Below are 461,373 nucleotides of genomic sequence, written 5' to 3' on the forward strand. Positions count from 1 at the left end.
TGGCACCACGGTGATCCAGAACGGCAACTCGCCCCAGGCGTCCATCAACATCCGCGGCATGCAGGATTACGGGCGCGTGGCGGTGTTCGTGGACGGGGCGCGGCAGAACTTCACCCAGCTCGGCCACGGCACCGGCGCCGGCTCCTTCTTCCTGGAGCCGGGTCTTTTGGCCGACGTGGACGTGGTGCGCGGGCCGGTCTCCAACATCTACGGCTCGGGCGCCATCGGCGGTGTGGTCACCATGCGCACCAAGGATGCCGACGACATCATCAAGAAGGGCCAGACCTGGGGCGCGGATGCCCTGACCGAGTTCGGGTCCAACGGACCCATGGGCTTCGGCGCCCTGTTCGCGGCGGCGCGGGTGGGCCAGAACGTAGACCTGTTCCTCGGCGGCACCTATCGCGCCCAGAGCGACTACAAGGACGGCAACGGCGACGTGGTGCCCGGCACCGGCTACGACACCTGGACCGGCATCGCCAAGGCCACCTTCCGGCCGGCCGACTTCCACGAAGTGAAGTTCACCGGCCTCAACTACAATGCCGATTACACCACCTACAATGCAGCGCTGGTGAACGGCAGCATTCCCACAACCGCTACCCAGTACGGCTCCACCGTGCTTAACCAGACCGCCACCGCGAGCTGGAACTACACCAACCCCAACGACACTGTGTTCGACTGGCGCAGCACGCTCTACTGGAACCGCGTGAAGCAGGACCAGGTCAAGGTGGCCGGCACCGCCAGCTCGGTGACGGGTGCCGTCGGCAATCCGCGCTATTTTACCATCGACACCGTGGGCTTCGACGCCAACAACACGTCGCGCTTCGTCTGGAACGACATCCGCAACGCCATCACCATCGGCGGCGACTATTTCCATGACGACGTGAACAACGTGGACAATTACGGCTTCGGCGACGGCTACAATCCCTCCGGCGAGCGCGGCGTGGGCGGCGCCTTCGTGCAGTGGAAGGCCAATTATTCCAGCTGGCTGGAAGCGCAGGCGGCCGTGCGCTACGACACCTACAGCCTCAATGGCGACGGCGTCTCCACCGACGGCCAGCGCTTCTCGCCCAAGTTCACGCTGGGCATCACGCCCTGGAACTGGCTGACCTTCTACGGCACCTATGCGGAAGGCTACCGAGCCCCGGCGGTGACGGAGACGCTGGTGAACGGCGCGCACCCGCCGAACATTCCCCTCGTCTTCTGCCCGGACGGCAGCTACGGCGTGTTCTGCTTCGTGCCCAACCCCTATCTTCAGCCGGAGGTGGGCAAGAACAAGGAACTCGGCCTCAACATCCGGTTCGACGACATCTTCGTGAAGGGCGACAAGTTCCGCGCCAAGGCCAACATCTACCGCAACGACGTGGACGACTACATCGAACTCGTCGGCTACCAGATGACGCGCTACGGCACCTATGCCAACTACCAGTACCAGAACATCGCCCAGGCGCGACTTCAGGGCTTCGAGCTGGAGAGCAATTACGACGCCGGGGCATGGTTCGCCGGCTTCAACGTCACGGTGGCCGACGGCGAGAACAGCGAAACCGGCGGGCCGCTCTCCAACACCATGCCCAACAACGTGGCGGGAACGCTCGGCGCCCGCTTCCTCGACAGGAAGCTGACCGTTTCCGTGCGCTGGCAGTGGGTCGCCGCCGTGACCGCGGCCGACATGCCGGCCGACGCGCCCTACGAGCCGACCCCGAGCTTCAACCTCGTGAACGCCTATGTGGGCTACCAGCCCAGCGAGAACGTGCTTGCCTCGCTCTCCGTTGAGAACCTGCTCAACGAGCAGTACACTCAATACCAGCAGTTCCTGCCCAGCGCCGGCCTTACCGTGAAGGGCGGACTTCGCATCAGGTTCGGGGCAGACGCCATCGCCGCGGCGACACCGTCTCCCCTCTACAAGTAGCCACGCCGGTCCGGCGCAGCCAATTCACCATGCCATTTGTCACGTCGGAGTATGAGAAATGTTCATTGCCACCAACAGGTTCAAGGTGAAGCACGGCTCGGAGGTCGAGTTCGAGCGGGTCTGGCGCGAGCGCGACACCTACATTGCCGCCGTTCCCGGCTTCGTCGCCTTCGATCTGTGCCGCGGCGCGGAGAAGGAGGAATACACCCTCTACATCTCCCACACCGTGTGGGCGACCAAGGCGGATTTCGAGGCCTGGACCAAGTCCGAAGCCTTCCGCCTTGCCCATCGCGATGCAGGATCTTCGTCAAATCGCGTGAACTATATCGGCGGTCCGGAGTTTGAAGGGTACGAGTCCGTCCTTTCGCTGACCCCCGGTGAGAAGGCGGCTTGAGCATCCTTCGACGTTTCGACCCCTGAGTACCTCCACCCGGCCGGGTCCGCCCGCGCCGGGTTTCTTTTTGTCTCGGCCCGGGCGGGTCAGGCGCGCTCTGCGGGGCGTGGGTCGGGGGCTTTTCTTGGCGGGCGCGGTTCTCTACCGTCGCGCCATCACTTTCGAACACGGCCACCGGGCCATCGGGATTTTCAGGACCATGAGCGCATATTCCGAGCTTTCCGCCCATTTCACCCGCACCGCCGCCCTCGGCAATGGCATCGGCATCCTGCAATGGGACAGCGACACCATGATGCCCAAGGGCGCCGCCGAAACGCGCGCCGAGAGCCTGGCGCTGCTGCGGGTGCTCCATCACGGCATGGTGACCGACCCACGCATCGGTGACTGGCTCGCCGCCGCCTCCAGCGAGGACCTCGGCCCCTGGGAACAGGCGAACGTGCGCGAGATCGAGCGTCAGTATACCGTCCAGACCGCCCTGCCCGCCGACCTCGTGGAAGCGGCGAGCAGGGCTTCGTCCAAATGCGAGATGGCCTGGCGCAAGGCCCGCGCCGAAGCAGACTTCCCCGCGCTCCTGCCCTATTTGGAGGAGGTGCTGCGCCTGCAGCGCGAGATGGGCCAGGCCAAGGGCGAGAAGCTCGGCCTCTCCACCTATGACGCGCTGCTGAACGACTACGAGCCCGGCGGCCGCTCCGCGCGCATCGATGCCCTGTTCGACGATCTCGCCCAGTTCCTGCCCGCCTTTACCGAGCAGGTGCTGGAGGTGCAGTCCCGCCGCCCCGCGACGCCGCCTTTGTCCGGCCCGTTCGCGGTGGAGGCCCAGCGCGCCCTCGGCGTCGAGATGATGAGGACGGTGGGCTTCGATTTCGACCGCGGCCGCCTCGATGTCTCCACCCACCCCTTCTGCGGCGGGGCCGACAACGACGTGCGCATCACCACGCGCTACGACGAGGCCAATTTCTCCAAGGCCCTCATGGGGGTGCTGCACGAGACCGGGCACGCCCTCTACGAGCAGGGCCGCCCCCACGACTACATCTTCCAGCCGGTGGGGCAGGCCCGCTCCATGAGCGTGCACGAGAGCCAGTCTCTGCTGATGGAGATGCAGGCCTGCCGCAGCCGCGAATTCCTCACCTTCGCCGCCCCGCGCATGCGCGCCGCCTTCAATGGCGCCGGCCCCGCCTGGGAGGCCGAGACCCTGTGGCGATCCTATACGCGAGTGGAGCGCGGCTTCATCCGCGTGGATGCGGACGAGGTGACCTATCCCGCCCATGTCATCCTGCGCTACCGGCTGGAAAAGGCACTGATCGGCGACGAGATGAAGCTTTCCGACCTGCCCGGCGCCTGGGCCGAGGGCATGAAATCGCTGCTCGGCGTGGTGCCGCCGGACAACCGCCTCGGCTGCCTGCAGGACATCCACTGGCCGAGCGGCGGCTGGGGCTATTTCCCCACCTACACCCTCGGCGCCATGACGGCGGCGCAGCTGTTCGACGCCGCCTGCACCGCCGACGCCGCCATCCTGCCCGGCATCGCCAGCGGCGATTTCGCGCCGCTGCTGGCGTGGCTGCGCACCAACGTGCACAGCCAGGGCTCGCTGCTGGAAACGGACGCGCTGCTCACCCGCGCCACCGGTCGCCCGCTCGACGCCTCGGTGTTCAAGGACCATCTGGTGCGGCGCTATGGCGGCGAGATGGAGCAGCACCAGGCGGCGTGAGCCCCTCGTGTGCGATTCGTCGGAAGAATGCGGGTCCGCCCGCATTTTTCCGGAGCAATAGTTGACTAGGCAACCATACCGATATAGTTTCCTAGTCAATCAATGAGGTTCATTTGACCGATCCCGCCCCCATCGCACCTCAGCCCGCCTTGCCGGCGCTGGACTCCCATCTCGGCTACTGGCTGCGCTTCGTTTCCAATCAGGTCTCGCATGCCTTCAGCCTCAAGCTGGAGCGGCGCGGCGTGACGGTGGCGGAATGGGTGCTGCTGCGCGAGCTGTTCGAGCAGCGGGCCGCCGTCCCCAGCGCCCTCGCGGATCGCCTCGGCATGACGCGCGGCGCCATTTCCAAGCTGGCCGACCGGCTCGCGGCCAAGGGCCTCGCGACGCGAACGGCCGCCAAGGACGACCGCCGCTTCCAGAGCCTCGCCCTCACGCCGGAGGGGCACGGGCTGGTGCCGGAACTCGCGGCGCTGGCGGATGCCAATGATGCAGAATTCTTCGGCCACCTGTCCGCCGGAGAGCGGACACAGGTCGAGGCGGTCATGAAGGCCATCGTCCGCCGCCTCGGCTTGCGGACCGTGCCGGTGGATTGACCGCAGTCCCTGCCTGACCAATCGCAACACCCAAGGAGAAGCCCCATGGACACGAACGTGGTGGATGTCATGCGCGAAAGCGTGGCGGCCTCGGACGAAGAGCGCATCACTTTCGGCGAGGTGGTGGCCCGGCTCATGGCGGCGGGCGTCGAGCGCTATGACGCCGACCTTGTGCGCGCCGAGAAGACTTTCTATCTGCCCGATGATTCCAGCATCGTCCTTCCCAACGCGCCCGTAGTCGGCACAGCTCCGGCGGCGTTCTCGGCCGCCGGCGTCGAGGCCGCGGTGCGGGCCATCCAGGCCGGGCGGATCCGCTACAAGGAATTCTGCCGGCAGATCGTCGCCGCCGGATGCGTCGGTTATCAGGTCAGCCTCAGCGGACGGCGCGCCATCTATTACGGGCGCACCGGCGACGCCCATGTGGAATGGTTCCCCGGCGCCCGCTGAGACCCCCAATCCCTTTCACGGCAAAGCTTCTCGACTTTTGCATCCGCCTGTCGGTCATGGGCATACTCCCGCGTCCTAGGACAAGACGACAGGGAGCCTTGCCCATGATGTACGCCATCCTCTGCTACCATGAAGAAGACGTAGTCTGCGCCTGGAGCAAGGAGGAGGACGACGCCGTCATGGCGAAGCTCGCCGTGGTGCAGGACCGCCTGATCAAGGCAGGCAAGATGGGCGCCTCGCTGCGCCTGCTGCCCACCACCGCCGCCACCACCCTGCGCAAGAGCGAGGAGCCGCCCCTCGTCATCGACGGGCCGTTCGCCGAGACCAAGGAGCAGTTGCTCGGCTTCTATCTGGTGGACGCCGCCGACCTCGACGACGCCCTCGCCATCGCCCGCGACCTCGCCGCCGCCAATCCCGGCGGCGCCTATGAAATCCGGCCGGTTGGCATGTTCTTCCCCGACCAGCGGGTAGCCCCGTGACCACGCCGGCACTGGTTGATCCGGCCTGGATCAACGCCGCGCTCACCGCTGCGCGGCCCCAGGCGGTGGCGGCCCTGCTGCGCTATTTCCGCGACCTCGACACCGCGGAGGAAGCCTTTCAGGAAGCCTGCCTGCGCGCGCTGAAAACCTGGCCGGTGAACGGCCCGCCGCGCGATCCCGCCGCGTGGCTAATCCTGGTGGGCCGCAATGCCGCTCTGGATGGGGTCCGCAAGCGCGCGCGGCATGATCCCCTGCCCCCGGATGAGCAATTGTCCGATCTCGACGATGCCGAAGCCGGCCTCGCCGAACGGCTGGACAATTCCCACTATCGCGACGACGTGCTGCGCCTGCTCTTCATCTGCTGCCATCCCGAATTGCCGGTCACCCAGCAGATCGCGCTCGCCCTGCGCATCGTCTCGGGCCTGTCGGTAAAGCAGATCGCCCGCGCCTTTCTCGTCAGCGAGGCGGCCATGGAGCAGCGCATCACCCGCGCCAAGGGCCGCATCGCCAAGGCCGACGTGCCGTTCGAGGCGCCGGGCCCGGTGGAGCGGGCCGAGCGGCTCGGCACCGTGGCGGCCATGGTTTATCTCGTGTTCAACGAAGGCTATTCGGCCGGTCCCGATCCGGACCGCTCCCCGCTGTCCGACGACGCCATCCGCCTCGCCCGGCTGCTGCTGCGCCTGTTCCCCACCGAGCCGGAAATCATGGGTCTCAATGCCCTCCTCCTGCTCCAGCACGCCCGCTCCGCCGCCCGCTTCGACGCCGACGGCCGCGTGATCCTGCTGGACGCGCAGGACCGTTCCAGATGGGACCGCGCCCGCATCACCGAAGGCCTGGCCCTGATCGACAAGGCGGTGCGCCATCGCCGGCCCGGCGCCTATCAGGTGCAGGCGGCCATCGCCGCCCTCCACGCCCGCGCGCCCCGGCCGGAGGAGACGGACTGGGCGCAGATCGACGCGCTCTATGCGACGCTGGAATATCTCCAGCCCTCGCCCGTGGTCACGCTCAACCGCGCCGTGGCGGTGAGCAAGGTGAGGGGTGCCGCGGCGGCCCTCGCCATGATCGAGCCGCTGGCACCTCAGCTTTCAGGCTATTTCCACTATTTCGGCGCGCGCGGCGCCTTCCTGCTGGAACTGGGCCGGCGGGCGGAGGCGCGGGAAGCCTTCGACCGCGCCATCGCCCTCGCCAACACGCCGGCCGAGGCCGACCACATCCGCACCCATCTCGACCGGCTGATGGCCGAGGCGGGGGCCTGAAAAAGTTCGTGGCCGGCTGTCGGGACGCCGGCGCATGGGACGTTCTTGAAGCACGGGCGCCCCCTTTTCCGGGGCTTCAGCAGGAGGAAGACCATGTCCGATACCGCCGAGACGACCACTCCCACGGCCGATTTCAGCGCCATGCCCCCGGTGAAAGGCGGGGTCACGGCCTACCTGACGGTGGACGGCGCCATGAAGGCGGTCGAGTTCTACAAGAGTGCCCTTGGCGCGGAGCTCGCCTTCGCCATCCCCCCGGATGACAGCGGCCGCACCATGCACGTACACCTCTACATCAACGGCAGCTCGGTGATGCTGGCCGACCCTTATCCCGAATATTGCGCCGGCCCTGTCGAGAAGCTTGGCGGCTTCAATCTCAGCCTGCACGTCACGGACACGGACGCTGCATTCGAGCGGGCCGTGGCGGCGGGGGCGAGCGCGATGATGCCGCCGTCCGACATGTTCTGGGGCGCGCGCTATGCGCAGGTGCGCGATCCCTTCGGCGTGGTCTGGGCCTTCAACCAGCCGCACTGACGGTCTCTCAATGCTATCGGCCCCGGTCTTCGACCGGAGCCGATAGGGCTTCGCTCAATCGCCGCGCGGGCCTGGCCGACGGGGGGCTGCGACGCTCGCCAACCAGCCCCGTTGGTAGAGGCTCAGCTGACCGCGCTCACCTGCTCCTCGCTGATGCCTTCCTCGTCCGGATGGGGCACGCCGGCCTCGGCTGCGCCGAGATCGGCCGCCTGCGCCCGGGCGAGGGCCATGGCCGCGTCGTCCGCCTCGCGCTGGCGGTTCCACAGGGCGGCATAAAGTCCGCCGCGGGCCAGCAGCTCCGCATGGCAGCCACGCTCGGCGACGCGCCCTTCCGCCAGAACGAGAATCTCGTCCGCCGCCACCACGGTGGAGAGCCGGTGTGCAATGACGAGGGTAGTGCGCCCCTCCGATACCCGCTCAAGGGCGTCCTGGATGTCCTTTTCCGTGTGGCTGTCGAGGGCCGAGGTGGCCTCGTCCAGCACCAGGATGGGCGGCGCCTTCAGGATGGTGCGGGCGATGGCGACGCGCTGCTTCTCACCGCCCGACAGCTTCAGCCCGCGCTCGCCCACTTCGGTCCGGTAGCCCTTGGGGGTGGCGCGGATGAAGCCGTCGATCTGGGCAAGGCGCGCCGCCTCCTCCACTTCCGCCTCGGAGGCGGCGGGGCGGCCGTAGCGGATGTTGTAGGCGATGGTGTCGTTGAACAGCACCGTGTCCTGCGGCACCATGCCGATGGCGGCGCGCAGGCTCTCCTGCCGGACGGCGCGGATATCCTGCCCGTCGATGGTGATGCGGCCGGACGAGATGTCGTAGAAGCGGAACAGCAGGCGCGACAGGGTCGATTTCCCCGCCCCCGAAGGCCCGACGATGGCCACCGTGCGGCCCGCCGGCACCTCGAAGGTGACGCCCTTGAGGATCTCGCGGCCCGCATCATAGGAGAAGCGCACGTTCTCGAACCGCACCGTGCCGCCGGACACCACGAGGTCCTGCGCTGCGGGCTGGTCCTTCACCTCGGGCGCCACCGCAAGCACGGCGAACATGGCCTCGATGTCCACGATGGCCTGCTTGATCTCGCGATAGATGAAGCCGAGGAAGTTCAGCGGAATGTAGAACTGCACCATCATGGCGTTGATCATGACGAAGGAGCCCACCGTCTGCCGCCCGGCGCGGATGTCGAGCACGCACATGACCATCACCACCGCAAGGCCGATGGAAAAAATCACCGCCTGCCCAGCGTTCAGCCACGCCAGAGAGGTATAGGTGTTCACCGTCGCCTTCTCGTAGCGCACCATGGAGCGGTCATAACGCTGGGTTTCCCAGCGCTCGGCGCCGAAATACTTCACCGTCTCGTAGTTGAGCAGGCTGTCCACCGCCTTGGTGTTGGCGTCGGTGTCGCTCTCGTTCATCTCCTTGCGGATGGAGAGCCGCCACTCGCTAGCGAAATAGGTGAAGAAGCCATAGAGCAGCACCGTCACCGCCACCACCGCCGCATACCGCCAGTCGAAGGCGAAGAACAGCACGCCGATGACCATGGCCAGCTCGACAATGGTGGGCGCCAGTTGCAGCACCAGCATGCGCACGATGGTCTCGATGCCAGAGCGCGCACGCTCCAGCACGCGGGTGAGCCCGCCGGTCTTGCGCTCCAGATGGAAGCGCAGGGACAGGGCGTGCATGTGCTCGAAGGTCTCGAGCGCGAGGCGCCGCACCGCATTCAGCGCCACCTTGGCGAAGATGCCGTCGCGCAACTGGGTGACGCCGGCCATCAGGATGCGCCCGAGGCCATAGGCAAGCGTCAGCGCCACCGGGGCGCCCACCACCAGGACCCAGAAGGCGGGGGTCGGGGCGCTGGTGCCGCCTGAGGAGACTTCTGCGGTGAGCGCGTCCGTCGCCCATTTGAACAGGAACGGCACCGCCAGGGTCGCACCCTTGGATGCGAACAGCAGTGCGAAGGTGATGACGACACGCGCCCGCAGGTCCGCCCGGCCGGCGGGCCACAGATAGGGCCAGAGGCCGCGGATGGTATCGAGCAGGGCGTCGGCGGAAACGGCCGGCCGGCGCGGGCCGGCGGCGGGAGGAGGCGTCTTGGACATGATGGCCTATCGGTCTTCGGTGCGGCCCACGGGCGGCGCGCAACAGTCCCCGGGCGGCAACAGCCCCGAGAAAAGAGCATCGATCTCACCCTTGAGCGCGGAAATGGCATCCCGGTCGAGGCAGTAGGCGGTGCGCTGGCCCTCGGTCCGGCTCCGGATCAATCCTGAATCCGTGAGGACCTTCAGATGTTGCGATACGGTCGACTGCGCAAGGGGCAGCCCCCGGACGATCTCGCCGCACACGCAGCGGTCCTGGCCGGCGAGCGTTTCCAGCACGCGCAGCCGAACCGGATGGGCCAGCGCCCGCAGGCGCTCGGCGAGGGCCGCACGGTCCTCGACGGGACTCTCGGAGCCCGCCTGCGCCGGGTCTGCGGCGTCGGGTCCGCCGGGGTGTGGAAAGGGCGTCATATTCATCGTCCATCGGCGATAGCCGATGAATGGGGCGACTTCAAGCACGCTCGTCACGCCCACGTCGCAGCGACAAGCTAGAGCCCCGGTCCGATCGGCCCATTCCCTCGCGCCCCCCGACCGTTCGTCACGTCCCACACGGCGTCGAGTTTGCTAAAGTGCGTCCATGGCTAGAATCGAAAGTGTGTGCGTCTATTGCGGCTCCGCATCCGGCTCGGATCCGCTGTTCGCCGAGGAAGCGCGCCGGTTCGGACAGATCCTCGCGGCCGAAGGGGTGCGCCTCGTCTATGGCGGCGGCGGCATCGGGCTGATGGGGGAGGTCGCGAGCGCCACGGCGCTGGCCGGCGGGGCCGTCACCGGCATCATCCCACGCTTCCTCATGAACCGGGAGCGCGCCTTCGCCCACGAGGCGGAGATGATCGTGGTGGAGGACATGCACGCCCGCAAGCGGCTCATGTTCGAGCGGGCGGACGCCTTCGTAGCCCTGCCTGGCGGGGTCGGCACCCTGGAGGAGTTGGTGGAGCAGCTCACCTGGGCGCAGCTGGGCCGTCACCGCAAGCCCATCCTTATCGCCAACATGTCAGGCTTCTGGGACCCGTTCCTGAGCCTGATCGAGCATATGCGGTCCACGGCCTTCATCCGCGACACGACGCCGGTAGAAATCCTGGCCGCCGACCGGGTGGAGGACATCCTGCCGCGCCTGCGGGAAGCGGCGGCTGCCGTGCCCGAGCGCGTACTTCACGCGGCGGATGGCGAGCTGGCCGACCGCATGTGAGATGTCCCGGCTGGTCGGCCGGGCTTCAGCTGCCCGGCTGGTCGAGCGCGGCGATGGCGACCATGAGAACCGAGCCGAGCAGCACGATCGTGACGACGTTCTGCATGTCCTTCCCCCTTTGCTGCAATGCGGCACAAGAGGATTAGAACAAAGAGCCGGTTTTGTTGCAATGCACAAAAGGCCGCAATGGGCCTTCGGGCAGCGCTGGCGCCGGCTGCGAGGCAAGGGGAATGGCGACCCCGGCGTGACTCGAACACGCAACATCCCGCTTAGAAGGCGGGTGCTCTATCCGGTTGAGCTACGGGGCCAGCGTTTCGCTTTTAGAGCGTTTTTCCAGCGAAATGGATACCGGTTCGCGCGACGAAAATGTGTCGGCACCTCATTCTGGCGCGCAGCTGCACCGGGCGAAAGCGCAAACGGCCACGCCACGGAAGACCACGCATAAGGCAATTTCCCGCCCGTCAGTGGGTCCACTGCCCCACGCGTGTGAAGGCGAAATTGTCCGAATAGGCCATGCGCCGACGGCCGGTCTCGTGGGGCTCGAACACCTGGAAGGGGATGTCGCGCTTCTGCGCATAGGCCACCGCCTCTTCCTTGGTCTCGAACGTCAGGCGAATCTGGCTGCGCATGTCCGCCGAGGAGGTGTAGCCCATGAGCGGCTCCACCATGCGCGCGTGCTCCGGCTCATATTCGAGCACCCAGAGCCGGGTCTTCCCGACGCCCGACTGCATGGCGTTGCGCGACGGCTTGTAGATGCGTGCGACCATGATGCTGAACCTGTCATCCGGGGTCGCGCGCCCCTCGCCCGCGACCCATTCCGTCTATAGTTAAGCCGCGCGGCACTGACAACCGAGCGGCACATGCGAAGTGCGCCGCCCCGTCGGCAGGCCCTCAGCGCAGCACGAGGCAGGTCGCCGCCGCCTGGGCCGATTCGGCGGCCTTGGTGTGGGCGATCTTGCCGGAGAGCACGAGGCCCCGCGTCTGCTCCGTCACCACGGCGCGCCCATCGGCGCCGGGAACCAGCAGCGGCGCGCTCGACACATAGATTGCCTTGGCGTCCGGCGGCAGCTTGGTGGCGCAGCGGTCGGCCGCAGCCTTGTCCGCGAGGGCCGCCGTGCCGGACAGGAGCGTGCCGGCAAGCCCCGCCGCGATGACACCGCCGAAACCAAATGCCCGAGCAGCCTTCATGATCGTCATACACACCACTCCCTCGCAGCCGCCCGCGCCGGGCGGGGCTGGGACGCTTTGAGCCGCAGATGGCCGTGGAATGCAAGCCTGACCATAAGGAGAGGACTGCCATGCGGTCGGAAAGAAGACGGTCGGAAAGATGGTCGGAGCAGCAGGATTTGAACCTGCGACCCTCTGCTCCCAAAGCAGATGCGCTACCAGGCTGCGCTATGCTCCGACGGCGCTGGCGCCTGCGCTGTTCGTATCGTTTCGGGGCGAACGACGCAAGGTTGCCCGGGCAGACACGAGACCGCTGCGGCTCGCCCGCTTGATTTCCGCGGCCGGCGCGCCGAAAGCTGGGGCGTTGCCGGCCCCTCCCCTTTTCGAGGTGCTCCGACAGATTTGAATTGATGTGTTTGCTCTTCGATGGGGATTTTCAGATGGCGTCCGATGCCGAGCTGTCCGAGTGGCTGAGCTCGATGATCAAGGCGCTGGGCACCGCCCAGGCCCACACCATGGTGCAGCATTTCATTCTGCGGGACATCGTGATCCAGCTCGCCGGCCAGCAGGAGCGGCCGGAGGCCTTCGTCGCCTCCATGTTCGAGCGGGTGAGCATGCTGGTGGACCAGTGCGAGCTCGCCGGCAAGCCGGAGATCGAGGCGGAGATGCGCTGGTACTCCGAATCCTTCTTCACCACCGCCGGCAAGGCGGTGGGCCAGCCGTGACCTGAGCCACGCTTTCGGAAACGGGAGCCCGGCCGGACGGGTACCTGGCCGGCCGGGTCTGTTTCACTTGTGGAGCAGGGCGGTCTGAGTCGGCGGGGGATTCCACAGCGGAATGATGACGCGACCCCAGACGCGGGTGTCGTTGCCGCCGTAATTCTGCTCCCAGACGTCGGTGGTCAGGTAAGCCTGCATGATCACCGGCCCGAAGTCGTAGCCGACGAGGCCACCCACGGCGAACTGGCTCTGCTTCTGGTAGAAGGCGGTGGGATTATTGAGATCGGTAGAGTAATAGGCCACCGGCCCGATCTCGAACTTGCCGAACTTCTTGGTGGCGGTGAGGTCCACGTTCAGGAAGTTGGGATTGATGGTGTCGGTCACGCCCTGCGCCTGGATGCCCCAGATCGCATTGGCGGTGAGGTTCCAGCCGTCGGCGGTATAGCTCACGGCAAAGCGCTGGTTGAAGGAGGTGGAATCAAACGCTACCCCGGTATTCACCCCCAGATAGAAGCCAGCCAGGTAGCTGAAGCCGAAGCCGTTTCCGAGATCCCAGGCAATCTGTGCAGCAAACCAGGGATTGTAGAAGCCGGAGGTGGACGGCCCGTTGTCAACGTTCACTTCGATCAACGGCAGTGCGGTGAGCAACTGGATGCGCCCGCCGAACATGAATACCGGCGTCGCCCAGGCCAGAACGGGAATGGTGACACCCACGCAGGTGGAGTCCGGCGATGTATTGCGGCAGCCCCAGTCGGCCGTGTTCACGAAATACGCACCCTCCGGCAGCGGGGCGCCGACGGCGAGACCGACCGTTTCACCGGGCTGGGTGACGGATCCCGCATGCGCGGGCGCCAGTGCGGCAAGCGACAACAGGGCTGCCGTCGCCATTCTTGCGAATGTCGTCATGATTTTCCTCCGAAAGGCGTGAGCCCTTCTCCGGGTCCCACCGGAGGGCTCTTCGCGGGCGCTTCCTCAGGCGCTTTTGCGCCGGACTGTTATGGTCCGAAGGAGGGTCGAGCCCCCTTGCGGCTGCTGCAGCGGGCGGCCCGCGATCCGGCGGACACGCCTTTGCTTCTGCTCCCCGGTTGACGCCCGGAGGGCACGCACTTGCGGTAGGGAATGCTGCGGCAGCGTGTCACGACCTTGGCGGCGCGGGGGTCCACCCGTTCATTGCCGCCCGAGACCTTCGAGGATATCCGGCCATCCCGGCGCCGGGTCCTTGAAGCCGAAGCAGGGTCCTACATAGCCCACAATTTGGGCATTAGCCACAAGGTTCACGTTCGCGAGAGCGTCATCCCGACTAAAAACAGCGCACTGTTGCGTAGTCGTCACAATGACCCAAGGGCAGATCAAAACAATACCATGTGTGGGCGGGTGTCAGCCTGCCGGGGGAGTGGACTTCTCCCGCGACCAGACGGAAGCTGCGGTCGCTGGCTCCAGATTCCCTCCGCGCGCGGGCCGGGATCGCTCATTTCGCCCGTTTTTCACCACCCTACGCGGCACGGTTCCCCATGCAGGACATCCACTACCGGGAATATAAAATTCTTCTGCGGCCCGAACAGTTCTACGCGCCGAAAAGGTTCGAGGACTATTGGAGCGAAGTGAAGAGCGTCGCGAAAAAGCATGGCGTTGGCGTCAAGACCAATGACAATGCCTTTCAACGCATGGTGCGCGAAGTCCTCTTCTACGACACGCCCAATTACGATCTCTATCGAAACTCGTTCATCCTGCGCAAGCGCACCTTCTACGACGACGGCTGGCCGCGCCCGGAGCATGAAATGGCCGTGAAGTACCGCAGCCCCGACCGCGAGACCTGCACCGCAGTCGATATGGTGCCGCGAATCGTCGGTCAGGTGGAAGTGAAGTTCAAGGAGGAGATCCTGCCGCTCAAGGACGGGCTTGGCGGCATGCGCTCCCTTTATTCCCATAATTGCATCGTGATTTCACCGGGGGTGGTGCTCAACCAGGGCCTGAAGGACATTCTTACCGTGTTCCCGGCCATGGCCAGCGTGGACGTGGACGGCGACACCAAGATCGATCTCGTGAACAACATCGCGGTGGAAGAGATCCAGGTGGACCCCGGCCACTTCGATTTCGGCCATGGCTTCGAGGCCAAGGCCACCATCGCCATCTGGCGCAACCGCGCCTCGGAAACTTCGCTGGTGGGCGAGTTCGCCTTCCAGGCCAAGTTCCAGCACTACGATGAGGTCCACCAGAAGGCCAAGCGGCTGTCCGAGGACTTCTTCCGCGACGTGCAGACGCTGGCGCCGGAGTGGGTCCAGCTCGGCACCACCAAGACCGCCATGGTCTACGGCATCGGCGCAAAGCAGGTCGCGCACAGCGAATGAACCCGGGCGGGGGCGCCCGCCCCTGCCCTTCCTGTCCCGCCCTTCCTGTCCCGCCTTGCCCCCAAGAGATCTGCCCCCAAGATCTGCCCCACCGAGCCGGAGCCGCCATGAGCGCAAAAGAGCCATCCGTCTCACCCGAGGCCGCGGCACCCGCGGCTTCCGGCAGCCCGCCGGTGTCCATCTTCGAGATTTTCCTGACCTTCCTCGTTATCGGCGCCACCAGCTTCGGCGGTGGCGTGGTCGCCTATCTGCGCAATGCCCTCGTGGTCTCCAAAGGCTGGCTCGACGATGAGCAGTTCATGACCGCACTTGAAATCTCCCAGGCCCTGCCCGGCCTCAACGCCACCAACATGAGCGTCATCGTCGGCGACCGGCTGCGCGGCCCTGTGGGCGCCATCGCCGGCTTCCTGGGCATGACCCTGCCGGGGGGCCTACTGGTGTTCGCGCTCGGCGTCTTCTACGCCTCGAATCACGGCAATCCGGCCATGCACAGCGTGCTCGCCGGCATCGGCGCGTCCTCCGTGGGGCTGCTCGCCGCCGTGACCCTGCAGATCGGCCACAAGCAGCTGGAGCACTTCACCGAAATCGCCCTGGTGGTGATCACCGTGGTGATGGTGAGCTTCCTCCACATTTCGCTGCTGGCGGTGCTGCTCACGGTGCTGCCGCTCGCCTTGTTCATCTACCGGCCAAGCAACAGCGACCGTCCCAAGATCACCGAGGAGGAGGCACCATGAGCCAGTCCAATGCGGACCTGAGCCTGCTCGGCGTCTTCTCGCTCCTGTCCCTGCTGGCCATCGGCGGCGGCACGGCGGTGCTGCCGGAGATGAAGTCGCTCACGGTGGACGCCCACCAGTGGATCACCGACGGCCAGTTCCGCGACATCTACGCCCTCGGCCAGGTGGCGCCGGGGCCTAACATGCTGATGGTGATCGTCATCGGCTATCACGTGGCAGGCACCCCGGGGGCGCTCATCGCTTTCACCGGCTTCTTCCTGCCGGCCTCGACCCTCGCCCTGGGCGCGTCCCGGCTGTGGAACCACTTTGAGGGATCGGCGTGGCGGCTGGCCCTGCAGAATGCGCTGGCGCCCATCGTGGTGGGCCTCATGGCGGCGGGCATGATCGCCATCGCCCGCACCGCCATCACCGGCACCGAGACCACGCTGCTGGCCATTGCGGTGTTCGGGCTCGTCTATTTCGGGCCGAAGATCAACCCGGCGCTGCTCATCCTCGCCGGCGGAGCGGTGGGCTACCTGACGCTGCCGTAGGCGCGCCGCAAGCAAGCGGCGCCACCCACCTACTTGCCGGAAAAGACCGGGTGCGCCACCCGGTCGCCGGCCTTGATGCCGAGCTTGCGGGCCTGGCCGCCCGCGATCTCCAGCACCGCCCGTACCGGCTCGCCTGAGGAGATGGTCTCGGTGGAGAGCGGGGTGGTCATGGCGGCGATGCGGGCGATGCTCCCGTCCGCCCGGATGAATAGCATGTCGAGGGGGATATAGGTATTCTTCATCCACATGTAGACGGGCTGATCCACCTTGAAGTCGAACAGCATGCCCGACCGCTCGCCCAGCGACTTGCGATACATGAGGCCGGTGGTGCGCTGCTCGTCGGTGCGGGCGACCTCCACCTCGAATGTGACGACGCCCTTGGACGACGCGATCTCCAGCGCCTCGAGGCCGGCGGCCTGCTCCGTCGAGGCCGGCCCCGCCAGCGCCGGCGCAAGGGGCGAAAGGGCAAGCGCGAGGCCGAGAATCATCCGGGTAGGAATCGCTCGGCCGCGACCCGCGCGGCCCAAAATTCCACGACCCGTCGGCGCGGTGGCCGCGCCGGTTTTCACGATGGCAAATGGCATGATCAGTTGTTCCCGCTGGGTCCGGTATCGGCCTTCACTTCGGCGGCCATGAGGCCCTTGTCCCCGTCGCCATAGCGCACCATCACCGTCTGGCCCGGCCGAAGCTCGGTGAGGCCGTGGCGGCGCAGCGTCTCCATATGGACGAAGATATCCGGCGTCCCATCTCCCTGGGTGAGGAAGCCGAAGCCGCGCAGCCGGTTGAACCATTTCACCGTGGCCGGCTCGAAGTCGCTTCTGGGCTCCACCACCGTACGGGTACGCGGTAGGGGCGGGGCGGTGTGGACCGCGGTGGACAGGTCGAGGGAGAGCACCCGGAAGGCCTGCCGCCCCTTGGCCCGCTGCACCGCCTCGCAGACCACGCGGGCGCCTTCCATGGCGGTCTGGAAGCCGTCGCGCCTCAGGCAGGTGACATGGACGAGCACGTCGGGGCCGCCGTCGTCCGGGACGATGAAGCCGTAGCCCTTGGAGGCATCGAACCATTTGATGGAGCCGATAACCTCGACGAGCCCTTCGGGCTCCTCAAGTCCGTCCTCCGACGAGCCGGCGGTCCGTGGCCCCAGCCCCAGTGCGTCAGACCCCATGACCACCCCGACCTTACACGCGGCCGCGCACGCTTTGCCGCGCCGGTTTCAGGATAGCAACTCGCCGGGGCTTCGCCCACCCTCTTCGCACCCTCTCTTCGCGCCGTGCCTTGGCGGGAAAACTTGGCACGAGGGCCTGCGGCATCATGCATCCTGTGCAAAGGGCGCCAGCAGGTCGCCGATCTCGATGCGCACCACAAGATCGGCCATATCGTCGAAATCCGTGGGCTCGCGGTTGAGGATCACCAGCCTTGCACCCTTCTTCTTGGCCTTCAGCGGAAATCCGGCCGCCGGGAACACCACCAGGGACGAGCCGATGACGATGAACAGGTCGCACTGCCGGGTCAGTTCGTCCGCCCGCGCCATCTCCGTCTCTGGCATGGCCTGACCGAAGGAGATGGTGGCCGCCTTGATGGGTCCCCCGCATTCGGGGCAATCGGGGGCCGATCCGCCGGAGGCCTCGAACCGCGCTTTCACCCACTCCAGCTCATAGCGTGTGCCGCACTCAAGGCAGGTGGCATAGGTGCCGTTGCCATGCAGCTCGATCAGCGCCGCGTCGGGCACGCCGGAGGCCTGGTGCAGGCCGTCGATGTTCTGGGTGATGATGCCTTTGAGCCGCCCGCGTCCGTGGAGCCGGGCGAGTGCCCGGTGGCCGCGGCCGGGACGGGCGGAGGCAAAGGCCTCCTCCATGGCGAACTTGCGCCGCCACGCCTCGTTCCGCGCCGCCTTGTGGGCGACGAAGACATCGAACGGGATGGGCTTGTTCTGGGTCCACAGCCCGCCGGGGGACCGGAAATCGGGAATGCCGCATTCTGTCGAAAGGCCGGCGCCGGTAAAGGCGACGGCGCAGGACGCCTGATCGAGAAGTTCGGTCAGGCGCGCCTGTGCGCCCTTGAGATCGGTGTCAAAGATCATACTTCAGCAGCGCCGGCCCACCGGCACCCTCCACTTGCCCAAACGGCGCCGGTTTCCCGGCCGGCACGGACCCTATCCCCATCCGGAGCGCCGCGCTCCCTCCGAACGACGAGAACGCCAATGCGCTTTCTGCACACCATGGTCCGCGTGACCGACATCGACCAGTCGCTGGATTTCTACTGCAACAAGCTGGGGCTGAAGGAGGTCCGCCGCAAGGAGGTGCCGCAGGGACGCTTTACCCTCGTGTTCCTCGCCGCCCCCGGGCAGGCGGACGTGGCGGAGATCGAGCTGACCTACAATTGGGATCCCGAGCCCTATGGCGAGGGCCGCAATTTCGGCCATCTCGCCTTCGAGGTGGAGGACATCTACGCCACCTGCGAGCGCCTGCTGGCGGGCGGCGTCACCATCAACCGGCCGCCGCGCGACGGCTACATGGCCTTCGTCCGCTCGCCCGACAACGTCTCGGTGGAGCTGTTGCAGAAGGGCGGCCCCAAGCCCCCGGCCGAGCCCTGGGCCTCCATGGCCAACACCGGCAAGTGGTGAGCTGAGGGAGGGAGCCGAGGCCCGGCGCGGCGGACCGGCTCTCTCCCGTTTGGGCAGCATCCTTTCAGCACGCGTGCGCATGGCAGGAGGAGGCCGCCGCAAGCCGGCTTTGGAAATCTCCCATGCGACCCTTGCGGACGCATGGGGCTCCCCCTATAACGACGCGCACTTCAGCCCGCTCACGTGGACCGAAGCGACGCGCGCCCTTCGTCTATCGGTTAGGACGCCACCCTTTCACGGTGGAGAGAGGGGTTCGACTCCCCTAGGGCGCGCCACTTCCGTACAAAGCCGCGAACCCCCGGATGGGTGGCCCGATCGGCGAGTACGGCCCGTTCCAGCACTGTCTTTGAACCGTGGATACGGATGACGTGGTCATCGACCTCCACGGCGTCGATCAGGGATCGCAGATAGGCCTTGCGGAACGGCACCGCACCTTCGGTGATGTTGGTGCGCATGAGCTGGCCGAACCGGGCAATCCGGTCCGGGTCCAGCCGCCCGGCTACACCCCGGTTGGTGATCCGCTCCAAGGCGGACTTCGACCGGTCACGGTCGGACTTGAGCGCTGCAATGCGCTCCTTCAGCATATCGTCGAGGTCGGTGAGACCATCCTCCACCAGTTCGTAGAGCCGCCGGAGCTTGTCTTCCGTGACTCCGGCTTCACGGCGCAAGTCCTCGATCCGGCCCTGGACCTCGGCATCGGCCTTCAGGCGCCGGTCGGCAACGGACTGGAGCAGAGCCTCCAGTCGTTCGGGGAGAAGAATGCGCTCCGCCACATGCTCGGTCACGAGTTGGTCGAGCTTGTCCATCGGGACCGAGCGGCCCTTGCAGGCTGTCTCGCCCACGCGAGCGGAGGACGAACAATTGTAATAGCGGTAGACTCTGCCGGTCTTCGACGTGCCGGTGCGCAGGGTCATGGCGCAGCCGCAAGACGCGCAATAGGCAAGGCCGGTCAGGAGGATCGGTCCGGTGATGGCCCTCGGCGGACTGTTCTGCGGACTCTTGGCCTTCAAGGTCTTCTGCACCTTGTCGAAGATGGTGCGGTCGATCATGGCCGGAACGGAGATGGGGATGACCTCGGTCTGGGGCTTCACCTGCCCGGTCTTGGCGTTGCGCTTGTTGAAGCTCCAGGCGCCCACATAGACGGTGTTGGTCAGGATGCCATGTACCGTGCCGACACCGAACCTCGCGCCGAGCCGGGTGCGATAGCCCCTGGCGTTGAGGTGCTTGGTGATCTCCTTGATGCCCATGGGGCCAGACGTGCCGTCGCCCTGCAGATAAAGATCGAACATGAGCCGGACGAGTTCGGCTTCGACGGGATCGACGATGATCCGCTTCTTGGTGCGGTGGCCACGCTTCTCCACCTCTTCGAGGGTGAAGCCGAGCGGCAGGCGCGCCCCGTTGTAGAAGCCCTGACGGGCGTTCTCCTTCATGGCGCGCAGGACGTGCTTGGCATTCTCGCGGGACTGGTATTCGTCGAACAGGGCGATGACCTGCCGCATCATCACCTGGGCGGGATCGTCCCCCAGTTCCTGGGTGATGGAGATGAGCCGCACGCCGTGCTTGGCGAGGCGGCGGATGTACATCTCCAGCCCGAAGGCATCGCGGAAGAACCGGCTGAAGCTGTGGACGACGACGACATCGAATGGATGATCGTCGTCGCACGCCCGCTCGATCATCCGCTGGAATTCGTGCCGGTTGTCGTCCATGGCGGAGGCGCCGGGCTCGACATATTCGGCGAGGACCGGCCAGCCTTGCCGCTGGCAATAGGCGGCGGTCTGAAGGCGCTGGTCAGGGATGGAGAGATCGACCTCGGCCTGCCGGGTGGTGGAAACCCTGAGATAGAGCGCGGCACGGCTCGCAACAGGCAGGGTCACATTCATGGCCGGACTTCCCCTCGCTTCGGTGCCGTCACTTCAGAAGCGCGTCGATCGCCTGCCGCAGGAAGGCTTCGATCACATCGACTTCATCGGCGGTGACCGGGACGGTCGAAGGCCAATCGTCGGTGACGTGCCAGACGCCCGAATCATGCGCATGAGAGTCTTGCGGCGCAAGGCGTTTCAGAGATTTTTCGCACCTTCCGATGCCGGGATTCGATCCTTTCGAACCTGACGCATCGGTAGAACCAGAAGACGGGCTCACCCCTTCGCAAGACGCGATGGTTTGTGTCTTCCTTCGACGAAGAGGGCGTGACCGGAGCATGTCCGCAGGATCACGCCATCGGGCAAGTTCAAGAATAGCCTATTTTTACGCCCGGCTACGATCTCGTAGAGCAGCGCGAAAATACTTATCCGATACGGAAATATAGAAGCGTAGCGGAGAAGCTATAGCGGGCGAGGACTGCTCACGCAGGTTCTATGACCGCCGCTTGGTTCCGGAAGATGCGGCCAGTCCGAGGAAGACCACGATGGCCCGGTTGAGGCGCAGGACATCCTCATCGTCCAGCCGTCCGATGCGTGTCCCGACCTTGGATTTCGGGACGGTCGTGATCTTGTCCACCATCAGGCGGCAAGCAGTCCTGAGCCCGTTACGTTCGTTGGGCGCCACTGGAAGACGAAACAGTGGCGCCTCGGTCTCGTCGGTGGTGAAGGCGCAGATGGTGATCGAATCCGTGGCGTCAAAGGTATCATCCTGCACGATGACGGCGGGACGCGGCTTGCCCGCATAGTCCTTGCCGCCGGCGACGGTCCAGATGTCGCCCCGCCTCATTCATCACCCCAATCCGATACCGCGTCGATGAAGGCCTGATCCTCACCGGCCTGGGGGCTCGTCGCAACGGCCAGCGACTGGCGATGCGCCTCCGACCGGAAGGACGGCGCGCGCACGTCGGGCACCCAGATCTGGATGGGCCGCAAGCCCTGGGACCGCAGACGCGCGCGATAATCCCGGACCTTCACGCGGGAGGACTTGGGCGTCGATGCCGTGGGCACGTGATGGGACCTCGCCATGGTTACATGTAACCTAGCAGGAAGACCCGCTTTCGGCCAGTGCTTCCGGAAACGGTAGTGGGTCTGTTTGAAATTCGTGACAAGCCACTTATCGTCTGCTCGATCAAAAAGGGAGGGGGCGATGGCAGACAGATATACCAAAGTCGTGCTGACAGTTATTGCCGCGTGTCTTCTGACGTCGTATTCCGAGGCACGCCTATTGGACCGGCGTCCGCGCAGAGCGGACCAGTCCACGTGATCGTCGATAGCGTCAGTTCATTTGCCTTTCAGTATGCAGGTCCCTTGACCGTAAGGGTCCAGCCCTAGAACGGGGCTGTTCACTAGCCCCACCTAGCGTGAGCGGCAAGGCTAGCGATCTCGGTGCGCTCTTGCGGGGTGAGGGATTTGGCGCGAGCTGCGCCTCCCCCTTGGGCCGCCCTTACGCGCCGACCTCCAAGGGCCTCTTGTCTTCTGTCCCACCTGCCGCCAAATCGACGATGGCCTTTGCCAACTGGTTCGGGTCGCGGGGGGCGCTTCGGTGCGGCCATCGTCACTGCCCCTGAATCTCTTTGATGCGGGCGACAATTTTTGCAGCCTTCGCATCCTCTTCGAGAAAGCGCTGTAACTTATCGCCTTCAAGCGGCTCGCCGTTGGTACGCAACGCTTCTGCCGCGCGCTTGTACGCCGCAGGGAGTTCGGAATAGAGCCGACGCAATTCGCCCCCTAGCTCAGGGCTGACGATCTTGACCATACCTTCCAATATGACACGATGAATGTTCACGTGCCATGCTCGTCAATAGTCGCCAATTCAAACTGACCCACTTCCCGGACAGCGGGTTGCTCGTTCCCAATCTAAGCCTGGGTTTCCTTCCGAAATCCCATTCGATCCCTTCGCCATTTCGCACGGAGCGCTCGCGCTCCTAACTCGCCTTATCTGCTTGCCAAGCTCTTGCCGGGCATGAGCCAGCCGGTCAAGGCTGGCGCGGCACGCGCCACCGCGAAGCGGCTCGGCCTTGAGGGGCTGGCTCAGGTCTGGCCCCCTGTTTGCGCGCAGAAAAGGCTTCCCGCAGTACGACTGTTCCGGGAAAGCCTCTCACAATCCGAGCCCGCGTTTGCGTCCGAAGCCCCACTCGATGCCGCCGTCGTCGCGCACGGTACCGGTGATGTGCTGCCCGATACGTTTCTCGATTGCGGGTTGCCACGGCACGAGCTGGAAGCCCATGCCGTCGTCGATCATGGCGAAGCGTCCGGAGACGAGATTGGCGGAGCCGGTGAGCTTGCCGCTGACATATTCGCCGGCCTTGACCTCGATGAAGGCCAATCCCCGTTCAGCGGCCATCTCGCGACCGACGCGCGCGATCTCGGCTCGTTCCAGACGCGCAAGGATGTCTCGCGGAGCCCGAACCGCCCCATCCTCCAGCCGGACCGCATGCCCCTGATCCACGAGACTTTGCCGTCGCCTCGCCATAGCTTCGCTCACCTCCCGGCCGAACCCCACCTCGGCCAGCGGCGTCCGCTCGCGCGAGGCCAGCTCCCGATCGAGCCAGGTCGCCCCGTCGCTGCTGACCAGGTGGTCAAGGTTGAAGGTCGAGAGCGTGCGGACGGAGAAGTCCTTCGTCTGGCCCTGCGCATCATAGGCCATGCCGCGTTCAGCGATGTCGGCGGGAATCTTCCAGTGGTCGGCATTGAGGCGCTCCACATGGCCGGCCCGGCGGAGCGCTTCGAGCCGGCGCACGTGGGAGCGGACATAGGCTTCCGGATCGCCCTTGATCCGCTCGATCTCCGGGCGGGCGGCCTCCAGATGCGCGCTCGGTCGGTAGATTCCGCCCGAGCGTTCTGCAAGGTCTCGAATGTTGAGGTCCGCAGCCCGCGGCTCGGCTTTGACCGGGACCGGATCGAGCGCAACGATGTGCCCCCGTCCGACCGCGTCCAGCCGGGTGGCGTCCGCCGTTTCCACGTAGTGGGTGCGTCCATCCACGGCGTCGATGACGAGGTGCATTCGGTCGCCCATCTCGTCGCCGGCGGCAAGGCCCTTGGCCAGCACCCGTCCGACGATGGGCTCGGTAACGGTCTGGCCGTGGATGACGTAGCGATCCGTCCCCCGCTCCTCGGCGAGGCCGTGATCGGCCAGCGCGCGCTGCATGGTCGCGACGATCTCGTTGTGCGTGCCGAGGTCGCGCAGCGTGCGCTCCGCATCCGCCTTCAGCCGCCAGCGGGCGGGCTCGACTTCCTCGGCAAGGTCGTAGCGCTCCAGCCGCTTCGCCCGGTCCACCAGCAAGTGACGATTGGCCCGCACCGTATAGCTGTCGGAAGCATCGGGCCGCAGGTCGACGATGCCTCGCTCCTCCTGCTCGGCGAGGAGCATCCGGTCGAGCCGGGTCAGCCGCTCGGCCTCGACTTCCCGCCGGAGCTTCTGGGCGACGTCCAGCTCGGTCTGCGGCCCGAGTTCCAGCGTCACCAGTTCCTGCGCCCGGTGGCGGATGCCTTGGGCGATGTAGTCGCCGGCGATGTTGAGGATGCGGCCATCATCGAGCACGCCACGCACGAGGATGTGGGTGTGGGGATGGCCGGTGTTGTGGTGATCGACGGCGATCCAGTCGAGCCGGGTGTCGAGGTCCTGCTCCATCTGGCGCATGAGGTCGCGGGTGAAGGTCTTGAGATCGCCCATCTCGACGCCATCCTCGGGTGCGACGATGAAGCGAAACTGGTGGCGGTCGTCGCGTCCCCGTTCGACGAAGGCGCGGCCGTCCGCCTCGTCCTCGAACGCGGAATAGGCCCGGCCCTTCTCGCCCTCCCGCGTGACCCTGTCGCGCTCCAGATAGCGTAGATGGGCGTCCATGGCGGTACGGGCGGTGCCGCGCATGCCCGATGCCCCGCGCCGGGGGTTGAGCTTGACGATGCGGGCCTTCACCACCACGCGGCGGGACCGGAAGCGTGGACCGCCTTTGTCCTGACCCCGTCCCTCCGCCGGGAAGCCGGCCACCACCCTGGCGCCGCGCCCGCGCGCATTGAACCGCCCGCTTCCCTTCCCGGCCGGACCATCGCCATGAGACGCCGTTCCGCCGGCCCTGCGGGCGGCGGCCTGGACCTGGTTCAGGAAGGACTGTGCCCGCGAGTGGGAGCGCGTGCCCTTGGCGTGCGGCCGCCCCGCGCGGATGCGGAAATCATTGTCGTCCCGGTCTGCCATGAGGGCAGGATTGGCAGTGAATTCGAGGCATTCAAGCCTTCAAATCCGGCTATCGTAGTATAGCGTAGAAAAACTTGCCGTGGCGTTGAAAATTCGATGCGCACCCCTGAGGAAAAGCACCTCAACATACTCATACAAAATCACATTTTGAGATAGAGGAGCCGCAGCGCACCCTGCACGATGACCGAATCCAGCGTTTTATGGAACAGAAAACAATGTGCAGACAAGATCTTGCGAGCAATGCGAGCGCGGATTGAAAATCCGCTTTATCTTGCCATCCTAGTATCCGTCCGGTCTCTGCACAGTATTGGAGGAGTGCAAAATCGGGGCATGTCGGTTTCCTTCGTAGCATGGAGGATCTCCGATGAATTTGAGACATTTTGAGAACACGGCGCGTCAGTCCTGGTGGCGGGTTCACGTTGAGGCGTGGCGGGAGAGCGGTCTCGACCGGACGAACTATTGCCGCCAGCACGGACTGTGGAAGTGCACGTTCGATCGCTGGCTGAACTATCTGGCGGGCCAGGACGCGGCACGTAAGCATGCGGAATATCAAGCGGAACTGCGCCGAGAAAAGCGCCGTGAGGCGCAGGAGAAGCGCCAAAAAAAACGCGCCCGGCTGCGGTTCAGCGTGAGCACGGACGCGCGCAACCGCGCCCTGCAGGCGTTCTGGGCGATGCATGTCGAGGCGATGAACTGGAGCGGCATGGGCGTGCGCGAGTACGCCGCCGCGCTGCAGCTGTCGCCCACATCGCTGCGCAAATGGCGCGACCGGCTGGACGAGGTCGAGGACACGATCGACTGGCGGGCGCATCTTCATCCCTCCGCCCGGCCGGTGGCTGGCACTAGTGCCAGAAAAATGCTCCCCGAAAGTCCGTTGACGGCGCCGACGAATAGCGATCCGGAACCCGTTCCGCAGCCGGTCCGGCGCTTCTTCAGCGACGAGCAGAAGCGCACTATTGCGCTCGAGAGCGACCAGCCTGGCGTCAGCGTATCGAGCGTGGCGCGCAAGCACGGCATCGTCACCGGGCTGCTGTTCCGCTGGCGGGTGCAGTTCGGCGTCGCGCAGAAGAAGCGCGCGAAGCTGGCGCCCGTCGTGCTGACCGACGGCACGCCGGCCGCTCGCCTGCTGCAGGATTTATTGCAGCCGCCCGACGGCATGATGGTGGTTGATCTCGCCGATGGGCGGCGCGTCTTCGCCCCGATCGGCAGCGATCCGGCTGTGGTCCGAACGCAGGCCGGCTGTGGGGAGATCGCGCCATGATGATCGTTCCCGCTGGCGTGAAGGTGCATCTGGCGCTGGGCTACACCGACATGCGCAAGGGGATGGATGGGCTCGCCATGCTGGTACAGCAGACGCTGAAGCAGGACCCCTTCTCGGGCCATCTGTTCGCCTTCCGCGGCCGCAAGGCGACAATGCTCAAGATTCTGTTCTGGGACGGCAACGGACTGTGCCTGTTCACCAAGCGGATCGACCAGGGCGCCTTCGCGTGGCCGGTGATGACGGGTTATGACGGCTCGATCACGCTCACCCCGGCCCAGCTCGCCATGCTGATCGAGGGCATCGACTGGCGCGCACCCGAGCGCGTCTGGAAACCCGCTCTGGCGGGATGAAGTGCCTCCGAAACGTAGCCGTATCAACGCTTTGATGCTTGGGGGACGGACCGTTTTGCAGTAGAATCGGGCATGCGGCTCGATCTGGAAAACCTGCCTTCCGACATCAACCTCCTGCACCAGCTGGTGCGCGAGATGGCGGGCGTCGTCGAGAGCCGCGACGGTGAGATCGAGCGCCTCCAGTCCATCATCAAGAAGCTGCAGCGGGCGCAGTTCGGCCGTCGCTCCGAGCGTCTCGATCCCGACCAGCTGGCACTCGCTCTGGAGGATCTCGACGCGGATATTGCGCGCATCCGCGAGAGCCGTCCGGCGGCTGCGAAGCTGCCGTCGGAACGCACGCCTCATCGCAAGCCGCTGCCCGATGATCTGCCCCGCGAGGACGTTCGTCTCGACATCGATGATGCGGTTTGCGCGTGCTGCGGCGGCGCGCTTCATGCCATCGGCGAAAGCCAATCCGAGATGCTCGACTGGGTACCGGCGCAGCTTCGGGTGATCCGCATCACCCGGCCGAAATATGCCTGTCGAGTGTGCGAGACAGTGGTGCAGGCGCCGGCGCCCGAGCGTCTGATCGCCGGCGGTCCGGCAACGCCGGCGCTGATCGCGCAGGTCCTCGTCAGCAAATATTGCGATCACACGCCGCTGTATCGGCAGTCGCAGATCTTCGCTCGCCACGGCGTGGATCTGGCGCGTTCCACGCTGGCCGGTTGGGTCGGTGGCGCCTGCTGGTGGCTTGAAGCCTTGCAGGAGCGATTGTGCCGGAACGTGTTCGCTTCCGATCATCTGTTCGCCGATGACACGCCGGTTCCGGTGCTCGATCCCGGCCGTGGACGCACCAAGACTGGAAGGCTCTGGGTCTATGCCCGCGAGCAGCGCGGCTGGTCGGGACCAGAGCCGCCGGCAGCGGTCTATCTGTTCGCACCGGACCGCCGCGCCGAACGCCCGGCGGCGCATCTTCAGCACTTCTCCGGTGTGCTGCACGTCGATGGCTATGCCGGCTTCGAGCCGCTGGCCCGCAAAGGCGACGTCATGCTCGCCGCCTGCTGGGCGCACGCCCGCCGCAAGTTCTATGATGTTGCTCAGGCCACCGGATCGCCGGTAGCCACCGAGGCGCTGCGCCGGATCGGCGAACTCTATGCCGTCGAGGCGCAGTTCCGCGGGCAGTCGCCGGCCCATCGGCTTGCCGCGCGTCGGCAGCACTCTCGCCCGCTCGTCGCTGAGTTGTGCGCCTGGCTGGAAGCCCAGCTCGCGCAGGTCTCCGGACGCAGCTCGCTCGCCGAGGCGATCCGCTATGCGCTCTCCCGCTGGGAGGCCCTGACCCGGTTCCTGCACGACGGCCGCATCGAACTCGACACCAATCCGGTCGAGCGCGCGATCCGTCCCGTCGCCCTCGGGCGCAAGAACCATCTCTTCGCTGGCAGCGACGGTGGAGGCCATCGCTGGGCCGTCATCTGCTCGCTGATCGAGACCGCCAAGCTCAATGACGTCGAGCCCTACGCCTATATCGCCGACGTTCTCCAGCGCATGGTCGACGGTCATCCCGTCAACCGGCTCGACGAACTCCTGCCATGGGCATGGAAAGCAGGAAATCCTGTCAATAGCTGACATCAGTGCAGCGCCCGGACGGATACCCATCCTAATCGGACGTGCTTCGGGCGCGCTTCTGGACATCGTCATTTCTCCTTATTTCTACGAAACTATACTTTACACCTCCCCGCAATGCCCTGTCTCCACGCAGGCGAGAGTTCCTGTGCGCCGTGCAGTCCTCCGCACTCACCGACGGCGGCTTCGGGCTGCATCGTGGCAGCGCTTTGGCCGTCGGGGTGCATTTTGCCATCGGATTGACGGAGCATCGTCACAGGCAATCGTACGCGGTCCGGCCGTCTTCCGATCGGCGCGGCCGCAGGCAAGATAACGTGCGTTCCGTCGGTCCTGGTCTGCACCGGTCCTCATCCGCTCCCACGGATCTCCTGGTTCAGGGCACGTCCGTCAAAGAGACGGAACGCTGCATTTCCCTTGTCGGCTCTGCCGTCACGTGAGGCTTCCCAGAAGCCTCACGTCCTTCGTCCGGGCGCGCCCCGGGACCTCGGTCTCGCTCGCCGACGGATCGCCGATATAGGACGTGCCGTCGCTCCACATGGCGTGCATGATCACCGCCATCTTGCGCGACACCGCGACCGTCGCCTTGCGATGATTGCCCCGCTTCGCCAGCGCCGCGCCCACGTCTTCAGCTTGTCCTTGCCGCGGAACCGCGTCATCAACGCCGACGCCGCCTCGTAGAGCGCGCGACGCACATCGGCGTCTCCGGCCTTTGAGATGCGCCCCTGCACATCGATCGATGTGCCCGACTTCCATCGCCTGGATATCAGTCCGAAGTAGGCGGCGACGTCGCGCGAGCGACGGAAGCGGGACGGATCGTCGATCGCCGTCATGAATCTGAGCGCCGTCACCGGCCCGACGCCGGGGATCGCCATGAAGCGCTAGAGCGTTTTCCGCTCATAATGGCTCATATCCTGCGGCCATGAAGAAGTTCTGGCATTCCTTTGGCGTGAAGCAGTCGATGAGGCGACCGATGGCGTCCCACAGGCCGGCGACGGAGCGCTCGGCGGCTTTGCGCAGGAGCGCCTTGAGCTTTGAGAATGCCTTCTCGATGGGATTGAAGTCGGGGCTGTAGGGCGGCAGATAAAGCAGACCGGCGCCGGCAGCCTCGATGGCGGCGCGGACCTGAGGCCCCTTGTGGGAGCCGAGATTGTCCATCACCACCATGTCGCCTGGCGAAAGCTCGGGAATGAGAACCTGTTCCACATAGGCCTGGAACGCCACGGCGTTGATCGGGCCGTCGAGTACCATGGGTGCGACCATGCCGGTGGATCTCAGGCCGGCGACGAAGGTGGTCGTCTTCCAGTGGCCGTGCGGCACGCCGACCCGCAGGCGTTTCCCGCGCCGGCAACGGCCGTGGCGGCGCGCCATGTTGGTGGAAGCCCAGGTCTCGTCGATGAAGACGAGCCGCTCCGGGTCCAGGTCCAGTTGGCCGTCGAACCAGGCTTGGCGCTGTTTCAGGATATCGGGGCGGTCCTGCTCGGCCGCGTGCGCGGTCTTTTTTTCCAAGTGATGGCGTGACGGTCGAAGAAGCGCCACAGCGTGCCGATGGCAAAGCGGTGTCCGTGTTCGGCGAGGCGCGCCTGAAGCTCCATCAGGGTGATGTCGCTTGTCTCCTCCACCAGCTTCAGGATCAGGTCGGCCTGCGCCTCGATCCGGGCGGAGAGGGTGTCACCGCCGCGCGGCTTGGCCGCGACGCTTCCGGTTTCCCGCACCCTGGCGCACCAGCGCACGGCGCTGGCGATACTCACCCCGAAGCGCTCGGCCGCCTGCCGCCGCGACATCCCGCCCTCGACGGCGGCAACCACCCGCTCCCGCAGGTCCAAAGACAGCGTCCTGGCCATGCATGTCGGCCTCCCTCTCCGACACGAAGCTCGAATCAGAACGCCGCTGATTTGGGAATCCCAGCCGAATCAAAACGCGAGGAAAACGCTCTAGCAAAGATCGCTTTGCGCCACCAGCTTCACGACGAGATCGTGCAGCCGGCAATACTCCCTCCACAGCGCGGCGCGCGCCGACAGCATGTCGTCCATCAGCTCGCTGGACAGCGGATCGTTCGCCCCCCTCTCGCACCGCCTGGTCGAACTTGCCGCGCGAGGTGCCGCCGAGCTTGATCCCAAAGCTCTTCAGCGAGGGGCGGATGGCGTTCTCGAGGTCGAGGAACTTGCGCTTCGGGTTGCGCCGGCGCGTCAGCAGCAGGCGCAACCGGTATCAGCCTTCTGTCTTCACGTGCGCCTGGCGGAACAAGCCGGTGCGTATGATGTGGGCGATCCCGAGGGCGTCCGCCGCGTCGGTCTTGTTGCGCTGCGCCGACATCGCGGGGAGCACGTGCTGCGTCTCCAGGCAGATCACCGGAAGGCCGAGCTTCTTGAGTTCGGGATGACGCCAGGGCGACAGCGAGCCGGCCTCGTGGCTGACACGCCGCAGCCGCGCCACGAAGGGCTTCAGCACCGCCTCCGGCTCGGTCGCCACCTTCACCGTCAGATGCACTTCGCCGCGATCGTCGACGACGCACACCGCGGTCTCCTCGATCGCTACCCAGCCCGCAAAAGAAGTCCATCACCGCCTCCTGCGTTGCGCAACACGGGAGATTTTATCGGGCAGCGAAGCTGTTGGTGGCGTGTTGGTGGCGCGTTCTTCGGCTGGGAGCCGTCATGCCGATTACGGGCGATAATCACTCCACGACTGCTACTCTACACGCCAAATCCATGCAAAACATACTTCATGACGCCCCTCACAGTCACCATCACCACGACCAAATCCCTACTCCGACGAGAGCGCAGCATCAGCAACCGAAGCGCACGCCATCGACCGCAGCATGATCGTTCGAGCGTCGCGAGATTGACGAAAGATCGATTGCAGAATGATCACCTCATAGACGTGCAGGCACAATCGAACCACGTCCTGTCGCTTCGAGTCTGCCGCTGGGGTGGATGATTAAAAGGCGGCCGTTCGGTGTTTGGAAAAGCGGCGCTAAGAACGACCGAGCGCTCGGCGAAAGCGCGCCACTTCGCCATGAAGGCGCCAACGCCGCGCTGGGAAATAGTTCGCTGGCCACCGCGCAGACGATAAACGATGTGCTCTTCGCGACATGATCAGCAGTCTCGCTTGCGGCAGCCGGCTGGCAATGACGTGCCCTGCGTGGCGCAGACATGCGGTACCGCCGGAGATCTGGTATCGCAATGGTACAAGATGCGGAAAACGTCATGGGCGGTGATGGATGAGGTCGCCATGGCGGCCCGCTCTTCGATCAGCCGGTCCGCGCCATCGGCGCCGCATATCACCGACGTTCTTCAGCGCATGGTGGACGGCCATCCCCTCAACCGGCTCGATGAACTCCTGCCGCAGGCCTAGAAGGCAGAGCGAATCATGCCAATAGCTGGAATCAGCTGTAGCCCCCGGACACATAGGGTTGACGGTAAAAGGATCCGCCCGGACTTCCCCGAGCTGGGTAACACGCTGAAAGGGGGAGGCATGGCGAGCGAAATGCGAAAACACCGCCCGTTCATGCCGCTGTAATAAGCTTGCCGGTCAGAAAGGCAGAGAACGTCTGTGCCGTCGGGAACTGCCGGCCGCACACCGCCGCTGGAGGAAAATCGTCGCCGCCAATGGTCCACCACCAGCTCCCGTAGAGCACCCCTGCCTGTGTATCGGCGGCGAGAAGCAAGTCCTGCATCCCGAGTGGGCCTTCGCCAGGAAGAAGCGCAGCCATGCCGCCACTTAGGATCGCGAGTTGGCCCCCCAGCGGCGACAGCCCCAACGGCGTCGCCTCCATGCTCACCGGCTCTGGCAGGCCAGCGAACGCCGCCATGACATCTGCGTAGACTGGGGTCTCAAGGGTCGCCAGGAGAAAAGTCTCCAGCGCCTCGAACCAGGCGTCCTGCGGATCGTCGTCTGGACGGGGGAACGCGCAGCTCGCTGGGGCGGTGGCGAATGCGACCAGGGGAAAGCTTCTTCCCACGCCATCGATCGCAGGCATGAGCGCGCCCAGCAACGCGCGGCCACAATGACCCGGCCCCAGACAGAAGCGCCAGATGGGCGCAGCGAAATAGGCTTTCTGCCAGTCCGGGCCAAGCTCCAGCCGGCTTGCGGCTAGAGCCCCATGCAACCACGGTTCGAATACGTCTAGGAAGCCGCGCGGCACGTTCTCCGCGATGAAATCCCGTTTGGCGAGAAGCTTGCCATAGAGCGAACAGGTCATCGAGCTCAACGCAGTAGGCTGGTTGGACAGGTGAAGTCCCGCAGCGCCGGCATCACAAACGGGTTCGCTGCCGAAGACACGTTAACCTGGTAGCGGAATTCCCGGCCGCTCGAGGTCAGGCTCCAGATGGTGGCATTCGCTTGACGCACGAGCTTGCCTTGGTCCATCAGCCGGAACAACACCCACGTGCCGCTACGCTCCATGAGTGTGAAACTCGACGCCGGATTGGCCGCGGAGGTGGCGACCAGCGCGACGCGGCCAATGCCAGAAGGATCCGGCCACTGCACCAGCATCGGAACCGCAGGGCGCGCCGGCTGTGGCTGTGGCGGAGGAGCCCCGAAAAGGGCGGGCTGCGCCGGGGCGGCGAGCTGCGGCGATGGGATATGGACGCCGTTCACATCGAGGGTCACGACCGTGTCCGCTGCGCTCGGCGTGAGCGCCAGCAGGGCGAAGCTGAAACCCGGCTGCTTGCCGCCCTGCGCGAAGAAAATGTCCCGGATCTGCGCCGCCCGCTGGAAATCGCGTAGAGCCGCGTTTGACAGAAGGGCTCCGACCTTGCTCTCCTGCCGCCACGTCCAGTCCGCCTTCCCGGTGTCGATAAGGGTGGCGAGTTCCTCCTTATAGAAGCGGTCCATGATCCCGTCGGGCGCGAATAGCCGGCCGAAATCAAGCGGCAATACATCGCGATCCGACGTTCTAGTAAATGGATAACGGCCAGCAACAACCTGCTGACACGCCTGCGTCACGTTTTCCGCGAGGCTCTTCTGGAGATCGCCCACCACCACCACCGCGACGTTGCCTTCCAAGTCGTCCGTTGCGGCGCGCAGCATCTCTCGAAAAGGGGGCGGAAACTGGCCGCTGAGCGAACGCAGGCCGCGGATGCTCTCGCGAGTGGACGCAGTCATCTGGTTAGACCGCCCCGGCTCGCTCAGTGCCCCCACGAGGCCATTGTAAGTGTCGCCGAACAGGCCCACGGCCCGGTCCACCGGACGCATACCGCCAGTGACTTCCACGGCAGCATAGAATGGACGAAAATAGTCCTCTATGGCGCGCCCGGCCGAGGCGTCGGTGGAGAAGACCACCGCCGGCCGGCCAGCCGGAGCCGCCTTCTCCACGGCCTCGGCCGCGGGCTTGGGGAGACGCGACAGCTGGGTCTGAATGCGGATCTCTTCGAGGATCTGCTTCAGCGGAGAAGCAGCGGCGGACAAGGCTGAAAGCACGAGGTATTGCGGCTTGTCCTGGGTCAGCGGCTTGATTCGCAACAGGGAGAGCGCGTCCGACCAGGCCTTGATGAAATCCCGCGCGTAGAGCTTCAGGATGTCATCGGCCAGAGTGTCGAACTGCGCGCCCACCACCGGCTGCTGGCCCGCCTCGCCCAACACCCAGCGGTCTTTCTCGAGCTGGTTCGCAATGTCAGGCAACGCGTCGATCAGACCCGCCTGGAACCCGGCATAGGTGTAAAAGCCGGGGATGCGAACCTGATCCAGCGGAGCACCAGCGGTGGTGGTGAACACCGTCGCCATGTCGGTGCCGACCCGGGAGAGGTTCCATTCCTTGATCCGGCCACTGTGGGCGCGGGACCTCAGGATCTGGTAGGCCCGTTCGGCCACGTTCATGCGCACCAACGTCTGTCGGATATCCTGCACCAGCGGACCATTCAGCGCGATGGCCGCGCCGCCTCCGGTGTCGAGCGTGAGCATGGCGGCGATGTGGTCTGCCAGGGCCTGGCGCATCCCCGCCTTTTCGGGGCCCGGGTAGAGCCGCGTGGCAAAGTCCTGGCGCATCCAGTCGAGGATGATGCCCTTGTCCACCGGCCCCTGGGCGCCGAGCATCAGATAGACCTTGAAGGCCTCGTAAAGGCTGTTGCGGTCGATGCCGGCCGCGTTGGCGCGGGCGCCGTCGAGCACTTCCTCAAGGCGGAACAGTAAGCGCGGACGCAGGAAGCGCTCTAGCGCGGCCCGATAGGTCACCTGCGCCGACGACGTGAGCCGCTCGCGCTGCGACAGGCCGAAGCCTTCCGCGAGGGGCGCGGGCTCATCCTTGGAGGCATAGCCCGTCGGCATGCGGGCCAGATCCTCCAGCAGTGGCAGGATGCGCTCGAACTGGCGCTCGTCCACCAGCGTGCGGGCGAGCGCCGGCGCCGCCTGTGCTTTGTATTTATCCACCTCATCGACCGTGGTCGCGATGAGCCGCTCATTGCGGGTGAAACTCGTGGTCCACGCTGCCACCCCGGCTGCGGTGATGGCGGCCAGCGCCACATAGCCGCCAGTAGTCAGGAGGAAACGACGGCGGACCGCGGCGCGGTCGGTGGAGACCCAGCCGGCTTCGCCGATGATGACCTTGCGGACCAGATCGTTCAGGAAATAGCTTTTGCCCCCACCGGAGAGGTAACCTTCCCCGACCGCCTGGGCCCCGAAGGACTGGGACAGCGACCCGATGATCCGGTCGATGGGCGTGCCCTGCTGGGTTCCGGACGTGAAGTAGAAGCCCCGAAGCGCGGCGTTGGCGTGATAGCGGGTCGGCTCGAAGATGCGCCCGAGGAAATTCACCACAGGCGGCTTCAGGGTGGAGACCTGGGCGGGAAAGCCGAAGATGCGCAGTCGGCCGGTGGGATCGTTCTCGCCCTGAAGGCGATCGGGCAAAAATTGCGTCAGCCGCTCCACCAGGGCATCGAACTCCTCGGGTACACGGCCCACCAGGTTTTCATTCTTCTTCGGGTTCTGGAAGGTGGCACCCCACACCATGCGACGCTGCAGCTCGCCGAGGTCGGCGAAGAATTCGGTGAAGCCAGCGATGAGGTCCATCTTGGTTAACAGGACATAGACCGGAAAGTCTATCTTCAGCCGCTCGTGCAGCTCCAGAAGCCGGCCGCGCACCGCCGCCGCATGGGCGGTGATCTCCGCATCGTCCAGGCTGACGAGATCCTCGATGGAGATGGCGACGATGACACCGTTGATGGGCTGCCGAGCCCGGCTCTTCTTCAGAAGGCCGAGGAAGGCGAACCAGCTCCTACGGTCGCTGATGGCGTTGGAATCCTGCGTGGTATAGCGGCCCGCCGTGTCGATGAGGACGGCGTCCTCCGTGAACCACCAGTCGCAGTAGCGCGTGCCGCCGACCCCCGCGATGGCGGCCGGTGTGCGCCCGGCTGCCAGGGGAAATGTGAGGCCACTGTTGATGAGCGCCGTCGTCTTGCCGGAGCCCGGCGGACCGATGATGACGTACCAGGGCAGATCATAGAGGACGTCGCCCTTGCCCCCGGCGGACCTGAGCGTGGCGAGGGCATCCTTCATCCGGTCCTGGAGGACGGCGCTGTCGTCCTCGTCCTGAGCCTCGGTGATGGCCTCTCCGAGGGCGCGCGTCGCCTTCATCCGCTCCAGCGCATAGTAAGCGGCATAACCCATGCCGGTAAGGCAGACAATCACGATGCCGGCAAGCCGCACCCCCTCATTCTCGAACGGGTGATACCCGCCCAAGGCCAGAAGCGGCGCCGCATACCAGATGACGGCCACCAGCGCGGCGACGCCAGCACCGATTGCCGCTAGGTTTAGCCAAAGGTTGCGCCCCATATCCGCTCCTGCCTATCCCGTCGGTTAGTCCCGCCTCAATCGGCCCGGTCGATCCAGATCTCCACCCTCCGATTCCGCGCCATGTTCTGGGACGTGGTGTTGGGCGCCACCGGCTCGTCCTCGCCGCGCCCCTCTGAAACGAGCCGGCCGGGATCGGAAAGGTGCGGCTTCAGGTCGCCCGCCACCGCCCTGGCACGCGCCACCGACAGCTCGAAGTTCGACTTGAAGCGACCGCTGGACACCGGCTCGTCGTCCGTATGGCCGACGATCCGGATGGGCCCAGGCTCCTTTTCCAGCATGCCGGCGAGCTTGGCTGCGACAGCCGCGAACTGGGGACGCACCTGCGCCTTGCCTGAATCGAAGAGCAGCCCGTTGGCGACGCGGATCACGATGCGGGAACCCACCGCGTCGGCAGACACCTCGCCTGCGGCGATCTCCGGCGCCATCTGGGCGCGGATGCGCTCAAGCTGGGTGGGCTGGCGCGACGGGGATGGTGGAGGAAACGGTGGTGGCGGTGGCGGAGGGGGCGTCGGGACGCGCCGGTACAACGCCATCTCCACCGGCGGGTGCAACCCGGTCATTTCGTGCGCGGCCACCTCCGCGTCACCGGACAAAAGCGACCAATAAGTGAGATAGAGCGCGGCGAGACCTGCCGCCACCAGCGCGCCCACCACCCAGAACGGCACCCGCGCCTGGCCTTGGCGCGAGCGGATGTCGAGCCCGACCCAGCGGGGCGACAATTCCTCGGGCGTGCGCGCGCGCACGCTCTTCATGACCTCATAGGTGCGCCGTTGCAGCCCCTGCAGCGTCGCTTGCCCGTTGGGCGTGGTGCGATGCATGCCCTGAAAGCCGAGGGCCAGGGAGACATGGAGCAGTTCGAGCAGATCCCCATTGTGCGTCGGATCGGCGATGGCCTTCTCCAGTTCCTGGAAAAAGCGCACGCCGCCGATGCGCTCACCGAAGAAACGGCTCAGCATGGAATACTGTGCCCAGACGTGCTGATCCTCGTTGGGGATGTGCTGCACGATGTCGTCGGCGGTGGCACATAGGATATACTTCGCCGCATTTACCTGGGGTTCGGGCAATCCCGCGCGGCGCACCTCTGCGTCGAAGGCGGTGATGGTGTCGGCGGCGTGCTGCATCAATTCGGCGAAGGACGCCCGCATCAAAGCAATGCGCAGGCGGCCGAGCAGCAGCAGCAGGGGACCCGCGGCCCGCATGATCTGGTTCTGGTGCGGCAGCGTCATCTGCGCCCGCTCCAGCAGTGCGGGGCGTGGAAAGGCCGACGCCGGCGCCGCGTCGCCGCCGGGCACCCCCCAGGTGTCTCGGGGATTCGGCGACAGCGGTGCCGCCACCTGCGGCGCCGTCGGGGCCGGCCCCGTGCCCGGACCGCCGGCAGGAGCCGGATAGGGAGGCTGCGGGGTGGTGGGCCGCCGTCCCCCCGGATTCGGCCGGAAGACAGTCCGATCCTGACGATCGTCGAACGGGTCGTCGCTCATCGCCGATCCTCGAGCACGGCCCACAGTTCAAGCGATAGGCCTGGCCAGTCGCCCGAAAAATGCATGCCGATGGAGGTGGCCGTGCTGAAATCGCCCCAGAGGGGAGACGTCTTGTCCAGGTAGAAATAGACGTGGTCGGTCAGCGTACGGATCTGGGTCGGCGGCGTCGGCAGATGCACCAGCGGCACGCCCGGAAGATGTGCGTTGACGATTTCGTTCATCTTGGAGTTGGGGCCGACCTTGAACAGGTGCGGGAACTGGAGCTGGATGTCGCCGAGAGGCCGGTCGGCCGCCACTTCGAGCACGAAGGTGGCGTTGCGGAACAGCGACCGGTCGCGGATGACCGAGATGAACGCATTGGCGGCCCGCTCGATGATCTCGAGGCGGATCGCCCGCCGCCCCAGCCGGGCGCTGAGATAGTCCTGGATGTCCCGAACCACCGGCGCGAACACACCTTCGAGGTCGTCGTGATCGTAGACGGGATAGCTTCGCGCCCGGCGGTCGGGGGCGGCGAAGGTGGCGAGTTCGCCGGCGAGGCGGAGCATCTCCTCGTACAGGCGCTCGGGATGCACGTAGGCCGAGCCTCGCAGGTGGCGGAACACCGGTATGGTTCGGTTAAGAAGTTGCAGGATTAGGTAGTCCACATTCTGCAGGCCGCCGCCCGAGGTCGGATCCGCAGCATAACGCGCCAACTCCTCAAGCTTGGTGTCGATCCAGCCCACCACCCGATCCTCCCAGCCCTGGACCACCGGGCTCGCGGTGGTGACGAGCAGCGGCGGGACATATTTCTCATCGAGCAGCACGGTGCGGTCGCGTACCTCAAGGATACGGGCCACGCCGAGGTTGACATATCCGGGCTTTGGCGCGCGGCGCAGGTCCAGGGCCAGTCTCAGGTGCGCGACGTCGATGGTTTCCTCCTGCCTGAGGTCCGAGGTGGAATCGATGAAGATCTCCGGCGCCGCATAGAAGCGGGAGGCGCTTTCCCGCTCGCGCCAGTCCACCTCCCGGGTGTTCACCGCCTCAAGCGGCAGGGTAAGCCACACGATCTGCTTGGCGGCACCGGCCGGAATGTCGATAGGCTCCGGAGCGGGCGTCTGATCCGGCAGGTCGAACGGTGTGCCGTCCGGCATCACCCCCGCCGCGCGGCGCAGTCCGAAGCGGGACTGCTCGGCCAGGTCACGGTCAATCTCAAGCGCGGCAAAGCCCCACGGATAAGGCGTGACCCGCCGCACGCGGGCCTCCAGCAACTCTTCCACATAGCGGTCGGACTGCTGGAAATGCTGCGGCTTGAGGAAGAGGCCCTCCGACCACAAAACCTTGCTGTGCCAGGACATCGTCGGTTCCCGTAGGTACGCGTTGGCGGAGCCTCGTGCTATCTTTGAACGCGATCGCGTTCTCCGAGTCTGTCGTAACATTCGGAGAAATAATGCAGGAACAAACCTACAATTCCCTCCTCGCTGTACTGGGATTTTGCCCGCCAGGTCGCGGCATAGTGGTCCCACAGCCGGCTCTTGCGGGAGGACAGGAGCGCGGAGACCCCCTTTTCCGCGCCGCACGCGGCATCGATGACGGCGGGGTCGAGATCCTCCACCAGCTTCGCCAGCGCCTGCTGCATGGCAGTGAACACGCGCAACTGGTGATTGCCGATGTCCTCGAAGCCGCGCGTGAAGGCCGTCGGGCCGTTCAGGTAGCTGCGGGTCGGTGGCCCGAATGCAATACGCAGCGAGTCCTCGACGCTTGGAGAGAATTTGAACGGATTGTTGTCCACCGCCGCGATGGTCGTGTGCTCCGTGCTGCGGATGGTGCGCTTGACGCTGGAGCGGGCTGACAACAAACGCATCATGTGCTCGGCGACGATGCGTAGCGTAGCGCCCACCTCCTCCAGCACCTTGATGCTGTCCCGGCGGGTGAAAGCCTCTACCGGTACCCCTGCGCCCCGCGCCAGCGCCACCATGGCTTCGCCAGGAGTCGGCGCGGTAGCCGCGCTCGCGCCGTGGGGTATCGGGCTTGACGGGGGCGGCTGGCACGGAGCCGGCGTGGGGGAATGTGCACTTTCTTCGCCGGCACTTCGGAGCAATGCTGGGGCAGGAGGGCGAGGCGGAGCCGGTTCGGACAAGGCCCACGCGCCGGTCGGCGAGGAATCCACCCAGATTGAGCGCTTCGGTGGTTCCGCTATGGACCGCGGCTCGGCCTGCGGCGGCGGGTCAGCACGGACCGGAATATCCACAGCCCAATCGAGGAAGTCGGGCTGGCGTGCCCGATTCGACGAGGCTGGCACGATCTCGCTGCGGCTGGCGGGCGGCGCAGCCCCTTCCGACTCCCAGATGCCGGCCCCGTCCGCTGGACTTGGTACCGGCGCCGGCGGGTGGAGCAGGCGATCCGCCTGATCGACCTCTGCCACGACGATGTAGTTGCCGATGAGAATACGGTCACCGTTGGACAGCGGGTGCGGACCGTGCATGCGCCGGTCGCTGTTGTTCAGGAAGGTGCCGTTGGTGGACACGTCATAAAGAACGTAGCCGCCATCTTGGAACCGCACCTCGCAATGCTTGCTGGAGATGTAACGGGTGGGATCGGGCAGAGTCCAGTCGAGATAGCTGTCACGGCCGATGTCGAAGCCGCGCGCACCTGTCACGGTGTAGGAGAGCGCCCCCCCGTCCGGAAGCGAAGTGAAATTCTCGATTCTGAGGGTGAGCGCCGCCATCTCTACCTTCCTCGATACTTGAATGGCTACTTTTCAATTGTAACAGATGATTCCGCTCTTCTCCGTTGGCCAAACTCTGGCATGTTGTAACGCAACATTGTGAGGATTGAACAATGCGAAATTTCGAATATCCGCCGACTGGCGGAATCAAGGCTCATTCTCACTTGGTATTGTCTGACGTCGTCCACCATGGAGCGGAGCAGGATGGCGACTGGCGCCTTGTGTGAATAACGTGGTCATTACGGCCGGCGATAGGGTCGCCGGAATGCGGTTCAAAGTGCCTTGGGCGCTCGATTTAAATAAATCAGGCCCACCCTCCCTGTTCAAGTGAGATGCGGACTGGCCTCCCATGATGGCTTATACCAACAGCCTCGGTCTTTGACCGATACAGATAGCATATTACTTTGGCGCAGCGCGGGCTTATACCAATAACGAATGTGTCAACATTATGGGCCATTGGGCTTAAGCTCGGCGGAACCAGATGAAGGGTGAGCCGTGAAGGAGATGATCGAGTGCCGAAAGGTCCCGCCGCCCGCATCCTCGACCTGGTTGCTCACCCAATTCCCGGGATGCTAACGCCCGGACCTGGTAGCGTAGATGTAATCATTGGCGGCAAACCGGCTTGGCGTGGCGTCCTGGCGGCCGGAGCGGCGGCTATTCAGGCGGCGAAGTCAACGTCCGATGCGACGATCACGGCGGCGGAGACGGCGACGCTCGCCGTCGCCGGAACGCCGGGCTTTGCGGCCGCCAAAGCCGCTGAGGAGGCCACCAAGGCGGCAGCCGCCGCCAGCATGGGATCCATGATCTCGGGCATTGCCGGGGGCGCCGATATTCACGCCTGCACGACTCCGCTGCCGCTCCCACCCCACGGGCCGGGCGTCGTCGTCGACGGTTCGCCGACTGTGCTCATCAACGGGCTCGCGGCCTGCCGTCAGGGCGACACCATCATCGAACCCGTGGGCCCGCCCGACAAAATCGTCCTCGGCTGCCCAACTGTCATCATTGGCGATTGAGTCCTCGGAGCGGTTTCCTTGAAGCCGGATCATCGCGGTCATACAGCCTGCAACATCCCCGAACTCTTGACGACGAGCAGCCCCACCCGACGCGAGCCTGCCTTCGCGGACTGCAGCGATTATCTTGGGCCGCTGACGATCTGGATGCCGGCGTCCATGCAGGGCTTCAGGATGTCGCGGGCGAGATCCTCGGGCAACTGCGCCACCGCGATCATCAGGCCGGCGCGCACTGAGCGAGCGGTCTGCTCGGGTGGAGCAGGGACACAGGCATATTCGGGCGGAACGATGCTGCCGCCCGACCAGGCGGCGGCGAACGCCATCCACGTGGCCGGAAGAGAGGCGTCCGATTGCGTGCCGAGGTCCAGCGCGGCGCGCCGCTGTGGTTCGTCGGGCCGACGGACCCAGGCTTCCGCAACCTCCAGGATCACCGCCTCGTGCGGCGAGGGCGGTTGCATCGCGCGTAACGACTGGCAGCCCCACCACACCGCCTCGCGACGCGGCAGAATGTAGGCACAGAGCGAGATGGCCGCCGTCCATGCCGCCGCCGTTGCCAACGACCCAAGAAGGTCCAGGCAATCATCGTCACCGGCAGGAATGCCCACGTCATCCACGGCGGTCGGAAAGGCCTCGTAGAGGCCGCGAAGGACCGGAAACCGGAGCGTCATAATGCGTGCCTCAGTTGATCTTCACGGGCAGTCCCTGGATGACGCAGGCCGCCTGCGCCTTGACGGAGATCGTCGGCGCTTCGAGGGTGATGCCCGTGGGGTCGATTGTCAGGGTGCTGTTGCCGACTTTGAGCTCGATCTTGACCTTGGCGGTGACCCGGATCTCTCCGTTCACCACATCCACCACCAGATCCCCATTCTTGACGTCGGTCTGGTGCGAGGCGCTGCCCGTGGCGGGCTTGAACTTGTCGCCGACCGTGACCGTCTGCTTGTTGAGGATGGTGACGTCGTGGTCCTTCTCCGCGTGCATGCGGACCTGCTCGGACCCCTTCTTGTCCTCGAAGATCAGTTCGTTGTAGCCGCCCCCACCCTTGGACGAGCGAGTCTTCCACCCGCTGATGGTCTTGTTGCCGGGCAGGTCGTAGGGAACCATGTTTGCGGCGTTGTAGACCACCCCCACCACCAGCGGGCGGTCGGGATCGCCCTCCAGGAAATCGACCACCACTTCCTGGTCGATGCGCGGATGGAATACACCGCCCCAGGAGCCGCCGGCGAAAACTTCGGCGACGCGGATCCAGCAGGACTGCTTGCGCTCCCGGTCCCAGTGGAACTGCACCTTGATGCGCCCGTATTTGTCGACGGTGATCTCCTCGCCCTTCTCGCCGACCACCTTGGCGGTCTGGATGCCGTGGACCACCGGTTTCGGAGTCACCAGCGGCGCGCGGAACGGGCGGGATGTGGGGACAAGGACATAGGAGCCCTGGTAGCTCGTCTTGTCCGCTGTCGGCCCACCGGTCGCGCGATAGAACTGCTCCGAGATGCTGTGGCTGGCGCGGATCGCCAGATACTCGACGTTCTCGCTGTTGCGATGGTGCTCCTTGAGGGTGAACTTGACACCCGCGGCAAGGCACGGCGCATCGCCTGAGGCGAGGCGGCGGTGATCGTAGGCCTGCTCGGCGTCCAGCCTCACCTTGGCGAAGGTCTCACCCTGGCTCTGTTCCTTGTAGCGGCTTGGATAATCGTAAACCTCGAGCCTGGATTTGCCGTAGGTCTCATTGCCCTGTCGCTCGGCCTCGATCTTGGTGTTCGGCTTTTCAAAATCATAATCGTTGACGACGAACCGGCCCGACCGGAAGCGCCGCTCGCTGCACCACTGGTGCATATGCTGCCGCTCCCGCACATAGGCACCGGTGAGGGGGATGAAGGCAAGCTCCCCGCCCCCCGGGAGGGGGTCGTGGGCACTCATCGCGTCGCAGATCACCAGGAGGTGCTTGTCTGTGGTGTGTTTGAAATAATAATAAAGCCCAAACTCCTCCATGAGCCGAGAAACGAAGGCGAAATCCGTCTCGCGGTACTGTACGCAATACTCCATGCTCGGATAATTCTGCGTGGTCTTGAATTCAAAATCGGAAAAGCCGGCATCGTCGAAAATCTTGCGGATAATGTCCGGCGCCGTCATCTCCTGGAAAAAACGGCAGTCCGTGGTGTGCGACAAAAGCCAAAGCCACGGCCTCAGGATCAGGCGATAGCTGTACAAGCCCTCGCGGATGCCGGTCCATTGCGCAGCCACCAGAATGCCATTAAAGTATCTTTTCCGATCGCCATAGGTATTCAGCGTGACGACGCACGCATGTCCGATGACGGAGTCGAGATTGATGTCTTCTTCTTCACTCAGTGCATCGACACTGATTTCGAAATTCTCGCTGATGCCTTCCTGCGCATGAAACCGGCTAAGGACGAGGGTATTGTCGCCGAGAGGAGTCCGCAATCGTGCCATGCGGTTCTTCTGATCCAGGCTCACGAGCACACTCCCCCTCGGCTGCGCGCCATGCGAAAAGATCGAAAGCGATCCATCGCGACACGACGCATCAGGAGGACTAAATCCCTGATGCGCCGACCGTCATCCAGACCGTTACCCGCCCCTCCGCGATCTTCCCGAAAAGTTCGGATGGCAACCAGTATTGACCGCGCCGGATAATCAAAGCAAGCCTCCCGGGCGAGGCCTTCGACAGTGGAGAGGAGAGGCGCATGGCATTGCTCGACGCTGAGGTGTTCTGCCAGCCGTTGTCGGCAGACCAGCCGTGCGGCCCTGACCTGGATGCGACTTTCGACATCGAGTTTTCGAGCTTCCTCGCCCGCATCGAGGGCGAGCTGCCCATGTCATTCTTCGCCTTCAAGCGCGATCAGATTGATTATCGGGCTGAGCTCGACACCGTCCGCGCGCTTTCGCGCCGCACCCGGGACCTGCGCCTGCTGGTGATCTACGCCAAGCTTGCGGCCCTGGACCGTGATCTCGCGGCATTTGCCAACGCCCTTGGCATCATCGCCCAGATACTCGCCGAGCGCTGGGAGCACGTCCACCCCCGGCCGGACAACGGACGGCTGGATCTGCGCCTGGGAACGCTCATGGCGCTGGACGACCTGCCCCAGGTGGTCATTCCACTTCAGTATCTGTCGCTGGCGGAGAGCCGCCGGACCGGGCCCGTCACGTACCGCATGGTCCAAATCGGCACCGGCAAGATCACCCCGCGCGAGGGCGAGGCCGCGGTCGATCTCGACACCATCGAGCGGGTATTCCTGGAGCAGGACGCAAAGGCTGTGCGGGACCGTCACGACCTGTTCGCGGGGGTGGTGGCGGCCATTGACGGCATTGATGCGGCGACCATGGCGGGCGGCGGCGAAAAAGCGCGGATCCGACTGGCCGTGCTGGAGAAGACGGCAAGGGATATCATTGGATTCCTGGATGCGCAGCTCGCGCGGATCGACCCAGTCTACCGCCCCCCGTCGCCCGTTTCGCCGACGGACGAGGGGGAGACCGGCGCAACGGACGCGGACGTCCCGGCCCCGATCGCCACCCGCCCCGTCGCCGCCTTGGCGAGCCGGGCCGAAGCCATCACCGGATTGCGCGCGACGGAAGCCTATTTCGAGCATTGTGAGCCATCGAACCCCGCATTGGCGGTGGTTCGCTTCGCGCGCCAGCTCATGGGGAAGCCATTCTTCGAAGTTCTACGGCTGATTGTACCAGACCATGCAGCGCGTGCAGAAATACGCTTTGGAACCAACGCTTTTCGCCTCCCGCTCGAGCATCTTAGCGGTGCGCAGGAGGCCTCGAACGACGACGGGGCCGACGCCCTCGACGAGGTCGGCGTGCCTTTGATCGAGACCAGGGAAGAGGCGCAACGCATGCTCGATCAGGTCGCCAGCTTTCTGTGCGCAGCCGAGCCGTCCAACCCCGTCCCACTCCTGCTGGCTCGCGCCCGGGATCTTGCCGTTCGCGATTTTTCCGCCCTGCTCAGGGACATGTTCACCGAAGATGCACTCAGGGCAATGAAGGGGAACGACTGATCTGGGAACGACGCCCCTGCTACCTCCGTCGATTTCAAATATCATCTGCAGCGACAATTTAAAAATTAATTGAACGCCTACAATATAGTTGTTATTCATCTCGTGCTTTGCGGCATCACCGCACGCAAGAAGCGTATAATGCAATTGTGGTGCATCCCGTAGCGCTTGCAATACTCCACATCTTGTTTACCATCTCACCTCGCACATGTTGATGGGGGCTCGACGGTGTCAGACAGTGGCCAAAAGTTCATTTCCCGCAACCGTAAGCCGCGCGTTCACATCACCTATGAGGATCCGTACGACGCCAACAGGCTCGTGGAGCTTCCCTTCGTGATGGGCGTGATGGCGGACCTGTCCGGGAATGCCTCCGAGGTGGGGAAGCCGGAACTCGCGGAGCGCAATTTCCTCGACATCGACATGGACAATTTCGAGAAACGCATGGCGGCTATCCAGCCGGCCGTCGCCTTCCGCGTCGACAACAGGCTGACGGACGCCCCGGGCGACCAGCTATCGGTGAAGCTCACCTTCAGCAAGATGGAAGATTTCAGCCCAGCGCAGGTGGCGCGTCAGGTTCCCGCCCTCGCCAAGCTGCTGGAGGCGCGCACGCAGCTCGCCAACCTGCTGCGCTACATGGACGGCAAGGTTTCGGCCGAGGACGCCTTGAAGAAACTCTTGTCGGACAAGGATCTGATGCGCGCCCTCAGCGAGCGCCCCGCCGCGGGCGGGACCGGTGAAGAGGCGAAGGAGCTGGGGCAATGAGCGTCGAGGCCCGCCAGGAACAGACCGTACCCGCCTCCGAGGCGGTGGTCGGGGAATTCGAGGCCCTGCTCAAGCAGAGCTTCAAGCCCAGGACCGAACGCGACGCAACGGAGGTGGAAAACGCGGTTTCCACTCTGGTGACCGTGGCCTTGCAGGATCAGAGCGTGATCCGGGAAGACGTCCTCGACACGATCGAGGAGATCATCGCCCGCATCGACCGCAAGCTAACCGAGCAGGTGAACGAGATCCTGCATGCACCGCCGTTCCAGCAGATCGAAAGTGCCTGGCGGGGGCTGCATTATCTTGTCACCAATTCGGAGACGGACGCAGACCTCAAGATCCGCGTCATGAACGTCTCGAAGATGGAGCTCTACCGCGATCTGCGCGCCTACCCCGGAGCAAAATGGGACCAGAGCCCCCTGTTCAAGAAGGTCTATGAACAGGAGTTCGGCCAGCTGGGCGGGGAGCCTTACGGCTGTCTCATCTGCGACTATACCTTCAATCACCTGCCCGTCGACGTGCAGTTGATGCGTGATCTCTCCCGCATCGCGTCGGCGGCCCACGCCCCGCTGTTCGCGGCGGCGGAACCAACCCTGCTCGGAATGGACAGCTGGACTGAGCTCAGCAATCCGCGCGACCTGTCCAAGGTCTTCGACACTCCGGCGTATGCGGCCTGGAAGAGCCTACGAGACTCCATCGACGCGCGCTATTTCGGCCTGTGCATGCCCCGGGTTCTCGCTCGCGTCCCCTACGGGGCGAAGACCGAGCCGGTGGAGGAGTTTGCGTTCGAGGAAGAGACGGACGGCCACAACGGGCGCAATTATGCCTGGATGAACGCGGCCTATACCATGGGCGTGAACATCAATCGCGCCTTCAAGGAATGGGGCTGGTGCACCCGCATCCGCGGCGTCGAATCCGGAGGCGCGGTCATCAACCTGCCGGCCCATGCCTTCCCGACCGACGACGGCGGCGTCGACCTGAAATGTCCCACCGAGATTGCCATCAGCGACCGGCGCGAGGCGGAACTGGCGAAGTCCGGACTTATTCCGCTTATCCACCGCAAGAATACGGACAAGGCGGCCTTTATCGGAGCGCAGTCGGTCTATCGCCCGCACAAATACGATGATCCGGACATGACGGCGTCGGATAACATGTCGTCGCGGTTGCCCTACATGTTCGCAGTGTCCCGCTTCGCCCACTATCTGAAGTGCATGGTGCGGGACAAGATCGGTTCCACCATGGAGCGCGATCAGCTGGAGCGGTGGCTTCAGCAATGGATCACCCTTTATGTGGATCCCAATCCCGAAATCTCGTCGGAAATGCAGAAAGCGCGCAAGCCACTGTCGGCCGCCCGGGTGACAGTGCAGGCCGACGAGGAAAATCCCGGCTATTACCGGGCGAGCTTTCATCTGCGTCCGCACTTCCAGTTGGAAGGCATGGATATCGGCCTGAGCCTCGTGTCCCGGCTGCGTCCTCCGAGCTGAGGCGCGGGGCAACGCGGCGGCGCAATGGGGTGCCGCACTTGGCGGGGCGCCGCGAACGGAAGCCGCAGGCATCGAGTTCGGACGGCACTGGGGCGGTACTGAGCTTTCGCTCGCCTCTGGCCGGCGCTAGGAGCGTCAGCACCGATCAAAAAGGGACTTGGGCGGGCATCCTTGCCTGCCAGGTGGTCAGGCAAGGCTTGGGCGGCCCGAGAGGGGCGCCGCCGGATTATGGCGCGGCTGGCTGATGAGGCTTATCGGTGCCGCAGGTTGGGACAATGGAGGCGATCTATGGCAGCGGAAGTTTGTGGCTTTCTGAAAATCGAAGGCCTGAAGGGGGAATCCCTCGATTCCGACCACAAGGAGTGGATCGATGTTCTGGCGTGGAGCTGGGGGCTGGACAATCCGAGCAACCCTCATGCGGGCAGCGGCTCCGGAGCCACGAAAGGGCACGTCCACAACTTCAGCTTTACCAAGCAGGTGGATCTCTCGAGTACGCCGCTCGCCCAGTTCCTGCTCAAGGGCAAACATTTCAGCAAGGGCATTTTCGAGCTTCCGAAGACCGGCGGCGATGGGAAGGCCATGGTCTATTATAAAATCGAGTTCAAAGAAGTCTTCGTCACGTCGATCAATTTTGGCGGCGGCGGCGGCGGCGGCGTATTCACGGAAAACGTCCAATTCAGCTTCTCCGAATACAAAGCTTATTACAAATCACAGAAGGACACCGGCGCAGCTGGCGACGGCAACGATTACGGCTGGAACTGCAAGGAGAACAAAGAGGTCTGACGACGCCATGGACGGCTTGCGGCGCGCGCACGACACGGAAGCAAGGGGACCAACACACCCGACCGGGGACAGCAGGCATGCCGTGATGGCAGCGCGCGGCGACACCGTCGTGCGTCGTCTTACACCTTGGCTCCTGTGCTCATCACCCGAGCGCTCGACCGCGGAAGAACCTCATCCGCGGTCGACAGCCTGCTCCCGAGCCGCCTTCCGGATGGCTGCGGCGTCCGGGGCGGTGGTACCCGGCCGGGACAGCACACAGGGGATTGAGTACCGGCGCCCCCTCTCGCCGTTGAGGTATTGACCCATGAGACGGCCACGTGATTCCTTGCGCCTGGGGCAGCCCCTGATGCACGCCTTCCGTGCGGCCTTCGTCGCGCGGGACGCCCGACAGGTGCTGGATGAGCGCGACGAATCGGGGTTGCGCGTGATTGCCGGGCGCCGCGCAGCAGCCCGGGCCAGCGTCAACGAGACGGTGCTGCGCGCCGAAGTGGTCCGTGATGTGGAAACCATGCTGAATACGATCAATCTCGGGTCCACCCAGAACTTGGCCGGACTGGACGAGGTGCCGCGCTCGATCCTCAATTTCGGCATCCCCGACATCGTCCATCGGACCATCGACGAGGAGGGGCTCGTCGACGTGGTGGACGAGATCGAGACCGCGCTCGCCTGCTTCGAGCCCCGCATCCTGGCGCGGACGCTCGACGTCCGCTGGGACCCGAGCGTGGAGAAGCATGAGCTGAAAATAAGGTTTTTGATTACCGCCGAAATGATCCTCAACGAACAGAACATCGAAGTCGAGTTCGTGGCCGACATCGCGCTCGATAGTGGAAAAATACTCGTAAACCCGGTGTAGCTGCGACATGGATCGCGAATTCCTCGAGCAATATGATCAAGAACTGAGGCTGCTCAAGGAGCAGGCCAGGGAGTTCGCAGAGGAATATCCGGGCATCGCCGACCGCCTCGGGGGGCTGATCAACGACCCGTCCGATCCAGCCATCCTCGGCCTGCTGCAGGGGGCAGCCTTCCTCGCCGCGCGGGTGCAGCTGAAGCTCAACCACGAATTTCCCGAGTTTACGTCAAACCTCCTCGAGCAGTTGGTGCCCGGCTTTCTCGCGCCGCACCCGTCGGCCATGATCGTGGCGGTCGATCCGCTCTACGGCGACCCGGCCCTCACCGAAGGGCGGCGGATCAACGCCGGCGCCTATCTCGACGCCACCTTCGTCGAGCGCGACCGGCGCATCGCCTGTCGCTATGCCCTGCGCAGCGACATTACCCTCTGGCCCCTGGAACTCGTTGGTGCGGAGTATCACGCCGCCACCGGCCCCCTCCACGCGCTCGGCCTGCCGGCCGTTACGGGCGACCGGGCCGGGCTGCGGCTCAGCTTCACCACCCGCATGGCGGCGCGGCCCGAGGACGAGGTGAGCGATGCCGACGCCAGCCGGAAGCCGCCGTTCCACGCAGCCGCCTGCCGCCTGCGCGACCTTCCCGTCTATCTCGCCGGCGCGGAGGGCGACGCCGCGGCTCTCTACGAGCAGATGTTCGCGCATCGTCGTCGCGTGTTCGTGCGTTATCTGGATGCCTTCGGCGATCCCGTCGTGATCGAAGCCGAAGCCGCGAGCCTCACTCAGCTGGGCCTTGGCGACCATGAGACGCTGGCACCATCCGACAATCGGGTCTTCCATGGCTTCAGCCTGCTGAAGGACTATTTTCTCTTCCCCCGGAAATATCTCAGCTTCCGCCTTGAGCGGATCGACAGGGTGATATCGCGCATCAACGCGAAATCGTTCGACATCTTCATTCTATTTTCTGAGAGCAGCCTGCGGCTGGCTGCGGCCGTGAGCCGCGAGATGTTCTGTCTTTATGCGGCGCCGGCGATCAATTTGTTCGAGAAGACTACCGACCGAATTCCCGTCAAGAGCAACCAGCACGAATATCAGGTGGTCCCCGACCGCAGCCGCCCGCTCGATCTTGAGCCCCACCGGTTACTAGACGTGTTCGCCTATTTTCCTGGCCATGCCGACAAGGTGCCCGTGCTTCCGCTTTATTCGGCGCCGCGCGATCCGAGCGCGCCCGCGGGGAAACTATTCTATACCATCCGCCGTCTGCCCCGCCGCCGCTCGTCGCAGGAGCGGCGGCATGGCCGCGCGTCGGACTATACTGGCACAGAAATGTTCCTGAGCCTGATCGATACTGGCGACCTCGACCAGGATCCGGGCGTGTTCGAGCTGAGCCTCAAGGCGCTGTGCTCCAACCGACATCTCACCGAGTCCCTACCGGTGGGCACTGGCGGCGCTGATTTTCAGCTGCTGGAGGACGTTCGCCTACCACTGCGCTGCGTCGCCGGGCCGACGCCGCCCAGCGAGCCGGTGGCAAGCTATATGCGGCTGCGTTCCGAAACCGCCTCCACCGGATCCGTCACCTGGCGGCTCATCAACATGTTGAGCCTCAACCATCTGGGCCTGCTGGATCGTGGCGCGGGGCACAATGCCCAGTCGCTGCGCGAGATCCTGGCTCTGTTCGCCAGCCTGCGGGACCCCACGGTGGAGCGCCGCATCGACGGCGTGCGCGCCCTCGACAGCCGACCCGTCGTGCGGCGGGTGCGACGGGAAACGGGCGTCGGCGTCGCGCGCGGTCTCGAAATCCTTGTCACCCTTGATGAAAAGGCGTTTGAGGGTTCGGGCGCATTCCTGCTGGGGGCTGTGCTCGACCGCTTCTTCGCCGAATACGTGAGCGTCAACACCTTCACACAGACTGTGATCGTCTCGGTGGAGCGCGGCGAAATCATGCGCTGGCCCGTTCGCCTCGGCTATAGGAGGCCCCTGTGAGCTGGACCGACGATCTGATTGCCGAACCTTGGCGGTTCGATTTCTTCACTGTGCTGCGGCGGCTTGAGCGGGTCCATGCCGGGCGTCCGCGCATCGGCCGCAGTGCCACGCTGCGGGACGACTTCGTCCGGCTGGGGCAAAACCCCTACCTGGATTTCCCCGCCTCCAACCTCGATCGGGTCCAGCGGGACGCCGCGGGAAACTTCCACATTCTGGTGCGCTTCCTCGGCCTTATGGGGCCGCAGGGCGCTCTGCCGCTGGCAACCACCGCCGAGGCGCTCAGCTGGGTCGAAATGCGCGACGAGGCGTTTCCGCGCTTTCTCGACATCCTCAACCATCGCTTTCTTACCCTGTTCTTCCGGGCCTGGGCGGACGCGCGGCCCATCGCCCAGCACGAGCGGCCGGACGACGACCGGTTCGCGGACTACATCGGCTCCATGATCGGCCTCGGCCGGCCGCACTATCGTGGCCTCGATGCCGTACCGGATGCGCAGAAGCTCGCCCATGCCGGCCTGATAGGACCGGCGGCCAAGTCCGCCGTGCGACTGGAATTCCTCATAGCCGGCGGGCTCGGGCTCGACGCCCGGGTCGAGGAATTCGTGGGTGCGCGACTCACCATGGACAGGGCTGACCGTACCCGGCTCGGCCAGGCCAATGCCACTCTCGGCGACGACGCCATGCTGGGATCAAACGTGTTCACCGTTTCCGACAAGATCCGCATCGTGATCCGCACCCGGAACCTTGCGGAATATGAGCGGCTGCTGCCCCGGGGCGATCTCGCACTGCCCCTGGCGGATCTTGTGCTGTTCTATCTCGGCGAGACCATGGACTGGGATCTCGAACTGGTGATCCGCACGCGAGACATTCCTACGGCGCGCCTCGGCCGCGCAGGCCTGCTCGGCTGGACCTCCTGGCTGGCGCCCCGCCCGGACGAAGCTGACGCCGGCGCCGAACGGGCAGACGCCCATTTCAATCTCGCGGAACGGGTGCGGGCGGGGCGGGACATCCCGTCCGGCGCACCGTCCGCATAACGAAATCACCAGGTGACCAAGATGGCGGACATCAGCCTCGAAGCCATTGCCGGAAAACTCAATCGCGTCGGCTACGAGGCCTTCTTCCAGGCCTTGCGCCACGCCAAGAGCGCGGGCAACCGCAAGCTCGAGCTGGCGCACTGGCTGTTCCACCTCCTGCAGAAGGACGCCGTGGACCTGACCTTGACCCTCGACCGCAGCAAGTTGGACCGGCCCCGCATCATCGCCGACATTGGCCGGACCGTGGACGGCTTCCGGCGCAACGAGACCGAGATGCCGGGGGTCTCCGACGCCATTTCCGACGTCCTCGACCGCGGCTGGCACTATGCGACGCTGGCCTTCGGCGAAACCCAGATCCGCACCGGCCATGTCCTGGTCGGGGCGCTGAAATCAAAGGAGCTCAGGCGCGAACTGGTGGCGCTCTCGCCGGAATTGGGCAAGCTCAATCCGGACACGGTGGCCGCCGAGCACCGCGCCCTTTGGGCCGGCTCAGAGGAAGAGACGCTCCGGCCCATGGACGGTTCGGGTCTCGTCGCGGCGAATGCGAACGCTTCCGCGGCGGCGGGCAGCACGGCTGCTCGCGCGCAAACCGCCCTCGACCGTTTCTCCCAGGATCTCACCGCGAAGGCGGCCCAAGGCGGCATGGACCCGGTGCTCGGCCGCGACGAGGAGATCCGCCTGGTGATCGACGTGCTGCTGCGGCGGCGGCAGAACAATCCGATCCTCACCGGCGAGGCCGGCGTGGGCAAGACCGCTATCGCCGAAGGCCTCGCCCAGCGCATCGCCAGCGGCGACGTGCCGCCGCCACTCAGGGGCGTGCGCCTGGTCGCCCTCGACATCGGGCTGATGCAGGCCGGCGCCTCCATGAAGGGCGAGTTCGAGCAGCGCCTGCGCTCGGTGATCGACGAGGTGCAGGCCTCGCCCACGCCCATCATCCTGTTCATCGACGAGGCGCACACCCTCATCGGCGCCGGCGGCGCGGCGGGCACGGGCGACGCGGCGAACCTCATGAAGCCGGCGCTAGCGCGAGGCACCCTGCGCACGGTGGCCGCCACCACTTGGTCGGAATACCGGCAATATATCGAGAAGGACCCAGCGCTCACCCGCCGGTTCCAGCCGGTGCAGGTGGACGAGCCGGATGCGCTGCGCTGCGCGCGCATGCTACGCGGCGTCATCGGCCCCATGGAGAAGCACCACAAGGTGCGCATCTCCGACGCTGCCGTGGTGGCGGCGGTCGACCTGTCCCTGCGCTATGTGCCGGCCCGCCAATTGCCCGACAAGGCGGTGAGCCTTCTGGACACGGCCTGCGCGCGCGTCGCCATCAGCCAGTCCACCACGCCCGCTGCCATCGCCGATGCGCGGGTCATGCTGGAGGCGCTGGCGAAGGAGAAGGCGGCCCTCGTCGCTGACCGGGATCTCGGCATCGACAGCGTAGCGCGGGTTGAGGAGATCGACGCCGAGACCGCGCGCCTTCAGGACGCCATCGCGGCGCTGGAGGCCGAATGGGCTGCGGAGAAGGCGCTGGTGGAGGAGGTTGCCACCCTGCGCGGCCAACTCCACGAAGCCGAGAACCCGCCTGCTCCGGCAACCACCGACCGCGCCGGTGATCCCTCCGGCGAGCCGGTGGAGGCGGCGCCGGGCGCCATCGACGCGGCGCGGGCCGCGCTCGACGCCAAGGCAGCGGAGCTTCAGGCCATCCCCACCGAGAAGCGCATGATTCACGCGTATGTGGATGCCCAGGCGGTGGCCTCCGTCATCTCGGACTGGACCGGCGTCCCGGTGGGCCGGATGATGAAGAACGAGATCGAGAATGTGCTCGCCCTGCCGGAGATCCTGAACCGGCGCGTGGTCGGCCAGAGCCACGGCCTCGCCATGATCGCCAAGCGCATCGAGACCAGCCGGGCCAAGCTCGACAATCCCAACAAGCCCATCGGCGTGTTCCTGCTGTGCGGCCCGTCCGGCGTCGGCAAGACCGAGACGGCGCTGGCGCTGGCGGAAGCGCTCTATGGCGGGGAAACCAACATCATCACCATCAACATGAGCGAGTTCCAGGAGGCGCACACGGTGTCCTCCCTGAAGGGTGCGCCCCCCGGCTATGTGGGCTATGGTGAGGGCGGGCGCCTCACCGAGGCGGTGCGCCGCAAGCCTTATTCCGTGGTGCTGCTGGACGAGGTGGAGAAGGCCCACCCGGACGTACATGAGCTGTTCTTCCAGGCGTTCGACAAGGGCATCATGGAGGACGGCAACGGACGGCGCATCGACTTCAAGAACACACTGATCATCCTCACCTCCAACGTGGGGACCGACCTCATCATGGACCTGGCGCGCAACCCGGAGCACCTGCCGGACGCCGAGGCGCTGGCGGCGGCACTGCGGCCCGAGCTTCTGAAGGTTTTCCCGCCGGCGCTGATCGGCCGCCTCGTGGCGATCCCCTATTACCCGCTGTCGCCGCAGATGCTGGGCGGGATCGTTCGCCTGCAGCTCGACCGAATCGGCAAGCGCATCCGCGACAACCACAAGGCGGCCTTCGCCTATGACGACGCGGTGGTGGACCATATCGTCGCCCAGTGCAACGACCCGGATTCCGGTGGGCGCATGATCGACAACATCATCACCAACACGCTTCTGCCGGCGCTTTCGCGGGAGTTCCTGAAGGCGGCGATGGAGGGCGGCGAGGTGCGGGAGGCGACGGTGGGGATGGGCGAGGGTGGGTTTGTGTATGGGGTGGGATTATTACCCGGCGCAATAAGATAGATATAGCGTATATGTAGAAGTATTAAATATTGAAATCGTCTTTAAATGGATTTTAATAGGTATTAAAATTAATCTACACAACAGATGGAGGCAGAAATGAGTGCGCCTGTGGAGGCTGGATCAGAATTGGGGCTGAAGTTTTTAACATCTAAACTAGACGAGTACATGATAAAAAATGGCGTACAAGAGCAGCTTAGATCAAATATTATAAATTCCATAGAAATGATGTATGAATATATACCATATGCAATGTCAAAAGACCCTTCAAATCCAAAAGTTTTTGGAGAATTTATGGCGATAAAATTAGGAAAAATGGCGAAATATTCGAACGATGATGATATAAAGTGTGCTATTTCTATACTTGAATTCATTTTATCTGTAAAAAAACTTATAGATTTCAAGGGTGGTGGTGGGTATCCGCCTCTCCTGGCTTTGATGTGGGGTCTAGCGATGCTGAATTTGATTGAGGTTGGCAATAGTTGTTCGGCTGTTCAGGAGGCGACGTATCATCTTTTTCTGAAGGAAAATAGCGCCAAAATCATGGAGATACGCCGATTTATTCCAGATTATAGCAACTTAGTATGTAAAAAAGAAATAAAAAGAATGCCTTAAAAATTATCACAATTTGCGGTTAAATAAATGTTGAAGCCGCTTACCCCCTCCACCCCCGCCGAAGCCATCGCCCTCGGCGTCACCTTCCTGCGCGCCGGCAAGCTGGACGGGGCGGCAAACGTGTTTGCCCAGGTTCTGGAGCATTTTCCCGATCATCCCGATGCCCTGCACTTCGCCGGCATCCTGAAGGCGCGGCAGGGGGATGGGGCGGGGGGCATCGCCATGGTGCGGCGCGCCGTGGCGATGCGGCCGGACAATGCCGGCGCCTGGAACAATCTCGGCAACCTGCTGATGCGGGAGGACCGAACCCAGGAGGCGGCCGAGGCCTATCGGGAATGCCTCGCCCACGCCCCGGCCTATCCCGAGGCGCTGGCCAATCTGGGCCTGCTCATGCAGGTGGCCGGCGGCATCGATGCTGCAACGGAGCGATGAGATGAGCGAAACTCGGAAGAATTTATACATAATAATGCCAAATAGTCGAGCTTTTGACGTGCATAAATTTTCATCTGAGTTCAGGTCTGCCTTCAAGGGGCGAGGCCTGGACGCGGATGCCGCCTCGAATGCAGTCAGAATGCTAAACAAAATGGTGTCTGACGCAAGAATTACAGATAAGCGCCAGATGGCATATATGCTCGCCACCGCTCACTGGGAAACCCGGGTGCGGCATAAAGTCGTCGTGGTGAAGGACGGGAAGCCGAAGACAAAATACCTGTACTCGGCGTTTACACCTGTCGGCGAGTTGGATAAGGGCCGGGGGCGACTCTATTCGTTGACGGTGAAGGTAAAGGCGCTTGGCGATGGAACCGCGCGGGTGACGGAGCAAGACGGCGATCAATTCATTGTCAAGAAAGACGGGTCCTATTCATCGCTCACAAAAGGCGCGCACGCCGACAATAGCGGAAAGAAGAGGGATTATATTATCAATGGTGCATTTAAAATATGTGAGACATATAAAGATGATGATGGTGCCGAACATGCTTATTACGGAAGGGGGCTCGTCCAGCTGACGTGGTGGTATAATTATGCAAAACAGGGCTTTCAAATCGGCAGGGGGCTGGACCTGTTATTTGATCCCGAATCTGCCGAGGATTACGACGTTGCATATAGCTTGATGGCTCAGGGAATGACCACCGGGAGCGGCTTTGCGAACGGAAAGAGGATGTCGCAATTCTTCACCGCGACGCACACGGATTATGTGGGGGCGAGGGCTATTGTGAATGGCCGGGATCACAATGCCGAAATTGCCGAGATCGCCCAGCAATACGAGCAGATCCTGGCCACATCGGAAGTACATGTCTCCGAGCCCCGCCCCATGAAAGAGGCATCCCTTCCGCTGAGGTTGCCGTGATGAAAAAGTTGATCTGATAACGTGGAAACCACCCCCTCCGACGCCATCGCCCTCGGCGTCACCTTCCTGCGCGCCGGCAAGCTGGACGGTGCGGCGAACGTGTTCGCGCAGGTGCTGGAGCACTTTCCGGACCATCCGGACGCACTCCATTTCGCCGGCATCCTGAAGGTGCGGCAGGGGGATACGGTGGGTGGCATCGCGTTGGTGCGCCGGTCGGTGGCGCTTGCCCCCGCCAATGCCGGCGCCTGGAATAATCTCGGCAACCTGCTCATGCGCGAGGAGCGCACCGCTGAGGCCGCCGAGGCCTACCGGCAATGCCTCGCCCACGCCCACGCCCATCCGGAGGCGCTGAGCAATCTCGGCCTGCTCATGCGCATCAAAGGCGACATCGCTGCCGCCGAGGACCACTACCACCGCGCCCTCGCCGTGCGCCCCGATTTCCCCGAAGCGCTCAACAATCTGGGCGCCATCGCGCTGGCCCGGGGCGACCTTGCGGCCGCCGAGGCGCACCTCGCCCGGGCGGTGGCGCTGGAGCCCACCTTCTCCGGCGCCCGCCTCAACCTGGGCGAGGTGCTCACCCGGCAGGGCCGGCTCAGGGAAGCGGCCGCCAATTTCTGGGAGCAACTGGCATCCGGTAATGGCGAGGGGGTGGCCTACAAGCTCCTGGTCTATGCCCTGGTGGAGACCGGGCGCCGGGACGAGGCCGTCGCCGTGGCGCGGCGCTGGCTGGCAGAGGCGCCGGAGGATCCCGCCGCCCGCCACCACCTCGCCGCTCTCACCGGCGAGGACGCTCCCGCGCGCGCCGACGACGCCTATGTGGAAGAGGTGTTCGACCGCTTCGCCGAGACGTTCGAGGCGGCCCTCGGGCGGCTCGATTACCGCGCCCCGGCGCTGGTGGGCGCGGCGGTGGCCGACCTCCTGCCCGCGCCCGATGGCGGTCTTGCCATCCTCGACGCCGGCTGCGGCACCGGCCTGTGCGCGCCGCTGCTGAAGCCCTACGCGACGCGGCTCGACGGCATGGACCTTTCCGCCGGGATGCTGGAGAAGGCGGCCGCGCGCGGCCTCTATGATCGCCTCGACAAGGCGGAGATCACCGCCGGCATGGAAGGCCGGCCCTTAGCCTACGACCTCATCGCCTGCGCCGACACGCTCTGCTATTTTGGCGACTTGGCCTTCGTGCTCACCGCCGCCGCCACGGCGCTGCGCCCCGGCGGACGACTCATCTTCACTGTCGAGGCGCTGGAAGCGCCGGATGACGCGACACCGGATGCCCCCGCCTTCCGGCTCCATCCCGGCCACGGTCGCTATGCCCACACGGCCGCCCACGTGCGCGCGGTCGCCGACACCGTCGGCCTCCACGTGGAGCTGATGCGCAAGGAGGAGCTGCGCAAGGAAGGCGCCATGCCAGTGGACGGCTTCCTCGTGGCCTGCCGCCGCCCGGCGGAGGCGTGACGCGGCGACCTTGCCCGGCGCGGTGCGGGACGCCGTGGCAGGCGTTCACCTGCCAAAAATGTTGAACCCTCCCGCTGGATAGGGCCTCCATGATAGGGATGAAGTTGCCGATGTCTTCGTTGGAGATCGGCAAGAGGCTCTCGCAAGCTTGGCGGCGCCGGACCACGAGGATCCGGTGGCGATGCTTCATGGTGGCCACGCCGGCGCGGCCCATTCCCGCCGCGCCGCTGTTTCCGCCGCGAGGCTTTGTTCGCCGTCATGCCCACGAGCGTTGGAGATCGATCCGGAGACGGCTGTGCGTCCGCTTCGCTTATTGGTTTTACCTGAGCACCGGCGCACCGCAGCGCCAGTGGCATCCGTGCGCTTCGCTGGCGTCAGCCTCCTGCTCCTCGCAGCCGCGTTCGGGACCAACGCGCGCGCCAATGACAGCACCGCGGAACTGGGCGCCGGAGGGCTCCAGCTCACGGTGAATTCGGGCATCACCATGAAGTCCGAGGACCTGAAGATCTCGGTGGCGGGGATCGACATCGCCTATGCCTTCGAGAATACCGGCGACACGCCCATAACCACCCTCGTGGCCTTCCCTTTGCCCATGCTCCGGGCCGGCGATCCCGACATCGCCGATGCCCTGCCGCGCGAGGGTGATCCGCTGAACTTCGTGGGTTTCACCGTGCAGGTAGACGGCAAGACCGTCACGCCCGACGTGGAACAGCGCGCCTCCATCCTCGGCATCGACATCACCGACCGGCTGAAGGCGGACGGCATCCCCCTCAATCCCTATGTGCAGCACAAAGCTCGGACCGCTCTCGCCCGTGTGCCGAAGGACAAGCGCGCCTTCTACGTCAGCCATGGCCTCGCCGTATGGTCCGACGACGAACCGCTCTCTGTTCAGTGGGACGTCGCCACCACCTTCTTCTGGCAGCAGACCTTTCCCGCCAAGGGCGTGGTGAAGGTGCAGCACCATTATGTGCCGGTGTCGGGCTCTGGCCTCCTCACCGCCGCCGCCGACCCAGCGACAGGCGAGACCCTGGCGCGACGCCACTGCCTGCAGGCCGCGGCGCTGGACCAGCTCCGCACCACCGCTGCGCCGGCCGGCGCCTTGCGGCGTGCGTCCGTCGAATATGTGCTGCGCACCGGGGCCAACTGGGCTGGCCCCATCGGCCGCTTCCGCCTCACCATCGAAAAGCCGTCCGCCGATACGGTGATGGCGGTGTGCGCACCCGGCCTCCTGGTGCCGGCCTCGCCCACCGTCTCGGTGTTCGAGGCCATGGATTTCACGCCGACCTCCGACCTCGAGATCTTGTTCCTCCATCCCGACCGGGACCAGGCGGTACAGGAACGCGTGGGCGGGGAGCGGCCCGGCCCGGCGCGGTGAGCCATGGCGTTCGGCAAAGCAGAGCATAGAGTGCCACGGTGGCGTCCACCGATTTCCGGGATGACGGGGGAATGGACGCGCCGGTCGGAGCGGTTCTCCGTTTCCATCGGCACCGATATCGCGTCCTGCCCTGCCCCGGCCGAGACCAAGGCACATGACGGCGCACGGGGGAGGCATGGGAGGAAAGCGCGCCCGCAACAGGCTGGTCATCCGCGCCACGCCGTCGGCCTCGGCGCTTTTCTTGTTACCGTAGGCTTGCTTCTCGCGGCCCCACCGGGGGCGTCGGCTCAGGGCAAAGTTCAAGACAAGATTCTTGTGCGTTTCCCGGTGGGCAGCGGGCAGAAAGCGGTCGGTGCTGTGCCCGGTGCGGCGGATGCCGAACCCACCGGCCCCTCGGCCCTCTATGCGGACGGCAGCGGCAAGCTCTATCTCCTGGACCAAGTGAACGGGCGCATCCTCAGCATAGAGGCCGCCGTGCCCGGTCGCGTCCCGGAGGTCCGAAAGCTGCCGGACAACCTCGTCCCAAGCGACCTCATCGCCCTGAAGGACCGGCTCTACGTCTGGGACGGACGGCCCTACGCCCTGGACCCGAAGGAGACCGGCCGCTCCGGCGACATACCGGTGCTGGAGGCGCGGGCGGTAGGGGACGCGGACGACGTGGCACGTTCCGCCTTCGCCCAGATGGGCTCGCAGACCCCGTCCAGCGACGCCGAGGTGGTCAACGCCGCCGGCCGCAGCCTGTCACTCGAGCATCTCGACGTCCCGGTCCGCCAAGTTCTCGCTGCCCGAGCCGCCGGATCCCTGACCGCAGACATCCTGCCACAGCCGGACGGCAAGAGCGCCGTGGTCGAGATCCGCCCGGAAGCCGATCCTCTGCAAGTGACGCGCTTCAGGGTCCGCGTCGTCGACAAGCTCGGCCTGGTGGAGGTGCTCGAGGTTGACCGCTCCGGCAACGTGTTTGTCTTCACAGAGAACGTGCCCGCCAAGGCCGGCGGACGGGCGGCCCTATTCGTGGCGCGCTATTCCCCGAGGGGGAGGCTCGAGGTAATCTATGACCCCCCGGTGGCGCCGGACCAAACCAGCACTCGCCGCTTCGTCACCATAACGCCCGACGGCAAGGTCCTGTTCCTCAAATCCGACGCAACTGGCGTGGCCATCCTCGATCTCACCGCCCGCAAGCCCAAGGGGCAGGTGCTCGAGCCGCCTCCTGTCCGCACGGCCGCCATCGATCCAACGGGTCTGCCCGAACCCGGCTTCATCACCGCCATACGGCCCAATTCCCGGCTTGGTGTCATCCAGATCGGCTTGGCCTTTGAGGGCCTGAAGTGGCAAGTGACATCGGCGAATTACGGGCCGGAACACGACAAGTCATGCCTCGGCTTCGACGGCCGGGTACGGCGCCCGGCTTATCTCCAAGGCAAGGTGGGCCAAGAGGTTCGCGGGGTCCCCTATTGCTGGGGCTGCTTCGGCAGCCTCACCCAGTTCAAGCGCAGGGTCGATTCCGGAACGCTCGCAGGTAATTGGTGCACGCGGGAGGATCCGCGCCGCGACACGATCGGGGTCGACTGCTCGGCATTCGTCAGCGCCGCCTGGGGCCTGTCGCGCCACTACACCACAGCCGACATTCCCGGTATCACCCGCCGTCTCGACAATCCGTGGGACCTGAGGCCAGGCGACGCGCTGAACAAGCCGGGGTCCCACGTCATGCTGTTCGTGCAGTTCACGCCGGACCGCAAGGTGGAGGTGCTAGAGGCCGCGACGGGAGGCTGCAACGGGCGGGTGTGCCGCAATATCTATCCTCTTTCGGTTCTGCTGGCCCGAGGCTACCAGCCTGTGCGGTATCCGGCCTTGACCGATTGAGCATCACACGCCGCCGTACCGCCGGACGGGATGCCGGAGGGACCCGGGCGGGCCGCCGGGCGGATCCAGCCGGGGCTTGGGACGTGGCTGGGAAAGCTGCAGTCGGGCCGGCGCGAAGCGCTGCCCCCGGCTTATCGGGGTGGATCATCGGCGCATGCGCGACCTGAGGACATGGATGATGCTTGTGCTGGGGGTGGTCACGCTCCTCGCCGGCTCGCTATCGTCAGCGCATGCCGAGCGCCGCGTGGCCCTGGTGATCGGCAATTCCTCCTACCGGTCCATGACGGCGCTCAAGAACCCCCGCAACGATGCAACCGACGTGGCCACCTCGCTGCGCGATCTCGGCTTCGAGGTGATGCTGCGCACCGACATGGAGCGCGGCGCCGTGCGGGCGACACTGAAGGACTTCTCTCGCATGGTCTCGGGGGCCGACACCGCGCTATTCTATTTCGCCGGGCACGCCCTTGAGTTTCGCGGCCAGTATTTCCTCGCGCCCATCGACGTAGCACTCGAGGACGGGGACGCCCTCAAGTACGACATGCTGTCCGCCGAGGATGTGCGCGAGTTACTCGACAAGGCGACGGGGATGCGCCTGATGATCTTCGACGCCTGCCGCAACGACCCGCTGGACCCGGCCGGTGCCTTCTCGCCCGAGGCGGCGCGCACGGTCCGGCAGGACACGCTGCTGCGCGCGCTCGACGGGGCGAAGGGCGGTCAGGGCATGGTGGTCGCCTATGCCACCGCTCCCCTCGACGTGGCCGAGGACGGCAAGGCGCGCAACAGCCCGTTCACGCGGGCGCTGCTGAAATGGCTCATGGAGCCCGACCTCGACGTTCGACCGCTTTTTCAGCACGTCTCCCGCGATGTGCATGAACAAACACGGGGGCGCCAGGTGCCGGAGATCAGCCTTGCCCTGAGCGGCCCCTACATCCTGAACCAGACCGAATCCCACAACACCGTCTGGCTCAGGATCCGGCAGTCGTCGGATCCCATCGACTTCCGCGACTTTCTCGCCCGCTTTCCCTATTCGGAGCACGCGCCCAATGCGACGCGGCGGCTCGCCGTGCTGGAACGCGCGCAGCGCCTCGCTGAACAACGCCGCGCCGAGGAGGAGCGCCTGCGGCGGGAGGAGGCCGAGCGCCGCGCCTCCGCCGAGCGGGCCGAGCAGGTACGGCAGGCGGAGGAACGCAGGCGCACCGTCTGCGGCGAGGAGCGCGACCGGATCAACGCGTTGCGCACCTTGGGGCCACGCGATGCGCTGGAACGTCTCAAGGCCGCATCCACCTGCCTGGAAGAGAGTGGCCCTCTGGTGGATGCGGCCCTCAACGAGCTGTCGGAGCGGGAAGCCCGCGAGCAGCACGCACAGGCCGAGGCTGCTGCGTGCCGACAGGAAGGGGCGCGCGTGCCACAGTTGGCTGCCGCCGGGCGCAAGGACGAGCTTGCCGCCCTTGACGCTGGCACCCGCTGCATGGAGACGCACCGGCTGGCGCGCGAGGCGATCGCTGACATCGAACGACGTGACGAAGAAGAACGCTCGCGCCAGCGCACGACCGCCGCCCGCCGCGCGGAAGCGGAACGCCAAGCGCAGGAGCTGCTGCGCCGCCAGGAGATGTGCGCCGAGGAGGCCCGCAGCATCCGCGACACCGCCAGCGGTGATGGCGCCCGTGCTCGCCTCGATGCGCTCTCCGGCCGACTGGGGTGCAACGAGAATTCCGGCCTGCTGGAGACGAACCTCAGGGCCGCCACCACACGGGAAGCCAATATGAAGGAAGCGGCAGAAAGGGAAGCCGTAGCGAAGGAAACCAGCGCTCGGGAGACGGCCGAGAAGGACGCCGCCGCCACGGCCGCCGCGGCGAAGGCCACAGCAGCCAAGGAAGCTGCGGCCAGGGAAGCTGCGGTGCAGGCTACCGCGCGAGCCACCTGCACCGCAGAGGTGGCGGCGTTCACCGCGCTCGACCCGGTGGATCCGGCGCCGCTCGCGGCGTTCGCTCGCACCGCGCGGTGTCCGGACGTGGCGACCGCGGCCCTCGCCCAGATGCAGCACATCGTGGCGGAGCGCGACCGTCTGGAGCAGTCCTGCGCTCACGATCGGATTGAGTTCGAGCACCTCCGGCAGATGGGCTCCGAGGGGCGCTTGCGGCTGGAGCAACTCGGCGCCGCCACCGCCTGCGAGGGCCTCAAGCCCCTGGTGCTAGCGGCGCTGGGGACAAGCAGTCTCCCGAATGAGCCGTCGCCGCCCGCCGTCAATGCGCCGGAGCAACTCCGCCGGGCCTCGAAAGCCCTCCGGCACATGGGCTGTTTTGACGGCAACGCCGACGACGGGTCGCTCGACAGCGTCCGGCAGGCGGTGCGTAAATACTACACGGTGCGTGCCATGGACCCTCCGCCACGTGATGTGGATGACGCGGTGGTGAAGCAGCTCGAAGGCGAAGGACGGCGGCGGGTATGCCCGCTCGAATGTCCAGAGGGCGAACGGGTGAAGGGCGACCGCTGCGTGCCCTCAACCGCCTCCCAGCCGCACCAGCGTGAACGTGACGCCGTGAAGCCGGCACCGCAAAAACCCGCGCCCCGGCCGGCCCAGAAGCCAGCGGCCTCGCCCAAGCCGGCGGCGGCACCGCCACGGCCATCGCCTCCAGTGGCGGCGGCTCCCGCGCCCAAGCGCCAACCCAGCATCATCCTGGGGAACTGAGCATGTGGGTCTACGATCCGCCGCCGCTCCACCGGCATGACGGCCCGAACTCGGACCGCCCCGCCAGCCCAGGCGACAGAACCGAACCGCGGACGCGGCCGGGGAGAACGACAAACGGCTTTCAGGCAGGTGCCTCATGGATAAGATGGACATGGTGTTTGAGACGTCGGTGGCGACGCACCAGGGGTGCATCCGCACCGCCAACGAGGACAGCTATCTCATGCGCCCGGGCACCGGGCTGTGGGCGGTATCCGATGGCATGGGCGGGCACCAGGCGGGGCAGATCGCCAGTTCCCTGGTGGTGGAGGAGCTTAGCCATGTGAAGGAGTGCGGCACCGCCAGCGGCTTCCTAGCAGAATGCACGCGCGGGCTGGTGTCCGCCAACGCGCGGCTGCGCTACCAGGCTCAAGCAATGAAAGTGGATACGATCGGCGCCACGGTGGTGCTGCTGCTGGTCCGTGGGAATGCCTATGCCTGCATCTGGTCAGGTGACAGTCGCATCTATCGCGTGCGCGACAGCGAGATCACGCAACTCACCCGCGATCATTCGGAGGCGGAGGAGTTGGTAGCGCGAGGCGTGATTTCACGTGAGGAAGCGACGAACTGGCCGCGACGGAACGTCGTGACCCGCGCCATCGGCGTCACCGAGGAGCCGGAGCTCGAAATCGTGGACGGTCTCGCGAAGCTCGGCGACACATTTGTACTGTGCAGCGATGGCCTCACCATACACGTGGACGATGACGAGATCTGCGACCTGGTCTCGAAGAGCGAGGCCAGCGACGCTTCCGCGGCCCTGATGAAGCTGGCCCTGGAGCGCGGCGGCCGCGATAACGTGACGGTGGTGGTGGTGCGCTGCGTGGCGCGCGAGCCCACGATCACCGATCCCGAGCGCAGCCTCGCGAGCAACTGGGCCGCCAGCGCATGAACTCGCAACGCCCTAGCGATCCGGGCGGCACTTGGCTGCCACCAGGCACCCGCCTCAACGACCTATTCGAGATCGACGAGGGCATCGCCGCCGGCGGTATGGGCGAGATCTATCGCGGGCACGCCATCGAAACCGGTGATCCGGTCGCCATCAAGACCATCCGCTCGGACGTGGCCGAGACGGAAACCGCCTTGGCCATGTTCCGAAAGGAGGCCCGGGCGCTCCACAATCTCAACCACGAGGCCATTGTCCGCTACTATGTCTTTTCCGTCGACCCCACGCTGAAGCGTCCCTACCTCGCCATGGAGTATGTCTCCGGCCCGTCGCTATCGGCGATGGTTCGAAACGGTGCACTCGGCCAGCAGGCGGTGCGTGTGCTGGGCGCTCGTGTGGCCTCGGGGCTGCAGGCCGCCCACGAACGCGGCATCATCCATCGCGACATCTCACCCGACAACGTGATCATCCCCGATGGGGATGTAGCCCAGGCCAAGATCATCGACTTCGGCATCGCACGACAGACCCGTGCCGCAGAGGCCACCATCGTCGGCGACGGCTTCGCGGGCAAATACAATTATGTCTCCCCCGAGCAGTTGGGCCTCAACGGGGGCGACGTCTCCGCCGCTTCCGATATCTACAGCCTCGGCCTCGTGCTGGCGGAAGCGGTGACTGGACGCCCCATCGACATGCGCGGCACGCCAGTCGAGATCATCGAGAAGCGGCGTCGCGTGCCCGATCTGTCCCACGTGGACGGGCATCTGCGCCCGCTGCTCGAATGGATGCTGCAGCCGGAGCCGCGCGAGCGGCCCGGCTCCATGACGGAGGTGGCCGCCTGGCTGCGCCGCGGTAGCGCCGCCACCCCCAGTTCGCGCGGAACCATGCCGCCCGAGGACATGACCGTGGTGTCGGTCCGCCCTGGAGCGCGCCCTCCGTCCGCCGCACAAAGCGCTATGCCGCGGCGCTGGACGATCATCGGCGCCACGGGGGGCGCGGCGGCTCTGCTTGCTCTGCTCGGTGGCGGAGCCTACTGGCTGATGTCCGGGCCGGCAGGCGCGCCAGCACCTACCGTGCGCCAAGATGCGCCCCGCCAGGACGCACCCTACCAGGACGCCGCTCGCCATCCCCCTGCCCCCGCACCCGGCCGTGGCGGTGCGCCGGCGGTGATCCAGATTCTTCCTGATGCGCCGGCTCCGCCCAGTCCCGCCGACATGGTCGGCTTCCTCGATCGCTACGCCCTGGCGGAATGCACATTCCTCGAACCGGTAGTGACAGCCGAAAGTCGTGCAGTGGGCGACGGCTTCGGCCGGACGCAGGGCGACTTTCGCTCGGTCGCCGCGGATTTCAAACGCGTGCACGGCCTCGGCCTCGACGTACGGCTGCAGGAGGTGACGCCGCCCCAGTGCCCGGTGGTCGATCTTGTGGCGCGGGCCCGTGGCGAAAAGGCCTTCGCGCCGCAGCTCGAGCTGGTATCCTACACCGTGCGCCAGGGCGGTGTCATTGATGGCGAGGCGTCCGCGCCGCGAGGCCGGCTCCTGAGCGTGGTGCTAGTGTTTGCAGACGGCACCGTGCAGGTGGTGGCGGCATCGATACGGGCCGAGGGCGCAGGCCTCCCGTTCCACCTCGCGCTCGATCCACGCGCCGCGCCGCCGGGGAGTTCTGTCCTGGTGGTCGCCCTCTCCTCCGCCCAGGCCATCCCCGGACTGCGAACTGACGCCTCGCTGCCGGCAGAGACTTTCGTGGCGCAAGCGAGGAGAGCGGAAGACCGCCTCGGCGCGGCGGCCCGCCATGTGGTGGTCAGGTGAAATAATTTTGAGGCCATCAATTCAATTGCACCTCGTTGACACTCAGGGTGGCAGCCAAGACAACTTGTCTTGAGGCTGAATGGTCGGACTAGGCTTGGCGACGGGGCAGATCTTTCATGCGGGCGCCACCCAAACAGCTCCTTCTGTCGGCGCGGTGAGGCGGCGCCCATGAGCGCGAACGACACCATCTCCTTCCAGAGCTTCACGCAGACCGTCGTCCTCACCCGCGGCCTGCTCCCGAGGGATGGGACCCTCCGGCCGGCGAGCGGAGAAGAGATCCGCGCCGCGCTCCGTACCCATCTGTCCTGCGACGCCGGCGCGGTGATGGAACTGGCCACCTTCTGGGTGGACAGCGGCGGGCGGCCAGTGAGCGTACTGCTTCAGGCGGAACTCATCGCCGAGGTGGCAACGGCGGTGGATGCCGGTCGCCTGCGTGGCCTGGTGTTCCGCGAGCCGACCTATGTGAGCGCGGCCGATCACCTGACCCTGATGGCAAAGGCGGCACTGGCGGTGCGCAGCTTCGACCCACGGCGCGACGGCCGCTCCCCGCCCCAGGACCGGCCGCTTCCGGCGGAAATGGAGGTCTACGATCGGTTCACCGCCGTCTTTCACCGCGCCTTGCCTCTGGTGGGCTCGGAAGCGCGCACCCAATTGGTGGCGCTGCTGGAGGACCCGGCCGACTTCGCCATCGCGGTGGGCACGCTCGTCGCGCTCGCCGAGCTGCACGCGGTGGCGGCTGGTGAGGTGATCGACGCGGTGGTGCTCACGGCCATCATCGCCTGCGCGATGATCAGGGGCATCAGCGTGTATTATGCGGTGCAGTCCGCGGTGGAGGCGGTGGTCCATTTCGTCGCCTTCATCGTCGGGACGGTGACGGCGAAGACCGAGCGCGACCTCGACCGCGCGGCCGAGCGCCTCGCGGCAGGATTTGCGTCGGTGGCGGTGGGCCTGTTCATGGCGGCCGTGGCGCGGGTCGCGGGCAAGTTCGTGGATTCGGCGAAGAAGGCGGGAAGCGGGAGGAAGGCGGTGCCGACCGCGACCAAGGAGGAGATGGCGGGGAAGAGCGGAAGTTCCGGAAATGCGCGACGCGCCGAAGCTCCTTCATCGCAAACGAAAAACGCATCTCCGAAGCCGACGACAGCGGACCTTATCGCGGGTCAGCCCCATAAGACGCTAGATGAGCTTTATCGCGTGGCCGAGCACCATCAGAGGACGCTCGCCGAGCAGGGTGCAAAAATCGCTGCTCAGCTCGGTGTCAAGTTCAAAAATCCCGGCATAAAGCTGAAGGCGACGTCTGAAGAAAAGATGATTCGAAAGAAATATAAAAACACATCAAAAATAACGGACGTTGTACGCGGAGGAATCGTGGTCGACACGCCAGATCAGGCCGATAAAGTTGTCGCAGAACTGTCAAAAAAATTTACGATCGTTGACGAGGGCTGGAAGGCGACGGAAAACGGATACATAGATCGAAAAATTCTAGTAAAATTCAATGATGGAACCCTTGGAGAGATTCAAATATGGGAAGCTAACATGTATAATGCTAAACAGGCTGGAACTCCGTTCTACAACAAGGCTCGTTCCCTGTCCCGCGGCGATCCGCAGCGGGCCGAATTGGAGCAGAAGCAGCGTGTCCTCTACTCCGACGCCCGAAAAAGAGCACCAAGGGCGTGGGCTGGCGTTGGGGCCTCGGAGGGCAGCGGCGGCAATGGTCCATAGAGTTGCGCGAAGTGGCTGCGCAGGGCGGCTTCCGACGACAGAAGGTAGGCATATGCCGCCTCGATCGGATCGACGTCCGACCACGGTTCGCCGGGATTGAAGACGGCCCACGCAGTCATTCCGTCGTCACTCAGCAGCATGGGTGTGTGATCCCAATCAAGAAATCGCATGTAAATGCTCCTTAATATTATTTTACAGGAGCCGTTGCATACGTTCAAGCGTTTGGCGTCCTTTGTTTGATCTGGTCACATGATTTCTTTCGAGCTCTGGAGGCAGCCGTGTCGTCGACGAATAACCAAACCGCCCTCGACCACCATCTCATCGAGGCCCTCTTCGAGGTCGTCCCCGAGGACTGGCAGGCATTCCGCTTCACCGTGACGCCGGCGGCGGCAGAGGGGGCGCCGCCGGTGCTGGCCTTGTTCAATCCCGATGTGGCCGGCGCCGAGGGGACGCCCAGCGCACAGGTCCGCGATCTTGTCGGCCAGATCGTGGCGCTGCTCGCGGAAGGGGGGCGACCCTGGCCGCAACTCACCTATTCCGGACATCTCGGCGCGGATGGGGAATGGCGGCTGCGGGTCGTCGCGCCCCTGCCGGAATGAGAGGCGCCACCCGCAAGCGGTACTCGCGCAGATGGAGCGGGCGGTTCGGGACGGCTCATGCGTGGCCCGGTTCGCCAACGGAACCGGCATGCAGAATCGGCTGGCGCCAACGGGCTTCTCCAGACTAAGATTGTTTCTATACATACCCGACCAACAGCGCCGGTACCGAGACGCCTCGCGCCACAGGACGAAATGCAACAGAGCCGAGCCACAGGCCCGGCACGCGGCCTCAGCCCTCCAACCGACGCCGCGTGGATAGACGGGCCCAAAGACCTCCTTTCACCTGTACCTGCTCCTTTGTCCTCTCCCTCCGAAAGAATTGGCACACTCCTTTTGTTTGGTATGCGCGCCATGGCGACCGGGCTACTCGGGCTCGCTCTCGCCGCCGCTCCGGCAGCCGGCCAACCGCAGAACCAAGCCGCCCCAGGCCAGCCCTCGGCCGACAGCGACCGCGGCCTCACCCGCGTGGTGGGCGGCAGCACGGCGCTGGAGGGCGCCTGGCCCTCCCAAGTGAAGATCTACGCGCCGGACCCCGCCGGGCGGGGGCGCATGCGCGCGCATTGCGGCGGCACGGTGATCGGCGCCACTTTCGTGCTCACCGCCGCCCATTGCTTCGTCGCGGCAATCGCCGGTGGCGGCCGGCGCCCGGCGGTGGCTGCGCAGGATGTCCTGGTGGTGGCCGGCGCGGCGCGGCTTCCCGCAGTCATCACCGCCGGCGATGCGGTGTTCCGGCAAGGCCTGCGGGTGCGGGCCATCATCCCCCACCCCGATTTTCAGCCTGCCACCTACGAGAACGACGTGGCCCTGGTGGAACTGGAGCAGCCTGCGCAGGTCCCCGCCTTGTCGGTAACGGGCGATGCACTCCGGGACGAGGACCTGGCCGGCCTCGCCGGGATGGTGGTCGGCTGGGGCCTCACCCAGGAAGGCGCCGGAGCCGACGCCGACCTTCTGCCCGCCGAGCTGCAGGAGGTGGAGCTTCCCCTGGTACCCATGGAGACCTGCCGCTCCGCCTATGCGGCCAGCGCGTTGAAGGGCAATGTCGTCGGCCCCGGCACCCTGTGCGCGGGCTTCGCCGCCGGCGGGCGTGATGCGTGTCGTGGCGACAGCGGCGGACCGTTGATGCTGCGTGGCGCGGCCGGCGGCTGGGTACAGGCGGGCATCGTCAGTTGGGGGGAAGGCTGCGGCCGGCGCGAGCGCTACGGCGTCTATACGCGCGTCGCGGCCTACGAAACCTGGCTCAGGCTGGTCACGCGGGGCCAGATGGCGCCATCCGCCCTGCCGTCCGCCCAATTCCGCCTGTCAGCCATGGATACCGGCGTCGGCGGCGCCCTGACGGCCCTGTCGTCGGACGGCACGATCGAGGCGCCGCTCGCCCTGCTCTCACCGGGTGAGGTAGCGCGGGAGGCGGCCCGGGTACCGCCCGGGGATCGCGCACTGGTGGTTGGCATCGACCATTATCCCGAGCCGCTCACCCTTGCCGGCTCCGGCAACGATGCGGCGGCGGTAACCACCCTGCTGGTGGAGGAACTGGGCTTCCGTCGCGACGAGGTGATGACGCTGACCCACGAGAAAGCAACACGCGCCAATCTGCTCGCGGCCATGGACTCCTGGCTGGTGCAGGGATCGCGACCGGGTGCGCGTGTGTTCTTCTACTACAGTGGGCAGGGCTTCCAGAGCCGCATCTTCCCCGCCTTGCGCGCCGGCGGCGCCGGTGTCGCCCTGGCGCCTGTGGATCTCGAATTGCTGCGCGCCCCGGACGGGCACGTGCGGGACGTGGCCAATGCCATCACGCCAACGGAGTTGCAGCGAGCGTTCCAGCGGCTGGCCAACCGGCAGGTGACGGCGGTGTTTGACACCAGCCAGGTTTCGCGAAGAGCGCTGCAGCGCCCCCCGCGCGCGCGCGCGGGGGAGCAGGGACTGATCCGCGCGGTAGAGGCGGTTGCTGATATCGCGCAAGATCAGGGCGAGATCCTGGTGCGCGCCGAAACGGCGGAAGCGGTCTTGCCGTCTTCGGCGGTGGTCTGGTTCGCGGCCGCGCCGGATCAGTGGGCCCTGGTGGATAGCGACACGGACACGCCGATGGGCGCCTTCACCCGGCGCTGGATCAGCAGCCTGCGTGCGGCGCGCCTCGTGTCAGGCGGCCGCAGCGGCGGCGCGCGGGACCTGCTGGAGAGCGTGCGCGGCAACGTCGCGCAATTCTGCGAGGGGGCCGTGGCCTTGTGCCGCCTCGGGGCTTCGCCGCAGCTGACGATGAGCGGAGCGGAGCGGAGCGCGTCCCTGCTTGGCGAGGAGCGCGCCGGCCGCGTCTTGCCCGCCATCGCCAATTCCGCCGGCCTGACGGTCGAATGGGTGGCCCCGGGCGCCCGCACCTTGCGCGTGACCACCCGCCGCGCCGGCTACCTGATCCTCCTCGCCATCGCCACAGACGGGAGGGTGCGGCAGATCTATCCGGATCCAGCGGCCCTTAACCGGGCACACCGGCCGCACCGGGACATCAACCTGCTGGCGCCCAGCGCGCCGCTCGTTTTTTCCGCCGCAGGGCTATCCGCGGGGACCGTGGTGATGGCAATCCTCGCGGACAAGGCCGTTCAGGCCCTCGATATGCCGGAGCGGCCTTCGGACACGGCAGACGGGCCCGGCGCACTGGTCCATCTTCATGGCTATATCAACGCGCTCCGCGCCCCCGACCCCGTGACCAGACGAGTCGAGGAGGTGGAGTGGTCGTTTGCGACCAGCACCGGGGGTGTCCCGGCCGGCGATGGGCGGCGGAACGCAGAGACGGGGCGGCGCACGCCATGACAGAAAATGCAACCAATGGTATGTTGGTTTGAAGACTGGGGATCGAACGATGAAACGCAGTGCGATCTGGATTGCTGGCATGTTGGCCCTACTGCTTTCGAGCCCGAGCGCAGGCGCCGCTCCGCTCGGGTGTGGAGGTGACATGTCGGCCTCTACGCCCACGCCAGCCCTAAATGATTGCACGACCGCGAGCGCGCCCGCCATCAGCGGCGCATCCGTTGCGGAACAAACCACGCCTGCGGCGACCACCGGCGCGGACACCGGCCCGGTCGTGGCGCCCTTGATCGCCCCCGCTCCCACCCCTATGCGGCGACCGCGCAGCGTTGTTGTCCTGACCACGCCGACGCCCCCTGCACCAGCCGTGACGGTGCGCCGGCCGATGGTTGCCGTCACGGACAGGCCTGTGGCATCGAGCCCGCGCCGTTGCACGAATTTGCTGTGTCCCTATTATATGGTGCTTGGCAATTAATCCTTGACGGAGCTGCGCAAGACGGCTTGGTCCATGCAGCGAAGCGATGAACTGAAGTCACCACGCGGATCAGCCGCTTCGGCCGCCGATTGATCCAGCCCGATGACTAGGATCTATGTCGTGTGGACAAAGCGGATTCCCAAATCGGCTGATATGTGATTCAAAGCTGTTCTTTGGGGAGAACAGCGGTGCTTCGCGGGCTGATCACGGACGAGGAATGGGCGCTCTTCGCGCCTTTTCTGCTGGAGAGCGGCGCGCAGGGCGGCCGCCCTCCCGCCGATCACCGCAGGGTGCTCGATGGGATCCTGTGGGTCACCCGCACCGGATCTCCCTGGCGCGATCTACCCGATGAACTGGGTAAGTGGAACTCGGTCCACCGACAATATCGCCGTTGGACTGCGGCGGGCGTCTGGGACGTGATGTTGAGCGCCCTGGCCCAAAGCGAAGTCTCTGACAACACAATGCAAATGATCGATTCCACCATCGTCCGGGCGCACCAGCACGCTGCCGGAGGAAGGGGGGGATTCAGAGAAACGGTATTGGCCGTTCGCGCGGTGGGCTCACGACCAAAGTTCATACCCGAGCGAATGCGGAGGGGCTTGCGGTCGGCTTCAGCGTGACGCCCGGCCAGGCCTCGGACATGGCGGCCTATGGCGACCTGATGGACGAGGACGCACCCGATCCCGTCGCCATGCTCGCCGACAAAGGCTATGACAGCGACGCCATCCGGGATGACCTTGAAGGCCGGGGCATCGAGCCGGTCATCCCGACCAAATCGAACCGCAAGATCCAGCGCCCCGTCTGCCGGAAGACCTACGCCCACCGCAACCGCATCGAGCGCTTCTTCAACAAGATCAAGCACTCACGACGCGTCGCGACGCGCTACGACAAGCTCGCGTCCAGTTTCCTCGGCTTCGTCCAACTCGCGACGATCCGCATCTGGATCAGGTTCGTCCACACGACCTAGCGCTTTTTCGAACGACGTGGATACTGTTGGCGTGAAGAATGCGCCTCAACACAAAGATCCAGAGTGATTGTCGTGAGCCAAGGCGAACGGAAAATGCTCTCCCCCTTTCGGGGTGGAGCGCCGCCAAGTAGATGTCGGGGGCGACGCGGCCCCTGACGGTTGCCAATTGGGAGCACACGACACCCGCCGATGGGTCGCTCTGCTGGGGCGCCTGGAGTGTCTTTATACTGTTGACCCGCCAACAAAGTCCCTACGCACAGCTCGATTCGCCCGCCCGCCTCGGGACGCCACCCAAGGGCATGATACGCCCAACTGGTCGCACCCGCCGGATACCCAAGAATCATGTTGTATTCGCGCAACATACGAACGAGAACGCACCGCACCAGAAGACGCGTGCTGCCAATGGGGCATCGCCCGGAGTGCGACCGGTCCGACCCTAGCCCACCGGGGCTTCCGATCAAATGCTTCTCGAATCGATGAAAATTCCAGAAAGTTAGAGCCACGTCGGAAAACTGACATGCCGATACTGTAGAGTTGCAATACTACAAAATAATTGTAACCATAAGGCTTACCCCTTGTGGGTTGTGCGCCCCCCCGCTAGCGTCCAACGTGATTGTGATGTCGGCGAGAGCTGGCACTTCGCTTCAGGGGGCGGCGAATGACAGTGAAGTATAGCGGTGCCAACCGCGGCGTTGAGCATGGGTTTAATATGCTCCGCATGGATACGGATGCAGGTTTTGCTGGTTCGACCCTGAGCCGGCAGCGCCACCTACTCAGCAGCAGCACCATTCTGGCCGCGTCCCTGGGAATCGGCCTCGCGCTCGCAGCACCCCGGCCGGCGGTCGCGGAAGTGCTGAACCTTGGCGGTGGCGACCAGACTTTCAGCTTTGGTGGCACTGGCAGCGCCTGGGACAGGAACTTTACCTTCACGGCCTACAGCCCGACGGTCGTGGTGGTGACCGACTGCTGCCTCGTCGGCGATCAATTCCAAGTCTTCAATAACGGAGTTTCCCTCGGCACGACATCGGTGCCACCGCCTGTGAGCGTGGGCACCTTCACCGTTTCGCCGGGCGCAGCCGACATCACGGGCATCGCCATCGCCAGCCCTTACGGAGATGGCGGCGGTTATATCCGGGGTTATTCCCTGTACATCGACCCCTCCCAGGCCACCTTCAACCAGAACGATCCGGCCGCACAGCAGAACCCGATGGTGTTCAACGGCGGGACCCTCAAGCCCATCGGTGGCAGTGAAGTCACCTTCGCCCAGCCGGTGAGCATCCTCGCCACCGGCGGCACCGTCGACACGAGCAGCGCCGATACCAGGTTCAATGGCGAGGTGACGGCCCAGGGTGATTTCACCAAGAAGGGTACCGGCACCTTCACTGTCGCCGGCGGCGCCGGCTTCAAGGACGTGTACAACACGGCTGGCACTTTCGTGGTGGCGAGCGAGGTGACGGCCACCGGCCTTACCAATTCCGCCGGCGCGCACTTCAACGTGGTCGACGACGGGTCCTTCACCACGGGCGCCACGGTCAGCAATTACGGCACCATCGAGGTCTTCGACGGCGGCAAGTTCACCGCTGGCGGAATGAACAATGCCGCGAACGCCACCATCAAGGTCTACCAGGGCGGCACATTCAACGACGACCTCGACAATGCCGGGACCATGACGAACGCCGGCGTGAGCAACGCCATCGTCGCGACCAATACCAGCACCATCACCAACACCGGCACCGGCGTGTGGACCGGCGCGGTGAAGACCAATCAAGGCAGCATCACCAACGAGGCCGGCGCCAGCTGGACCGGCGCGGTGAGCAGCAATTCGGGAACCATCTACAATCAAGGTGCGGGGACTGAATGGATCGGCGCTGTAGTCGCCAACAGCGACACAGTCCGTAATCGATCGGGCGCCAGCTGGACCGGCGACGTTGGTGTGGATGGTGGAGCGGCCAATACGGGCCACATTTTAAATGAAGGTGCAACCTCGACCTGGACCGGAAATGTCGAGAACAACGGCATCGGCCTTGGCATCGAAAATGCTTACTCGGCCACGTGGAGTGGTACCGTCAAGAACGCCGGCCACATCTATAACAGCACCGGCTCCACTTGGAACGGCAATGTACTTTGGAACGACGCGCCCAGCGGAGTGATCTACAACGACGCAGCCACTTGGAACGGCTCCGTCGTAACTAATACGGGAAAGATTTATAATCAATATGATGCCGTATGGAGCGGTACGATACAGCAGAATTCCGGTACCATTTTAAATCAGGCTGGGTCCACCTGGACCGGCGCCGTGGTCGCCAACTCCGGGCAGATCACAAACTACGAAGGCACATGGAACAGCGGAACCATAGGCGCGGTGCCGGTCAATCCCGGCGACCCGCAGATCGGAAACTCCGGTACGATCCAGAACTTGGGTGGCGGCGCTTGGTCCGGCGACGTTGCGAACAATCTTGCCGCTGGTAGCATCCTTAATGATAGCCTCGGCACCAAATGGACCGGCAACGTTCTTCACAACGCGGGGACGATCACCAACCAGCAGTTCGCGACTTGGAACGGCAAGGTGGTGTTGAACCAGGGTCAGATCCAGAACAAGTCCGCGACCTGGAAGGGCGGTGACATCGAAGGCAATTCCGCCCTTGCCACAATCACCAATACCGGATGGGGCGCCTCCTGGTCCGGCGCGGTGAAGAGCAACGACGGCACCATCTACAACCAGGACCGCGCCTCCTGGACCGGCGACGTGGCTGCGAACTCCGTCGGCGCGCTCATCGTCAACGACAATGCCACCTGGACCGGCGCCGTTTCCAATGACGGCACCATACACAACCAGAACCATGCGATTTGGACCGGGGACGTAAAGAAGAACACCTCCAACACCAGCATCCTCAATGACAACTCGACCTGGACCGGCAACGTCATCGCGAACACAGGAACCATCTGGAACCAGAATACGGCGATCTGGAATGGCCATATCGTCACCAACGATGGCGAAATCTATAACAAATCGAAATCGCACTGGAACGGCAATGTTGTGAGCAACAATGCCGCCGGCGCCATCACCAATGACGGTCTGGAAACCGTGTGGACCGGCGCCATCACCAGCAATGCCGGCGCTGTCTACAACCAGAACGGTGCCAAGTGGGACGGGGCCGTCACCACCAACAGTGGCACCATCACCAATTATCTCGGCGCCAAGTGGGTCAACGGCGCGGTCGGTTCCAACCTCACCGGCGCCGTCATCACCAATGACGGGGCCGGGACTGAGTGGACCGGCGACATCACCAGCAATGCCGGCGCTGTCTACAACCAGAACGGCGCCAAGTGGGACGGGGCCATAACCACCAACAGCGGCACCATCACCAATTATCTCGGCGCCAAGTGGGTCAACGGCGCGGTCGGATCCAACCTCATCGGCGGCGTCATCACCAATGACGGGGCCGGGACTGAGTGGACCGGCGACATCACCAGCAACGCCGGCGCCGTCTACAACCAGAACGGTGCCAAGTGGGACGGGGCCATAACCACCAACAGCGGCACCATCACCAATTATCTCGGCGCCAAGTGGGTCAACGGCGCGGTCGGCTCCAACCTCATCGGCGCCGTCATCGCCAATGACGGGTCCGGGACTGAGTGGACCGGCGACATCACCAGCAACGCCGGCGCCGTCTACAACCAGAACGGTGCCAAGTGGGACGGGGCCATAACCACCAACAGCGGCACCATCACCAATTATCTCGGCGCCAAGTGGGTCAACGGCGCGGTCGGTTCCAACCTCATCGGCGCCGTCATCACCAATGACGGGATCGGGACAGAGTGGACCGGCGACATCACCAGCAATGCCGGCGCTGTCTACAACCAGAACGGCGCCAAGTGGGACGGGGCCATAACCACCAACAGCGGCACCATCACCAATTATCTCGGCGCCAAGTGGGTCAACGGCGCGGTCGGTTCCAACCTCATCGGCGCCGTCATCACCAATGACGGCGCCGGGACAGAGTGGACCGGCGACATCACCAGCAATGCCGGCGCTGTCTACAACCAGAACGGCGCCAAGTGGGACGGGGCCATAACCACCAACAGCGGCACCATCATCAACGCTCTCGGCGCCAAGTGGGTCAACGGCGCGGTCGGATCCAACCTCATCGGCGCCGTCATCACCAATGACGGCCTGGGCACGGAGTGGACCGGCGACATCACCAGCAACGCCGGGGCCGTCTACAACCAGGACCACGCCACCTGGACCGGTGACGTGGCGGCGAACTCCATCGGCGCTCTCATCGTCAACGACAATGCCACCTGGAACGGCTCCGTTTCCAATGACGGCACCATCCACAACCAAAACCATGCGGTCTGGACCGGGGACGTAAAGAAAAACACCTCCAACACCAGCATAGTCAATGACAACTCGACCTGGAATGGCAACGTCCTCGCCAACACCGGAACCATCTGGAACCAGAATACGGCGATCTGGAATGGCGATGTCCTCACCAACGATGGCCACATTAACAACACGCTGGATTCGAACTGGAACGGCAATGTTGTGAGCAACAACGCCGCCGGCGTCATCACCAATGATGGGGCGGGCACGGAGTGGACCGGCGCCATCACCAGCAATGCCGGCGCTGTCTACAACCAGAACGGCGCGATCTGGCACGGCGACGTCACCGATAACGTGGGGACCATTGTCACGACGTCGACCTGGGACGGATCGATCACGAACTCAAATTACCTGCGCGCCGAAGGGGCAATCACCAAATTCGTCGTGAATAATGCGGGCGCGACCACCAAGGTGGCCGGAAATCTCGATGTCGGTGGCAATTTCACCAATGCCGGCCTCGTCGATATGTCCGATGGGACGAAGACCTATCAAACCCTCAAAGTAGGCATGAATTTCGCGGGCACGGGCGCATCGACGGTAGCCATGGACATCGACCTGTCCTCGGGCAATGTAAGCGGTCCCAGGGCCGATGTCGTGGTCGCGGGCAGCATCAGCGGTTCCACCAACCTCCAATTCCAGAGCGTCGGGACCAAGGGTCTCTTCGGGCAAGAAATCACGGTGGCCGAAGGGGCCAGCGCAGCCAACGCATTCTCCACCACCACCCTCGGGTCGAACGGGCTGGTCGACTACAACCTGAAGCAGGACGGAAGCAAGTGGGTCGTGACGTCGTCGCTGAATCCCTCGGCGGGCTCCATCGCGGGGACGGTGGCGGCCTCGCTGATGACCATCACGACTGGCTTCCTCGAATCCACCAGTGCTTTTGTCTCCGGTCCTGCGGATCCGGTTCGTGACCAAATCTCCTACGGCCTATGGACGCGCGTGAAGGCGGGTAGCTACAACGTCGACAACGTATCGACCACTCAGGTCGTGGGCGCCAGTTCCGCGGTGTCGGAAGCCGGGACGTTCAAATCGAACTTCAACGGTTTCCAGGTCGGCGCCGATGTGAGCCGCTCCGACATGGGCGGCTCCGGCTGGACCGGTCATGTCGGTCTAACCGCCGGCGACGTTTGGCTTGACAACACGCTGCAGAACTACGCCGGCGTCTCCTCTCAGGTGGAAGCGCCGTTCTTCGGGGCTTATGCGGCCCTCGTCGGGCATGGCCTGTTCGCTGACGTCCAGGTCCAGCGCAATATCTACAACATTGACCTGACGAATACCCAGGCACTGCTCATGAGCAGCCCGACGAACGCCGACGGCTGGACCGTAGTCGCCAGCGCAGGTGGCGTGATCCCGTTCGCCGAAACGTGGTTCGTCGAGCCCTCCGTGGGCTTGAACTATGCGACCGCGTCAGTGGACAATGTGCTGCTGCCCGGCGGCAGCGGGGTCATCAAAACCGACACGATCGACAGCTTGATCGGCAGCCTGCGGCTGCGTATGGGCACCAGTTTCACCGCCGGTCCGAACCTCGTCCTTCGTCCTTCCGTCCAGGCGAGCGTCTGGCATGAATTCGCCGGTGACGGCGGCGGCCTTTACGATGATGGCCAGGGCGGGGCCGCCATCATCGGCATCTCCAATATCGGGACATTCGGTCAGGTCGGCGTCGGCCTTTCGGCCCAAGCCCTCGATACGGGCGTTCTGGGCTTTATCCGCGCCGACTATCGCTTCGGCGAGAACATCGACGGCGGATCGTTCACCGGCGGCCTGCGCAAGCAGTTCTGAAGTGTCCTGATCCATGAATGCTGCATGGACCAGGAATCATTACAATTCTACAGAGACTGAATGTCCATTAAGGTTCCGTCATCTTAATTTGAACGGGCCCCCAAATGGGGGGTCCTTGTAGCGCAGAATGCGACACCTAATCTCTGGTTGCTGATGAGGCGATCAGGTTTGGCGCAGGACGACCGACACAAACGGGGCGAGATTTGGGGTCAGGAGGCGACGAGGTGCCGCGCGGCAACCGTCTGGCCGCACCAAACCGCCCTTCGCACGTGTGGCGTGATCATGTGAGCTCGGGACCCAAAGAGCTTGGGACTGGTGCATTGAAAGCACAGACCCATCGTTGCTTGGCCGGGTCGGGCTGTCCACCCGGGGCTGGTCAGAGGTCCAGCCTCCCGATGTGTTTTTTCATGTACTCAAATTTGCATTCTTAAAGTATGGAAATATTTTGTCGCGTAAATTGTAGGTCGAAATATGTTACTTTATAGATTTTCAGCTCTCACAGACGCCTACCTCGAAGGTGCAGCCAACACGGTTACGAGCGGCACCTATTGTCATATATGTCATACATGACCAAAAACGACCGACAATTAATATTATTAAATATGGTATTTTTGCATGTCCTGCCCAAACATACTGCTCTTAGTAGTTTATGTTTCTGATCAAACAGGCGCACATTCGATGACACTCGAGTTCAGAATATCGAACCTAGATCGTAGGCTGGATGTCAAAATCCTGGATTGCCTGCAGCGTGCACGCGCGCTGTTCTTTGAACTACTTTGCCAACGAAGTGCAGATCAGAATGCCGACCTAATGACGGCCCTGAACACTGATGCAACGTATATCATCGCGGAATTCTATTACCGGCTGAAAGCTCAGGGGATCGACGAACCTCATGATCTAGAACGCCTTGCCAACGACCATAATCTGCGCCTGGGACGCGTGAGCAGCGCGGAGCGCAAAGCCGGCCGGCCTATCCCGAAACCGGAGCGGATCCAGCACGCCATTTTCAGTAAGGACGTCATGATGCGTCTTCTACAGAATTGGCGCGAATACAAGGGCGCGATCGACCAGTCAAATCTGGCCCGCCTCTTGGTGATGGAGATGTCGACGGAAACCTGCCGAAAGGCCGTGGTCGCACTTGCCAAGGCAGGCTGCCTTGATCGTGTACATACACCGTACGGGACAACCCTGGTGATTTCCAAGGGATGGCTCGAGGATGTCTTCGAGACGGCCCTCAAATCGCTCTATGTCTGCATTGAACAAGCACATTCTTCGGCCACGGCCGCTGGACAGCTGGGGAGCGCCGCCACCTGATCGCCCCCCTTTCATGAGGGGACACGGAATCACGGCACGACGAAAAGGGAATCCCAGCATCGAATCGGCGTTCGGAGAAACCGCTCTAGTCGTGCGGAAAGTGACAAGGATAGCCGATCAGAGATCGAGGTCCAACGGCAACACGGCTGCGAGGAAGCCGCCGCCAAGGACAGGGACGGCTGCTCAGGGGCGCCTACTGTCATCAATTCGATTGCCCGCATGCAAGTCCGTGAAATTACATCGCTATGTCAATCACATATGTGTTCGCGCTTTCATCCGGAGCGGCGCGCCAATAATTTCAATGAACCCGCCTGCTCCTCGCTCGCCTTTGGCGAGGCGCTTCATTGAGGCTCGGTGGATCGGTTCGACACCGTCAGCATCCACACGTGCCGGAGCGCCTGCCTCCATCGATATGACAAAAGCCGGTCGCGAAGGCACCAGAGCCTAGCTGGACCTGATTTTGATCAGCAGGAAAAGGCGAGCACCTCAGGGACCTCGCAGGGTCGCTCATTGAGGTGGCTACCGTGATTGCGCCCGGAAAAATGTGTTGACCCTTTCGGCGGCGCCACCGTCCCGGCCAGATGCCTCATTAGATGCTGCCAGCGGTCATCAAGGGTGCGGCTGGCGGCTCCGGTGAGCGCATGACACATCGCGCTGGTGACCTCGTCGAGGAGTTGAACCCATGCGTCCCACTATCGTGTTATCGGCGATTGCCACCAGCCTTTTCCTCTCCATGGGCGGCGCGTCTCAGGCCTCCCAGAACAAGGCCGACGGCGGCGACAGCGCAGCGCCGATCACGCTCCCATGGACTGCCCGCGGCAACGAGCCGGGCTGGGTCCTGACGCTGGATGCCGGTCAAATGCGCTACCGGACGGCGGACGGCGCCCTCAAGATCGAGGCCGAATTGCCCAAGCCCGAGTTCCGGGATGGCACCTGGGTCTATCGCGCCCCGCAGGCCGACCTCGCCGTGTCCCTCCAGCGGAAAATCTGCCGCGATACCATGACGGGAATGCCAAGCCCGATCAGCGCCAGCGTTCAGGCCGGCGGCAAGACCGTGACCGGTTGCGGCGGCAACCCATCCGACCTCCTTGGCGGCGGCGAATGGCAGATCATCGCCATCGGCGACCAGGTGGTGCCGGACGGGGTGAAGGTGAGCCTCACGTTCGACACCGCCGCCGGCCAAGTCTCCGGAGCTTCGGGATGCAACCGGTATTTCGGCGCATTCAAGCTGAGCGGCGAAGGATTGAGCTTTGCTCAAGGGATGGCCGGATCGATGATGGCCTGCGAAGAGGTTCCGGCAGGGATCGAACGGGCCTTCCTGTCCGCCATGGCCAAGGTGCAACGATTCGATATCGGCTCGGATGGTTCGCTGCTCCTGATCACGACCGACGGGGTCACCCTGAAATCCAAGGCGCGGCCGGAAAAATAGGTCCGCTGCGGCCGGTGCATGGGGCATCCCGCCGGCCGCCGCGCGTCGATGGGTGAGGCCATGTCATCGTTTCCACTGCCGCGGACGGGCGACCTCATCGCGGGGCTCTGCGTTGCAGGGCTCTTGCTGCCCGAGGCGGTGGCCTATGCGAGCATCGCGGGCCTGCCGCCGCAGCAAGGCATTTTCGCCGCCGTCGCCGGATGCTTCGTCTACGCGCTGGCCGGGCGCAGCCGGTTCGCCATCGTCTCGCCCACCTCGTCGTCCGCCGCCATCCTGGCCGCGACGCTCGCAACCCTGCCGGATGAAGGCGCCGTGAAGCTCGCAGCGACCACGGTGGTGGTGGCGCTGGTCGGCGGCTTCCTGCTGCTGGCGGCCGTGGTGCGGCTGGGAAACTTCACGGGGTTCGTCTCGCGGCCGGTGCTGCGCGGGTTCGCCTTCGGGCTGGCGATAACCATCATCGTCCGCCAGCTGCCGCACCTGGTGGGGGTGGAGGCGGGATCGACCGACATCTTCCATCTGGTCCCGCAGCTCATGCTGGAGCTGCCGCGATGGAACCCCTTCGCCGTGGCTTGCGGCGGCACGGCTCTGGCTGTGCTGCTGGCGCTCAGGCGGTTCCCGGCGATCCCCGGCGCCTTCGTTGTCCTTGCCGGCGGGGTGGCCGCGTCCACTTTCTTGCAACTGGAGGCGCATGGCGTCGCCGTGGTCGGAACCATCGACATGGTTCCGGCCTGGCCCTCCTGGCCGTCCCTCGGCTGGGCGGATTATTCCCAGCTCGCCCGCTTCGCCCTGCCGCTGGTCCTCATCCTCTTCGCCGAATCCTGGGGCACGATCCGGGCGCTTTCGCTGCGCCATGGCGAACAGGTCGATGCGGACAGGGAGCTGGCAGCCCTTGGCTTTGCCAATATGGCCAGCGCGCTGGCCCAGGGCATGCCCGTGGGCGCCGGATTTTCGGCCGGCAACGCCAGCGAGGCGGCCGGAGCGGCCACCCGCGCCACCGCCATCGTCACCGCGCTGGGCCTCGCGATCCTGGTGATCTTCGGCGGGAATTTCGTGGCGCGGCTGCCCGAGCCGGTGCTGGCGGCGGTGGTGATCGCGGCCCTCGTCCACGCGCTGGATCCGGCGCCGCTCGTGCGCCTCTGGGCTCTGGGACGCGACCAGTATGTGGCCGTCGCCGCGGCGGCGGCCGTGCTGGCGCTTGGCGTCCTGAACGGCATGCTGGTGGCCATCGCCCTGTCCCTCACCGCCGTGGTGCAGCGACTGGCGGAGCCGCAGGTCGCGCAGCTGGGGCGTCTTGGAACGACGCACGATTATGTCGATCTCGCCCGCCATCCAGATGCCGTCGCCCCGAAGGGCATCGCCATCTGGCGACCGGCACAGCCGCTGTTCTTCGCCAATGCCGACCGGATCATGGGCATCATCGCAGCCAGCTCCCGTGCCGAGCCGGACATTCACGCAGTGGTGGTCAGCCTGGAGGAAAGCTTCGATCTGGACAGCACGGCCCTCGACGCCCTGGTGGAGTTCGATGCCGTCATGCGCCAGGCCGGGCTGCGCCTGCAGCTCGCCCGCGCCCATGATCGTGTCCGCGATCTGCTGGCGGCCGCCGGAGCCCATGATCTGGTGGCCCGCTGCAGCTACAGCGTCGACGACGCGGTGGCGGCGGTGCAGCCTTAAAGCGTTTTCGAGCGAAGTGGATACCGGTTCGCGTGAAGAAAACGCGTCGAAACGAGATTTTGGAGCGATTGCCGTGAGCCAAGGCGAGCGGAAATCGCTCCAGCCTCTCAGGGACCCCAGCCGCCGCCGAGGGCCTGGAACAGGCTGGTGGCGGCCAGCAAACGCGCCAGCCGCACCTGCGCCAGCCCGTTCTCGGCGGTGAAATAAGTCTGCTGCGCCTGAAGCACGGCGACGAGGCTGGTGGTTCCCCCCGCCAGCTGGGACTCGGCCACGCGGAAAGCGGTGCGCGAGCTTTCCACCACATCGGCCTGCAGCTTCACCTGCTTGTTGGTCTGGTCCAGCGCCACCAGCGCCTTCTCCACATCGGCGAAGGCCGACAGGATGGCCTTGCGATAGACCTGCAGGTCCTGCACCTGCACGCCCTTGGCCTGGTCCAGCTGGCTCTGCAGCAGGTAGCCGTCGAAGATGGGCTGCGTCAGCCCCGCAACCAGCGTGTAGTACCAGGCGCCGGGGGCGAACAGCGCCTGGAGCGCCGCGCTCTGCACCCCGCCGGTGCCGGTCAGCTGGATCTGCGGCAGCATTGCCGCCCGCGCCGCCTCCACATTGTAGCCGCCGGCCAGGAGCTGGGCCTCGGCGAGGGCGATATCGGGCCGCCGGGTGAGGAGGTCGGAGGGCAGTCCCGGAGTGATGCGCGGCACGGTGATCTGCGAGAGACTCCCCTGCGGCGGGGTGAGCGCGACGGGGGTGCGCGCCAGCAGCACGGCCAGGGCCGCCCAGTTCTGACGCAGGGTGATCTCGATGGGCGGGATCGAGGCCCGCACCTGCGCCACCAGCGCCTCCTGCTGCGACACGTCGAGCTGCGAGACGGTGCCGCCGGCGAACTGCCGCTTCACGATGTCGAGGATGCGCGTCGCGGCGGCAAGGCTGTTCTGCGCGATGCGCAGCTGGTCGCGAGCGCCGAGGATCTGGAAATAGGTGTTGGCCACTGCCACCTGGGTCGAGAGTGTCACCACATCGCGATTGAACCGCGCCGCCGCCGCGTTCTCCTCCGCGGCGAGCAGGCCGGAACGGTTCTTGCCCCAGAAGTCCACCATGTAGCCGGCCGACAGGCCGAGAATGTACTGGCCGCTGGTGCTGCCCGGATTGCCGCTGCTGCCGCTGGAGCGAATCTGCGCGGCGGAGCCGGCGAAGGTGAGGTTGGGGTAGAGGGGCGCGCCCGAGATGCCGACCTGGGCATCAGCCTGCACGATTTCAGCGGTGGCGACGGCGATGTCGAGATTGTCGATGTTCGCTTCCGCCACGAAGCGACTGAGGTCGCTGGAGCGAAAGCTCCGCCACCATTCAGGCGGCGGCAAATGCGCATTGGGGTTCGCCGGCCCCTCCACATAATGGGTGGGCGTGGCGATCCCGACGTCCGGCGCCGGCGTCTGCGGCAGGCAGCCGGCGAGCAGCAGCGCAAGGGCGCCCACCGCCACAAGCGCCCCGCTCGGGAGACGCCGACGCGAGCCTGCCGGCGCGGCGACGCGCCCAAATGTGCTGAAAGACTGCATCTACGCGGCCGGCTCTGGCGGCGGCCGCAGACGGGCACGCCGAACCGAGTTGGAGCGCCCCCGGCGCAGACGGTCGATATAGAGATAGACCACCGGCGTCGTATAGAGCGTGAGAAGCTGGCTGAACAGCAGGCCGCCGACCACAGCCACGCCCAGCGGACGGCGCAACTCGCTGCCTTCCCCAAAGCCAACCATCAGCGGAATGGCGCCGAACAACGCGGCCATGGTGGTCATCATGATGGGGCGGAAGCGCAGCAGGCACGCGTGGAAGATGGCCTCGCGCGGCGCCATGCCGCCGTTGCGCTCGGCATCGAGGGCCACGTCGATCATCATGATGGCGTTCTTCTTCACGATGCCGATGAGGAGGATCACGCCGATCAGCGCCATGACGTTGAACTCGCCCCCGAACGCCATGAGCGCCAGCAGCGCGCCGACGCCGGCCGACGGTAGGGTGGACAGGATGGTCAGGGGGTGGGCGAAGCTCTCGTAGAGCATGCCGAGCACCAGATAGACCGCCACCAGCGCGGCGAGGATGAGCAGCGGCTGGCTGGACAGGGATTGCTGGAAAGCCCGCGCCGTGCCCTGGAAACTGCCATGGATCGAGGCCGGAAGGCCGATCTGCTCCTTGGCGGCATCCACCGCCACCACCGCATCGCTCAGCGCCGCGCCGGGCGCCAGGTTGAAGGAGAGGGTCGCCGCGACAAACAGCCCCTGGTGGTTCACCGCCAGCGGCGTGGAGCCGGTGCCGAACCGTGCCACGCTCGACAGCGGGATCATGGGCGCGGCGCTGGTGCTCACCGCCGAGCCGGTGGATGCCGAGGCGCGCCCGGTGGCGCCGATGGCGTTGGTCTGGGCGTTGCGGGCGGCGCTGGCGGCAGTGCTGGCGGTCGTCGATGATCCGGGGGCGGAGAAGGTGCCCGCCACGGCGCCGGTCCCCTGCGAGCCGCCCACCGCGCCGCCGGAGGTGCTGATGAAGACGTCGTTCAGCACCTCTGGCTGCTGGGAGAAGCGCGGCGCCACCTCCATCACCACATGATATTGGTTGCGCGCCACATAGATGGTGGACACCTGCCGCTGGCCGAAGGCGTCATAGAGCGTGTTGTCGATCTGCCCCACCGAAATGCCCAGCCGGGCGGCGGTGTCGCGGTCGATGATGATCTCGGTCTGGATGCCGCGGGACTGCTGGTCGCTGTTGGCCTGGGTGACGCGCGGGTCGCGCTGGAGCGCCGCCAGTAGCTTGGGCACCCACTCGGCAAGCTCCTGGAAGCTGTCGCCCTCCAGCGTGTACTGGAACTGGGCGTTGGCCGGCCGCCCGCCCACCTGGATGTCCTGCGCCGCCTGGAGGAACAGGTTGGCCCCCGGCACCACCGCCAGGGCGCGGCGCAGCCGCGTGATCACCTCGTCCGCCGAGACACCCCGCTGCGCCAGCGGCTTCAGCGCGGCGAAGACAAAGCCGGAATTGCCCTGCCCGCCCCCGGTGAAGCCGACCACCGATTCCACCTCCGGGTCGGCCCGCACGATGTCCACGAAGCTCTTCAGCTTCTGCGACATGGCCTGGAACGAAATGGACTGGTCGGCCTGGATCATGCCGGTGATCCGGCCGGTGTCCTGCTGCGGCAGGAAGCCCTTGGGGATGATGATGTAGAGATGGACCGTCAGCGCCAGCGTGGCGAAAAAGACCGCGAGCAGGATGCGGGGCCGGTCCAGGCAGAAGGCGAGCGAGTGCCGGTATCCGGAGAGCGCCGCCTCGAATACCCGCTCGCTGGCGCGGAACAGGCGGCCGTGCTGGCGGCCCTCCTCATTGCGCAGGAGCAGGGCGCACATCATCGGCGTAGTGGTGAGCGACACGAAGAGGGACACGAGGATGGTCGCCGTGATGGTCAAGGCGAACTCGCGGAAGATCTTCCCGATCAGCCCGCCCATGAGCAGGATGGGGATGAAGACGGCGATGAGCGACACGCTCATGGCCACCACGGTGAAGCTCACCTCCCCTGCCCCCTTCAGGGCCGCATCCACGCCGGAAAGCCCGGCCGTGCGATGCCGCGAGATGTTCTCCAGCACCACGATGGCATCGTCCACCACGAAGCCGGTAGCGATGGTCAGGGCCATCAGCGACAGGTTGTTGATGCTGAAGCCGCACAGATACATCACCGCGAGCGTGCCCACGAGGGAGACCGGCACCGCCACGATGGGCACCAGCGCCGCGCGCCAGTCCCGCAGGAAGGCGAACACCACCACGATCACCAGCACCACGGAGATGGCGAGGGTGAGCGCCACGTCCGCCAGCGAGGCGCGGATGGTGGCCGAACGGTCCATCACCACGTTGAGGTCGATGGCCGGCGAGATGGAGGCGCCCAGCGACGGCAGCAGCGCGCGCACGCGGTCTACCGTGGCGATGATGTTCGCATTCGGCGAGCGGAACAGGATGAGCAGGGTCGCCGGCTTGCCGTTGGCGAGGCCTGCCGAGCGGATGTTCTCGATGGAATCCACCGTCTCGCCGATGTCCGACAGCCGCACCGGCGCGTCGGCGCGATAGGCGACGATGAGGTTGCGGTAGTCCTCGGCCTTCAGGGCCTGGTCGTTGGCGTAGATCTGGAACCGCAGGCTGTCGCCGTCGATGGCGCCCTTGGGTGCGTGGGCGTTGGCGGAGGCCAGCGCCGCGCGCACGTCCTCCAGCCCGATCCCGTATTTGTAGAGCGCGTTCGGGTTCAGCTCCACCCGCACCGCCGGCAGCGAACCGCCGCCCACCGTCACGTCGCCGACGCCGTCCACCTGGAACAGCCGCTGCGCCAGCACGGTGCTCGCCGCGTCATAGATCTGGCCGCGTGACAGCGTGTCGGAGGTGAGCGACAGGATCATGATGGGCGCGTCGGCCGGGTTGGCCTTGCGGTAGGTGGGGTTGGAGCGCAGGCTCGACGGCAGGTCGGCGCGGGCGGCGTTGATGGCCGCCTGCACATCGCGGGCGGCGCCGTTGATGTCCCGGGACAGGCCGAACTGCAGGGTGATGCGGGCCGAGCCGTTGGTGCTCGACGAGGTCATCTCCGTCACGTCGGCAATGGTGCCCAGATGGCGCTCCAGCGGGCTTGCCACCGTGTCGGCTACCACCTGCGGGCTGGCGCCGGGCAGGCTCGCCGACACCGAGATCACCGGGAAATCCACCGCCGGCAGCGGCCCCACCGGCAGCAGGGGATAGGCGACGAGGCCGGCCGCGAACACCCAGAAGGTGATAAGCGTCGTCGCCACCGGCCGGCGGATGAAGGGCGCGGACAGGCTCATGGCGCCACGCCAGGCTGCGCAGCGGAAAGGCCGTCCGGCTCAGGCGCCTTGGCGCGGCGCCGGTCGAACCACAGATAGATCACCGGCGTGGTGAACAGGGTCAAAAGCTGGCTGAGCAGCAGGCCGCCGACGATGGAGACGCCGAGCGGATGGCGCAGCTCCGAGCCGACGCCGGTGCCCACCATCAGCGGCAGGGCGCCGAGGATGGCGGCCAGCGTCGTCATCAGGATGGGGCGGAAGCGCAGCAGGCACGCGGCGCGGATGGCCGCCTCCGCCGTCATGCCCTCGCGGCGCTGCGCATCGAGGGCGAAGTCGATCATCATGATCGCGTTCTTCTTGACGATGCCGATGAGCAGGATGAGCCCGATGATTGCGATGATGGTCAGTTCCTCGCCGGCCATCATCAGGGCGATCAGCGCGCCGATGCCGGCGGACGGCAGGGTCGAGAGGATCGTCAGCGGGTGGACGAAGCTCTCGTAGAGCACGCCGAGCACGATGTAGACGGTGACCAGCGCCGCCAGCACCAGCAGGAGCTGGTTTGCGAGCGACGCCTCGAAGGCGCGGGCCGCCCCCTGGAAGCTTGCCACGATGCTCGCCGGCATTCCCATGTCATCGGTGGTCTTGCGGATGGCCGCGATGGCCTCGCCCAGCGAGGCGCCGGGCGCGAGGTTGAAGGAGATGGTGGTGGCCGGGAACTGGCCCAGATGGGAGACCAGAAGCGGGACGGTCTCCACATGGGTCGTGGTGAGCACGGACAGCGGCACCTGCGTGCCCGAGGCGGACGGCAAATAAAGCGAGGACAGCGCCTCAAGCGAGGTCTTCAGCGTCGGGTCCGCCTCCAAAATCACCCGCTGCTGGCTTGACGTGGTGAAGATGGTGGAGACGATGCGCTGGCCGAAGGCGTCGTAGAGCGCATTGTCGATGGTGGCCGGCGTGATGCCGAAGCGGGCGGCGCGGTCGCGGTCGATGTCGAGCCGCACCGACAGGCCGGTCTGCGACAGGTCGCTCGCCACGTCGGCGAGCTGCGGCAGGCTGGCGAGCCGGGCGAGGAGCCTGGGCGTCCATTCCGCCAGCTCCGCCGCGTTGGCGTCCTGCAGCACGAATTGATACTGGGTCCGGCTGACGCCCCCGTCGATGGTGAGGTCCTGCACCGGCTGCAAGAACAGCTCCATGCCGGGCACCACGGCGGCGGCATGCTTCAGCCGGGCGATGACGGTCTCCACCGACGAAGAGCGCACCTCGTGCGGCTTCAGGTTGATGAGCATGCGCCCGATGTTCGGCGTGGTATTGGCGCCATCCACGCCGATGAAGGAGGACAGGCTCTCCACGTCGCGATCGGCGAGGACGATGCGGGCAACCTCCCGCTGCAGGTCCCCCATCCGCGCGAACGAGACCGACTGAGAGGCCTGGGTCATGGCCTGGATCACGCCGGTGTCCTGCTGGGGAAAGAACCCCTTGGGAATGATCACATAGAGATAGCCGGTGAGAACCACCGTGCCGAAGAAGACCGCCAGCGTCAGGCCCTGGCGGGCAAGCACCACGTCCAGCGCCCCGGCATAGGTACGGATGATGCCGTCGAAAAAGGTGCGGCTCGCCCGCTGGAAGCGGTTCTCGTGGGCCTCCGCGTAAGGCCGTAGCAGCTTGGCGCAGGCCATGGGCACGAGGGTGAGCGACACCACCCCCGACACCAGGATGGTGGTGGACAGGGTGACCGCGAACTCGCGGAACAGCCGCCCCACCACATCGCTCATGAACAAGAGCGGGATCATCACCGCGATCAGCGACACGGTGAGCGAGATGATGGTGAAGCCGATCTGCTCCGATCCCTTCAGCGCCGCCTGAAGCGGGCTTTCGCCGTCCTCGATGTAGCGGGTGATGTTCTCGATCACCACGATGGCGTCGTCCACCACGAAGCCGGTGGCGATGGTCAGCGCCATCAGGGTCAGGTTGTTGAGGCTGTAGCCGAACAGGTACATCACCCCCAGCGTGCCCACGAGGGAGAGCGGCACCGACAGGCTGGGGATAAGCGTCGCCCGCGCGCTGCGCAGGAAGGCGAAGATGACGAGGATCACCAGCATGACGGCCAGCGCCAGCTCGTAGCCCACGTCGCGCACCGAGGCGCGGATGGTGGTGGTACGGTCGGTCAGCACCGCCACGTCGATCTCGGCGGGAAGGGCGGCCTGAAGCTGCGGCAGCAGCGCCTTCACCCGGTCCACCACATTGATGACATTGGCGCCGGGCTGGCGCTGGATGTTGAGGATGATGGCCGGGGCATCGTTCATCCAGCCGGCGAGCTTGTCGTTCTCGACCCCGTCCACCACGGTCGCGACCTCGCGCAGCCGCACCGCGGCGCCGTTGCGGTAGGCGACGATGACATCCTCGTACTGCGCCGCGCTCTGCAGCTGGTCATTGGCATTGATGGTGGAGGCACGGGTCGGCCCGTCGAAGCCGCCCTTTGGCGTGTTGACGTTGGCATTGCCGAGGGTGGAGCGCAGGTCGTCGAGGTTCAGCCCGTAGGCGGCAAGGCGCCGCGGGTCGGCCCGCACCCGCACCGCCGGCCGCTGACCCCCGCTGATGCTGACGAGCCCGACGCCGGGCAGCTGCGAGATCTTCTGCGCCAGCCTTGTGTCGGCCAGCGCCTGGATCTCCCGCAAATTCATGGTCTTCGAGGTCAGGGCGAGCGTCAGCACCGGGGCGTCGGCGGGGTTGACCTTGGCGTAGATGGGCGGTGCCGGAAGGTCGGAGGGCAGGAGATTGCCGGCCGCGTTCAACGCCGCCTGCACCTGCTGCTCGGCCACATCGAGGGGCACGGCGAGGTTGAACTGGAGCGTGATCATGGAAGCGCCGGCCGAACTGGTCGAGGCCATCTGCGCGAGGTTGGGAATCTGCCCGAGCTGCACCTCCAGCGGCGCGGTCACGGACGAGGTCATCACGTCCGGGCTGGCGCCGGGATAGAAGGTCTGCACCTGGATGGTGGGATAATCCACCTGCGGCAAAGCGGACACCGGCAGGAACAGCAGCGCGATGGCGCCCGAGAGCAGGATCGCCACCATCGCCAGCGTGGTGGCCACCGGCCGCAGGATGAACGGGCGCGACGGGTTCATTGCGCCGCCGCGCGATCCGGCTGGCGGCCCTGATGTACCCCCGGTCGCGCCGGCGGGGCGCCGGCGGGGGGCGGGGTGCGGGCGGCACCCGGACGAACCGTGACATGGCCCCCGTCGCGCAGCCGGTCGGCCCCCTCCACCACGATCTGGTCGCCGGGCGCGAGGCCGGAGAGGATTTCCACCTTCTCGCCCGTGGTGACGCCGAGGGTGATGGGCCGCACCGACACTGTCTGGTCCGCATTGAGCAGATAGGCGAACGTGCCCGGCACGCCGCGCTGGATCCCGGACGTGGGCGCGATGGCGACGCCCGCATGGGTGTCCACATCCAGCGTCACGTTGACGAACTGGTTCGGGTAGAGCCGCTGGTCGGCGTTGGGGAAGCTGGCGCGCAGCTTGATGGTGCCCGTGGTCTGGTCGATCTGGCTGTCGAAGGTCTCCAGTACCCCTTCGGCGATCCGGTTCTGGCCGGTGCGGTCGAAGGCATGCACCGCCAGCTTCGCGCCGGCCTTGAGGCGTTGCGAAATCTCGGTCAGGCGGTCTTCCGGCACGGAAAAAACCACGCTGATGGGCTGGAGCTGGGTGAGCACCGTGATGCCGCTGGTATCCCCCGGTGTGACGTAGTTGCCCTGGTCCACGAGGCGCAATCCCGCCCGCCCGTCCACCGGCGCGCGGATCTGGGTGAAATCGAGGTTGATGGAGGCGGTCTGGACCTGTGCCTTGTCCGCCTCGATGGTCGCCGTGTATTGCGCCACAAGGGCTTTCTGGGTGTCGAGGGTCTGGCGCGGAACGGCGTTCTGCGCCGACAGGCCCTGGTAGCGCTGGAGATCGACCTTGGCGCCCTCCAGCAGGGCCTGGTCGCGATCCACCTGGGCCTTGGCCTGGTCAAGGGTGGCCTGGAACGGGCGCGGATCGATCTGGGCGATGAGATCTCCGCGCTTGACGCTCTGGCCTTCCTTGAAATTCACGCTCAGGAGCTGCCCGCTGACCTGCGGTCGCACCGTCACGGTGGAGGTCGAGGTGACCGTGCCGAGCGCCTGGACGGTGACCGTGATGTCCCCGCGCTCCACCGTCCCCACGGAAACGCTGGCCTGCGGCGGCGGCATCCGGCCGCCGGCACCTGCGGGGGCGGAGGACCCGTTGCGCCAGTACAGGGCGCCGAGGCCACCAATGGCGACGAGCGCAACAACACCCACAATCAGTCGTGAACGCCAGCTGCGACGCACGGCGGCCGGAGGCTGCTCGGCACGGCCGGATACCTGTTTGTCCATTGAGCCGGCGTCTCCAGACAGAACCTTCGCGCTCCTGGCCCGGCAGCATGCCGGCCCATCCGGCCAATCCCCACCGTTCGCCCCTTTTGAAAATGCGGCGAGGATCGGCCCGAACGACGGCATGGTTACCGGCGCCTGTGGCTGAAATAAAGCCTGCATCGCCCAATCCGGGCCGCTTCGTGCAAGGGGCGTTTCGCGAGGACGCCGCCGTTTGCGTTTAACGCAATGGTCGCCGCTCACACCTTGGTCCGGAACGGGGTGAAGTCCGTTCCCACGTCGTACACGTCGATGCCCTCGCGGCGCTTCATGAAGCCGACGATCTTGTAGGTCACCGGGGTCAGGATCGCCTCCCAGCCCACCTTCATCAGGTAGTTGGAGATCATCACCATCACCACCAGATGGGTCTCCCACACCCCGAGGAAAGCGAGCGGGTAGAAGATGAGGCTGTCCACCGCCTGCCCCACCACCGTCGAGCCGATAGTCCGCGTCCACAGGTGCCGGCCGCCGGTGAGGATCTTCATCCACGCCATCACATAGGCGTTGGCGAACTCGCCGCACCAGAAGGCGAGGATCGAGGCGGCGAAGATGCGCGGCGTCTGGCCGAACACCGTTGTCAGGGCCTCCTGCGCCGGCCAGCCGGGAGCCGGCGGCATGGCCACCACGGCCGCCGCCATGGCCGCCGCATAGACCGAGGCGAAGAAGCCCACCCACACCACGCGCCGCGCCCGGGCATATCCGTAGACCTCGGTGAGCACGTCGCCGAGCACGTAGGACAGGGGGAAGAACAGCACCGCCGAGCCGAAGATGACCGGCCCGACCCACGGCACCTGAACCACCGAAACCTTGGCGGCGCCGATGAGGTTGGAGCAGATGAGGATGACCGAAAAGGCCACCATGCAATAATCGTAATAGCGCAGGCGCGCCCCTTCGAGGGAGCGCGCTTCCACGGCGCGGATGCCGGCAGGCTCGTGCACGCCGGCCACGGCGAATGGGGTGTCGTCCAATTGGGGTTTCACGGGGCAGCCTCGAAAACGGTCGGGCCGTTCCCCGCAGGGCGATCAAGCCCCGGCGGGTCCGGCGCCATGCTGCACCGCATTAAACCGCAGAACCGGCACCGCGCCTAGCTTTCGCAGCGGCAGAACCGTCCGCTCAGCCGCGCTCGAACGTGGCCACCAGTTCCACATGGGGCGAATAGCGGAACTGGTCCACTGGAGTCACCGCGCCGAGGCGGAAACCGCCAGCGACCAGAAGGCGCGCATCCCGCGCGAAGGTGGCCACATTGCACGAGACATAGACCACGCGGCCAAGCTTCGCCTGCGCCAGCTCTCGCGCCTGCGTCTCGGCGCCCTGGCGGGGCGGGTCGATCACCACCGCGTCGAAGGCGGCAAGCTCGGCCGCCATGAGGGGGCGGCGGAACAGGTCCCGCGCCTCGCCGTCCACGGCTTTCAGGCCCGAGGTGGCGCGCGAGGCCTTGGTGAGCGCCGCCAGCGCGCCGGCATGGCTCTCCGCCGCGAACACGCGGGCGTGCTCGGCGAGGCGCAGGGCGAAGGTGCCGGCGCCGGCGAACAGGTCGGCGACCTTGCGGGCGCCTTGGGTAGCGGCGAGCACGGCGTCCGCCAGCACGCGCTCACCCTCGGCCGTGGCCTGGAGGAAGGCGGCGGGCGGCAGCTCCACCTTGGCCCGACCCATGGACAGGATGGGTGCCACGCGCTGCAGCACCAGCTCCCCGTGGCGTGTCAGGCGGGCGAGGCCGAAGCGCTCGGCCATGGCCGCCACCTCCGCGAGCAGGGCTGGCGGCAGAGGGCCGGAGCCGCGCACATCCATGTCCAGCCCGGTGTCGGTGGCCACCACCTGCAGATCCAGCGGCTTCTTCAGGGGCGCGAGGGCTGCCGCCACCGCCCGCGCAGCCGGCAAGGCCAGATCGAGGCTGGGCGCCAGCACCGGGCAGGCTTCCAGCGCCACCATGGCGTGGGACTTCCGCTCGGCGAACCCCACCACCGTGCGCGCGCCATATTGGCGGGCATGGAAGATGACGCGCCGCCGGCCGGCCCCATGGGCATCCACCAGCGGGCGAACCTCCGTCTCGATGTTCTCGCGCGCCAGCGCTTCCACCACGAGGGAGCGCTTCCAGGCGAAATAGGGCTCAAGCTGCCAGTGCTGGAGCAGGCAGCCCCCGCAGGTTCCAAAATGGGGACAGAAGGGCTCGGCCCGCTCGGGGCTCGGCGCCAAGATGGCCTCCACCGCAAGGCGATCCTTGTCGACGTGGCCGCTCACCCGCTCGCCGGCCAGCGTGAAGGGGGCAAACAGCGGGCCGTCGGGACCCTGGGCGAGGCCATCGCCCTGGGCGCCCATGCGGCTAATCAGAAATTCAGTCACAACCCACCACTCTCCCGGACTGCGCCCACCAGAAACTCGCGATTGCCGTCTCCCCCCTCGATGGGGGACGCAATGCGACCGAGGAGACGCCAGCCCAACGCCGCGATCTCCCCTTCCACACGGGTGCAGCACGCCTCATGCACGGCGGCATCGCGCACCACGCCCTTGCGGACAGCGGCGCGGCCCGCCTCGAACTGCGGTTTCACCAGGGCCACCAGATGCGCTTCTTTCCCGGCAAATGCGAGCGCCGCCGGCAGAACCAAAGCGAGCGAGATGAAGCTCACGTCCACCACCACCAGGTCGACCGGCTCGGGGACGGCGTCGCGGCTGAGGGCGCGGATGTCGGTGCCCTCCATCAGCTGCACGTCCGGCCGGGCAGCGAGGCGGGGATGGAACTGGTCGCGCCCCACGTCCACCGCATAGACCTGCCGCGCGCCCCGGCGCAGCAGCACCTCGGTGAAGCCGCCGGTGGAAGCGCCCACGTCCAGCGCCACCTTGCCGGCCGGATCGATGCCGAAGGCGTCGAGCCCCGCCGCGAGCTTGAGGGCGCCGCGGGACACAAAATCGTGAACGTCCGCCGCCTCGATCCGCGCATCGGCCGCCACCTCGGCGGAGCACTTTGCCACCACGACGCCATCCACCCGCACCAGGCCCGCCGCCAGCGCCGCCTGCGCGCGGGCGCGGCTTTCGAACAGGCCGCGCTCCACCAGCAGGCGGTCGATGCGCATCCGCGCGGCCGCAGCGGACGAAGACGCCGCGGCGGGATCGGGTTGCGGATCGGGTTGCGTCTTCACCATTTTCACCATGCGGCTTCTTGCCCGAGGTCGCGGGCCGCCGAGGGCCGTGATATGCGATGGCTCCGGGGGACGCAAACACCTGTCTTTTCGGGATCATCGGCAACCGGCGGCCACGCGGCCTCAGGGATGACGGGTTCCGTGTGGACGCGGCAGCGGTAGGGCGAGGGCTCACATCCATGAGCGCAGTGAAGGGCGCGTGGCCTGTTTCGGGGGGAGCAGCGGCGCTGGCAGTGGTGCTGGCGGCCCTGCTGGCGACCTTGGCGCTGACACCCGTCGCGGCGGCACCGTCGGCCAAGGAAAAGGCGAAAGCGGAGGCGAAGGCCAAGGCTGATACCAAGAAGGCTGACGCGAAGAAGAACGAAGCCAAACCCGATCCGCGCGTGTGGGTGCTCGCCAAGGCCGAGGACACCTATGTCCTGCGCTACGGCACGCCGCGTGCCGCCGATCCGGTGTTCGCGATGGCCTGCCAGCCCGGCGCGCAACTCATCCAGTTCACGGTCGAGGCCGCCTCGGGCAAGGTCAAGGCCGGGGACGGTGTCGCCCTGACGCTTGCGGCGGGCAAGCGACGGCTGGAGCTGGCGGCCTCCGCCTTCCGGGCCCCGACCGAGGGGCGGGTGGTGGTGGAAGCGGCGGTTTCGCTGGATGGCCGGGTGCTGGACCTGCTCAATGAGGGCGAGACGCTCATCGTTCGAATGCCGGGCGCCAGCGAGAGCTACCCCCTCGCGGGCGCCAAGGCCAAGCTGGGCGACTTCCGGAAAGTCTGCCTTACCGGACGGTAACAAGGTGCGGCCGCACCTTGTAGGAACGCGCGCCCCTGCCCGCCCGGAACGCCTCGACACGTCAAGACTGCCTTATAATTCAATGACTTAATGGGGCGGATTTACCGAGATCGAAGGTTACGTCCGCCCGGCCTCCCGGTGCAGCGTGGCCATCTTCCTCTTTGCCGCGCAGCGGGTATGATCCGCGCCGCAACGAGGACCCCTGTCATGTTTCGTCCCGCTCTCGCAATCGCAACTCTTCTTGCCCTCGCCGCGCCCGCCGCCGCGCAGCAGAAGATGACCTGGCATACGCAGGAGTCCGATGACAGCGCCGCCCTTGTCTTCGGCGTGCCGGAGACGGACGAGGTGGCCATCTTCTTCCTGTGCAAGCCCGGCACCCCGGGCCTCACGGTGCAGTCCATGATCGGCTCGAAGGGGCTGGAGAAGGACGCCGACACCCCGCTCATCCTCACCGCCGGCGGCAAGAAGAAGAGCCTCGCCGGCAAGGGCATCGCCAACGAGGAAAGCGGCGCGGTGGACGTGGAGGCGCCGGCCCAGCTCGCCGACCTCAAGGCCATCGCCAAGGCCGGCGGCACCCTGACCATCGAGGTCAAGGGCGCCAAGCGCAGCGTTTCGCTGTCCGGCATCGCCCCGGTGGCCGCCAAGTTCGAGGCGGCCTGCGCCAAGCCCAAGACCTGATTACGGGCTGAGCTGATCACGGGCCGTGCGAGCGGCCCTCAGGCCGCGGCCACCAGCCCGCCGGCCTGCTCGATGAAGCGAGCCACCACATCCACCCCCACGCCGTTCCGGATCGAGGCGAACACATAAGGGCGCCCGGCCCGCATGCGGATGGTGTCCGCCTCCATGATGGAGAGGTCGGCGCCGACCATGGGGGCAAGGTCGGTCTTGTTCACCACCAGCAGGTCGGAGCGGGTGATGCCCGGCCCGCCCTTGCGGGGGATCTTCTCCCCGCCCGCCACGTCGATGACGTAGATGGTGATGTCCGCCAGCTCCGGCGAGAAGGTGGCGGCGAGGTTGTCGCCGCCCGATTCGATCAGCACCAGATCGAGGTTCGGAAAGCGGGCGTTCATGTCCGCCACCGCGCGCAGGTTGATGGAGGCATCCTCGCGGATGGCGGTGTGCGGGCAGCCGCCGGTCTCCACCCCCAGGATGCGCTCGGGCTCCAGCGCGCCGGCGACGGTGAGGAGGCGTGCATCTTCCTTGGTGTAGATGTCGTTGGTGATGGCGCAGATGTCGTAGCGCTGGCGGAACGTCTTGCAGAGCGCCTCCATCAGCGCCGTCTTGCCCGAACCGACCGGGCCGCCGATGCCCACGCGCAGCGGGGCGCCCTTGTGCGTATTGCCGGAACTCATGAGCGGAAAAGCCTCGTGTACTGGGTTTCGTGGCGGAAGCTGCCGAGATCGGCGCGGAAGGTGGCGCTGCCGAGATCGTCGAGCGTGAGGGCGGGGATTTCCAACGCCAGAGCGTGAACCGTGGGCGCGAGCCGCGCCACCACCCGGGTGCCGACGGTCTGCCCGATGGGAGCGAGGCGCACGGCAGCGGACACGAGATTCTGCACCGTTGCCAGCAGGAAGGCTTCCAGTGTCGGCGCCAGCGGCAGGCCATGGACGCCAGCGGCTAGCCCCACCGCCACCGGATAGGCCACCTCACCCACCAGCGCAGTGGCCGCCGCATCAAGGCCCGGCGCGGGCCAGGCCGCACGCACCGCATCAAGGAAGGAGCGGCCCTGCTGGCAGGTCTCCAGCCGCAACTCGGCGGACGGGGCGAGCGCCACGGCGAGGGCATTCACCTCCGCCAGCGCCGCCTCATCCCCGGCCACGGCGGCGCGGAGGGCGTGGGCGGCGAGGATGGCGTCGGACCGCCCGAATCCCAAGGCCAGTAGATCGCCCAGGAAGGCGCCGAGGCTTTCCTCGTCCCGGATGTCGCCCGCCTCCACCGCCCACTCCAGGGTGTGGGAATAGGCATAGGCTCCCACCGGGAAGGACGGGGTGAGCCAGGCAAACAGGGGCAGCAGGCTGACGGGTGTAGCAGCGTCGGCCTGCGGGCGCACCCCCGCCCTCCCCGGCATGGCGGGGCGAGCGGGGGAAGAACGATCGTCCGAACCGGACTCAGCCATGCTTGTGGCCGGCATGGCCATGGTCGTGATCATGACCGCAGTCCGGGCCGTGAACGTGGCCCGGCTCGTCGTGAGCGGCGTGGGTGTGGCCATGATGATCATGGTCGTGATCGTGGCCGCAGTCCGGACCATGGACGTGGCCCGGCTCGCCATGGGCGGCGTGGGATTTGCCGTGCGGCTCGGCGCCACGGGAATGAGCATGATGGGCATGGTCGTCATGGGCGTGGTCATGGGCGTGATCGTGCCCGCAGCCAGGTCCATGCACATGCGCCTCGGCGTGGGCCGCGCCATGGGCATGCCCTTCGTGACCATGATCATGATGGCCATGAGCGTGCCCGTGGCCTTCGTGCCCGTGATCATCATGCCCGTGGCCACCATGGGCCTCGGCCGCCTCGTAGGCGCCCTTCTCGGGACGGAATGGGCGCGTCACCTTGGCGACGCCGGCGCCGAGGCCGCGCACCATCTCGGTGAGTACATGGTCGTCCACGAAATAGACCGCGCTCTCGGTAATTTCCGCCGGCACGTGGCGGTTGCCCAGGTGCCATGCCACCTTCATCAGCCGCAGCGGATTGGCGGTGGTCACCTCCACCAGGTCCTCCGGCGCGGCCTTGATGCGGATGAGGCGGCCATCCTCCAGCTTCACCGCGTCGCCGTCGTCCAGCACCGTCGCCTTGTCGAGGTCGAGCAGGAAGGCGGTGCCGCCGTCCGCCGTCAGGGCGAAGCGGCGGCGGTGGCGGGCGTGGTGATCGAGGGTGATCTCGTCGGCCACCTTCTCCGCGCGGACGGCGGGACGGCGGACGACGACGGTGGCGCGGATCATGACTTCACTCCGGAACCGCCCCCGAACGCCGCCCGCCCCAATGCCGGGAGCGGACCTTGTGCGCTCAGGTGGCGCTGTCCTGCCGATTCTGGTTGGTCTCGAACAGGAACCACAGGCGCTTTTCGGCCTCGTCCACATATTCTTCCAGCAGGCTGGCGGTGGCAATGTCCTCCGCCTCGTCGCAGATGCCGTGGGCCTCGCGCATGGACGCGATGGCCGCCTTGTTGTCGGCGATCAGCTCCGCGAACATGTCCTGCGGCGCCACATAGGCCGCCTCGTTCTCCTTCAGCCCGCTGAGCTTCAGGATCTCCGCATAGGAATGCACCGTCTGGCAGCCGATCTTGCGCACGCGCTCGGCCAAAGGATCGACCGTGGCGTAGATAGCCGCGGCCTGCTCGTCCAGCAGCAGGTGATAGTCGCGGAAATGCTTGCCGCTGACATGCCAGTGGAAATTCTTGGTCTTCAGGTACAGCACGAAGGTGTCCGCCAGCACGCGGTTGATGGCGTCCGCCACCTTCTGCGCCTTCGCGCTGTCGAGATCGGTGGGAGTGGCGAGGGCCGCTGTCCTGGCTACGGTGGAAACCTTGGCCGACTTCTTGGACAATGAACGCACATTCGACATGGGGTGGCTCCTCAATCAAAAAGAGTTGCAACACCCGCTAGAAGCCACCAGCCACGGCATAGGTTCCGTCCCGCGCGAATTCTTTCGCTCCATCCAATCAAAACAGGAAATAGCGCTGGGCCATGGGCAGCACCTCGGCCGGCTCGCACACCAGCAGTTCGCCATCGGCGCGCACGTCGTAGGTTTCCGGATCCACTTCGATCACAGGGGTGGCGTCGTTGTTGATCATGCTCTTCTTGGAAATGCCGGAGCGCGTGTTCTCCACCGCCACCAGTTCCTTCTGGATGCCGAGGCGGGAGGCGAGCCCGTCCTCGATCGCCGATTTCGAGACGAAAGTGAGCGAGGTGTGGGTCAGCGCCCGGCCGTAGGCGCCGAACATGGGCCGGTAATGCACCGGCTGGGGCGTGGGGATGGAGGCATTGGGATCGCCCATCTGCGCCATGGCGATGGCGCCGCCCTTGATGACCAGATCCGGCTTCACGCCGAAGAAGGCCGGCGTCCACAGCACCAGGTCGGCGAGCTTGCCGGCCTCCACCGAGCCGATATGGCGCGACATGCCGTGGGCGATGGCCGGATTGATGGTGTATTTGGCGATGTAGCGCCGGGCGCGAAGATTGTCGCTGTCGCGCTCGCCGGGCAGCTTGCCGCGCTGGCGCTTCATCTTGTCCGCGGTCTGCCAGGTGCGGATGATCACCTCGCCCACCCGGCCCATGGCCTGACTGTCCGAGCTCATCATGGAGAGCGCGCCGAGGTCGTGCAGGATGTCCTCCGCCGCGATGGTCTCCTTGCGGATGCGGCTCTCGGCGAAGGCGAGGTCCTCGGCGATCTCCGGGTCGAGATGGTGGCACACCATGAGCATGTCGAGATGCTCGTCGATGGTGTTGCGGGTATAGGGCCGGGTCGGGTTGGTGGAGGAGGGCAGCACGTTCGCCAGCCCCGCCACCTTGATGATGTCCGGCGCATGCCCGCCGCCCGCCCCTTCGGTGTGGAAGGCATGGATGGTGCGGCCCTTGAAGGCGGCGATGGTGTCCTCCACGAAGCCGCTCTCGTTGAGCGTGTCGGTGTGGATCATCACCTGCACGTCCAGCGCATCGGCCACCGAGAGGCAGCAGTCGATGGCGGAGGGCGTCGTGCCCCAGTCCTCGTGGAGCTTCAGGGCGCAGGCGCCGGCCAGCACCATCTCTTCCAACGCGGCGGGGAGCGAGGCATTGCCCTTGCCGGCGAAGGCGAGGTTCATGGGGAAGGAATCCGCCGCCTCGATCATGCGGGCGATGTGCCACGGCCCCGGCGTGCAGGTGGTGGCGAAAGTGCCCGTTGCGGGCCCCGTTCCGCCGCCCAGCATGGTGGTGATGCCGGAGGCGAGCGCCTCCTCGATCTGCTGCGGGCAGATGAAATGGATATGGCTGTCGAAGCCGCCGGCGGTGAGGATCTTGCCCTCCCCCGCGATCACCTCGGTGCCGGGGCCGATGATGATGTCGACGCCGTCCTGCACATCGGGATTGCCAGCCTTGCCGAGGCGGACGATGCGGCCGTTCTTCAGGCCCACGTCGGCTTTCACCACGCCCCAGTGGTCGAGCACCACCGCATTGGTGATGACGGTATCCACCGCCCCGTCGGCGTTCGCCACCTGCGACTGGCCCATGCCGTCGCGGATGACCTTGCCGCCGCCGAACTTCACCTCCTCGCCATGGATGGTGAAATCCTTTTCGATCTCGATGAAGAGCTGCGTATCGGCGAGGCGCACCTTGTCGCCCACGGTGGGGCCGAACATGTGGGCATAGGCGGCGCGGGGCATCTTGGAGGAGGACATGGGCAATCGCCTTCAGGAATTCTCAACCGGGACGGAAACGACAGGGCAGAGCCGGCAAGTGTCGCTCACAACTTCCCCGCCACCGCGCCACGGAAGCCGTAGACCTCGCGCTTGCCGCCGAACGACACCAGCGTCACCTCACGCGAGGCGCCGGGCTCGAAGCGCACCGCGGTGCCGGGGGCGATGTCGAGGCGCATGCCGCGCGCCTGCTCCCGCTCGAAGGCCAGCGCGGGATTGGTCTCGTAGAAATGGTAGTGGCTACCCACCTGAATGGGCCGGTCGCCGGTGTTGGACACCGTGAGGCGCACCCGCTCGGCGCCTTCGTTGAAGTGGATGTCGCCCTCCTGGGGCAGCAGTTCGCCGGGCACCATTTCGGAGGGCGCGCCGCGAATGGGGTGGTGCACGGTGACCAGCTTGGTGCCATCCGGGAAGGTGGCCTCCACCTGGATGTCGTGGATCATCTCGGAGATGCCATCCATCACCTGGTCGGCGGTGATGACGCGGGCCCCTAGTTCCATCAGCTCGGCCACGGTCTTGCCGTCGCGGGCGCCTTCCACCACGAAATCGGTGATGAGGGCGACGGCTTCGGGATGGTTCAGCTTCACGCCCCGGGCGAGGCGCTTGCGGGCCACCTCGGCGGCCATGGCGATGAAGAGCTTGTCCTTCTCGCGCGGCGTCAGCAGCACGGCAATCTCCTTGAAACGAACGTCAGGTAGCCCACACGCGGGGCAGCGGGGCGTTTCTAAAGGCCATGAGAAACGAGGTCGCATCCCGACGCAACGTTTCGATGTCGGGGGCGAGCAGGCGCACGCAGAGAAGCCCGTTCCACGCACTCGCGCCGGCCTCGCAGCGGGCGCCTTCGAGCAGCGCGCGGGCCTCCTCCAGCCGGCTCTCGGCGTCGGGCGCCACATAGAGCAGGGTCGCCAGCGCCCGATTCCCGCCCGCCACCGCCGGCCGGGCGAGGAGCGCGCCCACCGGGCCGGCAAGGCGAAGGGCATCAGCGAAGACCAGGGCGCCGTCGCGCCGCACCCGCCAATGATCCTCCAGATGCCCCTCCCCCATAACGTCGCCGTGGGCGAGACGGCCGAGCATCAGCGCCTCGAAGGAGAGGAAGGAGGCGGTGGCGGACAGGTCGATCTCGTAGCGGCGCTTGAGGCGGGCACGGTCGAACAGGATGGTCTCCTGCGGCAGCCAGTCGAGCCGCGCCCCGGCCTCCGCCGCAAGCCGCACCCGGATATCGGCACACGGCCCGTCCGAGCGGTAGACCTTCTCGGCGGCGGGGGTCGCAACCGTCAGATGGGCGCCCGGTCCTGCCTTCGCCTCGATGGCGAAGACATCGCCGCAGGCGACCCCGCCGGCAGTATTGACGATGACGGCTTCCAGCCCCGGCCCGCCTCGTGGCAGGCGCGCGCGCAAGGCGCCGCCCTCAGCAAGGTCGGTCAGGCGTGTCACGCCCCCGAAGGCAGAGGCGGCGATGCGGACCCGCCCTTCGCTGCGCTGCCGCAGCGCTCGTTCCCGGGAAGAAGCGACCGAGGGACCCGGCAGTACGGCCGCCCCGGCGGCATCCACCTCGCGATCAGATCGCCATGAGGCGGCGGACGTCGTCGCCATCGAGCCCGCTCCTGTCCCCGCTCGCCACCACCTCGCCGCGATCCATCAGGATGAAGCTGTCGGCGAGGTCGCGGGCGAACTCGAAATACTGCTCCACCAGTACGATGGCCATGTCGCCCTTGTCACGCAGGTAGGAAATGGCGCGCCCGATATCCTTGATGATGGAGGGCTGGATGCCTTCCGTCGGCTCGTCCAGCACCAGCAGGCGCGGGCGCGTCACCAGCGCGCGGCCAATGGCGAGCTGCTGCTGCTGCCCACCGGACAGGTCGCCGCCGCGCCGGCGCAGCATGGTGTTCAGCACCGGGAACAGCTCGAACACCTCGTCCGGCACATACTTGTCCTTGCGGGCGAGACGGGCAAAACCCGTCTCCAGGTTTTCCTTCACGGACAGCAGCGGGAACACCTCCCGCCCCTGCGGCACGAAGCCGATGCCGAGCCCGGCGCGATCCGGCGTCGGCATCCTCGAAATCTCCTTGCCGTCCAGCGTGATGGAGCCCCCCGCGATGGGCCGCTGGCCGACGATGGCGCGCAGCAGCGAGGTCTTGCCCACGCCGTTGCGGCCGAGCACGCAGGTGACCTTGCCCGCATGGGCCTCCACCGACACCTTCTTCAGGGTGTGGGCGGCGCCGTAATAGAGGTCGAGGTTCTCAACCTTCAGCATCCCCTCACCTCCCCAGATACACTTCGATGACCCGCTCGTCGGCGCTCACCTGGTCGAGCGGGCCTTCGGCGAGAACCGAGCCCTCGTGCAGCACGGTGACCTTCACGTCGAGGTCGCGCACGAACTGCATGTCGTGCTCCACCACCACCACCGATCGGGTCTTGGCGATCTCGCGCAGCAGCACCGCCGTGTCGGCCGTCTCCTGGTCGGTCATGCCGGCGGCAGGCTCGTCCACCAGCAGCAGGCGCGGCTCCTGCGCCAGCAGCATGCCGATCTCCAGCCACTGCTTCTGGCCGTGGGAAAGATCGCCGGCACGGCGGAAGCGGGCGTCCTTCAAGCGCACCCGCTCCAGCAGTTCGTCGATGCGCTCGCGCTCATGGGGGGTGCGGCGCCAGTAGATGTTGGAGAAGGGCCGCCGGTCCTCCTTCAGGGCGAGGAGGATGTTGTCCTCCACCGAATGCATGTCGAACACGGTTGGCGTCTGGAACTTGCGGCCGATGCCCAGTTGGGCGATGGCCGCCTCGTCGAGGCTGGTGAGGTCGTGGGTACCGGCGAAATAGGCGACGCCCTGATTGGGCCGCGTCTTGCCGGTGATCACATCCATCATGGTGGTCTTGCCGGCGCCGTTGGGGCCGATGATGGCCCGCATCTCCGCCTCCCCGATGACGAGGGAGAGGGCGTTCAGCGCGCGGAAGCCGTCGAAGGAGACGGTGATGTTGTCGAGATAAAGCAGCGCCGAGGTCAGGGCCTTGGGATTGGGCCCTGAGCGCGCGCCCTCGATCTCGCGCATCTCCGCCTCCAGCGCCAGGGCGCCGTGGGACTTCACCACATAGGGGTCGGTGGAATGGGTCTCAAAGCTCATGGCGCTCACTCCGCCGGCTCGGGGGTGGGCGTCGCGGCGGGACGCCGCGCCTTCCAGCGTTCGGAAATGCTGGAGGCCAGGCCCAGCACGCCCCGGGGCAGGAACAGGGTGACCAGCACGAACAGCGCGCCGAGGGCGAACAGCCACGCCTCCGGCAGCACGCCGGTGAACCAGGTCTTGCCCGCATTGACGATGACGGCGCCCAGCGCCGCCCCCACCAGCGTGCCGCGCCCGCCCACCGCCACCCAGATCACCATCTCGATGGACTGGGCCGGGGCGAACTCGGACGGATTGATGATGCCCACCTGCGGCACATAGAGTGCGCCGGCGACGCCCGCCAGCATGGCGGAGAGCACCCAGGCCACCAGCTTGTAGTTCTGCACCCGGTAGCCAAGGAAGCGGGTACGGCTCTCCGCGTCGCGCACCGCCACCAGCACCTTGCCGTACTTGGAGGTGACCAGCGCCCGGCAGATCAGATAGCCCAAGGCCAGCGCCACCGCCGACGCCACGAACAGGGTCAGCCGCGTGCCTGGCGCCGAGATGGGAAAGCCCAGGATGTCCTTGAAATCGGTGAGGCCGTTATTGCCGCCGAAGCCCATGTCATTGCGGAAGAAGGCGAGCATGAGCGCGAACGTCATGGCCTGGGTGATGATGGAGAGATAGACGCCCGTGACCCGCGAGCGGAAGGCGAACCAGCCGAACACGAAGGCCAGCGCCCCCGGCACCACCACCACCATGAGCATGGCAAAGGGGAACATGTCGAAGCCATGCCAGAACCACGGCAGTTCCTTGTAGTTCAGGAACACCATGAAATCGGGCAGCACCGGGTTGCCGTAGACGCCCCGCGGGCCGATCTGGCGCATGAGGTACATGCCCATGGCGTAGCCGCCCAGCGCGAAGAAGGCGCCGTGGCCCAGCGAGAGCACGCCGCAATAGCCCCACACCAGGTCCACCGCCACGGCGAGCAGGGCATAGGTAAGATACTTGCCGAGCAGCGGGATCATATAGTCCGGCACATGCAGCGGATGGCCGGGCGGGAGCAGCAGGTTCGAGGCGGGCACCAGCACCGCCACCGCCAGCATGACGAGAAGGAAGATGCCGCCGGTGCGGTCGATGATGCCGGACTGTTTCACGATTCCACCGCCCGGCCCTTGAGCGCGAACAGGCCGCGCGGGCGCTTCTGGATGAACAGGATGATGAAGACGAGCAGCAGGATCTTGCCCAGCACCGCGCCGGCGAAGGGCTCCAGCAGCTTGTTGGCGATGCCCAGCGTGAAGGCGCCCACCAGCGTGCCCCAGAGGTTCCCCACCCCGCCGAACACCACCACCATGAAGCTGTCGATGATGTAGCCCTGCCCGAGGTTGGGGCTCACGTTGTCGATCTGCGAGAGCGCCACGCCCGCGATGCCGGCGATGCCGGAGCCGAGGCCGAAAGTGAGCGCATCGATGCGCCCGGTGCGGATGCCCATGGCCGCCGCCATGCGCCGGTTCTGCGTCACCGCCCGCACATAGAGGCCGAGCGGCGTGCGCTTCAACACCAGCAGCAGCGCGAAGAACACCAGCAGCGCGAAGACGATGATCCACAGGCGGTTGTAGGTGATGGACAATTGCCCCACCTGGAATGCCCCGGACATCCAGGAAGGCGCCCCCACCTCCTGGTTGGTGGGGCCGAACACGGAGCGAACCGCCTGCTGGAGGATCAGCGAGACACCCCAGGTGGCGAGCAGGGTTTCCAGCGGCCGGCCATAGAGGAAGCGGATCACCGTGCGTTCGATGAGGATGCCCACGAGGCCGGTGAACAGGAAGGCCAGCGGCAGGGCGATGGTGAGCGACCAGTCGAACAGGCCGGGCGCCGAATGGCGGATGAAGTCCTGCACCACGAAGGTAGTGTAGGCTCCCAGCATCACCATCTCGCCGTGGGCCATGTTGATGACGCCCATGACGCCGAAGGTGATGGCAAGCCCGATGGCCGCCAGCAGCAGCACGGAGCCGAGCGACAGGCCGTACCAGACATTCTGCGCCACGGCCCAGAACCTGAGGTTCTGCTCGATCTTGGCGATGCCGGCGTCGGCCGCCGCCTTCAGGGGGGCGGACGCATCCGCCGGCAGGCTGCGCAGCAGGCTGATGGCCTCCTGGTCGCCGCGGGCGATGATCTTCTGGATGGCGAGGAGCCGCACCGCCTCCGGCACTTCCGCCTTGCCGACGAGGATGGCGGCACGGGCCTGCTCCAGCGTTTCCTTCACGCTTGCCACCGTCTCCTTGGCGATGGCGGCTTCCACCGTCGCCAGCGCTGCGGCATCGCGCGACTTGAAGACGGCAGCGGCCGCATCGGCGCGGCGGACGGGATCGGGATTGAGCAGCGAGAGCGCGCCGGAGGCCGCATCGATGGCGCGGCGCACCCGGTTGTTGGCGCGAACCACGGAGAGGTTGGTCGGCGCATTGGCCACGATGGTGCCGGTGGCGGCATCGGCCATGCCGGCGGGGGTGCGGATATAGACCGCCTTGGTGGCCGGATCGAACATCAACCGGCCGGCGCCGAGCGCCTCCGCCACGGCGGCAGCCTGGGCGCTGCCGGTGGCCGAAAGCTCGACCAGCGCGTCCGTCGTATCCGAATAGCTGTCGTTCGCGAATTTCGCGACGATGGCCGAGATATCCCCCTGTCCCTGGGCACGCACCGGGCCGGCGGGGAGGAGGACGGCCAGGAGAAGGGCGAGAAGGGGAAGCGCGAGGATCCGCGCGAGGGCCGGCGGAACGGAAAGGCGCATCATCAAGGTATCCGCTCCAGCGCAGCCGGCGGTGCCGGCAGCTCGCGACGGGGAGAGCGAGGCTCCCCCTCCCCGTTGCCGGGGAGAGGGAGGAGCGCCCCTTGCGGGACGGTACGAGAGCGTTCGAGATTAAAAGTCTTCAAAAATCCACGCCAACCCGGACGCGAAGCTCACGCGGAGCGCTCAGGCGGACACGTTCACTTGGCCGCCGAGAGGCAGACGTTCTTGACGGTGTCGAAGTTGCCGCAGTTCAGCTTCACCCAGTCGGCGACCAGGTTCTTGGAGCCTTCCAGGTACTTAGACCAGGCTTCGCCGGGGATGAGGTCCTTGGTCTTCCACACCACGTCGAACTGGCCGTTGCCCTCGATCTCGCCGATGAAGACGGGCTTGGTGATGTGGTGGTTGGGGAGCATCTCGGACACGCCGCCGGTGAGGTTGGCCTGCTTGATGCCGGGCAGAGCGGCGATGACCTTGTCCTGGTCGGTCGTGCCGGCCTTCTCCACCGCCTTCACCCACATGTTGAAGCCGATGAAATGGGCCTCCATGGGATCATTGGTGACACGCTTGGGATCCTTGGTGAAGGCGTGCCACTTGGCGATGAACTCCTTGTTCTCCGGCGTGTCGATGGACATGAAGTAGTTCCATGCCGCGAGGTGACCGGCGAGCGGCTTGGTGTCGATACCGGCCAGCTCTTCTTCGCCCACCGAGAAGGCGACGACCGGAATGTCCTTGGCGCTGAGGCCCTGGTTGGACAGTTCCTTGTAGAACGGCACGTTGGCATCACCATTGATGGTGGAGACCACCGCCGTCTTCTTGCCCGCCGAGCCGAATTTCTTGATATCGGACACGATGGTCTGCCAGTCGGAATGGCCGAACGGCGTGTAGTTGATCATGATGTCCTCGGCCTTCACGCCGCGGGACTTCAGGTAGGCTTCGAGGATCTTGTTGGTGGTGCGGGGATAGACATAGTCGGTGCCCGCAAGCACCCAGCGCTCCACCTTCTCCTCGTTGGCGAGGTAGTCCACCGCAGGAATGGCCTGCTGGTTCGGAGCTGCGCCGGTATAGAAGACGTTGCGCTCGCTCTCTTCGCCCTCATACTGTACGGGGTAGAAGAGGATGTTGTTGAGTTCCTTGAACACCGGCAGCACCGACTTGCGGCTGACCGAGGTCCAGCAGCCGAACACGGCGGCGACCTTGTCCTTGGTGATCAGCTCGCGCGCCTTTTCGGCGAACAGCGGCCAGTTGGATGCGGGATCCACCACCACGGCCTCGAGCTTCTTGCCCAGCAGGCCGCCCTTCTTGTTCTGCTCTTCGATGAGCATGAGCATCGCGTCCTTCAGCGTCGTCTCGCTGATGGCCATGGTGCCCGACAGTGAATGCAGGATGCCGACCTTGATGGTCTCCTGCGCCTTGGCCACGCCCATTCCCATCGTGCCGACGATGGCGGCGGCGGCGGCGAGCGCCCCGAAACCCTTGGTCGCCTGTCCCAGCAAACCGAGCATGCGCTCTCTCCCCTGTTGCGACGGCCCATCGGGCCTGCCAGGGGATATGTCAGCAAGGCGCGTGCCAAGGCTTGCACCGTCTCGCGGCCGGCCCTGCGCCGATGCGTCCGGGCGGCGGAACCGTGACCGAAGCGGGTGGATCGGCCTTTGTCACGGAGATATGGCCATAAACTAGGCACAGATAGATTGACACTATGCCGTCATTTTAGGCAAAAATCATATCACCATCCGGAAAGGGGCAGCTCCATCGCCGTGGCGACGCCGCATGCCACAGACTTCCTCGGTGTGCTGCCGCACACAATTCATTTGATTTGCCTATTTTCGGAGCAGCCACAAGCGCGCCGACGTCCAGCTCTGGCGGTGCAGGCCGAGCAACACACGCAAGCTTTTATGCGCCGCGCAACCATTCTAGCCGTCAGAGGAAGTGGAACAGGTAAAGCAGAATGATCACGGAAACAGGAACTCCCATGATCCAAAGCAAGATCCCGCGCATGATCTTTCCCCGTCGTTGAGATTGACTTCGTGAATAAGTAACGTGCGGGCGGCTCATCGGGTTCCACGGGGGTGGATGGATGCCTTCTCCACCCGTGGCACGGGGCGCCGGGATACAGGGCATTTCCCATGCCTGCCGCAGCGGCGGGCCGGGGGAGGCAATTTGGCGGGCTTGACTCGGCCGTCGCGCTCAGACTTCCGTGCCTTGAGCAGACTGAACGGGAGAGCGGCGCGTGGATGATCTGATCTCGGGCTACAGGAGATTCCGTGAAGTGGCATGGCCGGAGCGTAAGCAGCTCTTCGAGCGGCTCGCGGCGCGGGGCCAGAAGCCGGAGACCCTGGTCATCGCCTGCTCGGACAGCCGCGTCGATCCGCAGATGATCTTCGATGCCGGGCCGGGCCAGATGTTCGTGGTCCGCAACGTCGCCAATCTGGTGCCGCCCTTCCTGCCCGATGCCAATTATCACGGCACGTCGGCGGCCATCGAGTTCGCGGTGCGCGTGCTCAAGGTGCAGGATGTGATCGTGATGGGCCACGCCCAGTGTGGCGGCGTGCATGCCCTTCTGGAGGGTGCTCCCCCCGGCGCCGAGGACTTCGTGGCCGGCTGGATGAAGATCGCCGAGCCCGCCCGGCTCATGGCCGAGGACGCCGGCCTTCCCAGCGACCAGCGCCAGCGTTTCTGCGAGCAATGCTGCGTCAAACTCTCCCTGGCGAATCTGGCCGGCTTCCCGTGGGTCGCGGAGCGCATCAGCGCCGGCGAGCTGCATCTGCACGGCGCCTATTTCGGCGTCGCCACCGGCCAGCTGGAGTTGCTCGGCGACGACGGCACGTTCAAGGCCGTCTGACCCGCCCACAAGCGAGTCGGGGGCGCATCCACACGACGCCCGTGTGTCATTTCGTTGAAGGACAGGTTCGCTACGTGGGGCATGGACCCGGTCGAGGCGAGCGCCACCGGAACCGCAGCTGGGGCGGAGAGGCACGTATGAACATCGTCGCGACGCAAGATCTGGACAAGGCCACCATTGCCGCCCGCCTCGGGCACGAACATGTGGCGGACATCGTTGAATTCCTGAACGGCAAGACCGCCGAGGAAGCCACCGAGCTGGTCGGCCACATGCCCCTGCAATGGGCGGTGGAGGTGCTGGACCAGCCCCAGTTCCAGGACGCTTGCGAGGTCATCGAGGCGCTGCCCCAGGACAAGGCCGTCGCCCTGCTCGAAGGCATGTCGGCTGACCGCGCCTCCGACGTGCTGCGCTGGATCGAGGAGCCGTCCAAGAGCCGCCTGCGGGAAGCGCTGACGCCGGAAACGCGCCGCGGCATCGACCACCTGCTCACCTACCCCGACGGTTCCGCCGGCGCGCTGATGACCACCGAGTTCGTCAGCGTGCCCTCGAACTGGACCGTAGGGCAGACCCTCGCCCACATCCGCGAGGTGGAGCACAGCCGCGAGACCGTCTACGCCATCTATGTCCTGACCCCGGACACCAAGCGCCTCGTCAACACCGTCTCCCTGCGCCGCCTGATCTTCGGCGCGCCGGACGCCCCCATCGGGTCGGTGGCCAATCCCTACGCGCCCATCACCGTCCCCCCGACCATGTCGCAGGAGGAGGTGGCGCGGATCATCTCCAAGTATGACTTCCTCGCCGTCCCGGTGGTGGACTCCACAGGGCACGTGCTCGGCATCGTCACGGTGGACGACGTGATCGACGCCATGATCGAGGAGCAGACCGAGGACGTGCAGCGCATGGGCGGCATGGAGGCCATCGACAAGCCCTATCTCGACATCTCCTTCTTCGAGATGATCAAGAAGCGCGGCGGGTGGCTGTGCGTGCTGTTCCTGTCGGAGATGCTCACCACCAGCGCCATGCAGGTCTATGCCGACGAACTGGAGAAGGCCATCGTGCTCGCCCTGTTCATCCCGCTGGTGATGAGCTCGGGCGGCAACTCGGGCTCGCAGGCCACCTCCCTCATCATCCGTGCGCTGGCTCTGCACGAGGTGCGGCTGCGCGACTGGTGGCGCGTCGCTTTTCGTGAGCTTCCCACCGGCCTCGTGCTCGGATCGATCCTCGGCGTCATCGGCATCGTGCGCATCGTGGTGTGGCAGCAGGCCGGCATCTTCGACTATGGCGAGCATTGGCGGCTCCTGGCCATCACCATCGGCGCCGCACTGGTGGGCATCGTCACCTTCGGCTCCATGGCCGGCTCGCTGCTGCCGTTCGCCTTGAAACGACTGGGGTTCGATCCGGCCTCGGCCTCGGCGCCGTTCATCGCCACGCTGGTGGATGTGACCGGCATCGTCATCTATTTCTCGGTCGCGTGGCTGTTCCTCCACGGCACCATTCTCTGACGACGGCGCTCAGTTGCGGCGAAGGAATCGCATGAGCGCGCCATAGCCGTCTTTCTCAACCGCTTCCTTTTGCTGCGCGGCGGGCGCCTCATCGGTGTCCGCCGCCGCATCTTCCAGGTCCGAGGCCGTCACCTCGAACCCCCGCGAAGCGAGGAACCCCACCGCATCCGCGGCGCTGGAAAACCCGCCGACCGCCTCGGCGAGAACCGCGCTCAGGCCGGTATTGCCCGACGCATCCGCCTTCAGGCGCTCCATCTCGGCACTGGCCATCTTGAACCTCCGTGTGGATTGGATCTGGAAGGCCAACCGTCCAAGGTCCCTCAGGGTTCCGAGGGCGAGCGGAGGTGCCCTCCCCGACCTGCTCGGCGGCGGCTCCATTGATCTCGCTCTTGCGCCGCCTATTGCATCGGCGGGGGCGACGGCCCCATGGTGCCGACCTGACCTTGGGTACGATCCGTGGGATGGGAGCGGAACCGCTTTCGTTCAGGCGGAGAATCATCCTCTCCTTCTATGAAGTGAGGAAGTCGCGCCCCGAGCCGCTTGAGCCCGGAATTTCCCTCCAGAGTGAAGCCCGTCCTTCATGGTCCAGCTTGCGTTCATCCTGGTGGGGGCCCGTGCCCTGCGTGACCGCTGGTGGGTGCTGCTGGTGCTCGCCCTCGCCTTCATCGGCGTCGCCTGCCTGATCCTGCTCGATGCCATGGACGGCACCATGTCCGTGGCGACGCAGGTGTTCGGCGGCGTGTTCGTGCTGGAGGGGCTGCTCAGCCTGCTCGCCGTCTTTGCCCTGCGCGGGGCGCAGAGCCGGGCGCTGTGCCTCGTCCGTGCCGGCGCCCTTGTCTTCGTGGGCGTCTTCATCCTGGATTATCCGGATCGCAACGGCATGGCGCTGTCGCTGCTGTTCGGCGCCGCCTTCCTGATCGACGGCGTGGCGCGCATCGCCACCGCTTTGGTGGTGCGCTTCCGCCTGTGGCGGGCGACGGTGGCGGTGGGCGGCGTGGAGATCATGCTGGCGGCGATCATCGCCAGCCACTGGCCGTTGTCCCACGAGATCAAGGTGCCGCTGTGCATCGCCCTCTTGCTGCTCATGTCCGGCTGGATCCTGATGCGGGCGAGCCTGATGCTGCGCGCCCATCTCGCCGAGGTGGCGATCCTCGCCTTGCCGCTGTTCGGCGGGCGCAACTGGTATGACAACGCGCCGGTGATCGTGGACGAGAGCGGCCCGCTGCCGCCCTCCGATGGCCCCATGACGGTGCATGTCTGGACCCCGGTGGGCTCGGCGGACGTACCCGGCCACCGGCCCCTCATCGACCGCTATATCGCCGCCGTGGATCGCACCGGCGCCATTTCCACCGGCCATACGGCGCTGGAATTGAGGCCGGATCTCTATATCAGCCACTATCCGGCGGACGAGATCGAGCACCCGCCGGAGGAGTTCGCCCGCATCCTGCGCGCCACCGCCGAGAACAATGTGAAGGGCCGCTTCCAGCCCTCCTACGCCCACGAATCGGCGAACTGGTGCGAAGCCGACGCGCGGGTGGAATTCACCCGCTTCAATGCCCGTCGCCTGCGCGCCTTCTGGGCCGGCTACCGGCAGGACGACATCTATAACCTCACCAACCGCAACTGCTCCGTGGTGGTGGCGGCGGCGCTGGATTCCGCGCTGGAGGGCGTGCTCGCCTCGCGCATGCCCTGGCTTCGGGTCGCCACACTGCTGGCCAATCCGGACGTGTGGGCGGGCGCCTATATCCGCTCGCGCGCCGAGGCCATGAGCTGGACCCCGGGCCTGGTGCTCGACTACGCCAGCACCCTGAAACGCATCATCGAGCCGGCACCGCCGCCGTTCGCCGCCCGGCTGCGGGACTTCCTGATACGCATCAGCCATCCCCATCGCGCCCCGGCCGGCACCGCCGCCGCGCGGGCGAGCGTGAGCGAACCATGAGCGAGCAGGCCGCCGAATCCGCCCCCGTGGAAGCCCTCGCCGGAGGCCGGGCCAGCGTGCTCGCCCGCGGCGCGGTCATCGCCACCGCCATGGTGTTCGGGCTCACCTATTCGCTCACGGCGCCGCTCATCGCCTTTGACCTCGCCGCCCGCGGGCTCAGCGAGGGCATCATCGGGGCCAATGCGGCCATGCATGCGGTGGGCGTGCTGATCACCGCCCTGGTGCTGCCCCGGCTGGTGGCGACGCTGGGGCCGCGCAAGCTCATCTTCCTCTCCATCGCCATTTCGGCGGTGGCGCTTCTCGCCTTCCCGCTGCTGCCCATGCTCGCGGCGTGGTTCGTGCTGCGCCTGTTCCTCGGCATGGCGGCGGAGGCGCTGTTCGTGACCTCCGAGACCTGGATCAACGCTCTCTCCACCGAAGGCACCCGCGCCCGCTCCATGGCGGCCTATACCGCCGCGCTCTCGGTGGGGCTGGCGCTTGGCCCTATCATTCTCTCGCTTGTGGGCACGGCCGGGGCGCTGCCCTATGTGACCGGCGCGGGCATCGCGCTCCTTGCCGCACTGTTCGTCGCCTCGCCGCGCGTCGTCGCGCCCCATTTCGACGAGCCGACGGTGGGTAATCCCGTGCGCTTCGTCCGCCTCGCCCCCCTCGCCCTGAGCGCGACCCTGCTCAACGCCGCCATCGAGACCGCCGGCCTCTCCTTCCTCGCGCTCTATGCCGTGAGCCTCGGCTGGGGCGAGGAGCACGCCACCCGCCTCATGTCGGTGATGATGATCGGCGCCATCGCGCTCCAGCTGCCCATCGGCTGGCTGGGCGACAAGATGGACCGGCGCCACCTTGTCATCGCCCTTGCGACGCTCTCCGCCGCCGGCGCGGCGGTGTGGCCGCTCGCCCTCGGCAGCACGGTCGCCACCTATGCCCTGCTGTTCGTATGGGGCGGCGCCTTCGTGGGCATCTACACCATCATGATCACGCTGGTGGGCAGCCGCTTCAAGGGCGGCGACCTGGTGGGCATCTATGCGGTGTCGGGCCTGTTCTGGGGGCTGGGCGCGCTGGTTGGGCCGCTGGGCGCCGGCTTCTCCATGCAGGCGCACCCCCACGGCCTCGCAATCTTCGCCACGCTGGCCTGCGCCGGATTCGCACTTGCAGCCTGGCGGCTCAAGGGGACGACCTGAGGACCATCCTTGCGCTGCGGTGCGGTGCGGTGGCGAAAATTGGGTTCAGCTGCACTGAGTCGATCGAAAATCGGGGATGAGGGCGCGAACCAAAGGCGATTCGCATCGTCATGCGGGGCGAGGGGTGACGATTCGAAGGGGACACCCCCGCGGTCCGGCATGTTCGATTCGGAGGACTGATTCCCACCCGTTCGGCCCGGCGACGGCGCATGACGCGCCTGCACAATGGGCAAGCCTCGACGCCGAGACGCAATGGTCCCGGGCTTTTCGACGCATCACTGCAGCAAGGGGATGACGTGGGTTGAACGACGGCGGAACATCAGTTCCGAGCCAATCGATCAGCTGGTCGGAGTGGCAGGATTTGAACCTGCGACCCCCACGTCCCGAACGTGGTGCGCTACCAGACTGCGCTACACTCCGATCCAGAGGCGCTGCGTATAGCGCCCCCTATTGCGCGGCGCAAGAGGCAGAGTGCGCCGGCCTCGCTTGAACGGTGGATGGCCCCATGCCATAGGAAGCGCGCCCCATGGAGCGTGCCTTTGGCCGCGCCATAGGGCATCAATGGCTTGAGCATGTGGAGTTGGGTCAATGGCGACGGACGGTTTCGCGAGCGGTCTTCTGAAGGGCAAGCGCGGGCTGATTCTGGGTGTCGCCAATAATCGATCCATCGCCTACGGCATCGCCAAGTCCGCCCGCGCCCACGGCGCCGAGCTGGCCCTCACCTATCAGGGCGAGGCGCTGAAGAAGCGGGTGGAGCCGCTGGCGGCCGAGCTGGGCGGCCATCTGGTCGGCCATTGCGACGTGACCGAGCCGGAAACCCTGGACGCCGTCTTCGCCGAGACCGAGCGGCTCTTCGGCACGCTGGATTTCGTGGTCCACTGCATCGCCTTTTCCAACAAGGACGAGTTGGACGGCCGCTATGTGGACACCTCGGCCGACAATTTCACCAAGACCATGTTCATCTCCTGCTACTCCTTCACCGCCGTGGCCCAGCGTGCGGAGAAGCTGATGACGAACGGCGGATCCCTGCTCACCCTCACCTATTACGGTGCTGAAAAGTGGATGCCGCACTACAACGTCATGGGCGTCGCCAAGGCTGCGCTGGAGGCGAGCGTGCGCTACCTGGCCGCCGACCTCGGGCCCAAGGCCATCCGCGTCAACGCCATCTCCGCCGGCCCCATCAAGACACTCGCAGCCTCGGGAATCGGTGATTTCCGCTACATCCTGAAGTGGAACGAGCTCAATTCGCCGCTGCGCCGCACCGTGACCACCGACGAGGTCGGCGACACCGGCGTCTATCTCGTGTCCGATTTGTCGCGGGGTGTGACCGGCGAAGTGCACCATGTGGATGCCGGATATCATATCGTCGGCATGAAGCACCCCGACGCGCCGGACCTCGCCCTCGTCCGCGACTGAGTTCCAAACCCGCCGCGCCCGCGCGCGCCATCAGGAGACCCCCATGCCGGCGATCGTCCTTCGCGCCGCCCTGTCCGCCCTGGCGGTTTCGGCCGGTCTTGTGGCCTTCTCCGGCGAGGGCTTCGCGCAGAGCCCGCCGACGCTCCAGGAATACCCGCTGCGGGACCGCATCTTCGGCCCCGGCGGCGCGGTTTTCCCCGATTATGTGACGCCCAGCGAATACGGCACCGCATACCTGATCGGCGGCTCCGGAACGCGCAGCGCCCTGTTCGCGGCCGGCACGGCGGACTTCAACTGCCAGCAGACCCAGGTGCCCACCGTCAGGGTGCTGTCGGCCCCGCCCGGCGGGCAGGTGTTCATCCGCTACGGCAGCTTCACTGCGCGAGCCATCGACGGCGGCGCCACCACGCTCTGCCTCGGCCGGCAGGCCAAGGGGCTGGTGGTCAGCTTCAAGGGCAAGGCGGCTCCGGGATCGCAGATCGCCCTCAGGGTGACCTATCCGCCGCGCGGCGCCTGGTATGACCACGTCATTCCGGTGCCCCCGCGGTGATCACCTTCAGGGCGGCGCTTCGGCTTTTCGGGGCCAACCGCGCGCCGGTGCGCATATCATGACCACCAACCGACGCTTTTTCCTGGTGCGCCACGGCGAGACCGACTGGAACGTGGTCGGTCGCCTGCAGGGCCGCCGCGACGTGCCCCTCAACGCGCTGGGCCGCATCCAGGCCGGGCGCGTCGGCCGCGTGCTGCCCCAGCTCGCCGGCGATCCCAAGGCGCTCGCCTACGTATCGAGCCCCCTGTCGCGGGCGGTGGAGACCATGCGCATCCTGCGCACCTGCCTCGACCTGCCGGCCAGCGAGTTCCCCACCGACCCCCGCCTCGCCGAGATCTCGTTCGGCCAGTGGGAGGGCCAGACCTGGCCGGAACTGCGCCGCCGCGACCAGCTCAACGTGCGCAAGCGCGACCTCGACCCATGGAATTTCACCCCGCCCGGCGGTGAAAGCTACGGTGACCTGTGCGAGCGGGTGAACGCGGCCTGCGACGCGATCGCGGACGATGCGGTCATCGTCACCCATGGGGGCGTCATCCGGGCGCTGCTGCACGTGAAGGCCGGCATGCCGGAAGGCGAGGCCGCCATCCTGCCGGTGCGCCAGGGCGCGGTCTATGTGGTGACCCCCGGCGGCTTCGAAGTGGCGGACTAAAAGCTCCGCGCACGCGTTCGGCAGCCCCCTCCCCCAAGACCCTCCCCTTTGGCATTTTTCTTGCTGTGTCAAACCGGTACACCCGGCGGCGTTGTCGTGAACGCGACGCGACCGCTTTTCCTTGATGCCTTTTGACCCGAGCCCCGGGGGACCCTTTCATGACCGACATGGCCGAACTGCAAAAGCGGAAGATGCCGCTCAACCTCGCCATCGTGCACGTGGACCCCGACGCCTTCATCGCCAACTACATGGGCTGGCTCGAAATCACGAAGTTCATCACCGACCTGCGTGCGGGCGAGACCACCGTTCCGGCCGACGGCAAGACCCCCACCCTGACCCCCGCCCAGCTCGCCAATGGCGGCGTGCACAATGTGGGCAACGACGCGGTCGCCGCCTTCTGCATGACGGCTGCGCTGAAAGGCGACAAAGCCGCGGTGGACAAGGTGGAATCCGCCCTCATCGAGATGATGGGCAAGGAATATCCCGGCAATTTCGCGCTCTGGCACTTCCGCACCCAGATCGACACGCCGATCACGCTGGAGGACTTCGTCGGCCAGGCCGGCAAGAAGATGCTGCTGGGCGACATCCCGCCGCCGCCGCTGCGCGCCAAGGAAAACTGGAGCGCAGGCCTGCGTTTCTTCGAGAAGGCGCGTAAGTCCAACTTCGTGCACGAGATCATGTACCCGCTGGCGCTCTGGCATCGCGCCAAGTGGAACGAGACCCTGGAGAAGGGCATCGCCTTCCTCAAGCACATCGAGGACACGGTACCGGTGCTGCGCGAAACCCTGGAAGAGACGCGCAACGACCAGCCCTTCATCGCCAACATCCTGCTGAAGAATGCGTTCGGCGTGGATATGGAGCTGACCGAGGAATACGAGGGCTTCCTGCGCTCCCTCGCCCGACGCGACTGAGGCCGCCTACCCTGCCCTCGCCCCAAGCGGGCGAGGGTGACCTGGGAGAAGATCGTCAGGCCTCCCCGGCGACCTTCTGCCGGTGGAGGACGTGGGGACGGGACACGATCAGCTTGTCGATGCGCCGTCCGTCCATGTCCACGATCTCGAAGCGCCAGCCCAGCGCGGTGAAGACCGCGCCTTCCTGCGGCAGCTCCTTGATGTGCGAGAGGGCGAAGCCCGCCACCGTGTGGTAGCCGTCATCCACCGGAAAGCCCACGTCGAGCAGATCCCGCAGTTCGTCGATGGGCGTGTCGCCGGCCACCAGATAGCTGCCGTCCTGCCGCTCCACCACGTTGCGGGCCTCGTTGTACTCAGGCGCATCCACCGAGCCGGTGATGGCGAGGAGCAGGTCGTAGCCGGTGACGACGCCGGCCATGTCGCCGTACTCGTCCACCACGATGCCCATGGGTACTTCGGCCCCGCGCAGGATGCGCATGGCCTCCAGCGCCCCCACATTCTCCACGATGAACGGCACCTGCTGCACGAACTGGCGGGGATCGGGCCGCTCGCCCTTGAGATAGGCGTCGAGCACCCGCTTGGCCTGGATGACGCCGATGGTCTCCTCCGGCGAGCCCTCGCAGGCGGGCAGGCGCGAATGGGGCGTGTGGAGGAGCACCTGGCGCACCTCTTCCGCATCCTTGGAGATGTCCACCCACTCCACGTCGGGCCGCGGCGTCATGATGGCGGTCACCGGCCGGTCGGCGAGGCGCATCACGCCCGCGATCATGCGCCGCTCGGCGGGATCGATGACGCCGGCGGTCTCGGCCTCGGTGATGATGGCGCGGATTTCCTCGTCGGTGACCGCGCTGGAGCTGGATCCGCGCTCGCCGAGCAGCCGCAGCGCCAGACGCGTCGACTTGTCGAGCAGCCACACCGCCGGCAGCGACACCTTGGACAGGGTGATCATCAGCGGCGCCAGGATGCAGGCCAGCGGCTCGGGATTCTGCAGGGCCAGCCGCTTGGGGATGAGCTCGCCGATCACCAGAGACACATAGGTGATGGCGGCCACCACCACGGTATAGCCGATGGGCTGGGCGAAGCTGTCCGGCATGCCGGAGTCACGCAGGAAGCTGCTGAAGGTTTCACCCAGGCTGGCGCCGGAAAAGGCGCCGGCGAGAATGCCGATGAGGGTGATGCCGATCTGGACCGTGGAGAGGAAGCGGCCCGGATCCTCGCCGAGCCTCAGCGCGGCAATTGCCCCGCGGCGGCCCCGGTCGGCCAGGGTCTTCAGCCGCGCCGGGCGCGACGAGACGATGGACAATTCCGCTGCGGCGAGAACGGCATTGAGCAACACCAGGAAAAGGACGATCAGGATTTCGAGCAAAGGCATGGCGGGGTAGAAAATTCTCCGTCGGCGCTCCTCATAGCACATCTGCGCATGCCTGTGTGACAGGCTCGCCACATTTGACGCCATGATTTGAGAAACCCGGTTATCCCTGCGCCGCGATGCACATTCCGCGCCGAGCTTGGGCCAGACGTTGGAGGCCAAGCTTCGAGACATGAGTTTCCTCGGGCGTGATCCTCGTTTATTGAGCCGGGACGAGTGAGGGATTTTGTCGCGTCATGTCGTTCAACACGTTCGGGCATCTGTTTCGGGTCACCACCTTCGGCGAGAGCCACGGGGCGGCCATCGGCTGCGTGGTGGACGGCTGCCCGCCGAACCTGCGCTTTGCCCTTGAAGACGTGCAGTCCGCCCTCGACCGGCGGCGGCCCGGCCAGTCGCGCTTCACCACCCAGCGGCGCGAGCCGGACCAGGTGAAGGTGCTGTCCGGCACGCTGGAGCATCCCGAAGGCGGCCTCGTCACCACCGGGACGCCCATCGCCCTCCTCATCGAGAATGTGGACCAGCGCTCCAAGGATTATGCCGACATCGCCGGTGCCTACCGGCCGGGGCATGCGGATTTCACCTACGACATCAAGTACGGCATCCGCGACCATCGCGGCGGCGGGCGCTCCTCGGCGCGGGAGACGGCGACGCGGGTCGCCGCCGGCGCCATCGCCGCCAAGGTGCTGCCCGGCGTCACCGTGCGCGGGGCGGTGGTGCGCATCGGCGAGATCGAGGTCGACCGCAGCCGCTGGGACTGGAACGAGGTCCCCAACAACCCCTTCTTCTGCCCCGACCCGAAGACAGTGCCGCTCTGGGAAGAGTATCTGGATACCGTCCGCAAGGCCGGCTCCTCCATCGGCGCTGTGGTGGAACTGGTGGCGGAAGGCGTCCCGGCGGGCCTCGGCGCCCCGCTCTACGGCAAGCTGGACGCCGATCTCGCCAGCGCCTTGCTGGGCATCAATGCGGCCAAGGGGGTGGAAATCGGCGAGGGCTTCAACGCCGCCCGCCTTACCGGCGAGGAGAATGCCGACGAGATGCGCCTCGGCAACGAGGGGCGTCCGCAATTCCTCTCCAACCATGCGGGCGGCATCCTTGGCGGCATCGCCACCGGGGCGCCCATCGTGGCCCGGTTCGCGCTGAAGCCAACCTCCTCCATCCTCACGCCCCGGCAGACCGTGGACCGCACCGGCCAGGAGACGGAGATCTTCACCAAGGGCCGTCACGACCCCTGCGTCGGCATCCGCGCGGTGCCGGTGGGCGAGGCCATGATGTGGTGCGTGCTCGCCGACCACTTCCTGCGCCACCGCGGGCAGGTGGGTGAGAGCGTGGCCTGGCCGTTCAGGGGGTGAGCGGCGCTCCGTGCTGGAGCATGACTGTATAGTCCTTCAGGCAGACAGTATTTTCAGGGCATGGGAACGTGGTGGGCGCCCCTGCGTTAGGTCAGCATACGTCTTCTCTCGGGAGGTTAAGCGAATGCAGACCAACGTGCAGAACCCCAACATCACGGAAACCCCCAGCCTCGTCGCCAGCGACATGGTGGTGGGCACCGCCGTCTACGATCCGCAGGACCAGAAAATCGGCTCGGTCGAGCGGCTGATCCTGGAGAAAAGCAGCGGCCGGGTGTCCTACGCCGTGCTGAGCTTCGGCGGCTTCCTCGGCATTGGCGAGGATTATTACCCCGTGCCGTGGCAGATGCTGACCTATGACGAAGCGGTCGGCGGCTTCCGCGTGAACATCTCGCGCGAGCAGATCGAGGGTGCGCCGAAATACAATCCGTCCGACGAATATGACTGGAGCTCGGACAACGGGCGACGGGTGTCGGACCATTATGGCGTGCCGCCCTTCAGCACGACCGCCATGTGATCGCGGCCCAAGCCCCGCAACGGAAAGGCTGCCTCCCCGGCAGCCTTTTTGCCGACCGCAAAATTCAGCAAACGTGAATATTGCAAATTTTTCATTGTCACTGAATTTTCCCGCGCTATGCTGCCGGCATGAAGCTCGCGGAATGGCTTTCAGCGACCGGAACGAAGCGTAGCGCCTTTGCGAAGCAGGTGGGCATGTCGCCCGCCAGCGTCACGGCCCTGTGCAACGACGACCGCGCCTGGATCTCCCGCGAGACCGCCGAGAAGATCGCGCAGGCCACGGGACACGAGGTCACGCCCAACGATTTCCTCGGGCTTCCCGCGCCCAGTATCCGAGGTTTACCCGTGACCGATAATACCCAGGCCCGCGTCCAGTCCGCCATCGAAGCGTTCGCGCGGGGAGAGATCGTGGTCGTCACCGACGACGACGATCGGGAGAACGAAGGCGACCTCATCCTCGCCGCCTCCCTCGCCACGCCGGAGAAGATGGCCTTCGTCATCCGCAACACCTCCGGCATCGTGTGCACGCCTCTGCCCCCGTCCGAGGCCAAGCGGCTCCGGCTCGATCCCATGGTGTCGAACAACGACGCCCCCATGGGCACCGCCTTCACCATCTCCATCGACGTGAAGCACGGCACCACCACCGGCATCTCGGCGGAAGAACGCACCAACACCGTGCGGGCGCTGGCCAATCCCAACATGGGCGCGGCCGACTTCGTGCGGCCGGGCCACGTCTTCCCGCTCATCGCCAAGGAAGGCGGCGTGCTCATGCGCTCGGGCCACACCGAGGCGGCCGTGGACCTTTGCCGCCTTGCCGGCGTGCCGCCGGTGGGCGTCATCGCCGAGTTGGTGAACGACGACGGCACCGTGCAGCGCGGACCGCAGGTTACCGCCTTCTCCGAGAAGCATGGCCTCACCCGCATCTCGGTGGCGGACCTCATCTCCTACCGCCAGGCCCGCGAGAAGCTGGTGACACGGGCGGCGGAATTCCCCGTGCCCACCTGCGTCGGCGAGCTGCAAGGCTTTTCCTACATCACGCCGTTTGATCCGGTGAACCACCTGGCTCTGGTCAAGGGCCGCATCGGCGACGGCGAGAAGGTGCTGGTGCGCCTGCACCGCGCCGATCCCATCGCCGACGCCTTCGGCGGCGGCAAGACCATCCAGCGCGCGCTGGAACGCATTGAGGCAGAAGGGCGCGGCGTGCTGGTCTATCTGCGCGACGGCACCGCCGGCGTGCCGGCCATCGCCATGGGCCACGGCGGGGAAAAGTCCTCCAGCGAGATCGAGCGCGACCGCCACTGGCGTGAGGTGGGCCTCGGCGCCCAGATCCTGCGCGACCTCGGCATCGTCTCGATTCGCCTCCTCTCCTCCAAGTCCCGCACCTATGTGGGCCTCGCCGGCTTCGGCATCGAGATCGTGGATACGGAGTCCCTCGACTCCTGAGGCTCGCAATCCCCTGCGTGAATTTTGTGCAGCGCGGGGCGGGCTAAGCCGTTGTGACAGAACGACGACAGACTTGCCCCGCAGGACGAAGCCAGCGATCGCAACGCTTCGCCCGAAATCGTGAGCTAAAAACAGGCGGCTAATCTCTTTTCGACCCCGATGGAAGGTGTCAGCATCCGTGTGACGTGATGCCGCGCTTTCCCATCGGGAGAGAAAACCATGTTTTCGCGCCGCTTCTGGTCCCGGCCCCTGGTTCGGTCCCTGGTTTCAAGCCGCCTCGTTCTAGGCCTCGCGCTCCTTGTCCTCGCCGGCACCACGACGGCCCGCGCCGGTAGCAGCGGCATCGACGTGGATCTCGAACTCGTCCTCGCCGTGGACGTCTCCTATTCCATGGACACGGAAGAGCAGGCCCTCCAGCGCGAGGGCTATGCCTCCGCCGTCGTCTCCCGCGAATTCCTCGATGCCTTGCGCCTTGGTCCCTCGGGGCGCATCGCGGTGGAATATGTGGAATGGGCGGGCGACGGCGAGCAGAAGGTGGTGGTGGACTGGCGCATCATCGACGGCCCCCAGACCGCCAAGGCCTTCGCCGACGCTGTGCTGGGCGCGCCGCTGCGGCGGGTGTACCGCACCTCCATATCGAGCGCCCTGCTGTTCAGCGCCGACCAGTTCGACCTCAACGGCTACAAGGGCCTGCGGCGCGTCATCGACGTTTCCGGCGACGGCGTGAACAACCAGGGCCCGCCGGTGGCCCTGGCCCGCGATTCCGTGGTGCAGCGGGGCATCACCGTGAACGGGCTGCCCCTGCTGCTGAAGCGCGGCGCCTCCTCCGCCCTCGATGTGCCGGAGCTGGACGCCTATTACGAGGATTGCGTCATCGGCGGGCCGGGCGCCTTCGTCATCCCGGTGCAGCATACGGAAGAGTTTGCCCGCGCCATCAAGACCAAGCTGGTGATGGAGGTGGCGGGCGTTGTGCCACCGCCCGGCCCCGGCCTCGTCCAGCGCGCGGCGGCCACCGAGCCGCGGGTCTCCTGCACCATCGGCGAGAAGATCTGGATGGATCACTGGGCAAATTAGGGCAATTCCAGCAAAAGTGCGAAGCGGTTTTGCGTCCGGAATTGCGATTAAACAAAGGTTTAGAGCGTTTTCGAGCGAAGTGGATACCGGTTCGCGTGAAGAAAACGCGTCAACATAAGCTCTAGTCCGTTCAATCGGCTTTCGTGAGCGGCACCAGGCGTAGCGCCGCAAGGTCCGCCGCGCCGGTGGCAAAGCAGGCGATGCGCAGTTGGTCCGTCATCAACGAAAAATGCTCCACCACCGCCTCGGTGGAGGTGACGGCCGCCTTGAGCGTGCCCGCCGCCTGACCCACGAGATCGGCGCCGAGCCGGATAGCCTTGGCCGCATCCACCCCGTGCCGCACGCCGCCGGATGCGATGAGGGGGAGATCCGGGCAGGCCGCCCGGGCCTCCACCACCGCCTGGGCGGTAGGAATGCCCCAATCGGCGAAGGCGGAGGCCACGGCGCGGCTGCGCCCGGTGCCGCGCTCGCCTTCCACCAGCGCCCAGTTGGTGCCCCCTGCCCCGGCCACGTCCAGCGCCGCGACCCCGCAGTCCGCGAGCCGGCGAGCCACGGTCCCGGAAAGGCCGAAGCCGACCTCTTTCACCACCACCGGCACGGGCAATCCGGCGCAGAGCGAGGCAATGCGATCAAGGACGCCGCGCCAATCCCGGTCGCCGCCCTGCTGGATCGCCTCCTGCAACGGGTTGAGATGGATGACGAGGGCATCCGCCCCGATCATCTCCACCGCGCGGTGGGCCGCATCCAGGCCGCTCGCGGCCCGAAGCTGGGCGGCACCGAGATTGGCGAAGAGCGCGATGTCCGGCGCCCGCCGCCGCAGGTCCGCCCCCAGGCCACTGGCCGAACCGTTCTCGATGGCGATGCGCTGGGAGCCGACGCCCAGCGCGATGCCCAGCGCCTGCGCCGCCTCGGCGAGGTGGGCGTTGATAGCTTCCGCCCGCGCCGGGCCGCCGGTCATGGCGGAGATCAGGAACGGCGCCTTCAGGGTGCGGCCGAGAAAGCGCGTGCCGAGGTCGATGGCGTCGAGATCGAGTTCCGGCAACGCGCAATGGATGAAGCGTACCCGGTCGAAGCCCGCATCCACGCGCGAGGCCACACGCCCGCCCGCGAGCACGATGTCGATATGGTCTTCCTTGCGCCGACCCGCGCCGCTTTCGTCCATCGACCCTCGCCGGCACCCACCTTCAAAACGAGAACGCGTTTTGCCTGAAGCCGCGGCGAGGACGCCACACGCCGGCAGAATCTGTCGCGCGGCGCGCCTCGCGCTCTGGCATCCTTCCTTAAGGGGTGATCTAAAGTCGTTCAAGGCAACGTATTTTGGCAACGTATCTTGCCAGCAGGGGTACGCCCCCGCAGCACAGCTTGAGATGAGGGGCGTGGATGGCGCAGAAGGGCGGACGGGACCGGCGGACCTCGGGAGGTTCGCACGACGCGCTGCGGCCGGGCGCCTCGCAAGGTGGTTCCACCCTGGCGCTGGCCGTAGCGGAGCCGGAGACCCGGACACCGGATGGACGCATGCAGGATCTGGAAGAGCCGACGACCGCCGCCTTCCCGCCGCGCTCGCGCGACCTGTCCTTCCTGCGTGCGGTGATCGATCGCCGGCTCGGACTGCTGGTGCCGCCGGCCGCGTCCCATCCGGCCGTGCTGCATGCCGCCATGCGGCATATCCTGCTCTCGCCCGGCAAGCGGCTGCGCCCCCTGCTCACCCTTGCCGCCGCGATCCAGCTCAACGCCTCCGAGCATGCGGTGCTGGATTTCGGCTGCGCACTGGAGATGATCCACGCCTCGTCCCTGATCGTCGACGACCTGCCGTGCATGGACGACGCCGCCATGCGGCGCGCCCAGCCCACCACCCATGTGCAGTACGGCGAGGACGTGGCAGTGCTGGCTTCCATCGGCCTGCTGTCGCGCGCCTTCGGGGTGGCTGCGGCGGCGCCGGGGGTGAGCGAGCACGCCCGCCTCGAAGCGGTGGCCATCCTCTCCATGGCGGTGGGCTCGCTGGGCCTGTGCGGTGGCCAGTATGACGACCTGCGCCCGAGCCCCGGCCGCAGCCTTTCCGCCACCGAGGACGTGAACCGCCGCAAGACCGGTGTGCTGTTCTCGGCCGCGGTGGAGATCGCCGGCCATGTGGCGGCGGCGGACGAGACCCAGATGAGCCATCTCAAGGCGCTGGCCGGGCATGTGGGCCGCGCCTACCAGATCCTCGACGACATCCTCGACGCTTCCGCCTCCTCCACCAGCCTCGGCAAGGACGTGGGCAAGGACGCCCACAAGGCCACCGTCATCGCCTCCCTCGGCGCGCCGCGCGCGCGCAAGCTCTTGTCCGAGCACTTGGCCGGCGCGCTCGCCGCCTCTCAGGAGCTGGGGGCCAACACGGAAGGCCAGGAGCCCCTGCGCGATTTCATGACCGCAGCCTTCGGCGAACTGATGGGGCCGCTGGCGCCGTGAGCGCCGCGTCCCGTCACCCTCTCCCCGTGCAAAACCTGCCCCCCGCGGAAGCCCCGATCCCGGCCCCCTCACTGGCCCCACCCCTGGCCATCTCGGGCCTTCACGTGGGCTATGGCGGGCGCGCGGTGCTGGTCGGCGTCGATCTCGTCGTGCCCGAAGCCACGGTGACGGCACTCACCGGCCCCAATGGTGCGGGCAAGACCACCCTCGTGCGCGCCATCTGCGGCCGCATCGCCCCCCGCGCCGGGACGGTGACGGTGTGCGGCGTTCCGGCAGCGGAAGGCGCCGCCCGGGCCCGCATCGGCCTCGCCCCGCAGGATATCGCCCTCTATCGCAGCCTGACCATTTCCGAGAATCTGGAGGTGTTCGCCAGCCTTGCCGGCGTGCCGGGCTCCACCGTGCCCGCCTGCGTCGCCAACGTGATGGTGCGCACCGGCGTCGCCGATCGCCGCAATGAGCGCATCGACCGCCTGTCCGGCGGCTGGCAGCGCCGGGCCAACGTGGCCGCCGCCCTGGTGGGCGACCCGCGCCTGCTGGTACTCGACGAGCCCACCGTGGGGGTGGACGCCCCCGCCCGCGCGGAGCTGGCAGCGCTGGTGCGCAGCCTTGCGGCACAAGGGCTCGGCATCCTCCTCGTCACCCACGATTTTGCCTTCGCCGAGGACGTGGCCGACCGCGTCGCCATCCTGAAGGATGGGCGCGTGGCCCTTGAAGGCGAGCTTGGCGCCCTCGTCGCCGCGCACTTTCCCGACCAGCGCCGGGTGGAGGCCACCTTCGCCACCCCGCCCACGCTCAAGGGCCGGCAGGTGCTCGCCGCCCATGGCCTTCACCCCTCGCCTGACGAAACCGGCTTCAGCGGGGTGGTGGCGGACACGCCGGCCGCGGCGGGCGATCTCATCGCCGCGCTGAAAGCGGCGGGGCTGGCACCCCGCACGCTCTCGCTTCAGGCCGCCGGGCTCGATGCGCTCTACGCCTCCGTCACCCGGAAGCCGTCCTCATGATGATTGCCATCGTCCGGGCCATGGTGCTCACACTGATGCGCGACCGCGGCGCGCTGCTGATGACCTTCGTCCTGCCGCCGGTGCTGTTCGTGCTGTTCGCGGCGGTGTTCGCCGGCACCGGCGGGGAGGCGTCCAGCATCAAGGTGGCGGCGGCGCGGACCACGGACGCTCCCGCCGCCCGCATGCTGCTCGACGCCCTCGCCCGCGCGCCGGATGTCCACCTGACTCCGGTGGCGCCCGAGGACGTGGCGCAGCGCGTGGCGGACGGGCGCGCCGACGTGGGCCTGATCGTGCGCGCCGATGTGGCCGCCGCCACCGACAAGCCGCCGCTGGTGATCATCACCGACGCCGGCCGCAACGTGGCGGCAGCGCTGCTCGCTGCCCGCATCCAGCGCCTGTTCACCGAGGATCTGCCGGGCCTCGCCATGCGGCGGGTGGCGGGGCAGATCGAGGTGCTGGTGGGTCCGTTCTCCGCCGAGCAGAAAGCTCGGCTCGACGATTCGGTGTCCCGCGCGCCGGAGCTGGTGGCCCAGGGCGGAGCCGACCTGATGGAGCGCCAGCCCCTCGCCAGCCGCAGGGCCGAGCCGGGGGTGAGCTATTATGCCGGCGCCATCGCCATGCTGTTCCTGCTGTTCGCGGCGGTGCAAGGGGCGGCGAGCCTGGTAGATGAACGCCGCTCGGGCGTGTTCGATCGCATCGTCATGAGCCGGGGCGGCGTGCTGGCGCTGGTGGGCGGCAAGCTCCTTTTCCTGATCCTGCAAGGGCTGGCGCTCGCCGCCGTGCTGTTCGCGGTGGCGCAGGTGGTGTATGGCGTCCATGTCATTCAGCATCTGGGCACCGTCGCACTGGTGGCGACGGCAGCCTCGGCGGCGGCGGCGGGCATTGCCTTGCCGCTGGCGGCCGTGGCACGCACCCGCCATCAGGCACAGACCCTCTCCACCTTCGCGGTGCTGCTGCTCTCGGCGGTTGGGGGCAGCATGGTGCCCCGCTTCCTGATGCCGGACTGGCTGCAGACGCTGGGCGTGCTGACGCCCACAGCCTGGGGCATCGAGGCGTTCCAGGGCGCGCTGTGGCGCGGCGACGGCCTCGGCGATCTTGCCTTGTCCCTCGCCGTGTTGCTCGCCTATGGCGCGGTAGGGGCGGGCTTCACCCTGTGGCTCATTCGCCGACAGGTGAGGCTAGCCTGAGGGCGAGCCTCACGCTCACCCCTGCGACACGAAATCCTGAACGGCGAGAGCGCTTCCCTCCGGCGCGCGGGGGCTTTAGAACCGCGCCATGGCGATCCTCGACCTTGCCAACCCGGTCCGCTTCATGAGCCTGTCCGCCCGCATCCTGCCGTGGATCGCGGGGGTGGCGGTGGTGACGCTCGCCGTCGGCTTCTTTCTCGCCTTCCGCGCCCCGCCCGACTACCAGCAGGGCGAGACGGTGCGCATCATGTACATCCACGTGCCGTTCGCGTGGCTCGGCCTGTTCGGCTATTCCATGATGGCGGCGTCCTCCATCGGCATCCTGGTGTGGCGCCATCCCCTGGCGGACGTGGCCCACAAAGCCGCCGCACCCGTGGGCGCCACCTTCACCGCCCTATGCCTCGTCACCGGCGCCCTCTGGGGCCGGCCCATGTGGGGCACCTACTGGGTATGGGACGCGCGGCTCACCTCCATGCTGGTGCTGTTGCTGCTCTACCTGGGCCTCATGGCCCTGCGCGCCGCCATCGACGACCCCAACCGCGCCGGGCGCGCCGCGGCGGTGCTGACCCTGGTGGGCTTCATCAACGTGCCCATCGTGAAATTCTCGGTGGACTGGTGGAATACGCTGCACCAGCCTGCCTCGGTGTTCCGCATGGGCGGCTCCACCATCGAATCGAGCCTTTTGTGGCCGCTGCTGGTCTGCGCCATCGGCTTCACGCTGCTGTTCGTGGCCCTGCACATGCTGGGCATGCGCACGGAAATCCTCCACCGCCGGGTGCAGGCGCTGGAAGCCCGCGCCGCCGCCGAGGCGATGGCCTGAGCCGGCGGATGGACCACCTGTCATGAGCCATTTCGCCTTCATCGCCGCCTCCTACGGCGTCGCCACGCTCGGCCTCGGCCTGCTCGCCGCCTGGCTGCTGGTCGACTACGGCCGCCAGCGCCGGACGCTCGCCGATCTGGAGGCGCGCGGCATCGGCAAGAGGTCCCGCCGCGAGACGGGGGATGCACCATGAGCACACCCGACGAGACGCCCGGCGCACTGCGGCCCCGCCGCCGGCTATGGCTGGTGGCGCTGCCGCTGGTGCTATTTTTGGCCCTCGCCGGCCTGTTCTTCTCGCGGCTTGAGACCGGGGGCGACCCTTCGCGCATCCCCTCTGCCCTGGTGGGCAAGGCCGCGCCCAAGGCGGCGCTGCCGCCGCTGGACGGCCTGAAGGGTCTCGGCGGCGCGCCCCTGCCCGGCATCGATCTGGCGGCGCTCTCCGGCAAGCCGACGCTGGTGAATGTCTGGGCCTCCTGGTGCGGCCCCTGCCGGGACGAGCATCCCGTGCTCATGCAGCTTGCCAAGGACGGCCGCTTCAACCTCGTGGGCATCAACTACAAGGACGCGCCGGAGAACGCCCGCCGCTTCCTCGGCCAATATGGCCTGCCCTATCAGGCGGTGGGCGTGGATCCCAAGGGCCGCGCGGCCATCGACTGGGGCGTCTATGGGGTGCCGGAAACTTTCGTGGTCGCGAAGGATGGGACCATCGTCCACAAGTTCGTGGGGCCGCTGACGCCCGAGGCGGTCAACACCACGCTGCTGCCGCTGATCGCCCGCCTTTCGGGAAGCTGAGCGGCCGCCACAAGGGTGACGCCGGCGGCAACTGGGATTATGGATTCCCACATGGCCTTTTCCCCTGACGAGATCGAACGCTACGCCCGCCACATCGTGCTCCACGACGTGGGCGGACCCGGACAGCAGAAGCTGAAGGCGGCGACCGTGCTGGTGGTGGGCGCCGGCGGTCTTGGCGCGCCGGTGCTGCTCTATCTCGCTGCGGCGGGCGTGGGACGGCTGATCCTTGTCGAGGACGACGTGGTCTCCCTCTCCAACCTCCAGCGGCAGGTCATCCACCGCACGCAGGACGTGGGCCGGGCCAAGACCGACAGCGCCGCCGACGCCATCTCCGCCCTCAACCCCCATGTGGAACTGGTGGCCCACGCGGTACGGCTTGATGCCGGCAACGCACTGGATCTCATTGCCGATGCGGATGTGGTGGTGGACGGCTCGGACAATTTCGCCACGCGCTATCTGGTGTCGGACGCCTGCGTGCTGGCAAAAAAACCGCTGGTGACAGCGGCGCTCGGCGCCTTCGACGCCACGGTGACCACCCTGCGCGCCCATGAAACCGCGCCCGACGGGACCCCCAACCCCACCTATCGCTGCCTGTTCCCCGAGCCGCCGCCGGCGGGCACCGTGCCGGCCTGCGCAGAAGCCGGCGTACTGGGGGCGCTGGCCGGGATCGCCGGATCGCTCGCCGCGCTGGAAGCAATCCGCGCCGTGGTCGGCTTCGGCGAGGGGCTGGTGGGGCGCCTGCTGATGATCGACGCCCGCGCCATGCGCTTCGAGACCCTGAGCTACGGCTGGGACCCGGACAACCCCCTGACCGGCACCGGCGACCGCATCACCGACCTGTCGGCGCATGTGCGGACCCCGTGAAGGGGAGCTCTCAGGCCATTGGAAAATCTACATCAGCTCTCGTATTTTATCAGCCATACGCTGAACTAAGCTCGACCAATCTCCCGCTATCTGCTGCCGGAAGAGACGCAAGGTCGGAAAGAAGACGGTTTTCTCGCCTTCACATCCCCAGCGCCAATCGGGTAAGGCCCGCAGGGCTACGAAGGTCAGAACGCCGCAGGCGCCCGCCACGTTCGCGAGCGCGGTGTCGGTGGTAAGCACGAGGTCGAGAGACTGCATCAGGCCGACCGTATCGACGAAAATGCCGTCCGTGTTAAAGCCCGCGTCAGGCCGGACGATGGCTCCGGCAAAAGGGACTTGCTCCAGTTGCTCGGTGCCCGCCCCGTGTTGAAGAGACACAAGGTTCACGCCCGGGATCGCCGCCAGCGGAGCGAAAAGCGCCAGTGGGATCGAGCGCCCCACATCCACGTTGCGCGACGGATTGCCCTGCCAGTTGATGCCGATGTTGAACGCGCCGTCCTGGCGCAGATGGCGCCATCTGGAAACCCTGTCCGGTGGCGCGGTGAGATAAGGCGCGGCGGGCCACTGGGCCGGGTCGGGGGACACCAGATGGGGCAGGCTGCCGATGGGAGCCCAGCGCAGGCCCGGCATAGACTGGTCTATTCCCGATAGATCGGAGACCACCGGCACCCGGCCGTCGAGGTCTCGCAGCAACGGGATGAGACCAGGCCGCGTGAGCAGGATCGTGCTGATCCCGCGATCCGCCAGAATCCGCAGAAGGCGGCCGAAGAAGATCACGTCCCCTATCCCCTGCTCGCCCAGCACAACCAGCACTTCCGGCGTTTCCCGCCCGTCCCAGCGCGTGAACGGAAGCGGGTTGAAGGGCGGCGGCAGTATCCTTTCGCGATGCTCGTATCCCGCCCAGCCCTCCAGCCAATGTCCTTGGGCGAGCTTTTCCATCCCATTCGCATACGAGACATAGGGGTGCCCCGGATCGACTTCCAAGGCATGCCCGATGGCCTTGCGCATGTCTTCCCGACGGCCCTCATCCGCCAGCAGCCGGGCACGCGACACGTGCGCGGATGCTAGCCGCGGATCGAGCGCGAGCGCCGCTTCGATGTCGCCCATGGCACCGGAAGCATCGTCCTGCGCCCGGCGCATTTCCCCGCGAAGCTGCAAGAGCATGGCTGATTTCGGGGCGAGAAGAAGGGCGCGCTCACACGCACTGCGTGCTGCGGGCATGTCCTCAAGAAGATGCAGCACGGAAATCAGGCGCGCGTGGAATGAAATGTTTTGAGGCGCAAGGTCGACAGCCTTCTCCAGGCTGACACGGGCTTGCGCCCAATTCCCCAGCCCGAGCAGAGCTTGCCCGCGCAAATATTCGGCGTCCGCAAGCCGGGGGGCCAGACGAAGCGCCGCGTCGGCCGCGGCAATGACATCCTTGGGACGCTCAAGTTCCAGCAAGGTACCCGCCAGATTGACGAGATGCAGCGGCTGCCAGGGCTGTAGGGCGACAAGCGCTTCGCTATCGCTTAGCGCCCCCTGCAGACGACCCATGCGCGCAAGGGCGCCGGCGCGGTTGGAGAGGGCTTCGATCGACCTGGGATCCGCCGCCAGGACGGCGTCATAGCAGGCCACGCCCTCTACATATCGACCGAGGGCACAAAACGCATTGCCGGCTAGGAAGCGGGCTTCCAAGGGAGCCCCCTCAAGGCTCAGAGCAGCCTGGAAAGCGACGAGCGCCTTCTCCCAGTTACCCATGCCCTGGTGACTGGCACCAAGAAGGATCGCAGCATGGGGATTGCGCGGGTGAGCGTCCCGAAGGCGCCGCGCCGCTATGACGGCCTCCTTGGGCCGTCCCACTTGCAGCAGCTCGAAAATCAACAGGCGCTGGATATCGAACGACGCGGAATGCGCCTTTGCAAGCCGGCGATAGATTGCGAGCGCCTGTTCGAAATGCCCCGACCTGTGCAGGTCGGCCGCGCGGGCGAGCGCGCTTGAGACTTCCGGAGACATGCGATGACAGACCCTCCCTCAACGTGAGATGACGATCCACGGTCACGAGTCCCAATTATCCCCTCCGGCCTGGCCCGCGCGAGCGCGGACCGACGCCTTTCCCTGCCCCCAGCCTCACAGCATGGCAGGCAGGACGCGGTCCGGCGGGCGGTGGCCGTCCATGAAGGTCTTGATGTTGACGATGACCTTCTCGCCCATGTCCACGCGGCCTTCCAGCGTTGCGGAGCCAAGATGCGGCAGCAGCACCACCTTGCCCTGCTTGGCGAGGCGGATCAGCTTCGGGTTCACCGCCGGCTCATGCTCGAACACGTCGAGGCCGGCGCCGGCCAGCTCGCCCGCCTCCAGCTGGCGGGTCAGGGCGTTCTCGTCGATCACCTCGCCGCGGGCGGTGTTCACCACATAGGCCTCGGGCTTGAGCAGCTTGAGCCGCCGCGCCGAGAGCAGATGATAGGTGGCCGGCGTGTGCGGGCAGTTGATGGACACGATGTCCATGCGCGCCAGCATCTGGTCGAGGCTGTCCCAATAGGTGGCGTCCAGCATCTCCTCCACGGCGGTGGGGAGGCGGCGGCGGTTGTGGTAGTGGATCTGCAGGCCGAAGGCCTTGGCGCGGCGCGCCACCGCCTGGCCGATGCGGCCCATGCCGATGATGCCGAGGCGCTTGCCCCAGATGCGCCGGCCCAGCATCCATGTGGGCGACCAGCCGAGCCATTCGTCCTTGTCGGAGATCACCGCCTGCGCGCCCTCGGCGAGGCGGCGGGGCACGGCGAGGATCAGCGCCATGGTCATGTCCGCCGTGTCCTCGGTGAGGACACCCGGCGTGTTGGTGACGGTGATGCCGCGATTGAGCGCGCTCGCCACGTCGATGTGATCGACGCCGTTGGAGAAGGAGGCAATCAGCCGCAGGTTTTCCCCAGCCTGCGACAGGACCGCCGAATCGATGCGGTCGGTCAGCGTCGGAACCAGCACGTCGGCGGTCCGGACGGCCTCCACGAGCGCGGCCTGATCCATGGGCACGTCGTCGAGGTTCAATTGCGCGTCGAACAACTCACGCATCCGGGTTTCAACCGAGTCCGGCAGCTTGCGCGTGACGACGACGAGGGGTTTGCGACGCACCATCGTTACTCCCCATTCCCCATTTCTTAACGCTTCTGGTCCCGTCTATCAGACAGACAGGGAAACACAAGGCGCCCTGCACCGCGTGCCCTTGACGCGCCCGGCGCAGCGGCGCACTCCCCCGTTTCGAGAGCAATACGAAAGGACGAGCCCGTCATGCGCACGATGCGACCTCATCTGATGCGAAGCCTCAAGGCCCTTGCATTGGCGCTGGCGGTCACAGGGGGCGCGGGGCTCCAGCCCATCACCGCACGGCCCGCCCTGGCGGCCGAGGACGGCACCTCCGGCCTGCCGGTGCCGCGCTTCGTCTCGCTGAAGGCGGACAAGGTGAACGTGCGCAACGGCCCCAACAAGGACCACGACGTGTCATGGGTGTTCAACCGCGCCGGCCTGCCGGTGGAGGTGACCGCCGAGTTCGAGACCTGGCGCCGCATCCGCGATGCTGACGGAGCGGAAGGCTGGGTCTACCATTCCATGCTGTCGCTGCGCCGCACCGCACTGGTTGCGCCCTGGCTGAAGGGCGAGACCGTGCCCATGCGCGATGCCGCCAACACCGACGCCAAGGTGGTGGCGCGCCTGGAGCCCAGCGTGCTCGGCGTGGTGAAAACCTGCGACGGCAAGTTCTGCCGGCTCATCGGCGACGGCTTCGACGGCTATGTGCAGCAGTCGCAGCTGTTCGGCATCTACCCCAACGAAAAGGTGGAATGACACCGCGACGGCCCGGCAGTTCCGGACCGCGTCTGGTTATGAAGCCCGTGCGGCGCCTGAGCGAACCCCTCTCGGCACCGGTCAAAGACCGGGGCCGTTGGGATCAGCCCTGGGTCTCAGGGATGTTCAGAACTAGCCCGTCCAGCGCCGCCGTCAGCTTGATCTGGCAGGACAGGCGGGAACTGGGCCGCACGTCGGTGGCGAAATCCAGCATGCCCTCTTCCATCTCGGAGGGCTCGCCCACCTTATTCGCCCAAGCCTCGTCCACATAGACATGGCAGGTGGCGCAGGCGCAGGCGCCGCCACATTCGGCGACGATGCCCGGCACGCCGTTGCGCACCGCCGTCTCCATGGCGGTCGCGCCCTCGGGCCCCTCGACCTGATGGGCGGTGCCGTTGTATTCGATGAAGGTGATGGCAACCATGAATGAGCCGCTTGCTGATCGCCCGCCGGAACCGGCCGTGGCGGAATGAGGACGTCGCGTCGTGACGCGATGCCTATAGCTGCAAGCGCGGGGCCACACCAGCTTTGCCCGGACTGCATGGTCGGCCGGCGCTGGCGTTAACGATATCTTCATTATTGCGGCAAGGCCGGTTCAATCCGCAGCGCACCATGGCTAGGATAAGGAACGGTAAACCATTTCCGTCCGGCCCCGCCGGATAGAAAGGGTGTGTGTACTGGACACGGCGCCCCGGCGGGGACACCCCGCGCGCCGTCGAAGGCAGAGGCGACAGCGACATGAAGCAACCCAAGAAGATCCAGGACCCGACCGAGGCGGCTCTGTCGGCTATCCAGGAAGCTCTGACGCTGGAGCTCGACAATGCCGAAGCCGGCGGCTCGGCCAAGGGACAGGAAAGGGGACCCGACCGGGGACCCGAGCCCACCTACCCCCAGGATCGCTCCGTTGGGGACCGCGGTCCCGGAGGCGAGCGCCTCCTGCCCTCCGTGCCGCCCCGCGACGGCCGGCCCATCAACCGCAGGCCCCGGCCGCCGGAAGGCGAAGCCGCCCGGCCCGATGCGCCCCGCCCCGAAGGTCGGCGCGACGGCCCGCAGCGCGCGCGCATCGACGCCGAGCGCCGCGCCGCCAACGACGACCGCCAGACCATCGGCCAGCTGCTGGGCCAGCTCCAGAAGCGCTCGGCCGCCACGCCCTATTACTGGGCGGCAGGCGCCTCGGCCCTGTGGATCATCGCCGGCATCGCCTTCGCCTTCGCCTATCACCGCGGCCTGATGGCCAGCTCCAGCGGCGTGGAGTCCCTGTTCGGCTCCCCGGCCCTGCTCGGTATCTTCGCCAGTATCCTGCTGCCGCCGCTGGCCTTCTTCGGCCTTGCGAGCGTGCTGCGCCGGTCTTTGGAACTGCAGGGCATCGCCCGCTCCATGACCGAGGTGGCCCTGCGCCTCGCCCAGCCAGAATCCATCGCCACCGAGACTGTGGTCACCGTGGGCCAGGCGGTGCGCCGCGAGGTGGCGGCCATGGGCGACGGCGTCGATCGCGCCATCTCCCGCGCCGGCGAGCTGGAAGCCATGGTGCGCGCGGAGGTGTCCATCCTCGAGCGTGCCTATGAGGAGAACGAGGCCCGCATCCGCTCCCTCATCGACGAGTTGCGGAACGAGCGCCACAACATCCAGATCGAGACCGAGCGCCTGCGCGAGGGCATCGTCAGCGCCGAGGCGGTGCTCTCCAACGAGGTGAAGGACGTGGCCTCGCGCATCCACGGCACCATGATGGAGGCCAGCGAGCAGGTCACCGAGATCCTGGGCCAGAAGGGCGAGCACATCACCGCCGCCCTCGCCCGCGTGGGCGACAGCATGATCGACGGCCTCACTGCCAAGGGCGGCGAACTGATCGACCGCCTCCAGCTCACCGGCTCCGACATCCGCCAGGACCTGTCGGAATCCGGCGACCTGCTGGTGCATACGCTGAAGTCCCGCACCGACGACCTCTCCACCAACCTCTTGTCCACCACGTCCGACGTGGCCCAGCTCATCGACCGGTGGGGCGAGGACATCACCGCCAACATCGACCGCCTCAAGCACGGAATCGGCGAGACGCTGGCCGACAACTCGAACCGCTTCGCCGACGACATCGACCAGCACGTGTCACAGGTGAACACTGCCCTGCGCGCCACCAGCGAAAGCGCGGTGCAGGATTTCTCCACCCGCGGCGGCGAGCTGATCAAGAAGTTCGAGGAGACCGGCGAGCGCGTGGCCCAGACCCTCTCCGTGCGCGGCACCGACCTGGCCGACCGCATCGAGACCACCGGCAACCGCATCTATGACGCCGTGGCCGTGCGCGGCGAGGACCTGCAGCAGCGCCTCGCCGAGACCGGCGAACGCATCACCTCGTCCCTCGACCGGTCCAGCACCCAGGTGGTGGCTGCCTTCGTCGACAAGGGCAACGAGATCAGCTCCTCGCTCAACATCGCCGGCTCGGACATGACCGAACGCCTGTCCCGCGTCGCCGGCGAGGTGACGCAGGCCATCGGCGCGCGCGGCTCCAAGGTCAACGAGGCCTTCCGCGAGACCGCCGACATGCTGGTCGCCACCATCGGGGTCAAGGGCGACGCCATCAAGGAGATGCTCACCGCCCGGCTCAAGGCGATCGAGGAGACCATCACCGTGGGTGGCGCCGACCTCGCCGAGCGCCTGCAGCACGACGGCTCTGCCATCGCCCGCACCATGCAGGAAGGCGTCCGCGCCTTCGACACCACCATGAAGGTGCACGCCCCCGAGCTGGTGGAGCAGATCGCCCACCGCGTCGCCGCGGTGAACGAGAACCTCAAGCACGCCACCTCCACCCTGGACGAGCGCCTGTCGGCCACCACCGACAATGTCGCCACCATCATGGACCAGCGCATCTCGCGCATCGAGCAGACCCTGGACCAGCGCTCCCAGAGCCTCACCGAGACCCTGGCCACCCGCACCGTCACCTTCGCCCGCACCATCGCCGAGGGCACCAAGTCCGCCACCGAATCCCTCGACAAGTCGGTGGAGACGCTGGAGAACTTCTTCGCCTCGCGGTCCAAGGCGCTGGGCGACGTGCTCACCGAGCGCGCCGAGGTGGTGAACCGCAACATCGGCACCCGGGCCTCGGAGATCGCCTCCGTGCTCGACGGCCGCGTCCACCGCATCGAGGAACTGGTACTCGGCCGCCTGGACGGGGTCGCCACCTCCCTCGAAGTGCGCGGCGGCGCCCTGGCCGACACCCTGGTCGGCCGCATCGAGACCGTCTCCGGCGCCCTGCGCGCCGAGGCGTCCGAGGTGGAGCGCTCGCTCTCGTCCCTGTCGCAGAACGTCAGCCGCACCCTCACCGAGCATTCGGAGAAGGTGGCCGACGCCCTTGGCACCCGCCTCACCGAGATCGCCCATCTCATCGACGACAAGAACGGCACGTTCCTGTCGGCGCTGGAGCGCACCAGCCAGCGTGCGGTGGCGGAAATCACCGCCACCAACACCTCGCTCAAGAGCGACGTGGGCTCCATCATCGAGCGCCTCGCCGAGGCCAACGCCACCTTCCATGGCGCCATGTCCACGGCAGTGAACAACCTCGACGCCTTCTCCGGCTCGTTCGCCCGCCAGGTGGAGGGCTTCGGCGCCACCGTGGACGGCATCAGCCAAAACGCCGATGCCACCGCCTACCGCTTCCAGGGCCAGGTCGACTCCCTGCGTGAGGTGTCCAACGGCGCCCTGGCGCAGATGGCATCCCTCGCGGAGCGGCTGGAGCAGAACCGCCAGCTCATGGACGAGGCCGCCCGCACCCTCGGCACGGCGCAGGACCAGGTGGACTCCACCCTCGCCGCCCGCCGCGGCGACATGGACCAGCTGTCCCAGTCCCTGGTGCAACGCATCGCCGACGTGGACGCCCGCGTCAGCGCCTTCCATTCCATGCTGGACCAGACCTTCAGCGCGGCGCAGGAGCGCGCCCGCCAGATCGCCAGCGTGGTTTCGGAAGCCACCTCCGGCTCCACCCAGGCGGTGGAGAACCAGCTCTCGCTGGTGCGCACCGCCGCCGACCAGGAACGCGAGCGCACCGCCGCCGCCCTGCGCGAGACCTATGCGTCTGCCCTCGCCGACGTGCAGACCCTGTTCGGCGAGACCGGCAACCGCTTCACCGAGGTGGCCGGCGACCTCAAGCGCGTGGCCGAGGACGTGCAGCAGGCCATCACCCTCGCCCGCGAGGAGATGAAGCGCGGCATCCTGGAACTGCCCGCCGAGACCGAGGCGAGCGCCGCCACCATGCGCCGCGCCGTGGCCGAGCAGATCAAGGCGCTGGCCGAGCTGAACGAGATCGTGGCCCGCCAGGGCCAGGCCCTCGACGTGGTAGAGACCTCCGCCCGCACCGCGACGCAGGATGCCGCCCGCGCCTCCGCCGTCCGCGAGGCGTCCCGCGAGACTTCCCGCAGCCGCTCCGAAGGCGGCCTGCTGCAGAGCGAGCTGCGCCGCTCGGCGCCGCCCGCCGCGCCCCGCCGCGCCGAGCCGGTGGAGCGCGCCCCGCGCCCTGCTCCGGTCCGCGAGAGCGTGTCCCGCGAGCCTCAGGGCGAAGAGCAGGAGGGCTGGCTCACCGAGTTGCTCGCCCGCGCCTCCGACAGCCTGAACGACGAGGACCGGCCCGCCGCCCGCGCGCCCCAGGCACCGGCCGCGAACACGGTCTCCCTCGACGGTCTTTCTGCGGACATCGCCCGCATGGTGGACCATCAGGCGGCCGGCGAAATGTGGGATCGCCATAACAAGGGCGAGAACCATGTGTTCTCGCGCCGCCTCTACACCGCCCAGGGCCAGCAGGCGTTCGATACCCTGAAGCGTCGCTACCGCGCCGACGGGGAGTTCCGCGAGACCGTGGACCGCTACGTGACCGAGTTCGAGCGCCTGCTCGAGCAGGTCTCCGGCGACGACCGAGGCAGCGCCCTCGCCAAGACCTATCTCACGTCCGATACGGGCAAGGTCTACACCATGCTCGCCCACGCCGCTGGCCGGCTCGACTGAAAATGATGCAGTGCAGCACGCCGAGGCTTCCCTCCGGCGTGCTGCACAGGTATCCATCGGTTCCCGGCCTCCCTGTGCGGGAGCCATCCCTCGGCTAGACACTGTTTCCGTCGGGTTGTGATGCAACCGGATCGGCAAGACTGTCTTTTCGCCCATAGAGAGCGCGGTCAGCCCGGGGGACATGAGCCCGAGCTGATCGCGCACCAGCGATCGGAGCCTGTGCCATGAAGACCTATATCTGCGCCGCCTACGCCGGCGGACAGGGCAAGACCACGCTCGCGCAAATGGTGTTTTCCGCGCTCAGGAAGCGCGACCTCTCGTACAAGCTGGTGGCCGCCGACTTCACCGACGGCACGGGCCATTCCAAGATCGGCAAGTTCTTCCCCTCCAAGGTGCTGGAGCTGGGCATCGGCTCGGCGCTGGGGTCCAGCAAGTCCGAGAACGACGCCAACGCCCCGCTGCGCTACTGGGACCGCTTCGGCGGCCTGCTGCTGACTGGCGGCGCGGTGCTGGACCTCGGCGCCAACGTGGTGCCGCAGCTGGTGCAGTGGGCCCATCACCGGCGCGTCACCCACATCATGCAGCAGCGCAACTCGCCGGAGATCGACCTCATCGTCATCACCAAGCCCGAGACGCACTCCATCGAGAACGTCTCCACCCTCATCGAGGACGTGGTGGTGGGCGGGGCGCTGCCGGTGGCCAACATCATTGTGGTGAAGAACGAGGTGGGCGGCTCCTTCGATGGGCAGAGCCTCGCCCGCATCGAGAAGGCGGCCGCCGGGCGCAGCCTCAGCTTTGTCAGCATCCCGCGCTGCACCTCGGAACTGTGGCCCCACCTGGAGCGCACCTTCACCCCGGTGGAAGAGGCGCTGGCCGCTACCGAAAACGACCTCTCCGAGAAGTTCGGCATCGAGATCTGGTCCGCCTATGCCGGCCTCATGGACCTGAAGACCTGGTCCGACGACGTTTACGCCCAGCTCGGCCGGGTCGGCATCTGACCCCCCGGCACCAGCCGCAGGCCTGAGGGTGCGCAACCTCATCACCGACGTGCCCGGCCTTCGGGTCGGCAATGCCACCGATCCGCACATCGGCACCGGCGTCACGGTGGTGCTCTGCGAGGCGCCGGCGGTGGCGGCAGTGGACGTGCGCGGCGGCGGACCGGGCACGCGGGAAACCGACCTGCTGGATCCCGCAGCCACGGTGGAGCGGGTGGATGCCATCACCCTCTCGGGCGGTTCGGCCTTCGGGCTCGATGCCGCCTCCGGCGTCATGGCCGGGCTTGCGGCACGGGGGCGGGGCTTTGCGGTGGGCACAGCGCGGGTGCCCATCGTGCCCGGAGCCATCCTGTTCGACCTGCTGAACGGCGGCGACAAGGGCTGGGAAGCCCACCCGCCCTACACCCAGCTCGGCCGCGATGCGCTGGAGGCGGCGGACCTCGACTTCACCCTCGGCTCGGTGGGCGCCGGCACCGGCTGCACCACCGCCACGGTGAAAGGCGGGCTCGGCTCGGCCTCCGCGATCGCGGCATCCGGCCATGTGGTTGGCGCCGTGGTGGCGGTGAATGCGGCGGGCAGTCCGCTGTTCGGCGACGGCCCGCAGTTCCGTGCTGCGCCCTATGAGAGGGACAGCGAATTCGGCGGTCTCGGCCTGCCCCAAACCTTGTCGCAGGCCCTGGCGGACGAGGTGACCCATCCGCACCTGAAGGGCGGCATCTCGCGCTTTTCCACCACCATCGCAGTGGTGGCCACCGACGCGACCCTCACCACGGTGCAGGCGCGCCGGCTTGCCATCATGGCGCAGAACGGGCTGTCGCTGTCGCTGTTTCCGGTGCACACGCCGCTGGACGGCGACGTGGTGTTCGCGCTCTCCACCGAGAAGCGCCCGCTGGAGGTGCCCCTGCCCGACCTCGCGCGGCTCGGCGCGCTGGCCTCGGTGGTGCTGGCGCGGGCGGTTGCGCGGGCAATTTTTGCCGCCACCCGCCTGCCCTTCCCCGATTGCCAGAAGACGTGGCACGATCATTTCGCTTCCAAGGACCAAACATGACCGCCCCTGCCCCCCGCCACATCCCCGCGCATGCCCCAAATGGCGCGCCCGGAGCCGAGCCGAAGCTGGCGCGCCTGGGCGGGCCGCTCGCGGTGCTGTTCTGGTGCTGCTGCGGCATCACCGCCCTGCCGTTGGCGGGCCTGTTCACGCTGATCGCGGAATTCGGCGTCGCGGGGGCGAAGTCCGCGCTGTTCGATTCCTTCGCCGGCCCCGGCCTGCAACAGCAGGTGCTGCGGTTCGGCCTGGTGCCGCAGGTCCTTTTGTTCGCCTGGGCTGCGTCGGTGGTGGTACTGACGGTGGCGAAGGCGCGCATCGCCCTCAGCCTTCTGCCGTGGATGTTGGTCGCGGTGGTGGCCGCCTCGGCCTACGGCCAGTTCGCCATCCGCGATGCCATCTCCCCCGACGGCGCGGACCTCGGCGCCTTCGCGGCGCTCATGCCAGGGCTGCTGGCCCAGGCGGTGGGAGCGGCCACCTTCTTCGGCTATTTCCGCGAGGGCCGGCGACCGCAGGCCTATTACATCAGGGGATAGGGCTCTAGGCGCCCCGCGGCCGCTGGGGCGGGACCTCCTCGTCCGGCTCCGGCCGCGCACGACGGCGCCGCGCGGGTTCCGCCGCCGCACGGGCGGCAAGGCCAGAAGCCCAGCCGGATGCGGCATGAAGCGCCGCCCGCGCCGCATGGCGCGAGGCCGAGGTCGCCGCAGCCATCCCCCGCCGGGGCAGCGCGGTGGGGGCCGCAAGCGCGGCTGGGGCCGGCTTGGGCGGAAGCGCCTGCGCGTCGTCCACATGCTGGTCCGTGAGCAGGTCCGGCACCGGAACCGCATCCACCGGCGTGCGCGCGATGGATGCCGCGATCTTGTCCATATGCAGCCGTGCCGCCAGCCGCACATGCCAATAGCCGGCAAAGCGCGCCACCCGGCCGGCCCAGCCGGACAACGGCGTGGCGGCGAAAGGCTGGAGCAAGGCGATGCGGTCGTCCTTCTCGGCGATGGCGCCGGAGATGAGGCGGCCGGCGAGGAAGCCGTGGCTCAGCGCATCGCCGGCGGAAGCGAGCGCATACCACACGCCCCGCTCCCCCTCGTGCACCAGCGGCATGCCGGCCGGCTCCGGCAGCATTCGGCCGGAAGCTGCATCCGAAAGGCTCGGCCCGACCGGATAGAGTTCGGCGGCATGGCGGCGCAGCACCCGGGCCGCCCCCACCCGCGTCATCACCCGTGTGGCGGTGGCGGCGGCGAGGGTCAGGCGGCCGGCATCGAAATGATAGCGCAGGCCAGTGAGCCCGGTTTCCTCGACCATGCCCGCATAAGGCACCTCGACCGCGGGCAGGCGGAAGCCGCCGTAGACCCATGGCGCGCGCGGCAGCACCGCCACCTTCGGGCCGAGCCGGGCGAAGGCCTCCGGCCCGGTGATCACCACCTGGAAGGCTCGAACCCGCCAGCGCGCGGCCGTCAGATATTTCCGCAAGCCCTTGAGGTCGGCCGCGAGCGGCCCCTCCACCGGCAGCGCGCGCACACCCGCCGCCAGGACCTCGGCCTCCAACGCCACCTTCAGGGTCGCGGGAGAAACACGCTCGGCCGGGACCACGCCGAGGCCGGCGGTGAAGGTGGAGGTGCCGAGCAGCGCCGCGAGATCCTGCGCGCCCACCAGCACGGTGGTGTCGGGCGCGAGCTCCTGCCTCAGCTCATGTTCGCGAAACAGGGCCTCGGCCGCATGGGGGCGAGCCACCGACAGCCGCCCGCGCGGCCCTACCGCGACACCAGCCTTGTGGGCGAAGGCCAGCGCCCGCTCGCTCGCCTGGGTGGAAAGGATGAGCAGTTCCTGCGCATCGTGCTGCCCCACGCGATCCACCAGCGCGGACGTGGGCATGGCGAAGCCGGGGCTCAGAACACCGTCGAGGGGCAGCGGCCGCACCCCGGTGAAGGTGAGCAGGATGACCTCCCGCCCCCGCCGCGCCAGATCGATGGCAATGGCCAGCCCCGCCACGTCGTCCCCGACGACGCAGATATCGCAATCATAGGTGCGCTTCAGCGCCGCGTCCGACCGCTCCCGGTCGGTAACATCCTGCGCCGCCGCGCGGGACGAGGCCGTATCGATCATGAAGACTGTCCGCCAGACACCGGCCCATGCTGATGCCTTCCGCTTGAGAAACCGTTTATTTGCGGCGCTCTCGTGACATTTCGCGCGGGTGCCCGGCGCCGGTATCGGGCGGGGCGTGACGCTGCGGCGCGGGCATTCTGGTTGCACTGCACACAGTCTCTCAGTCATAAGAAGCGGCATTTCATTGATTGGTTCGGAAGCTCATGCGCCGTCTGATTTTGCTGCGCCACGCCAAGTCCGACTGGCCGGACGGCATCGTCGACCCCGAGCGCCCGCTGGCTCCGCGGGGTCGCACGGCGGCGCCGCGCATCGGCGCCTATATCGCCCATGAGCAATTGGTGGCCGATCGCGTGCTGGTCTCCCCGGCGCGCCGCACCCGCGAGACGTGGGATCTGGTGGCCGCCCAGCTGCCGCCGGTGAAGGTGGTGGCAAGCGAGCCACGCGTCTATGACGCCTCCGCGGCGCGGCTCCTGTCCGTGGTGCGCGAGCAGCCCAAGGACGCCCACAGCCTCATGCTGGTGGGCCACAATCCGGGCCTCAGCGACCTTGCCACGCTGCTTGTATCGACGGGGGCGGCATCCCATCTGTGGAAGATGGCCGAGAAATTCCCCACCGGCGCCCTCGCCGTCATCGATCTTCCCGTGGACGACTGGTGCGAGGTGACGCCCGGCACCGCGCGGCTCGACCGCTTCGTTACCCCGCGCGAGCTCACCGGAACCGACTGAGTATGGCGCGCGTCACCGACGCCATGAACGGGGCGCGGACTGCGCTCAGGTCCTTGGGCCACCGCGTGGAAGGCCTTGCCCAGCCGGCCATGAATCTCAGCGTCACCGACGCCATGGACGAGGCGCGGATCGCCCTGCGGACCCTGGCCGACCGGGTGGAGGGCATCGCCCATCCCACCCTGCGCCTCGGCGTCACCGGCCTGTCGCGGGCGGGCAAGACCATCTTCACCACCGCGCTCATCCATGCGCTGACCCGTGGCGGGCGGCTGCCGGTGTTCGAGGCGCTCCAGTCCGGCCGCATCGCCCGTGCCGAGCTGCAGCCGCAGCCGGACGACGCGGTGCCGCGCTTCGCCTATGAGGACCATCTGAAGACGCTGGCGGAGGCGCGCCAATGGCCGTCCTCCACCACGCGCGTCAGCGAGCTGCGGCTGTCCATCCGCTACGCCACGGCGCGCGGCAGCTTGCGCACCCTCACCCTGGATCTGGTGGACTATCCCGGCGAGTGGCTGCTGGACCTGCCCCTGCTCGACATGAGCTATGCCGATTTCGCGCGCCAGAGCCTCGCCCTGGCCCGCGCGCCGGGCCGTTCGGATGTGGCGGCGCCTTATCTCGCCGCCATCGCGGCCGCGCCGGCGTACGGGCCGCAGGATGAGACGAAGGCGCGCGAGGTGGCGGCGCTGTTCACCCAATATCTCTCGGCCTGCCGAAGCGAAAAGCTGGCCATGAGCCTTCTGCCGCCCGGCCGCTTCCTCATGCCCGGCGACCTCGAAGGCTCGCCTGCGCTGACCTTCGCCCCCCTGGACGTGGATGAGAAGGCGCTGAAGTCCGGAAGCCTCGGGGCCATGATGGAACGGCGCTTCGAGGCCTACAAGAACGCCGTGGTGCGTCCCTTCTTCCGCACCCATTTCGCCCGGCTCGACCGGCAGATCGTTCTGGTGGACACCCTGGCCGCGCTCAATGCCGGGCCGGCGGCGCTGGCGGACCTGGAACGGGCGCTCGACGGCATCCTCGCCGCCTTCCGCACCGGGCGGAACAGCCTGGTGAGCACCCTGTTCCGGCCGCGCATCGAGAAGGTGCTGTTCGCCGCCACCAAGGCCGACCACCTGCACCAATCCAGCCACGACCGGCTGGAGGCGATCCTGGCCCGCCTCGTGGAGCGCGCGAGGACCCGAGCGCACGACCACGGTGCGGCGCTGGACGTGGTGGCGCTGGCCGCCATCCGCGCCACCCGCGAGGCGCGGGTGCGGCGCGACGGGCATGAACTCGATGCCATCGTCGGCACGCCGGAGGCCGGTCAGGAGGCGGGCGGCCACCGCTTCGACGGCATGGAGGAGATGGCGGTTTTCCCCGGCGACCTGCCGGCGGATCCCAATGCGCTGTTCGATCCCTCGGGAGCCGGATTTCGCGGGCTCGCCACGGCGGTGGAGGGGGACGCGGACTTCCGCTTCCTGCGCTTCCGTCCCCCGGCGGGGATCGGCGACGGTTCGATTCCCCACATCCGCCTCGACCGGGCGCTGCACTTCCTGCTGGACGACCGGCTGGCGTAAGGGCCGACGACTGCGCGAGACGCCTTAGGCTATATGAGGGGCGGGCTCAGAACTTCGCCGAGGCCCAGCGCACCATCTGCACCAGCACCTGCTCCTGCGCTGAATCCAGCGCCGCGGTTGCCACCGGGCCGGCGGTGGAGGAGGCCGGCACCGCCGCCTTGAACACCTGCGCCGCGAGGATGCGCCCGCTCTGGGTGCCGATGAGCTTGGCCGACAGCTCCACCACCGCCACCGGCCCCTGGTCGGTGATGCGCAGGGCGAAGGTGCGGATGTCGATGACCAGCTGGTAGTCCGCATTCACCCCGTCGCCGGGACGGGCAACACGGCGCAGCTTGCTGGCATTCTCGAAGGCCTGGATGGTGCGCGCCTGAAGCAGTGCCGGGAGCGTGTCGCTCCACTGGGCGTCGGAGAGATAGGCCACCTGGCCCGGCCCCGGTTCCACCATCACCTTGTCGGTGTTGAGCACCGCGAGCGCCGTGGGCGCCACCACCACCATCTGCCCGTTGCCGCTGCCACCCGCCGTGAAGCCGCTGGGGGCGGAGAGGTTGTAGGTGGGGGTCGGCGTGGAGCCGCATCCCGCCAGCGCGAGGGTGAGGAGCGCGCCCGAAAGGAGGGCGGCGAGCCGGGGCACGGCGTGGGCGAGGGACGCGAGACGGCGAGCGAGACGGCTCCTGCGAACGAAAGTCATGGTCGGCTCATCGCCCGTATTTCGGAATGGAATTGCCGCCGCCGAAGATGAACTGCTGCGGGTTGCGCTCGATGTTTCGGAGCACGCGGTCGATCTCGTTGAGGGTGCGGCGGCCATCGGTGGCCAAAGCTTCGTACTGCTTGAGGCCCGGCCCGGTGAAACGGCTGACCTGCTCGGTGAGCAGCGCCGTGCGCTGGTCCAGATTGTCCGCGAGCCTGCGCACCGAGGTGGCGGCGTCGGTGGCCTGCACCAACAGACCGTCCTTGTCCTCAGTGGCCTTCTGCAGGTTCACCACCACCCGGTCGACCTTCTCGGCCACGCCGTTGAGCTGCTTGACCAGCGCATTCGACTGCTCGATCAGGCTCGCCACGTCCTCGGATTTCGACGCCACGGCCTTCGAGAAGGTGTCGATGCTGGCGATGATGTTCTTGATGTCCTGCGGATTGATGGCGTCCAGCACCACCTCGATCTTGCGGGCCACGCCCTGCGCCGAATTGATGAGGCCAGCCATGCCCGCGCCGCCGTCCGCGGTGATGCGCGGAATGCCGTTCGGCCCGAGCGGGAGGGGCGGGGCGCCGGGATGGCCGCCACGGAGGGAGACCACCACGATGCCCGTCAGCCCCTGGGATTCGAGGCCCGCCTTCGCATCCGACAGCACCGGAACGTCGTTGTTGATGGCAACCCGCGCCAGCACCTGCCCCGGCTGCCCGGGCACGAGCGCGAGGCCGGAGACCTGGCCCACGGGGATACCGTTGAAGAGCACGTTGTTGCCCTGGCGCAGGCCCGCCACCGAACCGTCGAAAAGGATCTCGTAGGCCTTGCGCGCGGTGGAATCCTGCGGTCCGGCGAACCAGTACACAAAGCCGAACGCCGCGGCGAGGACCGCGAGCGTGAAGGCTCCGATAATGGTGTAGTTGGCCCGTGTTTCCATACCTGATCCCGGCTCCGTTCCGACCTTACCCCCGCCGTCCGGTCCGCCCCTTCATCCTTGTGTCATCGGCGCGCAGACTGCACCGCCCGAGCCCGCGTGCCATGGAAATAGGCCCGCAGCCATGGGTGTTGTTGCGCCATCATGTCCTCGATGGTGCCCTGCGCGATCACCTTGCCATCCGCCAGCGCGGCGATGCGATCGCACACGGTATGCAGACTGTCGAGATCGTGGGTTACCATGAAAACCGTAAGCCCCAAAGTCTGTTGCAACGTACGGATAAGCTCGTCGAACTCGCCGGCGCCGATGGGATCGAGGCCGGAGGTGGGCTCATCCAGGAACAGGATTTCCGGGTCGAGGGCCAGCGAGCGGGCGAGCGCGGCGCGCTTGATCATACCGCCGGACAGCTCCGACGGCAGCTTCTCCGCCACGTCGTACTTCAGGCCCACCATCTCGATCTTGGTATAGGCGATCTCGTCCAGCAGGCGCTGGGACAGGTGCAGATTCTCCCGCAGCGGAAACTGGATGTTCTGCTTCACCGTGAGCGAGGAGAACAGCGCGCCCTGCTGGAACAAAACGCCCCAGCGCCGCTCCAGCGCCGAGCGCTCGCGCTCGGATAGGTCGTCCAGATTCTGGCCGAACACCTCCACCGTCCCCGACTGCTTGGGCACGAGGCCGAGGATGGTGCGCGTGAGCACCGACTTGCCCCCGCCCGAGGTGCCGACGAACCCTAAGATCTCGCCGCGATACACGTCGAGGTCGAGATGGTTGAGAATCACGCGATCGCCGAAGCCCACCACGATGTCGTGGACGCTGATGATCGCTTCCCGGTGGTTGGTCGCCTCGGCGGTGGTGGAGGTTCGCGCGTCCATGCCGCCTCACATGTCGATCGCGGCGAAGAACATGGCGAAGACGCCGTCCATCACGATGACGAGGAAGATGGCCTTCACCACCGATGCGGTCGTGTGAGCCCCCAGCGATTCTGCGCTGCCCCCTACCCGCAGGCCTTCCAGGCACGCGACGATGCCGATGGTCGCGGCCATGAACGGGGCCTTGATCATGCCGACGTTGAACTGGTCCATGTCGATGGCGCCCTTGAGGCGGTCCAGGAACACGTCGGGCGTGATGCCGCCATAGCCCCAGGAGACCAGCCCGGCCCCGAGCAGGGACGACATGGAGCCGATGAAGGTGAGCAGCGGCAGGGCGATGATGAGCGCCAGAAGGCGCGGCACCACCAGCACCTCCACCGGGTCGAAGCCCATGACGCGCAGGGCGTCGATCTCCTCGCGCATGCGCATGGAGCCCAGCTCGGCGGTGTAGGCGCTGCCCGAGCGGCCGGCGATCATGATGGCGACGATGAGCACGCCCAGCTCGCGCAGCACCAGCACGCCGACCATGTCCACCACATAGATGTCGGCACCGAAGCGGCGGAAATTGAAGATGCCCTGCTGGGCCAGGATGCAGCCGATGAGGAAGGTGATCAGGATGATGATCGGCACCGCCCGCAGGCCGACCCGGTCCATCTGGTTCACCATGGCGGTGAAGCGGAAGCTGCGCGGGCGCAGCAGTACCCGCCCCATGGCGGCCACCGAGGCGCCGACGAAATTCAGCAGCGCCGCGGCATCGGCGGCGACATTCACCGTCTCGTGGCCGAACCGCTCCAGGATCGCCTCGTGCCGGCGGGCCGGCGGAGGCGGCTCCTGCCCCATGCGGCCCATTTCCTCGATGAGCACCTTGTAGCGGGGCGCCAGCCCCTTCACCTGCGGCTCGACGCCGGTGCCCTTCCAGGACCGCTTCAGCCGCTCGAACAGGAGGGCGCCGAAGGTGTCCATGCGCTCGACGGCGGAAAGGTCGATCTCGATACCCTTGGGATGGGCATAGGTGCGGGCGGTGTCGTCCACCGCCTGTTCCAGCTCGTCGGCATATTCGGATGTCCATGCGCCGCGCCCGGCCACTGTGAGGCGGTCGTCCTGGCTATGCACGGAAATCAGGGAGGCGTGGGGCAACGCTTGGTCTCCATGGGGGCGCCGCGAAACGGCACGGCGCCGGCCTGTCCTTCTCGCCGGATGCACCGGGCGATCCGGCCCGGTCTGACCGAGCCGATGCCCCAACCTCCGACCGCCTGTCGCCCCGCATATGGGTGAAGCGCGTCCAGACGAACACGCAATCGCCCACTTACTCTTTCAGTTCCGCCCGCTGCGATGCGACACGCAGCCGGCCCTGCGCCCGTGGAGGCACATTCCAGCGACCACACGAACGATAGGTTAGCCATACAGACAAGACGCCTTCGCGTCGAGATCACCAAGGACACACCCAGGCAGCATCCGCTCCAGCACCCGCGAAGCGATGGGCGGAATCGGATATTAAGCTTAATCCATGGCCCAACTCGCCCTCAGCATCGAGCGATTCCCCATCGCCGGCACCTTCACCATCGCCCGCGGCTCCAAAACGGAGGCGGTGGTGGTGGAAGCGCGTCTCACCCACAACGGCGCCACCGGACGCGGCGAATGCGTTCCTTATGCGCGCTATGGCGAGACCGTGGAGGGCGTCGCCGCCGCCATCGCCGCCCTCGGCCCGGACATCGCGGAGGGTCTCGATCGCGAGGCCCTGCAATACCGGCTGCCACCCGGTGCCGCCCGCAACGCCCTCGATTGCGCCTTCTGGGACCTCGAAGCCAAGCTTTCCGGCATGCGGGTGGAAGAGCGCGCCGGCCTTGCCGCGCTCCACCCCTTGACCACAGCATTCACCCTGAGCCTCGATACGCCCGAGGCCATGGCGCAGGCGGCCGCAGCCGCAACGGCGGCCGGTCGGCCGCTGCTCAAGCTCAAGCTGGGTGCCCCCGGCGACCGCGCCCGGCTACGGGCCATCCGCGCGGCGGCGCCTGAGGCCCGCCTTATCGTGGACGCCAACGAAGGCTGGGCTCCGGTGGATTTGCCGCTCTTGCTGGATGCCTGCGCCGCCGCCGGCGTCGAGCTGGTGGAGCAGCCCCTGCCCGCCTCAGACGACCGCATGCTGGCGCGCATCGAACGCCCGGTGCCGGTGTGCGCCGACGAGAGCGTCCACGACCGCGCCGGCCTTGCCGTCCTGCGCGAGCGCTATGACGCGGTGAACATCAAGCTCGACAAGGCCGGCGGCTTCACCGAGGCGCTGGCGCTGGCCGAGGCCGCCGAGGGGCTCGGCTTCGGCGTGATGGTGGGCTGCATGCTGGCCTCATCCCTCGCCATGGCCCCTGCCCTGCTGGTGGCGCAGCGGGCGCAGGTGGTGGACCTCGACGGCCCGCTCCTGCTCGCCCGCGACCGCACGCCGGGGCTGAGATACGAAGGCGCTCTGGTCTATCCGCCGGAACCGGAGCTGTGGGGCTGAAGCCGGACGGCGAGGAGCGCAGCCAGCGCTCCCGCCAGCCCGATGGCGCTGGAGACCAGGAAGGCCAGTGGCCCGAAGGCGGCCCACAGCGGGCCTGACGCCACATTTGCCGACGACATGAGGATGCTGCCGATCCAGGCGGCGGCGGTCTGGCCAGTGCCCGAGCGATGCTCGCTGACGCTGCGGCTCACCAGTTCCACCATGGCGAGGAAGGTGGCGGCGAAGGTCAAGGCGTGCAGCAGTTGCAGCAGAACCAGCACGGCCAGCGGCGGCTCGCTCGCCATGGCGGCGAAACGCACCACCGCCGTGATCCCGCCCACCGCAATGAGCGCATGGGGTCCGAAACGGACCACGAGGCGGGTGCCGAAGCGGAACAGGGCCATTTCCGCCGCCACCCCCACCGCCCACAGCACGCCGATGGCGGTGAACGAATAGCCCTGCGCCTTCCAACTCACGGAGGCGAAGGCGTAGAGCGTGGCATGGCTCGCCTGCACCAGCGCCGCCGCCACGATGCCGGACAGAACCCCGAGCCGAGCCCGCCGCCCGGTGACCGGCGCAGGCCGGGGCTCGGGACGCGGCAGCTCGGGCAGGGCGAGGGTGGCGAGCACATAGGCGAGCTGGCCCGCCAGCATCATTAGCACCACGGAGCCGGCGCCGAGCATGCCGATGAGAGCACCGCCCACGAGATTTGCGACGAGGAACGAGGCGGAGCCCCATTGCCGCGCCTTGCCATAGTCCGCAAGCCCCGCCCGCGCCTGCCGGGAGGCGTAGGAATCCAGCAGGGACAGGCTCGGCATCCAGGCCAGCGCCGTGAAGGCGAGGGTGACGAGGATGGCGAGGAAATCCACGGAAAGCGCCAGCATCCCCATGCCGCCCACGGTCGCCAGCGCCAGCGCGACCAGCAACGCCCTGGGCCGGCCGAGCCGATCGGAGAGCAGGCCCAGCAGCGGCATGGACACGAGGCGCACCAGCATGGGCACCGCCAGGGCCACGCCGATGGCCTCAGGCCCCAGCCCGCGATGCTGGAACCACAGGGGCAAATAGGGCAGCTGAATGCCCATGGCCAGGAAGAAGGCGGCATAGGCGCCGCCCAGGCGCAGCCCCAGCGCCGGAGGGGCCGGAGCCGGCCGGCCGTCAGCCCTGCCCGCCGGATTCACCACCACCGGACTCAGGCGGTGAGGCAGCGGATGAAGGTCTCGGGCTCCACATTGCCGCCGGAGAGCACAATGGCCACCGTGCCACCGGAGACGCCGAGGCGGCCTTCCAGCAGGCAGGCCAGCGCCACCGCGCCGCCGGGCTCCACCACCAGCTTCAGCTCCAGGAAGGCGAAGGCCACCGCCCGCGCCACCTCGGCATCCGTGACGGACGCGCCCTCGCCCACCAGCGGACGGGTGATCTCGAAGGTCAGCGCGCCGGGGGTCGGCGCCAGCAGCGCATCGCAGAACGAGCCCGAGGGCTCGGCATTGCGCTCGCGCACGCCGGAGCGGAACGAGCGGGCGTGGTCGTCGAAGCCGGCCGGCTCGCAGGCCACCACCCGCGCGCCGGGCGCCCGCGCCTTCACCGCCAGCGCGATGCCGGCGACGAGGCCGCCGCCGGAGACATTGGCCGCCACCAGGTCCGGGCCAAGGCCCAGCGCGGCGAGATCCTGCACGATCTCGAGGCCCACCGTGCCCTGCCCGGCGATGATGTGCGGATCGTCATAGGGCGGCACCAGGGTCGCGCCGCGATCCTGCGCGATGGCGCGGGCGATGGCGTCGCGATCCTCGGTGCGGCGGTCGTAGCCCACGACCTCGGCGCCGAGGGCCCGGGTGCGGTCGCGCTTCAGAGCCGGCGCGTCGTGGGGCATGACGATCACCGCCGGCATGCCCAGCAGCTTGGCGGACGCGGCAACCCCTTGCGCATGATTGCCCGACGAGCAGGCGACCACGCCCGCGGGCCGGTCCGCCTCGGGGATCTGCACCATGCGGTTGTAGGCGCCACGGAACTTGAAGGAGCCGGTGCGCTGGAGCGTCTCCGGCTTCAGGAACACGCGCGCGCCGGTGCGCTCGCTGAGAACGGGGGAAAAGACGAGGGGCGTGCGCACGGCGACACCGGCGATCCGGCGGGCGGCGGCCTCTACGTCAGCGACGGAGGGAATCGGGGTGGGACTGGGGATGGTTGGGGCGCTCATGCGCCGGACGCTATCCGACGCCGGCGGCGAAGGCGATAGCGGCGCGCGATGGGACCTATGTCGTGGGCGATGAGCACGTTGTCGATGAACTGCCGCGCGCTCTCGCGCCACGTATAGCGCAGCGCGAAGCGCCGCGCCGCCGCCGGCGACAGCTCCAGCGCCTTCAGGCAGGCGGTGCGCAGGTCGGTGTCGAGGACGCCCACCGGCTCGGTGGCGTCCGCCAGCACGTCGGTGGGGCCGGTGACGGGATAGGCGGCCACCGGCAGGCCGCTCGCCAGCGCCTCGAGCAGCACGATGCCGAAGGTGTCGGTGCGCGAGGGGAAGCAGAACACGTCGCAGGCGGCATAGACCTGCGCCAGGTCCTCGCCCTCCTTCGACCCGAGGAAATGGGCGTCGGGGAAGCGCTCCTTCAGGCTGGCCTGCGCCGGGCCGCTGCCCACCACCACCTTGGAGCCGGGCAGGTCCAGCTCCAGGAACGCCTCGATGTTCTTCTCCACCGCCACCCGGCCGACGAAGAGATAGACCGGGCGCGGCAGGTTCAGCGTCGCCTCGGGGCGGGGGCGGAACAGCTCCGCATCCACCCCGCGCGACCAGCGCATCAGCCGCTTGAAGCCCCGCGCCTCAAGGTCGCGCTCCAGCGTCGCGGTGGAGACCATGACGCCGCCGCCCGCATTGTGGAACGAGCGCAGCCAGGCATAGGTCAGCCGCTCCGGCACGGGGGCGCGGGCGGAGAGATATTCGGGGAATTTGGTGTGATAGGAGGTGGTGAAGGTCCGCCGCGTGGCGATGCAGGCCCGCCGCACCAGGATGCCGATGGGACCTTCCGTTGCGATATGCACGAAATCCGGCTGCATGGCCTCGATCCGCCGCATGATCATGCGCGGGGTGGCCAGCGCCAGGCGGATCTCGTTGTAGCTGGGCATGGGAATGGACCTGAACCCCTGCGGGCTCAGGAATTCCAGTTCTGCACCGAGGGCGGCCGCTTCTTGCGCGGTGTACTCCAGGGAGCGCACCACACCGTTGATCTGTGGATGCCACGCATCGGTGGCCACAAGAACCCGCATCAAGCCGCCGCGCGCGCCCCCTCGACCATGTCCTGCTGCTCCACCGGGGCCTTCTGGAGGTTCCGCGTCCAGCAGATGATCTCCAGGTGGCCGTCGTCATATTCGGCGATGGCGGTGCAGCTTTCCACCCAGTCGCCGCAATTCACATAGCTCACGCCGAACTGCTCGTGAATGACCGCGTGATGGATATGGCCGCAGATGACGCCGTCCACCCCGTTGCGCTTGGCCTCGTCGGCTACCGCTTCCTCGAACTTGCCGATGTAGTTGACCGCGTTCTTCACCTTGAGCTTCGCCCACTGGCTCAGCGACCAGTAGGTGAGGCCGAGCCGGCGACGCACCCGGTTCACATGGGTGTTGATGGTCAGCGCGGCGGAATAGGCCCAGTCGCCGAGGAAGGCGAGCCACCTGGCGTGCCGCACCACCACGTCGAACACGTCGCCGTGGATGACGAGGTAGCGCTTGCCGTCCGCCGCCTCGTGGATGGCGGTTTCCACCACCTCGATGCCACCGAAATGGGTGCCGTAATAATCGCGCAGGAATTCATCGTGGTTGCCGGGCAGATAGACCATGCGCGTGCCCTTGCGGCCCTTGCGCAGCAGCTTCTGCACCACGTCGTTGTGCTTCTGCGGCCAGTACCAGGAGGACTTCAGCCGCCAGCCGTCCACGATATCGCCCACCAGATAGATGGTGTCGGCGTCGTGGTACTTGAGGAAGTCGATGAGGAGGTCCGCCTGGCAGCCCTTGGTGCCCAGATGGACGTCGGAAATAAAAAGGGCGCGAAAGCGGCGCGCTTGGGGACTGTCGCTCACTTGGGGACTGTCGCTCACGCAATCACCTCCCGCCTTGACCTGCCGTTAGGGAATTTCCCTCACCGGACAGGCGACTTGCGACGGCCTTTCGACGTCGAAGTCTCAACAACTGACCTTGCGCCTTCGAAGCGCAGTCCGGACTTAGCCGGAGTCTCGTTTCCTTTTTATGACGCTTGCGCGAAAAACGGAAGCGCAAACGCTCATCGTTGCGTCATGGTCAGAAAAACAGCAGTAATATACTGGCCGCTACAGAGGCGGCTAAAAGTCCATTGACGCGGCGGCGCAGCTTTTCGTCGCAAAGCAGCTGCGACAACGCGACGCCGAACACAGCCCAAAGCGCGAGGGACGGCAGCGCCGTCAGCGAGAATACAAGCGCCACGACCAGAACTTGCGGAACGACATCTCGCGCAGGGTCGACGAAAGTCGGAATGACGCTGAGGGCCACCGTCCACGCCTTCGGATTGACCCACTGGAAGGCGGCGGACCCGAGGAAGGAAGGCGCCGACTCAGCCCCGCCTTCCGCAGCGTCCGGCGCGTCGGCATGGAGCAGGCTCCAGGCGAGGTAGAGCAGGTAGGCTGCGCCGGCGAGCTTGAGCGCCAGATGCAGGGCCGGCACCGCCACGAACAGGCGGCCGAGCCCCAGGCCGATGGCCACGACCAGCAACGGAAACCCCGCTGCCACCCCGAGCATCTGCGGGACAGTGCGCCGGAAGCCGAAGCGCGACCCGGACGCCGCGGCGATCAGATTGTTGGGTCCGGGCGTGACGCCGGCCACGAAAGAGAACAGGACGAGGGGCAGGATCTGGTCAATCATCGGCAGGGTTCAGGGCATGGCGTGCATTTTCTTGGAGCCCCACCATTGACCAATGCCCGCGTCCGCGCCAGCGTGCGCGCCTGGCGAGCGACCGCGCGCCGCACGCGCTTGACATCCAATGATACCACTAGGGAGTTCCACCGATGAAGCTGGTCCGCTTCGGGGAAAAAGGGCAGGAAAAGCCGGGTCTAATCGATTCAACCGGCAAGGTGCGCGACCTGTCCTCGGTCATCCCCGACCTCGCCGGTGAGGCGCTCTCGCCCGCCAGCCTGAACAAGATCGCCGCGGTCGATCCGGCCTCCCTGCCGCTCGCCCCAGAGGGCGCGCGGCTCGGCTCGTGCGTGGCGCGGCCGGGAAATTTCGTCGCCGTGGGCCTCAATTTCGCGGACCACGCGGCCGAGACCAACAATCCCATCCCGGACGAGCCGGTGCTGTTCAACAAGGCGCCGAACTGCGTGGTCGGCCCCGATGACGACGTGATGATCCCCAAGGGCTCGCTGAAGCTCGACTGGGAAGTGGAACTCGCCTTCGTCATCGGCACCCGCGCCCGCTATGTGGAAGAGAAGGACGCCCTCGCCCACGTCGCCGGCTATTTCATCTGCAACGACGTGTCCGAGCGCCATTTCCAGATCGAGCGCGGCGGCCAGTGGGCCAAGGGCAAGGGCAGCGAGACCTTCGGCCCGCTCGGCCCGTGGCTCGTGACCACGGATGAGATCCCCGACACCTCGGACCTTGCCATGTGGCTCGAGGTCAACGGCGAGATGGTGCAGAACGGCTCCACCAAGACCATGATCTTCCGGATCCCGTTCCTGGTGCACTACATCAGCCAGTTCATGGTGCTGGAGCCGGGCGACGTGATCACCACCGGCACCCCGCCGGGCGTCGGCCTCGGCTTCAAGCCGCCGCGCTTCCTGAAGGCGGGCGACGTGATGCGCGTGGGCATCGCCGGCCTCGGCGTGCAGCAGCAGACCGTGGTGCCGTTCAAGCTGTGAGGTTTCGGGCCGGGGACGAGTGTTCCCGGCCTCTTCACTGCAGCGTGGCGTGGGCCAGCCAGGTCTTCACCGCGTCGAGGGCCTCGCCGCGCTTGCCGGTGCGGTGCTGGGCTTCCTGGAAAACCGCCAGTTGTACATCGGCGCTGGTGCCCGCCTCGGCGATGGTGCGCACGTGCAGGAGGGCGTCGAGGCAGCCCAGCGCCTCCGCATCCTCCCCCACCAGATGGACGAGGCCGTCCACCGCGTCGCGCACCGACACCGCGCGGCGCTGGACCAGATCCACGAACGAGCCGTGGATGCCGTAGCGCTGGGCGCGCCACTTGTTCTCGTCGGCGATGGCCCGGTCCACCGTGCCCACGTCCTTGTTGTGGTGCCGGTTGCGCACCAGGAAGCGCGCCAAAGCGCGATACAGCGCCGCGATCGCCACCGTGTCCTCGATACGGGTGCAACTGTCAGGGGCGCGCAGTTCCAGCGTGGGCAGCTGGCGCGCGGGGCGGAGCGCCCACCACACATAGCTCGAATCGGTGATCGCCCGCGCCTCCACCATGGCATCGATGTAGCGCTCGTAGGCGGCGGCGTTCTCGAACATCTCGGGCAGGCCGGTGCGCGGCAATTCGTCATAAGCCGCCAGCCGGTAGCCCATGAGCCCGGTCTGCTTCGCCCCCCAGAACGGGGAGGAGGTGGACAAGGCGATGAAATGGGGGATGTAGGGCACCATGCGGCGCATCACGTCCACCCGCTCGTCGGGGTCGGGCAGCTCCACATGCACGTGCAGGCCGCACACCATGTTGCGCTCACCCAGCATTTTCAGGTCGTTCATGACGCCGTCGAAGCGGTTGGCCTTGGTGGCGCGCACCCCATCCCAGGTGGCGGTGGGATGGGTGCCGGCGGCGATGAGCCCCAGGCCGTGCTCCGCCGCCACGTCCGCCACGGTGCGGCGCAGGCCCTTCAACTGGTCGAGCGCGCTGCCCGCTCCGGTGGAGGGGCGGGTCGCAAGCTCCAGCTGGGATTGCAGCATCTCCACCGAGACGCTGTCGCCCAGAATGTCCTTCAGCTCGTCGAAAAAGCCTGACGGCATGCGCCTTTGGACCGCATTCGTCTCCGCGTCCACGACAAAGAATTCTTCTTCGATTCCGAAGCTGTAGTCGTGCGACACGCAGGCCTCCGCAGAAATTGCCAAAAAGGCGAGCCAGTAACGCCCAGCCAACGGCCAAGTTCCGGACAGATTGACGCCAAATCCGACAAAAATGCGGCATGGCACGGTGGTATTAATCAGACATATTCTTTCAATATCTTAGCGCAACGCAACATGTTGCGAATCACTTGTTTGTAAATGTTTTAGGATTCGTCTCAAATTCTTGTCGATGCGAGGGGAACAAATCGGCGGTTCGGGCGTTTAGCGCGCCACTCAGCCACCCCGCGCCGCGCCCACCAAGGCGAGGGCGGCCACCGCCGCCGTATCCGCCCGCAGGATGCGCGGGCCGAGGGAGAGCGTGACCGCGCGCGGGGCGATGAGGGCGCGTTCGTCCGGGCTGAAGCCGCCTTCCGGCCCGATCAGCACGCTCACCGGTCCGCCCGGGGCCGTTCGCAGGGCGTGGATGGGATCATGGTCGGCCGCCGCCTCGTCGCAGAACACCAGCACCCGCTCGGCAGGCAGCGCATCGAGCCATTGGGCGAGCGGGCGCGGCTCGGCGACGCGCGGCAGGCTGAGAATGCCGCATTGCTCCGCCGCCTCCGCGGCATTGGCCGCCATGCGGTCGAGATTGATGCGCGACACCTGGGTGTAACGGGTGATGACTGGGGAGAGCACGCCGGCGCCCATCTCCACCGCCTTCTGCACCATGTAGTCGAGGCGGGCGTGCTTCAGGGGCGCGAAGGCATATTCCAGCGTCGGCGCCACCGGCTGGGGGCGCACCTGAACGCTCACCTCGAAGCGCACGTCGCGCTTGCCGCCGGCGACACGGGTGGCGCGCCACTCGCCGTCGCGCCCATTGAACAGCAGCAGGGCTTGGCCCACGGCCAGCCGGATCACGTTGGCGACATAATGGGCCTGCTCGGGCGCGAGCAGAACGGACGCGTCCGGCCCAAGCGCGGCGTCCACGTAAAGGCGCTGGGCGCGGAAATCATGATCGGGCATGGGGTCCTCCTCCGGTGCGGGAGGGACACCACGACAGGCCGGCATTTGGCAAGCTCGACCGCGAGCAGATGGATGGGAGATGCCTCGCGCAACCCACGGCGCGAGAGGCCGCCAGGAACAGGCGGGGTCCATGAGGACCACCGCCTGCCCGCCCCCCAGCCCAAAAGGACAAGGTAGCCTGCCCTGACCGGCACAACCCTTGATGGCTGAAGCGCGGCCGATCCTCATCCCCCAAATGCGGGATGAGGTATCATTGAACGTGCGATAGGGGCCGCTGGCCGGGCCGCGTCGCGACCCTACTTCTTGCTGCCGTCGGCGTTGAACTGGGCGAGGAAGGCGATGAGATCCTTGCGCTCGTCCTCGTTCTTGATGCCGGCAAACGCCATCTTGCCCTTGGGGGCGAGCACCTTGGGGTTGGTGATGTAGTTGTCGAGGGTGGCCTCGTCCCACACCTTGCCGGCGGCGGCGCCGTCCTTGATGTCCTGGGAATAGGCATAGCCCTCGAAATGGGCCCACTTGGCGCCGACGATGCCGTTGAGCGGCGGGCCGACCTTCACCTTGGCGTCGGGGCCGATGGCGTGGCAGGCCATGCACTTCTTGAAGGTGGTCTCGCCCTTCGCCACATCGGGATCCGCAAGGGCCGAGCCGGTGGCGGCGAGCATGAGAACCGAAGCCATAATGAGACGCATGAAGCTTTCCTCTCTCGACAGTCGCGATCGGCAATATTATTCACATATACGAATATATGAAAATACCCGCATCGCCCAAACCCTTGCTGCAGCGCACAAAATTCCTCCATTGGAGGCAGCGCCGCGCCTCTTTAGCATGACTCCAGCAAACCCACCGATGCGACCTTGAGACCGAGCGGGAGACCTTGTGACCATCATCGTGAAGATCGGCGGCAGCCTGACGCGAGGCGCAGCGCCGCGCCGCCTCCTGGCGCGCCTTGCCGCCGAACCGGGGCTGGTGGTGGTGCCCGGCGGCGGGGCGCTGGCCGATCAGGTCCGTGCAGTTCAGCCGCAATGGGGCCTGTCCGATGGCGCTGCCCACCGCATGGCGCTCCTCTCCATGGAGCAGATGGCCCATGCCATGCGCGACCTAGAACCCCGCCTCCTGCCCGCCCGCACCCCCGCCGAGCTGGCGGCAGCCGCTGCCAAGGGTGCCGCCCTGTGGTTTCCCACCGCCATGACGCTCGGCCGCGCCGGCATTCCCGAAAGCTGGGACGTGACCTCGGACAGCCTCGCCCTGTGGCTCGCGGCCGAGCTTAAGGCGGAGCGGCTGGTGCTGGTGAAGGCGCCTGACGCCCCCCTCCTCCCCTCCTCCGGCGACCGCGCCGCCGACATCGCGGCCTGGTCCGCGACCGGATTGGTGGATGCGGCCTTTGCGACCATGGCGGTCCGGTTTACAGGCGATATTCTCCCCCTCCCCGCCGACGATGGGGACCGGCTCGACGCCGCCCTGCGCACCAGGGCGCGCGCGACCGAGTGGAACGAGGAAGCCAAGGAAGGTTCGCGTCTGTCATGACCGCCAAAGCGCCCCGCGCGAAGACGCCCCGCTGGGCCTGGGCCCTCACCGGCTCCGGGCACTATTTCACGGAGAGCATCGAGATCATCCGCGCGCTGCAGGACGTGGACCTGTTCGTCTCGGACGCGGCCGACGAAGTGCTGCGCATGTACAAGCAGGACAAGGAGCCGCTGCCGGAACAGACCCAGGTATTCCGCGACAACAGCGCCTCGTCCGCCTCCATTGGCCGATTCTATCACGGCGAGTATCACACCCTCGTGGTGTCGCCCGCCTCGTCCAACACGGTGGCGAAGGCGGTGCACGGCATCTCCGACACTCTCGTCACCAACTGCTTCGCCCAGGCCGGCAAGTGTCGCGTGCCGGCCATCGTGTTCGCCTGCGACAGCATGCCGGAGATGATCACCATGGCCCCCGAGGGCCCGGTGCCGGTCTATCCGCGTCGCATCGACCTGGAAAACACGCGCCGGCTCAAGGAATTCGACGCCACCGTGGTGGCCGAGACGCTGGACGAGCTGCGCGACGCCATCGCCCGCCGCCGGGCGGAGCTTGAAGCGCTCCTCTCCCCGCCGGCCGCCTGAGATGGCCGAGCGCGTCGCCCTCGTCACCGGGTCGCTGGCCGAGCCGCGTATCCGCCGCATCGCGGAGGAGATCGCGGATGAGGCCCTCGACCCGGTGGTGGTCAATGTGGGCGTGAAGGTCGCCGCCCTGATGACGGCGGAGATCGTGGAACGGCGCCTGAAGCTGCCGGAGCGCATCGACCGCGTGCTCATGCCCGGCCGCTTCCGGGGCGACCTCGACCGCCTCGCCACCCGCTTCGGCCTGCCGTTCGCGCGCGGGCCGGAGGAGGCGGCGGACATCCCCGCCTATTTCGGCAAGGGTCGCGGCTGCGCCGTGAACCTCGACCGGCAGGACGTGCTGCTGTTCGCCGAGATCGTGGACGCGACCCGCCTCTCCATCGACGACCTCGTCACCCGCGCCCGCTTCCTGAAGGGCGAGGGCGCGGACGTGATCGACCTCGGCGCCCTGCCCGACAACCCCTTCCCCCACCTGGAGGAGGCCATCGCCGCGCTCAAGGCGGACGGCTTCAGGGTGAGCGTGGACAGCTTCGACCCGCAGGAACTGGCGCGCGGCACCCGTGCCGGGGCCGACTATCTCCTCAGCCTCAACGAGGACACGCTTTCCATCGCCGAGGAAGGCCCAGCGGTGCCGGTGCTGGTGCCGGCGCAGGCGGGAGACCTTTCATCCCTCGTCCGGGCGATCGAGATGTGCGAGGCCAGGGGCCGGCCGTTTCTCGCCGATCCCATCCTCGATCCCATCCACCTGGGCTTCACCGCCTCCCTGCTGCGCTACGCCGAGCTGCGGCGGCTGAAGCCGGACATTCCCATCCTCATGGGCATCGGCAATGTTACCGAGCTGACGGATGCCGACACCACCGGCATGAACGCTTTGCTCATGGGCATCATCTCCGAATTGAAGCTGAATGCGGTGCTGGCGGTGCAGGTGAGCCCCCATTGCCGCACCGCCATCCGCGAGTTCGACCGGGCACGGCGGGAATTCTTCGCCGCGCGGGAGGCGGGCGCCCTGCCCCAGGGCTTCGGCGGCGGCCTGATGGCCCTGCGCGACCGGCGCCCCTTCACCACCACGCCGGAAGAGGTGGACCGCCTCGCCGGCACGGTGGCCGACCGCAACTTCCGCATCGAGGTGACGGAAAAGGGCATCCACGCCTACAACCGCGACGGCCACCACGTGGCGAGCGACCCGTTCGACCTCTTCCCCCACCTCAAGGTGGAGGACGACGGCGCCCACGCCTTCTATCTCGGCGTGGAGACGGCGCGGGCGGAGATCGCCTTGAAGCTCGGCAAGCGCTACGCCCAGGACGAGCCCCTGAAATGGGGCGTGGCAGGCGAGACCGGGAGCAGCGCCGAAGACGCCCACCGGTTGACTTTCAAGGAAGCGGGCTCGACCCTTTCCGCAAAGAAGAAAGGCGAAGCCACGTGATTAGGGAGACCATCGTCAGCACTCAATCGGCCGCGGGAGAGCCCCATGTGGCGCCCATGGGCGCGACCCTCGTGGAGGGCGGCTACCTGCTTCAGCCGTTCCGTCCCTCGCGGACGCTGGACAACATGGCAGCCCACGGAGTGGCGGTGGTGAACTTCACCGACGATGCCCGCGTCTTTGCCGGCTGCATCACCGGCCGGCACCGGTCCTGGCCCACCGTGCCCGCCACCCGGCTGGACGGCGCGGTGCGCCTCGACCAGTGCCTCGCCCATGACGAGGTGGAAGTGACGCGCATGGAGGACGACCCCACCCGTCCGCGCTTCTTCTGCCGCATCGTCCACCGCGAGCAGCACGCGCCCTTCCTCGGCCTCAACCGGGCGGTGGCGGCGGTGCTGGAAGGCGCCGTTCTGGTATCGCGCCTGCACATGATGGACCCCGAGCGGGTGGACCGGGAGATGAACTATCTCTCCATCGCCATCGAGAAGACCGCCGGCCCCGCCGAGCGCGAAGCCTGGGACTGGCTGTGCGAGACCATCGCCGACCACCGGGCGCGGGCGGCATCATGACCTTGCATGTGACCCTTCCCCTAGCAGCGCGCCCGGGCCTGCTCGCCTCCGTGGCCACTCTCGCCGAGATGGAGGTGGCGCTCGGCGCCGGCGCCGACATCGTGGACCTGAAGAACCCGGCCGAAGGTGCGCTGGGCGCCTGGGCGGAAGCACCGCTGCGGGCCGCCGTCGCCCGCTGGCGCGCAGCCGGCTGCTTGACCGGCCTCAGCGCCACCGTGGGCGACCAGCCCCTTGATGCCACGATCATCCTCGCCGCCGCCCGGCGCACCGCCGCCACCGGCGTGCCGCTGGTGAAGATCGGCTTTCCCCTGCCCCGTGAAGGCGCCGGGGCGGCGCTGGCCCCGGTGCTCGATGCCCTGCGGCCGCTGGCGCGGGAGACCCGTCTCATCGCCGTGCTGTTCGCCGACCAGGACCCCGACCTCTCCACGATTCCCCTTTTCGCCGAAGCGGGCCTCCACGGGGTGATGCTGGATACGGCGGACAAGGCGGCCGGCGGCCTCCTCGCCCATCTGCCGGTGCAGCGCCTCGCCGGCTTCGTCGGGGCGGCCAGGGCGGCTGGCCTGCTCACCGGCCTTGCGGGCTCGTTGAAGCTGGAGGACATCACGCCCCTTGCGGCGCTCCAGCCGCACTATCTCGGCTTCCGCGGCGCCCTGTGCGCCACGGGGCGCACCAGCACCCTCGATCCGGCGCGGCTCGCTCGGGTGCGGGAGGAACTGAAGGGACGGGTGGCGGCCTAAGCGTCGCCCACGGCCAAAGGCTTCACCGCGCTACCACGTCCCCCTGAAATTGCGATAGAGTTGCTCCGCCGCCCTGCGGAACACCGGCATCTTCTCTTCCACCGCCTTCACCAGCAGAGCACCGCCGCCGGGGCCGGTGATGGCCTCCAGCGCGCAGCGATATTCGGTGATCTCGCCCCATTCGGGCACCGTGTCGTCGGTCAGCTCCACATGATACTGGATGCTGAACGCCCGCTCCCCCACCTGCAGCGCCTGGATGGCGCAATGGTCGTTGTGGGCCAGCGCCTTCGCCCCCTCCGGCAGCTTCAGCACGGCGGCGCCGTGCCACTGCAGGGTCGGGAAGGTGGACGGCAGGCCGGTGAAGAACACCGAGTCCTGACCCGCCTGCGTCAGGGACACGTCGGTCACGCCCACCTCGGGGCGCGGCATGAGGCCCACCTTGCCGCCCAGCGCGTCGGCCAGCAGCTGATGGCCGAGGCAGACGCCGAGATAGGGCTTGCCGCTGGCCACCCACTCCCGGATCGCCGCCTTCTCGGCCACGAGCCAGGGGTGCTCCTCCTCCTGCCACACATCCATGGGCCCACCGAACACCATGAGGGCGTCATAACCCTCAAGGGCGGGAATGGGCTCCCCCTCGTCCAGCTCCACGGCGTCCCAGATCACGCCGTCGGCGCGCATGAAATCGCGGAAGCTGCCGGGGTGCTCGGCGGCCACGTGCTGGAAAACGAGGACTCTCAAGGGATTCTCCCGGGGCGGGCGGAGCGGGCGCGTTCCATACTGGCGCACCGCCAGCGGGGCCGGCAAGGGCGTCAAGGTGGCGCGGATATCGCGAACCGGTATCATTATAAAGTGTGACGCAGGGTTTGACCCGCCCGCCCCGGGCCGCTACTCCCGTCTCATCGGGGAGTAGCCACCGCCTGCGTGCGGGGCCGTGCCAACAGGCTTGCGCAATGCGCGCATGGCACGGCCAGCCGAATCATCGGCCCGGCGAGACCGTGCAACACCCCTCCCACGCGGACGGACGGGTGAAGCCGGTCTCCCTGCGTCCGCCTGGAAAAACCAGATGTCGCCTGCCACGATTCTCGTGCTCGCCATGAGCATGTCCATCGATGCTTTTGCCGTCAGCGTGGGCCGCGGCGCCGCCATGGGCCGTCCCCGCCTGTCCGAGGCCCTGCGTACCGGCGCCGTCTTCGGCGCGGTGGAAGCGGCCACCCCGCTCATCGGCTGGGCCGCCGGCATGGCTGCCAGCAGCTATGTGGAGGCCATCGACCACTGGATCGCCTTCGGCCTGCTCGCGGGCGTCGGGCTGCACATGCTGGTCGCCGCCTTCTCCCAGCGGGACGAAGAGGTGGACGACACCCCGCGCGGCCGCTCCATCTGGGTGCTGCTCGCCACCGCGCTGGGCACCAGCATCGACGCCATGGCGGTGGGGGTGTCGCTCGCCTTCCTGAACGTCAATATCGTGGTGGTGGCCCTGGCCATCGGCGCCACGACCTTTCTCATGTCGTCCGGCGGCATGCTGGTGGGGCGCATGGTGGGCCAGCGGTTCGGCCGCATCGCCGAAGTGGTGGCGGGCGTCGCCCTGTGCGGCCTCGGCCTCGCCATCCTCATAGAGCACCTGAGCGCGTGAGGGGCCGCGCGGCCGTCACGAGACCGTCCCGGCGCCGGCAAACATTGACTCGGACACGGTTCGCGATTAAGAACCCGCCACCTTTCGGGCCTTCAGCGGCCCGTTCGGCGTTTCACGCACCCGTGGCATCGTTCGGCAGCGCGCTGGATGAGCCTGTCGGTGGAAAGGGTTCCGGCACTGCGCTGGAATCCGGTCCGCAGAGGAGGGGCGCGATCCCAATTCAACCAAGACCATCAAGGATCCGCGTTACATGAGCAAGCGCATTGCGGCCAAGCACAAGATCGATCGCCGTATGGGCGAGAACATCTGGGGTCGCTCCAAGAGCCCGGTGAACCGTCGCGAGTATGGTCCCGGCCAGCACGGCCAGCGCCGCAAGGGCAAGCTGTCCGACTTCGGCGTGCAGCTGCGCGCCAAGCAGAAGCTGAAGGGCTATTACGGCTCCATCGGCGAGAAGCAGTTCCACAAGGTGTATGTCGAGGCCTCGCGCCTCAAGGGCGACACCGGCGCCAACCTGATCGGCCTGCTGGAGCGCCGGCTCGACGCGGTGGTGTACCGCGCCAAGTTCGTGCCCACCATCTTCGCCGCCCGCCAGTTCGTCTCCCACGGTCACGTGAAGGTGAACGGCCAGCGCGTGAACATCCCGTCCTACCTGGTGAAGGTCGGCGACGTGGTGGAGGTGAAGGAAGCGTCCCGCCAGATGACCCTGGTGCTCGAGGCCCAGCAGCTCGGCGAGCGTGACGTGCCCGATTACATCGAGCTCGACACCGGCAAGCTGGCGGCCCGTTTCGCCCGCATTCCGGAGCTCAACGAGGTGCCCTACCCGGTTCAGATGGAACCGAACCTCGTGGTCGAGTTCTATTCGCGCTGATCCCATCGGCGCCCGCCAAACGAAAAGGCCGCCCTCTCGGGCGGCCTTTTTGCTTTGAGGATCAAGGCACCGGAGCCGGCCGCGATGCGGACGGCCCCATGTCGTCAGCGGGCGTTCAGCCCGCCTTCACCTCGGCCGAGGCCTGGGCGAGGAACTCGTCCATGTTGCGGCGGATCTGGTGGTCGGAAACGTCCACGCTCTTGGCGTCGAAATCGCCCCGCAGCTTGCGGAACACGTCCTCGTCGCCGGCCTCCTGGAGGTCGGCGACCACGACTTCCTTGGCATAGGCTTCAGCAGCCTCGCCGCTGAGGCCGAGGAGCTGGGCGGCCCACAGGCCGAGCTTCTTGTTGCGGCGGGCGACCGCCTTGAAGCGGGATTCCTCGTCGAGTGCGAAGCGCTTCTCGAACCCTTCTTCGCGCTTGTCGAACGTGGTCATGGCACCCCTCTTCCTGACGATTTGGCGGCAAAGCCGGCCGGGATCGGATTGGCGGTCACACGACCGCGCGCGTGCCTTGAATATCTCTCACGTCACCCCAGATCAACGGCAGTGAAGCGCTGCTCCATGTCGCGTCCCGCCGCAGGCGGCGGAAATCGGCTCCTGCCGGCGGTATTGCGGGTGTTGGAAACGCAGGCGGCGCGCACAGACCAGAGAGCAGGCATGCACAGGCGGACGTGGACGCGCGTTGTATCGCGCCGCCTGATCGGCTAGTGTCCGAACGGGCTTGGTGTGAACTGGCAACATTCACCCCCGGTCCCGCCGAGGAGCGTCACCAGAACGGAGCCTTGGCAAACCCATGGATTTCCTCAATCAGCGGTATATTCCCATGAGCCGCCGCCGCCGAATCTACGAAGGCAAGGCGAAAGTCCTCTATGAAGGACCCGAGCCCGGCACACTCATCCAGCACTTCAAAGACGATGCCACCGCCTTCAATGCGAAGAAGCACGATGTCATCGACGGCAAAGGTGTGCTGAACAACCGGATCTCCGAGTACATCTTCTCGCGGTTGAACGACATCGGCGTGCCGACTCACTTCATCCGCCGGCTGAACATGCGCGAGCAGCTCATCCGCGAAGTGGAGATCATTCCGCTCGAGATCGTGGTGCGCAACGTCGCCGCCGGCTCCATCTCGACCCGTCTCGGGATCGAGGAAGGCACGCCGCTGCCGCGCTCCATCATCGAGTTCTATTACAAGAACGACGCGCTCAACGACCCGATGGTGTCGGAAGAGCACATCACCGCCTTCGGCTGGGCCACCACCCAGGAAATCGACGACATCATCGCGCTTGCGATCCGCGTCAACGACTTCCTGTCCGGCCTCTTCCTCGGCGCCGGCATCCGTCTTGTGGACTTCAAGATGGAATGCGGTCGCCTGTGGGAAAACGACATGATGCGGATCGTCGTGGCCGACGAGATCAGCCCTGATTCGTGCCGGCTTTGGGACATGAAGTCCAACGACAAGATGGACAAGGACCGCTTCCGCCGCGACATGGGCGGCCTCGTGGAGGCCTACAGCGAAGTGGCGCGCCGGCTCGGAATCCTCATGGAGAACGATCCGACCCAGGGCAAGGGCCCCGTCCTGGTCAAGTGAGCCTGGTGAAGTGAGGCGTTGAGCCTTGCCGCCGAAAAATGCTAGGCGGGGGCCGTATTGGCCCCAGGACCTTACGGGACGGGGGCCTGAGAGGCCCCCGTTTGCGTTGCATCCCCTGTCCCGCTGCCCTGCGGCGCGGGCCAATAACAGAGCAACAGGTGTCATGAAGGCAAAGGTGTCATGAAGGCCCGCGTGATCGTCACCCTGAAGTCGGCGGTTCTGGACCCGCAGGGCAAGGCCATCGAGGGCGCTCTGCGCTCGCTCGGCGTCGCTGGCGTGCAGAGCGTGCGGCAGGGCAAGGTCTTCGACGTGGAGCTGGCCGGCAACGACCGGGCCTCCGCCGAGGGCGCCCTGAAGGATGCCTGCGACAAGCTCCTCGCCAATACCGTGATCGAGACCTACAAGGTCGAGTTCGCGGAGTGATGCGCCTTGGGCGATGTGCTAGCATTTGCAATGCCGCATCGCCCTATCGAACGCCGCCTCGACCCTGCCTGCCATTGGCCCGTGCCACTGGCCTGCGTCCATTGAGAGATCATGAAACCAGCCGTCATCCTCTTCCCCGGCTCCAACCGTGAGCAGGACGCCGTGCGCGCGCTGCGCCTCGTCGCGGGCGCGAAGCCACAGGTGGTCTGGCACGCCGAGCATGAGCTGCCCCCCGGCACCGACCTCGTCGTGCTGCCCGGCGGCTTCTCCTACGGCGATTATCTGAGGTGCGGCGCCATCGCCGCCCGCGCCAACATCATGGATGCCGTGCGCGCCCATGCGGCGAGGGGCGGGCTGGTGCTCGGCATCTGCAACGGCTTCCAGATCCTGTGCGAGGCCGGCCTGCTGCCCGGCGTGCTGGTGCGCAACGCCCGGCTGCGCTTCGTCTGCCGCGAGGTGCTGCTGCGCGTCGAGCGGGCCGACACCGCCTTCACCAAGGCCTATCGCAAGAGTGACCTCATCCGCATTCCCGTCGCCCACGGCGAGGGCAACTACACGGCGGACGAGGGCACCATCACCCGGCTGGAGAGCGAGGGCCGCATCGCCTTCCGTTACGCCCGCCGCGACGGCCAGATCGACCAGACCGATGGTCCCAACGGTGCCATCAATGGCATCGCCGGCATCTATTCGGAAAAGTTCAACGTACTGGGAATGATGCCGCACCCCGAAAACTACATCGAACCGGAAATCGGCCCCACCGACGGCCGCGGCCTGTTCGAAAGCCTCGCCGGAGCCCTGAAGGCGGCGTGACCACGCCCCTCAATTCGGATCGAACCGCTGTGAATTCCATTCCCAACACGTCCCGCATCACCCCGGAGCTGGTGGCCGAGCATGGCCTGAAGCCCGAGGAATACGAGCACTTCGTGAGGCTGATCGGCCGCGAGCCGTCGATCACGGAGCTTGGCATCGTCTCGGCCATGTGGAACGAGCACTGCTCCTACAAGTCGTCCAAGGTCTGGCTGCGCACCCTGCCCACCAAGGGCCCGCGCGTGATCCAGGGGCCGGGCGAGAATGCGGGCGTGGTGGACATCGGCAACGGCCTGGCGGTCGTCTTCAAGATGGAAAGCCACAACCACCCCTCCTTCATCGAGCCCTACCAGGGCGCGGGAACGGGCGTGGGTGGCATCCTGCGCGACGTGTTCACGATGGGGGCGCGGCCCATCGCAGCGCTCAACTTCCTGCGCTTCGGCGACTGCCACAATGTGAAGACCCGCCGGCTGCTGGCGGGCGTGGTGGCCGGCATCGGCGGCTATGGCAATTCCTTCGGCGTGCCCACGGTGGGCGGCTCGGTGGGCTTCCACAAGCGCTACAACGGCAACATTCTGGTCAACGCCATGGCGGTGGGCCTCGCCCGGGCGGACGAGATCTTCTACGCGGCCGCCACCGGGGTGGGCCGCGCCATCGTCTATCTCGGCTCCAAGACCGGGCGCGACGGCATCCACGGCGCCACCATGGCCTCGGCCGAGTTCGGCGCCGACGCCGAGGAGAAGCGCCCCACCGTGCAGGTCGGCGACCCCTTCGCCGAGAAGCTGCTGCTGGAAGCCTGCCTGGAAATCATGAAAGCGGGCTGCGTGGTGGCGATCCAGGACATGGGCGCCGCCGGCCTCACCAGCTCGGCGGTGGAGATGGGCGCCAAGGGCGGCCTGGGCGTGGAGCTGAACCTCGACGCCGTGCCCTGCCGCGAAACCGGCATGACCGCCTACGAGATGATGCTGTCGGAGAGCCAGGAGCGCATGCTCATGGTGATCGCCGACGGCAAGGAAGACGAGGCCGAGGCCATCTTCCGCAAGTGGGGGCTGGACTTCGCCATCGTCGGCCGCACCACCGACACCCTGCGCTTCGTGGTGAAGCACAACGGCGTGGTGGAAGCGGACCTGCCCATCAAGGAACTGGGCGACCAGGCCCCCGAATACCGTCGCCCCTATGAGGAGCCGCTGCCGCGTCCGGTGGTGGCCCCCGAGGACGTGCGCACCAACGCGTCGGTCGCCGATGCCCTGGAGCGGCTCATCGCCTCGCCCGACCTGTGCTCCAAGCGCTGGGTATGGGAGCAGTATGACCACCTCATCGGCGGCAACACCGTGCAGCGGCCCGGCGGCGATGCGGCCGTGGTGCGCATCGAGGACGGTCCCAAGGCCCTGGCCCTGACCACCGACGTGACGCCGCGCTATTGCGAGGCCGATCCCTTCGAGGGCGGCAAGCAGGCGGTGGCGGAAGCCTGGCGCAACCTGACCGCCGTGGGCGCGACCCCCATCGCCGTCACCGACAACCTCAATTTCGGCAATCCCGAGAAGCCGGAGATCATGGGCCAGTTCGTGGCCTGCGTGAAAGGCATCGGGGCGGCCTGCGAGGCGCTCGACTTCCCGGTCGTGTCCGGCAACGTCAGCCTCTACAACGAGACCAACGGCAAGGGCATCCTGCCCACCCCCGCCATCGGCGGCGTCGGCCTGATCGAGGACCTGCACAAGTCCATGACGCTCGCCTTCAAGGCTGCCGGCGAGCCGGTGCTGCTGGTGGGCAAGACGAAGGGCTGGCTTGGGGCCTCGGCCTTCCTCGCCACCGTCTGCGAGCGCGAGGACGGGGCGCCGCCCCCGGTGGACCTGATCGCTGAGAAGCGCAACGGCGACTTCGTACGCAGCCTGATCCGCGACGGCATCGCCACCGCCGTGCATGATGTCTCCGACGGCGGCCTGCTCATCGCCATCGCCGAGATGGCCATGGCCGGGCGCGTGGGCACCTCTCTCGAAGCCCCGCCGGCTGGCATGGATCCATATGCCTGGTGGTTCGGCGAGGATCAGGCCCGCTATGTGATCACCGTGCCCTCGGGACAGGGCGCCGAGGTGATCCACAAGGCGGAAATGGCCGGCGTGCCCATGGTCAAGATCGGCAAGACGGGCGGCGACCGCTTGATCCTCCCCGACGACCGCTCGATAGTCGTGGAATCGCTGCGCGACCGGCACGAGACATGGCTGCCCATCTATATGGGCGCCTCGTCCTGAACCCGTCCGCCGTTTTGAGGACCATGCGACCATGCCCATGAATGCCCGCGAGATCGAGCAGCTCATCAAGGATGCGCTACCCGACGCGACGGTGGTGATCGAGGATCTGGCCGGCGACGGCGACCACTACGCCGCCCGCATCGTGTCCGCGGCGTTCCGCGGCAAGAGCCGGGTGCAGCAGCACCAGATGGTCTATGCCGCGCTCAAGGGGAACATGGGGGGCGTGCTTCACGCCCTCGCCCTCCAGACCGCCGCGCCGGACTAGATCCGGGGACCGAGCCCGCGGCGTCGGCGCTCACGCGGCAGTGCACAATGCCCGGGACGCGCCCCCGTCGTGCCCCCTTGCGCTTTGCCCCGCGAGGGCCGATCTTGAAGCATGCTGGCCCTCATTCGGCCGATCAGAATGGATTTGAGACCATGGGTATTCGTGAAGACATCGACGCCATCGTGAAGTCTGGTGACGTGGTCCTGTTCATGAAGGGCACGCCCCAGTTTCCGCAGTGCGGCTTTTCCGGGCAGGTGGTGCAGATCCTCGATCACGTGGGCGTCCCCTTCAAGGGCGTGAACGTGCTCGAAAACGACGCCGTCCGGCAGGGCATCAAGGACTACGCCAGCTGGCCGACCATCCCGCAGCTCTACATCAAGGGCGAGTTCGTGGGCGGCTGCGACATCGTGCGCGAGATGTTCCAGGCCGGCGAGCTGACCACCTTCCTTGAGGAAAAGGGCGTCGCCATCCGCGATCGCGCCATCGGCTGAGTGTTCGAGCGGCGTGACCACGCCTGATCCGGCTGCGGCCGCGCCACTCGCCCTCAAGTTCGCCCTCAGCCTGGGGCTGCTGGCGAACGCTGGCCTTGCGATCCTGCTCATCGCCATTTCCGGCTTCGTCTTCGGCGCTCAGGAAGGCGCCAACGGCGAAGCCTCCGCGGTGGCGGGCTGGGGCTCGGCCCTCTCCGTCACCGTGCTGGCCCCTGCCCTCGGCCTGATGGTGTGGCGCCGCGGCCGGCGTCAACTTGCCCTCGCCATGGTCTGGCTGCCGCCGCTGGCCCTGCTGGTCGGCGGACTGGTGGTCCTCTGAGAGGGCAGCCCCCAAGGCTTTTCGCCGTCTGGTTCCAAGGCCCGGTGAGCGACGCTCACCGGGCCTTGCTTATTCCAGATCCTGAGCCTGATGCACCGGGCGCGACGACCCGTCCCTATTCCAGCCCGGCCTGCCGCTTGGCGGCGGTGAGGGTGTTCTGGAGCAGGCAGGCGATGGTCATGGGGCCAACCCCGCCCGGAACCGGGGTAATCAGGCCGGCGATGCCCTGCGCTTCCTGATAGGCCACGTCGCCCACGAGGCGCGTCTTGCCGTCGGGCTTGGGAATGCGGTTGATGCCTACGTCGATCACGGTGGCTCCGGGCTTGATCCAGTCGCCGCGCACCATCTCGGGGCGGCCCACGGCGGCCACCAGGATGTCGGCGGTGCGGCACTCGCCCGGCAGGTCCCGGGTGCGCGAATGGGCGATGGTGACGGTGCAATCCTCCTTCAGCAGCAGCTGCGCCGCCGGCTTGCCGACGATGTTGGAGCGCCCCACCACCACCGCCTTGAGGCCCGAAAGATTGCCAAGATGGTGCTTCAGCAGCATCACGCAGCCGAGCGGCGTGCACGGCACCAGCGCGTCGAGGCCCACCGCGAGCCGGCCGGCATTCACCACATGGAAGCCGTCCACGTCTTTGGCGGGATCGATGGTGGAGAGCACCTTCATGGCATCGATCTGCGCCGGCAATGGCAGCTGAACCAGAATGCCGTTCACGGCTGGATCGGCGTTGAGTCGGGCGATCAGCGCCAGCAGCTCGGCCTCGGGCGTGTCCACCGCGAGCTTGTGCTCGAACGAGGTCATGCCGGCCTCAAGGGTCTGGGCCGCCTTGTTGCGCACATAGACCTGGCTGGCCGGATCCTCGCCCACGAGGACCACCGCGAGGCCCGGCTTCAAGCCGTGGGCCGCGCCGAGGCGGGCCACCTCCTCGGCAATGCGGGCCCGAAGCCCGGCTGCGAACGCCTTTCCATCGATGGGCTTGGTCTCGATCACCACATCCCCCATAAGCCTCGGCCCCTTCGGCAGAACGCGCCTCGTTAAGGGGAAGGCGGCACCCAGGGGCCTGATGTTCACCGACCTTGTGTCCACCCCGCCGCGCAAAAGGCAAGGCCGGAACGGCGCCTCATCGCCGCAGCGCAGGCACCGTCGCGGCACACCGAAGGGACCCCAGGCCGGAACAACACCCTTATAGAGACAATTATTTTCTTGAAAAGAAAATAATTGTCTTCGCTGGAGGATGCGCGCCTCCGCGCGGGTGTCACCCATGGTGGGGGAATGCATCCGGCTAGCTCGAGGCGGCGGCCCCGTCCGACGCGACACCGGCATCCGCCACCTTCTGCCGCTCCAGCATGGCGGCGGCGGCCACGAGGGGCAGCGGCGGCGCGAACAGATAGCCTTGCGCCTGATGGGCGCCGAAGGCCCTGAGGAAGCGCAGCTGCTCGCGGGTCTCCACCCCTTCGGCGGTCAGGGTGATGCCGAGGGAGCGGCCGAGCCGGGTCACATATTCCACGATGGCCGACGCATCCCGGTCGGTGCCAATGTTGAGGATGAAGGACTTGTCGATCTTGATCTTGGTGATGGGAAAGCGCCGCACATGAACCAGTGAGGCATGGCCGGTGCCGAAATCGTCGAGGGCGAGCCGCACCCCCATGTCCCGCAGCTTCTGGAGCGCCTCCTGCCCCTCGCTGGAGGCATCGAGGATGGCGCTTTCGGTGATCTCGATCTCCAGCCGCGCGGGATCGAACCCGGTTTCGGCAAGGGCCGTGGCCACCATGCCGAAGATGGCGCCCTGGCGCAGGTTGAGCGCCGACATGTTCACCGACAGCGTCACTTCCGGCAGCGCCCGCGCTTCCAGCAGGGCGGTGCGCAGCACATAGGCATCGAACCGGCCCATGAGGCGGGAGGTCTCGGCCACGGCCAGGAACGCACCCGGCAGGAGCCGCCCATGGGCGGGATGGTCCCAGCGCGCCAGCGCCTCGAACCCGACGATGCGCTCGCTCTCCACATCCACCTGGGGCTGGTAGACCAGCGTGATCTCGCCCTTGTCCAGCGCCGCCGCGAGTTCCAGTTCGATGCGCCGGTGCTCGATCCGCGCCGCGTCGAACCCCGGCTCGAACAGGCGGTAGAGGCCGGCGCCCTCGGCCTTGGCCTGGTAGAGGGCGACATCGGCGAGCCGCATCAGCTCCGCGCCGGTGACAGCGTCCTGGGGCAGGCGCGCCGCGCCCACGCAGGCGCTCAGGCTCAGGTCGCCGCCCCGCTCCAGCAGGACCGGCGGCGCCAGTTCCTTGAACAGCCGCGCGACGATGCGGTCGAGGTCGCCGTCGGCCCGGCAGGGGACCACGGCCACGAACTCGTCGCCGCCGAACCGTGCAACGACGCTCCCCTCCCCCAGGGCCTCCTCGGTGCGCCGGGCGAAGGCGCGCAGCAGGTCGTCGCCGGCGGCGTGGCCGGCGCTGTCGTTGATGGCCTTGAAGTCGTCGAGGTCGACAAACAGCAGCGCCAGCGTCTCGCCGTTCCGGCGCCGGGCGATGGCGGCGTCCAGCGCCTCGATGAAGGCGCCCCGGTTGAGCAGGCCGGTCAGGTAGTCGCGCGCAGCCAGTTCCCGCGCCTTGGCCTCGCTGGTGACGAGGTCGGCCGCCATCCGGCGGGCCCGGACCATGAGCACCAGGAACAGCACGGCGAGAAGGGTGGCCAGCACCGCGGCGGCCGGCATCAGCCCCCACAGCATCTTGCTGCCGGGATGTGCGCCCCGCCACACCAGCTCCGCTTCCGAGCCGTCATAGAGGTTCGGGATGAAGACGCCCGCATGCCGCCCGCCGTGGCGCGGCCGATGGATCAGCTCCACCTCCTCCAGGCTGGCGGGCGCACCCACCATCCGCAGGAATTCGGGGTCGATGACATCCACCGTGATGGCCACCAGCGGCTGGGCCACGTCGAGCCCCTCGACCTTTTCGTCGAACGGGCGGGCCACCATCAGGCCGGCGGCATCGTCGGTGGCGACCACGCCCGAGAGCGCCGCCTTCTGCCCATCGGCCAGCGCCCGCTCGACGGCGGGGCGGATCCAGCTGAACGCCCGCAGCTCGTTCTGCTCGCCCCGCTCGGAGGAATAGATGACGCGGCCCTTGGCATCGGTGATGTAGACGAACTCGAAGCCGAAGCCGTCATTGAGCTTCATGCCGAAGCGGCGATGCAGGGGCGTCATGTCCCCGAGCACCAGATGCTGGAGTGTTTCCCGCTCGTCGTTGGTGGCGACCAGCGCCTGCTCCATCACCGTCTCGCGGGCGCGCAGGGAGGTGAGAAGAGCGCCGCGCTCGCGGGTGCGCGCCTTGTCGTCCTGGCGCAGACCGGCCAGCACGAAGACCGTGACGAGACCCGCGACCAGCAGCGCAAGCGCCACCAGGCCAGCCAGAAGGGAACGATAACCGGGACTGCCCTGTCGGCGGGGAATGGGACGGCCCTCCTTCATGGGCTGCGGATCGGGCCTGGTCTGGGGCCGCGTCAGATCACCGGCGCGGGCGCGGCGGACGGCAGATTTGTCCGACAGATTCCCCAGCGGCGCAAGGGGCCCCGGCGGCCCCGGCGCGCCTTGCCTTCATGCCGCCAAGACCCTGCAACCTAAGGGGGATCATGCGAAATTCAGGTTGAAGTCCAGGCGTGAATCCGCGTCCTAGGCACCGAACCACCAGGTGGCGAGGCCGAGGAAGGCGAAGAAGCCCACCGTATCCGTCACCGTGGTCACGAACACGCCCGACGCCACGGCCGGGTCGAGCTTCAGCCACGAGATGGCGAGGGGGATGAGAATGCCGAACAGGCCCGCCGCAATCATGTTCATCACCAGCGCGCTGGCGATGACGGCGCCGAGCTGGACATTGGCGAACCACGCGCCGGCGATGAGGCCGAGCATGCAGGCCAGCGCCAGCCCGTTGAACAGCCCCACCAGCACCTCGCGCGAGACGATGCGGCGGGCGTTGTGGCTGGACAATTCCTTGGTGGCGAGGGCGCGCACCGCCACCGTCATGGTTTGGGTGCCGGCATTGCCCCCCATGGAGGCGACGATGGGCATGAGCACCGCCAGCGCCACCATCTTCTCGATGGTGGCCTCGAACAGGCCGATGATGGAGGCGGAAATGAAGGCCGTGCCGAGATTGACCACCAGCCAGGGCAGGCGGCTCTTGGCGGTATAGGCGACGCTGTCGGAGAGTTCCTCGTCGGAGCCCACGCCGGCGAGGGCGCGCAGGTCCTCGTCCGCCTCCTCCTGGATCACGTCCACCACGTCGTCGATGGTCATGACGCCCACGAGCCGGCCAGCATCGTCCACCACGGGGGCCGAGACGAGGTTGTAGCGCTCGAACAGGCGCGCCACGTCCTCCTGGTCGTCGGTGGCCTTCACCCCCTTCAGCTGCTCGGTCTTCACCTGGGTCACCAGCATGGTGCGCCGGGTGCGCAGCAGCCGGTCGAGGGACACCGAGCCCACCAGCCGATAGGCCGGGTCCACCACGAATACCTCGTAGAAGGTCTCCGGCAGGTCCGGCGTCTCGCGCATGTAGTCGATGGTGCGGCCCACGGTCCAGAATGGCGGCACGGCGATGAACTCGGTCTGCATGCGCCGGCCGGCGCTGTCCTCGGGATAGTCGAGGGAGCGTCGCAGCGCCACGCGCTCGGGTGCTGGCAGGTGCTGCAGCACCGCCGCCATCTCCTCCTCGTCGAGATCCTCGAGGATGTAGACGGCATCGTCCGAATCGATGTCGCGCATGCCGCGCGCGACGGTGAGCGGCGACAGCCCGCGCAGGATGCCGACGCGGACCGTCTCGTCCAGCTCGGTCAGCGCGGTGAAGTCGAAGGCAGGGCCCAGCATCTCGATGAGCCGGCGGCGCTCGTCGCCGTCCAGCTCCTCGATGAGATCGCCCATGTCGGCTTCGTGGAGGTCGCCCGTGAGCGCCGTCAGCCGGTCCACATCGCGCGCGGCGATGGCCGCGCGGATGGCCTCGCGGAACCCGTCGGCCAGGTTGCCGTCGGGATCGCGCACCTGCGGCACGGCGTCCGCAGCGTCGGCGACAGGCGCGTCGGCATCCTCGCGCATGGGGTCCTCCCGGTCTTCGAGGCGGGGATCGGGCGCCCGCTCGATCGGAGCCTGGGCACGGGGTCGGGGATCCGGGGCCGGAAGCCCCGCCAAGCGGCGGTGACGGATCGGCACCCGTCCGTCGCTCTAGAGGGAAGGCAGCCGTTTGTGAAGCCTTATCCGGCAGATGCCCCAGCCCTATGGCCCGGGCGGCAACCCTGCCCGCGGCACGGGACTTCCGATCCGCCCTTTGGGCGGCCTCGCGCGATCAGCGCAGTGCGGGGCGCACGGCGAGGTCGAGGTTCCTGACCCGGTCGAAGCCGATGGCTTCATCGAGGCCGCGCATGTCCAAAAGGCGTGCCGAGTTCACGTCCGCACCGATGAACGTGGCACCGGCCACCGTCGCGCCGGTGAGGTTCGCGCCGCCGAGCTCCGCTCCCGTGAGATTCGCGCGGGACAGGTCCGCGCCCGACAGGTCGGCATATTCGAGCATGGTTCGTCCCAGATTGGCGCCGGTGAGGTCGGCCCCGGCGAGATTTGCCGAGGTGAGATCCCCGCGCATCAGGCCCATGGACTGGTTGCGCATGTCGGCGGAAAGGTCCGCCCCCGCCAGCCGGGCGCCCGCCAGGCTGGCGCCGGTGAGATTGGCGGTGATGCGGGCGCCGGCGAGATCCGCCCGATCGAGGCGCGCACCGATCATCTGGGTACCGAACAGGCTGGCCCCCGCCAGATGCGCATCGCTGAGGTCCGCGCCCATGAGCCACGCCTGATCCAGCACCACGCCGTCCAGGCGCGCGCCCATGAGCCGGGCCTTGTTGAGGCGCGCGGTGCGCAACCGCGCGTGGCGCAGGTCGAGACCCGAAAGATCAAGGCCGTTAAGCTGCTTGCCCGCGAGATCGGCGGGATGCTCCGGCGTGGCGACGACGAGAAGGGCGATCACCTCGTCCCGTGTCATCTCGGCCTGCGTCATCGCCGGGCCCTGCATGTCGGTATGGCTCAGAAGGCCCTGCGTCCGAGCGCCCGAGGCGGGTAGGAGCGCCAGCGTGGCCGATACGACGATCCGGACGAGAGAGTTGGCAGGGCGCATGGCATCCTCCCCATGTTCGTTGGGCTGTTATTCGCCACAAAGGCGTGGAATTACAGCCGTCCGGCATCACGGCTGTGTGTGCCCAGCCCACGGCGAGACAGGGACGGCCCTGCCCCGCCGCGGCTGGCGCGAAGCATCCGGGAGCGGGCATGACACCCTCCGGGCCGAACGCGGGCGCAACGTCCCTCGCTCCCGCGGGGTGAAGGAAAGGACCACGCGGAAAACGCCATGACAGTCTCCCTGCGGCGCGCCGCGATGCTTGGTCTCCTCCTTCTTTCGGCCGCCGGCTCAAGCGCCCCCTTCGCGCACGCCGCCGAGCCGTGCCCTGGCCACGCCGACGCCCTCGGCACCGCGCGTGTTCTGGAGCTCGATCCCAAAGGCGTGCGGGTGGGGACCAAGTCGTTTCCCGCCACCCTGCCGCTGGCGCCCAGGGAAGTGGTGCTCACCTTCGACGACGGCCCCTGGCCCAAGACCACCGCCGCCATCCTCGACGCCCTGAAGGCCGAGTGCGTCCACGCCACCTTCTTCCTCATCGGCGAGAATGCGAAGGCCCGGCCCGAGCTGGTGCGCCGCGCCCTGGCGGAGGGCCACACCATCGCCCACCACACCCTGACCCACCCCGCCGCGACCCTCGCCAAGATGCCGTTCGAGGCGGCGGTGAAGGAGATCGAGAACGGCATCGCCGCCGACGAGAAGGCCGCCTATGGCGCCAGCGGGCCGGCGCCCCGCGTGCCCTTCTTCCGCTTCCCCGGCTTCGCCTCGACGCCCGAGCTGCTGGCCTATCTGGACGGCAAGGGCATCGCCGTGTTCGGCGCCGATTTCTGGGCCAGCGACTGGAACGTGATGACCCCCGAGGCGGAGCTGGACCTGGTGCTGAAGCGGCTCGACGCGGCGGGAGGAGGCATCGTGCTGTTCCACGACACCAAGAGCTACACCGCCGCCATGATTCCCGGCTTCCTGCGCGCCCTCGCCGAGCGCGGCTACCAGGTGGTGCACGTGGTGCCGAAATCGCCGGGGTGAGACGCAAAGGGCCAGAAACGAAAAAGGCGGCCCGAAGGCCGCCTGTTTCGTGGCTTGCGCGCCGAGCGCTGCAAGCTCACCAATCCACTGGTGCGGACGAGAGGACTCGAACCTCCACGGGTCTCCCCACTAGCACCTCAAGCTAGCGCGTCTACCAATTCCGCCACGACCGCAGTCAGGGATGGCTCCGTCCGGGGGTTCCTGTGAAGACCGCTCCCAGCCGGGGGCCATCGTCTAACAGATCATATTGGCGGCTACAAGTGTCTCCCGCACCGCCCCGGCCGATCCGCCCCCAGCCTGTGGATGACGCGGTCGGGAGGCTGCCCGATCAGGGCGATGGTGCCGGCTCGACTCCCCCTCACCGCCGCCGGCAGCCGCCTTGTCCGCCGGGCCTGCCCGGCAAGGCCCGGCCCCACGCATTGGGGACTGGACCCGGCGGCACGATGGATTAAAGCATCTCCCATGACCGCCTCCACCCCCCGCGCCAGCCTCGAAACCCGGTTCCAGCCGACCGACGCCGAAGCCCCGTCCGTGGACTGGACCATCAGCGATGGCCTCGTCCCCTACCCCGAAGCGCTCGCGGCCATGGAGGCCCGGGTCGCCGCCATCGCCGATGGCACCGCGCGCGAATGCGTCTGGCTGCTGGAACACCCGCCGCTCTACACCGCCGGCACCAGCGCCCGCCCCGAAGATCTCGTGGACGCGCGCTTTCCCGTCTACGAGACCGGGCGCGGCGGGCAGTTCACCTATCACGGCCCCGGCCAGCGCGTGGCCTATGTGATGCTCGACCTGAAGCGCCGCTCGCCGGACGTGCGCCGTTATGTGAGCGCGCTGGAGGCGTGGATCATCGGCACCCTGTCGGCGTTCAACGTCACCGGCGAGCGCCGGGAAGACCGGGTGGGCGTCTGGGTGCGGCGGCGCGGCGGCGGCGAGGACAAGGTCGCCGCCATCGGCATCCGGGTGCGCCGCTGGGTGACCTTCCATGGCATTTCCCTGAACGTGGAGCCGGACCTGTCCCATTTCGGCGGCATCGTGCCCTGCGGCGTGCGCGAGCACGGGGTGACCAGCCTTGCCGACCTCGGCCTGCCGGTGACCATGGGCGAGGTCGATTCCGTGCTGCGCGTGGCCTTCGAGGCCGTGTTCGGCCCGACCGTTCCGGCAGCGGCGCCGACCGCCGGGGAAGCAGGCGAAGGCTGATACCAATAACCCATGGGCTTGACTCGTGGGCCATTGGTCAAGCCCGCGCGGCACCTGAGCGAAACCCGCCTGGCATCGGTCGAAGACAAAAGACCGATGGTATCGGTACGGGCGGATCAGATGGCATCGCGCTCTAGAGCGTTTTCCGTTCGCGCTGACTCACGGCAATCGCTCTAGACTCTTGTATTGACGCATTTTCTTCACGCGAACCGGTATCCACTTCGCTTGAAAATGCTCTAATCGGCGCGCGCTCGCCGATCAATTGAGAACGCTTTCCGTTGACTAATGCACACGGAAAGCGATCCAGGTCGCGACAGAGCCGGGTTCCCCCTGCAGCGCGCCGGCAGGAGGAAGGTGCCGGCGGCCCGTTTGGCTCAGCCGGCCAGCGTGGCCGCGATGGCGTCGAGGGCGGCTTCCGCCTTGGCCCCGTCGGGACCGCCGGCCTGCGCCATGTCGGGACGGCCGCCACCGCCCTTTCCGCCCAGGGCTTCCGAGCCCACGCGCACCAGCGCCACCGCGTCGAAGCGGGCGGTGAGATCGGCGGTGACGCCGACCACGATTCCCGCCTTGCCATCGGAGGTCACGCCGACGATGGCCACCACGCCCGACCCGATCTGCTTCTTGCCTTCGTCCACCAGGCCCTTGAGATCCTTGATCTCGATGCCTTCCACCCGCCGGGCGAGGAGCTTGATGTCGCCCACGGTGCGCACCGCATCTCCCGACGCCTCGCCGCCCCCGCCCATGGCGAGCTTCTTGCGGGCTTCGGCCAGCTCGCGCTCGAGCCGGCGGCGCTCTTCCACCAGGGTCGCCACCCGCGCTTCCACCTCGGCCACCGGCGCCTTGAGCACCGCCGCGGTCCCCGCCAGAGCGGCGGAGGCGGCGTTGAGATGCCGGCGCGCGGCATCGGCGGTCAGCGCCTCGATGCGCCGGACGCCGGACCCGACGGCACCTTCCGAAACCACCGAGATAAGGCCGATATCGCCGGTGCGCTTCACATGGGTGCCGCCGCACAGCTCCACCGAATAGGGCGCGCCGTTGCCGTCATCCGTGCCCATGGAGACCACGCGCACCTCATCGCCGTATTTCTCGCCGAACAGCGCCCGCGCGCCCGAGGTGATGGCGTCGTCGACAGCCATGATCCGGGTTTCCACCGGCTCGTTGCGCAGCACGAAGCGGTTGGCGATGGTCTCCACCTCGGCGAGCTCGCCGCCGCTGAGGGGCTTGGGGTGGGAGAAGTCGAACCGCAGACGGTCCGGCGCCACCAGCGAGCCCTTCTGGGCCACGTGGTCGCCGAGCACCCGCCGCAGCGCCTCGTGCAAAAGGTGGGTGGCGGAATGGTTGGCGCGCACGGCGGCGCGGCGGGCGTGATCCACCTCCAGCACCAGCGCGGTGCCGCGCTTCAGGGTGCCGGCCTCGACCTTCACCTCGTGGACGAAGAGATCGCCGAGCTTCTTCTGGGTGGCCACTACCTGCGCGGTAATGCCGCCCTCCCCGCTCACGCGCCCGATATCGCCCACCTGGCCGCCCGATTCGGCATAGAACGGCGTCTGGTTGAGGATGATCAGGCCCTTCTCGCCGGCAGCGAGGCTGTCCACCACAGCGCCGTCGCGCACAAGGGCCGCGACCACGCCCTCCGCCTTCTCCGTCTCATAGCCGAGGAATTCGGTGGCTCCCACCTCGTCGCGCACGGCGAACCACAGCGTATCGGTGGCCGCCTCGCCGGAACCGGCCCAACTTGCGCGGGCCTCCGCCTTCTGCCGCGCCATGGCGGAATCGAACGCCGTGGTGTCCACCGAGATGCCGCGGGCGCGCAGGGCGTCCTGGGTCAGGTCCAGGGGGAAGCCGTAGGTGTCGTAGAGCTTGAACGCCACCTCGCCGGGAAACTGCCCGCCGGACGTCAACCCCGTGCTCTCCTCCTCGAGGATGGAGAGGCCGCGCTCCAGGGTGCGGCGGAAGCGCGTCTCCTCCAGCAGCAAGGTCTCTTCGGCCAGGGACTCGGCGCGAACGATCTCGGGATAGGCCCGGCCCATCTCCCGCACCAGCACCGGAACGAGGCGGTGCATGAGGGGGTCCTTGGCGCCCAGCAACTGGGCATGGCGCATGGCGCGGCGCATGATCCGGCGCAGCACATAGCCGCGCCCCTCGTTGGACGGCAACACCCCGTCAGCTGTCAGGAAGACCGAGGCGCGCAGGTGGTCGGCGATGACGCGATGGCTCGCCTTCTGCGGGCCGTCGGGATCCACCGAGGTCAGCTCGGCCACCTCGGCGATGAGGGCGCGCATGAGGTCGGTGTCGTAATTGTCGTGCACCCCCTGGAGCACGGCCGAGACCCGCTCAAGCCCCATGCCGGTGTCGATGGACGGCCGCGGCAGCGCCAGGCGCTCGCCCCCCGGCAGCTGCTCGAACTGCATGAAGACGAGGTTCCAGATCTCGATGAAGCGGTCGCCGTCCTGGTCCGCCGAGCCAGGGGGGCCGCCGGGCACGTTCGGGCCGTGGTCGAAGAAGATCTCCGAGCAGGGGCCGCACGGGCCGGTGTCGCCCATGGACCAGAAATTGTCGGAGGTAGGGATGCGGATGATCTTGTCGTCGCTCAGGCCGGCGATCTTCTTCCACAGGCCGTAGGCTTCCTCGTCCTCGCTGAAGACGGTGACCACGAGGCGGTCGCGCGGCAGGTCGAAGGTGCGGGTGACCAGGTTCCAGGCGAGCTCAATGGCCCGCTCCTTGAAATAGTCGCCGAACGAGAAATTGCCGAGCATCTCGAAGAAGGTGTGGTGCCGCGCGGTGTAGCCCACGTTGTCGAGATCATTGTGCTTGCCGCCGGCGCGGACGCACTTCTGCGACGTCGCCGCGCGGGAATAGGGCCGCTTCTCAACGCCGGTGAAGACGTTCTTGAACTGCACCATGCCCGCATTGGTGAACATGAGCGTCGGGTCGTTCTGCGGCACGAGGGGCGAGGAGGCGACCGCCTCATGGCCCTCTTTGACGAAGTAGTCGATGAAGCTCGACCGGATCTCGTTGACGCCGCTCATGTGCCGGCCACAATCCTTCGGTGCCGGTCCCAGCGCGGAATCCGGCTCTGGTGATCGCTTCGCGCCAGCGCCGCCCGAAGGCCCGCCGCGCGGTTCCGGCGAAGGCGCGATGACGCCCGCCGGAACCGGGTTCGTTTAGCGATGGGGGCGCCGCTTGTCCAGAAACGCCTCAGCGAGGGCTCAGGCGTCGGCTGGGTCGCCGTCGGCATCGTCCTCCGGTGTGCCGGCGAGGATCTTCTCGGCGATGAGGCCCGCGTTCTGGCGGATCGCCGCCTCGATGCGGCCGGCCACCTCCTGGTTCTGCTTCAGGAAGGTCTTGGCGTTCTCGCGGCCCTGGCCCAAGCGCTGGCTATCGTGGGAAAACCAGGCGCCGGACTTCTCCACCACGCCGGCCTTGACCCCGAGATCGAGCAGCTCGCCCGTCTTGGAAATCCCCTCCCCGTACATGATGTCGAACTCCACCTGCTTGAAGGGCGGCGCGAGCTTGTTCTTCACCACCTTCACGCGGGTCTGGTTGCCCACCACCTCGTCGCGCTCCTTGATCATGCCGATGCGGCGGATGTCGAGCCGCACCGAGGCGTAGAACTTGAGCGCGTTTCCGCCGGTGGTGGTCTCCGGCGAGCCGTACATGACGCCGATCTTCATCCGGATCTGGTTGATGAAGATGACCATGGTGTTGGACTTGGAGATGGAGGCCGTGAGCTTGCGCAGCGCCTGGCTCATGAGGCGCGCCTGCATGCCGGGTTGGCTGTCGCCCATCTCGCCGTCGAGCTCGGCGCGCGGGGTGAGGGCTGCCACCGAATCAACCACCAGCACGTCGATGGCGCCCGAGCGCACCAGCGTGTCGGCGATCTCCAGCGCCTGCTCGCCCGCGTCGGGCTGAGAGATGAGCAGGTCGTCGAGATTGACGCCCAGCTTGCGCGCATAGATGGGGTCGAGCGCGTGCTCGGCGTCGATAAAGGCGCAGGTTCCACCCCGCTTCTGCGCTTCCGCGACCGTGTGCAGCGCCAGGGTGGTCTTGCCGGAGGATTCCGGCCCGAAGATCTCGACGACGCGTCCCTTGGGCAGGCCACCGATGCCGATGGCAATATCGAGCCCGAGCGAGCCGGTGGGAATGCTCTCGATTTCCAAGGCTTTGCCGCCCTTGCCGAGCCGCATGATCGAGCCCTTGCCGAAGTGCCGCTCGATCTGGGAGAGAGCGGCATCCAGCGCCTTGGTCTTATCCATGGAAGAACCTTCGACGAGTCTGAGTGTCGACTGAGTCATCGCCGCGCTCCGGTGCTGGCGCAAGGGAAAATGAGAACACAGCAGATGTACATGTTTTGTTCCAAGTTCGCAATATGTTCTCATACGCTTGTGCATTCGACGCGCCCACGCCTGGGAGAAGGCCCGGCGCGTCGGTCAGGAGCTAGGCTTGCGACCGACCATCTTCCCGCCGGCATCCTTGCCCAGAACACTCCGCGGAGTGCGTTCGCGCCCCTGCCCCTCCGCAGGGTGGCTTCGCGCGGTGGTCCGCGCCGGCGCCAATTCTGCTAGGCTCCGTGACGACGTGGCGGCTCTGGTGTGTCCACCGGACCCGCGCGAGGCATGCGTCGCCACGCCCTTCGCCGTCTCGATATCGAAAGGCAGTGCGCATCTTTTGGCGAGCGGCTCGCTCCCCTCCAAGGAGGGCGTCCTGCCTCCGCGAACCTCAAGCTCACACGATTTCTCCGGCCGGTTCGCGCGCCGTGTAAAGCATTGCAAAAACATCTCTTTCGAGCCCCCCGGGCGAGACGCCCCCCGGCACCTCTGCCGCCATCACGGCAGGTTCGCGCGCCCGTGCTGATTTTGCATGGGCCGCCAAAATGCTATGGAGCGGGGGTCGCTCCCTCACGGGAGCGCGGATCGAAACCGGCGCCGACCGGCGGCTGGATCAAGAGCCGGAAGTCGCTCCCTCACGGGAGCGCGGATCGAAACGGCACCTCCGGCGGAAAGGTCATCGAGGCCGAGGTCGCTCCCTCACGGGAGCGCGGATCGAAACGCTGCAATCGTCGCCTACAGCACGGCCACGATCACGTCGCTCCCTCACGGGAGCGCGGATCGAAACGTTCGACTATTCGACGTTGCGCTGGTGGATGGCGGTCGCTCCCTCACGGGAGCGCGGATCGAAACCCTACGCCTCGGTGGAGACCTACCTCGCCGGCCTGTCGCTCCCTCACGGGAGCGCGGATCGAAACCATCCCGAGGGATGCCACAGCGTCGAACTCGACGGTCGCTCCCTCACGGGAGCGCGGATCGAAACTGCGCCACCAGCTCCTTGACGTGTACCAGCATGAGGTCGCTCCCTCACGGGAGCGCGGATCGAAACACGCTGCCTGCCGGTGCCGTGCGCTACGGCGCGAAGTCGCTCCCTCACGGGAGCGCGGATCGAAACTCGGACCAGTACAAGCGCGGCAAGTACGTGGCAGGTCGCTCCCTCACGGGAGCGCGGATCGAAACAAAGATCCTCATGACGCTGCACGCGAGCAGGAGGTCGCTCCCTCACGGGAGCGCGGATCGAAACACGATAATGGTCGTGGTCATTGTGCACTCTCCAGTCGCTCCCTCACGGGAGCGCGGATCGAAACGACGGCGAACAAGGCAATCCAGGTCGCGAATGCAGTCGCTCCCTCACGGGAGCGCGGATCGAAACCGGCCGGCGAGCATCCAGAGCGCTTCCACCAAAGTCGCTCCCTCACGGGAGCGCGGATCGAAACGCGGGGCTGGACCACGACCTCGGCGCCGTTCCGGCGGTCGCTCCCTCACGGGAGCGCGGATCGAAACGTGTCCTCAATAACGAGGGTAAGCCCAGGGCGAAAGTCGCTCCCTCACGGGAGCGCGGATCGAAACTATGGCAAGCCGAAGTCCTACCTCATCGCAGGCGGTCGCTCCCTCACGGGAGCGCGGATCGAAACAGCGTCATCCGCCGGAGCCCACGCGTCGAGGTCGGTCGCTCCCTCACGGGAGCGCGGATCGAAACAGAGGATGACCAAGGAGGATAAATTTTGCTCACGGTCGCTCCCTCACGGGAGCGCGGATCGAAACTAATCGAAAAGGCAAGCTATTTGATAAATCTTTGTCGCTCCCTCACGGGAGCGCGGATCGAAACTTGGCAATGTCGGTCGCCTTCCAGCCCATCCCCAGGGTCGCTCCCTCACGGGAGCGCGGATCGAAACACTTGCCCATCCAGAGCACTGCCGCGATGGCGCTCAAGTCGCTCCCTCACGGGAGCGCGGATCGAAACCTCTATGGCTCTAGACAATCTCCGGGAACTTATCGTCGCTCCCTCACGGGAGCGCGGATCGAAACTTGCTGATGACCAGCGCCACAATCGCGACACCGGCGTCGCTCCCTCACGGGAGCGCGGATCGAAACCAATTGGGCCGAAGCCTAGTAAGCAGTGACATAGTCGCTCCCTCACGGGAGCGCGGATCGAAACGGCTTGGACATCCTGCCATGAGGTCGCTCTCGCGTCGCTCCCTCACGGGAGCGCGGATCGAAACCCGCGTGGGCGCCGATTTCCTCGGGGCAGGTCGCGGTCGCTCCCTCACGGGAGCGCGGATCGAAACGTCTTCGCAGCCCCAGCCGGCGCGGCAGGCGCTCGTCGCTCCCTCACGGGAGCGCGGATCGAAACACTTGTGGAGGGGCAATCTAATGGAGCCGGAAGACGGTCGCTCCCTCACGGGAGCGCGGATCGAAACCTCATCGGCACCACGCTGGCACCGGCGCAGGCGCGTCGCTCCCTCACGGGAGCGCGGATCGAAACGCGTTCGCGCAGACCATCGGCGCCGAAATCCCCGACGTCGCTCCCTCACGGGAGCGCGGATCGAAACATGCCCTACGACCAAACTTCGGGACTGGCACAGTGTCGCTCCCTCACGGGAGCGCGGATCGAAACGCCAAGTGGAAGCAGTGGAGCGAGTCCGGTAAGGGTCGCTCCCTCACGGGAGCGCGGATCGAAACTGGTACATGGTCAGCCGCAACCGCTCCATGAGCGGGTCGCTCCCTCACGGGAGCGCGGATCGAAACCTCTCGGACCTGCGCAACGGCACGAGCATGTCCGGTCGCTCCCTCACGGGAGCGCGGATCGAAACCTGGTCAATGAGGACACGGGCGGAGGGGTGCTGGTCGCTCCCTCACGGGAGCGCGGATCGAAACGAGAACGTCGCGGCGGACCAAGTGGCGCTGGTGGTCGCTCCCTCACGGGAGCGCGGATCGAAACGTGCTCCAGATCCCGCGAGGGGCCGGCGTGGATGGTCGCTCCCTCACGGGAGCGCGGATCGAAACTCCGGTGTGGCCGGGGACATCGTCGCCACGGCAGTCGCTCCCTCACGGGAGCGCGGATCGAAACGGCTATCGGATGCAGGGCGTCCCCTCTGCCTACCTGTCGCTCCCTCACGGGAGCGCGGATCGAAACCTTGATGGGCGGGTGACGCTCTGGCTTGGCGACGGTCGCTCCCTCACGGGAGCGCGGATCGAAACCGGCATCGACGAACACCCAGCCGTCGCGCCCGGCAGTCGCTCCCTCACGGGAGCGCGGATCGAAACGGCCACGGGGTTATTCACGAGGCGCACATCGCAAGGTCGCTCCCTCACGGGAGCGCGGATCGAAACCCGACTGGGACAGTGCCAGCGGGACGTGGATCGCGTCGCTCCCTCACGGGAGCGCGGATCGAAACGTTTCAGCCATGGCGCCCTCACCCGCAGACGAGGTCGCTCCCTCACGGGAGCGCGGATCGAAACGCCACCATGGGGCGCGCGATGCTGCTGTTGCTGGTCGCTCCCTCACGGGAGCGCGGATCGAAACAAGAACGGGCGTGGCCATCTGTTCTTCGGGCCTGGTCGCTCCCTCACGGGAGCGCGGATCGAAACCGGCATAACTCAGGGCCTCTGCTCTATCAGCAAATGTCGCTCCCTCACGGGAGCGCGGATCGAAACGTGAAGCGCCTGAACGCGGGCGACTACGGCGCGGTGGTCGCTCCCTCACGGGAGCGCGGATCGAAACGGAGCAGGGCCATGAGCATCACGGGCACATTGAAGTCGCTCCCTCACGGGAGCGCGGATCGAAACGCCTCGATCTTGCGGGCGCCGTGCTGGATCGTGGTGTCGCTCCCTCACGGGAGCGCGGATCGAAACGAGGTGCTCTCGGGCTCGATCATCGGCGGATAGCGTCGCTCCCTCACGGGAGCGCGGATCGAAACTACGGCGAGCCGGGGGTGGTCGAGGATTTGGCCGTCGCTCCCTCACGGGAGCGCGGATCGAAACCCGCACCGCGATGAGGGCTGCGGCCGGGTCGTGGTCGCTCCCTCACGGGAGCGCGGATCGAAACGTTTTCCCCGGCCCCGAACCTGTGACCCCCGCCATGTCGCTCCCTCACGGGAGCGCGGATCGAAACGCGATCAGGGTCGCAATTTTATGGCGACGGGCGCGTCGCTCCCTCACGGGAGCGCGGATCGAAACGACGGAAACCGTAAATCAGCGGATGGCGCATTGGTCGCTCCCTCACGGGAGCGCGGATCGAAACTCCGACATCTGCGGCGGCCTTGCCGTCCTCGCCAGGTCGCTCCCTCACGGGAGCGCGGATCGAAACGCTTTGACCGAGGACCAGAAGACGACGGTGGCAGGTCGCTCCCTCACGGGAGCGCGGATCGAAACCATATGGAACTAACCCGTCTTGTGGACGGGGTGCGTCGCTCCCTCACGGGAGCGCGGATCGAAACACATGAAGTGGATCGCGAAGGGGTACGGCGAAGTGGTCGCTCCCTCACGGGAGCGCGGATCGAAACAGCCTCACGGACGGCGCGACGGTCGGTCAGGCTCGTCGCTCCCTCACGGGAGCGCGGATCGAAACACAGTCTGTTTTTGGGCGAGCATGAAGACGGCCTGCGTCGCTCCCTCACGGGAGCGCGGATCGAAACCTCACCAAGGACCCGGAGTGGCACGGCCCGGATGGTCGCTCCCTCACGGGAGCGCGGATCGAAACGCCAAGATCGTCGCCGTGGTCATCAAGGCGGCCTCGTCGCTCCCTCACGGGAGCGCGGATCGAAACATGAGCACCGTCGTCCGGTACAACAACAATGGTGGTCGCTCCCTCATGGGAGCGCGGAGCGCGCTCTAGAACACCAGGGGGCCGTCCAGGTCCAGCGACGGCTTTGCCCCCACGTGTTCGACCCGCCGGCGCCCGTCGGCACCGAGACGGTAGAAGCGCAGGCTGTCTGCGGCGGGATCGATCTCGCTGACGAGGCGCGCGCGCAGGGCGGTCCACTGGGCCGGATCCACCTCGCATTCAAAGACCGAGTTCTGGACCCGCTGGCCGAAGTCGAGACAGGCGCGGGCCACGCGTCGCAACCGGCGGCGGCCGGCGCGATCCTCGGTGCTTACGTCATAGGTGACCAGCATCAGCATGGCAGCTCACTTCCAGATGAAGCCCGGATAGCCGTCGAGGTCGCCGCGCATGTGGCGGGCCAGAAGCTGCGCCTGCACATGCGCAAGAAGGCCGAAGGGCAGGTCCTCGCCGAGGAAGGGATGGCGCAGCGTATCGCGCTTGCGCTCCTGCCAGGCCACCAGCACCGCCCTGCGGGCATCATCGGCGAGGCGCACGCCGCCGGCTTCCTCCATCACGAAGTCGGACGGGGCGAGCTGGCGGCGGTTGACGAGGCTCAGGGCCAGGCGATCGGCGAGCACCGGGCGCAGTTCTTCCATCAGGTCAAGGGCGAGGCTCGCCCGGCCGGGCCGGTCGGCGTGCAGCAGGCCCACCTGCGGGTCCAGGCCATGGGCCTCCAGCGCCGAGCGGCAATCATGGCCCAACATGGCATAGAGGAAGGACAAGAGTGCATTCATGCGGTCGAGGGGCGGGCGGCGGGAGCGACCGGAAAAGGCGAAGGCCGGTTCGCCACCGCGCACCAGATGGTTGAACACGCCGAAATAAATGCTGGCGGCCTCGCCTTCGAGCCCACGCAGGATCGCCACATCGCCGGCGGCGAGGGTGCGACGCGCAATGTCGGTGAGGCGCTCGTCCGCGGCGCGAAGGGCCGCCAGGGCGTCCTCGGCCAGGGTGCCGGCGTGGTCGCGCACCGCGCGCCGCACCACGGTGCGCTGGTTCGCGGTCTTGGCCGCAACGATGCCGCGCACGATGGGCACCGTGCGCGCCGCGTCGTCCGCGAGGCGATATTGCGCCCGGCGCAGGAGCACGTTGCCGGTGCGCCGGCCTTCCACGCGGGCGAGGAAGCGCCCGTTGGGCTCCAGGTGGGATACGGTGATGCCGGCTTCGGCGCAGGCGGCGAGCAGGGCGGGCGAGGCGCCGGGCCGGCCGAAGGTGACGACCCCTTCGATCATGTGGAGGGGCGCGCGGCCGCGCTCGACGCCCTCCACTTCCACCACCAGGTTTTCGCCGTCCTTGCGCAACCAGGCGGCCTCGGCCGTCACATAGATGGTGTTCAGCATCCGGCGCATGGGCGCTCCGTCAGGCCGGCCGCCCCTGGCCGGCGGCGAGATGGTTTTTTCCAAGACCCAGCGCGGGGCTGGGGCGAACGGCCCATGAGGCAAGCTCATCGGCCGTTGGTGTCAGTCCCCGATCTGGCGTGACAGCCAGCCGAGGACGGAGGGCGGTTGCGACAGGCTGTCCGGCGCGCACAGGGATTGAAGGGAGCATCGGCGGCAGGCGGGCATGGCGACCGGCGCGGGCGTGCGACCGGCCGCGATCATGGCCCGCGCCTCGGCTGCGACGCGGGCGGTGAGCGCGCGCAGCTCCGCGTCGAACACCACCGGATGGCGCCGCCGCGGCTGGCCGTAGAACAGGGCCCCGTCCGGGACCTCAATGCCGAACATCTCTTCCAGGCAGATGGCCTGGGCGCACAGCTGCACCTCGTCCGCCCGATGGGCCTTGGGCTTGCCCCGCTTGTATTCCACCGGAAAGGGACGCCCGGCGCCCCCCTCCCCTTTTCCGGCGTCCTTGCCTGCGCCCAGAAACTCCACCACGTCCGCCTTGCCCGAGACCCCGAGCGCGAAGGAGCGCAAGGCGAGGCCCCGGGCGATACGAACGCCCGGACGCTTCTCGCCGCGGCCGCCGTCCGCCTTCTCATGCAGCAGGCGCCCTTCCGCCGTGGCCGCGTCCTCCGCCCAGAGCTGCTCCACATGGATGAGCGCGCACTGGCGCGGGCAGAACAGATAGTGCTGAAGCGCCGAAAGCGGGATCAGCGCGTCCTCCGCGGCAGCGTCAGGAGGCGGGACGGCTGGGAGCTGGACGGCCATGGATGCCCCTCACCGCTCGATGATCTCCACCCCCGCCGGCAGCCCCTCGCGGTCGATGGTGATGGCATAGTCCTCGAAGGCGCGGGCGGGCGGCCAGTTGTCGGTGGCCTCGTCGTCCACGGCGTGCTGCGATCCCTTGTGCACGCGCCAGGTCTTCACCCGCGCGAACAGGTCCTGCGCCTTGGCATTGCCAAGGGCGGAGGCGTGGCGGAAGACGATCAGCTTGCGCGTTGACATCTCGCCGCGGGATGCGGAATGGTCGTGCTCGAACATGTCGTCGAGCGCCTCGAACAGCAGTTCGAGGTCGGCGTCCGAGAAGCCCGTGCCCTTGGCCGGATGGGAAGCGAGCGGGGCCGAGACGAAGCCGTGGGCGCGATAGAGACCGTAGGGCACGATGTGCTTGCGGCCCATGGTGCGCCCGCCCTTGGCCTCGGCATCCGCTTCGGTCGTAGCGGCGAGGCGGGTGATGGAGACTTCGAGCGGCAGCACCGGCTCCACCGAGCGGGCGAAGGCGATCTGGACCGGCCCGCGCACCTGGCCGCAGTTCACGCCGGTGGTCATCACCGCGCCGAAGGTGCGGATGTCCCAGAAATTGGCGCACATCCAGCGGGTCAGCGCCTGCGCCTTGTCGGCCTCCTTCGGCCCCTTCTTCAGGTCTTCGGCCTTGGTGACATCGGGCATCAGCGCGGACCAGGCCCGCTTGTGCTCGGTGTTGAGGGTGGCGCCGTCCCGCATGTAGATTTCATGTCCCGGCTGGTCGTCCTTCGCCAGCGCCACGTAATTGCGGATCTTGCGCTTCAGGCAGACGTCGGAGACGAGGCCCAGATTGGTCTCGGGGTCGAGGCGCGGCAGGTTGCCGGCATCGGGATCGCCGTTGGGATTGCCGTTCGTGACATCGAAATAGAGCACGAATTCGTGCCGGCGCGTCAGCGCGGTCATGGTCAGTCTTCCCCGTTGGTGTCGGCGGCGATGGCCTCGATCTCGGCAGCGGCGGCCGGCGTCGCGGAATGGCCCCGGCGCTGGTGGTAGTAGCCGAGCACGAAGCGGCCCTGCGCCTCCAGCTTCAGCGCCCGCGGCAGGTGGCCGGGCAGGCGGTTGGTGATCTCCTCGATCTCCCGTTCCAGCCAGCCGCCCTTGCGCTCCTTGCGCAGCTTGCCGAGATGGTTCTGCACCCCCCGCAGCAGCAGCGGGAAGACGCTGGCGGGGGTTGCCGACGCGGCGCCGAAATAGCGGTCGCGGATGGTGGCGTTGACCCTGCCGAGGGCAAGGTACTGGGCCGTCTCCATCGCCGCGAACAGCCGGCCCAATTGGTAGGCCTCGCTTGGATTTTCCCTATCGAGACTCACAGGTGGATCCTCCGGGATCTGCGTGTCATGGGCCGGCTCGGAACCGGCGGCAGCGTCTTTGCCGCGCGCGCGGCGCCGGACGGCTTTCTCACGCGCAAGCACGGCCTTGATGGCCGCCGCGTGCCAGCCGCTGCCGGGATCATCGCCCGCCCGCAGCCGTCCGATGGTGGCGGCGAGCCAAGTGCGCGGATAAGGCGTGCCGGACAGCACCGCGCGCGCCAGTTCCCCGGCGAGCAAGGGCGGGATGTTGTCGAACTTCTCCTGCAGCGCCGTGGTCTTCACCAGCAGGCGCTGGATCGACGGCGGGGTGCGCCACGGCACGGGCTCGATGGACAGATGCGCGTGATGCTCCGCGAGGCGCTCGACGAAGGCGGAGAAGTCGTCGGTGAGCCAGAAGCGCACGGACAGGCGCGCCGCGTTGGGCGCGAGGCCCAGCACGTGGAAGCGCGTGCCCGGCTGCACCTGCGGGAAGGCGTCCACGGTCGGCCGGCCCTTGGCCAGAAGGGCGAGGGCATCGCGCACTTTCGCCGCCTCGGTCTCGTCGCCGGGCGGCTCGAACAGCGAGAAGATGGCGTCTTCCGCAGCCGCGGCAGAGGCCTCCCCGACGCCGGACGCATCGGCCCAGAAGACCACGGTGGCATCGCCGATCTTGATCCGGTTGCCGGACGCGGCGCGGTCGAGCAGCCGGTTGAGGGCCTCGCCGTAGCGGAAGGCCGCCTCCTGCGAGGTCGGGGCGTTGTCGCCCTGCTCCTTGCCGTAGGAGGTGAAGGCATCGAGGTTGAACGAGACCAGCGCGGCCCCGGAGGACTGGGCGCCATCCACGCCCTTGATGCTGGGATGCAGGCGCTGCGCGGCCGCCCGCTGGCCGGTCACCAGACAGAACGCCTGCGCTTCCCCCGCCGCTGGCGGCCCCGCGAGAAGCGCCTTCGCCGCCGGCCGCTCGTGCAGGAAACGATGCTCTCCCTTCAGCCGAAACACGATGTTGGCGTCCAGCATCTCCGGGGTGAACGGGTCCGCGTCGAAGCGCGCGGGATCCCACCCCTCCAGGAAGCGGCCGAGGGCTTGGAGGCCGGCATCATTGCCGCCGGCGACAAGCTCCAGGTGCCGCGCCTTGAAGGCCGCATGCTCCTGCGCCGTGCGCTTGCCTTCCGCAGCCGTGCGCCCCAGCACATAGGCCGTCTTGTCCCAGAACAGGTTGGGCTGGATGCCGGCAGTGCGCTTCACCGCCGCCGGCACGCCCAAGAGGCGCGGCACCGCCTTCTTCCCCTTCGCCTCGCGCAGATCCAGCACGGCCGACGGCTCGCCGCTCTCCGACAGCTCGATGACGAAGCTGATCTTCTCGCGGGAGAAGCCGGGCGCCTCCACTTCCCCGCGCTCGGCCATGCGGCCGTAATAGGCGTTCAGCGCCTGCAGGATGGTCACTGCGCCAGCCCCTCGGCAAGGCCGGCCCTTACGTCCAGGACGCCGTCCGTCAGGCGCGCGCGGAAGAAGCGGGAGGTCTTGTCGTTGGCGAAATCGATGTCGTGCAGCATCCAGCCCAGGTCCCGGTTCTTCTGGTCGTCCGGCAGCCGGCTGTCGGGCAAAGGCGCGCCTTCCGGGAGGAGATCGAAATCGGCGGCGAATTCCCGCGTGCCGAGGCAGGGGCGATGGAAGCACTGGCCCGCCTCCGCCCGCCGGTTGAACATGGAGAGGTGCTTGGCCGGCGTATCGTCGGCCCCGGCCCTGCCGGTCAGCTCGAAATGGGCCTCGATCACATAGTCCACATCCACCAGCAGGGTGGTCGCCCGTTGCTGGCGATTGTCCTCCACCACAAGGCCCAGGCCCGCCGTGGTGCCCGCGCGCATGGCGCGTTCGGCGAGGCTGGCGCTGGCCTTGGCCCCCACCTCGTTGCGGCGGAAGGACTGGAAGCGGATGGGCTCCAGAACGTGGATGCGGTCCACCACCCACAGGATGGCCGGCTTCCAGTGGATAGCCTCCAGGATGCCCCGGGCGGCGGAAGGGGTCATCACGTCATAAGAGACGCGTTCAACCTTCATCTCCGGTCTGGTGAAGCAGGCACGCGGTCCCCACACCCGCAGCCGGACGCCATAGGACATCGGATCCCCCCGAATCGCCACAACCAGAAGTGCATCACATCAGATGAAACACCTCACCTCAACTCTCGCTGCGGCATCCGCACAGAAAAGCTGCCGAACCCGAGGGTCCGGCAGCCATTCTTCATGCAGCCATTCTTCATATCGATAGCCACTCCAACTAGGTTTCGATCCACGCCATACGGCGACTACGTTATTATTGGCTCCCATTCGACTTCGACATAAAACCAGCCCGCCGACACTCGCAAACGCCAAGATCGACGCTTTCGCATCTCAGCCTCCATCCTGCCAACGCACCCAGAAAGCCCTATTGCGGCGAAGCTGTCAATGCATTTTCTTCCTAGTAGTTGTTGCTATATGTGTATTCTCCCTACGAGATGATATTCGCTTCCACATTCCTAAGGGTGGTGTTTTTCAGGTTTACACCCATGTCCGGGTCGTAAAGATCAAGGCCCTCGAACCGCAGCACATCGTCCCCAAGGTTCCGGTGCACCGGCCGCAGGACCTTCGCCGCCAGCCATTCGTTGCGGGCGGCGCGGGGGATCGGCACCATGTATTGCTGGAGCCGGCGCAGGTCGCCGCCACTCGGCTGCTCCATGGCGGCGATGCGGTCGAGGAGAAGCTTCGCGTCATCGTCTTCGGCGTCCGCCCGCCACGGCACGACCACGGAGACCATCGTCTCCTCGATGAGCCGGAAGGCCTCGGCGATAGAGCGGAACGGGAAGGCCCCGTCCGCCGCCCGCTCGCGGATGGCCCGCAGGATGCCGGGCCGCCCTGCCACCTCCGCCGTGTCGAACGCCTCCGGCCCCTTCTGCCAGTAAAGCTCGCGGAAATAGGCCCGGACCGCATCAAGGCCGAGCGGATCGTCGGATGCCGCGAGAATGGGCGCCGCGGCCTGCCAGCGCAGGCGCACGTCGCGCGCGCCGGTGGCCGCCTCGGGCTGGAACACCACCACGCGGCCGCTCGCCCGCCGCCCCTCCCGATTGCAGCGGCCCGCCGCCTGCGCGATGCTCTCCAGGCCCGCCGCCGCGCGCCAGACCTCCGGAAAATCCACGTCCACCCCCGCCTCGATCAGGGAGGTGGCGACGAGCCGCACCGGCCGGCCCGCCGCCAGATCGGACCGGACCTGCGACAGCACCGCCCGGCGATGGCGCGGGCACATGAGCGTGGTCAAATGCAGGGCGCCCGGCAGCTGGCGGATGGCGCCATAAAGCTCTTGCGCATGGGCGCGGCTGTTGACGATGCACAGCATCTGCGGCTGGGCGGTGAAACGATCGGCGACGACGCCGTCCGCCACCGGCGCGACAAGGGTCTCCACCTCCACCCGCTTCAGCGCGGCGTAGAGGCGCTCCGGGTCCGGCGCCAGTTCCCGGTCGTCGCCCAGCTCGAAGCCGCCGGTGAAGTGGTCCTTGGCCCGCAGCGCCGGCTGGGTGGCGGTGCACAGCACCACGCTGGTGCGGTAGTGGCGCGCCAGCTCGTCGAGGGCCGCCATACAGGGCCGCAGGAGCGTGAGCGGCAGGGTCTGCGCCTCGTCCAGCACCACCACGCTGCCGGCGATGTTGTGGAGCTTGCGGCAGCGGGAGGTCCGGTTCGCGAACAGGCTCTCGAAGAACTGTACCGCCGTCGTCACCACGATGGGCACGTCCCAGTTCTCCGCCGCCCGGCGCAGGCGGGTGAGGCCGTCGGCGCCCTCCCGGTCGGCGCCGGCGGCCGTGACCGCCTCGTCCCAGTCGAAGCTCGCGTGATGCTCCAGAATGTCGTCCCGCGTGCCGAGGGCGTGGCGGAACACCTGCGCCGTCTGCTCGATGATGGATGTGAACGGAATGACATAGATGACCCGCCGCAGGCCGTGCCGCACCGCATGCTCCAGGGCGAAGGACAGGGAGGCCAGGGTCTTGCCCCCGCCGGTGGGCACGGTGAGGCTGAACAGGCCCGGCGGCAGCGCCGCCTTCGCCGTCGCATGGGCGAGGATTTCCGCCCGCAGCGCGTTGAGCGGCGTGTCCGGCGCGCCGGCACCTAGGCGCTGCATATGCTCGGTCAGGCGCTGGTGCAGGACCGCCAGCGGCAGGTGCCCGCCGCGCGCCACGTCGTCGTCCTGAGCCTGCGCATAAAAGGCCTCGGTCGCCAGGAAGTCGGCATCCACCAGGCAGGAAAACAGCATGCGGATGAGGAAGCTCAAGGTGAAACCCTGCGGTCCGCGTCGTTCGAATGCACGGCCTGGAGCAAGGGCGGCGGGCGGCGGGAGGGGCCCCACGAGTTGCTCCCACCGCGCGGGCAGGCTTTCCCCTGCCCGCTTCAACCGCTCCTGCAGGTCGATGCCGTCCGCGAGGCCAGCATGGTGGGCGGCGATGATCGCCGAAAGAATGCTGCCGTAGGAGCGGTCGTAGGTCTGGCGCGCCAGGACCGCGCCGGCCGTGGAGTGATCACCCCCGACCGGCTGGTCGCCCCGGATATAGGACTGGAACTGCGGGGAGAGCTTGCCGAGATCGTGCAGCAGCCCGGACATCCGCGCCACCTCGGCCCACCCGAAGGGGTCGGCAAAGGCGGCGGCGCCGTCCGCCACCTCCAGCAGGTGCTGCTCAAGCGGCTCCCACGGCCGGTCGATTTCCGGCGGCAGGGAATGGGCGAACACATCCGCGAATGCGCCCGTCATCTTGTGATCCATCGCGCCGAATCCCACCCCAATCCAGCAAAGACCGGCAGGTTGCCCGGGTGATCGCCAGATTGCGATGACAAACCCGCCCAAGCCGCAAACGCGCCGCGCCGGGGACAGCTGCCGGCCGCGGGCGATTGACCCCCACATCCTCAATCCCCGCTTGACAGGCGGCCTCCCTGATCAATAATCAGATTGTCGGACAAACAGAATAACGACGCTCGAAGAGGCGCCGAGGGTGTCCGCGGGGAGGAAAGACATGGCGATGAAACGGTTTTGCGCGGGCCTCGTCGGCGCTGCGCTGCTGGTGGCGGCCGGCACGGCGGCGGCACAGGTGCCGGCGCGGGGCATCAAGGTCGGCGTGCTCACCGATCTCAGCGGCGTCTACACCGATCTCGTGGGGCAAGGCTCCATCGAAGCGGCGAAGATGGCGGTGGAGGATTTCGGCGGCACCATCGACGGCAAGCCCATCACCATCGTTTCGGCCGACGGCCAGAACAAGGCGGATGTGGGCGCCTCCATCGCCCGGCGCTGGATCGACGAAGACAATGTGGACGTGATCGTGGACGTGCCCAACACGGCCATCGCCCTCGCGGTGCAGGAGATCACCCGCGCCAAGAACAAGGTGCTGCTGAACACCGGCGCCGGCTCCACGGTCTTCACCAACAAGGCCTGCTCGCCCACCTCGTTCCACTGGGTCTATGATTCCTACGCCATGGCCAATGGCACCGCCCGCTCGGTGGTCGCCGAGGGCGGCGACAGCTGGTACTTCCTGACAGCCGACTACGCCTTCGGCCAGTCGCTGGAGCGGGACGCTTCCGAGATCGTCCGCGCCAATGGCGGCAAGGTGCTCGGCTCGGTGCGCCATCCGCTGAGCAATTCGGATTTCTCGTCCTTCCTGCTGCAGGCCCAGGCCTCCGGGGCGAAAGTCATCGCATTCGCCAACGGCGGGGCGGACCTTATCAATTCCATCAAGCAGGCCCATGAATTCGGCATCGGCGGCGACAAGCAGCGCCTCGCGGCCATGGTCATCTTCATCACCGACATCCACGCCCTCGGCCTCACCCAGGCGCAGGGCCTGCTGCTGACCACCGGCTTCTACTGGGACATGGATGCGCAGAACCGCGCCTGGTCGGAGCGCTGGGCCAAGCGCATGGGCGGCCGCAAGCCCACCATGCTGCATGCCGGCGTCTATTCGGCGGTGCTGCATTTCCTGCGCTCGGCCAAGGCCGCCAACTCGGTTGAGGGCAATGTGGTCGCCGACAAGATGCGCGAACTGCCCATCGACGACTTCTTCGCCCGCAACGGCTCCATCCGCCCCGACGGCCGCATGATCCACGACATGTATCTGGCGCAGGTGAAGACCCCGGCCGAATCCAAGGGGCCGTGGGATTACCTGAAGATCGTCCGCACCATTCCCGCGGCGGACGCCTTCCAACCCCTGTCGCGCAGCGAATGCCCGCTGGTGAAGAAATGAACGGCCGGCCGGGGAGCGTCCGCGCGTCCCGGCTCTCCCGCACGCAACACGACCGCCTTCCCGATCCGCTCGGGACACGCTCCCGGCCGCCTTTGACGCGAGGATCCATGTCGCCTGTCGCACCCACGCCTGTCGCAGCCCCATCGGCGCCGGCCACCGCAGGTTTCGATGCCGAAGCGCTGGCGGGCCATCTCGCCGCGCTCGTGCCGGGCTTCCGCGGGCCGGTGGAGGTGGCGCCCATCTCCGGCGGGCAGTCCAACCCCACCTTCTTCGTGGACAGTCCCAGCCACCGGCTGGTGCTGCGCAAGCAGCCGGGCGGGCCCGTACTGCCCTCGGCCCATGCGGTGGACCGCGAGCACCGCATCCAGCACGCCCTCGCCGACAGCGACGTGCCGGTGCCGCGTATGGTGCATTTCTGCGCCGATCCCTCGGTCATCGGCACGCCCTTCTATGTGATGGAGCGGCTGGACGGCCGGGTGTTCGGCGATTGCGGCCTCGCCGCCGCGCCGGTGGACGAGCGCAAGGCCATGTACCGCAGCGCCGCCCACATGCTGGCGCGGCTCCATGGGGTGGATTGGCGCGCCGTGGGGCTCGGCGACTATGGCCGGCCCGATGGCTATTTCGAGCGGCAGGTGGCGCGCTGGACCCGCCAGTGGCAGCAATCCCGCACCCGCGAGCTGGCGGAGGTGGACGCGCTCATCGACTGGCTGCCGCGCCACTTCCCCGCCTCCGGCGCGCCCACCATCGCCCACGGGGATTTTCGCATCGGCAACCTCATGTTCCACCCCGTGGAGCCGCGGGTGATCGCGGTGCTCGACTGGGAACTCTCCACCATCGGCGATCCCATGGCGGACGTGGCCCATTTCGGCGTCACCTGGGACACGCGGCCGGAGGAATATGGCGGCCTCAGGGGCACCGACCTTGCCGCGCAGGGCCTGCCGGAGCGCGAGGATTTCCTCAACTGGTATGGCGCCGCCGGCGGCCGGGCGGAGGATTTCGCCCCCTTCCACCGGGTGTTCGCCCTGTTCCGCTTCGCCGTGATCTTCGAGGGCATCGCCGCCCGCGCCAGGAACGGCAACGCCGCATCCGAAGGCGCCGAAAGCGTCGGCCGCCTGTCCGAGAACTACGCGCGCCGCGCCGTCGAACTCATCACCGCGGGCGCCGCCTGAGGCCCGCCTGCGGGAACAAGGAAGACAACAGATGGATTTCGCTTACTCCGACAAGGTCGAGGGCCTGCGCACCCGCGTCAGCGATTTCATGGCGGCGCACGTGCTGCCGGCCAACACCCAGTGGCACCGCGAGGTGGAGGCGGGCCGCTATCCCCTCGACCTGATCGAGCGGCTGAAGGCGAAAGCCTATTCCGAGGGCCTGTGGAACCTGTTCCTGCCGGCGTTGAAGGACGACGAGCCGGGCACGCGCCTCACGAATCTGGAATATGCCCCGCTGGCGGAAATCATGGGCCGCATTCCGTGGGCGGCGGAAGTGTTCAACTGCAACGCGCCGGACACGGGGAACATGGAGATCCTCCACATGTTCGCCACGCCCGCCCAGCGTGAGCAATGGCTCGCGCCGCTGCTGGAAGGGCGCATCCGCTCCTGCGTCGGCATCACCGAGCCGGACACAGCCTCCTCCGACCCCACCAATCTTCAGACCACCATCCTGCGCGACGGCAACGACTACGTCATCAACGGGCGCAAGTGGTTCACCACCGGCGCCAAGCACCCCAACAACCGCTTCGTGATCGTGATGGGCCTGTCCGATCCGCGCCCCGAGGCCGATCCCCACGCCCGCCATTCCATGGTCATCGTGCCGTTCGACGCCCCCGGCGTGCGGCTGGTACGGGATGTGCCCATCATGCACCACCATGCGCCGGAGGGGCATTGCGAGGTGCTGTTCCGCGACGTACGGGTGCCGGCGGAAAATCTCCTCGGGCAGGAGGGACAGGGCTTCGCGCTGGCGCAGGCGCGGCTCGGGCCGGGGCGCGTGCATCACTGCATGCGCACCATCGGCCAGTGCGAGCTGGCGCTGGAGCTGCTGATGGAACGCGCGCTGGAGCGCCGCACCTTCGGCCGCCACTTGTCGGACCACGCCAACATCCAGGACTGGATCGCCCAGTCCCGCATCGAGATCGACCAGTTGCGCCTGCATGTGCTGCGCGCCGCATGGCTCATGGACAAGGCCGGCAACCAGGCCGCGCGCATCGAGGTGTCCGCCATCAAGGTGGCGGCAGCGCGGGTGCAGACGCAGGTGGTGGACCGCGCCATCCAGGTGTTCGGCGCCATGGGCCTCACCCCCGACACGCCGCTGTCCTATCTGTGGACCTGGGGCCGGGCCATGCGCTTCATCGACGGGCCGGACGAGGTGCACCTTCGCAGCATCGCCCGCGACGAGCTGAAGAAGGCCAAGGCCCGGCGCGGCAGCACCACCGCCTATCTCGTCACCCCCAGCGCCCATCAGGCGTGATCGCAGAAAGGGTCCGCCATGCGTGGCTGGCGCGTCCATGAGATTACCGAAGACGGCGCCATGGTGTTCGGCGAGTGCCCGGACCCGCGCGCGACCGGCGACGGCTGCGTGCTGGAAGTGGCGGCGGCGGGGGTCAACTTCCTCGATACGCTGATGATCCGCGGCCGCTACCAGGTGAAGCCGCCCCTGCCCTTCACCCCCGGCATCGAGGTGGCCGGCACGGTGGTGGAGGCGGGACCCGACAGCCCGTTCCGCCCCGGCGACCGCCTGTGCGCGCTGATGGACCACGGCGGCTTTGCCGATCATGCGGTGGTGCCGGCGCTGGGCGCGCAGAAGCTGCCCGACGACTTCCCGTTGCGCGAGGCCGTGGCCCTGCCGGTGATCTATCCCACCGCCCACCTCGCCCTGCGCCACCGCGCCGGCCTGAAGGCGGGCGAGACGGTGCTGGTGCATGCGGGCGCGGGCGGCGTCGGTTCCGCCGCCATCCAGCTGGCGCGCCACTGGGGGGCGCGGGTGATCGCCACCGCCGGCGGGCCGCAGAAGACCGCCCTGTGCCGCGACCTCGGCGCCGACGAGACCATCGACTATGCCGCCGAGCCGCTGGTGGAGCGGGTGAAGGAGATCACGCAAGGCCGGGGCGTGGATGTCATCGTCGATCCGGTGGGCGGCAAGGTGGCGGTGGACAGCCTGAGGTGCCTCGCCTGGGGCGGGCGGCTCGTCATCGTCGGCTTTGCCGGCGGGGCGGTGGCGGAGCTGCCCTCCAACCGTCTGCTGTTGAAGAACGCCGCCGCCATGGGCGTCTATTGGGGCGCCTACCGCCAGCATCATCCCGAACTGGTAAGCGCCATGTTCGACGAACTCTTCGACCTGCGCCGGACCGGGGCCATCGTCCCGCTCATCCGCGATGTCTTCCCGCTGGCTGAGGCGCCGGCGGCGCTGGAGGCTCTGGCGGGCCGCCGCACCGTGGGCAAGGTGGTGCTGGAGCCGTGAGCCGCGGAAGGGGCCAACGTGGGCCTCGCATAAAGTGATTTGAACGCCAGCGGACGGGGCCCGCGAAGCGGCCGCAAGTGCCGCGCCGGGCCTGCCGGGAGGAAGCCATGATCAGACACGAAGTGCATTTCGGCCGGATGGTGCCGTGCTTCATCGACCGCCCGCCCAGCGTCGATGCCCTGTTCCGATCCTGGGCTGAGCGCACGCCGGATGCGCTCGCCGTGGTGGATGGCGAGCGGCGCGTCACCTATGGCGCGCTCGATGCGGCGGTGGAGCGGCTGGCGGACGGGCTGTTCGCCCATGGGGTGCGCAAGGGCGAACGCGTCGCCACGCTGGTGGGCAACCATCTGGCGGTGGTGGAGCTTTCGCTGGCCTGCGCGCGGATCGGCGCCATCCACGTGACCCTCGACATCCGCCAGCGACGGCCGGAGATCGCCTATATCCTCGCCCAGAGCGGGGCCATGATGCTGGTCCACGATGCTGCCTGCGCCGGAGAGCTGCCGGAGGGCGCGGACGTGCCCGAGCTGCGCCACCGCTTCGTCGCGGGCGGCAGCGCGGCAGGTTCGACCCCTTACGAAACCCTGTTCGCGCAACCCGCATCCGACCGCGTCGCCGATGTCGCGGAAGAGGATCCCTTCTGCATCCTCTACACCTCGGGCACCACCGGGAAGCCCAAGGGCGCCGTGCTGACCAACCTCGGCGTCATCCATTCCGGCCTTCATTATCGCTACGCACTGGGGCTGGAGCCAAGCGACCGCACCGTGCTCGCCGTGCCCAACGCGCACATGACGGGGCTCGTGGGCGTCATCCACGGCACGCTGGCGGCGGGGGCGTGCCTCATCCTCATGGGCCAGTTCAAGGCCCGGCTGTTCCTGGAGCTGGCGGCGCGGGAGAAGCTGACCGCGGCGCTCATGGTGCCGGCCATGTACAACCTCTGCCTGCTCGATCCGCAGTTCGAGCAAATCGACCTCTCCAGCTGGCGCATCGCGGCCTTCGGCGGCGCCCCCATGCCGGAGGCCAACGCCCGCCGGCTGAAGGAGAAGAGCCCGAAGCTCACCTTGTTCAACGTCTACGGTGCCACCGAGACCAGCTCTCCCGTCGCCATCCTGCCGCGCGACGCCCCGCCCGAGCGGCTCGACAGCGTCGGCCGGGTGATGGCCTGCATCGACCTCAAGGTCATGGACGAGGACGGCCGCGAGGTGCCCCCCGGCACGGCGGGCGAATTGTGGATCGCCGGCGCTTCCGTCGTGCCCGGCTACTGGCGCAATCCCGAGGCCGACGCCACCGCCTTCGTCGGCGGCTACTGGCGCTCGGGCGACGTGGGGTCCATGGACGCCGAGGGCTACCTCAAGGTGTTTGATCGCAAGAAGGACATGATCAACCGCGCCGGCTACAAGGTCTATTCGGCGGAGGTGGAGAGTGTGCTGGTGTTCCACCCGGACGTTTCCGAGGCCGCCGTGGTGGGCTATCCCGATCCGGTGCTGGGCGAGCGGGTGGAAGCCTTCGTGGTGGCCGGCGCCGACCTCAGCGTGGACGAGCTGCGCCGCTTCTGTGCCGCGCGGCTCTCCGACTACAAGGTGCCGGACCGCGTCACCATCCTGCCAGACGGCCTGCCGCGCAATCCGAACGGCAAGGTGATGAAGAACGTGCTGCGCGAACGCGCGGCGGGCTGAGGGGGCGCCTCGACAGGATTCACCAACCAGCCTATGCAAGATAAGTCCGGATGACCGGGAACGCGGGACGAGAGCGAGGACAGATGGCGCAGACGAAGGAGGCGCGCGAGGCCGGGACGGCGGAACCCGCTTCCGTGTTCGCGCCCATCACCCCCGCACCGGCCTACAAGCTGGTGGCGGACGCCATCGAGCGGCAGATCGTCTCCGGCCGGGTGCGGGCCGGCGACGCCCTGGGCACCGAGGCGGAGCTGGTGCGCCAGTTCGGCGTCAACCGCTCCACCGTGCGCGAGGGCATCCGGCTGCTGGAGCAGAGCGGCCTGATCCGGCGCGATTCCAGCCGCCGGCTGTTTGCCGCCGTGCCCCATTACGACCGGTTTGCCGGGGGCATCAGCCGCGCCTTCGTGCTCAACGAGATCACCTTCCGCGAGCTGTGGGAATCCACCCTGGCCATCGAGACCGCGGTGGCGGAGCTGGCGGCGGAGCGGATCACGGACGAGATTCTGGCCGAGCTGGAAGACAACATGAAGAAATCGGAGAAGGCGCTGAAGAAGCCCTCCGAACTGGCGCTGCTCGACATCGAGTTCCACGACATCCTCGCCCGCGCCTCCGGCAACCGCGTGCTCCAGTTTGCCCGCGAGCCGGAGAACAAGCTGTTCTTCCCCACCACCGAGATGCTGTTCCGGCGCAACGCCCACGCCGCCGAGCGCAACAAGGCGGCCCACGCCGCCATCCTCACGGCCCTGCGCGCCCGCGACAAGGCCGAGGCGGTGCTGTGGATGCGCCGGCACATCAACGACTGGAAGCGCGGCTTCGAGCTGATCGGCAAGTCCATCGACCAGGCCATCGACAGGACCTACGCCGAGGATTGAGAGCCCACCACGTCCGGATGCGGGCCGCCGGCGTGCATTCCCTTGACCCCAAAGTTACTCATGAGTAACCTCTCTTCCAATAGGTCGGACAGCCTCCCCCAAGGCCGTCTCCACCCTCCCGGCCGGACCCTGCGATGGCGCCCCCGAAACCGACCGACACCGCGCTGGCGGACCCCTCGCCTTGGCGCTCTCCCGCCCAGCGCGGGCGTGACCGGGCGCTGAAGCGCGAGGCGGTGCTGAAGGCGGCGGCGCGGCTGTTCAACGAGAAGGGCTTCCACGCCACCTCGCTGGACGACGTGGCGCGGCAACTGAACGTCACCAAGCCGACCCTCTATCATTACTTCCGCAGCAAGGACGACGTGCTGTTCGAATGCTGCCGCATGGGGCTGGAGATGATCGAGGCGGCGGCGGCGCCGGTTCCCGGCGCCCATGCCAGCGGCCTTGAGCGGCTGCGGGCGCTGATGGAGCAATATGCCGAGGCCATGACCATGGATTTCGGCATGAGCATCACCCGCACCCCCGACACCGCCCTCTCGCCTGAGAACCGCGCCGAGCTGCGGCGCCTGAAAGCGGCGATCGACCGGGCCCTGCGCGGCGTGATCCAAAGCGGCATCGAGGATGGCTCCATCGCCCCCTGCGATGTGCGCACCGCCGCCTTCGCCATCGCCGGGGCGCTGAATGCCATCGCCCACTGGTACAAGCCCGGCGGCGCCCTCGCGCCGGCCGAGATCGCCCGGCAGACCGCCGATTTTCTCATCCAGGGGCTCGCGCCCCGCACCCCAGAACGACGCCAGCCACGGCGCTGAGCCTCGTCCCATAACGGAGGAAACCCCATGGCCCTGCCTGCCGCATTCCGCGACCTTGCCATCCCGGCCATTGCCTCGCCCATGTTCCTCGCCTCCGGCCCCGACCTGGTGGTGGAGGTGTGCCGCAGCGGGCTGGTGGGCACCTTCCCGGCCCTCAACGCGCGCACCAGCGACGCCTATGCGGCCTGGCTCGGCGAGATCGAGGACCGGCTCGCCGGGGCGGCGCAGGCCGGCCCGCGCCCAGCGCCCTATGGGGTCAACCTCATCGTCCACAAGTCCAACCCGCGCCTTGCCGCCGACATCGAGCTGACGGTGAAGCACAAGGTGCCGCTGGTTATCACCTCCCTCGGCGCGGTGCGCGAGGTGGTGGATGCGGTGCACAGCTATGGCGGCGCCATCTTCCACGACGTGGTCAACATGCGCCACGCCCGCAAGGCGGCCGAGGCCGGCGTGGACGGCATCATCGCCGTGTGCGCGGGGGCCGGTGGACATGCAGGCACCCTCAGCCCGTTCGCCCTCATCCCCGAGATCGCCAGCTTCTTCACCGGCACCATCGTCCTGTCCGGTGCCATGAGCACCGGCCGCCACATCGCCGCCGCCCGCATGCTCGGCGCCGACATGGCGTATCTCGGCACCCGCTTCCTCGCCACGCGGGAATGCATGGTGCCCGACGCCCAGAAGGAGATGGTGGTCGGGGCCAGCGCCGACGACATCGTCTACACCCCCAAGGTCAGCGGCGTGCCGGCGAATTTCCTGCGCCAGAGCCTGGCCGCTGCCGGCATCGACCTCGACCAGCCGAAGCATGAGGGCGGGCTGGACATGGCCAGCGAGGCCAAGGCCTGGAAGACGGTGTGGTCGGCCGGACAGGGCGTCGGCTCGGTGCGCGAGGTGCTGCCGGCTGCAGAGCTGTGCCGCCAGCTCATCGCCGAATACCACGCCGCCCGCCGCGAGGTGGCGCAGGAGGAGGCCGCCGCCCTCACCCCCGCCGCCTGAGAGCGGTCTAAAGCCCCTCTCCCGCGAGGGAGGGGGCGACTGTGGAGGGGGCAGCGCTTTCAGGCTCCCACACACCGTCGCCGTCCGGCTTGACCGGACGGCCCATGGCCCGGCCGGGACCAAGCGGCGGCGGGCGGGACAAGCGGAGAGATGGCCCCTCCGGTCAAGCCGGAGGGCGACGATGGTGACAAACGGCTGGGCAAGCGCGGTCTCTCCCTCTCCCGCGAGCGGGCTAGGGTTCCGGCGCGCACGCCTTCGAAGCCGCTGACGTTCAAACTGAACCAGCACTGCTGTTTCGCACATATTGACAAGGCCGGGGACGGCTGGAATAGTTTGTCGGACAAACCGATAAACCACTCAACGATGGACGGCCTCCGGCGCATTCACCCTGCCGGCGCGCATTACCATCGGCACAACCAGATTCAGGGGAAACGCATGGCACAGGTGGTGGTGGGCGGGGTGGGCATGACCCGCTTCGTGAAGCCGAGCGAAAGCCCGAGCTACGTGGCGCTGGCCGGCGAGGCGGTGCGCAGCGCGCTGGCCGACGCCGGGATCGACTATGGCAAGGTCCAGCAGGCCTATGTGGGCTACGTCTATGGCGATTCCACCAGCGGCCAGAAGGCGCTCTACAGCGTGGGCCTCACCGGCATCCCGGTGGTGAACGTGAACAACAATTGCGCCACCGGCTCCACCGCCCTTTGGCTGGCCCGCAATGCGGTACTGTCGGGACAGGCCGAATGCGTGCTGGCGCTCGGCTTCGAGCAGATGCAGCCGGGCGCGCTGGTGGAGCACTGGAAGGACCGCCCGGGTCCACTGGAAGACTTCATCCAGGTCACCACCGAGGTGGCCTATGACGGCGACGTGCCCATGGCGCCGAAGATGTTCGGCGGCGCCGGCATCGCCCATCAGAACAAGTACGGCACGAAGGATACCACCTTCGCAGCCATCCGCGCCAAGGCCAGCCGCCATGCGGTCCACAATGCCCGCGCCATCTTCCGCAAGGAGGTGAGCGTCGAGGAGGTGATGGCCTCGCCGCCGGTGACGCGCCTGCTCACCCGCCTGCAATGCTGCCCGCCCACCTGCGGCGCGGCGGCCGCCATCCTGTGCACGCCGGAGTTCGCGCGGCGGCACGGCATCGACACCACCGTGACCATCGCCGCCCAGGCAATGACCACCGACTTTCCCTCCAGCTTCGAGCCGGACCTGATGCGGGTGGTCGGCTACGACATGACCGCCGCGGCTGCGACCTCGGTGTGGGCGCAGGCGGGCCTCGGCCCCGACGACGTGGACGTGGCCGAGCTGCACGACTGCTTCACCGCCAACGAGCTGATCACCTATGAGGGACTCGGCTTCTGCCCGGAGGGCGGGGCGGAGAAGTTCATCCTCGACGGCGACAACACCTATGGCGGCAAGGTGGTCACCAATCCCTCGGGCGGGCTGCTCTCCAAGGGCCATCCGCTGGGGGCCACTGGGCTCGCCCAGTGCTTCGAGCTGACCGGCCAGTTGCGCGGCACCATGGAGGCGCGGCAGGTGGAGGGCGCGCGGGTGGCGCTCCAGCACAATCTCGGCCTCGGCGGCGCCTGCGTGGTCACGCTCTACACCGCGGACCGGGGCGCGCGATGATCGACCGCAGCTTCATCGGCCACGTGTTCGATCCGTTCACGGTGGAGGTGGAGAAGGGGCGCATCCGCTTCTTCGCCCGCACCATTGGCGAGACCAATCCGGTCTTCACCGACGAAGAGGCGGCCCACGCGGCGGGATATGCCTCCCTGCCCCTCCCGCCGACACAATTGTTCTGCCTGGAAATGGACGGGCCGGACCCGTTCCTGTTCTTCAACCGTCTCGGCCTGGACTTCGCGCGGCTACTGCACGGCGAGCAGTCCTTCGCCTATAGGCGGGTGGTGTGCGCCGGCGAGCGGCTCACCTTCACCCAGAAGGTGGCGGACATCTACGACAAGAAGAACGGCGCACTGGAATTCGTGCTGCGCGAGACCGCCGTGGACGATGAGGCCGGCCGGCGCGTCGCCGATCTGAAATCCACCCTCGTGATCCGCAACGGCTAGGGGCAGGCAACCATGACAGATCTCGGGACCCTTGCCGCTCCTCACGCCCCTACCCTCGCGGTCGGCGACATCTTCGCCACGCTGGAGCTTGCCCCCGTCACCCGCACCCAGCTGGCGCTCTATGCTGGCGCCTCGGGCGACCACAACCCCATCCACATCGACATCGATTTCGCCCACGCCGCCGGGGAAAAGGACGTGTTCGCCCAGGGCATGTTCGTCATGGCCTCCCTCGGCCGGCTGCTGACGGCCAACGCGCCGCTCACCGCGCTGCGCTCCTTCGGGACACGGTTCCTCGCCATGACCCGCCTCGGCGACCGCCTCACCCTCACCGCCACAGTGGCGGAGCTGCTTGAGGCGGAGGGGGAGCAGCGCGTGCGCCTCGACCTTGCCGTCCGCGACCAGAACGGCGAACAGAAACTTTCCGGCGCGGCGATCCTCGCGCTCGGCCTCCAGAACGGCCCCCTGGACCTTTGAAAGGCGCAGTCATGACGAAGCTTACGGGCAAGGTCGCCTATGTGACCGGGGCCGGCCGCGGCATCGGCCGGGCCATCGCCCTGAAACTGGCGAGCGAAGGCGCGCGCCTCGTCCTCAACGACCTGGACGTCGAGCCGGTGGAGGCCGTCCGCGCCGAGATCCTGGCGCTGGGCGGCGAGGCCATCGCGGTGCCGGGATCGGTGACCGCCGAGGGCTTCGCCCAGAGCTTCATCGATCATGGCATCGCGGCGTTCGACGGTGTGGACATCATCGTCAACAATGCCGGCTACACCTGGGACAGCCTGATCGGCAAGATGAGCGACGCGCAGTTCGACGCCATCCTCGACGTGCACCTGAAGGCGCCGTTCCAGATCCTGCGCGCCGCCGCCGAGCCGATCCGCATCCGCGTGGCGCAGGAGGCCGCCGAGGGGCGCGAGGTGTTCCGCAAGGTGGTGAACATCTCCTCCATCGCGGGCACCGGCGGCAACATGGGGCAGGCCAATTATGCCTCCGCCAAGGCGGGCGTCATCGGCCTCACCAAGACGCTGTCGAAGGAGTGGGGACGCTTCAAGGTGAACGTGAACTGCGTCGCCTTCGGCCTCATCGAGACCCGCATGACAGCGGCCTCCGAGACCAAGGCATCCATCACCGTGGAGGGCAATCAGGTGGCCATCGGCCTGCCGCCCAAGGTGCTGGACGGCTTCCGCAGCCTCATCCCGCTGGGCCGCGCCGGCACGCCGGAGGAAGCCGCCGACGGCGTCTATCTCTTCTGCGCGCCGGAATCCAACTATGTCAGCGGGCAGGTGCTGGTGGTCGGCGGCGGCATCTCCTTCTAGTACCATCGGCCTCGGTCTTCGACCGATGCCAAGTGGATGACGCTGCACAACTCGGGTGTTCCCGAGTTGTGATTTTTAGAACCGGTTCCGGCAATGGCCGGAGCCGGGTGCCGCGCGGGCATTGGCGCGCCGCGCTACACCGCACCTGCGGGAAGTTGGCCCCAAGTTTGCGTGTTGCTCTTCACCAGCGTTCCGCGCGGATGAAGAGGTCAGCAATGTCGGACGAAGCCCTGCAGTCGGTGGTCGTGGCCAGGAAGACGGTCGAGGCCGAGAACATGGTCTCCTTCGAGCTCGTCCCCGCCGAGGGCGGCGAGCTGGCGCCCTTCACGCCGGGCGCGCATGTGGACGTGACCATTCCCGGTGGCCTCATGCGCCAGTATTCGCTGTGCAACAGCGCCAGCGAGCGCCATCGCTACGTGATCGGCGTCTGGAAGGATGCCAACAGCCGCGGCGGCTCCAAGGCCCTGTTCCAGCAGGTGAACGAGGGCGACCGCCTGCAGGTGGGCGAGCCGCGCAACCGCTTCGCGGTGCCGCGCGACGTGAAGCGCGCCTTGCTGTTCGCCCGCGGCATCGGCGCCACGCCGGTGCTCTCCATCGCCGACCACCTGAAGGCGAAGAACATCCCGTTCGAGTTCCACTATCTGTTCGCCGGCGGCTCGCCGGGCTCGTTCCGCGCCACCATCGAGGCCTCGGCCTTCGCCGAGAACACCACCTTCTATTTCGAGGCCACCGAGCCCCGCCTGAACCCGGCGACCCTGCTCGCCGACCGGCCGGACGACACCCATCTGTTCCTGTGCGGCGTGGACTGGTGGCTTGATCCGGTCATCGCCAACGCCCAGCAGAAGGGCTACGGCGTCAACCGCATCCATGTGGAGCGCTTCACCGCCAAGGCGCCCCCGCCGCTGCTGGACAAGGTGTTCGACGTGAAGATCGCCTCTTCCGGCAAGGTCATCAAGATCCCCGGCGACCGTTCCGTCACCGCCGCGCTGGAGGAAGCCGGCGTGAAGGTGCCCACCTCCTGCGAGCAGGGCGCCTGCGGCACCTGCAAGGTGAAGGTGCTGGAAGGCGAGATCGACCACCGCGACAAGCGCCTGAAGCCCGAGGAGAAGGAAAAGGGCTATTTCCTCGCCTGCGTGTCGCGTGCCAAAGGCGACCTGCTGGTGTTGGATTTGTGACAATTCCACTTCGGGCGGCTTCGCGTTTCATGAACCCGCGAAGCCGCTCTCGAAGTCGAGTTCGTGCGTTTTCTTCACGCGAACCGTTCTCCATTTCGCCTGAAGACGTTCCAGGCCCCGTGCGGTCACAGCGCAAGGAATGAACCCCATGGTTTCCGAAGAAGACGTCTGGCGGACCGCCTTCATCATCGCCGACCAATACGGCCCCGAGGGCGTGGACTTCGCCGCGCGCATGGCCCAGAGCTTCGAGATCGGCGGCAAGATGGAGGAGCACCGCGCGTGGGCCTCCATCACCGCCAAGGTGGCGACGCTCACCGCCGAAGACGGCGAGTTCCACCGCCCGAACTGACGGCGCGCCCGAATCGTCAACTTATTGTCGTCCGTTTATTGCCGCCCTGTCCGGACCTCCCCTGCCCGCCCGCGCCCTGCGGCTCTGGCGCGCAGGGCGGTCCTGCATGGGCGAAGGTCCAGCGGCGGCGGGGAAAATCCCCTGTGATTTGCGCCCATCCGGCCCCTTGAAATTACGGGGTCGTGCGCGTAGGTTCCGCGCTCTCCGCCGAAGCCCCCGGCATCGGCGGTGTGCAGGTGTAGCTCAGTTGGTTAGAGCGCCGGTCTGTGGAACCGGAGGTCGGTGGTTCGAGCCCACCCACCTGTACCACATCAAACCCGTCCAAATTAACAGCTTCTGGCAATGGTCTCCTTCAGCGCCGCGGGCTGCTGTCGGGCATGGTGCCACCCTGTCACCACGGACACGGAAGTCGGGGGCGCCCATGCTGAACCCTGTCCTCTCCTCACACGCTCTTCCCACGCCCCGTTGGCGCTGACACTGCGTCTATTGCCTTCGCTGCATTGCAACGTTGGGTTTCAGTACCTAGTCTTGCCATGATTGCGTCAGGGGTGGGGGCCGTGTTGTGGCTGGGGAAATCGAGGACTCGGTCGCATTGGCTGAAGGCGCCGCTGCCGAGGTGGGAATCGTCGCGGATCTTGCGTCCTCGTTCACCTTCGCCTCGCACCAGAACGCGGTGCCGGTGCTGCGTGGCCTCACCCTCACCAATACCACCGAGGTGCATCTGACCGGCTGCCGGCTGGAGGTGACCTCGGCCCCGCCTTTCGTGCGCGCCAGAAGCTGGACCGTTGATCGCCTCGCCCCGGGCGACACGCTGGCGCTGTCCGACCGCCGGCTGGATCTCGATCCCGCCTATCTCGACGGCCTCGACGAGGCTGAGCGGGGCGAGGTGCGCTTCGTGCTGCGGCGGGGCGAAGAGATCCTCGCGGAGGCGCGCAGCGAGGTGCGCCTGCTCGCCCGCGACGAATGGGGCGGCGTCGCGGACATGGCGCAATTGCTGCCGGCCTTCGTGATGCCCAACGATCCGGCGATTTCCCGCCTGTTGCGCGCCGCCTCGGACAAGTTGGCCGAACACAAGCTGCCTCCCGGCATGGACGGCTACCAGAGCAACGATCCGCGCCGGGTCCGGCTTCTGGCGGCAGCGCTCTACAGCGCCATCGCCGCGCAGGACACCCATTATGCCGAGCCGCCGGCGAGCTTCGAGCGCCGGGGGCAGAAGATCCGCCGGCCCTCCATCATCGCCGACACCGGGCTTGCCACCTGCCTCGACACCACGGTGCTGTTCGCAGCGGCGTTCGAGGCCGCCGGCCTCAATCCGGTGCTGCTGCTGTTCGAGGGCCATGCCGCGGCCGGCGTCTGGCTGGCGAAGCGCACCCTGCCCGAGGCCGTGACCAGCGATGTCATGGAGCTGCGCAAGGCCCTCGCGGCGAACGAGCTGATGGTGTTCGAGACCACCGCCATCACCCGCCGCCCGGTGCTGTCCATCGATCAGGCCCACGCCGCGCTGCTGCCGCGCCTGTCGCCGGAGCGCGAGCACGAGTTCCGCGCCGCCATCGATGTCCGCCGCCTGCGCGATGGCGGCATCGCCCCGCTCGCCACCCATATGGCGGCTCCGGCCGGCGGCGAGGGTCCTCGCGGTCCCATCGACGTTCCGCTGCCAGGCCTCGGGGGCGAGCCGCAGCCCGAGCCGCCAGCCATCGAGCCCAAGCCGGCGACGCCGCAGGATCGCATCGCGCGCTGGCAGAAGAAGCTGCTCGACCTCACCCTGCGCAACCGCCTCCTGAACTTCCGGGACGGCAAGAAGACCGTGCCGTTCCTGTGCACGGATGTCGCCTATCTGGAGGACCGGCTGGCCGGCGGGGCGGGTATCCGCATCATCTGCCTGCCGGAACAAAATCCCCTCGGCGAACGCGACGCCGGCACCTATCGCGACCAGCGCGGCGAGGATCTCGACCGCCGCTATGCCGCCGAGGCCCTGGGGCGCGACGAGCTGCCCTCGCCCCTCGCGAGCCGCGATCTGGAGGCGCGCCTCGTCGATCTCTACCGCGAGGTGAAGAACGACCTGGCTGAAGGCGGCACCAACACGCTGTTCCTCGCCGTCGGCTTCCTGCGTTGGCGCCGCGCCGGCGAGGCGCGCATCTACCGGGCGCCGCTGCTGCTGGTGCCGGTGCGGCTGGAGCGCACCGCCGCCACCGCCCGCTTCACGCTGCGCTTCCATGAGGACGAGCCGCGCTTCAACGCCACCCTGCTGAAGTTCCTGGAGGAGGAGTTCGAGCTGCGCCTGCCGCAGTTCGAGGGCGATCTGCCCACCGACGATGCCGGCATCGACGTGCTGCGCCTGCTCGCGGAAGTGCGCCGCGCCGTTCGCGACGTGCCGGGAATGGAAGTGGCGGACGAGACCGCCCTCGCCACCTTCTCCTTTGCCAAGTACCTGATGTGGAAGGATCTGGTCGATCGCACCGATCTGCTGCGGCAGAACCGGGTGGTGCGCCACCTGATCGACACGCCGGAGGAGTCGTTCCCCGGCATCGGCGTGCCCGCGCCGGAGGAGAAGGACCTCGACCGCGCCTTCGCCCCGACCGACATCGTGAGCCTGCTGCCGGCGGATTCCTCGCAAAGCGTCGCCAGCCTGATGGCGGCGCGGGGCCACGACATGGTCCTCATCGGCCCGCCGGGCACGGGCAAGAGCCAGACCATCGCCAACATGATCGCCCACTGCCTGTCGGTGGGAAAGACGGTGCTGTTCGTGGCGGAGAAGGCTGCGGCCCTCAGCGTCGTCCATCGCCGGCTGCGTGAGCACGGCCTCGGCCCCCATTGCCTGGAGCTGCATTCCAGCAAGGCCGATCGCAAGAGCTTCCTGGCCCAGCTCAAGGCCTCGTGGGAGCACGGCAACGCACGGGACGACGGCGCCTGGACCGCCGCCAACCGCGATCTCGGCCTGCGCCGGGACGAGCTCAATGCCTATGTGGCGGCCCTGCACCGTCCGTGCGCGAACGGGCTCAGCATCTATGCGGCCCTTGGCCTCGTGCTGCGAGACGAGGCCAAGGTGGTGCCGGAGCTGCGGTTTTCCAGCTCCGAGACGCACGATCCGCAGATGCTTCGGGCACTGGAAGATCTGGCCGACAAGCTGGGCCGAACCTATGCGGCGGCCGGCGTCCGCCCGGCCCTGAGCTTCGTCCGGGCGGCCGACTGGTCCAATGCCTGGCAGCAGCAGCTCCTCGCTGCGGCGCTCGCCCTGAAGGGTGCATCGGACGCCCTGGACAGCGCCTTCCAGGGCTTCCGCTCCGCCCTCGGGCTTCAGGCGAGCCCCGGGAGCCTGCCGGCGGAGATCGAACGCTTCGCAGCGCTGTCGAAGGCCATCGAGGACTGCGCCGGGGCGGACCACACCATTCTGTTCGAGCCCGACTTCGAAGACCTCGCCCCGGCGCTGCGGGCGCTTGAGACCGCCGTCTCCGCCGTGCGCGCGGTGGAGGGCGAGATCGCCGGACGCTTTGCCCGCGCCGAAATCGCGCGCATTCCGGTGGACGATATCGAGCGCGACTGGCGCATGGCGTCCGCTGCCACGTGGCCCCTGCGGCTCCTCCAGCAGTCGAAGGTGCGCAACCTGCTGGCCACCTATGCCACCTCCGGCAAGCCGGAACCGCAGCAGGTGCTGCCGCTGCTGCGGCGCATGCAGGCGTTGATGAAGGAGATCGCAGAAAGTCCTCTCGCCGGCCGGTCGGTACCGTTCGCGGGAGCCGACAGTGACGTGAAGGCCATCGGCGCCCTGATCGAACGGGCGCGGGTGCTGCGCGACGCCTTCTTCGCCCTCACCCTGCCCGAGGCGGAGGCTGACGCGGCGGTGGGATCGTTCGGAGCGCTCGTGACCGGCGGAACGGATGCCTATGGCGTCACGGCTGCCGGCCGGGGCTTGCGCGCGGCGCTCACCGCGTTCACGGCGCAGGCCGATACGTTCGCCGCCGTGGCGGGATGTCCGCGCGCCGCCATCGCCGAGGCCGGGAGCCTGTCCGACCTCGCAGGGGCGATGGTGGAGCTGATCGCCGCCAAAGGCGCGCTGGCCGATTGGACCACATGGCTGGGGGTGCGGCAGACGGCCCTTGCCCACGGGCTCGGTGCCCTGGTGGAGGCGCTTGAAGCCGGGGCGCTGGCGCCGGGCGCGACCGCGGCGGCGTTCCGCCTTGCCTACGCGCGCTGGTGGCTCCCGCTTGCCCTCGATGCCGACCCGGTGTTGCGCCGGTTCCGGCGCCACCAGCACGACCACGCCATCGGCGATTTCCGCCGGCTGGACGATTTGGTCCGCGCCCATGTTGCCGAGCACGTGAGCCGCTGCATCAATCACGGGTTGCCGGCGATGCAGGCCGTGCCGCCCAACTCCGAACTCGGCCGCCTGCGTCACCAGATGACGCTGCAGCGCCCGAGCAGGTCCATCCGCGACATGATCGGCGCCCTGCCCCAGACCTTCGGCAAGCTCGCCCCGTGCATGCTGATGTCACCCCTGTCCATCGCCCAGTATCTGCCCGCCGGCCATGCGCTGTTCGACGTGGTGATCTTCGACGAGGCCTCCCAGATCACCACCTGGGACGCGGTGGGGGCCATCGCGCGCGGACGGCAGACCATCATCGTCGGCGACCCCAAGCAGCTGCCCCCGACCAACTTCTTCGGCCGCAACGAGGACGAGGAGGAGGACGAGGAGGTCCAGCGCGACCTGGAGAGCATTCTGGACGAGGCCCGGGCCTCCGGCCTGCCGGTGCGCCTGCTGAGCTGGCATTACCGCAGCCGGCACGAGGCGCTCATCGCCTTCTCCAACCACCACTATTACGGCAACCGCCTCATCACCTTCCCGTCGCCGGAGGTGGAGGACAAGGCGGTGAAGCTCCACGCCGTTCCCGACGGCGTCTATGATCGCGGCAAGAGCCGCACCAACCTGATCGAGGCGCGCGCCGTGGCCGAGGCGGCGGTGGCCCGCATGCGCGCCTGGGCGGCCCTGCCGGAGAAGGCGCGGCCGACCCTCGGCATCATCACCTTCAACGCCCTCCAGCAGGCGCTCATCCAGGACCTCCTGGACGCGGCGCGGGCCGAGGCTCCGGAGATCGAGTGGTTCTTCTCCGACGATCGCTACGAGCCGGTCATCGTGAAGAATCTGGAGAATGTGCAGGGCGACGAGCGCGACGTCATGTTCTTCTCCATTACCTTCACCAAGGATGCCGCTGGGGCACGCCGCGTCGATTTCGGCGCGCTGAACCGCGAGGGCGGCGAACGGCGGCTTAACGTCGCCGTCACCCGGGCGCGGCAGGAGCTGGTGGTGTTCTCCGGCACCCGCGCGGAGGACATCGATCTCGACCGCACCAAGGCCCTCGGCGTGCACCATCTCAAGGCCTTCCTGGACTTTGCCGCCCGCGGGGCGGTGGCGCTGGCGGGGCAGGATCGCGGGTCGCAGGGCGGCTACGAATCGCCGTTCGAGGAGGCGGTGGCCGAGGCGCTCGTCGCCCGGGGCTGGCATGTGGTGCCGCAGGTCGGCGTCTCCGGCTTCCGCATCGACCTCGGCGTCAAGCACCCGGAGCAGGGCGGCCGCTATCTCGCCGGCATCGAATGCGACGGCGCCACCTACCATCGCTCGGCCACCGCCCGCGACCGGGACAAGGTGCGCGAGGAAGTGCTTCGCGGCCTCGGGTGGGACATCCTGCGGGTCTGGTCCACCGACTGGTGGATCAACCGCGAGGAGGCCATCGCGCGGCTCGATCTGGCGCTGACCGAACTTATGGCCAGAAGCCGCGCCGAGGCACCGCAACAGCAGCTCGACAGCGCAGCGCAGACCCGCTGGGATCTGGGCACGGCGGTCGATCCCACGGCCGTCGCTGCGGACGAGACAACGGAACAGCCGGCACCGGATGAGCCGGATCCGGAAGAGACCGAAGAGTTGGAGACGGTGGCCGAGGGGCCGCTGAGGGACATGCTGGCGCCTGACGCAGCAGATCCTTCGGCAGCCGCTACCGTATTTTCAGGTTCGGGCCTGCCGCCGGACGGCCTTGCCGGTGCGCCGGTCTACCGCCCCGCGGACCTGTCCGGTTTTGCCGCCGATGCCGCGCAATTCTACGAGGACAGCTATGGGCCGCGTCTGGCCGCCATGGTGGAGGCGGTGCTGAACGCCGAGGCCCCGGTCCGCGAGGATGTGCTCGCCCAGCGGATCGCACGGGCCCATGGCTGGCTGCGCACCGGCTCACGCATCAAGGCCCAGATCGCTCTGCATCTGGCTTCGGTGGAGCGCACGCGCGAGACCACCGGCGATTTCCTGTGGCTGTCCGGCACGGTGTGCGAGCGCCTCCCCTTCCGCACATCGCCGGACGCGGCGCGCAGGGGGGTCGATGAAATCCCCCTTGCGGAACTCGTCTTCCTGGCATCCAACCACCCCAGGCTCTGGGAGGCCAGGGATCCGCCCCTGGCGCTCGCGCGCAGCATCGGCATCGAGCGCCTCGGCAGGGAGGCCCGCATGCGCCTTCACCTGGCCATCGCCCGGGTCGTGCCGTGAGGACGAGCGTGGAAGGGACGGGCCGCCTCACGAGACCTTCGGGGGGCGGTTGTAACCCGGCGGCTGGGTCCGCTCGAACGCCGCCGCCGCGCGCACCACATCGTCCTCGCAATGGGAGCGACCGACGATCTGGAGGCCGATGGGCATGCCCTCCGGCGACAGGCCGGCGCACACCGCCCCGGCGGGCTGGCCGGTGAGGTTGAAGGGATAGGTGTAGAACACCCACGACACGAGGTTGCGGTCCTCCAGCCCCTCCGGCAGGTTGCGGCCGGCCTCCAGCGCGCTCACCGGCAGCACCGGCGAGATGAGCAGGTCGTAGCGCTCGAAGAACAGCCGCATCTTCTCGCGCAGGGCGTAGCGGGCGAAGACGCTGGCGTAATAGCTCTTCATTTCCTGGCCGAGGGCCGGCATCAGGATGTCCGCCACCGCCGGGTCCAGAAGCTCACGCCGGTTTTCCAGCACGTCGCGCAGGCGGGTGCCCACTCCGGCGTAAAATTCCGCCGTCCACAGGTCGGCGGGGTCGGTGTCGAACACCTGCTCCACCTGTTCCACATGACAGCCCAGCGCCTCGAAGGTGCGGGCGGCGCGGGCGGTGGCCTCGACAACCTCGGGCGCGGGGCGGGCGTAGCCGAAGGTGGGGCTGTAGGCGATGCGCATGCCGGCCACTGAGGCCCGCGCCGCGCCCATCACGTCCGGCACCGGGCCGGCGACGGCGAAGGGATCGAGCCGGTCGTGCCCGGCCACGGCGGAAAACAGCAGCGCCGCATCCGCCATGGAACGGGCGATGGGTCCCACATGGGCGAGTGTCGGCGTCGCAGACGTGGGCCACACCGGCACCCGGCCGAACTGGCCTTTCAGGCCCGACAACCCGCTGAAGGCGCAGGGAATGCGGATGGAGCCGCCGCCATCGGTGCCCAGCGCGAACGGGGTGATGCCCGCCGCCACCGAGGCCGCCGCCCCCGCGCTCGACCCGCCCGGCGTCATGGCGAGGTTCCACGGGTTGCGGGTGATGCCGGTGAGCGGGCTGTCGCCGATGGGCTTGCAGCCGAATTCGCTGGTGGTGGTCTTGCCGATGAGAATGCCGCCCTGGGCCTTCGCCCGCTCCACGGCGGGGGCGTCCACCTCGGCGATATTGTCGGCCATGGCGCGGGAGCCGGAGGCATAGGGCGCGCCCTTCACCGCCATCAGGTCCTTGGCGGAAAACGGCAGGCCGTGGATGAGGCCCAGCGGCGCGCCCTTCATCACCGCATCCTCGGCGACGCGGGCGGCGGCCATGGCCTCCTCCTCCAGGATGACGAAGAAGGCGTTGAGGGTCGGCTGGGTGGCGATGGCGCGGTCGAGGGCGCGGCGTGTCAGCTCCACCGGGGAGACTTCGCGCCGGGCCACCATCCCGCGCAGGGCGAGGGCGCTCAGGGTGTCGAACTCGGCGGACATCAGGCTGCTCCGGCGCGGATTTTATTTGAGGGTCGTTGAAAATTTACATAAGGCATAGTCGCAATCCCCCCCGTCATGCCCGGGCTTGTCCCGGGCATCCACGCCGAACCGCTTGGTAAAACATGCGAATATCGTTCCCGGCCGCTCCGCGTGGATGGCCGGAACCCGCATGTTTGCGGGTTCCGTTCTCAGGGACGGAAGTCGGCAACACCCGACTTCCGGGACAAGCCCGGCCACGACGATGGTAAATCGCCCGCGAGGTGTGCGCTGCCATCTGAGCGAATTTCCAAACAGGCTCTTAGCGTTGGACCACGAAGGGAGTACTGCTGGATGGCCGACAGTGACCATCCAGCAGACCCATACGTCTCAGTCAGGGCAGAAGAGACGTATTCGCAAGCTCAATTGAGGACGGCGAAGGCGCGCACCGGCGATCCGGAGCCGCCCTTGAACTTCAGCGGCACGCCGAAGAACTGGAACTCGCCCTTGCCCACCAGTTCCTCCAGATTCACCAGCCATTCCCAGTGGCTCATGCCGAGTTCGCGGCACAGGCGGTGCTGGGCAAAGATGTTGTCGGTGGGCTTGTCGGTGGAGGGGCCTTCGACCCCCTGCATCATCGAGCCGCGCGCGTAGAGCCACTTGGTGGCTTCCACCGTCAGCAGCGGGTTCTTCCACACGGAATCCAGGCTCGGATAATTGCGGGCGTGGAAGCCGGTGCACAGCAGCACGATGTGGCCGTCCACCTTCACGCCGGCGGCCGCCTCGGCCTTCTCCAGATCCTCGTCGGTGATGTCGCCGAGGTCGGGGATGTGGCGCAGGTCGAAGCACACCGCCTTGCCCATGAACATGTCGAGGGGCATCTCGTCGATGGAGGCGCCGTCCGGCTTCACATGGCGATAGGCGTCCACATGGGTGCCCACATGGTCGAGCATGGCGATGAAATTGGTCTGGAAGGTCATGGCGTCGCCGGGCACGCCGAGGCCGAAGGCCTTGGAGCTTTCGTGGCTGAGGTGGGTGGTGATCACCGGGCGCTGAAACAGCTTGTGGGCGGGCATATTGTCTTCGATGAGCAGGCTGAGGTCGACAATTCTGGACATGGGGGCTCCTTGGACTGGATCGACTTGCAAAAAGATGAGACTCAGGCCGCCGGTTTCTTGCGGCCGAGGAAGGCTTCCATCACCTCGGGATCGCGGGCGAGCACCCGGCTCGACCCCTCCCGCGCGACGCGGCCGTTGGCGATGACATAGGCATGGTCGGCGATGGCGAGCGCATAGGAGGCGAGCTGCTCCACCAGCAGGATGGTGAGGCCGGCCTTGTTGAGGGCGGACAGCACGCCCATGAGCTGGTCGACGATCTTGGGCGCAAGGCCCAGCGACAATTCGTCGATGATGAGCAATTGCGGCTCGGCCATCAGCCCGCGGGCGATGGCCAGCATCTGCTGCTCGCCGCCGGACATGGAGCCGGCCTGCTGGCCGAGGCGCTCCTTCAGGCGCGGGAACAGCTCCAGTACCTTGTCGCGGGTCTGCTTCGCCCGCCCGCCCTTGAGGCCGCCATGGACGTAGGCGCCGAGGATGAGATTGTCCTCCACGCTCTGGTCGGGGAAAATCAGCCGCCCTTCCGGCACCATGACGAGGCCCTGCCCCACCTTGGCGTGGGCGCTCATGCGGGTGGTGTCTGCGCCACGGAACAGCACCTTGCCGCCGGAGGGGGCGACGAGGCCCGTCGCCCCCTTCACCATGGAGGACTTGCCGGCGCCGTTGTTGCCGATGACCGCCACCAGCTGGCCGCGCTTCACCTGAAGCGAGATGTCGCGCACCGCCACTGCCGCGCCGTAGCGCAATTCCATGGACTGGATGTCGAGCAGCACGTCGGCGGGGCTGATCTCTTGGGTGGTCATGCCGTCACCTCCGCATCCGGGGCGTGATCGTGGCTGGCGTGGTCGAGAGAGGTGCCGAAATAGGCCTCGATGACGCGCGGGTTCTCCTGCACCACGGCGGGGGTGTCGCTGGCGATCACCTGGCCATAGTCCAGCACGGTCACCGTGTCGGCCACCGCCATGATGAGCTCCACATGGTGCTCGATGAGCAGCACCGAGACCCCCAGCGCCGCGATGCGCCGGATCATGGCCTCCAGCTCGTCGATCTCCTGGGTGGTGAGCCCGGCAGCGGGCTCGTCCAGCAGCAGCAGGCGCGGCCGCGCCGCCAGCGCCCGGGCGATCTCCAGCCGCCGCTGAAGGCCGAAGGGGAGGAAGCGGGCCTCCTCGTTGGCATAATCCTGAAGCCCCACGAACACGAGCAGGCCGATGGCGGCGCGCCGGCATTCATCGTCCTGCCGCCGCATGGCGCCGGTGCGCAGCAGCGCGGCGAGAAGCCCGTAACCGAGGCGCTGCTGGTAGCCCACCATCACGTTCTCCAGCACGGTCATCTCGCCGAACAATTCGGTGTTCTGGAAGGTGCGGGAGAGGCCGGCGCGGGCGATCTCGTGGGAGGCCTTGCCGGCCAGCTGGATGCCGTCCAGCTCAAAGGCGCCCTCGCTCGGCTGGTAGAAGCCGGAGATGGTGTTGACGAAGGTGGACTTGCCGGCGCCGTTCGGCCCGATGAGGGCATGCACCTCGCCGGGCTTCACCCGCAGCGAGGCTTTCGCCAGCGCCGTGAGCCCACCGAACCGCACCGTGAGTTCGCGCGCCACCAGCTCGGATTTCTGCGCGCGGGGATCGAGCCGCAATGTGTCCTCTGCCGGCAGGCCTTCGGATGCCGGAACCGCGCGCGGCACCGGCACCAGCCGCTTCAGGCCGGCGGCCAGCGAGCCCATGATGCCGCGCGGCATGACGAACATGACGATGAGCAGCAGCGCGCCATAGGCGAACTTCTGCCACACCGCGAAGTCCTGCAGGTATTCCGGCAGATAGGTGAGGATATAGGCGCCCAGCACCGGCCCGAAGGTGGAGGCCGCCCCACCCAGGATCACCATGAGCAGGAAGCGCACGCTGTCCGAGAAGGTGAAGATGTCGGGCGAGATGTAGGAATTGAGGAAGGCGTAGAAGGTACCGGCAAGGCCCGCCGTCACCGCCGCCGCCACGAAGGCCAGCGTGCGCATGGCGGTGGCGTCCACGCCCAGCGCGCGCGCCGCGATCTCGCTCTGGGACACCGCCAGCATGGCGCGGCCATAGCGCGAGACCTTGAGATTGTGCGCGGCGGCGGTGGCGAGGAACAGCACCACCGCCAGCACGCCATAAAAGGCATAGCCGGACAGCCGCACCCCGAACGCATTGGGCGACGGGATGGAAGTGAGCCCCGTGGTGCCCCCCGTGAGCGACTGCCACTCGATGGCGACATTCTCCACGATGAGGCCGAAGGCGATGGTGACCACTGCGAGATAGACTCCGCGCACCCGCACCGTGGGATAGGCGAGGAGCACGCCGAACCCGGCCGCCACCAGCGCAGCGATGAGGCTCGACGAGATCATGTCGAAGCCGAGCCGCGTCGCCACGATGGCGCCGGTATAGGAGCCGAGCGCGAACAGGCCCGCCTGGCCGAGGGAGACGAGACCGGTGAGCCCCACCAGCACGTTCAGACCCACGGCGATGATGCCGTAGATCAGGAACAGCATGAACAGGCGCAGCTCATACTCGTTGCCGGAGGTGAGGGGCACGATCACCAGCATGGCCGCAAGCGCGGCAAAGCCGAGAAGGGTGAGGTGGCGGGTGAGGTGTCTCATACCTTCATCACCTCGCGCTTGCCGAACAGCCCCTGGGGGAACACCAGCAGGGTCAGGATCATGAGGGAGAAGCCGATGATCTCGCGGGCGGCGGTGGAGATGTAGCCCTCGACGAACTTCTCCATCACCCCGTAGACGAGGCCGGTGATGACCACTCCCGGCGCCGAGGTGATGCCGCCGATGATGGCCACGGCGAAGCCCTTCAGCCCCGGCAGCACGCCCATGGCGGCGGAGGCCTGCACCACCGGAGCCACCAGCACGCCGGCCGCCGCGCCCAGCATCCCGGCCAGGGCGAAGGAGAAGGCGACCACCGCATTCACATTGATGCCCATGAGGGCGGCGGCATTCTTGTTGTGGGCCACCGCGCGCATGGCGCGGCCCACCAGGGTGTGGCGCTGGAGCGCGCGCAGGCCCAGCATGGCCACCACCGCCACCAGCGGGATCACCAGCTCCTGCGGATAGATGCCGGCGCCGAGGATGTGCATGGAGGAGGCCACCCCCGGCGAGGGCAGCGGCCGGGCGTAGCCCTGGGTCTGGATGGTGGCGAAGCTCTCCACCATGATGCCCACCGCGATGGTTGTGAGCATCCAGCCCACCGAGCCCTGCTGGGAGAGGAAGGGGCGCACCGCGATGCGCTCCAGCACCAGCCCGAACAGGCCGCCGGCCACCACCGCCACCAGGCAGGCAAGGCCCAGCGGCAGGCCCGCCGCCAGCAAATAGACGGCCAGAAGGCCGCCGATCATCAGCGTGTCGCCATGGGCGAAATTCACGGCCTTGGCCGACGACCACATGATGTGGAAGCCGAGGGCCACGAGGGCATAGATGCCGCCGATAGCAAGGCCGGACAGGATGTATTGCACCACTGTGGTCATTGCGGGCGACCTGTCGGAGGGAGGCGGGGCCGCTCAACGCGAGCGGCGACGACGTGGGGGAGACAAAAAGCGGGAGGCGGCGAGGGAAACCGCCTCCCGCGCGGGCTCACTTGTCGTAGGGCGAGCCCTTGAGGGGGATCAGCTTGCCGTCGTGCCAGACGGTCAGGAGGTAGTATTGCGGCAGGATGGCGTCCTGGCGCTCGGGATCGGCCTTGTCGAAGGCCGGCTTGTAGGGGGCGACGAGGCCGTCGCGGCTGACCTGGTAGAGGGCCTGCTGCACCTTCTTCCAGTCGAAGGCACCGGCGATCTTGATGGCGTCGGCCAGCACGTAGACCGCGTCATAGGAATTGGCGATGCCGGAGGGCGCCTTGATGTCCTTGGGGTCCTTGATGCCGGTCTTGGCCTCGACGGCGGCGAGCAGCTTCTTGCCGGCCTCGCTTTGCGGGGTGAGGAAGGAATAGGTCTGCATCACCCGCACCCCGTTGGCGAGGGGGCCGGCCAGCTCGCCGAGATTGCCCGAGATGCCCCATGCGCCGACGATGGCCGGCTTCCAGCTCGCCTTGTCCATGGAGCGCAGGATCTGGTTGGCCTCACGGTCGAGGGACCAGACGATGGCCACGTCCGCCCCGGCGTCGCGGGCACGGATCACCTGGGGCGACATGTCCTGATCGTTCCAGTTGAAGGTCTCCGCGGCCACCAGCTCCTTGCCCTTTGCGGCGAGCGCGGCCTTCACGTCCGGCAGCGCGCCGTTGCCCCAGCCGGTGTTCTCGTAGAAGAACGCCACCTTGCCGGTCTTGGACACCTTCAGCGCCTCGTCCACCAGGAAGCGGGCCACCCACTTGTCCTTGGCGGAGACGCGGAACATGAAGTTGGGATCGCGTCCGTTCTCGATGGCCTTGGTGTTGGCCGCCCACACGCCCATGTAGGGAATGCCGATCTCGTGCACCGGGTCCACCTGCGCCAGGGCGACGGTGGAATGGAAGCCGCCGAGCACGGCGATGCACTTGTCCGCCAGCGCGATGCGGCGGGTGTTGTCGACGCCGCGCGGCGGGGCGCCGGCATCGTCATACTGGATCAGCCGCAGCTTCTTGCCGAGCACGCCGCCCGCCGCGTTGATCTCCTCGATGGCGATCTCCGCGCCCATCTTGATGGCCTGGCCGGAAAAGGCGGCCGGCCCGGTGACGGCGGCGGAATTGCCGATGCAGGGTTCCTGATCGGCCAGCGCCGCGGGGATCGAAAGGCCGGTGGAAAGGCCGAGCGCCACCGCCGCGGCCAGAAGCTGGCTGCGCAAAATGCTCCGTGGAGGCATGTCTGTTTCTCCTGCCGTGTACAGGACGTGCCGGGCATGTCCGCCCGAAAATCATCTGCGAGATGAAGCTGATATAGGCGCAGCCTCAGGACAAAGATTATTTTCCGATCATAGATATAGGCTGAGACTATAGGCTAATATAATAGGCTGACATGCACCCTGCATCACCTTAATAACCCATTGATTATGATGGATATATATGATTTTAACGCTCATAGTTTAGGCATATGACTATATATCATGCAATTTGACAATCACTTTTGAGCAATGCCATTTCAGGTGGTGCAAAGGTGAGCCATGGATCTTCGGCAGCTCAAATACTTCGTCCAGATTGCGGAAAGCGGGAACTTCTCTCGCGCGGCGGAGGTGTTGCGTATTGCTCAGCCCTCGCTTAGCCAGCAGATGAAGAATCTGGAGGAGGAGCTGGGCGTCGAACTGCTCATGCGGCATGCCCGCGGCGTCACCCCCTCCGAGCTTGGCCAGCAATTCTACGACCATGCCCGCCGCATCCTGGAGGAGGTGGACCGGGTGAAGGACCAGGTCCGCTCCAAGTCGCTCAATCCCTCGGGGCGGGTGTCGGTGGGGCTGCCCACCTCCGCCTGTCGGGGCCTCGGCCTGCCGCTGATCTCGGCCATGGCCGAGCAGCAGCCCAACATCGCCCTCCACGTGGTGGAGGCCATGACCGGCTATCTCGACGATTTCCTCCAGGCCGGCCGGCTGGACGTGGCCCTGCTCTATGACCACAAGGCGTTCGAGCACGTGGCCTGGACCGAGATGATGGTCGAGGAGCTGATGCTGTTCGTCGCGCCGGACCACCCTTTGGCGGCGCAGGGCAGCGTCTCGTTCCGCGACATGTTCGCGTGGCCCATCGTGCTGCCCGGCGCGCCCAACGTGATGCGCACGGTGATCGAGCAGTTCGCCGCGCGCAACGACGTGGAACCCGTCGCCATGGCGTGCGACAGCCTGCCCACCATCGCCCGCCTCGTGCGCTCCGGCCGGGCGCTGGGGGTCATGCCCCACTTCGCCTTCATGGACGAGATGGCGCGCGGCGAGATGGTGGCCGTCTCCATCCTCGACCCGACGCCGTCCTGGCGGCTGTCCGTCGTCGTCTCCCAGCGCAGCATGAACCCGCGCGGCTCCGAGGCGGTGGCCAAGGTGATGGCCAATGTCATCGCCGAGATGGTCGAGACCGGAACCTGGCGCGCCAAGCTCAAGGGCGAGAAGGCCCGCGCCACCTTGAAGTGAACCCTGCCAGCCCGTCGAGACGCCCCATGGACCTCATCGTCAAGAACGCCCGCCTGCCGGATGCGCCGGACCACCGCGCGGACATCGCCGTCGCCGCCGGCCGCATCGAAGCCATCGCGCCCGACATTGCCGCCGACGGCGAGGTGGTGGATGCCGGCGGCTGCCTGGTCGCCCCCGGCTTCGTGGAGACCCACATCCACCTCGACAAGTCCTGCATCCTCGATCGCTGCGCCTCCCAACGGGGGGACCTGGAGGAGGCCATCGCCGAGGTGGCCCGCGCCAAACGGGATTTTACCCCGCAGGACGTCTACGCCCGGGGCCGGCGCACCATCGAAAAAGCCATCGCCCAGGGCACCACCCACATGCGCACCCACCTGGAGGTGGACCCGGGCATCGGCCTGCGCGGGTTCGAGGGGGTGATGCAGCTGGTGGACGACTATCGCTGGGCCATGGACATCGAGGTGTGCGTGTTCCCGCAGGAGGGCCTCACCAACAATCCCGGCACCGACGAGCTGATGGTGGAGGCGCTGCGGCGCGGGGCGAAGGCGGTGGGCGCGGCGCCCTATACCGACACCGATCCCCACGGCCAGATCGACCGGGTGTTCGAGATGGCCCGCGACTTCGACGTGGACATCGACATGCATCTGGATTTCGGCGCCGATCCCACGGCGCTCGACCTCGACCATGTCTGCACGCTCACCGAGCGCTTCGGCTGGGGCGGGCGGGTGGCCATCGGCCATGTCACCAAGCTCGCTTATGTGGAACCTGAGCGGCTGGTGGAGATCGCCACGCGCATGCGCGATGCCGGCGTCGCGCTCACCGTGCTGCCCTCCACCGACCTGTTCCTCATGGGGCGCGACCGCGCCTTTGCGAAGACACGGGGGGTCACGCCGGCGCACCTGCTGCTTCAGCACGGGGTGAACTGCTCGCTGTCCACCAACAATGTACTGAACCCCTTCACCCCGTTCGGCGACTGCTCGCAATTGCGGATGGCGAACCTGAACGCCAACATCTGCCACGTGGGCTCGGCCCACGATATGACCGAGTCCTTCCACATGGTCACGAGCCGCCCCGCCCGCCTGATGAACCTTCCCGACTACGGGCTGGAAGCCGGCAAGGCGGCGGATTTCGTGATCATCGACAGCCCCTCCCCGCGCGATGCGGTGGCCGAGCTGTCGCCCGTCCTCGCCGCCTTCAAGGGCGGCCGGCGCACCCTGACGCGGGAACGCGCGAAGCTGCACTTTCCCGGCTGCGGGTGCGCACAGTGAGCGCCGCCGATGCGCTGGGAGCCTTCATCCCCGGCCCGCGCCTCGCCCGGCCCGGCGCGCCTGCCGGCCCGCTCGCCGGCCTCTCCTTCGCCGTGAAGGATGTGATGGACGTGGCCGGCACCTCCACCGGCAACGGCCATCCCGACTGGCTCGCCACCCACCCGCCCGCCGCGCGCTCCGCCGTGGCGGTCGAGCGCCTGCTGGATGCGGGCGCAAGCCTTGCCGGCAAGACCATCGCCGACGAACTGTGCTACTCGCTCACCGGCGAGAACGTGCACTACGGCACGCCGCTCAACCCGGCCGCGCCGGATCGCGTGCCGGGCGGCTCCTCCAGCGGCTCGGCCTCGGCGACGGCGGGGGGCGTGGTGGATTTCGCCCTCGGCACCGACTGCGGCGGCTCCGTGCGCGTGCCGTCGAGCTATTGCGGCCTGTTCGGCATGCGCCCCACCCATGGGCGGATCCCGCTTACCGGCGTGGCCCCGTTCGCGCCCAGCTTCGATTGCGTGGGCTGGTTCGCCCGCGACGCCGGGCTTCTGGAGCGGGTGGGCCGCGTGCTTCTGGCCGATGCCGCGCCCGCGCCGCCTGTCACCCGCCTGCTCGCCCCGCGCGAGGCGTTCGCCCTGTTGTCACCGGAGGCGGCCGCCGCCCTCGCCCCCGCGCTTCGGCTGGCGCAGGAGGCGATCGCGCCCTGCGAGGAAATCGCCCTGGCAACCGACGGGCTCGATGCCTGGTCCGCCACCTTCCGCACCCTCCAGGCCGCCGAGATCTGGGCCTCGGTGGGCCCCTGGATCGATAAGGTGCGCCCCGCCTTCGGGCCGGGGGTGAAGGAACGCTTCGACGCCGCCCGTGCCATCGCCCCCTCGGCGGTGGAGGCCGCCGCCGCCCATCGGGCCACGATCCGCGCCCGTCTCTCGGTCCTGCTGAAACCCGGCACGGCGCTGCTGATGCCCACGGTGCCCCGCCCCGCCCCGCTGCGCGGCATGGCGACGGCCGAGGTGGAGGTGGTCACCCGGCATCTGGCCATGAACCTGCTGTGCATCGCCGGCCTCGGCGGCCTGCCCCAGGTCTCCCTGCCGCTGGCCCGACTGGAGGGCGTGCCGTTCGGCATTTCACTGGTGGGGCCGGCGGGAAGCGACACCGCCCTGCTGCGCGCGGCGGTGGCGATGACCCGCCCCGGCTGACGCTCCCGAACGCCCCTGCCCCGGCGCAAGCTCCGGCCTCGACCTCCCCTGCGGCGGAATCCCGCCTCAGGGGCATGGCTGAGACAGGCCGCGCGCACCGCCGGATCGGTCTTCAGCATGGTGGCGGAACCGTCGGCGACGAGGTGGCGATTCTGCGCCACACGGCCGAAGTCCGCGCCGGCCCCGCGTCGTGGGGGGTCGCCGGAGCTGTGGCGTAGCCCCCCGCGCAAGTTAATAACTCGGAATGAATTATATATTGACCGACTGCCGTCCCTCCCCCCATTGTGGCGTCAAGAAGGCGCGCTCAAGACGCCGATAACGACACCATTGGGAGGGAAACATGCTGAAAACACACGTGAAATGGATTCTGGCCGCCGGTGCGGCAAGCTTCGCCGTGGGTGCGGCGACCAGCGCCGGCCACGCCGCAGACCTGCCCGAGAAGGCCAAGTCCGCTGAATATGTGAAGGTCTGCGCGGCCTATGGGCCCGGCTTCTATTACGTCCCCGGCACGGACACCTGCCTGAAGGTCGGCGGCTATGCCCGCATGGACACCTACCTGAACGTGACGGGGGTGTTCCTGCCCGGCGCCGGCTTCAACGGGCCGGGTGCAGGCGCCTATGGCTTCCCATTCCGGGACAAGGATGACGCGGACTATTTCACCCTCGCGCGCGCGGCGCTGGAACTCGACGCCCGCACCCAGACCGACTACGGCACGTTGCGCTCGTATTTCCTCGGCGGCATCGAATGGAACTCCCAACAGGGTCCCGGCGTCGGCCCGGGAGCTGCGATCGATTTCGAGCGCGCCTTCATTCAGTTCGGAAATCTCACCTTCGGCTATACCCAGTCTTTCTTTGATACCGGCATTGCCTACTCCTACGCGGTCCTGTTCGAGGGCTCGAACACCTGGAACACGGTCGCGGCCTACACCGCGCAGTTCGGCAACGGATTCTCCGCCTCGTTCGCGCTGGAAGACGCCGCCAACCGGACCACGGGCGTCCAGGCGACGGGCGCGAGCATTTCCGCCGTCACCACGCCCGAGGCCTTCCCCTTCGTGACGGGAACGACGGGGTCCGGCCTGTCCTATGCCAATTACCAGGCCGGGCAGCAGGCGCCGGATCTCGTCGCCAACCTGCGCCTGGACCAGGCCTGGGGCTCGCTCCAGGTCGCCGGCGCCCTGCACCAGGTCCAGGCCCTGACGCCCGCCTATCTCGGCGCGGTCGCCCCCGGCACCGACAGCTCGTCAACATGGGGCTATGCGCTCGGCGCCTACGCTGAATTCAAGCTGCCGATGCTGGCTCCGGGCGACAGCCTCTACCTCCAGGCCAACTATTCGGACGGCGCTCTCAATTATGTCGGCCTCGCCGGCACCCAGCAGGGGCGCGCCACAGGCATCGGTGCCATCAAGCTGTCGGGCAGCGGCAGCATGAGCGGGGCCTACTACCCCCTCGCCGATGCGGTGATGGGTCCGGCTGGAACCTATGAGACCGTTGCCACCTGGGCGCTGCAGGCCCAGTTCCGCCACTTCTGGACGCCGACGGTGCGCAGCGCGGCATTCGGCGGCTATGTGGATGTGGACGTTCCGGCCAACGTCGTCGGCGCGGCGCCGCTTCATGCGTGGCAGCTCGGCTGCAACACCATCTGGTCGCCCGCCCGGAACCTCGATATCGGCGCCGAGCTGGTCTACACGAAGGTCGGCGGCGACCAGCCGCTCGGCATCGTCAACGCGGCCTCCGCCAGCGGCGGGACCAGTCCCACCCTGGTCGGCGGCTCCACCGATGCGCTCGCCGGCGCGGTGCGCATCCAGCGCACCTTCTGATCGCAGCTAGAGCGGTTTCCGTTCGCATTGGCTCACGGCAATCGCTCTAGAATCTTGTTTTGACGCGTTTTCTTTACGCGAACCGGTATCCACTTCGCTTGAAAACGCTCTGGTGGATCATAAGCTTGTGGTTCGACCGCGATAGATGGGTTCCAACTGTCGCGGTCGAACCACAAGGGGACCCGGCGCATCCCGCGCGGGGTCCCCTCTTCAGCGCAGCGCTGCCCCGGTTCTCAGTGGGCGTGGCCGAGATAGGCCGCGCGCACCGCCGGGTCGTTCTTCAGCATGGCGGCGGGGCCGTGGGCGGCGAGGCGGCCGTTCTCCATCACATAGCCGAAGTCGGCCACCTCCAGCGCGGCGGCGGCAAACTGCTCCACCAGCAGCATGGTGATCTTGTCTTCCTTCAGCCGGGCGATGGTGGCGAACACCTCCGCCACCAGGCGCGGGGCAAGGCCCATGGAGGGCTCGTCGAGCAGCAGCACGCGCGGGTTCAGCATCAGCGCGCGGGCCATGGCCAGCATCTGCTGCTCGCCACCGGAGAGGGTGCCGGCAAGCTGGTTGCGCCGCTCCGCAAGGCGGGGGAACAGGGCGAACATGCGGTCGAGATCGGCCTCCACGTCGCCGCGCGGCCGCGCCCCGGTGAGGCGCGGGAAGGCGCCCAGCAGCAAATTGTCGAGCACGCTCTGGGTGGGGAACACTCGCCGGCCCTCGGGCGAGTGGGCAAGGCCCTTCTTGGTGATCTTGAACGCCGGCAGGCCGGTGAGATCCTCCCCCGCGAGGCGCACCGAGCCGGATTCCGGCACGATCATGCCGGAGACGGCGCGCAGGGTCGTGGTCTTGCCGGCGCCGTTGGAGCCGATGAGGGTGACGAGCTGGCCTTCCTCCACGGTGAGGCTGAGGCCGTGCAGCACCTTCACCTTGCCATAGCCGGCGACGAGATCGGTGACTTCCAGCATGGCGCCCTCCTATTCCGCCGCGACGGCGGCGCCGCCGAGATAGGCCTCGATCACGCGCGGGTCGGCCTGCACCGCGGCCGGCTTGCCCTCGGCGATCTTCTGGCCGAAATCCAGCACCGTGACCGTGTCGCACAGGCCCATGACCACATCCATGTGGTGCTCGATGAGCACCAAAGTGACGCCGGCGTCGCGCACCTTGCGGATGATCTCCACCAGATGCTTGATATCAGGCGCGGTCAGGCCCGCCGCCGGCTCGTCGAGCAGCAGCAGGTCCGGGTCCAGCGCCAGCGCGCGGGCGATCTCCAAGAGGCGCTGCTTGCCGTAGGGCAGGTTGCGCGCCTCCTCGTTGGCAAGGTCGGCAAGGCCCACGAAGGCGAGCAGGCTCATGGCCCGCTCGCGCGCCGCCTTCTCCTCCCGCCGGATGCGCGGCAGGCCCAGCGCCACCTCGGCGAAGGTGGCGCGATAGGTGTGGTGGAGGCCCACCAGCACGTTCTCGATCAGCGTCAGCTCGGCGAAGAGCTGCACGTTCTGGAAGGTGCGCGCGATGCCCTGCGCCGCGATGTCGGAGGAGGTGCGTCCTGCGATGTCCTGGTCCTTGAAGCGGATGGACCCCGCGGTGGGCACATAGATGCCGGTGAGCACGTTCATCATGGTGCTCTTGCCGGACCCGTTGGGGCCGATGAGGCCGTGGATGGTGCCCGGCTTCACCTCGATGGACACGGTGTCGAGGGCTTTCAGGCCGCCGAACTGCATCACCACCCCGTCCACGTGGAGCAGCACGCCCTCGCGGGCGGCGGCGGTGGCGGTGACCGGCTTGGCGGTGGCCTCCGCCTCGATGACCGCATGGGTCTTCACCAGGTTCGGCCAGAGCTGGGCGGCGGCCTTCTTCAGGAAGCCGACGATGCCGTCCGGCAGGTAATAGACCACGAACAGGATCATCACGCCGAAGATGGCGAGCTTGTAGTCCGTGATCTTCTCCAGGAGCAGCGAGAAGGCGAAGAAGGCAAGGCACAGCACCACCGGAATGGCGGTCTGCACCCGGTGCTCCGGATTGCGGATGAAGCTGCGCGCCCCCGCGATCAGCGCGATCACTGCAATGGCGCCGGCGATGTAGCGGAACAGCACGATGTCGGAGAGCAGGTTCGGCAGGAACACAATGATCACCGCGCCGATGATGGGGCCAAGGCGCGACTTGCGCCCGCCCACCGTCACCGCCAGCAGGAACTGCACCGAAAGTTCGAAGCCGAAGTTGTTCGGCGCGATATATTGCTCCGAATAGGCGAACAGCGCCCCCGCAAGCCCGGCAAAGCCCGCCGACACCACGAAGGCGATCACCTTGTGCTTGTAGACGCTCACGCCCATGCAGTCGGAGGCGATGGGGCTGTCGCGCAGCGCCTCGAAGGCGCGGCCGAGGTGCGAGGCCAGGATCCGGTTGATCACCAGAAGGGTGAGCACCAGCGCGACCGCGGCGATGTAGAAATACTCCACCTCCTTCATGCGCTTCAGCGACATGTCGAACAGCGGGATGGTGTCGCCGAGCCAGCGCAGGTCGAGAAACAGAGGGGTGGTCAGCTTGATGCCGAGGGGACCGTTGGTGAGGTCCGTCATCTCGTTGATGAGGATCTGCACGATGGTGCCGAAGGCCAGTGTCACCATGGCGAGATACGGCCCGGTCACCCGCAGCGCCGGCAGCGCCAGCACGATGCCGAACAGGGCCGTGACGATGATCGCCAGGGGCAGCGCCGGCCAGAAGCCGATGCCGAAATGCATGGCCAGGCACCCGGCCGTATAGGCACCGATGCCGAACAGCGCGGCATGGCCGATGGACACCTCACCCGTATAGCCGAACACCACGTCCAGCCCCAAAAGGAGGATGGCGTAGATGGCGATGGTGATGGTGAGGTGCAGGTAATAGGGGCTCGTCACCCAGAACGGCAGCACCGCCAGCGCGGCGAGGCCGAGGATCGGGAAGCCGGAAGAGAGGATGCGTCGCGCCAGCATGGCCTCACACCTTCTTGATGGTGGCGCGGCCGAACAGGCCTGACGGTTTCAGCGACAGCACGAGCAGCAGGAGCACGAGGCCCGGCACGTCCTTGTAGCCGGTGGAGATGTAATAGCCGGTGAGGGTCTCGGTGATGCCGAGGATGAGCCCGCCCACGATCACGCCCATGCCGCTCGACAGGCCGCCGATGATGGCCACCGCGAACGCCTTCAGCCCCAGCACCGCGCCCATGGTGGCGCCGGTGAGGGTGACCGGGGCGATGAGCACGCCGGCGAACGCCGCTGTCATGGAGGAGAGCGCATAGGAGAAGGTGATGACGCGCCGCGTGTCGATGCCCATCAGGCCAGCGGCGTCGCGGTCGTTGGCGGTGGCCACCACCGCCTTGCCGAAGATGGAGCGGCGGTTGAACACCTCCACCGCCAGCATGATCACCAGCGCGCCCACGACGATGGCGATCTCCATGGGCTGGATGCGCACGCCGGCGATGTTGAGGGAGGCCTCGGGCAGGGGTGAGGGAAAGCGCAGCGCGTCGCGGCCCCAGATGTTCTCCGCCAGATTGCGGAAGATGATGCCGAGCGCGATGGTGGCCATGATCCAGCCGGCCTCGGAATTGGCCTTCACCGCCGGGCGCACGCCGAGCCATTCCACCACCGCCCCCTGGGCGAGGCCGAAGGCAAAGACGATGGGCAGCATCAGCAGATAGGCGAGCGGGGTGCCCAGCGCCTGGCCGATGAGGAAGTTCACCGTGGTGAGCCCCACCAGCGCGCCCAGCATCAGGGCTTCGCCCTGGCCGAAGTTCAGCGTCTTGGAGGTGGCGAAGGTGAGCTGGTAGCTGAAGGCGATGACGCCATAGATCATGCCGACGGCGATGCCGCTGACGATGAGCTGCGAGAGGATGTTCATCAAGGGTCTCCGAAGCGCAAGACCCCGCGCCCCGCGCGGGAAGGGCCGCCGCCCGGCACGCGCGAGCGCACCGGGCGGACTTCTCGTCGCCGGCCGGCGAAAAGGCTGCCGGCCGTTCAGTCGGGACCTCAGTTCTTGGGCTTCACCCGGATCGCCTTGTCGCCGGCGATGTCCTCGGGATGGGCAGCGACCACGCGGCCGCCCTTCACCAGGCCGAACACCGGGATGTTGCCGGTGATGGCCTCATGGTCGGTGGCGCTGAAGGGGCGGTCGTAGACGGTGACCACGCCTTCCACCTTGGTGTTCAGGTTTTCCAGCGCCTCGCGGACCTTGCGGCCGTCGGTGGAGCCGGCCTGGGTGATGGCGGCGGCGAGCAGGAACACGGAATCATAGCCCTGCGCGGCCGACACCGGGGACGGCATGCGGTCGATCTTGTAGGCCGCCTGATAGGCCTCGATGAAGGCCTTGCGCTTGGGGGTGTCGGGCAGCTGGATGAAGGTCTGGGGCATCATCGCGCCGTCGCCGTTGGGGCCGGCGGTGTCGATGAAGCTGGCCATGGACAGGGTCCAGGAGCCGATCATGGGCACCTTCCAGCCGAGCTTCGCCATGCCGTTGGCGATCTGCGCCAGCTCGGGGCCGATGGCGTAGGTGAGGATCACGTCGGCGCCGGCTTCCTTGGCGCGCAGCAGTTGCGCGGTCATGTCGGTGTCGCCGATGTTGAACTTCTCGGTGGCCACCGGCTTCACGCCGAGCGTCGCCAGCGCCTTCTCGAGGTCAGCGCGGCCGAGCTGGCCGTAATTGGTGCTGTCGGCAAGGATGGCCGGCTTCTTGGCGCCCTGCCGCTTCACCGCCTCATCCGCGATCATGACGCTCTGGATGGCGTCGCTGGCCGAGGTGCGGAAGATGTAGTTGGACTTGTTGTCCGGCGGCAGGAACTGCCTGGGGATGACCGAGCCGGTGGCCACGTTGTTGATCACCGGGATTTCCGCTTCCTGGTAGAAGCGCTGCGAGGCCAGGGCCACGCCGGTATTGATATAGCCGAGGGTGGCGACCACCCCTTCCTTGTTGATGAGCTCCTGGGCGATCTGCACGCCCACCTCGTTCTTGGCCTCGTCGTCGCGCTCCACCAGCACCAGCTGGCGGCCGAGCACGCCGCCGTTCTTGTTGATCTCGGTCACCGCGAGCTTCACGCCGTCGCGCATGCTCACGCCCATGGAGGACGAACCGCCGGTGAAGGGGCCGCTGAGGCCGATCTTGATGGGTTCCGCGGCCACGGCGACGCCCGCGATGGAGACACCAGCCATGGCGATGCTTGCGGCGACCGCCGCAATCATTCCGCTCACTCGCATGTTTCACTCCCTGCTTGCCCGGTTTTGAGGCTTTATTGGTTCGATCCGGCTTTTCGCCGGTTAGGCCTGAATCGTTTAGGCCAATTGACGACGATGCACCAGTGCAACCTCCGTCTATTCACGCACCAGTGCGACTGGTATCGCAGTGCGGGATGAACGCAGGGGAAGATCGCGGGCTCCCTGACGCCCTCCTCGCCCCCGGCGACAAACCGCCGGCCCCACCCGCCAAGCGGCGGAAATCCGCCGCCCGCGCCCGGCGGCGCGGCCCGTCGTCGTCTAAATTTATTATGAATACCAATGATTTATAGAAAGAGGCGCGCCTTGCGCATGGCTGGCATGCGTGGTGCAATGGGATGGGACCATTCATCCAACCGGCCATGAGAGCCGGCCCTCCCGGGAGAAGCGCCTTGCTCAAATCTCTTCGCACCTCTGCACCCGCGCGCCGTGTCGCCCGCCGTGGCGTCCACCTTGCCGCCCTTGTCGCCGCCTCGGCGGTGCTGGCGTTCGGCGCCCTGCCCGCCTCGGCGCAGGAGGTGATCCGCGTCGGCAACCTCAAGCTCGCCCATTTCGCCGGCGTCTCCTACATCAAGGAGATCGCGTCCAGCTGCGGCATCACCGTGGACCTGAAGATCTTCGCCAAGGGCCCGGACGTATTGCAGGCCATCATGGCCGGCGAGCTGGACGTGGGCGCCACCGCCTCCGAGGCTGCCATTTCCGGCCGGGGCAACGGCGCGCAGATCTACATCGTCGGCGGCTTCGCCAGCGGCGGCGCCCGCCTGTTGGCGGTGCCCGACAGCGGCATCAAGACGGTGGCGGACCTGAAGGGCAAGAAGGTGGGCGTCACTCGCGGCTCCATCCAGGAAGTGCTGCTGGCCGCCGAGATGGGCAAGGTCGGCCTCACGCCCAAGGACCTGACCATCATCTATCTGGGCTATCCCGACCTCAACCAGGCGCTGCTGCAGAAGCAGGTGGACGCCATCATGCAGACCGAGCCGCAATCGGCCCAGGCCATCGCCCGCGGCTTCGGCGCCGAGATGCTGAAGCCCTACGACACCCCCATCGGCGCGCCGGTGCGCACGCTGGTGATGAGCGAGAAGTTCTACAAGGGCAGCCCGGAAGCCGCGAAGAAGTTCATGGCCTGCTTCGTGAAGGCGCAGAAGACTTTCATGGACGATCCCAAGGCGGCCGAGAAGTTCGTGACCCAGGACGTGTTCAAGGGCCAGCTGACGGCGGAGGAATTCCAGGAAGCCCTCGCCAATTCGCCCTACACGCTGTCGATCACCGCCGACCACATCCAGAAGACCACAGACGTGATGGCCAAGTACGGCATCGGCAAGATGTCGTCCCCCGCCAAGGCCGAGGACTGGGTGAAGCTCGACCTGCTCGACGCCGCCAAGGCCTCCGCCGGCATCAACTGAGGGCATCGCCATGCACACGTCCCGCCTGAAATCCGTGGCGGAGGGCCTTGCCGTGCCCGTCGCCGCCCTCCTCCTGTGGCAGCTCGCCTGCTCGCTGGGGCTGGTCAACCCCATGGTCCTGCCCTCCCCGGTCGCGGTGGCCGTGCGCTGGTGGGCCTATCTCGCCCCCATGGAGCCCTTCGATCCGGCCGCCGGCTCCTATCTTGCCTGGCTGTTCTCCGGCGAGATGATCCATGACGCCATCGGCTCGCTCACCCGCGTCGCCCTCGGCTTCTTCGTGGGGGCGGGGCTGGCTTTGCCGCTCGGCCTGTTCATGGGATCGAGCGACACCATCTACCGCCACATCAACCCCTTGATGCAGGTGCTGCGGCCCATCCCGCCCATCGCCTACATCCCGCTCTCCATCCTGTGGTTCGGCCTCGGCAATGCGCCGGCGGTGTTCCTCATCGCCATTGGCGCCTTCTTCCCGGTGCTCATGAACACCATCGCCGGCGTGCGGCACGTGGATGGCATCTACATCCGCGCCGCCCGGAGCCTCGGGGCGAGCCGCCTCACCATCTTCCGGCGGGTGATCCTGCCGGCGGCGACGCCCTACATCCTGTCGGGTGCGCGCATCGGCATCGGCACCGCCTTCATCGTGGTGATCGTGGCCGAGATGATCGCGGTCAACAACGGCCTCGGCTTCCGCATTCTGGAGGCGCGCGAATACTTCTGGTCCGACAAAATCATCGCCGGAATGTTCACCATCGGCATCCTCGGCCTTGGCATCGACATGGCGGTGAGCCGCCTCAACAACCACCTGCTCCGCTGGCATCGCGGCCTGGAATCGTGAGGAACGCCCCATGTCCCTGCAGCCTGCCTCCGTCGAAGCCCTCACCGAGCGCGCCATGCCCGTCACCCAACCCATGAGTGCGCCCAATGCGGGCACCGCAGCGCCCCACATCGTCGTCGAAGGCGTGGACAAGCGCTTCGTCGTGCCCGGCGGCGAGATCGTTGCCCTGAAAGACATCGACCTCACCATCAACCGCGGCGAGTTCGTGTGCCTGCTCGGGCCCTCGGGCTGCGGCAAGTCCACGTTGCTCAACGCCATCGCCGGCTTCTCCGCCCCCACCAAGGGCACCATCGAGGTGGAGAAGCGCAAGGTGACCGCCCCCGGCCCCGACCGGGGCATGGTGTTTCAGGAATACGCGCTGTTCCCGTGGATGAGCGTGGCCGCGAACATCGCCTTCGGCCTTGAGATCAAGGGCATGAAGCGCGCCGACATCGACGCGCGGGTGGCCGAGCTGCTCGCCATGCTGAAGCTCACCGAGTTCCGCGACCGCTTCCCCAAGGACCTGTCCGGCGGCATGCGCCAGCGCGTGGCCATCGCCCGCGTGCTCGCCCTCGACAGCCCGGTGATGCTGATGGACGAGCCGTTCGGCGCGCTCGACGCCCTCACCCGCCGCTCGCTGCAGGACGAACTGATCCGCATCTGGTCGGCCACGGGCAAGACCATCGTGTTCGTCACCCATTCCATCGAGGAATCCATTTACCTCGCGGACCGCATCGTCGTGCTCACCTACCGGCCGGGCACCATCAAGCGCGACATCAAGGTGGAGCTGCCGCGCCCGCGCGACAGCGCGTCGGCCGCCTTCAACGACCTGAAGCGGGAGCTGGGCGCCCTCGTCACCGCCGAGCAGCATCGCTTCGAGGAGGTGGAACTCAAAGGCTTGACCACCGACTGAGCCGGGACGAGCATCCGCCGGCGCCCGGACCCACCGGGCGCCGGCCAGAATACCGGGCTAACATATAAGGCCCGCGCCAAGGCGGCCAAGCAGCCAGCGGCCAAGCGCGGCCAGGGAGCCGACGGACCAGGACCATGCGCCCCGATCTCGCCACCGCCGCGCGCGCCGTGCTCCTCGCCGTTGTCGGCGCGGCGGCGCTGTTCGCCGTGGTGAAGGCGGGGGAGATGGCAGAGGCCCGCGTCGGCGAGCGCCTCGCCAGCGAGGCCCGCCACCGCAGCGAGATCTATGCCCAGAGCCTGGAAGGCGCCATCGAGCGGTTCGGCTACCTGCCTGCCGCCGCCGCCCTCGACCTCAATGTGCGGCGCCTGCTCGACCAGCCGGACGATGCGGCCCTCGCCGCCACCGTCAACGCCTATCTGGAGACCCTCAACCGCGCCGCCGGCACCCCCGTGCTCTACCTGATGGACCCCTCGGGCATGACCATCGCCGCCTCCAACTGGGACACGCGGGAGACCTATGTGGGGGTGGACTTCAGCTATCGCCCTTATTTCACCGAGGCCATGGCCGGCCAGACCGGACGCTTCTACGCCATCGGCACCCTCACCGGCGTGCCCGGCTATTTCATCAGCGCCCCGGTGGTGATCGACGGCAAGATCCGGGGCGTGGTGGTCACCAAGGTCAATCTCGATCCCCTGGAAGCGGTGTGGCAGGAGGCTGCCGACCGGGTGCTGGTGACCGACCGGCACGGCATCGTCTTCCTTGCCTCCGATCCGCGCTTCAAGTTCCACGCCACCCGCCCCATCGACGCCGCCACCGCGCAGGAGATGGAAAAGACCCGCCAATATGGCCGCCCGGCCTATCCGCAGCTCAATCTCGGCACGGTCGAGACGGTGGGCGGCGTGCCCCTGATCGCGGCCTCGGATGTGGCTCCCCACGGCCGTGTCATCGCCGACGACAAGGCGCTCGTGCCCTATGGCTGGCACCTGCTGCTGTTCGCCGACGCCGCCGCGCTGGAGCTGGCCGGGCGCACCGCCCGCGTGGGCATGACGCTGGGCTTCGGCGTGCTGGGCCTTCTCGGCCTCTACTGGTGGCAGCACCTCAAGCGCGCCCGCGAGAGCCTTGCCGCCCGCACCGCGCTGGAAGCCGCCCAGCGCGAGCTGGAGGCGAAGGTGGAGGCGCGCACCGCCGACCTCACCGCCGCCAACGGCCAGCTTGCGGGCGAGATCGAGGAGCGCCGCCGCGCCGAGGCGGAGCTTCGCGCCGCGCAAGATGAACTCGTGCAGGCCGCCAAGATGGCCACCCTCGGCCAGATGGCCGCCGGCATCACCCACGAGCTGAACCAGCCCCTCACCGCCCTGCGCGGCCTCGCCGACAATGCGGGCAAGTTGCTGGAACAGGGGCGCGAGGACGAGGCCCAGGCCAATCTCGGCCGCATCACCACCATGGTGGACCGGCTCGGCAAGATCACCGGCCAGCTGCGCGCCTTCGCCCGCAAGTCCAGCAGCCAGACGCTGCCGGTGGACGTGTCGGCGGCGGTGGCGGAGAGCCTCGCCATCCTCGCCCCGCGCATCCGCGTGGCCGGCATCGGCGTCGCCACCGACCTCGACCCTGCGGCTGCCACCGTGCGGTTCGAGCCCATACGCCTCAGCCAGGTGGTGGTGAACCTCGTCGGCAACGCGCTGGACGCGGTGAAGGGCCGGCCGGGCGCCTGGGTGGGCCTCAGCACGCGGCGCGATGGCGCCCGCATCATCCTCAGCGTGGAGGACAACGGCCCCGGCTTGCCGGAGGCCACCCTCGCGCGCATCTTCGATCCCTTCTTCACCACCAAGCCGGCGGGCGAGGGGCTGGGCCTGGGCCTGCCCATCTCGCTGGCCATCGCCCGCGAGTTCGGCGCCACCCTCGCCGCCCGCGCGCGGGTCGGCGGCGGCCTCGCCTTCGATCTCATCATGGAGGCGGAGAGCGTGGACGCCGCCCCGCCTGTGCCTGAAAGGTTGCGCCATGTGTGCTGAGCGCGCCCTCAAGTCCGCACCCGCCCCGCATCCGGCCGCCCGGCCCCGCGTGGTGCTGGTGGACGACGAGGAGATGATCCGCATCACCATCGCGCAGACGCTGGAACTGGCCGGCATCGAGGTTCAGACCTTCGACAGCGTGGATGCGGCCCTGCCCGCCATCGGCCGCGACTTTCCCGGCGTGGTGGTGAGCGACGTGCGCATGCCCGTGCGCGACGGGCTGGAGCTGCTGGCCGACGTGCGCCGGCGGGATCCCGAGCTGCCGGTGGTGCTCATCACCGGCCATGGCGACGTGGCCATGGCGGTGAGCGCCATGCGGGAAGGCGCCTACGATTTCATCGAGAAACCGTTCGTCTCCGACGCCTTCGTGGAGGTGGTGCGCCGCGCCCTCGACAAGCGCGCCCTCGTCATGGAAAACCGCCGCCTGCGCATGGCGCTGGACCGGGGCGAGGCGGGCGACGCCATCGAGCGCTGCCTCGTCGGCCAGTCCCCCGCCATCCGCCGGCTGCAGGACGACGTGGCGGCGCTCGCCTCCACCAGTGCCGACGTGCTGGTGCTGGGCGAGACAGGCGCCGGCAAGGAGCAGGTGGCCCGCGCCCTCCACGAGGGCGGTAGCCGGCGCGACAAGCCGTTCGTGGCGGTCAATTGCGGCGCCATCCCCGAGAGCATGTTCGAGAGCGAGATGTTCGGCCACGAGGCCGGCGCCTTCACCGGCGCGGGCAAGAAGCGCATCGGCAAGATCGAGCACGCGAGCGGCGGCACCCTCTTCCTCGACGAGGTGGAGAGCATGCCGCTCGCCATGCAGGTGAAGCTCTTGCGCGTGCTGCAAGACCGCAAGATCGAGCGGCTCGGCTCCAACACCGCCGTGCCGGAGGACCTCAGGGTAATCGCCGCCACCAAGGAGGACCTTGCCGCCCTCGCCGATGCCGGCCGTTTCCGCAAGGACCTGTGCTTCCGCCTCGACGTGGTGAAGCTGGTGCTGCCGCCCCTGCGCGAGCGGCGGGAGGACATTCCCCTGCTGTTCGAGCTGTTCGTGGTGCAGGCGGCGGTGAAGTACCAGCGGCCGGTGACGGAGGTTCCCCCATCGCTGCGCCGTGCGCTCATGCTGGCCGACTGGCCGGGCAATGTGCGCGAATTGAAGAACGCCGCCGAGCGCCACATGCTGGGCTTCCTCGCCCCCGATTTCGCCGCCGGCGGGGCCGCGACGCCCGGCCTCAACGAGCTTCTGGACCGGGTGGAGCGCCTCGTCATCGAGGATGCGCTGAAGGCGTCGGGCCAGCGCATCTCGGCGGCGGCGCAGGCCCTCAACATCCCCCGCAAGACCCTGTCCGACCGCATGAAGCGTCTCGGCCTCACGGCTGCGGAGTAATCCCGCGCAAGGTTCCCCCAAGCCCCCAAAACGGGCTCCCCCCAAAAGGCTCCCATGACCAAGACCGCCGCTGACCCCGCCCCCGTGTCCGCCTTCGACTGGCCGCCCCTCATTGTCGCCAACGCCCCCAATGGCGCCACCCGCACCAAGGCGGACCACCCGGCCCTGCCCATGAGCGCGGCGGACCTCGCCCGCGCGGCGGCCGAGAGCCTGGAGGCCGGCGCTGCGCTGCTGCATTTCCATGTGCGCGACGCCGAGGGCCGCCATCTGCTGGACGCGGACGCCTATCGCGATGCCTCGGCCGCCATAAGGGCGGCGGTGGGCGACCGTCTGGTGCTCCAGATCACCTCGGAGGCGGCGGGCCGCTACAAGGCCCCGGAGCAGATGGCGGTGGTGCGCGCGGTGAAGCCGGAGGCGGTGTCGCTGGCGCTCCGGGAGATCATTCCCGATGACGCGGCCGAGACGGCGGCGGCGGATTTCTTCACCTTCGTGCGGCGCGAGCGCATCTTCACGCAGATCATCCTCTACAGCGCCGACGACGTGGTGCGCTATGCCGCCCTCAAGGCGCGCGGCGTGCTGGGCGAAGGACAGGATTTCCCGCTGTTCGTGCTGGGGCGCTACACCACCGGACAGGTGTCCCAGCCCACCGACCTCCTGCCCTTCCTCGCGGCGGGGGCGGATACGACGCCCCTGTGGTCCATGTGCGCCTTCGGCCCCAAGGAGAACGCTTGCGCCACGGTCGCGGCGGGACTGGGCGGGCATGTGCGCGTGGGCTTCGAGAACAACCTGTTTGCCCCCGACGGCACGCTGGCGCCGGACAACGCCGCCCAGGTGCAGCGCGCCTGCGACGCCGCGCGGACGCTGGGCCGGCCGCTCGCCGGCGCCGACATGGCCCGCATGCTGATGGCGTGAGGGGGTGGGGAGTTAAAGCAGCCCCGCTGTCATCCTCGCCGTCAGGACCGGGCACGGTGTGAACCCTCCCCAGCACGAGGCCGGATGTTTCCGGCCTCGCTCCCAGTGCCTGTTTGAAAATTTGCTCGGATGAACGCCTGTTGCCCTCGCAAGCGCTTTATCACCGTCATGGCCGGGCTCGACCCGGCCATCCACGCGGTGAGGCTGGGCAGAATTTTCGTAGGTGAGCGCAAGCGGCGCGGCGTGGATGCCCGGGTCAAGCCCGGGCATGACGAGGGTGATTGCGGTCGCGCCTTTTCGAATTTCTAAACAGGCTCCTAGGAACCGAACTCGACAACAGCCGAGTTCGGGCGGGAGAGGGAGCCGATCGCGCCATGCGAAACCGCCCGTTTTGAAGCTCCGGACTACCCTCGGTTCAGCCCCTCGCCCCCATGCCTTGGCGATGTGATGCCCAAGCGCCGCATGCGGCGGTGGATGGTGGTGCGGTCCACCCCCAGCGCGCGGGCCACGGCCGAGACGTTCCAGTGCTGGGCGGTGAGGAGCGCCAGCAAGGCGCAGCGCTCATCCGCGCCGGACCCACCCGGTGCCGCAGGCCCGGCAAGGGCTGCCACGGCATGGGCCGCGTCAGGCGACGTGAGCGGGGCCGGCGCCGCGTGGCGGATGCGGTCGGGCAGGTCGTCCCAGGCGATGACGGCATCGCCCGCCACGGCGCAGGCATAGTCCAGCGCATTGGCCAGCTCGCGGATGTTGCCGGGCCAGGCATAGGCATGGAGCGCCGCCCGCGCCTCTCCCGACAGCTCGAACGGCACCCGCAGCACCCCGCCCCGCTCCGCCAGGAACCGCGCCACCAGCCAATCGAGGTCGGCCCGCTGGCGCAGGGCCGGCAAGGTGAGCACGCCGCCGCTGAGGCGGAAATACAGATCCTCGCGGAAGCGCCCGGCCTTCACCTCGGCGATGAGGTCGCGGTGGGTGGCGGCGATGACGCGGATGTTCACCGGCACCGGCCGGGTGCGGCCGATGGGCGTCACCTCGCGCTCGGCCAGCACCCGCAGCAGGCGGGTCTGGAGGGTGAGCGGCATGTCGCCGATCTCGTCGAGGAACAGCGTGCCGCCGTCCGCCTCCATCACCAGGCCGCGCTTGCCCTTGGTGGCGGCGCCGGTGAAGGCGCCCGGCTCGTAGCCGAACAATTCGCCCTCGATCAGCGTCTCCGGCAGCGCCGCGCAGTTCACCGGCACGAACGGCTTGCCGGCGCGCCCGCTGGCGGCATGGATGGCCTTGGCCAGATGCTCCTTGCCGGTGCCGGTCTCACCGCAGATGAGCAGGCTCATCTGGGTGTTGACGAGCTTGGCCGCCCGCGCCGCCACCTCCAGCATGGCGCCATCGCCGCGGGTGAGCGCCTCCAGCGGCTTGGGCAGGACCGGCGCGGGGGCGACCGGCGACGGCGAGGCGATCCGAGCAGGTGGCTGCTGGGCCTGCGCGAACAGGGGCGTGCCGCTGATGGCGAGGCGCACCATGCGCTGGGAGGCCGGCCGGGAGGGAATGAGGCGCGGCAGGTCGTCCACCTGAAGGTCGAAGAACTCGGACAGGGGCCGGCCCGCCAGCGGACGCCCGTCGGCCAGGGCGGGACGGCATTCCAACTCGCGCATCATTAACTGCCGGGTGCGGTTGTTGAAGCCGAGGATGCGGCCCGATCCATCCACCGCCAGCACATAGGCCGGGTCCACGTCGGCAAATTCCGGCGAGGGGGCGAGCTTCACGATCCATTCGCGGCGGAAGCGGTTGAGCAGGTGCGCCGTCTCGATCTTGTGGGCGACGGATTTCACGAACTGCAGCGCCAGATACTGGCTTTCCTTCGGCTGCGGCGAATGCAGCGCGGAGATGTCCAGCACCGCCGCCAGCGCGCCGCTGGGATCGAACACGGGCGCCGCAGTGCAGGTGAGCGGGATGTGGGTGGCGTCGAAATGGTCGGACTGGTGCACCACCAGCGCCTCGCCGGTGGCGATGCAGGTGCCCACCGCGCAGGTGCCGGCGTGGGGCTCGTTCCAGTCGGCGCCGAGATAGAGGCCGGCGCGCATGAGATTGCTGTCGAAGGTGGGATCGCCGATGAAGTCCACCGTGATGCCCTTGGCATCGGTGAGCAGCAGCACGTAGCCGAGGCCCGCCACCTCGCGATAGAGCGTCTCCACCCCGAAGCGCGCGGTGTGCAGGAACTCGTCCATGGCCTCCTGGTGCTCGCGCAGGCGGGCATTGGTGACGATGCACGGGTCGCGCAGCACCACCGGGTCGAGGTTGTGCTCGTTGACGCAGCGCCGCCACGACGCCTCGATGATGGCATCGCGGCGCGAGCCGTGCCCGCTCGCCGCGCGCACCAGCTCATCGATGTGCGCGGCCTGCTCCAGCTTCATGACGATCCTCCCAGACCGTTCGTTTTGCCGGAAGTCTCGCCCTGATCGGCGGCGGCGGCAAGCCTGCCCGCGCGCGCATCGCCAAGTCGTGCCGCAACGCAGACCGCCCACGGCCAAGTTGAGGCTGCAACACCTGTGGCATTCGCCGCCTCACCTGTGGTGAGGGTGCAGCACTGGCGCGCCCATGCTGCAATGCAACGTGCGTTCGGTGGCAAGCTTTTTCACGAAATCCGGCAACTGGCCCGCCGCTTGCTCAAGTCCAGCCAAAGCAAAAATCAACGGAGAGGATGCCCGATATTGCCCCAGCCCGGCCCTGCCGGTGCGGGAGTCGGGACGAACCGCCCTCCCCGTCCCTCAGGAGGAGAAGAGCATGCCTGAACCGACGCCAAGCGCCCTGTCCAACAATCCCATACCGCTGCCCAGGGACCAGCTCGTTGAGGCCTACCGCACCATGCGGACCATCCGCGATTTCGAGGAGCGGCTGCATGTGGAGTTCGCCAAGGGCGACATCCCCGGCTTCGTGCACCTGTATGCCGGCGAGGAGGCCTGCGCCACCGGCGTGATGATGCACCTCACCGACATCGACCGCATCGCCTCCACCCATCGCGGCCACGGCCACTGCATCGCCAAGGGCGTGGACGTGGGGGAGATGATGGCCGAGATCTACGGCAAGGAGACCGGATCCTGCCGCGGCAAGGGCGGCTCCATGCACATCGCCGACCTGTCCAAGGGCATGATGGGAGCCAACGGCATCCTCGGCGCCGGCGCGCCCCTGATCTGCGGCGCCGGGCTCGCGGCCAAGTTCCGGGGCGATGGCGGGGTGGGCATCACCTTCTTCGGCGACGGCGCGGCCAACCAGGGCACTGTACTGGAAAGCATGAACCTTGCCGCCATCTGGAACCTGCCGGTGATCTTCGTGATCGAGAACAACGGCTATGCGGAAGCAACTTCCGTCACCTACGCCACGGCGGTGGACTCTTACGTGGACCGCGCCACCGGCTTCGGCCTGCCGGCGGTGAGCGTGGACGGCACCGATTTCTTCGCCGTGCACAAGGCGGCGGGCGAGCTGATCGCCAAGGCCCGCGCGGGCGGCGGCCCGGCGGTGCTGGAATGCAAGATGAGCCGCTTCTTCGGCCATTTCGAGGGCGACAGCCAGACCTACAAGGCCAAGGGCGAGAACGAGTTTAACCGCGCCAACCGCGACTGCCTGAAGATCTTCGCCGATCGCGTCACCTCGGCCGGCGCGCTGGAGGAGGCCGACATCGCCCTCCTCGACCGCGAGGTGGCAAGCCTCATCGACGACGCGGTGACCTCCGCCAAGGCGGCGCCCCTGCCGGCGGCGCGGGACCTGCTCAGCGACGTCTACGTCTCCTACTGATCAATCAAGATAATCCGGAAGGAAACACCATGGCTCGCAAGTTGAGCTTCAAGATGGCCATCAATGAAGCCCTCGATCTTGAAATGCGCCGCGACCCCAGCGTCATCCTGCTCGGCGAGGATATCGTCGGCGGCTCCGGCGCGCCGGGGGAAAAGGATGCGTGGGGCGGCGTGCTCGGCGTCACCAAGGGGCTTTATGCCAAGCATGGCAACCGCCTGCTCGACACGCCCCTGTCGGAGAGCGCCTATATCGGCGCGGCGGTGGGCGCCGCCGCCTGCGGCATGCGCCCGGTGGCGGAACTCATGTTCCTCGACTTCATGGGCGTGTGCTTCGACCAGATCCTGAACCAGGCGGCGAAGTTCCGCTACATGTTCGGCGGCAAGGCCAAGACCCCCGTGGTCATCCGCGCCATGGTGGGGGCGGGCTTCCGCGCCGCCGCCCAGCATTCGCAGATGCTCACCCCCATGTTCACCCACGTGCCGGGGCTGAAGGTGGTGTGCCCCTCCAACGCCTATGACGCCAAGGGCCTTTTGATCCAGTCCATCCGCGACGACGACCCTGTCATCTTCTGCGAGCACAAGAACCTCTACGGCCACGAGGTGGACGTGCCCACCGAGGCCTACGCCATCCCGTTCGGCGAGGCCAACGTGGTGCGCGACGGCAAGGACGTGACCATCGTCAGCTACGGCCTCACGGTCCACCGCGCCGTGGATGCGGCGGCCACCCTGTCGCGCCAGCACGGCATCGAGGCGGAGGTGATCGACCTGCGCACCCTCTCACCCATCGACTGGGACACGGTGATCGAGAGCGTGGAGAACACCGGCCGCCTGGTGGTGGTGGACGAGGCCCATCCGCGCTGCTCCATCGCCACCGACATCGCCGCCTATGTGGCGCAGCATGCCTTCGGCGCGCTCAAGGCCGCCCCGCAGATGGTGACGGCGCCGCACACGCCGGTGCCGTTCTCGCCCACGCTGGAGGACCTCTACATCCCCACCGCCGAGGCCATCGCCGGCGCGGTGCTGAAGACCGTTCCCCACGCGCTGGCGGCGTGAGGGGGACAAGGGGAGGCGAAGCCTTGCCCTTTTTCCCGTGCGACGCCGCCCCCTCTCCCGCTCGCGGGGGGTGGGGAGGGGGCAGAGCGCCGGGGCAGAACACCGGAGGCGGGATGGCGGAGACGGCCTCCCCCCACCCTGCCCTCCCAACTCCGAACTCGGCTGTTGCCGAGTTCGGCTTTCAAAGACCGAAGCCGGAAACATCCGGCTTCGGTGCGGGAGAGGGTTCGCCGGCTCCAGCGGATGCAGACCGCGCCCTCTACCCCACGCAACGCGGCCCCCTCTCCCGCTTGCGGGGGAGGGATGGGGAGGGGGCAGAGGCGCCGGGGCCAAAGCACCAACGGGCGGACATGCGGAAGCAGCCTTCCCCCACCCTGCCCTCCCGCGCCCGGACTCTGCTGTTGCTGAGTTCAGCTCCTAAGGACCGAAGCCGGAAACATCCGGCTTCGGTCGGGAGAGGGTTCTCCGGCTCTCAATTGCCTCCGGCGCGCCCCACCCCGCCCGCCGCATCCACCGAAACCGAAACCCACGAGACGACCGATCCGTCTCCCCCCCTTTGAGGACACCAAATGCTGGACACCCGCATCAAGCCCATCGTCATGCCCAAGTGGGGCCTGTCCATGTCGGAGGGCAAGGTCACGGGCTGGCTCAAGCCGCCCGGCACGAAGATCTCCGTCGGCGATGAAATCCTCGAGGTCGAAACCGACAAGATCGCCGGCGTGGTGGAGGCGGGCGATGCCGGCATCCTGCGCCGCGCCATCGGCGCCCGCGACACCATCTATCCGGTGAAGGCCCTCATCGGCGTCATCGCCGACGAAGAGGTGAGCGACGACGAGATCGACGCCTTCGTGGCCGGCTATGCCGCTCCCGCCGAGGACGACGGCGCGGCGGAAGAGAGCGGGCCGAAATACGAGTTCGCGGACACACCCTTCGGCCGCCTGCGCTATGCCAAACGCGGCGAGGGCGAGCGCGCCATCGTGCTCATCCACGGCTTCGGCGGCGACCTCGACAACTGGCTGTTCAATATCGACGCCTTGGCCGGGGCGGGCACGGTCTATGCCCTCGACCTGCCGGGCCATGGCCAGTCCGACAAGGCCATCGGCGAGGCGAGCCTTGGCTGGCTCTCCGGCGCGGTGCTCGCCTTCATGGACAAGGTCGGCGTCGGGAAGGCCCATCTGGTCGGCCATTCCATGGGCGGGGCCGTGGCCATGCGCACCGCGCTGGACCAGCCGGGGCGGGTCGCCTCCCTCGGCCTCATCGGCTCGGCCGGGCTCGGGGCCGAGATCAACAGTGGCTATACGGACGGCTTCGTCGCCGGCTCGTCCCGCCGCGACATGAAGCCGGTGCTGGAACAGCTTTTCTACGATCCCGGCACGGTCACCCGCCAGCTGGTGGAAGACATCCTGAAGTACAAGCGCCTCGACGGGGTAGACGAGGCCTTGCAGGCACTCTCCACGAGCCTGTTCCCCGCCAACCGGCAGAGCGAAATCCTCGCCGACAGGCTGAAGGCGGCGGATGTGCCGGTGCTCGTGGTCTTCGGCGCCAGCGACAAGGTGATCCCGCCCGCCCATGCCCAGGCTCTCGGAGAGCGGGCCAGGGCGGAGGTGCTCGGCGAGGCCGGGCACATGGTGCAGATGGAAAAGGCGAACAAGGTCAACGAGCTGCTGCTCGACCACATCGGCCGCTGAAAGCCACCCGGCCCCCGGACCACGACAACGTCCTACGGCGCCCGCGGCCGTCCTTCCCCGGACGGCCGGCGGCGGCGCGCGGTCGAACGGGGCCGGCAATCATAATCAAGGAGGAACCATGCCCAGCCTGAAGGACAAGAGCATCGTCATCACCGGCGCGGCCGGTGGCATCGGCGCCGCCATCGCAAAGGCGCTCGCGGCGGATGGCGCCCGCATCACCGTGGCCGACCTCTCGGAGCCCGCCGCCCGCACCGTGGCCGGCGAGATCACCGCCGCCGGGGGCACCGCCATCGCCGTGGCGGTGGACGTGCGCCAGCGGGCGCAGGTGCGCGCCCTTCTCGACCAGGCCGTGGCCGCCCACGGCCGGCTCGACGTGCTGTTCAACAATGCCGGGGTGGCCCAGACCCGGCCCTTCCTCGACATCACCGAGGACGACTGGCGCTTCGTCACCGACGTGAACGCGCTCGGCGTGCTCATCGGCATGCAGGAGGCCATCAAGACGTTCAAGGTACAGGCAAAAAATGGCAAGGGCGGCGGCAAGATCGTCAACACCGCCTCCATCGCCGCCAAGCAGGGCTATGAGCCGCTGGCCCACTACTGCGCCAGCAAGTTCGCCGTGGTGGCCCTGACCCAGGCCGCCGCCCGCGCCTTCGGCAAGGACGGGATCACCGCCAACGCCTTCTGCCCCGGCGTGGTGGCCACCGACATGTGGAAGACCATCGACAAGGGCTTCCGCGACAGCGGCCTCACCAGCCACGACAACGAGGCGTTCGACACCTTCGCCGCCGGCGCCGTGCTGGGCCGGCCCTCCACCCCGGCCGACCTGGTGGGCGTGGCGCGCTTCCTCGCCTCCTCCGCCTCCGATTTCATGACCGGCCAGTCCCTGCTGGTGGACGGCGGCATGGTCTTCACCTGAGCGAAAGAGAGACGATGAGCGAGCAGTCGATATCGAACGAGCTGAAGTCCATGAACCTTCGGTTTGCCACCCTCGGCAAAGCCTTGCCGCAGGTCATGGGCGCGTTCCGCAACCTGATGTCGGAGGCGTCGAAGTCCGGGAACCTTTCGCCCAAGGTCAAGGAGCTGATGGCGCTGGCCATCGCCGTCCACAAGGGCTGCGGCGATTGCATTTTGTTCCATGTTTCCAATGCCAAAAGCCATGGCGCCAGCCGCGAGGAGCTGGCCGAGACGCTGGCCGTGGCCATCGAGATGGGCGGCGGCCCCGCCGCCGTCTACGCCGGCAAGGCCTTGGCCGCCTACGACGCCCTAACCAACGATAAATGAAGGAGAAACGCCCATGAAGGCCGCCCGCTTCCACGCCCGCCGCGACGTGCGCGTCGAAGACATCCCCGCCCCTCCCGACCAGCCGGGTCCCCGCCAAGTCCTTGTGCACAATCGCTTTTGCGGCATCTGCGGCACCGATTTGCATGAGTATGCCGCCGGCCCCATCTTCATACCCACCCAGCCCCACCCCTACACCGGCGCCAAGGCCCCCCAGATCCTGGGCCATGAATACGGTGGAACCGTTGTGGCTATTGGATCTTCGGTCACCAACGTGGCCGTTGGCGACCGGGTCGCGGTCCAGCCCATGGTCTCCCCGAGGGATGATTATTTCGGCCAGCGCGGCCTCTACCAATTGAGCGAGAGCCTCGCCATCATCGGCCTCGCATGGCCGTGGGGCGGCATGGCGGAATACTCGCTTGTCAATGATTACAACGTGTTCCGCGTGCCCGACAGCGTGAGCGACGAACAGGCCGCCCTCATCGAGCCCACCGCCGTGACCGTCTATGCGGCCGAGCGCGGCGGCGTGAAGCCCGGCGACAGCGTGCTCGTCACCGGCGCCGGCCCCATCGGCCAATTGCAGGTGCTGGCGGCGCGGGCGGCCGGGGCAACCCGGATTTTCCTTAGCGATACCAATGACAACCGCCTCGCCATGGCCCGCCAGATCCTGCCCGATGTCATCACCCTGAACCCCCGCTCGGACAAGGTGCCGGAGGCCATCCGCGACCAGACCGAGGGCGGCGTGGGCGTCGACGTGGCGCTGGAGTGCGTAGGCGCCGAGGCGGCGCTTGGCACCTGCATCGATGCGGTGCGCCGGCAGGGCGTGGTGGTGCAGGTGGGCCTCCACGTGGGCAAGCCCGCCGTGGATGGATTCACCATTACGTTCAAGGACATCGATGTCCGCGGCTCGTGGTGCTACACGACGCTCATGTGGCCGCGCGTCGCCGCCCTCATCGGCGGCGGCATCCTGCCGGCGGAGAAGGTGGTGACCCGCCGCATCCGCCTCGACGAGGTGGTGGAAAACGGCTTCGAGGCCCTGCTGAGCCCGGCTGGAACGGAACTGAAGATCCTCATCGACCTTCAGTGAGAGACGCGCAGGCCGGGGTGCCTCATCCCGCTCCGGTCTGCGCTTGGCCCGGCGGAGGCGGTTCACCCGCCCCCGCCGGGCGGCCATTCCGATCCGTCCCGACGGCCCCTGGCTAGCCGCAGCGATCCACCTCGCATAAGCTTTCGTATCCGGAATGACGGTAACGACGGCGGCGGGAGCCTATGTTCGACGCGGTGATCATCGGCGGGGGGCCAGCGGGGGCGTCATGCGCCCTGTGGCTGAAGATGCTCGGCTTCCGCCCCTGCATCATCGAGCGCAGGCAGGTCCTGGGCGGCCTGCAGAACGATAATCCCTATCCCAACAAGTGGATGGCCCCGGTCCGCGACAAGACCGGGTTCGAGGTCGCCGCCGACATCCATCGCCACGTGATGGAGCACGACATCGTCTGCCGCCTCGGTGAATCCGTCACCGCGCTGGAGGTGGTGGAGGGCGGCTTCCGCATCACCACGGCGGGCGGCGAGACGCTGCTCGGGCGCACCTGCGTGCTGGCCTCGGGGGTGCGGCCGGTGAAGGGCGGCTTCACGGAATCCCACGAGGTGATCATCGGGCCCGGCCGCACCATGTTCAACGCGGATTTCGAGCAGCAATCCGTCGCCATCCTCGGCGGCGGCGACAATGCCTTCGAGAACTACATCTTCGTGCGCAAGCGCGGGGCGGACCGCGTCACCCTTTATGCCCGCACCATCCGCGCCCGACGCGAGTTCCTGGAAAAGGTGCCCCCCGCGGACGTGCGCATCGGCACCTATCCGGTGGCCCCCGAAATCCCCGAGGTGGCAGGCCGGCGCTTCGACCGCATCGTGGTGCTGTACGGCTGGGAGCCCTACCTGCCCTATGCCCGGCACCTCGACCTTGCCCGCGATCCGCGCGGCTTCGTGGAGACCAGCGCGGATTGCGAGACCTCCATCCCCGACCTCTACGCCATCGGCGAGATCGCCCAGCGCATGCATCCCTGCTGCGCCACCTCCATGGCGGACGGGGTGGTGGCGGCAAAGGCCATCCAGCGCACGCTGGAGCAGGACGCCGTCGCGCGCTTCGCCGAGCGGGTGCGCCGGGCGGCGGCCTCCGATCCGGTTCGGGGATAGGAGCCGCTTTCAGCGTACCGGAGCAGGCTTGCCGAGGCTTGGGAATAAAGGGAGATCGCTCCGCAAAGGCGCTCCCGCCATCACCGGCGCGGCAAGCGCTGCCGCCACATCCGGCCGCCTCAGGAGGGCGGCAGCGGCCTCGAACACCGCTCCGGGCGCGGCCTCGGGGCGGATCGGCTGCTGCGGGAGATCCACCACCACCCGCGCCGGACGGGGGGACAGCACCACGATGCGGTCGGCGAGGCGCACGGCCTCGGTGATGTCGTGGGTGACAAACAGGGCCGCCGCCCCCGCCCCTTCCACCTCGGTCCGCAGCAGGGCCTGAAGATCGCCGCGCAGGCCCACATCGAGGGCGGAGAACGGCTCATCCATCAGCACCAGGTCCGGCCTTAGCGCGAAGGCGCGGGCGATGGCGACCCGCTGCTGCATGCCGCCGGAGAGCTGCGCCGGCCGCTTGCCGAGATCGGCGGCGCTCAGGCCGAGCCGCCGCAGGATCGCCTCGGCGGCCGCGCGGCGCTCCGCCTTGGCCATTCCAAGCGCCTTGAGGCCGAAGGCGGCGTTGTCGCGCGCGTTGGCCCAGGGCATCAGCCGGGGATCCTGGAACACCATGGCGGTGCGCGCGAAGCCGTTGGCCACCCGCCCGGCCTGAGCCGCCTCAACGCCGGCGGCGAGGCGCAGCAGGCTGGTCTTGCCGCAGCCGGAGGGGCCGAGCAACACGACGAGTTCGCCGGGCTTCACCACCAGATCGATGCCCGCCAGCACAGGCGCGCCATCGAAGGCGAGATGTAGCCGCTCCAGCGCCAGCATGATCAGGCCTCTGCCCGGGCGCCGACCCGGCCCTCCCGCGACGCCCGCCAGCCGCGCAGGGGCGCCAGCAGCATGGCGTCGGCGACCAACAGCACGACGACCGCGAGCACGATCCACGCCATGGTGGCGGCAAGATCGAAATGGGAGCGGGCAGTGGCGAGGCCGCCGCCGACCCCGTCGGCGCCGCTGAGCACTTCCGCCATCACCGCCACCTTGAAAGAGAAGGCGAGCGCGGTGGCCAGCGCCGGCAACAGGAAGTCGGCCAGCGCCGGCAGCACGAGGTCAGTGAGGCGCTGGAGCGGCGGCGCGCGATAGAGCAGCGCCATCTCGGTGAGGGCCGGATCGCGGCTGGCGACGCCCTCCAGCGCAGCAAGGAAGAGGATGGGCGCCGCCGTGATCGCCACGGTGAAGCCCGCCGCCGCGCCGCCGGGGCCGAACCACAGCAGCGCCAGCACCACCCAGGCGATGGGCGGCGTGCCCAGCAGCGCCGTGAACACCGGGCGGGACATGGCCCCCACCGGCAGAACCAGCCCGCCGGCGATGCCCAGCACCAGCCCAACCAAGCCGCCTGCAAGGCACCCGCCGAGGGCGTGGACGAGGGTGGCAAGAAGCGCCGGGCCGGCGACACCGCTCGCCACCAGGCGGACCATGGCCTGTCCTGTGTCCTGAAGGCTCGGCAGCACGAAAGGACCGAAAGCAGTGGCGCCCCATTGCCAGGCGAGGGCGAGGAGGCCGAGGCCCGCCGCTGTCCACGCCGCACGCGCGGCGGCTGTGCGAAAGCCGGGACGGGCCATGGGTGCCTCAGAAATTCACGTAGAAGCTGTCGGGCGGCAGCTTACCGGCCAGCGCATCCGGCTCGAAGGCCAGCAGCGTCTCGTAGAAGGCGATGAGCCCGGCTTTCTGCTGCGCCGCCGGCTCGGCCACCACGTTGAAGTGGTCGAGGGCATTGGCGAACATGTGGGCCTTCACGTCCATCTTCTGCTCGGCGAGCTGGCCCGCCTCCGGCCTGTTGGCCATCACCCAGTCGCGGGCACCGGGCAGGCCGGCGCCGAGCGCCGCGATCAGCTCCGGGCTTTGCTCGATCAGCCGCTCGTGCATGGCGATGCCGGCCATGGGCAGGCCGAGGCCCTTGTGTTGCGCCTTCCAGTCCTCCTGCAGGCTGATGGCGCGGTTGAGGGTGCGGCCCTCCTTCTTCGCCATCATGATGGCCGCGGTGGCCGGCGGCTCGGAGAGGATGGCGGTAGTGGCGCGCCCGGCGGCCAGCATCTGCGCCGCCTCCATGGGGGTGCGCACATAGGTGATGGTCATGTCCTTGTCCGGGTCCATGCCATAGCCCTTGGCGATGGAACGGAAGACGAGGTCGGGCATGTCGTTCTTGAAGAAGCCGACCAGTTCCTTGCCGGCGAGGTCCTTGAACGACTTGATGCTCTCATCCGCCGAGACCACGAACAGATGGCCCATGGACAGGATGGCGAACAGCTTCAGCGGCAGGCCGCGATTGGCGAGGTTCGCTGGCACATGGGTGGGGGTGGTGAAAAGGCTGGTGCGGCCGGAGACGATGGCGGCGCGCAGTTCGTCCGTGTCGCGCCACAGGCGGAAGGCGGCGCCGGGCGCCACCTGATCGAGCGCGCCGGACTGGATGAGGCGCAGCAGCACGATGGTGGAGCCATTGGGCGCACCGAGAATCTCGAGCCCCTGCGCCGGGGCCGCCAGCGCCGGCAGCTTCGGCAGGGCGAGCGCCCCGGCGGAGCCTGCGAGCGCGCCCAGCAGCGCGCGCCGATTAAGCAATCCGTTCATGGAAATTCCCCCGGACAATGCAGGCGCCGAAACATGAGGCGCGCTTAAGCTATATTCCATGAGATATAATAAATCGCCACCTCGACCAAGCCGCCTTTCGCACTGGACCGAAGGCCTTGGTGCCGCAGCCGCGTGGCTTCTCACCGGCCCGGGACCCGCGCGGCTTCCACTTGTGCAGGAGGGAACAGGCCGCATTCGGCAACGCTAACGACGCGGCCCTTGGCGGGACGCGCCGCGCACGGCAAGATCGCGCCGCGGGTGGGAGCTTGATGGCGAGACCTCGGGGGGAATGGGCATGGCGACAAGAACCGGTCAATCAGCAGGTGCGAGCGTCCCCATGCGAGGCCTGTCGACGGCCCTCGCGGCGCTGGCGATCCTCGCCGCCTTCGCGGTTCCAGCCGGGGCCCAGACCCTCGACCGGGTGGCGGGCGGCGAAGCCTTCCGCATCGGCTATCGCCAGTTCGCCCCGCCCTATTCCTACGCCGCCGCCAACGGCCAGCCCTCGGGCTATATCGTAGACCTATGCCGCGAGGTGGCGGACGGGGTGAAGCGGACGCTGAAGCTGCCGGCCATGAAGGTGGATTATGTGAAGGTCACGGCCGAGGACCGCTTCGAGGCGGTGCGCGACGGGCGTATCGACATCCTGTGCGAGCCGTCCTCCATGACCATGTCGCGGCGGGCGCTGGTGGATTTCTCGCTGCCCACCTTCTTGGACGGGGCGGGCGTGGTCACCCGCGGCACGCCGGTGAAGGGGCTGGAGGACCTCAAGGGCAAGAAGGTGGGCGTGCTGCGCGGCACCACCACCGAGGAGACCCTGCGCTCCACCCTCGGGCAGATGCGCATTGCCGCCGATATCGTCACCGTCACCGACCATCCGGACGGGCTCAAGCAGCTCGCAGACGGCAAGCTCGACGCCTATTTCGGCGATCGCGGCATCCTCAACTACCTGATCGCCAACAGCCCGGCAGGCAACCGCCTCAGCCTCTCCGACCAGTATTTCACCTTCGAGACCTACGCCCTCGCCCTGCCCCGCGGCGACCAGGCCTTCCGCCTGGTGGTGGACGCGACGCTCGCGGACCTCTACCGCACCGAGCGTATCCGCGACATCTATGCCAGGAGCTTCGGCAAATTCCCGCCGGACCAGTTCCTCAACGCGCTCTTCGTCATCAACGGCGTGCCGAAATAACGCGCGGCGCCGACAAGCCAGTTTCCCCAGAGGCATATTTGTTGCAGGAAAAGAGGTCCCTGCCCCGGACAGAGCGTGGAGACCGCCATGGCTTACGTGCATCGCATCGGCGCGAAATCCTTCGTCTTCGCGGACCTGAAGGAGCTGATGGCCAAGGCGACGCCGCCGCGATCCGGCGACATGCTGGCGGGCATCGCCGCCGCCACCGCCGAGGAGAACGTGGCGGCCAAGATGTGCCTCGCCGAAGTGCCGCTGAAGGCGTTCCTTTCGCAGGCCCTCGTGCCTTACGAGACCGACGAGGTCACCCGCCTCATCCTCGACAGCCACGACGGCACCGCCTTCGCGCCGGTGTCTGCCATGACGGTAGGCGATTTCCGCGATTTCCTGCTGTCCCATGAGGCAACATCGGAGGTCCTCGCCGGTTTGGCGATCGGCCTGACGCCGGAGATGGCGGCCGCCGTGTCCAAGATCATGCGCAACCAGGACCTCATCCTCGCGGCGAAGAAATGCCGGGTGGTCACGCGCTTCCGCAACACCATCGGCCTGCCCGGCACCATGGCGGTGCGCCTGCAGCCCAACCACCCGACGGACGACGCCGCCGGCGTCTCCGCCGCCATCCTCGACGGCCTGCTCTATGGTTGCGGCGACGCGGTGATTGGCATCAATCCCGCTTCCGACAGCCTTCCCGTCATCGACCGCCTGCTGAAGCTGATGGACGAGGTCATCACCCGCTTCGAGATCCCCACCCAGAGCTGCGTGCTGACCCACGTGACCACCTCTATCGGCCTGATGGAGCGCGGCGCGCCGGTGGACCTGGTGTTCCAGTCCATTGCCGGGACCCAAGGGGCCAACCGCTCCTTCGGCATCGACCTCAAGGTGCTCGCCGAGGGTGCCGACGCCGCCCGCACGCTGAAGCGCGGCACGGTTGGGCAGAACGCCATGTATTTCGAGACCGGCCAGGGCTCGGCCCTCTCCGCCGGTGAACATCACGGCGTGGACCAGCAGACGCTGGAAGCTCGCGCCTATGGGGTGGCGCGGGCCTTCAATCCGCTGCTGGTGAACACGGTGGTGGGCTTCATCGGGCCGGAATATCTTTATGACGGCAAGCAGATCATCCGCGCCGGGCTGGAAGATCATTTCTGCGGCAAGCTGCTGGGCGTGCCGCTGGGGGTCGATGTCTGCTACACCAACCATGCCGAGGCGGACCAGGACGACATGGATACGCTGCTTACCCTGCTGGGTGCGGCGGGCGTCACCTACATCATGGGCATTCCCGGCGCGGATGACGTGATGCTGAACTATCAGTCCACCTCCTTCCACGATGCGCTCTACATCCGCGAGCTGCTGGGGCTGAAGCGGGCGCCGGAGTTCGAGGCGTGGCTGGAGCGCATGGACATCACCGCCCCCGACGGCCGGCTGCTGCCCGCCGATGCGCGCCATCCGCTACTGGGCTACGTGGCCGGGCGCGCGGCATGATCGCGCGCGATCCCTGGGCCGCCTTCTCCCGCCACACCCCCGCGCGCATCGCCCTCGGCCGCACGGGGGCGAGCCTGCCCACGGACGAGGTGCTGCGCTTCGCCCTCGCCCATGCCCGAGCCCGCGATGCGGTGCATACACCGTTCGATGCGGACGCAGTGGCCGGCGAGGTGGAGAGCCTCGGCTTTGCCACCCTGCGGGTGTCCAGCGCTGCGCCGGCGCGGGACATCTATCTGCGCCGCCCGGACCTCGGCCGCCGCCTGTCCGACGAGAGCCGCGCCATCCTCGCTGCGGCAGCTGGCGACCCGGTGGATCTGGCGCTGGTGGTGGCGGACGGGCTCTCCTCCGCTGCCATCCATGCCCAGACGGCGCCGCTTCTTGCCGCCTTCAAGCCCTTCATCGCCCAGCAGGGCTGGAGCCTTTCGCCCGTGGTCATCGCCTCCGGCGCGCGGGTGGCGCTGGGGGACGAAGTGGGCGCCCTTCTGAAGGCCCGCGCCTGCGTGCTGCTGGTGGGCGAGCGGCCGGGCCTGTCCTCGCCCGACAGCCTCGGCCTCTACCTTACCTTCGATCCGCAGGTCGGCCGCACCGATGCCGAGCGCAACTGCATCTCAAACGTGCGCCCCGATGGGCTGAGCTACACCGCCGCCGCCTTCAAGCTCGCCTGGCACATCCGCGAGGCGCTGCGGCGGCAGATCACCGGCGTGGAGCTGAAGGACGAAAGCGACCTGCTGCTCGAAGAAGGCCGCGCCCCGGCACTGCTGGGCAGTCGCTGACTCATAATCTGCGATTATTACGTTAGGTAAATTGCCAGACTGGCAAAAAAGTTGCCTGAGCGTAAGCCTGGGCGCGGAGGTGGCTCCGGCGCCCTTTCACGGAGGGCTGGGTCTCATGGCAGATGGCAGCAAGGCCGGCGTGACGTACACCACGGTGGACGTCGCCTATTTCGAGCAACGGGCGCTGAAGCGGCATGCACGGGTCTGGTCGCTCTGGGCGCTGGGCGTCGGGGCGGTGATCTCCGGCCATTTCTCGGGCTGGAACCTGGGCATCGCGTCGGGCGGCTGGGGCGGCATGTTCATCGCCGCGGTCATCATCGCCATCATGTATCTGGGGCTCACCTTCTCCATCGCCGAGATGTCGCCGGCCCTGCCCCATACGGGGGCGGCCTATTCCTTCGCCCGCACGACCATGGGGCCGTGGGGCGGCTTCATCACCGGCCTGTGCGAGAACGTGGAATATGTCATTACGCCGGCGGTGGTGGTGTCCTTCATCGGCTCCTACATGGGCTCCATCTTCGGCACGCCTCCCGCCTTCCAGCCGGTCTACTGGATCTTCGGCTACATCCTGTTCGTGGGGCTCAACATCGCCGGCGTGGAACTCTCGTTCCGGGTGACGCTGGTGGTCACGCTGGCAGCACTCGCCTGCCTCGTTGCCTTCTGGGTGAGCGCCCTGCCAGTGGCGAACTTCTCGCGCTGGGCGCTCAACATCGGCGTCGGACCGGACGGCACGGCGGTGGAGCTGCCCAACGGCGGCGGCCCGTTCCTGCCCTTCGGCCTTTCCGGCGCGCTGGCCGCCCTGCCCTTTGCCGTCTGGCTCTTCCTCGCCATCGAGCAACTGCCCCTGGCGGCCGAGGAATCCGTGGACCCAAAGACTGACATGCCAAAGGGCATCATGGCGGGCATGGCGACCCTCATCGTCTCCGCCTTCATGATCCTGTGGCTCAATTCGTCAGTCGCGAATGGCGCGTTCGGCCTATCCACCTCGCTGGAGCCGCTGCTGGATGGCTTCAAGGCCATCTATGGCGACGGGCTCGCCCGGCTGCTCGCCTTCGTGGCGGTGATCGGGCTGATCGCCTCGTTCCACACCATCATCTACGCCCAGGGCCGCCAGATCTATTCGCTCTCCCGCGCCGGCTACTTCCCGCGCGGCCTTTCCGTGACCCACGGCGGGCGCAAGACACCGCACGTGGCTATGATCGCCGGCGCCATCGTCGGCCTCGTGATCATGCTCGGCATCTGGTTCGCGCTGGGAGCGGAGGCGGGTGCGGCGGCCATCGGCGGCACGCTGCTCAACATGGCGGTGTTCGGCGCCATGCTGTCCTACGTGATGCAGGCCCTGTCCTTCATCCTGATGCGCAAGAACATGCCCCACATCGAGCGGCCCTACAAAAGCCCGTTCGGGGTCCCGGGGGCGGTGCTGACCATCGTCATCGCCCTCGTCACCATCTACTTCCAGCTGTCGGACCCCATCTATCGCAACGGGGTACTCGGCGTGGCGCTGTGGTTCGCCGCGGGCCTCGCCTATTTCGCCGCCATCGGCCGCCACAAGCTGGTGCTGTCGCCCGAGGAGGAGTTCGCCATGTCCGGGGGCAAGGCGGAGTACAAGTCCTACTGAACCAAGGGCGGCCCGCCTTGCAGGGCGGGCCGCCTTATACCGACTGCCCCGGCCTTCGACCGGGGCCGAGAGGGTGTCGCTCAACGCCGCGCGGGCTTTTACCAAATCCCTCCGGAAAACGCGGCGCGCCTTCCGGAATGGTACGCCTTGGCCTCACACCTGCTCGGACGACACCACACGGAAGGTGTGCATCTCGTCGTCTTCGCGAACCGAAATATACTCACCCACCTCGAAGCTTTCGTCGCCGAAGCGATAGCCGGCCTCGTCGTCGTCGGTGCCGTGGATGTCATACCGGAACGCCCAGCTTCCGCCGGGACGGCGCACCAGATGGCCCACCTCGTCCGCCTCGTCGGGGCGGAACCGGACCACGCGGCACGCCTCGCGGTGCTTCGCCCACAAGGTGGGATCGATGCGTCCCGCCGCGTTCAGCGGCGCCACGAAGCTGTAGCCGAAAGTGCGCGAGCCCTCCGGATGGCCCTTCTCACGGGCAAGCTCCATGCGGATCTGACGGAAGCCGTGCGGCAACTGGGACATGCGTCTCTCTCCCCGGACCTTACGGTCTCGTACATCGCCCGGCCCCAAAGGGTCATCACGATGCGTTGACGATCGCGCCTTTCGCCGGCCGCTGCGGCAGGAAGCCAGCGGCTCCGCTTGCACGATGGCGAAGGGGTGCGACAATGGAATCACCCCCTTGCGAGGGTAACCCTTGGAAATGTGATTTTTGCGCATCGCGTTCGCAAGGCATTTGACCTCGCGCAAGGCTTAGCCGGCGCAGGCCCCTTGATACTGGTCATGGGAGTGCTGCGTCCCCATCGGGACGCGGACGGATCGGGGGATCAACGCCCGACGGGAGACACAACATGAACGATTCCACAGTTTTTCAAGGCCTGGCGCGCGCCTTCAGCACCGGCACGCCGCCTGTGGCTTGGCCGTTCACGGTATGGAAGAACCTGTTCTTCGACTGTCCGCTGGCCGCGTCGGCCCATGTGCAGCAGTTCGTCGGACGGCAGATGCAGGAGCAGGTCCAGCTCCTGAACGACCTTGCCAAGGAGCACAACCCCACGGCAGCGTTCTCGCGCGAGGCGGCCTTCCTGCAGCAGTCCGCCCTCGCCTGGAACAGCGAGATGCTGGAGGTCGCCGAACTTGTCCAGCACCGGCTCCTGAGCGCCACCCAGGCCGACAAGCCGCAGGACCAGCCGCCCTTCGCCCGCGCAGCCTGAGCCAATAGCGACCGCCGCATCGCGACGATGCGGCGGCGCTCTGTCCGACAACGACCGGTAGGTCAGGCGCCGGAGCAGGCTGATTTTCTGAACTGGTGCGGACGGCGGGACTCGAACCCGCACGCCTTGCGGCGCAAGATTTTAAGTCTCGTGCGTCTACCGGTTTCGCCACGTCCGCCCGGGCCGGACGCGCGATGACGACCGGGAGCGGGACTTTAGGGAAGATGGCGGCCGCCGGCAACGCGGCCGCCATGCACGTTCACACCTTCCGCGCCTTCACGCCTTCCGCGCCAGCGCGTCGCCCTGCGCGAGGCGCGCCTCGCGCCCCAGGCGCTCCAGCTCCAGCTTCCGGCACAGGATCGCGCCCACCATCAGCCCGCCGATGAGGCTGATGTGCTCCACCACCACGTGGAACTCGAACAGCCGCTTTTCGCCGTCCATGGCCCAGAACGGATGGGCGATGGGGATGGTCAGCGCCGTGAACACCGCCAGCATGCCGAAGCCGAGCCACGCCGCGCGGTTCAGCACCACCAGGACGGAGCCGATGAGCAGCACGGCGATGACCGCCGGTGCGAACAGGCCCGCGGGCTCGACGCCGAAGAACGACATCTCGGCCAGGGTGGCCTGATAATTCATCAGCTTGTCGAGGCCCGCGCCCCAGAAAATGAAGGTGAGCAGCAGGCGCGCGACGACGCCGAAGATGGGGCTCGCCAGAAGGGCGGCGAGAGGAGATGGGGTCAAGATGGCACCTTTCGTGCTGTGAAGCCGGCGCGGCGTGCACGCCGCGCGCTTCTCTTGTCCCCGTGCGGATGAACCGCAGCTGAACCCAGCAATGAGCCTTTGTTCAGCCCTGCCCGGACGCGGCGCCCGTATCGACCGGCGTGATCGCGACCGATTCTCCGCAGCCGCAGGAAGAGGTCTGGTTGGGATTGTTGAACACGAACTGGGACGAGACCTTGTCGGTCTTGAAGTCCATCTCGGTGCCGAGCAGGAAGAGCACGGCCTTGGTGTCCACCACCACCTTCACGCCCTTGTCCTCGACGACCGAGTCGAAGGGGGCGATCTGCGTGGTGAAATCCATTTTGTAGGACATGCCGGCGCAGCCGCCATTCTCGATGCCCACGCGCAACGCCGTACCCGGCTCCGCCGCGGCGAGGATCTCGCGCAGCTGGTCGGCGGCCGCATCGGTGATGCGGATGACAGGCGGCAGGCTCCGCTTGGCGGGCGAAGTGGCCGGGGCTGCGGCGGACGGTTCTGAAGCAACGCTCATGGGTAATCTCCGAGCCTTGCCGTTTCAAGGACGGCGGGCACCTCCCATAAATGGAGGATGATGGGCGCCCTCACAAGGCTCCATATGATCGTGGCGGTAGATCGAAACCATGGGCGTGGGCCGAACGGCTATTCCGCCCCTGCGGTGCGGTTCGACGGCCGAGTCCGAAATGACGCAGGGTTGCAGCACCGGCAGCAATGCCTGAACCATTGTTTCTGATGGGGAAAAGAACTATAAATCCACATTATAGAGGTACTAATATGCCATGGCGTTGCTCCTGCCGGCGTGCTTCCGGCGGGACGTGAGGCGGAGCACTGGACAGATGGGACAATGAGGGCCCGCGGTGCCATGTTCCTCTCCATCCCTGCATGGGGCCTGGCGGTCTTGGCCGCGTGGGCCGGCCCAGCGGCGGCAGAGCCATGGCAGGGGGCGACCGAACTTCCGCTCTCGACCTCCCCCCAGACCGCGGTCCTCGCCAGCGTCTTGCTTCTGCTGGTGGTGATGGTCGCATGCAAGCTCATCCTGAGAGCGCGAGAGCGCGGTGATGGGCGTGAACCCGAAGCCCATAAACCCGCGGCCATGGTCCGCGTCGCAGCCGCTGCCGGCCTGCCGGTCGCCCTCATGCACGCCACGACGGGCTCGGGACCGGCCGGCAGCGACAGCTCGGCCCTGCGGGAAAGCGAGGAACGCTTCGATCTGGCGGCCAGGGGGTCGGACCAGGGGGTGTTCGACATCCATGTGCGCAGCGGCGGCCTGCATCTGTCGCCCCGTGCCCGTGACATCCTCGGCATCGCCCCCGACGCCTCCATCGACGTGCGGCGGGCCTTTCGCCAGATGCTGCGCGGCGCGGACCGGCGCAAGGTGGCCACCGCCCGGAAGGATCTCGTCCGCGGCGGGCGCGGCGTCGATCTCGACATCCGGATTTCCCGGCCCGACGGCGCAAATCGCGACGTGCGGTGGCGCGGCCTCGCCACCCGTGATGGCGATGGTGACGTGACCCGTGTGGTGGGCATGGTCACGGATGTCACAGCACAGAAGCAGAGCGAGCGCCACCTGCGCCTCGCCGCCGCCGTGTTCGCCAGCTCCCACGACGGCCTGGTGGTGACGGACCTCAACGCGGTGGTCTCCGCCGTAAACCCGGCGTTTTCGCAGATCACCGGCTATGCTGAGGACGAGATCCTCGGCCAGACCATGCGCACCATGCATTCAGGCCGGCACGACCGTGAATTCTATCGTTGCATGTGGGGGGCGCTCACCTCGACAGGCAGTTGGCACGGCGAGATCTGGAACCGCCGCAAGAACGGCGAGATTTTCCTCCAGCAGCTCAGCATCCGCACCGTCTATGACGAGAAGGGCAAGCCGCAGAACTATGTGGGCGCGTTCCAGGACATCACCCGGATCACGCATTCCGAATTCGAGCTCGACCGGATCGCCCATTACGATCCCCTCACCGACCTGCCCAACCGCACCCTGCTCGCATCCCTCCTTGACCTGGCGGTCAGCCGGGCCGGCAAGAGCTGCGCTGTGCTGTTCTTGGACATCGACCGCTTCAAGACCGTCAACGACAGCCTCGGCCACATTGCCGGCGATGCCGTGCTCAAGGCGGCGGCCGATCGCGTCCGCACCGCGCTCGATGCCGATGCGACCCTCGGACACTACGGCGCCGACGAATTCGTGGTGATCCTCGAGGAGATCGAGGGGCCACAGGATGCGGCCATGGCCGCCACCCGCCTCATCGACGAACTGGCCCGACCGTTCACGGTGGATGGCGGCGAGATCTATCTGGGCGCCAGCGTGGGCATCAGCCTCCATCCGCTCGATGCCGACGATGCCGCCCAGTTGCTCCAGCATGCCAACACCGCTTTGGCCGAAGCGAAGGCGCAGGGCCGCGGGATCTATGCCTTCTACACCCAGGCCCTCACCCGCAGCGCGCGGGTCCGCATGGAGATGGAGGCGGACCTCAGGCGCGGCCTCGTGCGCGAGGAATTCCGCCTGAACTTCCAGCCGGTGGTCGACCTTGCCAGCGGGCGCATCGTGGGAGCGGAGGCGCTGGTGCGCTGGCAAAGCCCGGCCCATGGCCTTGTCCCGCCCAACCGCTTCATCCCGCTTGCCGAGGAAACGGGCCTCATCGAGCCCCTGGGCGACTGGGTGCTGGAAGAGGCCTGCCGCCAGATGGTGCAATGGAGCGCGGCGGGGGCCAATCTCGATTTCATCGCCGTGAACCTGTCGCCACGGCAGTTCCAGCGCGGCGCCCTGTGCGAGCACATGGAAAGCGTGCTCCGGCGCACCGGGCTTCCCGCTGCGCAACTGGAGGTCGAAATCACCGAGAACGTGCTGTTCGGCGCGGCCGCGGCGGCCGAGCGCAAGCTGCATGACATGCGCGACAGTGGCGTACGCATCGCGCTCGACGATTTCGGCACCGGCTATTCGTCGCTGGCCTATCTCAAGCGCTTTCCCATCTCCAAGCTAAAGATTGACCGCAGCTTCGTGCACGACCTGCCCCGCGCCGCCGACGCGGAAATCGCCACCGCCATCATCTCCATCGCCCGCGCGCTCGGGCTCGACGTGGTGGCGGAGGGTATCGAGGCGCCCGAGCAATGCGCCTTCCTGAAGGAGCGCGGATGCGGCTTTGGGCAGGGCTACCTGTTTGGCCGCGCGGTGACCAGCGAGCGCTTCCTGCGCCTCGCGCTCCAGGGGCCGATCGCTACCGGCGCAGCCCATCCCGGCAGCGCGCTACTCCACTGATCGCAGCGGCCTCGGTCAATGACCGGAGGCCGCTTGGGTCAGCTCAGCTCAGGTGCCGCGCGGCCTATGCCAATGGCCCGTGCGTCAAACTCACCTGTTCCCAGCTCACCCCTCCTTGGTGTCGAAGGGCATGGGCAGGTCTTCGAGCGAGACGATGCCGCTCGTGATCAGCCAGACGATGCCGGCCGTGATCACCGCAGCGACGATAGTGGTGGCCAAGGCCTTCTTGAGCAGCGCGGGACGCACCGGCGCGCCCGGATCGGTGCCGGGCGTGATGTCCCGGCTCTCCGCCTGAGAGCGCACGCCCCAGGGCAGGACCGCGAACAGCGAGGTCCACCAGACGATGAAATAGATGGCGACGACGGCACCGATCGACACGCGGCGTTCCTCACTGGCGCACGCTGATCGGCTTGCATGGCAAGCCGATCAGGTCACGCATTCTCTTTTCCCAGGTCCAGAAACGGCTTCAGCGGTACCACTGGCAACCGCCCGCCGTCGGATCAGGCCTGCTCCAGCTCCACCAGGGTGCCGTTGAAGTCCTTCGGGTGCAGGAACAGCACCGGCTTGCCGTGGGCGCCGATCTTGGGATCGCCGGAGCCCAGCACGCGGGCGCCCGTTGCCTTCAGCTGGTCGCGGGCGGTGAGGATGTCGTCCACCTCGTAGCAGATGTGATGGATGCCGCCGTCCGGATTGCGCTCCAGGAACTTGGCGATGGGCGAATTCTCCCCCAGCGGCTCCAGGAACTCGATCTTGGTGTTGGGCAGGGTGACGAACACCGTGGTCACGCCATGCTCTTCCTGCGGCACGGCGGCCGAGACGTCCGCGCCCAGCGTGTCGCGATACAGCGCGGAGGCGGCAGCGATGTCGCGCACCGCGATGGCCACATGGTTCAGGCGTCCGATCATGATTTCCTCCGCTCAGGTCTTTCGATCCATACCGCAAGCGGGGCCGGCGCGGAACACACCGGAGGTCGAAGACGGGCAGCCTCATCCACCGGATCAGGGCCCGCCCGCCTCACACCTCCAGGATATGGACGTGGCACACCGGCTTCTTGCCCCACACCGCGTTCACGGCGCTGCGCACTGCCCGCTCCAGCGTCTCCGCCAGCGCATCGGGATCGCGGCGGCGGGCCTTGGGCAGGGTGTCTAGCGTGGCCACCACCGTGTCGAGCACATGGTCGAGCATGTCGATGCCGCCCTCCCCCCGCTCGGGCACGCCGGTGATTTCGACGGAAGGGTCGCCCGCAAGCCCGCCCTGCCGGTCCACCGCGACCGCCACAGACACCGCGCCCACGAAGGAAAGCTTGCGCCGCTCCGGGATCGAACGGCCACCATCGGGGATCAGCAGGCGGCCGTCCTTGTAGAGGCGGCCGAAGGGCACGTCGTCGACCCGTTCCGCCGGACCGGGGGCGAGGCGGATGACGTTGCCGTCATAGCAATTGACCACCTCGGGTACGCCGAGGCTCTTCGCCAGCTGTGCATGCTCATGCAGGTGCAGCGCCTCGCCATGCACCGGGATCGACACCTGGGGCCGCACCATGCGGTACATTTCCGCAAGCTCGCCCCGGCGCGGATGGCCGGACACGTGGACCAGGGCCTTGCGGTCCGTCAGCACCTCGACGCCCCTTTTGGTGAGGGCGTTGACGATGTGGTTCACCACCTTCTCGTTGCCGGGAATGGTGCGCGAGGAGAACACCACGAGGTCGCCGGGCGACAGGGCGATCTCGGGATGGTCGTCGTCGGCGATGCGGCGCAGCGCGGCGCGCTGCTCGCCCTGGCTTCCGGTGAGGATGGCCACCACCTTCTCGCGCGGCAGGTAGCCGTAGGCCTCAGCGGTGCGGAAGGCGGGCACGCCATCCAGCAGGCCCTGCTCGCGGGCGACGCCGATGACGCGCTCCAGCGCGCGGCCCACCACCACCACCTCGCGGCCATTGGCATAGGCCGATTCGGCGATGCCGCGGATGCGCGCCACGTTGGAGGAGAAGGTGGTGAAGGCCACCCGGTGCTTCGCCTTGCCGACGATCTCCCGGAGCGAGGCCCCTACATCCGCCTCGGACGGCGAGACGCCGTCACGAACGGCGTTGGTGGAATCGCAGATGATGGCGCGCACGCCCTCGTCGCCCAGAGCCTTCAGGCGGGCGACATCCGTGGGCAGGCCGACCACCGGGGTCGGGTCGAGCTTCCAGTCGCCGGTGTGCACCACCAGCCCCACCGGGGTGCGGATCGCCAGGGCGTGGCTGTCGGGGATCGAGTGGGCGACCGGGATGAATTCCACCCCGAACGGGCCGATCTCCACGGTGCCGCCGCTGTGCACCACGGTGATCGGCAGCTGGGACGGCGCGCCGGGCTCGCCCGCGCGCTTGGCCTCCAGCAGACCCGCCGTGAAGCGGGTGGTGTAGATGGGGCACTTCAGGCGCGGCCACAGGTCCAGAACCGCGCCGATATGGTCCTCGTGGGCGTGGGTGAGGACGAGGCCGGCGATGTGCTTCTTCTCGGCTTCCAGGAAGCGGATGTCGGGTAGGACGAGATCGACGCCCGGCGCCTCCTCGCCCGCGAAGCTCATGCCGAGATCGACGATGAGCCAGGTGCGGGCCTTGCGCGGACCGAAGCCGTACAGGCCGAGGTTCATGCCGATCTCGCCGACCCCACCCAGGGGTGCGAAGACCAGTTCGTCGGTTGGTGCCATCAAAGGGTCACTTCCAAACGCGGCACCCGCGCCGACAAGGCCCCGGCAAAGACCGGGGCACGCGGACGGGCGCGCCGAAAATCAGGAGGCCGGCGGAGGTGGTCCGCTCCGGCCAGGGGCGGGCAATCAGGATCGATCCCAATGAAGCGGCCCGCGGGCCGCAATGCAAGGGGCCGCACGATGTCTGCGCGGCTCAATCCTGCTTCTCAATCCGACTTGCCGAGGGAGACGTCGCCCGCCGTGATGATCTCGGCGATGCCGTCCTTGCGGCGCAGCATCATGGCGCCGCGGGTGTCTATGTTCTCGAAACGGCCCACCACCTCGCGCTCGCCGATCTTGACGCTTACCTGGTCGCCCATGCCGAGCGCATAGCGCATCCAATCGGTGCGGATGGCGGGAAAGCCCGCGCCCGCGTTCCACTGGTTGAGCCGCACCGCCATGGCGAGGTCAAGCGCCTCCAGCAACCGGTCCGGCGCCGTGGGTGCGCCGGATTCCTCGAGGCTGGTGGCCCGGTAGGGCAGATCGTCGGGATGGTGCAGGCAGTTGACGCCGAAGCCGATCACCGCCGCCGGCCGGCCCGAAGGATCGGAGCCGCCTTCCACCAGGATGCCGGCAACCTTGCCACCGTCCAGCAGCAGGTCGTTGGGCCACTTGAGCTTCAGCGCGTCCGGCCGGATCTGCGGCGCGGCCGCGAGCACGGCGTCGCGAAGGGCAAGGCCCGCCACGAAGCACAGCTGCGCCAGGTTGGCCACCGGTGCCGGGTTCGGCAGCACGAGGCTGGCGAACAGATTGCCGAGCTCGGAGGTCCAAGGTCGGCCCCGCCGGCCGCGGCCGGCGGTCTGGATGTCCGCCACCAGCCAGACCGGGAACGTCTCGCTGCGGGCAAGGCGTGCCATCCCCTCGGCGTTGGTGGAGCCGATCTGGGTGAAGCGGACGATGGGAACCGTGGAACCCTGGAATTCGTAATGAGCCATCGATCAGAAGAGCGAACGGGCAGCGGCACCCGCCGCCTCAATAAGAGGAGCGGGATAGACGAAATAGAAGATGGTGAAAAGCCCGCTCACTGCCAGCACCGCCTTCAGCTCCGTCGGCATGGGGTCGAAGGCCTCGACCGGCTCGTCGAAATACATGATCTTGACCACGCGCAGGTAATAGAAGGCGCCCACCACCGAGGCAAGCACGCCCACCACCGCGAGGCCGTAGAGCCCGGCCTGGATCGCCGCCACGAACACATAGTATTTGGCGAGGAAGCCGGCCAGCGGCGGGATGCCGGCCAGCGAGAACATGAGCGCGCCCAGCGCCAGCGCCATCAGCGGGTTGCGACGGGCGAGGCCGGACAAATCCTCGATGGTCTCCACCGCCTGGCCCTTGCGGCGCATGGTGAGCACGCAGGCGAAGGTGCCCAGCGTCATCACCACATAGATGGTCATGTACAGCAGCACGCCGCGCACGCCCTCGGCCGTGCCGGCGGCCAGACCCACCAGCGCGAAGCCCATGTGGCCGATGGAGGAATAGGCCAGCAGGCGCTTGATGTTGCGCTGGCCGATGGCGGCGAAGGCGCCGAGCACCATGGAGGCGAGCGAGACGAAGGCGACGATCTGCTGCCACTGGTGGGTCACGTGCGGGAACGCCTCGATGACGACGCGCACGAAGATGGCCATGGCCGCCACCTTGGGCGCGGAGGCGAAGAAGGCCGTGACCGGGGTCGGCGCGCCCTCGTAAACGTCCGGCGTCCACATGTGGAACGGCACCGCCGACACCTTGAAGCACAGGCCCGCCAGCAGGAACACGATGCCGAAGATGAGCCCGGGGCTGGGCTCCTTGGCCACGGCGGCGATCTGCAGGAAGTTCACCGAGCCGGTGAAGCCATAGATGAACGAGGCGCCGTAGAGCAGCATGCCCGAGGACAGGGCGCCGAGAACAAAATACTTCAGGCCGGCCTCGGTGGAGCGGATGGAATCGCGGTTGATGGAGGCCACCACATAAAGCGACAGGCTCATCAGCTCGAGGCCGAGATAGAGCGCGATCAGGTCACCCGCCGACACCAGCATGCACATGCCAAGCGTCGCGATGACGATGAGCACGGCATATTCGAACTTCGCCTGCTTCTCCCGCGCCTGCCAGTCCACCGCCATGATCAGCGAGACCACGGCGCCGAGCACGGCCAGGAGCTTCATGAAGCGGCTGTAGGCATCCACCACGAGGGAGCCGTTGAAGGCGATGACCTCGGCCGCGGGCTGAAGCAGTATCAGCACGCCGACCGCCGCAAGCACGGCGATGGCAAGGCCGGTGACGAGGTTCGCCGAGCCCTCGCCGCGGAACGCGCCGATCAAGATCAGCACGATCGCCGAGACGGCGAGCACCAGTTCGGGCAGGACCGCGCCGATGGGAGGCAGGAGCTGCGTCATTGAGGCGACCTCGAGATCTAAAAGCTCAGCAGCAGTGCGGTCTTCACCGCACCCGCCACAGAATCGGTACGCGCGACGACCGCGTTCACCGCATGGGATGTCATGTTGAGGATAGGCGCGGGCCAGATGCCGAAGAGAATGGTGAGGACCACCAGAGGCACCATGATCACGATCTCCCGGGGGGAGAGGTCCATCATGGTCTTCAGCTTCTCCTTCTCGAGCGGCCCGAAGATGACGCGCAGGTAGAGCCACAGAGCATAGCCCGCCGAGAGGATCACGCCGGTCGCCGCGAAGAAGGCGATCCAGGTGTTGCGCTCGAAAGCGGCGAGCATGGTCAGGAACTCCCCGACAAAGCCCGAGGTGCCCGGCAGGCCCACGTTCGCCATGGTGAAGATCATCAGCACCGTGGCGTAGAGCGGCATGCGGTGCACGAGGCCGCCGTAGGCCGCGATCTCGCGGGTGTGCAGGCGGTCATAGATGACGCCCACGCACAGGAACAGCGCGCCGGAGACAAAACCGTGGGAGATCATGAGGAACATGGCCCCCTGCAGGCCCTGCTCGTTCATGGCGAAGATGCCCATAGTCACAAAGCCCATGTGGGCGATGGACGAATAAGCGATCAGCTTCTTGATGTCCTCCTGAACGAGGGCCACCAGCGACGTGTAGATGATGGCCACCACCGAGAGGGTGAACACCAGCGGCGCGAAATAGTGGCTCGCTTCCGGGAACATGGGCAGCGAGTAGCGCAGGAAGCCGTAGCCGCCCATCTTCAGCAGCACGCCGGCCAGGATGACGGAGCCGGCGGTGGGCGCCTCCACGTGGGCGTCGGGCAGCCAGGTGTGCACCGGCCACATGGGCATCTTCACCGCGAAGGAGGCGAAGAAGGCCAGCCACAGCCAGGTCTGCATCCCGGACGGGAAGCCGTGGGTCAGCAGTGTCGGTACGTCCGTGGTGCCGGACTGCCAGTACATGGCCATGATGGCGAGCATCATCAGCACGGAGCCGGCCAGCGTGTAGAGGAAGAACTTGAAGGCCGCGTAGATGCGCCGCTGACCGCCCCAGATTCCGATGATGAGGAACATCGGGATGAGGCCGCCCTCGAAGAAGAAGTAGAAGAGGACGAGATCCAGCGCGCAGAAGGTGCCGATCATCAGCGTTTCGAGCACCAGGAACGCGATCATGTATTCCTTCACGCGCTTATGCACGCTCTCCCAGGAGGCGAGGATGCAGAAGGGCATGAGGAAGGTGGTGAGAATGACGAAGGGCAGCGAGATGCCGTCCACGCCCATGTGGTAGGCGGCAAGCTCGCCCAGCCACGCCTTCTTCTCCACGAACTGGAAGCCCGGCGCGGCGGCGTCGAAGCCCGGCAGCAGCAGCAGCGACACCACGAAGGTGACAAGCGTCGTCCACAGCGCCACCCAGCGGGCGTTGCGCGCGGTGACCTCGTCGTCGCCCCGCACCACCAGGATGAAGAGCGCGCCGACGATCGGCAGGAAGGTTACGACGGAGAGGATGGGCCAGTCGGTCATCGTCACACTCCGGCGAACATGAACCAGGTGATGAAAGCCGCGACGCCGATGAGCATCACGAAGGCGTAGTGGTAGAGGTAGCCGGTCTGGAGCCGCACCACCCCGCGCGTGACGTCGAGCACCCGCGCCGACACGCCGTTGGGGCCGAAGCCGTCGATGATGGTGCCGTCGCCGCGCTTCCACAGCAGCCGGCCGATCCACAGGGCCGGCTTCACGAAGATGCGGTCGTAGAGCTCGTCGAAGTACCACTTGTTGAGCAGGAACTGGTAGAGCGCATCCTGCGACTTGGCGAGCGCCACCGGGACCGTGCGGTCGACCACGTAGAACCAGTAGGCGATCACGAAGCCGAGCACCATCATGAGGGTCGGCAGGTACTTCGCCCACAGCGGGATGTCGTGGATCGCGTGGAGGATGTGGTTTTCCGCGCCCATGAAGATGGAGTCGCGGAAGAAGTGGTGCACGCCCTCGCCCACGAACACGTTGTACAGCGCAAAGCCCGCGATCACCGAGCCCACCGCCAGCACGCCCAGCGGAATGGTCATCACCCGCGGCGACTCATGCGCCGCCTCATAGTGATGGTGATCGTGCGGGTGGCCGTGGAAGGTGAGGAAAATCAGCCGCCAGGAATAGAACGAGGTCAGCGCCGCCGCCGCCACCGTCATCACCCAGCCGTAGAGGGCGAAATAATTGTGCGAGGCCCAGGCCGATTCGATGATGGCGTCCTTCGAGTAATAACCCGCGAGGAAGGGGAAGCCGGTGATGGCCAGGGTCCCGATCAGCATCATGCCGTAGGTGAAGGGGATCTTCTTGTAGAGCCCGCCCATGTTCCGCATGTCCTGCTCATGGTGCATCGCATTGATGACCGAGCCGGCGCAGAGGAACAGGAGGGCCTTGAAACAGGCGTGCGTCACCAGGTGGAACACGCCGATGGAATAGGCCCCCGCCCCCATGGCCACGAACATGTAGCCGAGCTGGGAACAGGTGGAATAGGCGATCACCTTCTTGATGTCGTTCTGCACCAGAGCCACCGTGGCCGCGAACATGGCGGTGGTGGCGCCGATCAGCATCACCACGTTGAGCGCGGTCTGCGACAGCTCGAAGATGGGCGACATGCGCGCCACCATGAACACGCCGGCGGTCACCATGGTGGCGGCGTGGATGAGGGCGGACACCGGGGTTGGCCCCTCCATGGCGTCCGGCAGCCAGGTGTGCAGCAGGAACTGCGCCGACTTGCCCATGGCGCCGACAAACAGCAGCAGGGCGATGACCGTGGGCGCATCCCAGTGGTGGCCGAGGAAGGGAATGGTCTTGCCGGCCAGCGAGGGGGCCGCCGCGAACACCTGCTCGAAGGCGATGGAGCCCGTCATCACGAAGATGGCGAAGATGCCCAGCATGAAGCCGAAATCACCCACGCGGTTGACCACAAAGGCCTTCATGGCCGCCGCATTGGCCGAGGGCTTCTCGTACCAGAAGCCGATGAGCAGGTAGGAGGCGAGGCCCACGCCCTCCCAGCCGAAGAACAGCTGGAGCAGGTTGTCCGCCGTCACCAGCATCAGCATGGCGAAGGTGAAGAGGGACAGATAGGCGAAGAAGCGCGGCCGGCTCGGGTCCTCGTGCATGTAGCCGATGGAATACAGGTGCACGAGGGAGGACACGGTGGTGACCACGATCAGCATGATCACGGTCATGGTGTCGACCCGGAACGCCCAGTCGACCTTGAGGTCGCCCACATGGATCCACTGCATCACCTGGACGCGCGTGTCGTGGTCGCCGAAGCCGACGCTGAAGAAGGCAATCCAGGCCAGGAAGCAGGCGATGAAGAGCAGGGAGGTGGTCACCACCTCGCTCGCCCGCGCGCCCATGGTGCGGCCGAACAGGCCGGCGATGAGGAAGCCGAGGAGGGGGAAGAAGACGATCGCCTGATACATGGCCTCAGCCCTTCATGGCGTTGATGTCCTCGACGGCGATCGAACCGCGGTTGCGGTAGAACACCACGAGGATGGCGAGGCCGATGGCCGCCTCGGCCGCCGCGACGGTGAGGACGAACAGCGCGAACACCTGGCCGGTCAGGTTCCCGAGAAAGGCCGAGAACGACACCAGGTTGATGTTCACGGCGAGCAGGATCAGCTCCACCGACATGAGGATGACGATCACGTTCTTCCGGTTGAGGAAGATGCCGAGCGTTCCCAGCGTGAACAGGATCGCCGCGACGGTGAGATAGTGGGAGAGACCGATGACCATGCCCATCCCCCTCAAAGGCCTTGGCCGGGGCGCACCTTGACCACGTCCATGGCGGTCTTGGCAGTGCGCGCGACCTGCGCCGAAACGTTCTGGCGCTTCACGTTCACCTTGTGGCGGAGGGTGAGCACGATGGCGCCGATCATGGCGACGAGAAGCACCAAGCCCGCCGCCTGGAAGAAATAGATGTAGTCGGTGTAGAGCACGCGCCCGATGGCTTGGACGTTGCCCACGTCACCGGCGGAGGGCGGCGCCGACTTCACCGCGGAAGTGACTCCTGGCCCCATCACCCAGGCCCCGGCGATCAGCACCAGCTCGGCGAGGAAGATGAGCCCGATCACGAGGCCCACCGGCAGGTATTGCAGGAAGCCCTGGCGCAGTTCCACGAAGTCCACGTCGAGCATCATCACGACGAAGAGGAAGAGCACCGCCACCGCGCCCACATAGACCACCACCAGGATCAGGGCGAGGAACTCCGCCCCGATCAGGATGAAGAGTCCCGCCGCATTCACGAAGGCGAGGATGAGGAACAGGACGGACTGCACCGGGTTGCGGGAGGAGATCACCATGAAGGCGGACGCCACCAGCACGAAGGCGAAGAGATAGAAAAACGCTGCCGCGACGTTCATGCGCGAAGCCCCCCTCCCCGCGGCGCGCCCGCGCCGGTCATGTCCGGCCCCTTATGGCGGCCGGCCTGTCGATTGCCTTGACGCATCCCAAAAGTCCACTGTCGTGTCGTCGCGCAGGACGCGTGACGCTCGGCTGTCCCCCACTGCCGGCCGAAAGCCGGCAACTTCTGTCCCTCACCTTCCAGCCTCCGGCCGGAAGCGCGCTCAGCGATACGGCGCATCCATGGCGATGGACCGCGCGATCTCGCGCTCCCACCGGTCGCCGTTCGCGAGCAGCTTTTCCTTGTCGTAATAGAGCTCTTCGCGGGTCTCGGCGGCGAACTCGAAGTTCGGCCCCTCGACGATGGCATCCACCGGGCACGCCTCCTGGCAGAAGCCGCAATAGATGCACTTCACCATGTCGATGTCGTAACGGGTGGTGCGGCGCGTGCCGTCATTGCGGCGCGGGCCGGCCTCGATGGTGATGGCCTGCGCCGGGCAGATGGCCTCGCACAGCTTGCAGGCGATGCAGCGCTCTTCCCCGTTGGGATAGCGGCGAAGCGCATGCTCGCCGCGAAAGCGCGGAGACAGCGGCCCCTTCTCGAAGGGATAGTTCAGCGTCGCCTTGGGCTTGAAGAAATAGCGCATGGCGAGGAAGAAGCCGGAGACGAGCTCCGTCAGGAAGAGACCGCGCGCGGCCTGATCGAGCTTCATGAACGCTCTCCCGAAGGGCAGTGCGGAAGAAGGGCGGGCGCGGTCATCGCGGCGCCGTCCCGGTGAAGTGCAGGACGCTCGCGACCACCACCACGGCAACGAGCGAGATCGGCAGGAACACCTTCCAGCCGAGTCGCATGAGCTGGTCGTAGCGATAGCGCGGCACCATGGCCTTCGCCATGGCGAAGAAGAAGAACATGAAGCACAGCTTCAGGACGAACCACACCAGGCCCGGCACCCAGGTGAAGGGCGGGAACGGCAGGGGCGAGAGCCAGCCGCCGAGGAACAGGATGGTCGCCATGGCGCACATGGTCAGGATGGCCACGTACTCGCCGAGCATAAACAGCAGGTATGGCGTCGAGCCGTATTCGGTCATGAAGCCGGCCACCAGCTCCGACTCCGCTTCCACGAGGTCGAAGGGCGGGCGGTTGGTCTCGGCGAGGGCCGAGATGAAGAAGATCACGAACATGGGCAGAAGCGGCAGGAAATACCAGTTCAGGAAGCCGAACCGGCCGTTCTGCGCCTCGACGATGGCCGAGAGGTTGAGCGAGCCCGCGCACATCAGCACCGTGATGATCACGAAGCCGATGGACACCTCGTAGGACACCATCTGCGCGGCGGAGCGCAGCGCCGCCAGGAAGGGGTATTTCGAGTTGGACGCCCAGCCACCCATGATGATGCCGTACACGCCCAGCGACGAGATGGCGAAGATGTAGAGCACGCCCACGTTCAGGTCGGCGATCACCCAGCCCTTGGCCAGCGGCACCACGGCCCAGGCGGCGAGCGCCAGCACGCAGGTCACCAGCGGGGCGAGCAGGAAGATCGCCTTGTTGGCGCCGGCCGGGATGGTCGGCTCCTTCAGCACGAACTTCAGAAGGTCGGCGAACGACTGGAACAGGCCGAACGGGCCCACCACGTTCGGCCCACGCCGCAGTTGCACCGCCGCCCAGATCTTGCGGTCGGCAAGCAGGATGAAGGCGATGAAAACCAGGAGCGCCACGAGCAGAGCAAGGCTCTGCCCGAGGATGATCAGCACCTGGATAAGGGTATCCTGCCAGTTCATGTCCTCGATCCCGTGCCGCTTGCAGCTGTCCCGTTCACGTGCGCCGCCATCCCCGTCACTCCGCCGCCTGCGCCGTCGCCGCGAGGCGCAGGGCAGAGCATTCGGCCATCACCGCGGAGGCGCGGGCGATGGGGTTGGTGAGGAAGAAATCGTCGATTGGCAGCACGAAGGCCGCCTTGTCCACAGTGCCACCAGCCTGCGCCAGCGTCGCCACGGCCGCCGGATCCGCCGCCGCCACTTCGTCGATGTGGCCAAGGTGGGGATAGGCCGCGACCAGTTGAGCGCGCAGCGCGAGCACGTTGTCGAACGGCAGCGTCTGGCCCAGCACTTCCGACAGTGCGCGCAGGATGGCCCAGTCCTCCCGGGCCTCGCCAGGCGGGAAGGCAGCGCGGTTGGCGAACTGCACCCGGCCTTCGGTGTTCACATAGAGGCCGGACTTTTCCGGATACGCCGCGCCGGGAAGGATCACGTCAGCCCGGTGGGCGCCGGTGTCGCCATGGGTGCCGAGATAGACCACGAAGGCGCCGGGGGCGACCTCCACCTCGTCGGCGCCCAGGAGGAACGCGACATCGAGGGCGCCCGGAGCGGTCATGGCCGCCACATCGAGCCCGCCCGGGCCCGGCACCGCGCCCACGTCGAGGGCGCCGACGCGGGCGGCGGCGGTGTGGAGCACCGCGAAGCCGTTCCAGCCGTCCTTGACTGCGCCGCAGGCGACCGCCACGCGAGCCGCGAGCGCCAGCACCGCGGCACCGTCCGGCCGCGCCAGAGCGCCCTGCCCGACGATGACCAGCGGACGCTCGGCCTTGCGCAGCACGTCGCCGAAGGCGCCGGTGCCGGCGAGATCGGAGAGGCTATCCGGGCCGGCGCCGAGATATTCATAGGGATAGGTGAGATCCACCTTGGTGCCGATCAGGCCCAGCTTGAGCCCGCCCTGCCGCCAGCGCTTGCGGAGGCGAGCATTGAGGACCGAGGCCTCGTGGCGCGGATCCGTGCCCACGAGGAGGATGGCGTCCGCCTCGTCGATGCCGGCGATGGTGGGGTTGAACACATAGGTCGCGCGGCCCAGCGCCGGATCGAGCGCCGCGCCGTCCTGGCGGCAGTCGATGTTGGCGGAGCCCAGCTTGCCGATCAGTGTCTTGAGGGCGAACACCTCCTCCACGCTGGCGAGGTCGCCGACGACAGCGCCCACCTTCGCGGCCGGAGCGGCCTTCACCTTGGTTGCGATGGCCGCGAAGGCTTCGCTCCAGGACGCGGCGACCAGCCGGCCGTCCTTGCGCACATAGGGCCGGTCGAGGCGCTGGACCTTCAGCCCGTCCCACACATAGCGGGACTTGTCGGAGATCCACTCCTCGTTCACGACGTCGTTGTTGCGCGGCAGGATGCGCATCACTTCACGGCCGCGGGTGTCGATGCGGATATTGGAGCCGACCGCGTCCATCACGTCGACGGACTCGGTCTTGATCAGCTCCCACGGCCGGGCATGGAACTGGTAGGGCTTGTGGGTCAGCGCGCCCACCGGGCACAGGTCCGCCACGTTGCCCTGCATCTCCGAGCGCATGGCGTGCTCGAGATAGGTGGTGATCTCCATGTCCTCACCGCGGCCGATGGCGCCGAGGTCGGGCACGCCGGCGACTTCCGTGGAGAAGCGCACGCAGCGGGTGCACTGGATGCACCGGTTCATGGAGGTGCGGACCAGCGGGCCGATATATTTGTCTTCGACGGCGCGTTTGTTCTCGGCGAAGCGCGAGGTGTCCGCGCCATAGGCCATGGCCTGGTCCTGCAGGTCGCACTCGCCGCCCTGATCGCAGATCGGGCAATCCAGCGGGTGGTTGATGAGCAGGAACTCCATCACCCCTTCGCGCGCCTTCTTCACCATGGGGCTCTTGGTGAGCACCACGGGCGGCTCGCCGTTGGGGCCGGGACGCAGGTCCTTCACCGCCATGGCGCAGGACGCTGTAGGCTTGGGCGGCCCGCCCTTCACTTCCACCAGGCACATGCGGCAATTGCCGGCAATGGAGAGCCGCTCATGGAAGCAGAAGCGCGGAATCTCGACGCCCGCCGCCTCGCACGCCTGGAGCAGCGTGTATTCGGCCGGGACATCGACTTCTGTGCCGTCGACGACGATCTTCGCCATCACTTCCACCTCGCCTTATGCCGCGCCATGCACGGCGGGAAACCCAGCGCAGCGCGCCCAGCCTCCCGTGTCATTTCCCTTCCCGCCTGTCGCGACGCGCGCGCCACGCGGGACGTTCTCACTCCGCCGCCACCGGGACCGGGTCCGGATGCGGGTTGGCGGCATATTGGTCGATCCGCTCTTCGATCACATGACGATAGTGGCGGATCAGGCCCTGCACCGGCCACGCGGCGGCATCGCCCAGCGCGCAGATGGTGTGGCCCTCGATCTGGGTCGTCACTTCCAGCAGCATGTCGATCTCGCGCTTCTGGGCGCGGCCCTCGGCCATGCGGTTAACCACGCGCCACATCCAGCCCGTGCCCTCGCGGCAGGGTGTGCACTGGCCGCAGCTCTCGTGCTTGAAGAAGGCGGAGATGCGGGCGATGGCCTTGATGATGTCCGTGGACTTGTCCATCACCAGCACGCCCGCGGTGCCGAGGGACGACTTCACCGCGCGGGTGCCGTCGAAATCCATGATCAGGTCGGCGCACTGGTCCGCCGGGATCACTGGGCAGGACGCGCCGCCGGGGATGATGCCGAGCAGATTGTCCCAGCCGCCGCGCACGCCGCCGCCATGCTTGTCCACCAGCTCCCGGAACGGGATGCTCATGGCCTCTTCCACCACGCAGGGCGTGTTCACGTGGCCAGCCAGGCTGAACAGCTTGGTACCCACGTTGTTCGGCCGGCCGATGGAGGAGAACCACGCCGCCCCGCGCCGCAGGATGGTGGGAGCCACCGCAATGCTCTCCACGTTGTTCACCGTGGTCGGGCAGCCGTAGAGGCCCATGTTCGCGGGGAACGGTGGCTTCAGGCGGGGCATGCCCTTCTTGCCCTCGAGGCTCTCCAGCAGCGCCGTCTCTTCGCCGCAGATATAGGCGCCGGCGCCGTGGTGCACGTAGAGGTCGAAGGGGTAGTCGTGAATGTTGGTCTTGCCGATGAGGCCGGCGTCATAGGCCTCATCGATGGCCGCCTGCAGGCGGTTACGCTCGAAGATGTATTCGCCGCGCACATAGATGTAGGCGGCGTGCGCGCCCATGGCGAAGGAGGCGATCAGGCAGCCCTCGATCAGCGTGTGCGGATCGTTGCGCATGATCTCCCGGTCCTTGCAGGTGCCGGGCTCGGATTCGTCGGCGTTCACCACCAGATAGTGGGGGCGCCCGTCGGACTGCTTGGGCATGAAGGACCACTTCATGCCGGTGGAGAAGCCGGCCCCGCCGCGACCACGCAGGCCGGAGGTCTTCATCTCGTTGATGATCCAGTCGCGGCCCTTCTCCAGGATGGCCTTGGTGCCGTCCCAGTTGCCACGGGCCCGCGCGCCCTTCAGGCCGAAATCCTGAAGGCCGTAGATGTTGGTGAAGATGCGGTCCTTGTCGGCGAGCATGGCGGTCACTCCCCGGAGGTCGGCGCAAAAGCGCCGGATGTGGGGGCCTCGGCCGCGGGAGCCGCAGGCGCCTCGGTCGCGACGCCGTGCGCATACAACGCCGGATCGGTCAGCACCCGCGCGCCGCCCTCGGGCTCGGAGCCGTGGCGGCTGTTCTGCGGCCCGATCTTCACCGGACGGCCGGCCACGAGATCGTCGAGCAGCTTCTCGAAATTCTCGGGCGTCAGGTCTTCGTAATAATCGTCGTTGATCTGCACCATGGGCGCGTTGGTGCAGGCGCCCAGGCACTCCACCTCCAGCCAGGAGAGCTGGCCGTCGGCACTCACATGGCGCTCGGGGCCGATCTTGCGATGGCAGACGTCCCGGATCGCCTCGGCGCCGCGCAGCATGCAGGGCGTGGTGCCGCAGAGCTGCACGAAGTGCTTCCCCACCGGCTCCAGGTTGAACATGGTGTAGAAGGTGGCGATCTCGAGCACGCGGATGTTCGCCATGCCGAGACGCTCCGCCACGGCACGGATTGCGGGCTCGGGCAGCCAGCCGCCGGCGGCCTTCTGGGTCTCCCAGAGCAGGGGCACCACGGCGCTGGCCTGGCGGCCCTCGGGATATTTCGCGGTCAGCTTCTGAGCGATAGCCTCAAGCTCCGGCGTGAAGTCGAAGCTCTCGGGCTGCTCTGCGGCGAGGCGGCGGACGGACATGGCTCAGATCCCGGAACGTGCGGCGCACGAAGCGTGCGCCGGCATCGGGCGGCAAAAAACCCGGCGGCAAGAAACGCGGCGGAAGGACAGGGCGAGGCGGGCCATCAGCGGTCCACCTCCCCGAACACGATGTCGAGCGATCCCAGCACCGCCGACACGTCGGCGAGCATGTGGCCGCGGCAGAGGAAATCCATCGCCTGCAGGTGGGCGAAGCCCGGCGCGCGGATCTTGCAGCGATACGGCTTGTTGGTGCCGTCGGAGACGAGATAGACGCCGAACTCGCCCTTGGGCGCCTCGACGGCCGCATAGACATCGCCGGCCGGGACGTGGAAGCCCTCGGTGTAGAGCTTGAAGTGGTGGATGAGCGCTTCCATGGAGCGCTTCATCTCGCCCCGAGTCGGCGGGGACACCTTGCCGTCGGTGGTGGAGACCGGGCCGGCCTCCTTCAGCAGGCGTTCCACGCACTGCTTCATGATCTTGGTGGACTGGCGCATCTCTTCCATGCGCACCACGTAGCGGTCGTAGCAGTCGCCGTGCTTGCCGATGGGGATATCGAAATCCAGCTCGGAATAGCACTCGTAGGGCTGGGCGCGGCGCAGGTCCCAAGCCGCGCCGGAGCCGCGCACCATCACGCCCGAGAAGCCCCAGGCCAGCGCGTCCTCCAGCGAAACCACGCCGATGTCCACGGTGCGCTGCTTGAAGATGCGGTTCTCGGTGACGAGGCCGTCGAGATCGTCCAGCAGCTTCAGGAACGGGTCGCAGAAGGCGCCGATGTCTTCCACCAGCGCCCGCGGCAGGTCCTGGTGCACGCCGCCGGGCCGGAAATAGGCCGCATGCATGCGGCTGCCCGAGGCACGCTCATAGAAGATCATGAGCTTCTCGCGCTCCTCGAAGCCCCACAGAGGCGGGGTCAGCGCGCCCACGTCCATGGCGAACGTGGTCACGTTGAGGAGGTGCGAGAGCAGGCGACCGATCTCGGAATACAGCACGCGGATGAGCTGGCCGCGCTTGGGCACCTCGATGCCGAGCAGCTTCTCCACCGACAGGCAGAAGGCGTGCTCCTGGTTCATGGGCGCGCAATAGTCGAGCCGGTCGAAATAGGGCACGGCCTGCAGATAGGTCTTGGCCTCGATCAGCTTCTCGGTGCCGCGGTGCAGGAGGCCGATGTGCGGGTCCACCCGCTCGACCACCTCGCCATCCAGCTCCAGCACGAGGCGCAGCACGCCATGCGCAGCCGGGTGCTGCGGGCCGAAATTGATCTGGAAGTTGCGGACCTTGTCGGCCGGCTTCATCTCGTCGGCGATGTCAACCATAAGGCGCTCCCTCAGCCGGCCTTGGGGGGAACGGGCGGCTGGCCCGAGGCCTTCTCGTCACCGGGAAGGACGTATTCCACACCCTCCCACGGGGAGAGGAAGTCGAAGTTGCGGAATTCCTGCGGCAGGCGCACCGGCTCGTAGACCACGCGCTTCTGCTCGTCGTCGTAGCGCACCTCCACGAAGCCCGTGGTCGGGAAGTCCTTGCGCAGCGGGTGCCCGTCGAAGCCGTAGTCGGTGAGCAGACGGCGCAGCTCCGGGTGGCCGGTGAACAGGATGCCGTACATGTCGTAGGCCTCCCGCTCGAACCAGTTGGCACCGGGAAAGACCGAGCAGATGGAAGGGACCGGGCTGTCTTCGTCCGTCTCCACCTTCAGGCGGATGCGCACGTTCTGCTTCAGCGACAGCAGGTGGTAGACCACGTCGAAGCGCTTCTCGCGGGCCGGATAATCGACGCCGCACACGTCCACGATGCAGTGGAACAGGCAGGCCGGATCGTCCCGCAGGAAGGTGGCCACCTTGACGATCTGCGCCGGCTCGATCTGGAGCGTCAGCTCGCCATGGGCCACGGCGGAGCCGAGCACGGCACCGGGAAGGGCCGCCGATACGTGCGCCGCGAGGTCGTTGAGGGTCTCGTCCATCGAAATGCTCCCGGCTCAGCGCTCGATGGTGCCGATGCGGCGAATCTTCTTCTGCAGCAGCAGCACGCCATACAGCAGCGCTTCCGCAGTGGGCGGGCAGCCCGGCACATAGATGTCCACCGGCACGATGCGATCGCAGCCGCGCACCACCGCATAGGAGAAGTGGTAGTAGCCGCCGCCATTGGCGCAGGAGCCCATGGAGATGACGTAGCGCGGCTCCGGCATCTGGTCGTAGACCTTGCGCAGGGCCGGGGCCATCTTGTTGGTCAGCGTGCCGGCGACGATCATCACGTCCGACTGCCGCGGCGAGGCACGCGGCGCGAAGCCGAAGCGCTCCACGTCGTAGCGCGGCATGGAGACCTGCATCATCTCCACGGCGCAGCAGGCAAGGCCGAAGGTCATCCACATGAGCGAGCCGGTGCGCGCCCAGGTGATGAGATCGTCGGCGGTGGTCAGGATGAAGCCCTTGTCCGCCAGCTCGGCGTTGATCTCCTTGAAGAAGGGATCATCCGCGCCCACGGGGCGGCCGGTGGAGGGATCGACGATGCCCTTGGGGGCAGGCGCGATCTCGGGCTTGGTGGCCGAAGGGGTCAGTCCCATTCCAGAGCTCCCTTGCGCCATTCGTAGATGAAGCCAACGGTGAGGACACCGAGGAAAGCCATCATCGACCAGAAGCCGAGGTCACCGAGGCCACCGAACGTGACGGCCCACGGAAACAGGAAGGCGACTTCCAGGTCGAAGATGATGAAGAGGATGGCGACGAGATAGAAGCGCGCATCAAACGTCATGCGCGCATCGTCGAACGCATTGAAGCCGCATTCGTAGGCCGACAGTTTCTCCGGATCCGGATTCTGATAGGCCACGAGAAAAGGCGATACGAGCAGGGCGAGCCCGATCACCAGCGACACGCCGATGAAGATCACCACCGGCAAATAATCCATGAGCAACGCGTTCATTTTGCTCGCACCTCGGGGCGCTGGATCGGGGCTAGAAGCGGCGCAGATCGTCACATCGCGACGATCGGGCGATGCGCTTGAAGCGTTACCGCGCCGTTCGGCTAGAGGAATTCGAAACGACGCCGCAGCCTTATCGCAGCGCCAGATGGGAGGCAAGTGCGCGCTTCGGCGAAGGTGCTGTCCCATCCCGGCACGGAGCGAGGACGGGCGGTGGGCACGCTCTGGGCATCCTGCCTCGTCTCAGCTCAGACAGCCGGCAAAACGGGTGGGAACCTGCCTTCAGAGCAGGCGCGGGCGCAGGCGCGCAGAACCGGTCCCGCCGGCCCTACACCGCTTCCCGGGCCCGGCCGCGGCGCCATGCGACACAATGCCTTGTGGATGCCCTGATGCTTCGTTCCCAGCCGGTTGAGTGGGCGACGGAGCGGAAGCGATCCCCTTCCCGCGACGTTCGGAATCGGCTGCAGCCGCACCAGCTTTCCGGCCAGCGCCATTGGCCCGGCCGGTAGCAAGCCGCGATCACGATATCGATACGGGGGATGGGAAACGCTGAGCGCGCACACCGGGCCAGCCGGGGCGCGCGGTCTTTGCGGGCGATTGAAAGGCTACTCGATTGTGCACTGCGATGTCCCGGCCGGCGCGAGGTGAGTCGCGCCGGCCGGGATCGAACGGCCCCTTCGGAAAACGGCGTCAGCGGCGCCCGCCGCGACCGCCACCACCACCGTGCGGCCTCATCGCCCCACCGCCCCTCGGTCCGCCTCCGGAGCGCATCTGTGGCGCACGGCCGGGGTGCCCTCCACCGGAGCGCATCTGCTGCGGATGGAAGGACTGCGGCCTGCCCCCGCCACCACTCCTCTTCATCTGCGATCCGCCACCGTACGAGCCTTTCTTCACGCCGCTGGAGCCGTGCCGCGCGCTCGCACCACCAGACTTGCCGGAACCGCCGGTCTTGGCGGAACCACCTGGCTTGCCGGAGCCGCCATACTGACCCGCGCCACCAGGCTTGCCCGCACCACTGGGACCGCCGGGGCCGCCGGGCTTGCCGACTCCTCCAGCGCCGCCGGGACCACCCGGCTTGCCCGGCCCGCCGGGACCGCCAGGACCTCCAGGACCGCCCATAAATCCCGGACCACCCGGGCCACCGGGTTTGCCCGGTCCGCCCGGACCACCGATACCACCGGGACCGCCCGGTTTACCCGGACCGCCAGGACCGCCAGGACCGCCCGGCTTGCCCGGAAGCGGCTTGCCGGGATTCGGCTTCCACGGCTGGCCGCCCCCAGGGCCGGGACCGCCCCAGTGACCGGGACCTCCCGGACCTCCCGGACCTCCGGGACCGCCCGGGCCGCCCGGCCAACCGCCGGGGCCACCGGGTCCGCCCGGCCAGCCACCCGGAGGGCGCGGGGGCGGCGGGCGCCAGCCGGGATAGCCGGGCCACACCGGCGGATAGACCCAGCCGCGGCCCCAGTTCCACGAATTGTTCCAGGCATTGCCCACCAGCACGCCCGCGCCGAAGGCCAGCAGCCCCACGCCCGCGGCGGTGTAGATGGTCGAATAGTCGTATTCGGGCACGTAGAGCACGGTGGGGTCGGCGGACGTGATGTAGACCACGCTGCGGCCACCCTCCTCGCGCCGGGTCACCACCTGCCTGTCGTTGGTCTTGAGCGAGCCCACGGCCTCGGCCTTGGCGCGCAGCGCCTGAATGGCCACCGAGACATCCTCGGGCTGCGTCACGAAGGCAAAACCGATGGACTGGGTCGATTCCAGGTCCTCGTTCAGCTTCGCGACCACGGTGGGAAAGCGCACCATCGCCTTCACCGAGGGGTCCCACTTCTGCGTGTCGGCGTTGGAGAAGTCGCCCTTGTTCACCGCGCTCTTGTTACGCTCGATCCAGCGCTGGGCCTGCACCAGATCCAGCGGATAGACGGTCGCCGGCAGCAGCTGCGCCAGCAGGGTATCGGGATAGAGGGCGTATGGGGCGAGCAGCGCCTCCAGCTCGGCCAGCGTGTAGCGCAGCTGGGCGTCCTGCGCCGCAGCGGGGGGCGGCACGCCGGCGCTCGCATCCGGCACGGCCGGCATAGGGGGAGCCGGCATAGGGGGAGCCGGCATGGGAGCGGCCACGGGCGGAGGCGGCGCGACAACGGCCGGCTGCCCGGCATCGGGCGGCGGCGGCGACTGCGCCAGGGCCGGATAAACGCTGGTGGTCCACCCGAATGCCAATGCGACCGCGAGGCGCGACCACCCCGCCAGTTCCCGGCGACGACCGGACAGTGCCATGATGACCTCCCTTGTCCCCGGACGCCTGAAAACGCACACGTCAGGAGGCCGGGCAGGTTGGTGCTGAAACCACGGCGCGGTCGTTTGGCCGCCACGAGGGCCCGCACACGCCAGACAATGCGCAATTCCCGAGGCCCCGTCTACTCGGGTCAAGCACGGAGGGTCTCGCTGACCGCCGCCACCAGTTGCTTGAGGGAGAAGGGCTTGGGCAGGAAGGAAAAGCGCTCGCTGGGCGGCAGGTTGCGGGCGAAGGCTTCCTCGGCATAGCCCGAGATGAAGATGACCTTGAGCGCGGGATCGCGCGCCCGCAGTTCCCGCAACAAAGTGGGGCCGTCCATCTCCGGCATGACCACGTCGGAAATCACGATGTCCACCTTGCCGGAGGTCTCGAACAGCTCCAGCGCCTCGACGCCGCTCGCCGCCGCCAGAACCTCGTAGCCGCGATTGGCCAGCGCACGGCTGGCGAAAGCGCGCACCGCGTCCTCGTCCTCCACCAGCAGCACCCGCCCCTGCCCGGTGAGATCGGCGACCTTGGGCTCCGGCTCGGCGGGGCGTGGCGGCTCCTCCTCCAGCGCGCCGGTGTGGCGCGGCAGGAACACGCGGAAGGTGGTGCCGGCCCCAAGCTCGCTCTCGGCGAGGATGGTGCCCCCGGTCTGCTCCACGATGCCGTAGACGGTGGAAAGGCCGAGCCCGGTGCCCTTGCCCACCTCCTTGGTGGAGAAGAAGGGCTCGAAGATCTTGCCCATGACCTCGGGCGGAATGCCGGTGCCGGTGTCGGCCACCTCTACCAGCACATAGTCGCCTTCCGGCAGGCGCTGACCGTAGGCGGTGGAGGCGGCCGCCGGGACATTGGCGGTGCGCACCGTCAGCGTGCCGCCGTCGGGCATGGCGTCGCGGGCGTTCACCACGAGGTTGATGATCACCTGCTCGAACTGGTTCTTGTCCACCTTCACCGGCCACAGGTCGCGGGCGTGCTGCACCTCCAGCGTGATGCGCTCCCCGATGAGACGGCGCAGCAGGGCGGCCGCGTCGGAGATCACGTCCGTGAGTTCGATCACCTGCGGAAGCAGGGTCTGGCGGCGGGAGAAGGCGAGCAGTTGCCCGACCAGGCCGGCGGCCCGGTTGGCGTTCTGCTTGATCTGCATGATGTCCGGGAAGGACGGGTCACTCTGCCGATGCTTAACCAGCAGCAGGTCGCAATAGCCGAGAATCGCCGTGAGGATGTTATTGAAGTCGTGGGCCACCCCGCCCGCCAGATGGCCCACCGCCTGCAGCTTCTGCGATTCGGCGAACTGCGCCTCCAGCTGCTTCTGTTCGCTGGTGTCGATGGCGCACAGGGCGATGTCCCCGCCCCCATCGGGCCCGAGCGCGGCGGCGTAGAGGCGGGCCGAGCGGCCGGCACCGGAAGCCTTCTGGCCGGCGAGTGTCACGTCGCAGGGCGTGGACGGCTCGACCGCCTGCACCGCGCCGGCCAGCAGCCCTTCCACGCCGGCCGCGTCGGCCACCAGGGCCGCGAGGGGCCGGCCGGCGGCATCGCGGCCGAACAGGCGGGCGAAGGCGGCATTGGCGGCGCGGATGCGGCCGGCCGGGTCCACCAATGCCAGGGCCAGCGGCGCGTTCAGGAAGAAAAGGTCTGATGAAGCCGCCGGAGCCCCGGCCACAGGAGCCTCCGCCGCCACGGGCCGGGCTCCGCCCTCCCGCGCGGGCAGAAGGTCGGCGAGCGCGTCGAGGGGCACGGCGGCCGCCACCATGCCCTCGGCCGGCGGCTGGGCTGGCGCGAGGCGCAGGAGGGCGGGAAGGTGCGTGGCGTCCTTGCGGGTGAGAGCCACGGTGAGGGCCGCTTCCGTACCGGCGGCCAGCGCCTGTTCGAGGCGGCCGAGATCGTCGGGCGCCACCACCTCGCGCACGTCGCGACCGTCCGGCCCCCAGTCGGCGAGGGCATAGCCGAGCATGCGGCACAGGGTGAGGTTCGGCGCCAGCACGCGGCCGCCAGACAGATGCAGCAAGCCCGCAGGCGCCCGCTCCCACACGGAGAGCAGGTCCGCCCCCGGCACCACCTCGGTGGATTGAGGCGCGTCCGCCGGAAGGCTCGCCTGCGGGACAGTGGCAGCGGGCGCGCCGGCCATGTCCTGCGCGTCCTCCGCCATGCGCAGCGTCCACAGCACCCGGCGCGGCGAGCCCAGCGGATGCACCGACACCTCCAGCCTGCGCCCACCGGGGCCTGTGGCGAAGGCGACGGCGCTTTTGGCCACGGTTGCGGCGGCAACGGCGTTCAGCAGTTCGCCCACCATGGGCTGGCTGCCGGGAATGCGCGCCAGGAAGCGCTCGGGCACCGGCGGCGCATCCACCCCGCTGCGGCACATGCGCAGATAGGCGGCGTTGGACTCCACCACCCGCTCGCCGTCCTCCACCACCGCCATGGCGTCGCCGGACGCGGCAAGCGCGGCGTCTGCAAGGGGATCCTCCGGTTCGCCGCCGGTCAGCGAGCGCCGCACGGCGAGCACCAGCTCGAAGGCGCCCACCACGGCGAGTGCGGCCACGAGGGCCGACAGCAGTGCATTCGTCCCCACGCCGAGCACCACCCCCGCCGCGAAGCCGCCGGCCAGGGCGGCAGCGAGAGCCAGGACCGAACGCACGACCCGGTCTGCGCCCCGGCCGGACGGCTTGACGCGCGCACGGACGCGCCCCGCCTGCCTGCCGGCGCCATTTTCCGTCGCTCGCTCACCGCTCATTGCAGCCGCCCTGCTCCGCCACACCGAAAAAACCGATCCCACGAGGGTGAATCGGCCCAATTGGTAAATCTGCCGCTAAACCCAAGACAAAAGAACGCGTTAACGGATCATTTTCCGTTAGGACAGGCCGGAACCGCCCTGAAGCTACGCCTGCATTCTGCCGCCAAATGCGCGCACGACTTAATTCCTGCCATGATTATCAACAAAGGCTTAGGCCTTGAGCTTCAGGATCACAGCCAATGCACCGGTCGGCGTGTGCGGGTCCGAGGCTGGCACAGATCGCGCCGGTGACGAAGAGGCAGAGCGCCGCCGTCGTCGGCATGGGGGTTTCCCCAATTGCGTTTCGTGGTCCACAGGCACACGAAACGCCTCTACATCAGAGCGGAGGCATGATGCTACAGCAGTTGTTCGGTTCCCAGCTCGCGCTTCCGGTCCGCCTGGCGATCGCCGTCGTCGTGATCGGCGCGTTGTTGGCCGTGACAGTGCTGGTGATGCGACGCCTCACCAGCCGTGGGCGCGGTCCCGTCCGAAGCGGGCGCGCCGGCCCCCGCCTCGCGGTTCTGGACAGCGTCGCGGTGGATCAGCGCCGGCGGCTCGTCCTGGTCCGCCGTGACGACGTGGAGCACCTGCTGCTCGTGGGCGGCAGCAGCGACATCGTCGTGGAACACCAGATCGCCGTCGAGGAAGAGGCCCCCGCCGCAACCTCGCCCGCCCCTGCCCTCGCCGCCTCCCGCGAGGCCCCGGCCCTGCAGCGGCCCGCCGGCCGGCGTGGCCTCCAAGCTCCTCTGCAGGCTCCTGCCGCGCCGCTTGCTCCCGCCGCCCTCGCCGCAGAAAGCATCACCGCGCCCTTGCCGGCGCCCGAGCCCGCCCCTGCGGTGGCCGTGGCTCCGCCTGCCCCCGCCGTTGCACCGGTCCCGCTCGCCGAGCCCCGCGAGGACCGTCGTCCCCTGCCCTCCCGCCGGCCCCTGCTGCGCGGGGAAAGCCCCGCCCCGGCGCCGCGGCCGGCCTTGCGCCCCGCGGTCGAGGCCCCTGCCATCACCCCTCCCGCCCCCGCTGTGTATGCGCCGCGGCCTGCGCCGCACGCCCCCCTGACGGCCGCCGCACCGGCGGTGGAGCCTGAAGCGGTCCGGTCCGCCCCCGTGGAGCCCCGCAAGGCACCCGAGATCGAGCTCGCGCCGCCCGCACGGGTCGAGCCGGCGCCGATGTCGCGGATGGAGCCCGCCCCGACCACCGACAGCCGCCTCGACGAGCTGACCCAGCGGCTCGATGCGGCCTTGGCCCACCCCGCACCTGCCCACCCCGCCTCCACGCCGGCCGAACCCCAGCTGAGCCTTGCCGACCTGCTCGGCGAGACCCCGGAAAAGTCGGACGAGCCGGAAGCTGCCCCCAAGGACGCTGCTTCCAAGGACGCCGCTCCCAAGGTGGAACCTCGGGTCGAGCACAAGTCGGAGACGGTCGCTGAGCCTGCGGCTCAGTCCGAGCCAGCCATCGACAGCCCGCAGGTGCGCCCTTCCGACCGGCCCCTGTCGCGCTTCCTGTACCAGTCGCGTTCCCGCCCCGAGCCGCGCGTCGGCGACGAGGCAAGGCCGCGTCTCGACCCCCTGCCGCGCCTCGACCCCCTGCCCCGGATCGAGCGCCCGTCGGAGGACGGCACCCGCCCGCCCGCTCCGCCCCGCTCCGAGCCGCCCCTGCGGCCGCGCGAGTTTGCGTTCCGCCCGGTTGAAGCCAATCCCCGCGAGCCCGCCAGCCGGGAGGCGCCCGCCCTCGACGCGCCGCGCCGCGAGCCGCCGGCCCTGCGCGAGATCACCCGGGAGCCGCTGCGCCCGAGCGAGCCCGCCCCGGTCCTGCCCCGTCCGGACATCGCCATCGAGGCAAAACCCGAGGTGAAAGCCGAGATCAAGGCCGACGCCAAGGTGGATGAGGATGCCCCGGTCCGTCCCGGCTTCATCCCGTCCGTCGCGCCCAAGGCTGCGGACTCCCTTGCCGACGCCCCCACCGCCGCGCCCGAGCCGAAGGCGAAGGATCCGCTCGACGATTTCGATGCCGAGATGGCCGACCTGCTCGGCCGCAGCAGCGCCCGCGGGCACTGATACCATCGGCTTCGGTCTTCGACCGATGCCAAGTGGGTACGCTCAAGCCACGCGGGCTTGACCAATGGCCATGGGCAACCCCCTCGGACCCTTGGTCTGAGCCGAACGCACGCATGAAAAAGGGCCGGCGACGCATTGCGTCGCCGGCCCTTTTGATTGGTCGCTGTGAAATCCGGGACGGTGCCCGTCACGGGCGTCAGTCGTCGCGATAGACGCGCTCGCGCCGCTCGTGCCGCTCCTGCGCCTCCACCGAGAGGGTGGCGATGGGGCGGGCCTCCAGGCGCTTCAGCGAGATGGGCTCGCCGGTGTCCTCGCAATAGCCGTAGGTGCCGTCCTCGATGCGCTGGAGCGCGGCATCGATCTTGGCGATGAGCTTGCGCTGGCGGTCGCGGGCGCGCAGCTCGATGGACCGGTCGGTCTCGGACGAGGCCCGGTCGGCGAGATCGGGATGGTTCTGATTCTCGTCCTGAAGGTGCTGCAGGGTCTCGCGGGCCTCCTTCAGGATATCCTCCTTCCAGCGCAACAGCTTCACGCGAAAATACTCGCGCTGCCTGTCGTTCATGAAAGGCTCGTCCTCGCGGGGCCGATAGTCCTCGTCGATTTGGATCGACATCAGCAAGGTCCTCAATAAGCGTCGCTGACCTCTGGCGCCGTGTCACTTCGGGTCCTTGCATCCCAGGGATGCAGGATCCGGGCGAACCTTGCCCTATCAACGACCTGAAGCGGCCTCCTGGCGATCTGGCCGGCGGAGCCGGACCCTCCCGGACAGGAATGACGCTCCATTGTCGGGGGCGCTTATATCGACGCCGCAGTTGGACTACAACCGGCATCGCAACGGGTATCGGGGCTTGACGCCGCGACCCGGCCCCCCGACCCTGCTGCAGTGCGGCGGGATGGCCGCCGGGAGGACGGGTATCCATGCGTTTCGAGGGCACGCAGAGCTATGTGGCAACCGATGATCTGAAGGTGGCGGTCAACGCCGCCATCGTGCTCGAACGCCCCTTGCTGGTGAAGGGCGAGCCCGGAACCGGCAAGACCGTGCTGGCGCAGGAAGTGGCCGGGGCGCTCGGCGCGCCGCTCATCGAATGGCACGTGAAATCCACCACCAAGGCGCAGCAGGGCCTTTACGAGTATGACGCCGTGGCGCGCCTGCGCGACAGCCAGCTCGGCGACCCAAAGGTGCACGACATCACCAATTACATCCGCCGCGGCAAGCTGTGGACAGCCTTCGCCTCGGACGTGCGGCCGGTGCTGCTCATCGACGAGGTGGACAAGGCCGACATCGAGTTCCCCAACGACCTGCTGCTGGAACTCGACCGCATGGAGTTCCACGTCTACGAGACCGGCGAGCAGGTGAAGGCGCGCCAGCGCCCGCTGGTCATCATCACCTCCAACAACGAGAAGGAGTTGCCGGACGCCTTCCTGCGCCGCTGCTTCTTCCACTACATCCGCTTCCCGGACGCCGAGACCATGCGCGCCATCGTCGAGGTGCATTTCCCCGGCATCAAGCAGCGGCTCGTGGGCGAGGCCCTGCGCCTGTTCTACGAGCTGCGCGAGGTGCCCGGCCTGAAGAAGAAGCCGTCTACCTCCGAGCTGATCGACTGGCTGAAGCTGCTGCTCGCCGAGGATGTGGACACCGAGACGCTGCGTCAGCAGGATGTGCGCAAGACCATTCCGCCGCTGGCCGGCGCCCTGCTGAAGAATGAGCAGGACGTGCACCTGTTCGAGCGCCTCGCCTTCCTCGCCCGCCGCGAGCAGCGCTGACGGAGCCCCGCCCGCCCCATGGATGCAACCGGCCTTCTCGTGACGTTGCTGGTGATCGGCGTGCCGCTTGCCATGTTCTTCGCCCTGCGCCGGACCAGAGCCCCGACGGCGCCGGAGCGACAGGCCGCGCCCACCGAACCGGCGCGGCGGCCGGCCGCAGATTTCGGCATGGCGCGGGAAGCCCATGACGCGCCGGTCCCCGCCGCGGATCAGGCCGCGGCCACCTCCGCTTCGGGCGCTGCCGCGGCAGCCGCGGGCGGCGCCTTCATCCTCGCGGTCGAGGTGGCGCGCCAGCATGGGGGGGAAAGCGGGAGCGAATCGACCGATGCCGGCCACAAGGACGGCCACGGCGGGAACGGACCGGATTCCGGTGCCGATTCCGGCAGCGGCGGTGCCTAGGGCGTTTTCGAGCGAAGTGGATACCGGTTCGCGTGAAGAAAACGCGTAAATACAATAATCTAGAGCGATTGCCGTGAGCCCGTGCGAACGGAAAACGCTCTAGGGCGTCGTCCGCTCAAACCGCCTAGCGCGCTGATCTGGCGCGGTCTCATTCCTGAGGTTTCGAGACGGCGTCGCCGTTCAAGTCGCGGCGACGGCCGCGACGGTCAGGCTATCCCTCGCAAGTTCTGGCAGCCGAGAGACAGTCGGCTCAGGACGCCAGGCGAGCGTTCACCACCAGGCCTTGCCGATGTTGAAGGTATAGCTGAGCGAGACGCCGGCCATGAACTGGTTGGCATCGCTGGTGAGCGGCGAGGACGAGGCGTCTCCCAGCAGGTGGCCGTAGGTGCCGTAGACGCCGGCCTCGAAGCCGTTGCGGAAATTGTAGGTGAGCTGGGCCGTGGCCCCCACCAGGTCGAACCCGGCACCGGCGCTGTAGGCGGGCAGCGGATTGCCGAATGCCGTGGCCACCGCCGACTGCACCGGGGTGACGCCGAAATAGGTCTCCATATAGCCCGAGCCGCCATAGGTCAGGCGCGGACCCACGGCGAAGCGCCACTGGCCGTAGGGCACGATGACATCGGCACCGAGCAGGCCGCGCACGCCCTCGAAGCCGCCGACGCCATAGCGCAGCTCGGCGCGGGTGCGCAGCCAGGGCGTCACGTACCACTCGGCGAAGCCGCCAGCTTCCACCGAGACGCCGATATCGCCGAGGCCTGTGAGAATCTCGGCGTCGCTCGCGCTGCGCCCCCAATCGAGCCGCCCCACCGCGCCGACGCGGAAGGTTCCGGTGTCGAACAGGGCGATGGACGGATTGTCGTCCACGCTACGGAAGACGTTGAGCTGGCTGGCCTTGCTGATGGAGAAGATGAGGCCGGGCCGCACGTTGTAGCCGTCGGAGCCGGGATACTTGGGCTCCAGCTGGCCCGCGGCGCCGATGGTGAGGTACCAGTCTTCCTGCGCCGAGGGCGCCACCGGGGTGGCCGGCGGCGGCGAGAACAGGTCGGCCGCCAGGGCGGGAACCAGCCCGCCCACGGAAAACACCGTGGCGAGAAGGGCGAGACGCAGCGACCGATGCATGGATGACCTCTGACTGAAACCGCAGCCATACTGCGGCCGAGCCGTTTGCAAATTCCGAACACGGCCATACCCGCCGCACCGTAAAGAGAAGATGGCTAACGGCCTGTTGCGTCAAGAGCTTGCCGGCGATACCGGGCGCCCGTTGCAAAAGCGCCACGCTGGTTCCGGCCCCTGCGGACGCTGCGACACCCCAGCCTCAGCCCGCCCCGCCGTTGCGGCGCCGGGTCCACAGGAACGCCGCCGTCACGCCCACCAGGGCCGCCGCGATGCCGTACCAGGTGAGCGCATATTCCAGGTGCCGGTTGGGGAACGCGAGGCGCGTGCCGCCGGACAGGGGCAGCCCCCCCGGCACCGCATTCGCCACCTCGTCGATGATGAAGGGCGCCGCGCCCGAAAGGCCGCGGGCTGCGGCGATGCCGGCGGGATCCATGCGGAAGAAGCCGCCGCGGGCCGGATCGTTGGCCGGCACGAACCAGCTCGCCTCCTCCGGCAGCCGCAGCAGGCCCACCACCTCCACCTCGCCCGTCACCTGTCCTGCGGCGCGGGTTGTGGGATCACGCCGGTCGGACGGGACGAAGCCGCGGTTAACCAGGATCGGCGGCCCATCCGGGCGCAGCAGCGGCGTGACCACGAGATAACCCTGCCCCTTCACGGGGCCGGCCGCATCCTCGCCGCGCACCGTATAGACGAGGGTTTCGCGGCCGTGGTCGAAGGTGCCGCGCACCTGAACGCGGCGATATTCGTCGGCCTCGCGGGTCAGCTTCGGCCAGAGCTCCGGCGGGGGAACAGGCACGGGCGGCGCGTGGACCCGCGCTTCCACGCGGGCGAGCAGCTCTTCCTTCCAGGCCAGCCGCTCCAGTTGCCAGGTACCGAGGCCGATCAGGATGAGAAAGGCCACCAGGGCGGCAACCGCCGGCAGCACCAGGCCCCGGCCCGGCCGCCGCTCGCGGCCGGCCGCATGGTCCGGCGCAGCGCTCACGGCGTGTGCGAATCGAGCCGCCCTTCGGCGGCCCTGTTGCGGTATTGCAGCGCCACCATCACGCCCTTGAAGGGGCGCAGGAGGCCCAGCGTCACCACGAGGATGGCGGGAATCCAGAGCAGCGCATGGACCCAGAGCGGCGGCTCGAACGTCACCTCCACCCAGAAGGCGAGCGCCACCACCACGAAGCCGCCGAACAGGATGACGAACACCGCCGGCCCGTCGCCGGAATCGGCGAAGCCGTAGTCAAGCCCGCAGGCAGTGCAGGACGGCGCCAGATCCAGGAACCCCTTGAACAGCGGCCCGCGCCCGCACCGGGGACAGTGGCAGCCGAGACCGGCCGACCACGGGGAGATCGGCGCGAAATAGGGGTCGAGGGGCATGATCTTTTTCCTTGCGTCCGGGCTGGCGGGCCAATCGCCTCAGCACGGACCGAAGACCGGGCGGGTTCGGCATGCCGCCCCGCCCGGCCTGATTGTTCAGTGACCGGCGGAGCCGCCGGACGCCCACACATAGACGAAGGTGAAGAGGAACAGCCACACCACGTCCACGAAGTGCCAGTACCAGGCCGCCGCCTCGAAGCCGAAATGCTTCTTGGGGGTGAAGTCGCCCTGATAGGCCCGCAGCAGGCACACCGCGAGGAAGATGGTGCCCACGATCACATGGAAGCCATGGAAGCCCGTGGCCATGAAGAAGGTGGCGCCATAGATGTTGCCCGCGAAGGCGAAATGGGCGTGGGCGTATTCGTAAGCCTGCAGCGTCGAGAACAGCACGCCGAGGATCACGGTGCACCACAGGCCCCACTTCAGGCCCTGCCGGTCGCCATGCAGAAGGGCATGGTGGGCCCAGGTGACGGTGGTGCCGGAGGTGAGCAGGATCAGCGTGTTGAGCAGCGGCAGGTGCCAGGGGTCGAGCGACTCGATGCCCTTGGGCGGCCACACGCCGCCGGTGAACTCCAGCCGCTGGTAGTTGATGGCCTCGCTGGTGAAGAGCGAAGCATCGAAGAAGGCCCAGAACCAGGCGACGAAGAACATCACCTCGGAGGCGATGAACAGGATCATGCCGTAGCGCAGGCCCAGATCCACCACGCGGGTATGGAAGCCGGCGCGGGCCTCATGGACCATGTCCCGCCACCAGCCGAACATGGTGTAGAGGACACCGAGGAAGCCCACCGCCATGGGAATCGCGGTGCCGCCATGCATCCACACCACCGCACCGGCGGTGAGGATGAGCGCCGAGACCGAGCCGATGATCGGCCAGGGGCTTGGATCAACGACGTGGTAATCGTGTTTCTTGACGTGTGCCTCGGCCATCGCGATAGGCCTCCCTTCCCCTGTCACGTGAAGGCCCCGCCGGATACCCGGCGCATGGCCCCATCCCTGCTGGACAGCCCTTCGGGCCGCCCGATCCTGTGCCCCGCGCAAAAGCGGTGCGCCCGCTCCAGAGCGGGCCGCCGTCAGCCCCCCGTCCCGCTTGCCCGCGCCGCCGGCTTGTCCGGCGTCTTGGCGGGGAAAAAGGTGTAGGACAGCGTGATATCGGTCAGCGTCTTCAGGTCGGGATCCTGCGCGATGGCGGGGTCCACGTAGAAGACGACCGGCATTTCCAGCTTCTCGTTCGGCGCCAGCGTCTGCTCGTCGAAGCAGAAGCACTGGAGCTTCACGAAATAAGCCCCCGCCTGGGGCGGGGAAACGTTGTAGGTCGCGTTGGCGTGCGTCTCGAGGTCGGAGCGGTTCGCCGCCGTGTAGTGGGCAAGGCTGGTGGCCCCCACTTTCACGGTCACGTCGCGCTCCACCGGGGCGAAAGCCCAGGGCAGGCCGGGCGCCACATTGGCGTCGAAGCGAATGGTGATCTCGCGCTCCATGGGTGCCGAAGTCGGCGCGGCGCCCACCCGCGTGGCGCCGCCGAAGCCCGTGAGCGCGCAGAACATGGCGTAGAGCGGCACCGACGCATAGGTGACGCCCACCATGGCGGCGATGAAGGCAACGCAGGCCGAAGCCACCACCAGATGGCGGCGACCGTCGGTGCGGCGTCCATTGCCCGCCCTGCGTTCAGCCTTGCCCGCGTCCATCCTTCACCCTCACCGTCCGGATCGCCCCCGATCCCTTTCCGTCGTCATCACGCCCCGAGCGAAACGCCCCCTTCGACTGACGGTCTCAAAGCGGCCGGTTCAGCACGTTGGGTCCCAGCTTCACAATGGTCACCACGTAGAACAGCACCGCCAGGAACCCCAGCACCGAGGCGATGGCGATATTGCGCGCCCGCCGCCGCCTGAGCTGTTCCGGCGTCAGGACCACGCCCTCCTCTTCCGAGGGACGTGGCGGCGTCTTCTTTCCCGTGCTCATCGCAGCAACCCACCAATCACCGCCTCGCCGAGGAGTGTGGCGAACAACGCGAACAGATAAACGATCGAGAAGCCGAACAGGCCCTTTGCCGCCTTCACCGCGGCTTCCCCCTCGCGGCGGCGATAGACGCGCCAGGCAAGGGCGATCATCCAGGCCCCCGCCAGAACCGCCACGGCGCCATAGGCGTAGCCGGCATAGCCGAGCACGGCGGGGCTCGCCGCCAGCGGCACGAGGAACAGGGTGTAGAGCAGGATCTGAAGCCGCGTCTCGTCCGGGCCCGCCGTCACCGGCAGCATGGGCACGCCGGCGCGGGCGTAGTCGTCCGCCCGGTAGAGGGCCAGCGCCCAGAAATGGGGCGGGGTCCAGAAGAAGATGATGGCAAACAGCAGCACCGGCTCCAGCGACACCGTACCGGAGGCCGCCGCCCAGGCCACCAGCGGCGGGAAGGCGCCCGCGGCGCCGCCGATGACGATGTTCTGCGGCGTCGAGCGCTTCAGCCACATGGTGTAGATGACCACGTAGAAGAAGATGGTGAAGGCGAGCAGCGCGCCGGCCAGAGCATTGACCAGCAGCCCCAGAACCACCACCGAGAAGGCCGAGAGCGTGAGGCCGAAGGCCAGCGCCTCATGGGCGGTGACCCGGCCCGACGGCACCGGCCGCTTGCGGGTGCGCGACATGATGGCGTCGATGTCGGCGTCCCACCACATGTTGAGGGCGCCGGCCGCGCCCGCGCCGACAGCGATGCACAAAAGGGCGGTGAAGGCGATTACCGGATGCACATCCCCCGGCGCACGGACGAGACCCACCAGCGCCGTGAAGATGACAAGCGACATCACGCGCGGCTTGAGCAGCTCGAAATAGTCGCGCGGCGACGCCAGCCCCTCTCCGGCCGCCGCGAAGGCATACGGCTCGGGATTGGTCAGGCTCGCTTGTTCGTCACGCATCCCGAAACTCCCTCAAACCCTGCTGGCCCAAACCCGGTCTGCCCTGGGGATGAGTGCCCCGACTAAACCGGTCTGGCGGACCCGCGCGCCTCTCCGGGCGCTTTGAACCCCAATCTCAAGACCTTCTTCGCCGGCAAGACACGCCAGGTGCGGCGCCTTGCGATCCCGAAGGTGGAAGAAGCCGCGGTCGCCCGCGGCTTCCTCAGGTCACGGCCGCATGCGGCCAGAGCTTCACTTGATGCGCGGCAGCACTTCGAACTGGTGGAAGGGCGGCGGCGAGGACAGGGTCCACTCCAGCGTGCTGGCACCGGGACCCCACGGATTGTCGCCGGCCTTTTCCTTGCGGATGAAGGCGAGCGCCGTACCGGTAAGGAAGATCAGCACCGCCACGCCCGAGATGTAGGAGCCGATGGAGGAGACGAAGTTCCAGCCGGCGAACGCATCGGGATAGTCCGCATAGCGGCGCGGCATGCCGGCGAGCCCGAGGAAATGCTGCGGGAAGAACACCAGGTTCACGCCCACGAAGGTGACCCAGAAGTGCAGCTTGCCCCAGAATTCCGGGATCATGTAGCCGCTCATCTTGGGGAACCAGTAGTACCAGCCGGCAAAGATGGCGAACACGGCGCCGAGCGACAGCACGTAGTGGAAATGGGCCACCACGTAATAGGTGTCGTGCAGCGAGCGATCGATGCCCGCGTTGGAGAGCACCACGCCCGTCACCCCGCCCACCGTGAACAGGAAGATGAAGCCGATGGCCCACAGCATGGGGGTGCGGAACTGGAGCGAGCCGCCCCACATGGTGGCGATCCAGGAAAAGATCTTCACGCCCGTGGGCACCGCAATGATCATGGTGGCGGCCACGAAGTACGACTGCGTGCCGCTGGACAGGCCCACCGTGTACATGTGGTGCGCCCACACCACGAAGCCCACCACGCCGATGGCGACCATGGCGTAGGCCATGCCGAGATAGCCGAAGATGGGCTTGCGCGAGAAGGTGGAGATGATGTGGGAGACGATGCCGAACCCGGGCAGGATCAGGATGTACACCTCGGGGTGACCGAAGAACCAGAACAGGTGCTGGAACAGGATCGGATCGCCGCCGCCGGCCGGATCGAAGAAGGTGGTGCCGAAGTTGCGGTCGGTGAGCAGCATGGTGATGGCGCCGGCCAGCACCGGCAGCGACAGCAGCAGCAGGAAGCCGGTGATCAGCTGCGACCAGGCGAACAGCGGCATCTTGTGCAGCGTCATGCCCGGGGCGCGCATGTTGAAGATGGTGGTGATCAAGTTGATGGCGCCCAGCAGCGACGACGCGCCGGCGATGTGCAGCGAGAAGATAAGCAGGTCCATGGCCGGGCCGGGATGGCCGAGCTTGGACGACAGCGGGGGATAGATGGTCCAGCCGCCGCCGAAGCCGTTGGAGCCGGCCGCGCCTTCCACGAACAGCGACGACAGCGCCAGGATGAAGGACGGAGGCAGCAACCAGAAGGCGATGTTGTTGATGCGCGGGAAGGCGGTGTCCGGCGCGCCGATCATCAGCGGGGCGAAATAGTTGCCGTAGCCGCCGATCAGGGCGGGCATCACCATGAAGAAGATCATGATGAGGCCGTGGCCGGTGGTGAAGACGTTGAAGGTCTGCGGATTGGAGAAGATCTGCAGGCCAGGATGCTGCAGCTCCATGCGAATGGCGATGGACAGGATGCCGCCCACGATCCCCGCCACGATGGCGAAGATCAGGTACATGATCCCGATGTCCTTGTGATTGGTCGAGAAGACCCAGCGCTTCCAGCCGGTGGGGATGTGCGCGTCGTGGTCGTCGTTTCCGTAGTGGCTGTGGGTGACTGCCTCGGTGGCCATTCCCGCTATCCTTGTCTGCCGGCACTGGCGCCCGTTCCGCCGCACCGTCGCTTGCCTGCTCCCGCCACCGGCCGCGACCGGTGGCGCAATTTCAATAAGGCGCCGGGCCGGGCGCCAGCCGAAGCCTCAGCGCGCCAGGGTGCCGGCGGGTTCGCCGGCGTCGGCTAGCTTGCCGGCGGCATCGGCCGCCGACGCGAACTTCGCCTTGGCCTGGGCAACCCAGGCCGCAAAGTCCGCCTCGCTCACCGCCCGCACCGCGATCGGCATGAAGGCGTGGTCGCGACCGCACAGCTCGGAGCACTGGCCGTAATAAATGCCCTCGCGGGTCACCTTGAACCAGCTCTCGTTCAGGCGGCCGGGATTGGCGTCGATCTTCACGCCGAACGCCGGCACCGCGAACGAATGGATCACGTCGGAGGAGGTGACCTGGATGCGCACGATCTTGTTGACCGGCACCACCACCTCGTTGTCCACCGCGAGCAGGCGCGGCTGGCCCGGCTTCAGGTCCTTCTCGGACACCAGGTAGGAGTCGAAGCCGAAGGCGCCATTGTCGGGATATTCGTAGGACCAGTACCACTGGTGCCCGGTCACCTTCACCGTCATGTCCGCCTTGGGAATGTTCAGCTCAAGGTGGAGCAGGCGGAAGGACGGGATGGCGATGAGCACGAGGATCATCACCGGAATGACGGTCCAGGCCACCTCGATGAGGGTGTTGTGGCTGGTCTTGGAGGGCACCGGATTGGCGCGCTCGTTGAAGCGCACCACCACGATGGCGAGCAGCACCAGCACGAACAGCACAATGGATGTGATGATGATGAGCATCATCGTGTTGAAGCTGTGGATCTGCTCCATGACCGGTGTGGCGGCGCCCTGGAGATTGATCTGCCACGGCGACGGCTGACCGGTCTCGGCCAAGGCTGCACCCGAAAAGGCGGCGCTCGCGAACAGGTTCGCGGCGCACGTGCCCATGGCAAGGGCAGCGGAGCGGAGGAACGACATCATCTTCAACGGCTCTCCCTGGCCCGGCGGATTGAACCACCGTACGTGCTGCGCCCGCCCTGCACGCTCAGCGGCGCGCCGTCCGGACCACTTTCAAGTGAGCTACCCATCCGGCGGAAACCGCTGGCAAGTGCACTGATTTTTAAGGCAGCCACTCTCCCTAGAGTTCATCAAACATAATTGGGTCCGCCTTGCAATCGCCCAAGCTTGGCCCTCGGTGCGACAATAAGTCGGCGGATTGGGGCCCGATACGGGAGGCCCGTGAAGGGGTGCGGCACTGGCCCTTGCGCCGCCTTGCCCCACGGTTCCGCACCCGCTGCCGCGCTCGCGGTCGGCACCCGGGTATGCCGCAGCGGAACAGGGACAAAATGGCGCGCGCATTCGGTTACTTAATACCAACGGCGGGAGGCGCTGGGCGGCCGTAGAACGACCCCTTGGGAGAATCCCCATGGCATGCATCCGCGCCACGCTGCCGCCGCATTGTTGACAGGATGGCTAGGCCATTAAGGCATTGGTTCACTAAATCAGATAAGGCAGGTTTGCCTGGCGCCCGCCGGGTCCCTGCCGGAGCTTGCGATGGTCCTGTCGTTCCCTGCCCGCCGCCTCTTCCTTTCGGGCCGTGCCGCGAGGGCCCGGTCCGGGACGAGAGCCAGTGCGCTGCTTTCCCTTTTCGGCGCGCTGCTCGCGGCGGCCTTCGCGACAGCGCAGCCCGCGGCCGCGCAGGGCGTGGTGAAATCGGTGCATGGCGAGTGGCAGATTCGCTGCGACACGCCGCCCGGCGCCCAGAGCGAGCAGTGCGTGCTGCTCCAGTCGGTGCAGGCAGAGGACCGGCCGAACGTGGGCCTCACCGTCATCGTGCTGAAGACGGCGGACCAGAAGAGCCGCCTGCTACGCGTGCTGGCCCCCCTCGGCGTGCTGCTGCCGGCGGGCCTCGGCCTCAAGATCGACGACCAGGACGTGGGCCGCGCCGGATTCGTCCGCTGCCTGCCCAACGGCTGCGTCGCCGAGGTGGTGATGGACGACGCCCTCGTCGCCCGCCTCAAGTCCGGCAAGCAGGCCACCTTCATCATCTTCCAGACCCCGGAAGAAGGCATCGGCGTTCCGCTCAGCCTCAACGGCTTCGGCCCGGGCTTCGACACGCTGCGCTGAACGGCGCCGGCCGGGCGGCCGGTGCACGGGAGCCTTAGAACGCACGCGCGACGCGAACACGCGGGGCAGATGTGCCAGACTGCGCGCGACGGCCGTGGGTGCGGACGACAGGTGCAGACGACGGGCGCGCGGAAGCATTGAGTGACACATGTCTTGCGCGGGGCCATCGCTGCGCCGCAGCATTGGCACGGTTTGGACATGCTTGCTGCGCACAAAGCTGGAGCGGAGCGGGGTAGCGACGTTCGGGCGGCCGGGGCAGCGCCGGGGCGGTGGCTTCGGGGGCCGGCAGGGAGAGGTGGATGCACGGGGATGAACACGCACTTTTCGGCGCGGCGCTCGCCTTCCTAGCCGCAGCGGTCGTCTCCGTTCCCATCGCCAAGCGCCTCGGCTTTTCCCCGGTCGTCGGTTATCTGCTGGTGGGCATCGCCATCGGCCCCGTGGGCTTCAACGTGGCCGATCCGGGGGTGGTCTCCACCGTCGCCGAGCTCGGCGTGGTCATGCTGCTGTTCCTGGTCGGGCTGGAGCTGAAGCCGTCCAACCTCCTGTCCATGGGCCATTTCATCTTCGGCCTGGGCACCGCGCAGCTCATGCTGACGGCGCTGGCGTTCGCGCTCCTGGCCTATTTCGGCCTCGGCTTCGGCGTGGCCGCGGCGGTGGTCAGCGGGCTGGCCCTTTCGATCTCGGGCACCGCCATCGCGCTCCAGCTGCTGGGCGAGCGCGGCGACCTTGCCTCCCCCTATGGCCAGCGCACCTTCTCCATCCTGCTGTTCCAGGACATCGCGGTGGTGCCGCTGCTCGCCCTGGTGCCCCTGCTGGCGCCGGGCGGCGAGGCCGAGGTGACGCGCGATCCCAAGGCGACCCTGCTCGCGGCCGCCATCGCGGTGGCGGCCATCGCCGTCATCGTGGTGTCCGGGCGCTATCTGCTCAATCCGCTGTTCCGCGTGCTGGCCCGCTCCGGCGCGCGCGAGGCCATGACGGCCGCCGCCCTGCTGGTGGTGATGGGCGCCGCCGGCCTCATGGAGGCGGCCGGCCTTTCGGCGGCGCTCGGGGCCTTCCTCGCCGGCCTGCTGCTGTCGGAAAGCACGTTCCGCCACGAGCTGGAAGCCAATGTGGACGCCTTCCGCGGCCTGCTGCTCGCCGTGTTCTTCATGAGCATCGGCATGTCGCTCAACATCAACGTGGTGCTGGGCCACATCCCGAGCCTGCTGGTGGGGACGCTGGCGGTGGCGGTGGTCAAGTCGGTGATCGTCTACCTGGTGTTCCGGGCCGACAACATCGCCCCCCAGGATTCCATGCGCGCCGCGGTTGCGCTCATGTCCGCGGGCGAATTCGCGTTCGTGCTGTTCCCGCTGGGCCTCGACAACGGGATCCTGAAGTCCGAGCAGGCCGACCTTTTGATCGCGCTGGCCGCGCTGACGATGATCCTCGGCCCGCTGCTGTTCGCCGCCTTGTCGCGGCTGCTGCCGCGCTTCGCCCGCCCGGTGGCGGAGCCACCGGCGGATGATTTTGCCGATGCGGACGGCTCGGTGCTGGTGATCGGCTTCGGCCGATTCGGCCAGATCGTCTCCCAGTGCCTGCTGGCGCAGGAGGTGACCGTCACCATCATCGACAAGGACGTGGAGATGATCCAGTCCGCCGGGCGCTTCGGCGTGCACATCTATTATGGCGACGGCACGCGGCTCGACGTGCTGCGGGCAGCCGGCGCCGAGACCGTGGAAGTCATCTGCGTGTGCGTGGACAACAAGGAGGACGCCAACCGCATCGTCGAGATCGTACGCGCCTCCATCCCCAACGCACGCCTGTTCGTGCGCAGCTTCGACCGGGTGCATTCCATGGAGCTGGCGCGACTCGGTGTGGATTTCGAGCTGCGCGAGACCCTCGAATCGGCCCTGTCCTTCGGCGCCCGCACCCTGGAGGCGCTGGGCGTGCCGCAGACCGCCGCCGCCGCCCGCATCGCCGACGTGCGCGTGCGCGACCGCGCCCGTCTGGAACGCCAGCTGGAGGAAGGCATCTTCGCGGGTGCCGAGGTGTTCAGCGGCCACAAGGTGGAGCCCGAGCCCCTGACCCAGCCCGAGAAGCCGGCACGCCCGCTGAACCCGGAGGCGCAGGACATCCTCTCCCACGAAACCGAATTCTCCGGCTGAACCGGGGCCTTGCGAACGCCGCTGCGGCCGGCCCGCCGGAGTCTTTGGATAGCCCCGAGGCTGTTGCAACCATTTCGTGATTTCGGCGAGACGATGGCGTAAGGTCGCAGCACCGGGTACGCGATCGGGCAACGGGAAACGGGACGGACAGGCTCGCCAGATCGCACATCTGGGCGCCGCGCTCCTGCGGAGTTGGCGTATGGATCAATTCTTGGAGATGCTCCGGGCGGCACAGGGCGGCCACGGGCTCGAGAATATCGGGCGCATGTACGGCCTGTCGCCCCAGCAGGCACAGGCGACGGCCGAGGCGGTGATGCCGGCCTTCACCGAGGCCTTCAAGCAGGCGACCCAGTCTCCCGAAGCACTCGCCTCGCTCATGGCGCTCATGACCAGCGGGCCCTACGGCGCCTTCTACACCCAGCAGCCCGCCGCACCGGCCGAGTTGTCGCGTGCCGGCAGTGAGGCGCTCGACACGGTGTTCGGCTCGTCCGACGTGAGCCGGGCCGTGGCCGCACATGTGGCATCAACCACCGGTCTCGGCGTCACCGTGGTGCGGCAGATGATGCCCACCTTCGCCACCCTCGTGGTCGGCGGCCTTGCGAAGTCGCTGGCCGCCTCCGGTGCGCTCCAGCAGATGCTCGCGGCCATGCTGAGCCGCATGCCCGGCCAGACCACGCAGCGCATCGCGCCCATCTCCTCCGGCAATCCCTTCATCGACGCATTCCTGGCCTTCACCAGCACGGCGACCGAGCAGAGCCAGGGCTCCAAGGCCTTCGCCACCGGCAATCCCTGGGCCGACGCCTATGCCCAGATGATGTTCCAGCGCGCGCCCCAGCCGGCGCCCCAGCAGCAGCGCAGCACGAATCCGATGGACGCCTGGCAGGACGTGGTCAACGCCATGACCAAGACCATGACCCAGGCCGGCGTCCCGCCCGCGCGCACCCCGCCGCCGGAACCGCCGCCCCCGCCGCTGGCCCCGTTCCAGAATTTCTTCGCACAGCTGTTCGCTCAGGGCTTCCCGCCGGCCTTTCCGGGGACGGAGGGGCAGCAACGGGCCTATTCCATCCCGGACTTCTGGCTCGACATCATGCGCTCCGCCGGGACCTACCCCGCGCAGCCGGTGCAGGAAGCCGAGACCCTGCCGCCGGAGCGGCCCCGCCTCGTCAATACCTCATCCCAGAACCGCACCGGCGGCCGCGACGCGAAATAGCGCTGCGCCGGCGCGACGGGACGAGACATCCAGACACAAAACGACCCGCGCCGATTGCGGTCGGCGCGGGTCGAGGTTCGGCGGAATCGAGGGGCGTTCCCGCCGGATCTTTCTGGACGGACCCAGTCGGCCTGAAACCGCCCGGCCGGATCGCGCTCCATGCGTTTGATTTGGACCGTGCGCGTCACACCCCCGGCATCCGCTTCGCTTTAAGCTGCGCGAAAACCTCAGTGCTGCTGTGCGCGGCCTGCAAGCCTTGCGGCCGCGCGGCGCTCGGTGGCGCGCAGGATGAGCACCCGGGTCGGGTCATCGAGCAGCGGGCCGGAGGTAGCATCGCGCAGGTCCGCGCGGGTCACGCCGATGTCGCGCAGCATGCGATCATCGAGGCCGGCGAGCTCAGACATGACACTGCGGCGTTCGATGGCGCGCCCGATGGCGCCCGCCGTCTTTGCCACGTTGCCGGCCAGGGAGACGGCCGCCAGGCACAGGGCCGCCAGCATCTCGCCCACGGGGGCAAAGGCAATCTTCCGGGTTTCACCATAAACGCTCATCTTCATCTCCATAGCCGGGGTGGGGATCGCGGACAGTCCTTTCGTGGGTCCCAGGGGCTCTTGAAGCCACCCGATTTCGTATCCCGCCGCTTCGGCGCGCCCTTTGTGACTCCCTGGGATGAATCAAGCTAGCGAATGTTTTTCATCTAACGTATCATTCTGCGTGATGAATGCTCCGGAACCGCACCCCATGACGGTGATGCTCGACCCCGACCAGCTGCGCACATTCGTGGCCATTGCCGAGACCGGCAGCTTCACCCGCGCGGCGGAGGTGGTGCACAAGACGCAGTCCGCCGTGTCCATGCAGATGAAGCGTCTGGAGGAGCGCGTGGGCCGGCCGGTGTTCGCGCGCGACGGCCGCGCCTCGCGCCTCACCGAGGATGGCGAGCGCCTGCTCGATTTCGCCCGGCGCATCGTCAAGCTGAACGTGGAGGCGGTGCTGAGCTTCGCCGACGCCGCCCTGTCGGGGCGGGTCTGCCTGGGCGTGCCGGACGATTATGCCGACCGCTACCTGCCGGACATCATGGCCCGCTTCTCGCGGACCCATCCCTCCGTGGAACTGACCGTATTGTGCGAGCCGTCGAGCGAGCTGGTGCAGCACATCGCCGCCGGCACCATCGATCTTGCCATCATCACCGCCACCGAGATCACCGCCCGCAACGCCCACGTCATCCGCCGGGAGCGGCTGCTGTGGGTATCCTCGGCGCGGCACAGCGTGCATCTGGAGACGCCGGTGCCGCTGGCGCTGGGCCGGACCACCTGCCAGTGGCGCGACATCGCCGTCTCCCGGCTCGCCGGGGCGGGGCGCAGCCACCGCATCCTCTACACCAGCCCCAACAGCGGCGCGGTGGCGGCGGCGGTGCTGGCCGGGCTCGCGGTCTCGGTGTTTCCGGAATCGGCGCTTCGCACCGGCATGCGCGTGCTTGGCAGCGCCGACGGCTATCCGCCCCTGCCCCCGTGCGACATCGGCCTGCTGCGCAATCGCCACGAGCCGTCGCTGCTGGCCGACGCGCTGGCCCAGCACATCGTGCAGGGCCTCGACAACCTCACGGATGCCGAAGCGGCGCAGTGACGCCTCACACGCTTTCGGCGTAGCGCTCGTAGGCGACCTCGACGGTGAGGATGTGGGCGCGCATGGCGGCGGCGGCCTCGGCCTTGTCGCCGCGCAGGATCGCGGTCACCACCCGGTCATGCTCCTCGTAGGAGCGCGCCAGTCGCCCCAAGGTGCGGAACTGGGCGCGGCGGAACGGCTGCAGCCGGGCGCGGGTCGCCAGTGTCAGCTCGGCCAGGTAATCATTGTGGGAGCCGGCATAGAGCGTGGTGTGGAAGCGCTCGTTGAGCACCGTATAGCCGCCCTCGTCGCCGCGCCGGGTGAGGTCCGCAAGCTCCGCATGGGTGGCTTCCAGCCCCACACGCTCGGCCGCCGTCATGTGGACCGCGCACAGGCCGGCGCACAGGGCCTCCAGCTCCGCCATCACGTCGAACATGCCGCGCAGCCGCTCCAGCGAGGGCTGGGCCACCAGTGCGCTGCGATGGGGCCGCGCCTCCACCAGGCCGGAGGCGGCAAGGTCGCGCAGCGCCTCGCGCACCGGGGTGCGGGACACGCCGTAGCGCTTGGCGATCTCCACCTCCTCCAGCGGCGTGCCGGGGGCCAGGCGGCCGCGCACGATGTCGTCTGCGATCTGGAGGCGCAGCTCTTCCGTCCGCGTCACCGGCCGGCCGGCGGCACGACGCCTGCGGGGGCGCGGAGCGGATGCGGGAGCCTTGAGCGGCTGCGGCGGAAGCAGGGTCATGACGCAACAAACTACCTGGATTCGAAGGCGGCGCGAATTCCGGTGAAGTCCTGACGGGGAAGGAACCGGAGCATGCTCTGTCCCCTCCCCGCCTCGAGCGCCGCGCCCCTGCCCCGGCGCGGGGGAACCGGGAAAGAGACGGGGCTTAGAGCACGCGCCGATCAGGCTGCGTCGCAAGCTGATCAGAGAACGCGTTCTCTATCTTGCAGCTGGAGGGTGGGTCACCGATCGGATCGAGTAAAACCGCCTCCGGCGTTGATAAAACGCCCGCCCATGAACAAGCGGCCACACCGACTTTCTCATGCCGCTCCTTCATCGGCGATCACCGACACATGGGCGGCCACCACGCGCCAGCCCTGCGGAAAGCGCACCCAGCTCTGCTGCTGCCGCCCGATGCGTCCCGGCGCGTTCTCCCGCCGGAACAGGGTCGAGGCCACTGCGAAATCGCGCCCGTAGGTGGTGATCACCGTCTGCGCCAGCGTGCGCTCGAGCCCCACCGGCGAGCGGGCGCGGCGGAATTCCCGGATGGCGTCCATGCCGTAGAGGTTCTCACCGCCGCCGTAGCGGATGGTGCGGCCATCGTCGTGAAACAGGGCTTCGAGGGTGGCCACGTCGTTGTTCACCAGCGCCGCCTCGTAGCGGGCGAAGGCGTCCTCCACCTCGGCCTTCACCTCAGGAATGTCGATTTCCAACACGCTCTCCCGCTCACAGTGAGGCCACGGGCGCGGCGGCGACGCCGGCCTGTTCCAGGGTCGCCGCGACCCGCAACGCCAGGTCCTCCCGCCACGGCGGGGCGATGACCTGGACCGCAAGCGGCAGCTCCGGCGCCTCGCCCACATCCACCCGCACCGGCACCGCCACCACCGGCAGGCCGATGAAGGAGATGGGCTGGGTGAACAGGCCCATGTTGGGCCGCACCAGCATCTCCTCGCCGTCGAGCACGAAGGTCTTCTGCCCCAGCTTCGGCGCCCGGCTGGGGGTGGCGGGGGCCAGCAGCACGTCGTGACTCTCGAACAGCTTCAGCATCTGGTCGTGGAAATGGCGGCGGAAGCGCTGGGCCGCATCCACCCAGGACGCGGGAATGGCAAGGCCGGCGAACAGGCGGTCGCGCACGGCGGGATCGAAATCCTCCGCGCGGGCCGCCAGCCGACGGGCATGAAGGCTCGCGCCCTCCGCCGCCGTGATGATGAAGGCCGAGGCGCGGGCGCGGGCGGCGTCCGGAATGTCCACCACTGCGCTCACGCCCAGGCTCGCGGCCACGCGGTCCACCGCCGCGAACGCCTCCGGCATCGCGCGCGAGCGGAACCAGCCGCCGGCCACGGCGATGCGCAGGCCGTCAGCCCCCTGCCCGATCAGGCCGGACACCGGCTCGAACGGGCGCGGCGTCTGGCCCGGATCGCGCGCATCCTCACCCTGCATGGCGTCGTAGAAGGCGGCAAGATCCGCCACCGAGCGGCCGAGCGGACCGAGGTGGTCGAGCGCCGTCACGAAGGGAAAGCTGCCGCCCCGCGTGAGGCGCCCATAGGTGGGCTTCAGCCCGAACGTGCCGCACAGGGAGGACGGCACGCGGATGGAGCCATTGGTGTCGGACCCAAGCGCGATGGGCACCAGCCCCGCCGCCACCGCCGCGCCCGAGCCGCCCGACGAGCCACCCGACATGCGGGTCAGGTCGTGGGGGTTGCGCGAGGCGCCGTCGTGGATGTTCTCGCCGGTGAAGTCATAGGCGTATTCGCCCATGTTGAGGGCACCCACCAGCACCGCGTCGGCGGCTTCCAGCTTAGCAATCAGGGTCGCGTCGCCCACCGCCGGGGGCAAGTCGCGGTTGATCTTCGAGCCAGCGCGGGTGGGCAGGCCCTTCACGTCGAACAGGTTTTTCACCGCGAAGGGCGCGCCGGCGAGCGGCCCCAGCGAAGCGCCGGCGGCACGGCGGGCATCGATGCGGTCGGCGGCCGTGCGGGCGCGCTCGGCGGTCACGTTGGTGAAGGCGTTCACCTTGGGGTCGACGGCGGCGATGCGCGCCAGCGTCGCCTCGATCACCGCCCGTGCGGTGACAGCGCCGGAGGCGACCGCTGTCGCGATCTCGTCGGCGGAGGCGGTGGCGAGGCTGGCGGCGTCGGCCTGGGAAATATGGACAGTCATGGACACGGCCTCAGGGGCGATAGACGGGGGCCGGCTCCTCGGCGTCGCCGAGGTCGAAGCTGCGCACCAGGGTCGCCGCATCAGCGATGGCGCGCAGGTAGGACAGCGCCTCGGCGCGCCATTCCGGGCGCGGGGCGATGGCATGGGCGCTTAGCGCACCGTCGAGCAGGTGCTCCAGCGCCGCGTCCTCCACCCTGGGGAGTTGCAGTTCCTTGCTCATGGGGGGCCTCAGACGGGGGGATGGGGAATGGCGGCGATCAGCTCGCGGGTATAGGCGTCCTTGGGCGCGTCGAGCACCTGCTGCGAGCTGCCCTCCTCCACGATCCGCCCCTGCCGCATGACGATGACCCGGTCGCACAACAGGCCCACCACATGCAGGTCGTGGGACACGAACAGGTAGCTCATGCCAAGGCGCTGCTTCAGCTCCTCCAGCAGGTTGAGCACCACCGCCTGGACCGACACGTCGAGGGCGGCCGTGGGCTCGTCGAGGATGACGAGGTCGGGGTCGAGGGCGATGGCCCGGGCGATGCCGATGCGCGCCTTCTGCCCGCCCGACAGCTGGTGGGGGAAGCGTTCCAGCAGGTTCTGCGGCAGGCCGACCATCTCGGCCAGCTCCGCCACGCGGGCGCGCAGCTTGGCCCCGCCGGACATGCCGCCCATCCGCAGCAGCGGATCGGCGATGGCGCGCTCCGCCGTGTAGCGGGGATTAAGGCTCTCGGTGGGGTCCTGGAACACCATCTGGATGCGCCCGCGCATGGGATGGTGGGCGAAATCCTTCGCCGGAATGGCGCTGATGTCCTCTCCGGAGAAGGTGATCTTCCCCGCCGTGGGATCGATGAGGCGCATGACGATGGTGGAGGTGGTGGACTTGCCGCAGCCGCTCTCGCCCACGAGACCGACGCTCTCGCCCTTCTTCACCTCGAAGGAGATGCCGTCCACCGCGCGGAAGATGCGCTCCTCCGGCGGCGCCTTCTTGCCGAAGAGGCCGGAGAAGAAGGCCGAGGGCGCGCCCTGGCGGGGATATTCCTTCAGCAGGTTTTCCACCTTGAGGAGGGGCACGGCGGCCGGGGCCGGGGTGGGGCTCGGCATCGGGCGCGCGACCGGCGAGACCGGAGCTGCCTCTTCGCCCTCCGGCAGCAGATCTTTCAGCGTGATGCCGGGGCGGGGTGTCGCGCGCATCAGCTTGCGGGTGTAGGGGTGCTGGGGATCGCGGAAGATGCGCTCGGCGGGCGCGGTCTCCACCACCTTGCCCTTCTCCATCACCATCACCGTGTCGCAATAGGCGGCGGCAAGACCCAGGTCGTGGGTGATGAGGAGGGTGGACATGCCGCGCTCGCGCGTCAGCTCGGTCACGAGGTCCATGACCGCCTTCTGGGTGGTCACGTCGAGGCCGGTGGTGGGCTCGTCGGCGATCATCAGCTGCGGCCGGCAGGCCAGCGCGAGGGCGATGACGATGCGCTGGCACATGCCGCCCGACAGCTCGAACGGATAGGCGTGGTAGCGCTCCTCGGGCCGGGCGATGCGCACCTGCTTGAGGATGTCGATCACCTTTTCCTTCACGTTACGCGCATCGGCCTGCACGTGCTGGAGCAGCACGTCGCCGATCTGCCGGCCCACCGTGCGGATGGGGTTCAGCGCGGCGCGCGGGTTCTGGAAGATCATGGACATCTCGCGCCCGCGCAGGTCGCGCATGGCGCTTTCCGGGGCGTGGGCCACATCCATCCCGGAGAAGGTGATGGAGCCTTCGGCGATGCGCCCGGCCCGGTCGAGGATGCGCATGACCGTGTAGGAGGTCACCGACTTGCCCGAGCCGCTCTCGCCCACGATGCCCAGGGTCTCGCCCTTGGCGAGGGTGAGGTTCACCTTGCTCACCGCCGTCACCACGCCGCGGCGGGTGGCGAATTCCACGGTGAGGTCACGCACCTCCAGCAGCGGGCCGCTGGGGGCCTCGGAGGTCTTGGCGGCCTGCGCCGTCACGTCCACGATGCCATGCATGTTCGCCTCCCTCAGGTGCGACGCTGGGGGTCGACGATGTCGCGCAGACCGTCACCCAGCAGGTTGAAGCAGAACACCGCGAACATGAGCGCGAGGCCGGGGAACAGGGCGATCCACCATTCGCCGGAAACGATGTAGGCCGCGCCTTCCGCCACCATGATCCCCCATTCCGGGGTGGGCGGGCGCACGCCGAGGCCGATGAAGGAAAGGCCCGCCGCATTGAGGATGGCGTAGCCCATGGTGAGCGACATCTGCACCATCATGATGGGCATGATGTTGGGCAGGATGGTCGTGAGCAGGATGCGCCATTCCGAATTGCCGGTGAGGCGCGCCGCCTGCACGAACCCCGCCTGCCGGCGGATGGCCGCTTCCGAGCGGGCCACGCGCACATAGAGCGGGAAGTTGATGATGGCGGTGGCGATGACGATGTTGGTCACCGTGTTGCCCAGCGCCGCCACGATGCCCATGGCCAGCACGAACAGCGGGAAGGCCATGATGGTATCGGAGATGCGGCCGATGATGCGGTCGGTCCACCCGCCGAAGAAGCCCGACGCGATGCCGGCGATGCCGCCGGCCGCAAACACCAGCGCCACCGAGAACACCGCGATGGCCATGTCGAGCCGGGTGGCGACGATGACGCGGGAGAAGATGTCCCGCCCCAAATTGTCGGTGCCGAACCAGTGGGCGGCGGAGGGCGCCTGGAGCGCGGCCGCCGTGTCGCTGGCGAGCGGGTCGTAGGGCACGATGAACGGCCCCAGCAGCGCGCACACCACCAGCACCAGGAACATGCCGAAGGCGATGCCGGTGACCGGGTTGTCGGAGATGACGTAGCGCGCGTGGGCAAGCGTCGCGGCAAGGCCGCGGGGGTGGGTGTCGGCCGTGGCGAGGGTCATGCTTCGCTCCGCGCGCGGGGGTCGATGACGCCGTAGGCGATATCGATCAGGAGGTTGAGGACCACGTAGAGGATGGCCATGGCGAGCACGAAGCCCTGCACCGGCGCGTAATCGGAGGTGATGAGCGCCTCGACCGCGTAGGAGCCGATGCCCGGCCAGGCGAACACCTTCTCCACCAGCACGTTGGCGCCGAGCAGGAAGGAGAACACCATGCCCAGCGTGGTCACCACCGGCAGCATAGCGTTGCGGAACGCGTAGGTGATGATGACAGTGGTGTCGGTCAGCCCCGCCGCCCGCGCCGTGCGCACGAACTCCGAGGACAGCACCGACAGCATGGAGGCCCGCGTCATGCGGGCGATGGGCGCCAGCGCGAAGATGGCGAGCGTGATGGCCGGCACCGCAAGCTGGGCCAGCGCGGCGCGGAAGGTCTCGAAGTCCCGCGCGATCAGGCTGTCGATGAGGTAGAAGCCGGTCACCGTCTCGGGCGCCGAGAAGAACACGTCCAGCCGCCCCAGCGGCGCCGGCGCCCAGCCGAGCTTGAAGTAGAACACATAGACCAGCAGCAGGCCGGTGAAGAACACCGGCAGCGAGACGCCCGCCGTGGTGATGAGCCGGCAGGCATGGTCCACCCAGGAGCCCTGCTTCACCGCCGCCATGATGCCGAACGGCACCGCGATGGCCAGCGCCAGCACGAGCCCGGCCAACGTCAGCTCGGCGGAGGCCGGGAGCCGGGCGGAAATCTCCGCCGCCACCGGCTGGCCGGTGGAGAGCGAGCTTCCCAGATCCCCCTTCGCCAACGCAGAGACATAGTCCACGAACTGCGCCGGCAGCGGCTTGTCGAGGCCCAGCTTGGTGCGGATCTCGGCGATGGATTCGGCCGTGGCGGCGGGGCCGGCGAAATAGGCCGCGGTGTCGCCCGGCAGCACCCGAGTGAGCATGAAGGTGACGATCACCACGCCGATCAGGCTCGGCACGGCTGTGGCAAGACGACTGCCTATGAGCTTCAGCATGGTGTCTCCTGTTGTCCGAAGGCGGGGAGCGCCTGTTGTCCCAGGGCGGGAACTGCCCATGGCCCCGCTGGCTCTTCTCCCAAAACGTCTCACCCCGTCATGCCCCGGCTTGACCGGGGCATCCACGCCGGGCCGCAGAAGCACCCGGCTTTCCGGTGGCCGGTCCGGCCGCTCCGTGGATCCCCCGGTCAAGCCGGGGGATGACGGTGGTTGAAAAACCCGGCCACGCACACCGGTCCAGTCGCGCCGGCCCGGCGGTGCGGCCCCCTCACCCCTTCTGGAAGGCGCGATAGTCGAGGCGGCGGTGGAACCAGTATTCGTAGCCGGTGATGTTCTTCTGCATCGCGACGTTCACATAGGGCTGGTAGAGCGGGATGCGCGGCACGTCGGCGAAGGCGAGGTCCACCATGCCCTTCACATTGGCGTCGTAGGCCGTCTTGTCGCCATTGGCGGCGGAGGCGCGGGCGGCATCGATGAAGGCATCCATGGCCGCCGACTGGTAGCTCATGGTGTTGAAGATCGAGTTGTTGCCGTGGTAGCACCAGAAGAAGAAGTATTCGGGATAGTCCAGCCAGCCCGAGAACACGTTGGTGAACAGCGGCAGCACCTTCTTCGTCAGCTCGGTGCGCCAGTTGGCGCCGGGGATCTTGTTGATGGTGGTCTTGATGCCGATCTGCGCCAGGTTCTCCTGCAGCAGCACGCACAGGGGCTCGTTCACGCCGGCAAAGCCCAGGTCGAAGGACAGCGTCGTCTCCAGCCCGTCGGGATAGCCCGCCTCCGCCAGCAATTGCTTCGCCTTGGCGAGGTCGGTCACGAACTTGGTGGGTTGCGGCCACTTGACCTGCGTCTGGACATCCGCCGGAGCGCCGAACATGGGCTTGGCGAGGCCGAACAGGGCCGCGTCCATGATCTTCTGGTAGGGAATGGCGTAGGCGATGGCCTGGCGCACCTTCAGATTGTCGAAGGGCGGGTTCTTCACATTCATGCCGATGTACTGGACACCGTTGGAATAGGGCACCGACGTGATGTTCAGCTTGCCAGCCTGCTTCAGCTCCACGAAGTCCTTGTTGGGCAGGTCGTAGGAGATGTCGGCGTCGCCGCGCTCCAAGAGCGCCCGGCGGTTGCCGGCGGAGGGCACCATGCGCCAGATCACGCGCTTGATCTTCGGCAGCGGGCCACCCTTCCAGTCCTCGAAGCGCTCGAACACCACCTCGGTGCCGGGGGTCCACTTGGTGACGCGATAGGCGCCGGAGCCGGCGGTGTTCTGCTTGGTGTATTCGAGGCCCCAAGGGTCCTTCTCGGTGGCGTTCTTCTGCACCAGCCCGGAATTGATGACGCAGGGCACGATCACGGCAAGGTCGGGGATGGTGAGGCGGTCCTTGCGGATGAAGTCCACGCGCACCGTGTGGTCGTCCACCACCACGAACTGCTCCGGCTTCTCCAGCGAGCCGGCTTTCATCTGGAAGGTGGGGAAGCCGCCCACGGAGACGGCGCGGTCCAGCGACCACTTCACGTCCTTGGCGGTAACGGGGGAGCCGTCCTGGAAGGTGGCGTTCTTCTTCAGCTTGAAGGTCACCGACATGTCGCCGATGTTCATGTCCTCGGCGAGTTCGCCCCTGAGCTTGTCGCGGTCGTAGTAGCGGACCCCGTCCTTCTCGGTCATCTCGTGGGTGATGAGGCGGTCGTAGGTGTTCCAGCTCGCCTCATAGCCCGGCACGTTGGTGCCGACGCCGTGGATGTCGAGGTTGTTGGGGCCGCTCTCGGACACGATCAGCAGCGTCTCGTTGCGCGCCTGCGCCTGCGCCGAGGAGAAGACCGCCGGGGCGGCGACACCGGTTCCGGTGGCGACGGCGGTGGCAGACGCAGACTTCACGAATTCGCGGCGGTTCATCGGACGGCATCCCCAATGGTGACTGTCGCCCTTCCCCATTCAAGCTGCGTGCCAATTGCATACAAAAATGTGACTTATATTGAATATCAAACACCTAGCCCAGTTCGCACACGAGCTCAAACCACGCGCAAACCTGCCGCAATGCACAATAATTACGCATGATTGCGCCAATTGCATGCAATCTGATTGCCGACAGTTCCGCCCCGTCTCCCCGCCCTCAGGCGGCGGGGAGGTCCTCGGGGCGCGCGGCGCGCCAAGCCGCCATCAGTCGGCGGTATCGCAAGGTGGAAACCGGCAGCAGCGCCAGGTAGATGATCGAGCACGCCGAGAGCACGATCCACGGATAGCTCGCCAGCAGCGCAAAAAAGATCGCCACCGCCACGAAAAGCGGCAGCACCATGTCCCGCCGCACCCGCCGCCCCAGCGTCTTGCCGGACCAGGCCGGCACGGTGGAGATCATGAGGAAGCCGATGGCCAGGCAATAGAGCAGCGCGATGGGCGCGCTCACCCCGCCGTGGGGCACGCCGATCAGCTCCAGGTAGATGGGCAGCAGCACTGTGATGGCCCCCGCCGGCGCCGGGATGCCGGTGAAGAAGTCGCCAGCGAACGGCGGCTTGTGGGGATCGTCCAGCATCACGTTGAAGCGGGCGAGGCGCAGCGCCGCGCAGATGGCATAGGCGAGCGCGGCGATCCAGCCCACGGAGCCGGTCTCCTTGAGCCCCCAGAAATAGAGCATCAGTGCCGGCACGCAGCCGAAATTCACAAAGTCGGCGAGGCTGTCCAGCTCCGCGCCGAAGCGCGACGTGCCCTTCAGCGCCCGGGCGAGCCGGCCGTCGATGCCGTCGAGCAAAGCGGCGAAGACGATGGCGGCGAGCGCCAGCTCGATCCGCTCCTCGATGGCGAGGCGCACCGCCGTCAGCCCCGAGCACAAGGCGAGCAGCGTCACCAGATTGGGCAAAAGCACCCGCAGCGGCACCCGGCCGAGGCGGCCGAAGCGGGGACGCGGCCGGCCTTCCGGATCGAACGGGGGAAAAGGCGTTTCCATCAGCTCACCCGGTAGGCCGTCTCGCGCGGCTGCTGGGCGGAGAGATCGCACAGAACCGTCTCGCCGGCCACCGACAGCTGGCCTTCCGACACCAGGACCCGCGTCCCCACCGGCAGGTAGACATCGACCCGCGAGCCGAAGCGGATCAGGCCGAAGCGCTCGCCGACGCCGATCGATTCGCCCTCCCGCACGAAGGAGACGATGCGGCGGGCGATGAGGCCCGCGATCTGCACCACCCCCACGCGGCAGAGCGGCGTTGAGATCACGAGGCCGTTGCGCTCGTTGTCCTCGCTCGCCTTGTCGAGGTCGGCGTTGAGGAACAGGCCGGGCTTGTAGGCGAGGCGCTCGATGCGGCCGGTCACCGGGGCCCGGTTCACGTGCACGTTGAAGACGTTCATGAAGATGGAGACACGCAGCAGCGGCTCGTCGGAGAGGTCCAGCTCCAGCGGCGGCCGTGCGAGGCCCACCTGGGAGATACGCCCGTCTGCCGGCGCCACCACCAGCCCGTCGCGCACCGGCGTCACCCGCGGCGGATCGCGGAAGAACAGGGCGGTCCAGATGGCGAGCCCCACCCCGATCATGCCGAGGAAGGTGGAGAAGACCATGAGCCCGAGCGCGATCACCACCGCGATGGCGATGAAGGGGTAGCCTTCCCGATGGATGGGAACCAGCGACTTGCGGATGGATGTGACGACGGACAACACGGCCTCCAGTGCGCCGCACCGGCGCCGAACCGGGCAAGAGGTAGTGAGGGCGCGGCCAGCCGTCAAATGCGGCCCGCCGCCTCCACCCTGCGACCTACCCGCCGCGACCGGCCGCCCCGCTCGCCCGCCGGAAGGCGCCAGGGCTCTGCGCCGTCCATTTGCGGAAGGCGCGATGGAAGGCGCTGGGCTCGGAGAACCCCAGCTCCGCCGCGATCTCGCCCACCGGCTTTGCGCCCTCGCGCAGCAGCGCCTCGGCCAGCACCCGGCGCAGCTCGTCCTTGATGTCGCGATAGGTGCTTCCCTCGTCGGCGAGGCGTCGGCGCAGGGTGGAGGCGGGAAGCCGCAACTGCCGGGCGAGATCGTCGAAGCCGGGCCAGGCGGTGGCCGGCACGGCGCGCAGGCGGGTCTTCACCCGGGCGGCGAGGCCCTGATCGTGCCGGTAGCGCACCAGGATGTTGGCCGGCGCCCCGCGCAGGAAATCCTTCAGCGCCCGCGCGCCACGGGTCGCCGGCAGGGTGAGGAAGGCGGCATCGAAGGCGAGCCGGCTTTGCGGCTGGTCGAAGCGCACTGGCGCGCCGAAGAACAGGCGATAATCGGCGCCATGCTCCGGCGGGCCGCAGCGGAAATCCACCTGCCGCAGCGGGATGCGCCGGCCCACCAGCCAGCAGGTGATGCCGTGGACGATGATCCAATAGGTGCGATAGGCGAAGGCCGAGCGCGCGGCGCCGGTGTCCTTCAGCACGATGGCGGCGAGCCCGTCGGCCACCTGAAGCTCGCCCTCCGGATCCTCCAGCACCACCTTCAGGAAGCGCAGCGCGCGGCGCAGCGCCTGCTCCAGCGTCGCGGCGCCCATCAGTGCGTGACACAACAGGGTGAAGCTGCCCGGCCGCATGGGCCGGCCGCCGAGGCCGAAGAATTCGTCGTCCAGCGCCTGCGACACGGCCAGCCACAGCGCACCATACTGCTCGGCGGAGACCGCGGCCCCGAACGGCATGGCAAGCCCCGCCTGCGCCAGCACCGGCGCGGGATCGATGCCGCGCCGAACGAGGCAGTCCAGCGCGTCGTCCACGAAGCCGGCGGAAATCATGCGCCGTTCCAGGGCGAGGCTCCTACATGGCAAAACCGCTCATCATTTTAGATCGATTGCGCCATCGAATGCCACTTCGCCTTTCGCTAGATGAGACGACAACCGGCCTTGCGAACCGGAACGGCCGCAAGAGCCCATAGAAACCATCACGGGGAGGACCTCATGAAGATCGACGGTCGCGTCTTTATCGTCACCGGCGCGGGCTCCGGCCTTGGCGCGGCGGTGTCGCGCATGCTGGTGGGCGAAGGCGCGCGGGTGGTGATCGTGGACATCAATGCCGAGGCCGGCAGCGCGGTCGCCGCCGAGCTGGGCGACAAGGCCCGGTTCCAGCGCGCGGACGTGACCAGCGAAGCGGACGGCCTTGCCGCCGTGGCGCTTGCCCGCGAGGCCTTCGGCCATGTCCACGGCCTGGTGAATTGCGCCGGCGTCGCGCCCGGCGAGAAGGTGGTGGGCCGCGAGGGGCCGCACCGGCTCGACAGCTTCGCGCGGGCCGTGAGCATCAACCTCATCGGCACCTTCAACATGCTGCGCCTTGCCGCCGACGCCATCGTGAAGGAAGAGCCCGACGCCGAGGGCGAGCGCGGCGTCATCATCAACACCGCCTCCATCGCCGCCTTTGACGGCCAGATCGGCCAGGCCGCCTATGCCGCCTCCAAGGGCGGCGTCGCGGCGCTCACCCTGCCGGTGGCGCGGGAGCTGGCGCGCTTCGGCGTGCGCGTGGTCACCATCGCGCCCGGCATCTTCGAGACGCCCATGATGGCCGGCCTGCCGCAGGACGTGCAGGATTCGCTGGGCAAGACCGTCCCCTTCCCGCCCCGGCTCGGCCGGCCGGCGGAATATGCCGCCCTCGTCAGGCACATCTGCGAGAACACCATGCTCAACGGCGAGGTCATCCGCCTCGACGGCGCCCTGCGCATGCCCCCGCGCTGACTTAGCCTCGGAAGGACGATCCCATGACCACCCGCACGGAAGATCCCATCGTCATCGTCGGCGCCGCCCGCACCCCCATGGGCGGCTTCCAGGGCGACTTCAAGGATGTCGCCGCACCCGTCCTCGGCTCGACCGCCATCGCCGCGGCGCTGGCCCGCGCGGGTCTTGCGCCGGACGCGGTGGACGAGGTGGTGTTCGGCTGCGTGCTGCCCGCCGGCCTTGGCCAGGCACCCGCCCGCCAGGCCGCGCTGGGGGCCGGCCTGCCGCTCTCCACCGGCGCCACCACCGTCAACAAGATGTGCGGCTCCGGCATGAAGGCGGCCATGTTCGCCCATGACCTGCTGCTGGCCGGCTCCGCCGAGGTGGCGGTGGCGGGCGGCATGGAGAGCATGAGCAACGCCCCCTATCTGCTCGACCGCGCCCGCGCCGGCTATCGCATGGGCCATGGCCGGGTGCTGGACCACATGTTCCTCGACGGGCTGGAGGACGCCTACGAGAAGGGCCGCCTCATGGGCACCTTCGCCGAGGATTGCGCCGAGGCCTACCAGTTCACCCGCGAGGCGCAAGACGCCTTCGCCATCTCCTCCCTGACCAAGGCGCAGAAGGCTATGGCGGACGGCGCGTTCGACGCCGAGATCACTCCGGTCACGGTGAAGGCCGGCAAGGCCGAGCGCGTGGTGGCCGCCGACGAGCAGCCGCCCAAGGCCAAGCTCGACAAGATCCCCACCCTCAAGCCCGCCTTTCGCGAGGGCGGCACGGTGACGGCGGCCAACTCGTCCTCCATCTCGGACGGCGCGGCGGCCCTGGTGCTGATGCGGCGGTCACAGGCGGAAGCGCACGGGCTCACCCCGCTCGCCACCATCGTCGGCCATGCCACCCACGCCCAGGCGCCGAACCTGTTCGCCACCGCTCCCGTCGGCGCGGTGGGCAAGCTGGCCGAGCGCACCGGCTGGGACCTGAAGGATGTGGACCTGTTCGAGATCAACGAGGCGTTCGCCGTGGTGCCCATGGCCGCCATCCACGATCTCGGCCTGCCGGCGGACAAGGTGAACGTCCACGGCGGCGCCTGCGCGCTCGGCCATCCCATCGGCGCCTCCGGCGCGCGGGTAATGGTGACGCTGCTGGCCGCGCTGCAGAAATACGGCTTGAAGCGCGGCATCGCCTCCCTGTGCATCGGCGGCGGCGAGGCCACGGCGGTGGCCATCGAGCGGCTGTCGTAAGAGCCGGGAAAAGCCCTCTCCTGCTTGCGGGGGAGGCAGAGGCGCCGGGGCAGAATACCAGCGGCGGGAATGCGGAGAGGGCCTGCCCCCACCCTGTCCTCCCCCGCATGAAGGGGAGGGTTCTCGAGCTCTCTCCCTCAGGCGGGGAGAGGAAAACGCCATCACCAAAACAATAATCCGGAGGAAACACGCCCATGATCCTCACCGAGACCCAGACCGAAATCCGTGACGCGGTGCGGGCCTTCGCCTCGGCCCGCCTTGCCCCCGGCGCCGCCGCCCGCGACCGAGAGCACCGTTTCCCCCGCGAAGAGCTGACCGAGATGGGCGCCCTCGGCTTCCTCGGCATGCTGGTGCCGGAAGCGCTCGGTGGCGTGGCGACCGATCTCGTCTCCTATGCCCTCGCCATCGAGGAGATCGCAGCGGCGGACGGGGCGTGCTCCACCATCGTGGCGGTCCATTCCTCCGTGGGCTGCATGCCCATCGTGAAGTTCGGCAGCGAAGCGCAGAAGCAGCGCTTCCTGCCGAAGCTCGCCTCTGGCGAGTGGATCGGCGGCTTCGCCCTCACCGAGCCGCAGGCGGGCTCGGATGCCGCCAACCTGAAGACCCGCGCCCGGCGCGACGGCGACCACTACATCCTCTCCGGTGCCAAGCAGTTCATCACCTCGGGCAAGAACGGCAATCTCGTCATCGTGTTCGCGGTCACCGATCCGGAGGCGGGCAAGAAGGGCATCTCGGCCTTCATCGTGCCCACCGACACCCCCGGCTACGAGGTGGTGCGGGTGGAGGAGAAGCTGGGCCAGCATTCCTCCGACACCTGCCAGCTCGCCTTCAACGACATGCGCCTTCCCGCCGACCTGCGCCTCGGCGCCGAGGGCGAGGGGCTGAAGATCGCCCTGTCGAACCTCGAAGGCGGGCGCATCGGCATCGCCTCCCAGTGCGTGGGCATGGCGCGCGCGGCGTTCGAGGCGGCGAAGGCCTATGCCGGGGAGCGGATCACCTTCGGCAAGCCCATCCGGGAGCATCAGGCGGTGGCCTTCCGCCTCGCCGACATGGCAACCCGCATCGCGGCAGCACGGCACATGGTGCTGCACGCGGCGGCGCTGCGCGAGGCCGGCCAGCCCTGCCTCACCGAGGCCTCCATGGCCAAGCTGTTCGCCTCCGAAATGGCCGAGCAGGTGTGCTCCGCCGCCATCCAGATCCATGGCGGCTACGGCTATCTCGCCGACTTCCCGGTGGAGCGCATCTATCGCGACGTGCGGGTGTGCCAGATCTATGAGGGCACCAGCGACGTGCAGCGCATCGTTATCGCCCGGGGGCTGTGAACGGGCTCGCCTCAGCTCAGCGCGGCACGGCCGCCTTGTCGTCGTCGGCGGCGGCGTGCAGGCCCGCCGCCTTCTGGGCGAAGAACTGGTTGATGCCCACCACCACCGATTCGGCGATGCGTCCGCGGCCATCCGGCGAGGTGAGCAGCTTCAGGTCCTCCTTGCTGGACATGTAGCCGACCTCCACCAGCACCGAAGGCACATCGTGGGCGCGCAGCACCCGGAAGCCGGCGGATTTCAGCGGCGAGCGGTGAAAGCGCACCGTGTTCTTCATGGCGCCCACCAGGGAGCGGGCGAGCAGGGCCGAGAAATTGCGCGTCTCGCGCTGGGCGAGGTCCACCAGGATGCCCGCTACCTCGTCGGTCTCGTCGGAGAGGTCCACGCCGGCGATGAGATCGGCCTTGTTCTCCTTTTCCGCCAGATGGGCGGCGTCCGCATCGCTCGCCGTATCGGACAGGGTGTAGACGCTGGCGCCCCGCGCCTGCCCCTCGCCGCGGGCGAGCGCATCGGCGTGGAACGACACGAACAGGTCAGCGCGATGGGCGCGGGCGATGCGCACCCGCTCGCCCAGCGGGACGAAGGTGTCGGTGGAGCGCGTCATCACCACCCGATAGGCGCCGGAGCGCTCCAGAAGCTCGCGCACGGCCAACGCGGTCTCCAGCACCACATTCTTCTCGGCGAAGGCCGAATAGCCCGACGTGCCCGAATCGATGCCGCCATGGCCGGGGTCGAGCACCACCACCGGCCGGGTGTCGCCGGCCTCCGGCGGCACGATGGGGGTCGCGGGCATTGCGGTGCGCTGGGCGGCGGAGCGCGCCGCCGTGCGGGCAAAGGTGTCGGGATCGGTCTTCACCAGGTCCACCACCAGGCGGGCGGGCTGGTCGTCCACCGGATCGAGCACGAAGGCCTTGTCGATGGCCACCGGCCCGGTCACCTCCAGCACCATGCGCGCCTTGCCCGGCGCAAATACCCCGAAGCGGTAGGCAGCAACCAGCCCCCTCTTCAGCTGGTTCGACTCAGGTCGGAGCGCGAAGGCCACCTCCGGCAGGTCGAGGATCACCCGGTAGGGATCGGCCAGGGTGAAGGCGTGGAATTCCACCGCCCGGTCGAGGTCGATCACGAGGCGCGTGCGCTGGGCATCGCCCGCAAGGCGGGCATCGCTGGCGGTGGCGGGACCGCCAGCGGCCGGCGGTGCCGCATTGGGCTGGGCCTGCGCCGGCGGATCAGCCTCCCCGGCGCGGGCCGACGGGGCGGCCAGGCATGACGCGAACGTGAGCACGCCCAGAAAAAAGGCGCCGAAAACCGCGCGCAAACCGCTGCGGCGCCTTGTCCCGCCCGCCATGGGGGTGTGGGCCGGCCTGCGGCCGGGATCCGGGCGCGGCAAGAGGCGCGGGTCCCGGCGCAGGTCCAGACGCAGCTTCATCGGCACCCCATCTTCGCGCGATCGCTGGATCGAGCCCATGATCGGGCCACTCAAGGAGGGCAGGCTTAAGGCGGCGTCCGTAAACGCCCCGTTGACGAAGCGTTATAGCCTGCTGGAACGAGGAAGTGGACGCATAAACCTTGCCAAGCAGGAAGTTGGGCGGGTAAGAATGGCAGGGTACACAGTTCGCGTTCCGGAACAGGCCCTTCGGCCCCGGCTGCCGCGGCTGCCGCAGGACAGTGTTTCTTCGATCCCGGGCGGGCCGCTGAGCGCGCCGGATGCCCGGAAGTGCGGGAACACTGCCATCGCCGCTGGCGGCTCGACCACTTTGTGGAGCCCCGCGGTGAGCGCCCGACCGGCGCTCGATGCGACAGCCCCACCGGCCGCCTCAGCCGAAGAGCCGCAAGGGACGATCTGGGGAATCGGGCGAACGTGTGCCGTGGCCGGAACGAGGCGCCCGCCTTTCATCCGGCCTGAACCCTTCATCGAGGAACGGGTAGCCGAGGGCATGGATTTTTCTCCGCACGACAGGCGCGTTATGCGCGCCCCCGTGTGCCCCGACGTCGAGGGTCGTAGCGACACGCCCCGACGCACCCGCTTCTCCATTTCGTCCTCACGTCATCACATCCGGCGCCCGAGCGGCCCGGCCGCCCCGCAATGGGGCGCGCCTGGGCGGCTGTCGCGGACCTTTGCCCGCGGCGCCGTGAAGAGAGAATTCCATGGCCAACAAGATGCTCATCGATGCGACCCACCCGGAGGAAACCCGGGTCGTGGTCGTGCGCGGGAACAGGGTCGAAGAGTTCGACTATGAGTCTGCGACCCGCAAGCAGTTGCGGGGCAACATCTATCTGGCGAAGGTGACGCGCGTGGAGCCCTCGCTCCAGGCCGCCTTCATCGAATATGGCGGCAACCGCCACGGCTTCCTCGCCTTCAGCGAGATCCATCCCGATTATTACCAGATCCCCGTGGCCGACCGCCTCGCCCTGATCGAGGAGGAGGAGCGCGCCGCCCGCCTCGCCGACGACGAGGCCGAGCTGAAGGACCGCCGCCGCGAGCGCGGCCGGGCCCGGCGCTCCAGCTCCGACCGCGCCGTGAGCGAGCCCGTCGAGGAGGCCGAGACGGTCGCCGCCGAGGCCGAGGCGGCCACCCGCGACGCGCCGTCCAGCTTCGAGGCGTCCTCGGATACCGTGGCGACCGAATTCAACGACGCGCCCCAAGGTGACACGCCAGAGGCTGGCCAGCCCCAGGCTGAAGCCGGCTCCTGGCAGGACGCCCCCGCCGCCGAGAGCGCGCACCCCGCGCCCGAGCATCATGCGCCCGAGCACCACGCACCTGAGAGCGTGACCGACCTGCTGTCCGCCGCCGAGGCCGCCGAAGCGTCCGCCGAGGTCCGCGAAGCCGAGGTCGAGGCCACTTACGGTACCCCCCTGCCGGCCCCGCAGGAGCAGCACGCCGACGCGAACGCCGACCTGCGCCTGCGGGAGGCCCCCGAGGGCGAGACCCACCCCGCCCCCATCCTCGATATCGAGGAGACCCGCCGCACCGAGACCCGCCCCGTCGAGGACGACGAGGAAGAGGACGAGGATGACGGCGACGTCGACCAGATCGACGAGGAAGAGGAGATCGAGCATCTCGGCGCCGACGATGACGCCCTGGAAGAGGTGCCCGAGCGCGCGCCGCAGCGCCGTGCCCGCTCCTACAAGATCCAGGAAGTCATCCGCCGCCGCCAGGTGATGCTGGTGCAGGTCGTGAAGGAGGAGCGCGGCAACAAGGGCGCCGCCCTCACCACCTACCTCTCGCTGGCCGGCCGCTATTCCGTTCTCATGCCCAACACCGCCCGTGGCGGCGGCATTTCCCGCAAGATCACCAACACCGTTGACCGCAAGCGCCTGAAGGAAGTGGTGCAGGACCTGGAGGTGCCGGAGGGGATGGGCATCATCCTGCGCACCGCCGGCGCCAACCGCACCAAGGTGGAGATCAAGCGCGACTTCGAATACCTCCTGCGATTGTGGGAGACCGTGCGCGAGCTGACCCTGTCCTCCGCCGCGCCGAACCTGGTCTATGAGGAAGGCTCGCTCATCAAGCGCGCCATCCGCGACCTCTACAACAAGGACATCGACGAAGTTCACGTGGCCGGCGAGGACGGCTATCGCGAGGCCAAGGACTTCATGCGCATGCTCATGCCGAGCCATGCCAAGTGCGTCCTGCCCTATCGCGAGCCGCAGCCCATCTTCGCCCGCTACGGGGTGGAGCAGCAGCTTGACGCCATGTTCTCCCCCGTGGTGCAGCTGAAGAGCGGCGGCTACATCGTCATCAACCCGACGGAAGCCCTCGTCTCCATCGACGTGAACTCGGGCCGCGCCACCCGCGAGCACCATATCGAGGACACCGCGCTCAAGACCAACGTGGAAGCCGCCGAGGAGATCGCCCGCCAGCTGCGCCTGCGCGATCTGGCCGGCCTCATCGTGGTCGACTTCATCGACATGGAGGAGAAGCGCAACAACCGGGCGGTGGAGCGCAAGCTCAAGGATTGCCTGAAGAACGACCGGGCGCGCATCCAGATCGGCCGCATCTCGCACTTCGGCCTGCTGGAGATGTCGCGCCAGCGCATCCGCACCGGCGTGCTGGAAAGCTCCATCGAGGTGTGCCCGCACTGCGGCGGCACCGGCCACGTCCGCTCCGCGGCGTCCGTGTCGCTCCAGCTGCTGCGCGCTCTGGAAGAGCAGCTGCTGCGCGCCGCCACGCACAACCTCTACGCCCGTACCCGCACCGAGGTGGCGCTCTATGTGCTCAACCAGAAGCGCGCCCACCTGCGCGAGCTGGAAGAGCGCTTCTCCGTCACTTTGGCCATCGTCGCCGACGAGAGCGTAACCGGCCACCAGCCCTTCATCATCGAGAAGGGCGAACTGGCCGTGCCGCCGGCCCCCGCGCCGCGCCCCAGCTCCGTGGTGCACCCCGATTCCATCCTGCTCGACGAGGATTATGCCGAGGAGGAGGACGAGGAGATCGTCGAGGAGACCGCCGAGGCTGAGGCCGAAGCCGGTCCCGAGGCCGAAGGCGAGGCCGGCGATCGTGCCGATGACGGCAATCGCAAGCGCCGCCGTCGCCGCCGCCGGCGGCGGGGCGAGAAGGACGAGACCCGCGAGGGTGGCGCCGAGGGCGAGGAGGAGGACGACGCCTCCGCCGAGGCCCAGGATGGCGACGAGGGCGAAGGCGAGGAGGACGACCGCTCCGAGGAGGAGCGGGCCGCCGACGCCGAGCGCTCCGACGAGGAAAATGCCGAGCGCCGCCGCCGCCGTCGCGGCCGTCGCGGCGGCCGCCGCAACCGCCGGGAGCGCGAGGGCGAGGGCGACACCCCGCTCGCAGCCGGCGAGAGCGATGGAGAGGACTCGGACGAAGCCGACGAGGCGGATGCCGTCGCCGAGGGCCAGGACGCGGGAGAAGCCGCCCCTGAGTTCGAGCTGCGCATTCCGGTGACCCCGGTGGAAGCGCCCGAAGCCTTGGCCGGAGAGATCCCCTCCGTGCCCGTCCTCTTCACCCCGGCGCCGGTGCCGGCGGTGGTGGAGGCGCCCGAGGCCAAGGCGGCGGTAAAGAAGGCGGCCGAGCCGGAAGCCGTCGAACCCGCCAAACCGCGCCGCCGCTCCACGGTGCGCGAGAAGGCGCCGGTGATCGTCGCGGCGGACACCGCCGCCGAGGTGTCGGCGGTGAGCAGTGCTCCGTCCGAGCTTCAGCCGGAGCCGGAGACTTCCGCGGCCCCGGTCGATGCATCAAACGCCTCCGAAGCCGGCACCTTCGAGGCGCCGGCCCCCGAGGTCGCATCTCCGCCCGCCCCCGAGCCGGCGACCCCGGCCAGCGAGGAGAGCGCGGCCAGCAAGAAGTCCGGGTGGTGGCAGCGCAAGCTGTTCGGCGGCTGAGCCCAGCCTGCTGCTCTAACGCCTCCTGACCCTTTAAGATGACGCCTCCCGGTCCTCCGGGAGGCGTTTTCGTTTGCCGGCGGTACCAGCCGCGTCGCGAAGCGGCCACGTTTGCCCGCCATAGCCTCTGATCTGCGATTCCTCTTCACGTGCGGCGCTGACGTGCGCATTCCACTCGCGCGGACGTGACAGGGAAGTTGCGCTGCCGGCACCGGCCCCGCACTGTGGGGCCTTCGCACGGGAGTGAAGTCGCGCTATGCGGTGCCGCGCCATATGGGGCGCCGTGGGAGGGAACCGGCGAAATGCGGTTGATCTTGAGGTTTCTGGGGTTCGTTTTCGCGCTCACCACCGTGGTGCTTCTCGCCGGTGCCGCGGGCGCGACCTATTTCGTGTGGAAGTACTCCCAGGACCTCCCAGACTACTCCCAGTTGCAGAACTACGAGCCTCCGGTTATGACCCGCGTGCACGCCGCCGACGGCGCGCTGGTTGCCGAGTATGCCAAGCAGCGCCGTCTCTACATTCCCATCCAGTCCGTGCCCAAGCTGGTCATCGAGGCCTTCCTGTCGGCCGAGGACAAGAATTTCTACGAGCACGGCGGCATCGACCCCACCGGCATTTTCCGCGCAGCGGCCTTCTATTTCCAGAATTACGGCAAGAACGTCCGGCCCCAGGGCGCGTCCACCATCACCCAGCAGGTGGCCAAGAACTTCCTTCTCACCAACGAGGTGTCCCTGGACCGCAAGGTCAAGGAAGCGCTGCTCGCCCTGCGTATCGAGCGCACCTATTCCAAGGACCGCATCCTCGAGCTGTATCTCAACGAGATCTATCTCGGCATGGGCGCCTACGGCATCGCCGCCGCAGCCCTGGTGTATTTCGACAAGTCGGTGGACGAGCTGAACGTGCAGGAGGTGGCCTATCTCGCCGCCCTGCCGAAGGCTCCCTCCTCCTACAACCCGTTCCGCGACCGTTCCCGCGCCACCGATCGCCGCAACTGGGTGATCGACCGCATGGTGGAGAACGGCTTCGTTACCCCGCAGGAGGGCGAGGCGGCCAAGAAGTCGGCCCTGGACGTGACCCCGCGGGCCACCGGCGCGCAGATCTTCGCCGCGGAATATTACGCCGAAGAGGTCCGCCGGCAGATCTACGAGCGCTATGGCGAGCGCAAGCTCTACGAGGGCGGCCTCTCGGTGCGCACGCCGCTTGATCCCAAGCTGCAGGTGCTGGCCAAGAAGACCCTCACCGACGGCCTCGTGCGCTATGACGAGGAGCGCGGCTGGCGCAAGCCCGTCACCCATGTGGACCTCTCCGGCGGGGTCGACTGGGGCGTGAAGCTGGGCGAGATCAAGGAGCTGACCGACATCCCCTGGCGCCTCGCCATCGTGCTGGACGTGGGCAAGGACAATGCGCGCATCGGCCTGCAGCCGCCGCGCACCAAGTCCGGCGCCCGCTCCACCGACCGCGAGGTGGGCCTGATCCCGGTGGACGGCGCCAAATGGACCCGCCGCCCCCTGCCGCAGGTGCTGAAGCCCGGCGACGTGATCTATGTGGAGCCTCTGGGCGACCGCACCGGCCAGTGGCGCCTGCGCCAGCCGCCGGGCGTGGAGGGCGCCATGGTGGTCATGGAACCCACCACAGGCCGCGTGCTCGCCATCTCCGGCGGCTTCTCCTACGACGAAAGCCAGTTCAACCGCGCGACGCAGGCCATGCGCCAGCCCGGCTCATCGTTCAAGCCGCTGGTTTATTCGGCGGCGCTGGACAATGGCTACACGCCCTCCACCATCGTCATGGACGCGCCGTTCGAACTGGAGCAACAGGGACAGGCCACGTGGCGGCCGGAGAATTATTCCGGCAAGTTCTACGGCCCGCAGACCCTGCGCTTCGGCCTGGAGCAGTCGCGCAACGTGATGACCGTGCGCCTTGCCAACGACGTGGGCATGCCCATCGTCGCCGAATACGCCAAGCGCTTCGGCATCTATGACGACATGCCGCCCTATCTGGCCATGGCGCTCGGGTCGGGCGAGACCACCTTGATGCGCATGACCGGCGCCTACGCCATGATCGCCAATGGCGGACGCAAGGTGACGCCCTCGCTCATCGACCGCATCCAGGACCGCTACGGCCACACCATCTTCAAGCACGATGAGCGCGAATGCCGCGGCTGCGAGGCCGACAAGTGGGACAACCAGCCCGAGCCGAGCCTGGTGGACCGCCGCCCGGTGGTGCTCGACCCCATGACCGCCTACCAGATCACCTCCATGATGGAGGGCGTGGTCCAGCGCGGCACCGGCACCGCCCTGAAGGAGCTGGGCAAGCCCATCGCCGGCAAGACCGGCACCACCAACGAGGAGAAGGACGCCTGGTTCATCGGCTTCACGCCGGAAATCGTGGTGGGCGTCTATCTCGGCTACGACAAGCCCAAGCCCATGGGCAAGGGTTCCACCGGCGGCCTCATCTCCGCACCCATCGTGCGTGACTTCATGAAGGTCGCCATCGCCGACCGGCCGGCCATCCCGTTCCGGGTGCCGGCGGGCATCAAGCTGGTGCGCATCGACCGCAAGAGCGGCCAGCGCGCCGGTGCCGGCGACAGCTCCATCCTGGAGGCCTTCAAGCCCGGCACCGCCCCGCCCGACGGCTATAGCGTGGCGGGTTATTCTGGCACCGATGGCTCCGCGCCCGAGCCCAGCGCCCCCGTGCGCACCGGCGGCGGGCTCTACTGAGCCCACGCCTGCCGACCGCGGGCGACATCGGCCTCGGCCGGGCGCGGCGGGGGGCGGTTAACCGAGAAGCGCAGCTTTCTGTACAACATCTGCGGATTCGATAAGCTGCCGTTGGAGCAGGTCGATCCAGTGGGCAGCGGAGCCGTTTCCATGTGACGGACACCAGCCCTCGGATCGAGCTTCCGGGGCAGGCGGACCTTTCATGCCTCGTGTCGTCCGCAATGCGCCTTCTTGGCGCCCTCTCGGCGCGGAGCCGCAGCCATGGGCAAGACGATCGCAGCTCTTCCTCCGGTCGCCGCCAGCCGGGCTGCGGATGCGGTGGTGTTCCTGGACGAGAACGGCATCGTCACCTTCGTCAATGCGGCCGCCGAGCACCTGTGGGGCCTCTCCGCCGCCGCCATGGTCGGCCGCGACGCGCGCGCCGTGTTTCCGGCGGCTCTGCGCTTCGACCCGGCGCTGCGCTGGACCGTAGAGGACACGGTCGGCGCCGACCGGCAGGTGGTGATCACACAGCCGGACGGCTCGAACGCCTTCGCCCTCATCCGCGTGGAGCGGGTGTGGCACGCCGGCAAGCCCGGCTATGCGGCGGTGGTGCAGGCCCTGCCGGGTCCGGCAGGGGCGGCTGAGCACATAAGCATCCTATCCCTGGTCGCCGAGAAGACCGATCGCGGCGTGGTCGTCACCGATGCGCGGCGCCGGATCGTCTACACCAACCGCGCCTTCCAGGAGATGCTCGGCTATGCCGAGGGCGAGGCCGAGGGGCACGCGCTGGAGGATCTGCTGGCCGCCGGCAGGGGAGCCGCCGACCTCGCCGCGCGCATCGACAGCGGCATCAAGCGCCGGGTACCGTTCCCGGAAGACGTGCCGCTGCGCGGCGCCTCCGGCAACGAGGTGTGGGTCTCGGCCATCGTCACCCCGGTGCTGAACCAGGTCACCGGCGCGCTTGAGCACGTGGTCGCCGTGCTGGCGGACATCACCCACACCCGGCTCATGGAGGACCTGCAGCGGCAGGTGCTCGCGGCGCTGGCCGCCGACGCTCCGGCCCGCGATATCCTCGAGCTGCTGTGCCGCAAGGTGGAGGAGCTGGCCCCCGGCGTCCTGTGCTCGATCCTCGGCGTCACCGCCGACGACCGGCTGACGGTGCTGGCCTCCCCCAGCCTGCCGGCCGCATTCTCGAGCGCGGTGGAAGGCCTGCCCATCGGCCCCAAATGCGGCAGCTGCGGCACCTCGGCGTTCCGCGGCGAGGCGGTGATGGTGGAGGACATCGCCACGAGCCCGCTGTGGGAGGAGTTCCAGGACCTTGTGCTTCCGCCCGGCATCAAGGGCTGCTGGTCGATCCCGGCGAGGCTGCGCAGCGGCAAGGTTGCCGCCACCTTCGCCTTCTATTTCCCCGGCCCGCCCTTCGCCGCGCCCTGGCTCGAAAGCGTGGTCTCGGTCTGCTCCGACCTGTGCGCGCTGATCCTGGAGCGCTCTGAAGCACGCGACCGCATCGCCACCCTTGCCACCATCGACACGCTGACCGGCCTGCCCAACCGCCGCCGGCTCATCGAATCCCTGTCCGATCTCATCGCCACGGCGGGCGAGCGCGACGAGCCCCTCGCGGTGCTGATGCTCGACGTGGACCACTTCAAGGACGTGAACGACACCCTCGGCCATTCCATTGGCGACGAGCTTCTGGTGGAGATGGCACGGCGCCTCAAGGCGCAGCTGCGCACCGGGGATACGGTGGGCCGCACCGGCGGCGACGAGTTCGTGGTGCTGGTGCACGACTGCGCCGCGGAAGAGGCAGCGCGCATCGCCCGCCGCCTCATCGACTACATGGGCGCCCCCATTCCGGCGCAGAAGCTGCACCTGACCATGTCGGCGTCGGTGGGCATCGCCCTCTATCCCCAGCACGGCACCAGCGCCGAGACTCTACTGAAGCACGCCGACACCGCCATGCACGAGGCCAAGCGCAAGGACAGGGGCCGGTTCCAGTTCTTCACCGAGGACCTGAACAAAAGGGTGGAGGACCGCCTGGTGCTGTCTGTCGCCCTGCGCGAGGCGGTGCAGAACCACGCCCTGCGCCTCGTCTACCAGCCCCAGATCACCCTCTCGGGCGGCACCCTCTCGAGCGGCACGCTTGCGGGCGGCGCGCTGCACGGCGTGGAGGCCCTCGCCCGCTGGTCCGATCCGGTCCATGGCGAGGTGCCGGCGCCCCGCTTCATCGCGCTGGCGGAGGAATACGGCTTCATCGAAAGCATCGACCAGTGGGCGGTGGATGAGGCCTGCCGGCAGATGGCCCTCTGGCGCGCCGAAGGGGTGGCGGTGCCCCACGTCTCGGTCAACCTCTCCCCCCTGAGCTTCCGCAGCGGCGAGATCGTGGGCATCATCTGCGATGCGCTGGAGCGGCACCACCTCGCCCCCTGCGACCTTCTGGTCGAGATCACCGAGCGGGTGACCATGGACCAGAATCCCAACTCGTTCGCCACCGCGCGCGCCATCGACGCGCTGGGCGTGCGCATCGCCATGGACGATTTCGGCACCGGCTATTCCAGCCTCAGCGCCCTGTCGCGCCTGCCCATCGCCGAGCTGAAGATCGACCGCTCCTTCATGCTGAGCATCGAGCAGGACAGGAACGCCCTCGCCTTGGCCACGGCGGTGATCCTCATCGGCCAGAGCCTCGGCATGGCGGTGGTGGCGGAAGGCGTGGAGACGCCGGCGCAGGCCGACCTGCTGCGCGCCCTCGGCTGCCATGCCGTCCAGGGCTATGTCTTCGCCCGGCCGCTGGAGGCGACGAACGTCGCCGGCTGGCTTGCCGCCAACGCGCCGCCCGCCAAACCCTGACCGCGCGGGATCCCGAACGCGCAAGAACCGGAACGCGGGGAGCGAAGCGCCGCCTCTTCCGTTTACACCCGCGCGCGCCGCCGCTATTTTCCGCGGCCCCCTTCGGTCATGCACCGATCGGCCTCGCGTTGCGGCCGATCGGTGCATGACCTTCCCAGACATGGAGACGGAGTGTCGGCTCGGGCGCCTGGCCCGACCGTATCCCGATCCAGCCGGAGTATGATGAGCCATGCGCGCGGAACTCGCCGCAAAGGTCGACGAGATCAGAGCTTCCCTGGACCTGCTGCGGTCCCACCTCGACGTGGACCGCTCGCGGCGGCGTCTGGCGGAGCTGAACGCCATCGTCGAGGACCCCAAGCTCTGGGACGACCCCGAGCGGGCGCAGAAGCTCATGCAGGAGCGCACCACGCTGGAGGACGGCCTCGGCGCCATCGACCGCGTGCTGCGCGACCTTGACGACAATATCGAGCTGATCGAGCTGGGCGAGGCGGAGGGTGACGAAGGCGTCATCACCGAGGCCGCCGCCTCCCTCGACGGCCTGAAGGCGGAGCTGGCCCGGCGCGAGCTGGAGGCCCTGCTCTCCGGCGAGGCCGATTCCAACGACAGCTATCTGGAAGTCCATGCGGGTGCCGGCGGCACCGACAGCCAGGACTGGGCCGAGATGCTGCTGCGCATGTACCGGCGATGGTGCGAGCGCCACGGCTTCAAGGTGGAGCTGATGGACGAATCCCAGGGCGAGCAGGCCGGGCTGAAGTCCGCCACCATCCAGGTGAAGGGCCACAATGCCTATGGCTGGCTGAAGACCGAGGCCGGCGTGCACCGGCTGGTGCGCATCTCGCCGTTCGATTCCAACGCCCGGCGCCAGACCTCGTTCGCCTCCGTGGACGTCTATCCGGTGGTGGACGACCGCATCGTGGTGGACATCAAGGAAGCCGACGTGCGGGTGGACACCATGCGCTCCGGCGGCGCCGGCGGCCAGCACGTGAACAAGACCGAATCGGCGGTGCGCCTCACCCACATTCCCACCGGCATCGCGGTGGTGAGCGAGGGCGACCGCTCCCAGCACAAGAACCGCGCCACCGCCTGGAACATGCTGCGCGCCAAGCTCTACGACCTGGAGCTGAAGAAGCGCGAGGCCGAGGCCATTGCCGAGCAGGCCGCCAAGACCGACATCGGCTGGGGCCACCAGATCCGCTCCTACGTGCTCCAGCCCTACCAGCTGGTGAAGGACCTGCGCACCGGCGTCACCTCCGGCACCCCGCAGGAGGTGCTGGACGGCGACCTCGATCCCTTCATGCAGGCGGCCCTGGCCCAGCGCGCCTATGGCGGCGGCCCCGACAGCGTGGAGGACGTGGACTGATCCACGCCTGAGCCGGTCCTCCCGTTGGCGGAGCGCCCGGCACATGGTTCCGCATCAAAATCCGATATTGTCTCAGTTCCAAATGCGCCGTCCCCCCTCTCCCGCTTGCGGGAGAGGGTTCTATAGTGCGCCCAGTCGAAGCAGCAGACTTTCAAACTGAGACACCACCAAAATTCCTTTGAGCTTTCTGCCGGTTGGGTCATCCTGATCGGCTCGTAATGTCCCGAGCCGGCCGCTCCCGGCCTCGGGCAAGACGGAGCCGTCGCGCATGACGTATCCGAGGTCGTATCGAACGCCACCGTCCACGGGGCCGCGCCCCGGCCACGCCAGGCCACGCCTCGCTTTGCCGCGCACCATACAGCGCGCCCTGGGCCTTGCCCTGTGCCTGTCCGCGGTCGCGCTCGTGCCGCGTCTCGCCCGCAGCCACGAATGGTATCCGGCCTATTGCTGCTCGGGGCAGGATTGCTACGAGGTCGGGCCGGAGGACGTGGAATTCGTGGGCCAGGGCTATTTCATCAAGGCGACGGGCGAATATTTCCCGCGCGACGCCGTGCCCGAGAGCCCGGACGGCAAGTTCCATCGCTGCTCGATCCAGGGCAAGCGCGAGGCGCGCACCCTCTGCCTGTTCGCGCCGACACCGGCGTTCTGAGGGGAACGGAGCAGGATCAGGTTGCTGCGGGGGCCGACGAGGCGTTGTCCGCTGCCACCTTCAGCCGCCCCCTTGCGGCACGGCCGCCCCGATCAAGGCGTGGATCGCCGTGCAATGCCGCACCAGATTTTCGTGCGCATCGACAAACGCCTTCAACGGCGTCGCGATGGGATAGAAATGGATGTTGGCGAGGAAGCCGTAGATGGCGGCATCCGTGCTGGAGGGGCGCTGCCCGAACAGGAAGCCCTCGGCGGGGACGAGATCGGCCAGCGCGGCGAGGTCCGCGAGCCCGCGCCCATACGCTTCCGGCGGCGCATAGCGGCCGATGCCCTGATAGTAATAGCGCTGGGCGTTGAACGCCTTGGCCCTTTCCAGCGCCTCGGCCGTCAGCACCGGATGCTGGCCCATCAACGCATCGCGGAACTGGGGCCAGAACTCCTCGTCCTTCCAACGGGAATAGGACATGACCCAATACAGGTCGTCCAGCATGCGGGTGACGAGGAGCGCCACGGTGCGCTCGTGTGTGCCGAGATGGTCGTCGAGGGTCACCCCATATGTGCGGCGCACATGGGCGAGGATGGCTTCGCTGTCGCCGATGGCAACCCCATCATCCTCGATATAGGGCAGCTGGCCGCGCGGCGCGGCCGAGGCATCGAAGAGGTGGCGGTGCTCGAACGGCACGCCAGCCAGCTTCAGATAAGCGAAGACCTTGAGGCCGTAGCCATTGTTGTCGGCGACACCGAACAGTTCCGGATAGGAATAGAGGGTGAGCATCTCGGTGAGTTCCCCAATAATCTGGAAACCGTCCAAAGCATTTAAAAGTCGGAGCGGCCGCATCGTTCGGCCGCTCCGACTTCTTCACTTACCCTTTTTGTTGGGTGCCTGCGTCAAAGCAGATGCAGCGACGGATTTTCCACCGCCCCAGGCATCACCCGGGGCGGTTGAAGTTGTCAGCTGCAGCCCGTCGTCCCGCCGCAGGTGTCGCACTTCAGGCAGGTGCCGTTGCGCACCATGGTGAAGTTCATGCACTCAGGGCAGGCCTCGCCCTCATAGCCCTTGGCGCGCGCCTCGGCGCGGGCCTCGGCCTTGCGGGCGGTGGCGCCCCACGGCAGCGACTTGTCCATCAGGCTTTCCACCGCCGCCTCGATCTCCTGCGCCTGCGGCGCCGGCTCGGGCAGCTCGGCCACGTCCGTCTTCAGCGCGGTGGCGCCGAAGGTCGGGGCGCGCAGCACCGTCACGTTGTCGGTGCCGGAGCGGGGCTCGGTGGCCACCGGCTGGGGGGCCAGCAGGTTCACGGTCTTGCCACGCACCAGGCCCTTGGAGACGACGCGGTTCGCCGGGTTCGGCGCCTTGCCCTCGTCCGCGCCCTTGCCGAGGGCGTCGAAGCCGGTCTCGTGGGGGTCCACGTGGCCGAGGTCGTTGCGGCCGAGATAGGACACCGCAAGCTCGCGGAACACATAGTCCAGCATGGAGGTGGCGTACTTGATGGTGTCGTTGCCCTGCACCGGGCCCGCCGGCTCGAAGCGGGTGAAGGTGAAGGCGTCCACATACTCCTCCAGCGGCACGCCGTATTGCAGGCCGAGGGAGATGGCGATGGCGAAGTTGTTGAGGAGCGAGCGGAGCGCCGCGCCCTCCTTGTGCATGTCGATGAAGATCTCGCCGAGGCGGCCGTCATCATATTCGCCGGTGCGCAGATACAGCTTGTGGCCGCCCACCAGCGCCTTCTGGGTGTAGCCCTTGCGACGGTCGGGCATCTTCTCCCGCTCGCGCACCCGATGCTCGACAATGCGCTCCACCACCCGTTCCACGATCTTCTCGGTGACGGTGGCGACCCGCGCCGCGTTGGGCTGGGCCACCAGGGCCTCCACCGCGTCGTCCTCGTCCTCGTCGTCCGCCACAAGCTGGGCGTTGAGGGGCTGGGATAGCTTGGAGCCGTCGCGATAGAGCGCGTTGGCCTTCAGCGCCAGGCGCCAGGACAAGAGGTAGGCCGCCTTGCAATCCTCGACGCTGGCGTCGTTGGGCATGTTGATGGTCTTGGAGATGGCGCCCGTGATGAAGGGCTGCGCCGCCGCCATCATGCGGATGTGGCTCTCCACCGACAGGTAGCGCTTGCCGAGCCGGCCGCACGGAGAGGCGCAGTCGAACACCGGCAGGTGCTGGGCCTTCAGGAAGGGGGCACCCTCGAGAGTCATCGCGCCGCAGACGTGGACGTTGGCCGCGTCGATGTCGAACTTTGAGAACCCCAGGAAGTTCAGGAGGTCGAACTTGGGGTCGGCCAGCTGCGCGGCGGGCACGCCGAGGGCCTGACTGAGGAATTCCTCGCCGAAGGTCCAGCGGTTGAAGGCGAACTTGATATCGAACGCGGTCTTCACCGCGGCCTCGGCCTTGGCGATGGCCGCGTCGTCGAAGCCCTTGGTGCGCAAGGTGGAATGGTTGATGGCCGGGGCCTGCGCCAGCGAGCCGTGGCCCACCGCATAGGCCTCCATCTCGGCGATCTCGGCTTCCGAGTAGCCAAGGGTGCGCAGCGCCTCCGGCACCGCCCGGTTGATGATCTTGAAGTAGCCGCCGCCGGCCAGCTTCTTGAACTTCACCAGGGCAAAGTCGGGTTCGATTCCGGTGGTGTCGCAGTCCATCACCAGGCCGATGGTGCCCGTGGGGGCGATCACCGAGACCTGGGCATTGCGGAAGCCATGCTGCTCGCCCAGCGCCAGAGCCTTGTCCCAGGCCGCGGTGGCATGGGCCACGAGGCGGGTGTCCGGGCAGGACACCTGGTCGAGGGGCACCGGGGCGATGGACAGGCCCTCATAACCGTCCTTGAGGCCGTGGGCGGCGCGGCGGTGGTTGCGCACCACCCGCAGCATGGACTGGGCATTGGCGCTGTAGGCCGGGAACGGACCCAGCTCGGAGGCCATCTCGGCGGAGGTGGCATAGCTCACGCCGGTCATGATGGCCGACAGCGCGCCGCCGATGGCTCGGCCCTGGGGCGAGTCATAGGGGATGCCGCTCGACATGAGCAGGCCGCCGATATTGGCGTAGCCGAGGCCCAAGGTGCGATATTCATAGGACAATTCGGCGATGCGGCGGGACGGGAACTGGGCCATCAGCACCGAGATTTCCAGCACCACGGTCCACAGCCGCACCGCGTGCTCGTAGCTCTCCACGTCGAACCGCTTCTCGGCGTCGCGGAACTGCAGCAGGTTCAGCGAGGCGAGGTTGCAGGCGGTGTCGTCGAGGAACATGTATTCCGAGCATGGGTTGGATGCCCGGATCTCACCGGCCGCCGGGCAGGTGTGCCAGTCGTTCACCGTGGTGTGGAACTGGATGCCGGGATCGGCGCAATGCCAGGCGGCGGCGCCGATCTTCTCCCACAGCTCGCGGGCCTTGACGGTCTTGGCCACCTTGCCGTCGGTGCGGCGGATCAGGTTCCAGTCCGCGTCCGCCTCAACCGCACGCAGGAAGTCGTCGGTGACGCGCACGGAATTGTTGGAATTCTGGCCGGCCACCGTGATGTAGGCCTCGCCGTCCCAATCGGTGTCGTAGATGGAAACGTCGATGTCCTTGTAGCCCTGGCGGGCATACTGAATCACCCGGCGGATGGCGGCGTCGGCCACGCCGGCCTTGCGGGCGGCCTTGATCTCGCGCTTCAGCGCCGGGTTCTTCTCCGGCTCGAAGCAGCTGTCCGCCTCGCCCTCGCAATTCACGCAGGCCTTGAGCACGGCCTTCAGGTGCTTGGCATTGAGCCGGGAGCCGGTGACGAGGGCCGCGACCTTCTGCTCCTCGATCACCTTCCAGTTCACATAGGCCTCGATGTCCGGATGGTCGGCATCCACCACCACCATCTTGGCGGCGCGGCGGGTGGTGCCGCCGGACTTGATGGCGCCCGCCGCGCGGTCGCCGATCTTGAGGAAGCTCATGAGGCCGGACGAGCGGCCACCGCCGGACAGGCGTTCGCCCTCGCCGCGCAGGGACGAGAAATTGGAGCCGGTGCCGGAGCCGTACTTGAACAGGCGCGCCTCGCGCACCCACAGGTCCATGATGCCGCCCTCGTTCACCAGGTCGTCGCTGACGGACTGGATGAAGCAGGCGTGCGGCTGGGGATGCTCATAGGCCGAGGTGGAGGCGAGAAGCTCGCCGCTCTCGTGGTCCACGTAGAAGTGGCCCTGGCCGGGCCCATCGATGCCGTAGGCCCAGAACAGGCCGGTGTTGAACCACTGCGGCGAATTGGGTGCGGCCATCTGCAGGGCGAGCATGTAGCGATGCTCGTCATAGAAGGCCTGGGCGTCGGCTTCGGTGTCGAAATAGCCGCCCTTCCAGCCCCAGTAGGTCCAGGTCCCGGCGAGGCGGTCGAACACCTGCTTGGCCGAGGTCTCGCCGATCAGGCGCTCCTTCTCGGGCAGCGCCGCGAGGGCCGCCTCGTCGGGCACCGAGCGCCACAGGAAGGAGGGAACGGTGTTCTCCTCCACGCTCTTGAGGCGCGCGGGCACGCCGGCCTTGCGGAAATACTTCTGCGCAAGGATGTCGCTCGCCACCTGGGAGAACTGGGCCGGGACCTCGATGCCTTCCTGGCGGAAGACCACCGAGCCGTCCGGGTTCCGGATCTCGCTCACGGTCTCGCGGAACGGAATGTCCGCGTAAGGGGAACGGCCCTCGTGCGTGTAGCGGCGTTCAACGCGCATGACCGGTAGCTCCTTCGGCTCGGCCCCGTGCGGGCCGATCATTCTAAATGATGAATGTGGCAGTCGTGACGATACGTCGGGCACGGCGCAGGACGCCGCGCCGTGGCGGTTCGCAGAACAGGGGTTCTGGGTGTGCGGCTGGCATCCACGACCGATACATGTGGGACGCCCATCGCTCAGAGCCCGAACGCTAGTGCGAGTCTGGCCCCTCGGTCAAACCAGATTTTGCCTTGATCTGGGGCCTCAAACTCACTTCCATACTACATATGGTGGCGCCCATCGGGTTATCAAATCCCTAATGGGCCTTTACCCGGCTCGGTTTTCGCGTCTTCGTGACAGGCCACCCGGCGCGGTGCGCGAAGTGGCGGTCATCACCGTCATCCACAGGCTGAATGCGAGCGGGTGCGCAGGGGCCCGGACGCAACCAAAGCCCGTTCGGGCGACGGCGTCATGCGCATCGCACATGCCAACCATGCAGAATGCGGTATCCGCATGCGTGGCAAACCCGCGCGCAATAATCTATCAAGCGGCCAGCCCACCCGCGCGCGGGACACTTTCGCCTCCCCCGTATCGCGATAGATTATTGCCCAACCCTCCGGCGCATGGCGCCCGTGGAGACCGGGCACGGAGCGAGGCGATCCGGGACAGTTGGAACAGGTCATGTCATCCACCACCGTCGTCGCGTCGGCCGACGAACACCACGCCGTCAACCCGCGCTCCCGCGTCATCCTGGCGAGCCTCGTCGGCACCACCATCGAGTTCTACGACTTCTACGTCTATGCCACGGCGGCGGTGCTGGTGTTCCCGCACCTGTTCTTTCCCGCGAGCGACCCGACCACGGCGCTGCTCGCCTCGTTCGCCGTGTTCGGCGCGGCCATGGTGGCCCGGCCGCTGGGCGCCATCTTCTTCGGCCATCTCGGCGACAAGAAGGGTCGCAAGATCACGTTGGTGGGTGCCCTCCTGACCATGGGCATCGCCACCTTCCTCATCGGCCTCCTGCCCACCTATGCCACCGCCGGCTGGCTGGCCCCCACCCTGCTGGTGGTGCTGCGCCTCGCCCAGGGCTTCGCGCTCGGCGGCGAATGGAGCGGCGCGGCGCTGGTGGCCACCGAGAACGCCCCTCCCGGCAAGCGCGCGGTCTACGGCACCTTCCCCCAGCTCGGCGCGCCCATCGGCTTCATCATCGCCAACGGCCTGTTCCTCATCATCGCGGCGCTGATGCCGTCCTCCGATCCGTCGCGGCCATCCGACGCCTTCCTGTCCTGGGGCTGGCGCATCCCGTTCCTGTTCTCGGCGGTGATGGTGATCGTCGGCCTCTGGGTCCGCTTCAGCCTGGTGGAGAGCAAGGCGTTCGAGAACACGGTGAAGCGCGGCGGCATCCAGAAGGTGCCGCTGGCGGCCGCCTTCAAGACCCACTGGCGTGAGCTGATCCTCGGCACCTTCTACATGCTCGCTACCTACGTGCTGTTCTACCTGATGACCACCTTCTCGCTGAGCTATGGCCGCGCCGCCACCACGGCCGCCCTGCCGGGCCTCGGCTATGACTACCGCACCTTCGTGCTGATGATGATCTGCGGCGTGGTGTTCTTCGGCATCTTCACCATGGTCTCCGGCCCGTGGGCCGACCGCTGGGGCCGCCGGCGCACCCTCATCGCCATCACCTCGGCCATCGCCGTGTTCGGCCTGCTGTGGGTGCCCATCCTGTCGGCCGGCTTCGTGGGCGTCATGGCGTGGCTCGTCATCGGCTTCACGCTGATGGGCCTCACCTTCGGCCCCATGGGCGCGCTGCTGCCGGAGCTGTTCCCGGCCAACGTGCGCTATACCGGCTCGGGCATCTCCTACAATGTGTCGTCCATCCTCGGCGCGGCGGTGGCCCCGTTCATCGCGGTGGCCCTGTGGAGCTATGGCGGCGGCAGCCCGTTCTGGGTCGGCATCTACCTCACCGTGATGGCGCTGTTCACGCTAGTGGCGCTGATTCTCGGCAAGGAAACCCGCGACATCGACATCCACCATTGAGGCGAGGGGGCTCACCGCCCCCTTGGACCCTAGGGGGCTCAAAGCCCCAGGCTGATCGGTAGAGGGGCGCTTAACGCCCCCCTTGCGTCCCCGGCCGATTGGGAGTGAACCTCTTGCGCCCCAAGGGCGTAGGAGGAGCGCCATGAAAGCCGCCCGGTTGCCCACCTCCCAGTTGACGGCCTCCGAGTCCGGTGTCTCCGAGTCGCCGGCCTCCCCATCCCTGCTGTGGTTCCGCGACGACCTGCGGCTCTCCGACAACCCGGCGCTCGCCGCCCTGGCCGAAGCGCGCGCGCCCCTGGCCGCGCTCTATGTGCTCGACGAGGACAGCCCGGGCGTGCGCCCCCTCGGCGGCGCGGCGCGCTGGTGGCTCGCCCAGTCGCTGCGGGCACTGGCCGCCGACCTTGAGGAAAGGGGCGTCCCCCTCATCCTGCGCCGGGGTCCGGCCAATCGGGTGGTGCCGGAGGTCGCGGCGCTGCTGGGCGCCGCCACCGTCGCCTTCAATGATCGCGCCGGCGCGGCGGAGACCAAAGTGGACCACGCGGTGGCCGCGCGGCTCCTGTCCGAAGACCGGCGCGTGCTCAGCTTCTGCGCCCATCTGCTGCACCCGCCCGGCAGCGTCGAAGGGGCATCAGGAGGCATGCCGCGCACCTTCTCGTCCTTCCACCGCGCGGCCCTCAAGGCCCGGCGGCTCGACACCCCCCTGCCCGCGCCGAAACAACTCGAAGGCGTCGCCCATCCCCCGCAGGGCGAGGCGCTGGAGAACTTCGACCTTGAGCCCACCCATCCCGACTGGGCCGGCGGCCTGCGCGCCACATGGACCGCCGGCGAGACGGCCGCCCAGGCGCGCCTTGCCGCCTTCATGGACGCGGGGCTGACGGGCTATGCGGAGGGCCGAGACCGGCCGGACCGGGACCACGTCTCCCGCCTGTCGCCCCACCTGCGCTTCGGCGAAATCTCGCCGCGCCAGATCCTGAGCGCCGTGCGCCATGCCGCCGAGGCCGGCGCGGTGCCGCTGGTGGATGCCGACAAGTTCGAGGCCGAGCTGTACTGGCGGGAATTCTCCTACCACCTCCTCGCCGAGATGCCGGACCTCGCCCGGAGCAACATCCAGCGTGGATTCGACGCCTTCCCCTGGCGCGAATGCCCCGGCGAGCTGAAGGCCTGGCACAAGGGCCTGACCGGCTATCCGCTGGTGGACGCCGGCCTGCGCCAGCTCTGGCAGACCGGGTGGATGCACAATCGGGTGCGCATGGTGGTGGCCTCGTTCCTCGCCAAGCACCTGCTCATCGACTGGCGCTCGGGCGAGGACTGGTTCTGGGACACGCTGGTGGATGCGGACGGCGCCAACAATGCCGCCTCGTGGCAGTGGGTGGCGGGATCGGGGCTCGATGCCGCACCCTATTTCCGCATCTTCAATCCGGTGACCCAGGGCGAGAAATTCGACCCCGACGGCACCTATGTGCGCACCTATGTGCCGGAACTGGGCAAGCTGCCGGCGACCCTCATCCACAAGCCGTGGACGGCGGACGCGGAGACGCTGGCCCACGCCGGCATCCGCCTCGGCCACACCTATCCGCGCCCCCTGGTGGACCATGGCGCGGCGCGGGAGCGGGCCCTGCGCGCCTTCGAATCCACACGGAAATGATGGGGCTTGTCATATTGATACGGCGGGACGCGTTGAGTAACGTGCCACCACATTCATTGAAGGCTTTGATCCGCACATGATCCGTAACGGCCTTGTGGACTCCATCGGCAATACCCCCCTCATCCGTCTGAAGCGCGCCTCCGAAGCGACCGGCTGCGAGATCCTCGGCAAGGCCGAGTTCCTCAATCCCGGCCAGTCGGTGAAGGACCGCGCGGCCCTCGGCATCATCAAGGACGCGGTGGCGCGCGGGGCGCTGAAGCCCGGCGGCGTCATCGTGGAGGGCACCGCCGGCAATACCGGAATCGGCCTCGCGCTGGTGGCCGCCCCGCTCGGCTTTCGCACCGTCATCGTCATTCCCGAGACCCAGTCCCAAGAAAAGAAGGACATGCTGAAGCTCGCCGGCGCCATCCTGGTGGAGGTGCCGGCCGTGGCCTATGCCAATCCCAACAATTACGTGAAGGTCTCCGGCCGCCTCGCCGAGGCGCTGGCCAAGACCGAGCCGAACGGCGCCATCTGGGCCAACCAGTTCGACAACGTGGCCAACCGGCAGGCCCATATCGAGACCACCGGCCCCGAGATCTGGGAGCAGACCGGCGGCAAGCTGGACGGCTTCATCTGCTCGGTGGGCACCGGCGGCACGCTGGCCGGCATCGCCATCGCGCTGAAGGCGCGCAACCCCGGCATCCGCATCGGCCTCGCCGATCCCATGGGCGCGGCGCTCTATTCCTACTACACCACCGGCGAGCTGAAGGCCGAGGGCACCTCCATCACCGAGGGCATCGGCCAGGGCCGCATCACCGCCAACCTCGAAGACGCGCCCATCGACACCGCCTTCCAGATCCCGGACGAGGAAGCCCTGCCCGTGGTGTTCGACCTGCTGCAGCACGAGGGCCTGTGCCTCGGCGGCTCGTCGGGGGTGAACGTGGCAGGCGCCATCCGCCTCGCGAAGGAGATGGGACCGGGCCACACCATCGTGACCATCCTGTGCGACTACGGCACGCGCTACCAGTCCAAGCTGTTCAACCCCGAGTTCCTGCGCTCCAAGAACCTGCCAGTGCCGGAATGGCTGGAGCGGAAGGTCGAGGTGCCGAACGTGCTGGTCTGAGCCGGCAAAAACGCATTCCGACGCGTCTTTCGGCGCGCCGATCTGCGTGCCTTGCGCCGGCCGCTTGACGCGCGCGCCCATCCGCTCAATGAGGGGCCGCGCGCCCCTGCCAGCGCGTCTTCGCCAGTGCCTGAACGGAGCCGAAAGAGACAGCCCATGAGCGAGACCGTCGACACGCCCGCGAGCCCCTTCGTTTCCACCCAATGGCTCGCCGCCAATCTCGGTGCGCCGGACCTCGTGGTGGTGGACGCCTCCTGGCACATGCCCAATTCCGGCCGCAGCGGCGCCAAGGAATATCTGGAGCGGCACATTCCGGGCGCGGTGCATTTCGACATCGACACCATCGCCGACCATTCCACCCCCCTGCCCCACATGCTGCCCGACGCGCATGCCTTCGCCGTGGCCGTGGGAGCGCTGGGCATCGGCGATGGGCTTCGCATCGTGGTCTACGATTCGGTGGGCCTGTTCTCGGCGCCGCGGGTGTGGTGGACCTTCCGGGCCTTCGGCGCGCGCGACGTGAAGATCCTCGACGGCGGCCTGCCCAAATGGCTCGCGGAGGACCGCCCGGTGGAAGACGGGGCGGTGCGCCGGCTGCCCGCCATCTTCAATCCGCGCTTCGACCATTCCCTCGTCGCCGACATCGAGCGCGTGGACCGGGCCCTGAAGAGCGGCAGCGCGCAGGTGCTCGACGCCCGCCAGGACACCCGCTTCCGCGGCGAAGCCCCCGAGCCGCGCGAAGGCCTGCCCTCTGGCCACATGCCCGGCAGCTTCAACCTGCCCCACGGCCGGCTGGTGAAGGACGGGCGGCTGGTGTCGCCGGACGAGATCCGCAAGGTGGTGGAGGCCTCCGGACTCGACCTGTCCCGCCCGGTCATCACCTCGTGCGGCTCCGGCGTGTCGGCGGCCATCCTGTGGGTGGCGCTGGAACTAATCGGCAAGACCCCGCTCGCCCTCTATGACGGCTCGTGGACCGAGTGGGGCGCCAGCGGCAAGGAGATCGCCGTCGGCTGACGGTGGGGGAGACTGCCCCGTCTCCGCAGCTCAAGACGAGTGGGCTTCTGCCGATCAGATCGCGATGCGATCTGATCGGACCATATCAGGCCACGCTGGCGGCGGCCCGTTCCGCGGCCTTGCGCCCTTCCAGGCACTTCTCCCACGCGATGGCGTGGCCGACGATGGTGGGCAGGTGGTCGAGGGTCGGCTCCCAGCCGAGTTCGGCGCGAATGCGATCGGCCCTGGCCACGAGGCAGGCCGGGTCCCCCGGCCTGCGCGGCGAGAGCGTCACCGGGAAGTCGATGCCGGACACCGCCTTCACCACGTCCACCACCTCCTTCACCGAATAGCCGCGCCCGTAGCCGCAATTCACCTTCAGGCTCCCGCCGCCCGCCCGCAGGCGCTCCAGCGCGGCCACATGGGCCCGGGCGAGATCGGTGACGTGGATATAGTCGCGGATGCAGGTGCCATCCCGCGTGGGATAGTCGGTGCCATAGATTTCAAGGCCCGGCCTAGCGCCCGCCGCGACCTGGCTGGCGATCTTGATGAGGTGGGTGGCGACGCGGGACGACTGGCCCGAGCGCCCCTGCGGGTCAGCCCCGGCCACGTTGAAATAGCGCAGCGCCGTGTAGACGAGGCCATGGGCGCGGGCGGCGTCCTCCAGCATCCATTCGCTCGCCAGCTTGGAGCGGCCGTAGGGATTGATGGGGACGGTGGGCTCGTCCTCGCCGATGATGTCCACCACCGGCTCGCCGTAGACCGAGGCGGAGGAGGAAAAGATCATCCGCGTCACCCCCGCCTTGATGGCGGCCTGGATCAGGGTGCGGGTCTTCACGATGTTGCCGAGATAATAGCCGAGTGGGTCCGCCACCGATTCCGCCACCAGGCTCCGGGCCGCGAAATGGATGATCTCGGTGATGCCGCGCTCTTCCAGCAGGCGCTGCATGAAAACCGCGTCGCCGACATCGCCCACCACCAGGTCGACCGCCTCCGGCACGGCCCAGTCGAAGCCGGTGGAGAGGTTGTCCAGCACGGTGACGCTTTCCCCGCGCCCGACCAGCTCGAGGACCGCATGGCTGCCGATATAGCCGGCTCCGCCGGTCACAAGCACAGGCATGAAGGTTGCCGCCCCAACATTCAAACAAGAGACCCGCCGCCGAGTCCGCGTCCGCCGCAGCCGAGCGGCGACGGATGAAACACCATTGCTAAAACCACTCTGGCGACCGCGCCCCTTCCGGTCACCGAAAAAGCAAAAAGGCGAGGTCAGGACGAGGCGGAGCGTGTCCGGGTGAGCACCATGAGCGACCAGCCCCCCACGAGGCGCACGATGGCATCGGGCGCGAGCCCGAAGGCCACCTTGCGCGGGAAGGCGGCGAGCCGCTTCTTCAGGGTCTTGCCGGCCTGGTCGATGGCCCAGGGCGTGTAGAAATGATCGACCACCTCGAGCCCGCATTCGTCCAGTAGCGACAGGGCGGTGGCCTTGGTGAAATAATGCAGGTGGCCGATGTGGTTGCGGGCATCCTCGATGACCCAGCCGCGCGCCACTGCCAGCGCATTCATGTCGAGCGGGATATGCAGCACCTGGTGGGTCGAGATGCGGCCCATGGACCGGGCGAAAGCGAACGGGTCCTCCACATGCTCGATCACGTCGATGGCCATGCTCACATCATAGTGCCGTCCGCCGTCGAACGGGCTGCCCTGGGTGAAGGTGAGGTTCGGCGCCTGCCGCTGCTGGCAGAGGGCGAAGGCGTGGGGCGAGATTTCAAAGCCGTCCACCGACGCGCCCGGAAGATGGCGCGCCACGAGTTCGACGATGCCGCCCGCGCCGCAGCCGATCTCGCACAGGGAGGCGGGACGGATGGAATTGCGATCCATGATATTGGAGATATGCGCGAATTTCCACGCGCTGTCGTCCTGGTGCCAATCGGAATTGGCGGAAATGTAGCGCTCATCCAGGTAGCGGCTGAGATTTCCCGCTTCGTTCAGAGTCATGTGCGGCTCTTTCCCACGGTGGCGCCAGCTTGGTCGTGAGCACTCTACCTGCAATTGCAGACGTAAGGGAAGCCCGAAAAGTGGGCGTTTGCCGACAGTTCCCGCACCTGCGAGAAGGCTCGAAAGTCCATCTCGCACATGCTAAGCTGAACATGTGGGCAGCGCATCATCGTCATCGGTCATGGATTGGAGCCGACGGTGCGACCGTGGGACGGAACCTCATTAAAATACCGTCAACGCGGATCCCTGGTCAAGGCTGCCAGGCGCTGCGACTGGCCACCCGGGCACCTCAGGACCCACGCAGCAAGCGACCCGACCCGCCGGTGCAAGACTCGGCGGACCGCAGAAACGGATGGCGGATGAAACCCACCTATCTCGTCAACGTGCAGATCTTGCGCTTCTTCGCGGCCGCCCTCGTGGTGTTCGCCCATGTGGGCGTGGAAGTCGGCAACGTCGCCGCGCGCACCGGACGGTCGTTTGACGAGATCGGCCTCATCGACTGGGGTCTCGGCGTCGATGTGTTCTTCGTCATCAGCGGCTTCATCATGTACTACATGATGCACGACCGCTTCGGCGCCCCGGGCGCCCCGGTGGACTTCCTGCGCCGGCGACTCATCCGCATCGTGCCGCTCTACTGGATCTGCACCACCCTGATGCTGGCCGCGCTGCTGGCGGCGCCGCAGCTCATCAACAACAACGGCCTGGACCTGAAGCACATCGTCGCGTCCTACACCTTCATCCCCTGGCCGCGCACCGATGGGGAGCTGTTCCCCATCCTGTCCCTGGGCTGGACGCTCAATTACGAGATGCTGTTCTACGCCCTGTTCGCGGTGGCGCTGCTGCTGCCCCGCCGGGCGGGGCTCACGGCGCTGGGCGCTCTGTTCGTCCTGCTCATCCTCGCCGCCCTCCTCGCGCCGGACCGCTTCTTCCTGCTGAAGTTCTGGGGCAATCCCATCATCGGCGAGTTCCTGCTGGGCACCTGCGTGGCCGCGCTTTTCATCGCCGGCCGCCGCCTTTCGGACGCCATGGCCATGGCCCTCGTGGTGGCCGGCATCGTCCTCGCCGTGGCCTTCTTCCAGGCCTCCGCCTACGAGCACGTCTGGCGCCTCGTCACCGGCGGCATTCCGGCGGCGCTCATCGTGGCTGCGGCCGTGCTCGGCCCGGCCCTGCGCGAGAATGGGCTGGCGCGGGCACTGGCGCTCGGGGGCGATGCCTCCTACGCGCTCTATCTGACGCACCCGTTCACCATCAAGCTGTTCGGTGTGGCGGGGGCCAAGGTGGGCCTGCCGCTGGTCGCCATCTATGCCATCGGCTTCGTATTGACGGTGCTGGTCTCGGTGGGCGTCCACCTGTGGGTGGAAAAGCCCATCGGCCAGTGGCTGGTGCGCAAGACCGCAAGCCCCAAGCGCGCCGTCCGCGCCGCCTCCTGAGGCGGCGCTCGGCTGTCGGGGACAACCACCAGGCCGGATTTCCAGAAGGTCCGAGCTTGAGCTAGGCTCCCGCCGCAGCCTTCGCCGAGAGGGTTTGGCCGAGGGGGGCTTGCTTGGGTCGCCGCCGCATCTGGATCGTCGTGCTCTTCGCCCTGGCTGCGGTGCTGCTCGCACGGCTGTTCGTAGTCACCCGCGATCTGCCCGGGACCGTCACGGCGGCGCATTTCGAGACCCTGCGCGCCGACCATCCGCGCATGCGCGCCTTCCTCCACCGCATGCCCAAGGGCGGCGACCTGCACACCCACCTGTCGGGCGCGGTCTATGCCGAACGCTTCCTCGCCTGGGCGGTACGCGACGGCCTGTGCTTCCGCCGCGCCGACATGACCCTCCTGCCCCGGCCCGACGGCGCCGCCCCCGACCAGCCGTGCGGAACGGACCCGTCCGTGGTGCCGCTGGCCGACGCCGTGTCCGGCCCGAAGGGGCAGACCACCTACGATCTCATCGTCAATGCGCTCTCCACCCGCTGGTTCCTGCCGACCCTGGCGGTGCCGTCGGGCCATGACCAGTTCTTCGCCACCTTCGGCAAGTTCAACGCCGCTACCGGCGGCTCGGACTGGGACCAGACCGCCCGCCGCATGGCCGAGATGGTGGTGGACGAGCTGAAGCAGTACGACGCCTCGAAGGTCCAGTATGAGGAGTTCATGGTCACCTTCTTCGAAGGCGCCGACCGCGAGCGGATGACGCAGGCCATTGGCGAGGTGGGCGAGCCGGCCGCCATGCTGGCGGCGCTCCAGCGCAGCGGCCTTGACGCGGCGGTGGCGGCCAAGGCGCAACAGGTCGCCGCCATCGTGGCGCACATCGAGGCCCTTCGCGACTGCGCGGGCGATGCGACCCGCCCCGGCTGCGGCGTCACCTTCCGTTTCATCGCGCAGGTGAACCGCAACAGCGCGCCGGCCGCTGTCTTCGCCCAAACGGCGCTGGCGGCGGCCCTGGTGCGGGCGACGCCCGGCATGGTGGTGGGCCTGAACTATGTGGGGCCGGAAGACTACCGGGTGTCCCTGCGCGATTATCGCACCCACATGAAATGGATCGGCTTTCTCGCCGGCGCGGACGTGCCGGTGGCGCTCCATGCGGGCGAGTTGTGGCTCGGGCTGGTGCCGCCGGCCGACCTCGACTTCCATATTCGCGAGGCGGTGGAGATCGCCGGCGCCCGCCGCATCGGCCACGGCACGGCGGTGGGTTTCGAGCGCGACATGGACGGCCTGCTGGCTGAAATGCGCCGGCGCGGCGTCACCATCGAGATCGCTCTCACCTCCAGCGACGTGATCCTCGGCGTGCGCGGCAGGGAACACCCCATCGTCACCTACCTGAATGCCGGCGTGCCGGTGACGCTGGCCACCGACGACGCGGGCGTGTCGCGCATTGATCTCACCAACGAGTATTTCCGCGCCGCGCGCGACCATGGGCTGGGCTACGCCCGGCTGAAGACCATTGCCCACACCGCCCTCACCCATTCCTTCCTCACCGAAGTGGAGAAGGACCGCGAGCGCACCCGCCTCGACCGGGCGTTCGCCGATTTCGAAGAGAGCGTGAGGGAGGAGCAGCCGCCGCTGGCGCAGATCGCGGCGGTGCTGCGCGCGGCCGTGCCCCTGTCCCTGCCGCGCTGAGACCCACGGATCAGGTGCGGTAGCCTTCCTCCGCCAGCACCTGCCTCACCACCGGCCGCGCCTTCACCCGCTGGTAGTGGGCCAGGACGCGCGGCGGCAGCGGGATGCCCGTCTTCTCCGCCCAGAACTCGTTGTAGAACAACGCCGCGTCGGCAATGGAGAAGGTCGGGCCGACGGCATAGCCCTCGGCCGGCAGACGTTTCTCCAGCACGGCGAAAGCCTGCTCGACGATCTCCCGGCCGTGGGAGGTCACGTCGTCTTTCAGCTGCTGTCCGGGCTTCGCGCCGCCCGACGAGATGTAGCGTTCGGACGTGAAGATGCGGGTGAAGCCTTCACCGTGGAGCTGGATCAGCGCGAATTCCAGCAGATCGACCGCCTGCGCCGCCAAGGCGGGATCATCGGGCAGGAGCTTTGCGCGCGGGTAGGTTTGCGCCAGCCACAGAGCGATGGACTTGAAGTCGGTCAGGGCGCTGCCGTCATCGAGCACGAGGCTGGGGATGGTGCCCCTGGGATTGATCTTGAGATACTCCGGCCGCAGGTGATCGCCCGCCGGGATGTTGATGATCCAGGCCTCGAACGGCAGTTCCAGCGTTTCGAGCAGGATGTGGATGCCGGTCGAACACGAACCCGGCGTCATGTAGAATTTCAGTGCCATGGCGCGCGCCAAGCAAGAACGCCGCCATGCCGGTTTCCCGACACTGGCCGCCCCGAACGACGCTGCCGCCGGCCCGCATGGCGGCGGCGGCGGGCCTTTGGCCGTTGATTTTGGTCAAGGCTCATCAGCCGGCTAAGCTGGAGACTAAAAGCCAGAAAGCTGCGTCTCGCGCAAAGGCCTGTCCTGCCGTTGCCGCGCCGCCTTGGGGGAGACAAAAGACATGGCGAGCAAGGAAAAATCCACCCTCCAAGCCATCGACGACGAGAGCGCGCCCGCCCGGATGCCTGCCGCCGTCGAAGCCAGCCTCGCCGAGGAACGGCGCGAGGCGGCGCAGGAAGCAGAATTGTCGGCCGTGGCGGCCATCGCCGGCGAGACCCCCGCGGGCGGCGCCCTGGACGCCGGGATCGAGGCCATCATAGCGGGCGCCGCACCTGACGACGCCCTTCGCCTGCGCAAATCCCTGGGCTTACCGAAGGCCGACGGTCACGCCCGGGTGACCAGCGACGAACTGGCCGACGACTGGCGCCTGGGCGGCTACCCGTTCAAGTACAAGATGCTGCGGCGCGACTACGAGCGTGACAAGTTCATCCTCCAGACCGAGCTTCTCAAGCTCCAGTCCTGGGTGAAGGACGCCCAGCAGCGCGTCATCATCCTGTTCGAGGGGCGCGATGCAGCCGGCAAGGGCGGCGCCATCAAGCGCTTCATGGAGCACCTCAACCCCCGCGGCGCGCGGGTGGTCGCCCTGGAAAAGCCGAGCGATGTCGAGCGCGGCCAGTGGTATTTCCAGCGCTATGTGGAGCACCTGCCCACGCGGGGCGAGATCGTGCTGTTCGACCGCAGCTGGTACAATCGCGCCGGCGTCGAGCGCGTCATGGGCTTCTGCTCCGACGATGAATACCGCGAATTCCTGCGCCAGGCGCCGGAGTTCGAGCGCAACCTGGTGCGCAGCGGCATCCACCTGATCAAGTTCTGGTTTTCCGTGAGCCGCGACGAGCAGAGGCGCCGCTTCAAGGAGCGCAAGGTCCACCCGCTCAAGCAGTGGAAACTGTCCCCGGTGGACCTCGCCTCCCTCGACAAGTGGGAGGACTACACCCGCGCCAAGGAAGCCATGTTCTTCCACACCGACACGGCGGATTCGCCCTGGACGGTCATCAAGTCCGACGACAAGAAGCGCGCACGCCTGAACGCCATGCGCTACGTGCTGCATTCCCTGCCCTACAAGGACAAGGCCCCGGCGCGGATCGGCATCGTCGACAATTTGCTGGTGGGCCGCGCCAACACCATCCACGAGCGCGGCGAGTTCAACTTCACCACTGCTCGGTAGCCCGGCCGGTCGCTGGCCTCATGCCATCGGCCTCAGCTTTCGGCCGATGCCAAGAGGGCACGCTCAAGCGCCGCGCGGGCCTGACCAATGGCTCATGAATCAAGCTCATGGCCGTTGGTTTCAGCTCCTGCGCCCGCGCAGCGCCCTGCCCACCTTCTGCGCCACCTCGCGCAGCTCGGTGATGCCGAGCGCCCACGCGGCGACCGCATAGACGCCGATGCCGGCAAGGCACAGCACCGCCCCACGGACCAGGATGGCAACCACGCCATTGCCCGGCAGGATCGCCACAAGGCCCATGCGCAGCATGAGGCCCACGCCAATGGCGACCACCGCCGCGAGGCTGAGCCGCCAGACCCCGGAGAGCATGCCGGGCGCAGTTGAGAGCGACGCCCCCCGCGCCGCCGCCTCCTTCTCGAAGCGCCGGCGCTGCAGCCAGCCCAGCAGGAAGACATAGGCGAGGATCGCGGTGGAGCTGGCCACCGCCAGACCTTCCGCGCCGAAGCGCTCGCGCAGCACCACATAGAGCGGGATCATGGCGAAGGTGACCGCCGTGCCCACCAGGGTCGGCAGCCATGTGGAGCCAAGCGCATAGAAGCCCCGGCTGATCACGCTCTGCGCCGCCCAGCCGCCGATGCCGATGGTGAGCAGCGCCAGGATCCGCGAGGTCTCCAGGGCGTCCGCCGCCGTGAAGCGCGACCCGAACATCCCCCAGATCAGATAGACCGCCTCATAGCCCGCGATGGTGAGGCACACGCCGGCAGCCAGGATCGCCACCAGCATCAGCCGGATGGCTCGGGACAGCACGCCATAGGCCTCCACCACATTCCCCGCAGCAACGAGGCGGCTGATGGTGGGATAGGAGGCGACGCCCAGCGCCATGCCGAAGATGCCGATGGGCACCTTCATGAGCGTGCGGCCATATTGCAGTTGCGCCAGCGCGCCGGCGGCGAGGAAGGAGGCCTGGTTCTTGATGATCCACTCGTCCACCACCACGATGGAGAAGCCGATCATGATGGGCAGCGACAGCAGCAGGTAGCGATGCAGGTCCGCGCTGCGCAGCGACAGCGCCGCATGCCAGCGCATATGCGTCCTGAGGCAGCCGAACAGGGGCAAGGCGAAGGGGCCGAGGATGGAGCCGGCGAGAACGCCCCAGGCGAAGCCTTCGGCGCCCAGCTCCGGATAGTAGGCGCCGACGAGGCCGCCGAGGATGATGGAGGCCGAATAGATGAGCGGCGCCAGCGCCGGCAGGGCATGGCGGTCCTGCGCCATCAGCGCCGCCGAGAGCAGGCCGCCGAGGATGTGGAAGAACTGCGCCGGCAGGATGATGCGCATGAGGCGCACCAGTTCGTCGATCTCCGCCGCCTCGGTGAAGCCCGGCGCCACGAGGGTGGCGAGGGGCCGGGCGAAGACCATCATCAGCGCGATGCCCAGCGAGCCCACGACGACAATGAAATTGGCGATGACGCTGAAGGCTTCCCAGCCCCGCTTCGTATCGCCCGCTTCAAGATATTTGACGAAGATGGGGATGAAGACGATGGACAGCGCTCCGGCGGCCAGCAGGTAATTGAGGAAATCCGGCAGGGTGAAGGAGGCGAAATAGAGATCGGCCTGTCGGCTTGCCCCTAGGGTGCGGCCGATGATCTGCTCGCGCACCAGCCCGAGGATGCGGCTGAGGAAGATCGAGACGCCCCAGATCGCCGATGCGATACCGATGGTTCGCGCCTGGCTCGAACGCCTGTTCGCCACCTTGCTCGCTTCCTGGCCCGGTTCCTGGCTCGACCCGTTGGGCGACATCCCGCTCCCGTTCAAGTCCTGCTCCTTCTGCGCCGCTACGGACGCCCCCTGCCCTTCTCCGCATCCTTGGGCGGCTTCGCAAGCCCCACTGCTCGCGGATGATGCGGCCGAGCGCCGCCCACGGGAAGCCACGGCACCGGCCCCGACCTCTGTCGCGGTTCGCGCCGGCCGGCCGCATGCTATCCCATACGGAGAGGGGACGAGCCGCCCCATCCGGCTCTCGCGGGCAGCAGGAGACGCATATGCGGGCAATGGTGACAGCAACATCTCTTGCCGCATCGACCGCCGCCGCCCTCCTCGGGCTGGTCCCGGCCCATGCCAACGACGACGTGCTGAGGCGCATCGCCGATCCGGCGGTCCAGGTGCTCCAGACGGTCGATTACGCCAACACGCGCTATTCCCGCCTCGACCAGATCAATGCCGGCAACGTGGGCAAGCTGGCGGTGGCCTGGACCTTCTCCACCGGCGTGCTGCGCGGCCACGAAGGCAGCCCGCTGGTGGTGGACGGGGTGATGTATGTCCACACCCCGTTCCCCAACCTCGTGTACGCCCTCGATCTCGATCACGACGGCCGCATCCTTTGGAAGTACGAGCCCAAACAGGACCGCGCCGTCACCGCCATCATGTGCTGCGATCTCGTCAATCGCGGCCTCGCCTATGCCGAGGGCATGGTGTTCCTGCACCAGGCCGACACCACCATCGTCGCCCTCGACGCCAGGACCGGCGCGGTGCGGTGGACGGTGGCGAACGGCGATCCGAAAAAGGGGGAATCCAGCACCGCCACCGTCATGCCGGTGAAGGACAAGCTGATCGTCGGCATCGCCGGCGCCGAGTTCGGCGCGCGGGGGCACATCAGCGCCTACAATCTCAAGGACGGCACCCTCGCCTGGCGGGCCTACAGCACCGGCCCCGACGCCGAGATGCTGCTGGACCCTAAGAAGACCACCGAGCTGGGCAAGCCGGTGGGCGCGGATTCTTCGCCGAAGAGCTGGCAGGGCGACCAGTGGAAGACCGGCGGCGGCGCCCCCTGGGGCTGGTTCGCCTACGACCCCGGGCTGAACCTCGTCTATTACGGCAGCGCCAATCCCTCCACCTGGAACCCGTCGCAGCGCCCCGGCGACAACAAATGGTCCGACACCGTCTTCGCCCGCGATGCCGACACCGGCGTAGCCCGGTGGGTCTACCAGATGACGCCCCACGACCAGTGGGACTTCGACGGCGTCAACGAGATGATCCTCACCGACCAGGTGGTGGATGGTCAAAAGCGGGCGCTGCTCACTCATTTCGACCGGAACGGCTTCGCCTATACCCTCGACCGCGCGACCGGCGCGCTCCTGTTGGCGGAAAAGTTCGACCCGACCGTGAACTGGGCCACTGGCATCGACATGGACCCGGCGAGCCCGGCCTACGGCCGCCCCATCCTCGACCTCACCCATGGCACCGAGGCGAAGGGCGAGGACGAGACCTATACGGGCATCTGCCCCGCCGCCCTCGGCACCAAGAACCAGCAGCCGGCGGCCTATTCCCCGGCGACCGGCCTGTTCTACGTGCCCACCAATCACCTGTGCATGGACTACGAGCCGTTCCACGTGGACTACACGCCCGGCCAGCCCTATGTGGGCGCGACGCTCACCATGTATCCAGCCCCCGGCGGCGACGGGCGGACCGGCAATTTCATTGCGTGGGACAATGGGAAGGGCCGCATCGCCTGGTCCGTTCCCGAGCGATTCTCGGTCTGGTCCGGCGCCCTCGCCACCGCCGGCGGCGTGGTGTTCTACGGAACGCTGGAGGGCTACCTGAAGGCCGTGGACGCGGCGACCGGCAAGGAGCTCTACCGCTTCAAGACGCCGTCCGGCATCGTCGGCAACGTCATGACCTACATCCATCGCGGCCGGCAATATGTGGCGGTGCTGTCCGGGATCGGCGGCTGGGCCGGCATCGGCCTCGCCGCGGGCCTCGCCGACCCTGATGCGGGATCCGGCGCCAAGGACGCCTACGCCGCCCTGGACAGCTACACGGCCCTGGGCGGCCAACTGACTGTCTTCGCGCTTCCAGATGGGTTTTAGAACGCGCCGCGCGCCGAGAGTTTGGGTGGGCGGATCCGATAAGACCGCCGTCTCCACGCGCCGGCGAACCGGGAACGCCGTTCGGGCGACGCCATGCACCTCGTGGTGCACACACCAAAAGCGGGACTTGGCTTTCCCACTTTTCTTTCCCACCGCAGCCGACGGGAAAGAAACCGCAGAAATCCAAGCAGTTTCAGCGTTTTAGGAAAAGAGTGGTGCCAGGGACGGCACCTCATTGAACCTTTATCTATATGATATTAAATTATTTTCACTTTTCAAATTCGGAGCGATACCCCCAAACATACCCCCAATTCCGCGCGATGCAGATTGGACGGGCTTATCCACAGGGGAGTGCGCGCGGCGCTGTTCCGGGCATTATGCACGAGCGTCGCTGATCGCTCCAGGTGTGAAAGATGGTCCGCATTCCAGATTCTGCTCAGATTAAATTTATCCTCAATCTGGAGTTTCCAGAGGTGCGCGATCCCCGGAATCGTCGGGAAGACGGCACGGTCCAGCTATCTAATGAGCGCGCCGAGCAGTACCAAGCTTTGATGGTTGAGCTTGAAGGCCTGCCGGATGACGAGCTTCAGCGGCGCCACAACGAAGCGCACCAAGAATATATGGAAGCGCTCCGCGTCGCAGAGGAAGCAAGATGGCCATTTAACCATCCTTCGACAAAGGCTGACCACACCTATTGGGCTCAGATGCCATTATGGAGCATCCGGGAAGCTGTAGCCCTCTCTCTGGACCGAGACCCCGTGGCTCTCGACAAGTACAATATGGAGTCATATACAGTTAATTCATCTTTCGCAGCGAAATTCATGCGCCAATATAACTTGATAGCGCGCACAACGACGGCGGCGGAGATATCCTTTCCGATACATCCTGTCGATTTTGTCGAGTGGGGTCAAAGTCGTGGCATTGAACTGTCTGACGCCATGGTCACAGCGGTCTTGACCCGCTACCCCCTTGAGGATTGGAAAGATGCCTTTGCTGAAGAGGTTGAGCTTCATGATGCTACACGTGCTGAACTGGACCGATTGAAAGTGGAGATTGAACGTACCGGACCAGATGGCGGACTCGCGCAGCGCGAGCGATCAAGTTGCCTCAAGCTCATTATCGGCATGGCTGTAAAGAAATATCGTTACGACCCCAAGGCCGCCCGCAACAGTGCGGTGACGAACATTGCAAACGACCTCAACGAACTTGGGATAGGCATCGACGTCGATACCGTCCGCAAATGGCTCAAGGAAGCCGCCGAGGAACTGCCCCCCTCGCAAACCGACTAGCCCCGCCTGAAGCCGAATTCGGTTTCATGTTCGCCGAGTTCGGCCACCGCCCGCGCCGGCCCTTCTAGGTCTTGGTCCCATCTCAACGGATCGAGGCCCACCATGCTGCACAACCGCTCTCTCCCCGACACCGGCTTCCTGCGCCTGTCCGCCATCCTCGGCCCCGCCGGCCCCATTCCCGTGTCCAAGTCCACGTGGTGGGAAGGCGTGCGGAGCGGGCGCTACCCCAAGCCCCTGAAGCTCGGCCCCCGCGTCACCGTCTGGCGCGTGGAGGACATCCGCGCCCTGATCGAGACGGGCGCGCGCTGACGATGGCGAACAGCCGGATCAACCCGCGGCGCATCCACATGCATCTCCCTTATACGGTGGAGCAGGTGGCCGATGCCCTGAAGGTCCATAAGAACACGGTGCGCCAGTGGATCAAGCAGGGGCTGCCGGTGGCCGACGAGCTCCGCCCGGTCATCCTCGCCGGCGCTGACGTCCGCACCTTCCTGTGCGAGCGTCGGGCCTCACGCAAGCGCCCGACGGGACCGGGACGCTTCTATTGCTTCCGCTGCCGCGAGGCTGTCCGCCCCGACGGCGACATGGCCGATCTGGTGCCGCGCAACGCCCAGTTGGGCGCCCTCCAAGGACTTTGCCCCCGCTGCGGCGCGCTCATGCACCGAGCGGTGGCCATGGCCCGATGGCGGACGGCTGCGGGCGATCTGGACGTGAAGGTTTTGCACGGGTCATCCGCGCCTAAGCGAGATGACAACCCCCATGCTCAATCGTGACTCGAGAGATACCGAAATGCCCAGCCCGAATTCCAGGCGCCCGAACGAGCGGATCAAGCGCAAATACCTCGATTTCCAGCGCCTCGCCCTCGGCCGCAGCGATGCCTCTATCTCTGCAACGGCCGAAGCACTACACCGCTTCGAGCACTATACATCCCACCGCGACTTCAAGCGGTTTCACATCGAGCAGGCCAAGGGCTTCCGTGACCACCTCGCCAAGGCGGAGAACGCTCGCACCGGCGAGAAGCTCAGCGCCGCCACCGTCACCTCGACTCTGACGGCCTTGAAGCGGTTCTTCGCGTGGCTCGCCATGGAGCCGGGCTATCGCAGGGTGCTGACGCCTGCCGACGCGGATTATTTCACCCCCACCACGCGCGACGCCCGCATCGCCAGCGCGCGGCGCGAACGTCCCGTGCCCAGCCTTGAGCAGGTGCGGGCCGTGCTGGAGCGGATGCCGACCGGGACCGACATAGAGAAGCGCGACCGGACGCTGATTGCCTTCCTGATTCTCACCGGCGCCCGCGACGGCGCGCTCATCACCTTCAAGATGAAGCATCTCGATGTGGCCGCCGGCCGGCTGGAGCAGGACGCCCGCGAGGTGGCGACCAAGCGGGCGAAGACCTTCACCACCTTCTTTTTCCCGGTGGGCGACGACATCAAGGCCATCGTCGCCGAATGGGTGCGCTTCCTGCGGACCGAGAAGCTCTGGGGCGAGAATGATCCGCTGTTTCCTGCCACCGAGACCGCGGCCGACCCCGCCCGCGGCTTCCACGCGGTGGGGGTCGCGCGTCAGCATTGGTCCAGCGCCGGCCCCGTCCGCAAGATCGTCCGCGCGGCCTTCGAGGCGGCTGGCCTGCCCTATGCCAACCCGCACAGTTTCCGCAACACCCTCGTGCAACTCGCCTACAAGCTCCAGCTGCCGCCGGAAGCCTTCAAGGCGTGGTCGCAGAATCTCGGCCACGAGGACGCCCTCACCACCTTCACCAGCTACGGCACGCTGCCGGTGCATCGGCAGGGTGAGGTGATGCGGGGAATTGGGGAGGGACGGGAGATTGGGAGCGAGGAGATCGCCGCAGCGATCGCTGCTCTGGCGAAGATGAGCCGATTCTAGAGTCGCCTCTCGGAGCGCGAAAGTAGATCGGTTCGACCTTACGCCGCAGCTTGAGATTGCAGGCAAATGCGATACTCCTGAAGCGGCAGGTCATGGTCGGGAGGGGCTGGGTGATTCCCACGTTGGAGCAGGTCGTCTCGAAGTTCGGCCGCAGCACTGCGGCGAAGCTCTCGAACATTGCCATCAGTGGCGCACCCGAAGATCAATTGCGCGGGCCCCTTGAGGCGCTGGTCGCCGATCTTGCCCTGATCTCCGGATGCCCGCCGGGCGCGTTGGCCATCGTCGGCGAGACGACCCTCGCCGAGGATCGGACACGGCCGGACTACGCCGTCACGCTGAGGAACACGCTGGTCGGCTTCATCGAGGTCAAGGCGCCAGGGAAGGGCGCCAATCCGCGTCAGTTCAAGGACCGGCACGACAAGGCCCAGTGGGAGCGGCTGAAGTCCCTCCCCAATCTCCTCTACACCGACGGCAACGCCTTCGCGCTGTGGCGGGACGGCGAACGCGTGGGCGATGTGGTCCGCCTGATCGGCGATGTGGAGAGTTCAGGCGCCGCGCTCGCCGCGCCCCCGGCCCTGCTGGCGCTGTTCAACGACTTCTTCACCTGGACGCCGATCGCGCCGAAGACGCCGAAGCGACTTGCGGAAACCAGCGCGCGCCTGTGCCGCCTGCTCCGGGAGGAGGTGACCGAGCAACTGCGCCGCGGCAATGCCGGCCTAAGCGACCTCGCCCAGGACTGGCGCCGCCTCCTGTTTCCCGATGCCAGTGACGAGAGCTTTGCCGACGGATATGCGCAGGCTGTGACCTTCGGGCTGCTGATTGCCCGCGCCCGCGACATTTCCCTCGCGAACGGCATCGACAATGCGGCGAACGCGCTGCGCCGGTCCAATTCGCTCATCGGCACCGCCCTGCACCTGCTGATCGATGATCCGGACCACCAGAAGGCCCTCGCCACCTCTCTTGTCACCATGACCCGAGTGTTTCAGGAGGTTAACTGGGCGAAGATCAGCAAAGGCGACGCCGATGCGTGGCTTTATTTCTATGAACATTTTCTAGAAGTTTACGACAATACACTGCGCAAGCGCACCGGTTCCTACTACACCCCGCCGGAAGTCGTCACGGCCATGGTCCGGCTGGTGGACGAGGCGTTGCGGGGACCGCTGTTCGGGCGGGCGGATGGGCTGGCGGCGCAGGATGTGACCATTGCCGACCCGGCGGTGGGCACGGGCACCTTCCTGCTCGGCGTGCTGCGCAAGATCGCGCAGAGCGTCAGCGACGATCTCGGCCCCGGCAGCGTGCCGACCGCCCTGGAGAATGCCGCCGGCAGGCTGATCGGCTTCGAGCTTCAGTTCGGTCCCTTTGCAGTGGCGCAGCTGCGGCTGCTGGCCGAATATGGGGAGTTGATGGAGGAGGCGGGAGCGCAGGGCACCCTGCCGGAGCTCAAGCTGTTCATCACCGATACGCTCGGCAATCCCTTCGCCGAAGACGAATACATCCCGGCCTTCATGCAGCCGGTGGCGCAGTCGCGGCGGGCGGCGAACCAGATCAAGCGGAACGAAAAGATCACGGTGGTCATCGGCAATCCGCCCTACAAGGAGAAGGCGGATGGGCGCGGCGGCTGGATCGAGGCGGGCTCCGAGGGATATGCTGCACCCATGGACCGCTGGCACCCGCCTGCGGCCTGGGGCGTGGGCGCCCATGCCAAGCATTTGAAGAACCTCTATGTCTATTTCTGGCGCTGGGCGAGCCTGAAAGTGTTCGGCGCCGGCTGGCACGACGCCACCGGCCTGCCGGACGGCGACGAGGAGGGCATCGTCTGCTTCATCACCATGGCCGGCTTTCTCAACGGGCCGGGCTTCGAGAAGATGCGGGCGGACCTGCGCGCGAGCTGCGCCGACATCTTCGTCATCGACTGCACGCCCGAAGGATACCAGCCGGAGGTGGCCACGCGCATCTTCCAGGGCGTACAGCAGCCGGTTTGCGTCGTCCTCGCCGCGCGGCGCAAGGGCAAGGACGCGGCCCGGCCCGGCCGCGTGCATTTCCGGGCGCTGCCGGAAGGCCGGCGCGAAGAGAAGTTCGTGGCGCTGGCCGGCATCGCCCTCGCCGGAACGGGCTGGGCGGAGTGCCCGCAGGAGTGGCGGGCGCCGTTTCTGCCCGAGGCGAGCGGGGCCTGGGCGGGCTTCCCGACGCTGAAGAGCCTTTTTGTCTATAACGGCTCCGGTGTGATGCCGGGGCGGACATGGATCATCGCGCCGGACAAGGACAGTCTGGCGAAGCGATGGGCGCGGCTCACGTCGGAAGCCGATCCGGTCGAGAAGGAGCGGCTATTTCACCCGCACGAAGGCGGCGACAAGACAAGCTTGAAAAAGTCGTCAAAGGGACTCGCTGGCCATGAGTTCCGCGCATCCGCAGTGGCGACCGATACTGGTCAAGTCATCGCGCCAGTCCGATATGCCTTTCGATCGTTCGATCGGCAATGGATCATCCCGGACAATCGATTGATTAACAGGGCCAATCCTGCTCTATGGGAGAGTGCATCAGAAGAGCAGGTGCAATTGACGGCTCTCGACGCGCATTCTCCTGACGTCGGGCCTGCCGTCTCGTTCTCAGGGTTGGTGCCAGACCTACATCATTATAAGGGCTCCTTCGGCGGCCGCGTTTTTCCCCTCTGGTCGGATGCCGCCGCGACCCGCTCCAACCTCAATCCCGTTGTCCTCGCCGGCCTCTCCGACTTCTATGGCGAGGCCGTCGCCCCGCCCGACCTGATGGCCTATGTCGCCGCCCTGCTGGCGCATCCCGCCTTCACCGCGCGCTTCGCGAAGGACCTCAAGCAGCCGGGCTTGCGCGTGCCCGTCACCGCCGATGCGGCGCTGTTCCGCCGCGCGGTGGAGCTCGGCCGGGAGGTGATCTGGCTGCACACCTATGGCGAGCGCTTCCACGACGCCGCCGCCGGCCGGCCGCATCAGGCGCCACGGCTTGACAAGGCGCACGCTCCCGTCATCCCCGTCGGCGGTGGCATTCCCGGCGCCCCCGAGCCCTTGCCCGAGAGCATGGATTATGACCCCGCCACCCGTCGCCTCACGGTGGGCAAGGGCCATGTGCACAATGTGATGCCCGAGGTCTGGGCCTATGAGGTCTCCGGCAAGCAGGTGCTCAAGCACTGGTTCAGCTATCGCCGCCGCGACCGGACCCGGCCGGTGATCGGCGACCGCCGCCCGCCCTCCCCGCTTGATTCCATCCAGCCCGACCATTGGCTGGGCGAGTACACCACCGACCTGATGAACCTCCTGCATGTGCTCGGCCGTCTAGTTCTGCTGGAGTCGCGGCAGGCGGCGCTGCTGGAGGAAATCCTGGGACAACCCCTGCTCGGCATTGCCGACCTCGGCCTCGCGCCGGACAATGGCGGCGATTCGGAAGAGGATGCCGCCGATGGCCCAGCTTGACATGTTCGCCGCGGAAACCGTGCCGCAGACGTACATTTCGGTCGACCCGGACCGCGTGCGCCGCAAGCTGGATGCGCTTTTGGCCGAGGCCCGGGACACCGCCACGCTCGGCCTGCCGCAGAGCCGGCGCCGCCTGATCGAAACCGTCGTGCCGCAGATGACGCGCTGGCTTCCGGAGGACGAGGCCGAGGTGGTCCGCCAAATGCTCGCCGACGCTCTGAAAAACTGAGGCGCGCGCTCACCCCTCCCCCTTCCACTCCTCCAACTTGTCCGCCCACCACTGCATCATCCGCACCCGCTCCTCCCAATGCTCGCCGCGGGCATAGGCGCGGCGGATGGCGTCGGCATCCTCGTGGGCGAGCTGGCGCTCTATGGCGTCGGCGTTCCACAGGCTGCTCTCGTTCAGAAGCGTCGAGGCGGTGGCACGGAAGCCATGGGCTGTAACTTCGTCGGTGGTGTACCCCATGCGACGCAGGGCGGCATTCAGCGTGTTTTCCGAGATCGAGCGCACGGTGGACCGGACAGAGGGGAACACGAGCCGCCCGGCGCCGGTGTGGAGGTGTAGCTCGCGCAGGAGCGCCACCGCTTGCGTCGGCAGGGGGATGCGGTGGGGACGGCGCATCTTCATCCGCGCAGCGGGAAGGGTCCAAAGGGCCCTGTCCAGATCGAATTCCACCCACTCGGCCGCGCGCAGTTCGCCGGGACGGGGGAAGAGGAGCGGGAGCAGCGCAAGAGCCGTGCGCGTCGTCACCTGCCCATCAAAGGAATCGATGGCGCGCAGGAAGGCGCCGAGTTGCACAGTGCCGATCAACGCGGCGCGATGCTTCACCTTGGGTGCTACAAGGGCGCCGCGAAGGGCGAAGGTCGGGTCATTCTCGGCGCGTGCGGTGGCGATGGCGTAGCGGAAGACCGAGCCCACTGTCGATCGCAGCCGGCGGGCACTTTCCCGTCGGCCCCGCTGCTCCACCTTGCGCAGCACGGCGAGCACCTCGGCAGCAGCAATCTCCGAAATAGGGCGTTCGCCGAGATCGCCATAGGCGAAGGATAAAAGCCACTCGACCTTGGCCAGAGTGGCGGGCGCGCGCTCCTCGCGCCGCAGCTTGTCGAGGTACTCCCCTGCGACAAGGCGGAACGTGTTGCCGGAGGTCGCCACCGCCGCAATGCGCGATTCGCGCCGGGATTTGGCGGGATCGATGCCGTCCGCCAATAGCCCCTTGGCCTCGTCCCGCTTCTCGCGCGCCTTGGCGAGCGTGACGATTGGATAGGCCCCAAGGGCGAGGAGCTTCTCCTTACCTTCGAAACGGTACTTCAGCCGCCAGAGACGCGAGCCGTTCGGATTGACGAGGAGGTGCAGGCCACCGCTGTCGGACGCCTTGAACGGCTTCTCGGCGGGCTTGAAATTGCGAATGGCAAGGTCGGTAAGTGCCATCGGTGGGGGTATCGCCGCTGGGGGTATGGAGCCGATACCCCCAAAGCTACCCCCGGATTCGCCGGATGCAACCGCACTATCCCGCACCTTGCCGGACGGGCATGCGGTTATAAATCATTGATTTTTATAGAAATCAGGACCAAGCCGGACGCAGCTGGACCATAAAATGGTGCCCAGGGACGGAGTCGAACCGCCGACACTGCGATTTTCAGTCGCATGCTCTACCAACTGAGCTACCTGGGCGTCCAATCGGCGGCAGCGCCGTTTGGAGCCGCGAGTGTATAGTCAGGAAGTCGGGGCCTGTCCAGAGCCTCAGCTCACGGCGTGCGCATGGCGCGGCCGACTGTGGAAAACCTGCCGGCAAAGTTCCGCAAAGCGGCCGTCCAGCCCCTCTCCAGCCTCGCTTTCCGCATCGCACCGTCGAACCCGGCCCGCCGTCGGGCGAGGGCAGGCGGGTGGCCGGCGAGGGTCCGGCAGAGGCCGCGCGAGCGTCGCGCGCGCAAACGGATTCGCAGTGCCTTCTCTTCAGGAAGCTGGCACAATGGGAATTTCTACGGGTGATGTCGCCTCGGGTCTCTGCCCGGGTGTTGGGCGGACGAGCGTACGGGGGAGAGCGTGGCCGAGAGGAAGCTGAAGGGGTCCGTGGAGGTCCAGCTACCGCGCGTTCAAGAGCCCGACGATTATGTCACCGGGTCCGGTGCACCCGCCGCAGAGGCGGTCACCTTGGAACAGGCGTTGGGCGTCCAGGTGCGCTCCATCCGGCGCGAACTCGATCTCACAGTGTCCGACCTTGCCGGTGCGGCGAGCATTTCCGTGGGCATGCTCTCCAAGATCGAGAACGGCCAGATTTCGCCGTCACTGGCGACGCTGCAGGCCATCTCCAAGGCGCTCAACGTGCCCATCACCACCCTGTTCTCGGCGTTCGAGGAGCGGCGCGACTGCTCGTTCGTGCGTGCCCACCAGGGCGTCATCATCGAGCGGCGCGGCACCAAGGTGGGCCACCAGTATGAGTTGCTGGGCCACGGGCTCGGCGGCGACATCGTGGTGGAGCCCTATCTCATCACCCTGTCGGAAGAGGCGGCGCCGCACACCGGCTTCCGCCACGCCGGGGTGGAGTTCATCTACATGCTCTCGGGCGAGGTGCTCTACCGCCACGCGGACCGCACCTATCACCTGCGGGCCGGCGACTCGCTGATGTTCGATTCCGGCGCCGCCCACGGGCCGGAAGACCTGATCCAGCGGCCCATGACCTACCTGTCCATCATCGTCTACGGCCGCGACCGGCACTGAGGCGCGCGGCAGGGAGCGGCCCTGCGGTCCCGCCCAATGTGCGCAAAAGTTTCCTGAAGCGAAAATTTTATTCGTTGTCGTTGACGCCCTAGATCGTTCGGCGTACTTCTTCATCTCAAGGTCGCTCGCGCGGCCCGGAATGGAGACAGTGACAGCGCCATGTGCGGCATCGTCGGACTTTTCTTGAAGGACCCCAAGCTCGAAGGTGAGCTCGGGGCCATGCTCGCCTCCATGCTCTGCGTCATGACGGATCGCGGCCCCGACAGCGCGGGCTTCGCCGTCTATGGCAGCGGGACGAAGGACAAGGTGAAGCTCTCGCTGCGCGCCACGGCGTCCTACGACTTCGAGGCGCTCGCGGCCGGCCTGTCGCTCCCGGCCGCCGGCCTGCCTGGCCTCGCCGTGCGCGGCACCCATGCCATCGTCGAGATCCCCGCGACGCGGGAAGCGGCGGTGCGCGCCTTCCTCAAGGAGCGCCATCCGGAGGTGGCCATCGTCGGCACCGGCGAGCGTATGGAAATCTTCAAGGAGGTGGGCCTGCCCGCGTCCGTGGCGCAGACCTTCGGCCTGTCCGGCATGCGCGGCACCCACGGCATCGGCCACACCCGCATGGCCACCGAAAGCGCGGTGACCACCGCCGGCGCGCACCCCTTCTCCACCGGCGCCGACCAGTGCCTGGTGCACAATGGTTCGCTCTCCAACCACAATGCGCTGCGCCGCGCGCTGAAGCGCGAGGGCATCGCCATCGAGACCGACAACGACAGCGAGGTGGCCGCCGGCTATCTCACCTGGCGGATGCAGCAGGGCGCGTCCCTGGGCCAGGCGCTGGAAGCGGGCCTGAACGACCTCGACGGCTTCTTCACCTTCGTGGTGGGCACCGAGAACGGCTTCGGCGTGCTGCGCGATCCCATCGCCTGCAAGCCCGCCGTGATGGCCGAGACCGACCAGTATGTGGCCTTCGGCTCGGAATATCGTGCCCTCGTGGACCTGCCGGGCATCGCCAAGGCCCGTGTGTTCGAACCTGAACCCGCCACCGTCTATTTCTGGGAGCGCGCCCAGTGAACGCCATCTCCCCCGACCTCACGTTCGACCTCGCCGCCACCTCCCTGCGCGAGCTGAACGCGGCGCTCCACGCCGCCACCGGCGAGAGCAACGCCCGCCGCTGGCGGGTGCTGAACCCCAATGGCCGCCACGCGGTGGCGGTGGGCATCAATGCCCCCCTCACCGTCGAGATCGAGGGTCATGTGGGCTATTACTGTGCCGGCATGAATGCCGAGGCCTCCGTGATCATCCACGGCAATGCCGGCGTGGGCCTCGCCGAGAACATGATGAGCGGCTTCGTCCATGTGCGCGGCGATGCCAGCCAGGCGGCCGGCGCCACTGGCCATGGCGGCCTGCTGGTGATTGATGGCAATGCCTCGGCCCGCTGCGGCATCTCCATGAAGGGCATCGACATCGTGGTGAAGGGCTCCGTGGGCCACATGAGCGCCTTCATGGGCCAGTCCGGCAGCCTCATCGTGCTGGGCGATGCCGGCGAGGCGCTGGGTGACAGCCTCTATGAGGCCAAGCTGTTCGTGCGCGGCTCCGTCAAGTCGCTGGGCGCCGACTGCATCGAGAAGGAGCTGCGCGACGAGCACAAGGCGCTCCTGGCGGAGAAGCTGAAGGCCGCCGGCCTTGAGGGCAGCGTCGATGTCGCCGAGTTCAAGCGCTACGGCTCGGCCCGGCAGCTCTACAATTTCCACGTCGACAACGCGTCCGCGTACTGAGGGCCGAGACGATGACCGCTCATTCCAACGTGCCCCGCACCCCGCCCCGCTTCTCGGCCACCTTCGATCCGGCGACGCTGGCCGAGATCCGCCGCGCGGCGGCCACCGGCATCTATGACATCCGCGGCGGCGGCACCAAGCGCAAGGTGCCCCACTTCGACGACCTGCTCTTCCTCGGCGCCTCCATGTCGCGCTATCCGCTGGAGGGCTATCGCGAGAAGTGCGGCACCGAGGTGGTGCTCGGCACCCGCTTCGCCAAGAAGCCCATCACCCTGAAGACCCCGGTGACCATCGCCGGCATGAGCTTCGGCGCGCTCTCGGCCCAGGCCAAGGAAGCGCTGGGCCGCGGCGCCACCACGGTGGGCACGAGCACCACCACCGGCGACGGCGGCATGACGCCGGAAGAGCGCGGGCAATCGCAGACCCTGGTCTACCAGTATCTGCCCTCGCGCTATGGCATGAACCCGGTGGACCTGCGCAAGGCGGACGCCATCGAGATCGTCATCGGCCAGGGCGCCAAGCCCGGCGGCGGCGGCATGCTGCTGGGCCAGAAGATCTCCGATCGCGTCGCCGCCATGCGCAACCTGCCCAAGGGCATCGACCAGCGCTCGGCCTGCCGCCATCCCGACTGGACCGGCCCGGACGATCTCGAGATCAAGATCGAGGCGCTGCGCGAGCTCACCGACTGGGAAAAGCCCATCTATGTGAAGGTCGGCGCCTCCCGCCCCTATTACGACATCGCGCTGGCGGTGAAGGCGGGCGCGGACGTGGTGGTGCTCGATGGCATGCAGGGCGGCACCGCGGCCACCCAGGACGTGTTCATCGAGAACGTCGGCCTTCCCATCCTCGGCGCCATCCGCCCGGCGGTGCAGGCGCTGCAGGACCTCGGCATGCATCGCAAGGTGCAGCTCATCGTCTCCGGCGGCATCCGCTCCGGCGCGGACGTGGCCAAGGCGCTGGCGCTGGGCGCCGACGCGGTGGCCATCGGTACGGCGGCGCTGGTGGCGCTCGGCGACAACGATCCCCAGTACGAGGACGAATACCAGGCGCTCGGCACCACCGCCGGGGCCTATGACGACTGGCACGAGGGCCTCGACCCCGCCGGCATCACCACCCAGGACCCGGCGCTTTCCGCCCGGCTTGATCCGGTGAAGGCCGGCCGGCGCCTCGCCAATTATCTCTCGGTGATGACGCTGGAGGCACAGACCATCGCCCGCGCCTGCGGCAAGAGCCACGTGCACAATCTGGAGCCCGAGGACCTCGTCGCCCTTACGGTGGAAGCCGCCGCCATGGCCGGCGTGCCGCTGGCCGGCACCTCATGGATCCCGGGACGCACCGGCGGCTACTGAGCCGGGCTTTTCCTGACTTCGGCCGTGCCGCTCGACCGGCGCGGCCTTCATAAAAATCCAGAACATCCAAGACCTTCCTGCCAGGGATCGAACCCATGACCAGCAGAACCGAAATCGCACGGGAGGCGGAAGGGCGCGCCTCCGTCTCCGCCAAGGCGAGCCTCGACCTCGCGAAGATCGCCAAAGAGCGGGGCATCACGTATTTCCTCATCTCCTACGTGGACCTGTTCGGCGGCCTGCGGGCCAAGCTCGTGCCCGCCTCCGCCATCGGCCCCATGCAGAAGGAAGGAGCCGGCTTCGCGGGCTTCGCCACCTGGCTCGACATGTCGCCGGCCGACCCGGACCTGTTCGCCGTGCCCGACCCCACCAGCCTCATCCAGCTGCCGTGGAAAGAGGAAATCGGCTGGCTCGCCGCCGACCTCTACATGGGTGGCAAGGAAGTGGAGCAGGCGCCCCGCACCGTTCTGAAGCGCCAGCTCGCCGCCGCCGCAGCGCTGGGCTACGAGGTGAAGACCGGCGTGGAGTGCGAGTATTTCCTCATCACCCCGGACGGCAAGGGCATCTCCGATACGTCGGATACTGCGGAAAAGCCCTGCTACGACCAGTCCGCCCTCATGCGCCGCTACGATGTCATCAAGGACATCTGTGATGCCATGATCAAGCTGGGCTGGGGCGCCTACCAGAACGACCATGAAGACGCCAACGGCCAGTTCGAGATGAACTGGAACTATGACAACGCGTTGCTCACCGCCGACCGCCACGTCTTCTTCAAATACATGGTGAAGTCGATCGCGGAACAGCACGGCCTGCGCGCCACCTTCATGCCCAAGCCCTTCATCAACCTCACCGGCTCGGGCTGCCATGCGCACGTATCGCTGTGGTCGAAGGGCAAGAACGCCTTCTCCGATCCCAAGGGGGAGCTGGGCGTCTCGCAGCTCGGCTACAATTTCATCGGCGGGCTGATCCACAATGCGGACGCGCTGTGTGCCATCACCAATCCCACGGTGAATTCCTACAAGCGCATCAACGCCCCGCGCACCATCTCGGGGGCCACCTGGGCGCCGAACACGGTGACCTACACCGGCAACAACCGCACCCACATGATCCGCATTCCGGACGCCGGCCGCTTCGAGTTCCGCCTCGCCGACGGCGCGGCCAACCCCTACCTGCTGCAGGCGGGCCTCACGGCGGCGGGCCTCGACGGCATCGAGAACCAGCGCGATCCGGGCAAGCGCCTCGACATCAACATGTACATCGACGGGCACAAGGTGAAGGGCGCCAAGCGCCTGCCCCTGAACATGCTCGACGCCCTGCGCGCGCTGGAGAAGTCCCGCGTGCTGGGAGAGCGGCTGGGCCAGCCCTTCGTCTCCGGCTATCTCAAGCTGAAGAATGAGGAATGGAACGCCTATTCCCGCCATCTCACCCAGTGGGAGCGGGACAACACGCTGGACATCTGATCCAGTCCGGCTGAACAGCAGACACAAACCCGGCGCGCTCCCCCGCGCCGGGTTTATTGCATCTGGAGATCCGCGCGCCTGCCCTCATTCCGGGGCGGGCGTGGCCAGCGACTTGTCCTTCTCCACCACATAGGTGATGGCGAGGCGGGTCTTTTCGGCGCCGGTCTTGAAGGCGTGCGGCACCTCTGGCGCGATCTGGAACCCGTCCGCAGCCTGCAGCGTGCGATCCGCCTGACCCTTCACCAGCAGGATGCCGCCGCCCGAGGCCACATAGGAACTCTCGATGCCGGGATGGGTGTGGCGGGGCACCAGGAAGCCCGGCTCAAGGTCGGCCGTCATCAGGATGGTGACGTATTTGTCGCCGGGCAGGTCGGTCTTCCCCAGCACGGTGCGGGTGATGCCGGTGGCGGCGGCAGCGGGGGTCTGGGCCGGAGCCTGGGCGTCGGCATCGGTGGCCGCGAAGCCGGCCGTCGCGCAGATGACACAGGACGAGATGAAGCGCCGTCTGTTGAGCATGGATCTCCCCGTTCAAGAGCCACACGGTCGCGCCGCGGCACGCCATGGGCGTGGTGTAAGGCGCGCCATGCCCACCCTTGACGGGTACAGGACGCAGAACGCCTCCAGCCTTATCTGGAAGGCATCAACCGCCCTTTGAAACGCAGTGTCAACGCGGATGCATGCCGCCGTCCGGCTCGTGCGCCGTCGACAGCGCTTCCAGCCAGGGCAAGGCGGCCCGAAGGCGTGGGAGCACCTCTTCTTCCAGCGCCTCCCGGCAGAAGGCGGCCACCTCCCGTGGCACCCGCCCCAGCTCCTGCCGCCGCGCGATCAGGGTGAGATTGCGGGAGAAGGCCGGCCCCGGCAGAGGCGCGCAGGAGAAGCGGGCAAAATCCACCCCCGCCTCAAAGAGGCAGAGCGGGGTCGTCACCGCCACGCCCTCCCCCGCCGCAACCGTGGCGGTGACGCCATAGGGCGTGTCGAATTCCAGCCGGCGCGGCAGGTCGAGCTTCAGGCGCCGCAGGTGACGCTCCACCTCGATGCCGGTCTTGGAGCGCGCCGAGAAGCGCACCAGCGGCAGCCGGCGGGCGAGCCGCGCCAGGTCCTCCACCCGCGCCGGGGCCAGCTCTCCGGCCGGGAGCAGCAGCACATAGGGCTCGGTGAAGAGGGGGAAGCGCTCCAGCCCTTCGATGTCGGCGAGTTCGTCCACGCCCACCAAGAGGTCGAGCTGGCGCGACAGCAGCGCGCTGGCGTGGGAGGCGGTGAGCCCCGCCAGCAGCGACACCTCCTCCGCCACCCCGGAGAGCCGCCCGGCCAGCGGCGCCGACAAGGCGCGGGAGAGCGAATCCACCAGCCCGGCGCGGATCAGCGGCAGGCGGCCGTGCTCGGTCTCCTTCAAGGCCGGCACGATCTGCCGCGCCTCGGAGAGCAGCGCGCTCGCCTTCTGCCGCAGCACGCCGCCGGCGGCGGTGAGCCCCAGCGGCCGCACGCTGCGATCGAACAGGGCGACGCCCATGCGCCCTTCCAGCTCCGCCACCGCCTGCGACACCGCCGGCTGGGTGAGCCCGAGCCGTCGCGCCGCGCCGGCCATGGCGCCGGCCTCGCAGACCGCGAGGAAGATCTCCAGCGTCTTCAGGTCGAAGGGAAAAAGCTCGCGCACGATGCCGATCCGGGGCTCGGGGTCACACTATAAGCAGGATTTATATTAACCCTCGTTAGGCGGCGCGGTATAGAGGCTTACGAGGGGTCTCCAAGCGCGTGCCCGAAGAGCGTGCCCCCAGCGAGTGAACCATGTCCCGCTATTCCGTCCTGAGCCTCATCGCCAATGCGCTCACCGGCCAGACCGGGTGGAAGCCCGCCTGGCGCGATGCCGCCCCCAAGCCCGCCTATGACGTGATCATCGTGGGCGGCGGCGGCCATGGCCTCGCCACCGCCTATTATCTCGCCAAGGAACACGGCATCCGCAATATCGCGGTGCTGGAGAAGGCGCACATCGGCTCCGGCAATGCCGGGCGCAACACCACCATCATCCGCTCCAACTACCTGCTGCCGGGCAACGAGCCGTTCTACGAATGGTCCATGAAGCTGTGGGAGGGCCTGGAGCAGGACCTCAACTACAACGCCATGGTGTCCCAGCGCGGTATCATCAATCTGTTCCACTCGGACGGCCAGCGCGACGCCTATGCCCGGCGCGGCAACGCCATGCGCCTTGCCGGCGCCGACTCGGAACTCCTCGACCGCGAGCAGGTGCGCGCGCTCGCACCCTTCCTCGATTTCGACAATTCGCGCTTCCCCATCAAGGGCGGGCTGATGCAGGCCCGCGCCGGCACCGCGCGGCACGATGCGGTGGTGTGGGGCTATGCCCGCGCCGCCGACCGGCTCGGCGTGGACATCGTGCAGAATTGCGAGGTCACCGGCTTCATCCGCGAGGGTGATGCGGTGGTGGGCGTGGAGACCACGCGCGGTGCCATCCGCGCCGGCAAGGTGGGCCTGGCGGTGGCCGGCTCCACCTCCCGCCTCACCCGCCTGCTGGACCTGAAGCTGCCCATCGAGAGCCATGTGCTGCAGGCCTTCGTCTCGGAAGGGCTGAAGCCGCTGGTGCCGGGGGTGATCACCTTCGGCATGGGGCATTTCTACGTGAGCCAGTCCGACAAGGGCGGCCTTGTCTTCGGCGGCGATATCGACGGCTACAATTCCTATGCCCAGCGCGGCAATCTGCCGGTGGTGGAGGACGTGGCCGAGGGCGGCATGGCGGTGATGCCGCTCATCGGCCGGCTGCGCATGCTGCGCGCCTGGGGCGGGCTCGTGGACATGTCCATGGACGGCTCGCCCATCATCGACGTGGGGCCGCTGCCCGGCCTCTACCTCAACACGGGGTGGAACTACGGGGGCTTCAAGGCGACGCCGGCCTCCGGCTGGTGCTTCGCCCATACCATCGCGAAGGATGCGGCCCACGCCTTCAACACCGCCTTCCGCCTCGACCGCTTCCGCTCCGGCCACATCATCGATGAGAAGGGGGTCGGCGCCCAGCCGAACCTGCACTGACCCATGCGCATCACCTGTCCCTATTGCGGCGCGCGCTCCTCCCACGAATTCGCCTATCTGGGCGATGCCGCGCCGACCCGTCCTGATCCCTCTGCCCCCGACGCGGCCGAGGCGTTCCACGCCTACGTCTATGAGCGGGACAATCCGGCCGGCCCCATGGACGAGCTCTGGTACCATTCCGCCGGCTGCCGGCGCTGGCTGAAGGTGACGCGGGACACCCGCACCCACGCCATCACCGCCGTGGCCTTCGCCGAAGCCGGAGAGGCCGCGCAATGACCCGCCTCGCCCATGGCGGCCTCATCGACCGCAGCCGCACCCTGTCCTTCGCCTTCGATGGCAAGACCTTCAAAGGCCATCCTGGCGATACGCTGGCCTCGGCGCTGCTCGCCAACGGCGTGCGGCTCGTGGCCCGCTCGTTCAAGTATCACCGCCCCCGCGGGGTGGTGACGGCGGGTTCCGAAGAGCCCAACGCCCTGGTGGAGCTGCGCTCCGGCGCCCGCCGCGAGCCCAACACCCGCGCCACCACCGTGGAGCTTTACGACGGCCTCGAAGCCGCGAGCCAGAACCGCTGGCCTTCGCTGGACTTCGACGCGCTGAGCGTCAACCGGCTGGTCTCGCCCTTCCTCGGCGCAGGGTTCTACTACAAGACCTTCATGTGGCCCGCCGCGTTCTGGGAGAAGGTCTACGAGCCGGTGATCCGCCGCGCTGCAGGCCTCGGCCGCGCCGCCGATGCGCCGGACCCGGACCATTATGAGAAGGCCACCGCCTTCTGCGATGTGCTTGTCATCGGCTCCGGCGCGGCCGGACTTGCGGCGGCGCTGGCGGCAGCGCGCTCCGGGGCGCGGGTGATCCTCGCGGAGGAGGATTTCCGCCTCGGCGGCCGGCTGCTCTCCGAGCGCGCGGTGATCGATGGCGGCCCGGCCCTCGACTTCGTGGCGAGCGCGCAAGCCGAGCTGGCAAGCCTGCCGAATGTGCGCCTGATGCCGCGCACCACCGTGTTCGGCGCGTATGACGGCAGCGAATATGGTGCCGTGGAGCGGGTGAGCGATCACCTGCCCGCCCCCCTGCCCTTCCAGCCGCGCCAGCGCCTGTGGCGCATCGTGGCGAAGCGCTGCGTGCTGGCGGCGGGCGCCTTCGACCGGCCCATCGTCTTCCCCGGCAACGACCGGCCGGGCGTCATGTCGACGCTGGCGCTGGCCACCTACGCCACTCGCTACGGTGCGGGCGCGGGGGCCAACGCCGCGGTCTTCTCCACCAACGACCATGCGGTGGCCGCCGCCCTCGATGCGGCGGAAGCGGGCCTGAAGCTCGACGCCGTCATCGACGTGCGCCCGGCCTTGCCGGACACGCTGGCGGCGCGGGCGAAGGCGCTGGGCGTGCGCGTCATCACCGAGGGCGAGGTGGTGGCGACCTCCGGCAAGTGCCTGAAATCCGTCACCGTGCGCACCCCGCGCGGCAGCGAGACGCTGGCGGTGGAAGCCCTCGGCGTGTCCGGCGGCGCGACGCCCAATCTCAACCTGACCTGCCATCTGGGCGGCAAGCCCCAATGGCGGGAAGACATCGCCGCCTTCGTCCCCGCCGCGGTGCCCCCCGGCATGGCGGTCGCGGGCGCGGCGGCGGGCACCTTCGGCCTCGCCGATTGCCTCGCGGAAGGCACGCGCCTCGGCGCATCGGCGGCCTCGGAGGCGGGCTTCGCCGCACCCGCGGCGTCGGCCCCCCAGGCGGAGGGCGCGCCCACAGGCTTCAAGGCGTTCTTCCATGTGAAGGGCAAGGGCCCGGCCTTCGTGGACCAGCAGAACGACGTGACCGCCAAGGACGTGGCCCTCGCCCATCGCGAAGGCTTCCGCGCGGTGGAATTGCTGAAGCGCTACACCACGCTGGGCATGGCCACCGACCAGGGCAAGACCTCCAACATGGCCGGTCTCGCGGTGATGGCGGAGCTGACCGGAAAGGGCATTCCCGCCACCGGCACCACCGTGTTCCGCCCGCCCTATACGCCAGTGGCGCTGGGCGTGCTGGCCGGCCACCATCGCGGCGTCGATTTCAAGCCGGCCCGTCCCACCCCGACCCATGCGTGGGCGCAGGCGCAGGGCGCCGTCTTCGTGGAGACGGGCCTGTGGATGCGCGCCGCCTATTTCCCCAAGGCGGGTGAAAAAGACTGGCTGGAAAGCGTGAACCGCGAGGTGAAGGCCACGCGGGAAAGCGTGGGCGTCATCGACGTGTCCACCTTCGGCAAGATCGACCTTCAGGGCCCGGACGTGGGCGTGCTGCTCGATCGCGTCTACATCAACATGTTCTCGACGCTGGCCGTGGGCAAGGCGCGCTACGGCGTGATGCTGCGCGAGGACGGCCTGGTCATGGACGACGGCACCACCGCGCGCCTCGCCGACGACCATTACGTGATGACCACCACCACGGCCAACGCCGCCAAGGTCTACCAGCACCTGGAATTCTGCCTTCAGGTGCTGTGGCCGGAGCTGGATGTGTGCCTCGCCTCGGTGTCCGAGCAGTGGGCGCAGATCGCGGTCTCCGGCCCCCGCTCGCGCGAGGTGCTGGCGAAGATCGTGGACGGGATCGACGTGTCCAACGCCGGCCTGCCCTTCATGGGGGTGGCGCAGGGCAGTGTGATGGGCGGCGTTCAGGCGCGCATCTTCCGCCTCTCCTTCTCCGGCGAGCTGGGCTACGAGATCGCGGTGCCCGCCCGCCACGGCGCGGCATTGATGCAGGCGCTGATGGATGCGGGCGCGCCCTTCGGCATCACGCCCTATGGGGTGGAGGCGCTGGGCGTGCTGCGCATCGAGAAGGGCCATGTCTCCGGCAGCGAGCTGACCGGTCAGACCTCGGCGCGCGATCTTGGCCTCGGCAAGATGGCCTCCACCAAGAAGGACTATATCGGCCGGGTGATGGCGGGGCGGCCCGCGTTCACGGACCCGGACCGGCCCAGCTTCGTCGGCTTCAAGCCGGTGGACCGCACGGCGCGACTGCGCGCCGGCGCCCATTTCCTGACGCCCGGCGCCGCAGCAACCACGCAAAACGACGAGGGCTACATGACCTCGACCGCCTTCTCGCCCACCCTCGGCCACTTCATCGGCCTCGGCCTTTTGAAGCGCGGGCCGGAGCGCATCGGCGAGAAGGTGCGCGCCTATGACCCGCTGCGGGGCGGTGACATCGAGGTCGAGGTGTGCTCTCCCGCATTCATTGACCCGCAAGGGGAGAAGCAGCGTGTCTGACCTGCTGGAACACATCGCCCCCACCCGCCTGGTGCCGGAGGGGCACTATGGCCCGGAGGGATCCGCGGGCGTCACCGCGCGCGCGGTTGAGACCCTTGCCGCCGCCACCCTGGTGGCCCGCAAGGGCGCAACCGCCCGCCTCATCGTCGCCTGCGCGGCGGCGGGCCTGCCGCTGGCCGATGCACCGCGCGCAAGCACCGGGGCTGGGCTGGAAGCGGTGGGAACCGGCCCCGGCCGCTGGCTCGTCCTCGCCGAGGGTATGAGCGGGGCGGACCTCGTGGCGCGGCTTGCCGCCATGGTGCCTGGCCTTGCCGCCATCACCGACCAGAGCGATGCCAACCTCATCCTCGACATTTCCGGCGAGAAGGGCCGCGCAGCGCTGGCGAAGGGCGTCACGGTGGATCTGGACCCCACGGCCTTCGCCGAGGGGCATGCCATGACCACCGCGGTCTCCCATGTGGGCGTCACCTTCTGGCAGCGTGATGGGGCCACGTTCCGCTTCGCCGTGGGGCGCTCGTTCGCGCCGGCGTTCCTGCGCTGGCTGACCGTGAGCTCAGCCGAATACGGCTTCACCCTTTCCGGCACCGGACGAGGTTGACCGCAGCGCGGCGCGCGCGACAAGCCTTCGCCCCTCACCTTTCCTCATGCGACCGCCCACGCCACGGCGCGAGGCGCGCCAGATAAAGACGCACCACAATGACCACGCCGAGCGATCATTTCACCCTCACCCTCTCCTGCCCCAACCGGCCGGGCATCGTGGCGGGGGTGTCCACCTTCCTGTTCGAGAAGGGCTGCAACATCCTCGAGGCCCAGCAGTACGACGACACGGAAACCAACCGCTTCTTCATGCGCGTTGTGTTCAACGTGGTGGCGAGTGAGGCCAGCCTGCCCGAGATCCGCGAGGGTTTCGCCGCCGTGGCCGCGGGCTTCGACCTCACCTGGACCATGCGGGCGGTGGCGGAGAAGCGCCGCGTGCTGCTGCTGGTCTCCAAGTTCGACCATTGCCTCGCCGACCTGCTCTATCGCTGGCGCATCGGCGAGATCGCCATGGACATCACCGGCATCATCTCCAACCACCCCATCGAGACCTATGCCCATCTCGATTTCGACGGCATCCCCTTCCATCACCTGCCGGTGACCAAGGCCACCAAGCTGGAGCAGGAGACCAGGATCTGGGAGATCTTCCAGTCCTCCGGCTCGGAGCTGGCCGTGCTCGCGCGCTACATGCAGGTGCTGTCCGACGGGCTCACCGCCAAGCTCTCGGGCAAGTGCATCAACATCCACCACTCGTTCCTGCCCGGCTTCAAGGGCGCCAAGCCCTACCACCAGGCCCACGCGCGCGGCGTGAAGCTGATGGGCGCCACCTCGCACTATGTGACCTCGGACCTCGACGAGGGGCCGATCATCGAGCAGGACGTGGAGCGCATCTCCCATCAGGATTCCCCCGACGACCTGGTGCGCAAGGGCCGCGACATCGAGCGCCGCGTGCTCGCCCGCGCCATCTCCTGGCACCTGCAGGACCGGGTGCTGCTGAACGGTTCTCGCACCGTGGTGTTCCGCGACTGAGGCGGTCGCACGCGGCCGGTGGGGAAACCGCCGGCCGCCCGGAGGCGTTGGGCAGGGGAGATCCATCACCAGGGAGATCCCCATGCCCCGCAATGGCGTGCTTGTCACCGCAGCATTCGTTCTCGTCCTCGCCCTTTTCGCGGCGAACGTCTTCTCCAATCGCGGCACGCCCGAGCCCAGCGAAACCGCGCCGGCGAACATCACCGCCCCCACCGGCAACCCGCCGCCCTTGACCACCTCCCCGGATGCCGCGCCCGGGCGGACCCTGTCCCCGGCCGACAGCGAGCGCTCGGGGGGGTGACCCGCCGCGCTGAATATGCCTGTTTTATTGGCAAATGATGCTTTGATAGCGGCCCGAAATCCCTCTGAAAGGAGAGGTTTCGGGCCTTGTAATTCCTATTAAATAAATGATTTATAATCATAAATTGAAAATTGCATACATATGGCGCGTTTCCTGCTAGGCCTCGCCTGCCGCGCGGTGCGGTCGAACACGGGTTAGAGCATGCAGACCGTCGCCAGCCTCCTTTCCGCCCACAGGTCGGGCGCCCGCTCGCTCGCCGAAACAGTGCGCGCCGTCTATGCCCGCATCGCGATGCAGGATGATCCAGCCCTGTTCATCACCCTGCGCGTGGAAGCCGACGTGCTGGCGGAGGCCGCCGCGCTGGAGGCGAAGGGCGACACCGCCTTGCCGCTCTACGGCATCCCGGTGGCGGTGAAGGACAATATCGACGTGGCCGGCCTGCCCACCACCTGCGCCTGCCCCGCCTTCGCCTACACGCCGGAACACGACGCCACCGCCGTGGCACGGCTGAAGGCGGCGGGCGCGCTCATCATTGGCAAGACCAATCTGGACCAGTTCGCCACCGGCCTTGTCGGCGTGCGCTCGCCCTATGGCATTCCGCGCAACGCCTTCAATCCCACGCTGGTGCCGGGCGGCTCATCCTCCGGCTCGGCGTCGGCGGTTTCGGCGGGCATCGTGCCGGTCGCGCTTGGCACCGACACTGCCGGCTCCGGCCGGGTGCCGGCCATGCTGCAGAACATCGTCGGGCTTAAGCCCTCCCTGGGGCTCGTGCCCAATACGGGCCTCGTGCCCGCCTGCAAGACGCTGGACTGCATCTCCATCTTCGCCCTCACGGTGGACGACGCCATGGCGGTGCTGGATGTCATCTCCGGCTTCGACCCGCAGGATGCCTGGTCCCGCGACCTGCCCCTCGGCCCGCTCGCAGCGGCGCCGCCGTCCTTCGTGCTGGGCGTGTTGCCGGAAGCACAGCGCGAATTCTTCGGCGATGCCCACGCCGCCGCCACCTATGAGGCGGCCCTCGCCCGCTTCAAGGCCATCGGCGCGACGCTGAAGGAGATCGATTTTTCCCCCTTCGCCGAGACCGCCCGCCTGCTCTATGAAGGCCCGTGGGTGGCGGAGCGCTGGATCGTGGCGGAGAAGCTGCTCACCACCACGCCCGAGGCGCTGCATCCCGTCACCCGCGCCATCACCGAGCCCGGCGGCAAGGCGAGCGCGGCCGACGCCTTCCGCGCCACCTACCGGCTGAAGGAATTGCGGGCCAAGGTGGCTCCGGTGCTCGCCGCCATCGACGGCCTGCTTTTGCCCACCGCGCCCTCGGCCTACACGGTGGAGGAGGTGCTGGCCGATCCGGTGCGCCTCAATTCGCGCAATGGCACCTACACCAATTTCGTGAACCTCATGGATTTGTGCGGCATCGCCGTGCCGGCCGCCATCGCGCCCACCGGCGTGCCTTATGGCGTCACCCTGCTGGCACCGGCGGGCAAGGACGCGCAGATGGCGGCGCTGGGCCGCGCCTTCGTGGCGGCCGGCGATTTGCCGCTGGGTGCAAGCCACGCCCCCGCCCCACCCCTCGCGCCGCTCCCTGCGGCGCCGGAGCCGGGCCGGCTCGACATCCTGGTGTTCGGCGCCCACCTCTCGGGCATGGCGCTGAATGGCGATCTGAAAGCCATGGGCGGGCGCTTCGTGCGCACTGCGACCACTGCTCCGGCCTATCACATGAAGCGCTTGCCCGGCGCCATCGCGCGCCCCGGCGTGGTGCGGGTGAGCGTGAACGGCGCGGTTCTGGAAGGCGAGATCTGGTCGCTGCCCTTCGAGGGCGTGGGGAAACTGCTCGCCACCATTCCCGCCCCCCTCGGGCTTGGGCAGGTGGAACTGGCCGACGGCACGCGGGTGACCGGTTTCCTCGCCGAAGCGGCCGCACTCGATGGCGCGGAGGACATCACCGCGCACGGGGGGTTCCGGGCCTTCATGGCGGCGGCGGAGACCGCCTGAGGAACTGCCCCAAGGCCAAGGCACGAACGCGTGAGACCTGCTGGACAGGGTGACTGATACACTATATCAAGAACGCCGTTGAACCACTTTTCCGGCAGGTTCCATGGCCCTTTCCTCCGCCGTCGATGCCGCTGTCGCGCCCCCCGCGCCGAACCCGGTGCATGGGCATGACGAGCAGTCCGGCCACGCCCATGCGGATCATGTCCGCGCGGGCCATTCCCACTCGGGCCACTCCCCTGCGGCCCCGGCCCGGCCGACTTCCCGCCGGCCGGAGGTGCGCATCGGCGCCTCGGTGCTGCGGCTCTCCCTTCTCGCCCGCCTCGCCATCGCCGGCACGCTGCTGGCGGTGCTGTGGACTGTCGTCGCCCTCGTGGTGGGGAGCGAGCCATGAGCGCGCAGATCTCCTTCCGCAACCTGACCCTCGGCTATGAGCGCCACCCCGCTGTCCATCACCTGTCGGGCGATGTGCGGGAAGGTGCGCTGCTCGCCGTGTGCGGCTCCAACGGCGCCGGCAAATCCACCCTGCTGAAGGGCATCTGCGGCGCGCTGAAGCCGCTCGGGGGCGCCATCGACCTCCACGGCATCTCTCCGCGCGACATCGCCTATCTGCCGCAGGGCGCCGAGATCGACCGCAGCTTCCCCATCAATGTCTACGACATGGTCTCCATGGGCCTGTGGCGGCGCGCCGGCCTGTTCGGCGGCATCGGCCGCGCTGATCGCCAGCACATCGCCGATGCCATCGCGGCGGTGGGCCTGGAAGGCTTCGAGGCGCGGCCCATCGGCACGCTGTCCGGCGGGCAGATGCAGCGCACCCTGTTCGCCCGCCTGCTGCTGCAGGATGCCCGCGTGATCCTGCTGGACGAGCCCTTCACCGCCCTCGACGCCAAGACGGTGTCCGACCTCGTGGACCTGGTGCGGCGCTGGCACGGCGAGAAGCGCACGGTGATCGCGGTGCTGCACGATTTCGATCTGGTCCGCGCCACTTTCCCCGAGACGCTGCTTCTGGCCCGCACCCCGGTGGCCTGGGGGCCGACCTCGGAAGCACTGGGGTCGGACAACCTCCTGAAGGCGCGCCGCATGGGCGAAGCCTGGCGGGAGGACGCCCCGGACTGTTCCGACGCGGCCTGACCGCGCCCGAACCGCACGTTTATCGCTGTCCTTTTGCTTGGTCGGGAGCCGGGAAAAGGCTGTCCAACCCCGGTCCGGTTACAGCCCCCAACCGGACCCTCGGCCTCCCGGCCAAGCAAAGGGACCATGCCCTTCGATCGCGGCGAGCCATCGCCGCGCGCCTGGCACTTCTGCCCTTCCGGCACGCGCGAGCGATGCCCCGCCACCGCCTCGGCCGTGGCCCCGACAGAGACGAGAATGAACCCTTACGACGTGCTCATCGCTCCGTTCACGGAGTTCGAATTCATGCGGCGGGCGCTGGCCGGCGTGTTCGCGCTGGCGCTCGGGGCGGGGCCGCTCGGCGCCTTCCTCATGCTGCGCCGCATGTCGCTGACGGGGGACGCCATGGCCCACGCCATCCTGCCCGGCGCCGCCATCGGCTTCCTGTTCGCCGGGCTGAACCTCTATGCCATGACGGCGGGCGGGCTCGCCGCCGGGCTTCTGGTGGCGGTCGGCGCCGGCGTGGTGGCGCGGGCCACCGGCATGAAGGAGGACGCCTCGCTGGCGGCCTTCTACCTGATCTCGCTGGCACTGGGCGTGCTCATCGTGTCGTTGAAGGGCTCCAACGTGGACCTGCTGCACGTGCTGTTCGGCACCGTGCTCGGCATCGACGACGCGACGCTCATCCTCATCGCCTCCATCACCACCCTCACGCTGGTGACGCTCGCCTTCATCTGGCGGCCGCTGGTGCTGGAATGCGTGGATCCCACCTTCCTCGCCTCGGTGAGCCGCGCCGGCGGGGTGAGCCACATCGCCTTCCTGTCGCTGGTGGTGATGAACCTGGTGGGCGGCTTCCACGCGCTGGGCACCCTGCTGTCGGTGGGGCTGATGATGCTGCCTGCCGCCACCGCGCGCTTCTTCGTCCGCGACCTCACCGCGCTGGTCACCCTCTCCACGATCATCGCCTTCGTGGCCGGCGCCATCGGTCTGCTCGTCTCCTACCACCTCGGCACGCCGTCCGGCCCCTCCATCATCCTGGTGGCCGGGCTCGCCTATGCCGGTGCCGTGGTTTTCGGCCCCATCGGCGGGCTTGTCACCCGCCTCGTTCCGGGCCGCCATCTCGAAGCCTGAAGGAAAAACCTGATGCTTAACAGACGTCTCGTCCTCGGCGCACTCGCCGGCCTCGCGCTCGCCGGCCCGGCCTTCGCGCAGGGCACAGCCGCCCCCGCCCAGAAGCTGCCGGTGGTGGCCTCCTTCTCCATCCTCGGGGATTTCGTGAAGCAGGTGGGTGGCGACCGGGTGGCCGTCACCACCATCGTCGGCCCCAATGGCGATGCCCACGTCTACCAGCCCACCCCCGCCGACGCGAAGGCGGTGGCCGCCGCCAAAGTGGTGTTCGTGAACGGCCTCGGCTTCGAGGGCTGGCTCGACCGGCTGGTGAAGGCCTCCGGCACCAAGGCGCCGGTGGTGGTCGCCACCACCGGGATCACGCCGCGCACCGGCTTCGTCGACCATGACGAGGACGAGAAGCCGAAGGGCAAGGACAAGCACGCCAAGGAAGAGCACGGCCACGACCATGGCGGCATCGATCCCCACGCCTGGCAGTCCATCGCCAACGCCAAGGTCTATGTGGCCAACGTGCGCGACGCCCTGATCGCCTCCGATCCTGAAGGCCGCGACGCCTACACCGCCAACGCGGCTGCCTATACCGCCAGGCTCGACGCCCTGGAAACCGAGGTGAAGGCGGCGCTGGCCCGCATCCCGGCCGAGCAGCGCCGCATCATCACCTCCCACGACGCCTTCGGCTATTTCGGCGAGGCCTATGGCGTGGTGCTGGTGGCGCCCGAAGGCGTCTCCACCGAGAGCGAGGCCTCGGCCAAGGACGTTGCCCGCATCATCCGCCAGATCAAGGCGCAGAAGATCCCGGCGGTGTTCGTGGAGAACATCACCGACCCGCGCCTGATGCAGCGCATCGCCAAGGAAACCAGCGCCAAGGTGGGCGGCACGCTCTATTCCGACGCCCTCTCCGATGACAAAGGCCCGGCGAGCACCTACATCGACATGATGCACTCCAACGTGCGCGAGCTTTCCGCCGCCCTGGCGAGCTGAGCGCCACAGTTTCGGTTTTCAAATCGCGGCGGCCGGAGAGCCCTCCGGCCGCCGCCCGACATCAGGTGAATGCCATGGCTGAAACGCAGGCCGAGAAGATCCCCGTCACCGTGCTCACCGGCTATCTGGGCGCCGGCAAGACGACGCTGCTCAACCGCATCCTCTCGCAGCCCCACGGCAAGAAATTCGCGGTCATCGTCAACGAGTTCGGCGAGATCGGCATCGACAACGACCTCGTGGTGGGCGCCGACGAGGAAGTGTTCGAGATGAACAACGGCTGCATCTGCTGCACCGTGCGCGGCGACCTCATCCGCGTCATCGACGGCCTGCTGCGCCGCAAGGGCGGCTTCGACGGCATCATCGTGGAGACCACCGGCCTTGCCGACCCGGCCCCGGTGGCCCAGACCTTCTTCGTGGACGAGGAAGTGCAGGCCAAGACCCGCCTGGACGCCGTGGTCACCGTGGCCGACGCCAAGTGGCTCTCCGACCGGCTGAAGGACGCGCCCGAGGCCAAGAACCAGGTGGCCTTCGCCGACGTGATCCTGCTCAACAAGACCGATCTCGTAACCGGCGCCGAGCTGGACCAAGTGGAAGCCCGCATCCGCGGCATCAATCCCTATGCCAAGCTCTACCGCACGACGAAGTCCGAGATCGACATCGCCAAGGTGCTGAACCAGGGCGCCTTCGACCTCGACCGCATCCTGGAGCTGGAGCCCGCCTTCCTCGAGGACGACGATCACCACGATCATGACCACGTGCACGGCCCGGACTGCGGCCACGACCATGGACACGACCACGACCACCATCACCACGGCCTGAAGGCGGTGCACGACGAGGAGGTTCAGTCGGTCGCCTTCTCCACCGAGAAGGAGCTGAACCCTGACAAGTTCTTCCCCTGGGTGCAGAATCTGGTGGCCACCGAAGGGCCGAACATCCTGCGCTCCAAGGGCATCCTGTCGTTCACAAACGACCCGGACCGCTTCGTCTTCCAGGGCGTGCACATGATCCTCGACGGCGATCACCAGCGCCCGTGGAAGGCCGACGAGAAGCGCGTGAGCCGCATCGTCTTCATCGGCCGCAAGCTCGATCGCAAGGCGCTGGAGGACGGCTTCCTCTCCTGCGCGGCGTGATCGGTCGCACGGTTCCCGAACATAACAAGGCTCGCGGCATCCCCGCGGGCCTTCTTCATTTCAGCCCCCTCAGGCCATCAGGCCGCGCACCAGCAGGTCGTGATACTCCTGCGCCACCTCCTCGGCGGACTTGTGTCCGCCCGACTTGCCCCCGTCGGGCTTGAACCAGCGCACCATCCAGCTCAGCAGCGAGAGCACCGCGCGGCCGGTCATGGCGGCGCTCACCTCTCGGAACGAGCCGTCGGCGACGCCGGCCTGGAGGATGCGGCGCAGCAGGCCCTCGTGGGCGTCACGCAGGGCCAGCGCGTCGTCCTTCAGCCCGCTGTTGGCCATGCCGGAGAAGCCCACCAGCATGGTGACGAAGCAATCGTAATTGTCGGCGAGGAAGCGGGCGTGGGCCATCATGAACTGCCGCAGGCGCTCCACCGGCGGATCGGCCTCGTTCACCGCCTTGGCTGCCGTCTCATAGAGGCCGGTCAGGGTGAAGATGATGATGGCGTCATAAATCTCCTGCTTGGAGGAGAAGTAATTGTAGATGGCGCCCTTGGAATAGTTCATGGCGGCGGCCAGCTCGTTGAGTGAGCTCTCCACATAGCCCTTCTGCGCGAAGAGCTGGGCCGCCTGGCGCAAGATTTCCGCGCGCGGGTCGGCCATCAGCGGCGGGCGGCCGAGCCGCGCGGCGGACCCCGGAGCGGACGGCGACACGACCTTCTGCGGGCGACCGCGCCTTCGTGGCTGGGCAGGCGCGATCTCGGCCACCGGCAATTTTTTCAGCTCGTCCTGCAGCGGTCCGCTCCCTTGACTGACGTCAGATAATTATATACCGACTGGCTGGAATGTAAATGCAGCCCGCGCCGCCCGGCCGGGCCGACAGCGGGAGACACGCTCCATGGCCGCCGCCACCTCCAAGCCCGTGTTCGACTGGACCGACCCCTTCGACCTCAACGGCCAGCTCACCGAGGACGAGCGGCTGGTGCGCGACACGGCGCGCGACTATGCGCAGGAAAAGCTGCTGCCCCGCGTCACCTCGGCCTATCTCGACGAGCGCTTCGACCGCGAGATCATGAACGAGATGGGCGAGCTGGGCCTGCTCGGCCCTACCATCCCGGCGGAATACGGCGGCGCCGGCCTCGGCTATGTGTCCTATGGCCTCGCCGCCCGCGAGGTGGAGCGGGTGGACAGCGGCTACCGCTCGGCCATGAGCGTGCAGTCCTCCCTCGTCATGCATCCCATCTATGCCTATGGCACCGAGGAGCAGCGCAAGAAGTACCTGCCCAAGCTCGCCACCGGCGAGTGGATCGGCTGCTTCGGCCTCACCGAGCCGGATGCCGGTTCCGATCCCGCCGGGATGCGCACCAGGGCGGAAAAGATCGACGGCGGCTATCGCCTCAACGGCGCCAAGATGTGGATCACCAATTCCCCCATCGCCGACCTCGCGGTGGTGTGGGCGAAGTCGGCCGCGCACGACAATGCCATCCGCGGCTTCGTGGTGGAGCGCGGCATGAAGGGCTTCTCCACCCCCAAGATCGAGGGCAAGCTGTCGCTGCGCGCCTCCATCACCGGCGAGATCGTGCTGGAGGACGTGGAGATCCCGGAAGAGAACCTGTTGCCCAACGTGTCCGGCCTTGCCGGCCCGTTCGGTTGCCTCAACCGGGCACGCTACGGCATCGGCTGGGGCGCCATGGGCGCGGCGGAGGCCTGCTTCGCCCAGGCCCGGCAATACACGCTGGACCGCAAGCAGTTCGGCAAGCCGCTGGCCGCCACCCAATTGGTGCAGAAGAAGCTGGCGGACATGGCCACCGACATCGCCTTCGGCCTGCAGGCCTGCCTGCGCGTCGGCCGGCTGTTCGAGGAAGGCCGCCTGCCGCCGGAGACCATCTCCTTCATCAAGCGCAACAATTGCGGCAAGGCGCTGGACATCGCCCGCACCGCCCGCGACATGCACGGCGGCAACGGCATCTCGGCCGAGTTCCACGTCATCCGCCATGCGGCGAACCTCGAGACCGTGAACACCTATGAGGGCACGCACGACATCCATGCGCTGATCCTCGGCCGGGGCATCACGGGCATCCAGGCGTTCTTCTGAGAGCGTCCCCTCTCCCCTTTCAGAACCACCGTCATGCCCGGGCTTGACCCGGGCATCCACGTCTCGCCGCTGGCACCGCCCCTCCAACAGGGACCCCGGCCCAACCGCGTGGATGGCCGAAACCCGCATGTTTGCGGGTTTCGTTTTCAGGGACGGAAGTCGGCGACAGCCGACTTCCGGATCAAGTCCGGCCATGACGATGGCTTTGGAACGACCCCGCGCTAGAACGAGCCCCCCATGTCCCCTCCCCTCGCCGGCCTTCGCGTCCTTGAACTTGCCCGCATCCTCGCCGGCCCGTGGTGCGGGCAGTTGCTCGCCGATCTCGGCGCCGAGGTGATCAAGGTGGAGCGCCCCGGCGGCGGCGACGATACCCGCACCTGGGGCCCGCCCTTCCTGAAGGGTGAGGACGGGGCGGACCTCGGCGCCGCCTATTTCCACGCCACCAATCGCGGCAAGCGCTCGGTGGCGGTGGATTTCGAGACCCCGCAGGGACAGGCCACCATCCGCGCGCTGGCGCGGCAGAGCGACGTGGTCATCGAGAATTTCAAGGTCGGCGGCCTGAAGAAATATGGCCTCGATTACGCGAGCCTGAAGGCGGAGAACCCGCGCTTGGTCTATTGCTCCGTCACCGGCTTCGGCCAGGACGGCCCCTATGCGCCGCGCGCCGGCTATGACTTTCTGGTGCAGGGCATGGGCGGCATCATGGACCTCACCGGCGCGCCGGACGGCGAGCCGCAGAAGGTGGGGGTGGCGTTTGCCGACATCTTCACCGGCCTCTACGCCACCGTGGGCATCCTTGCCGCCCTGCGTCGGCGGGAGGAGACCGGCACCGGCGGCCATGTGGACATGGCCTTGCTCGACACCCAGGTGGGCGTGCTGGCCAACCAGGCCATGAACTACCTCACCTCCGGCAAGGCCCCCAGGCGCATGGGCAACGCCCATCCCAACATCGTGCCCTATCAGGTCTTCCCCTGCGCAGACGGCTATTTCATCGCCGCCATCGGCAATGACGGCCAGTTCACCCGCTTCTGCGCCGTGCTCGGCGCGCCGGAGCTGGCGCAGGCTGACGATTACAGGACCAATCCCGAGCGGGTCGCCCATCGCGCCGCGCTGGTGCCGCAGCTTTCGGCACTGACCGCCGCCTTCAAGCGCGACGATCTCCTCGCCGCGCTGGAGGCCAAGGGCGTGCCCGCCGGCCCCATCAACACGGTGGCGCAGGTGTTCGACGACCCCCAGGTGAAGGCGCGCGGCCTGCGCGTGGACCTGAAGGAGGCCGGCGGCGGCACCATCCCGGCGGTGGCAAGCCCCATCGTGCTCGATGGCGAGCGGCAGGTGGCGAAGACCGCCAGCCCCCGCCTCGGGGCGGACACCGAAGCCGTACTCAAGGCGCTGGAGGCGCTGGCGAAGGGCTGAACCTCCAGCCGTCCCGTTCGTTTCCCGCGGCGTGTGACCTGCAGGACCGGGACGAAAAAAGGGGACGGCCACACAGGTGCCATCCCCTTTCCAATGAAAGATCCCGCCTTTACGCCGCGATGGGCTTCGCCTTCCGCAGCGGCCATGCAAACAGGCCGAAGAAACCGGGGTTCTTGTTCCAGGCATGCAGCGCCACCGCGAGCGACGCCACGCCCCAGAACACCAGGTATTCGATGCCGTGCTGCGCCCAGAACCAACCAAGTCCATGCACCGCGACGGTGGCATAGGCCGCAACCATCATCAGCCCGGCGGAGACGACCCCAAGGTATTTCGGAAACAGCCCCAAGGTCAGGCCCACGGCGCACGTCAGCTCCATGACAATGGACAGGACCACGAAAAATTCCGGCGGATGGAACCCCGCCTTGGTGAAAAAGACCACCGAACCAGAAAAACCGATGATCTTGGATATGGAATGCGGAAAATAAAACAACCCGCAGACCAGTCTCACGACGACCATGGGATCGGTGACGTCAAATCTTTCAGATGATACCGACATGGCGAATGTCCTTGGCGCCGGGAATGCATCGATCAGAACGATCAATACTTGAGCCTGATCCTGATCCTTTCGCGACCATGGACATTGATTTGGCGCAATGGATACCTCCGCCGGGGTGGGCATTTTTCGCAACTGCGTTTGCAGCCCTGCACGGCGCGGAAACGGGAGCGGGCGGCGGTCCGAACCGGGTCCGAACCTCCCCCCTCAGGCCGTCGCGCCTTCCTTCAGCAGTTTCCACGTGATGGAATCGATCAGTGCCTCGAACGAGGCGTCGATGATGTTGGGGGAGACGCCCACCGTGGTCCAGCGCTCGCCGGTCTCGTCGGCGCTCTCGATCAGCACGCGGGTCACCGCCTCGGTGCCGCCGTTGAGCACGCGCACCCGGTAGTCGGTGAGGTGCAGGCCGGCGATGAAGGGCTGGTACTTGCCGAGGTCCTTGCGCAGCGCCACGTCGAGGGCGTTCACCGGGCCGTTGCCCTCGGCGGCGGAGATCAGCACCTCCTCGCCCACCTTCACCTTCACGATGGCCTCGGCCACGGTGCTCATCTCGCCTTTGGCGTTGAAGCGCCGCTCCACGTTCACGCTGAAGCGCTCCACGTCGAAGAAGTCCGGCACGCTGCCGAGAATGCGCCGCGCCAGCAGCGCGAAGGAGGCGTCCGCCGCCTCATAGGCATAGCCCAGTGCCTCGCGGGTCTTCACCTCGTCCAGCAGCCGGGCGATGCGCGGGTCCGCCTTCTCCACCGGGACACCGAGCCGCTCCAGCTCGGCCAGCACGTTGGACTTGCCCGCCTGGTCGGAGACCAGCAGCTTGCGCCGGTTGCCCACCGCCTCGGGGGGCACGTGCTCGTAGGTGGCTGGGTCCTTCAGGATGGCGGAGGCATGGATGCCGGCCTTGGTGGCGAATGCGCTCTCGCCCACGTAAGGCGCATGGCGATCCGGCGCGCGGTTCAGCATCTCGTCCAGCGTGCGGGACACGTTGGCGATGTCGGCCAGCGCGTCGCGGGAGACGCCGATGTCGAAGTGTGCCGAATAGTCCGACTTCAACAGCAATGTCGGGATGATGGAGCACAGGTTCGCGTTGCCGCAGCGCTCGCCGAGGCCGTTGAGCGTGCCCTGGATCTGCCGCGCCCCGGCCCGAACGGCGGCCAGCGAATTGGCCACCGCCTGCTCGGTGTCGTTGTGGGCGTGGATGCCCACATGGTCGCCCGGCACCACCTTCACCAGCTCGGAGACGATGGCCTCCACCTCATGGGGCAAGGTACCGCCATTGGTGTCGCACAGCACCACCCAGCGGGTGCCGGCCTCATACGCCGTACGGGCGCAGGCGAGGGCGAAGTCCCTGTCTTCCTTGAAGCCGTCGAAGAAATGCTCGCAATCCACCAGCGCCTCGCGCCCCGCCGCCACGGCGGCCTGGACGCTCTCGCGGATGGAGGCGAGGTTCTCCTCCCTGGTGGTCTCCAGCGCCACCCGCACCTGGTAGGCGGAGGCCTTGGCAACGAAGCAGATGGCATCCGCCTTGGCCCCGATCAGCGCGGCGATGCCGGGATCGTTGGCGGCGGAGCGGCCCGGCCGCTTGGTCATGCCGAAGGCGGTGACCCGCGCCCGCGCCGGATGCTCCTGCGAAAACAGCTGCGTATCCGTAGGGTTGGCGCCGGGATAACCGGCCTCCACATAGTCCACCCCGAGATGGTCGAGCAGCGCCAGCACCCTGAGCTTGTCGGCGACGGTGAAGTCCACCCCGTTGGTCTGCGCGCCGTCGCGCAGGGTGGTGTCGAAGAGATAAAGGCGCTCCCGCGCGCCGGGCTGGGAAGTGGTCATCGCCCTGTCCCCTCGCCGAGCGTCTTGGCCATGGAGGTGTTGCCGAGCCAGGTGTCGGCCAGCGGCACCATGTTGCGGCGGTGGGCCTCATAGCCGCGGTGCTGGAAGAAGCCGAGGGCGGTGTCGCTGGCATCCACCGTCAGCTTGAGGGTGCCGCGCCCCTTCGCCAGCGTCTCGGCGGCATCGCACAGGGCACGGGCGACGCCGGTGCCGGCGGCGTCCGGCGCCACATAGAGCAGGTCGATGTGGGCATTGTCCTTGAGCGAGACGAAGCCCACCTGCGCGCCGTCGCGCAGGGCCACCAGGGTGAGCGCACCGGCAAGGCGCGCGGCGAAGGCGTCCTCGTCGTCGACCGCCGCGCTCCAGGCCTCCTGCTGCTCCTCGTCGTAATCCTCGCCGGTCAGATCGGCGATGGAGGCGCGGAACAGGGCCGCCAGCACCGGCGCATCGGCCGGCAGATAGGGGCGCAGGGAGAGCTTGGTGGCGGTCATCGCGACACCTCCCAGCTGGTGGTTCCGTCCTTGTTGTCCATCAGCACCACACCCTGCGCGGCCAGCTCCTCGCGGATCTGGTCGGCGCGCTTGAAGTCCTTCGCCTTGCGGGCGGCGAGGCGATCGGCGATGAGGCCGGCGATCACGCCCTCATCGAGAGCGATGGCCTCCTTCTGCCGGGCGCGCCACCCGCTTTCGGTATCGCCGAGCAGGCCGAGCAGGTTGGCCGCCCCCTTGAAGCGCCGACGCAAGGCGGAGGAGGTCTCCTCGTGCTCCGCCACCTCGGCGAGATGGTGAAGGTGGGTGATGACGGACGGCGTGTTGAGGTCGTCGGCGAGCCGGTCGGCGGTCTCGATCTCGAACGGGTTGCCCTCCCCGGTCTCGGCCTCGACCTCGCCGATGATGCGGTACCACTTGTCCAGGGTCTTGGCGGCGAAACCCAGGCCCTGCCGGGTCCAGTTGATGGGCTGGCGATAGTGGGTGGAGAGCATGGCGAGGCGCAGCACCTCGCCCGGCCATTCGGCGAGCAGTTCGCGGATGGTGACGAAGTTGCCGAGGGACTTCGACATCTTCTCACCTTCCAGCATCAGGAAGCCGTTGTGCATCCACATCTGCGCCATCACGCCGCTATGGAAGGCGCAGCGCGACTGGGCGATCTCGTTCTCATGGTGAGGGAACACAAGGTCGATGCCGCCGCCATGAATGTCAAAGGTCTCGCCCAGGTGGCGCCACGACATGGCCGAGCACTCGATGTGCCAGCCGGGGCGGCCGGGGGTGGCGATGCCACAGGGCGAGGGCCAGCCCGGGACGCCGGCCTCGCTCGGCTTCCACAGCACGAAGTCCATGGGATCGCGCTTATAGGGTGCCACATCCACGCGGGCACCGGCCACCATCTCGTCCAGCGGGCGGCGGGAGAGCCGGCCATAGTCCGGCATGGAGGGCACGTGGAACAGCACATGCTCCTCCGCCACATAGGCGTGGCCGGAGGCGACCAGGCTCTCGATGAGCGTGCGCATCTCGGCGATATGCTCGGTGGCGCGCGGCTCGACCGTGGGCCGCAGGCAGTTGAGCGCGGCGGTATCCTCGCGGAACCAGCGGTAGGTCTCTTCCGTGAGATCGCGGATGGTGATGCCGCGCTCGGCGGCGCGGGCGTTGATCTTGTCGTCCACGTCGGTGATGTTGCGAACGTATTTGACGTGGTCTTCGCCATAGAGGCGGCGCAGCAGGCGGAACAGCACGTCGAACACGATCACAGGCCGCGCATTGCCGATATGGGCGTGATCGTAGACGGTGGGGCCGCAGACATACATGCGCACGTTGGCGGGATCGAGCGGACGCAGCGTGTCCTTCGAGCGGGTCAAGGTATTGTAGAGCCTGAGCTCCATGGATCGTTCCCCCGAATGGCGCACGTGCGCCGTGCCGGTGCACCGGCCGGGGCGTCCAGATCCTTAAGTCTTAAGGGAGCAGCAAGGGACGGCCACGGCCAGCTTTTCGGCTAACCGCAAATAATCGCCGCAATGGCGCTGGTGATGGCAAACCGACCGTTCATGGCGCGGGACAATGGTTCGTGCGGGGGCGGTCGTCAAGAGCTTTCACGTCCGTGTGGCGGAACAGCCATGCGCAGCCTGGGCACCAGCCCGCGCGCCCTTGCGCCGCCTTGGTTTTTCACCCATGCGGCGGTGGGCCCTCCGCACTTCGTTATATGGCCACGCTTGACCATGCGGGGGCCGGGGGCCTATCCCCTGCCCCGCGAGAGCGCCCCGGCGGCGCATGGGCGGAGGCATCTCCGCCCCTCCGCACCGTGCTCCGAACGACGGGCACGCGGTCCGGAACACCGCCGCGGCGCTGATCAAAAAGGCCGTTTCCCGCTCATGCAAAGCATCCGTACGCTGGTCGTCGCAGCCGTGGCGACCCTGTCCCTGACCGCTGTGGCCGAGGCCGACACCCGCATCTTCATCATCGACAATTCCGACGGCTACGGCATCGACCGGTGCCTGGCCGCCGGCGCGCCGTGCGGCGAGCGCATGGCGGTCGCCTGGTGCCAGTCTCACGACTACAGCCGCGCCATTGATTTCGGCCGCGTCGCCGAAACCGCCCTGACCCCGGCGCGCGCCGCGCCGCCCGCCGCCTGCACCGGCCCCCTGTGCGCCGAGGCGGTGGCCATCACCTGCTCACGCTGAGGGGCGAAGCCGTCGTCATCGGCAGGCCCCGGCGGGTCCGGGGCAGGCTCACTTCACGAAGTCAGCGCATTTCGGCACGTCCGCGCCGCTGCCCCAGGGCATGATGGGCACGGTGGAGGTGGAATTCTTCGGGCTGCCGTCGATCAGCTTGTCCGAATAGACCAGGTACACCAACACGTTGCGCTTGGTATCGCAGCCGCGCACGATCTGCATCCGCTTGAAGAAAAACGAGCGGCCCTCGCGGAACACCACGTCGCCCTGCTCGAACTTGGACTTGAAGGAGATGGGCCCCACCTGCCGGCATGCCAGCGAGATGTCGGACACTTCCTCCGCCACGCCCACCATGCCCTTCAGGCCGCCCTTCTCCGGCGTGGTGTAGTGGCAGGCGACGCCGTCCACCACCGGGTCGTCGATGCCGTAGACCGCGAGCTTGTCGTCCGGGGTCAGGAACTTCCAGACGGTGGACTTCTTGAAGATGAGGTTCGGCTCCTGCGCAATCGCTGGAGCCGACAGGGCCGGCACCAGCAGCCCCGCGAGCAGGAAGGCGCCGCAGCGGGCGCGGTTCGCAAGGCGGCTCACGCGGTTCGGACGGTTCGCAACGGTCATGAAAGCTCCCGCGGGTTGTCGCTCCTGATATGGGGAAAGTCCCGCTCAGGAAAAGGTGATCGGCGGCAGGAGCCCGATAAAAGCGCTGCCTGCGCTCCTGCGCCGGCTCGCGATTGACGCGGAGGCGCGGCCATGACACCCCTGTCGCCCCATTGATACCAGCGGCCCCGGTCTGCGACCGATGCAGAGGGGTTCGCGCAGGCGCCGCGCGGCCCGGACCGTGCGCAGAGAACACACCAAACGGCTGTCGCAATGGCAGCAACCGACAAGAAAAGGCCCGAGGAGCACCACATGGACATCAAGCGCCGGCACTTCATTGGTGCCTCCGCCACCGCGCTCGCCACCGGCGCGCTCGCAGCTCCGGCCCTCGCCCAGAGCCAGCCCGAGGTGAAGTGGCGCCTGACCTCCTCCTTCCCCCGCTCGCTGGACACCATCTACGGCACCGCGCAGACCTTCGCACGCTACGTGTCCGAGGCCACCGACGGGCGGTTCCAGATCCAGACCTTCCCGGCGGGAGAGCTGGTGCCGGGCCTGCAGGCGCTGGACGCGGTCTCCACCGGCTCGGTGGAATGCGCGCAGACCGCCACCTATTTCTACACCGGCAAGGACCCGGCGCTGGCCTTCGGCACCGGCGTGCCGTTCGGCTTCAACTCGCGCCAGCAGCATTCCTGGTGGTTCTTCGGCGGCGGCGCCGAGATCATCAACGGCGTGCTGGCCAAGTACAATGTCACCTCCATGCCCATGGGCAATTCGGGGTGCCAGATGGGCGGCTTCTTCCGCAAGGAGCTTACCGGCGTCGGTGATCTCAAGGGCCTGAAGTTCCGCATCGGCGGCATCGGCGGCCAGGTGCTGGCCAAGCTCGGCGTGGTGCCGCAACAGATCGTGCCGGGGGATGTCTATGCCGCCCTCGAACGCGGCACCATCGACGCCGCCGAGTTCGTCGGCCCCTATGACGACGAGAAGCTCGGCCTCGTGAAGGTAGCCAAATATTACTACTACCCCGGCTGGTGGGAGGGCGGGGCCATGATGCACCTCGTCATCAACGACAAGCAGTGGGACGCCCTGCCGAAGCACTACCAGGCCATCGTCCGCAACGCAGCGGAAGCCGCCAACAACTGGATGCTGGCGAAGTACGATTCGGTGAACCCGCCGGCCCTGCGCCGCCTGGTGCAGCAGGGCGTGGAACTGCGGCCCTTCCCACCCTCCATCATGGACGCCGGCCACAAGGCGGCGTTCGAGCTCTACAACGAGATCGCCGCCGTCAACCCCGCCTTCAAGCAGGCGCTCGATTCCATGACCGCCATCCGCGCCGACCAGCTGGTGTGGTGGCAGATCGCCGAATACGCCTACGACACCTTCAACATCCGCAACCGCGGCAAGAGCTGAGGCGGGCTCCAGCTGAGGCGCGCGAGGGGGCGGCGGGCACCTGACGGACCGTGATGAAGCCATAGTTTCGTCACCATTCACGTCCGGTGTCAGGCTATAGAGGTCCGGTCGCGGATTGGGCGGCGAAGCGAGAGTCGAGAAGGTGAGGATGGGGTCTGAGCGAGGCATGGGCGTCGGCGGCAATATCCGCCATGTGGCCCGCAAGATCGTGTTCGGGCTCCTCCTGGCCGGAACGGCGGCAGGCGGCGCCTCGCAGGCGCTGGCCCAGGCCGGCAGCCCGGCGTGCATGCAGCTCGAATCCTCGCTGACGTCTCTCGACCGGGGCGCCAACGGCGCCGCCGCCCAGCAGCAACAGGCGGCGAAGCTGCGGGGCGACCTCGACCGGCTCACGTCCCAGGCCCGCGGCATGGGCTGCGATGCCCCGCGCGGCTTCTTCATCTTCCAGGGGCCGCCGCGGCCGCCCCAGTGCGACCAGATCGACGACCAGGTGTCGCGCATCCGCTCCCAGCTCGCCGGCGTCGAGCGCGGCGGATCGGACCAGAGCGGCCAGCGCCGGGCGCTGATCCTCGCCCTCGCCCAGAACAATTGCGGCCCGCAATACACCGCCGCCGTTCAGGCGTCGCGGCGCCCCGCCGAGCCGCAGAAGCCGCGCAACTTCTTCGAGGCCATCTTCGGCACGCCCCAGAGCGCACAGGAAGAGGAAAGCGCCCCGGACCTCGCCACCGTCCCGCTGGACCAGCCGAAGCAGTATTCCTCCCGCACCGTGTGCGTGCGCACCTGCGACGGCTATTTCTTCCCCATGGCGAACTCCACCAACTCCAGCCGCTACGCGCAGGACGACCAGCTGTGCAAGCGGCTGTGCCCAGGCTCGGATGCACAGCTCTTCACCTACAGCGGTGACATCAAGTCGGCGGTGAGCATTTCCGGGCAGTCCTACATGTCGCTGCCCAACGCGCTGCGCTACCGCAAGGAGCTGGTGTCGTCCTGCACCTGCAAGCCCGCCGGCCAGTCGTGGGCGCAGGCGCTCGCCGGGCTCGAGGATGAGACCACCCTCCGCAAGGGCGACATCCTCGTGACCGAGGAGCAGGCCCGCGAGATGTCGCAGCCGAAGTTCAACGACCCGGCCCAGAACACCAAGGGCAAGGCCGCGCAGCGCCAGCCGGTCGCCGATCCGGCGGCGGAAGCCGGCGGCCCCGTGGCCGCCACCGCCACCGCCCCGCTCGCCCCGGCCTCCGAGCAGCCGGGCCAGCGCAAGGTGCGCATCATCCCGCTGCCGCGCTCGCAGAACGCCCAGAACCAGCAGAACACGCAGGGCGGCGCCCAAACCGCTGGCCAGGGCACCGCGCAGTAGGCGGCACCTCGCGGCAGGCGATGCGGCGGGGCGAAGCCATCCGCCCGCTTCCGCTCAATGCTTGCGTGAATATAAGGACAGGCACGCAGGCCTGAGAGGTCTAGCGCCCTTCAGGCCATCCCCCGTCAGCGTGATTGGCCCGACCGGATCCGGCCTACGCCACCTCGCCCCCGAGGCGGCCCGCCACCCGCGTGTGGCCCATCAGCGGCAGCAGGGCGGCAAGCTCCGGCCCCTTCTCCAGGCCCGTCAGGGCAAGGCGCAGCGGATGGAACAGGGTCTTGCCCGAACGCCCGCTCGCCGTCTTCACCGCCTTGATCCAGGCTTGATAGGTCTGCCCATCCCAGGGCTCCGCTGGCAGCAGCGCCGCCGCTTCGCCGAGGAAGGCGCGATCGGCCTCCGCCACCAGGCCGGCAGCAGGCCGGGACACCAGCGTCCACCAATCCGCTGCCTCCAGGAACAGCGTGAGATTGCCCCGCACCACCAGCCAGAACGGTTCGCCGCCTCCTATGCCTGCCGCCGTAAGGCGCGGAGCCGCCGCCTCGAACGGCATCATGTGCAGGGTGCGGGCGGTGAGTTGGGCCAGGTCGTCCGGATCGAAGCGGGCCGGGGCGCGGGAGATGTGGGCAAGGTCCACCATGCCCGCCAAGGCATCAAGGCTCTCCACCGCCTCCACCGCATGGGAGGTGCCCACCAGGACGGCCGCCGCCGCAACCGCTAATGCCTCCTGCCCGGCCTCCCGGAGCGCCGAAAGGGAGAGGTGGCCGAGCCGCTTCGACAGCCCTTCGCCCGACGGCAGGGTGAGCAGGTTGTGGTGCGCGAAACGTGGCGCCGGCCCGCCCAGCGCCTCGAAGATCTCGATCTGGACCGCCGTGTTGGTCACATGGTCCTCGCCGCGCACCACGTCCGTGACGCCCATGGCGAGGTCGTCCACCACCGAGGGCAGCGTGTAGAGGAAGCTGCCGTCGGCGCGCACCAGGACCGGATCGGACAGGCTCGCCGTATCCACCTGCTGCGGCCCGCGCACGCCGTCGTCCCAGGCGACGACGCGGTGGTCGAGGCGGAAGCGCCAGTGCGGGCGGCGGCCCTCGGCCTCGAGCCGGTCGCGGTCTGCCTCAGTCAGCGCCAGCGCCGCGCGATCATAGACCGGCGGCAGGCCGCGCGCCCGCTGCAGCCGGCGCTTCAGCTCCAGCTCTTCCTCGCTCTCATAGGCGGGATAGAGTCGCCCGGCGGCCTTCAGGCGCTCGGCGGCAGCCTGATAGTCGGCGATGCGATCCGACTGGCGGAAGGTGAGGTCGGGGGCGATGCCCAGCCACGCGAGGTCCGCCGCAATGGCGTCGGCATATTCGACGCGGGAGCGGGCGGCGTCGGTGTCGTCGAAGCGCAGGATGAAGGTTCCGCCGGCGCGCCGGGCGAGCAGCGCGTTGATGAGGGCGGTGCGGGCATTGCCCACATGGATGAGGCCCGTGGGCGACGGCGCGAAGCGCAGGACGGGACGGGACAGAGCGGAGCGGGACGACGCGAAGCGGGACATGGCAAGCCCATAGCCCGCCGCGTTCCATCCGTCGATGGGCAGGAAGGCCTCGGGGGAGGATCGGGCCTCGGCCTGCCCCTGAAAGAAAGAAGCCCGGCCGTGATGGCCGGGCTTCGATTGGTTCAGCGGGGTTGCTGGTTCAGCGCGGCGGCGGGCAGTCCGGTCCGCGGCAGTCGGGCCGTCCCTGGGGCCGCTGCGGCTGACCCTGAGGCTGCGCCTGGGGCTGGCGTTGCGGCTGGCCCTGAGGCTGACCCTGCTGCTGCGGCGGACGCTGCTGCTGGTACTGCTGCGGCGGACGCTCCTGGCGCTGCTGCTGAGGCGGACGCTGCTGGTACTGCTCCGGCGGACGTTGCTGGCGCTGTTCCTGCTGGCGTTGCATCTGCTGCTGGCGCTGCTGGAACTGCTCCTGCTGGCGCTGCTGCTGTTGCTGACGCTGCTGGCCCTGCTCCTGCTGACGCTGTTGCATCTGCTGCTGGCGCTGCTGGATCTGTTCCTGCTGGCGCTGCTGCTGTTGCTGGCGCTGCTGGATCTGCTGCTGCTGACGCTGCTGCAACTGCTCCTGCTGGATCTGCTGGCGCTGTTGCTGCTGCAACTGCTGACGCTCCTGCGGCGACGGCGGGCGGTTCGGCAGGCCATTCGGCCCGGGACCGCCGGGACGACCAGGACCACCCTGCTGACCCGGAGGCTGACCGGGGACACCGGGACGGCCGGGACCACCCGGCTGGCCGGGCTGACCAGGACCACCGGGCTGACCGGGAGGCGTGCCAGGCTGACCCGGAGGCTGGCCGGGGACACCAGGACGGCCGGGACCGCCCGGCTGGCCGGGCTGACCAGGACCACCGGGCTGGCCGGGAGGCGTGCCAGGCTGGCCCGGAGGCTGGCCGGGGACACCAGGACGGCCGGGGCCACCCGGCTGGCCGGGCTGACCAGGACCACCGGGCTGACCGGGAGGCGTGCCGGGCTGACCCGGAGGCTGGCCCGGGACACCGGGACGGCCGGGACCACCAGGCTGGCCGGGCTGACCAGGACCGCCGGGCTGGCCGGGAGGCGTGCCAGGCTGACCCGGAGGCTGGCCCGGGACACCGGGACGGCCAGGACCACCCGGCTGGCCGGGCTGACCAGGACCACCAGGACCACCGGGCTGGCCGGGGCCACCAGGATAACCAGGACCACCGGGCTCACCCGGACGGCCGGGGCTGCCAGGATAACCGGGTCCACCGGGCTGACCAGGACCGCCGGGATAACCAGGACCACCAGGATAACCAGGACCGCCGGGCTCACCCGGACGGCCGGGGCCACCAGGATAACCGGGACCACCCGGATAACCGGGGCCGCCCGGCCCACCGGGACGGTTCCAGCCGGGAGGCGGCGGCGGGGCAACGGGCGGGGGCGGCTGCATGCCGGGGGGCGCGATATAATTGTTACGCCACCAGCCGGGCTGGCGCGGCCCCGGAGGCGGGCCATACCAGCCGGGACGCGGCCGCGGCGCATAGCCTTCCCAACGGTAGCGGTCGGCATACCAGGGCTGGTTCACATAATAAGGCCGGCCTACATAATACTGGTTCCAGTATTGCGAGGCGGCAAACGCCACCACGGGCACGCCGATAGCGGCAACGCCCCAGTCGGGAAGCACGGCGGTACGGCCCTGCTGCTCGTAGCCGAGATATTCGCTGTAGACCCAGCCGCGGTAATCCTGCCAGATCACGTCGCACCAGGATTCATCCTGGAGACAGCCCTCGACTTCCAGCGGCGAGCCTTCGGGGATGACGCCCAAGCTTGGGAATTCGGTGTCCGGACCGGTCCGGATATTCACATTCGCAGTGGAGAAGGCCGGCGCCGCCTGGGCGGACACTATCCCTGCCATCGCCAGGCCAGCGACCCAGCCAGCCAGTCTGAGCACCCTCATGGATCACTCCCATTCGACTCGGTTAGAGAGTCGATGCACTTAGTTTATCTCCGCCCTCATGGCGTTTCATGTGCCAAGGCAGGGCCATTCGTAAGCGGCAGGAAGGCGCAATTACGTCAGGAGATGGTAAACGGAACGATATCCCGCACGTTCTCGTCGATGCGGATCTCCCGGTCCAGCGGCGGGAAGGCCCGCAGGTCGCAGTCCCGGCGCGGGCAGATGCGGCAGGACACGCCGAGCTTGGCCACCGGCGCGGCCTTCAGGTCCAGCCCGTCCGCGTAGACGATGTCATGGGCGAAGGCGACCTCGCAGCCGAGGCCGAAGGCATAGGCCCGCGAGGGCTGGCCGTGACGCAGGGAGGGGCTGACCACGGCACGGGCGAGGCAGATGTAGCGCGCCCCGTCGGGCATCTCGCCCACCTGCACCAGCGTGCGCCCCGGCATCTCGAACGCCTCGTGCACGTTCCAGGCGGCGCAGGCCCCGCCGTGGCGGGCGAACTGGAAGCGCGTGGCCGAATGGCGCTTGGTGATGTTGCCGGCGCGGTCCACCTTGGCGAAATAGAAGGGCACCCCCTTCGCCCCCGGCCGCTGGAGCGTGGACAGGCGATGGCACACCTGCTCCAGGCTGGCGCCGGTCTCCAGCACCAGGCGATCCAGGTCGTATCGGAGCCGACGCCCCAGGTCATGGAACCGCCGGTAGGGCAGCATGAGCGCGCCAGCGAAATAATTGTGCAGCGCCAGCCGGCAGATCTCCGTGGCGGTCTGGCTGCGGAAGGCGCCGGAGGCGACCGTCGCCTCCACCAGCGCGCCATGCTCCAGCTGGGCGATGGTGGCGGCGATGCGGAACGCTCGCGTCGGGCCCGACAAAACCCCCGACAGCACCAGCCGCCGCAAGCGCGGATCGAAGCGCGACAGCGGCGCATCCGGGTCCGCCGGCCCCACCTCCACCTGCACATTGTGGCGGCGGGCGAGATGGGCGGCGAAGGCGGCGGCAGGGTCCGCGCCTTCCAGGATGCCGAGGCTGGAGGCGGCGGCCTCCGCCGCGCGGTCGAGGGGGTCCACGTAATTGTCGATATAGTGGAAGAAGTCGCGCACTTCCTCGTAGGGGATCAGCTTGGCCTCGTCCGCTCCCGGCGTGACGCCTGCGGTGAGCATGTCGTCGAGGGAGGCGCGCCATTCGGCCGTGCGCCGCAGCGCCACGTGCATGCGCAGGAAGGCATGGGCGAAGGCGGGGGAGAGATTGGCCACCGCCTTCATGTCCTGCAGGCCAAGGTCCAGATCCTTGAACAGCGGGTCGGCGGCGGTCTCGCGCAGGTCCGCCACCAGCCGGTCGAGGTCCTCCGCGCCGAAGGAGGTGATGTCCACCGCGAAGGTGCGCGAGATGGCGATGAGGATGGAGGCGGTCAGCGGGCGCTGGTTGCTCTCGATCTGGTTGATGTAGGACGGCGAGACCGCGAGGCGCTGGGCCAGCTCGCTCTGCTTGAGCCCCAGCTTTTCCCGCAGCCGCCGCACCGCATGGCCGGCATAGATCTTCTGACGCATGGGCGGCCCCGACTTCGGGATTGCAAATTCTTCACAATAAACAACGTGAATTTTTCACATATTCCCAATGCCCGCAACTCCTGTTAGCCGACAGCAGCGATCGGGAGCAGAGGACGCGCAAAGCTTAGGCTTTCGCCCCCTCTTAACCCCCGTTAGTCTCGATTTCACAAACACGGTTCCAAGACCGCACCTGGGGAGCGCTCGGCATGAAGGACATCCTCGAAGAGCTCGAAAGCCGGCGCTCGGTCGCCCGACTCGGCGGCGGGGCACGGCGCATCGAGGCCCAGCACGCCCGCGGCAAGCTCACCGCGCGCGAGCGCATCGAGCTGCTGCTGGATCGCGGCACGTTCGAGGAATACGACACCTTCGTGCAGCACCGCTGCGTGGACTTCGGCATGACCGACCAGAAGGTCCCCGGCGACGGCGTCGTCACCGGCTGGGGCACGGTCAACGGCCGCAAGGTGTTCGTCTTCGCCAAGGACTTCACCGTGTTCGGCGGCTCCCTCTCCGAGGAGCACGCCCGCAAGATCACCAAGATCCAGGACATAGCGCTGAAGACCCGCGCGCCCATCATCGGCCTGTTCGATGCCGGCGGTGCCCGAATCCAGGAAGGTGTCGCGGCGCTGGGCGGCTATGGCGAGGTGTTCAAGCGCAACGTCATCGCCTCCGGCGTGATCCCGCAGATCTCGCTGATCATGGGCCCGTGCGCCGGCGGCGATGTCTATTCCCCGGCCATGACCGACTTCATCTTCATGGTCCGCGACACCTCCTACATGTTCGTGACCGGCCCGGAGGTGGTGAAGACCGTCACCAACGAGACCGTCACCTCCGAGGAGCTGGGCGGCGCCAAGGTGCACACCACCAAGTCCTCGGTGGCGGACGGCTCCTACGAGAACGACGTGGAGATGCTGCTGGAGACCCGGCGGCTCATCGACTTCCTGCCCTCCAACAACCAGGAGGGCGCCCCCGAATGGCCGTCCTTCGACGATCCGGGCCGCTACGACGAGAGCCTCGACACCCTGGTCCCGGACAATCCCAACAAGCCCTACGACATCAAGGAGCTGATCCTGAAGGTCGTGGACGAGGGCGACTTCTTCGAGATCCAGGCGGCCTACGCCCGCAACATGGTGACCGGCTTCGGCCGGATCGAGGGGCGGACGGTGGGCTTCGTCGCCAACCAGCCCATGGTGCTGGCCGGCGTGCTGGACAGTGACGCCTCCCGCAAGGCGGCCCGTTTCGTGCGCTTCTGCGACGCCTTCGAGATCCCGATCGTGACCTTCGTGGACGTGCCCGGCTTCCTGCCCGGCACGGCGCAGGAATACGGCGGCCTCATCAAGCACGGCGCCAAGCTGCTGTTCGCCTATTCGCAGGCCACCGTGCCGCTGGTCACCGTCATCACCCGCAAGGCCTTCGGCGGCGCCTATGACGTGATGGCCTCCAAGCATGTGGGCGCGGACGTGAACTATGCCTGGCCCACCGCCCAGATCGCGGTGATGGGCGCCAAGGGCGCGGTGGAGATCATCTTCCGTGCCGACATGGGCGATCCGGACAAGATCGCCGCCCAGACCAAGAACTACGAGGAGCGCTTCCTCTCGCCCTTCGTGGCGGCCGAGCGCGGCTATGTGGACGAGGTGATCATGCCGCATTCGACCCGCCGGCGCCTCGCCCGCGCGCTCGCAATGCTGCGCACCAAGAAGCTCGAGCAGCCCTCGCGCAAGCACGACAACATGCCGTTGTGAGGGTGGCCCCCCTGAGGCCTGCGTCGGCGACGCAGGCCTTCCGCCGCCCCAGGGGCGGCGCCCCCTCCCAACCCTCCCCCGCAAGCGGGAGAGGGCTTTCCCTCCCGGCGCACCGCCACCCCCTCTCCCGCTTGCGGGGGAGGGCTGGGGTGGGGGCAGAGCGGTCGAGGGAGAGGCACAAGGCTTCTCAAGATTTCAGCGCCTCGAGCGCGGGAGACACTTAAATGTTCTCGAAGATCCTGATCGCGAACCGGGGTGAGATCGCCTGCCGCGTCATCAAGACGGCGCGCAAGATGGGCATCAAGACCGTCGCCGTCTATTCCGACGCCGACAAGGACGCCCTCCACGTGGAGATGGCCGACGAGGCGGTGCATATCGGCCCGCCCCAGGCCGCCCAGTCCTATCTCATCGCCGAGAAGATCGTGGAGGCCTGCAAGCTCACGGGCGCGCAGGCGGTGCATCCCGGCTACGGCTTCCTCTCCGAACGCGCCTCCTTCCCCAAGCTGCTGGCGGAGCATGGCATCGTCTTCATCGGTCCCAATCCCCACGCCATTGAGGCCATGGGCGACAAGATCGAGTCCAAGAAGGCGGCGGCGGCAGCCAATGTCTCCACCGTGCCCGGCTATCTCGGCGAAATCGCCACCGGCGAGGAGGCGGCAAAGATCGCCGACGAGATCGGCTATCCGGTGATGATCAAGGCGTCAGCCGGCGGCGGCGGCAAGGGCATGCGCATCGCCCACAGCCGCGACGAGGTGCAGGACGGCTTCGACCGCGCCAAGTCCGAGGCCAAGTCCTCCTTCGGCGATGACCGCGTGTTCGTGGAAAAGTTCATCGTCGACCCGCGCCACATCGAGATCCAGGTGCTGGGCGACAAGCACGGCAACGTCATCTACCTGGGCGAGCGCGAATGCTCGATCCAGCGCCGCAACCAGAAGGTGGTGGAGGAAGCCCCCTCGCCGCTGCTGGACGAAGCCACCCGCAAGAAGATGGGCGAGCAGGCTGTGGCCCTCGCCAAGGCGGTCGGCTACGACAGCGCCGGCACGGTGGAGTTCGTGGCCGGGCAGGACAAGAGCTTCTACTTCCTGGAGATGAACACCCGCCTGCAGGTGGAGCATCCGGTCACCGAGCTGATCACCGGCATCGACCTGGTGGAGCAGATGATCCGCGTGGCGGCGGGCGAGCCGCTCGCCATCACCCAGGACGACGTGAAGCTCACCGGCTGGGCGGTGGAAAGCCGCATCTATGCGGAAGACCCCTACCGCAACTTCCTGCCCTCCACCGGCCGCCTGGTGCGCTATCGCCCGCCGGCGGAAGGCAAGGACGGCCCCATCACCGTGCGCAACGACACCGGCGTCTATGAGGGCGGGGAAATCTCCATCTTCTACGATCCCATGATCGCGAAGCTGGTGACCCACGCCCCCACCCGCGCCATCGCCATCGAGGCGCAGGCGGACGCGCTGGATGCCTTCGCCATCGACGGCATCGGCCACAACATCCCGTTCCTGTCGGCGCTCATGTCCCACCCGCGCTGGCGCGAGGGCAATCTCTCCACCGGCTTCATCGCCGAGGAATATCCCGACGGCTTCCACGCCCGCGCGCCGGAAGGCGAGCTGGTGCACACGCTCTCGGCCGTGGCGGCGGTGATCGACCACATCCACAACGCCCGCAAGCGGCACATTTCCGGCCAGACCTCCGGCGTGCCGGTGGCCTTCGCCAAGCGCCGCATCGTGCACCTCTCCGCCGCCGAGGAGACCCTTTCCACCCCGTGCGAGGTGGAAGCGGTGGACGGCGGCTACAAGGTGCAGATCTTCGACGCCGACGGCACGGCGGGCCACACCCACCTGCTGCGCTCCACCTGGAAGCCCGGCGACGTGGTGTGGACCGGCACCATCGACGCCGACCAGGTGGCGGTGCAGGTGCGCACCATTCCCAACGGCTACGTGCTGGCCCATCGCGGCATCGCCACCAAGGCGCGGGTCTACACCGAGCTGTCGGCCTCTCTCGCGGCGCTCATGCCGAAGAAGGAAACCGCCGGCGGCGGCAAGGAACTGCTCTGCCCCATGCCGGGCCTCGTGGTCTCCATCGCCGTCACCCCCGGCCAGGAGGTGAAGAACGGCGAGATCCTCGCCATCGTGGAAGCCATGAAGATGGAGAACGTGCTGCGCGCCGAGCGCGACGGCGTCATCAAGGCAGTCCACGCCAAGGCCGGCGACAGCCTCGCCGTGGATGCGGTGATCCTGGAATTCGCGTGATGAAACCGGGACGTTGGGCTAGCTTCGGCCTGCGTCAGAGGGGCGTCATGCCCGGCCTTGTGCCGGGCATCCACGCCGTACAGCCGGCGCAAAGTGCGCAAGCTTGCGCCTGGCCCATCCGCGTGGATGGCCGGAGCAAGTCCGGCCATGACGGCCTGTGCGCTATGGCGATCGTTCGGAAAGACGTCTGACCATGCGCCTCCTCTCCCACCTCCTCAGCCGCTTCGTGGAAAAGGGCCGCCTGACGGTCATCACCGTCGACGGCCAGCGCCACGTCTTCGGCTCGGGGCAAGATGGGCCGTCCGTCACCGTGCGCATGCACGACAGGAAGCTGGAGAGCGACCTGTTCTTCAATCCGGAGCTGGTGGCGGCCGAGGCCTATATGGATGGCCGCCTCTCCTTCGAGGACGGGGCCGGCGCGTTCGAGCTGCTCTCCTTGTTCTCGGTGAACCGCAAGGGGCTGGGCAGCCACCCGGTGCAGCAGGCGCTGCGCAAGGCGTGGCGCTCGGTGCGGCGGTTCCAGCAGGCCAACCCGGTGGCCAAGGCGAAAGAGAACGTCTCCTCCCACTACGACCACCCGGCCGCCTTCTACCGGCTGTGGCTGGACGAGACCATGGCCTACAGCTGCGCTTACTTCCGCGACCCGGAAGAGCCGCTGGTTGAAGCGCAGCGCAACAAGTTCCGCCATATCGCGGCCAAGCTGAAGATCTCCCCCGGCATGCGGGTGGCGGAGATCGGCTCGGGCTGGGGCGGGCTTGCCATCTACATGGCGAAGGAATGCGGCGCGCAGGTCACCGCCATCAACGTCTCGCCGGAGCAGCTCGCCGAAAGCCGGCGGCTCGCGGAGGCCGCGGGCGTGGCCGGCTCCATCGACTTCCGCGAGGTGGATTATCGCAACTTGCAGGGCAAGTTCGACCGCGTGGTCTCCATCGGCATGATGGAGCATGTGGGCGTGTCGCACTTCGACGATTACTTCACCACCATCCGCAACCTCCTGGATGAGGGCGGCTTCGCGCTGGTGCACGCCATCGGCCGCATGTCGCCGCCCGGTACCACGGCGCCGTTCATCCGCAAGTACATCTTCCCCGGCGGCTATGTGCCGGCGCTGTCGGAGGTGTTCGCCTCCACCGAGCGCACCCACCTGTGGGTGGACGACTGCGAGGTGCTGCGCCTGCACTATTACTGGACCATCCGCGCTTGGCGGCGGAACTTCATGGCCCGCCGCGCCGAAGTCGATACCATGATGGGCGAACGCTTCGGCCGCATGTGGGAATTCTACCTCGCCGCCGTGGAACTGGGCTTCCTGCACGGCTCCAACATGGTGTTCCAGCTGCTGCTCTCCGAGAAGCGCGACGACGTGCCGGTGCTGCGCGACTACATGGTCGATGCCGAGCGGTCGCTGGCGGCACGGGAGGGGCGGTGATGACCGGACTGGCGCACCATTACCTCAGCCTCCACGTTGTCATGCCCGGCCATGACAACGGTGGAGCGGCAGCCCCTTCCTTGCAGCTTCTTTCGGAGGTCCGCTCATGACCGCCCTGCCCTTCGCGACCAACCTTGCCCCCGTCACCCGCGAGGACTGGCTGAAGCTGGTCGAGGGCGTGCTGAAGGGCGCGCCCTACGACAAGCGCCTCGTCACCCGCACCTATGAGGGCCTCGCCCTCGACGCCCTGCCCGAGCGCAAGCCAAACGCCCCCATCGTGGCGGGACGGCCGGCCGGCGCGCCCTGGGTCATCAGCGCGCGGGTGGACCAGCCGGACCTCGCCACCGCCCACGAGCAGGCGCTGGAGGACCTGGACGGCGGCGCCTCCGGCCTCGCTTTGGTCTATGCCTCCTCGCCCTCGGCCTATGGCTTCGGCCTGCCGGACGGCGCCGACCTGAAGGTGGTGCTGAAAGACGTGCTGCTCGACCTCATCGAGACGCGCATCGAGAGCGGCGCCTTCCAGGGTCGGGGGGAAGACCTCGCCTTCGCCGATTTTGCCGAGGCGGCTGGCTTTGATCCCAAGGGCCTCGCCGTCTCCTTCGGCCTGAACCCGCTGGGCGATTTCGCCGCCGCAGGCACCCTGCCCATGGCGTGGCCGCTTTTGGCCAAGCGCTTCGCCGAGACCTCCGCCATCCTCGCGGCGCGGGGCTTTGCCGGCCCGTTCGCGCGGGCGGACGGCGGGGTGTTCCATGCCGCCGGCGCGTCCGACGCGCAGGAGCTGGCGGCGGTGCTGGCCACCGCCGTGGCCTATCTCAAGGCCTACGGCGAGGCGGGCATCGCCCTGTCGGAGGCGGCGGCGCGGGTCGAGGTCGCCCTGGTGGCGGACTTGAACCAGACCGCCACCATCGCCAAGTTCCGCGCCATCCGCCTGCTGTGGGGCGCGGTGCTACGCGAATGCGGCCTGCCGGAAACGGCGCTGAAGGTGCACGCCACCACCGCCTGGCGCTCCCTCACCCGGCGCGATCCTTATGTGAACCTGCTGCGCAACACGGTGGCGGCGTTCGCGGCCGGCGTCGGCGGGGCGGACAGCGTCACCGTCCTGCCCTTCACCCAGGCGCTGGGCCTGCCCGATGCGTTCGCACGGCGCCTCGCCCGCAACACGCAGGTGATGCTGCTGGAAGAATCCAACGTCCACCGCGTGGCGGACCCCGGCGCCGGCGCCGGCGCGGTGGAGGCGCATACGGATGGGCTGGCCGAAAAGGCCTGGGACCTGTTCCGCACCATCGAGAAGCGCGGCGGCATGGCCGACGTGCTGGAAGACCGCTGGCTGAAGGCCGAGATCACCGAGGTGAAGGCCCGCCGCGACAAGGATGTGGCCACCCGCAAGGCGCCCATCACCGGCACCTCGGAATTCCCCATCCTGGTGCAGCAGGCGCCGGAAGTGCTGGCGCCTTTGCCTGCCACCTTCGAGCCCGTGGCCGACGGCGCGCTGACGCCCCACCGCATCGCCGAGCCGTTCGAGGCCCTGCGCGACAAGGCGGAAGCCGCCGCCAAGGCGCCGGCCATCTTCCTCGCCACGCTCGGTCCCGTCGCCGCCTTCACGGCGCGGGCGGGCTTCGCCAAGAATTTCTTTGAGGCCGGCGGCATTGCCGCCCCCGTGCCGGACGGCTTCGCCGACCGCGACGCGCTCCTCGCCGCCTTCAAGGCGTCCGGCACGCCCTTCGCCTGCCTGGTCTCCTCCGACGAGGTCTATGGTGCCGAGGGGGCCGCAACCGCCGAGGCGCTGAAAGCCGCCGGCGCCAGCGCCATCTGGCTCGCCGGCAAGCCGGCCGAGCTGGAAGCCGCGCTCAAGGCGGCCGGCGTTTCCGGCTTCATCTTCGCCGGCTGTGACGTGCTGGAGACGCTGACCGCCGCACAGGCGGCGGCCGGACTGGTCTGAGGCGCGGGACAGGAGGCGAGCCATGTTGCACAAGATTGCGGGCCTCACCGCCCTCGCGCTCCTCACGGCGGCGGCCGTTGGCCCCGCCCGCGCCGACAATGCCAGGCGCTTCGACGGCCACTGGGTGGTGCGCACGTCCGCCGAAAGCGGCAGCTGCGGCAAGAATTACGACTTCAAGCTGGCCGTGAAGAATGGCACAGTCACCTACGCGGGTTTTTGGCCGGTGAAGGCCACCGGCGGCATCAGCAAGCTCGGCGTGGTGCGGATGACCCTGGCCCACGGGCAGCAGAAGGTCAGCGCCAAGGGCCTCGCCGAGGGTGATCAGGCCTCGGGCGACTGGACTTCGCCCCACCATCCCAAGTGCTCCGGGTCCTGGTTCGCCAAGCGGGCCTGAGCCTTTCCACCAATGCCGCCGCGGCCGATTTCGAGGGAACAGAAGATGAGCCGGATCCCCAACTTCGCCGACATCGATTGGCGCGCGCCGGAGCTGGTCGCCCCCTCCGCGGCCGCCGCCCCCTGGACCACGCCCGAGGGCATCCCGGTGAAGCCGCTCTATGGCCCGGCGGACATCGAGGGGCTGGGCTACATCGATACCTATCCCGGCATCGCGCCGTTCCTGCGCGGGCCTTATGCCCCCATGTACGCCACCCAGCCCTGGACCATCCGGCAATATGCCGGCTTCTCCACGGCGGAGGATTCCAACGCCTTCTACCGTCGCAACCTCGCGGCCGGGCAGAAGGGCCTGTCGGTGGCCTTCGATCTCGCCACCCATCGCGGCTATGACAGCGACCACCCCCGTGTCGCCGGCGACGTGGGCATGGCGGGCGTCGCCATCGACAGCATCTATGACATGCGGACCCTGTTCTCCGGCATCCCGCTGGACCAGATGAGCGTGTCCATGACCATGAACGGCGCGGTGCTGCCGGTTCTTGCGCTCTATGTGGTGGCGGCGGAAGAACAGGGCGTGGCCCCCGCCAAGCTCTCCGGCACCATCCAGAACGACATTCTCAAAGAATTCATGGTGCGGAATACCTATATCTATCCGCCCGCACCTTCCATGCGCATCATCTCGGACATCTTCGCCTTCACGTCAAAGGAGATGCCGCGCTACAACTCCATCTCCATCTCCGGCTACCACATGCAGGAAGCCGGGGCGACGCAGGACCTGGAGCTGGCCTACACGCTGGCGGACGGCGTGGAATATGGCCGCGCCGGCGCCGCCGCCGGCCTGCCCATCGACGTGTTCGCGCCGCGCCTCAGCTTCTTCTGGGCCATCGGCATGAACTTCTTCATGGAAGTGGCCAAGCTGCGCGCCGCCCGCCTCCTGTGGACGCGGCTGATGACCGACCTTGGGGCCAAGAACCCCAAGTCCCTGCCCCTGCGCACCCATTCGCAGACCTCCGGTTGGTCGCTGACCGCGCAGGACGTGTTCAACAATGTGATGCGCACCGCCATCGAGGCCATGGCGGCCACCCAGGGCCAGACTCAGTCGCTGCATACCAATGCGCTCGACGAGGCGCTGGCGCTGCCTACCGACTTCTCGGCCCGCATCGCCCGCAACACCCAGATCCTGCTCCAGCAGGAGAGCGGCACCACCCGCCAGATCGACCTGTGGGGCGGCTCCCATTTCGTGGAGAAGCTCACCGCCGATCTCGCCGCCAAGGCCTGGGCGCACATCCAGGAGGTGGAGGCGCTGGGCGGCATGGCCAAGGCCATCGAGGCCGGCATTCCCAAGCTGCGCATCGAGGAGGCCGCCGCCACCACCCAGGCCCGCATCGACGGCGGCGCGCAGACGGTGGTGGGCGTGAACAAGTTCAAGCCCGAGCGCGACCGCATGATCGACGTGCTGAAGGTGGAGAACGCCACCGTGCGCGCCGCCCAGATCGACAAGCTCAAGCGCCTGCGCGCCGAGCGCGACCAGCACGAGGTGGACGGCAAGCTCGAAGCCCTCACCAACGGCGCGGCGGGCAACGGCAACCTGCTGGCGCTGGCCATTGACGCGGCCCGGGCCAAGGCCACAGTGGGCGAGATTTCCGACGCGCTGGAGAAAGTGTTCGGCCGCCATCGGGCCGAGATCCGCGCCATCTCCGGCGTCTACAAGCGCGAGGCGACCGCCATGACGGACAAGGTGGGCAAGCTGCAGAAGCTGGTGGAGGCGTTCGAGCAGGCGGAAGGCCGCCGGCCGCGCATCCTCGTCGCCAAGGTGGGCCAGGACGGCCACGACCGCGGCCAGAAGGTGATCGCCTCCGCTTTCGCCGACCTCGGTTTCGACGTGGACATCGGCCCCCTCTTCGCCACCCCGGAGGAAGCCGCCCGGCAGGCGGTGGAGAACGACGTGCACGTGGTGGGCATCTCCTCGCTCGCCGCCGGCCACCTCACCCTCGTGCCGGCGCTGAAGGCGGCGCTGGAGGCCGAAGGCCGGGGCGACATCATGGTGGTGGTGGGCGGCGTGGTGCCCCCGCAGGATTACGAGGCCCTGAAGGCCTCCGGCGCCGAGGCCATCTTCCCCCCCGGCACGGTCATCGCCGATGCCGCGAAAGAACTACTCGCCACCCTCTCCCACCGCCTCGGCCACACCCTCGAAGCGGCGGAGTGAGTTCAGCCACCGGTCTGGTCCCTCTCGGCTCCACCCTGCGGGTGCTGGAGCCGGCCCCGCACGTGCTTGCCTTCTATGACGGGCGCGCGCCGGGGGTGCGGCTGCACGGCGCCCACGAGAACTGGCTGGACGATGGCGCCTATGCGCTGGGCATCGCCTCCTATGCGGTGCTGGATGGCGATGAGGCGCTGGTCTACGACACCCACGTCTCGCTGGCCCACGCCCGTATCATCCGGCAGACGCTGGAACGGCGGGGCGCACGACGCATCCGCGTGGTGCTGAGCCACTGGCACGACGACCATGTGGCCGGCAACGAAGCGTTCGCCGATTGCGAGATCATCGCCAACCGGGAAACCGCCGCCTTGCTCGCCTTCCACAGGGCGCGGCTGGAGGCAGGCGACCCACCCATCCGCCCGCTCATCCTGCCCAGCCTGCTGTTTGAAGAGCGCTTTTCGCTGACGGTCGGCACGGTGCCGGTGGAGCTTTTCCACATGGATATCCACAGCCGGGACGGCACCGTCGTGCTGCTGCCGGATGGCCTTCTGCTGGCCGGCGACACGCTGGAAGACCCCATCACCTATGTGGACGAACCGGACCGCCTCGCCATCCACCTGGCCGGGCTGGAGCGGCTGGCGGCGCTGGCCGCGACACGCATCCTGCCCAACCATGGCGCGCCGGAGGTGATCGCCGCCGGCGGCTACGGGCCAGCGCTGATCACGGCGACGCGGCTCTATGTGGAGCAGCTGTTACGGCTGAAGGCCGAGCCGGAGCTGGCCGAGTTGGACCTGCGGACCTTTGCGGCGGAGGCGTTCGCCACCGGGGCGGTGACGTATTTCGAGCCCTATGAGGCGGTGCATCAGCGGAACGTGGCGGCTGTGGTCGCCTCCAACCCCTGACGCGCCCCCTCACCCCGCCTTGTGCAATCCCACCCCGGCCTTGGCCTTGCCCAGCAGCCCTTCCACCTTGGCCACGATGGCGTCGGCGTCGAGGCCGGCGGCGGCCAGCTGGCGGGCCTGGGTCTCCTGGTCGATGTAGATGTCGGGCAGCACCATGGCGCGCACCTTCACCGTGCCGCGGTCGAGCAGGCCTTCGTCGGTGACGAGTTGGAGCACGTGGCTGCCGAAGCCGCCCACCGAGCCCTCTTCCACGGTCACCAGCGCGCCATGGCCGGAGGAGAGCTTCAGCACCAGCTCCCGGTCGAGGGGCTTGGCGAAGCGGGCGTCGGCCACGGTGACGGTGAAGCCGGCCGCCTCCAGACGCTCGGCGGCGTCCAGGCAGGCGGCAAGGCGGGTGCCGAGGGAGAGGAGCGCGATATCGCCCTCCCCGGTTCCGCGCACGATGCGGCCCTTGCCGATGGGCAGGACCTCGCCGCGCTCGGGGCGTTCCACGCCCACGCCTTCCCCGCGGGGGAAGCGCACGGCCGAGGGGCCATCATCGAAGGCCACCATGGTGGCCATCATGTGCACCAGCTCCGCCTCGTCGGCGGGGGCCATCACGGTCATGCCCGGCAGGCAGGCAAGGAAGGCGATGTCGAAGGCGCCGGCATGGGTCGCCCCGTCCGCGCCGACGAGGCCGGCGCGGTCGATGATGAAGCGCACGGGCAGGCCCTGCAGCGCCACGTCGTGCACCACCTGGTCATAGGCCCGCTGGAGGAAGGTGGAATAGAGGGCGCAGAAGGGCTTGAAGCCTTCCGTCGCGAGCCCGGCGGCAAACGTCACCGCATGCTGCTCGGCGATGCCCACGTCGAAGGTGCGCTCGGGATAGACCTGCCCGAACAGGTCCAGCCCCGTGCCCGACGGCATGGCTGCGGTGATAGCGACCACCTTGGGGTCGCGCCGCGCTTCCGAAATCAGGCTCTCGGCGAACACGCGGGTATAGGAGGGGGCGTTGGACTTCGCCTTCACCTGGGCGCCGGTGACCACGTCGAACTTGACCACCCCGTGGTACTTGTCGGCGCTCGCCTCGGCGGGGGCGTAGCCCTTGCCCTTCTGAGTCACCACATGGACCAGGATAGGGCCGGTCTTGGCGTCCCGCACGTTCTTCAGCACGGGGAGCAGGTGGTCGAGATTGTGCCCGTCGATAGGGCCCACATAATAGAAGCCCAGTTCCTCGAACAGGGTGCCGCCGGTCCAGAAGCCGCGGGCGAATTCCTCGGCCCGCGCCGCACCGCGCTCCACGAACTTGGGCAGGTGGCCGGCGATCTGCTTGCCGATCTCCCGCAGCGAGCGGTAGGTCTGCCCCGAAATGAGCCGCGCCAGATAGGCCGACATGGCCCCGGTGGGCGGGGCGATGGACATGTCGTTGTCGTTGAGGATGACGATGAGCCGGCTATCCATGGCGCCGGCATTGTTCATGGCCTCATAGGCCATGCCCGCGGACATGGCGCCGTCGCCGATCACGCACACGACGTTGCGCTCTTCCCCCGACAGGTCCCGCGCCACCGCCATGCCGAGGCCGGCGGAGATAGAGGTAGAGGAGTGTGCAGCCCCAAACGGGTCGTATTCACTCTCCGCCCGGCGGGTGAAGCCCGAGAGACCGCCGCCCTGGCGCAGGGTGCGGATGCGGTCACGCCGGCCGGTGAGGATCTTGTGGGGGTAGCACTGGTGGCCGACATCCCAGATCAGGCGATCATGGGGCGTGTTGAACACGTGGTGCAGGGCCACCGTCAGCTCGACCACGCCGAGGCCAGCACCCAGATGCCCACCGGTCACGGAGACGGCATCGATGGTCTCCGCGCGCAGTTCGGCGGCGAGCTGGGCCAGCTTGTCCTGAGGCAGGCGCCGCACGTCGGCGGCATCGCGAATGGTATCGAGCAGCGGGGTCTTCAGCAAAGTCACGGACAACTCCGTCCGGAACGAACCGGGAAAATGAGCCTTACACACGCGCGCGGTGGCACGCAACGGACAAGGCCGGTGGGAACGGGGTCAGCGAGCGGCCCCTTCCCCGGCGATGCGAACGTCCGCCTGTGCCTCATACGTGCGCGGGCGGCGTTCGGCGCACTTCATCGAAACATCCCGCCATTTTTCCGGTCCGGATGGCGAAGCGGTGCAGATCAAGGCACGCCAGCGCCAGCATGCAGCCTCCGGCAAGCTTGGCGATCTGGGCGACGGTCGCGCGGGAGCGGCCGTATTTTTCCAGCACGTAGCGCTCCGACTGCATCTTGGCGCGGTTGACCTTGAAGGTCTGGCCGAACGAGGGCGCGCTGGAGCGCCCGCCCGCATGGGTCACCCGCGCCCCTGTCACCACGATGATGGGAATGCCCCGGGCGATGGCGCGCAGGGAGAGGTCGTCGTCCTCGTGATAGAGGAAGATGGCCTCGTCGAAGCCGCCGAGGGCGAAGAAGGCGTCCCGCGCCATCATGAAGGCGGCGCCGTGGACGAAGCGGGTGCAGTAATCCCCCACGATCTCCTCGGGCGACAGGCGCAGGCGGCGCGGCACCCTCTCCAGGATGGAGCCTTCCTTGCGCATCAGCCGGCCGTTCTCGCCCACGATGGCCGGCATCAGGATGGCCGGATCGCCATAGCGGCCGGCGGCTTCAAGGAGCGCCGGCAGGGTCTCGGCGTCGAGCACCGCGTCGGGATTGAGGAACAGCACGTAGGGCGTGGCCGCCCGCCGCGCGCCCGCATTGCAGGCGGTGCCGAAGCCGACATTGGCCGGCATATCCACAAGGTCCACAGGCCGCGACAGGCCCGCCCGCCAGGAGGTGCCCTCGGGGCTTGCATTGTCCACGATCACTACCGGGCACTCGGCCGGCACGCTTGCCACCGCCCGGCCGATCACCGCCCCGCTGTTGTAGGTGACGAACACCACGGTCACGGCGGACAAGGGGGAACCGGTGGACGGATTGGCGGACACGAAACCCTCGCAACCAAAGCGTTTTCGAGCGAAGTGGACACCGGTTCGCGTGAAGAAAACGCGTCAAAACAAGATTCAAGATCGATTACCGTGAGTGATGGCGAACGGTAATCGATCTTGCGGACTGGTCGTCGCCCGCCCGGTCTTCCTGCCTTCAGGAGGCCGCGAACACAAGCTCCGGCTGCGGGGCGGCGCGCAAGCCCTTAAGCTCGGGATGGGCGGCAACACCGGACATGGCAGAAAGCACCGCCTCAGGATCGATCACACTCATGCACCGGCGCTGATAGGGGCACAGCGTCTCGGAGGGCAACCCGCACGGCGCGCAGCCGGCGCCCGCATGCACCACCACGGTGGCCGGACCAATGGGCGCCCAGACCCGGATATCGGCAAAGCCGGAGAAGAGGGCGACGGTGGGCACCCCCAGCGATGCCGCAAGGTGGGTGGTGCCCGTATCCACCCCGACGAAGGCGGCGGCGGGGGCCATCAGCGCCGGGAGGTCGGCAAGGTCCACCTGCCCCACGAAATCTCGCAGCCGGCCCTGTGGCAGCAGCTTGGCCATCTGCGCCGCCGTTTCGGCCTCTTCCCCCCGGCCGATGACGGCGATGTCGAGATTGGTGCGCTCCACCACGGCAGACGCGAGGCCAAGCCAGCCCTCGGCGGTCCAGCCCTTGATGCCGAGCCGCGTTCCCGGCGCGAGGATCACGCAGTTCTGCGTCTCGCCCACAGGAACGGAGGCGGTCGCGAACCGCACCGTCTCGACGCCCATGTCGCGGGCATGCACCAGCGCTTCCACCAGCAGCACCAGCCGGGTGGAGGAATGGGTCATGGCCGGCCACGGCTTGCGGCGCATGCAGCGCTCCATCTCCGGCAGCGCGATGTCGAGGGGAAACGGATTGACCGGGTCGCCGAACCCGGCGCGGACCTTGGCGTCGAGGCCCCACAGCAGCGCCCGCGCCTCGTCCTCCTGCCTCAGGTCGATGACGATGTCATGGGCCGGCAGCCCCATCGCCCTGAGTTCGCTCACGTCGTCGGCGTTGGCGAAGCGCGGCTCCTGCATGCGGGCGCCGAAGAAATCAAAGCTGTAGACTGCCGCGAACAGGCCCGTGGAGCGCGCCAGATCGGCCACGAACGGCGCGCACAGCAGCGAGACGGTCGAGGTGGGAAACGCCGCCTGCAACCGCTTCACGGCCGGCAGGGCAGTGATGAAGTCGCCGATATGGTCGAGCTTCACCACCAGGATGGAGGGGGATGGGCCAAGCCTGCGAAGCGTGTTGGAAGGGCTGGTCCACGCCCGTGCCGCCGGCGCGCCCAAGGGCGGAATGCGGGGCTTCTTGGGTTTGCCTCCACGGAGAAGATCACGCAGCTTCATGACGGCAGGTCCGGGCGAACATCACAGGATGGCACGAGCAAAGCGCACCGGTCTTAGCCCGAAAACGCCACGGCGGGCAGTATGGCATTCTTGCGCGGTGTGCAAATGCCGTCCTGCAACCAGTCCCTTCCCGCTCCTGTTCCATCGAGGGAGGCGGCGACACATGGGGTCTGGCCCGGCTGGATCGCGGCGCTTTGATCAGTATCACTGTCTTTTCTCTAGGGCATGTAGCGATCTAACTTTCAGGTTGTTGCAACCTTCGCGCGATCACGCGCGCACCGGCCAGCGGCGGCACCGGCCATCCCGGCACTGGCCATCCTGCTGGGTTTTCGCTAGAAGGCGGCCCCATGCGGGAGGTGCCAGCAACGCGCGTCGGCCGGCGCCACGTGTTCTTCGTGGCCGGGTACGATCCCATGACGGTGGACGGCCACCATCGAATCTTCCTGCGCGAGCTGAAGCGGTTCGGCACGGTGTGGCGGGCGGCGACACGCTGCCGCGACGCCGCCCCTGTACAGACGCCCACCGGAGCGCTCTGGCAGTCCGAGGCGGACGGCCCGGGCTGGCACACCTCAACCACCTTCGAGATCCTGGCCTGGGACGACCTTGCCCGCGCCGACATGGGGCGGCCGGTGCGCTCCCACCTGCGCGGCTCGCTGCGGGCCATCGTCGACATGGTGACCAGCGGCACGCTGCTCTCCTATTTCCGCACCAGCCGGCGCTACGGCTTCTTCTTCCTGTTCACCTATTTGCTGCTGCTCGCCTTCTGGGCGGCGGCGGTGGCGGTGGGCTTCGGCACGGCGCAATGGCTGGCGCCCCATCTCGGTGCTGTGGCGGCGGGACTTTGCGGCGTGGCCGTGGCCCTCGCCACCGGCCTGCTGCTGATGCGCTGGCCGGGGCGGCGCTTTCGCCTGAGGCAATCCCTCGATCTTGCGGAATTCTCGGTGGATTTCGCCCGTGGCCGCCATCCCGAGGTGGATGCGCGGGTCGTGGCCTTCGCCGGGCGCCTGCGCGCCGTGGAGGCCGCGGCCGGGCGCGAGGGCGTGGACGAGATCGTCATCGCCGGGCACAGCCTCGGCGCCATGCATGCAGTATCGACGGTGGCCGCCGCGCTCGATCAGGACCCGGACTTCGGCGCCCTTGTTCCGGTGCGCATCCTCACCCTCGGCAGCACCACGGCGAAGTTCGCGCTGCACCCGGCCGGCGCGCGGCTGCGGGCGGCGGCGCAGCGGGTGGCGGACGCGCCGCAGATCGGCTGGGTGGAGGTGCAGTCGCGGGACGACATCGTCTCCTTCTACAAGGTCAATCCGGTGACCCTCGAGCGCGCCACCTTCGCCGAGCCGCAGCTGGCGGTGGGGGATTTCACGCAGCGCCCGCTGCTGCGGCACGTGCCGGTGCGCGACATGGTCTCGGCGGCCACCTACCGGCGCTTCTTCTTCGATGTCATGCGACGCCACTGCCAGTGCTTCCTGGCCAGCGACATCCGCGCCCCGCATGATTTCTACGCCTATGTGTGCGGCCCGTTCGCGTTCGACGTGCTGGCCGCCCACCTCCATGCCCTTTGTGCCTATATGGCGCCGGACGGCACTCCCCTGCCCACCTCCCTCGACGCGGGCGGACGCCTGATGGCCCTTCCCGATCAAGCCCCTGAGCATGCCCCTTCCTGACCCAAGCGAGCCCGCAATGAGCCTCGTCCTCTTCGCCAAGATCGCCTGGGCGGTCGGCGTCGTCTCCTGGTACGTGCTGCGCATCCCCTTCCAGCGCAAGGCACGGCGCCAGCAGGTGGCCGATGCGCGCCACCGCACCGCCCGCGACATGACGCTGCTCTCCATCTCCACTCTCGGCCTCGGGGTACTGCCGGCCATCTATGCCCTCACCTCGTTCCCGCGCTTTGCCTCCTACACGCCGGTGCCGGCGCAGGTGGTGGCGGGTGTGCTGGTGTTCATCGCGGCGCTATGGCTGTTCTGGCGCACCCATCGCCAGCTCGGGCGCAACTGGTCGGTGACGCTGGAGATCAAGGACAAGCACAAGCTCATCACCTCCGGCGTCTATGAGCGGGTACGCCACCCCATGTATTCGGCCTTCTTCCTGTGGGCGCTGGCGCAGGCGCTGCTGCTGCCGAATTTCATCGCCGGGCCGGCGGGGCTGGTGGGCTTCGGAATCCTGTTCTTCTTCCGGGTGGGCCGGGAAGAGAAGATGATGCGCGAGGCCTTCGGCGCCGAATACGAGGCCTACGAGAAGCGCACCAAGCGCGTCATTCCCGGCCTCTATTGAGGGCACGGAACAGAGCGCGAAAGTCGGGACCGGCAGCGATTCGGTCCCGCCCCGTTCGCCCTGCGTGCGCGACGCGGGACGAGAGGCGTGCCATTTCGGGACAGGGGAATGCCCCCCTGCCCGACCCCTTGCGACGGGATCGGCCCTACTTAGCCGGCGCCTTCTTGGCCCGGGCCGCGCGGCGGCTGGTGGAGCCGCGCACGATCAGCTCGGGCGGGGTGACGCGTATGGTGATGCCGCTCGCCGCGCCGGACATCTGCTCCAGAAGCAGCCGCGCCGCCTCCGCCCCCATTTCCTGATGCCGGATCCGCACCGAGGTCAAAGGCGGGCTCACCATGTCCACCAGCGGCATGTCATTGTGCCCCACCACCGACACGTCACCGGGACAGGACAGGCCCCGCTCGGCCAGCGCCCCATAAAGCCCCAGTGCCAGAAGGTCGTTGGCGGCGGCCACCGCGGTGAGGTCGCCGAACCGGTCGAGCAGCGTCCCGCCCGCCACCGCACCGGCTTCTCGGGTATAGGCGGAGGCGGACATGACCGCTGACGCATCGAGCCCCGCGCGCTCCATGGCCTCGCGAAAACCCTGAAGACGCAGCACGCCGGTGGACAGGTTCTGCGGTCCGGCGAGGTGGCCGATGCGCCGGTGCCCGAGCCCGATGAGGTGTTCCACCGCGATGCGCATGCCATTGAGATCATCGGAGATGACGGCCGGCGCCCGGTGGCGCGCCTCGGCACGATTGACCAGCACGGTCGGCACCCGCGCATCGAGGCAGCGGGTGAGGACCGGGTCGTCCTCCTGCTGCACGGTGGCGAGGATGAGACCTTCCACCCGGCGCCCGATCAACTGGTCGACCACGTCGATCTGCCGCGCCACATCCGAGCCTGTATTGGCGATGAGCGCCGAATACCCGTTCTTGGCCAGCACTTCCTCGATGCCGCAAAGAATTGGCGCGAAGACGAGATTGGCCATGTCGGGAACGGCGATGCCGACAAGGTGCGAATGCTTGGTGCGCAGGCCGGCGGCCATGGCATCGCGCCGATATCCCAGCCGCCGGGCCGCGGCCTGGATCCGCTCGGCCACGTCATCGGCCACGAGGTGGGCGGTCTGCGGATTGAGCGCCCGCGAGGCGGTGGAGCGGTGCACGCCGGCCGCGTCCGCGACCGCTTGAAGGGTGGGGTGCAGACGAGGGGTTTCAGTCACGTTGGGGGGACGACGCTCCGCAGGTTCGCACGCCGCCCTGTATCGCACCCACACCCCGGCCGGACAAGGCGCTTGACAGTTTGCAATCGATTGCACATCCTTCAGCAATCGATTGCAGTTCATGCAGCCACCCAGGGACGAACGCCATGCCAACAGCCCGAACCGCGGCGGCCCAGCCACCTGCGACGTCTTCCAGCATCATCACCGGCGAGGGGTCGCTGACCGACATCGTCATCGCCGCAATGGCGGGCACGGCCGACCGGCGAACCCGCGAGGTGGCCGAGGCCTTCGTGCGCCACATGCACGCCTTCGCCCGGGAAGTGCGGCTCACCGAAGGCGAGTTCGAATACGGCATCGATTTCCTGAACCGGATCGGCCAGGCCACCCATGACCTGCACAACGAGGCCATCCTGTTCTCGGACGTGATCGGCTTCTCGACGCTGGTCTGCCTGCTCAACAACGGCAATGCCGGCGCCACCGAGACCGCCTCCGCCCTGCTCGGCCCGTTCTGGCGCATGAATTCGCCGCACGTGGCCAATGGCGGCAGCATCGTGCGCTCGCCCACGCCGGGGCCGGCGCTGTTCGCCGATTGCCGCATCACCGATCCCAAGGGCCGGCCGCTGGCCGGGGTGGAGGTGGATGTCTGGCAGGCTTCCCCCGTCGGCCTCTACGAGAACCAGGACCCCGGCCAGTGCGACATGAACCTGCGCGGGAAATTCACCACCGACGCGGACGGCCGCTTTTCGTTCCGCTCGGTGAAGCCGGCCGGCTATCCCGTACCCACCGATGGCCCGTCCGGAGACCTGCTGCGGGCCCAGGGGCGCCACCCCTTTCGCCCGGCGCACCTGCATTTCCTGGGGTTCAAGGAGGGCTACAAGACCCTCGTCACCCAGGTGTTCGTGGATGACGACGCGCGCCTGGAGAGCGACGTGGTGTTCGGCGTCACCGAGCATCTGGTCGGCAATTACCGGCCCGGCAAGGGCACCCCGCCCGCGCCGGACGTGACCGGCCCCTGGTATCGCCTCGACTACGACTTCGTCATGGAGCCCGGCGCGGCGAAGCTGCCCCGGCCGCCGATCAAGTGATCCCGACGCCAGCCCCTTAAATTCGAAGAGGTCGACCATGACATCCGCAGCCGCCCGCATCGCGGGCGAGGCCACCGGCACGCCTGTGCCCCACCGGCCCCTTTATCCGCGCTCGCTCGAGGGCAAGGTCGCCCTCGTGGTGGGCGGCGCCGGCGCCATCGGCGGCGCCACCAGCCGCATGCTCGCCCAGGCCGGCGCAACGGTGGCGGTGACACACATGCCGTCGGAGGCCGACGCCCGCTCAGCCCAAGCCCTCGTCAACGAGCTGGGCGACAGCCACGCCGCCTTCGCGGCGGACGTGAGCGACACCGAAACGCTCATCGCCGTCCGCGACCAGATCGAGGCGCGCTATGGCCGCCTCGACATTCTGGTGAATGCGGCGGGCTTCACCAAGCCGGTGCCCCACGCCAACCTCGACGCCCTGACCGACGAGCTGATCGACCGCATGTTCCAGGTGAACTGGCGCGGGCAGTTCGCGAGCGTGCGCACCTTCGCCCCGCTGCTGAAGGCGTCGGGCGACGGGCTGATCGTGTCCGTCTCCTCCATCGCCGCCTTCACCGGCGTCGGCTCGTCCATCGCCTATTGCGCGGCCAAGGCCGGCATCGACGTGATGACGAAGGCGCTGGCCCGGGCGCTCGCCCCGGAGATCCGCGTCCTCGCCATATCCCCCGGTGTTGTCGACACCGCCTTCGTCCCCGGGCGCGGGGCCGACTTCAACGACAAGGTCACCAGTTCCACCCCGCTCAGGCGCATCGCCGAAGCGGACGACATCGCCGCCGCCATCACCGCCTGCGCCACCATGCTTGGCTACTCGACCGGACACATCATCCAGGTCGACGGCGGCCGGGCGCTCTGAGGGAGGTCTCCATGCGCGCGCCGAAGGACAAGGTCTTCATCACCTGCGCCGTCACCGGCAACCTCACGCGGCCGGAGCAGACGCCCCACCTGCCCATCACGCCGCAGGACATCGCCGAGGCATCGCTCGGCGCCGCCGAGGCGGGCGCGGCCGTGGTTCACCTGCATGTGCGGGACCCGGACACGGGCCGGCCCTCCATGTCGCTCGACTATTATCGCGAGGTGGTGGAGCGGATCCGGGCCCGCAACACCCAACTCATCATCAACCTGACCACGGGGCCGGGCGGCCGCTTCGTGCCCTCGGAAGCCGAGCCCAAGGTCGCCGGCCCCGGCACCACCCTCACCACGCCCGAACTGCGGGTGGAGCATGTGGCGCTGCTGAAGCCCGACATCTGCACCCTCGACCTCAACACCATGAATTCCGGCAACGAGGTGGTGATCAACACCCCGCGCAACGTGCGCCGCATGGCGCAGGTGATCGCCGGCGCCGGCGTGAAGCCGGAGATCGAGCTGTTCGACAGTGGCGACATCGCCCTGATGCGCGACCTGCTCGCCGACGGCAGCTTGCAGGGCCCCGCGCTCTGCTCCTTCGTGATGGGGGTGAAATACGGCTTCCAGCCGTCGCCGGAAACGGTGCTCTACGCTCGCAATCTCTTGCCGGCGGATGCCCAGTTCACCGCCATCGGCATCGGCCGCAGCGCGTTCCAGACCGTGGCCATGTCCTATCTCGCCGGCGGCCATGTGCGCGTCGGGCTTGAGGACAGCGTTTATCTCGCGCGCGGCCGGCTCGCCGCCTCCAACGCCGAAATGGTGGAAAAGGCGCGCCGCATGGTCGAGGACCTGGGCGGCCAGATCGCCTCCCCGCGCGAGGCCCGCGACCTCATCGGCCTGCCCACCCGCCTCGCCGACGCAAGAAGCGTCGCCTGAGGCGCCCGCCACTGATTGCACCAGTTGAGGAGGTCCCCGTGACCGCAGTCGCACTTTCCCCGAATCCGGGCGCCGGCCTGGCGGTGGACGCCACCGCCCTGCGCTTCGACCAGCGCGCCACCAGCGCAGACGCCGTAAAGCCCCGTATCGAACGACGCACGCTGTTCCGCGCGAAGCCGACCGATGCCCTGGTGGAAATCCGGGCCGCCGCCGTCAATCCGTCCGACGTGAAGGCCGCCATCGGCCTCATGCCCTATGCGGTGTTTCCCCGGACGCCGGGGCGCGACTTCGCCGGCATCGTGATCGATGGCCCGCCCGACTGGCTCGGCAAGGCGGTGTACGGCTCGTCCGGCGACCTCGGCATCCGCCGCGACGGCACCCACGCCACCCACCTGGTGGTGGAGGCGGAGGCTCTGGTGGAAAAGCCTGAGGGCATCTCGCTTCAGGAAGCGGCCGGCATCGGCGTGCCGTTCGTCACCGCCATCGAGGGCTTTCGCCGCGCCGGCCTGCCCCGGCCGGGAGAGACTGTGCTGGTGCTGGGCGTCAACGGCAAGGTGGGTCAGGCGGCGGCGCAGATCGCCACCTGGCGCGGGGCGCGGGTGATCGGCGTGGTGCGCAAGAACGAGCCCTATGCCGGCCACGCCAGCGGGCCGGTGACCATCGTCAATTCATCCGCACAGGATGTGGCCTCCACCGTCAAGGAACTCACCGACGGACGGGGCGCCGATATCGTCTTCAACACGGTGGGCGATCCCTATTACGCCGAAGGCACGGCCTCGCTGGCCAAGACGGGGCGGCAGATCTTCATCGCGGCGGTGAACCGCATCGTCGAATTCGACATCTTCGCCTTCTATCGCGGCCGGCACACCTATGTGGGCATCGACACGCTGGCCCTGTCCTCCATCGAGACAGCGGACGTGCTGCGCGAGTTGGCACCGGGTTTCGCGGGCGGCCAGTTGCGGCCCTTCCCCATCACGCCGGACGCGATCTTCGCCCTGAAGGATGCGGCCGAGGCCTATGCCCGCGTGAGCGGGTCCGCGCGCGATCGCGTCATCCTCGTGCCCGGCGCGTGAGGTGCGGCCATGAACGTCATGCGATTTGACCAGGCCCCGCCCTACCAGGCCCCCGGACATGCGCTGATGCACATGGTCCGGCTCCAGGGCCGGGAGGCCGGCCCCGCCGATTGCCTTTGGCTGGGCCTGTCCACCATCGAGCCCGGCGGCGGGACGACCCTCGACGCCTCGGGCGTGGAGAAGATGTACGTGGTCCTCGACGGCGAGGTGACCGTCAGCAACGGACAGGAGGAGGCGACGTTGCGGCCGTGGGATTCCTGCCGCATCGCCCCCAACGAGAGCCGCGCGCTCAGGAACGACACCGACCGCATCGCGCGGATCCTGCTCGCCATGCCCCTTTAAAGCGCGACCGGGGACGGCCATCCGCCCCTGAACCGAGGACCGTGGACGCAGCCTGAAGCCGGCCGCGTGCGCGAACGAGAACCCATGTCCGCGTGCCTGCCCGCAGGCGGACATGAAAGCCGGAAACGTCGACGCCCGGCCAAGACCAAGCTCAAGAGCAAGAACAGAAAGCGGCCCCGCAAGTCGCTCTCGCAGGAAGCCGTCCGACACACAGCCTGATCGCGCCAATCCGCTCGGTCGAGGCCTTTCCCAGGGAGGATCCAATGGCCTTCGCCACAGCGAAACCGGTCACCCGGAAGCCGTTTTACAAGATACTCTACGTCCAGGTCCTTTTCGCCATCGCCGTCGGCATCGCGCTGGGCCACTTCTGGCCCACCCTCGCGATCCAGATGAAGCCGCTCGGCGACGGCTTCATCAAGCTGATCAAGATGCTGATCGCGCTGGTGATCTTCTGCACCGTAGTCTCCGGCATCGCCGGCATGGAGAGCATGAAGAAGATCGGGCGCATCGGCGGCAAGTCGCTGCTGTATTTCGAGGTGGTCTCCACCCTCGCGCTGGCGATCGGCATGATCGTCGGCAACGTGCTGCGCCCCGGCGCCGGTTTCAACGTGGATCCGGCAACGCTCGATGCGAAAGCCGTCATGAGCTACGCCGGCAAGGCGCAGGAACAGACCATCGTCGAGTTTCTGCTGAACATCATCCCCAATACCATCGTCGATGCCTTCGCCAAGGGCGATATACTCTCGGTGGTGATGATCTCGGTTCTGTTCGGCTGCGTCCTGTCCCGGCTGGGGGAGAAGGGCCGCCTGGTCAAGGAGATGATCGACGGCACCAGCGGCCTGGTGTTCGGCGCCATCAACGTGGTCATGAAGCTGGCCCCGGCCGGCGCCTTCGGAGCCATGGCCTTCACCATCGGACGCTACGGCATCGCCTCGCTGGGGCCGCTGCTCCAGCTCATCCTCGCCTTCTACCTCACCTCGGCGATCTTCGTGCTGGTGGTGCTCGGGGCGATCGCGCGGGCGGCGGGCTTCAGCATCATCAGGTTCCTCGCCTACATCAAGGAAGAGATCCTCATCGTGCTCGGCACCAGCTCGTCGGACTCCGCCCTGCCCTCGCTGATGGCGAAGCTGGAGCGACTGGGCTGCTCCCGGCCGGTGGTCGGCCTCGTGGTGCCCACGGGCTATGTCTTCAACACCGACGGCACCAGCATCTACATGACCATGGCAGCCCTGTTCGTGGCCCAGGCGACCAATACCGACCTGACGCTGACCCAGCAGCTGTCCATCTTCGCGGTGGCCATGCTCACCTCGAAGGGGGCGAGCGGCGTCACCGGCGCCTCCTTCATCGCGCTGGTGGGGACGCTGTCCGTGGTGCCCACCATCCCGGTGGCGGGCATGGCGCTGATCCTCGGCATCGACCGCTTCATGAGCGAGGCGCGGGCGTTGGTGAACATGATCGGCAACGGCGTCGCCACCGTGGTGATGGCCCGCTGGGAAGGCGAGCTCGACCATGCGCGGCTCACCGCCGTGCTCCGCGGCGAAGCGGTGCAGGACGAGCTGTCGCTCGGCCGGGAGGCGGGTGCGGAACCCGAGCCCCTGCGGCCGGCGGTGGTCCAGCCCGCCGCCTGAGGCGAGGCCGAACGGCTCATCAGACACAAAGAGGCGCCAGCAGGCGCCTCTTTTCCGTAACGGTAAGCCTAAACCGTGCCTCGCAGCGCCGCGCCGAAAGCCCCTACCCGTCCGCGTCCAGCGGCGCGGTGCCGGAAGGGCGGCCATCGGCGTCGCGGGTGATGGTTTCGACGCGGGCTTCCGCCGCCCGCAACAGGGTCTCGCAGCGCATCTTCAGCGCCTCGCCTCGTTCGTACATGGCGATGGATTCCTCCAGCGGCACGCTGCCCCGCTCAAGATTACCGACGATGGCCTCCAGTTCCGCCAGCGCCTGCTCGAAGCTGAGCTTGTCCACGCCCGCCGCCGGTCCGGCGCTCTGGCCCGACTTGGCACTGGTTGCCTTTGCTGCCTCGGCCATGGCCGCCTCCGCTGATTCCCTTTGCGCCAACCTTATACCGATCCGCACCCGGCTCACCCATGCCTCCGAATTTCGGGCGGTGTCGCAGGAGGCAAAGGCGCTTCCTTGCGCCCTGGGACACCATCCCAAATCAGCCGGGGTGGCCCCGGCGCCCGCCCTTTGGTAGAAGCCGGCCAGAAATCTCAGGAAAACACCCTCATGTTGCCCGCGGCGTCCGCGCCCCTTCCGCCCCGCGATCCCTCAGGCCTCGAAGATGCGCTCATCGCGTGCTTCGAGACCGCCGGCTTCTCGCGCCACGATCCGCCCATCCTCCATCCGGCGGACGCCTTCCTCGATCTGTCGGGGGAATCCATCCGCCGCCGCATGTATCTGACGGCGGACGCGGACGGGCGCGAGCTATGCCTGCGGCCCGACATCACCATTCCGGTGGCCCGCGCCGTCATCGCCGAACGCATGCCGCTGCCGGCGCGCGTGAGCTATCTCGGCCCCGTGTTCCGCTTCCGGGGCGAGGGATCGGGCGAGTTCCGGCAGGCGGGCGTGGAATCCTTCGGCCGCACCGACATCGAGGCGGCCGATGCGGAGATGGTCGCCCTCGGCCTCAACGCCTGCGCGCTCTATGGCGTCCCGCAGCCGGAGATCCGGCTCGGCGACGTGGGCCTGTTCGCCGCCCTGCTGGAGGCGCTGCCGCTGGCCCCGGCACTGCGCCGGCGCTTGCTGAAGGATTTCGGCCAGAGCCGGCTCGATGCCGACCTCGGCCGCCAGAAGGAGCGCCCGAAAGAGAGCGCCTCGGCCCATGCCGGCGTGCTGGCGGCCCTCACCGGCGCCGATCCCGAGGCGGCGCGGGCGCTGATCACCGATCTTCTGTCCATCGCCGGCATCTCCACCGTGGGCGGGCGTACCGTGTCCGAGATCGCCGAACGCTTCCTGGAGCAGTCCTCGCTGGAGGCCGGCGCCGGCCTGTCCGGCGAGACCGGCGAGATCCTCTCGCGCTACCTCGCCATCTCGGGGACGCCGGACGAGGCCTCCGCCCGCATGCGGGCGCTGGCGGCGGACGCGGGCATCGACCTGTCGGCGGCGCTCGATACCTTCGACCGGCGTACCGGCTTCCTCACCGCCTATGCGGTGAACCTGTCCGACGTGCGCTTCTCCAGCGCCTTCGGGCGGCCGCTCGACTATTACAGCGGCATGGTCTTCGAACTGCACGACACAAGCGGCCGTACCGATGGGCCGCTGGTGGCCGGCGGGCGCTACGACAAGCTCTTGGCACGCCTCGGCGCCGAGATCAGCGTGCCCGGCGTCGGCCTCGCGGTGTGGGTGGAACGCCTCGCCGCCCTCACCTCCGCCCCCTTCCCTGCTGCCGTGGAGGGCGCCCGATGACCAGCCCGCTCATTCTCGCCGTGCCGTCCAAGGGCCGGCTCCAGGAGAATGTCCACGCCTTCTTCTCCCGCGCCGGCATGCCGCTGACGCAGGCGCGCGGCGCCCGCGACTATCGCGGCGCGCTCGGCGGCGTGGACAATGTGGAGGTGGCCTATCTCTCCGCCTCCGAGATCGCGGCGGCTCTGGCCGCCGGCGCCGCCCATATCGGGGTGACGGGCGAAGATCTGGTACGCGAGAACATCCTGGAGGCGGACAGCCGCGTCGCGCTGCTGGAAAAGCTCGGCTTCGGCCACGCCAACGTGGTGGTGGCGGTGCCGCAGGCCTGGATCGACGTGCGTACCATGGACGATCTCGACGACGTCGCGAGCCATTTCCACGGCCGCACCGGCCGGCGCATCCGCGTCGCCACCAAATATGTGAACCTGACCCGGGGTTTCTTCGCCCGCTACGGCATTGTGGATTACCGCATCGTCGAAAGCGCGGGCGCGACCGAGGGCACGCCGGCCTCCGGATCGGCGGAGCTGATCGTGGATATCACCACCACCGGGGCGACGCTGGCCGCCAACGCCCTGAAGGTCGTGGACGACGGGATCATCCTGAAGTCGGAAGCCAATCTCGTGGCCTCGCTCACCGCCAATTGGAGCGGCAGCGCGCTTTCGGCGGCACGGGCCATGTTCGATCGGCTGGGGGCGGAAAAGCGCGCGCGGACCATGCGCGAGGTGCGCACCCGCTTCGCGAGCTGCGACGCCTCCCTGGTGGAGGAAGCGGTGGCGCGCTATCGCTGCGTCGCACCGTTCGGCGGCCCCACCTCCTCCGGCATGCTGACCCTGCACTGCCCGCCGGATACGCTGCATGGGCTCGCCACCTTCCTGCGCGAGCGCGGGGCGAGCATGGTGACCGTTGGTCCCATCGAATATGTGTTCGCCGCGGACAATCCTCTCTTTGAGGCCCTGGAAGCGCGGCTCGGCTGATCGGGGCTCCATGGTGCGAATCTACCAACCCGTCGCCGGCGCCCCGCTGCGCCGGCGGTGGCGATTTTTATTCGTTGCCGATGCCGCGGTCTCCCTGCTCCAGGAACAGCTCATCGGACGGCTCCCGCTGCACGGGGGGCGTGTAGGTCCTGGCCCGCATGTGGGAGAAGGGATCGTTCTGCTCGGCACGCGTCACCGGCGCATAGCCAAGGGGCTGCTGGTAGCCGAACGCCGTGCTATCGATTTCGTGATTGGCCTCGGCGTCAGCTTCGTCTCGTGAGTGCTGATCCGCCGCTACGGCAACACCAGCAATCAAGAAAGTGGAGGTAAGAGCAATAGCTCCGAAGGTAAGATGGCGCATTTTCATCTCCATCTAATGCCAAACGGACGATGCCGCTCGGCTAAACGCTTAGATATTGTTGCAGCGACTCGGCAATAAGGGGGATTTTACGCAACGCTGCATCTCATAAAGCGCACCAATGGCCGACAGTATCCGCGCCCTGCGGTAGCCGGCAGCGCGGCTGGAACGCGGTACCGAAGCGCCCCGCCTTCCCTCGCAGGTCCTAGGGCTTTACTCTCCCCGGCCGATTGAACGCACTCAACTGAACGCACCCTCGCGCCGCGCCCGGGAGGCGGCGGCAAACGAGGCGTTGCCCGAGGAGTTCTCCATGCGTGATGCCGAGCCCAAAGCCATCCACCTCGCCGACTACCGCCCGCCGGAATGGCTGGTGGACAAGGTGGAGCTGGACTTCGCGCTCCATCCCTCCCAGACCCGCGTCACCGCCCGCCTCGCGCTGCGCCGCAATCCGGAGGGAACCACGGGCGCGCCGGTGGTGCTGGAGGGGGACGGCCTGACCCTGGTGCGCCTCGCCATCGACGGCAAGCCGCTGGCCGGCCCGAGCTTCGAGGCGACCCCCGCGCGCCTCACCCTCGCCCATCCTCCGGCCGACGCCTTCGTGCTGGAGGTGGAGACGCTGGTGGACCCCACCGCCAACACCCAGCTCATGGGCCTCTATCGCACCTCCGGCAATTACTGCACCCAGTGCGAGCCCGAGGGCTTCCGCCGCATCACCTATTATCCCGACCGGCCGGACGTGCTCTCGGTCTTCACCACCCGCATCGAGGCGGACAAGGCCGAGGCGCCGATCCTGCTGGGCAACGGCAACCTCATGGAAAGCGGCGACATCCCCGGCACCGCGCGCCATTTCGCCATCTGGCATGACCCGTGGCCCAAGCCGTCCTACCTGTTCGCGCTGGTGGGCGGCAAGCTCGCCAAGGTGGCCGACAGCTTCGTCACCGCCTCCGGCCGCAAGGTGGAACTGGGCATCTATGTGGAAGAGGGCAAGGAAGCCCGCGCCGGCTATGCCATGGACGCGCTGAAGCGCTCCATGCGCTGGGACGAGGAGGCCTTCGGCCGCGAGTACGACCTCGACGTGTTCAACATCGTGGCCGTCTCCGACTTCAACATGGGGGCCATGGAGAACAAGGGCCTCAACGTCTTCAACGACAAATACGTGCTGGCGACCCCCGAGACTGCCACCGATGCCGATTATTCCGGTATCGAGGGCGTCATCGCCCACGAATATTTCCACAACTGGACCGGAAATCGCATCACCTGCCGCGACTGGTTCCAGCTGTGCCTGAAGGAAGGCCTCACCGTCTTCCGCGACCAGGAATTCTCGTCCGACCAGCGCTCGCGCCCGGTGAAGCGCATCGCCGACGTGCGCATGCTCAAGGCGGCCCAGTTCACCGAGGATTCCGGCCCCCTCGCCCACCCGGTCCGGCCGGAAACCTATCGCGAGATCAACAACTTCTACACCGCGACCGTCTATGAGAAGGGCGCCGAGGTGGTGCGCATGCTCAAAACCCTCCTCGGCGAGGAGGGGTTCCGAAAGGGCATGGACCTCTATTTCGAGCGTCATGACGGGGATGCGGCGACTATCGAGGATTTCGTCGCCGCCTTCGCCGACGCCACCGGCCGCGACCTCACCCAGTTCGCACTGTGGTATGCCCAGTCGGGCACGCCCCTGCTGAACGTGAGCGGCAGCTATGACAAGGAGGCAGGCACCTTCCGCCTCGACGTCAAGCAGTCGGTGCCGCCCACGCCGGGCCAGGGCGACAAGAAGCCCATGCTGATCCCGCTGGCCCTTGGCCTGGTGGGGCCGGACGGGCGCGACATGCCACTGACGCTGGGCAACACGCCAGTGGAGCACGGCGTGATCGAGGTGAAGGAGGCCGCCCAAAGCTTCCTGTTCACCGGCCTGGACGCGCGACCCGTGCCCTCTCTCAACCGGGGCTTTTCCGCGCCTGTGAACCTTGTCAGCGACCTCACCGAGGCGGACCGCGTCTTCCTCGCCGCCCATGACGGCGACCCGTTCAACCGCTTCGACTCGCTCCAGCGTATCGCCCTTGAACTGCTGAAGACCGGTGCCCGCTCCGGCACGCTTCCCGCGCCGGACGCTCTCATCACGGCGACAGGCGCGGTGGTGGCCGATACGGCGCTCGATGCCGCCTTCAAGGCGCAGGCCCTCGCCCTCCCCGGCGAGAGCGAGGTGGCGCGCGAGCTGGGCAGCGATGTCAATCCCGATGCCGTCTTCGCCGCCCGCAAGGCGCTGCGGATCGCGGTCGGAACCGCCCTCGCGGCGGACTTCGCCCGCACCTACGAGAGCGCGGGGGCGGGTGGGGCGTTCGCGCCGGACGCAGCTTCCGCCGGCCGGCGGGCGCTGCGGAATCTCTCCCTCGACTATCTCGCCGTCACCGGCGCGGCCGAGGGCATCGCGCGCGCCAAGGCCCAGTTCGAGGCGGCGGACAACATGACCGACCGCTTCGCCGCCCTCGCCGTGCTGGCCCAGCACGACGTGCCGGAGCGCGAAGCGGCCCTCGACGCCTTCTATCGCCGCTTCGAGAGCGACGCGCTCGTCATCGACAAGTGGTTCATCCTGCAGGCGCAGATCGCATCCGAGGGGACGCTGGACCGGGTGAAGGGCCTGATGCTCCATCCGGCCTTCTCCCTCTCCAACCCCAACCGGGTGCGCTCCCTCATCGGCGCCTTCGCCGCCGCCAACCCCACCCAGTTCAACCGGGCGGACGGAGCGGGGCACGCCTTCGTGGCCGATACGGTGCTCAGCCTCGACGGCAAGAACCCGCAGGTGGCGGCGCGGCTGCTGGCGTCGTTCAAGACGTTCCGCCAGTTGGAGCCGGTGCGGCGCGCCAGCGCCGAGGCCGCCCTGCGCCGTGTGGCGCAGACCCCCGGCCTGTCGGCGGATGTCTCCGACATCGCCACCCGCTCGCTGGGGTGAGGAAGTCCGCCCAGCGCCTGCACCGTGGCCCCTCCGGCATGTCCTGAGGGGCCACTGCTGCGTTTGCAGCCCAGCGGGCCGGCGGACCCGGGGAAGCCCCGGACCAAGACCGGGGCATGACGGCGTGAGAAACCGACTCCGCCGAGGCGCAATCTGTGCCTCAGTTTGAAAAGAAGTGGCACCTCCCCGGAACGAAGCGCGGGAAGAACAGAGCGGTAAACCCCGGCGGCAACCGATTCGGTCCAGCTGTGTTCCCGCTGGGTCCCAGCCCGTAGCGAAAGCAGTATCAAAACGAGACGGCACCGTGCCCGGCCTTGGTGCCTCCGGCGGGCGATCATCGAGCCGTGACGCCGCAGATTCATTCAGCGGCACACCACCGCGTAAAAAGAGTATATAAACAGAACAAGATAGCCGGGAGCACGCCATGGACGAGCTCATCTTCCGCCTGGCCGTCGCGCTTGCCATCGGGCTGGTGGTGGGGGTGGAGCGGGGCTGGCGCGAGCGCACCGAGCTGCCCGGAAGCCGCACGGCGGGCGTGCGCACCTATGCCCTGTGCGGCCTGCTCGGCGGCGTCAGCGCGGCCCTCGCCCAGGCGCTTGAGAGCCCGGCCGTCTTCATCGCCTCAAGCCTCGGCTTCGCCGCCGTCTTCGCCGGCTTCAAGTATCGCGAGATGGTGAAGGACGAGGATTTCGGCATCACCGGCATCGTCGCCGCATTGCTGGTGTTCGCCCTTGGCGCCCTGGCGGTGGCGGGAGACCCTGCGGCGGCCGGCGCGGCCGCCATCGCCGCCACCGGGCTTCTGGCCGCGCGAGAGATGCTGCATGGCCTTCTCGCCAAGCTAACCTGGGTGGAGCTGCGCTCGGCCCTCGTCCTGCTGGGCATGACGGTGATCGTCCTGCCCCTGCTGCCGGACCGCACCCTCGACCCGTTCGACAGCATCAACCTGCGACAGCTCTGGCTGTTCATGGTGCTTACCGCCACCATCTCCTTCGCCGGCTATGTGGCGGTGAAGGTGGCCGGGCCGGAAAAGGGCATCCTCATCAGCGCGCTGGCCGGGGCGCTGGTGTCCTCCACCGCAGTCACCCTCGCCTTTGCCCGCCGCGCGGCGGCCGGGGAGCCGGCGACCTTGCTTGCCGGCGGCGCGGCGCTGGCGGCCATGGTCTCGCTGCTGCGGGTGCTCGTGATCTGCATGGTGGTGGCACCCAGCCTGCTCACCACCCTCGCCCCACCGGCGCTGGCGGCGGCCCTGGCCTTTGCTGTCGCAGGCGGCCTCCTGGTGCGCCACGCCGGCCATGCGGAAGGCGAGGCCGGCCTCGGCAACCCGTTCGAACTCGGCCCCCTCGCCGCGTTCGCCGGCATGTTCGGCTTCGTCTCGGCGGTCAGCGGCATCCTCCTGAAATATGTGGGGCCGGGCAGCCTCTACATCGTCAGCGCGGTGGCCGGCATCGTGGATGTGGACGTGCCGTCGCTGAACGCCGCCCGGCTCGCGGGCAACGGCCTGTCGCTGCAGGGCGCCGCCCTCGCCATCCTCATCGCCATGGGCATGAACGCGTTGGGTCGGGTGGGGTTCGCGGCGGCGGCAGGTCCGCCGGGCTTCACCCTGCGTCTTGGCTCGGCCACCGCCGCAGCGGCGGGGGCGGCGCTCGTCGTCCTGCTGTTCGCGCAGGGGTGGTGATCGCCGCCGGTCGCTCGACGCGAGGGGCCGCTTCTGGCTTGATGCGCGCGTGAACATAGCCCTGCCGAATCGCCTCTTCCTCGACGTCGCCCGCTCCGCCACCGGCCGCACCTGGCGCGAGCGCCTGGACGTGCGCGGCGCCCAGACCGCCCTCGCCATGGCCCAGCGCACCGGCATCAGCGAGCTGCTGGCCCGCGTGCTGGCCGGCCGCGACGTGCCGCTCGACGGGGTGGAGCAATATCTCGACCCCTCCATCCGCACCCTGCTGCCGGACCCCGACACTCTCACCGACATGGGCGCCGCCGTGGAGCGCCTGTCGCGCGCAGTTACCAGCGGCGAGCAGGTGGCGGTGTTCGGCGACTATGACGTGGACGGCGCCTGCGCCACCGCCCTCATGGTGGGCGTGCTGCGGGCGGCGGGCCTCGACCCGCTGTTCCACATCCCCGACCGCATCTTCGAGGGCTATGGCCCCAACGTGCCGGCCATCGAGCAGCTGGCGGGGCGCGGGGTGACGCTGCTGGTGACGGTGGATTGCGGCACCACCTCCATGGAACCCTTGGCCGCCGCCCGGCGCCTGGGCATGGATACGGTGGTGATCGACCACCACCAGTCCGGCGAGCGCCTGCCGGAGGCCGCCGCCATCGTGAACCCCAACCGGGAGGACGACCTCTCGGGCCTCGGCCATGTGTGCGCGGCGGGCCTTGCCTTCGTCACGTCGGTGGGACTGGTGCGGGCGCTGCGCCAGAACGGCCATTTCAACACCGCCCGCCCGGCTCCGGACCTGCTCGACACGCTCGATCTGGTGGCGCTTGCCACCGTCGCGGACGTGGTGCCGCTGAAGGGCCTCAACCGCGCCTTCGTCACCAAGGGTCTCATCGCCATGCGACGGCGCGGCCGCATCGGCCTCACCGCGCTGATGGATGCGGCCCGGCTCGACGGGCCACCGCGCCCGTTCCACCTCGGCTTCCTCATCGGCCCGCGCATCAATGCCGGCGGGCGCATCGGCGAGGCGACGCTGGGGGCGAAGCTCCTCCTCACCCAGGACCCGGCCGAGGCCCGCCAGATCGCCGCCGAGCTGGACCGACTCAACGGCGAGCGGCAGGAGGTGGAGCGCGCCATCCTCGCCGCCGCCGAGGCGGAGGCCGAGGCGGCGCTGGGCCTCAGCGACGAGGGCTCGGTGATCGTGGTGAGCGGGGATGGCTGGCATCCCGGCGTGGTCGGCCTCGTGGCGTCGCGGCTGAAGGAGCGCTTCCAGCGCCCGGCCTTCGCCATCGCCTTCAACGGGGAGACCGGTACTGGCTCCGGCCGCTCGCTGCCCGGCGTGGACATCGGCCGCGCCGTGCGCGCGGCGCTGGAAGCGGGACTGCTGGTGAAGGGCGGCGGCCACGCCATGGCGGCCGGGCTGACGGTGGAACGCGCCCGCCTCGGCGCATTGCGGGCGGCGTTCGAGCAGCGCCTCGCCGCCGACGTGGCACGGGCGCGGGCCGAGGGCACGCTCTCCATCGACGGCGCGCTCACCGCGCGGGGGGCGACGACGGACCTCGTCGAGATGGTATCCCGCGCCGGCCCGTTCGGTGCCGGCAATGCGGAGCCGGTGTTCGCCTTCCCCGGCCATCGCATCAGCTATGTGGAGAGCTTCGGCGCCGGCCATGTGCGGGCGCGCATCTCGTCCCCTGATGGCACCACCCTGAAGGCCACCGCCTTCCGCTGCGCCGAGGAGCCCCTGGGCCGCGCCCTGCTGGCCGCGCGCGGGCGGCCCCTGCACGTGGCCGGAAGCCTGGAACTCGACACTTGGCAGGGCGAAAACCGCGTGGCCCTGCGCATCCGCGACGTGGCCGAGCCGGGCTGAGGGCGGGCTTGAAAACTCAGGACAGGCGGGGCGATCCACCCCGTCATGCCCGGCCTTGTGCCGGGCATCCACGCCCAACCGCTTGCACCCACGTCCGGGCGCTTCTCGGGCAAGGCGGCTCCGACCGCGGCATGGTCTGCCCGCTCAGCGCTCCTCGGACACCCGCAGCGCCGCGCGGCCGGTGATCTTGCGCTTGCGCGGGGCCGGGGCTTCGGCCGCGGGCTCCTTCGGAGCGGGCGCCTTCTTCGAAGCCACCTTCTTCGCCGGCTTCTCGGGCGCGGCGGCGGGCGGACGGCTGCCATCGGCGAGGGCGAGCAGGGCCTTGATGCGATCCCCCGGCTGGGCCAGCGCCGGCCCGTGGGGATCCGCACGGGTGAGCAGGGCCTTGGTCTTCGGGGCCGGCACCCCATCTAGCGCCTCGGCGAAGGCCGCCGGGCCGAGCAAAGCGCGGATCTGCCGAACCTCCTCCAGCGTGGTGCCATCGGCGACGAGCTGGGCGCGCACGATCTCGTTCACCGCCTTGCGCGCGGCATTGCCGGCAGCGGAAAACAGCGCGGCGTTGCCGCCGATGGCCCCGATCAGCCGGAAGAAATCGGTTTCCTCACTCATCGAGCCGTCTCCGTGTCTCGCTCACGAGGTCGCGCACCTGACCCAGCGCCCGGTTCCACTTCTGCTCGAACGTGGGCGCATAGGGAAAATTCTCCGGATCCATGGCCCGCTCGATGGACGCCTGGTTGTCCACCTCCAGATCGAACATCTCGAACACTGCGTCCGGCTCGTTCGCTTCGTTGCGCAGGCTGGCGAGGGTCTCGCGATGCTGGATTTTGTTGCCGTTCACCCGGCTCGCCAGCACCACCGGCCGCCGCTTGGGCTGCGGCAGCGCGGAGCGGGTGACGTGGGCATTCTCCCACACCGAGGCGCGGAAGGCATCAAAGCCGAGGGTTGAAAGATAATCGGGGATGGTGGGCACCACCACCATGTCGGCAAGCCGGATGGCCACCTCGGTGAAGGCGGAGATGCCGGGGGCGCAATCGAACACCACATAGTCGTAGCGCGCCCGCAGCACGGCCAGCGCCTCCTGAAGCACCTTCAGCGACTGCCCCTCCAGCGAACGGATGCCGTAATTCTTCTCGGTGAGGCGCAGCACGATCTCCCGCTCCAAAAGGCGCAGGCGGGGGCTGGCCACCACCATGTCGATGGCCAGCGGCTCGCCGGCCTTCATGACGTGGGAGATGTCGCGCGCCAGATAGTCGGTGATGGGCGCGCGGTCGCCGTAGAGCAGACGGTCGGCGAGGAAGGATGTCACCGACCGGCGCTGTTCCAGGATGACCTTCAGCTGGTCGTCCGGGGCGAAGCAGTAGGAGGCGTTGGCCTGGGCGTCGAGGTCGAGCACCACCACCTTGTGCCCGGCCTCGGCCAGCCCTTCCGCCAGCATGACCACCGTGGTGGTCTTGCCGACGCCCCCCTTCATGTTGGCAACGGCGATCACTCGCCCGTCAGCGTCCGCCATCGGTGCCCCATCCCCGCCCGTTTGTGCATCGCAACATAACGGGGGAGAGGTGCCCGCTCAATACAACCAGATCAATAAAGCCCGGTCAGATAGAAGAAGCCGATGACGAAGAATACCGCCGCCGTCTTGATGAGGGTGATGGCGAAAATGTCGCCGTAGGACTGGCGGTGCGACAGGCCGGTCACCGCCAGCAGGGTGATGACGGCGCCGTTGTGCGGCAACGTGTCCATGCCGCCGGAGGCCATGGAGGCGACGCGGTGCATCACCTCGAGCGGGATGCCGTGGGCATTGGCCTGGGCGATGAACTGCTCCGACATGGCCGCGAGCGCGATGGACAGGCCGCCCGAAGCCGAGCCGGTGATGCCGGCCAGCGTCGTCACCGTGATCGCCTCGTTCACCAGCGGGTTGGGGATGGCGCTCAGCGCCCCCTTGATGACGAGGAAGCCGGGCAGCGCCGCGATCACCGCGCCGAAGCCGTATTCCGTCGCCGTGTTCAGGCTGGCGAGCAGAGCGCCGGCAACCGCATCCTTGGAGCCGCCGGCGAACTTGCCGGCGATTGCCTTGAAGCCGAACACCGCCACCGTGAGGATGCCCAGCAGCAGCGCCGCCTGGACCGACCAGATGGCGGCCCAGGTGCCGGTGGGCACGCTCACCGCCGCGGCGCCGTCCACCAGGGTGGCGCTCGCGGTAGTGCCGAACCAGCCGGGGATGTACCGGGCGAAGATGAGGTTGGCGATGCCCACCACCACCAGCGGCAGCAGCGCGAGGAAGGGCGAGACCAGCGGCACGCTCTCGTCCACCACCACTTCGTTGATGTGGCCCTCGCCGTAGCCTTCGCCCTTCTTCTGGGCCTGGCGACGGCGGAACTCCAGGTAGCTGATGCCAACCACCAGCATGAAGATGGAGCCGACGATGCCGAGGATGGGCGCGGCATAGGCCGTGGTCTTGAAGAAGGTGGTGGGGATGATGTTCTGGATCTGCGGGGTGCCGGGCAGCGTGTCCATGGTGAAGGAGAAGGCACCCAGCGCCACCACTGCCGGCAAGAGCCGCTTGGGAATGCCCACCTGGCGGAACATCTCCGCGCCGAACGGGTAGATGGCGAACACCACCACGAACAACGATACGCCGCCGTAGGTGAGCACCGCGCCCACCAGCACGATGGACAGGATGGCCCGCGCCGGCCCCAGCAGCTTCACGATGGAGGAGACGATGGAGCGCGAGAAGCCCGACAGCTCGATGAGCTTGCCGAACACCGCGCCCAGCAGGAACACGGGGAAGTAGAGCTTGATGAAGCCCACCATCTTTTCCATGAACAGGCCGGAAAAGATGACGGGGACAGCCGACGGATCCGTCAGCAGGACGGCGCCGATGGCCGCCACGGGCGCGAACAGGATGACGCTGAAGCCGCGATAGGCCACCAGCATCAGGAAGCCGAGCGCGGCAAGGCAAATGAGGAAGCTCATGGGATGTCCGACAATGAAAGGGAATCGCGATGGGTTGATAGGGAAGCTAGCCTGCCCCATCACATCTGGCGACTAGACTTGAGTTTGCATCGCCTGCGCCGGACCGGCGGATACGACAAAGAGCAGCAAAGCAATAAGATGCGATGACAAAACGCCCGCGTGGTCTGCCGGCGACCGCAGGCCGGGAACTATCCGGACAGAATTGACGCTACGGCAGATCAGTGCGACCGCGGGGCGACGGCACGGAGAGCGTGCAACAACCTAAGCGCGCCGCCCATCGCGACCCACGGACGACCCATCATCTTTTGGAAACAGGACTATCGGCTTCGAGGCGCCGAGCCGTGGCGCACCCGGTCAGCACCTCGAGTGATGCAACGCCAGATGGGCCGCTGACGGCCCCTTCCCGGGAAACGGACGAGGCCGCTCGCGGCGGCCTCCCCGCTCAGGGCATGAGGGCGATCTGGTCGAGGCCCAGGGTCTCGGGGAAGCCGAGCACCAGGTTCATGTTCTGCACCGCCTGGCCGGAGGCGCCCTTCACCAGGTTGTCCAGGGTCGAGACGATGATGGCCCGGCTGGGATTGCGGTCCTCCGCCACGCCCAGGAACACCATGTTCGAGCCGCGCACGTGCCGAGACTGAGGCACCTGCCCGAACGGCAGCACATGCACGAAGGGCTCGCCCTTGTAATAATCGGCGAGGATGGAGTGCAGGTCCTCGGCCCGCACGCCGGTGGTGCGCACAAAGATAGTGGCGTAGATGCCCCGGTTCATGGGTGCCAGCACCGGCACGAACATGGGGGCCACGGGACGGCCCGCCGCCTTGGAGAATTCCTGGTCCAGCTCGCCCATGTGACGGTGGCCGGAGACCGCATAGGCGTGGATGCCCTCCGACACTTCGGAGAACAGCATGGCCTCCTTGGCGGAGCGGCCGGCACCCGACATGCCGGTCTTGGAATCCACCACGATGCTCTCGGGATCGATGGCGCCGGCTTCCAGCAGCGGCACGATGGGCAGGATGGCGGTGGAGGAGTGGCAGCCGGGATTGGCGACCAGCCGCGCCTTGCGGATGTCGTCGCGATAGATCTCCACGAGGCCGAACACCGCCTCCTGCTGCAGCTCCAGCGCCTGGTGGGGGTGGCCATACCACTGCTCGTAGGCGCCGGGGTCCTTCAGGCGGAAGTCGGCGGAGAGGTCCACCACCTTCACGTTGGGCGCGGCATCGAACACCTTCTTGATCACCAGCTGGGTGGTGGCGTGGGGCAGCGCGCAGAACACCAGGTCCACGCCGCTGAAGTCGACCTCGTCGATGGTCACGAGCTTCGGCAGCGCAAACGGGGCGAACTGGGGGAAGACCTCGGCCATGGTCTGGCCGGCTTTGCGGTCCGCCGTGAGCGCCACCAGCTCCACGCGGGGATGGCGCAGCAGCAGGCGCACCAGCTCGGACCCGGTGTAGCCCGAGGCGCCGAGAACTGCGATCCTTGCCTTTGCGTCCGCCATGGTGGCTCTCCATCATCGGCGCGCGGGGGTTTCTGCGCCGGCGCCGGGCGTCGCTGTCTACACCGCTTTTTGCGACGAATGAAGGACACAACGCCCACGGTTCCGGCCAAACCGCCCAAAGGGCGTGCAGAGCCCCCTCCCCTTGCTACGGCGCGCCGGCGGAGCGGGCCGGGCGCAGACCGAGGGGCAGCAAGACCTCCACCCGCGCGCCATGGGGGTCCTCGCACCCCACGCGGATCTCGCCCCGCATCGCCTCCACCCGACTGGCAAGGCTCGCGAGGCAGGGCCGGCCGCCCGGCTGCGGTGGGACATCGGGAAAGCCGGGCCCGGCATCGCTGATGGTGAGCACCAGATAGCCCTCCCGCGCCCGCGCCTGCACCGCCTGTCCCGCACCGCCGCCGTGGCGGAAGCCGTTGGACAAGGCCTCCTGCACGATGCGGAAGGCGCACACCTTCACGGACTTGCGCACCTGCGGCGGCAGGGCGCCGAGGCGCAGGGCCACCGGCCCACCGGTGATCTTCTCATGCCCTGAGACCGCGAGCCGGATGGCGCCCTCGAGGTCCTCGTCCTCAAGCTCCGGCAGGGCGAGGCCGGTGGTGATGTCGCGCAGTTCCGCCACCACCTGCTGCAGGTCGGCGCCCAGCCCCCGCGCCGCCTCGCTCTCCCCCAGCCGCAGGGCGAGGATGGCGAGGCGCTGGATCGGCCCGTCATGGATGTCGGACCCTACCCGCGCCAGGGTCTTCTCGATGGCGACCATGGCATCGTGGCGCGCCTGCTCGGCGAGGCGCGCCAGCACGGCGCTGCGCCGGCCGAGGAGACGCGCACGCTGCGCCTGCCGCACCAGCGCCGCCCGCTGCCGCTCGATGGTCGCCGCCGCATTGGTGACGAGCAGATAAAGGAAACCGACCATGACCACGGTCGCGGCGCCCACCATGGGCCAGGTCTTCAGGCTCTCGGCGCGCGCCAGGCGCTCAATCTCGTCGCTGCGCTGGTCCGCGCCGGCGATGGCGGCAACCGCGCCGGTCACCGGATCGAAGACCGGGGCATAGACGCGCATGTAAGCACTGCGCTCGGCGTGGAAGGCGGTTCCCCACGGCCGCGCCATGGTCTCGCCCGCAAGCACGCCCGTGCGCACCTCAGGCGGCAGCGCCTCTTCCATGGCGTGCCGGCGGGTGGAGAAGACCTGCGTCCCCTGCGTGCTCCAGATCGTGATCGCCGCGAACTCCTTGCCGAGGGTGCCGGCGATCTCGGCGGTCAGCCATCGCGCGGTCTCGCCGGACCTGGGATCGGGATGGGACATGAGCTCGCCCACATGATCGCCCAGCGCGTCGTCGAGGAAGCGGCCGGTGGCGGCGATGGCGCTCTGCCGCCAATCGGTTTCGATGCGGCTCTGGATCCACGCGCCGAGCACCAGCATGGAGGCGGCGAACAGGAGCGAGGCGGCCAGCAGGAACTGGATGCGAAGTCCAAGCCGCCCCCACAGACCGACCAAAGTCCCGGGACGTAATACCGACCAAAGTCGGTTCTTTTCCCATCCAACAGAACTGGGATTTCCCCGGTAATGGGCGGGGCCAGAGCGCGAGACCTTCTGGTCTATGTCGGTTTCCACGACGTGTTCACCATCATGACGACTTGTGCATTCAGGGTAGCGGCAATTTCGTCCGCAGCCAAAGACATATTGGCCGCCGCGAAAAGCCCCGCTCCCCTGAAAGTCCTGAACCCTGCCGGGAAGGTGTTCCGCGTGCGGGGGCTGCCACCGACGGAGGGCGTCATGGTCCAGCTGGTCCGCAACGATCTCGAATTCATCCTGCAGCAGATCAAGATCTCGGAGGCCCATGCAGCGGGTATCCCGTTGACGGACATCCGGCTCGATGCCAACGGCAACGTGATCGCCGATCCCGCCTGGTACCTGTCTCCGGCGTTCGACCCGAATGCGCCGCGCGCCATTCCCGATCCCAAGACGCCCTTCGGGCTGCGCACGGTGGACGGCACCTACAACAACATCGTCGATGGTCGTGAAACCTGGGGCGCGGCGGACCAGCCCATGCCGCGCATGCTCGACCCCACCTTCATCAACGACGCCGACGGCGACCAGATGAATCTCGGACCGGGCGGCACCGTCACCAATACCGATTATGGCGCCGCCGGCAACGTGGCGGACGCCGACCCGAGGCTCATCTCGAACCTCGTGGCCGACATGAGCTTCAACAATCCCGCCGCCATCGTCGCCGCCCTCACCTTCGCTGGCTCCACCACCATCTACGGCGCCGGCGGGGATCTCGAGCAGGTGCGCGACGGCCATGCCGCGCTCATGGTGGTGCTCTCCGATCCCGGCGCCGACCAAGCGTCGAAGGACACTGCACAAGCGACCTTCGACGCGCTCTTGGCCGCCAAGGGCCTTGAGCAGGAGAACGGCTCCCTCGTCATCCCCAACGTGGCGCCGGACGAAGGCCTGTCGACGCCCTTCAGCAGCTGGATGACCTTCTTCGGCCAGTTCTTCGACCACGGCCTCGACCTGATCTCCAAGGGCGGCAACGGCACCATCTTCGTCCCGCTGGCCGCCGACGACCCCCTCGTCACCCACGGGCCGGACGGCATCGCCGGATCGGGCGACGAGGTGTCGCCGCAGAACGCCTTCATGGTGCTTACGCGCTCCACCCCGGTCGCAGGGCCGGGGGCGGACGGCGTGATGGGCACCGCCGACGACACCACCCACGAGGCGGTGAACACCACCACGCCCTTCGTGGACCAGAACCAGACCTACACTTCCCACCCCTCCCACCAGGTGTTCCTGCGCGAATACGCCACCGGGACCGACGGCAAGAGCGTGGCCACCGGACGCCTGCTCAACGGCGCCGATGGCGGCCTGCCCACCTGGGGCGACGTGAAGGCACAAGCCCGCGAGATGCTCGGCATCGAGCTCACGGACGGCGACGTGGTGAACCTGCCGCTGCTGCGCACCGATGCCTACGGCCGCTTCATTCCCAATGCGGACGGCTACGCGCAGGTCATCGTCGGCCTCGGCACCGACGGCATTCCCAACACGGCGGACGACGTGGTGGTCTCGGGCACGGCGGATGCACCGGTGAATACCTTCACGGCGGGCGCCATCCGCACCGGTCACGCTTTCCTCGACGACATCGCCCACGCGGCCAGCCCCATCAACAGCCAGACCGGGGCGCTGAAGACCGAGGATGCGGACGGTGTCGTCAATGGCGACCTGGACGGCAACGGCGTTATCGACGGGGCCGAGGTGCCGCTCCAGCCCGGCGCCTACGACGGCGAACTGCTGAACCTGCACTACATCACCGGCGACGGGCGCGGGAACGAGAATATCGGCCTCACCGCCGTCCACCACGTCTTCCATTCCGAGCATAACCGGCAGGTGGACGCGCAGAAACTCACCATCCTCAATTCCGGCGACACCACCTTCATCAACGAATGGCTGGCCGGCGACATCTCCGGGCTGCCGGAGGGCTTCGCCGGGATGACCAAGCTGGAGCAGCTCGACTATGCGAACACATTGAGCTGGGACGGCGAACGCCTGTTCCAGGCGGCGCGCTTCGCCACCGAGATGCAGTACCAGCACCTGGTGTTTGAAGAATTCGCACGCAAGATCCAGCCGGCCATCGACCCGTTCGTCTTCAACAGCGTCACCGACATCAATCCCGCCATCTTCGCGGAGTTCGCGCACACGGTCTATCGCTTCGGCCATTCGATGCTCACCGAGAACATCGCGATGGTGGACGGCAATGGCCAGGTGACGGAGATGGGCCTCATCGAGGCCTTCCTGAACCCCACCGCCTTCGCAAGCCTCGGCACCTCGGACCAGGCGACTGCCGCCCTCATCCACGGCATGTCCATGCAGCGCGGCAACGAGATCGACGAGTTCGTCACCGGCGCGCTGCGCAACAACCTGCTGGGCCTGCCGCTGGATCTTGCCGCCATCAACATCGCCCGCGGCCGCGACACCGGCGTGCCCTCCCTCAACGACGCGCGGGCGCAGCTCTATGCCGCCACCGGATCAAGCTTCCTCACGCCCTACGAGAACTGGGTGGAGTTCGCGGCGAACCTGAAGAACCCGCTGTCGGTGGTGAACTTCATCGCCGCCTACGGCACCCACGCCAGCATCACCGCCGCCACCACGTCCGAGGACAAGCGCGCGGCGGCGTGGGACCTCGTGTTCGGCGTCGCCGGCGAGACGGCGGCCGAGCGTGCCGAGCGCATCGCCTGGCTCAACGGCCCGGCGGCGGAAACCGGCGTCAACGCCATCGACCTGTGGATCGGCGGCCTTGCGGAGAAGGAGATGCCGTTCGGCGGCATGCTCGGCTCCACCTTCAACGCGGTATTCGAGGCGCAGCTTGAAAACCTGCAGGACGGCGACCGCTTCTACTACCTCACCCGCACCCAGGGCCTGAACTTCCTCAATGCCCTGGAGCAGAATTCCTTCTCCAAGCTGATCCTAGCCAACACCGATCTTGCCGATCCCGGCCCGGACGGCATCCGCGGCACGCCGGACGACATCGTGGCGCGGCATGTGGGTATCGACATCTTCGCGCGCTACGACCACTACCTGGAGGTCAACGCCGCCATGCAGCTGGAGCCCGACCCCACCGGCAACGACCCGGTGCTGGAGGGCATGGGGCGCGGCAAGGTGCAGCGCGACAACCCGGCCACCCCCGGCCTCGACACCAACTTCCTGCGCTTCACCGGCGGCGAGCACGTCAACATCGGCGGCACCAATGGCGACGACATCATCATCGCCGACTTCGGCGACGATTCTATCTGGGGCGACGCCGGCAACGACCGCATCGAGGCGGGGGCCGGCGTCGATCTCGTCAATGGCGGCGCCGGCGACGACATCATCACCGACTCCGGCGACACCGGCGACTTCCTGAAGGGCGAGGCCGGCGACGACGTGATCGCCAATTCCAACGGCCTCGATATCCTCATGGGTGGCACCGGCAAGGATGCCATCTTCGTCGGCGTGGACGATACCGAAGTCTTCGGCGGCGAAGGCGATGACTTCATCCTCGGCGGCGCGGGCGTCGACTTCCTGCTCGGCAATGAAGGCGACGACTGGATCGAGGCCGGCGCCGGCTTCGACACCACCGCCGGCGACAATTCCCAGCTCTTCTTCAACTCGAACATCCTCGGCCACGACGTGATGTTCGCCGGCTCCGACGAGCATGATTTCGATGCCGAATCCGGCGACGACATCATGGTCCAGGGCGAGAGCGTCATGCGCAACGAGGGCATGTTCGGCTTCGACTGGGCCACCTTCCAGGGTGCGAACATCAACGGCTATGCCGACATGCGCATCCAGATCTTCACCACCGAGCAGCAGGACGTCCTGCGCAATCGCTTCGACAAGGTGGAGGCGCTGTCCGGCTGGCAGAACGACGACACCCTCATCGGCGACGACCGCACCGCGACGCCGCCGGTGCCCGGCGCACCCGTGACCGCGGTCAACGAGGGCGTCTTCTTCAACGACGAGTTGACCCAGGCCGGCGTCAACCGCATCGACGGCCTGCGCCAGTTGCTCGGCCCGCTGGTGGCGGCCGCCCCTGTCGGTGCGAGCGCGGCCGAGCTGGAAGCCATCATCGCCTTCACCGGCGGCAACATCCTGCTCGGCGGCGGCGGCTCGGACCTGCTGGAAGGCAATGGCGGCAACGACGTGCTGGACGGCGACGCCTGGCTCAACGTGCGCATCCGCATCACCGCGCCGGGGGCCGCCAACAGCGCCGCCAACGAGATTGCCACCATCGACAGCCTCTCCCACGTCTTCCCGACGAACTTCGCCAACGCGGACTGGGCCGGCAAGTCAGTGTTCGAGCTGATGGTGGATCGCAAGATCACGCCCTCGCAGCTCCATATCGTGCGCGAGGTGCTCACCGACACCACACCCGGGGCCGTCGATACCGCGGTCTTCTGGGACCTCCAGGAGAACTACACCCTGACGCCCAACGCCGACGGCACGGTCACGGTCACCCATGTCACGGTCACCCCCGGGGTCATCGACCCGAGGACCGGCCGCGCCCGCGTCTCCGACGACACCGACCGGCTGAGCAACATGGAGCTCATCCAGTTCGCCGACGGCACGGTGACGGTGGCCGACCTCTTCCCCGATCCCAACAGCCCGGCTGCCGGCGCGCCGGCGATCAGCGACCTCACCCCCACCGAGGGGCAGGCGCTGACGGTGAACGTGGGCGCGATCGTCGACGCCAATGGCCTTGGTCCCTTCGCCTACCAATGGCAGGTCTCCACTGATGCCGGCACCACCTGGACCAACATCCCCACCGGCCAGGGCGGCACCGCGGCGGCGTTCACGCCAGCCCAGGCCCAGGTGGGTGCGCTGCTGCGCGTCGCGGTCTCCTTCACCGACGGCGACGGCTACAGCGAGAGCGTCACCTCCGCGCCGACGGGGGTGGTGGGCGACCTCTTCGCCGGGGCGAACGCCATCAACAACACCTTCGCCGGGACCGCCGGCGACGACATCGCCACCGGTGGCAATCCGGGCGGCTTCCTCGGCCTCGTCGGGGGCAACGACACGCTGAACGGCGCCGCCGGCAATGATGTACTCGACGGCCTCGGCGGCAGCGATACGCTCAATGGCGGCGCCGGAAACGACACGCTGCGCGGCGGCAATGGAAACGACACCGCCGTCCATGCCGGCAGCGCGCGCAACTTCACCTTCGCCCAGTCGGGCGCCGACATCGTGGTCACCGACCTCACCGGGGCGGAGGGCACGGACACGCTGACGGCGATCGAGCAGATGCGCTTCGCCGGCACCGACTACACCGTGGTGACCAGCGCCACCAACACCCTCAATGGGGGCACCGGCATCCTGCAGACCAACCGCGCCGACATCCTGCTCGGCTTCGCCGGCGCCGACACCCTGAACGGCAACGGCGGCAGCGACATCCTGGTGGGCGGCGCCGGAAACGACACCGCCAACGGCGGCGCCGGCACCGACACCATCCTGTGGCGCGTGGGCGACGGGCGGGACCTCATGGACGGCGGGGCCGGCACCGACACCGTCCATATCGCCGGCGACAGCAGCGCGGAGACGTTCCACATCTGGACGGTGGCGGAGGCCACCGCCGCCGGCATCACCGGGCTCGCCGGGACGACGGAGATCGTCATCACCCGCAACGGCACCAACACCGCCGCCGTCATTGCCGAACTGGACAATGTCGAGGAGATCGTCATCAACGGCCTCGGCGGCGGCGACACCTTCGTGCCGCACGGCAATTTCGGCACCACCTCGCTCTCCACCAGCACCATCACGCTGGAGGGCGGCGCGGGTGACGACACGGTGGACATCCGGGCCCTCACCTCGGCGCACCGGGTGGTGTTCCGCTCCAACGGCGGCAACGACACGGTCATCGGCACGCCGCGGTCGCAGGACGTGTTCGACGGAGCGTCCATCACCTTCACGGGCACCCCCGGGACCAATCCCGGGACACCCGGCGGCAGTGATGACGGCGGCCCCACCGGCGCCTTCGCCCTCACCCCACGCGACATCGAGGGGCTGAAGAAGCTCATCGCCGGCCTCCTGCCCTTCCCAGGCGACGACGACGCCGAGAACGCGCTCGGCCCGCGCGCCATCTCCGGCGCCGGCAACAATGTGGAAAATCCGGACTACGGCAAGTCGGACACCTTGTTCCTGCGCCTCACCCAGGCCCGCTACGGCGACTTGGACGCCGCCACCGGCAATCGCGCCCTCAACCCCATCTTCGACGGGCTCGACCCGCGCACCATCTCCAACCTCATCGGCACCCAGGAGGCGGGCCTGCCGACCAATGCCGAGGGCGCCAACATCTTCTTCATGGCGTTCGGACAGTATTTCGACCACGGCCTCGACTTCATCGCCAAGAACGCGGCCAACGGGAAGATCGCCATCGGCGGGGCCGGCACCGGGGCGCCGGGCTCCGGCAATCCGGCCGATCTCACCCGCGCCGAGGTGGTGGGCTTCGATGCCGACGGCACGCCGCAGCATGTCAACAAGACCACCGCCTTCGTGGACCAGAACCAGGCCTATGGCTCGCACGGGCTGGTCGGCCAGTTCCTACGGCAGGGCGACGGCGAGGGCGGGCTCTCGTCCTATCTCCTGAAGGGCGCGCCGGACCCGTCCAGCCCGACCTTCGCCCTGCTGCCGACCCTGCGGGAAGTACTCCAGCACCACTGGGACAACAACACGGTCTTCACCGACCCGTCCCTGCCCGGCGGCACAGTCTCCTTCCGCGACTATGTCACGGATTTCGAGGTCTCGCCCGGGGTCACGGCGGATCTCTTCAATCCGGATGGCAGCTTCAACGCAGGAGTGGTGGCAAAGCTCGCAGGCGACTTCATGGGCTCGGGCCAGGCCCTGCTGCTGGACACCAACCCGTTCATGAACCTGCTCGACAATTACGTGGCGGGCGACGGACGGACCAACGAGAATTTCGCGCTGACCTCGGTGCACACCATCTGGGCGCGGAACCACAACTTCCACGTGGACCAGCTCAAGGTCGCGGGGTTCGACGGCACCGACCAGGAGCTGTTCGACGCCGCCAAGGTGCTCAACGAGGCCGAATACCAGCGCGTGGTCTTCACCGAGTTCACTGACAAGCTGCTCGGCGGCATGCGCGGCGACGGCGACCACGGCCATGGCGGCTACAATCCGGACGCCGACCCCGGCATCTCCCACGAGTTCGCCGCGGCTGCCTACCGCTTCGGCCATTCGCTGATCGGCCAGACCCTGACCGTGCTCGACGCCAACGGCCAGCCGAGGCAGGTGGCGCTGTTCGACGCCTTCCTCAACCCCACCAACGACGCCAGCGCCTTCACCACCGACCCCACCGCCTACTACACGCCGCAGCCCGGCTACGAGCAGCTCGGCGTCAACGCCATCCTCGGTGGCATTGTCGGCCAGCCGGCGGAGGCGGTGGACTTCAACATCGTGGACGCCGTGCGCAACGACCTGGTGCGGCTCAACGCCGACCTGTTCTCCTTCAACCTTGCCCGCGGCCGCGATGTGGGCCTCGGCACCCTGAACCAGGTCCGTATGGACCTTGCCACCTCCACCGACCCCTATGTGCAGGAGGCGGTGGGCCATGCCGGCGCCATGACGGCCTATGCCTCCTGGGAGGACTTCCAGCAGCGCAACGGCCTCTCCGACACGGTCATCGCCCAGTTCAAGGCCGCCTATCCCGACCTTGTCCTGGACACGCCGGAGGACATCGCCGCCTTCGTCGCCATCAATCCGGACATCACGCTCCTCGACGGCGACAACGGGGCCAAGATCGTCAAGGGTATCGATCGGGTCGACCTGTGGGTGGGCGGCCTCGCCGAGACCCATGTGAACGGCGGCATGGTGGGCCAGACCTTCTGGACCATCCTGCACGAGCAGTTCGACCGGCTCCAGGAAGCCGACCGCTTCTACTATCAGGACCGCCTCGAAGCCTTCGATTTCTACGAAGACTTCATCGACGGACAGGAGTTCTCGGACATCATCCTGCGCAACACTGGCCTTCAGGGCCTCGCCGAAAGCGTCTTCGACACCGAAACGCCCGAAGACGCGGACGAGGAGGACGGGACCGGGAACGACGATGAAGAAGAGGACGACCATGTAGACGACGACGATGACGTTGCCGAAAACGACGGGGACGGCGACAACGCCCCCACGCCCCCGGCGCCGTCCACGCCCCAGACTCCGGCCGCCGCCATCGCGGCCTTCCTGGAGCAGCTCTTCGGCGGGCGCGGCGGCGATGCCCTGGCAGGCCTCATGGAGAAGATCACCGCCTTCCTCGACCGCTTCGGCGACGATCGCGGCCCGCGCCATGCGGACGACGACGCCCAAAGCACGACGCAAGTCACGACGCAAATCGCCGGCACCACCGACACCAGCGGCACCGACGACGCCAGCGACGCACCAGCCAGCGGACGGCTCGACGGAAACGGGCACCACCGCAGCCGGTTCGACCGGAGGGAGGACACCCGCAATGATGACGACGATGGCCTTCCCAGCCTCGCCGCCACCAGTGCGCCGGACGCCTCGGACGCCGGGCAGGGACCGCGCAGCATGCCGGCCCACCATACGCTGGACCAGTCCACCGCCACCGCCGACCTCACCGTCGCCCTCGACCAGCGGGGCGATGGCGGCCACGGCCATCATGGCTGGGGCGGCTGGGGCAACCGGGAGGGCCAGAACGTGGCCACCGGCTCCGGCGACGACACCCTCATCGCGGGCCGCCGCGCCAATGTGATGGACGGTGGCGAGGGCGACGATGTCTTCGTCTTCCGCTCGGCGCGGGCGGCGGATGGCGACACGATCCTTGGCTTCGAGCCCGGCGACCGCATCGACCTCTCCGCCATCGACGCGAACCGGGGCATGACGGGCGACCAGGCCTTCACGTTGGTCAACGGCCCGCTCAGCGGACCGGCGCAGGTGGCCGTCACGGTCGAGACCACCGAGGCGGGGGAAGTCACCGTAATCGCGGGCTCGGTGGACAACGACGCCACCGCCGACTTCCGCATCGAGATCGCGGGGCGGCACGACGTGAAGCCGGAACACCTCGTGCTGTGATCGTTCCCGGCGGGGGCACCTCGGCCCCCGCCTCTTTCCCGCGTCCCCTCAAGGGGTTCATCAGGGCGGCCCACCATGGCGACCTCTTCCAGCACATCCGCCAAATCCCGCACGGCCCGCGAACAAGACCTGAAGAAGCTCACGGCCGGCTTCCGCAGCATGGCGGTGTTCCTGTTCATCGTCTCCGGCGTCATCAACATCCTGGCGCTCACCGGCTCGTTCTACATGATGCAGGTCTACGACCGGGCCCTCACCTCCGGCAGCATCCCGACCCTCATCGCGCTCTCGGTGCTGGCGCTCGGGCTCTATGTGTTCCAGGGGGCGTTCGACCTCATCCGCTCGCAGGTGCTGGTGCGGGTGGGGGCGCGCTTCGACAGATCGGTGGCGCCCATCGCCCACAAGGTAGTGGTGGACATGCCGCGCCTCGGCTTTTCCACCACCGAGGCCATCGAGCGCGGCCGCGACGTGGACACGGTGCGCAACTTCCTCGGCAGCACCGGGCCCGGCGCCCTGTTCGACCTGCCGTGGGTGCCGATCTACGTGGCCTTCGTCTACATCCTGCACCCCTGGCTGGGAGCGCTGGTGCTCGGCGGCGCCGTGGTGCTCACCATGCTGGCGCTGGCGAGCGAGCTGGTGTCGCGCCGCCATGCGGTGGCCACGCGCAAGGCGGCGCTGGTGCGCAACACCATCGCCGATTCCAACGCCCGCAACGCCGAGGTGCTCAAAGCCATGGGCTTCGCCGGCGATGCCGTCGAGCGTTTCCGCGTTGCCAACATGGAGCACCTCGCCCTGCAGACCCGGTCCAACGACCTCACCGGCGCGTTCGGCGCCGTGTCGCGGGTGCTGCGCATGGTGCTGCAATCGGCGACGCTGGGCCTTGGCGCCTATCTCACCATCCATGGCGACATGTCGGCGGGCGGCATCATCGCCGCATCGGTGGCCGGCGGCCGTGCGCTGGCGCCGGTGGACCTCGCCATCGGCAACTGGCGCGGCTTCGTGGGCGCGCGGCAGGCCTTCGGGCGCTTGCGCGAAACCATCGTCGCCCTTGGCAAGCTGCCGGAGCGGATGGAGCTGCCCGCCCCCTGCGCCTCCCTGAAGGTGGAGAAGATCACCGTCGCCGCTCCGGGCAACGGACAGGTGCTGCTCAGCGAGGTCGCCTTCGAGATCCGAGCCGGGCAGGCGGCCGGCATCATCGGGCCGAGCGCGGGGGGCAAGACCACGCTGGTGCGCGCCCTCACCGGCATCTGGCCATGCCTGCGCGGGGCCGTGCGCCTCGACGATGCGGAGATCGGCCAATGGACCGAGGAAGCCATCGGCCGGCATCTGGGATACCTGCCGCAGAATGTCTGCCTGCTGGACGCCACCGTGGCGCAGAACATCTCGCGCCTCGCCAGCGTCCGCGACGATGCGGCGGTGGTGGAGGCGGCGAAGGCCGCCGGGGTCCACGAGATGATCCTGCGCCTGCCCGAGGGCTACCAGACCCCCCTCGGCTCGGAGGGAGCGGCCCTCTCGGCCGGCCAGCGCCAGCGCATTGGCCTTGCCCGCGCGCTCTACGGCAACCCCTTCCTCGTGGTGCTGGACGAACCCAACGCCAATCTGGATTCCGACGGCGAGACGGCGCTTCGCGACGCCATCACCGCGATCCGCGCGCGGGGCGGCATCTGCGTGGTGGTGGCCCACCGGCCGAGCGCGCTTGCCGCGGTGGATCTCGTCGGACTGGTTCAGAACGGACGCCTCGCAGCCTTCGGTCCGAAGGAAGAGGTGCTGCGGCTGGAGGCGGTGGACGGACGGACGGCCGGGAAGCCGCAGGTCGCCCCGGTCCAAGGGACCACCCATGAGACCGCCCCGACGCCCCTCCAGGCCGTGGGCGCGTGAATTCGGGCACATGAATTCGGGAGCGTGACATGATCATCGTGAAGGGCACCCGCGCCGGCGGCGCGCAACGCACACCCGCCGAGATCTACCGGACCCACGACGAGAAGCCGGGCGGACGTGTCGCCGCCCTGTTCAGCGCCGGCCTTGCCGGCGCGCTCGCCTTTCTCGCCGCCGGCACCACCGGCGCCGAGGCCAAGCCCGAGCCCCCGCCCGGGCCGGAGCCCCCCCGGGGCGAGCCCGAGGCGCCTTCGCCCGAGACGGCGCCCGCATCCGCCGCCGTCGCGGAGGAGGAAGAGCCGCCGGCAGACGAGACCGACGAGCCCTTCAGTCCACGCCTGCCGGAAACGGCTTCGTTCGCCGACGCGCCCATGCTGCCCGACATGCCGGGCCGCCTCGGTCGCTCCGGCGCAGCCATGCGGCAGCCCTCGGACGATATGGCCCCCCTGCCCGCCCCCTGGCCCGGCCGCGCGGAGGCGGACGGGCCGGCGCCACGGAAAGCAATGCCCGCACCTGCCGCAGGAGGTGGCGGGGGCGGCGGAGGAGGAGGTGGCTCGTCCGCCAGATCGGAAGCCGACGAGGAAGGCGACGACGACACCAGCCGCAACCGTCCGCCCCGGGTCGGCGACCCGGTGACCCTGCCCAACGTCTCCGTCGCGCAGGCGGTCTTCATCCCGCTCGCGGCATTGCTCGCCGGCGCCAGCGATCCCGACGGGCAGGCGCTGGATGTCCAGAAGCTGGTCGTCTCCGCCGGCATGCTGGTTCCCACCAAGGGCGGCTGGGTCTATCTCGCACCACCGGCGGCCACGGAGCGCGTCACCATCAGCTATGTGGTGTCGGACGGCATCGCAGGCGTGCCGCAGCATGCCGTGTTCCAGATCGACCCGGACGGCATCGAGGCCAGCCGCCTCGACCTGCCGTCCGCCACCTTCGCCGCTTTGCCCGCCGCGAGCCGGGATGAGCCGGCCGACCCGGACGCAGACCCGGCCGAGCACGCCCTCGCCGACCCGGCCCTCTCCGGGCTGGCCGCTGTCGTGGCCCGCGCCAATCATCCCGACTCAGGAAGCGCCGGCGCCGCCAGCACCGATGCGCCGGCCGCCGAGACACCGGCGGCGGACACGGTCTCCTCCGCGACCGTCCTCGCCGAGGCCGCGCCTGCCGCCGAGACAGCCGCAGTCGCCAGCGGGGGCGACATCGCGGCCGCCACCACGGGAGACTCGGCCTTCGGCGCCACCACCACCGCCATCGAGACCGCGCCGGCGACACCCATGGAGGTCGCGACCGCCCCGACCATGATCGACCAGCCGGTCCCGGACCCGGCCCTGATGGCCGCCTCGGCGGAGACCGACACCGCGCCAGCTGACAGCGCAAGCGCGGCCACCGCAGCCGCGACCGCCCTCGCCCAAGCCCGCACCGAGGCCGAGGCGGACAGCTTCGTGTTCGCGGCGGCGCCCTCGGACACGTCCCAGCAATCGGTCAGCCAGATCGTCGATCTCCAGGTGGGCGACAAGCTCCAGGTCAAGGATTCTCCGCTTTCGGACACCACCTCTCCCCCGACCGGAGACCCCGACCAACTGTTCGCCGAAACCTACGGCACCGGCAGCGACACCCGCCCCTACGCGTTCCAGGCCGAGGCGACGCCACTCCCCGCCGCCGCGCCTGCCGATGCCCTCCCCGCGCCGGACGTCGCAGACGCCGGCACGCCGCTCCCCACCCCCGACGCGCTGGCCCTGGCCTGACGGAGAGAAGCCATGAGCAAGGAAACGGATCTGTCCCGCGACGAGCCCATCTTCCAGCTCCGCAGCCATGTGGTGGCCGGCCTTCTCCTGGCGGTCATCCTGTTCGCCGGTTGCGGCGGATGGGCCGCCTACGCTCGGCTCAACGGCGCCGTGATCGCGCAGGGCACGGTGACCGTGGACCAGAACCTGAAGGAGGTGCAGCACCGCGACGGCGGCATCGTCGCCGAGATCGCCGTGAAGCAGGGCGACCTGGTGCAGGCGGGGCAGGTGCTGCTGCGGCTCGACGACACTGCCTCGCGGGCGGAATTGTCCATCGTGCGGGTCCAGCTCATCGAGCTGCTGGCACGGCGCGCGCGCCTCATCGCCGAGCGCGACGGGCTGGAGCGCATCGAATTCCCCGGCCAGATCCACACCCTCTCGCCCGACGTGGCGCTGGTGACCCGCGACGAGGCCCGCCTGTTCGACGGCAACCGCTTCACCCGCAGGAGTCAGGCCGAGCAGCTGGAACTCGCCATCGCCCAGACCGGCGAGGAGATCCGCGGCCTCAATGCCCGCCGCTCCGCCAAGATCGAGGAAACCGAGCTGCTCGTCCTCGAGCGCGAAAAGGTGGTCTACCTGTTCAACAAGGGCCTCACCGACGGCAGCCGGGTTCATGCCCTCAACCGGGAATGGGCGCGGATCAACGGCGAGAAGGGCGAGATCGAGGCCTCCATGGCCCGCGCCAACGTGCGCATCACCGATGCCCGGTTGCAGATCATCGCCCTCGACCAGAATGCCCGCACCGAGGCCCAGCGCGAGCTGCGGACGCTGGAGTCCCGCATCTCCGAGCTGAACGACCGGCGCGTGGTGATCGAGGACCGGCTCTCGCGCACCGAGCTGCGCGCGCCGCTGACCGGCCGGGTGAACGAACTGAGCGTCTATACCATCGGCGGCGTCATCACGCCCGCCGCGAAGGTGGTGACGCTGGTGCCTGCCGACGCCCGGCTGCGGGTGGAGGCGAAAGTGGCGCCCACCGACATCGACCAGGTGCAGCGCGGCCAGCCCGCCCGCCTGCGCTTCTCCGCGTTCAACCAGAACACCACGCCTGAGCTGCGCGGGCGGGTGGCGCAGGTCTCGCCGGCCACCATCCGCGACCCGGTGGGGGGAACCGTGTCCTATATCGTGGAGATCGCCATCGACGACGACCTGTCGAAGCTGGGCGACCGCGAGCTGGTGCCGGGCATGCCGGTGGAGGTGTTCATCTCCGGGGTGGAGCGCACCGCCCTCGCCTATCTGGCGAAGCCGCTGGCGGACCATTTCAACCGGGCATTCCGCGAGCAGTGAGAGCCCGCGCCGCCCACGGTGCCGGGCGGTCCGCCTCAGGAGCCGCGCGTGGACACGGCGGTGCCGGCCTCCGGCGCGCCGTTGAGGTTCTGCGCGGCGATAACCACCTCCACGCGGTTGCGCACATGCAGCTTCTGCATGAGGGTGGACATGTAGCCCTTCACCGTCTTCTCGCTGAGGGCGAGCGCCCGCGCGATCTCGCTGTTCTTCTTGCCGAGCAGCAGCAGCTGGACGATCTGGTCCTCGCGGATGGACAGGTGCATGGCCTGCCGGGCGCGCTGCTGCCGGGCCTTGGCCTCCAGCTCGGCGATGATGCGCGCCGCGAAGCTCGGGGTGATGTAGGTCTCCCCAGCCATGGCGCAGGTGATGGCCTGGATCAGGTCGCCCTGCGGCGATCCCTTCAGCACGAAGGCAGAGGCGCCGGCGCTGAGCGCCTTGGCGGCCAGCTCCGCGCTGCCGGAGGCGGTGAAGATCACGATGCGGGTGGCCGGAAACGCCTCGCGCACCCGCGCCACCGCCCCGATCACATCGCCCTGCATGGTGAGGTCCACGACGATCACGTCGGGCCCGTGGCTCTGGGCGGTCCCGAGAATGTCGTTCACACCGCTGCCGGTCGAGACGACGCTGAAAGCTCCCGTCTTTTCGAGAACCGTCACGATCCCTTCGACAACGATCGGATGGTCGTCCACGACCGCAACCGAAATTGCGCACACGTTACGTACCCCCGGGCCAGAGCACGCGCCGCTCGGATCGCAATCCGCGCGGATGATGCGTTCTCTATTTTAGAGTTAGAGGGCGACTCACCAATCAGATTGATTCAATCTGTTCGGATCGCGCTCTAGAACCCGTCGAGATGCTTCACTATAAACATTAAAGAAAAACCTTCAAGTTCTCAAATTGCAAATCCGTAACGACCACAGACGGTACTATTTACCCGCATATTGATTACTTCATTATCCTCTGAAGTGGGACATCCCTGTTCGCTGCATCGCAACCTATTCGGCCCCATCCAGGGGCAAATTCGGCGTCATCCTCTGTTAATCTTCGCAACGCAGAATCGTCGAGCGCCGACCGGCTGAGCTTACGTAACGCAAGGTTCAGGCTTGCATCCGGGGCGCGAGCGAACCACTCTTCGGCGGCGGCCATGATGCGCCGCACCCTGGCGGGGCCGGCGCGACGAATAGCACTGCCCTCGCCCCTCCAGTTCGGCTAATCAGGTTCCATGTCCCAATCCGACGATCTCTTCGGCTCCACCCCGCGTCAGAAGCCCGCCGGCAAGCCGGCCAAGGCGGCGGCTGCCGCCGTGCCAGCCATGGATGCCGACTACACCGCCGCGCACATCGAGGTGCTGGAGGGGCTGGAGCCGGTGCGGCGCCGGCCCGGCATGTATATCGGCGGCACCGATTCGAAGGCGCTGCACCACCTCTTCGCCGAGGTGATCGACAATTGCATGGACGAGGCGGTGGCCGGGCACGCCACCTTCATCGAGGTGCAGATGGCCGCCGACGGCTATCTCACCGTCTCCGACAACGGGCGCGGCATTCCGGTGGAGGAACACCCCAAGTTCCCCGGCAAGTCGGCCCTCGAAGTGATCATGACCACCCTGCACGCCGGCGGAAAGTTCGACAGCAAGGTCTACGAGACCTCGGGCGGCCTCCACGGCGTCGGCATCTCGGTGGTGAACGCGCTCTCCGACGACCTCGAGGTGGAGGTGACGCGCAACCAGACCCTCTACCGCCAGAGCTTCTCCAAGGGCCTGCCGCAGGGCAAGCTGAAGGAAGTCGGCCGCATCACCAACCGCCGCGGCACCCGCGTGCGCTTCCATCCCGACCCGGAGATCTTCGGCCCCTCCGCCCGCTTCGAGCCGGCCCGCGTGTTCCGCATGGCGCGCTCCAAGGCCTATCTGTTCGGCGGCGTGGAAATCCGCTGGTCGTGCGACCTGGAGTTGCTGAAGGGCATCGAGGGCGTTCCGGAGAAGACCAGCTTCCGCTTCCCCGGCGGCCTACGCGATTATCTCGCCGCCGACCTCGAAGGCCAGACGCTGGTGCATTCGGACATCTTCTCCGGCCGCATCCAGAAGCCCAAGGGCCACGGCTCGGTGGAATGGGCGGTGGCGTGGGTGGCGGACGCGGACGGCTTCGTCTCCTCCTACTGCAACACCATCCCCACCCCCGATGGCGGCACCCATGAGAACGGCCTGCGGGCCGTGCTGCTGAAGGGGCTGAAGGACCACGCCGAGCGCTCCGGCCAGGGCAAGCGC

The 461,373-nt window shown here is 67.7% G+C and carries 366 protein-coding genes, 8 tRNA genes, 5 pseudogenes, 1 CRISPR repeat array and 1 riboswitch (2 of these 381 running past the window's edge); of the genes and pseudogenes, 206 read left to right on the forward strand and 173 right to left on the reverse strand.

What is annotated here, in order from left to right; genetic code table 11:
* From FZ033_RS00755 to FZ033_RS00790, 8 genes are all read left to right on the forward strand, one after another.
* Positions 1-1,906, forward strand: the 3' portion of a protein-coding gene (locus FZ033_RS00755) for a TonB-dependent hemoglobin/transferrin/lactoferrin family receptor (protein WP_149574285.1). The gene continues 299 nt to the left of window position 1, outside the view; only the last 1,906 of its 2,205 coding nucleotides appear in the window; its start codon lies off the left edge, out of view; the stop codon is at positions 1,904-1,906.
* Positions 1,907-1,964: 58 nt separating this feature from the next.
* Entirely contained in the window at positions 1,965-2,300 is a 336-nt protein-coding gene (locus FZ033_RS00760) for an antibiotic biosynthesis monooxygenase family protein (protein WP_149574286.1), read from the forward strand.
* Between the two features lie 199 nt (positions 2,301-2,499).
* Positions 2,500-4,008, forward strand: a complete 1,509-nt coding sequence (locus tag FZ033_RS00765; RefSeq protein ID WP_149574287.1) for a carboxypeptidase M32 — start codon at positions 2,500-2,502, stop codon at positions 4,006-4,008.
* A gap of 113 nt (positions 4,009-4,121) precedes the next feature.
* Entirely contained in the window at positions 4,122-4,601 is a 480-nt protein-coding gene (locus tag FZ033_RS00770; protein WP_149574288.1) for a MarR family winged helix-turn-helix transcriptional regulator, read from the forward strand.
* Positions 4,602-4,646: 45 nt separating this feature from the next.
* On the forward strand, positions 4,647-5,048 hold the full coding sequence (locus FZ033_RS00775) for a DUF1398 domain-containing protein (RefSeq protein ID WP_149574289.1): 402 nt from the start codon (positions 4,647-4,649) through the stop codon (positions 5,046-5,048).
* Between the two features lie 104 nt (positions 5,049-5,152).
* Positions 5,153-5,527 carry a YciI family protein gene (locus tag FZ033_RS00780; RefSeq protein ID WP_149574290.1) on the forward strand — a complete coding sequence of 125 codons (375 nt, stop codon included), beginning with the start codon at positions 5,153-5,155 and terminating at the stop codon, positions 5,525-5,527.
* Positions 5,524-6,783: an RNA polymerase sigma factor gene (locus FZ033_RS00785; RefSeq protein ID WP_232847278.1), complete on the forward strand. Its 1,260-nt coding sequence runs from the start codon at positions 5,524-5,526 to the stop codon at positions 6,781-6,783. The genes FZ033_RS00780 and FZ033_RS00785 overlap by 4 nt, the downstream gene beginning before the upstream one ends.
* A 93-nt stretch (positions 6,784-6,876) precedes the next feature.
* Positions 6,877-7,314 carry a VOC family protein gene (locus tag FZ033_RS00790; protein ID WP_149574291.1) on the forward strand — a complete coding sequence of 146 codons (438 nt, stop codon included), beginning with the start codon at positions 6,877-6,879 and terminating at the stop codon, positions 7,312-7,314.
* A gap of 122 nt (positions 7,315-7,436) precedes the next feature.
* On the opposite strand, the gene FZ033_RS00795 is transcribed toward FZ033_RS00790, so the two are convergent.
* The gene (locus FZ033_RS00795; protein WP_149574292.1) at positions 7,437-9,401 is read right to left on the reverse strand and encodes an ABCB family ABC transporter ATP-binding protein/permease; all 1,965 of its coding nucleotides are present in this window, start codon (positions 9,399-9,401) and stop codon (positions 7,437-7,439) included.
* 6 nt (positions 9,402-9,407) lie between these two features.
* A complete protein-coding gene (locus FZ033_RS00800) occupies positions 9,408-9,866 on the reverse strand; it encodes an ArsR/SmtB family transcription factor (RefSeq protein ID WP_232847279.1) in 459 nt (152 codons plus the stop codon).
* Between the two features lie 109 nt (positions 9,867-9,975).
* Between FZ033_RS00800 and FZ033_RS00805 the strand changes: the two genes are divergently transcribed.
* Positions 9,976-10,584, forward strand: a complete 609-nt coding sequence (locus FZ033_RS00805) for an LOG family protein (protein WP_149574293.1) — start codon at positions 9,976-9,978, stop codon at positions 10,582-10,584.
* 231 nt (positions 10,585-10,815) lie between these two features.
* Here the strand turns inward: FZ033_RS00805 and FZ033_RS00810 are convergent.
* From FZ033_RS00810 to FZ033_RS00825, 4 genes are all read right to left on the reverse strand, one after another.
* A tRNA-Arg gene (locus tag FZ033_RS00810) sits at positions 10,816-10,892 on the reverse strand.
* 153 nt (positions 10,893-11,045) lie between these two features.
* A complete protein-coding gene (locus tag FZ033_RS00815) occupies positions 11,046-11,351 on the reverse strand; it encodes an ETC complex I subunit (protein WP_149574294.1) in 306 nt (101 codons plus the stop codon).
* 124 nt (positions 11,352-11,475) lie between these two features.
* Entirely contained in the window at positions 11,476-11,781 is a 306-nt protein-coding gene (locus tag FZ033_RS00820; RefSeq protein ID WP_149574295.1) for a hypothetical protein, read from the reverse strand.
* 131 nt (positions 11,782-11,912) lie between these two features.
* Positions 11,913-11,989, reverse strand: a tRNA-Pro gene (locus tag FZ033_RS00825).
* A gap of 202 nt (positions 11,990-12,191) precedes the next feature.
* Between FZ033_RS00825 and FZ033_RS00830 the strand changes: the two genes are divergently transcribed.
* Positions 12,192-12,476 carry a hypothetical protein gene (locus FZ033_RS00830; RefSeq protein WP_012116147.1) on the forward strand — a complete coding sequence of 95 codons (285 nt, stop codon included), beginning with the start codon at positions 12,192-12,194 and terminating at the stop codon, positions 12,474-12,476.
* 63 nt (positions 12,477-12,539) lie between these two features.
* On the opposite strand, the gene FZ033_RS00835 is transcribed toward FZ033_RS00830, so the two are convergent.
* Positions 12,540-13,376, reverse strand: coding sequence for a transporter (locus FZ033_RS00835; protein ID WP_149574296.1), 837 nt, complete (start codon positions 13,374-13,376; stop codon positions 12,540-12,542).
* A 605-nt stretch (positions 13,377-13,981) separates the two neighbouring features.
* Between FZ033_RS00835 and FZ033_RS00840 the strand changes: the two genes are divergently transcribed.
* The 3 genes from FZ033_RS00840 to FZ033_RS00850 all read left to right on the forward strand — a co-directional run bounded on the left by FZ033_RS00840 (position 13,982) and on the right by FZ033_RS00850 (position 16,082).
* On the forward strand, positions 13,982-14,818 hold the full coding sequence (locus FZ033_RS00840) for a hypothetical protein (protein WP_149574297.1): 837 nt from the start codon (positions 13,982-13,984) through the stop codon (positions 14,816-14,818).
* 107 nt (positions 14,819-14,925) lie between these two features.
* Positions 14,926-15,552 (forward strand): chromate transporter, encoded by a 627-nt coding sequence (locus FZ033_RS00845; RefSeq protein ID WP_149574298.1) that lies wholly within the window; start codon positions 14,926-14,928, stop codon positions 15,550-15,552.
* Positions 15,549-16,082, forward strand: a complete 534-nt coding sequence (locus tag FZ033_RS00850) for a chromate transporter (RefSeq protein ID WP_149574299.1) — start codon at positions 15,549-15,551, stop codon at positions 16,080-16,082. The genes FZ033_RS00845 and FZ033_RS00850 overlap by 4 nt, the downstream gene beginning before the upstream one ends.
* A 29-nt stretch (positions 16,083-16,111) precedes the next feature.
* Here FZ033_RS00850 and FZ033_RS00855 read toward each other — a convergent pair whose 3' ends face one another.
* The 3 genes from FZ033_RS00855 to FZ033_RS00865 form a co-directional block, all read right to left on the reverse strand.
* A complete protein-coding gene (locus FZ033_RS00855) occupies positions 16,112-16,570 on the reverse strand; it encodes a DUF192 domain-containing protein (RefSeq protein ID WP_149574300.1) in 459 nt (152 codons plus the stop codon).
* 98 nt (positions 16,571-16,668) lie between these two features.
* Positions 16,669-17,247: a cold-shock protein gene (locus tag FZ033_RS00860; protein WP_149574301.1), complete on the reverse strand. Its 579-nt coding sequence runs from the start codon at positions 17,245-17,247 to the stop codon at positions 16,669-16,671.
* Between the two features lie 144 nt (positions 17,248-17,391).
* Complete coding sequence (locus FZ033_RS00865; RefSeq protein WP_149574302.1) at positions 17,392-18,162, reverse strand: SIR2 family NAD-dependent protein deacylase; 771 nt, start codon at positions 18,160-18,162, stop codon at positions 17,392-17,394.
* Positions 18,163-18,282: 120 nt separating this feature from the next.
* Between FZ033_RS00865 and FZ033_RS00870 the strand changes: the two genes are divergently transcribed.
* The gene (locus tag FZ033_RS00870; protein ID WP_149574303.1) at positions 18,283-18,705 is read left to right on the forward strand and encodes a VOC family protein; all 423 of its coding nucleotides are present in this window, start codon (positions 18,283-18,285) and stop codon (positions 18,703-18,705) included.
* A 200-nt stretch (positions 18,706-18,905) separates the two neighbouring features.
* Positions 18,906-18,980: transfer RNA gene (locus tag FZ033_RS00875), tRNA-Glu, on the forward strand.
* A 555-nt stretch (positions 18,981-19,535) separates the two neighbouring features.
* Here FZ033_RS00875 and FZ033_RS24580 read toward each other — a convergent pair.
* From FZ033_RS24580 to FZ033_RS00905, 5 genes and pseudogenes are all read right to left on the reverse strand, one after another.
* Positions 19,536-20,585: pseudogene (locus FZ033_RS24580) on the reverse strand (recombinase family protein); the annotation flags it as partial.
* A 472-nt stretch (positions 20,586-21,057) separates the two neighbouring features.
* Positions 21,058-21,411 carry a type II toxin-antitoxin system PemK/MazF family toxin gene (locus tag FZ033_RS00890; RefSeq protein WP_149574305.1) on the reverse strand — a complete coding sequence of 118 codons (354 nt, stop codon included), beginning with the start codon at positions 21,409-21,411 and terminating at the stop codon, positions 21,058-21,060.
* Positions 21,408-21,650, reverse strand: coding sequence for an antitoxin MazE family protein (locus FZ033_RS00895; RefSeq protein ID WP_149574306.1), 243 nt, complete (start codon positions 21,648-21,650; stop codon positions 21,408-21,410). The genes FZ033_RS00890 and FZ033_RS00895 overlap by 4 nt, the downstream gene beginning before the upstream one ends.
* A gap of 529 nt (positions 21,651-22,179) precedes the next feature.
* A complete protein-coding gene (locus tag FZ033_RS00900) occupies positions 22,180-22,410 on the reverse strand; it encodes a hypothetical protein (RefSeq protein ID WP_149574307.1) in 231 nt (76 codons plus the stop codon).
* A gap of 312 nt (positions 22,411-22,722) precedes the next feature.
* Positions 22,723-24,816 (reverse strand): DUF3363 domain-containing protein, encoded by a 2,094-nt coding sequence (locus FZ033_RS00905; RefSeq protein ID WP_149574308.1) that lies wholly within the window; start codon positions 24,814-24,816, stop codon positions 22,723-22,725.
* Between the two features lie 364 nt (positions 24,817-25,180).
* Here FZ033_RS00905 and tnpA point away from each other — a divergent pair, with 364 nt between their 5' ends.
* The 3 genes from tnpA to tnpC all read left to right on the forward strand — a co-directional run bounded on the left by tnpA (position 25,181) and on the right by tnpC (position 28,029).
* Positions 25,181-26,077, forward strand: coding sequence for an IS66-like element accessory protein TnpA (gene tnpA, locus FZ033_RS00910; protein WP_149574309.1), 897 nt, complete (start codon positions 25,181-25,183; stop codon positions 26,075-26,077).
* The gene (tnpB, locus tag FZ033_RS00915) at positions 26,074-26,427 is read left to right on the forward strand and encodes an IS66 family insertion sequence element accessory protein TnpB (protein WP_149574310.1); all 354 of its coding nucleotides are present in this window, start codon (positions 26,074-26,076) and stop codon (positions 26,425-26,427) included. The genes tnpA and tnpB overlap by 4 nt, the downstream gene beginning before the upstream one ends.
* Before the next feature lie 72 nt (positions 26,428-26,499).
* Positions 26,500-28,029 (forward strand): IS66 family transposase, encoded by a 1,530-nt coding sequence (tnpC, locus tag FZ033_RS00920; protein WP_149574311.1) that lies wholly within the window; start codon positions 26,500-26,502, stop codon positions 28,027-28,029.
* A gap of 426 nt (positions 28,030-28,455) precedes the next feature.
* Here the strand turns inward: tnpC and FZ033_RS00925 are convergent.
* The 3 genes and pseudogenes from FZ033_RS00925 to FZ033_RS00935 form a co-directional block, all read right to left on the reverse strand.
* Positions 28,456-28,904: pseudogene (locus FZ033_RS00925) on the reverse strand (transposase); the annotation flags it as partial.
* A gap of 16 nt (positions 28,905-28,920) precedes the next feature.
* Positions 28,921-29,867 (reverse strand): IS630 family transposase gene (locus tag FZ033_RS00930; RefSeq protein ID WP_149574312.1). Its coding sequence is split into 2 segments (ribosomal slippage): positions 28,921-29,528 and positions 29,528-29,867, totalling 948 coding nucleotides; the frame shifts between segments, so codons are not numbered across the junction.
* Between the two features lie 93 nt (positions 29,868-29,960).
* Positions 29,961-30,583 (reverse strand): annotated as a pseudogene (locus tag FZ033_RS00935) (IS110 family transposase); the annotation flags it as partial.
* Positions 30,584-31,254: 671 nt separating this feature from the next.
* On the opposite strand from FZ033_RS00935, the gene FZ033_RS23925 reads away from it, so the two are divergent.
* Positions 31,255-31,377, forward strand: a complete 123-nt coding sequence (locus FZ033_RS23925; RefSeq protein WP_188079227.1) for a transposase domain-containing protein — start codon at positions 31,255-31,257, stop codon at positions 31,375-31,377.
* A 151-nt stretch (positions 31,378-31,528) separates the two neighbouring features.
* Here FZ033_RS23925 and tagF read toward each other — a convergent pair whose 3' ends face one another.
* Genes tagF through tagH form a run of 5 tightly spaced genes read right to left on the reverse strand, consistent with a single transcriptional unit; the run spans position 31,529 to position 39,993 of the window.
* A complete protein-coding gene (tagF, locus tag FZ033_RS00945) occupies positions 31,529-32,224 on the reverse strand; it encodes a type VI secretion system-associated protein TagF (RefSeq protein ID WP_232847303.1) in 696 nt (231 codons plus the stop codon).
* 5 nt (positions 32,225-32,229) lie between these two features.
* Complete coding sequence (gene tssM, locus FZ033_RS00950; RefSeq protein ID WP_149574314.1) at positions 32,230-35,790, reverse strand: type VI secretion system membrane subunit TssM; 3,561 nt, start codon at positions 35,788-35,790, stop codon at positions 32,230-32,232.
* Positions 35,791-35,825: 35 nt separating this feature from the next.
* A complete protein-coding gene (tssL, locus tag FZ033_RS00955) occupies positions 35,826-37,289 on the reverse strand; it encodes a type VI secretion system protein TssL, long form (protein WP_149574315.1) in 1,464 nt (487 codons plus the stop codon).
* A complete protein-coding gene (gene tssK, locus FZ033_RS00960) occupies positions 37,286-38,623 on the reverse strand; it encodes a type VI secretion system baseplate subunit TssK (RefSeq protein WP_149574316.1) in 1,338 nt (445 codons plus the stop codon). The genes tssL and tssK overlap by 4 nt, the downstream gene beginning before the upstream one ends.
* A 38-nt stretch (positions 38,624-38,661) precedes the next feature.
* Complete coding sequence (tagH, locus tag FZ033_RS00965; protein WP_149574317.1) at positions 38,662-39,993, reverse strand: type VI secretion system-associated FHA domain protein TagH; 1,332 nt, start codon at positions 39,991-39,993, stop codon at positions 38,662-38,664.
* 512 nt (positions 39,994-40,505) lie between these two features.
* On the opposite strand from tagH, the gene FZ033_RS00970 reads away from it, so the two are divergent.
* Positions 40,506-41,006: a PAAR domain-containing protein gene (locus FZ033_RS00970; RefSeq protein ID WP_232847280.1), complete on the forward strand. Its 501-nt coding sequence runs from the start codon at positions 40,506-40,508 to the stop codon at positions 41,004-41,006.
* A 119-nt stretch (positions 41,007-41,125) separates the two neighbouring features.
* On the opposite strand, the gene FZ033_RS00975 is transcribed toward FZ033_RS00970, so the two are convergent.
* Positions 41,126-41,671, reverse strand: coding sequence for a DUF6931 family protein (locus FZ033_RS00975; protein ID WP_149574318.1), 546 nt, complete (start codon positions 41,669-41,671; stop codon positions 41,126-41,128).
* A 10-nt stretch (positions 41,672-41,681) separates the two neighbouring features.
* Complete coding sequence (gene tssI / locus FZ033_RS00980) at positions 41,682-43,472, reverse strand: type VI secretion system Vgr family protein (RefSeq protein ID WP_232847281.1); 1,791 nt, start codon at positions 43,470-43,472, stop codon at positions 41,682-41,684.
* Positions 43,473-43,699: 227 nt separating this feature from the next.
* Between tssI and FZ033_RS00985 the strand changes: the two genes are divergently transcribed.
* The 25 genes and pseudogenes from FZ033_RS00985 to FZ033_RS01105 all read left to right on the forward strand — a co-directional run bounded on the left by FZ033_RS00985 (position 43,700) and on the right by FZ033_RS01105 (position 83,842).
* On the forward strand, positions 43,700-45,016 hold the full coding sequence (locus FZ033_RS00985) for a type VI secretion system protein TssA (protein ID WP_149574319.1): 1,317 nt from the start codon (positions 43,700-43,702) through the stop codon (positions 45,014-45,016).
* 225 nt (positions 45,017-45,241) lie between these two features.
* Positions 45,242-45,775, forward strand: a complete 534-nt coding sequence (tssB, locus tag FZ033_RS00990; RefSeq protein ID WP_149574645.1) for a type VI secretion system contractile sheath small subunit — start codon at positions 45,242-45,244, stop codon at positions 45,773-45,775.
* Complete coding sequence (tssC, locus tag FZ033_RS00995; RefSeq protein WP_149574320.1) at positions 45,772-47,259, forward strand: type VI secretion system contractile sheath large subunit; 1,488 nt, start codon at positions 45,772-45,774, stop codon at positions 47,257-47,259. Before tssB ends, tssC begins: the two co-directional genes overlap by 4 nt.
* A 288-nt stretch (positions 47,260-47,547) precedes the next feature.
* Positions 47,548-48,042, forward strand: a complete 495-nt coding sequence (locus tag FZ033_RS01000; protein ID WP_188079228.1) for an Hcp family type VI secretion system effector — start codon at positions 47,548-47,550, stop codon at positions 48,040-48,042.
* A 346-nt stretch (positions 48,043-48,388) separates the two neighbouring features.
* On the forward strand, positions 48,389-48,895 hold the full coding sequence (gene tssE / locus FZ033_RS01005; protein WP_149574322.1) for a type VI secretion system baseplate subunit TssE: 507 nt from the start codon (positions 48,389-48,391) through the stop codon (positions 48,893-48,895).
* A gap of 7 nt (positions 48,896-48,902) precedes the next feature.
* Entirely contained in the window at positions 48,903-50,867 is a 1,965-nt protein-coding gene (gene tssF / locus FZ033_RS01010) for a type VI secretion system baseplate subunit TssF (RefSeq protein WP_149574323.1), read from the forward strand.
* Entirely contained in the window at positions 50,864-51,898 is a 1,035-nt protein-coding gene (tssG, locus tag FZ033_RS01015) for a type VI secretion system baseplate subunit TssG (RefSeq protein ID WP_149574324.1), read from the forward strand. Before tssF ends, tssG begins: the two co-directional genes overlap by 4 nt.
* Positions 51,899-51,919: 21 nt before the next feature.
* A complete protein-coding gene (gene tssH, locus FZ033_RS01020) occupies positions 51,920-54,652 on the forward strand; it encodes a type VI secretion system ATPase TssH (RefSeq protein ID WP_149574325.1) in 2,733 nt (910 codons plus the stop codon).
* A gap of 96 nt (positions 54,653-54,748) precedes the next feature.
* Entirely contained in the window at positions 54,749-55,264 is a 516-nt protein-coding gene (locus tag FZ033_RS01025; protein ID WP_149574326.1) for a hypothetical protein, read from the forward strand.
* Between the two features lie 27 nt (positions 55,265-55,291).
* The gene (locus tag FZ033_RS01030) at positions 55,292-55,696 is read left to right on the forward strand and encodes a tetratricopeptide repeat protein (RefSeq protein ID WP_149574327.1); all 405 of its coding nucleotides are present in this window, start codon (positions 55,292-55,294) and stop codon (positions 55,694-55,696) included.
* A 1-nt stretch (position 55,697) separates the two neighbouring features.
* Complete coding sequence (locus FZ033_RS01035) at positions 55,698-56,612, forward strand: lysozyme family protein (RefSeq protein ID WP_188079229.1); 915 nt, start codon at positions 55,698-55,700, stop codon at positions 56,610-56,612.
* 21 nt (positions 56,613-56,633) lie between these two features.
* Entirely contained in the window at positions 56,634-58,064 is a 1,431-nt protein-coding gene (locus FZ033_RS01040; RefSeq protein ID WP_149574329.1) for a tetratricopeptide repeat protein, read from the forward strand.
* A gap of 358 nt (positions 58,065-58,422) precedes the next feature.
* A complete protein-coding gene (locus FZ033_RS01045) occupies positions 58,423-59,439 on the forward strand; it encodes a DUF4424 family protein (protein WP_188079230.1) in 1,017 nt (338 codons plus the stop codon).
* Between the two features lie 60 nt (positions 59,440-59,499).
* A complete protein-coding gene (locus FZ033_RS01050; RefSeq protein ID WP_149574331.1) occupies positions 59,500-61,299 on the forward strand; it encodes a hypothetical protein in 1,800 nt (599 codons plus the stop codon).
* A 154-nt stretch (positions 61,300-61,453) separates the two neighbouring features.
* The gene (locus tag FZ033_RS01055) at positions 61,454-63,988 is read left to right on the forward strand and encodes a caspase family protein (RefSeq protein ID WP_149574332.1); all 2,535 of its coding nucleotides are present in this window, start codon (positions 61,454-61,456) and stop codon (positions 63,986-63,988) included.
* 136 nt (positions 63,989-64,124) lie between these two features.
* Positions 64,125-64,913, forward strand: a complete 789-nt coding sequence (locus tag FZ033_RS01060; RefSeq protein WP_149574333.1) for a PP2C family protein-serine/threonine phosphatase — start codon at positions 64,125-64,127, stop codon at positions 64,911-64,913.
* Positions 64,910-66,712 (forward strand): serine/threonine-protein kinase, encoded by a 1,803-nt coding sequence (locus tag FZ033_RS01065; RefSeq protein WP_149574334.1) that lies wholly within the window; start codon positions 64,910-64,912, stop codon positions 66,710-66,712. The genes FZ033_RS01060 and FZ033_RS01065 overlap by 4 nt, the downstream gene beginning before the upstream one ends.
* A 168-nt stretch (positions 66,713-66,880) precedes the next feature.
* Entirely contained in the window at positions 66,881-68,431 is a 1,551-nt protein-coding gene (locus FZ033_RS01070) for a nucleotidyltransferase family protein (RefSeq protein WP_149574335.1), read from the forward strand.
* Positions 68,432-68,709: 278 nt separating this feature from the next.
* Positions 68,710-69,030 (forward strand): hypothetical protein, encoded by a 321-nt coding sequence (locus tag FZ033_RS01075; protein WP_149574336.1) that lies wholly within the window; start codon positions 68,710-68,712, stop codon positions 69,028-69,030.
* Between the two features lie 351 nt (positions 69,031-69,381).
* The gene (locus FZ033_RS01080; RefSeq protein ID WP_188079231.1) at positions 69,382-71,829 is read left to right on the forward strand and encodes a trypsin-like serine protease; all 2,448 of its coding nucleotides are present in this window, start codon (positions 69,382-69,384) and stop codon (positions 71,827-71,829) included.
* 657 nt (positions 71,830-72,486) lie between these two features.
* Positions 72,487-73,265 (forward strand): annotated as a pseudogene (locus FZ033_RS01085) (IS5 family transposase).
* Positions 73,266-73,923: 658 nt separating this feature from the next.
* Positions 73,924-79,428 (forward strand): beta strand repeat-containing protein, encoded by a 5,505-nt coding sequence (locus FZ033_RS01090; RefSeq protein WP_149574338.1) that lies wholly within the window; start codon positions 73,924-73,926, stop codon positions 79,426-79,428.
* 678 nt (positions 79,429-80,106) lie between these two features.
* Complete coding sequence (locus tag FZ033_RS01095) at positions 80,107-80,742, forward strand: hypothetical protein (protein ID WP_149574339.1); 636 nt, start codon at positions 80,107-80,109, stop codon at positions 80,740-80,742.
* Between the two features lie 682 nt (positions 80,743-81,424).
* The gene (locus FZ033_RS01100) at positions 81,425-82,171 is read left to right on the forward strand and encodes an META domain-containing protein (protein WP_149574340.1); all 747 of its coding nucleotides are present in this window, start codon (positions 81,425-81,427) and stop codon (positions 82,169-82,171) included.
* A 60-nt stretch (positions 82,172-82,231) separates the two neighbouring features.
* Positions 82,232-83,842 (forward strand): SulP family inorganic anion transporter, encoded by a 1,611-nt coding sequence (locus FZ033_RS01105; RefSeq protein ID WP_149574341.1) that lies wholly within the window; start codon positions 82,232-82,234, stop codon positions 83,840-83,842.
* Positions 83,843-83,949: 107 nt separating this feature from the next.
* Here FZ033_RS01105 and FZ033_RS01110 read toward each other — a convergent pair whose 3' ends face one another.
* From FZ033_RS01110 to FZ033_RS01140, 7 genes are all read right to left on the reverse strand, one after another.
* A complete protein-coding gene (locus tag FZ033_RS01110) occupies positions 83,950-85,317 on the reverse strand; it encodes an efflux transporter outer membrane subunit (RefSeq protein ID WP_149574342.1) in 1,368 nt (455 codons plus the stop codon).
* Between the two features lie 75 nt (positions 85,318-85,392).
* Positions 85,393-88,668, reverse strand: a complete 3,276-nt coding sequence (locus FZ033_RS01115; protein WP_149574343.1) for an efflux RND transporter permease subunit — start codon at positions 88,666-88,668, stop codon at positions 85,393-85,395.
* A complete protein-coding gene (locus FZ033_RS01120) occupies positions 88,665-91,772 on the reverse strand; it encodes a multidrug efflux RND transporter permease subunit (RefSeq protein WP_149574344.1) in 3,108 nt (1,035 codons plus the stop codon). Before FZ033_RS01120 ends, FZ033_RS01115 begins: the two co-directional genes overlap by 4 nt.
* A complete protein-coding gene (locus FZ033_RS01125) occupies positions 91,769-92,965 on the reverse strand; it encodes an efflux RND transporter periplasmic adaptor subunit (protein ID WP_232847282.1) in 1,197 nt (398 codons plus the stop codon). Before FZ033_RS01125 ends, FZ033_RS01120 begins: the two co-directional genes overlap by 4 nt.
* Before the next feature lie 311 nt (positions 92,966-93,276).
* Positions 93,277-94,056: a queuosine precursor transporter gene (locus tag FZ033_RS01130; RefSeq protein ID WP_232847283.1), complete on the reverse strand. Its 780-nt coding sequence runs from the start codon at positions 94,054-94,056 to the stop codon at positions 93,277-93,279.
* Between the two features lie 133 nt (positions 94,057-94,189).
* Positions 94,190-95,392, reverse strand: a complete 1,203-nt coding sequence (locus FZ033_RS01135; RefSeq protein WP_149574648.1) for a class I SAM-dependent RNA methyltransferase — start codon at positions 95,390-95,392, stop codon at positions 94,190-94,192.
* Between the two features lie 20 nt (positions 95,393-95,412).
* Entirely contained in the window at positions 95,413-96,213 is an 801-nt protein-coding gene (locus tag FZ033_RS01140) for a TlyA family RNA methyltransferase (protein ID WP_149574346.1), read from the reverse strand.
* Between the two features lie 176 nt (positions 96,214-96,389).
* Between FZ033_RS01140 and FZ033_RS24495 the strand changes: the two genes are divergently transcribed.
* Both FZ033_RS24495 and FZ033_RS01150 read left to right on the forward strand, forming a co-directional pair.
* The gene (locus tag FZ033_RS24495; protein ID WP_149574347.1) at positions 96,390-96,992 is read left to right on the forward strand and encodes a hypothetical protein; all 603 of its coding nucleotides are present in this window, start codon (positions 96,390-96,392) and stop codon (positions 96,990-96,992) included.
* Between the two features lie 207 nt (positions 96,993-97,199).
* Positions 97,200-97,670 carry a hypothetical protein gene (locus tag FZ033_RS01150; RefSeq protein ID WP_149574348.1) on the forward strand — a complete coding sequence of 157 codons (471 nt, stop codon included), beginning with the start codon at positions 97,200-97,202 and terminating at the stop codon, positions 97,668-97,670.
* Positions 97,671-97,708: 38 nt separating this feature from the next.
* Here FZ033_RS01150 and ureG read toward each other — a convergent pair whose 3' ends face one another.
* The 12 genes from ureG to urtA all read right to left on the reverse strand — a co-directional run bounded on the left by ureG (position 97,709) and on the right by urtA (position 109,688).
* Positions 97,709-98,344: an urease accessory protein UreG gene (gene ureG, locus FZ033_RS01155; protein WP_149574349.1), complete on the reverse strand. Its 636-nt coding sequence runs from the start codon at positions 98,342-98,344 to the stop codon at positions 97,709-97,711.
* On the reverse strand, positions 98,341-99,060 hold the full coding sequence (locus FZ033_RS01160; RefSeq protein ID WP_149574649.1) for an urease accessory protein UreF: 720 nt from the start codon (positions 99,058-99,060) through the stop codon (positions 98,341-98,343). The genes ureG and FZ033_RS01160 overlap by 4 nt, the downstream gene beginning before the upstream one ends.
* Positions 99,061-99,100: 40 nt before the next feature.
* Positions 99,101-99,928 (reverse strand): urease accessory protein UreE, encoded by an 828-nt coding sequence (locus FZ033_RS01165; RefSeq protein ID WP_149574350.1) that lies wholly within the window; start codon positions 99,926-99,928, stop codon positions 99,101-99,103.
* A 64-nt stretch (positions 99,929-99,992) separates the two neighbouring features.
* Entirely contained in the window at positions 99,993-100,550 is a 558-nt protein-coding gene (locus FZ033_RS01170) for a Dps family protein (protein ID WP_188079232.1), read from the reverse strand.
* A 97-nt stretch (positions 100,551-100,647) separates the two neighbouring features.
* Positions 100,648-102,360: an urease subunit alpha gene (gene ureC, locus FZ033_RS01175; protein ID WP_149574351.1), complete on the reverse strand. Its 1,713-nt coding sequence runs from the start codon at positions 102,358-102,360 to the stop codon at positions 100,648-100,650.
* 65 nt (positions 102,361-102,425) lie between these two features.
* Positions 102,426-103,046 (reverse strand): urease subunit gamma, encoded by a 621-nt coding sequence (locus FZ033_RS01180; RefSeq protein ID WP_149574352.1) that lies wholly within the window; start codon positions 103,044-103,046, stop codon positions 102,426-102,428.
* Between the two features lie 22 nt (positions 103,047-103,068).
* A complete protein-coding gene (locus tag FZ033_RS01185) occupies positions 103,069-103,971 on the reverse strand; it encodes an urease accessory protein UreD (protein ID WP_232847284.1) in 903 nt (300 codons plus the stop codon).
* The gene (urtE, locus tag FZ033_RS01190) at positions 103,937-104,632 is read right to left on the reverse strand and encodes an urea ABC transporter ATP-binding subunit UrtE (RefSeq protein WP_149574353.1); all 696 of its coding nucleotides are present in this window, start codon (positions 104,630-104,632) and stop codon (positions 103,937-103,939) included. The genes FZ033_RS01185 and urtE overlap by 35 nt, the downstream gene beginning before the upstream one ends.
* Before the next feature lie 4 nt (positions 104,633-104,636).
* Entirely contained in the window at positions 104,637-105,422 is a 786-nt protein-coding gene (gene urtD / locus FZ033_RS01195) for an urea ABC transporter ATP-binding protein UrtD (RefSeq protein ID WP_149574652.1), read from the reverse strand.
* 77 nt (positions 105,423-105,499) lie between these two features.
* On the reverse strand, positions 105,500-106,576 hold the full coding sequence (gene urtC / locus FZ033_RS01200; protein ID WP_188079265.1) for an urea ABC transporter permease subunit UrtC: 1,077 nt from the start codon (positions 106,574-106,576) through the stop codon (positions 105,500-105,502).
* Positions 106,577-106,623: 47 nt separating this feature from the next.
* A complete protein-coding gene (gene urtB / locus FZ033_RS01205; protein WP_149574355.1) occupies positions 106,624-108,261 on the reverse strand; it encodes an urea ABC transporter permease subunit UrtB in 1,638 nt (545 codons plus the stop codon).
* Positions 108,262-108,455: 194 nt separating this feature from the next.
* Entirely contained in the window at positions 108,456-109,688 is a 1,233-nt protein-coding gene (gene urtA / locus FZ033_RS01210) for an urea ABC transporter substrate-binding protein (protein WP_232847304.1), read from the reverse strand.
* 797 nt (positions 109,689-110,485) lie between these two features.
* Here urtA and FZ033_RS01215 point away from each other — a divergent pair.
* Together FZ033_RS01215 and mgtE (FZ033_RS01220) are read left to right on the forward strand one after the other, a co-directional pair.
* A complete protein-coding gene (locus FZ033_RS01215; protein ID WP_149574357.1) occupies positions 110,486-111,097 on the forward strand; it encodes a carbonic anhydrase in 612 nt (203 codons plus the stop codon).
* Between the two features lie 137 nt (positions 111,098-111,234).
* Positions 111,235-112,599: a magnesium transporter gene (gene mgtE, locus FZ033_RS01220; RefSeq protein WP_149574358.1), complete on the forward strand. Its 1,365-nt coding sequence runs from the start codon at positions 111,235-111,237 to the stop codon at positions 112,597-112,599.
* Positions 112,600-112,608: 9 nt separating this feature from the next.
* Here mgtE (FZ033_RS01220) and FZ033_RS01225 read toward each other — a convergent pair whose 3' ends face one another.
* Positions 112,609-112,869: a hypothetical protein gene (locus FZ033_RS01225; protein ID WP_149574359.1), complete on the reverse strand. Its 261-nt coding sequence runs from the start codon at positions 112,867-112,869 to the stop codon at positions 112,609-112,611.
* A gap of 310 nt (positions 112,870-113,179) precedes the next feature.
* Here FZ033_RS01225 and FZ033_RS01230 point away from each other — a divergent pair, with 310 nt between their 5' ends.
* Entirely contained in the window at positions 113,180-114,538 is a 1,359-nt protein-coding gene (locus tag FZ033_RS01230) for an HdeD family acid-resistance protein (protein WP_149574360.1), read from the forward strand.
* Positions 114,535-115,713, forward strand: a complete 1,179-nt coding sequence (locus FZ033_RS01235; RefSeq protein WP_188079233.1) for an MFS transporter — start codon at positions 114,535-114,537, stop codon at positions 115,711-115,713. The genes FZ033_RS01230 and FZ033_RS01235 overlap by 4 nt, the downstream gene beginning before the upstream one ends.
* A 343-nt stretch (positions 115,714-116,056) precedes the next feature.
* Here the strand turns inward: FZ033_RS01235 and FZ033_RS01240 are convergent.
* A tRNA-Pro gene (locus FZ033_RS01240) sits at positions 116,057-116,133 on the reverse strand.
* Between the two features lie 168 nt (positions 116,134-116,301).
* Here FZ033_RS01240 and fabI point away from each other — a divergent pair.
* From fabI to FZ033_RS01260, 4 genes are all read left to right on the forward strand, one after another.
* On the forward strand, positions 116,302-117,129 hold the full coding sequence (gene fabI / locus FZ033_RS01245; RefSeq protein WP_138398857.1) for an enoyl-ACP reductase FabI: 828 nt from the start codon (positions 116,302-116,304) through the stop codon (positions 117,127-117,129).
* A 43-nt stretch (positions 117,130-117,172) separates the two neighbouring features.
* The gene (locus FZ033_RS01250; RefSeq protein ID WP_149574361.1) at positions 117,173-117,679 is read left to right on the forward strand and encodes a hypothetical protein; all 507 of its coding nucleotides are present in this window, start codon (positions 117,173-117,175) and stop codon (positions 117,677-117,679) included.
* Between the two features lie 58 nt (positions 117,680-117,737).
* On the forward strand, positions 117,738-118,328 hold the full coding sequence (locus FZ033_RS01255) for a histidine phosphatase family protein (protein WP_149574362.1): 591 nt from the start codon (positions 117,738-117,740) through the stop codon (positions 118,326-118,328).
* A gap of 158 nt (positions 118,329-118,486) precedes the next feature.
* Complete coding sequence (locus FZ033_RS01260; RefSeq protein ID WP_149574363.1) at positions 118,487-119,239, forward strand: hypothetical protein; 753 nt, start codon at positions 118,487-118,489, stop codon at positions 119,237-119,239.
* Positions 119,240-119,294: 55 nt separating this feature from the next.
* Here the strand turns inward: FZ033_RS01260 and FZ033_RS01265 are convergent, their stop codons facing one another.
* On the reverse strand, positions 119,295-120,611 hold the full coding sequence (locus FZ033_RS01265; protein ID WP_149574364.1) for a hemolysin family protein: 1,317 nt from the start codon (positions 120,609-120,611) through the stop codon (positions 119,295-119,297).
* 233 nt (positions 120,612-120,844) lie between these two features.
* Between FZ033_RS01265 and aroC the strand changes: the two genes are divergently transcribed.
* From aroC to FZ033_RS01285, 4 genes are all read left to right on the forward strand, one after another.
* Positions 120,845-121,957: a chorismate synthase gene (gene aroC, locus FZ033_RS01270; RefSeq protein WP_149574365.1), complete on the forward strand. Its 1,113-nt coding sequence runs from the start codon at positions 120,845-120,847 to the stop codon at positions 121,955-121,957.
* Positions 121,958-122,081: 124 nt separating this feature from the next.
* Positions 122,082-122,471, forward strand: coding sequence for a PRC-barrel domain-containing protein (locus FZ033_RS01275; protein WP_149574366.1), 390 nt, complete (start codon positions 122,082-122,084; stop codon positions 122,469-122,471).
* A gap of 128 nt (positions 122,472-122,599) precedes the next feature.
* A complete protein-coding gene (ribB, locus tag FZ033_RS01280) occupies positions 122,600-123,913 on the forward strand; it encodes a 3,4-dihydroxy-2-butanone-4-phosphate synthase (RefSeq protein WP_149574367.1) in 1,314 nt (437 codons plus the stop codon).
* Between the two features lie 219 nt (positions 123,914-124,132).
* Positions 124,133-124,987, forward strand: coding sequence for a DUF1194 domain-containing protein (locus tag FZ033_RS01285; RefSeq protein WP_149574368.1), 855 nt, complete (start codon positions 124,133-124,135; stop codon positions 124,985-124,987).
* A gap of 130 nt (positions 124,988-125,117) precedes the next feature.
* Here the strand turns inward: FZ033_RS01285 and fni are convergent, their stop codons facing one another.
* Positions 125,118-126,149, reverse strand: coding sequence for a type 2 isopentenyl-diphosphate Delta-isomerase (gene fni, locus FZ033_RS01290; RefSeq protein WP_149574369.1), 1,032 nt, complete (start codon positions 126,147-126,149; stop codon positions 125,118-125,120).
* 353 nt (positions 126,150-126,502) lie between these two features.
* On the opposite strand from fni, the gene FZ033_RS01295 reads away from it, so the two are divergent.
* The 7 genes from FZ033_RS01295 (at position 126,503) to FZ033_RS01325 (ending at position 132,099) form a co-directional block, all read left to right on the forward strand.
* The gene (locus tag FZ033_RS01295; protein ID WP_188079234.1) at positions 126,503-127,435 is read left to right on the forward strand and encodes a polyprenyl synthetase family protein; all 933 of its coding nucleotides are present in this window, start codon (positions 126,503-126,505) and stop codon (positions 127,433-127,435) included.
* Between the two features lie 26 nt (positions 127,436-127,461).
* Positions 127,462-128,436, forward strand: a complete 975-nt coding sequence (locus FZ033_RS01300) for an ABC transporter ATP-binding protein (protein WP_188079235.1) — start codon at positions 127,462-127,464, stop codon at positions 128,434-128,436.
* Positions 128,433-129,623, forward strand: coding sequence for an ABC transporter permease (locus FZ033_RS01305; RefSeq protein ID WP_149574372.1), 1,191 nt, complete (start codon positions 128,433-128,435; stop codon positions 129,621-129,623). Before FZ033_RS01300 ends, FZ033_RS01305 begins: the two co-directional genes overlap by 4 nt.
* An 88-nt stretch (positions 129,624-129,711) precedes the next feature.
* Entirely contained in the window at positions 129,712-130,443 is a 732-nt protein-coding gene (locus FZ033_RS01310) for a heme ABC transporter permease (protein WP_149574373.1), read from the forward strand.
* Between the two features lie 22 nt (positions 130,444-130,465).
* Positions 130,466-130,636: a heme exporter protein CcmD gene (gene ccmD / locus FZ033_RS01315; RefSeq protein ID WP_149574374.1), complete on the forward strand. Its 171-nt coding sequence runs from the start codon at positions 130,466-130,468 to the stop codon at positions 130,634-130,636.
* Positions 130,633-131,235 carry a DsbE family thiol:disulfide interchange protein gene (locus FZ033_RS01320; protein WP_149574375.1) on the forward strand — a complete coding sequence of 201 codons (603 nt, stop codon included), beginning with the start codon at positions 130,633-130,635 and terminating at the stop codon, positions 131,233-131,235. The genes ccmD and FZ033_RS01320 overlap by 4 nt, the downstream gene beginning before the upstream one ends.
* A 51-nt stretch (positions 131,236-131,286) precedes the next feature.
* The gene (locus FZ033_RS01325) at positions 131,287-132,099 is read left to right on the forward strand and encodes a HesA/MoeB/ThiF family protein (RefSeq protein ID WP_149574376.1); all 813 of its coding nucleotides are present in this window, start codon (positions 131,287-131,289) and stop codon (positions 132,097-132,099) included.
* A gap of 27 nt (positions 132,100-132,126) precedes the next feature.
* Here FZ033_RS01325 and FZ033_RS01330 read toward each other — a convergent pair whose 3' ends face one another.
* Positions 132,127-134,094, reverse strand: a complete 1,968-nt coding sequence (locus FZ033_RS01330) for a tetratricopeptide repeat protein (protein WP_149574377.1) — start codon at positions 134,092-134,094, stop codon at positions 132,127-132,129.
* Between the two features lie 114 nt (positions 134,095-134,208).
* On the reverse strand, positions 134,209-135,210 hold the full coding sequence (locus tag FZ033_RS01335; RefSeq protein ID WP_149574378.1) for a 2-hydroxyacid dehydrogenase: 1,002 nt from the start codon (positions 135,208-135,210) through the stop codon (positions 134,209-134,211).
* A 177-nt stretch (positions 135,211-135,387) separates the two neighbouring features.
* On the opposite strand from FZ033_RS01335, the gene FZ033_RS01340 reads away from it, so the two are divergent.
* Positions 135,388-135,915 carry an SH3 domain-containing protein gene (locus FZ033_RS01340; RefSeq protein WP_232847285.1) on the forward strand — a complete coding sequence of 176 codons (528 nt, stop codon included), beginning with the start codon at positions 135,388-135,390 and terminating at the stop codon, positions 135,913-135,915.
* Positions 135,916-136,018: 103 nt separating this feature from the next.
* On the opposite strand, the gene FZ033_RS01345 is transcribed toward FZ033_RS01340, so the two are convergent.
* Positions 136,019-136,339, reverse strand: a complete 321-nt coding sequence (locus tag FZ033_RS01345; RefSeq protein ID WP_149574379.1) for a 2Fe-2S iron-sulfur cluster-binding protein — start codon at positions 136,337-136,339, stop codon at positions 136,019-136,021.
* Between the two features lie 314 nt (positions 136,340-136,653).
* Here FZ033_RS01345 and FZ033_RS01350 point away from each other — a divergent pair, with 314 nt between their 5' ends.
* The 4 genes from FZ033_RS01350 to FZ033_RS01365 all read left to right on the forward strand — a co-directional run bounded on the left by FZ033_RS01350 (position 136,654) and on the right by FZ033_RS01365 (position 143,471).
* Positions 136,654-140,898: an apolipoprotein A-IV repeat region-like domain-containing protein gene (locus FZ033_RS01350; protein ID WP_149574380.1), complete on the forward strand. Its 4,245-nt coding sequence runs from the start codon at positions 136,654-136,656 to the stop codon at positions 140,896-140,898.
* 224 nt (positions 140,899-141,122) lie between these two features.
* Complete coding sequence (locus FZ033_RS01355; RefSeq protein ID WP_149574381.1) at positions 141,123-141,896, forward strand: hypothetical protein; 774 nt, start codon at positions 141,123-141,125, stop codon at positions 141,894-141,896.
* 28 nt (positions 141,897-141,924) lie between these two features.
* Positions 141,925-142,941, forward strand: a complete 1,017-nt coding sequence (locus FZ033_RS01360) for a P1 family peptidase (protein WP_149574382.1) — start codon at positions 141,925-141,927, stop codon at positions 142,939-142,941.
* Entirely contained in the window at positions 142,938-143,471 is a 534-nt protein-coding gene (locus FZ033_RS01365; RefSeq protein WP_149574383.1) for a hypothetical protein, read from the forward strand. The genes FZ033_RS01360 and FZ033_RS01365 overlap by 4 nt, the downstream gene beginning before the upstream one ends.
* A gap of 4 nt (positions 143,472-143,475) precedes the next feature.
* Here FZ033_RS01365 and FZ033_RS01370 read toward each other — a convergent pair whose 3' ends face one another.
* Positions 143,476-145,035 (reverse strand): FAD-binding oxidoreductase/lyase, encoded by a 1,560-nt coding sequence (locus FZ033_RS01370; RefSeq protein ID WP_149574384.1) that lies wholly within the window; start codon positions 145,033-145,035, stop codon positions 143,476-143,478.
* Between the two features lie 203 nt (positions 145,036-145,238).
* On the opposite strand from FZ033_RS01370, the gene FZ033_RS01375 reads away from it, so the two are divergent.
* Positions 145,239-145,760: a SixA phosphatase family protein gene (locus FZ033_RS01375; RefSeq protein WP_149574385.1), complete on the forward strand. Its 522-nt coding sequence runs from the start codon at positions 145,239-145,241 to the stop codon at positions 145,758-145,760.
* An 89-nt stretch (positions 145,761-145,849) separates the two neighbouring features.
* On the forward strand, positions 145,850-147,307 hold the full coding sequence (locus tag FZ033_RS01380; RefSeq protein WP_149574655.1) for a YcjX family GTP-binding protein: 1,458 nt from the start codon (positions 145,850-145,852) through the stop codon (positions 147,305-147,307).
* Between the two features lie 46 nt (positions 147,308-147,353).
* On the opposite strand, the gene FZ033_RS01385 is transcribed toward FZ033_RS01380, so the two are convergent.
* From FZ033_RS01385 to FZ033_RS01400, 4 genes are all read right to left on the reverse strand, one after another.
* Complete coding sequence (locus FZ033_RS01385; RefSeq protein ID WP_149574386.1) at positions 147,354-147,995, reverse strand: ABC-type transport auxiliary lipoprotein family protein; 642 nt, start codon at positions 147,993-147,995, stop codon at positions 147,354-147,356.
* Positions 147,996-148,002: 7 nt separating this feature from the next.
* Positions 148,003-148,926 carry an MlaD family protein gene (locus FZ033_RS01390; RefSeq protein ID WP_149574387.1) on the reverse strand — a complete coding sequence of 308 codons (924 nt, stop codon included), beginning with the start codon at positions 148,924-148,926 and terminating at the stop codon, positions 148,003-148,005.
* Between the two features lie 62 nt (positions 148,927-148,988).
* Positions 148,989-149,795, reverse strand: a complete 807-nt coding sequence (locus FZ033_RS01395) for an ABC transporter ATP-binding protein (protein WP_149574388.1) — start codon at positions 149,793-149,795, stop codon at positions 148,989-148,991.
* A 6-nt stretch (positions 149,796-149,801) separates the two neighbouring features.
* Positions 149,802-150,929, reverse strand: coding sequence for an MlaE family lipid ABC transporter permease subunit (locus FZ033_RS01400; protein WP_149574389.1), 1,128 nt, complete (start codon positions 150,927-150,929; stop codon positions 149,802-149,804).
* 370 nt (positions 150,930-151,299) lie between these two features.
* Between FZ033_RS01400 and dgcA the strand changes: the two genes are divergently transcribed.
* The gene (dgcA, locus tag FZ033_RS01405) at positions 151,300-152,286 is read left to right on the forward strand and encodes an N-acetyl-D-Glu racemase DgcA (protein ID WP_149574390.1); all 987 of its coding nucleotides are present in this window, start codon (positions 151,300-151,302) and stop codon (positions 152,284-152,286) included.
* On the opposite strand, the gene FZ033_RS01410 is transcribed toward dgcA, so the two are convergent.
* The 5 genes from FZ033_RS01410 to FZ033_RS01430 form a co-directional block, all read right to left on the reverse strand.
* On the reverse strand, positions 152,256-153,446 hold the full coding sequence (locus FZ033_RS01410; RefSeq protein WP_232847286.1) for an MFS transporter: 1,191 nt from the start codon (positions 153,444-153,446) through the stop codon (positions 152,256-152,258). The two genes, dgcA and FZ033_RS01410, sit on opposite strands and share 31 nt — an antisense overlap.
* Before the next feature lie 8 nt (positions 153,447-153,454).
* On the reverse strand, positions 153,455-154,456 hold the full coding sequence (locus FZ033_RS01415; RefSeq protein ID WP_149574391.1) for a threonine ammonia-lyase: 1,002 nt from the start codon (positions 154,454-154,456) through the stop codon (positions 153,455-153,457).
* Positions 154,453-155,520: a glycosyltransferase family 4 protein gene (locus FZ033_RS01420; protein WP_149574392.1), complete on the reverse strand. Its 1,068-nt coding sequence runs from the start codon at positions 155,518-155,520 to the stop codon at positions 154,453-154,455. The genes FZ033_RS01415 and FZ033_RS01420 overlap by 4 nt, the downstream gene beginning before the upstream one ends.
* Complete coding sequence (locus FZ033_RS01425; RefSeq protein WP_188079267.1) at positions 155,520-156,329, reverse strand: UDP-2,3-diacylglucosamine diphosphatase; 810 nt, start codon at positions 156,327-156,329, stop codon at positions 155,520-155,522. The genes FZ033_RS01420 and FZ033_RS01425 overlap by 1 nt, the downstream gene beginning before the upstream one ends.
* A 217-nt stretch (positions 156,330-156,546) precedes the next feature.
* Positions 156,547-157,143, reverse strand: a complete 597-nt coding sequence (locus tag FZ033_RS01430) for a LysE family translocator (RefSeq protein WP_232847287.1) — start codon at positions 157,141-157,143, stop codon at positions 156,547-156,549.
* 143 nt (positions 157,144-157,286) lie between these two features.
* Between FZ033_RS01430 and FZ033_RS01435 the strand changes: the two genes are divergently transcribed.
* Positions 157,287-158,135 carry a fumarylacetoacetate hydrolase family protein gene (locus FZ033_RS01435; RefSeq protein ID WP_149574395.1) on the forward strand — a complete coding sequence of 283 codons (849 nt, stop codon included), beginning with the start codon at positions 157,287-157,289 and terminating at the stop codon, positions 158,133-158,135.
* Between the two features lie 34 nt (positions 158,136-158,169).
* Here FZ033_RS01435 and FZ033_RS01440 read toward each other — a convergent pair whose 3' ends face one another.
* The 3 genes from FZ033_RS01440 to FZ033_RS01450 form a co-directional block, all read right to left on the reverse strand.
* Complete coding sequence (locus tag FZ033_RS01440; RefSeq protein ID WP_149574396.1) at positions 158,170-159,291, reverse strand: carboxylate-amine ligase; 1,122 nt, start codon at positions 159,289-159,291, stop codon at positions 158,170-158,172.
* Positions 159,292-159,543: 252 nt separating this feature from the next.
* Complete coding sequence (locus FZ033_RS01445) at positions 159,544-160,272, reverse strand: 16S rRNA (uracil(1498)-N(3))-methyltransferase (protein WP_149574397.1); 729 nt, start codon at positions 160,270-160,272, stop codon at positions 159,544-159,546.
* A 296-nt stretch (positions 160,273-160,568) separates the two neighbouring features.
* The gene (locus FZ033_RS01450; RefSeq protein ID WP_149574398.1) at positions 160,569-160,961 is read right to left on the reverse strand and encodes a c-type cytochrome; all 393 of its coding nucleotides are present in this window, start codon (positions 160,959-160,961) and stop codon (positions 160,569-160,571) included.
* 187 nt (positions 160,962-161,148) lie between these two features.
* On the opposite strand from FZ033_RS01450, the gene FZ033_RS01455 reads away from it, so the two are divergent.
* Genes FZ033_RS01455 through FZ033_RS01475 form a run of 5 tightly spaced genes read left to right on the forward strand, consistent with a single transcriptional unit; the run spans position 161,149 to position 165,097 of the window.
* On the forward strand, positions 161,149-161,796 hold the full coding sequence (locus FZ033_RS01455) for an amino acid kinase family protein (protein WP_188079237.1): 648 nt from the start codon (positions 161,149-161,151) through the stop codon (positions 161,794-161,796).
* On the forward strand, positions 161,793-162,374 hold the full coding sequence (locus FZ033_RS01460; protein WP_149574399.1) for a flavoprotein: 582 nt from the start codon (positions 161,793-161,795) through the stop codon (positions 162,372-162,374). The genes FZ033_RS01455 and FZ033_RS01460 overlap by 4 nt, the downstream gene beginning before the upstream one ends.
* A gap of 1 nt (position 162,375) precedes the next feature.
* Positions 162,376-163,794 (forward strand): DUF6513 domain-containing protein, encoded by a 1,419-nt coding sequence (locus tag FZ033_RS01465; RefSeq protein ID WP_149574400.1) that lies wholly within the window; start codon positions 162,376-162,378, stop codon positions 163,792-163,794.
* Complete coding sequence (locus tag FZ033_RS01470; RefSeq protein ID WP_149574401.1) at positions 163,791-164,360, forward strand: DUF447 domain-containing protein; 570 nt, start codon at positions 163,791-163,793, stop codon at positions 164,358-164,360. The genes FZ033_RS01465 and FZ033_RS01470 overlap by 4 nt, the downstream gene beginning before the upstream one ends.
* Positions 164,357-165,097: a (5-formylfuran-3-yl)methyl phosphate synthase gene (locus FZ033_RS01475; protein WP_149574402.1), complete on the forward strand. Its 741-nt coding sequence runs from the start codon at positions 164,357-164,359 to the stop codon at positions 165,095-165,097. The genes FZ033_RS01470 and FZ033_RS01475 overlap by 4 nt, the downstream gene beginning before the upstream one ends.
* Positions 165,098-165,127: 30 nt before the next feature.
* Here the strand turns inward: FZ033_RS01475 and FZ033_RS01480 are convergent, their stop codons facing one another.
* The gene (locus tag FZ033_RS01480) at positions 165,128-165,835 is read right to left on the reverse strand and encodes a type 1 glutamine amidotransferase (RefSeq protein WP_210247846.1); all 708 of its coding nucleotides are present in this window, start codon (positions 165,833-165,835) and stop codon (positions 165,128-165,130) included.
* Positions 165,836-165,986: 151 nt separating this feature from the next.
* Positions 165,987-166,083, forward strand: a riboswitch (yybP-ykoY riboswitch).
* A 77-nt stretch (positions 166,084-166,160) separates the two neighbouring features.
* On the opposite strand from FZ033_RS01480, the gene FZ033_RS01485 reads away from it, so the two are divergent.
* The gene (locus FZ033_RS01485) at positions 166,161-166,727 is read left to right on the forward strand and encodes a manganese efflux pump MntP (protein ID WP_149574403.1); all 567 of its coding nucleotides are present in this window, start codon (positions 166,161-166,163) and stop codon (positions 166,725-166,727) included.
* A 250-nt stretch (positions 166,728-166,977) separates the two neighbouring features.
* Entirely contained in the window at positions 166,978-167,595 is a 618-nt protein-coding gene (gene rpsD, locus FZ033_RS01490) for a 30S ribosomal protein S4 (RefSeq protein WP_149574404.1), read from the forward strand.
* A gap of 115 nt (positions 167,596-167,710) precedes the next feature.
* On the opposite strand, the gene FZ033_RS01495 is transcribed toward rpsD, so the two are convergent.
* Positions 167,711-168,031 (reverse strand): DUF1476 domain-containing protein, encoded by a 321-nt coding sequence (locus FZ033_RS01495; protein WP_012116062.1) that lies wholly within the window; start codon positions 168,029-168,031, stop codon positions 167,711-167,713.
* 358 nt (positions 168,032-168,389) lie between these two features.
* Between FZ033_RS01495 and purC the strand changes: the two genes are divergently transcribed.
* The 7 genes from purC (at position 168,390) to FZ033_RS01530 (ending at position 173,738) form a co-directional block, all read left to right on the forward strand.
* Positions 168,390-169,184 (forward strand): phosphoribosylaminoimidazolesuccinocarboxamide synthase, encoded by a 795-nt coding sequence (gene purC / locus FZ033_RS01500; RefSeq protein ID WP_138398904.1) that lies wholly within the window; start codon positions 168,390-168,392, stop codon positions 169,182-169,184.
* A gap of 180 nt (positions 169,185-169,364) precedes the next feature.
* Positions 169,365-169,607, forward strand: coding sequence for a phosphoribosylformylglycinamidine synthase subunit PurS (gene purS / locus FZ033_RS01505; protein WP_012116060.1), 243 nt, complete (start codon positions 169,365-169,367; stop codon positions 169,605-169,607).
* Positions 169,608-169,718: 111 nt separating this feature from the next.
* Positions 169,719-170,417, forward strand: coding sequence for a phosphoribosylformylglycinamidine synthase subunit PurQ (purQ, locus tag FZ033_RS01510; protein ID WP_149574405.1), 699 nt, complete (start codon positions 169,719-169,721; stop codon positions 170,415-170,417).
* The gene (purL, locus tag FZ033_RS01515) at positions 170,414-172,663 is read left to right on the forward strand and encodes a phosphoribosylformylglycinamidine synthase subunit PurL (RefSeq protein WP_188079239.1); all 2,250 of its coding nucleotides are present in this window, start codon (positions 170,414-170,416) and stop codon (positions 172,661-172,663) included. Before purQ ends, purL begins: the two co-directional genes overlap by 4 nt.
* A 31-nt stretch (positions 172,664-172,694) precedes the next feature.
* Positions 172,695-172,928 (forward strand): BolA family protein, encoded by a 234-nt coding sequence (locus tag FZ033_RS01520; protein WP_012116057.1) that lies wholly within the window; start codon positions 172,695-172,697, stop codon positions 172,926-172,928.
* A gap of 152 nt (positions 172,929-173,080) precedes the next feature.
* Positions 173,081-173,419 carry a Grx4 family monothiol glutaredoxin gene (gene grxD, locus FZ033_RS01525; protein WP_149574406.1) on the forward strand — a complete coding sequence of 113 codons (339 nt, stop codon included), beginning with the start codon at positions 173,081-173,083 and terminating at the stop codon, positions 173,417-173,419.
* A gap of 13 nt (positions 173,420-173,432) precedes the next feature.
* Positions 173,433-173,738 carry a hypothetical protein gene (locus tag FZ033_RS01530; protein ID WP_149574407.1) on the forward strand — a complete coding sequence of 102 codons (306 nt, stop codon included), beginning with the start codon at positions 173,433-173,435 and terminating at the stop codon, positions 173,736-173,738.
* 115 nt (positions 173,739-173,853) lie between these two features.
* On the opposite strand, the gene folD is transcribed toward FZ033_RS01530, so the two are convergent.
* From folD to FZ033_RS01550, 4 genes are all read right to left on the reverse strand, one after another.
* Positions 173,854-174,741, reverse strand: a complete 888-nt coding sequence (gene folD / locus FZ033_RS01535; RefSeq protein ID WP_188079240.1) for a bifunctional methylenetetrahydrofolate dehydrogenase/methenyltetrahydrofolate cyclohydrolase FolD — start codon at positions 174,739-174,741, stop codon at positions 173,854-173,856.
* Between the two features lie 280 nt (positions 174,742-175,021).
* The gene (locus tag FZ033_RS01540; protein WP_149574408.1) at positions 175,022-177,202 is read right to left on the reverse strand and encodes a putative bifunctional diguanylate cyclase/phosphodiesterase; all 2,181 of its coding nucleotides are present in this window, start codon (positions 177,200-177,202) and stop codon (positions 175,022-175,024) included.
* A 201-nt stretch (positions 177,203-177,403) separates the two neighbouring features.
* Positions 177,404-178,816, reverse strand: a complete 1,413-nt coding sequence (gene mgtE / locus FZ033_RS01545; RefSeq protein WP_149574409.1) for a magnesium transporter — start codon at positions 178,814-178,816, stop codon at positions 177,404-177,406.
* A gap of 247 nt (positions 178,817-179,063) precedes the next feature.
* Positions 179,064-179,882: a pentapeptide repeat-containing protein gene (locus FZ033_RS01550; protein WP_149574410.1), complete on the reverse strand. Its 819-nt coding sequence runs from the start codon at positions 179,880-179,882 to the stop codon at positions 179,064-179,066.
* 228 nt (positions 179,883-180,110) lie between these two features.
* Between FZ033_RS01550 and FZ033_RS01555 the strand changes: the two genes are divergently transcribed.
* Positions 180,111-180,902 carry a polysaccharide deacetylase family protein gene (locus tag FZ033_RS01555; RefSeq protein ID WP_149574411.1) on the forward strand — a complete coding sequence of 264 codons (792 nt, stop codon included), beginning with the start codon at positions 180,111-180,113 and terminating at the stop codon, positions 180,900-180,902.
* A gap of 88 nt (positions 180,903-180,990) precedes the next feature.
* Here FZ033_RS01555 and FZ033_RS01560 read toward each other — a convergent pair.
* Positions 180,991-181,075, reverse strand: a tRNA-Leu gene (locus FZ033_RS01560).
* A 289-nt stretch (positions 181,076-181,364) separates the two neighbouring features.
* On the opposite strand from FZ033_RS01560, the gene lipB reads away from it, so the two are divergent.
* Entirely contained in the window at positions 181,365-182,099 is a 735-nt protein-coding gene (lipB, locus tag FZ033_RS01565; protein ID WP_149574412.1) for a lipoyl(octanoyl) transferase LipB, read from the forward strand.
* Positions 182,100-182,473: 374 nt separating this feature from the next.
* On the opposite strand, the gene alaS is transcribed toward lipB, so the two are convergent.
* From alaS to FZ033_RS01610, 9 genes are all read right to left on the reverse strand, one after another.
* Complete coding sequence (gene alaS, locus FZ033_RS01570) at positions 182,474-185,128, reverse strand: alanine--tRNA ligase (protein ID WP_149574413.1); 2,655 nt, start codon at positions 185,126-185,128, stop codon at positions 182,474-182,476.
* A gap of 180 nt (positions 185,129-185,308) precedes the next feature.
* Positions 185,309-186,394 (reverse strand): recombinase RecA, encoded by a 1,086-nt coding sequence (recA, locus tag FZ033_RS01575; protein ID WP_188079241.1) that lies wholly within the window; start codon positions 186,392-186,394, stop codon positions 185,309-185,311.
* A gap of 594 nt (positions 186,395-186,988) precedes the next feature.
* Positions 186,989-191,260: direct repeats of the CRISPR family, unit length 31 nt; unit sequence GTCGCTCCCTCACGGGAGCGCGGATCGAAAC.
* The gene (gene cas2, locus FZ033_RS01580) at positions 191,261-191,551 is read right to left on the reverse strand and encodes a CRISPR-associated endonuclease Cas2 (protein WP_149574415.1); all 291 of its coding nucleotides are present in this window, start codon (positions 191,549-191,551) and stop codon (positions 191,261-191,263) included. It lies immediately after the preceding feature.
* A gap of 6 nt (positions 191,552-191,557) precedes the next feature.
* The gene (gene cas1c / locus FZ033_RS01585; RefSeq protein ID WP_149574416.1) at positions 191,558-192,598 is read right to left on the reverse strand and encodes a type I-C CRISPR-associated endonuclease Cas1c; all 1,041 of its coding nucleotides are present in this window, start codon (positions 192,596-192,598) and stop codon (positions 191,558-191,560) included.
* Between the two features lie 111 nt (positions 192,599-192,709).
* Positions 192,710-193,396, reverse strand: coding sequence for a CRISPR-associated protein Cas4 (gene cas4 / locus FZ033_RS01590; RefSeq protein WP_149574417.1), 687 nt, complete (start codon positions 193,394-193,396; stop codon positions 192,710-192,712).
* 9 nt (positions 193,397-193,405) lie between these two features.
* Positions 193,406-194,335, reverse strand: coding sequence for a type I-C CRISPR-associated protein Cas7/Csd2 (gene cas7c / locus FZ033_RS01595; RefSeq protein ID WP_149574418.1), 930 nt, complete (start codon positions 194,333-194,335; stop codon positions 193,406-193,408).
* A 2-nt stretch (positions 194,336-194,337) separates the two neighbouring features.
* On the reverse strand, positions 194,338-196,164 hold the full coding sequence (gene cas8c / locus FZ033_RS01600; protein ID WP_149574419.1) for a type I-C CRISPR-associated protein Cas8c/Csd1: 1,827 nt from the start codon (positions 196,162-196,164) through the stop codon (positions 194,338-194,340).
* The gene (gene cas5c, locus FZ033_RS01605) at positions 196,161-196,838 is read right to left on the reverse strand and encodes a type I-C CRISPR-associated protein Cas5c (RefSeq protein WP_149574420.1); all 678 of its coding nucleotides are present in this window, start codon (positions 196,836-196,838) and stop codon (positions 196,161-196,163) included. Before cas5c ends, cas8c begins: the two co-directional genes overlap by 4 nt.
* 367 nt (positions 196,839-197,205) lie before the next feature.
* On the reverse strand, positions 197,206-199,488 hold the full coding sequence (locus tag FZ033_RS01610) for a CRISPR-associated endonuclease Cas3'' (RefSeq protein WP_149574421.1): 2,283 nt from the start codon (positions 199,486-199,488) through the stop codon (positions 197,206-197,208).
* A 259-nt stretch (positions 199,489-199,747) separates the two neighbouring features.
* Here FZ033_RS01610 and FZ033_RS01615 point away from each other — a divergent pair, with 259 nt between their 5' ends.
* The 16 genes from FZ033_RS01615 (at position 199,748) to FZ033_RS01690 (ending at position 220,179) form a co-directional block, all read left to right on the forward strand.
* On the forward strand, positions 199,748-200,965 hold the full coding sequence (locus tag FZ033_RS01615; RefSeq protein ID WP_149574422.1) for an ABC transporter substrate-binding protein: 1,218 nt from the start codon (positions 199,748-199,750) through the stop codon (positions 200,963-200,965).
* Between the two features lie 107 nt (positions 200,966-201,072).
* Positions 201,073-202,134, forward strand: coding sequence for a phosphotransferase family protein (locus tag FZ033_RS01620; protein WP_149574423.1), 1,062 nt, complete (start codon positions 201,073-201,075; stop codon positions 202,132-202,134).
* Between the two features lie 31 nt (positions 202,135-202,165).
* Positions 202,166-203,428: an acyl-CoA dehydrogenase family protein gene (locus FZ033_RS01625; RefSeq protein ID WP_149574424.1), complete on the forward strand. Its 1,263-nt coding sequence runs from the start codon at positions 202,166-202,168 to the stop codon at positions 203,426-203,428.
* 18 nt (positions 203,429-203,446) lie between these two features.
* A complete protein-coding gene (locus FZ033_RS01630; protein ID WP_149574425.1) occupies positions 203,447-204,418 on the forward strand; it encodes an NADPH:quinone oxidoreductase family protein in 972 nt (323 codons plus the stop codon).
* Positions 204,419-204,525: 107 nt separating this feature from the next.
* Positions 204,526-206,091 (forward strand): class I adenylate-forming enzyme family protein, encoded by a 1,566-nt coding sequence (locus tag FZ033_RS01635; protein WP_149574426.1) that lies wholly within the window; start codon positions 204,526-204,528, stop codon positions 206,089-206,091.
* A gap of 83 nt (positions 206,092-206,174) precedes the next feature.
* Complete coding sequence (locus FZ033_RS01640) at positions 206,175-206,960, forward strand: FadR/GntR family transcriptional regulator (RefSeq protein ID WP_149574427.1); 786 nt, start codon at positions 206,175-206,177, stop codon at positions 206,958-206,960.
* A 134-nt stretch (positions 206,961-207,094) separates the two neighbouring features.
* Positions 207,095-207,766: a TetR/AcrR family transcriptional regulator gene (locus tag FZ033_RS01645; RefSeq protein WP_149574428.1), complete on the forward strand. Its 672-nt coding sequence runs from the start codon at positions 207,095-207,097 to the stop codon at positions 207,764-207,766.
* Positions 207,767-207,793: 27 nt separating this feature from the next.
* Positions 207,794-208,759, forward strand: coding sequence for an NAD(P)H-dependent flavin oxidoreductase (locus FZ033_RS01650; protein ID WP_149574429.1), 966 nt, complete (start codon positions 207,794-207,796; stop codon positions 208,757-208,759).
* Positions 208,760-209,194: 435 nt separating this feature from the next.
* On the forward strand, positions 209,195-210,382 hold the full coding sequence (locus tag FZ033_RS01655) for a lipid-transfer protein (RefSeq protein ID WP_149574430.1): 1,188 nt from the start codon (positions 209,195-209,197) through the stop codon (positions 210,380-210,382).
* Positions 210,379-210,822 (forward strand): MaoC family dehydratase N-terminal domain-containing protein, encoded by a 444-nt coding sequence (locus FZ033_RS01660; protein ID WP_149574431.1) that lies wholly within the window; start codon positions 210,379-210,381, stop codon positions 210,820-210,822. The genes FZ033_RS01655 and FZ033_RS01660 overlap by 4 nt, the downstream gene beginning before the upstream one ends.
* 12 nt (positions 210,823-210,834) lie before the next feature.
* Positions 210,835-211,296: a MaoC/PaaZ C-terminal domain-containing protein gene (locus FZ033_RS01665; protein ID WP_149574432.1), complete on the forward strand. Its 462-nt coding sequence runs from the start codon at positions 210,835-210,837 to the stop codon at positions 211,294-211,296.
* 11 nt (positions 211,297-211,307) lie between these two features.
* Positions 211,308-212,132 (forward strand): SDR family NAD(P)-dependent oxidoreductase, encoded by an 825-nt coding sequence (locus tag FZ033_RS01670; protein ID WP_149574433.1) that lies wholly within the window; start codon positions 211,308-211,310, stop codon positions 212,130-212,132.
* 215 nt (positions 212,133-212,347) lie between these two features.
* Positions 212,348-213,307 (forward strand): PDR/VanB family oxidoreductase, encoded by a 960-nt coding sequence (locus tag FZ033_RS01675; RefSeq protein ID WP_149574434.1) that lies wholly within the window; start codon positions 212,348-212,350, stop codon positions 213,305-213,307.
* Positions 213,308-213,455: 148 nt separating this feature from the next.
* Positions 213,456-213,656, forward strand: coding sequence for a hypothetical protein (locus FZ033_RS01680; protein ID WP_012116034.1), 201 nt, complete (start codon positions 213,456-213,458; stop codon positions 213,654-213,656).
* Positions 213,657-213,888: 232 nt separating this feature from the next.
* Positions 213,889-213,965, forward strand: a tRNA-His gene (locus tag FZ033_RS01685).
* A gap of 253 nt (positions 213,966-214,218) precedes the next feature.
* Complete coding sequence (locus tag FZ033_RS01690) at positions 214,219-220,179, forward strand: DUF3320 domain-containing protein (RefSeq protein ID WP_149574435.1); 5,961 nt, start codon at positions 214,219-214,221, stop codon at positions 220,177-220,179.
* A gap of 27 nt (positions 220,180-220,206) precedes the next feature.
* On the opposite strand, the gene FZ033_RS01695 is transcribed toward FZ033_RS01690, so the two are convergent.
* The 6 genes from FZ033_RS01695 to FZ033_RS01720 form a co-directional block, all read right to left on the reverse strand.
* The gene (locus FZ033_RS01695; RefSeq protein ID WP_149574436.1) at positions 220,207-221,613 is read right to left on the reverse strand and encodes an amidase family protein; all 1,407 of its coding nucleotides are present in this window, start codon (positions 221,611-221,613) and stop codon (positions 220,207-220,209) included.
* 398 nt (positions 221,614-222,011) lie between these two features.
* Positions 222,012-222,707 (reverse strand): cyclase family protein, encoded by a 696-nt coding sequence (locus FZ033_RS01700; protein WP_012116032.1) that lies wholly within the window; start codon positions 222,705-222,707, stop codon positions 222,012-222,014.
* Between the two features lie 41 nt (positions 222,708-222,748).
* The gene (locus FZ033_RS01705) at positions 222,749-223,507 is read right to left on the reverse strand and encodes an ABC transporter ATP-binding protein (RefSeq protein WP_149574437.1); all 759 of its coding nucleotides are present in this window, start codon (positions 223,505-223,507) and stop codon (positions 222,749-222,751) included.
* Positions 223,504-225,327 carry a branched-chain amino acid ABC transporter ATP-binding protein/permease gene (locus FZ033_RS01710; RefSeq protein WP_149574438.1) on the reverse strand — a complete coding sequence of 608 codons (1,824 nt, stop codon included), beginning with the start codon at positions 225,325-225,327 and terminating at the stop codon, positions 223,504-223,506. The genes FZ033_RS01705 and FZ033_RS01710 overlap by 4 nt, the downstream gene beginning before the upstream one ends.
* The gene (locus tag FZ033_RS01715) at positions 225,324-226,199 is read right to left on the reverse strand and encodes a branched-chain amino acid ABC transporter permease (protein ID WP_149574439.1); all 876 of its coding nucleotides are present in this window, start codon (positions 226,197-226,199) and stop codon (positions 225,324-225,326) included. The genes FZ033_RS01710 and FZ033_RS01715 overlap by 4 nt, the downstream gene beginning before the upstream one ends.
* A gap of 106 nt (positions 226,200-226,305) precedes the next feature.
* Complete coding sequence (locus tag FZ033_RS01720; protein WP_188079242.1) at positions 226,306-227,508, reverse strand: ABC transporter substrate-binding protein; 1,203 nt, start codon at positions 227,506-227,508, stop codon at positions 226,306-226,308.
* A 297-nt stretch (positions 227,509-227,805) separates the two neighbouring features.
* On the opposite strand from FZ033_RS01720, the gene FZ033_RS01725 reads away from it, so the two are divergent.
* The 4 genes from FZ033_RS01725 (at position 227,806) to FZ033_RS01740 (ending at position 233,018) form a co-directional block, all read left to right on the forward strand.
* Positions 227,806-228,753 (forward strand): LysR family transcriptional regulator, encoded by a 948-nt coding sequence (locus FZ033_RS01725; RefSeq protein WP_149574440.1) that lies wholly within the window; start codon positions 227,806-227,808, stop codon positions 228,751-228,753.
* A gap of 26 nt (positions 228,754-228,779) precedes the next feature.
* Positions 228,780-230,021 (forward strand): amidohydrolase family protein, encoded by a 1,242-nt coding sequence (locus tag FZ033_RS01730; protein ID WP_149574441.1) that lies wholly within the window; start codon positions 228,780-228,782, stop codon positions 230,019-230,021.
* A complete protein-coding gene (locus tag FZ033_RS01735; RefSeq protein WP_149574442.1) occupies positions 230,018-231,202 on the forward strand; it encodes an amidase in 1,185 nt (394 codons plus the stop codon). Before FZ033_RS01730 ends, FZ033_RS01735 begins: the two co-directional genes overlap by 4 nt.
* A gap of 340 nt (positions 231,203-231,542) precedes the next feature.
* Positions 231,543-233,018, forward strand: a complete 1,476-nt coding sequence (locus FZ033_RS01740; protein WP_149574443.1) for a porin — start codon at positions 231,543-231,545, stop codon at positions 233,016-233,018.
* A gap of 233 nt (positions 233,019-233,251) precedes the next feature.
* Here FZ033_RS01740 and FZ033_RS01745 read toward each other — a convergent pair whose 3' ends face one another.
* The 4 genes from FZ033_RS01745 to FZ033_RS01760 all read right to left on the reverse strand — a co-directional run bounded on the left by FZ033_RS01745 (position 233,252) and on the right by FZ033_RS01760 (position 238,228).
* On the reverse strand, positions 233,252-233,974 hold the full coding sequence (locus FZ033_RS01745; RefSeq protein ID WP_149574444.1) for an ABC transporter ATP-binding protein: 723 nt from the start codon (positions 233,972-233,974) through the stop codon (positions 233,252-233,254).
* A gap of 9 nt (positions 233,975-233,983) precedes the next feature.
* Positions 233,984-235,975 carry a branched-chain amino acid ABC transporter ATP-binding protein/permease gene (locus FZ033_RS01750; protein WP_149574445.1) on the reverse strand — a complete coding sequence of 664 codons (1,992 nt, stop codon included), beginning with the start codon at positions 235,973-235,975 and terminating at the stop codon, positions 233,984-233,986.
* Between the two features lie 4 nt (positions 235,976-235,979).
* Positions 235,980-236,879 carry a branched-chain amino acid ABC transporter permease gene (locus tag FZ033_RS01755; protein ID WP_149574446.1) on the reverse strand — a complete coding sequence of 300 codons (900 nt, stop codon included), beginning with the start codon at positions 236,877-236,879 and terminating at the stop codon, positions 235,980-235,982.
* Between the two features lie 128 nt (positions 236,880-237,007).
* Positions 237,008-238,228 carry an ABC transporter substrate-binding protein gene (locus tag FZ033_RS01760; RefSeq protein WP_210247847.1) on the reverse strand — a complete coding sequence of 407 codons (1,221 nt, stop codon included), beginning with the start codon at positions 238,226-238,228 and terminating at the stop codon, positions 237,008-237,010.
* Between the two features lie 353 nt (positions 238,229-238,581).
* On the opposite strand from FZ033_RS01760, the gene FZ033_RS01765 reads away from it, so the two are divergent.
* The 6 genes from FZ033_RS01765 (at position 238,582) to FZ033_RS01790 (ending at position 245,660) form a co-directional block, all read left to right on the forward strand.
* A complete protein-coding gene (locus tag FZ033_RS01765) occupies positions 238,582-239,646 on the forward strand; it encodes an ABC transporter substrate-binding protein (protein ID WP_232847288.1) in 1,065 nt (354 codons plus the stop codon).
* Between the two features lie 10 nt (positions 239,647-239,656).
* Positions 239,657-240,478, forward strand: coding sequence for an ABC transporter permease (locus tag FZ033_RS01770; protein ID WP_149574448.1), 822 nt, complete (start codon positions 239,657-239,659; stop codon positions 240,476-240,478).
* Positions 240,479-240,488: 10 nt separating this feature from the next.
* Positions 240,489-241,370, forward strand: coding sequence for an ABC transporter ATP-binding protein (locus FZ033_RS01775; protein ID WP_149574449.1), 882 nt, complete (start codon positions 240,489-240,491; stop codon positions 241,368-241,370).
* 134 nt (positions 241,371-241,504) lie between these two features.
* Positions 241,505-243,379 (forward strand): sensor histidine kinase, encoded by a 1,875-nt coding sequence (locus tag FZ033_RS01780; protein ID WP_149574450.1) that lies wholly within the window; start codon positions 241,505-241,507, stop codon positions 243,377-243,379.
* Positions 243,369-244,748 (forward strand): sigma-54-dependent transcriptional regulator, encoded by a 1,380-nt coding sequence (locus tag FZ033_RS01785; protein WP_149574451.1) that lies wholly within the window; start codon positions 243,369-243,371, stop codon positions 244,746-244,748. Before FZ033_RS01780 ends, FZ033_RS01785 begins: the two co-directional genes overlap by 11 nt.
* A 54-nt stretch (positions 244,749-244,802) precedes the next feature.
* Complete coding sequence (locus tag FZ033_RS01790; RefSeq protein ID WP_149574452.1) at positions 244,803-245,660, forward strand: BKACE family enzyme; 858 nt, start codon at positions 244,803-244,805, stop codon at positions 245,658-245,660.
* 404 nt (positions 245,661-246,064) lie between these two features.
* Here FZ033_RS01790 and FZ033_RS01800 read toward each other — a convergent pair whose 3' ends face one another.
* A complete protein-coding gene (locus FZ033_RS01800; RefSeq protein ID WP_149574454.1) occupies positions 246,065-248,065 on the reverse strand; it encodes a sigma-54-dependent Fis family transcriptional regulator in 2,001 nt (666 codons plus the stop codon).
* 370 nt (positions 248,066-248,435) lie between these two features.
* Between FZ033_RS01800 and FZ033_RS01805 the strand changes: the two genes are divergently transcribed.
* The 7 genes from FZ033_RS01805 (at position 248,436) to FZ033_RS01835 (ending at position 255,651) form a co-directional block, all read left to right on the forward strand.
* Positions 248,436-249,443: a thiamine pyrophosphate-dependent dehydrogenase E1 component subunit alpha gene (locus FZ033_RS01805; protein WP_188079243.1), complete on the forward strand. Its 1,008-nt coding sequence runs from the start codon at positions 248,436-248,438 to the stop codon at positions 249,441-249,443.
* A 29-nt stretch (positions 249,444-249,472) separates the two neighbouring features.
* Positions 249,473-250,495, forward strand: a complete 1,023-nt coding sequence (locus FZ033_RS01810; protein ID WP_149574455.1) for an alpha-ketoacid dehydrogenase subunit beta — start codon at positions 249,473-249,475, stop codon at positions 250,493-250,495.
* Between the two features lie 569 nt (positions 250,496-251,064).
* On the forward strand, positions 251,065-252,183 hold the full coding sequence (locus FZ033_RS01815) for an acetoin dehydrogenase dihydrolipoyllysine-residue acetyltransferase subunit (protein ID WP_188079244.1): 1,119 nt from the start codon (positions 251,065-251,067) through the stop codon (positions 252,181-252,183).
* A 118-nt stretch (positions 252,184-252,301) separates the two neighbouring features.
* Positions 252,302-253,099, forward strand: coding sequence for an SDR family oxidoreductase (locus tag FZ033_RS01820; protein WP_149574456.1), 798 nt, complete (start codon positions 252,302-252,304; stop codon positions 253,097-253,099).
* A 14-nt stretch (positions 253,100-253,113) separates the two neighbouring features.
* Positions 253,114-253,464, forward strand: coding sequence for a carboxymuconolactone decarboxylase family protein (locus FZ033_RS01825; protein ID WP_149574457.1), 351 nt, complete (start codon positions 253,114-253,116; stop codon positions 253,462-253,464).
* Positions 253,465-253,477: 13 nt separating this feature from the next.
* Positions 253,478-254,548 carry a 2,3-butanediol dehydrogenase gene (locus FZ033_RS01830; protein WP_149574458.1) on the forward strand — a complete coding sequence of 357 codons (1,071 nt, stop codon included), beginning with the start codon at positions 253,478-253,480 and terminating at the stop codon, positions 254,546-254,548.
* 182 nt (positions 254,549-254,730) lie between these two features.
* Positions 254,731-255,651, forward strand: a complete 921-nt coding sequence (locus FZ033_RS01835) for an NAD(P)/FAD-dependent oxidoreductase (protein WP_149574459.1) — start codon at positions 254,731-254,733, stop codon at positions 255,649-255,651.
* 9 nt (positions 255,652-255,660) lie between these two features.
* Here FZ033_RS01835 and FZ033_RS01840 read toward each other — a convergent pair whose 3' ends face one another.
* From FZ033_RS01840 to FZ033_RS01850, 3 genes are read right to left on the reverse strand one after another with little or no spacing between them, the layout of a single operon-like run.
* Entirely contained in the window at positions 255,661-256,458 is a 798-nt protein-coding gene (locus FZ033_RS01840; protein ID WP_149574460.1) for an ABC transporter ATP-binding protein, read from the reverse strand.
* 2 nt (positions 256,459-256,460) lie between these two features.
* On the reverse strand, positions 256,461-257,252 hold the full coding sequence (locus tag FZ033_RS01845; protein WP_149574461.1) for an ABC transporter permease: 792 nt from the start codon (positions 257,250-257,252) through the stop codon (positions 256,461-256,463).
* 7 nt (positions 257,253-257,259) lie between these two features.
* Positions 257,260-258,255 (reverse strand): ABC transporter substrate-binding protein, encoded by a 996-nt coding sequence (locus tag FZ033_RS01850; RefSeq protein ID WP_149574462.1) that lies wholly within the window; start codon positions 258,253-258,255, stop codon positions 257,260-257,262.
* A gap of 337 nt (positions 258,256-258,592) precedes the next feature.
* On the opposite strand from FZ033_RS01850, the gene FZ033_RS01855 reads away from it, so the two are divergent.
* The 4 genes from FZ033_RS01855 (at position 258,593) to FZ033_RS01870 (ending at position 263,308) form a co-directional block, all read left to right on the forward strand.
* Positions 258,593-259,441 carry an amino acid ABC transporter substrate-binding protein gene (locus tag FZ033_RS01855; RefSeq protein ID WP_188079245.1) on the forward strand — a complete coding sequence of 283 codons (849 nt, stop codon included), beginning with the start codon at positions 258,593-258,595 and terminating at the stop codon, positions 259,439-259,441.
* 87 nt (positions 259,442-259,528) lie between these two features.
* On the forward strand, positions 259,529-260,917 hold the full coding sequence (locus tag FZ033_RS01860) for an ethanolamine ammonia-lyase subunit EutB (RefSeq protein WP_149574464.1): 1,389 nt from the start codon (positions 259,529-259,531) through the stop codon (positions 260,915-260,917).
* A complete protein-coding gene (eutC, locus tag FZ033_RS01865; protein ID WP_149574465.1) occupies positions 260,914-261,690 on the forward strand; it encodes an ethanolamine ammonia-lyase subunit EutC in 777 nt (258 codons plus the stop codon). Before FZ033_RS01860 ends, eutC begins: the two co-directional genes overlap by 4 nt.
* A gap of 115 nt (positions 261,691-261,805) precedes the next feature.
* Positions 261,806-263,308, forward strand: coding sequence for an amino acid permease (locus tag FZ033_RS01870; protein WP_149574466.1), 1,503 nt, complete (start codon positions 261,806-261,808; stop codon positions 263,306-263,308).
* 153 nt (positions 263,309-263,461) lie between these two features.
* Here the strand turns inward: FZ033_RS01870 and FZ033_RS01875 are convergent, their stop codons facing one another.
* On the reverse strand, positions 263,462-263,842 hold the full coding sequence (locus tag FZ033_RS01875; RefSeq protein ID WP_149574467.1) for a hypothetical protein: 381 nt from the start codon (positions 263,840-263,842) through the stop codon (positions 263,462-263,464).
* Positions 263,843-264,168: 326 nt separating this feature from the next.
* Here FZ033_RS01875 and FZ033_RS01880 point away from each other — a divergent pair, with 326 nt between their 5' ends.
* On the forward strand, positions 264,169-264,528 hold the full coding sequence (locus FZ033_RS01880; protein WP_149574468.1) for a hypothetical protein: 360 nt from the start codon (positions 264,169-264,171) through the stop codon (positions 264,526-264,528).
* 93 nt (positions 264,529-264,621) lie between these two features.
* Here FZ033_RS01880 and FZ033_RS01885 read toward each other — a convergent pair.
* The 3 genes from FZ033_RS01885 to FZ033_RS01895 all read right to left on the reverse strand — a co-directional run bounded on the left by FZ033_RS01885 (position 264,622) and on the right by FZ033_RS01895 (position 265,798).
* Positions 264,622-264,706: transfer RNA gene (locus FZ033_RS01885), tRNA-Leu, on the reverse strand.
* Between the two features lie 98 nt (positions 264,707-264,804).
* Complete coding sequence (locus FZ033_RS01890; RefSeq protein ID WP_149574469.1) at positions 264,805-265,269, reverse strand: DoxX family protein; 465 nt, start codon at positions 265,267-265,269, stop codon at positions 264,805-264,807.
* Between the two features lie 103 nt (positions 265,270-265,372).
* Entirely contained in the window at positions 265,373-265,798 is a 426-nt protein-coding gene (locus FZ033_RS01895) for a HesB/IscA family protein (protein ID WP_188079246.1), read from the reverse strand.
* 579 nt (positions 265,799-266,377) lie between these two features.
* Here FZ033_RS01895 and FZ033_RS01900 point away from each other — a divergent pair.
* Positions 266,378-268,543, forward strand: a complete 2,166-nt coding sequence (locus tag FZ033_RS01900) for a putative bifunctional diguanylate cyclase/phosphodiesterase (protein WP_188079247.1) — start codon at positions 266,378-266,380, stop codon at positions 268,541-268,543.
* A 105-nt stretch (positions 268,544-268,648) separates the two neighbouring features.
* Here the strand turns inward: FZ033_RS01900 and FZ033_RS01905 are convergent, their stop codons facing one another.
* From FZ033_RS01905 to FZ033_RS02005, 20 genes are all read right to left on the reverse strand, one after another.
* Positions 268,649-268,921 carry a DUF1467 family protein gene (locus FZ033_RS01905; RefSeq protein ID WP_149574471.1) on the reverse strand — a complete coding sequence of 91 codons (273 nt, stop codon included), beginning with the start codon at positions 268,919-268,921 and terminating at the stop codon, positions 268,649-268,651.
* Positions 268,922-269,043: 122 nt separating this feature from the next.
* The gene (mce, locus tag FZ033_RS01910) at positions 269,044-269,448 is read right to left on the reverse strand and encodes a methylmalonyl-CoA epimerase (RefSeq protein ID WP_138398936.1); all 405 of its coding nucleotides are present in this window, start codon (positions 269,446-269,448) and stop codon (positions 269,044-269,046) included.
* Positions 269,449-269,557: 109 nt separating this feature from the next.
* Complete coding sequence (locus FZ033_RS01915; protein WP_149574472.1) at positions 269,558-271,228, reverse strand: ribonuclease J; 1,671 nt, start codon at positions 271,226-271,228, stop codon at positions 269,558-269,560.
* A gap of 206 nt (positions 271,229-271,434) precedes the next feature.
* Positions 271,435-272,202, reverse strand: a complete 768-nt coding sequence (locus tag FZ033_RS01920) for a biotin--[acetyl-CoA-carboxylase] ligase (RefSeq protein WP_149574473.1) — start codon at positions 272,200-272,202, stop codon at positions 271,435-271,437.
* Between the two features lie 3 nt (positions 272,203-272,205).
* Positions 272,206-273,636 (reverse strand): NADH-quinone oxidoreductase subunit NuoN, encoded by a 1,431-nt coding sequence (gene nuoN, locus FZ033_RS01925; RefSeq protein WP_149574474.1) that lies wholly within the window; start codon positions 273,634-273,636, stop codon positions 272,206-272,208.
* 17 nt (positions 273,637-273,653) lie between these two features.
* Complete coding sequence (locus FZ033_RS01930) at positions 273,654-275,165, reverse strand: NADH-quinone oxidoreductase subunit M (protein WP_149574475.1); 1,512 nt, start codon at positions 275,163-275,165, stop codon at positions 273,654-273,656.
* Between the two features lie 2 nt (positions 275,166-275,167).
* Positions 275,168-277,093: an NADH-quinone oxidoreductase subunit L gene (nuoL, locus tag FZ033_RS01935; RefSeq protein ID WP_149574476.1), complete on the reverse strand. Its 1,926-nt coding sequence runs from the start codon at positions 277,091-277,093 to the stop codon at positions 275,168-275,170.
* Positions 277,094-277,097: 4 nt separating this feature from the next.
* Positions 277,098-277,406, reverse strand: coding sequence for an NADH-quinone oxidoreductase subunit NuoK (gene nuoK / locus FZ033_RS01940; RefSeq protein ID WP_149574477.1), 309 nt, complete (start codon positions 277,404-277,406; stop codon positions 277,098-277,100).
* Positions 277,407-277,417: 11 nt separating this feature from the next.
* Positions 277,418-278,032 (reverse strand): NADH-quinone oxidoreductase subunit J, encoded by a 615-nt coding sequence (locus tag FZ033_RS01945; protein ID WP_149574478.1) that lies wholly within the window; start codon positions 278,030-278,032, stop codon positions 277,418-277,420.
* Between the two features lie 204 nt (positions 278,033-278,236).
* On the reverse strand, positions 278,237-278,725 hold the full coding sequence (nuoI, locus tag FZ033_RS01950; RefSeq protein WP_012116595.1) for an NADH-quinone oxidoreductase subunit NuoI: 489 nt from the start codon (positions 278,723-278,725) through the stop codon (positions 278,237-278,239).
* 43 nt (positions 278,726-278,768) lie between these two features.
* Entirely contained in the window at positions 278,769-279,788 is a 1,020-nt protein-coding gene (gene nuoH, locus FZ033_RS01955; protein ID WP_149574479.1) for an NADH-quinone oxidoreductase subunit NuoH, read from the reverse strand.
* A gap of 55 nt (positions 279,789-279,843) precedes the next feature.
* The gene (nuoG, locus tag FZ033_RS01960; RefSeq protein WP_149574480.1) at positions 279,844-281,922 is read right to left on the reverse strand and encodes an NADH-quinone oxidoreductase subunit NuoG; all 2,079 of its coding nucleotides are present in this window, start codon (positions 281,920-281,922) and stop codon (positions 279,844-279,846) included.
* A 118-nt stretch (positions 281,923-282,040) separates the two neighbouring features.
* Positions 282,041-283,342: an NADH-quinone oxidoreductase subunit NuoF gene (nuoF, locus tag FZ033_RS01965; RefSeq protein WP_149574481.1), complete on the reverse strand. Its 1,302-nt coding sequence runs from the start codon at positions 283,340-283,342 to the stop codon at positions 282,041-282,043.
* Positions 283,343-283,347: 5 nt separating this feature from the next.
* The gene (gene nuoE / locus FZ033_RS01970) at positions 283,348-284,037 is read right to left on the reverse strand and encodes an NADH-quinone oxidoreductase subunit NuoE (RefSeq protein ID WP_149574482.1); all 690 of its coding nucleotides are present in this window, start codon (positions 284,035-284,037) and stop codon (positions 283,348-283,350) included.
* 104 nt (positions 284,038-284,141) lie between these two features.
* Positions 284,142-285,329: an NADH-quinone oxidoreductase subunit D gene (locus FZ033_RS01975; RefSeq protein ID WP_149574665.1), complete on the reverse strand. Its 1,188-nt coding sequence runs from the start codon at positions 285,327-285,329 to the stop codon at positions 284,142-284,144.
* Between the two features lie 32 nt (positions 285,330-285,361).
* Positions 285,362-285,991 (reverse strand): NADH-quinone oxidoreductase subunit C, encoded by a 630-nt coding sequence (locus tag FZ033_RS01980; protein WP_149574483.1) that lies wholly within the window; start codon positions 285,989-285,991, stop codon positions 285,362-285,364.
* Between the two features lie 15 nt (positions 285,992-286,006).
* A complete protein-coding gene (locus FZ033_RS01985) occupies positions 286,007-286,591 on the reverse strand; it encodes a NuoB/complex I 20 kDa subunit family protein (RefSeq protein ID WP_170218789.1) in 585 nt (194 codons plus the stop codon).
* The gene (locus tag FZ033_RS01990) at positions 286,582-286,947 is read right to left on the reverse strand and encodes an NADH-quinone oxidoreductase subunit A (RefSeq protein ID WP_149574484.1); all 366 of its coding nucleotides are present in this window, start codon (positions 286,945-286,947) and stop codon (positions 286,582-286,584) included. The genes FZ033_RS01985 and FZ033_RS01990 overlap by 10 nt, the downstream gene beginning before the upstream one ends.
* A 687-nt stretch (positions 286,948-287,634) precedes the next feature.
* On the reverse strand, positions 287,635-289,035 hold the full coding sequence (locus FZ033_RS23930) for a DUF3300 domain-containing protein (RefSeq protein ID WP_210247848.1): 1,401 nt from the start codon (positions 289,033-289,035) through the stop codon (positions 287,635-287,637).
* A gap of 332 nt (positions 289,036-289,367) precedes the next feature.
* Positions 289,368-291,854 carry a hybrid sensor histidine kinase/response regulator gene (locus FZ033_RS02005; RefSeq protein WP_232847289.1) on the reverse strand — a complete coding sequence of 829 codons (2,487 nt, stop codon included), beginning with the start codon at positions 291,852-291,854 and terminating at the stop codon, positions 289,368-289,370.
* A gap of 485 nt (positions 291,855-292,339) precedes the next feature.
* Between FZ033_RS02005 and FZ033_RS24500 the strand changes: the two genes are divergently transcribed.
* A complete protein-coding gene (locus FZ033_RS24500) occupies positions 292,340-294,040 on the forward strand; it encodes a flagellar biosynthetic protein FliO (protein WP_188079249.1) in 1,701 nt (566 codons plus the stop codon).
* 196 nt (positions 294,041-294,236) lie between these two features.
* Here the strand turns inward: FZ033_RS24500 and dksA are convergent, their stop codons facing one another.
* A complete protein-coding gene (dksA, locus tag FZ033_RS02015; RefSeq protein WP_149574487.1) occupies positions 294,237-294,653 on the reverse strand; it encodes an RNA polymerase-binding protein DksA in 417 nt (138 codons plus the stop codon).
* A 305-nt stretch (positions 294,654-294,958) separates the two neighbouring features.
* Here dksA and FZ033_RS02020 point away from each other — a divergent pair, with 305 nt between their 5' ends.
* Together FZ033_RS02020 and FZ033_RS02025 are read left to right on the forward strand one after the other, a co-directional pair.
* On the forward strand, positions 294,959-295,804 hold the full coding sequence (locus FZ033_RS02020; RefSeq protein ID WP_149574488.1) for an AAA family ATPase: 846 nt from the start codon (positions 294,959-294,961) through the stop codon (positions 295,802-295,804).
* Positions 295,805-295,822: 18 nt separating this feature from the next.
* Positions 295,823-296,203 carry a hypothetical protein gene (locus tag FZ033_RS02025; RefSeq protein WP_149574489.1) on the forward strand — a complete coding sequence of 127 codons (381 nt, stop codon included), beginning with the start codon at positions 295,823-295,825 and terminating at the stop codon, positions 296,201-296,203.
* Positions 296,204-296,473: 270 nt separating this feature from the next.
* Here FZ033_RS02025 and FZ033_RS02030 read toward each other — a convergent pair whose 3' ends face one another.
* From FZ033_RS02030 to coxB, 9 genes are all read right to left on the reverse strand, one after another.
* Positions 296,474-297,322: a MipA/OmpV family protein gene (locus tag FZ033_RS02030; RefSeq protein ID WP_149574490.1), complete on the reverse strand. Its 849-nt coding sequence runs from the start codon at positions 297,320-297,322 to the stop codon at positions 296,474-296,476.
* A 196-nt stretch (positions 297,323-297,518) separates the two neighbouring features.
* Positions 297,519-298,301, reverse strand: coding sequence for an SURF1 family protein (locus FZ033_RS02035; protein WP_149574491.1), 783 nt, complete (start codon positions 298,299-298,301; stop codon positions 297,519-297,521).
* A complete protein-coding gene (locus FZ033_RS24225) occupies positions 298,298-298,684 on the reverse strand; it encodes a DUF983 domain-containing protein (RefSeq protein WP_149574492.1) in 387 nt (128 codons plus the stop codon). The genes FZ033_RS02035 and FZ033_RS24225 overlap by 4 nt, the downstream gene beginning before the upstream one ends.
* A gap of 96 nt (positions 298,685-298,780) precedes the next feature.
* Positions 298,781-299,614: a cytochrome c oxidase subunit 3 gene (locus FZ033_RS24230; RefSeq protein ID WP_149574493.1), complete on the reverse strand. Its 834-nt coding sequence runs from the start codon at positions 299,612-299,614 to the stop codon at positions 298,781-298,783.
* A 143-nt stretch (positions 299,615-299,757) separates the two neighbouring features.
* On the reverse strand, positions 299,758-300,369 hold the full coding sequence (locus FZ033_RS02050) for a cytochrome c oxidase assembly protein (protein WP_149574494.1): 612 nt from the start codon (positions 300,367-300,369) through the stop codon (positions 299,758-299,760).
* A gap of 85 nt (positions 300,370-300,454) precedes the next feature.
* On the reverse strand, positions 300,455-300,643 hold the full coding sequence (locus tag FZ033_RS02055; protein WP_149574495.1) for a hypothetical protein: 189 nt from the start codon (positions 300,641-300,643) through the stop codon (positions 300,455-300,457).
* Positions 300,640-301,587, reverse strand: a complete 948-nt coding sequence (locus tag FZ033_RS02060) for a heme o synthase (RefSeq protein WP_188079250.1) — start codon at positions 301,585-301,587, stop codon at positions 300,640-300,642. The genes FZ033_RS02055 and FZ033_RS02060 overlap by 4 nt, the downstream gene beginning before the upstream one ends.
* Positions 301,588-301,818: 231 nt before the next feature.
* Positions 301,819-303,441 (reverse strand): cytochrome c oxidase subunit I, encoded by a 1,623-nt coding sequence (gene ctaD, locus FZ033_RS02065; RefSeq protein WP_149574496.1) that lies wholly within the window; start codon positions 303,439-303,441, stop codon positions 301,819-301,821.
* A 126-nt stretch (positions 303,442-303,567) separates the two neighbouring features.
* Complete coding sequence (gene coxB, locus FZ033_RS02070; protein WP_149574497.1) at positions 303,568-304,443, reverse strand: cytochrome c oxidase subunit II; 876 nt, start codon at positions 304,441-304,443, stop codon at positions 303,568-303,570.
* 573 nt (positions 304,444-305,016) lie between these two features.
* Between coxB and FZ033_RS02075 the strand changes: the two genes are divergently transcribed.
* From FZ033_RS02075 to FZ033_RS02085, 3 genes are all read left to right on the forward strand, one after another.
* A complete protein-coding gene (locus FZ033_RS02075) occupies positions 305,017-305,589 on the forward strand; it encodes an invasion associated locus B family protein (protein WP_149574498.1) in 573 nt (190 codons plus the stop codon).
* Positions 305,590-305,888: 299 nt separating this feature from the next.
* Positions 305,889-307,733, forward strand: coding sequence for a monovalent cation:proton antiporter-2 (CPA2) family protein (locus FZ033_RS02080; RefSeq protein ID WP_149574499.1), 1,845 nt, complete (start codon positions 305,889-305,891; stop codon positions 307,731-307,733).
* A gap of 199 nt (positions 307,734-307,932) precedes the next feature.
* A complete protein-coding gene (locus FZ033_RS02085) occupies positions 307,933-308,943 on the forward strand; it encodes a DUF937 domain-containing protein (protein ID WP_149574500.1) in 1,011 nt (336 codons plus the stop codon).
* A gap of 227 nt (positions 308,944-309,170) precedes the next feature.
* Here FZ033_RS02085 and FZ033_RS02090 read toward each other — a convergent pair whose 3' ends face one another.
* Positions 309,171-309,494 (reverse strand): DUF1127 domain-containing protein, encoded by a 324-nt coding sequence (locus FZ033_RS02090; RefSeq protein WP_188079251.1) that lies wholly within the window; start codon positions 309,492-309,494, stop codon positions 309,171-309,173.
* A 190-nt stretch (positions 309,495-309,684) separates the two neighbouring features.
* On the opposite strand from FZ033_RS02090, the gene FZ033_RS02095 reads away from it, so the two are divergent.
* Entirely contained in the window at positions 309,685-310,566 is an 882-nt protein-coding gene (locus FZ033_RS02095; RefSeq protein WP_188079252.1) for a LysR substrate-binding domain-containing protein, read from the forward strand.
* Between the two features lie 4 nt (positions 310,567-310,570).
* On the opposite strand, the gene FZ033_RS02100 is transcribed toward FZ033_RS02095, so the two are convergent.
* The 11 genes from FZ033_RS02100 to FZ033_RS02150 form a co-directional block, all read right to left on the reverse strand.
* Positions 310,571-311,287 (reverse strand): GntR family transcriptional regulator, encoded by a 717-nt coding sequence (locus tag FZ033_RS02100; RefSeq protein ID WP_149574503.1) that lies wholly within the window; start codon positions 311,285-311,287, stop codon positions 310,571-310,573.
* A gap of 299 nt (positions 311,288-311,586) precedes the next feature.
* Entirely contained in the window at positions 311,587-311,979 is a 393-nt protein-coding gene (gene hpxZ / locus FZ033_RS02105; protein WP_149574504.1) for an oxalurate catabolism protein HpxZ, read from the reverse strand.
* Between the two features lie 13 nt (positions 311,980-311,992).
* Entirely contained in the window at positions 311,993-313,426 is a 1,434-nt protein-coding gene (locus FZ033_RS02110) for an AtzE family amidohydrolase (RefSeq protein ID WP_149574505.1), read from the reverse strand.
* A gap of 10 nt (positions 313,427-313,436) precedes the next feature.
* Positions 313,437-313,646, reverse strand: a complete 210-nt coding sequence (locus FZ033_RS02115) for an AtzG-like protein (protein WP_149574506.1) — start codon at positions 313,644-313,646, stop codon at positions 313,437-313,439.
* 8 nt (positions 313,647-313,654) lie between these two features.
* Complete coding sequence (locus FZ033_RS02120; RefSeq protein ID WP_149574507.1) at positions 313,655-315,421, reverse strand: dipeptide ABC transporter ATP-binding protein; 1,767 nt, start codon at positions 315,419-315,421, stop codon at positions 313,655-313,657.
* Positions 315,422-315,432: 11 nt separating this feature from the next.
* Positions 315,433-316,314, reverse strand: a complete 882-nt coding sequence (locus FZ033_RS02125) for an ABC transporter permease (RefSeq protein WP_149574508.1) — start codon at positions 316,312-316,314, stop codon at positions 315,433-315,435.
* Complete coding sequence (locus FZ033_RS02130) at positions 316,311-317,324, reverse strand: ABC transporter permease (protein WP_149574509.1); 1,014 nt, start codon at positions 317,322-317,324, stop codon at positions 316,311-316,313. Before FZ033_RS02130 ends, FZ033_RS02125 begins: the two co-directional genes overlap by 4 nt.
* A gap of 268 nt (positions 317,325-317,592) precedes the next feature.
* A complete protein-coding gene (locus FZ033_RS02135; protein WP_149574510.1) occupies positions 317,593-319,215 on the reverse strand; it encodes an ABC transporter substrate-binding protein in 1,623 nt (540 codons plus the stop codon).
* 217 nt (positions 319,216-319,432) lie between these two features.
* Positions 319,433-320,260, reverse strand: coding sequence for a CDP-diacylglycerol--serine O-phosphatidyltransferase (gene pssA, locus FZ033_RS02140; protein ID WP_149574511.1), 828 nt, complete (start codon positions 320,258-320,260; stop codon positions 319,433-319,435).
* On the reverse strand, positions 320,260-320,961 hold the full coding sequence (locus tag FZ033_RS02145; protein WP_149574512.1) for a phosphatidylserine decarboxylase: 702 nt from the start codon (positions 320,959-320,961) through the stop codon (positions 320,260-320,262). The genes pssA and FZ033_RS02145 overlap by 1 nt, the downstream gene beginning before the upstream one ends.
* 97 nt (positions 320,962-321,058) lie before the next feature.
* Entirely contained in the window at positions 321,059-322,063 is a 1,005-nt protein-coding gene (locus tag FZ033_RS02150; protein WP_188079270.1) for an AraC family transcriptional regulator, read from the reverse strand.
* 150 nt (positions 322,064-322,213) lie between these two features.
* Between FZ033_RS02150 and FZ033_RS02155 the strand changes: the two genes are divergently transcribed.
* The 3 genes from FZ033_RS02155 to FZ033_RS02165 all read left to right on the forward strand — a co-directional run bounded on the left by FZ033_RS02155 (position 322,214) and on the right by FZ033_RS02165 (position 325,523).
* Positions 322,214-322,981 carry a 3-hydroxyacyl-CoA dehydrogenase gene (locus tag FZ033_RS02155; RefSeq protein ID WP_149574514.1) on the forward strand — a complete coding sequence of 256 codons (768 nt, stop codon included), beginning with the start codon at positions 322,214-322,216 and terminating at the stop codon, positions 322,979-322,981.
* A 23-nt stretch (positions 322,982-323,004) separates the two neighbouring features.
* Positions 323,005-324,201: an acetyl-CoA C-acyltransferase gene (locus tag FZ033_RS02160; protein ID WP_149574515.1), complete on the forward strand. Its 1,197-nt coding sequence runs from the start codon at positions 323,005-323,007 to the stop codon at positions 324,199-324,201.
* A 194-nt stretch (positions 324,202-324,395) separates the two neighbouring features.
* Complete coding sequence (locus tag FZ033_RS02165; RefSeq protein ID WP_149574516.1) at positions 324,396-325,523, forward strand: acyl-CoA dehydrogenase family protein; 1,128 nt, start codon at positions 324,396-324,398, stop codon at positions 325,521-325,523.
* Between the two features lie 16 nt (positions 325,524-325,539).
* Here the strand turns inward: FZ033_RS02165 and FZ033_RS02170 are convergent, their stop codons facing one another.
* Positions 325,540-326,946, reverse strand: coding sequence for an N-acetylmuramoyl-L-alanine amidase (locus FZ033_RS02170; RefSeq protein ID WP_232847290.1), 1,407 nt, complete (start codon positions 326,944-326,946; stop codon positions 325,540-325,542).
* 719 nt (positions 326,947-327,665) lie between these two features.
* On the opposite strand from FZ033_RS02170, the gene FZ033_RS02175 reads away from it, so the two are divergent.
* The 5 genes from FZ033_RS02175 to FZ033_RS02195 all read left to right on the forward strand — a co-directional run bounded on the left by FZ033_RS02175 (position 327,666) and on the right by FZ033_RS02195 (position 338,412).
* Positions 327,666-330,860 (forward strand): Rne/Rng family ribonuclease, encoded by a 3,195-nt coding sequence (locus tag FZ033_RS02175; RefSeq protein ID WP_149574517.1) that lies wholly within the window; start codon positions 327,666-327,668, stop codon positions 330,858-330,860.
* 302 nt (positions 330,861-331,162) lie between these two features.
* Positions 331,163-333,577 carry a penicillin-binding protein 1A gene (locus FZ033_RS02180; RefSeq protein ID WP_149574518.1) on the forward strand — a complete coding sequence of 805 codons (2,415 nt, stop codon included), beginning with the start codon at positions 331,163-331,165 and terminating at the stop codon, positions 333,575-333,577.
* 261 nt (positions 333,578-333,838) lie between these two features.
* Complete coding sequence (locus tag FZ033_RS02185) at positions 333,839-336,403, forward strand: EAL domain-containing protein (protein WP_149574519.1); 2,565 nt, start codon at positions 333,839-333,841, stop codon at positions 336,401-336,403.
* A 229-nt stretch (positions 336,404-336,632) separates the two neighbouring features.
* Entirely contained in the window at positions 336,633-337,763 is a 1,131-nt protein-coding gene (gene prfB / locus FZ033_RS02190; protein WP_149574520.1) for a peptide chain release factor 2, read from the forward strand.
* A 268-nt stretch (positions 337,764-338,031) separates the two neighbouring features.
* A complete protein-coding gene (locus tag FZ033_RS02195) occupies positions 338,032-338,412 on the forward strand; it encodes a hypothetical protein (protein ID WP_149574521.1) in 381 nt (126 codons plus the stop codon).
* Positions 338,413-338,472: 60 nt separating this feature from the next.
* Here the strand turns inward: FZ033_RS02195 and FZ033_RS02200 are convergent, their stop codons facing one another.
* Together FZ033_RS02200 and FZ033_RS02205 are read right to left on the reverse strand one after the other, a co-directional pair.
* Positions 338,473-339,186: a glutathione S-transferase family protein gene (locus FZ033_RS02200; RefSeq protein WP_149574522.1), complete on the reverse strand. Its 714-nt coding sequence runs from the start codon at positions 339,184-339,186 to the stop codon at positions 338,473-338,475.
* A gap of 176 nt (positions 339,187-339,362) precedes the next feature.
* Positions 339,363-343,088: a vitamin B12-dependent ribonucleotide reductase gene (locus FZ033_RS02205; RefSeq protein WP_149574523.1), complete on the reverse strand. Its 3,726-nt coding sequence runs from the start codon at positions 343,086-343,088 to the stop codon at positions 339,363-339,365.
* A 660-nt stretch (positions 343,089-343,748) separates the two neighbouring features.
* On the opposite strand from FZ033_RS02205, the gene FZ033_RS02210 reads away from it, so the two are divergent.
* From FZ033_RS02210 to sseA, 4 genes are all read left to right on the forward strand, one after another.
* Entirely contained in the window at positions 343,749-345,104 is a 1,356-nt protein-coding gene (locus FZ033_RS02210) for an MFS transporter (protein WP_149574524.1), read from the forward strand.
* Positions 345,105-345,246: 142 nt separating this feature from the next.
* Complete coding sequence (locus FZ033_RS02215; protein ID WP_149574525.1) at positions 345,247-346,749, forward strand: cryptochrome/photolyase family protein; 1,503 nt, start codon at positions 345,247-345,249, stop codon at positions 346,747-346,749.
* 76 nt (positions 346,750-346,825) lie between these two features.
* Positions 346,826-347,854, forward strand: a complete 1,029-nt coding sequence (locus tag FZ033_RS02220) for a cysteine synthase A (RefSeq protein WP_149574526.1) — start codon at positions 346,826-346,828, stop codon at positions 347,852-347,854.
* Positions 347,855-348,010: 156 nt separating this feature from the next.
* Positions 348,011-348,865: a 3-mercaptopyruvate sulfurtransferase gene (gene sseA, locus FZ033_RS02225; RefSeq protein WP_149574527.1), complete on the forward strand. Its 855-nt coding sequence runs from the start codon at positions 348,011-348,013 to the stop codon at positions 348,863-348,865.
* An 85-nt stretch (positions 348,866-348,950) separates the two neighbouring features.
* On the opposite strand, the gene galE is transcribed toward sseA, so the two are convergent.
* Together galE and FZ033_RS02235 are read right to left on the reverse strand one after the other, a co-directional pair.
* Entirely contained in the window at positions 348,951-349,964 is a 1,014-nt protein-coding gene (galE, locus tag FZ033_RS02230) for a UDP-glucose 4-epimerase GalE (RefSeq protein ID WP_149574528.1), read from the reverse strand.
* A 146-nt stretch (positions 349,965-350,110) separates the two neighbouring features.
* Positions 350,111-350,839 (reverse strand): class I SAM-dependent methyltransferase, encoded by a 729-nt coding sequence (locus FZ033_RS02235; protein WP_149574529.1) that lies wholly within the window; start codon positions 350,837-350,839, stop codon positions 350,111-350,113.
* Between the two features lie 359 nt (positions 350,840-351,198).
* On the opposite strand from FZ033_RS02235, the gene FZ033_RS02240 reads away from it, so the two are divergent.
* On the forward strand, positions 351,199-352,269 hold the full coding sequence (locus FZ033_RS02240; RefSeq protein ID WP_188079253.1) for an acyltransferase family protein: 1,071 nt from the start codon (positions 351,199-351,201) through the stop codon (positions 352,267-352,269).
* Between the two features lie 113 nt (positions 352,270-352,382).
* Positions 352,383-353,936, forward strand: coding sequence for an amidohydrolase family protein (locus FZ033_RS02245; protein ID WP_149574531.1), 1,554 nt, complete (start codon positions 352,383-352,385; stop codon positions 353,934-353,936).
* Positions 353,937-353,946: 10 nt separating this feature from the next.
* Here FZ033_RS02245 and FZ033_RS02250 read toward each other — a convergent pair whose 3' ends face one another.
* Positions 353,947-354,591, reverse strand: coding sequence for a glutathione S-transferase family protein (locus FZ033_RS02250; protein WP_188079254.1), 645 nt, complete (start codon positions 354,589-354,591; stop codon positions 353,947-353,949).
* 220 nt (positions 354,592-354,811) lie between these two features.
* Here FZ033_RS02250 and ppk2 point away from each other — a divergent pair, with 220 nt between their 5' ends.
* The gene (gene ppk2, locus FZ033_RS02255) at positions 354,812-355,915 is read left to right on the forward strand and encodes a polyphosphate kinase 2 (protein ID WP_149574532.1); all 1,104 of its coding nucleotides are present in this window, start codon (positions 354,812-354,814) and stop codon (positions 355,913-355,915) included.
* A 120-nt stretch (positions 355,916-356,035) separates the two neighbouring features.
* Here the strand turns inward: ppk2 and murJ are convergent, their stop codons facing one another.
* Positions 356,036-357,661 carry a murein biosynthesis integral membrane protein MurJ gene (gene murJ, locus FZ033_RS02260; protein WP_232847291.1) on the reverse strand — a complete coding sequence of 542 codons (1,626 nt, stop codon included), beginning with the start codon at positions 357,659-357,661 and terminating at the stop codon, positions 356,036-356,038.
* A gap of 290 nt (positions 357,662-357,951) precedes the next feature.
* Between murJ and FZ033_RS02265 the strand changes: the two genes are divergently transcribed.
* The 7 genes from FZ033_RS02265 (at position 357,952) to FZ033_RS02295 (ending at position 366,620) form a co-directional block, all read left to right on the forward strand.
* On the forward strand, positions 357,952-359,775 hold the full coding sequence (locus FZ033_RS02265) for a methanol/ethanol family PQQ-dependent dehydrogenase (protein ID WP_149574533.1): 1,824 nt from the start codon (positions 357,952-357,954) through the stop codon (positions 359,773-359,775).
* A 413-nt stretch (positions 359,776-360,188) separates the two neighbouring features.
* The gene (locus FZ033_RS02270) at positions 360,189-361,064 is read left to right on the forward strand and encodes a hypothetical protein (protein ID WP_149574534.1); all 876 of its coding nucleotides are present in this window, start codon (positions 360,189-360,191) and stop codon (positions 361,062-361,064) included.
* Positions 361,065-361,166: 102 nt separating this feature from the next.
* Entirely contained in the window at positions 361,167-361,373 is a 207-nt protein-coding gene (locus FZ033_RS02275; RefSeq protein ID WP_149574535.1) for a helix-turn-helix transcriptional regulator, read from the forward strand.
* A 2-nt stretch (positions 361,374-361,375) separates the two neighbouring features.
* On the forward strand, positions 361,376-361,837 hold the full coding sequence (locus tag FZ033_RS02280; RefSeq protein ID WP_149574536.1) for a helix-turn-helix domain-containing protein: 462 nt from the start codon (positions 361,376-361,378) through the stop codon (positions 361,835-361,837).
* A 16-nt stretch (positions 361,838-361,853) separates the two neighbouring features.
* Positions 361,854-362,948 carry a tyrosine-type recombinase/integrase gene (locus tag FZ033_RS02285; protein ID WP_149574537.1) on the forward strand — a complete coding sequence of 365 codons (1,095 nt, stop codon included), beginning with the start codon at positions 361,854-361,856 and terminating at the stop codon, positions 362,946-362,948.
* Between the two features lie 110 nt (positions 362,949-363,058).
* Positions 363,059-366,391, forward strand: coding sequence for a type ISP restriction/modification enzyme (locus FZ033_RS02290; protein WP_232847292.1), 3,333 nt, complete (start codon positions 363,059-363,061; stop codon positions 366,389-366,391).
* Complete coding sequence (locus tag FZ033_RS02295) at positions 366,378-366,620, forward strand: hypothetical protein (protein WP_149574539.1); 243 nt, start codon at positions 366,378-366,380, stop codon at positions 366,618-366,620. Before FZ033_RS02290 ends, FZ033_RS02295 begins: the two co-directional genes overlap by 14 nt.
* A 9-nt stretch (positions 366,621-366,629) precedes the next feature.
* Here the strand turns inward: FZ033_RS02295 and FZ033_RS02300 are convergent, their stop codons facing one another.
* Together FZ033_RS02300 and FZ033_RS02305 are read right to left on the reverse strand one after the other, a co-directional pair.
* A complete protein-coding gene (locus tag FZ033_RS02300; protein ID WP_149574540.1) occupies positions 366,630-367,820 on the reverse strand; it encodes a tyrosine-type recombinase/integrase in 1,191 nt (396 codons plus the stop codon).
* Between the two features lie 167 nt (positions 367,821-367,987).
* Positions 367,988-368,063 (reverse strand) — tRNA-Phe (locus FZ033_RS02305).
* A gap of 372 nt (positions 368,064-368,435) precedes the next feature.
* Between FZ033_RS02305 and FZ033_RS02310 the strand changes: the two genes are divergently transcribed.
* The 5 genes from FZ033_RS02310 to glnT all read left to right on the forward strand — a co-directional run bounded on the left by FZ033_RS02310 (position 368,436) and on the right by glnT (position 373,679).
* Entirely contained in the window at positions 368,436-369,110 is a 675-nt protein-coding gene (locus tag FZ033_RS02310; RefSeq protein ID WP_188079255.1) for a helix-turn-helix domain-containing protein, read from the forward strand.
* Between the two features lie 159 nt (positions 369,111-369,269).
* Positions 369,270-370,169 (forward strand): class II glutamine amidotransferase, encoded by a 900-nt coding sequence (locus FZ033_RS02315; protein ID WP_149574541.1) that lies wholly within the window; start codon positions 369,270-369,272, stop codon positions 370,167-370,169.
* On the forward strand, positions 370,166-370,873 hold the full coding sequence (locus FZ033_RS02320; RefSeq protein ID WP_149574542.1) for a protein glxC: 708 nt from the start codon (positions 370,166-370,168) through the stop codon (positions 370,871-370,873). The genes FZ033_RS02315 and FZ033_RS02320 overlap by 4 nt, the downstream gene beginning before the upstream one ends.
* Before the next feature lie 11 nt (positions 370,874-370,884).
* Positions 370,885-372,222: an FMN-binding glutamate synthase family protein gene (locus FZ033_RS02325; RefSeq protein WP_149574543.1), complete on the forward strand. Its 1,338-nt coding sequence runs from the start codon at positions 370,885-370,887 to the stop codon at positions 372,220-372,222.
* Positions 372,223-372,317: 95 nt separating this feature from the next.
* Positions 372,318-373,679, forward strand: coding sequence for a type III glutamate--ammonia ligase (gene glnT / locus FZ033_RS02330; protein WP_232847293.1), 1,362 nt, complete (start codon positions 372,318-372,320; stop codon positions 373,677-373,679).
* Positions 373,680-373,763: 84 nt separating this feature from the next.
* On the opposite strand, the gene FZ033_RS02335 is transcribed toward glnT, so the two are convergent.
* Positions 373,764-374,195, reverse strand: coding sequence for a cupin domain-containing protein (locus FZ033_RS02335; RefSeq protein WP_149574544.1), 432 nt, complete (start codon positions 374,193-374,195; stop codon positions 373,764-373,766).
* Positions 374,196-374,343: 148 nt separating this feature from the next.
* A complete protein-coding gene (locus FZ033_RS02340) occupies positions 374,344-375,333 on the reverse strand; it encodes a LysR family transcriptional regulator (RefSeq protein WP_149574545.1) in 990 nt (329 codons plus the stop codon).
* Between the two features lie 131 nt (positions 375,334-375,464).
* Between FZ033_RS02340 and FZ033_RS02345 the strand changes: the two genes are divergently transcribed.
* From FZ033_RS02345 to FZ033_RS02400, 12 genes are all read left to right on the forward strand, one after another.
* Entirely contained in the window at positions 375,465-376,718 is a 1,254-nt protein-coding gene (locus FZ033_RS02345) for a sarcosine oxidase subunit beta family protein (RefSeq protein WP_149574546.1), read from the forward strand.
* A gap of 3 nt (positions 376,719-376,721) precedes the next feature.
* Positions 376,722-376,994 (forward strand): sarcosine oxidase subunit delta, encoded by a 273-nt coding sequence (locus FZ033_RS02350; RefSeq protein ID WP_149574547.1) that lies wholly within the window; start codon positions 376,722-376,724, stop codon positions 376,992-376,994.
* The gene (locus FZ033_RS02355) at positions 376,991-379,948 is read left to right on the forward strand and encodes a sarcosine oxidase subunit alpha family protein (RefSeq protein ID WP_149574548.1); all 2,958 of its coding nucleotides are present in this window, start codon (positions 376,991-376,993) and stop codon (positions 379,946-379,948) included. The genes FZ033_RS02350 and FZ033_RS02355 overlap by 4 nt, the downstream gene beginning before the upstream one ends.
* The gene (locus tag FZ033_RS02360; RefSeq protein WP_188079256.1) at positions 379,941-380,546 is read left to right on the forward strand and encodes a sarcosine oxidase subunit gamma; all 606 of its coding nucleotides are present in this window, start codon (positions 379,941-379,943) and stop codon (positions 380,544-380,546) included. Before FZ033_RS02355 ends, FZ033_RS02360 begins: the two co-directional genes overlap by 8 nt.
* A gap of 98 nt (positions 380,547-380,644) precedes the next feature.
* Positions 380,645-381,514 carry a formyltetrahydrofolate deformylase gene (gene purU, locus FZ033_RS02365; protein WP_149574550.1) on the forward strand — a complete coding sequence of 290 codons (870 nt, stop codon included), beginning with the start codon at positions 380,645-380,647 and terminating at the stop codon, positions 381,512-381,514.
* Between the two features lie 82 nt (positions 381,515-381,596).
* A complete protein-coding gene (locus tag FZ033_RS02370) occupies positions 381,597-381,815 on the forward strand; it encodes a hypothetical protein (RefSeq protein WP_149574551.1) in 219 nt (72 codons plus the stop codon).
* Positions 381,816-382,016: 201 nt separating this feature from the next.
* The gene (gene atzF / locus FZ033_RS02375) at positions 382,017-383,807 is read left to right on the forward strand and encodes an allophanate hydrolase (protein ID WP_149574552.1); all 1,791 of its coding nucleotides are present in this window, start codon (positions 382,017-382,019) and stop codon (positions 383,805-383,807) included.
* Between the two features lie 103 nt (positions 383,808-383,910).
* The gene (locus tag FZ033_RS02380) at positions 383,911-384,198 is read left to right on the forward strand and encodes a hypothetical protein (protein ID WP_149574553.1); all 288 of its coding nucleotides are present in this window, start codon (positions 383,911-383,913) and stop codon (positions 384,196-384,198) included.
* Entirely contained in the window at positions 384,195-384,935 is a 741-nt protein-coding gene (locus FZ033_RS02385) for a metal ABC transporter ATP-binding protein (protein WP_149574554.1), read from the forward strand. The genes FZ033_RS02380 and FZ033_RS02385 overlap by 4 nt, the downstream gene beginning before the upstream one ends.
* A gap of 237 nt (positions 384,936-385,172) precedes the next feature.
* Positions 385,173-386,045 carry a metal ABC transporter permease gene (locus FZ033_RS02390; protein ID WP_149574555.1) on the forward strand — a complete coding sequence of 291 codons (873 nt, stop codon included), beginning with the start codon at positions 385,173-385,175 and terminating at the stop codon, positions 386,043-386,045.
* A 12-nt stretch (positions 386,046-386,057) separates the two neighbouring features.
* The gene (locus FZ033_RS02395; RefSeq protein ID WP_149574556.1) at positions 386,058-387,023 is read left to right on the forward strand and encodes a metal ABC transporter solute-binding protein, Zn/Mn family; all 966 of its coding nucleotides are present in this window, start codon (positions 386,058-386,060) and stop codon (positions 387,021-387,023) included.
* Between the two features lie 74 nt (positions 387,024-387,097).
* On the forward strand, positions 387,098-388,153 hold the full coding sequence (locus FZ033_RS02400; RefSeq protein ID WP_149574557.1) for a CobW family GTP-binding protein: 1,056 nt from the start codon (positions 387,098-387,100) through the stop codon (positions 388,151-388,153).
* A 69-nt stretch (positions 388,154-388,222) separates the two neighbouring features.
* Here the strand turns inward: FZ033_RS02400 and FZ033_RS02405 are convergent, their stop codons facing one another.
* Positions 388,223-388,858: a TetR/AcrR family transcriptional regulator gene (locus FZ033_RS02405; RefSeq protein ID WP_188079257.1), complete on the reverse strand. Its 636-nt coding sequence runs from the start codon at positions 388,856-388,858 to the stop codon at positions 388,223-388,225.
* Between the two features lie 184 nt (positions 388,859-389,042).
* On the opposite strand from FZ033_RS02405, the gene FZ033_RS02410 reads away from it, so the two are divergent.
* Both FZ033_RS02410 and FZ033_RS02415 read left to right on the forward strand, forming a co-directional pair.
* Positions 389,043-390,239 carry an acyl-CoA dehydrogenase gene (locus tag FZ033_RS02410; RefSeq protein WP_149574559.1) on the forward strand — a complete coding sequence of 399 codons (1,197 nt, stop codon included), beginning with the start codon at positions 389,043-389,045 and terminating at the stop codon, positions 390,237-390,239.
* Between the two features lie 237 nt (positions 390,240-390,476).
* The gene (locus tag FZ033_RS02415; RefSeq protein ID WP_149574560.1) at positions 390,477-391,652 is read left to right on the forward strand and encodes a CaiB/BaiF CoA transferase family protein; all 1,176 of its coding nucleotides are present in this window, start codon (positions 390,477-390,479) and stop codon (positions 391,650-391,652) included.
* 109 nt (positions 391,653-391,761) lie between these two features.
* Here FZ033_RS02415 and FZ033_RS02420 read toward each other — a convergent pair whose 3' ends face one another.
* The 4 genes from FZ033_RS02420 to cysS form a co-directional block, all read right to left on the reverse strand.
* A complete protein-coding gene (locus tag FZ033_RS02420) occupies positions 391,762-392,253 on the reverse strand; it encodes a DoxX family protein (RefSeq protein ID WP_232847294.1) in 492 nt (163 codons plus the stop codon).
* Positions 392,254-392,412: 159 nt separating this feature from the next.
* A complete protein-coding gene (gene cimA, locus FZ033_RS02425; RefSeq protein ID WP_149574561.1) occupies positions 392,413-394,026 on the reverse strand; it encodes a citramalate synthase in 1,614 nt (537 codons plus the stop codon).
* Entirely contained in the window at positions 394,023-394,517 is a 495-nt protein-coding gene (locus FZ033_RS02430) for a GNAT family N-acetyltransferase (protein ID WP_149574562.1), read from the reverse strand. Before FZ033_RS02430 ends, cimA begins: the two co-directional genes overlap by 4 nt.
* Complete coding sequence (cysS, locus tag FZ033_RS02435) at positions 394,514-395,902, reverse strand: cysteine--tRNA ligase (RefSeq protein WP_149574563.1); 1,389 nt, start codon at positions 395,900-395,902, stop codon at positions 394,514-394,516. Before cysS ends, FZ033_RS02430 begins: the two co-directional genes overlap by 4 nt.
* A 486-nt stretch (positions 395,903-396,388) precedes the next feature.
* On the opposite strand from cysS, the gene FZ033_RS02440 reads away from it, so the two are divergent.
* On the forward strand, positions 396,389-396,697 hold the full coding sequence (locus FZ033_RS02440; RefSeq protein ID WP_149574564.1) for a hypothetical protein: 309 nt from the start codon (positions 396,389-396,391) through the stop codon (positions 396,695-396,697).
* A 48-nt stretch (positions 396,698-396,745) separates the two neighbouring features.
* Here FZ033_RS02440 and FZ033_RS02445 read toward each other — a convergent pair whose 3' ends face one another.
* The gene (locus FZ033_RS02445) at positions 396,746-397,303 is read right to left on the reverse strand and encodes a CreA family protein (RefSeq protein ID WP_149574565.1); all 558 of its coding nucleotides are present in this window, start codon (positions 397,301-397,303) and stop codon (positions 396,746-396,748) included.
* 297 nt (positions 397,304-397,600) lie between these two features.
* On the opposite strand from FZ033_RS02445, the gene FZ033_RS02450 reads away from it, so the two are divergent.
* Complete coding sequence (locus FZ033_RS02450; protein ID WP_188079273.1) at positions 397,601-398,689, forward strand: TRAP transporter substrate-binding protein; 1,089 nt, start codon at positions 397,601-397,603, stop codon at positions 398,687-398,689.
* Between the two features lie 148 nt (positions 398,690-398,837).
* Entirely contained in the window at positions 398,838-400,040 is a 1,203-nt protein-coding gene (locus FZ033_RS02455) for a DUF2865 domain-containing protein (RefSeq protein WP_149574567.1), read from the forward strand.
* Between the two features lie 154 nt (positions 400,041-400,194).
* On the opposite strand, the gene FZ033_RS02460 is transcribed toward FZ033_RS02455, so the two are convergent.
* The 4 genes and pseudogenes from FZ033_RS02460 to FZ033_RS02475 form a co-directional block, all read right to left on the reverse strand.
* On the reverse strand, positions 400,195-401,571 hold the full coding sequence (locus FZ033_RS02460; RefSeq protein ID WP_149574568.1) for a glutamate--tRNA ligase: 1,377 nt from the start codon (positions 401,569-401,571) through the stop codon (positions 400,195-400,197).
* Positions 401,572-401,710: 139 nt separating this feature from the next.
* Positions 401,711-402,163: a hypothetical protein gene (locus tag FZ033_RS24235; protein ID WP_188079276.1), complete on the reverse strand. Its 453-nt coding sequence runs from the start codon at positions 402,161-402,163 to the stop codon at positions 401,711-401,713.
* 1,080 nt (positions 402,164-403,243) lie between these two features.
* A pseudogene (locus tag FZ033_RS24650) lies at positions 403,244-403,477 on the reverse strand (SH3 domain-containing protein); the annotation flags it as partial.
* 116 nt (positions 403,478-403,593) lie between these two features.
* On the reverse strand, positions 403,594-405,018 hold the full coding sequence (locus FZ033_RS02475) for a helix-turn-helix domain-containing protein (protein WP_149574569.1): 1,425 nt from the start codon (positions 405,016-405,018) through the stop codon (positions 403,594-403,596).
* Between the two features lie 206 nt (positions 405,019-405,224).
* Here FZ033_RS02475 and FZ033_RS02480 point away from each other — a divergent pair, with 206 nt between their 5' ends.
* The 7 genes from FZ033_RS02480 (at position 405,225) to FZ033_RS02510 (ending at position 415,863) form a co-directional block, all read left to right on the forward strand.
* Complete coding sequence (locus FZ033_RS02480; protein ID WP_149574570.1) at positions 405,225-406,757, forward strand: acyl-CoA carboxylase subunit beta; 1,533 nt, start codon at positions 405,225-405,227, stop codon at positions 406,755-406,757.
* A gap of 224 nt (positions 406,758-406,981) precedes the next feature.
* Positions 406,982-409,009 carry an acetyl-CoA carboxylase biotin carboxylase subunit gene (locus tag FZ033_RS02485; protein ID WP_149574571.1) on the forward strand — a complete coding sequence of 676 codons (2,028 nt, stop codon included), beginning with the start codon at positions 406,982-406,984 and terminating at the stop codon, positions 409,007-409,009.
* 193 nt (positions 409,010-409,202) lie between these two features.
* Positions 409,203-410,432: an SAM-dependent methyltransferase gene (locus tag FZ033_RS02490; RefSeq protein ID WP_149574572.1), complete on the forward strand. Its 1,230-nt coding sequence runs from the start codon at positions 409,203-409,205 to the stop codon at positions 410,430-410,432.
* A 106-nt stretch (positions 410,433-410,538) separates the two neighbouring features.
* The gene (locus FZ033_RS02495) at positions 410,539-412,371 is read left to right on the forward strand and encodes a methylmalonyl-CoA mutase subunit beta (protein WP_149574573.1); all 1,833 of its coding nucleotides are present in this window, start codon (positions 410,539-410,541) and stop codon (positions 412,369-412,371) included.
* A 22-nt stretch (positions 412,372-412,393) separates the two neighbouring features.
* Positions 412,394-412,765, forward strand: a complete 372-nt coding sequence (locus FZ033_RS02500; protein ID WP_149574574.1) for a hypothetical protein — start codon at positions 412,394-412,396, stop codon at positions 412,763-412,765.
* 45 nt (positions 412,766-412,810) lie between these two features.
* Positions 412,811-414,967 carry a methylmalonyl-CoA mutase gene (gene scpA, locus FZ033_RS02505; protein WP_149574575.1) on the forward strand — a complete coding sequence of 719 codons (2,157 nt, stop codon included), beginning with the start codon at positions 412,811-412,813 and terminating at the stop codon, positions 414,965-414,967.
* Positions 414,964-415,863 carry an MBL fold metallo-hydrolase gene (locus FZ033_RS02510; protein WP_149574576.1) on the forward strand — a complete coding sequence of 300 codons (900 nt, stop codon included), beginning with the start codon at positions 414,964-414,966 and terminating at the stop codon, positions 415,861-415,863. Before scpA ends, FZ033_RS02510 begins: the two co-directional genes overlap by 4 nt.
* Before the next feature lie 9 nt (positions 415,864-415,872).
* Here the strand turns inward: FZ033_RS02510 and dxs are convergent, their stop codons facing one another.
* From dxs to FZ033_RS02525, 3 genes are all read right to left on the reverse strand, one after another.
* A complete protein-coding gene (dxs, locus tag FZ033_RS02515; protein WP_149574577.1) occupies positions 415,873-417,804 on the reverse strand; it encodes a 1-deoxy-D-xylulose-5-phosphate synthase in 1,932 nt (643 codons plus the stop codon).
* A gap of 133 nt (positions 417,805-417,937) precedes the next feature.
* Entirely contained in the window at positions 417,938-418,822 is an 885-nt protein-coding gene (locus FZ033_RS02520) for a glycosyltransferase family 2 protein (protein ID WP_149574578.1), read from the reverse strand.
* A 154-nt stretch (positions 418,823-418,976) separates the two neighbouring features.
* Positions 418,977-420,191 carry a glycosyltransferase family 9 protein gene (locus FZ033_RS02525; protein ID WP_149574579.1) on the reverse strand — a complete coding sequence of 405 codons (1,215 nt, stop codon included), beginning with the start codon at positions 420,189-420,191 and terminating at the stop codon, positions 418,977-418,979.
* Positions 420,192-420,538: 347 nt separating this feature from the next.
* Here FZ033_RS02525 and FZ033_RS23950 point away from each other — a divergent pair, with 347 nt between their 5' ends.
* Together FZ033_RS23950 and FZ033_RS02535 are read left to right on the forward strand one after the other, a co-directional pair.
* Positions 420,539-421,855, forward strand: coding sequence for a hypothetical protein (locus tag FZ033_RS23950; RefSeq protein WP_188079258.1), 1,317 nt, complete (start codon positions 420,539-420,541; stop codon positions 421,853-421,855).
* Between the two features lie 16 nt (positions 421,856-421,871).
* On the forward strand, positions 421,872-422,462 hold the full coding sequence (locus FZ033_RS02535; RefSeq protein ID WP_149574580.1) for a protein-S-isoprenylcysteine O-methyltransferase: 591 nt from the start codon (positions 421,872-421,874) through the stop codon (positions 422,460-422,462).
* 145 nt (positions 422,463-422,607) lie between these two features.
* Here the strand turns inward: FZ033_RS02535 and FZ033_RS02540 are convergent, their stop codons facing one another.
* Complete coding sequence (locus FZ033_RS02540; protein ID WP_149574581.1) at positions 422,608-423,663, reverse strand: LacI family DNA-binding transcriptional regulator; 1,056 nt, start codon at positions 423,661-423,663, stop codon at positions 422,608-422,610.
* Positions 423,664-423,809: 146 nt separating this feature from the next.
* Here FZ033_RS02540 and FZ033_RS02545 point away from each other — a divergent pair, with 146 nt between their 5' ends.
* The 6 genes from FZ033_RS02545 to FZ033_RS02570 all read left to right on the forward strand — a co-directional run bounded on the left by FZ033_RS02545 (position 423,810) and on the right by FZ033_RS02570 (position 429,573).
* Positions 423,810-424,748 (forward strand): dioxygenase family protein, encoded by a 939-nt coding sequence (locus FZ033_RS02545; RefSeq protein WP_149574582.1) that lies wholly within the window; start codon positions 423,810-423,812, stop codon positions 424,746-424,748.
* A 37-nt stretch (positions 424,749-424,785) separates the two neighbouring features.
* Positions 424,786-425,604, forward strand: a complete 819-nt coding sequence (locus FZ033_RS02550) for an SDR family NAD(P)-dependent oxidoreductase (protein ID WP_210247850.1) — start codon at positions 424,786-424,788, stop codon at positions 425,602-425,604.
* 11 nt (positions 425,605-425,615) lie between these two features.
* Complete coding sequence (locus FZ033_RS02555) at positions 425,616-426,530, forward strand: BKACE family enzyme (protein WP_149574583.1); 915 nt, start codon at positions 425,616-425,618, stop codon at positions 426,528-426,530.
* 38 nt (positions 426,531-426,568) lie between these two features.
* Positions 426,569-427,603 carry a quinone oxidoreductase family protein gene (locus FZ033_RS02560; protein ID WP_149574584.1) on the forward strand — a complete coding sequence of 345 codons (1,035 nt, stop codon included), beginning with the start codon at positions 426,569-426,571 and terminating at the stop codon, positions 427,601-427,603.
* A 9-nt stretch (positions 427,604-427,612) separates the two neighbouring features.
* Positions 427,613-427,945 (forward strand): cupin domain-containing protein, encoded by a 333-nt coding sequence (locus FZ033_RS02565; RefSeq protein WP_149574585.1) that lies wholly within the window; start codon positions 427,613-427,615, stop codon positions 427,943-427,945.
* Between the two features lie 263 nt (positions 427,946-428,208).
* Positions 428,209-429,573 (forward strand): dicarboxylate/amino acid:cation symporter, encoded by a 1,365-nt coding sequence (locus FZ033_RS02570; protein WP_149574586.1) that lies wholly within the window; start codon positions 428,209-428,211, stop codon positions 429,571-429,573.
* A 103-nt stretch (positions 429,574-429,676) separates the two neighbouring features.
* Here the strand turns inward: FZ033_RS02570 and FZ033_RS02575 are convergent, their stop codons facing one another.
* Positions 429,677-429,970, reverse strand: a complete 294-nt coding sequence (locus FZ033_RS02575; protein ID WP_149574587.1) for an exodeoxyribonuclease VII small subunit — start codon at positions 429,968-429,970, stop codon at positions 429,677-429,679.
* Positions 429,971-430,168: 198 nt separating this feature from the next.
* Here FZ033_RS02575 and FZ033_RS02580 point away from each other — a divergent pair, with 198 nt between their 5' ends.
* Positions 430,169-431,347, forward strand: coding sequence for an ATP phosphoribosyltransferase regulatory subunit (locus tag FZ033_RS02580; RefSeq protein ID WP_149574588.1), 1,179 nt, complete (start codon positions 430,169-430,171; stop codon positions 431,345-431,347).
* A complete protein-coding gene (gene hisG, locus FZ033_RS02585; protein ID WP_149574589.1) occupies positions 431,344-432,318 on the forward strand; it encodes an ATP phosphoribosyltransferase in 975 nt (324 codons plus the stop codon). Before FZ033_RS02580 ends, hisG begins: the two co-directional genes overlap by 4 nt.
* 67 nt (positions 432,319-432,385) lie before the next feature.
* On the opposite strand, the gene FZ033_RS02590 is transcribed toward hisG, so the two are convergent.
* Positions 432,386-432,679: a hypothetical protein gene (locus FZ033_RS02590; RefSeq protein ID WP_149574590.1), complete on the reverse strand. Its 294-nt coding sequence runs from the start codon at positions 432,677-432,679 to the stop codon at positions 432,386-432,388.
* A gap of 307 nt (positions 432,680-432,986) precedes the next feature.
* Here FZ033_RS02590 and pepN point away from each other — a divergent pair, with 307 nt between their 5' ends.
* The 3 genes from pepN to recJ all read left to right on the forward strand — a co-directional run bounded on the left by pepN (position 432,987) and on the right by recJ (position 439,141).
* Positions 432,987-435,617 (forward strand): aminopeptidase N, encoded by a 2,631-nt coding sequence (gene pepN, locus FZ033_RS02595; RefSeq protein ID WP_149574591.1) that lies wholly within the window; start codon positions 432,987-432,989, stop codon positions 435,615-435,617.
* A 424-nt stretch (positions 435,618-436,041) separates the two neighbouring features.
* Positions 436,042-437,292, forward strand: coding sequence for an MgtC/SapB family protein (locus FZ033_RS02600; RefSeq protein WP_149574592.1), 1,251 nt, complete (start codon positions 436,042-436,044; stop codon positions 437,290-437,292).
* Between the two features lie 49 nt (positions 437,293-437,341).
* The gene (gene recJ, locus FZ033_RS02605) at positions 437,342-439,141 is read left to right on the forward strand and encodes a single-stranded-DNA-specific exonuclease RecJ (RefSeq protein WP_149574593.1); all 1,800 of its coding nucleotides are present in this window, start codon (positions 437,342-437,344) and stop codon (positions 439,139-439,141) included.
* A gap of 144 nt (positions 439,142-439,285) precedes the next feature.
* Here recJ and FZ033_RS02610 read toward each other — a convergent pair whose 3' ends face one another.
* The 5 genes from FZ033_RS02610 to FZ033_RS02630 form a co-directional block, all read right to left on the reverse strand.
* Positions 439,286-439,750, reverse strand: coding sequence for a hypothetical protein (locus tag FZ033_RS02610; RefSeq protein ID WP_149574594.1), 465 nt, complete (start codon positions 439,748-439,750; stop codon positions 439,286-439,288).
* Positions 439,743-440,651 (reverse strand): ParA family protein, encoded by a 909-nt coding sequence (locus FZ033_RS02615; protein WP_149574595.1) that lies wholly within the window; start codon positions 440,649-440,651, stop codon positions 439,743-439,745. The genes FZ033_RS02610 and FZ033_RS02615 overlap by 8 nt, the downstream gene beginning before the upstream one ends.
* 71 nt (positions 440,652-440,722) lie before the next feature.
* Positions 440,723-442,114, reverse strand: coding sequence for a GntP family permease (locus FZ033_RS02620; protein WP_149574596.1), 1,392 nt, complete (start codon positions 442,112-442,114; stop codon positions 440,723-440,725).
* Between the two features lie 442 nt (positions 442,115-442,556).
* Positions 442,557-443,609 carry an N-acetyl-gamma-glutamyl-phosphate reductase gene (gene argC / locus FZ033_RS02625; RefSeq protein ID WP_149574597.1) on the reverse strand — a complete coding sequence of 351 codons (1,053 nt, stop codon included), beginning with the start codon at positions 443,607-443,609 and terminating at the stop codon, positions 442,557-442,559.
* A gap of 145 nt (positions 443,610-443,754) precedes the next feature.
* The gene (locus FZ033_RS02630; protein ID WP_149574598.1) at positions 443,755-445,101 is read right to left on the reverse strand and encodes a sensor histidine kinase; all 1,347 of its coding nucleotides are present in this window, start codon (positions 445,099-445,101) and stop codon (positions 443,755-443,757) included.
* Positions 445,102-445,380: 279 nt separating this feature from the next.
* On the opposite strand from FZ033_RS02630, the gene FZ033_RS02635 reads away from it, so the two are divergent.
* The 4 genes from FZ033_RS02635 to FZ033_RS02650 all read left to right on the forward strand — a co-directional run bounded on the left by FZ033_RS02635 (position 445,381) and on the right by FZ033_RS02650 (position 459,113).
* The gene (locus FZ033_RS02635) at positions 445,381-454,179 is read left to right on the forward strand and encodes a peroxidase family protein (RefSeq protein WP_149574599.1); all 8,799 of its coding nucleotides are present in this window, start codon (positions 445,381-445,383) and stop codon (positions 454,177-454,179) included.
* Positions 454,180-454,254: 75 nt separating this feature from the next.
* Positions 454,255-456,054 (forward strand): type I secretion system permease/ATPase, encoded by a 1,800-nt coding sequence (locus FZ033_RS02640; RefSeq protein WP_149574600.1) that lies wholly within the window; start codon positions 454,255-454,257, stop codon positions 456,052-456,054.
* Between the two features lie 29 nt (positions 456,055-456,083).
* Positions 456,084-457,790, forward strand: a complete 1,707-nt coding sequence (locus FZ033_RS02645; RefSeq protein WP_149574601.1) for a cadherin-like domain-containing protein — start codon at positions 456,084-456,086, stop codon at positions 457,788-457,790.
* Positions 457,791-457,802: 12 nt separating this feature from the next.
* Positions 457,803-459,113 carry an HlyD family type I secretion periplasmic adaptor subunit gene (locus FZ033_RS02650; protein ID WP_149574602.1) on the forward strand — a complete coding sequence of 437 codons (1,311 nt, stop codon included), beginning with the start codon at positions 457,803-457,805 and terminating at the stop codon, positions 459,111-459,113.
* A 35-nt stretch (positions 459,114-459,148) separates the two neighbouring features.
* Here the strand turns inward: FZ033_RS02650 and FZ033_RS02655 are convergent, their stop codons facing one another.
* Positions 459,149-459,826, reverse strand: coding sequence for a response regulator (locus FZ033_RS02655; RefSeq protein ID WP_149574603.1), 678 nt, complete (start codon positions 459,824-459,826; stop codon positions 459,149-459,151).
* Positions 459,827-460,335: 509 nt separating this feature from the next.
* Here FZ033_RS02655 and parE point away from each other — a divergent pair.
* Positions 460,336-461,373 carry the 5' portion of a DNA topoisomerase IV subunit B gene (gene parE, locus FZ033_RS02660; protein WP_149574604.1) on the forward strand. It continues 999 nt past the right edge of the window, so the window shows 1,038 of its 2,037 coding nt (coding positions 1-1,038); it begins with the start codon at positions 460,336-460,338; the stop codon falls past the right edge of the window.

It is taken from the genome of Xanthobacter oligotrophicus, from assembly GCF_008364685.1.
In the GTDB taxonomy this organism is placed as follows: domain Bacteria; phylum Pseudomonadota; class Alphaproteobacteria; order Rhizobiales; family Xanthobacteraceae; genus Xanthobacter; species Xanthobacter oligotrophicus.

What these genes read in the sequence shown, in the direction of transcription:
- FZ033_RS02495 (WP_149574573.1), top strand. Translation starts at nt 410,539, where the DNA reads ATGACCGCCCTGCCCTTCGCGACCAACCTTGCCCCCGTCACCCGCGAG.
- FZ033_RS01345 (WP_149574379.1), bottom strand. Translation starts at nt 136,339, where the DNA reads ATGGTTGCCATCACCTTCATCGAATACAACGGCACCGCCCATCAGGTC.
- FZ033_RS02600 (WP_149574592.1), top strand. Translation starts at nt 436,042, where the DNA reads ATGGACGAGCTCATCTTCCGCCTGGCCGTCGCGCTTGCCATCGGGCTG.
- FZ033_RS01620 (WP_149574423.1), top strand. Translation starts at nt 201,073, where the DNA reads ATGTCGCCTGTCGCACCCACGCCTGTCGCAGCCCCATCGGCGCCGGCC.
- FZ033_RS02275 (WP_149574535.1), top strand. Translation starts at nt 361,167, where the DNA reads ATGCTGCACAACCGCTCTCTCCCCGACACCGGCTTCCTGCGCCTGTCC.
- FZ033_RS01430 (WP_232847287.1), bottom strand. Translation starts at nt 157,143, where the DNA reads ATGATTGACCAGATCCTGCCCCTCGTCCTGTTCTCTTTCGTGGCCGGC.
- FZ033_RS01815 (WP_188079244.1), top strand. Translation starts at nt 251,065, where the DNA reads ATGCTGGACACCCGCATCAAGCCCATCGTCATGCCCAAGTGGGGCCTG.
- FZ033_RS01725 (WP_149574440.1), top strand. Translation starts at nt 227,806, where the DNA reads ATGGATCTTCGGCAGCTCAAATACTTCGTCCAGATTGCGGAAAGCGGG.
- FZ033_RS02220 (WP_149574526.1), top strand. Translation starts at nt 346,826, where the DNA reads ATGATCCGTAACGGCCTTGTGGACTCCATCGGCAATACCCCCCTCATC.
- FZ033_RS02280 (WP_149574536.1), top strand. Translation starts at nt 361,376, where the DNA reads ATGGCGAACAGCCGGATCAACCCGCGGCGCATCCACATGCATCTCCCT.
- FZ033_RS01375 (WP_149574385.1), top strand. Translation starts at nt 145,239, where the DNA reads ATGCGCCGTCTGATTTTGCTGCGCCACGCCAAGTCCGACTGGCCGGAC.
- FZ033_RS00975 (WP_149574318.1), bottom strand. Translation starts at nt 41,671, where the DNA reads ATGACGCTCCGGTTTCCGGTCCTTCGCGGCCTCTACGAGGCCTTTCCG.
- FZ033_RS01670 (WP_149574433.1), top strand. Translation starts at nt 211,308, where the DNA reads ATGACGAAGCTTACGGGCAAGGTCGCCTATGTGACCGGGGCCGGCCGC.
- FZ033_RS01555 (WP_149574411.1), top strand. Translation starts at nt 180,111, where the DNA reads ATGACAGTCTCCCTGCGGCGCGCCGCGATGCTTGGTCTCCTCCTTCTT.
- FZ033_RS01230 (WP_149574360.1), top strand. Translation starts at nt 113,180, where the DNA reads ATGGTCCAGCTTGCGTTCATCCTGGTGGGGGCCCGTGCCCTGCGTGAC.
- mgtE (WP_149574409.1), bottom strand. Translation starts at nt 178,816, where the DNA reads ATGCGCGAGGATGCCGACGCGCCTGTCGCCGACGCTGCGGACGCCGTG.
- ppk2 (WP_149574532.1), top strand. Translation starts at nt 354,812, where the DNA reads ATGGCGAGCAAGGAAAAATCCACCCTCCAAGCCATCGACGACGAGAGC.
- FZ033_RS01030 (WP_149574327.1), top strand. Translation starts at nt 55,292, where the DNA reads ATGTTGAAGCCGCTTACCCCCTCCACCCCCGCCGAAGCCATCGCCCTC.
- FZ033_RS00860 (WP_149574301.1), bottom strand. Translation starts at nt 17,247, where the DNA reads ATGGGGTCTGACGCACTGGGGCTGGGGCCACGGACCGCCGGCTCGTCG.
- FZ033_RS01845 (WP_149574461.1), bottom strand. Translation starts at nt 257,252, where the DNA reads ATGGCCCGTCCCGGCTTTCGCACAGCCGCCGCGCGTGCGGCGTGGACA.
- FZ033_RS02200 (WP_149574522.1), bottom strand. Translation starts at nt 339,186, where the DNA reads ATGCTCACCCTCTATTCCTATCCGGAACTGTTCGGTGTCGCCGACAAC.
- FZ033_RS01000 (WP_188079228.1), top strand. Translation starts at nt 47,548, where the DNA reads ATGGCAGCGGAAGTTTGTGGCTTTCTGAAAATCGAAGGCCTGAAGGGG.
- FZ033_RS01875 (WP_149574467.1), bottom strand. Translation starts at nt 263,842, where the DNA reads ATGTCCCAGTTGCCGCACGGCTTCCGTCAGATCCGCATGGAGCTTGCC.
- FZ033_RS02295 (WP_149574539.1), top strand. Translation starts at nt 366,378, where the DNA reads ATGGCCCAGCTTGACATGTTCGCCGCGGAAACCGTGCCGCAGACGTAC.
- FZ033_RS01060 (WP_149574333.1), top strand. Translation starts at nt 64,125, where the DNA reads ATGGATAAGATGGACATGGTGTTTGAGACGTCGGTGGCGACGCACCAG.
- FZ033_RS01370 (WP_149574384.1), bottom strand. Translation starts at nt 145,035, where the DNA reads ATGATCGATACGGCCTCGTCCCGCGCGGCGGCGCAGGATGTTACCGAC.
- FZ033_RS02235 (WP_149574529.1), bottom strand. Translation starts at nt 350,839, where the DNA reads ATGACTCTGAACGAAGCGGGAAATCTCAGCCGCTACCTGGATGAGCGC.
- FZ033_RS01120 (WP_149574344.1), bottom strand. Translation starts at nt 91,772, where the DNA reads ATGAACCCGTCGCGCCCGTTCATCCTGCGGCCGGTGGCCACCACGCTG.
- FZ033_RS01305 (WP_149574372.1), top strand. Translation starts at nt 128,433, where the DNA reads ATGATGATTGCCATCGTCCGGGCCATGGTGCTCACACTGATGCGCGAC.
- FZ033_RS01835 (WP_149574459.1), top strand. Translation starts at nt 254,731, where the DNA reads ATGTTCGACGCGGTGATCATCGGCGGGGGGCCAGCGGGGGCGTCATGC.
- FZ033_RS01800 (WP_149574454.1), bottom strand. Translation starts at nt 248,065, where the DNA reads ATGAAGCTGGAGCAGGCCGCGCACATCGATGAGCTGGTGCGCGCGGCG.
- FZ033_RS01850 (WP_149574462.1), bottom strand. Translation starts at nt 258,255, where the DNA reads ATGAACGGATTGCTTAATCGGCGCGCGCTGCTGGGCGCGCTCGCAGGC.
- FZ033_RS01730 (WP_149574441.1), top strand. Translation starts at nt 228,780, where the DNA reads ATGGACCTCATCGTCAAGAACGCCCGCCTGCCGGATGCGCCGGACCAC.
- FZ033_RS02550 (WP_210247850.1), top strand. Translation starts at nt 424,786, where the DNA reads ATGACATCCGCAGCCGCCCGCATCGCGGGCGAGGCCACCGGCACGCCT.
- FZ033_RS23950 (WP_188079258.1), top strand. Translation starts at nt 420,539, where the DNA reads ATGCGGGAGGTGCCAGCAACGCGCGTCGGCCGGCGCCACGTGTTCTTC.
- FZ033_RS01540 (WP_149574408.1), bottom strand. Translation starts at nt 177,202, where the DNA reads ATGAAGGAGGGCCGTCCCATTCCCCGCCGACAGGGCAGTCCCGGTTAT.
- ribB (WP_149574367.1), top strand. Translation starts at nt 122,600, where the DNA reads ATGAAGCTCGCGGAATGGCTTTCAGCGACCGGAACGAAGCGTAGCGCC.
- FZ033_RS01265 (WP_149574364.1), bottom strand. Translation starts at nt 120,611, where the DNA reads ATGCCTTTGCTCGAAATCCTGATCGTCCTTTTCCTGGTGTTGCTCAAT.
- FZ033_RS01945 (WP_149574478.1), bottom strand. Translation starts at nt 278,032, where the DNA reads ATGAACGTCGCGGCAGCGTTTTTCTATCTCTTCGCCTTCGTGCTGGTG.
- ctaD (WP_149574496.1), bottom strand. Translation starts at nt 303,441, where the DNA reads ATGGCCACCGAGGCAGTCACCCACAGCCACTACGGAAACGACGACCAC.
- nuoL (WP_149574476.1), bottom strand. Translation starts at nt 277,093, where the DNA reads ATGTATCAGGCGATCGTCTTCTTCCCCCTCCTCGGCTTCCTCATCGCC.
- tssE (WP_149574322.1), top strand. Translation starts at nt 48,389, where the DNA reads ATGCACGCCTTCCGTGCGGCCTTCGTCGCGCGGGACGCCCGACAGGTG.
- FZ033_RS01170 (WP_188079232.1), bottom strand. Translation starts at nt 100,550, where the DNA reads ATGTCGAATGTGCGTTCATTGTCCAAGAAGTCGGCCAAGGTTTCCACC.
- FZ033_RS01135 (WP_149574648.1), bottom strand. Translation starts at nt 95,392, where the DNA reads ATGGGCGCCCAGGGCGATGGCCTCGCCCAGGGTCCCGACGGCCCGCTG.
- FZ033_RS24225 (WP_149574492.1), bottom strand. Translation starts at nt 298,684, where the DNA reads ATGCCCCTCGACCCCTATTTCGCGCCGATCTCCCCGTGGTCGGCCGGT.
- FZ033_RS01255 (WP_149574362.1), top strand. Translation starts at nt 117,738, where the DNA reads ATGACCACCAACCGACGCTTTTTCCTGGTGCGCCACGGCGAGACCGAC.
- FZ033_RS02345 (WP_149574546.1), top strand. Translation starts at nt 375,465, where the DNA reads ATGTCCCGCTATTCCGTCCTGAGCCTCATCGCCAATGCGCTCACCGGC.
- FZ033_RS01760 (WP_210247847.1), bottom strand. Translation starts at nt 238,228, where the DNA reads ATGCGAGTGAGCGGAATGATTGCGGCGGTCGCCGCAAGCATCGCCATG.
- FZ033_RS00775 (WP_149574289.1), top strand. Translation starts at nt 4,647, where the DNA reads ATGGACACGAACGTGGTGGATGTCATGCGCGAAAGCGTGGCGGCCTCG.
- tssF (WP_149574323.1), top strand. Translation starts at nt 48,903, where the DNA reads ATGGATCGCGAATTCCTCGAGCAATATGATCAAGAACTGAGGCTGCTC.
- FZ033_RS01675 (WP_149574434.1), top strand. Translation starts at nt 212,348, where the DNA reads ATGTCGGACGAAGCCCTGCAGTCGGTGGTCGTGGCCAGGAAGACGGTC.
- FZ033_RS02410 (WP_149574559.1), top strand. Translation starts at nt 389,043, where the DNA reads ATGGCCGCCGCCACCTCCAAGCCCGTGTTCGACTGGACCGACCCCTTC.
- tssH (WP_149574325.1), top strand. Translation starts at nt 51,920, where the DNA reads ATGGCGGACATCAGCCTCGAAGCCATTGCCGGAAAACTCAATCGCGTC.
- FZ033_RS01550 (WP_149574410.1), bottom strand. Translation starts at nt 179,882, where the DNA reads ATGCGCCCTGCCAACTCTCTCGTCCGGATCGTCGTATCGGCCACGCTG.
- coxB (WP_149574497.1), bottom strand. Translation starts at nt 304,443, where the DNA reads ATGATGTCGTTCCTCCGCTCCGCTGCCCTTGCCATGGGCACGTGCGCC.
- FZ033_RS01765 (WP_232847288.1), top strand. Translation starts at nt 238,582, where the DNA reads ATGGGACCATTCATCCAACCGGCCATGAGAGCCGGCCCTCCCGGGAGA.
- FZ033_RS01310 (WP_149574373.1), top strand. Translation starts at nt 129,712, where the DNA reads ATGGCGATCCTCGACCTTGCCAACCCGGTCCGCTTCATGAGCCTGTCC.
- FZ033_RS01630 (WP_149574425.1), top strand. Translation starts at nt 203,447, where the DNA reads ATGCGTGGCTGGCGCGTCCATGAGATTACCGAAGACGGCGCCATGGTG.
- FZ033_RS00855 (WP_149574300.1), bottom strand. Translation starts at nt 16,570, where the DNA reads ATGATTCTCGGCCTCGCGCTTGCCCTTTCGCCCCTTGCGCCGGCGCTG.
- FZ033_RS02380 (WP_149574553.1), top strand. Translation starts at nt 383,911, where the DNA reads ATGGCCCTTTCCTCCGCCGTCGATGCCGCTGTCGCGCCCCCCGCGCCG.
- FZ033_RS01025 (WP_149574326.1), top strand. Translation starts at nt 54,749, where the DNA reads ATGAGTGCGCCTGTGGAGGCTGGATCAGAATTGGGGCTGAAGTTTTTA.
- nuoG (WP_149574480.1), bottom strand. Translation starts at nt 281,922, where the DNA reads ATGGCGAAGATCGTCGTCGACGGCACAGAAGTCGATGTCCCGGCCGAA.
- nuoN (WP_149574474.1), bottom strand. Translation starts at nt 273,636, where the DNA reads ATGACGCAGCTCCTGCCTCCCATCGGCGCGGTCCTGCCCGAACTGGTG.
- FZ033_RS01755 (WP_149574446.1), bottom strand. Translation starts at nt 236,879, where the DNA reads ATGAACATCCTCTCGCAGCTCATCGTCAGCGGCATCGCCGTCGGCATG.
- FZ033_RS01705 (WP_149574437.1), bottom strand. Translation starts at nt 223,507, where the DNA reads ATGACCACCCAAGAGATCAGCCCCGCCGACGTGCTGCTCGACATCCAG.
- FZ033_RS00830 (WP_012116147.1), top strand. Translation starts at nt 12,192, where the DNA reads ATGGCGTCCGATGCCGAGCTGTCCGAGTGGCTGAGCTCGATGATCAAG.
- tnpB (WP_149574310.1), top strand. Translation starts at nt 26,074, where the DNA reads ATGATGATCGTTCCCGCTGGCGTGAAGGTGCATCTGGCGCTGGGCTAC.
- FZ033_RS02095 (WP_188079252.1), top strand. Translation starts at nt 309,685, where the DNA reads ATGACGGTGATGCTCGACCCCGACCAGCTGCGCACATTCGTGGCCATT.
- cas2 (WP_149574415.1), bottom strand. Translation starts at nt 191,551, where the DNA reads ATGCTGATGCTGGTCACCTATGACGTAAGCACCGAGGATCGCGCCGGC.
- FZ033_RS02130 (WP_149574509.1), bottom strand. Translation starts at nt 317,324, where the DNA reads ATGCTGAAGCTCATAGGCAGTCGTCTTGCCACAGCCGTGCCGAGCCTG.
- FZ033_RS01840 (WP_149574460.1), bottom strand. Translation starts at nt 256,458, where the DNA reads ATGCTGGCGCTGGAGCGGCTACATCTCGCCTTCGATGGCGCGCCTGTG.
- FZ033_RS01700 (WP_012116032.1), bottom strand. Translation starts at nt 222,707, where the DNA reads ATGTCCAGAATTGTCGACCTCAGCCTGCTCATCGAAGACAATATGCCC.
- urtA (WP_232847304.1), bottom strand. Translation starts at nt 109,688, where the DNA reads ATGGGAATGGGCGTGGCCAAGGCGCAGGAGACCATCAAGGTCGGCATC.
- FZ033_RS02615 (WP_149574595.1), bottom strand. Translation starts at nt 440,651, where the DNA reads ATGGCGGACGCTGACGGGCGAGTGATCGCCGTTGCCAACATGAAGGGG.
- FZ033_RS01650 (WP_149574429.1), top strand. Translation starts at nt 207,794, where the DNA reads ATGGCCCTGCCTGCCGCATTCCGCGACCTTGCCATCCCGGCCATTGCC.
- FZ033_RS01160 (WP_149574649.1), bottom strand. Translation starts at nt 99,060, where the DNA reads ATGCCGGGGAGGGCGGGGGTGCGCCCGCAGGCCGACGCTGCTACACCC.
- FZ033_RS01295 (WP_188079234.1), top strand. Translation starts at nt 126,503, where the DNA reads ATGCAGGATCTGGAAGAGCCGACGACCGCCGCCTTCCCGCCGCGCTCG.
- FZ033_RS02575 (WP_149574587.1), bottom strand. Translation starts at nt 429,970, where the DNA reads ATGGCCGAGGCAGCAAAGGCAACCAGTGCCAAGTCGGGCCAGAGCGCC.
- FZ033_RS01790 (WP_149574452.1), top strand. Translation starts at nt 244,803, where the DNA reads ATGACCAAGACCGCCGCTGACCCCGCCCCCGTGTCCGCCTTCGACTGG.
- FZ033_RS01340 (WP_232847285.1), top strand. Translation starts at nt 135,388, where the DNA reads ATGCGAAGCCTCAAGGCCCTTGCATTGGCGCTGGCGGTCACAGGGGGC.
- FZ033_RS01930 (WP_149574475.1), bottom strand. Translation starts at nt 275,165, where the DNA reads ATGACCGACTGGCCCATCCTCTCCGTCGTAACCTTCCTGCCGATCGTC.
- FZ033_RS01770 (WP_149574448.1), top strand. Translation starts at nt 239,657, where the DNA reads ATGCACACGTCCCGCCTGAAATCCGTGGCGGAGGGCCTTGCCGTGCCC.
- FZ033_RS01350 (WP_149574380.1), top strand. Translation starts at nt 136,654, where the DNA reads ATGAAGCAACCCAAGAAGATCCAGGACCCGACCGAGGCGGCTCTGTCG.
- FZ033_RS02570 (WP_149574586.1), top strand. Translation starts at nt 428,209, where the DNA reads ATGGCCTTCGCCACAGCGAAACCGGTCACCCGGAAGCCGTTTTACAAG.
- FZ033_RS02395 (WP_149574556.1), top strand. Translation starts at nt 386,058, where the DNA reads ATGCTTAACAGACGTCTCGTCCTCGGCGCACTCGCCGGCCTCGCGCTC.
- FZ033_RS01090 (WP_149574338.1), top strand. Translation starts at nt 73,924, where the DNA reads ATGACAGTGAAGTATAGCGGTGCCAACCGCGGCGTTGAGCATGGGTTT.
- tssL (WP_149574315.1), bottom strand. Translation starts at nt 37,289, where the DNA reads ATGAGCGACGACCCGTTCGACGATCGTCAGGATCGGACTGTCTTCCGG.
- FZ033_RS00805 (WP_149574293.1), top strand. Translation starts at nt 9,976, where the DNA reads ATGGCTAGAATCGAAAGTGTGTGCGTCTATTGCGGCTCCGCATCCGGC.
- dksA (WP_149574487.1), bottom strand. Translation starts at nt 294,653, where the DNA reads ATGTCGATCCAAATCGACGAGGACTATCGGCCCCGCGAGGACGAGCCT.
- FZ033_RS02355 (WP_149574548.1), top strand. Translation starts at nt 376,991, where the DNA reads ATGACCCGCCTCGCCCATGGCGGCCTCATCGACCGCAGCCGCACCCTG.
- FZ033_RS02135 (WP_149574510.1), bottom strand. Translation starts at nt 319,215, where the DNA reads ATGAACCGCCGCGAATTCGTGAAGTCTGCGTCTGCCACCGCCGTCGCC.
- FZ033_RS01825 (WP_149574457.1), top strand. Translation starts at nt 253,114, where the DNA reads ATGAGCGAGCAGTCGATATCGAACGAGCTGAAGTCCATGAACCTTCGG.
- FZ033_RS02085 (WP_149574500.1), top strand. Translation starts at nt 307,933, where the DNA reads ATGGATCAATTCTTGGAGATGCTCCGGGCGGCACAGGGCGGCCACGGG.
- FZ033_RS00905 (WP_149574308.1), bottom strand. Translation starts at nt 24,816, where the DNA reads ATGGCAGACCGGGACGACAATGATTTCCGCATCCGCGCGGGGCGGCCG.
- FZ033_RS02250 (WP_188079254.1), bottom strand. Translation starts at nt 354,591, where the DNA reads ATGGCACTGAAATTCTACATGACGCCGGGTTCGTGTTCGACCGGCATC.
- FZ033_RS01720 (WP_188079242.1), bottom strand. Translation starts at nt 227,508, where the DNA reads ATGCCTCCACGGAGCATTTTGCGCAGCCAGCTTCTGGCCGCGGCGGTG.
- FZ033_RS01095 (WP_149574339.1), top strand. Translation starts at nt 80,107, where the DNA reads ATGACACTCGAGTTCAGAATATCGAACCTAGATCGTAGGCTGGATGTC.
- FZ033_RS01990 (WP_149574484.1), bottom strand. Translation starts at nt 286,947, where the DNA reads ATGAACGCGTTGCTCATGGATTATTTGCCGGTGGTGATCTTCATCGGC.
- FZ033_RS01750 (WP_149574445.1), bottom strand. Translation starts at nt 235,975, where the DNA reads ATGCTGGCGCGACGCATCCTCTCTTCCGGCTTCCCGATCCTCGGCCTC.
- FZ033_RS02180 (WP_149574518.1), top strand. Translation starts at nt 331,163, where the DNA reads ATGCGGTTGATCTTGAGGTTTCTGGGGTTCGTTTTCGCGCTCACCACC.
- galE (WP_149574528.1), bottom strand. Translation starts at nt 349,964, where the DNA reads ATGCCTGTGCTTGTGACCGGCGGAGCCGGCTATATCGGCAGCCATGCG.
- FZ033_RS01805 (WP_188079243.1), top strand. Translation starts at nt 248,436, where the DNA reads ATGCCTGAACCGACGCCAAGCGCCCTGTCCAACAATCCCATACCGCTG.
- FZ033_RS02315 (WP_149574541.1), top strand. Translation starts at nt 369,270, where the DNA reads ATGTGCGGCATCGTCGGACTTTTCTTGAAGGACCCCAAGCTCGAAGGT.
- FZ033_RS02300 (WP_149574540.1), bottom strand. Translation starts at nt 367,820, where the DNA reads ATGGCACTTACCGACCTTGCCATTCGCAATTTCAAGCCCGCCGAGAAG.
- FZ033_RS01070 (WP_149574335.1), top strand. Translation starts at nt 66,881, where the DNA reads ATGAGCGCGAACGACACCATCTCCTTCCAGAGCTTCACGCAGACCGTC.
- FZ033_RS01080 (WP_188079231.1), top strand. Translation starts at nt 69,382, where the DNA reads ATGGCGACCGGGCTACTCGGGCTCGCTCTCGCCGCCGCTCCGGCAGCC.
- FZ033_RS01055 (WP_149574332.1), top strand. Translation starts at nt 61,454, where the DNA reads ATGCGCGACCTGAGGACATGGATGATGCTTGTGCTGGGGGTGGTCACG.
- FZ033_RS02120 (WP_149574507.1), bottom strand. Translation starts at nt 315,421, where the DNA reads ATGCATGGCATCGTGGACGTGACGGCGCAGGCCGCCAAGACCTCCGAG.
- FZ033_RS00850 (WP_149574299.1), top strand. Translation starts at nt 15,549, where the DNA reads ATGAGCCAGTCCAATGCGGACCTGAGCCTGCTCGGCGTCTTCTCGCTC.
- purC (WP_138398904.1), top strand. Translation starts at nt 168,390, where the DNA reads ATGGATTTCCTCAATCAGCGGTATATTCCCATGAGCCGCCGCCGCCGA.
- FZ033_RS00820 (WP_149574295.1), bottom strand. Translation starts at nt 11,781, where the DNA reads ATGACGATCATGAAGGCTGCTCGGGCATTTGGTTTCGGCGGTGTCATC.
- glnT (WP_232847293.1), top strand. Translation starts at nt 372,318, where the DNA reads ATGACCAGCAGAACCGAAATCGCACGGGAGGCGGAAGGGCGCGCCTCC.
- FZ033_RS02525 (WP_149574579.1), bottom strand. Translation starts at nt 420,191, where the DNA reads ATGAAGCTGCGTGATCTTCTCCGTGGAGGCAAACCCAAGAAGCCCCGC.
- FZ033_RS02440 (WP_149574564.1), top strand. Translation starts at nt 396,389, where the DNA reads ATGCAAAGCATCCGTACGCTGGTCGTCGCAGCCGTGGCGACCCTGTCC.
- FZ033_RS02610 (WP_149574594.1), bottom strand. Translation starts at nt 439,750, where the DNA reads ATGAGTGAGGAAACCGATTTCTTCCGGCTGATCGGGGCCATCGGCGGC.
- cas4 (WP_149574417.1), bottom strand. Translation starts at nt 193,396, where the DNA reads ATGGCCGTCCAGCTCCCAGCCGTCCCGCCTCCTGACGCTGCCGCGGAG.
- FZ033_RS02055 (WP_149574495.1), bottom strand. Translation starts at nt 300,643, where the DNA reads ATGAGCACGGGAAAGAAGACGCCGCCACGTCCCTCGGAAGAGGAGGGC.
- FZ033_RS02155 (WP_149574514.1), top strand. Translation starts at nt 322,214, where the DNA reads ATGAAGATCGACGGTCGCGTCTTTATCGTCACCGGCGCGGGCTCCGGC.
- FZ033_RS24230 (WP_149574493.1), bottom strand. Translation starts at nt 299,614, where the DNA reads ATGGCCGAGGCACACGTCAAGAAACACGATTACCACGTCGTTGATCCA.
- FZ033_RS01920 (WP_149574473.1), bottom strand. Translation starts at nt 272,202, where the DNA reads ATGGCTCATTACGAATTCCAGGGTTCCACGGTTCCCATCGTCCGCTTC.
- scpA (WP_149574575.1), top strand. Translation starts at nt 412,811, where the DNA reads ATGAGCCGGATCCCCAACTTCGCCGACATCGATTGGCGCGCGCCGGAG.
- FZ033_RS01680 (WP_012116034.1), top strand. Translation starts at nt 213,456, where the DNA reads ATGGTTTCCGAAGAAGACGTCTGGCGGACCGCCTTCATCATCGCCGAC.
- FZ033_RS01250 (WP_149574361.1), top strand. Translation starts at nt 117,173, where the DNA reads ATGCCGGCGATCGTCCTTCGCGCCGCCCTGTCCGCCCTGGCGGTTTCG.
- FZ033_RS01260 (WP_149574363.1), top strand. Translation starts at nt 118,487, where the DNA reads ATGACCGACATGGCCGAACTGCAAAAGCGGAAGATGCCGCTCAACCTC.
- FZ033_RS00845 (WP_149574298.1), top strand. Translation starts at nt 14,926, where the DNA reads ATGAGCGCAAAAGAGCCATCCGTCTCACCCGAGGCCGCGGCACCCGCG.
- argC (WP_149574597.1), bottom strand. Translation starts at nt 443,609, where the DNA reads ATGGCGGACGCAAAGGCAAGGATCGCAGTTCTCGGCGCCTCGGGCTAC.
- FZ033_RS01150 (WP_149574348.1), top strand. Translation starts at nt 97,200, where the DNA reads ATGTTTCGTCCCGCTCTCGCAATCGCAACTCTTCTTGCCCTCGCCGCG.
- grxD (WP_149574406.1), top strand. Translation starts at nt 173,081, where the DNA reads ATGGGTATTCGTGAAGACATCGACGCCATCGTGAAGTCTGGTGACGTG.
- FZ033_RS01050 (WP_149574331.1), top strand. Translation starts at nt 59,500, where the DNA reads ATGACGGGGGAATGGACGCGCCGGTCGGAGCGGTTCTCCGTTTCCATC.
- FZ033_RS02645 (WP_149574601.1), top strand. Translation starts at nt 456,084, where the DNA reads ATGATCATCGTGAAGGGCACCCGCGCCGGCGGCGCGCAACGCACACCC.
- FZ033_RS01140 (WP_149574346.1), bottom strand. Translation starts at nt 96,213, where the DNA reads ATGGTGAAGACGCAACCCGATCCGCAACCCGATCCCGCCGCGGCGTCT.
- FZ033_RS00870 (WP_149574303.1), top strand. Translation starts at nt 18,283, where the DNA reads ATGCGCTTTCTGCACACCATGGTCCGCGTGACCGACATCGACCAGTCG.
- FZ033_RS01645 (WP_149574428.1), top strand. Translation starts at nt 207,095, where the DNA reads ATGGCGCCCCCGAAACCGACCGACACCGCGCTGGCGGACCCCTCGCCT.
- nuoK (WP_149574477.1), bottom strand. Translation starts at nt 277,406, where the DNA reads ATGGTCATCGGTCTCTCCCACTATCTCACCGTCGCGGCGATCCTGTTC.
- FZ033_RS01320 (WP_149574375.1), top strand. Translation starts at nt 130,633, where the DNA reads ATGAGCACACCCGACGAGACGCCCGGCGCACTGCGGCCCCGCCGCCGG.
- FZ033_RS02490 (WP_149574572.1), top strand. Translation starts at nt 409,203, where the DNA reads ATGCGCCTCCTCTCCCACCTCCTCAGCCGCTTCGTGGAAAAGGGCCGC.
- FZ033_RS00835 (WP_149574296.1), bottom strand. Translation starts at nt 13,376, where the DNA reads ATGACGACATTCGCAAGAATGGCGACGGCAGCCCTGTTGTCGCTTGCC.
- FZ033_RS00780 (WP_149574290.1), top strand. Translation starts at nt 5,153, where the DNA reads ATGATGTACGCCATCCTCTGCTACCATGAAGAAGACGTAGTCTGCGCC.
- nuoE (WP_149574482.1), bottom strand. Translation starts at nt 284,037, where the DNA reads ATGTCCGTCCGCCGCCTCGCCGCAGAGCAGCCCGAGAGCTTCGACTTC.
- FZ033_RS00815 (WP_149574294.1), bottom strand. Translation starts at nt 11,351, where the DNA reads ATGGTCGCACGCATCTACAAGCCGTCGCGCAACGCCATGCAGTCGGGC.
- FZ033_RS02050 (WP_149574494.1), bottom strand. Translation starts at nt 300,369, where the DNA reads ATGGACGCGGGCAAGGCTGAACGCAGGGCGGGCAATGGACGCCGCACC.
- FZ033_RS00795 (WP_149574292.1), bottom strand. Translation starts at nt 9,401, where the DNA reads ATGTCCAAGACGCCTCCTCCCGCCGCCGGCCCGCGCCGGCCGGCCGTT.
- FZ033_RS01655 (WP_149574430.1), top strand. Translation starts at nt 209,195, where the DNA reads ATGGCACAGGTGGTGGTGGGCGGGGTGGGCATGACCCGCTTCGTGAAG.
- FZ033_RS01640 (WP_149574427.1), top strand. Translation starts at nt 206,175, where the DNA reads ATGGCGCAGACGAAGGAGGCGCGCGAGGCCGGGACGGCGGAACCCGCT.
- FZ033_RS01665 (WP_149574432.1), top strand. Translation starts at nt 210,835, where the DNA reads ATGACAGATCTCGGGACCCTTGCCGCTCCTCACGCCCCTACCCTCGCG.
- FZ033_RS02185 (WP_149574519.1), top strand. Translation starts at nt 333,839, where the DNA reads ATGGGCAAGACGATCGCAGCTCTTCCTCCGGTCGCCGCCAGCCGGGCT.
- FZ033_RS00765 (WP_149574287.1), top strand. Translation starts at nt 2,500, where the DNA reads ATGAGCGCATATTCCGAGCTTTCCGCCCATTTCACCCGCACCGCCGCC.
- purQ (WP_149574405.1), top strand. Translation starts at nt 169,719, where the DNA reads ATGAAACCAGCCGTCATCCTCTTCCCCGGCTCCAACCGTGAGCAGGAC.
- urtD (WP_149574652.1), bottom strand. Translation starts at nt 105,422, where the DNA reads ATGCGCGAGATCGAGGGCGCGCGCTCAGGGCCCAATCCCAAGGCCCTG.
- mgtE (WP_149574358.1), top strand. Translation starts at nt 111,235, where the DNA reads ATGAACATCGTCGCGACGCAAGATCTGGACAAGGCCACCATTGCCGCC.
- FZ033_RS24500 (WP_188079249.1), top strand. Translation starts at nt 292,340, where the DNA reads ATGATGCTACAGCAGTTGTTCGGTTCCCAGCTCGCGCTTCCGGTCCGC.
- FZ033_RS02350 (WP_149574547.1), top strand. Translation starts at nt 376,722, where the DNA reads ATGCGCATCACCTGTCCCTATTGCGGCGCGCGCTCCTCCCACGAATTC.
- FZ033_RS02445 (WP_149574565.1), bottom strand. Translation starts at nt 397,303, where the DNA reads ATGACCGTTGCGAACCGTCCGAACCGCGTGAGCCGCCTTGCGAACCGC.
- FZ033_RS02385 (WP_149574554.1), top strand. Translation starts at nt 384,195, where the DNA reads ATGAGCGCGCAGATCTCCTTCCGCAACCTGACCCTCGGCTATGAGCGC.
- FZ033_RS01975 (WP_149574665.1), bottom strand. Translation starts at nt 285,329, where the DNA reads ATGAAGCCGGCCGACAAGGTCCGCAACTTCCAGATCAATTTCGGCCCG.
- FZ033_RS02090 (WP_188079251.1), bottom strand. Translation starts at nt 309,494, where the DNA reads ATGAGCGTTTATGGTGAAACCCGGAAGATTGCCTTTGCCCCCGTGGGC.
- FZ033_RS02025 (WP_149574489.1), top strand. Translation starts at nt 295,823, where the DNA reads ATGGATGCAACCGGCCTTCTCGTGACGTTGCTGGTGATCGGCGTGCCG.
- alaS (WP_149574413.1), bottom strand. Translation starts at nt 185,128, where the DNA reads ATGAGCGGCGTCAACGAGATCCGGTCGAGCTTCATCGACTACTTCGTC.
- FZ033_RS02020 (WP_149574488.1), top strand. Translation starts at nt 294,959, where the DNA reads ATGCGTTTCGAGGGCACGCAGAGCTATGTGGCAACCGATGATCTGAAG.
- FZ033_RS01785 (WP_149574451.1), top strand. Translation starts at nt 243,369, where the DNA reads ATGTGTGCTGAGCGCGCCCTCAAGTCCGCACCCGCCCCGCATCCGGCC.
- FZ033_RS01365 (WP_149574383.1), top strand. Translation starts at nt 142,938, where the DNA reads ATGACCGCCCCTGCCCCCCGCCACATCCCCGCGCATGCCCCAAATGGC.
- FZ033_RS02650 (WP_149574602.1), top strand. Translation starts at nt 457,803, where the DNA reads ATGAGCAAGGAAACGGATCTGTCCCGCGACGAGCCCATCTTCCAGCTC.
- FZ033_RS02270 (WP_149574534.1), top strand. Translation starts at nt 360,189, where the DNA reads ATGGTCCGCATTCCAGATTCTGCTCAGATTAAATTTATCCTCAATCTG.
- ccmD (WP_149574374.1), top strand. Translation starts at nt 130,466, where the DNA reads ATGAGCCATTTCGCCTTCATCGCCGCCTCCTACGGCGTCGCCACGCTC.
- FZ033_RS01380 (WP_149574655.1), top strand. Translation starts at nt 145,850, where the DNA reads ATGAATCTCAGCGTCACCGACGCCATGGACGAGGCGCGGATCGCCCTG.
- FZ033_RS23930 (WP_210247848.1), bottom strand. Translation starts at nt 289,035, where the DNA reads ATGCCGGCTCCCCCTATGCCGGCCGTGCCGGATGCGAGCGCCGGCGTG.
- cas1c (WP_149574416.1), bottom strand. Translation starts at nt 192,598, where the DNA reads ATGCGCCGGATGCTGAACACCATCTATGTGACGGCCGAGGCCGCCTGG.
- FZ033_RS01335 (WP_149574378.1), bottom strand. Translation starts at nt 135,210, where the DNA reads ATGGTGCGTCGCAAACCCCTCGTCGTCGTCACGCGCAAGCTGCCGGAC.
- FZ033_RS01985 (WP_170218789.1), bottom strand. Translation starts at nt 286,591, where the DNA reads ATGGGACTGACCCCTTCGGCCACCAAGCCCGAGATCGCGCCTGCCCCC.
- FZ033_RS02475 (WP_149574569.1), bottom strand. Translation starts at nt 405,018, where the DNA reads ATGCGTCAGAAGATCTATGCCGGCCATGCGGTGCGGCGGCTGCGGGAA.
- tagH (WP_149574317.1), bottom strand. Translation starts at nt 39,993, where the DNA reads ATGGCGGCGCTCACCCTCAGAATCGAGAATTTCACTTCGCTTCCGGAC.
- FZ033_RS02635 (WP_149574599.1), top strand. Translation starts at nt 445,381, where the DNA reads ATGGTCCAGCTGGTCCGCAACGATCTCGAATTCATCCTGCAGCAGATC.
- FZ033_RS01105 (WP_149574341.1), top strand. Translation starts at nt 82,232, where the DNA reads ATGTCATCGTTTCCACTGCCGCGGACGGGCGACCTCATCGCGGGGCTC.
- ureC (WP_149574351.1), bottom strand. Translation starts at nt 102,360, where the DNA reads ATGTCCTCCTCCAAGATGCCCCGCGCCGCCTATGCCCACATGTTCGGC.
- FZ033_RS01475 (WP_149574402.1), top strand. Translation starts at nt 164,357, where the DNA reads ATGACCTTGCATGTGACCCTTCCCCTAGCAGCGCGCCCGGGCCTGCTC.
- recA (WP_188079241.1), bottom strand. Translation starts at nt 186,394, where the DNA reads ATGACTCAGTCGACACTCAGACTCGTCGAAGGTTCTTCCATGGATAAG.
- ureG (WP_149574349.1), bottom strand. Translation starts at nt 98,344, where the DNA reads ATGAGTTCCGGCAATACGCACAAGGGCGCCCCGCTGCGCGTGGGCATC.
- tagF (WP_232847303.1), bottom strand. Translation starts at nt 32,224, where the DNA reads ATGACCTGTTCGCTCTATGGCAAGCTTCTCGCCAAACGGGATTTCATC.
- FZ033_RS01460 (WP_149574399.1), top strand. Translation starts at nt 161,793, where the DNA reads ATGACCGCCAAAGCGCCCCGCGCGAAGACGCCCCGCTGGGCCTGGGCC.
- lipB (WP_149574412.1), top strand. Translation starts at nt 181,365, where the DNA reads ATGACCGCCTCCACCCCCCGCGCCAGCCTCGAAACCCGGTTCCAGCCG.
- FZ033_RS02195 (WP_149574521.1), top strand. Translation starts at nt 338,032, where the DNA reads ATGACGTATCCGAGGTCGTATCGAACGCCACCGTCCACGGGGCCGCGC.
- folD (WP_188079240.1), bottom strand. Translation starts at nt 174,741, where the DNA reads ATGGGGGATGTGGTGATCGAGACCAAGCCCATCGATGGAAAGGCGTTC.
- FZ033_RS01870 (WP_149574466.1), top strand. Translation starts at nt 261,806, where the DNA reads ATGGCAGATGGCAGCAAGGCCGGCGTGACGTACACCACGGTGGACGTC.
- FZ033_RS01745 (WP_149574444.1), bottom strand. Translation starts at nt 233,974, where the DNA reads ATGCTGGAAGTCACCGATCTCGTCGCCGGCTATGGCAAGGTGAAGGTG.
- FZ033_RS01285 (WP_149574368.1), top strand. Translation starts at nt 124,133, where the DNA reads ATGTTTTCGCGCCGCTTCTGGTCCCGGCCCCTGGTTCGGTCCCTGGTT.
- FZ033_RS02205 (WP_149574523.1), bottom strand. Translation starts at nt 343,088, where the DNA reads ATGCGCGTTGAACGCCGCTACACGCACGAGGGCCGTTCCCCTTACGCG.
- cas7c (WP_149574418.1), bottom strand. Translation starts at nt 194,335, where the DNA reads ATGACCGCGCTGACGCGCCGGCACGAATTCGTGCTCTATTTCGATGTC.
- FZ033_RS02500 (WP_149574574.1), top strand. Translation starts at nt 412,394, where the DNA reads ATGTTGCACAAGATTGCGGGCCTCACCGCCCTCGCGCTCCTCACGGCG.
- eutC (WP_149574465.1), top strand. Translation starts at nt 260,914, where the DNA reads ATGATCGCGCGCGATCCCTGGGCCGCCTTCTCCCGCCACACCCCCGCG.
- FZ033_RS01035 (WP_188079229.1), top strand. Translation starts at nt 55,698, where the DNA reads ATGAGCGAAACTCGGAAGAATTTATACATAATAATGCCAAATAGTCGA.
- FZ033_RS01165 (WP_149574350.1), bottom strand. Translation starts at nt 99,928, where the DNA reads ATGATCCGCGCCACCGTCGTCGTCCGCCGTCCCGCCGTCCGCGCGGAG.
- sseA (WP_149574527.1), top strand. Translation starts at nt 348,011, where the DNA reads ATGAGCGAGACCGTCGACACGCCCGCGAGCCCCTTCGTTTCCACCCAA.
- purS (WP_012116060.1), top strand. Translation starts at nt 169,365, where the DNA reads ATGAAGGCCCGCGTGATCGTCACCCTGAAGTCGGCGGTTCTGGACCCG.
- FZ033_RS02170 (WP_232847290.1), bottom strand. Translation starts at nt 326,946, where the DNA reads ATGAAGCTGCGTCTGGACCTGCGCCGGGACCCGCGCCTCTTGCCGCGC.
- FZ033_RS00760 (WP_149574286.1), top strand. Translation starts at nt 1,965, where the DNA reads ATGTTCATTGCCACCAACAGGTTCAAGGTGAAGCACGGCTCGGAGGTC.
- FZ033_RS02415 (WP_149574560.1), top strand. Translation starts at nt 390,477, where the DNA reads ATGTCCCCTCCCCTCGCCGGCCTTCGCGTCCTTGAACTTGCCCGCATC.
- FZ033_RS02455 (WP_149574567.1), top strand. Translation starts at nt 398,838, where the DNA reads ATGGGGTCTGAGCGAGGCATGGGCGTCGGCGGCAATATCCGCCATGTG.
- urtC (WP_188079265.1), bottom strand. Translation starts at nt 106,576, where the DNA reads ATGCTGGCGGTGGCGGTGCTGGTGCCCGCCTCGAACCTGCTGCTCCCG.
- FZ033_RS02210 (WP_149574524.1), top strand. Translation starts at nt 343,749, where the DNA reads ATGTCATCCACCACCGTCGTCGCGTCGGCCGACGAACACCACGCCGTC.
- FZ033_RS24495 (WP_149574347.1), top strand. Translation starts at nt 96,390, where the DNA reads ATGAGCGCAGTGAAGGGCGCGTGGCCTGTTTCGGGGGGAGCAGCGGCG.
- purU (WP_149574550.1), top strand. Translation starts at nt 380,645, where the DNA reads ATGACCACGCCGAGCGATCATTTCACCCTCACCCTCTCCTGCCCCAAC.
- prfB (WP_149574520.1), top strand. Translation starts at nt 336,633, where the DNA reads ATGCGCGCGGAACTCGCCGCAAAGGTCGACGAGATCAGAGCTTCCCTG.
- FZ033_RS00865 (WP_149574302.1), bottom strand. Translation starts at nt 18,162, where the DNA reads ATGATCTTTGACACCGATCTCAAGGGCGCACAGGCGCGCCTGACCGAA.
- FZ033_RS01330 (WP_149574377.1), bottom strand. Translation starts at nt 134,094, where the DNA reads ATGTCTCCGGAAGTCTCAAGCGCGCTCGCCCGCGCGGCCGACCTGCAC.
- mce (WP_138398936.1), bottom strand. Translation starts at nt 269,448, where the DNA reads ATGATCGGACGCCTGAACCATGTGGCCATCGCGGTGCGCGACATCGCT.
- FZ033_RS01100 (WP_149574340.1), top strand. Translation starts at nt 81,425, where the DNA reads ATGCGTCCCACTATCGTGTTATCGGCGATTGCCACCAGCCTTTTCCTC.
- FZ033_RS02555 (WP_149574583.1), top strand. Translation starts at nt 425,616, where the DNA reads ATGCGCGCGCCGAAGGACAAGGTCTTCATCACCTGCGCCGTCACCGGC.
- FZ033_RS02620 (WP_149574596.1), bottom strand. Translation starts at nt 442,114, where the DNA reads ATGAGCTTCCTCATTTGCCTTGCCGCGCTCGGCTTCCTGATGCTGGTG.
- FZ033_RS23925 (WP_188079227.1), top strand. Translation starts at nt 31,255, where the DNA reads ATGGCGGCCCGCTCTTCGATCAGCCGGTCCGCGCCATCGGCGCCGCAT.
- dgcA (WP_149574390.1), top strand. Translation starts at nt 151,300, where the DNA reads ATGGCCCAACTCGCCCTCAGCATCGAGCGATTCCCCATCGCCGGCACC.
- FZ033_RS01185 (WP_232847284.1), bottom strand. Translation starts at nt 103,971, where the DNA reads ATGGCGACGACGTCCGCCGCCTCATGGCGATCTGATCGCGAGGTGGAT.
- FZ033_RS01820 (WP_149574456.1), top strand. Translation starts at nt 252,302, where the DNA reads ATGCCCAGCCTGAAGGACAAGAGCATCGTCATCACCGGCGCGGCCGGT.
- FZ033_RS01775 (WP_149574449.1), top strand. Translation starts at nt 240,489, where the DNA reads ATGTCCCTGCAGCCTGCCTCCGTCGAAGCCCTCACCGAGCGCGCCATG.
- FZ033_RS02590 (WP_149574590.1), bottom strand. Translation starts at nt 432,679, where the DNA reads ATGCGCCATCTTACCTTCGGAGCTATTGCTCTTACCTCCACTTTCTTG.
- FZ033_RS02485 (WP_149574571.1), top strand. Translation starts at nt 406,982, where the DNA reads ATGTTCTCGAAGATCCTGATCGCGAACCGGGGTGAGATCGCCTGCCGC.
- tnpC (WP_149574311.1), top strand. Translation starts at nt 26,500, where the DNA reads ATGCGGCTCGATCTGGAAAACCTGCCTTCCGACATCAACCTCCTGCAC.
- rpsD (WP_149574404.1), top strand. Translation starts at nt 166,978, where the DNA reads ATGAGCAAGCGCATTGCGGCCAAGCACAAGATCGATCGCCGTATGGGC.
- FZ033_RS01610 (WP_149574421.1), bottom strand. Translation starts at nt 199,488, where the DNA reads ATGACGGGCGCATTCGCGGATGTGTTCGCCCATTCCCTGCCGCCGGAA.
- FZ033_RS01615 (WP_149574422.1), top strand. Translation starts at nt 199,748, where the DNA reads ATGGCGATGAAACGGTTTTGCGCGGGCCTCGTCGGCGCTGCGCTGCTG.
- tssM (WP_149574314.1), bottom strand. Translation starts at nt 35,790, where the DNA reads ATGGGGCGCAACCTTTGGCTAAACCTAGCGGCAATCGGTGCTGGCGTC.
- FZ033_RS01695 (WP_149574436.1), bottom strand. Translation starts at nt 221,613, where the DNA reads ATGTCCGCCGAGTTCGACACCCTGAGCGCCCTCGCCCTGCGCGGGATG.
- FZ033_RS02580 (WP_149574588.1), top strand. Translation starts at nt 430,169, where the DNA reads ATGTTGCCCGCGGCGTCCGCGCCCCTTCCGCCCCGCGATCCCTCAGGC.
- FZ033_RS01830 (WP_149574458.1), top strand. Translation starts at nt 253,478, where the DNA reads ATGAAGGCCGCCCGCTTCCACGCCCGCCGCGACGTGCGCGTCGAAGAC.
- FZ033_RS02335 (WP_149574544.1), bottom strand. Translation starts at nt 374,195, where the DNA reads ATGCTCAACAGACGGCGCTTCATCTCGTCCTGTGTCATCTGCGCGACG.
- FZ033_RS01355 (WP_149574381.1), top strand. Translation starts at nt 141,123, where the DNA reads ATGAAGACCTATATCTGCGCCGCCTACGCCGGCGGACAGGGCAAGACC.
- FZ033_RS01235 (WP_188079233.1), top strand. Translation starts at nt 114,535, where the DNA reads ATGAGCGAGCAGGCCGCCGAATCCGCCCCCGTGGAAGCCCTCGCCGGA.
- fni (WP_149574369.1), bottom strand. Translation starts at nt 126,149, where the DNA reads ATGGACGAAAGCGGCGCGGGTCGGCGCAAGGAAGACCATATCGACATC.
- FZ033_RS02640 (WP_149574600.1), top strand. Translation starts at nt 454,255, where the DNA reads ATGGCGACCTCTTCCAGCACATCCGCCAAATCCCGCACGGCCCGCGAA.
- FZ033_RS02125 (WP_149574508.1), bottom strand. Translation starts at nt 316,314, where the DNA reads ATGACCCTCGCCACGGCCGACACCCACCCCCGCGGCCTTGCCGCGACG.
- tnpA (WP_149574309.1), top strand. Translation starts at nt 25,181, where the DNA reads ATGAATTTGAGACATTTTGAGAACACGGCGCGTCAGTCCTGGTGGCGG.
- FZ033_RS02165 (WP_149574516.1), top strand. Translation starts at nt 324,396, where the DNA reads ATGATCCTCACCGAGACCCAGACCGAAATCCGTGACGCGGTGCGGGCC.
- FZ033_RS00790 (WP_149574291.1), top strand. Translation starts at nt 6,877, where the DNA reads ATGTCCGATACCGCCGAGACGACCACTCCCACGGCCGATTTCAGCGCC.
- FZ033_RS00840 (WP_149574297.1), top strand. Translation starts at nt 13,982, where the DNA reads ATGCAGGACATCCACTACCGGGAATATAAAATTCTTCTGCGGCCCGAA.
- FZ033_RS02060 (WP_188079250.1), bottom strand. Translation starts at nt 301,587, where the DNA reads ATGCGTGACGAACAAGCGAGCCTGACCAATCCCGAGCCGTATGCCTTC.
- FZ033_RS02565 (WP_149574585.1), top strand. Translation starts at nt 427,613, where the DNA reads ATGAACGTCATGCGATTTGACCAGGCCCCGCCCTACCAGGCCCCCGGA.
- FZ033_RS01485 (WP_149574403.1), top strand. Translation starts at nt 166,161, where the DNA reads ATGTCGCCTGCCACGATTCTCGTGCTCGCCATGAGCATGTCCATCGAT.
- nuoF (WP_149574481.1), bottom strand. Translation starts at nt 283,342, where the DNA reads ATGCTCGCCGACAAGGACCGCATCTTCACCAACATCTACGGCCTTCAG.
- FZ033_RS00895 (WP_149574306.1), bottom strand. Translation starts at nt 21,650, where the DNA reads ATGGCGAGGTCCCATCACGTGCCCACGGCATCGACGCCCAAGTCCTCC.
- FZ033_RS01635 (WP_149574426.1), top strand. Translation starts at nt 204,526, where the DNA reads ATGATCAGACACGAAGTGCATTTCGGCCGGATGGTGCCGTGCTTCATC.
- FZ033_RS02370 (WP_149574551.1), top strand. Translation starts at nt 381,597, where the DNA reads ATGCCCCGCAATGGCGTGCTTGTCACCGCAGCATTCGTTCTCGTCCTC.
- FZ033_RS02030 (WP_149574490.1), bottom strand. Translation starts at nt 297,322, where the DNA reads ATGCATCGGTCGCTGCGTCTCGCCCTTCTCGCCACGGTGTTTTCCGTG.
- FZ033_RS02160 (WP_149574515.1), top strand. Translation starts at nt 323,005, where the DNA reads ATGACCACCCGCACGGAAGATCCCATCGTCATCGTCGGCGCCGCCCGC.
- FZ033_RS01065 (WP_149574334.1), top strand. Translation starts at nt 64,910, where the DNA reads ATGAACTCGCAACGCCCTAGCGATCCGGGCGGCACTTGGCTGCCACCA.
- FZ033_RS01660 (WP_149574431.1), top strand. Translation starts at nt 210,379, where the DNA reads ATGATCGACCGCAGCTTCATCGGCCACGTGTTCGATCCGTTCACGGTG.
- FZ033_RS01895 (WP_188079246.1), bottom strand. Translation starts at nt 265,798, where the DNA reads ATGAGCGTTGCTTCAGAACCGTCCGCCGCAGCCCCGGCCACTTCGCCC.
- FZ033_RS00890 (WP_149574305.1), bottom strand. Translation starts at nt 21,411, where the DNA reads ATGAGGCGGGGCGACATCTGGACCGTCGCCGGCGGCAAGGACTATGCG.
- pepN (WP_149574591.1), top strand. Translation starts at nt 432,987, where the DNA reads ATGCGTGATGCCGAGCCCAAAGCCATCCACCTCGCCGACTACCGCCCG.
- FZ033_RS01395 (WP_149574388.1), bottom strand. Translation starts at nt 149,795, where the DNA reads ATGGACGCGCGAACCTCCACCACCGCCGAGGCGACCAACCACCGGGAA.
- FZ033_RS02080 (WP_149574499.1), top strand. Translation starts at nt 305,889, where the DNA reads ATGCACGGGGATGAACACGCACTTTTCGGCGCGGCGCTCGCCTTCCTA.
- FZ033_RS01740 (WP_149574443.1), top strand. Translation starts at nt 231,543, where the DNA reads ATGCTGAAAACACACGTGAAATGGATTCTGGCCGCCGGTGCGGCAAGC.
- FZ033_RS02265 (WP_149574533.1), top strand. Translation starts at nt 357,952, where the DNA reads ATGCGGGCAATGGTGACAGCAACATCTCTTGCCGCATCGACCGCCGCC.
- FZ033_RS02400 (WP_149574557.1), top strand. Translation starts at nt 387,098, where the DNA reads ATGGCTGAAACGCAGGCCGAGAAGATCCCCGTCACCGTGCTCACCGGC.
- FZ033_RS01385 (WP_149574386.1), bottom strand. Translation starts at nt 147,995, where the DNA reads ATGACTTTCGTTCGCAGGAGCCGTCTCGCTCGCCGTCTCGCGTCCCTC.
- FZ033_RS02535 (WP_149574580.1), top strand. Translation starts at nt 421,872, where the DNA reads ATGAGCCTCGTCCTCTTCGCCAAGATCGCCTGGGCGGTCGGCGTCGTC.
- cysS (WP_149574563.1), bottom strand. Translation starts at nt 395,902, where the DNA reads ATGGAGCTCAGGCTCTACAATACCTTGACCCGCTCGAAGGACACGCTG.
- hisG (WP_149574589.1), top strand. Translation starts at nt 431,344, where the DNA reads ATGACCAGCCCGCTCATTCTCGCCGTGCCGTCCAAGGGCCGGCTCCAG.
- urtB (WP_149574355.1), bottom strand. Translation starts at nt 108,261, where the DNA reads ATGATGCGCCTTTCCGTTCCGCCGGCCCTCGCGCGGATCCTCGCGCTT.
- FZ033_RS02240 (WP_188079253.1), top strand. Translation starts at nt 351,199, where the DNA reads ATGAAACCCACCTATCTCGTCAACGTGCAGATCTTGCGCTTCTTCGCG.
- FZ033_RS01275 (WP_149574366.1), top strand. Translation starts at nt 122,082, where the DNA reads ATGCAGACCAACGTGCAGAACCCCAACATCACGGAAACCCCCAGCCTC.
- FZ033_RS02545 (WP_149574582.1), top strand. Translation starts at nt 423,810, where the DNA reads ATGCCAACAGCCCGAACCGCGGCGGCCCAGCCACCTGCGACGTCTTCC.
- FZ033_RS02175 (WP_149574517.1), top strand. Translation starts at nt 327,666, where the DNA reads ATGGCCAACAAGATGCTCATCGATGCGACCCACCCGGAGGAAACCCGG.
- FZ033_RS01710 (WP_149574438.1), bottom strand. Translation starts at nt 225,327, where the DNA reads ATGAGACACCTCACCCGCCACCTCACCCTTCTCGGCTTTGCCGCGCTT.
- FZ033_RS02325 (WP_149574543.1), top strand. Translation starts at nt 370,885, where the DNA reads ATGACCGCTCATTCCAACGTGCCCCGCACCCCGCCCCGCTTCTCGGCC.
- fabI (WP_138398857.1), top strand. Translation starts at nt 116,302, where the DNA reads ATGGCGACGGACGGTTTCGCGAGCGGTCTTCTGAAGGGCAAGCGCGGG.
- pssA (WP_149574511.1), bottom strand. Translation starts at nt 320,260, where the DNA reads ATGGAAACGCCTTTTCCCCCGTTCGATCCGGAAGGCCGGCCGCGTCCC.
- nuoI (WP_012116595.1), bottom strand. Translation starts at nt 278,725, where the DNA reads ATGAAGCTCGATCAGGCCGCGCGCGGTCTCTTCCTGACGGAGCTCGTC.
- tssC (WP_149574320.1), top strand. Translation starts at nt 45,772, where the DNA reads ATGAGCGTCGAGGCCCGCCAGGAACAGACCGTACCCGCCTCCGAGGCG.
- FZ033_RS00985 (WP_149574319.1), top strand. Translation starts at nt 43,700, where the DNA reads ATGGCATTGCTCGACGCTGAGGTGTTCTGCCAGCCGTTGTCGGCAGAC.
- FZ033_RS01810 (WP_149574455.1), top strand. Translation starts at nt 249,473, where the DNA reads ATGGCTCGCAAGTTGAGCTTCAAGATGGCCATCAATGAAGCCCTCGAT.
- aroC (WP_149574365.1), top strand. Translation starts at nt 120,845, where the DNA reads ATGTCGTTCAACACGTTCGGGCATCTGTTTCGGGTCACCACCTTCGGC.
- FZ033_RS01450 (WP_149574398.1), bottom strand. Translation starts at nt 160,961, where the DNA reads ATGCGTCTCATTATGGCTTCGGTTCTCATGCTCGCCGCCACCGGCTCG.
- FZ033_RS01900 (WP_188079247.1), top strand. Translation starts at nt 266,378, where the DNA reads ATGGTCCGCGTCGCAGCCGCTGCCGGCCTGCCGGTCGCCCTCATGCAC.
- nuoH (WP_149574479.1), bottom strand. Translation starts at nt 279,788, where the DNA reads ATGAACTGGCAGGATACCCTTATCCAGGTGCTGATCATCCTCGGGCAG.
- FZ033_RS01860 (WP_149574464.1), top strand. Translation starts at nt 259,529, where the DNA reads ATGGCTTACGTGCATCGCATCGGCGCGAAATCCTTCGTCTTCGCGGAC.
- FZ033_RS01880 (WP_149574468.1), top strand. Translation starts at nt 264,169, where the DNA reads ATGAACGATTCCACAGTTTTTCAAGGCCTGGCGCGCGCCTTCAGCACC.
- FZ033_RS01465 (WP_149574400.1), top strand. Translation starts at nt 162,376, where the DNA reads ATGGCCGAGCGCGTCGCCCTCGTCACCGGGTCGCTGGCCGAGCCGCGT.
- FZ033_RS02390 (WP_149574555.1), top strand. Translation starts at nt 385,173, where the DNA reads ATGAACCCTTACGACGTGCTCATCGCTCCGTTCACGGAGTTCGAATTC.
- FZ033_RS02430 (WP_149574562.1), bottom strand. Translation starts at nt 394,517, where the DNA reads ATGACCGCCACCAAGCTCTCCCTGCGCCCCTATCTGCCGGCCGATGCG.
- FZ033_RS01855 (WP_188079245.1), top strand. Translation starts at nt 258,593, where the DNA reads ATGCGAGGCCTGTCGACGGCCCTCGCGGCGCTGGCGATCCTCGCCGCC.
- FZ033_RS01325 (WP_149574376.1), top strand. Translation starts at nt 131,287, where the DNA reads ATGGCCTTTTCCCCTGACGAGATCGAACGCTACGCCCGCCACATCGTG.
- FZ033_RS02100 (WP_149574503.1), bottom strand. Translation starts at nt 311,287, where the DNA reads ATGACCCTGCTTCCGCCGCAGCCGCTCAAGGCTCCCGCATCCGCTCCG.
- FZ033_RS01390 (WP_149574387.1), bottom strand. Translation starts at nt 148,926, where the DNA reads ATGGAAACACGGGCCAACTACACCATTATCGGAGCCTTCACGCTCGCG.
- FZ033_RS02460 (WP_149574568.1), bottom strand. Translation starts at nt 401,571, where the DNA reads ATGTCCCGCTTCGCGTCGTCCCGCTCCGCTCTGTCCCGTCCCGTCCTG.
- FZ033_RS01415 (WP_149574391.1), bottom strand. Translation starts at nt 154,456, where the DNA reads ATGAGCGCCCCAACCATCCCCAGTCCCACCCCGATTCCCTCCGTCGCT.
- FZ033_RS02110 (WP_149574505.1), bottom strand. Translation starts at nt 313,426, where the DNA reads ATGACTGTCCATATTTCCCAGGCCGACGCCGCCAGCCTCGCCACCGCC.
- FZ033_RS02115 (WP_149574506.1), bottom strand. Translation starts at nt 313,646, where the DNA reads ATGAGCAAGGAACTGCAACTCCCCAGGGTGGAGGACGCGGCGCTGGAG.
- cas5c (WP_149574420.1), bottom strand. Translation starts at nt 196,838, where the DNA reads ATGTCCTATGGCGTCCGGCTGCGGGTGTGGGGACCGCGTGCCTGCTTC.
- FZ033_RS01495 (WP_012116062.1), bottom strand. Translation starts at nt 168,031, where the DNA reads ATGACCACGTTCGACAAGCGCGAAGAAGGGTTCGAGAAGCGCTTCGCA.
- FZ033_RS02215 (WP_149574525.1), top strand. Translation starts at nt 345,247, where the DNA reads ATGAAAGCCGCCCGGTTGCCCACCTCCCAGTTGACGGCCTCCGAGTCC.
- urtE (WP_149574353.1), bottom strand. Translation starts at nt 104,632, where the DNA reads ATGCTGAAGGTTGAGAACCTCGACCTCTATTACGGCGCCGCCCACACC.
- FZ033_RS01915 (WP_149574472.1), bottom strand. Translation starts at nt 271,228, where the DNA reads ATGGCACCAACCGACGAACTGGTCTTCGCACCCCTGGGTGGGGTCGGC.
- FZ033_RS02480 (WP_149574570.1), top strand. Translation starts at nt 405,225, where the DNA reads ATGAAGGACATCCTCGAAGAGCTCGAAAGCCGGCGCTCGGTCGCCCGA.
- atzF (WP_149574552.1), top strand. Translation starts at nt 382,017, where the DNA reads ATGCAGACCGTCGCCAGCCTCCTTTCCGCCCACAGGTCGGGCGCCCGC.
- FZ033_RS02285 (WP_149574537.1), top strand. Translation starts at nt 361,854, where the DNA reads ATGCCCAGCCCGAATTCCAGGCGCCCGAACGAGCGGATCAAGCGCAAA.
- FZ033_RS01420 (WP_149574392.1), bottom strand. Translation starts at nt 155,520, where the DNA reads ATGCGGGTTCTTGTGGCCACCGATGCGTGGCATCCACAGATCAACGGT.
- FZ033_RS01115 (WP_149574343.1), bottom strand. Translation starts at nt 88,668, where the DNA reads ATGAGCCTGTCCGCGCCCTTCATCCGCCGGCCGGTGGCGACGACGCTT.
- FZ033_RS01520 (WP_012116057.1), top strand. Translation starts at nt 172,695, where the DNA reads ATGCCCATGAATGCCCGCGAGATCGAGCAGCTCATCAAGGATGCGCTA.
- FZ033_RS01715 (WP_149574439.1), bottom strand. Translation starts at nt 226,199, where the DNA reads ATGACCACAGTGGTGCAATACATCCTGTCCGGCCTTGCTATCGGCGGC.
- FZ033_RS01625 (WP_149574424.1), top strand. Translation starts at nt 202,166, where the DNA reads ATGGATTTCGCTTACTCCGACAAGGTCGAGGGCCTGCGCACCCGCGTC.
- FZ033_RS01780 (WP_149574450.1), top strand. Translation starts at nt 241,505, where the DNA reads ATGCGCCCCGATCTCGCCACCGCCGCGCGCGCCGTGCTCCTCGCCGTT.
- FZ033_RS01980 (WP_149574483.1), bottom strand. Translation starts at nt 285,991, where the DNA reads ATGGACGAGACCCTCAACGACCTCGCGGCGCACGTATCGGCGGCCCTT.
- FZ033_RS02075 (WP_149574498.1), top strand. Translation starts at nt 305,017, where the DNA reads ATGGTCCTGTCGTTCCCTGCCCGCCGCCTCTTCCTTTCGGGCCGTGCC.
- FZ033_RS01445 (WP_149574397.1), bottom strand. Translation starts at nt 160,272, where the DNA reads ATGCCCGATCATGATTTCCGCGCCCAGCGCCTTTACGTGGACGCCGCG.
- cimA (WP_149574561.1), bottom strand. Translation starts at nt 394,026, where the DNA reads ATGACCACTTCCCAGCCCGGCGCGCGGGAGCGCCTTTATCTCTTCGAC.
- tssK (WP_149574316.1), bottom strand. Translation starts at nt 38,623, where the DNA reads ATGTCCTGGCACAGCAAGGTTTTGTGGTCGGAGGGCCTCTTCCTCAAG.
- FZ033_RS01225 (WP_149574359.1), bottom strand. Translation starts at nt 112,869, where the DNA reads ATGGCCAGTGCCGAGATGGAGCGCCTGAAGGCGGATGCGTCGGGCAAT.
- FZ033_RS01435 (WP_149574395.1), top strand. Translation starts at nt 157,287, where the DNA reads ATGAAGCTGGTCCGCTTCGGGGAAAAAGGGCAGGAAAAGCCGGGTCTA.